A 461,373-nucleotide genomic window follows, 5' to 3' on the forward strand; every position below is an offset into this window, starting at 1 on the left:
TTGGAATAGAATTATAGAAAACCGTAGATTAGGACCACTAGGAATAAGTATTCATAACTTGGACATAAGGAAATTTGAGATAGCTTTGATTGACTTTTGGACAAATCCTGAATATGCGGCAAATGCAAAGAAGATCGCCGGAAGGATTAAACTTGAAACCAATAGGGATACCGTACTCAACTTTGTTTTGAATCCAACATCAAGCTAAATGAAAATCAAAACTATACTCTCTTTCTTCATCTCTACGCTTCTATTCGCGGGTTGCCAATCAGATAATGAGATTATTTTTGAAGCTCAGGTCACTGAAGCATACAGGCCAGTTTACCATTTCACACCGGAATCGGGCTGGATGAACGATCCCAATGGACTTGTGTATTTGGATGGGGAATACCACCTTTTTTACCAATATTATCCAGACAGCACAGTCTGGGGGCCTATGCATTGGGGACATGCTGTCTCTAAAGATATGGTGGATTGGGAGCCACTTCCGATAGCGCTCTATCCGGATAGTCTAGGCTATATTTTCTCAGGAAGTGCGGTAGTCGATACCGAAAACAGTTCTGGGTTAGGAACAACGGACAATCCTCCCCTAGTAGCCATTTTCACCTATCATGATGCTGAACTAGCCAATACAGATTCCGAGACATTTCAGAGTCAGGCAATCGCCTTTTCGCTGGATAAGGGTAGGACTTGGGAGAAATATGCAGAAAACCCAGTATTAGCTAACCCTGGAATTCGTGATTTTCGCGATCCAAAAGTCTCTCAGCTCACCAATCCAGATGGTTCTAAATCATGGATAATGACTCTGGCAGTTCTCGATCATATTAATTTTTACAGCTCACCGGATTTAAAAAATTGGTCCTTATTAAGTGAATTTGGACAAACGATTGGAGCACATGGTGGAGTTTGGGAATGTCCGGATTTACTTCCTTTCAAAACACCATCAGGAGAGGAGAAATGGGTATTGCTAGTTAGCATAAACCCAGGTGGCCCACAAAACGGCTCTGCAACTCAATACTTTATCGGGGATTTTGAAAATGGGCAGTTCATGCCAGATGACAATATGATTCGATGGATTGACTATGGCCCTGACAACTACGCTGGCGTCACTTGGAGTAACCTTCCTAATGAGCAAAACAGAACCCTCTTCATTGGATGGATGAGTAATTGGCTATATGCAAATGAAGTTCCTACGAAAGCTTGGAGATCTGCAATGACAGTTCCCAGAGAGTTGAGTTTATTTGATGTAGATGGGACTTTGCTATTGAAATCATCTCCTGCACAAGAGCTTGAACAATTACGATCTGCTGAGTTTGGGATCAAAGGAGAGAGTTCTTCTCTACCATCTGAGGCAGTAGAAATCACTGCTGCTATAGAATCTGATACTTTCTTGATGACATTCTCAAATGAAAATGGTGAAAGTCTAATTATCTCAAAGGAGAATGGATTGGTAAGTATAGACCGTAGAGATGCAGGAAATAGTGATTTTAATAATGATTTTAGTGCCATGCACTCCGCTCCTATGAGCTGGGAAGCAAAAGACATCCGAATTTTTATGGATGCTTCATCAATTGAATTATTCGTAAATGATGGAGAGTTAGTAATGACTTCCATTTTATTTCCGTCTAGTCCTTGGAACAAGCTAGAGATTTCCGACAATCTCAATGCCTTAAAAATATACAACTTGAAAAATTAAGATAGTGGGCCTATTGCCTTCACGAAGTATTTTAATAGGTATATCCGCTTTTCTACCAGTAAGGTGGCAAAAGCAATGTAAGATCTGTTAAACTTAAGATTTGGGGCCACTTCGGTCTTCGGTCTTCCAACCTGATAAGCAAAGAATCTAAGGTGACTGGCATCATTGCGGATAATCATAATTTTAATTTACCTTTATTCTTTATTTCAACACAAATGAAAAAACAGCTGTCATTCCTAGTAATTTCCCTGAGTTGGGTGATCTGGTTTATAGCTGTTTTCGCATTTCCTGTCTCAACTACCTCTACCCATACAGACTTCTCCCACGATTCTGTATCCAATCATATACAGCTTAGTGCTAATCCATTAAGCGCAGGTATTGACATACTTAAAATTCCCGAATTTAAAGTAGACTGGAGCTTAAACTACAAGTTAAATTCCGATTACAAATTTGAATTAATCAGTCCATACAAGGCTTATTTATCGCCTTCATTTTTCAAAAAGTCACTCCCACTTTTCGACGTCAAAGACACTTTTATACATTTTTTCTACACTTGGTAAAATAACATAGAATCCAGTTCAGCGATGCTGAATCGCATAAAATTCTATTCATTTTAACCAATTTCCTATGATCTCAATAGATCCAGTTACACTCGCTGTGACTTCATTTGCTATGGTGGCTACTGCTTCACCATTTGTATATTACAGTTATAAAATCAAAAAGTTAAACTCAGCTAATCTCGCCTCATTTGAGGAGTTTGCTAGCGCTAATAACTCCTTCCCTACACAGCATGAACGTTGGAGAAATCATTATCATCTCGGCTTAGATATTCAACATAAAAAGTTGATATATCACAGATTTGGAAGCTATCCTGAGCAAAGCATGGTGGACCTCAAAGAGGTAAACAAAGTAAGTATTCAAGAGAAAAGTCGCATGGTAAAGGTAGGTAAGGAGAAGCGTCATATTCTTGAATACCTTGCCTTGCAATTTCATTTTAAGGACTCAAATCATTCTCCGAAAACAATAGAAATGTATGATGGAGAGCTATTTACTGATGTTGCTGGAGAACGTGGAATTGCCGAAAAATGGCAAAAAATACTTGAAAAACAGCTAAAGGATTAATCCTTTTAATCCTTAAAAAATGGTGTCAAATGACTCTAAAATATCATAAATGATTCAATTGATTATGCAAGACCCGGTTAGCTAACTGGGTCTTTTTTATTAATCTGCTTTCCGTTTTATAACTCAAAAATCGATAATTTGTAAATCTTAAACATTCCAGTTTTTAATCCAATTATGTCAGATACCCCTATTCATAAAGAGTATTCCAACGGAGAAGTTACCATCACTTGGGAACCACATAAATGCATTCATTCCAAAAATTGTGTCAAAGGCCTCCCTTCTGTATTTGATTTTGAAAAAAGACCTTGGGTAAAAGCAGATGGAGCAAGTACGGAGGAAATTGTAAAGCAAATAGATAAATGCCCAAGTGGTGCACTTGGCTACTATTTCAAAGAAGAAAAAGAAACAAGCTCAGGAGATGTGATGTCTGAGCAATTGGTGGAAGTAATGCCCAACGGTCCTTTGATGGTCTATGGAAACCTGAAGGTGAAGCTCCCTAATGGACATATCAAAAACCAAAGTAAGGTCTCAGCTTTTTGCAGATGTGGTTCCAGTCAAAACAAACCTTTCTGTGATGGCACACATAAGAAAATTAATTTCCAAGGATAAAGGCAGTATAGATGCGTAAAGTACTTGTTCTTTTTGCCCACCCTAAATTCGAGCATTCCGAGGTAAATCAAGCGTTAATTCAAGCTATTTCAGGAATTGAAAACATTGAAATTCGAGATTTATACGAACTATATCCTGATTTCAATATTTCCATTCAAGCTGAGCAAGAAGCACTTTTTGAGGCTGAGGTAGTCATTTGGCATCATCCTATTTATTGGTATTCCTGTCCTCCGCTCATGAAGCAGTGGATAGATCTGGTGTTGGAGTTTGGCTGGGCGTATGGACCAGGAGGTATTTATCTCAAAGGAAAATACATCGCAAATGCCATCACTTCAGGTGGATCTCAGGAAGCGTATCAATACGATGGAAGAAATAAGTATAAAATTGAAGACTTTCTAAGGCCATTTGAGCAAACTGCAAGATTGTGTAACATGACTTATTTACCTCCTTTCCAAGTGGCTGGAACTCATAAAATCTCCGCCCTTGATCTCAAGGAAAAAGCAAATTCCTATCGGGAATTTCTCCTAGAACTTCGAGACGCAGCTGACCTCTCTTACCTTAAAAATCTCTAATATCTAAACTCATGAATGGATTTTTGGTAAATGCCATCCTATATATTATTGCTGCGATTATCTGTGTACCTGTTGCCAAAAAACTTGGAATGGGCTCGGTGCTTGGATATTTGATTGCAGGAATCCTGATCGGCCCCTACTTGCTTGGCTTTATTACCAATGAAGGCCAAGGCCAAGATATCATGCATGCCACAGAGTTTGGAGTGGTAATGATGCTATTTCTGATAGGTCTGGAATTAGAGCCCAAGAATCTTTGGAAAATGCGTCAGTTGATTCTAAAAGTCGGGTTGAGTCAAGTGCTGATCACGTCTGCTTTGGTATTTGGAATAGGAATTCTATTGCAAGTCCAATGGCAGATCTCCCTCGCGATTGGACTTTCAATGGCACTTTCATCCACCGCTATTGTGCTGCAATCTCTCAAAGAAAAAAATCAAATGAACGGTCCAATCGGGAAGCTTTCCTTTGGTGTGCTTTTGATGCAAGATATCGCTGTCATCCCAATTTTAGCAATCTTACCATTACTGATAGTCGGTGACCCTATTCCGGCATCCAATGCGTCCGAAATGCATGGATTGATTGATAGCTTACCCGGTTGGGCTCAAACTTTGTCTATTTTTGGTGCGATTGGAATAGTAGTTCTTCTTGGTCAATTCGGATTTGGCCCATTGCTAAATTATGTTGCTAAAAGTAGACTTCGCGAATTATTCACAGCATCCGCCTTATTGATCGTAGTAGGAATTTCCTTTTTGATGGAGCTTGTGGGACTAAGCCCTGCCTTGGGAGCATTTTTGGCGGGAGTTATCCTAGCCAATTCGCCATACCGACACGCGCTAGAATCCGACTTAGAGCCGTTCAAAGGATTGCTTTTAGGGCTATTTTTTATGGCTGTTGGATCTACGATCAATTTCAGTTTGATATTCAATAATGCTTCCACCGTCATTTCTTTGACCTTAGGAATAATTGTTCTGAAAACAATCATCTTGCTAATCATAGGAAAGTCAAAAAAACTTAGACCAGCTGATAATCTGAGTTTTGCAATTGGCCTTTCGCAAGTCGGAGAATTCTCATTTGTGACATATGCTTTCGCACTTCAGTTGGGGATATTCGATCAGTCCATTTCCGATACACTGATGGCTGTCACCGCATTGAGCATGACTATCACTCCTATTCTGATGGTTATTCTCGACAAAGTCATCCTTCCTACTTTAAATAGAAAAGATCAAGTGATTGAAAAAGAAATGGATCGCATCGACGAGCACAACAAGGTGATACTAGTAGGATTTGGTCATTTCGGGTCCACTCTGGGAAGATTTCTAAGGGCGAATGGTGTGGAGGCAACCATTCTGGATGCAGACCCTGACCGCGTAGAGTACCTTCGCAAAATGGGGTTCAAAGTATATTTTGGCGATGGCACCCGTGCAGATCTTTTGCTTTCAGCAGGAGTCATGGATGCATCAATATTGATTTCAGCACTTGACAACACGGAATATAGCATCAAACTGGTAGAACTTTGCAAAGAGGAATTTCCACATTTGGAAGTTATGATCAGAGCAAAAAACCGATATGATGCTTTTGAACTCATGGAAATGGGGGTGAAAAATATCTACCGTGAACACTTAGATACTTCTATCAAAATGGGAGAAGACGTATTGAAAAAGCTTGGTTTCCGTGCTCATACAGTTCATCGTTTGGCAAAACAATTCCGGGATTACGATGAAGGTGCTTTGAAGGTATTGGTGAACTTCAAAGACAACAGGGATGAGTATATCACCAAAAGTAGACAGCAAATAGAAATGCAGGAAAGTCTATTAAATGGTGAATTGATGAGAAAATTCTCAGTGAATGACCATACTTGGGATAGTGACTCTATCAAGGAAGCAGTAAACTCAGACGTAAAAACTTCAGAGTAAGAAGATCTTGTAGAGCGTATCCCATTCATTTTTATCCATCAATCCAACAAACATCTTGTATTCGTAGATGTTAAGAATAGAAATCATTTTCTAACCCGCCAACAGATTGAGTGTGAAAATTAACAAAGCTATAAATTGTTAAATCTATAGTTTGAAGTAGCGAATATTCAGTTTATCACGTTATTTCAAATACTGGGAACTTAGATACACGATTTCTGTTTTAAGTGACAGTGATTAGAATTCCATATAGCTATTAACTTTTCACTTCTACACATATCACTATGAACCAACACTTTACACTACTAAAAAAAGCCATCGAAGTATTTCACTCCTATGGTATCACTTTGACAGGTCAGCAAAAAAATGCGGACTTTGTACAGCAATTGAACATGGATCAAGTCTTTATTAATGGTCTGATTTTCGAATTGGAATATCAGCTTCAGGTGATTTTTCAGGATGAAAAACTAGGTACTGTACATACGCCGAAGGATTTGATAGCGTTACTTGTAAACATCCCCCAAGACAATTGATGGGTGTTTTGAAAACTAAACCAACTTAAAAGGGCTGACTTCCATAGGAATCAGCCCTTTTTTTGTTCTGAGTAATGAAACTGTAAACAACCTTACTTCTCTACTCTGGTATAAATAATTCCTAAGGAGCTTGCATAAAGTGGCATAATGGTATGGAGCTCTTTATTCTTATTTCTGAGTTGAAATTCTCTGGATAGATTTCCTTGATCCTGCAAGCTGAGCCCTTCTTTGTCCGAAAACATCGTTCCACCCATGTTAATGTAATGTTCTGTAAGAGAAACTGTTATTTTATTTTCAACAATTTGGTAGTTGCCATTATAGTATTCCAGAAAGCCTAACACACTCCCAGTCTCCATATCCTTGGCAAAAACCTCAGCATACACCTCACCATCTGACTTGAATTCAATGGAATAAATAATATCGTAGGACTGATCATCAGTCTTGTATTCAATGACTTTTTGCCAATGACTCTGGGTCAATACCTCGGGATTGACATCATCATTATCCTTGCAACTGATGATAAACAAAACAATAGCGAGTAGAGGAAGCAGGTTTGTTTTCATATACAAAGGTCGGTTTATTTGAAAAGTCCACTGATTAAATAAAGAAAATCAGGATATACGGGATATAACTATTACGTGACTTAGCTGCATAGCGCTACAAAAAATCTACTCTCAAATTTATACTGGCATTCTAACTAAGCAGAGTAACTTGCACCTACAAACCCGACAAACTCAAAATGGAAAAGAAAACTCTGTCTGGAACCATCCGAAAAAACATTCAAATCGACAGCGAAGTCACCATTGTACAAAAACACCATCAAAGATCTGGTGAACTCACCGAAGGCTTCGTCAAGCGAATTTTAACCTCCTCTCCAACACATCACCATGGGATCAAAGTAATGCTGGATACCGGAGAAGTGGGAAGAGTAGTAGACGTCTTTGTCGAAGACTAACTAGCCCGTTGGACGGTGTTTCTTTTTTAATCCATTCAAGAAATTCCTGAGAATTTGGTCTTTACAAGGTCTGTATTGGGATTGGCTAGGTTTTCTGAAAAAGGCACTCAACTCGTGTGGACTGATATGCATACCTACGGAAGAGAGAATTTCAAGCACATCGTCTTCCTTCAAATTCAGGGCTATTCGAAGTTTCCTAAAAATGATATTGTTATTTAAGGACTTTTCAGGCTTTGGGTCTTCACCATCTTTTTTCCCTCTCTTGTCAATAATAAATCCGTTCAAAAAAGCCGCCAGGTCTTTATCGATAATAGCTTGGAAATACTCCTCGTCATCATTTTTCAAAAAATTTGCAACCTCTTCCCGCTTTAGATCCAATCCTCCGGCTTTAAAAATGGCTACCATTTCAGGGTCTTTGTAATTGAAAATATACCGAATGGTCCGTAAAATATCTGAATTTGTCATGAATGCTCTATGCTGAGTTTAACTCAAAGGTAAGGATGAATTAGGAATTGCTGCCTGGAAATTAGCAATGAAATGTTATTCAAAAATTCAGTCAGATAAAATCTAGTATGACTTAAAAGCCACAAATTGGGATGTTTTCTGGTTCAAGTTTCATGATTAGACCCCACAATAATGAAGCCTTCTGACTTCTATTTCAGTTTCATACAGCAATCTGAAGACTGCAATAAAATAGGCACAAGTCTGATGACTTGCGCCAATCAATCAATACAGGTTTGTAGGATTGTCATGTGCCAAGCTGGATTGAATTAGATATCGAACGCCTGATCAACTCTGAGGAGCAGCTTCAGCAAAAGAAATCATCCAATTAATTCCAAATCGATCAGTAAGCATCCCGAAATAATCTCCCCAGAAAGTACTTGCCATAGGCATTGTCACCTTTCCATCGGCGGAAAGCTTCGTAAAAAAGGCATCAGCTTTCTCCTTTGAATCAGTGTTAATAGAAATAGAGAAATTATTACCCACAGTTAAAGGACCACCATGCCCTCCTGTATCAGATCCCATCAAAATACATTCTTTGCTTATAGGCAAACTGATATGCATGATTTGGTTTCTAAACTCATCTCCAATAGGATAAGTTGGGTCTGCAGGCATGTCAGAAAATCTTCCCACATGGGCAAATTCTCCTCCGAAAACAGAGCGATAAAAATTGAAGGCATTCTCACAGTTTCCTTCGAAGGTCAGATAAGTGTTTAAAGTAGTCATAGTGTTTAGGGTTATAATGGATAAAATTTTAATGCTGTTTGGCTGAAGGTTATCAGCACTGTTTTTGAATTAATTCGTCAATGTATATATCAATTTGAGATAATAAATTAGTATCAATTCGGTAATCTGCCTGCACTTCATCAGCCGCCGAAAAACAAACAGGAGATGTAAATTTGGCAAAGCTTATCTCGTTGTTTTTATTATCAACTATAGGATTTTGTAAGCCCTTCATTCTAACCCTGATTCTTTCGATCAAATATTCATCAGTAGGAAGTGGACCAATACTAGCATTGCTAAGAGCAAGGACAAGTTCCTGTAGAATACGTCGTTCAAATTCCATAGCTGTAGATTTTGCTGTAGAGGCCATTTAATTTAACAAAATCACCTGACTTGACCCGGCTTCTAAACCTCCTTTAGCTTCCATTTGCCTTTTCTAAAGAAATAAAGGGAAACTACAGAATGGAAACTATGGCTAAATGCGATGGAAATGAAAATCCCTAAATGAGCCAACCCGAAAGGAAAAGCCAACACATAAGCTAGCGGAATTTCTATAAACCAAAGTACACCTATGTTGATCCAAGCAGGTGTTTTGGTATCTCCTGCCCCATTGAAAGCCTGTGTCAGCACCATACCAACAGCGAAGAAAACGTAACCAAGCGCGACCACCCAAAGTCCCTGAGCAGCTACTGACTGCACTTCGGGAATAGAGGTGAAGAATCCAGCCAATTGCTGATTAAAAAGCAGATAAATGCCTGTGACTGATGCCATGAAAATCACCGTGTATCTGGTGGTTAACCAAACAGCTTTCTCAGCACGATCTGGTTGCTTGGCACCCAAGTTTTGACCCACCAACGTAGATGCAGCTCCAGATAAACCCCAAGCAGGTAACAGTGTAAAAATCAATATTCTAAACGCTATAGTAAATCCAGCTAAAGAAGCAGATCCAAACTCAGCGTTCATCCGTGTTAGCGCAATCCAAGACACGGAATCAATCAGAAATTGCCCCATTCCACCAATTGCTATTTCCATGATTCTCTTGATTATTTCCCAGGAGATCACAATGTTTTCCTTCAGGATTTTCAGCTTGTGCTTTCCATTGAATAGATGATACAACTGATAAACTACACCAACTCCCCTACCAAAAGTCGTCGCAATTGCTGCTCCTTCTAAGCCAAAACCTTCAATATTTCCAACTCCAAAAATCAGAATTGGATCCAAAATCATATTCAGGCCATTAGCAATCCAAAGTGATCGCATCGCATGATGTGCTTGGCCTGCCCCTCGAAATGCTCCATTCAGAAGAAATAAGAGCATAATGGCAGTATTTCCGGCAAAAATTATTCGGGTATAATTGACTCCGGTTTCTATCACTTTTGGCTCTGCTCCCATTAAGCCTAGAATATCCGGAGCGAAGATCCATCCCAGAATTCCAAGTACAATAGAAATAGCTCCACCAACAATTAGCAATTGAAAAGCTGCAGCTCCAGCCTCGAAGTATTCTTTTTCACCAAATCTTCTGGAAATTAAGGCAGTCGCTGCCATGCTTATGCCAAATCCCATGGCATAAACTAACACCACAACAGACTCAGTCAATCCAACCGTAGCAATGGCATGCTCGCCAAGTTTGGCAACAAAAAAGATATCCACTACTGCAAAAGCTGACTCCATCATCATCTCTAGGATCATGGGAATAGCAAGTACAAAAATTGCTGTTTTGAGGGAAAGACTGGTGAAATCCTGCTCTTTGCCACGCAGGGCATCTTTTATTAATTGCCAGGTCATTTGAAAATTGGAAAAATAATGAGGGGCGAAATAAAAGGAAATTTCCGCTGATCGAAAAACTCTAAGAGTTATTAAAGAATTATCAAACGCATATCAGACAGTTTTTGTCGCTTTTAGCCATGGCTTCCCTTTTTACAATCAACTGCTCTATCCCATAATTTGAGTATCTGCTTTTCTGCAAGCAGAGAGACCAAGGCACTATAAGTATTGGTCAACACTATCGCTAAGGCCGCTTCAGCCTGTCCGCCAGTGCGGGAGTCACCCGTCTTCGGTCACCTAACAGAATGAGCAAAGGGATTTTGGCTGAAGCCATCTTTGCGGGTATCCAGATTTATCAATGAACCGACTTCCTATCCACGATCACATGTGCATTTGGGTGAAGCCAGAGAACTGAAGCGGGCAGGTCTGTCCGGATTTTCCCTTCCATTAATAAATCCAAAGCCTGCTTTTTGCCCTTTCCAGTGATAAAGAGAATGACCATTTTCGAAGCCATAATATTTCCAATCCCCATAGTCATTCCCTGAGTTAAGGGAATTCCAACTTTCTCAATCATTCCACTCGCTAAAGTAACCGGATGCAAATTGGCTACATGGCAATCTGGTTGAAGATAATCTCCAGGCTCATTTAACGCGATGTGACCATTTATACCTATCCCGAGAATACAAATATCTATGCCAGTGAATTCAACAATTTTATCCTGAATCCTATCGCATTCTGACTCCGGGTCATCTGTTTCCACATCAAATGAGAAGTATCTATCATCTTTTATCCCCAATTTTTTGACCAACTTCTCCTGAATATCATATTCGGAAGTAAATGTGGAATCCTTGGGCAATCCCACCCACTCATCGAGTTTGATCACATTCATCCAATCGAAAAAGCCAGGTGAATCGAGTTGTTTTTCCACCATCAATTCATACAATCCAGCGGGGGAATTTCCACTTGCTGCGCAAAAAAGCAAATCAGGATTAATCTCAACCTCTGCATGAACGAGCTCAGCTCCTAGCTGAGACATTTCTTGGTAGTTTTTGCAATTATGAAGCTTCATGATCTAGGTTTAGTATGTGAAAATGAATGTAAGTGATGACTAAAATAAGTTGATTTTCAATTGAGGTTATCCTGATAGTTCAAAATTTCACCCTATTCCCGTTCCGAGCCAATCACCTCGATGTCTGATCGTCCGTATTTTCCAATGGCCGGTTTTGAAATAAATAAAGGCAACCAATGCTGCTATAAAATTGGAAATTGGGAAAGCCCACCAAATCCCCTCAAAAGCCAGCGTTGTTTTCTGAGATAGCACAAATGCTGTAGGAAAGCGCACGATCCACAAACTAAATATGGAAATCAATAAGGAAGCTTGGGTAAATCTTGCTCCGTTAAAGAGTCCATTCAGAACTTGGTTGACACCAAGTAAACCAAAGCTAGGTGCCATAATTCTTATAAAAGTTGCTCCATCTCTGATCACTTCAGGATCATTGGGGACGAAGAATGCCGTTAGATTCTCCGCAAAAACAAATAATAAAAGGCCAATTCCAGTCAGGCCAAAAAAGGCGACTTTTACGCTTAGATTTCCAATACTTTCGGCTTTCTTAATTTTAGAAGCTCCAATATTCTGACCTACCATGGTCGTCGTCGCCATGGCTAATCCTTGCGCCGGAACAATTACCAAACTCAAAATCCTTGCTCCAATTCCATAAGCAGCAACTACCCCACTACCAAAACTCGTAACCAACATCACCAATACCGTCAAGACTGCGGAGCGAGAGGATTGCTCCAAACTGGCTGGAATTCCTAATTCAAACATACGCTTGATCCACTGGAAGTCTGGTTTCATGTCAGCAAGTCGGATTTTAATCCCTTTTTTACCACGAAACAGAATCACAATTCCTACGAGAGCAGATAAGCCCTGCGTGATAATACTCGCCACAGCTGCACCAGCTACTCCATAACCCTCAATGGATCCAAACCCAAAAATGAAAAGTGGATCTAAAACCAGATTTAGCAGAACGGTACCCAAAACGATATACATCGGCATCAACACATTTCCAATGCCTCGCATCAGCGACTGGAATGTGAAAAACATAAAGAGAAAGACGAATCCAAAGGATGAAACCTGGAAATACTTAACCGAATCATCCAGCGTTTCTGGCCCTGCACCAACCAAATTCATTAATGGTGAAGCACCAACGTAGCCTAAAACTGCCAGCATTGCAGACACAAAAAAGATTACTAAAACGGTTTGCGAAGCACTAAAATCTATCATCCGCTGATCATCGGCTCCTTTATATTGGGAAACGATAACTGTTCCCGCCAAGGTAAGTCCAGCGCCAAGAGATAGCACCAGAAATAAAATCGGAAAACTAATACTCACTGCAGCTACAGCGTTTGCGCCTAATCTCCCCAGCCAAAAAGTATCAATTAGCTGATAGGCAGTCTGCAGAATATTTGCCATAATAATCGGCCAAGCCAAGGTAAAAAGGCTCCGTATTAAATTCCCTTGGGACAAATCTGACTTTTTACTCATGAATCCAAAATCTAGCTTTTCACTTGATATCCTAAGATGCTAGTAAAATTCTGGAATCAGAAATTTGAACCGTCAGAAGAATGTAAATCCTTATAAAACCCCCAGCTTCATTAGACTTAAGGTCACGTAAAACTTAAACGCCTAGAAATCCATGAGGCTCTTCACAAATCTTATAGGACAACTCCCTCTTAAAAATTTCACACATACGAGGATTCCCAACAAAGCCAATACCTATGAAACTATATTCCTTTTATCCCTTCAGGCTTCGCTCATGTTAGAATTGACACCTTCTGCAAACCTCTTGCTTCTTGCTACTTATATCATGCTACTCTAAAATCTACTCTTCCCCAAAAATCTCCTTAACTACCCAACCTTTACCCCAGTCTTCTCTTTCCTGCTCAGTCCAAAGTTCCGGGTAGAAAATCACCTTCTGGAAGCGCGGAGGAAGGTATTTCTGCCAGTTGGTTCCACCTGTCGCAGCAATATCCACAGGATCTCTCTGTAGAAATCTAACTGCAGACTTGTAATGCGCCAGTGGCCAAAAAACATTTGCCTTCAGATCAAACTGCTTCATCTCTTCCGTCAATTCAGCTGAAGGATCAGGAAGATCTATGTACTTCTGCCATAGATTTTTGCGTCTATAGGCATCGATGAGATCCATTAATTTCTTGCTGTACTTCGCTTCAAAATTCTTTAGCGTCAGCGTTTTCTCGCCAGTCGCCAATTCAACCGCCCCCTGCTGCCAATACAGGTTTTCAAAAATCTCATCCGTCGGAGTATGGAAATCAGGATCCGTTCGCTTATCCAATGCAACGAGGTTAAATGCATCCGCAGCCATCAATTCTATCTCCCGATATTGTGCACTTTGGAACCCACTGGCAGGAAGCAGGGACATTCGGAATTTGAGAAATTGCTCCTGCTCCATCCCTTTCCACATCATAGCAAAAGAACCAATCAACTGATCAAAGTACATATTGATACGCTCCAGCCTTGCCTTAAAAAATTGCTCTGAAATCGGCTGTAAATCTGAAATTTGCTCCATTTCAGAAATAATCAACTTAAAATAAAGCTCCGTAATCTGATGATAAATAATGAAGATCTTTTCGTCTTTGAAAGAAGTCTTCGGCTGCTGTAGGGAAAGCAACACATCCAAATTGATATAGTCCCAGTAGGCCAAATAATCCGCATACTGCAAACCTTCCAAGTAAGAAAGCATATCCTGACCGGAAGCTTTAAATTTCTGCTGAAGCAGTTCAATTTTATCTAATATCTTGGGGTCAAATTGGGACTCTTCCATAAGTACTTTTAGGACAAAAAGGTAGTATTTTCGTGAGCGATCCGTTTAATTAGGATCAGCTCTGGATTTTTAAAATCCCGACAAAAGTCACAGATTCATTCTATAAAACCAAAAAAACCATGGAGTCAATTGAAATCCGAAAGTCATTAAAGCAAGATACCTTCGAGGGCGTTGATTTTTTAGACCTTGATGATTTGCTTACTGATGAGCATAAATTGATCAGATCTTCCATCCGGGATTTTGTCAAAAAAGAGATCTCTCCATACATAGAAGACTGGGCTCAAAAGGCTCACTTCCCTAGCGAAATTGTCAAGAAATTCGGTGATGTGGGAGCTTTCGGACCGCAGATCCCTGAGCAATATGGCGGCGGTGGCTTGGACTATATCGCCTATGGCTTGATCATGCAGGAAATCGAACGAGGAGATTCGGGCATGCGCTCGACGGCCTCTGTGCAGGGTTCGTTGGTAATGTACCCTATTTATAAATTCGGTTCGGAAGAACAGCGAAACAAATACCTACCAAAACTGGCTTCAGGAGAAATGCTCGGCTGCTTCGGGCTTACTGAGCCAGATCATGGTTCCAACCCAAGCGGCATGGTCACCAACTTCAAAGATATGGGCGATCATTACTTGCTGAATGGTGCCAAAATGTGGATTTCCAATTCACCTGAAGCTGATATCGCAGTGGTCTGGGCAAAAAATGAAGAAGGCCGAATTCATGGTTTGATCGTGGAGCGGGGAATGGAAGGGTTCACCACGCCGGAAACTCATGGTAAGTGGTCGCTTCGTGCTTCCTGTACTGGAGAATTGGTATTCGATAATGTAAAAGTTCCTAAAGAAAATCTCCTTCCTGGCAAATCAGGTTTAGGTGCTCCACTGATGTGCTTGGATTCTGCAAGATTTGGAATCGCTTGGGGAGCGATCGGCGCTGCGATGGACTGTTATGAGTCTGCGAGAAAGTACGCTGCTGAGCGTATCCAATTCGGTAAACCCATCGCAGGTTTTCAACTTGTACAGAAGAAACTCTCTGAAATGCTTACCGAAATCACCAAAGCTCAGTTTTTAGCCTGGAAAGTCGGCAAGATGATGAATGAGGGAAAAGCCAAAACTGTCCATATCTCCATGGCCAAGCGCAACAATGTGGAAATGGCGCTCAATATCGCCCGGGAAGCCAGACAAATCCATGGTGGAATGGGCATCACAGGAGAATATCCGATTATGCGTCATATGATGAACTTGGAATCGGTAATCACCTATGAAGGCACACATGATATTCACTTGCTGATATTGGGCCAAGAGATTACTGGGATTCCGGCTTTTGTGTAGAGTGATAAATCTTTGTGTAATAGAATCGAATTACATAGCATTAAATTATACCCTTTTATACTGTTAATTAAACAATAAATGGATAAAAAATTTTCACAAAAAGATTTCTTATTTAATAGAAAGCATTTCACTCTCAAAGAGGATGGGCTTCACCTTGTTTATAAAAGTCTAATTAAGTCCAGTGAAGTTTTTGTGAAATATGAAAACATTGGCACTAAAATAATAATAAATAAATCAGGAAAAAAAGGCTGGCTTATTGCAACAGGGGTTTTATTGGCATTGTCATTATCTTTATATATAGACAACAAATTTAGCGGTAATGTAGAAAGAAGTTTTGAAGCCTTTTATTTCGGAATTAGCATGAGCTGTTTACTGGTGTACTTGTTAACTTTCAAACAATCTTTACACCTTACTAAAGATGACAATACAAATTCAATTGAATTCTTGCTAAACAATCCATCAAAAACTCATTTAGACGATTTTTTATTAGAGCTTAAAAATAAAAAAAAGGAGGTTTTATTAGAAAAATATGGTGGTTTAAATAAAAACATTAGCTATGAAAAGCAATACGAAAACTTAAACTGGTTAAGACACAACAACGCTCTAAATAGTGAAGAACACAAACAAAAAATAAAGGAATTAGACGATTTATTTGTGCAAAATAGGGCAATAGGATTTAATTCAAGCAATAATTGACCAAAGAACACCAAAAGAAAAGTTAATTGGTTATAAAAACTATGTTTCACCCTCTCTGAGCAATAAAATAATTGCTAGTTTACAAAGAGTAAAAAATTAAATCATTTTTACTAGAAGATTATTGGCATTTCAGCTTTTACTTCATATTATAAATTTGGAATCGGTGATTACCTACGAAGGCACACATGATATTCATTTGCTGATTTTGGGTATGGAGATTACTGGAACTCCGACTTTTGTGTAGGATTTTAACCGCGGAGGTCACGGAGGGAAGCGCGGAGGGCAGGAAGTAGGGCTCTAAATTTTGTCAAGTAAGATGAATTCGGCTTTTCAGAAACTTTGTGGATCATTTAAAAACCTAAATTATCAATCTCATGAGATTAGGGTCACTATTTATAAGGTTGACTAACAATACTAAAAATGATTAAATACTTTAAACAGTTCAGGAATTTGTCTTTAGAGAAAAGAAGAATAGCAATAATATCTGGCTTAGTAATATTGTCATTTTTTTCTCTCTTATTCGCTAATCAATTAGAACTAAAAAAGACTTTAGGCAATACTGTTTTTCAATTTATTGGTTCATGGTTGCTTTCTTTTGTATTCACCCAATTTTATAACAAATATTATAACTCATCTTCCTTTACTTGGTGGGTTAGGTTGTATTTGTTAATGATCGTAGGAACAATATTTTGGGCATTCCTATTAAAAGTAGAAACAATTGGAATATGAACATCCATATTATACAACAACACTTTTACCCATTGCTCTTCGATATAACACACAATGCGAAACAAAAGATTACTAACCCCCATCCATCATGTCCAACCCCAAAATCAAACAAACCCTTCGAATCCTATTTATTCTTGCTAGCATAGGCTCGCTGTATTTTGTTCCCTGGCCATTGGTGAAAGCATGGATAAGACCTCTACCCGATTCCGTTCAAGAGCAGTTGGAAGAAGGAGTTGAGCAAGGGTTTGATGGGATGATTGTTTATGTGGATCAAGGCGGTAAGTCCCCAGAGTTTTATGCCGCTGGCTGGCATGATCGGGAAAAGAAAATACCTGCCTATCCTGAGGCACTATTTAAGATAGCCAGTATCACCAAGCTTTATGTTGCCGTTTCTGTTGCCAAACTGGTCAAAGATGGACGTTTGTCTTTGGACAAAACTGTAGCTGAATACTTTCCGGAACTGGCAGGAAGGATAGAGAATTCGGATAGAATCACGCTGAGAATGATGGTTCAGCATAGATCAGGTATTCCCAACTTTGTAGATCATCCAGATTACTGGACTAATCCTCCCAAGAATAAGGAAGAGACTTTGGCTTATGGATTGGATTTACCTGCTGACTTTGAACCCGGTGAAAGCTATGGCTATTCGAATACGAATTATATGTTGATCTCTGATCTCATTGACAAAACCGTTGGCTATCCTCATCAGCAATTTATCCGGGAGGAGATTTTGATACCGCTTGGACTGAAGAATACCTACACCTCACTTAGTGAAGTGGATATGGATGAGGTTATGAGTGGGTATTATGTGGGAGTTGACCAAGACTTCAAGACGGAAGACACGGGTTTGATGCTCGCTACCGCGGAAGATGTGGGTATTTTCCTTCGGGCATTAAACGATGGCTCCGTTTTCAAAGAAGGCGAACAGGAGATCTATTCAGAGATTTATGTCTATGAACATACTGGTTTGCTTCCTGGATATCAGAGTATTGCAGAATACCACAAAGACATTGATACCGTCATTATCCAGTTTAACAATACCACCAACTTTGATGGCTATGACTGGAACTTGGCAGAAATAATCTATAACCGTGTTGTGAAAATAGTGAGGAAGGACAGAAAAGAATAGATTGTCAACCTGTAAGGAAAAAAAACGTAAATTAGAACTTAAACCTAAGTGTTATGAAATCTCTAAACCTCCTAATATCTGATTCTGAATTCGACCAATTAGGTCTTGATAAAAACACGTTGTCTTTTTCTGAACTTATCGAAATCGTCGGAAAAAAGATTACAAAGCAGACATTAGAAAAAAGCGTTCAGTTAGCTAACAAATATGGGCTTTCCAATATGACACTGGAGGAAATTGATGAAGAAATAAACGCTCACAGGAATGCAAAAAGTAATTCTTGATACGAACGTAATCGTCTCTGCCTTAATCCAAAAAAATTACCCTTATTTAATTCTTGAGCATTGCATTGAAGGAAATGCTATAATTTGTCTATCAAGTCAAATACTTCAAGAATATACTGAAGTCCTTAGTCGTCCCAAATTCGCAAGATTTTATGATTTTAAAACAAACGCCGATTTTCTAATTGCAAGATTGAGCGAAATATCAGAAATCTCTGATCCAAACGACACATTGAAAATCATCAAGGATGAGCCTGACAACCGACTTTTAGAGTTGGCACAGATATCAAAAGCAGATTATTTGATAACGGGTAACACAAATGATTTTACAATGAAAAGCTTTAAAGACACTAGAATAGTTACGCCAAAAGAATACTGGGAAAATCATAAATAGGTTATCAATCATGACAAAAAAAGCCTCACAAACTCATTTTGTGAGGCTTTTTAAATGGTATTTGTATTCCTACTGCTTGATCATCTTCCCAACAAAAACTCGGTTGTCATCGCTTTCAACCATGATCACATAAGTTCCTGCTGAAAGCCTAGGTATCGCTAGGGTGACAGATCTCGAACTCTGACGGATCACCTCCACACTGGAACTCACTTGCTTGCCGCTATTATCATAAATCCGCATAGAATTCGCGGCAAATTTCAAATCTCCCAGCGCTTGTATTTCAACTTGGGATGAAGCAGGATTAGGATAGATCTTCAATTCCTCAGACACTAGTATCCCTGGATTGAAAATGCCTGAAATAGTCATAATAACTGGTACAAGACGAGTCGTACAGCCAGCCTCATTGGTCAACTCCACGCTGAATTCTCCCATCTGATTTACAGTGAGTTTCTGCTTCGTATCTCCCTCCAGTTTTTCTCCATTTCTATACCACTGATAGGTAAAATTACCTTCTGGAGCTTTCAGAATATTTCCGTCCACTATGATCTCTCCACTAGGTTTAGCAGCTGATTCCACAACAAATTTCTCTGTTTCAACAAGGCAACCACCCGCAAGTCGAACAATCGCATGGTAACTTCCACCCTCTTCTATTTCAAGGGTTTTATTAGTAGCTCCAGAGATTTCCGTTCCATTTCTTCTCCATCTAACCACCTCAAATTCGGCTTCTGAGGCTAATGTCAACAGCTGTTTGTCTCCAGCGCAAATAGTAGCAGGACCGCTAATTGAAACCGCTGCAGTGGCAGTTTCTTTTACAATAAAATCAGCTGTTTCAACGAGGCATCCTCCTGCCGTTCTAACAATTGCCTGATAGGTTCCTGCACTTTCGATTTCCAATGTTTTCCCAGTAGCTCCCGTAATCTCCGTTCCATTTCTCCTCCACTTCACTACCTCAAAAGCAGCTTCAGACTTTAGAGTCAGGGTTTGTTTTGTGCCAACACAAATAGTTTCTGAACCTGTGATGGTCACTGGAGTTGAATTGGCTTCTTTTACAATGAAATTAGGAGTTTCAACTAGGCATCCTCCAGCATTTCTTACAATTGCCTGATAGGTTCCTGCAGTTTCGATTTCCAAAGTTTTTCCTGTTGCTCCAGAAATTTCCGTTCCATTTCTTCTCCACTTCACTACCTCAAAAGCAGCTTCAGACTTTAACGTTAGCGTTTGCTTTGAGCCAACACAAATAGATTCTGAACCTGTGATGGTCACTGGAGTGGCATTGGCTTCTTTCACAATGAAATTTGGAGTTTCAACTAAACATCCTCCACCATTCTTTACTATAGCCTGATAGGTTCCTGCAGTTTCGATTTCTATAGTTTTTCCGGATGCTCCCGTAATCTCCGTTCCATTTCTTCTCCATTTCACCACCTCAAATGCAGCTTCTGACTTGAGCGTAAGCGTTTGCTTAGTCCCAACACAAATAGACTCAGAACCTGTGATGGTCACTGGAGTGGAACTAGCTTCTTTTACAATGAAATTGGGAGTTTCAACTAAACATCCTCCACCATTCTTTACTATAGCCTGATAAGTTCCTGCAGTTTCGATTTCCAAAGTTTTTCCTATTGCTCCAGAAATTTCCGTTCCATTTCTTCGCCATTTCACCACCTCAAATGCGGCTTCTGACTTTAAGGTTAAAGTTTGCTTTGTTCCCCCGCAAATGGATTCTGAACCGGTAATAGTAACCGGAGTAGTATTAGCCGCTTTAACAATGAATTCATCCGTCTCAAAAAGACAAGCTCCAGCGAATCTGATAACAGCCTTGTAAGTTCCAGCTCCTTCTATCTCCAAGGCTTTTCCAGTTGCACCTGAAATCTCGGTTCCATTCTTTCTCCATCTTACCACTTCAAAGGGAGCTTCCGAATTCAAAGTCAGTGATTGCTTTGTGCCACCACAAATTGATTCAGAACCTGTGATGGTTACTGGACTAGAAGTAAAACTCCTTACTAATACAGTGGTATTTTTTTCTGTGACGTTTCCAGAGAAATCGACAGCTCGTAGCTCAACCGTAAGCTCTTTTCCTACATCCTCACAGGTGACTTTGGTTTTGCTGATAGTCACCTCTTTTACAGCACAATTATCAGATATTGATTGAATAAAATCCTCTGGGCTCAATTCAAGTTGACCTTTTGCTAAATCAAGTTCAACTTCCAGGTTATTTGTTTGCACCACAGGCGCTGATTTATCCTGAACAACCACTTCAATTTTATCCTCCCAAGTATTCCCCTTATCGTCCTTGATTATTACCGTTACTTCTTGAGCGCCTAGGTTTTCGCATGAAAAATCTGACTTACTCAGTGTTACGGTGTAAATCGAACTTATAGGCCAATTCGTGAAAACCTGCTCTGGTTTTAAGGTAGCCTTCCCTTCAGCGTTAAGCACCAGCTCTACCCTATCTTTTACAACAGGCTTAGCTTCAGTTTTCCTCAAAGGTATTTTCAGACTTACCTCGTCTTTATAAACCCGACGTTCTACCTTCTGCAGATTGTAGTTTTGATCTAATACTGGAAAAATATATACGGGTGTAAAATTGACTATAGCAAACTCCTGATCTCCCTCTACCTTTTTCTCCAAATTCACTTCTAAATGCCCATAGTGTTTCCCTCCATCAACCAAAACGGGATTACCGCCCGAGGTATTCCATACCTCAACAGAACTCTGGTCTGCGGACCATTTTCGATAAGGATTGTAATCGAGCGTGTTAAAGGGATTACCCAACCAATCTCTCTTTTCCCCTCTCAATCCATCCCCGGCAACGCCTACATCGTAATACATAATGCCTTTGCCGTCACTATCTTCATCTACAAAGCTTCTTTCAAACAATTCATCATGTCCTGAAAAAACAGCAACTACACCATATTTTTCCAACATAGGATTCAAGATGCGCATCGGTGTTCCAACTTGGCCAATAGAAAGCTCATGATTCAACGGCACACCATGCTCGCCTGATGAAAAAGCAATGTGGTGATATTGTACAAAGATTAACTGACCATTTTCACTGGCATCTTTCAGATTTTCTTCCAGCCAAATATATTGGTCAGATCCTGGCCCAAAACTGCTCAGATCTTTTCCTCCTGCAGCATTGTATTGTGCCAGCGTATAGTTTTCCTGAGTATCAGTGCCAGGCTCAGTGTATTGTTTTCCCGTAAGCTTAGGCTGCCCGTCAAAATCTGCGGCAGTTTGATCAGGTGTACCGTTGCTGGAATCCAGAGTCAAAATAGTTACTGGCCCATAATCCACACGATAGTAGCTTTTTTTATGCTTTTGAAGCGGATCTTCAATTGGGGTTTCGAAATAGGTATGAAAACGGTTCCTGCCTACGACCGGAAGAAATTCACCCCTCTCATTGGTTCCGTACCCTCCACTGATTGCTCCATAAGACTCCCAATTGCCAAGTGCAGGTATGATCGCATAGCTAGACAGGCCCTTCCCCATACTCCCTGCATTCTGTCTAAAAAATTCGTCCCAGCCAGGCTGGTATCCAGCCCCTTGTACCAAATCACCCGGCATTAGGATAAAGTTCGGGTTTCGGGAATTTATGACTTTCAGGTTTTCATTATAGCCAACTTGCTCTGTCAACATGTAATTTGGAATCTCTATCCCTTGCTCAATGGTACTTCCAAACTTTTGCTTCCAAAGTTCTGGGACAGTAGTTATGGGTCGGAATAGTGGATTTCCTGGATACCAAGCTCTGTTGGTTACTCTTCCTCTGGGTTCAGTCTCAGAATCCGCCAATGCCATAAATCTAATTTTCTCCCAATTAGACTTGGAAGCTGGCATGGTAAAAGCACCGTCATAGGTTACTCCTCCTAAAGTAACCAAATAGTTTACCGCTGTACCTGCAGGTAGGTCTATTGGTATCCTGTAGCGAAAGACCTCGTCACTTTCTATCCAACTCCCCTGCTCCAAACCTGTAAGTACTTGACTTTTCTCCTGGGACGTATAGTAAATATTAGGGACAGGTTCGCCAGTGACTTCACCTTCATACAGAACGTTTCCTGAATCCCCAACAAGCTTAATAAAACTGGAAGTCAATGAATTACCAAACCAAGTTAGCTGCATCTTTCCCTCTCCATAAACTTGCAAATAGGGGTAGATTCTATAAGGGTTTACTTCACTGACTTTCAATGACATAAAAGTCAAGCAAATCAACAACCCAAAACTAAATAGCAGATGCTTTTTCATGGTTAAACAATAAAAGTAAACTAAACAAAGCTAAACGATAATTGCTTGCAATACAGGAAGTAGCAAAAAATATCGCTCAGTTTGATCTATTTAAAAGAATCTAACCGCCTGAAATGTAAGGCTATTCCACCCTGCTTTTTAATAGAAATAACTGAACAGGATTCAACGGATCATTACTAAAGATGTAAATATTCCGCTGATCTATTCCTTGTCTTCCTTTTGGGTCAAAAGTCACCTTGAGATATATTGATTCTCCTGGATCCAGAGTAGTCTTCGGAATCTCAAGCTTCAGACAAGTACAATTGCCTTGAATCTTCTTTATTTCCAAAGGCTCTCTTCCCTTATTGGTCAATAGAACTTCCTTTTCCTGAATTGCAGAATTTTTAATTGTCTTCAAATCGATTTCCTTAGGATCAATTACCAGTTGAGGAACTTGCTTCAAATCATCCTTAGAAAAAGGGGCATAATATTCGAAAATATCCGCCAATACACTCAAAGCAATAAATCCGGTAGAATCCTGCCAAGTAAGTGAAACCTGATCTTCGAAATAGCCCAAATCATTTTTCATCGCTCCATTATAAGCCACCTGAAGTAACCCGCGATCATTCGGCATAATGGAGTCTGTAAGTTGCTTTACTTGTATATATTCAGGTCCGACATAGGTCAGACTATCCTTGTAGAATGGAGTCTTACCAAAATTAAAGACCTCCACTTGCTTCAGTTTTGGCACATTGGTAAAGACTTCACCGACATTGATTTTCTCCAATCGAAAGCCAAGATCCCCTTTTCTTGTCCTATATGTCCCCACAGGATCACTAGCTCTTGGGATCGCATTGCCCTCAATGTAAAGCGTATCCTGCACATCTTGAAGATTCCCTTTTACTACAATCATTCTAGAAAAAAATCCAGCGCCTGAGGAAGGATCAAAAGAAACCTTTAAAATCCCAGTTTCCCCTACGACCAGGGTATCTTTAGTGTATTCTACAGTGGTGCAACCACAATCAGTCACTACGGTCTCAATGTAAAAAAGAGAATCCTGGGTATGGGTAAATTCGAATTCTGCGACCTGTGGCCCTTGCTCTTCCAAGATTGTACCCAAATCCACCTTATTGACAGCCCAGATCAATTTGGGAGTTATAGTTTCTTGAGCCTGTGTGAGTTGGGAGAAAAAACACAGAAATAAGAGGGTATAAAGGGACTTTTCTAATCTAATCATACCCGCAATTAACGCATAATTTCAAACGTATTCAGGACTGTTTTACTTAATTTGCAGCAAAATCAGACCAATGGCAAGAGTATTAACAGGCATTCAAAGCAGCGGCAGACCACACTTAGGAAATATCCTAGGCGCGATTGTCCCTGCAATTGAATTGATTAAACAGAACAAGGAGGAGTCGTACATATTTATTGCAGACTTGCATTCCCTTACCACTTCAAAGGATGGCGAGGTTCGCAAGCAAAACACGCTTGCAGTCGCTGCAGCTTGGCTTGCCTTCGGCTTGGATATAGAAAACACGACTTTTTATCGACAGTCTAGAAGACCTGAGGTAGCGGAACTGACTTGGTACCTGAACTGCTTCACTCCTTTCCCAATGCTTGCAAATGCGCATAGCTTCAAGGATAAGGCTGAGCGACTTTCTGATGTGAATGCAGGACTATTCACCTACCCGGTTTTGATGGCAGCTGATATTTTACTGTATTCAGCGGATTTGGTTCCTGTAGGAAAAGATCAGATGCAACACCTAGAAATGACCCGTGATATTGCTTCTACGTTCAATAGAATCGTGGGTGAGGATATTCTGACTATTCCAGAGGCAAGAATCGATGAAGTGGTAAAAACCATTCCAGGCACTGACGGCCAGAAGATGAGTAAGTCTTACAATAACTTTATTGATATTTTCCTTCCGGAAAAGGCACTGAAGAAAAATGTAAACAGTATCGTGACCGACAGTAAAGAATTGGAAGAACCAAAAGATCCTGATACTGATAATGTCTTCAAACTTTATAGTTTGCTTGCTACAACTGAGCAAACCCAACAGATGCAAGCTAACTACGAAGGCGGAAACTATGGCTATGGCCATGCGAAAAAAGAATTATTGCAGCTAATCCTCGATAAGTATAAAAAAGAACGGGAGCTTTTTGATTTCTATATGAATCATCCCGAAGAAATCGAAATAAGATTGGCAGCAGGGGAAGAAAAGGCCAAGGCCGTTGGCGCAGAATTGTTGGATAAAGTGAGAGTGAAGCTGGGGTTTAAGTAAGTTCTCACGTCAACTCGCCAATTGGAAACCTTTGAGGTGTCATTTCGAAGGAAGTATGACTGAGAAATCCCCTCGAAGGTTTTATTATTTTAAAGGATTCTTGCCAAAGGCAAGACCTATATGAGCCCAGAATGAAATTCTGGGTAAGCTTGAAATTATTGAAGAAAGAAAGAGTGCCAAAGGCACGATCAGTATTAGACTTAATTCTTCGCAATTGTGATGCAGTATCTCAGGGTTTTAAATGCTGAATTAAAACAACCTGAGCGTTTTTCTTAGCGACCTCTGCGACTTTGCGGTAAAAACAAAAATCCTTCGAGGTGACCCCGAAGACTTAAGACATTCGGGACTACACCTCAAAGGTTAATCAACTCTCTGCGAAAACCTCAGCGAACTCTGTGGTTTAAAAAAACCTACACAAACTCCTTAAAGATCACCGAAGCATTATGTCCACCGAAGCCAAAGGTGTTACTCAAGGCAACAGACACTTTTTTCTTGATAGCAGCCTTGGTAACAATCTGAATTCCCTGAGGAATGGCAGGATCCAATGTTTCCGTATTGATCGTTGGAGGAACAACTCCCTCATTGATTGCTTTTACACAGAAAATCGCTTCTATAGCTCCGGCAGCTCCCAGCAAGTGACCTGTCATGGACTTAGTAGCAGAGATATGTAAGTTATCATACTTCCCATCAAGCAGGGCAGATATTGCTTTGATTTCGCTTAAATCTCCTGTAGGGGTAGAAGTCGCATGCGCGTTCAGGTAATCGACATCCTGCATGGTCAAGCCTGCCTCTTCCAAAGCAAATTTCATGCATTGCAGTGCGCCAGCTCCTTCGGGATGCGTGGCTGTTAAATGGTACGCATCAGCGGTCATTGCCGCTCCGACTACCTCTCCGTAGATTTTGGCTCCACGATTTTTAGCATGCTCATATTCTTCAAGAATCAAAGCTGCAGCTCCCTCTCCCATCACAAATCCATCTCTGTCCACATCAAAAGGTCTAGAAGCAGCGGAGGGATCATCGTTGCGTGTAGAAAGCGCTTTCAACGCATTAAAACCTCCCATTGAGGCTTCTGTGATTGGCGCATCTGACCCACCGGTAATCATCACTTTAGCTTTTCCCCATTTGATATAGTTGAAAGCATCCATGATCGCACTATTCGATGAAGCACAGGCTGTCACTGCAGTGTAATTGATTCCCATCAGGCCATACTTCATGGAGATCACTCCCGAAGCCATATTCACTAGGAATTTTGGATGGAAAAATGGATTGAAACGAGGTGAGCGATCATTTGCTATAAACTCGTTCAGCTCCTTTTCAAGTGTGTTCATACCACCTTGGCTCGAACCCCAGATCACTCCTGCATCAAATGGGGAGTTCAATTTGGAAACATCCAATCCAGAATCTTCCATGGCCTCAGCGGCAACATATAAAGCGTATTGGGTAAAAAGATCAGACCGTTTAATGTCACTGCGATCAAGCCTGAGCGTAGGATCAAAATCCTTTAATTCACTAGCAAATCTGGTTTTGAATTTCTCCGGATTAAAATAAGTGATTTGACCTGCCCCGCTTTTTCCTTCTTTGGCATTCTGCCAATTGGACTTTACATCGTTTCCTAGCGCAGACAACGCTCCCAAACCTGTGATTACTACTCTTTTTGATTTCATCTTTTACTATATCAGAAAAAACTCCTTTTTGAATGAAAAAACCCGGCTATTGACCAGGTTCTTTACTTTATTCCTATTTTTTATCTAGACTCGTGTTTCTAAAATCTAACATTTTGATCCTTATGTCTTGACTCTAATCTATCTGCTTCTCCAAAGGTCTTTTAACTGTCTTCCATTAATCAGCATCACAAAGCGCGCTGGGTTAGGAATCAAAACGATTCGAACATCCTGCTTATCAAACTGCTCAGACTCAATCGGTACTCCCTGCTGACCTGAAACTTCATAGCTAATAATGCCATTTGCATCAGGAAGAAGCGGCTTGTAAACATTTGCTATGTAAGCTGTTGGCAAAAGAATATCTGTATCAGACTTCAGCTTATCCTGAATTTTCTCAATTTCAGTTTCAAGTCTGTCCTCATAGTTTTCGTTGAAATCATCTTCCAAGTCATGAAGCGCTTCTTCAAGATCGTCATAACTCTCATCGCTATAATCCATAGCGGCTAATTGATTTCTTTTTTCGACTATTTCGGTAAGCTCTTTATCCAGCGTATCCCAATTCATTCCGTTCTGTTTTTTTGATTTGAAGTGCAAAGATGGGAAATCCCTTTTTTTATGAAGAACTATTTCAAAGAAATTAACTTACCAAAAGGATTTTTCCATTTCTACCAGGCTTATTGTAAGCCTCAATAGCAGCCTTTACTTCTGCAAGAGGAAATGACGCTTCTACCTCAACTTTGGAATCTTCATCCATCAGAAAAGCCTGGGTTTCTTTATAAAGTTTAGCCCTATCTTCATTACTGATTCTTTTCAAAATGCTACTCAACCAAAATCCTTCAATTGAAACTTCCTTGAAAATCATCAAGCCAGTGTTTAATGGCATTGGTTCACCACTTAATACACCGAATGAATACATCTTCCCAAATTGCTTTATACAAGTCAGGGCTTTGGCAGCTAATTCTCCCCCTACTGCATCAAATACCGCAGAAACACCTTGACCAGTAACCTCACTGATTACCTTTTTCAAATCTTCTTTCTCGGTGTTTACCACCAGATCTGCCCCAAGATCAGACAGATACTTTTTCTGCTCATCATGACGAACAGTACAAGCGACTTTGATTCCTTTACTTTTAGCGACTTGAATTGCGAACTTTCCAAATGCTGATGCTCCTGCTGTAAGTAGCAGCCATTCTCCTTCTTTCAATTCAGATTTATTCACCATCGCTACTGCAGTCACAGGGTTGACAAAGGCTTGACATGCTATTTCAAAAGACATTCCTTCAGGCATAGGAATCACCTGCGTGGCGGGCAGGGTAATATATTCTTTCCAAGTGCCGGTATTTGTACCTTGCGCAGTGAACATTACTCGGGTTCCAACAGGGAATTTTCCTTCCTCGTCAGATTTGCTAACAATTCCAGCTGCTTCAAAACCTGCACTACTAGGTAAATTAGGCTGAATTCCATATTTCCCCTGAATAAACATCAGATCCGAAGGGTTGATATTTCTTGCTTTTACCTGGATCTGAACCTCATGTGGCTGTGGCTCAGGAGCAGGCGATTCTTTGACCTGTAAAACATCCTCAGGCATTCCTGTCTTTTCAAAAATCACTTCTATCATAGCTTCTTAAATTTCAAATTGGCTGTTACTAGTAATTTAACTAAGAATATTATCCATTCGTTCAGGCATCCACTATATCTTTTCTATCTTGAAAGTAGATAAAAAGTTACGTATGGATCTTTCATCATTATTCTCACTTGACGGAAAAGTCGCTCTGATTACAGGAGCAAGTAAAGGAATTGGATTCGGTATTGCAGAGATATTTGTTGCGGCAGGCGCTAAAGTCGTCCTGTGTAGCAGAAAACAGGATGCTGTGGATCATATGGCTACCAAACTGCGAGCAAAAGGATATGAAGCTGTAGGCATAGCCTGTAACGTGGGAAATATGGATGAACTTCCAAACTTGGTGGGCAAAACCATAGAATCGTGCGGACAACTCGATATACTGGTCAATAACGCAGCAACAAGTCCCGTTTTCGGGCCAGTACATGAAACGAGCTCCACAGCTTTTGACAAAATTATGAATGTAAACCTGAAAGCTCCCTTTGAACTTTCAAAATTATGCTGGCCCTATTTGCGAGCTTCTTCAAATGCCTCAATAATCAATATCAGTTCTATAGGCGGTATTTCCCCTGAACATGGATTAGGTATATATAGTGTAAGTAAAGCTGCCTTGATTTCCATGACCAAGGTATTAGCCAAGGAATGGGGAGAAGCTAAAATTCGGGTAAATGTGATTTGCCCAGGTCTAATCGAAACTAAATTCTCAGAACCCCTTTGGTCCAATGAAAAAATCATGAAAATGGTCATGAATAAACTCGCCATCAAGCGCGTGGGTTCGGCCCAAGAAATTGGAGCTATGGCGCTATTTTTAGCTTCACCCGCATCCGCTTATACTACGGGCTCTGTGTTCACAGCAGACGGAGGTTTCACTATTTAACTACAAGAATGATTATTTCAACTATCGGGATTATAGGCTCTGGCAACCTTGGCACCAGAATCGGATTGCAAGCCGCTTTGTCAGGTTACCACGTTCAGGTTTATGATATTCAAGAGATCAGTTTGAAAAAATCTTTGTCAACTATGAAAAAGCTGTTGGCAAAAATGGCTAGAGAAGAGTTAATCAATGCACAAACAGCACAGAAAGCCTTTGAGAGGATATCTTTTACAAAAGACCTCAAAAAGGCGCTAACCAAAACTGATTTAATCAGTGAAAGTGTCACGGAAGATCTAACCATTAAAACTGAAGTGTGGAGAAAAATAGGTCGACTAGCTCCAGAGCACACCATTTTCACTACGAATACCTCCTATTTACTTCCCTCGCAGTTTTCGGAAGTTTCAGGTAGACCTGAAAAATTCTGCGCTTTTCATTTTCACGATGTCTTCCATTCGAGAGTGGTTGACATCATGCCGCATCAAGGAACTTCATTAGAAGTTGTTAACCTGTTGGAAGATATAGGTCGCAAACTCAATCAAATCCCAATTCTTGTAAAAAAAGAACATTCAGGCTATATCTTCAATACTTTGCTTATAGCTTGGATCGATGCTGCTGGTAGATTGCTAACAGGAGAAATCGCTGAGGTGGAAGCTATTGACAAATCCTGGATGATTAATTTCAATATGCCCGCCGGGCCATTTGGGATTTTGGATAATGTGGGCTTAGATACAGCTTGGCACATTACCAGTTCACGAAGAAATCCCTCCTCTCGTGCATTTGCTGCACTATTGAAAACCTATGTAGATCAAGGGAACTTGGGAACCAAATCTGGAGAAGGTTTTTATAAATACCCAAACCCAAGCTATAAGCATCAGGATTTTTTAAAATAAATTAAACAATTTTGCTCCAAATTAGATCTAGCTTAACAAGCTGCTCGTAATTCCAATTTCACCTAATCACCCCGATGAAGTCCCTTTATTTTAATCTTGCCTTTGGCTTGCTTTTTCTGCTTGCCAAAAATGGCTATGCTCAGCTTACCAGTGGTAAAGAATCAGAATTTCCAATTTCAATTCATAACCAAGCTGAATTTGCGCAGGTTGATTCTGGGCACTATGATTTGGAAGAATTTTTAGCGATTGAGGATTCATTGGATTTCCAATTTTTAAAATATCCGATAACGGACCTAGGATTTACTGACGGTACCTATTGGGTGCGATTTTCTTTAGAAAATACACTAGACAAACCTCTGACATATTACCTGGAAACAGCAAGACCAATCACCGATGTAGTACACTTATATCAATTGACTAATGGAACTGTAGTCTCAGATCAGTTGAGTGGAGATCTAGTAAAGTTCGAGAATAGACCATTCCAGCATAGAAAGCTAATTTTCCCGATCACAATTGCTCCAAATTCCACTTCGAGATTTTACATCAAATACCAAAGTGACGGAGAAGTGATTTCTGTTCCTTTGCTCTTAAACAATACTTCATCCCTAGTAAACTCCTCTTTCTTTACCCAACTGATTTTCGGTTTTTTCTATGGGATTCTATTTATAGCGAGTGTGATGTACCTATTCTTTTATTTTGGAATGAAGGAGTCAAGCTTTCTATTCTATGTAGCTTATGTAGTATCTATAGCTTTACTTCATTTAAATCTTGATGGGTACTTTTTCCAATATATCACACTAGAACCGGGTTGGTTTGCCAATCGCTCCCTATTAATCTTCGCAACGCTTAGTTCATTGGCCTTATGTGGCTACAGTTATGTTTATATTGAGATAGAAAGGCTTTCTACCTTTATAAGGCGATCCTACCATGTCCTACTATTCGCCCACCTGATTCTTTTCTTGGCAGTATTAGTTTACTCAGCAGGCCAGGCCAGTTACTATCCTGCGGTAAATATCCTTGGAGTATTGACTTTAGCCTTGATTATCACCACTATTTTCAATTGCTACCTACTCAAACTTCCCATTGATTTTTTTTTCACCGTCGGTATAGCTTGTTTGACATTTGGCTTTGTCATTTTCATATTGAATAATTTCTCAGTAATCCCAAATTCATTTTTCACTGCAAATGCTTCCAAAATAGGAACTGGGGCTGAAATTATCTTTCTATCTCTTTCCATGGCCAATAAAATCCGCTTGCTCAAAACTGAAAAGGAAGAAATGCAGGAACTTGCCTTGATCCGGTCTGAGGAGTCCAATGAAATGAAGTCATACTTCTTATCTAATATGAGTCACGAACTCAGAACTCCTTTGAATGCGATTTTAGGTCTTTCTAAGTCTATTATTAGTAATACCGAGGACCCTACAATTAAAAACAACCTGGAAGTCATTCAATATTCATCCATGTCTTTGCTAGGGTCAATCAATGATATTTTGGACTATTCTAAAATAGAAAAAGGAGAACTGAAACTTGCCCATGTGGATTTTGATCTTCAAAGAATCATACAGGAATTAAAGGTGGTGACCAATCAAAAATCCCGCGAAAAAGGCCTGAAATTCATGTATGAGGAAAGTAACTCAATCAATGATAAACTAATAGGTGATCCCATTCGCTTGAAGCAGATCATTTCAAATGTCCTTGACAACGCCACCAAATTCACTCATAATGGCGAAGTCAAAATGAAGGTGAATACGGAAGAAAGCCATCAAAACAGAATTACACTTTTATTGGAAATTGAAGATTCTGGTGTTGGGATTGCCCCTGAAAAACTCGATCGAATTTTTGAGTCCTTTAATCAGGAGCAGATAAATGATAAGCGGAAATATGGGGGTTTTGGTATTGGGCTCTGTATTGTCAAGGCATTGGTAGAACTTCATCAAGGCACTATAAAAGTAAACAGTGTGAAGAATAAAGGTACACAAGTGATTATCAAGATCGAACTTGAAAAATCTACCTCAGTGGCTACAAACCAAGAATTGTTGACTCCAGCACAATCTGAAAAGCTTATGTCTGGTAAGCATTTTCTGGTAGTCGAAGACAACAGGGTCAATCAGCTGGTGATCAAATCTATACTAAGAAAATGGAAGGATGTGAGCTTTGACTTCGCAAACAATGGTTTAGAGGCATTACAGGCTATGAAATCTAAAGCGTACGATGTGATTCTGATGGACTTGCAAATGCCGGAGATGGATGGATACGAAGCGACAGAGCAAATTCGATCAGGGAATTCGGGATTGAATTCAACTAGCATTCCAATTATTGCAGTCACTGCAGATACAACTGAAAAAACTAAAGCCCGGGTTTTCGCCATTGGCATGGATGATTACATAACCAAACCAATTGACCAGGAATTACTCTATTCTAGTGTGGAAAAAGCGCTTTATCTGGAAAAAATAACGCTCGATATTTAGTCGCAAATCAGTGAGAGTGAATTAGCATAAAATCACCTAACCCTTATTTATTGCTAGGCTTTGGACTATAATCCATTGGCAGCAAATCACCCACTCTTTCCCAGGCAATGTATCCTTCGACCAAAATCCCAAAAGGATCAGCATAGCTCCCATTTGCATATATTTCTAGATCTTCCATTTCGAGATGAATAGTAGAAACCTGATTTCCCAACTTTTCAGTACTCGCCCGACCTTTAAATTCAATGCTTTCTAACTCCTCAGTATACGTGACATGTACGTAGTCACTGAAACTAAGCAGGACCTTTCCCTCCGAATTATTCGCTATAAGTTCCCCTGCGGATATGGGGTTAGAGTCCAATTGATTGACAAACTTGCCCGGATTGGATGGATCAGGAATTCGATAAAGTTTTCTAAGTATAAATCCCTGGTTCTCGGTGTTTCCTTCATAAATAGACCTAATTAGATGTTGTAAACTTCCTCGGTAGGCTTTTTCACGTTCTTTTTCGACTTTTCTCTGCTTAGCTCGAGATAAAGTAGAGTCGGGAATAAAGAGAGGGTACCCAGCGTAGAACACATATCCATCGTTCCTTTCAAACCTAAACTCTTCTAGTAAATAGTCTAGTCTGTAGCCAAGATTTGGATTGTCAATTTTCAGAATGTCTGTTGCACTTACCTTGAGCATACCAGCTTCACTTTGATCGTCCAATCTCAATACAGTGTCATTTAGAAATTTACAGGAATTGCCATTTTCTGAAGTACCGAGAAAATATGCTTTGAAACTCTCCAGGTTCCTATACCATGCCGGATCACGATTAACCTTCACCTCTACCAGGTCCAACTCCTCCTCACTTGGACTGAGTAAAAATCTGTATCCCTGAGGCTTTAAATCATCTGTTGACAAGCTGAATACCAAACTATTATACCCTAACATACGAATAATCACTTCATAGTTTCCTTCGGGAATAGAAAGATAGAATTTCCCATTGCCATCGGCAGACACACCAAAAGTTGTATTCGTTATAAAAACGGTGGCATAAGGAACTACTTCACCTGTCTCATAATCAGCAACTGTACCCTGAAAGACTTGCTGCGCAAAAGCGATATTGCCACACAAAAACAAAAACAAGCCTAAAACAATCTTAAATAGAATTGAAATAGGCTTGCTCATATAGTCTCAATCAGGAATTGATGTCTCTTTACTTTTTCTTAGCGAATCGACCTCCCTTTTTCTTAGGTTCCGGCTGATTTTCAATGATATGGATGGTCTCTTCGTAAGTCAACGTTTCAGCTTCTTTATCCTTAGGAATTTTGTAGTTGTTCTTACCCATTTTGATGTAAGGCCCCCATCTTCCGTTCAGTACCTGGATCTCTGGATTCTCGTCAAATGATTTAATATGCTTTTTAGCATCTGCCTCTCGCTTATCTTTGATCAGTTGAATGCCTTCTTCCTCTGTAATGCTCAGCGGATCCATTTCTTTTGGAAGGGAAACAAAATTGCCATCATGACGCACATATGGTCCAAATCTACCAATAGCAGCCACCATCTTTTTATCCTCAAACATTCCGATGTCTCGAGGTAACTTGAACAATTCCAATGCATCTTCCATCGTAATATTTTCGATGAATTGCCCCTTTTTCAAGCTTGCGAACTGCTTTTCCTCATCTTCAGAATCTCCAATCTGAACCAATGGTCCGAATTTCCCCAGTCTCGCAATCATAGGCTTGCCACTTACCGGATGGTTTCCAAGTTCACGACTAGTATTGAGATCTTGCCTAGCTATTTGCTCGGTGTCTTCTACGTTCTTGTGGAAATTTCCATAGAAAGAATCTAGCATATCCTGCCATACTTGACCTCCAGCAGCGATATCATCAAACTCCTTCTCTACCCTAGCAGTAAAACTAAAGTCAATCACATTCGGGAAATGCTCTACGAGAAAGTCATTAACCACCATTGCAATATTCGTTGGGAAAAGCTTCTGTTTCTCTGCGCCCGTATTTTCGGTTTTGGTTGCTTCTTTGAACTGCCCTTTGGCGATGATCATTTCTACATAATCTCTAGGTGTTCCATCTCTGGATTCCTTTATGACATATTCGCGACGTTGAATCGTAGAAATAGTAGGAGCATAGGTAGATGGTCTGCCGATTCCTAATTCTTCCAGCTTCTTCACCAAAGATGCCTCCGTATACCTTGGAGAAGCTCTAGAGAAGGTTTCACGACCTTTCATTTCTTGCAAGGCCAAGCTTTGACCTACAGTCAAAGGAGGCAATAATGCCTTACCTGCATTGGTTTCTTCCTCTTCCGGCTCATCATCGGTATCTTCCAGATAAACTTTCAAGAAACCATCAAATTTGATAATCTCGCCAGTCGCCACCAGATTTTGAGGTTGATTCGAGATATCGACTGTAATAATTGTCTTCTCCAATTCTGCATCAGCCATCTGTGAAGCTATTGCACGCTTCCAAATCAGCTCATAGAGCCGCTGTTCGTTGCGTTCTCCCGATACATGGGCATTTCCAAAGTCGGTAGGTCGGATGGCTTCGTGAGCCTCCTGAGCACCTTCAGACTTGGTGGTAAACTTTCTTGATTTATGATATTTATCACCGTATGAATCTTGAATGGCGTTTTTGGCAGAAGCCATTGCATCATCTGATAGATTCACACTATCTGTTCTCATATAGGTAATTTTACCCGCTTCATACAATTTCTGCGCTACAGACATGGTTTGAGCCACAGAGAAGTAAAGTTTTCTACTCGCTTCCTGCTGCAGTGTAGAGGTGGTAAATGGTGCGGCTGGAGATTTCTTTCCTGGTTTTTTCTCCAGGTTGGCTACTGAGAAATCAGCGGCTAAACACTTCTTTAAAAACTCCTCAGCTTCAGCTTTAGTATCAAATTTCTTAGGTAATTCAGCTTGGAAAGTTTTTCCTTCTACCTCGAAAATTGCAGTTACTCTAAAACTTGATTTAGCCTTGTGCTGCTCAATTTCTCTTTCCCTATCTACAATCAATCGGACAGCAACAGACTGCACTCTTCCGGCAGATAATCCAGTTTTAATTTTTTTCCAAAGAATGGGAGAAAGCTCAAAACCTACCAAACGATCCAAAATACGTCTAGCTTGCTGGGCATTTACCAAGTCTATGTCTATTCCACGTGGATTTTCAATTGCTTTGGTAATTGCATTTTTGGTGATTTCTCTAAAGACGATTCGTTTAGTAGTTTCATCCTTCAGCTTCAGCACTTCCTTCAAGTGCCAAGAAATTGCCTCTCCTTCACGGTCATCATCACTCGCTAGGAATACTGTCTCAGCATCCTTCACCAAGGCTTTTAGGTTTTTGATTACGTCCTTTTTATCAGCAGTAACTTCATAGGTAGGACTAAATCTATTTTTAATATCGATTGCTTTATCGCCTTTCGGCAGATCCCGCACGTGACCGTAGCTGGATGCTACCTTATAGTCTTTGCCCAAGTAACCTTCGATGGTTTTGGCTTTAGCAGGTGACTCGACGATAACAAGGTTTTTTGACATAGAAAAGCAGTTTTTCTGGGATTTCAGGCCCGATTAGAAAAGCTAAAAATAGATGGCATTGTTGTCTCGTCCAAATATTTAAAATTCGACAGAACCATTTTGGAGGGATTTTTGAACGATTAATTGAACAGTTCATAGGTCATAAACCACTTATCATGAAGCGATTATTTTTACTTAGACACGGGGAAGCAGGTTTTTCTGATGGTTCTGATTTTCAAAGACATCTTACTACAAAAGGTAAAGAAAATCTGGTCAGAATGGGAGAAAGACTCAATCCAACGCTTAAAACGATTGATTTGATGTACTGTTCTGAAGCTGTACGCACTCGCGAAACAGCTGAAATAATGGAAAAGTACCTGGCTATCCGGGAGTCAGTTTTCCTTAAAGACATTTACCATGGAGACTTAAGAAATATAATTGCAATCCTTGAAAAAACTTCGAATATCGTAGAAACTTGTTTGCTTGTCGGTCACAATCCAACCATTAGTCTGCTTTTATCTCACGTATCCAATGAAAATTACTTAGGATTACAACCTGGAATGTTGGCTATAATAGACTTAGAAATTTCAGATTGGGATATGATCGGGTTTGGTACGGGTGTCTTAAAAGAAATAATTCAATAAAAAGAACGTATTTAATTTCCGAGCAGATCAAATTTGAACCACTTATTTACTTTTACTCATTTTTTATCACCTATTTATCAAATATTACACCCTTATCTATCTATATTTACTAAATAATTTAGATAAATGCCTGTATTTGATGGCAGCTATTTATAAATTTCATTTCTTTGAGATGATCCTTACAGTGCCTGGCTAAAAATAAGTCTGCGCCATAAACAACCCAAAATATTCTTACGAATCCTCTGCCTAGGAACCACAATTTGATTTAAGATCAAATGGCTAAAACTTGAGTACCCTTTATAAGAATATACATACCCAAATTTCGATTACCTGATGAAAGTTCTGGTATAAAATCCAGCCACATTAATCACCCAGTATCTTTCTTGCTGTTATTTCAAATGATGCTTAAGATCAACAAACGCTCTTCTGATATCAAAATAACACAAGCCAATTTAAATGCAAAAAGCCCTGAATTTAACTTTTCAGGGCTTTTTGCATGTGGAATATTGAAATCAGAAATCAGTGGACTTACCGTCTAAATCAAGCTTTTTGATCCAAACATTTCTGTAAAACACATCGTGTCCTTCAGCTTGAAGCTTTAAGCCTCCAGGTGTATCAGTAATCCCTTTCCCACCGTCATTTCCCCCATCAAGCCCTGAATTGGGACCACCCCAAACTTGCTGTATTTCTTTGTCTTCGTGGATTTTCACACCATTTAAGTAGACTGTCGCACGAGGCTTCGCTACTAGTTTCCCATTTTCAAATCGTGCCGCTTTAAATTCAATATCATATGCATTCCACTTGCCTATGCCATAATACTCCTCAGAAGTAGGAATGTGCTCGTTTATCAGGGCGCCCATTCCATGGTCACCATAATCCCCATCTAGAATCTGAACCTCATACCTATTCTGCAAATATACTCCGCTATTTCCACCTTCATTCTTAATGAAAAACTCCACGTGTGCACGAAAATCCTTGAATTTGTCCTTTGTCACTATATCTGCGGCGCCATATAATCCCCCAGCTGCTGCCGGATCATTACTACTAATTGCTTTTCCACCATCAATAGGATCAGCTACCTCAGGCCATTTAATAGGTTTTTCAGCCATAAATCTAGGTCCCTCCCAATACTCCCAATTTTTTTCAAGAGATTTTTTGGAGCCGTCGAGATATAATTTGGCACCTTTCTCAGGCTTCACCCCTACCCCCGTTTGGGCAGATGCAATGGTTGCCGATCCGAATAAGGCTAGAGCGATGGAAAGCCCTTTGAAAAATTTGTAATTCATATGTTTTGAGATTTGAATGTATTTTTTTTGGGAAAATAATAACTAGACCATGTCCAATTGTTCAATTTGGTTAATTTTAACCAAAATCAAGCTTTTTAATACATGAAATCACAGCTGCATTAGGCAGGGGTGTTTCAAGTTCGCTACCCATTAGGAATGCCTGTTTGATCTAGAAGATTGACTTTAAACTATTTAATTATAAACCTATGAAATGGGAAGGAAGAAGACGAAGTTCAAATGTAGAAGATAGACGAGGTCAGCGAGTTGGAGGTTCTGGTGGTGGTGGATTTAATCCTATGCTAATTGGCCCCCTTCTTAAAATACTTTTCTCCAAAACTGGGCTGATAATCGTTGGTGTGATAATCGCTATTTCTGTCCTGACAGGAACCAATCCCCTAACTTTCCTCGGCAATTTCATGGGAGGCGGTCAACAAGGCTTCACTACTGAAACAAATTATACTCCTTCTGCAGAGGAAGACCGTTTGGCTGCTTTCAGCGAAACCATACTGGCTGACACAGAAGATGTGTGGAATAAGGTCTTGGATAATTATAGAGAACCCACCTTGGTTCTATTCAGTGGACAGGTTTCTTCCGCGTGTGGAATGGCTTCAAGTGCAACAGGTCCCTTCTACTGTCCTGGGGATGAAAAACTTTACATAGACCTAAGCTTTTTCAAAGAAATGGAGATGAAATTAAATGCTCCTGGAGACTTTGCTCAGGCTTATGTCATAGCCCACGAAGTAGGACATCATATACAGAAAATCTCCGGTATCACCGCAGAAATGGACAAACTACGAGGTCAAGTGAGCGAAAAAGAATACAACCAATTTTCAGTGAGATTAGAGCTTCAGGCTGATTTCCTAGCAGGAGTTTGGGCTAATCACAGTCAGAAGTCTATCGGATGGATGGAAAAAGGTGATTTAGCTGAAGCTCTAAATGCGGCGAATGCCATCGGAGATGATCGACTTCAAAAGCAAGCAACCGGAAGGGTCACACCCGACTCATTTACACATGGTACCTCAGCTCAGCGAATGAAATGGTTTAAAAAAGGATTTGAAACTGGAGATATCAATCAGGGGGACACCTTTAACACAAATGACTTATAGCCCTCATGGGTTGATTTCCAATACCTGAATCTGCTCCGGATCGATCTGATGTATATACTGACGCAAGATATAATAGGTCTCTGGAACTTGTGTCACCAAATCCAATTGAGAAGGGATGTCATCAGTAAGTTCGTCGTTTTCTAGATAGGCAAATCGGCTTAGCATTCCACTTTCAAACATACAATAGGCAGTTTCACGGGGATTTCGCCCATCCAGTTTGATCAGAATTTCCTTTTGGCCATCCTTGATCTTTTCCATAAACTCTGACACGCGTGTATTATACTCCTTCGGTTTCTCTGTAAAATAGCAAGCGCCCTCACACCTCAAAAGGTCTTCCGGTTCACAATTCACTTTTCTCAAGCCACAAAGTTTTGGACAAAGACCATAGGTTTCAATTCCAGTTTTGAGAAAGGTATTCGCCTCTTCCATAGAAAAAAAGGACTCAATCGGTTTGAAAAATTTGGTGATTTTCGCAACCTGAAATCTTCCATATCCAGAATAATCTTCGTAATGAAACAACCCAAACAATCGCTTTGGAAGCTTAGACGCGTAATTATATTTAGGCCATAAGCGCTTAATTTCCAACGTCTCAAACAAAAGCGCCATTAGTTCACTTCCAGTTAATTCCCATTTTAAATCAAAGACTTCATTCTTTAATTTCTGTTTTAGACTAGGTAGTAATTGACCGGAGAAGTGGTTTTTAAACCTTTCCCTAATATTAATCGCCTTACCTACATAGATCGTTTTTCCATGCTCATCTTGCATATAATAAACACCACATGCGGTAGGTATTTCTTTGAATTTGGAGTGAGGAAAGTTGGGCGGTAAAAAAGCTTCTCCTGTGTTTTTCTTCAGGGATTGATTGATGATTTGGTAATCAGATTTGATCATTCTATCAAACAAAATCGCCGTTGCCTTAGCATCTCCCATTGCCCGGTGCCTAGCCTCAATCTCGATTTTCTGACTTTCGCACAGCCTCCCTAAGCTATAAGATTTCATACCCGGATATACTTTTCGGCTGAGACGGACAGTACAGAGTTTGGGAGTTTTAAGCTCCTTCCCTACTTTCAAAAATGCCTCACGAAGAAATCCATAGTCAAAACTGACATTGTGTGCTACAAATACCCTGTCGTGAAGTAATTCCCACAATTCATCATGTATAGCTTCAAAAGTAGGCTGGTGTCTAACCATAAAATTATCTATTCCTGTCAGCCCAGTAATATAGGTGGGAATGGCCTGCTCAGGATTTAAAAGTGTCTGATACTCCCTGATAATCGATTCCCCATCGTGAATCAATACAGCTATTTCAGTTATCCCACCATACTTTGGCGCACCGCCGGTGGTTTCAATATCTACTATGGCGAATTCCATTGGCTAAAAGTAAGGATAAGAATTTTCAGATTAGAAAAGTTGTCAGAGAATGACAAAGAATCAATACCAGTTCAAGGTTTGGGATCATTCATCTATAACTCCAATCACATCTCAAAGTATCGGTTCCTCTCATTTTTTTTACCATTTATCCTATAAATGCAACTTTGTTTCATTTGTGCTAGTTTATAATATTATCGCCGACTATTTTTGCATCGTGAATTTGAAAACAGGAATACTAGTGTCAGTAATTTTACTCCTTGGCCATACCCTCTATGGGCAGGATTGTAAATTATCCATAAGAGGTAAAATCATTCATTTGGAAAACAATGAGCCAATTGAAGCAGCCTACATATGGGTTGCTGAAGCTGAAGAAGGAGCTGTAAGTGACCAGAATGGAAATTTTACCATAAAGAATCTATGTAGTGGGTCCTACATACTTACCATTCAATACCTCGGACATAAAACGATTACGGATACCTTTAATCTGGAAACCAATACATACAGTAAGACCTACAGAATGGAGGAGGAATCTTTAGGCCTTCAGAGTGTAGAAGTCCACGGGCACCGAGACGCAGTGCAAACTACTACAGCTGTTTCTGCGCTTTATGGAGAAAATCTGCTCGAATCAAGAGGAGAAAATTTAGGAGAAAGTCTAAAAAGGATCTCCGGAGTATCTACTTTTTCTACAGGGAATAGTATAGCTAAGCCAGTGATCCATGGTATGCACAGTAATCGAATTATGATCATGAATAATGGGATTCGATTGGAAGGACAACAGTGGGGAGCAGAACATGCTCCGGAAATCGACCCTTTTCTAGCTGATGAAATCACTGTAGTAAAAGGTGCCGAGACAGTAAGATACGGCCCAGAGGCAATGGGAGGAGTGATTCTGGTAAACCCCGCCCCACTACCCACTACTAAGTTTAGCAAAACTAGTCTCAACCTTATCGGTGCCTCAAACGGAGGAATGGGTAATCTTAATCTTGTTCATGTGGGAGGGTTAGAAAAAGTAAAAGGCTTAGGTTACCGCATACAAGGCTCCGCTAAAAGGTCAGGCAATATAAAATCACCAGGATATTTTCAGGACAACACAGGTTTAAGTGAACTGAATTTAAGCAGTTCCCTAGGGTATAGTAGCTCAAAACTTGGCGTAGAAGCTTATTACAGCTTATTCCATTCTGAATTGGGAATATTGAATGATTCACATACTGGGAATCTTTCTGATTTAGAAAACATCATCGAAAATGGTCGTCCCTTTTCGGATGGAGAATTCACCTATGAAATACTCAACCCGAAACAACGTGTAACACATCATTTGGCAAAGCTAAAGTCCCATTATCATATTTCTGAAAGCTGGAAAATAAATTTCCAATACGGGTTTCAGCTAAATCATCGACAGGAATTTGACAAACGTAGAGGAGATCTGAATGAAAAAGCAAGTTTGGATTTAGAGCTTTTTACCAATACACTAGACCTATACGTAAATCACACGCATAAGAATGAATTAAGTGGCACTTGGGGTGTAAACCTCATACAGCAGGCAAACAGTAATATTCCGGGAACAGGTGTGACTCCATTGATCCCCAATTACGATATGATCAATGTAGGAATGTATGCCATGGAGAAATATTCCAAAGGCCCATTGGAAGTGGAGGCTGGCATACGCTATGACTTTAGAAATGTAAACACTGCCAGATACATTGATAATGAATTGAGAACAGCGGATTTGGATTATCAAAACTTTTCGGCATTCCTAGGTGGCCTTTACCATATCAGCCCAGATCTGACTTTCAATTCCAATTTTGGCTCAGCCTGGAGACCACCTAATGTCAATGAACTTTTCTCTGAAGGTCTTCATCATGGTGCTGCAGCGGTGGAAATAGGAGATCCAAATTTAGAATCTGAGAAATCACTTAAATGGATCAATGAACTTCAATACGATGGAAATAAAACCCATTTGGAATTCACAGCATACCTGAATCCTATTCAAGATTACATTTACCTGAATCCAACAGGTGAAACCTATGTGAGTTTGAGAGGGACATTCAATGTCTATGAGTACTTGCAAGCAAATGCACTTTTCTATGGTTTTGATTTTGCCGGAAGCTATGAATTCACGGACAAGTTTAGTGGATATGTAAAAGGTTCAATAGTGCAGGCAAAGAATACAGGAGACGACAGCTACTTCCCTTTTATACCATCTAATAGAATGGATTGGGGCGTCTCATACAGCTTCGCAAAGGATTCTGATCCCAAAACGAATAAAATCACTTTAAGTAATGTTTTGGTCGCAAAGCAAAACAGAGAGCCGGAGTTAGACATTGCTGCCGCTCCCCCAGCTTATGCTTTATTCAACCTAGCTTACACCAAGCAAATAAACATCGGTGAAAACAAGATGAATCTTGGTCTTCAGGTACAGAATGTATTCAACACCGAGTATAAAGATTATATGAACCGCTTTCGATACTTCACCTATGATATGGGAAGAAATGTCTTATTAAAAATCAACTACGAATTCTAACCAATTATTTTATGAACACAAAAAACAAACTTTACCTCCTTGCACTAGCATTAGTTGCATTTTCGATTTCGAGCTGCGAAAGTGAAGATCCTGTTCCAGAAAATGACGGAGAGGTGATTACGGACGTAACATTGATGTTTCAAGAAATCGACGATACGGGAGCTGCAGTGGGCTCTCCTTTTGAATTCACAGCATCTGACTCAGAAGGAATTGAAGTGGGTGGAGCGCCTACGGTGGAAACTGTAATGTTATCAAAGGGTAAAACCTACCAAATGTCGATCGAAGTATATAACTCAATCGAAAATGAAGACATCACTGAAGAGATCCAAGAAGAAGGCGATGAGCATCAATTCTATTTCTTGGGTTCTGCTTTTACTAGCTCTCCATTCCTATCCTATATTTATGATGATGAAGGAAGTGAATTGATCGGATTGAAAGGTATCGTGTCCGTGCAACAAAGCCCTGGTTTCAGCACAGCTGAAATGCGAGTAATACTGCGTCATGATTTGGACAAAAACTATCCAGGAGCTGACAATCCAAATTTTACGGATTATGCCCAAGCAGGTGGTGAGTCTGATTTGGATATCACTTTTCCTGTAGTAGTAGAATAATTTTTACTACCCTATCAAACACAAAAAGCAGCTCGAAAGCTGCTTTTTGTGTTTAACCTTAATTTAGAAGGTTAAAATTCAGGTGAGCAAATGGTCATTGACTCCGCATCAAAACTACTCGCTTCATCTACATTTGACCCTACATTTCCAGCTACTAAAATCACTTTATAATCAGGACCTTCACTTGCCAAATGCACCTTCACATGTCCATCGAAAGTCTTCATATCCTCGAAACTTAGCTTAGTACCATCCATCAACGTACCAAGTACTGTTTTACTTTCTAAGTCAGCACCATTAACCGGAGTAAGCATAAGAGCCATCGGCGCTTCAGGATCAGTATAATTCCCATAATGTAAATGAGCTGGAAAATTGGTGGAAGTAGAACTCCTTTCTCCCACTAACTGAATAGTAGCCTCCAAATTGCCATCTATCATTTCCCGAACAGAAAACGTCCCACTGTAGTCAAACTCACTGGCTTTAAACAATTGAAAATCCAATTTTTGCCCTGTATATATATCTTGATCACTTTCAGTACAAGATCCGAAAGCAATCAAAACCAGAAGTACTAAAATTACATTTCTCATAGTTCAATTTTTCTAAACTCAACGCAAACAGATTTACAACTGTTCGGTTATTTCTAAAATTATCAATTCATTTGGTATTCTTCCCGATTATTTTAAAATCGGATAGCTCATTAAACTTACCTAATTCTCTTTATAAATTTCACTAATGAAAGAAACGCGTCTGGCAGTTGGTTTAGATTATTTCCAAAAAAAAGGTTGGACGCTTTTTCCATTCCAAATGCAAACTTGGAATGATTACCTCGATGGGAAATCCGGGCTTCTAAATGCACCTACAGGCTCAGGAAAAACCTTTGCGTTGTGGTTTCCCGTCATTCTTGAATACATAAATAACAATCCCGATTCCTGGCAAAAACCAAGGAAAAATGGAATTCAACTGATTTGGGTAACTCCCCTCCGTGCCTTGGCACAGGATATCCAAAAAGCTATGCAGGACGTCTGCGAAACTATTGGCCTACCTTGGCAAGTCGTAGTAAGAAATGGAGATACAGATGCTAAAACACGCGCTGCGATCAAGCGAAGACCGCCTGAGTGTTTAATAACCACGCCTGAGACTTTGCATGTGCTCATTTCCCAGAAAGATCATGCAGATTTATTTCAAAATGTACAGGCTGTAGTTGTAGACGAATGGCATGAACTGGTAGGAAATAAGCGAGGAGTACAAGTCCAACTTGCACTGGAATATATACAATCTATTTGTCCAGGCACCTTTCGAAGATGGGCAGTATCAGCAACCATCGGGAATTTGGAAGCTGCCGCAAAAACTCTTTTGGGAGAAAATCTACCATTACATATTGTAAAGGCAGCTATTAAGAAACAGATAATTCTAAATACGGTGATTCCCGAGGAGGTAGAGAAATACCCTTGGCATGGTCATCTAGGAATTAGAATGCTAGACCAAGTTATTCCGATTATTGAAGCGGGAAAAACAGTTTTACTTTTCACTAACACCCGATCTCAAACAGAAATTTGGTATCAGAAATTACTTGAAGCAAGGCCAGATTGGGCTGGGTGGATTGCAATGCATCATGGTTCGCTTGACATGTCTGTCCGAGGTTGGGTGGAAAATGCCTTGCACGAAGGGACATTGAAACTCGTAGTTTGCACTTCTAGTTTGGACTTAGGAGTGGATTTCAGGCCTGTAAATCGAGTCATCCAAGTAGGTAGTCCAAAAGGAGTTTCCCGATTTATGCAGCGAGCCGGGCGGGCATCCCACCAACCAGGATTGCCATCTGAGATATTTTTTGTGCCTACCAATTCCTTGGAACTAATCGAAGCTGCTGCATTGAGAGATGCCATTGAGAAGGAAGAATTAGAGTCACAATTCCCTCCTATCTTAGCCTACGATGTCCTGATTCAGTTTTTAGTAACCTTAGCTGTCGGCGATGGATTTGATGAAAAATCAATTTATGAAGTGGTTAAAAAATGCCATTCCTATAAGGAATTATCTTTCGCAGAGATGTCTTGGATCATGGATTTCATCACCAAGGGGGGAGCTTCTTTGGGGAGTTACGATGACTTTTTGAAAGTGATTCAAACAGAAGATGGTCTCTACAAAGTGACCAATAAGAAGATAGCTATGAAGCACAGATTGTCAATGGGGACAATTGTATCTGAGGCTATGATCAAGGTGAAATTCAAAAATGGTGCTTATCTCGGGACAGTGGAAGAATCATTCATTTCCAAAATGAAAATTGGTGACCGCTTTTTCTTTACTGGACGAAGTCTCGAATTACTTAAAGTTTATGGATTGACAGCCACAGTAAAGGTTTCGGAAAAAAAGGCCACCAATGTGGTGAGTTGGATGGGAGCACGAATGTCACTTTCTTCTAAACTGGCAGATAAAATCAGGGAAATCTTTGAACTCTACAATCAGGGAGTATATATCTCGGAAGAAATAATCCAAGCTAAACCGATTTTAGACCTACAAAACAAACTCTCCATCGTGCCTGATCGAGATACATTTTTGATAGAATCACACCAAACTAACCAAGGATTCCACATCTTCTTTTATCCCTTTGAAGGCAGAGCAATACATGAGTTGATGAGCGCCTTAATAGCTTACAGAATAAGCGTCAGCTATCCGGTGACTTTCAGTATGGCGATGAATGATTATGGGTTTGAGTTACTTTGCGACAGCTATGTGAATATCGAAGAAATACTGGAGGAAGATCTTTTTTCACTTAAAAATCTTCGGGAAGATATACTCCGCTGCGTCAACGAGACGGAAATGACTAAAAGAAAATTTAGAGAAATCGCCAGCATTGCCGGGTTGGTTTTCCAAGGATATCCAGGAAAACCAACTTCATTCAAACACATTCAAGCTAATTCCAGCTTGCTTTTTCAGGTTTTTGAACAATATGATCCTGAGAATTTATTGCTAAAACAAGCGCATGGCGAGGCAATAGATCAACAAATGGAAGAGGATAAAATGATTCATGCCTTGCAGAAAATTAATCAGCAGCAATTAGTAGTGAGGCACCCAGTTCAATTCACGCCATTTTCCTTCCCTATCATGGTTGATCGACTGAGCAGGACCTCCATCAGCTCAGAATCAATTGAAGACCGGATAGCGAAAATCCAGGCGCAGTTTCAGGTGACTGATTAATTAGCTCTCCAGAAGAAAGGAGTGAATAAAATCAAGAGCGTAAATAACTCCAACCGACCAAGAAGCATGATTACAGACAAAAATATTTTAGCCGAAGGAGAGAAAAACGCGAAGTTATCTACTGGTCCCACTTTGCCTATTCCCGGGCCGACATTTGCGAGTGATGTAGCAACAGAGCCTAATGAAGTAGCCAAATCATAACCCATCAGAGAAAGAACCAAAGCCCCCAACACAAAAGTGAGCAGGTAGATCAACAAGAAATTCATGATGTGAGTGATGATTCTCCCAGTCACTCGATCTCCATTGATCATCAAAGGAACAATCGCTCTTGGGTGTACCAAGCGCTTAAATTCAAGCCATGAATTCTTAATGAAAGTCAGATGCCTTACAAACTTGATCCCACCTGCTGTAGAACCTGCACATCCTCCCAGAAACAACAGCATAAAGCAGATAAAAGTAACTCCTTGACTGTACTGGGTGTAATCATCAGTCACAAATCCAGTGGTGGTTACAATCGAAACCACCTGAAATAAGGACTTACGAAAGGCTAATTCATGACTTACACCACCATTGGCAAAAATCGGGTAATACAGGATAATTGAGATCGCCAAGAGTGCAAATCCATAGGTTTTAAACTCATCACTTTTAAAAACCCGTTTGAATTTTCCCATCAGCCCAAAATAGATCACTGTAAAGTTGGTCCCTGCCAAAAACATGAAAAAGATAGCGACGTATTGGATAAAAGCGGAATCGTAATAAGCCATACTAGCATTTTTGGTGGAGAATCCACCGGTTGCCAGTGTGGTAAGTGCGTGATTGATTGCATCGAAAAAGGTCATACCTCCTGCCCAATAAAGCAAAGTAGCCATCACCGTAAGTCCAACATAGACGTACCATAACCGCTTTGCTGTTTCAGAAATTCGTGGGTGAACTTTATCAGAAGTTGGACCAGGAGATTCAGCTACAAAAAGCTCAATCCCTCCTATTCCCAATAGAGGAAAAATAGCAACCGTCAGTACAATGATTCCTAATCCTCCTATCCATTGCGTCATGCTTCTCCAAAAAAGCAAGCCCTTGGGCATTGCTTCAATATCAGTTAAAATGGAGGCCCCAGTGGTCGTAAGACCTGACATAGTCTCGAAAAGCGCATCTGAAAACCCGTTGATCTCGTGACTGAGCACGTAGGGAAGCATCCCAAACCCCGCCATAAACACCCAGCTTAAAGCAACAATCAAGTATCCTTCTCTCTTTCGAATATTTTGATCCTGCTTGGAAAATGAGAAAAACAGTGTGGCTCCAATAATCATAGTAATGACCGCGGAACTCAAAATAGGCCAAGGATCCTCTTCAAAGTGAATAGAAAAGATAATACCAGGAAGCATCAAAATGGATATTAGCACCAAGAGTGCTCCCATGATCTTTCCTATTTCTTTAAAATGGATCATTCCTTAATGAAAAAGTTTTTCTAGCGCATTCTTAGCTTCAGGTAAAGCCAAAACAATTGCTTTATCATTCAAATCCAATTGAAAGTCCCCATCCGGAATAAAGACTTCTTCTCCCCGGATTACACCAGCGACAATAGCCGAATCGGGGAAGTGTAACTCTCTTAGTGGATTTTTTATTAATCGGTTATTCTTACAAACGGAGTATTGGATAAACTCTGCATCAACTCCATAAATCCCTGAAACAGCCTCAACAGTGCCTTTTTTCAAAAATCTTGATATCTCATTCGCAGCAACCAGTTTCTTATTAATCAGTGAATCTACACCAATACTATGCGAAATATGAATATACTCTCGGGTATCTACGTGGGCGATAGTCTTGTAAACCCCGTGATTTTTGGCAGTCAAACTCGCAATAATATTCGTCTCTGAAGATTCGGTCAATGCAAGGAAAGCATCCATCTGCTCTAATCCCTCTTCAATTAGTAATTCTACATTTTTATAATCTCCATTGATTACCAGAGAGTTCCTTAGATTCTCAGCAAGCCATTTACAACGTTCTTTATCTTTATTGATAAGCGTAACGCGGAAATGATCTTCCAGTCTCAAGGCTGTAGTCAAAGCCATATCATCTCCACCGATAATCATCACATTCTTGATGGTATGCTTTTCCTGACCAAGAACCTCCATAATAGTCTGTGTATTCTTTTTCGTCGAAATAAAGAATACGTGGTCATTATTTCTGATTATCGTACTGCCACGAGGTATGATAGTTTTCTGATCTCTCAGAACTGCGATGATTCGGATGTCTTCAAAAATCGGATTGGATTTGGTATCCATGATCCGCTGGTTGACCAAAGGATTACTTTGATCTAGCGTAATTCCTACAATATTGAGCTTTCCACCTTCGAAATCGAAAACTTCCGTAAAGCTGGAATTCTCGATCATATTGAAGATATGCTTGCTACAAAGCATGGTAGGCGAGATCAGATTGTCAATGCCTAAATTTTTAAAATAGGCTAAATTATCAGACTCCATATAGGAGTGATTTCTCACTCTAGCCATCACGCGTTTTGCACCAAGCTGCTTTGCAAGGACAGCAGTTACGATATTCGTTTTCTCAGAAGTGGTCACAGCCAAAACCATACTGGCTCTGTTCACATTGGCACGTTTGAGAATTTCAAATGAGGTAGCATCGCCTTGAACTGTCAATACGTCAAGTTTGGAAGACACATAATCCAGAACTTCTCTGTCTGTATCGATCAGCGTAATGTCCTTATTATCAAAACTTAATTGCTCAGCGAGGTGGTAACCCATATCTCCAGCACCGGCAATCACTATATTCATCCCCATAGAGGTAATTCAGGTGATTTTTGAATTGGCAAAAATAATAGCTTTCTAAATGGTAATCAGTTATTAAGCAATTTCTTTTCGGTCTTGTAGGTCAAAGTAACAAACCTAAAATCTAAAAACTCAGTATTTAGCCAGTTTTTTCAAGCCTCAATTATACTAAAACTTCAGTCCTCAAGTAGTTTATTACTTTCCGCTTCTGGCAATTCCTGAATGTCTTTTAACTTCCGCTGAATCACTCTTGTTCTAGCACCTACTAGTTTGTCCAACTCAGAGTTTGCCTCAGAGAGCTTTTTTTGAGTCTTTTCAATCAGCTCACCAAATTTGCCAAACTCAGTTTTAATCGCTCCCAAAACCTGCCAAACCTCAGAACTTCTCTTTTGAATTGCCAAAGTCCTAAAGCCCATCTGAAGACTATTCAAGATGGCTGAAAGTGTAGTCGGGCCGGTCACAAGTACTTTGTAATCTTGTTGGATCTGCTGAGTGAGTCCTGGTTCACGTAGGATTTCTGCGTAGAGACTTTCTACTGGGAGAAAAAGTATGGCAAAATCCGTCGTGTATGGTGGATGAATATATTTGTTCTGAATATCGAGTGCTGCTTTTTTCACTGCTTTGAAAAGCTCATTTCGGTTCAATTCGATCTCAGGCTTTGAAGCAAGTTCATAAGCATCTACTAGCCTCAAATAGGATTCCTGAGGGAATTTAGAATCAATCGGCAATAATACCGGATCATTTTGACCTGGCATTTTCACAGCAAATTCCACTCGCTCCCGATTCCCTTTTCCTACCTCGGCATTCAATACATACTGCTCCGCAGAAAGCAAATTCTCCAAAATCGCTTGCAATTGATATTCACCTAAGACTCCCCTGCTTTTCACATTGGTCAAAACACGCTTCAAATCACCGACCCCAGAAGCAAGGCTCTGCATTTCGCCTAGCCCTTTTTGCACAGCCTGAAGTTGGTTGCTGACCATTTCAAAGGATTGCCCAAGGCGAGTTTCCAGCGTCTTCTGGAGCTTTTCATCCACAGTTTCCCGGATCTTCTCCAACCTCAACTCTGTGGTTTTCATCAAGTCTTCCTGTCGCCTATTCAATTCGGAAAACTTCTCCCGCTGCAGTGTATTGAATTCCTGGACATTTTGACGAAAAACCTCACCAAATGATTTCAAAGCCTCATTTTGATCTTTGGAATTTGCCCGAATACTGTTAAAAACCAACTGAAACTGATTTGTCAGATTCTCACTAGCTTCACGTCTGGATTGAGCCAAGGCCACTTCCAGCTCTCTACTCATTCTAGCAAGTTCTGATTGCAAAAAAGATTTTTCCTGCTCATTATTCTTTCTCAGAAAAAACAGAAGCATAAAAATCACTTGAAGAATGATTACTAGAATAATCAAATACTCAATCGGCATAAGTCATCAGTTTGGGTTCCTGAAAGTAGTCCTTTCGTACCTCCACCCCTAAAAATGAGAGATATTTAGCGACAGATTCCGTCGGTATTTCTTCCATAGGCACATGCCCGGCATTATCAAAAACAACTAATTTGGACCCGGAAATAGTTTTCTCTAAAGTATATCCCTGAGCGACAGGAATCCATGAATCTTCATTTCCCCACATGATCATAGTAGGCATATCTATACGATCAAAGTCTATTCGTGATTCCCGGGGCGATCCTAGTCTATCCAAAGTTGCCCTCCTATTCCCTTCTCGTAGCATCAATTCATAATATCGGGTAATTGCCTCATCGGTGACCTTCTTTGGATCAGCATAAACCTGTTTCATATTCATTCCAAAAAGAAACTTCGGTGTGCATTTCAAAAGTATGGATGATAGAATTGGGTTCTTTGCCAGTTTAAAAATCCAAGGATCACTTTTCTTTGACTCATTCAAAGCTAAATCCACATTAGTTGAGGAAGGAGCGCCTGATGCATCAATTAGGTTTAAAGAGAGAATTTTATCCGGCCTAGTGGAAGCTACTTGCATAGCTACAGCTCCACCCATCGAATTACCCGCCAAATGAAATTTATCTAGATTCAGCTTTTCGGATAATTCTAAAACTAAAAGAGAGTAATCAGTCAAACTATACCGCTTCAACTCATCGGGACCTGTAAGTCCATGACCTGGGAAATCTATTGAGATTGTCAGAAAATAAGGACTTAGCTCCTGCTGCCAAGCATCCCACGTATGAAGGGAAGAAAAACTTCCGTGAAGAAGAATTATAGGATCACCTTCTCCCATAATCCGTACGTGGACATTCATTCCATCTATTGAAATAAAATGAGATTGTGGGGTTGAATAGTTCTCTTCGATCTCCTCTGCCGGAATATCATTTCTAAAAAGTAAAAGCAAAAAGAATATAAACGATAAAACAATAACCGTCAATACTTTCAAAATTCGTTTGATCCAAACCATAAATTCGGCTTTTTTGAGTTTGTTTTAAATCCCCTGAGTTTTCAAAAAGTACAAAAACTATCCTATACTCTGGCCTAGCCATTAAAGATAAACATTGAGTATTAAATCATTCTTCAAAAATCTAGGGCCCGGTCCCATTATCGCCGCAGCTTTCATTGGTCCAGGAACGGTTACCGTGTGTACGCTAGCTGGTGTGAATTTTGGTTTTACTTTGCTTTGGGCATTGGGTTTATCCATTTTCTCTACAGTGATTTTGCAGGAAATTTCGGGTAGACTTGGACTAGTTACCGGTCAGGATCTTAGCCAATTGATCCGTAATCAGCCAGGAAAACCTCTTTTTAGAATTTTCTCTTCCATCCTCGTATTGACTGCAATCGGTCTGGGAAATGCCGCTTATGAATCGGGAAATATATCTGGAACAAACTTAGGCCTGCAGGTTTTCTGGGACGCACCGGTTCTAAATTTTTCAAGTTTTGAAGTGCAAACCGGGAATCTCATTTTAGGTCTTGTAGCATTCATAGTATTATGGCTAGGAAGTTATAAAGCGCTGGAGCGAGTCTTGGTAGGATTAGTAATATTCATGTCCGTCGCTTTTTCCGTTACGGCCATACTCACAAATCCCGATTGGTCAGCTGTTTTTGCAGGTTTTGTCCCAAACTGGAATGATGATAGTCTTCCTACGCTGGTTGCTTTGATCGGGACAACTGTTGTTCCCTACAACCTTTTTCTTTATGCCAGTTTAGCTAAAAACCGCTGGTCAGGATCTAATGACATTTCTTGGATGCGAAGAGATATTGCTATCTCTATTGTATTGGGCGGACTTGTTTCCATGGCTATTCTAATGGTAGGAGCTGCGAATTCAAGCAGCGAAATCACTAGCGCAATTGATGTTTCCAAAGGTCTGGAAGGGGTCTTCGGTAGCTTTGCAAAGTATCTTATGGGCTTTGGATTGATGGCAGCAGGATTGACTTCCAGCATCACTGCTCCCTTAGCGGCGGGATTGGTGATATGCGGGATAATGGGCTGGAGTCAGGAAATCCGTTCAAGCTCTATGCGAGCTTCTATGGGAATAATAGTCGGATTGGGCTTACTATTTGCCTCTTTAGGAATCAAACCTGTGCAATTAATCACACTTGCTCAATTGGCAAATGGAGTTCTTCTTCCTCTCATCAGTGGATGGATTATTTGGATTGCTTCGCAAAAAGAAATTCTTGGCAACTTCCGAAATAAACCTGGGCACACCATCCTAGCGGTTTTAATATGGTTGATCACTTTAGCTCTTGGTATAAAAAGTATTATGGCGGTATTGGGGGTTAGTCTTTAGATACACTCCTTCAACTTTTTCATTGCAATTCCTTATATACCTCTCATTTTATCTTCCGCATTTTCCAACCAATTAGTCGTCAACACTATCCCAGTTTTAATACTAGGTGCATTTTCTGCCAATTTTTAATTTGGAAATGGCTCAATTCAATAATATCACTGGTTCTATTATTTCCATAGAAAATCTGAATACCCCAAATTCGGGATATTATTTAACATCAATTTTTATATTCTAAACTTTTATCAAAATGGGAAATCTTAATGATACTCAATTACAAAAATTACAGGCAAGTAGAAGCCTAAAAGCAAAGTTCCAGACTATGCAAGTCATGCATGTCGATAGAAAAAACCTCGCACAAGTCTTGAAAGGTAGTGAGGGAAAAAGTAGTACAGATCTAGACCTAACCTCCAAAGCCATTCTGCTAAGAAGTCAGCAGGGTGATTTTGAAGAGGCTTTTGAATTGGCATCATGGTCATCAAAAGCAAAACCAGAGTCCAGAAAAGTGGTAGTGAAGAGTTTTTTAAAAAATAAACAAGCACCACTTCTAGTTCATCAGATAGCTCGTTTGAAAAGATCCGAAGCTGGAGATATGATGAAGGATTACTTCGGAGAAGGTGGGGACATCAAAGATGTAGCAGAATGGATGAGTGCTGCAGGCAAAATCCTGAAAACTGGAGTTGTACCGGACGAAACAGATGGACTTTGGGGCTGGATCAAGGACACAGCTAGTAATGTAGTAGATGCGGTAGTGGGAGCAATAAATACTGTAGCAGATGCAATTGCTGCAGCTGGCAGAAATCTGGCAGATGCAGTCGCCAAAGTGGTCAATTGGACACAAGCAAAAATAGATGACTTTGTAGAGGCGGTACTAGCTGCAGGAAAATCTATTTCACAGTTATTATCCGAAGCGGTGAAAAAGGGAATTTCAGCGGTGAAAAAATTTGTACAGGCAATTTTAGAAGCTGGTAAAAAGGCCTTGGACATTATTAACTGGGCAATCAATCAAGCAACAAGTATTTTGAAAGAGGTTCTTAAAAAGCTAGAAGAACTTCTTGGCTCATTCACTTCACTCCTGATTGAAATTGCAAAAATGGCGGCATCTAGCCTAAACGCAATTGTACGAGCGCTAGTTAGTGCTGGAAAAAGAGTCATAGACTTCATTTCAAGATTAAATCGATTTGCTCTTGATTTCGGTAAAAGATTGGTTCAGGAGCTGAAAAGAGTTGGGAAAACGGTTCGGGAAATAATGCAGGCAGTGATCAATCAAACGCGGTTAATCGCTAGAGTAGTCATAGAGGCACTGAAAGATTTGGGTACTACAGTGTTCAGTATGCTAAAAGAAGTGATTACTCGTACTGCTCAGCAATTGTCAGTAATTATTGGAGCAATGAAAGATTTAGCTATTTCTCTAAGCTCAATAATCAATGACATTGCAAGATTTGTGGCAGCAGAGGCAAGAAAACTCATGCAAGCATTACGAATCATTTGGACTAGAATGAAGGAAATTCTTGAAGTCATTGCCCAAAAATCAGTATCTGTTATTCGCACGTTGATTACAGCGATTGTTGGCACAGTAAATCATTGGCGAGAAGTGTTTAAGGAAATTATCACCAATGTAAGAGATGCTTTTAGAGAAGGGTTAATCAAAGGCTTAATCGAAATTGGTAAATCTGCCGTTACCTTGATGATCGAAGCAACAAAACTAGGAGCAAGTATTGCTGCAGTTACTTTTGCTATTTTGATGGATATTTTTGGATCACACCGGGGCCTCAATGCAAGTGAAAGAGCTGAGGCTGAAAAAGTTTTTGGGGTTTCAATTGACTTAGATCGCGTGAAATTAACCGACGCTAGCCTTGCGGCTGATTTGATCATGTGGATGAATAAAAACCGCCCATTCACCACGATGTATGTAATCAACCATAAGTCAGGTGCTACTTTATCCATGGCAACCCTAATTCATGAACTTACTCACGTATGGCAGGCAGTTACTTCGGGTGGCGTTTATATGATTGAAGCCTTGCATTCTCAGTTCTTTGGAAAAGCGTACAACCTCTCAGAAGATGACTTGAAAAAGGCTAATGGTAAGCTGCTGAACTTAGAAAGAGAGCAACAGGCAGTTTTGGTCGAGGAATTCTGGAAAGCAGAATTTGACGGGCAAAGAACCAAAATTCCAGTTGACCTTCTTCGTCCTTATGCTAAGCAAGTCCACAAATCACGATTTGTAATCAACCGATTTGCTTTAAAGGATTTGCAACTTAGCAGCAACCTTGTTTTCATAAATAAATAATTTTTTAAGTGAATAAAGCGATTGTAATACCAGAATCATGGTCTTTACCAGCTGGATTTTTAGTAGCGAGGTTGAATAAATTTCAACCTCGCTTTTTCACCATTTCCATTCCTGATGTTCTTTACTTAGACTCTGAGACATTTTTAAATCGGTTATATGCGGCAGTAGACCAGCATGCCGCAAATTCAACATTAGTAGTGTTGCCACATTCCTGGGCTGAGGTTAATAAAATACAAGATTGGCCACCTATACTATGTAATGAGAAATTTCGTCCTGTGGTAAATTCAATCTTTTTCGCAGATGAATGGAAGGAATTAGAGGATACATTATTGGACTTTCTATGTTATAAAACTGAGGCATCTCCTAAAACACATTTGACTTGTCAATACCAACAGCCCTATACTAATATGCTGAATCTTTGGTCAGAAGCGGGAGCGGAAGATTTTCATCCAGGCGATTTTTACAAATCCGAGATATTATCTGCAATCTCCACTATGACTGGTAATTGGGTTTATTGGGGCCATGGAGAGGCAAATCTACTAAGAGGTTATGGCCATTTGGGGAAAGAAGAGTTGCTCGCTCATATTCCGAAAAAACCACTTAATGCGACACTTTGGTTTACCTGTTCTACACTAGATTATTATGGTAGTGAGAATATCGCTCTAAGTTGGTACCGCAGTGGAGCCACTAAATGTCTTTTAGCAAGTCCTAATAAAATAAATACAGAAGCGAACCAGATCCTATCAGCAGCATGGCTAGCAGCTTCCAAAGATCCACCGATCGCTAGTATTGCTGGTATAGTTTTAAAACTCATAAAAGAGGAATCAAGAGAAATAACTGATGTAATCAGGAATTACTATCTTCTAGGCAATCCTTGGGTACTTGCAGGCATAGGAAATCAGAAATAACCAGGCTTTGAGTTTGATTATCGATTCCATTCACTATCCAGCACACTGTAATAAATAGTATCTCTACGTCGTCCGTGGGTGAGTAAAGTATGGCTTCTCAGCACTCCCTCCTCTACTGCGCCAAACTTCATCAAAGCTTTTCTAGCGGGTAAATTCAGTACATCTGTTTTTATTTCGACACGCTTGAGCCTAAGAGTTTCAAAGCAGTATTCCAACATCAAAAGTTTCATCGCTTGATTGATACCAGTACCATGGAAATCTCTACCTAGCCAAGTCCAACCAATTTCTATCCTTTGGTCTCTTTCAGAAAAATTCCCAAAAGCGGTGCTTCCCACAGCTTGGTTGAGTTGCTTATCCCAAACCAAAAATTGCAGGCGACTTCCTGCTAAAGCAGGCTTCGCCCATTCTTCGAACTCCTCAGGAATGCTAAGGTCATATGTGAAATAAGTCCAAAGACTTGGATCATTTGCCAAAGGCATCAAAACAGGAAAATCCTGCCTATTCATAGGTCTGAGCAGGATTTTATCATTTTCCAAAACTAAATTCTGATTGAGCATTAGCCTAAAACTTCTGTGATTGCTTGATTATAAAGTTTGACCTCTTCGATGGTACCAGTAGAAACTCTACACCAGTCATTTAATGGTTCGAAAGGTCTACCGATGATAAAGCCTCTGTCATACATCGTTTTATTTAATTCTTTGATATCTCTACCTGAATGGAAAAAGATGAAATTGGTATGGGAATCTAAATAGGGAAGTTTCAATTCATCTAAAGTTTGGGTAAGCAGAGCTTTTGCTTCATTGGCTTTTTGGATAGAGAATTGGTAAAAATCCTTATCGAGGAGCGCTGCCTTACTCGCCTCAATTGCCATAATATTTGTATTGGCAACCACACGGTCAGAAAGCAATTTGGCCAACTCAGGTTTTGCAATCAAATAACCCATTCTTATTCCCGCTAAACCGTAGACTTTTGAAAAAGTACGGGAAACAACTATATCATACCCCTGCTTTACCAACTCAACCATTGAAGGGTAATTCGGTTCTCTAATGTAATCGTAATATGCTTCATCAGAGAAGACCACGGCTTGTTTACTGACAGTCTTACAAAAATCAACCACCTGATCTGCAGGAAGCAATTTACCAGTTGGGTTATTAGGATTACAGAGAAAAACCATCTTGGTTTTATAGGAAACGCGCTTTTCTATTTCATCTAAATCAAAGTCTAAATCCTTATTCAACGGCACCCAATTGATATCTGTACCCCAAAGCTCAGCATAACTCATCATTGATAAAAAAGTAGGTGAACATGAGATAATTTCTCCGCCACCCCCGAAAGTAATCCCGGCAATCTTCAATCCCTCAGTAGAACCTGCTACTAACACAATGTGGTCTTCAGGAACCCCTTCTTTTTCGGATATCATTTTGACTAAGTCAGCATTGAATCCCCATGGATATCGGCATCCATTATCAAACCCTTTCGTCATTGCATTTCGCATAGATTCAGAAGGCCCATATGGGTTCTCATTAGAACCTAGGCGTATGATTGAATCAACTGGCCTAGGATTATATTTTCTGATTTCCTCTGCAGAAAGAGAACCAAATAGTCCAGTCGATCCTAATGCAGCTAAGCCACTACCATAAGAGGCTTTTTTTATCCATGATCTTCTTGATATTCCTGACACGATTTCACCATTTAATTGTTAAAATAATAATGTATTACCACACGTATTAAAATATTTTCATCATTAAAGTATTTTTATTAATAATAGCATATTTGGTAAAAATAGACTCACATAAAATTATCTATTATTATTTGTTTGTGGCTCAAAATATTTATTTAAATTATACAAAAGCAAAATTAACCCTAAACCCAAATATTCATGAAAAAGCTATTACTTTTCTTCGTCTGTGGGATGCTTTGGGTAAGTAGTCTCAAGGCTCAACAAACACAATATATGGTATTCGAATTTGTCAAGGTGGAAAACGATCAACTCTTTGACTATATCGAATTTAAAGATTTAATGGAAAAAGTTTATCGCCAGGCTCTTAGCGACAAAAGGATAAAAGGCTGGGACTTCTGGTCTTTGCAATCCGGTGGAGATCACTCAGATTTCCAATACATTATGGTCACCTATTACGATGATCCTGTGAAAATGATGAATGGACTAGATGAACATTCTATGATGGAATATACCAGAATAGCTTATCCACATTTAAGTAGTATTCAAGTAAGTAATTTGTTTCAGGAATCTCTCAGCATGCGTGATATGCCAATGAGGCTCTACATGAGAGAAATAGCAAAGACAAATGATAATTTCCAGATGAAACCCGGCGTCTTAGCCTCTTTTGATTTGATGAAAGCAAAGGAAGGTAACTTCGAGACGTATGAGGTAGCAGAATCAGAGATTTTCAAGCCTATACATCAGAAATTTGTAGAGCAGGGTTTAATGGGGCATTGGAGTTTACTCAGGACCGCACTCCCGCTAGGGTCAGAAGCTAAATCAACTCACTTGACAATGAATGTATACAAAGATTATATGCAGTTTTTTAATGCTCAATCCTATGAGGATATGACTCAAACAGAAGAACAAAGAATAGCTGTAAATGAAGGGTTAAATTCTAGAGATCAGAAGTGGGTTTATCTAGCAACATTAGAAAACGTAGTTCGATAGTCCGGTTGTAACTTACGTCTGGAGGCTTTGAAAAAAGCCTCCTTTTTTATTGCTAAAAAAACAACGTTGTATGTAAACAGCAGATCCTAATATCATAACATATACACTATTTTATTCAATTCCCTTTTGACTAGCATAAAACCTAAAGAGCAAAAGACCCGAAACAGGACCTATAACTAGCAGTGCAAGCGCCACATCAATTCTTAACCAATTTAGGAGGTATTCAGCTAATTGAATGCTAATAACCGAGAGTGCAAAACCCAATGAGTTGACAAGGGTAAGTGCTGTACCTCTATATTCTGCTGGTACGCTTTGAGCTACTAAGGTCGAAAACTGTGGTGAATCAGCTGTGATGAATATACCCCAAATTAAAAGCAAAGCTATCCAAATCCAGCTTGGTAATCCAGCGGCAAAAAGCACCAAAATGCAGCATACTCCAGATCCAACTAGTGCTAGTTGAGCTACCCTTGAACTTCCGATTCGATTTGAAACCATACCTCCAAGCGCACAAGAAAATGCACCTGCTGCTATTACAAAAAAGGAGAGCAAACTGTCATTTGCTTGCATTGTGTCATTTCCCCTAAAAAAACCAATCAGTACAGGCACAAATGCCCAGAAAGTATAGAGCTCCCACATATGGCCAAAATACCCAGAAGCTGCACTTTTTAATGCTTTGATTTTAGAAAGCTTTGGTAAAATGCGAATATCAAATTGAGGATTAATTTTATGAAAAGGACCTTCAGGAACAAAAAAACCAACTATTCCGCCGCCCAACAATGCTAGCACGGAGGTAAATAAAAGTACATGTTGCCAAGAAAAATTCAAGTCTAGACCTTTCAACAGATGAGGAAATGCAGTTCCCAAAACCAGAGCTCCCACCAGAAAACCTAGGGCTGCCCCCAACCCTTTTTGAAAGTAATCTGCAGCGATTTTCATTCCTACAGGGTAAATCCCTGCAAGGAAAAACCCAACCATAAAGCGGCAAATAAGCACAACCGCCAGTTCCATTGGCAGAACCACAATCAATAAATTAAAGCTGGCTGCCAGCACGGAGCTTACTAGAAACACCCTACTTGGAGAAAAGCGATCTGGAATAGAAAAAATTGCAAATAGTAAAGTACCCAAGATAAATCCCAGCTGTACCACAGAAGTGATGGTTGCTAAAATTTCAGGTATTCCAAGGATAAGGCTGATTTCAGGCGCAACAGCATTTCCTGCAAACCAAAGCGAAGTGCCTAGAAATTGAGCAAAAACGATCAATATCAAAGCACTTCGAGATGTCAACTGGGACTTCAAGCTCCTAAGATTCCACGGATAGAAGTCACTTCTTCTGGACTGAAAGAAGAATTCTTAACCGCTGAGACATTATCATCTAATTGCTCAGGCTTAGATACCCCAACCAAAACAGAGGTGATTCTTTGATCTTTGAGTAACCATGCAATAGCCATTTGAGCCAGCGTTTGTCCCCTATTAATCGCAATATCATTCAGCTTAGAAATCATGGAGATTTTCTCCTCAGAAATCTGCGCTGCTTTTAGATATCTACCATCTTTAGCAGCACGGGAATCCTCAGGGATACCTTTGAGGTATTTATCCGTAAGAAGCCCTTGCTCTAGAGGTGAGAATGCAATACTCCCTACTCCTTTTTCACCCAAAACATCCATCAACCCATTTTCAACCCAGCGATCAATCATAGAATACCTTGGCTGATGAATTAAAAGTGGAGTTCCAAGTCTTTCCAAAATCTCATAAGCTCTTGCTGTTTCTTCTGCAGAATATTGAGAAATACCTACATAAAGCGCCTTTCCTTGTCTTACCAAAAGGTCAAGTGCGCCCATGGTTTCTTCAAGTGGCGTATCTGGATCCGGTCTATGATGGTAGAAAATATCTACATAGTCCAACCCCATACGCCTCAAGCTTTGATCACAGCTGGCCACCAAATATTTTTTAGAGCCATAGTTACCATAGGGACCTGGCCACATATCCCAGCCAGCTTTTGATGATATTACCAATTCATCTCTTAAGGATGAAAAGTCTTTTTTCATGATTCTACCGAAATTTTCCTCAGCAGATCCAAATGGAGGCCCATAATTATTAGCCAAATCAAAGTGACAAATTCCAAGATCAAATGCTCTTCGAAGAATGGAACGACCAAGTGTAAAGTCTGCATTATGCCCGAAATTATGCCACAGGCCTAGGCTGATTTCCGGTAATAATAAGCCACTATTTCCGCATCTACGATATTTCATCTGATGATAACGGTCGGCTGCAGGTTGGTAAGGTAAAAGCGGGGAATGATCGTTTATATCCATTATTTCTGGTTTTATTGTTTGATTAAGCAAACCAAAATAGAGCGATAAAAACTGAAATCAAACCTAACGCCATAAGAAGTAGCCAACTTTTCCATAAGTAGCTGATCCAGCTATTGTATTTAATTCCTGCCGCAGCTACCACAGCCATCATACCTCCATTTGTAGGCGCAATTAGATCCATCACTCCAGCCGGATACTGATACGTCAGAACAGCTATTTGCCGGGAAACGCCCAACAAATCCATGAGTGGTACCGCAAGAGGTGTAGTCAAAACGGCCTGTCCAGAGGTACTAGGAACAGGTAGATGTATGAGTGCTTGGCTCAGATACAAGCCCAACGCTGCAATTTGTGTTGGCATGGATTCCAGTGGTTGAAACATACCTTGAATAATAGGGTCAATGATCGAAGTATTTTGCAAAATCAAATAAACACTTCGCGCTAAACCTACAATCACTCCTGCAAAAATCATTTCACCGAACCCTGCTGTGTAAGCTCTGGCGGTACCGTTGATTCCCATTTTGCCAATAAGACCACAACTTATCCCAACTATAAAAAACAAAGCACTCATTTCATTGTAGCCCCAATCTTTGTAGACAATCCCCCAAGCCATAACTACTATACCTCCAAAAGCTAAAAAGAGAATCATTGAATGCTGCAAAGAGATTTTTGCAGGCTTTAACTTAATAGCCTCTTCGGAGGGAGTTTTGAGTTTGCCATATTTGATGTGATAACCACACCAAATCAAAATTGCTAAAATGAGAAAAACCATTCGATAGGCAAATCCCTCATTGAAATCGAGTTCAGCTATCGTTTGGGACAGTAAGGACCCAAAAGGATTGACTGGAGAAAAACTGGCTCCTATTAGCGCAGAACCAAGTGCTATGGCCACAATCGCCCTCACATCATAATTGATTTTCTTAGCGAGAAGAATTAAAATTGGAGCTAAAGCAATGAGTTCCTCCTGCATCGCAATTGTTGCTCCGCAAAAGGCAAAAATTAACCCAATTATATACAGTAACAAATACTGCCTATTCCTGAATTGATAAATCAGCGCAGTAATTCCCTCCTGAAGCGCCCCAGTCTTTTCTATCACATAAAAAGCGCCTCCAATAAGCAAGATCAAGACTACAACATCTGCACCAAGGATGATTCCTTCTGGTATCGAAAGTGCGATATCGTAAATACTCGCATTTCGATCTTCAATACTATGAAAACTACCGGGTACAATTATTTCTCTTCCAGACTCCAGATCTAAAACCCGTTCGTAGCTTCCTGATTGAATAAAGTAGCTTGATAATGCTGCTAGAATAATAAAACCTAGGAGAATGATGATGGGGTGTGGAAAAGATAGTTTCATGGAGAAAGGTATGAGATGACTTGATTCGCGATTTGAATTCTGAAATCAGATTTATCACGGGAGTTTGCAAATAAAAAAATGGCCGTTTTTGTTTCTTTAGAATAAAACAAAAGACTGGAATAACCCGCTTGGCCCCCAAAATGTCCTATCCATTCACTTCCATTGATTTGAGTATTCTGAAAACCCAAGGGTACGTCTTCGTCTTCAATTATAAGCCAGTCAAGAGCTTTTTGATAGGCACCATTTTCACCCCTAAGTAGTTGAACCATTGCCATACTCATATCCTTGGTTGTAGTGACCAAACCTGAGGATGGTGAAGGAAGTACGGGGAAGCTAATCCTTTTTGGCTCAATTCTTTTCCAGATGAAGGTCTTCTGATAACCAGTTAGACCTTTCTCTTTCATTGGCCATTCACTCACAAATTCAGAGTTTGTCATCCCGGAAGGCTCAAACACATGAGTTTTCACAAATGTATCCAAATCAGTAGCATCATTAGCTGTGAGCAAAAAACCTAATAAGTCGTAATTAGAATCCGCATAATTATAGTAGCTAGAATCTGAGTGATAGGTTGCCAGATTCGCGATAAATTCTACCCCCCACTCATTTAAATTTTGGGATTTTGAAAAAGAAAGAATTTTCTCAGAAAAGGTTTTATCTCGGATACCAGACTGATGAGATAAAAGATGATCTATTCGAATACTGCCGAGAGGTGAGAAATTTAGACTTGGCCCTAATTCTATAGCATATAAAGAATCAAAAGGCAGGATTCCTCTATCCTGAAATGAACTCGCGACGCTTAAGGCAATAAAGATTTTAGATATGGAAGCAACTAAAACCCTACTGTCCACAGTAAGGGAATCCTTTGTTTCCAGATTTTCAAAACCGAAAGCATTCAAGTAAATAACCTTGCCATCTTTGACTATTGCGCCAGATATACTAGGCAGCAAATAGGTCAACATCGCTGACTTTAAAATCGAATCTACTCCATCTTGGACGGTATTTACCTGCGTATTTGATATTACTCGGACTTTAGGGAAGCTATGCCACCATTCCCAAGCAATAAATAGAGCAGCCCAGAAAACCAAAACAGATAATAAAACTTTGATTTTCTTGGTCATAGTAAAAAGAACTTTTGATCGATAAAGATTTGTAATCTTTAATTTTCCATGGTTTCAACCAAACCATGGAAAACCGGCTTTGCCTTCACTTCTTTCCCATAAGCGAGAAATCACAATCAAGATCTTCACGGTTCCAATTCCCACATTTAGCCGCAGCTTCGTAAGTACTCTGCAGAAATTCAAGAAGCATCTTAGTCGGGTCTGCAGACTTCTGCACATCTTCGTAGGTCAGCATAAACTCACCCATGTCGTTGTTCCAATACGCTTTCTCTGGAGATATTTTAGCATCCTTGAAGTCATCATAATTTGGATAACTGTAGGCGTAGAAAACCGGAGTTTTGAAGGCTTCGCTACCTGGCCAAAACCCAACGCTAAACACTTCATGTGAATACGCTTCCTGCATGACGGAAGCAGGAATATTTGGAACCTGACCTTTAAATTCCGGTGCTTTATTTCCAGAAAAACGTGTATAGGCTAAATCAAAAGATCCCCAGAAGAAATGAATAGGGCTATTTTTCCCAGTGAATTTCGTTCTAAAAAAGCCAAAAACGTTTTGAATATGTACCAACACTTTCCAAAGACTTTGGGCTGTATTTGCTTGGTACATGATTCTTTTCTTGTTTTTGGGAAATGGAATTGGATCCGGAATTTCATTGGGACTTTCATGTATTTTTACATCAATCCCCAAAAACTTCAATTTTTCCATCAGCTGCTCATAAAAACTTGCAACAGTCTGTCCTCCAAGTGCAAAGCGATCACGGGTACCATTACTGGTTTTCAACCTCAACTCATGATGAATGAAATCAAACTTAATCTCAAACACCCCACCCTCATAAGGAATATTCCCCGTTGTCAATCCCTGAGCATCAACATATAAAGAAACATGCCAGGAATGATTTTGCCAGGGAGATTTTTTCAGTCTAACCTTACCTACTATCTGCGTCCACTGATGCAACAGGTAAATGGTATCTTTATTTTCTTCAAATTGAAATACTGGCCAAGAATTCTTTTTAGGTGCCATAGGTAAAAGTTTATTCTTCAATTTATAGGTTTTCCTTCCTGAACAAAAATTAAATTTCAGACTTTAGCATATTTTCAAGGGTAATTATGCCGGAAGTCGCATTTTCCAAGATATAAACAACTTTTTTATCCAGGCGAACCCCCGGATTAGTGGTGTCGATCAAAAACACCTTGCTGTGTGAAGGAACAAAATCAACCAGTCCTGCAGCTGGATAGACTTGTAGTGAAGTTCCTATCACCACGAAAATATCTGCACTGGAAGCAATTCTCATCGCCTCCTCCATCAAAGGTACTTGCTCCCCAAACCAGACTATAAATGGCCTCAATTGACTTCCACGCTCGCATTTATCCCCTTCTTTGATCTCCCAATGATCCAAGTCATAAACCAATGTTGGATCCAAAGTACTCTGAGCTTTCTTCAACTCCCCATGAAGATGAACAACCTTGGTGGATCCAGCGCGCTCATGCAGGTCATCCACATTCTGAGTGATGATCGATACATCATACTCCTGTTCTAATTTTGCTAGGGTGAAATGAGCTAGGTTCGGTTCACATTCCAAAAGCTGTTTTCTGCGTTGGTTGTAAAAATCTTGTACAAGCATACGATTTCGTCTCCAGCCGTCAGGTGAAGCCACCTCCATCACGTCATGACCCTCCCAAAGTCCACCAGAATCCCGAAAAGTCTTGATGCCACTCTCTGCAGAAATCCCTGCACCACTTAGAACTACCAAATGCTTCTTTTTGCTCATGAGTTATTGTGAAAAATTGAAACATTAGACGGATAACGCTCATCTCTTCATACAGATCAACGCTAAAAAAGGTAGCTGATTATCCCTTTTCTAATCCAAGAAATTTGCCTGCGCAAATCTGAGGAAATTATTCAATCTCAAATAAACCTACACTTTAGATATTTGATTTTTTCTCCTTTGTCAGAAAACATCTTTTCGTAGCGGGTCTGAATTCCAAAGTGATCGTCCTTCCACTCTGATTGATAGAAATCATGCGTAAAACCAATTACTTCTATATCTTCTCTGGACTGGAATAGCTCCAATGAGTAATTAAATAGATCCGTATTGTCAGTTTTGAAGTGCAAAAAGCCATCATTCTTTAACATAGGCTTATACATATCCAAAAAACGCGGAGATGTCAATCTACGCTTTTCATCCCCATCCCGAGGAAATGGATCTGGGAAAGTAATCCAAAGCTCAGAAATCTCATCTGCAGCGAAGTACTTTTCGAGAAGTTCAATCTGGGTTCTTAGAAATGCCACATTGTGAATCCCCTCTTTAGTAGCTGTCGAACTGCCCTTCCAGATTCTACTTCCTTTGATATCTACACCAATAAAATTTTGATTAGGGAAATTACGGGCTAATCCTACGGTAAACTCACCCCTACCACAGGCAAGTTCAACTACAATAGGATTCGGATTTTTAAACTGTACTTCATTCCAGTTTCCTTTGATCGTTTCAAAAATTGGCTTACCAGCCTGGATTACATTTGGGTTCTCCTCGTTTTCTTGGAAGCGAACCAGTTTTTTTCTACTCATCTAAAGCTCTTCGATTTCTGCAACCACAAAAGTACTCCCTCCTACAAAAATCAAGTCATTTTCCGCTGCATTTTTTCTGGCAAATGCTAAAGCTTCATTTATATCAGGAATAGTTTCACCTGTCAAGCCCAAAGGAGCTGCCTTTTCAGCTAATTGATCGGCAGGTAACGCTCTTGGGAGTTTAGCTTCGCAAAAGACATAGTTTGCCGATTTTGGAAGCATGGACAGCACTTTGGAAATATCTTTATCCTGAACCATCCCAATGACAAACCATAACTGTTCAAAAGTGTAAGTTTCTAATTGGGAAAGAATTTCTCGAAATCCTGCTTCATTGTGTCCAGTATCACAAATCACTGTTGGATTGAAGGACAACGTCTGCCATCTGCCCTTCAAGCCAGTTAATTGTGTGACATTTTTCAAGCCTTCCAAAACTGCCTCAATTGGCAAATTCCAGCCCATTTGCCTCATTTGAGCTACGGATTCAAGAATTCCTGGAAGATTGTACTTCTGATAATTCCCATTAAGTCCAAAAGTTAGTTTAAAAGAATTTTGTGCCTTGGTATGTGTCTTCGCAGAGTATGCCGAGGTCTGTGTCTTCACAGACCACTTTAATTCCTCTGATTGATTGAATGATTGGATACTGAAAATCGCCTTGCCGTCTTCTTCCGACTCTTTACTAGCTTTCCAATTTTGATCCGCAAAAGTGATGGGTGCATTCATCGTCTTGGCTTTTTCCAAGAAAACAGCTTTCGTTTCTTCATGTGTTTCGCTGATCACCACAGGAACGTCCTTCTTAATAATTCCAGATTTCTCTCCTGCAATCAAAGGCAAGGTATCTCCGAGGAACTGCACATGATCATAACCTATATGGGTGATCAAAGAAAGTTCTGGAGTGATAATATTCGTACTATCGTAATTCCCGCCCATACCGACCTCTATGATTGCAATATCTACTTCCTGCTCTGCAAAATGCCAGAATGCCATTCCAACTGTCATTTCGAAAAAGCTTGGTTTGAGTTCATCTAGAAAGCTCTTGTTTTCTTCCACAAACCGAACAACTAGCTCAGGGCTTATTTCCTGTCCATTAATTCTGATTCGCTCAGTGAAAGATTTGAGATGCGGTGAGGTATAAAGTCCGGTTTTATAACCAGCGCTTTGAAAAATTGCTGCTAAACTATGGGAGGAACTTCCTTTCCCATTTGTACCTGCTACGTGAATTGATTTGAATTTCTTTTCGGGATTTCCTAGGTGATCACAAAGTGCAATTGTACTCCTTAGATCCTTTCTGAAAGCAGATGCTCCCACTCTCTGAAACATAGGAAGGGAGTTAAACAAGTAATCCAGCGTCTCCTGGTAATTCATTGCTTAATCAACCTTAATAACAAACGTGATTTTCCCAGTGGAGAACTCAGCAGCTGCGCCACCTTGTTTTTTGAAGGAGATCTGATTCACCACCTGACGGTAATAAGCCAATACATCATTGGAAACATTGTATTCCAAGGGAACTGCCTGCACGACTCTACCCAAATCGTCAATGGTAATTTTAAAAACAATTCTACCATTTCGAGTAGATACTCTATCATTAATATTAGGTCGCTGTGCGAAATCCCATCCTGCAAGATCTAAGCTGTAACCATCACCAGAGTTAGCTCCTTTTCCAGACCCAACACCCATGATTGCTCTTCCGTCAACATTTCCTTTCGGATCCCCCTCATCACCTTTTTCCTTAGATGTTCCTTGAGCTCCACCAGAAGCTGGAGTAGTTCCTTTACCTGAAGTCCCACCTGCACCAAAGATTGCTCTTTGATCGATTTTTGGTTTTTCAGGAGCTTTTTGCACAGTTTCTTTTTCTTCAGCTTTTGCTGGAGTTTCCACCGGTTTAGCCACTTCTTTCTTAACTGGCTCAGGTTTTTTAGTTTGTTCTGTAGCTTTCTCCTCTCCTCTGATCGGAGAAGGCTTCGTAGTGACAGCCTTATTCACAGAAGGTTTTGGCTGAGCTGTAGGCTTAGCCGTTTCAGTTTTTGGACTTGGGGGAGGTGTAGCTGGTTGAGTTACCACTTCAGCGACTTGGCCTGGAGCAGCATCTTCTACTACTGGTGTTGGAGTTTCAGATGGAGGTGCAGGACTATTTCTTTCACCTGAACCGGTCGGTGTAAATCCTAGGTTCAATTCCAAACCAAAAGTTGGCAAGGGTGGAACGGGCTGCTTCCAGACCACAATAAAATAGAGCGCAATCAAAAGCAACACGTTGAAGATAATAGTGATTATCCACGATTTCTTTTTGCTTTCGCTCTCTATTTTATCTGCATTCCAGTATTCCATTGCTTTAGAATGGTTTTGTTGCTATTGAAACATTTGCTTCTAATCCTGCTGCAATTCCTCCGATCTCCACAAGGTACTCAACTGGTACATCTTTGTCTATGTGCAACACGACCTGACCTTTCTTATCCTTAAGTAAAGAAGTCAATTCTCCCTTAATTTGTTCCCTCGGTACGATTCGATCGTTAACTGAATATTTAAGATCCTTAGTAACTGTAACGGTAACTTCCTGCATTACGATGTCTGAAGTCTCGCTAGAAGGCAAATTGACAGGTAAGCCAGAAGGCGTGATGAAGGAGGATGTAAGCATAAAGAAGATCAACAACAGGAAAATAATGTCTGTCATTGATGACATGCTAAATGCTGGATCTACTTTATTTTTAGCTTGAAGTCCCATAGTAATTAGTCTTGAAGCAAATCAATAAATTCTATTGAAGAATATTCCATGTTATGGACAAGCTTCGACACTTTCGATACTAGAAAATTATAACCTAAGTAAGCAACAATACCTACCACCAAACCTGCAGCAGTAGTGATCATAGCTTCATAGATACCTTCGGAAAGAAGCTTAGGAGAAACCATTCCTTCTTCCTGCGCTATCGCTATAAATGCTTGAATCATACCAGCCACTGTCCCTAAAAATCCAATCATAGGAGCTGCACCTGATACAGTGGCTAAGAGATTCAAATTTTTCTCCAATTTATAAATCTCGATTTTACCAACATTTTCAATAGCTACTTCGATATTTTTCAATGGAGAACCAATTCTCTCCACTCCTTTTGCTATCATATTTGCTACCGGAGTATGTTCACCAGCACAAAGAATTTTGGCTTTTTCAGTTTGGCCACTTTGCACGAGCACTCGCACCTGATCCATCAAATGAGTAGACGTTTTGGATGCTTTATTGAGGGTGATTAATCGCTCGACAAAAATGAAAATCGCAAGAATGAACAATAAGTAAAGCGGAACCATCATGTAACCGCCTTTGATTAAAAGGTCAAGAAGTCCTATATCAGTATTGGTGGCACCCATCGCCAGGCTATCTGCTGCAGAAAGTGTATCTGTAGAGAGCGTTTGAAGTAGAATCATATTAATATTTCAAAATCCATAAATCCTCTGTGTACTGATCTTTAACTCGAGCTAACTCCTCATTAATGGCTGTCCAGCCTCTTGAAGTTCCTATAGCCAAACGATAGTTTGTGACATCTTCGTATGGCGTAATCAGATAAACTGTCTCTGCTCTGCTCTTATATTTCTCTGCTTCTTCCAAAGCTAAAGCCTCATTTGGGAGGCTTCCTACGATAATATAGAATTGAGGTCGATCAGCTTTTTCTTCAACTCGAACCAAAGTTCCTGATACCTCTGACGCAATAGTTGTACCAGTTTGGACTGATTCTGCGACAGGCGAAACAGAAGTTATAGAATCTGAAATAGTTTGTTGATTATCAATTATTTGTAATTCCTCAGTTGGGGTAGAATTGATGGCAACTTCATCTTTTTCTTCCCCTGCAGCAGCTTGCCTTGATTGAGCCACTACCTCTTTAGATTCTGAAACTGGCATTACAGATTTATTCATTTGCCAGATAATAACTACAACTACTGCCAAAGCTAAAAGAGCTGCGATCCAAACCCAGGAATTATTGGATTTCTTTTGCTCTACTTTTTGTGCTTTTTGCTCAGGTTTAGAGACTTTTTCTGCTTCGACAAATGAAGGTTTTACAGATTGTATTGTTCTCTTTTTAACTTCACTTACATCAACTGGAGCTATAACTTCTTCCTCTTTCTTAGCTGCCTCAGTTTGAGTCAAAGGCACAACTTCTACATAAGGAAGGCCATAGTCTTTTGGATCTGTCCAATGCTTATTACCTGTAGTTTTATCAGTCATCTCTATCGGGGAATGTTACGAAACTAAACGAAATGAGCCTAAACCCCAACCCAAAGCCTTAAACAAATCTTAGAATTTAAAAGAAGCTCCACCAATAAACTGAATTCCTCTTGTAGGATAGTTTAACCACCGCATATTTTTACCATTAAGTAGGTTGTTTCCTTCGGCAAAAATTGAAATTCTATCAGTAATTCCGTAATCTGCTTTTAGTTGCAGATCAGCGATGGTCTTCAATTTCACTACTTCGAAAGGTCCACTTTCTCCAAAAATATCACTCATATCATGACCACGAGCTTTGATCCCGCCCATTAAATTCAAATTCGCCTGAACTATTAACCGCTGAATCGGAGTGAATTGATTATTAACTCTTAATTCCCAAACAGGTCTACTCCAAGCTTCAGCCTGTGTACTTAAATCGTATTGATAGAGATCCAATCTACTATTCAGAGAATACATGTCTGAGAATTTATAACCCAATTCTGCATTGATATTGAAAACTGTAGTCTTGTCATCATACACCAGACTGAACCTTGCTGAATCAGTTGTCACAAGGTTGTTAGTATAGTTATTCACAAAGAAGTGCATCTGATTGTAACGACTCATATTGATCGCGCCACGATAGCTAAATGCTCCGCCAAACTGACCTTCTATTCCTCCTTCTACCTTGTAATTCTGGATGGTATTAAGCAATTGATCACTTGGTCCCAAATAAGGGTTTTCACTTACAAAACTGTAGTAAGTATTTCTCTGAACATCTCCGGAGAATTCCGCAAAAAAGCCAAATTCCTCAGCAAACTGGTAATTCGCTTTCAATATAGGAAACACATGAAAATCACTTGATTTATCTTCCAAAGAATCATTTTCTGAAACTAGATTCAATCCTGCTGTAAAGTTAAATGCTTCGTATTTATAGGAAATGGTAGGTCGAACAGCAAAATAGGTTCTTTTCAAAGAATAGTTTTCATCTTCAGGACTCGTAGAAAAATAGGATAATCCCACTTTCCCTGCCCAATCTTCTGTAGGTCTAAAGGTCAAACTTCCCTCTGCACCAAACTGGTTTTCCTTCACCATATAGCTATCAGTAAAGTTTCTAAAACTCAATTGGGCTTCATATGAAATCGGGCCAACTTTTTCTAATTCCCTGATACCTGCTTTTGCTTCAACTGCATGCAGGACATTTCCATCAAAGCCTTTAAATTGCCCAGTCTCATCCGTCAAATAATTTGGGTCTAATCCATAAAATTGATAGCTATCCTGATTCCATCTTAGCCCTCCAAAAACCTCAAAAAGATCGGTGAAATAGCTACCATCAAAACCCAAATTGGTATGTGCCTCTTTAGACTCCTCAGCCAAAACCGGTCCTTTACCAAAACTCTGGTGGTTGAGCTGTAATGAATAATTGAAGTCAGTAATGTCAGTTCCCATATACCTTGCCTCCAAAAGTGGAGAAGCAAAATTGCCATACCCGGCTTTAATGTATCCTTGATACAAGTCCAGTCTCTCTGGCGTATACACTTTTTGTGAAGGTTCGGCCTTCAATTCCAAAGGTTTCAGATTTAAAGGGTAGCTGGTCACCAAATAATTATACTCGCTTAAACCTGTTGGCTTAGGCAAGACTGGAAGTTTTTCATACATCCTAGGCTGCACTGGCACTGTGAGTACACGGTCTTTTCTAATCACAAATTCCTGGTCAGTTACAGCTCCACGTTGCTGTGTTTGAGCCATAGCCCATCCGGATGTCAAACCGATAATCCCTGTCAAAAGGATAGTTTTCGCTAACTTTTTCATGGTTTACTTAAGAGTTTGAAGTTTGGATTGAGCCATTTCTTTAATTTCTGCATTGGTAGAATTCTCTACGATTGATTCCAGAGTTGCTTTCGCTTGGAACTCCTCCCCGCTTTTCACATAGTTATCTGCCAAGAGCAGGAAGATCCTCCCATACCAGTAATCGTAATTGACAAATGGGCCAGACTGATCAAATATCAACTCATTCGACTGCGTTATTTCACCTTTTTCCTGTGAAGCTAATGCCAGCAAATAAAGCCCTTCAGCACCTTGCTCGGTTTTATAATCAGCTACCAAAGCAGTCAGCGTTAACTCAGCTTGAGGTTTCTGATTCAATGCATTCTGCGATTTCGCTTTGATCAGCAATGCCTTAGGTGAAGATTCTGGAATCACTCCATCTAAAGTCGCCAATCGCTCAGCTTGTGTGATTGACTGTTGATATTTCCTAGTTTCAAAATTCGCAATCATCAAACCTTGAACCGCTTCTGCTTCTTCTGGTTTGCTGCGGGCATTCTGAACTGAAGTTTCGAGGTAAGGAATCGCTTGCGCAAAGTTTCCTCTTTCCAATTCTATCACACCTATCTTTTGCATAGCTCGAAGTCGCTGTGGCGAAGCTGGCTCATTTTCCAAGGTTTTAAATTGAGCAAGAGCCTTCTCTGTATCTCCTACTTGCATATAACTATCTCCTAAGAAATAAAGTGCATCTGCACGCTGAGCTGACTGCGGATAGCTTTTCAGGTAATTTTCAAATCCTCGAATAGCCTGAGAATAGTTTTTATCGAAATAAGTACCTTTCGCAGCTTCGAACTCTAAAGACTGAACACTTCCATTACTTGGATTTGCACCTTTATACTTTGTCAAATAATCTGAAAATTCACCAGATCTACCTTGAAGTGCTAGGGTTTCCTGAAGGCCTTTTAAAGCAGTTTCTGCATTTTCTGAATTTGGATGGTTATTCAGGATCGTACTGTAATCCTTAATCGTCTGATCGTAATTCTGAAGCGAGAAATTTGCTACAGCTCTGCCTTCCAAAGCAAAAGGTACAAATGGACTATTCGGCTTGGAACTTAATAAATCAGAGAATGACACAGAAGCAGCTTGGTAGCTCGTCTCTTCCATGTAAATCTGCCCTCTCTGGAATAATGCATCTTCGTAGTAAAGACTATTTGGATAGCGAGAAATCAAGACATCCAATTGTCCTAACGCTTCCTGATTTCTGGATTGGAAATTCTGAACAACTGCCAATCTGTAATAAGCATAATCCACACCTGAATTCCCCTCATTAATGGCCCGTTGGAAAGTAGAGGCGGCTTCACCAAACCTCTTCTGTACGTAATAGCAATCCCCCAATCTCAAAAGTGCATCATCGTATTGCTGTTTATTAGCAATGATCTGTCTGTTCTCTGTAAATCTCCTGAATTGATCTTCCGCCTTTGAATATTGCTGGGTGTTGAAATAAGCGTAACCAAGTCCATAATAGGTTTTAGCGACAGTGCCATTATTTCCAGAAGGACGATTGCTAAGCACCTGCTCGTAGGACTTGATAGCCTGCGGTAAATTATCAGCTGCAGAACTGATTTCCCCTTTCCAGAAGTAAGAATCCAACACAAGGTTTTTATCAACTGGAAACTTCAATGACTTATCTAAATATGCCAACGCTGGGTTCCATTTCTGATCACGGTAGTAAACCATTGCCTGATAAAAAGCCACTTTCTGATAAGCCTCCTGTATTCTTGGAGACTTATTGGTAATTCTGTCCATCTGATCAATGGCACGTAAGTAATCGTTAGTATTTACAAGTGCTTCAGATAGTAAATTCTCTGCTTCTGCTCTGTATTTTCCCGAAGGGTAATTCTCTACATATTCATCTAATGCCGTGATTGCATCCTGAAAGCTTCCTTTCTGCAAGTTCACCTTCGCATAGTTGAAAATTGACTCCTCTTTGATCGCAGGATTAAAATCAGATTTGGCAGCTGACTGAAAACTAGTAGAGGCAAATTGATAATTCTCCAACTTTAAATAGGAATGAGCCAAGTAATAACTTGATGCTTGGCCAATCTCATCTGTAGAAGACGCGGACACTTTCAGATAATCCGTTGCACGTTGATAGTTTTTGATTTCAAACTGCGAAATTCCAGCTTTATAAATTTCATTTCTTCCTAGTTCCTCGCTAGGACGAGAATTAATGAAAGCGTCATAGTTTTCGGCAGCCTTTGGAAAATTTTTCTTTGCATAATACGCTTCAGCAAGATATAAATAGATCAAATCCTTTTTCTCCAAATTCTGACCATTCGTCAACTTAGGCTCTGCATAGCTGATCAACTGATCATAGCTGCCTTGCTTATAATACAGGGCTGCCAGTAGATAGGGAACCTTATTGGCGTAATATGGGGACTGTGAAGCTGTTTGAAGGTCAGCAATTGCTTTTCCAGTATTCCCATTTTCCATTGCGATAAAACCACTGTAATAGTAGGAATCAAAACTCGCCTGTTGATTTAATGCTTTTCCTTTATCAAAATATGGAGCAGCTTCTGCGTATTGATTCAACTGAAAATGAGAATATCCCTGCTTAAATAGTACTTCCGCTTGTTGCTCCAACGGTAACTTTTCTACATCAACCAGCTTGTAGCTATCGATAGCCTCCGCGAAATTCCTTTTAAAGAAAAAATGATCTCCCAAATATAATCCCGCAGTAGTCACCGAGGGGTCGTTTCCGTGATCGTAAATGTAGCTTTTCATTAAACCAGGACCGTCAGGACTTTCTATTTCGAGTGCCGACATGGCTCGGTTTAGTTCTGCAGCTTTTGCTTGCCCAGAGTTTACTGGTTTTTCAAGCAGTCTGGTATTATCATAAATACTTGCAGAAAAAAGCTGCTTATCAAAAAGGGCTAGATTGTGATCTAGCTTCTGCTGAGGACTGGTCTGATAGAGGCTAGACTGGGAATACGCCTCCATACTAAGCCCAAGGCTCGCAAGGAGCACAAGGTGATATTTCATCTGTTTGTATTTTATTTAGTAGAGCCAGACGAAATCTCGAAAAGTGAAAATCATGTCCTTCCGTGACATCCACGAGATACTCGATTTCATAGTGTGGCTTAGATAATCAATGCAAAATCTTGTAAACAAGCTCGCGGAGGTTTTCGGCTTCGCTCATACTTCCGGAGTCAACTCCTTTAAAACGAAGATCAGCCTCTTTGATGTATGCGAACACATCAATTACCTTGCCCAAATTGTAGTTTCTGGACGCTACTAAATATTCTTTAACCACAAATGGAGGAAGCCCTAAAAGGCTGGCTAATTGCTGTTCGCCCGCTCCATTTCTCTTGGCTTGGTGAATCAAAGCAATTCTGGTGAAGTAGTTAAACAACAGTGAAAACATAGGAATCACTGGATTTGCTTTAGGGTTTTGGATGAAGTAGTGTATGATTTTATTTGCTTTCACCACATCTTTAAACCCAATTGCATTTAAAAATTCAAAGTTATTGTAGTCTTTATTTATACCAATATACTTGGAAATGTGCTCGTTAGTGATTTTTGTGGGTTCGCGAAAATTAATCAGCATCTTTCCTATTTCATTGGAAAGCACTTCCAGGTTATTCCCAATAGAATCAGATAAAAGTTGAGCTGAACGTTTATCTATTGAGTGTTCAGTCTCTTTGATATAGCCTTCAATCCAATCAGTCAATTTATAATCTTTGACCTTTTCTGACCGCACATATACCGCTTTCTTATCAAGTTCTTTGTATAAGGCAGATCTGCCATCCAACTTTTTATACTTGTGAGCAAATACCAGAATCGTACTTGGTAGTGGATTTTGTACGTAGCTAATCAGCAGTTTTTGTGATTCCTCTTTGGTCAGGTCTGACAAGCTTTGAGCCTCCTTGATTATCACGACTTGCCGATCTGCCATCATCGGGAATTTCCGCGCATTATTGAGGATCAAACCCACATTTGAATCTTTTCCGTAGAGCACCACTTGATTAAAACCACGCTCATGCTCAGCAATTGCATTCTTTTCAATGTAGTCGGTAATCTGATCAATAAAGAACGGTTCCTCACCATCCAAAAAGTAAATTGGAGCAAACTTTTTCGCTTTCAGTTCTTTAAGTACAGCTTGTGGTTGTTGGGGCATAAATCAGAAGTAATCTCAAGCCTTAAAGATAACAGGCCTATCCATTTGCGTGCAAAAACCTAAGAAAGATTCTTTGGTAAACTATTCAGGCGTTAACTTTGTATTTAAAGGTGTAGATAGTTGGAAAGTGGAAAGGGTGGAAGTTTGAAAGGTGTTAAAGTTTTAAGTTATAAAATATAAGGGAAAATTGATTGATCGTAAGAAGTTTGATCATTAATAACAATTTGCACCCTCTGCGAAACCTCCGCGCACTCTGCAGTTAAATAAGAAATCATGAGCTTCGAAAAAGGAATAGAATTATATAAATCAGGGAAGTTTGAGGAAGCATTGTCCATTTTCAATGGATTGGTCAAGGAAACGCCTAATCATCCACAGCTTCATTTGAACAGAGGAAGAATCCTCTCCCGAATGGGAAAAATTGAAGAAGCCTTGGTTGAATTTGATTTGATAACATCATTGGAGCCTTACAACACCGATTTCATCTCAGATAGGGCCGTAGTTTTGCATTTACTCAAACGAAATAAAGAAGCACTATCCGAACTTGACAGGGCTGCTAATCTTGATCCTAAAAATCCCTATCGATACAGTAGTCGTGCCTATTTAAAAGACAGAATCGGCGATTTGGAAGGAGCAATAGCAGATTATGAAAAAGCTATAGAACTAGATCCTGAAGATGCTGTTTCTCACAACAACAAAGGATTGGTAGAAGAGAAATTGGGATATCAAGCCAAGTCAAAGAAAAGCTTTGAAAAAGCCGATGATCTGATTGGCTACAAACCAACCGGAACTTCTACTCCAAATGCTAATCCGTCTAAAGAAAGCTCCGAACTTCCAAAAATAGGTTCTAAAACGAATGAAGAGCCGTTAGCAACAGCTCAAAAAAAGGAAATGACTTTTAACCATTTCTTGAACACCTTAGGTTCTGTTTTCAATAACGCACACACACGAAAAGAATTCGGCAACTATTTGAAAGGATTCTTCAGTGGCAAGAAAGGTTAACTGACTAATAGGTATATCCGCTATTGTCCCAGTATGGAGTCAAAATCAACAATGGATATGTTAAACTTAAGAATTGAGGCCGCTTCAGCCTGTCCCGCCAGTGCGGGAGTCATCGACCTTCCTCCTAGATAGGCAAAGAATCCAAGGTGATTGGCATCTTTGCAGATAATCATAATGACTAACTCGCGAAATGTACCTAATTGGAAAGCCTAAGCAGACTTTATCACCCAAAGTGGCTTATTGATAAAATAGGCCATTTTTTTTGAAAGACTTTTTGAAAAAATCTGATCGAAAAATGACTTCTTTTCACTCAAAGTCACTAGCATGTCACCTTTAGCAGTTTGCAGGTAATTTTCCAATCCCAAGGCAATATCATCGCGGAAGGATTTTAAGACAAAATTGACTTTATCGTATTTAATGAATGGCTCAATCTCTTCCACCATTGTCTCGTGCAGTGACTTATCCAATGCTTTGTGCGTACCGCTGACATGGACTATATCTATCTCAGAATCAAAAAACCGTGCAAATTCAACAACCTTTTGAATTGCAATTTTATCCTCTTCTAGGTAATCACTAGCATAGACAAGTTTTCTGGGCGCTTTGAAAAACACCTTCCTAGGGACCACTAGTATATCCCATTGTGACTGCTCCACTATCCTACTTGCTCGAGAACCTATAATATTTTCTCTAAAATCATTAACACCTTCCGTGCCTACCACAATTAAGCTCGTATTAATTTCTGTAGCATAATTGAGGGTTTCCTTGACGATGTTGCCTTCCCTCACGACAGAAGTACAGCTACGCAACCCCTTGTTTATTCCTTCCTTATTAACTGCTTTTTGCAAATTCTGAAGTTTTTCTAAAACAAAATCCATCTGATGTTTCCCATCAGTATCTGACGGTGACAGTTTTTGATAATCCTCCCGATTGAGCACATGAAATAGAATCAGATCCGCCTTGTACTTTTCTCCCAATCTCGTTGCATATTCGATAGCATTCAAAGAGCATTCTGAAAAATCTGTAGGGCACAATATCTTAAAAGTCTGATCCATTTTATTTGTTTTTTATACTCTCTGATTAATTAATATGTATATCCGCTTTTCTACCAGTAGGATGCTAAATGCAAAGTATGATATGTTAAACTTAGAATTGAGGCCAGTTCGGTCTTCAAGCCTGATAAGCAATGAATCTAGATTACTGGCATCCTTGCGGATAATCCTAGTAATTAATAACCTCGAGTGCGGTCAACGACATTAATCAATTCCTTGTTTTCACGGATTCTCTTTATGTTTTCTATCACTTGCGGTGCTGCTGCCTGTGGGTTAGTTACACTAGCAATGTGCGGAGTCATTGTTATTTTCCAGTTTTCCCAAAACGGATGATTCTCAGGCAATGGCTCTTCTCGATACACATCAAGCATAGCTCCTGAAAGCTGGCCATTTTCCAAGGCTTTTGTCAAATCTTCTTCAACCAGGTGTCTTCCTCTTGCCACATTTATGAGGTAGGTATTGGGATTGCATTTTTCAAAAAGCTCAGCATTGAGAATATTCTCCGTATCCGGCGTCAATGGAAGAAGGCAGACTAACACATTAACTTTTTTTAAAAACTCATCCAACTGGTCTTTGGTATAATATGGATATTCGAAATCAGTTTTTTCGGAAAAACCAAAACCAGCTACTGGAAAGCCCATAATACTTAACTTATCCATTACATCCTTACCTAAAGCCCCAACCCCCATAACGCCTATAGACACATCCAATTCTGGAGTACTCATATCCCAGACTTTTCGAGTTTGGTTCATCTGGTAGCGAGAAATCTGCCTGTGGTAATTCAAAACAGCCATCACCACATAATTAGTCATTGAAAAGGTAAGTTTATCATCAACAATTCTCACAATTGGTATATCCTTCGGAATCGATTTATCGCGCAAAATATGATCCACGCCCGCTCCCATGGAGCTGATCAGTTTTAAATTTGGAAAGTCAGAAAGAATTCCTTCAGGATGTTGCCAAAGAAAGACAAATTCGACTTTTTCAGGATTGGTGATTTCTGGGTAGACTTCAATGGAAAGTTCAGAATCGAGCTTATTGAATTGCTCAATCCAAACATCCGGATTCTTACCGGGACAAATAATAGCTAAACTCATACTGTTCTATACGAAGGAAATTAATTGTGGATGGAAAACTGGGGAAAAGGTTCAATTTTGATAAAAAAAACGAAGTATGCACTCTGTTTTATCTCTATAAAAACTTTCAAATTGCATCTCAATTCAAAACATACTTTCAAATTTTACGCTTAAGTATGTCTAAACCAAATTATAACTTCAATTTTAATGAAACAAAAAACCGTTCTAACAATAGCCTTTTTACTTTGTTGCGCTGTTTCTTTTGCGCAGCAAATCCAAATGCCACAGGCATCTCCATCGGCTAAAATTGCCCAAAAAGTCGGCTTGACGGATGTGACTGTGGACTACAGCAGACCTAGTACCAAAGGCCGCAAAATATTTGGAGAGCTTGTTCCCTACGGACAAATTTGGAGAACTGGGGCGAATGGCGCCACGGTTCTATCCTTTTCTACGGATGTAATCATCGACGGTACCACCATCCCTTCTGGTCAATATGCGCTTTATGCTATTCCAGGCAAATCTGAGTGGACGATGATTCTCTCAAAAAACATCAAACTGTGGGGAGCAATAGGTTACGAGCAAAGTGATGACCTTATCAGATTCAAAGCTAAACCCGAAAAACTTAGCAAGAAGGCGGAAACCTTTGAGATCAGCTTTGCAAATATGACAGATACAGGTTCTGATCTTTCATTGAAATGGGAAAATACAAGAGTTGATTTCAGAATAGAAACAGAAGTCGATCCCCTAGTGATGGCGCAAATCCAAGAATATGTGATTGATGGTGATACTTCAGACCCCAGCTTATTGTATTCTGCAGCCAGTTATTATTATACAAACGGCAAGGACATCAATCTAGCTTACAATTGGATAAATGAGTCTGTAGAAGCCGATCCGAAATACTGGACCATGCATCTGAAGGCAAAGATAGAAGCAGCTTTGGGTAAAAAAACAGAAGCTGTAGAAACTGCGACGGAAGCTATTGACTTGGCTGAGGAAGCCGGAAATCCAGACTATGTAGGATTGAATGAACGATTGATTAAATCATTGAAGTAATTCATCACCAGATATTCAATGTCAGATACTTAACTTAGAAAAGCCTCCAGATCGGAGGCTTTTGCTATTTATGATTGACTCGTGCTTTTGGAAGGAATGATCATCTGAAGTAGTGCTGCAAAAATCATCACTGAAAGACATCCGATAGGATTATACCAAAGGAAACCAATATCCCAAAGGTTGTTGTCCATTACATCTCCATTGTTGAAATGCACAAATAAAACCAGTCCCTGGGAAAGTAATGCCGCAATAAATACTGCCTGCCCTTTCACCCACTTCATAAAGAAAGCCACTAAGAAAATCCCAAGAATGGTACCATAGAAAAGTGAACCAAGTAGGTTGACTGCCTGAATTAAGTTCTCAAACAAAGATGCATAGGTAGCGAAGAGTATTGCTCCGACCCCCCAAAAAGCGGTAAAAAGCTTGGATGACATTAGGTAGTGCTTGTCAGATGCTTCTTTTTTAATCGAACGCTTATATAAATCTATAGTAGTTGTGGACCCTAATGCATTTAACTCGGAAGCTGTTGATGACATCGCAGCTGAGAAAATTACTGCGAAAAGCAACCCGATGATACCATTAGGGAGATTATCCATCACAAAACGCATAAATACATAATCGGTATCCCTGGTCTCAGCCACAGGATCATTGGTTACAATCAGTTCTTTTACCTCTTCGCGAATACTTTCCTGCTCAGACTTCAATACTGAGATTTCCTCGCGAATTTCTGTTTCCCTCACTTCATCACCTTGCTCTATCGCATCCAGCATTTCCAAGTAGGAAGATTTACTGAGTTCAAACTTCTCCGCATATTCTGCTTCCAAACCTTCAAATTCGCTAGCATATTCACTTTCTCGCAGCTTATCCGTCTGCACTTTGTTAAAAACTACCGGAGGTAAAAAGAACTGGTAAAACACAAATACCATCACTCCAATAAAAAGAATGATGAATTGCATAGGGATCTTCAAAAAGCCATTCATTATCAGTCCCATTCGACTTTGAGAAAGTGTCTGGCCTGAAAGGTAGCGTTGTACCTGACTTTGATCTGTGCCGAAATAAGATAGGAACAGAAAGACAGCTGCAGTCATACCTGACCAGACATTGTATCGATCTGAGATATCAAACTCAAAGTTGATCATGTTCAGTTTATCCATCTTCCCAGCCACATGCATAGCTTCTTGAAATGAAATTGGCAGCAATTGGATAACTATTATCCCAGCCAATATCATCCCACCCATCATTACAGCCATTTGTTGCTTTTGGGTAATAGAAACGGCCTCAGTACCACCAGAGACTGTGTAAAGAATAACTACCGAGCCAATCAAAACGTTGGTAAATGTCAAATTCCAACCTAGCAAAGTGGACAATATAATTGCGGGGGCATAAATGGTAATACCTGCTGCTAAACCTCGCTGCAGAATAAACAATAGTGCTGCAAGGGTTCGGGTTTTCAGGTCAAATCTATTTTCTAGAAACTCGTATGCTGTGTAAACTTTCAGTTTGTAATAAATCGGAATAAAGACAACCGAAATAATGATCATTGCTAACGGCAACCCAAAGTAAAACTGAATGAATCGCATTCCGTCTTCATAAGCTTGTCCAGGAGTGCTCAAAAAGGTAATGGCAGAAGCCTGAGTAGCCATTATAGACAATCCAATCGACCACCAATTCATGGAGTTTTTACCTCTTAGGTAAGAATCCAGGCTCTTTGGACCATAAGTTTTATAAACTCCATAAGTCGCTATAAGCGCCAGCGTCCCAAAAAGTACAACCCAATCTAAAGTGCTCATGCGTAGGTGACTTTAAGCCAATTAAATAACACCATCAACAAAAGAAGGCAAGCCATTAATCCTGCATATAGGTATTTCCAACGTATCTGTTTTTCCTCCAAAACTATTGCTCGATCAAGTTTATAAATAATTTAATGGCACCTGGGACTCCTGCAGGCAACTCTCTGAAGAAAGAAATTCCGGTATAAATGTATATCCCATCTCCATATTTTGCATAGATCAGCGAGCCCTTCAAAGGATCTTCTCCTGGATCTTGGAATGACAGCGGGGTAGAATATTCAGGAGCAATATTCGCTTCAAAGTACAATCCTCTTTCCTGAATCCAATCGTCAAAATCAGCAACTGTGATTTTGTTAGGACCAACTAAAATCGGATGATCCCAATCCGCTTCGAATGGGGAATTCTCTACTGTCACCCGATCTCTGCTGATTGAAAAAGGATAAGGGCCGAGATTCTCAATAAGAAGGGGTCTACTCACATTGTATTGCACGACCACAGTCCCTCCATTGTTCACATAGGCCATTAAGTTTGCCTGATTGGCTGCTAGTTCGGCATTGGTATTGTATGCCCTGATACCGACCACAATGCTTTTATATTGTGATAGGTTAACTAAAGAATAGTCATTGATTTCCGTAACCTGGTAGCCTAAAGAAGAAAGAACCGCAGGAACATCATCTCCGGCCCCCATAATGTATCCGATTTTTGCGCCAGAAATTTTCCAGTCTTCCTGTATCAAATTCATTGAAGCAGAAGAGAAATAGGTCAAATTAGGAATGTGCTTATAGGAAATCCGGTGGGTTACCTGGTCAAAAGTGCCCCCTTCAGCAGTTTCGTATTGAGCTACAACTTCTCTCTTTTCATTTTTATCCAATTTGAAAGAGACTTGGAAAAGCTTTTTCTTTTGGCTTAACTTCTCCTCTACTCCTACTATTTCGAATTCATAATTCTGCAGGTTTTTAAATGTGAGATTTCCCTCTTTCATTTCTCCATTGAAATTGACCGTCACTGTTACAAGAGGATTAAGGTCTGAGATAAGAAATACATTTTGATCGGACACCTCCAGGTCAATCTCCGGAACTATTGTAAAAGGTTGTTTCACTTCACCATCAACCTGATCATTGTATTTGTATTCCAAAGGAATCGCCGTTTTGAATTCCTGTCCCTCGATTTTGAAAGTTAAGTCACCTCCTACCTTCATATCATTGAAGGGCTTTCCGATCATCTGTTGATCTTTCACATCATAGATTGCATCTACTACTGGGTTCACCAACCAATAAGGCTGTGAAAGCGGTGTGTTTTCTGGTATTTCAAACTCAATTGGAATTTGGAGAGTTTCGTTATTCAACGTAGTCCTTTTCTCGTCAGAATAGTAAGTACTTAATAACTGTAAAGAAATATCATTTATCAGGACTGAAGAAGGATTGTTGATAACCAGACTAGCTTTGATCGCTTCACCAGCATATCCAAGCTCTTGATTTGTTACAAATTCCATTTTTAACCCCAATATTTCAAAAATCAGCTGATCCAGTTTCTCAGCTTTCTCTAGAACCCAAGGTGTTTTGGAAGCTAGTGCCAATAGTTTAGCCCGAACGTCTAACAGAGAATTCAAGTTTGAAACTGGCGCGATGAAATTGAAATCATCAATTACTCTTTGGATCAAAGATTCGATATTTTTTCCACCTTCTACTTCCTCCCATCGATTTGGAATCCCTTCAAAAGCAGAAGTTTTAAAGGATTCTCCTTTAATAAACTGGAGATTATCTTCAGCCGCTCCTATTCTAGCCGTGGCACCAAAGCCTTGTGATTTATGCATGGTGCGACTATCGGCAGCAATTTGACTGTATGTTTTTCCCAGCAGGCTATTGTAATCCCCCACCTGAAAAATTGCATACTTTTCTTTTGGATTGGCTTCAAACTCTCCTCCAAAATTATATGAATTCCAAAATATCCTCCTAGGCTGCCAGGTCTCCACGAACTTCAATTGCTCTGAAAACGCAGTAGGATCCGCAGCCAAATCAAATGCTTCTTCAGCCAAAATAGCCGAAGTGGTGTGATGACCATGATTCCCTCCAGGAATTGTATTGAATCTAGTGATGATAATATCTGGCCTGAAACTTCTTACTACCCAAACCACATCGGACAACACCTTCTGTTTATCCCAATTTTGAAGAGTCTCATCTGGGTTTTTTGAATACCCAAAATCCATTGCCCTGGTAAAAAACTGCCTTCCCCCATCGGTCTCTCTGGCACGGAGCAATTCTTGTGTTCTGATTTGCCCGAGTTCAATTCCCAGTTCTTTCCCAAGCAAATTCTGCCCTCCATCTCCACGTGTCAAACTTAAGTATGCAACTTCCACATGCTCGCCATTCCGAAGGGTAGATATCAATTGGGTATTTTCATCATCCGGATGTGCCGCTACATACAATACCCTTTTGGTTTCTTTGAGCTGAAGCAGCTGATGATAAATTTCTGATGAAGGAACTGATTGAGAAATACAGATCAAACTGTTTAGCAACAAGGAAATAAATGCTAAACTACTGAACACTACTGGCTTGGTCATAAAAGGGCATTCTTTATCCCTACAAGCTAGAATAAGCCTGATGGAAATAAAAATATTTTTTGATTAAAGGAAAAAGAAGTGCTTAAGGGATGATTATCTTCCTCACTTTTCCAGGAATTGTGTAGCCAAAAGTAAATTCAAAAAAATCTGCCTTTGCTTTATGAGCCTTAATTTGTACCCCTGCAAATAGATTGTGATTCATTCTATAGCGCACACCTATTCTCTCATAGAAATTAGCTGTTTCTTCATTCAAATCAGCCTTACTCAGGTACACTCCAAGGGCAATAGGCATATATAGTTTCTCTGTCAATTTCCATTCCCAAGAGCCAACAACTGCAAAGGAGTTGACCTCTGAAAAAGTAATGCTTTCTCCAGGATATCGAAAATTTGCGCCTCCACCATAAAACCAATCTAAACCTAAACCCATCCGGTATTTATATGAAAGTTCCCAAAGGTAATTCACTCCTAATCCTCCTCTGAAATAAGCTCGCTCTCCAATAGCATAGCTTTTCAAACCGGTATAAGCTGTAATATTCAAGAAAAACCTTTTTTCTAAAGGAGGAAATTCGGGTTTAGGACCAGGGTGAAATTCTTCTTTATCCAGAGGAACTCTAATTCCTACTGAAATAGGAATAAAATTGATTCCAGAATTAGGCTTTTTAATAGATCCATTTGAATAATGCTTGGCACCTATTGAAGTAAAAACATCAAATCTATTAGAAATCTGGTAAGAAGCTTTAAATCCGAAATGAATGTGAACATTTACCGCAGATCCTACGAATCCGTTTATGGGATTAGTTTCTGCATCATAAGGATTCATATTGAAACCTAAACCAATTTGCGTGAAATAGCTAAAATTCAGTTTTCTATCAAAATTGAGCTTACCGAATGGAACCTCCCCAAAAGCATAAACGCCCATTGGCCTTCCTATTTCAGTGTAATAATTAATAGCAGATGTGAAACCTACTCCATAGCTAGGAAATCGGTTGATGTAATTGTAGTGATTATTTTCGCTGCTTCTCCATCCAAAACGTACATCAAAACCTTTGTAATCAATCCTATCTATTAATTCATTAGCCCAATCTTTATTGTTGCCGATGATAGGCCCTTGATCATAAGAAAATTCGATAACCTTTTTGGATTGACCATTTGTTTGAAAACTAAATAACCCAAAAAATAAACAAGCCAATATTTGTACTCCTTGCAATCGCATAGATACTTTAAATTTTCAGAGGGCAAAGATATAGATAATGCAAAAAACTCGGCTATCTATTTTGAATCTAGGTTCCGACAGTAAATCACCGAACAATTCTAGCAGCTATGGCCCCCATGACTAAAACAAAAAAAGCCTCTGAATAGTGATTCAGAGGCTTCAATTCAAGTATTAAGACAAGAATTACATGTTATCCTGCCAATTCGGACCTTTCAATTCGATCAACATTTTATTATATTTTTCCATTTCAGCTTCATTCTTCAATCGAAGGTTAACTTGATAAAGAATGGCCATGATATCAGTATTATCAGGTCTAATTTCTAGCGCTTTTTCAAAATATGGAATTGATTCTGCGTAGTAACCATTAGATTCTTTATTCATAGACTCCGATCTAGCTTCCCACTCTTCGTCTGAAAGAGCTCCTAATTCTACAACGATTTCTCTAGATTTTTCTAGCAAAAGAGCACCTGCATAATAGTTTCCATCATAGAATTCAGGATCTGCAACTACTGACTTTTTGTAATCCTCAAGAGCACCATCCATATCGCCAGCTTGTTCCTTCAAGTATCCTGATCTCAAAAGAATACCTGCGTTATTTGGGTCATTTTTCAATGCGTCTTGAATGGAAGCCATTGCTTCGTCCATTTTATTCAATTGAAGTAGCAATTGGATCTCGTACTCAGCCAGGATTTTATCTTCAGGATAATCCTCTTTAGCAGCCATTATCAAATCATAAGCAGCCTCCGGGTTTTTATCTTCACCTGTTAGAATTTGAACCATTAAATAATAAACAGTCAGCTTATTATATTCTTCTACATCTAGCAAATATTCAAAATGCTTCTTTGCTTCCTCATATTTACCGAGTTCATTAGCAATAAAACCAGCGTTATAATGAATAGTAGTATCCGAAAGATCTACTTCACCTGCTAGATCAAAGAACTCATAAGCCATCTCCTCATCACCATCGTTATATCTCTCTAATGCCTTGTCAAAAGCAATGTTTTTGAGCGTATAGATAGAATATGGTCTTAGGTTGTCAGGAACACCTGGCATATCATCTGCATAAACTTCTTCGCCTACACCATTTTCTTTGTCACTTCCTGCCATTTCAAATGCTTTGAAATAAGTTGATAAAGCAGTATGTCCAGTTTCTACAGTAGAAGCAGTATTACTGGAATCAGAACCAAACATTTTGGTTTCAATCTGTGCCTTTAAAAGGTAAGTCGCAGGATCGCCTCCCGTTTCTGGATCAGAGCTTGCAGCTTCTATGTCGGTCATTGCAGCAGCGAGATCTCCGGATTTAAAGTTCTTCTCTGCAGAACGAACGACTTTTTTTTGTCCAAAAGCCAGGGTCGTTGCACCGATCAAGGCCATTGATAGAATTAGCTTCTTCATTTTAGCGTATTTTTCTTGTTTGGTTGGTTATTCGTTTATTTCATTTGATTCATCGGAAGAGTTTTCAGAATCATCAGCTTTAGGCTCTTCACTAGTAGTATCAGCGTTCTCGTCTGTTACTTCTAAGGTGTCTTCTAAAACTTCTACATCCTCTTCTTTTGATATTTTTTCAATAGAAGAAATTTCGTCATTCTCCCCTATTTTAATCAATCGAACTCCTTGAGTAGCTCTTCCCATAACGCGAAGACCATCGACAGAAATTCTGATTGTGATCCCAGACTTATTGATAATCATCAAATCATCTGTTTCTACTACTTCTTTGATTGCAACTAGTGCTCCGGTTTTCTCGGTTACATTCATTGCCTTCACTCCTTTGCCTCCACGATTGGTGATTCTATATTCGTCTAGACTGGAGCGTTTTCCGTATCCCTTTTCAGACACTACGAGCAGGGTGGCATTTTCTTCAGATGCACATACCATGCCAATCACATAGTCATTATCATCATTTAACCTGATCGCTCTAACACCAGTAGCTGTTCGACCCATTGGCCTTACTGCTTCTTCGTTGAAGTGAATAGCTCTTCCAGATTTTGCTGCAATCACGATATGCTGGCTGCCATTGGTCATTTCTACATTTACCAATTGGTCATCCTCACGAATATTTAAAGCAATGATACCGTTTGTTCTAGGTCGACTGTATTGCTCCAAGGTAGTCTTCTTAATTACTCCTTGCTTAGTGACCATAACTAAGAAGTGATTGTTCAAGTAATCCTGATCATTCAAATCCGCCACCTGGATAATGGAACGAATCTTATCATCTTGCTCAATGCTGATCAGGTTCTGAATTGGTCTTCCTTTGGAAGTTTTAGATCCTTCAGGGATAGCATAGGTTTTCAACCAGAATAATTTTCCTTTGTCGGTAAAGATCAACAAGTAATTATGCGTGGATGCTGTAAATAAGTATTCTGTAAAATCATCTTGTTTGGTACTTACGCCGCGTGATCCTACTCCTCCCCGTCCTTGAGTTCTGTATTCTGTAAGCGCAGTACGCTTCACATATCCTTCATGAGACACCGTGATAATCACTTCCTCATTTGGAATCATATCTTCATAACTGAAATCTTCAGCATTATGCTCGATTTCAGTTCTTCTATCATCAGCATAGCGGGTTTTCATTTCTGAAAGCTCTTCTTTGATGATTTCCATTCTCTTGTCTTCATTCGCAAGAATTTCTTTGAGTTCCTCGATCAATGCCATGATCTCGTTGTACTCATTGATGATCTTCTCACGCTCCATTCCAGTCAATCGCTGCAATCTCATATCGAGAATAGCTCTTGCCTGAATCTCACTCAACTCGAATCTTTCGATCAAGCCATTTCTTGCTGTCTCAGGATCGGCAGAATTTCTAATCAAAGAAATCACCTCATCCAAGTGATCCAACGCGATCAAATATCCCTGGAGAATATGAGCTCTTTTCTCAGCTTCTCTAAGTTCATACTCTGTTCTACGAATCACTACCTCATGTCGGTGATTGACATAATGTACGATCATATCTTTCAGATTCAGTGTATGCGGTCTACCTTTTACCAAGGCAACATTATTCACTGAGAATGAAGTCTGTAGCTGTGTATGCTTGTATAAATTATTAAGAACAACACTGGAAATAGCATCACGCTTTAATTCGTAAACAATGCGCATTCCAGAGCGATCTGACTCGTCACGAATGGCAGATATTCCATCGATTTTCTTTTCATTGATGAGCGCAGCAGTTTTTTCTACCATGCTTGCCTTATTCACCATGTATGGAATTTCGGTGATGATAATCATCTCCTTATTTCCACCATCTTTGACTTCCACATTCGCCTTACCACGCATAACCACTCTCCCTCTACCAGTCTCGAATGCAGCTTTTACTCCATTGTAACCATATATAATACCACCAGTAGGGAAATCAGGAGCAATGATATGCTCCATCAACTCAGATATAGTGATATCATTATTGTCAATGTATGCTACAATGCCGTCAATTACTTCACCTAGGTTGTGAGGGGCCATGTTCGTAGCCATACCTACTGCAATACCGGAAGCTCCATTCAATAAAAGTGCTGGAACTTTTGCAGGTAAAACAATTGGCTCCTTGAGGGAGTCATCAAAGTTGAATTGAAAATCTACTGTCTCTTTATTGATATCCACCAAAAGCTCCTCAGCTATACGCTTAAGTCTGGCCTCGGTATAACGCATAGCCGCAGGATTATCTCCATCCACTGAGCCAAAGTTACCTTGACCATCCACCATTGGATACCTCAGAGACCAAGGCTGGGCCATACGAACCATCGTTTCGTACACGGCTGAATCACCATGAGGGTGATACTTACCAAGCACCTCACCGACTATTCTGGCTGACTTCTTATAAGGTTTGTTATGTAATACTCCCAGTTCCTGCATTCCAAAAAGGATTCTGCGGTGTACTGGTTTTAGTCCATCTCGGACATCTGGAAGCGCTCTTGAAACAATAACCGACATCGAATAATCGATGTAGGCACCACGCATTTCCTCTTCAATGTTAATGGGTATGATGTTCTCGTTTTCTCCTTGAGCCATATAATGCTATTCACGGGGTCGATTAAGCCTGCAAGATAGTAAAAACCTGCTCTATTTGAAAAGAGATTATAAAGTACAAAGACGATAATCAAGACTTTAATACCACTGTCCTACTTTCCTGTCCTGAAAATTAAAAATACCACTTCCTCTGTACTCAATTCCGTTGTGCATATGCTTCATCACAACGCCACAGCCTGCAATTTTGCATCGTTTTGTTCCTGGAAAACGAACAGCAAGTCCTAATTGCATTGCATAAACCTTTTGATCAAGGTCTTGGAATTCGGAAAAATCAGATGCTGCATAAGTGAACTTGCGGAAATCAGCTCCTCCTTTTACAAATAATTTAGTATACTCGGAGAAGTCCCGTTCTATCCTGAGAGCTAATCCATAATAATTTTTATCTGAAACGGCCAACCGAGGAACATATGGACCAGCGCTACCAACTAGTGCCGGATCATAAGCCTTCTTAAGATCCAGCTTGCCGAATTCCGCTTCAAAAATAAACCTCCAAGGATAATTCTGTCTAGCTCTCTGTCTAAGTTCTGACTGCATGTAAAGATTGGATGAAGAATAATTTCTATATCTCCAATTCAAAAATGCACGTCTTCTATTTGCATCATATAGGACCAACCCTACAGTTCCGTATAATTTATTGACTTGGTAGGTAACTCCTTCGAAGTCAAACTGATAATCTCCACCTTGCATGGGAGCTAAATTTCCCCACTCCTGACCAAAGCCACCGCCAATTGTTAAAAGATTGAAAAGGTTAATTCTTAACCCGCCATTCCAATTTGGAAAAACCCAATCTCCGCCTTTCATTTCTAGAGGGTTTTCTTCAGAAATAGCTAAAGGATCTCCATCGAAATTCTGAAAGCGGGAAAATGGGTAAAGATTAGTATTGGCTGAATAAAAATTTGTTCCAAATTGCTGATAAGCACCACCTCCTGATAGCTCTACGCTGAACGCTTCCAGCACATTCCTAGTCACATTCCCTAACCCAGACTCACTTTTAGGATTTTTGGCTTTTTGAGAAATTCCAAAAATATCTTCTTCCTGTGCTAAAACAGTAGTGAGAATAAAACATAGAAACAAGGTGATAGGAAGCTGTCTGTAATTCATAATAATCTAAACGAAGGCTCGGGACTCTTGGTGTGAAATTAAAAAAAAATGCCTCCCAATCAGGAGGCATTTTCATATTAACTTAAATAATTTCTTATTTTCCGTCAGTTGGTTCTTCAGTATCTTCTTTCTCAGCTTCTTGCTTTGCCTTCATTTCGGCAATCATAGTATCAAGTTTCTCCTGAACAGCAGGATCTTCTTTGGTTGCGGCTAATACTTTATTGTAAGTACCAGCTCCCAAAATCTCCTCATCCATTATCAGCCCAGTTTTGTATTCTTTCAAAACTCCCTGCAGCGATCCTTGAAATTCTTTTACTTCTTCGAAAGCAGCTTTTTCTTCATCTGTGACATTTGCTTCCGTCATTTTAGCTTCGTCACCCCAAGCAGCTTTGATTTCATTATATCTTGCTCCACCTTGAAAAATCTCATTTTCCAAGATCATGGCTTTTAATTCTTCAGTTTTTGAATTTACATAATTGTCAAATGTTACCTCTACATTTGCATATTTAGCCAAGTCTTCATCTGTGACTTTCTCCTCATCTTGTGCGTAAGCAGCAAGCCCTAGGAACGCGAATAACGCTCCGAAAAGCAATACTTTTTTCATAAACATTGTGATTTTAATTTCCTTATAATGTCTAATAAAACTCTCAAAAGCGAAAAATTCAAGAATTTCGAGGCCTTTTTAAGATATTTTATGATAAATGGCTTTTCACAAAGTCAAACCAGCTCAATGCTCTTTAGTTGATGGATTGTCAGAACAGGATCAGGAGAGTTGAAAACAAAACTTCCGGCAACTAAAATATCAGCACCTGCCGCTAATAACTTTGGAGCGTTATTCAGATTAACCCCTCCGTCAATTTCTATCTTAGTATTAGATCCCTTAGCCAAAATTAAATCCTTCAAACGTGCCACCTTAGAATAAGTATTTTCTATAAACTTCTGACCTCCAAACCCTGGATTTACTGACATCACAATGACTTGGTCAATATCCTGGATCACATCAGATAAAAGTTCTACTGGCGTATGAGGATTGATGGCAACACCAGCTTTCGCTCCCAGACTGTGGATCGCCTGCAAAGTTCTATGCAAATGTGTGCAGGCTTCATAATGAACAGAAATCACCTCTGCTCCAGCTTTCCTAAAGTCTTCTAAATAATTATCCGGATTTTCAATCATCAAATGCACATCCAAAGGTTTTTTTGCATGACGTTGAATCGCTTCGGTCACAGGAATTCCAAAAGAAATATTGGGTACAAATACACCATCCATTATATCCACATGGATATAATCCGCCGCCGATGAATTCAACATTTCTACTTCTCGTTGGAGATTTGCAAAATCAGCAGCTAGTATAGATGGGGCAATTAAAGGGGCCATGAATTATATGTTGAAGATGTGAAAAAACGAATTTACAACTCAAGCCACAATTTCCTATTGTCTGAGCAATTTGCTTTGCTTGATTAATGCGCCATCCTGCATTTGAATTACATAGAACCCTGGTTTTACACCTTGCAGTAGAATCCTAAATGGCTCTTTAGCAGAGGATCTATTCAAGGTCTCATTTTCCAAAGCTCTACCGTTAAGATCTATGAGGGTAAATTCAGCACTAAGGCTGTGTCCAAAGTAAATGTTTAATTGATCTCCAAGTACCGGGTTAGGAAAAACATTCCATACCATTACTTCTTCATTTTCTTCAACGCCAAGGATTTCTCCGTAGTAGGCTCTATAGAAATTAGGAATGCCGTAGCCTAATAAATTATCCGGTTCATCAGCTTGAGTACCGCTATTCAAAAGTGCTTCAATTAACTGATCCTTTGTCCATTCAGGTTTGGCTTCCCAAAGACCCGCAGCCAACGCTGCAATCTGAGGAGCTGAGAAGGAAGTTCCGTTGGAATAAGCTTGGTTACCATTTGAGCGAATTAAAGAGGCTCCCTGTCCTAAAGCTGCAAGGTCAGGTTTTATTCTTCCATCTCCTGTTGGTCCACGGGAACTGCTGCTAGCAATATCCAACTCATTATCTACAGATCCTATCGCTAGAATACCTTTAGCATCGGAAGGAGACGATAATGTGGATACCCCGGGACCATAGTTCCCAGCGCTATTTACCACCAGTATCCCTTTACTTGCAGCTATACTTGCCCCTCGTGCTATAATAGTCGTCTCTCCATCCAAGTCTTCTAGCGTATAGTTCATGTCAGGATCATCAAAATCATAATAGCCCACCGAGCTACTGATGATATCCGTCCCTAAACTATCTGCGAACTCAGCTGCCCTCACCCAGTTGTATTCTTCCACCCAAAATTCCGTGGCAACTTCCTCTGTCATAGCAAGGATGTAATCAGCGTCCGGAGCTCCAGCAACCATTTTTCCAGGTTCATTAGAAGCTATCAGTGAAAGCACATTTGTGCCATGCTGATTATCCGAATAAACATTATCATTCCACGGCCTCACAAAATCCATAGTAGAGATGATTTGCCCATTTGTTTGTAGATGTGCCAAAGGACTGGCAGTTTGAGCTCCAGGGAATCCTGCATCAAAAACAGCTATGGAAACTCCTTTGCCCGTGAAACCTTCTTCATGCATCAAATCAATTCCTATCAGAGAATTCTGAAAATCATAGGTTTCTTCATTTGCGGCTAATATTCGGGCATTTTCAGCATCTGGAGGACAATATCTATTACTGACTGAAGCAAAAATTCTTTTTCCAACCCGTGCATTCGGACTTGGGATAAATCCCTTTCCCACCAGCTCGACTTTTTCAACAAACGGCAAAGCTTCTATTTCCTTAACATTAGTAGCATCTGTCACCAATAAAGTAGCATTAAACCACTTGCTAGAATACAGGATGTAATTAGACTTCTCGTAAACTGCTTCTACATACTTCTGCGCAACAGGAAGATCCAAACTATCCGGTGCAACGCCTTCTTTACTTCTTCGATCCAGCGCTTTTTGAGAAAGGAATTCACTTGGTTTATCCAGTGAAAGAGTTTGTTGAGGCTTATATTTATAGAAAACAGCATAACGATCCTGGGCAGCCAAACTGCCAGAAAAAGTCATTCCTAAGAGAACAAAAGCTAAAAATTTAATCCTTCCCATAATCGGTCAATTTTATTTGCACCTTAAATCCTGAATCAATCAGCATATCTCCCAAACAATCATTTCTTGAACAGTAGGTTAACACCTCGTCGTACTTTTCCACCAAGCCTATACCTAAGTCGTAAACTTCAAATCGAATATCTCTGTAAGTTACTTGATCGTCACTATCTTCTTGATTGACCCGGATAGAATTGCCCGAATTAATTAACTCGAAATCATCCGCTAATTCATCTCTATAGACATTCCCATTCCAAACAATACCGTCTTTGGGAGGAAAAACTAAGGTAACCAAGGGCTGATTTTCAATCGTACGTACCAAAGCAAGGTCTCGTTGGGTGAGGGTATATTCCAACACCTGAATCCAAGTGGTCTCATCCGTAGATTTGCTACGGTTTACGATAAAAACTTGCTCCCCTTCTGCATTTATATAAAAGCTTCGAATACGATCCTTATAGAAAAATAATTCCTGCTCCGAATCATTTTCACCAAAATAGATTGTTTGATCTACTTCATAAACCCAAAACAATCCAACTTCCAGCGGTTGAAAGTCATAGCCCAATTCCACTTGTGAATCCTCGATTTCTCGATCACAAGAAGTAAAAAGCGTAACTATTAATAATAAAATAAGCGGTAACTTTCTTTCCATATTTATTATTCAATGACTAAAAATACTAGTATTTTCCTAAAGATAGACTAAGCAGATTACAGACAGTTTCGAAATACTTTTTTCAAGCCAATCATCCTGTTTAAATTAGCAACTTTAAAATTTAAATCATGGCTTTAAGCACTTTTGTAAAAATAAGCGGCATCACCAATCTTTCAGATGCCAGGTATTGTTCGGGAATGTATGTGGATTTGTTAGGCTTTTCTTTAGAACAAGAATCTGAAAAATTCATCAATCCCACGCAGTATAACGAAATCACAGGATGGGTTTCTGGACTTGAGTTTGTCGGAGAATTTCAAAGCTACGAGTCAGACAAAGTCCTACACACTTTAGAAAATTACCCTACAATAAAGTGGGTTGAGCATGACAGGATTGATCCACTAGTAGATTTGGAAGGCAAGGGATTTGGCTTGATTTATAAAATGGATTTAGAAGATGTTCGACACATTGAATTGGAAGTTGCTGAAAAATTAAATGCTTCAGGAATCATTTTTCATGTCACCTCCATCCACGAGGAGCTTACTGATGAGGATAAAAAAGCGATAAAAATATTAAGTGAAAATTGCAGGGTTATTTTAGGAGTAGGGATTACTTCAGAAAACGTCCTAGACCTTATTACTGAACTTGGGATTTATGGAATAACGCTAGCAGGCGGAAAAGAAATCAAACCAGGTCTAAAAGACTTCGATGAACTTGCAGATATACTTGAAACATTGGAAGAGGATGAATAAAAAAATCATTTTCACAAAAAAGGCTATTGGAACTTATCCAATAGCCTTTTTTGTGTCAAATCCTGGATGCTTTAAGGTTGGTCAAATAAATCGGATGATTCATAAGGGCTGTTATCACCTGTGAATAATGAACCATCAATAAATCGGTGACTAATTCCGATATCTCTTAATTCCATCAAATCGTGGTCGTCCAAATTAATTTTAGCAGCTGCCAAATTCCCTTTGATTCTATCCTTATTTACGGATTTGGGAATTACAGCAATATCTCTAGCGATAGACCAGGCAATTAGAACTTGTCCAGCGCCTACTTTATGTTTATCCGCAATCTCCTTTACTACGGGATCAATCAATAGTTTCGGATCTTTTTCATGTTTTTCTGCCCTTGAATCTGGAGAACCAAGTGGAGAATATGCAGTCATTAAAATTCCATGCTCTATGCAATACTCAACCAAGCCATCCTGCGGAAGATATGGCTGCATCTCTACTTGGTTCATTTCAGGTAATTGGCCACCGAGTTGCACCAATTCATCCAGCTTTTTTTGATTGAAATTAGAGACTCCTATGTGTTTGGCATATCCCATTTCCTTCACCTCTTGCATAGCTACCCAAGTTTCAGCTATGGAAACCTCATCGTAGGTATAAAAGTCTTCTCTATCTTTTGGAAAACCCACGCCAGCTTTAAAAGCAATAGGCCAGTGTATCAGATATAGATCTACATAATCCAATTTCAAATCTGAAAGTGTCTTTTGCAAAGCAGGCAAAACTTGCTCTTTTTTATGTGAATTATTCCAAAGCTTTGACGTCACAAATAATTCTTCTCTCGTAACCAATCCTTCTGAAATTGCCTTTGCAATACCTTCCCCTACTTCGTTTTCATTCTGATATACAGCCGCACAATCTATGTGTCGATAGCCAGCTTCTATTGCCCAGTAAACAGCCTGACTAACTTCTCCTGGTTTACTTTTCCATGTTCCTAACCCGATAATTGGGAGTTTATCTCCGTTTTTAAAGCTTAAGTTTTTCATATGATTATAAAAATTTAGATTATGATATGAGTGAATTCTTAACAGAATAAACCCTGCATTTAATTCACTCGATTCTTTAAATATTTCTTAAATCTATTCATTACCCAAAGATGAATTTTAGCCTGAGTGTTCACATAGATCAGCCATGGCAATCTTGGCACAAATTCATGAATAGCTGAGATAATGTATTTATTATCTAAAACCCCACGAAACTCCAACCATCCGTGATCAAATCGCTTCACTAGCCAGCCACCGGAAATGTAAAAGAGCTGCCTACTTTCTTCACTTCTATCTGGAATCATGGTCAGTTGCAACATTGGTTTTTTAGTCCACAATAGATAAAACACAATTTCTCCACTTTCGAGCATTTCTCCATTGATCCAAAACTTAAAGAATGTGGGTAGCCAAATATTATAACGCTGAGCCACCCAAGTTGCTGAGTGTCCATGGGTGTTTGACATTCGCTGTATGCTTCTTACAGTATTCTTTACTTTATCTAACGGGTAAAAGCTTGGAGTTTTAAGTTCTACAGTAGAATCCAGCGCAGCTCTGACCGATTCTTCGTATGTCAGGTAATCAATATGCTTCTCTTTGAACTTCAATTCCTCGGACACCGTCAACGTATGCTTCAAACTTTCCACTAAGGGTGAAACCAATTGAGGAGGAGATTCGCCAAAAAAGCCAACCCAAAGCTTCGAAAGCCCCAAAGAGAAAACGGGAACTGAGAAAACCAACCTCTTCTTCCCTAGCTGAACGGCTGTCAACTCCAGCATTTTTCGATAAGAAATCACTTCAGGATTCCCAATTTCTATTGCTTTACCAAATACATTCTCATTTCCTACACAGGTATCAATAATATCTAAAGTGTCGCGCAAAGAAATAGGCTGGGTCAAAGACTCTGTCCACTGTGGACACATGAGGACAGGCAAGTTAGTCACTAGATTCTTAATCATATCAAACGATGATCCTCCCGGCCCTACTATTATCGAAGCCCGAATAGCGGTAAGTTTAGCAGACCTAGAACCTAGGGATTGTTCTACTTCAAGACGACTTCTGAGATGTCTAGACAGACTTTCTCCCGTCTCTTTTGGCAGCAATCCTCCTAAGTAAATGATCTGCTTTACTTTGTTTAAATGAGCCGCTCGGCTAAAATTATCAGCAAGTAGTAAATCGGTATCTTCAAAACTACCTTGATTTAGACGTGTGGAAGCATTCATAGAATGTACCAAGTAGATCGCGACATCTACCCCCTTAAGCACTTCAACTGTACTTGAAATTGAATACAATTCCACCTGCTTCCAAGTCACTTCAGGGTATGGATTATCCTTTACCTTTCTTCTACTAAGAGCAATAATATTGTATTTGTGGCGGAAGTGGTGAATAAACCAGCGACCCACATATCCACCTGCACCGGCAAGTGCGACAGTTGGCTTAGAAACAGATATAGGTTGATTAGTTAATTTCATAATAAAGAGCTTAACTAACCAACCTATTATTTGGTGGTCCTGTTCAGTATAAATTTATTTTTCTTTGGCTTTTTCTAAAGCTTCAGTCGTAGTGAAGTATTTCACAATCATATTTGGCACTTCCCAATCCGGCATATTTTTATTGGCAAAATATTCCAAATACTTTTCAGTTACCTGAGCAAAATGGGCCTCATGTCCATTATGATACTTCTCTGGGATGATTACTTTGTACTTATTGTCCGTGATTTTTTCCAGATCTAACCCCGGAAAACGACCTTGCAACTTCTCTTTTACCAAGCTTGCTAAAGAATCATCTTGTCCATCCAATAATTCCACATACAAGGTGGCAACATAATTCTCATCTGCACCTTGCTGTATAATTAGATTGGCTTTGGTTCCACGCATCATGCTGTAATGAGTATCTGCAGCTCCTTCGGGCGCTTGAAAATTCCAGATCACACTTACTTTAGAATGCACACCCTTCAGCGTGTAATTCATCTCTCCATTACTATTCACGCTCAGCTTACCGTCAGATACGTTTTTCTGAAGAAAATCAGGAAACTCAGCTTTACCTGTAACCAACTTGAACTGCTCTAAATCCAAATCTGTGGACCAAAGTTTAGCTGATTGCATCTCAACATCTGTAGTATCCAAAGTAACTCCTGGAAAAGCCTCCCATTGGATCAAATCCACTAGATGAGTCGTTACATCAACGATACCAGTTCCTTCAATATCTGTATCAAAAAACCAGTCCGGACGAACAAGAGGATTTCCTGATACATATTTGAAGAAATGATGTACAGATTCCTTTGTAATGGCTGGATTCTCAGGCGTGCCTTTTTCCAGTTCCCCAAAAACCGCTGCATCCATACTCAGTTCTTTTTGCAAAATCGTGCTGATCTCAAAACGCTCAGTCATGATATCATAAAGCAACAAATCCTTTTGTGATGCCTCATCAAAAGCATGGAGCAGCTTTTTAAATCCATCTTTATTAATCACCAGAGGCTTATCAGCATAGACGTTGATTCCATTGGAAATTGCAGCAGAGATGTAATCAATCTTACGATCGTTTTTTCCTGCTACCATCATCACATTGCCAGGCTTAGTCGAGATCATTTGATCTAAATAATCCTCACCAGTACTTACCTGCAAACTCCAGGCAGTCGGATCCTCTTCACGGTTATTGTACCCAGAAAGTCTATTCATGTAGTCTTTCAGTTCAGGTCCTTCTGGAGCAAAAACATAGACTGTAGAATCCACTTGAGGATACATGGATTTATGAATTAATCCGGCATGAAAATGTCCCGGGTCAAGGGACATAATCGTAATCTCAGCCTTAGTTTCAGAAGCCTCAGTCACAGTTTCTTTATTTTCGCAGGAAAACAAAATTCCTGCAGCCAAAGCTACTAGAGCAGTATTTTTCAAAATATTCAATAATTAAATTTTCACATAATTAGTACCATAAGGTGCTCTTTGTGGTCTTTCCAACATTGAGTTTGCCTCTGGATCATTTATAAATTTTTCTGCTGCAGCATCCCATTCCAGCTTCCTTCCAAGTTTCATGGAAATGTGCGTGACAAGGCATACTGAACAAGAACGATGACCGATTTCAACCGGAGAAAGTAATTCGTTATTACCCTGAATCGCTCCCAGCCAGTTGCCATGGTGTTCATCACTTCTGATCAACTGTATTTCGTCAGGTCCAATTACTGATTTCAGAATTTTAGGATCTGAAGCATCCAAGGCTTTGGCACTATTCCCCTGCGCTACAGGATCTGAAGTGGAAGCCACATAATTACCTCTTGAAACCCAGATCCATCCTTCCGTACCTTCGTAACGAATTCCATTCGGGTAGCCACCACTTGTGTACATAGTGATACCATTATCATACTCAGCTTTTGCCATAAAGTCTCCATGCACATTCCATAATCCTGAATGAGGGAATTCAGCTACTGCTTGAATGTATCGTGGACCAGTAAGCTCAGTATCCATTCCCCAAGCGGCAGAATCATAGTGATGCTGTCCCCAGCCTGTGATCATACCTGCTCCAAACTGCTCCAATCTCAACCATCCCGGACGGTCGTATCCTTTCTGTGGATGTACGCCTATTTCTGTATACGGGACCTCAGGGGTAGAACCCAACCACATATCATAATTCAAGTTGGCAGGAACAGGCATAGGTGCGGCCTCAGGTCCTGAGGGATCTCCTGGGAGACCGATCTTCACAGTGTGAAGCTTACCGATTCTTCCATTTCTTACCAATTCTGCTGCAATTCTAAACTGCTCACTTGAACGTTGCTGGGTACCAAGCTGAAGGACAGTTCCTGACTTTTTCACAGCATCAACCAGCTGTCGCCCTTCACGGATAGTCAGGGAAGTTGGTTTTTGTACATAGACGTGCTTACCAGCCAATGAAGCTTCCATAGCTGGCTGAGAATGCCAGTGATCTGGAGTACTGATTACTATGGCATCAATATCCTTATTCTGAAGCATGTCCTTATAGTCTCCATATTGTTTTACGTCGAGATATGCTTTTCCCATTTTCTTGGTGTAGTAATCTTCTACACGCTTTTTGCCATCCGCCATGCGGTTGCTATCCAAATCTGAAACTGCAACGATACGAGCTATATCATGCTGCCAAACACCTGGCATATCATGATCGCGCGCGATTCTACCACAACCAATTTGACCTATATTGATTTTATTACTAGGGGCATTTTTTCCAAAAACTGAAGCAGGTACAATAGTAGGAAATCCTATTGCTGCACTTGCTAAGGTGGTGTTTTTAATAAATTCTCTTCTTTTCATTTCACTTTAGGGTTAATTATCACTTGAATTTATTTCACGAAAGCTCTCCAGTAAGCATCTGCTTCAGCTGCAGTCATCTTACCGTCAAAGACAATCATTCTGTATTTTAATGTATATCGTTTGTTGGGTAAAAGCTCCCAAGACTCATGTCTAATCGGGGTAAATTCTATAAAGACATTACCTATTCCATTGTAATTATCTTCTGGCCATACGCGTAAAGGTTCTGGGTGAGATTTATTCGTGTTGTGACTTAAGAACAGGATCCCACTCTCTCCCGATGTAGCATCAGTTTCTCCCTGTACGATGATCCATTTTGCATTTGTTCCATCCGCGGTTTTTCTGGTATCACCTTCGGAGGTTAAAACAGAACTGTTATCCGTTCCCCATTGCTCTGTAGCACGGAAACCAATGCCTCCGCCATATCGGTAATCATCAAGTAAGATTCCCCCAGGTATTTTAGTCTCAATTGTACTTGTGTAATCGACCATATATCGACCTTTGTCTGCAGGTTTTACCTTGATGCGAAGATCCTCTGCTATAGCTATCCGTTCAGATTCGGGAGCTTTCAAATCAAGGTGATTTTGACGAACATTGAGTTCGGCTGCACCACCCGCTACTTTTTTAGATAGCACATGAGAAAAGTCTACTCGGCCTTTTTGGTCTCCCAAATTCCAAAAGTCTACTTCTCTACCACTGATGGTGGCACGTGTCCAAGGTCCCCAGATTCCATAGTGATGATAATGGTCTTTTGGTTGAATTCTAGTAAGAACTTGTCCCGACGGGGATTTTAGCGGGTGAATAAACCCAGATTTTGCAAAATCTTTTTTTATGCCTTCAGGCACGTCTGCTACAGCCGTTTGATAGCTTAGAACAGCCTGATTACCAATCACGAAATCAATTCCGCTAGATGTCTCTTTTAACTCCACTTTTTGCGCAAACACTGATACCATTAAACATAGGTAAATCACTGGTACGCAGAAAATTCTTTTGAATATCATATAAATTTCAGGTTATTGGGATCGAATTTTAAAGATATAGAATTCTAAATTATCGACTAACCCGTTCATCTAATTACCCCATGAAGAAAATTATTATCTACGGAATCGTTTTCCTAGCATCCCTTAATTTCACTCTTGCACAGAACCCAACAGAGATCCCTTTGGATCAAGCTTGGAAAGATAAAATCACAGATTTAGCACCTGAAAAAGCCAATTTCCCTTTCAAAAAGAAAAAGAAAATCTTGGTGTTTTCGCTTCATACAGGCTTTTGGCACTGGGTAAACCCACATACTGCTGCAATGATTGAAATCCTCGGTGACAAAAGTGGCGCCTTTGATGTGACTACAAGTACTGACATCGCTATGATGGAAAAAGACAAGTTGAAAGAATTTGATGCTGTCGTATTTGATAACACTAACTCTAAGCCTCAGTACAGAAATCTATTTGTTGATGTATTCAGCGAAGATGCATCGATGGATAGCGTAGCCGTATGGAAAAAAGCAAACGAGCTGGAGAATAACATCATCCAATACGTGAAAAAAGGAGGCGGAATTCTCGTTGTACATGGAGGAAATACCATGTTAAATAACTCCATGGAGTTTTCAAAACTAACCGGAGGCAGCTTCGATTATCATACAAAGCAGCAGGCATTCCAGGTAAGAATTGAAGATCCTTCTCACCCATTGACTAAGTCCCTTCCAGCTGAAGGATATAACCATGTGGATGAGCCATACTTCTACAAAGGCGCTTATGATGACTTGGATTTCCATCCGCTGACCTATTTCAACAACGCTGAAATCGAAGGTCAAAGAAAAGGTCAGGAGAAAACTTCCGGTAAAACTTATGTTTCTTGGATCAGAAAAGACGGTAAAGGTAGAGCAATGTATATCTCAACTTCTCACAATGCGCAAAGCTTTGAAAATTCTGCTATTCTTGCCTATTTCCTAGACGCACTTCAGTATGTAGCTGGAGATGTGAAAGTAGATGAAACGCCGATAGGTAAGTAAGCAGTATTCTGTATTCAGTTTTCAAAAAGCAGTGGACCAAATCTCACAGTAGATTAAATTCACTGCTTTTTTTCTAATTTTTAAATCAATGATTAAAAGACTTTTTTTAGCTACCATTATACTGGCAGTTGCTGCATTTTTCTATAGCAAATATGTTAGGAATGTACCTGTGGTTATTCCCTTTGAAGTAATTAGAAATTCTATCCTTTTTAAGGTAGAAATTGAAAGAGAAACATACACTTTTTTGTTTGACACAGGAGCGCCAACTGTAATTTCCCCAAAAATTAAAGAAAAATTAAATATAAAAGGCACTGGTAGCCAATACGTTGTCGATTTTTATGGTAACAGTTCAATTGTCATTAAAACCATTATACCAGAGCTAAAATTATCCACCATAATTTCTAAAAATGTCGAGGTGAGCGTAACTACTCTACCTCAAAACTTTATATTCTGTGATATTCAACTTGACGGGATTGTGGGCCTGGAATTTTTCAAAGGAAAAGTAGTGAAAATAGATTTGGCAAATAAAGAGTTAACTGTTTCTAGTGACTATTCATATTTAAATGAAAACTTTGGTAGCCCTGTAAAGCTAACTTTTTATAACGGATCAAAGCGACCTCATATACCAATTACCTATTCTGATTCAACAAAAATAGTTACCGCACTTTTCGATACTGGAGCAATAAACGATCTATTAAGAATTGATAAAAATTCATTTTTAAAAATGATAGAAGATAGCACATTAGATAATAAGTCAATAAAAGACACCTTGATAATCAATCAAGGATATGGAGCTTTCGGGAAGCAAAGAGACACTATAAACTACAGATTCCGTTTACCTGACCTAGGTGTAGCCACCTTAAACATAACAAACGTTTTGGTTGATACTTACGACAATAATAAATCCATTATTGGCCCAAAAATTTTAGCTAAAGCAATAGTAGTTCTTGATTTGGTGAAGAATGATTTTTATATAAAACCATACGATAACTCCGTTTTGGATTATAGTTTTCGTTTGGATTTCCAGTTCCATGAATACAAAGTCACTCAAGTACCAGACTCATCGAAAGCCTTTCAAGCAGGTGTGAGGTTAGGCCACGTTTTGAAGAAAGTGAATAATCTTAAACTGGATTCTTTATCAAAATGTGATCAACTAAAAATAGATTGGGAAGAATTCTATTTACAAAAAAACATTGAGTTTGTATTCCAATCTGACTCTGGAGAAGTAATCTATAATTACGAAGCGCAAGAACCTACTTCAGGTTTGTAACTAATCACCTACCCTAATTCACGAAATCTGAAGTCAACTATCCGAAATCGAAAATCTCTAGGCTTTTTTCACAAACTCACTTTTCAGTGCCATAGAGCCAAATCCATCAATCTTACAGTCAATATTGTGATCACCCTCTACTAAGCGAATACTCTTTACTTTTGTACCTGCTTTTATTGGTTTGGGAGCCCCTTTTACTGGAAGGTCTTTTATTATCGTCACAGAATCTCCGTCTGCTAAAATAGCTCCATTCGAATCTTTGACTACTAATCCTTCCTCAACTTCTTCTTCAACTTCACCGTGAGTCCATTCAAAACTGCACTCTGGGCAGATCAACTTTTCATCCAATTCATAGCCATACGGCGAATTGCAGGCTGGGCAAGGAGGTATATTTTCCATGGCGCGAAGATAAAACAAATTTCCAACAGGGGATATACGTCCTCAAACCTGGTTCCCGCCACCTACCAATCAAAATACTTCTGCAGCGACTTCAATAAACTGGAGTAAAGCTATGTACGACCGCCTCCGCTGCAATTCGCCCAGAAGCCATGGCTGCATTGATTGAGCCATTCAATAGGTAATCTCCAGCTAAAAATACGTGATCAGAAATCTTAGCTTCGGTAAATGGAATAGTGCCTTTCATATCTTCTACTGTAGGAATTGCATAATCGATATAATATGCCTTCACAAACTTGAAATATTCCGCACTAATTCTAGAAATAGACTCCAACTCTGCCTGAACTGCTTTGATCAACTCCTTCTCTTTCAGGTCAGAATCCAAAATTGAAACAGAAAGCAAAGCTCTACCATTAGTAGAATAAGCTGATGAAACATCACTCATGAACACCATATTATTAATCAGGTGATTTTCCCCAGGAATCAAGCCCAACATAGCTCTATTCATAAATGATTTATGAAGTGAAAAATACAAGGTAATCACCGACCTTGAAGGAGCAAATTGCCCCTCCATCTGCCTCATGAACTTATCTGGCTGAGTGGCTACTATAACTCTATCGGCTTCTATCGTTTCACCATTTTCTAATTGGATATTTTGCCCAAGGACGTCCGTTACTTTGGTATTAAACCTGAATATTGTCTTAGTCAATTGATTTTTGAGCATATTAGGAACCTCAATCATACCTTTTTCCGGTATCCCACCTAGTCCTTGAGAAAACATTTTAAAGACAAACTCAAACATTCTGGAGGAGGTTTCTAGGTCCTTTTCCAAAAATATCCCTCTAAAAAAAGGCTTGAAAAAGTTAGAAATTATTTGATCCGTAAACCCATAGTCAATCAAGTATTCATGGGTAGTGATAGAGGGTTCATTAAAAATATCTTCAATCGATTTATTTTTAAGCATTTGAGTAAGATTAAACATCTTAACCTTATCCAAAAAGCTACCAACGTGAGAAAAAGCCATACTAACCACCTTGAGTGGATTACGTAAAGGGTCGGAAATAATAAACGTCTCATTTTCTCCAAATACAACCGCTCCTGGTTCAAAATATTTCAAATTCAATTTTGACAGATCAAGGTACCTTTTCACTTCAGGATAAGCCGTAAGCAACACCTGAAAACCGTGATCTAAAAGAAAACCGTCAACTAAATCTGTTTTCACCCTACCTCCTACGCTATCACTTCCTTCCAATATAATTGGTGAAAATCCAGCTTTTTCGAGTTCAATTGCAGCGACTAAACCTGCAACACCTGCACCAATTATGTATATATTTTGATCTTTCATCTATGGGATTTCTTTGTAAAAACTTACACAAACAGCTTTTGGTAAGGATATAAATTTTAACCAGTTCAAGTAGGCATTGTTTGGAAACAGCAGTAATTAACTTACATCTTGTCATCTCCGAAATAAAGCTAATCTAAAATTCAACATTTATTTTGCCGACTTTTTGAACCTGAAAATTGAACTAAATCCCACCAATAGAAAGCTTCTTTCGTTCAAAAACACTCTTTTGACCAACTCAAATGTAATATCCACCACGCAGGACTGGTTTTTAGCTAAACAGAGCATGCTTTCATCACTAGATAAATTATGAATCCGTAGCACTATCAATTAGCAGTTTGTCATACAACTTCTCTAAATAGCTAAGCTTTTACCTTTAGCTATTAAAAAAATCTACCGCCTATAAAGCAGACTCACGCTACGATTAAAAAGCAGACAATCTTATCAGCATACAGCGAATAAGTAAAGCAGTGAGTAATAACATTTCACTTTCCACCGGAAATAATTTCCTTTGCATCCTAATCAGTATAAAATCAGATTGAGAAATTAGGAACTGCTTATACTATTCGGCAAATGGAAGGGGAATTTTTATTAGCCGATCAAGGTAACTGGACGCTTGATATTGACTTTGAGCACATTGAGGAACCTCTTCGACATTCTAACACACTGGACAGAATCTTTGGTGCCAATTCCCATGAATTATTCATCCGCTTCACAGCTATTATTATCATCGGAAAAAATGATAGTACTCAAACTATTAATTTTTGAAAAATGGTATTTCTGAATACTTTAAATCAATTTTGATCCCAAAATAAAAATTAACTTCATTATTTAGAGCGGTAAAATATCAAGCCACCGAAGATTTATGGCCTTTGATTAAGTATCATGAAAAAAGTGAATAAATTCTCCATTAATCAGCCTTGGGCCATCACGATCATTTACATGATAGTTGGGGTCAATTGGATATTTTTTAGTGATATTCTGATAAACAGCATTTTTAGTGACGACATTCAGGAAATGTCAAGATTCCAGATGATAAAAGGGGTTCTTTATGTTTTGCTTACTGGGTTACTTCTTTACTATTTAATCAAAAGACTATACGATCAAATCAGTGCCGGGAAACGGGAATTAGAGTTACTTTTCACCAACCCAAATCTGGGAATTTTCAAAGTAGATGAAATGGGTAAATTCACCTATATCAGCCCAAATATTTTGCAGATTATTGGTTATTCAGATCAGGAGGTCATAGGAAAAAGTGTAATTGATTTTACTCCCGAAGAACACCTGGATCAAGACCTCGAAAAGATGCTAGAAATCAAAGAAAACAATCCTGATCGCGGGTTTATAATTAATAAGTACCTCAAAGACAAAAAAGGAAATACTGCAATAATTAAGGTCTATGGAATTGTACTGAAAGACAAAAAAAACAACAAAACCAGTTACTTGGCAGCCTTTCAAAATATCACAGAGCAGGAGAGATTTTTACGATCACTTGAATCCAAAAACAAAAAGCTCCAGGAATTAGCCTCTGATCAATCGCATTTAGTTAGGGCCCCATTAGCCAGGATCCTTGGAATTATTGAATTAACCCAAGAAGTGAACCTTAATCCTGCTGAGAAGAACGAGTTGATAAGGCATCTCAAGTCGTCCGGAGAAGAGTTAGACAAAGCATTAAAAGATATTTCTCGCAAAATGATTTCGAATTAGCAAACTACTCAGTATCAAATAGATTGAAACTTAAATATATTGTTCATCGTAGATTTGAAGCAAACATCGACAAATATTTTTATTGAATTCAAAAACTATGAAAAATCTATTTTTATACATTTTACTCAGTGTAGCTTCTATCATCCCAGCACTTTCTCAGGTTACAAATCCAAAGAAATACGATTTCAAATTGACGCTACCATCTTATGATAACCTTCAGAGATTGGAAGTTTTGAAAGACACGGTGTTTTTTGAAGGATCTACACAAAATAAAAAATTCGAAAGTTTTGAGGGGTTTCCAGGCTACATAGATAAAAACAACAAGCTTCTTTATAGCCAAGATGAAAATATAGTAGTCATAAATCCTGCTCCTTTTTATTCTTTGCGAATAATAACGCCTAGTGGCAATTACCCTATTCAGATCTATAAACCTGATTCTACGAAGAATTATACGCTCCTAATAAAAGATTTCTAAAACTTACTAGTTAAATCGAGACGGATCACATTAGGTAGCCTCACTGAGACTGCATACTGCGACTGAAAACTTCCTTATTTATTCTTTCCAGCTTCTATTAGCCTTTTTTTCAGCCTGATTTTTTTTGGCTTTAAGTCGCTTTTCTATTGCTCCTTTTTTAGGCTTAGTTGCCTTTCTTACTCGTTTCTTGAAAAATGCTTTTCGCAATAAATCTTCAAACTTTCTAATTACTAGCTCTTTGTTTTGAATCTGTGACCGCTTTTCCTGAGACTGTAGTTGCAAGACACCTTCCTGATCAGTTTTGGTTCGCAATTTCTCTAATAACATTGCTTTTTCTTCGACACTTAACTGGCTGGAATTAGGGATATCAAATTTCAATTGAACTTTGGTTTCGACTTTATTCACATTTTGCCCTCCAGCACCACCGCTTCTCGAGGTAATAAACTGAAGTTCATTCAGGAAATATCCCCCTTTTATTCTAACCTCTATATTTTTCTCACCGTGTTCCATTACTTCCCATTTAATCAGCGGGTATATTTAAATTAGTATTTGACCAATCAGCCCGAAAATAAAATTAGGTGTAAACTTTTAAGCAGAAAAGAGAAAGTAAATACTAATTTGAAGTCCAACATGACACTGAAACCCAAAAATTACATGAAAAATAGAAGAGAATTTCTAATAAAATCTGCTCTAGGAGTTGGTGGGCTTGCTTTAGCTCCATCTTGGCTACAAGGTGCTCCAGCTATAATTAAGTCATTTAACAAGCCTAACTCTTTGATCAATGGTGTTCAAGTGGGTTGCATCACTTACTCATTCCGATCCATGCCTGATCAAAGTGCCGAAGCTACCCTAAAATATGTGGTGGATTCAGGTCTTTCTGCAATAGAACTCATGGGAGACCCTGCTGAGTCCTTTGCCGGGAAACCAGTAAATAATGTGAATATGCGGGATTTGAATCCACTTAGAAACAAGCAAAGGAAGGGTGAAGAACTCACAGCAGAGGAGAAAGCAAAACTTGCTGATTTGAATGCACAAATAGAATCCTATTCGAAAGAAGTAGCAGAATGGAGAAGCAAAGTTGGCACAGCGCCGTTTGAGAAAATGCGAAAAATGTACAAGGATGCTGGGGTCAGTATCTATGCCTTTAAGCCAAGTGCCTTTGGAAGAAATGCTTCTGATGAAGAAATCGCATATGGGATGACAGCTGCAAAAGCTCTCGGTGCAACCCATGTCACCTTAGAGCACCCATCTAATGACGAACATACGCTTCGCTTAGGGAAATTAGGTGATAAATATAACATGTCCGTAGGCTACCATGGACATGAGCAGGAGACCTTTACTTTTTGGGATACAGCGTTAGCGCAAAGTAAAAGTAACGGTCTCAACCTAGATGCTGGGCATTACATCGCTGCAGGAAATACAGATCTCATCCCTCTAATCGAAAAGCAGCATAACCGCATCCTAAGCATGCACACAAAAGACAGAACAACCCCCGCAAATGGTAAAGGAAATTTACCTTGGGGTACGGGCGACACACCTATTCCGGAGCTCTTGAAACTCATAGCAAAAAATAAATATAAGTTCCCGGCTACCATTGAGTTAGAGTATAAAATTCCTGAAGGATCTGACGCTGTAAAAGAAGTTCAGAGATGTGTAGAATTTTGTGAAAAAGCATTAACTTAACCTAGCGAATATATTTTCCATACTCGGTTTTTAAACTACTTTTTAAAGCGGCGGTAATAATAACCGCCGCTTTTTGTATGCCTAAGCTAGTCTAAGTAAGAAGGGATTTAATCCCGCTTGAATACACAGACATCTTATACCAAATAGTCCTGATGATTTATCCTAAATAAGATTGAATTGGGTTTATTATAGCGTACTTACCAAAAGCTCATTTTGATACTCAACGTGCTTGGCTAAAATTAAAGTAGTGCATCATGGACGAGGAAGAAATTCTAGAGCGAAATCAATTCGAAGAGTTGATTCAAGGGCTTATAGAGCATAAATATGGCTGTAGTGATGAATTCATATCCCCTAATACTGTCAAAGGACTTAGAAAGGAAATTCAACGCTTATCCGAATCAGGAAAATTAAAGCTTGCCGGAGTTGGCAATGCATTCGATATTAAGCAAAGCAAGGAAATAAGAGGTGATAAAATTAACTGGATTCAAGAAAACAGCACTAATCCTTTTGAGGTCATTTACTTAAAGAAAGTGGGCAAATTCATCGAGCACTTAAATAAGACCTGCTTTACTTCCATCAAAAGCTTTGAAAGTCACTATTCAAATTATGAAAAAAGGAGTTTCTACACACGTCATTTGGACCAGTTCAAAAGTGAGAAGGGTAGAAAATTTTCAATCATCGTTTACTTAAATACGGAATGGAATGAGAATGATGGGGGAATGCTTTCCCTGTATCCTGATAAAGGAGTGCCACAAAACATTTCCCCCATTGGAGGTAGGATCGTCTTTTTCCGCAGCGATGAAATGGAGCATGAAGTGCATCCTTCCTTTACTAAAGAAAGAAAAAGTATAGCCGCGTGGTTTAAGAATTGAACCAAAAAAACCAGACTAATACTAGTCTTCCCAAAAATCTAAAGGCCTAAAAAAACCGCAACTCTTGCTGCGGTTTTTTTACTATTTAGGTTTATTATTCTTATGTCCTATTTAGAGAACATGGTAAACATCCACATTCTCTTTTCAATATCACCTACAAATCTGGTCAGCAAATCTGCGGAAGCAATATCATCTGCCTCTTCAGCTGCTTTAGCAGCTTTTCTATGGGATTGTGCAAGACTTCCAAGGCCGTCAATTACATGCTTTACACATTGGTCACCATCAGATACATCGGTGATCTCCTTATGAATAGTATTTTTTAAATAATCAGAATAAGCATGCAATGGTTTAAAACCAATAGTCACGATTCTTTCTGCCAATTCATCTATGTTCTCATAGAGTTGGGTGTAGAGTTCTTCAAATTTCACATGTAGGTCAAAGAAGTTTTCACCTTTCACATTCCAATGAAACCCTCTTACATTTTGATAGAAAATATGGTAATCAGAAAGCAAGTCATTCATTTTATCTGAAACGTTTTTCATTGCTTTATTATCCAGTTTCAGGTGATTTGCAAGTGTTGCTTTAGAAGTATTCATATGTAGTCTGTTTTTAGATTTAAATTATACTCATAATCATCCAAGAGGCATGCCATCATCCTGGCTTCCAAATGATCATATGTATTTTGACCATTGACAGCACTAGTGTTTGGATATTCGCTTCATAAAACAAATTTTTGTGATAAGGGCACTCGTGTAATCTCATAAGCACAAAATTTATCTTGAAAAAAATTCCCCATTCCGTTGAAAAATTGGCTCATTAGCTAAGCTTTTGAACAATAGACTATTCCTTGCAGTAGTTGAATAGGAGAAGCCAGCCTTCAGTTTGAGGCTAGTGAAAAATCAGGTGTCATCAGTTGGATGGCATTGGAAATAGCAAAAAAAAGCCCGGAACTAGGTCCGGGCCGCAAGGAGTGATTTGCTTATAAATCGTATTGCTTCATTTTATTAAAGAGGGTTTTTCGATCTATCCCCAATTGCTTAGCAGCCTGAGTCCTGTTGTACTTCACTTCTTCTAGTACTTTCTTAAGGACTTCAGCTTCAGCTTCAGCTGCAGCATCCTTCAAATTTAAAGGCATTCTGTTCGGCTTTGAATCTGAACTTTCTGAATCTGAATCTACGAAATTAAACTTCTGAGAATAGACTATTTCCGGAGGTAGTGCCGAAACAGACATTTTACCGCCATCTGTCAATAAAGTTGCTCTTCGGATTACGTTGAGCATTTCGCGCAAGTTTCCAGGCCAAGGATATTCTTTCAATACATCCATCACTTGTTCTTCAAAACCAAATACTTTTTTATTCAATTCAGCATTTGACAACTCTAGAAAGTGATAAGCAAATGCTTCAATATCTGCCGTTCTATGTCTCAATGGAGGCACAGTAATACTGAACTCATTGAATCTAAAGTATAGATCTTCTCTAAATTTTCCTTCTGAAACTGCCTTGCGAAGGTCTTCATTGGAGGCAACCAATATCCTTACATCAATTGATTTGTCTTTAGTCCCCCCTATCCTTCTTAATTTTCTCTCCTGAACCAACCTGAGCAAACCAACTTGAGTTTCATAGGATAAATTAGCGATCTCATCTAGAAAAATCGTCCCACCATCAGCCAATTCAAATTGCCCAGGTTTGTCTGATAATGCGCCAGTAAAAGCTCCTTTTTCATGACCCCAAAGCTCACTACCTGCAAGCTCTTTGGTCAATGCTCCACAGTCTACCGCAATGAATGGTTTACCTGCACGCTCACTTTGATCGTGAATAGTACGCGCTATATTTTCCTTACCTGCTCCGCTTTCGCCATAAATGACAACACTGAGACTTGTAGGAGCTACTAAGGCTACTTCTTTGTATAATTTTTTTGACTCAGCCCCCGTTCCTTTGAGAAATTTAGAATCAGAATTTTGAGATTTGGAATTTGAATCCTTCTTAAGGTTGTTCGCTTTTGAGAAGGTTTGTGTATTTGACTTACTTGCTTTCGACGCAGCTAAGGCGCGCTCTATGAGATTGATGATCTCATCAGGAATCAATGGCTTAGTTACGTAGTCAAATGCACCATTTTTAATGACTTCAACGGCAATTTTTACATCGGCATAGCCTGTAATAATTGCTACTTGAGTACCTGGAGATATCTCTCTAACTTTCATTAGCACATCTCTTCCCTCCATATCTCTGAGCTTGAAATCACAAAAAATAAGGTCGAAAAATGATTTCTTGACCAAATCGAGTCCATTTTTACCGGAAATCGTAGTTTCTACTTCATATCCCTTTTTAGTCAGAAATCTTTCTAAAAGCTGACAAATATCTATGTTATCGTCTATTACGAGTATTTTAGCCATGATTTGTTAGATGTTGGAGGTGTTTGTTAACTGGGTCTGGACCACCTGATCCAATCGAGCAATATTAAAAGGTTTACTAAGGAAGTCCGATGCTCCGTATTGAATGGCTTCCATTTTCACTTCGTTGTGATCGAAGGCACTCATCATTATTATTTTCGAGTGAAATTTACTTGAGTTAATATGCTTCAATTCGTTCAATCCATTCCCGTCAGGGAGATTGACATCCAAGAATACTAATTCAGGTTTAGAATCATTATATAATTTTCTACCCTCTTTGAGTGTACCTGCTACAAGAACAGAAAAACCTTTTCTGCCCAAAAATCTGGATAAAAGAGACCTGATTTCCGCCTCATCATCTATAACTAATATCAATTTATTCATCATCACATAGTCTTCTTAGCCCCTCTATCCTAGATACATTCATTTAAACTGTCAGGTAATAATTATTCAAATGGAAAGATGTAAGAAAAGGTGCAACAACACGCCGCACCTTTTCTAATTCTAAACCTATTTTCACTTCACTTTATCTTTTGCTGACTGAATTGCGGATTTGGTAGCATCCACACCTTCAGATTTTACTTCCAAAAACTTAGTCTTCATATCTCCGAGAAGTGACTGAAAGTCACCCAGAAGGCTATTTAACTTCTTTTTTTGTGGGCCAAAATCGTCCTTATTTTTATATAGGTAGGCTCCTACCAATGCTCCTGTAAGAAGTCCGCTTAGCCAAAGTGTTTTATTTACTGATGATTTAGTCATTGTGTTTTTAAATTTAGAGGTTAAATATTTTCTTTCTTTTCGAAGTTTTAATTTTCAAAGATTTGCTTTCCTTGCAATCGGATTAAAACTTCTACCCTTTGCTTATATATAACTGTCAAATCTTAAATGAGTTTTCATTTGACCTTTATAATAATTGATGTCTTCGTTTCGTCTTCTACTCTAAACTGATCTACCTGAAATCAATCTGAAGATTACCGCAATAACTGCTATCACTAGTAATACGTGAATTAATCCGCCTGCACTGTAAGCGAAGACTCCGACTAGCCAGCCAATAACTAGAATGACTGCGATGAAATACAATAAAGAACTCATAGTTTTGTTGTTTAGGTTGGTTAAATAGTTTAGATCATTTAACTCAAGTGGTATGCCTTTTTAAATTAAAAATTTAAAATCGTCTCCAAATGCGCTAATTAGCCTTATTATCACAGTCGAATAATAAATTAAGAATAATCGCCCGGGGTTTTTGAGTAATAAATTCCCCAATTCAAGGAAAATCTAAATGGCAAAGAAAGAAAAACCATCTATCCGTCAGGTAAAAATATATTCTATCGTTACTCTTATTCTAATTGTAGTCGGCAGTGCTATTTCCTATTGGACAGCTGGAAGAATAGAGTTCTACACCAATGCCGTAATGCACACTTCGGAGGTACTTCAAAGAACAAACGAACTGTATTCAAGTATTCTAGAGCGAGAAACTAACATCAGAGGGTATGTCATCACCGGGAATGAACAGTTTCTAACGAATTATAGGCAATCCAAAATTAATGCAGACGTTCTGTTAACCCAATTGCAGAATTTGACATTAGATAATGGTGTACAACAGAATAATATTGAAGAACTAAGAGGTTTAATAAATGCCAGAGTAAGGACTTTTGAGGCTACCATTGCCTATTTTAAAGAACATGGGAACTTGGAGGGGTTTTTAGACCCTAGCAAAGCCAGTAATGCACTGAATGGCTATTCAATGATCAAAAATGTAGTATTGCGCATTAATGACGTTGAAAACAATCTTTTTCAGGAAAGAAACCAAAACTTAATCAATAATATCAACGCCTTACCGTTTATTGTAGGTCTTATTTCACTTTTCTCCATTACGATAGGATTAGTCACTTTTTTTTCAATCTACCAATACAATAAAGCCCAAATAGTTGCTGATAATGATAGAATCATATTTCAGGAAAAACTCAAAGATCAGATAAACCTCTTGGATGAATCTAACAAGGAACTAGAACAGTTTGCTTATATAGCCTCACACGATTTACAGGAACCTTTGCGTAAAATCACTTCGTTTTCTGATCTCTTGAAGGAACAATATGCAGATAAACTGGAGGGAGATGGAGAACTATACCTAAACCGCATCACTGCAGCTTCTATTCGGATGAGACGGTTGATTACCGATCTTTTAGAATACAGTAGAGCTGGCAAAATAGAGAATGAGCAGATCAAAGAAGTAAAACTTTCAAAAATCATCTCAGAGATGTTGGAAGACGTAGAAGTAGCCATTCAAGATAAATCTGCAAAAATAACCCTAGGCAATTTACCTAAAGTATACGGGGCTGAGACAGAGTACCGGCAAGTGTTTCAAAATCTTATTTCAAACTCTATTAAATTCTCTAAACCTGACACAGATCCTGAAATATCGATTACCGCTGAAGAGGCTGGTCTTGATCTTGTAAAAAAATTCCCAACCCTAACCAGAGAAAAGAAATATCATTTGATTAAAGTAAGTGATAATGGAATTGGTTTTAACAAAGAGTATGCAGATCGAATTTTTTCTATCTTCCAACGGTTACATGGGAAGAAAGATTATGAAGGTACTGGAATCGGACTCTCCATTACTCGCAAAATCATCGAAAAAAATGGTGGAGTAATTTTTGCAGAGAGTAATCCTTCAGAGGGTGCCACATTTAATATACTACTGCCTTTTATCACTACTTAATATCGAAATAGTTAGTACAATGCTTATTTCAAAAAATCATACTTATCTTTTCATCAGAATCTAACCCTTGTTCATTCAAGACTTTATGCTCATGTCCTTCGAGAAACCTATCCAAATCTTAGTCGCAGAAGATGATGAAGATGATAAATTATTAATCCTTAAAGCCTTTGAGAGGACTTTACCAAAGGAAAAAGTCACTTGTGTGGAGGATGGTGAGGCTCTCTTGAAATATTTAAAGCGCGTCGCGCCATACAATGATCTGCTGAAGTACCCTCGACCAGATATTATTCTCCTAGATCTTAATATGCCAAGAGTTGGTGGTAAAGAAGCTCTTGCAGAGATCAAAAGATGTGAGGATCTGAAGTCGATTCCTGTCATAATTTTCACTACGTCCAGTAACCTTGATGATATTCAGATCACCTATAAAATGGGATCAAGTAGCTTCATCACCAAACCAGGATCATTTGAAGAATTAGTAAGAGTCACTGAAGAAATTGAAAATTATTGGTCGAAAACTGTTTTGTTACCAGACTAATCATAAAAACATGTTTACCGGAAAGAATATAAAAATACTTTACGTGGATGATGATCCAGATGATATTTTGCTGGCATCTACTCTCCTAAAGAGAATTACTGACACAGTCTATGAATTAGAAGGAGCTACCAGTCTTGAGGAGGCCAGTTTAAAACTCAATCAAAATTTCGACCTATACTTAGTTGACTACAGATTAGGAAAGGACACTGGGTTAGAGCTTATCCGCGAAATACATTCAATAAGAAAACATGCTCCAGTAATCATGCTTACGGGTATGAGTACTGGTAATATCGACAAAGAAGCACTTAATCTAGGTGTGTCAGATTACCTAGTTAAAGGTGAATTTGATGCGCAGACGCTAGACAGAACGCTGAAGTATGCTATTCGAGATTCTCATTTGATGGAGTCTTTATCAAGCGCGGCTGTCAAGTTTAGGTCAATATTTGAGCTCGCTACCGATCCATTTCTATTAATGGATTATGAAGGTGAAATATTAGAAGTCAATCCTGCCTTTCAGAAAAAATTTGGATTTAAAGTAGATACCCAAAACTCGGGTGAAACTTATTACTTCAAAGATTTATTACCTGAAGAATCTTCTCGCCAAGAGTTAGAGCAGTTATTTTTAAATGGTGAGGAGCTATACGATATGGAAGCTTTGCTGACCATTGAGCATGGCCATTCGATCAATAGCTTGATCAGTATAGTAAAGCAAGATGTAAATATATACCAAGTACTTATTAAAGACTTAAGTGCAATCAAAGCGAAAGAGGAAGAGGAACTAAACCTTAAGAAATTCTCCTCTACCGGTAGAATTGCAAGGTTACTAGCCCATGAGGTAAAAAATCCTTTGACCACCATTCTCCTTTCTGCTGATCAGCTACATATGGAACTCCCTGAGTCCGTTTTGTTAGAAAGTGGAGATTTGATAGACGTTATACGCAGGAATTGCGACAGAATAAATCACCTGGTAACTCAATTGTTGGACAGCACAAGATTCACAGAACTGGACGCCAAAAACCATTCAATAAACACACTGTTAGATGAAGCGCTGGAGCATGTGAACGACCGGATTGATTTTAAAGGAATTACCATCCAAAAACTATATCAAACGGATATCTGCGACATTAGTGTAGATGGCGATAAAATTAAAATTGCATTAATAAACCTTATTGTAAATGCCATAGAAGCCATTCCGGAAAAAGGAGGAAAGCTTATATTAAAAACTTCAATTAAAGAAAATCAATGCCGAATCGAGATCAAGGATAATGGTGAAGGTATTCCGAAAGAAAACCTAGAACGACTTTTCGAACCCTTCTTTACCAGCAAAGCTACTGGTTCGGGCCTTGGACTAACTAATACCCAAAACATTATTTTAAGTCACGGTGGATCCATTCGTGTCAAAAGTGAAGTTGGAAAAGGCACTTCTTTCTTAATCACTTTCAACCTTCCTAGTTAATTTTTCATAGCATCATCGATTTAAAACAACTCGCCTTTAATACCTGCAAAACGAATGACTTTTAATGAGAGAATTCCAAGGGAAATTAGCAGCTTTTGAGTTTAATCATTGGCAATACCACGTGCCTATTCCTAGTGAAATCTCAAGTCAACTAATGGAAGCACATAATCGCCGTGTTTTGGTATGGATTAAAAGTGAAGGGCCATTTCATATGGCGTTGATGAAAGCTAAGGACTATTGGTATGTGTTGGTTAATCAAGATTTGCGTAAGCGTTTCAATCTAAATGAAAATTCAACTTTTCAGCTAAAAATAGATAGCGATACCAGCGAATACGGTCATGAAATGCCAGAGGAACTTCAAGTCCTCATGGATCAGGATGAAGAAGGTGCTTCGTTTTTCAAAAGTCTGACTCCAGGCAAGCAACGAATGATGGTGTATACGGTGACTAAGGTAAAAAGTCCCGAAAGTCGAATGAGGAAAGCACTTGCAATTATCCATCATCTCAAACTTGTCCAAGGTAAGCTAGACTACAAACAACTGAATGAGATGATAAAGTATTACAATAAGTTGTAATAATACGCGCTGCCTTTGCTTACTTTTTGTATTTTGAATTTCACTCAATTTTTACCCCAATAATGAAGAAACTGCCAGAAATAAATTGTGATTTAGGAGAAGGCATACCAAACGAAGAACAGATCTTTCAATACATAGATACAGCCAGCATCGCTTGTGGGGGGCACTTTGGGGATGAAAACTCGATCAATGAAAGCTTGGAATTAGCTTTGAGATTTAAGAAGAAAGTAGGTGCTCATCCCTCCTATCCGGATCAAAAGAATTTTGGGAGAAAAACTATGAAGCTTCCCGATAAAGATCTTAAGAAGTCAATATTGGTTCAAATACTGAAATTTGAGCAATTGGCTGAGAAATCTGGAATTGCTATGGATCACATCAAATTTCATGGTGCGCTATACAATGAAGCTGCAGCAAACGCCGAAATGGCGGATAGCCTCACTGACTTTATCGCGACTCATTTCCACAATACGCCCATATTTGCTCCTCCATATTCTGAATTGGAAAAGTTTATTCAGCAAAAAAAATTGCATCAACGAGTAGAGGTTTTTGGGGACAGAAGGTACTTGGACAATTACCAATTGGTTCCAAGGTCTGTATTTGGATCTCATTTGATTTCAGAAAGTGAGATCTCTCCGCCACTAAAATCATTATTTGAAAACGGCTATCTACTATCTGATTCCGGTAAAAAACTTCCCTTCCATCCAGATACAATTTGCTTCCATGGAGATAATCCAGGTATTCAGGACTTTTTGCCAAGAATCCGAAAAAAATTCTGGAAATGAAGCCAAAGCTCAAACAAATCTCTCCTTTGTTGTTTGAATTTGAATGGGAATCCAATGTGTCCGACCTATTACTCCAACAGCAACTAAGCTTCAAATCGGCGTTCGAAAAAGAATTTAGCACTAACCTATGTGAGCTACGAATGGGATTCAAAACCTTATCAGCTCTATTTTCAATACCGCTTGTATATATTGAAATCAAAAATTGGCTCAACTCTTTTTCAATAGAAGAATCAACTATCCCCCTTCCACAGAAGATTTGGCAAATTCCTGTTTGCTATGCTGACCAAACTGGTCGAGACCTGGAAGCTTTAGCAAAGGCAAAACAGGTAACTGTAGCAGAATTAATAGCTCTTCATTCGAAACCACTTTATCGGCTTCATTTCTATGGGTTTTTACCCGGGTTCATGTACTTAAACGGACTTCCAAAAATCCTTCATACAGCAAGAAAAGTGGTCCCTGACAGAGAAGTACCTGTAGGTTCTATAGCAATCGGTGGAGCGCAAACAGGAATCTACCCGTCGTCCAGTCCCGGTGGATGGCATTTGATCGGGCAAACTCCAATAACTATGTTTGATGCAGATCAAGCGAGGCCAGTTTTCGCTTCTGTAGGAGAAAGAATTGAATTCACACCCATTTCTATCCTGGAATTCGATCGGTTAAAAAGACATCCAATGAAACCGAAATTCAGATGAAACCGGAAAGGGATATCGGCTATATGAAAATTTTAAAAACTGCCCCGGGAACCTCAGTTCAGGATTTAGGTAGAGTGAGATTTTCTCAATTTGGTATTCCCAATTCAGGGGCACTGGATTTACGTTCATTTGTTTGGGTTAATCATCTTCTTCAAAATAAAGATTCTGATGCGGCACTTGAAATCTGTCAGCCAGGGTTAAAAGTGCAATTTGATTCGCCTACTATGATTTATCTTGCTGGTGCCAGAGCATCTGCAAAGCTAAATGGAAAAGTTCTTTCTAATCCTGGCTTACTGCCAATTCAAGCAAATGATCTATTGGAAATAGGCGCTATGGAAATTGGAGCTGTGCTCTATTTAGGAATAAAATATGGCTTTCAAACCGAGAAAGTAATGCAATCCAGAAGTTTCTATAGTGGAATAACCCAGTCTGATTTCGCAAAGAAAGAGCTGAGAATTCCATACTTCACCTATAAAGAGGTGCCGGCCTCTACTTCTTCCAAAGTCAAATGGAATATAAATTGGATACAGGAAAAAGTCATAGATGCTTATCCAGGCCCAGAATGGGAATTATTAAGTAAACAGTCAAAGGAAATACTAGATTCCTACGAGTTCACAGTCTCAGATTTAAAAAACAGAATGGCAATTCAATTGAATGAATTGCTTCCAAATTCCCTTCCCGAAATGGCTACCGCACCGGTTTTTCCAGGAACAGTTCAGCTTACCTCGGGAGGCAAATTACTTGTGTTAATGAAAGACGCTCAAGTCACCGGTGGTTATCCTAGAATTCTACAGCTCGAAGAACAGGCTATTTCGATTCTCGCTCAAAAAAAACCAAAGGAAAAAATAAAGTTTTCCTTAAAAACATTCTCCTAAAAAAAACGGCTTTCCCTCTTGAGGAAAGTCATTTTCCCTACTATCTTACACTTTTACATTGACAATAGACCAGATGGATAATAGCTTAAAAGAACAAATTATTGGACAGGGAATGAACCCTGATACTGTAGCACAACAAATTCAACATTTCGAAAACGGCTTTCCCTTTTTAAAAATCACCGCCCCTGCCACGCCAGGAGACGGCATCAAGGTATTGACTGATAAAGAGTTGAACCATCATCTTGCGACTTATCCTGAGAAGGCTGCTCAGATAGAGGTATTGAAATTTGTACCTGCGAGTGGAGCTGCCTCACGGATGTTCAAGGATCTTTTCGCTTTTCTGGAAGGAGATGGAGATATCAGCAAATCTGCGTTTGTACGGAAATTCATGAATAACATAGAGAAGTTCGCCTTCTACGAGGATCTGGATGAAGTCCTGGAAAGTCAGGGAAGTAGCATATATCATGCGCTAGACACCAAAGATTATAAAAGCATTTTGGCAGCGCTACTTTTGGATGAAGGCTTAGGCTATGGAAACTTGCCGAAAGGCTTATTGAAATTCCATCGTTATAAAGATGGACGAAGAACTCCTGCTTATGAGCATCTGATCGAAGGAGTTCAATATGCAATTGGAAAAGGATCGATAGTAAAAATACATTTCACAGTTTCTCCGGAGCATGCTCCAAAATTCAAAGCTGAAATAGAGAAAATTCTACCTAGAATTGAGAAAGAATTCGGAGTAAATTTCGAAATCAGCTACTCTCAGCAGAAGAAATCGACTGATACCATTGCCGTAAATACGGATAACAGCCCATTTACTGAAGAGGATGGCAGTATACTCTTCAGACCAGCTGGTCATGGAGCTTTACTGGAAAACCTAAATGAGGTTTCTGCAGATCTGATCTTTATCAAAAACGTGGATAATGTAGTTCCTGATCGCTTAAAAGACGAAACTAAAACCTACAAAATGGCAATAGGTGGAATGCTGCTGGAAGCTCAGGAAAAAGTCTTTGAGTCCCTACATGCGCTGGATAAGGAAGAAAATGAGGAATCAGTGTCAAAAGCAGAAGACGTATTGACACAAGCTTTGGGAGTGAAAGTACCAGAAGATTTTTCACACCTCTCCATTGAAGCAAAAGCTGCCTTTCTAAAAGTCAAACTCAACCGTCCAATTCGTATATGTGGAATGGTGAAAAATACTGGAGAGCCTGGCGGAGGTCCTTTTTGGGTCAAAGAAGAAGATGGGTTCCAATCACTTCAAATCTTAGAAACTGCCCAGATCGACCTGAATGATCCAGCTTCAAAAGAACATTTCAACTCCGCTACCCACTTCAACCCAGTTGATTTGGTATGCGCTACCAGAAATTACAAAGGTGAGTCTTTTGACTTGCTACAATACAGAGATATGATGACTGGATTTATCACGGAGAAATCCAAAAGTGGCAAAGACCTTAAAGCGCTGGAACTACCTGGACTTTGGAATGGTGCAATGTCAGGCTGGAATACCATCTTCGTGGAAGTTCCGCTGATTACTTTCAATCCTGTGAAGACAGTGAATGACCTTCTAAGAGACGAACATCAATAAAAGTTAAAAAGCTGAAGTCTAAAGTCTGAAAATTTCAGATTTCAGATTTCAGCTTTCTGAATTTATTCTTCTTTTTTGCCCTCGTACAAATCGTATTTTAGCAAGCGGCAGTCAATAGTGCCATTCCAAAACTCAATTCTACGACTTGCTTTCAACCCTATTTTTTTGGCTAATTCAAGATTCCCCGTAAAAATATAGCCTCTGTATCCTGCACATTTCTGCTTGAGGAAATCCCCCATTCTTTTGTAAGTCAATTGCAGCTCATCGTTCTCCCCTAGCCTTTCGCCATATTCTGGGTTGAACATGATCACTCCACGTGGACGTTCAGGTATTTCGGTTTCTGCAAAATCACAAACCTGAAATTCTATCATGTGATCCACTCCTGCTGTGATTGCATTTTCCTGGGCAAAAGAAATCGCTTGAAGAGAAATATCAGAGGCAATGATCTTGAGATCAGGAAGCTCCATGATTTTACTTTCGAGCTTCTTTTTCTTTGCTAAAAAAGCCTGCTCATCATATCCCAAAATATGCTGGAAAGAATAATGGTCTCTGTAAAGCCCTGGATAGCGTTTAGTCGCCATCAGCGCCGCTTCGATTGCCAAAGTCCCAGAACCACACATAGGATTGATAAAAGGAACTCGGGTATTCCACTCAGTAGCGTATATCGTCGCTGCCGCCAAAGCCTCCATCATCGGTGCTTTTCCAGGAATTTTGCGATAGCCATGCTTGGCTAAAGTATCTCCAGAAGTATTGATGTAAACCGAACACTGGGTTTCTTTCCAATAAACCTGAAAAACCAAGCCATTAAAATCTGAACCAGAATCTGGTCTACGTCCCTTTATTTCACGGAAGCGATCAACAATAGCATCTTTCACCTTGACATTTACAATCAATGGAGTAGTGATACTTTCATTTTCTGCAACAGAATTTACCGAGAAATACCCATCTACATCCAGGTAGTCTTCCCAAGGAATCGCTTTGAATCTACGGTAGATATCATCCGCATTTCTCAAGTAAAAAGATTTGATTTCATATAGCACCTGGGAGGCAGTTCTTAGGTACAGATTGAGATCCATGCATTCTTCCATGGTCGCCTTTAGTTCTATGCCTGTCCTAGTGACAGCTTCAGGCACGAATCCTAATTCACGAACTTCCTTTTCCAAATAAGAAACTGAGCGATCCTTACAGGTGACAAAAACTTTTCCTTTGAGATTAAAATCAAGCATGCGCAAAAGTAACAAATCGAGCACAACTAAAAGTGATGCGAAGTAATGATTATTCTATGTGAGATTCCATCAGACCTAGTAAAGTCAAATAATATCCTGATGAAATGCCTATGAGAAGGCTTCATAAACCTCAGGATGATTGCTTAAGGCATTCCATCTGACCATTATAATTCAAAAAATAAGCAGATTAAAGATCAACAAATACATTCCATAATATTTTCAGCATTGATAGTCAATGATTTTGGAAGGCATACTCGCAAACGATTGCGTAACTTAACAAGATTGCGTTTGCTGCAATCGCACTAAATCTTGAATTTTATATTGAACAATAATATCACAACATTATGAAATATACCCGAAATCTATTCGCGGTTTTACTTACCTCAATCACTCTGGCTAGCTGTGCTAGCGAACAAAAAGTGGACGATGGTTGGACTGAATTATTTAATGGTAAAGACCTAAGCGGTTGGAAAACAGTTGCGGGTACTGCCACATTTGAAGTAGTAGATGGAACTATCGTAGGCTCTGCGGTTGCCGATTCTCCTAACACATTTCTGATTACTGAGGAGACTTACGGAGATTATATTCTGGAACTTGATCTCAAAATCGAGCACCTTTCCAGCAATTCCGGAGTGATGACTCGTGGCCAATTTGACCCAGCGGCGAGAGATGGAAAAGGCCTAGTTTATGGCTACCAAATCGAAGCTGATCCTTCGGAAAGAGCATGGTCAGGTGGATTATATGACGAAGCGAGAAGAGGATGGCTTTACCCTCTTGATCTGAATCCTGAAGCAAAAACTGCTTTTAAAATGGGTGAATTCAACCATTATAGAATCGAAGCTATAGGTGATGAAATCAAAACCTGGGTGAATGGTCAACCAGTGGCTTACGTAGTAGATGATATGGACAAAAGCGGCTTTATAGGTTTGCAAGTGCATAGTATTCGTAATCCAGAAGATGCTGGTAGAAAAACCACATTTAAAAATGTAAAAATTCAAACAGAAAACCTTGAGTCAAAAGCTTTTGACAAGGATATTTTCGTAGTGAACAATAGCCTGAATTCTCTAACTGAATACGAAAAAAACAATGGATGGAAGCTGCTTTTCAACGGTCAAAATTCTGATGGCTGGAGAGGTGCATATAAAGAAACTTTTCCTGAGCATGGCTGGTCTGTAAATGATGGCATCTTGTCAATCGCTGCATCAGATGGAGGAGAATCTACCAATGCCGGTGATATTGTAACTACAGAAAAATTTTCAGCTTTTGATTTAGCCTTTGAATTTAGACTAACCGAAGGAGCTAACTCTGGTGTGAAATATTTCGTAACCCTTTCCGAGGGAAATAAAGGCTCTGCCATAGGACTTGAATACCAGGTTTTGGATGATGAAAAGCACCCAGATGCAAAAATGGGTAGAGATGGCAATCGAACTTTAGCTTCCCTTTATGACTTAATCAAAGCGGATAAACAACCACGATTTGTTAAACCAATCGGAGAATGGAATAAAGGCCGGGTGGTTGTGACTCCAGACAATAAGGTGGCTCATTACTTAAATGGTGTGAAAGTAGTAGAGTATGTAAGAGGATCGCAAGAATACCGAGACTTAGTGGCAATAAGTAAGTATGCGAAGTGGGAAAACTTTGGCGAAGCAACAGAAGGACATATTCTTCTTCAAGATCATGGAAATGACGTAAGCTTCAAAAACATTAAAATCAAGAGCTTGAAATAAACCCAAAATCAATTATGAAGAACAACAGAAGAGACTTTATCAAAAAATCTGCTGCTGCCACTGTGGGATTCTCTGCCTTGGGTACAGCCGCTTTTTCCGCTAAGTCATACGCAAATATCATAGGAGCAAATGATCGTTTAAATGTTGCCATTGCTGGTTTAGGAAGACGCCTTGGAGCTTATTATGAACCTATTGGTTTGAAATCCAGCAATGTAAATCTGATGTATCTCTGTGATGCCATGGAATCGCAGATGCCAAAGGCTGCAAAGAATTTCTCGAAGCATATAGATTACGCTCCTAAACTCGAACAAAATGTCATGAAAGTAATGGATGACAAGGAGGTGGACTGTATGATCATCGCGACACCCGATCACTGGCATGCACCAGGTACATGGCTTGCTTTGGAGCGTGGCAAAAATGTTTATGTGGAAAAACCGTGTTCTCATAATCCACATGAAGGTGAATTGCTGATTGCTCTGCAGAAGAAGTATAACAAAGTAGTGCAAATGGGAAATCAGCAGCGCTCTGCTCCTGAAAGCCGGGAAATCATTAAAGCCATTCATGACGGAGCGATAGGCAAAGCATTCATGGCAAAAGCTTTTTATAGCAACAATAGAGGAGCCGTCCCAAATCCTGTCGCAGCGCCTGCACCAGCAGGTTTAGACTGGGAAATGTTCCAAGGTCCAGCACCAAGAAGAGCCTATACGCATGACACATGGGACTACAATTGGCACTGGTATGGCTGGGAATATGGAACGGCTGAAACAGGAAATAATGCAACTCATGAACTTGATGTAGCGCGCTGGGCACTTCAGGTAGATTATCCAAGTGAAGTTTTGGTTACAGCTGACAAGCGTCACTTTGCTGAAGATGGCTGGGTGATGTATGATACGATGGACGCTACGTTTAAATTCGGAGATGGATCGGTAATCCAATGGGATGGTAAAAGCAGAAATAGCTATAAAACCTACGGATCAGACAGAGGAACAATCATTTACGGCACTGAAGGTTCAGTTTATGTTGACCGAGGAGGCTACAAGCAATTCGACAGATCAGGGAAAGAAGTGAAAAGAAATCTATCTGGAGGCAATGAAGCTGGTACGGCACTTGGAGGCGGTGGAGACATGAGTACGATTCACATTGTGAATTTTTTCAATGCGGTTCGTGGATTAGAAAAGCAAAACTCCAACATTGAAGAAGGAGCAGTCAGTACCCTTCTTTGCCATTTGGCCAATATTAGCTATAGAACTGGAGAGAATCTCATTTGTGACCCAAGCAATGGGCATATAAAAAATTCTAAGAAAGCATCAGCGCTTTGGACTAGATCGTATGAAAAAGGTTGGGAACCCCCGAAGGTTTGATATGTTTGTTAAATTATTTATATAAGTTTATTATTATTAACAAATAATTTTTCAAATGACACTATATAAGTATGAAAGAAGGTCAGCTTAGCTGGCCTTTTTTTAATTAAAATCAGATAAAAATCTGCATAGTGATTTATTAGGATTTCTAGGTTAACAACTTGCTATTGATTTTAGACCGAAAAGTTAATTTTTATAAGGTAAAGCGTTTTGAAACCTGAATTAAAAAGTTAGAAATAGGCAATCATTGCGCATCTAAAAAGGGTTATTTTACCCGATTAACGTAGATATAGACCAATCAAAGAAACATTAAACCATTAACATAGCGCAATCGATTGCGTAAAATAAAGCCGGGGTTTATTAAAAGAAATTATCTTTAAAATCATACCTTAACTACAGATTGTATATTCTGAGTTTCAACCAAATAGGTTGTATTCTTAAGTATAGAATCAGAAACCTAATTTTCTTTTAACAAAACCTAAAATTATGAAGCCAAAAATTTACACTTATTTAAGTGTACTACTTTTTGTGCTGCTATCCATAACACATGGATATGCGCAAAACGCACAAGTTAGTGGTACAGTTTACGATGAAACAGGTCAGCCCCTACCGGGTGCTACCATCCTTGTAAAAGGTACAACCACCGGAACCACATCAGACTTAGATGGAAAATATTCCATCTCAGCTCCATCAAATGGCACTCTTATTATCTCTTTTATTGGTTACAACCCTACAGAAATAGTAATAGGCAACCAGTCTGTAATTGATGTGAATCTGACTCCTGACCTATCAGATCTGGAGGAAGTGGTGGTTGTCGGTTACGGAACGGCTAAAAAGAGTCAGTTAACAGGAGCTATCTCCTCAGTGGGCTCAAAAGAAATAGGTGAACTTCCTATTACTGATGCTAGACAAGCACTACAAGGACGTGCAGCAGGTGTCGATGTGACACAGCCAGGATCCAAGCCAGGATCAGCTCCTCAAGTTAGAATTAGAGGTAGAAGATCATTCAACGCTTCGAATGAGCCACTTTATGTAGTAGATGGAATTCCACTTGCCGGGGGAATTGACGACATCAACCCTCAGGATATTACTTCGATGGAAGTCTTGAAGGATGCCTCTGCTACTGCTATCTATGGATCTAGAGGATCAAACGGTGTAGTGTTGATTACTACAAAGAGAGGTTCTGTAGGTAAAACCGTAGTATCCTTAGATGCTTACTATGGAATTAACAAGGAGCTAGGAAGAATTGATGTTTTCAACGGTCCTGAATTTGCTGAATACAAAAGAGAATCTCGTAGAGCGGGTGAAGGCTACCCTGAAGGTCCTGCTACTCCTGAAGCAGATGCTTCAATATTTGAGCCAGTAGAACTTGATGGCATTGCTCAAGGAAGAACTACAGATTACCCTGCTGGGTTATTAAGAAACGGTTCTATTCAAAGCTACCAATTAGGAATTAGTGGTGGTAGTGATAAAACCACTTTCTTCGTTTCAGGTAACTACTTCAAAGATGAAGGTGTAATCATCAATCAAGATTATACCCGCTATACCTTTAGAGCAAATATTGATCACAAGATCACGAAAAACATCAAATTCGGAACTTCTACACTTGTCACTTATAGTGAGCGAAATGGAGAAAACTTCAATCCTTTGGGAGGTGCTCTTGCAGAGAATCCACTTGGGAAACCTTATGATGATGAAGGAAACTTAATTTTCCTTCCTACTCAAGATGGATTAAGAACAAACCCATTTGCAGAAATTGTACCAGGTGCACAGTCGGATTTGACTAAAAATTATAGAATCTTCAACAGTATTTTTGCTCAGTATGACATCCTTCCTGGCCTTAGCTATAGAATGGTATTTGGCCCAGACATTACGATAAGCAGAAATGGCCGATTCACAGGTTCACAGACTAATTCTAGACGTGGTGGAGCTGCTACAGGTAGCGTAGATGATAGATTTACTTTCAATTATACATTTGAAAATATCTTGACCTACACTAAAACCTTCAATGATGTTCACAACTTAAACATCACAGGTCTACAATCAATTCAGCGAGATAAATTTGAACAAAGCACTATCTCCGTTTTAGGTATACCAGCAGAGTCTCAGCTATACCATAGATTGGGAGATGCATCACAAATTACCGGTGCTAATACAAACCTTGTAGAATGGTCTCTTATGTCGTTCATGGGTAGAGTCAACTATGACTTCAAAAACAAATACCTAGTAACCGCAACATTGAGAGCTGATGGTAGCTCTAGATTTGGAGCAAATAATAGATTTGCTTACTTCCCTTCAGTTGCCCTTGGTTGGAATATTCATTCTGAATCATTCATGCAAAACTCTAGCACTATAGATCAATTGAAGCTTAGAGCTTCCTATGGTTCTATCGGTAACCAAGCGATTAACCCATACCAAACGCAAGCCTTACTTGGCAGAACGAGCTATGCTTATGACAACACTGCTGCCTTTGGTTATAGACCAAATACGATTGGTAACCCTGATTTGAGATGGGAGACTTCTACTACTCTCAACTTAGGATTGGATTTTGCACTTTGGAAAAGTAGAGTATTTGGATCCATAGAATATTACGTCACGAATACCAGTGATCTACTTGCACCACAGCCACTTCCTAATTCTATCGGATTCGGTGGTTTCACAACCAACATTGGTGAAACTCAAAACCGTGGTGTTGAATTGACTATTTCTACTCTAAATGTAGAAAAAGGAGACTTTACCTGGTCTTCTGACATCATTTTCACCAAAAACACGGAAGAAATTATTTCCTTACCAAATGGTGATGACATCTCGGCAGGTAGATTTATTGGTCAGCCATTGACGATATTCTATGACTTGAAAAAGATAGGCATCTGGCAAACATCCGAAATCGATGAGGCTAAGTCATACGGAAGTGTTCCGGGTGAAATCAAAATTGAAGACTTCAACAATGATGGAGTAATCAATTCACTTGATAGACAATTCTTAGGTTCTGCAGTGGCCGATTTTGCAATGGGTTTCACAAACAGATTTAGCTTTAAAGGATTTGATTTGTCATTCTTCCTTTATGGAAGATTCGGCTCTATGCTTAGATCTCAATTCCATACTCAAAACAATTCACTTGCTGGTAGATATAACAATTTGGATGTTGATTACTGGACTCCTAACAACCCAACCAATGCCTATCCAAGACCAAATGTGAACCAAGAAAGTGCGAAATATGCAAGTTCAATGGAATATTTTGACGGTACATTCATCAAAGTAAGAAACATCAACTTTGGTTATAATTTCTCACCAGAAGCCGCTAAGAAGATCGGGATGACAAGCTTGAGAATTTATACAAGTATTCAGCAGCCATTTATATTTGCTAACTACCGCTCTGAGCACAAAGGAATCGATCCAGAAGTATTTATCGATGGCGAGCAAGGTGTAGGTGGAGGTATTGTTAATTCTAACGTATCCCCAGCTGTCACTTCTTATACATTTGGTATCAATGCTAAATTCTAATCAATCATGAAAAAACTAGCAAAAAATATAAAATACTGGGCAAAATCCTCAGCCCTTATCGTTGGACTTTCATTCGCAGCATCCTGCGATGGGTTTCTAGAAGAAGATGTTGTTTCTCCTATTGGTAACGATTATTTGAACACCCCAAAAGGGATGAATGATGGCATCAACGCTGCCTATAGTACTGTAAGAGCATGGTATGGTACCGAAAGAGGTAATAACTTTACAATATTTGGCACGGATATCTTTACAAATGGTGCGGATGGGTCATGGAAATTCATGAATACATACACGAATCAATTTGACTCACAGAATGGTCATGCTCGTGAATTGTGGGATGAATTCTATAGAGGCATAAATACCTGTAATGCAGTAATAGATCGATCTGCCAACCTTACTGGTATCTCTCAAGCTCTTATTGACCAACGAGTTGCTGAAGCCAAATTTATTAGAGCTCATCATTACTTCATTTTGGTTCAGCTTTTCGGAGCATTGGATTTACAACTTGAAGAGACAGCAGTTCCTACAAAAGTAGTCACAAGAGCGCCTGTGTCGGCAGTCTATGCAGCTATAATTAAAGATCTGGAAGAAGCGATTCCTAACCTAGAAGCTAAAGAAAGATCTTCAGATTATGGCAGAGCTACTCGTCCTGCTGCAGAACATCTGTTGGGTAGAGTTTATCTCACTAAAGCCACATCTGAAGCTGGAGAATCTTCTGATTATTCTAAAGCAGAGACCAACTTACAGAACGTGATCAGTAATTATGGATTTGAATTACTTCCGAATTTTGGAGACGTTCATGCTTTTGGAAACGAAATCAACAATGAAGTAATCTGGTCTACTCAATATACTAGAGATCCTTTGACTAATGGCGGAGGAAATAACTCACATGTGTTCTTCTTGATGGAATACGACGTGCAGCCGGGTATGATAAGAGATATAGAAAATGGACGACCATTCAAACGTTATAAGTCTACTGATTACACGTTAAACACCATCTTTGCAGACCGTGTAAATGATTCTAGATATAAAAACACTTACCAGGATGTCTTCCTATCAAACAACCCTGGTACGTTCAATACTACATTCGACAAATCCAAAGCATCCGTTACATTTGCCCAAGGAGATACCGCTATCTGGTTACCTGGTTACAATATGTCGGAAGCTGAGCGTGCAAAGTATTCATACCAAGTCCTAACTCCAGAGTTTTACACAGAGAGATTGTTCCCTGCTATGAAGAAGCAAAAAGATCCGGGACGCGTTGATCGTACTCAATTTGAAGGAGGACGAGATTACATTGCTATGCGTCTTGCTGATACTTACCTACTTCTTGCAGAAGCGCAATTCAGACAAGGAAAACTTGGCTTGGCTACTGAAAACATTAATGTAGTAAGAAGAAGAGCAGCATTTCCTGGTAAAGAAGCTGAAATGGAAATTTCCCAATCTGAATTGACGTTTGAATTCATTACTGAAGAGCGTGCAAGAGAGCTAATCGGTGAGCAGACTAGATGGTTGGATCTGAAAAGATGGGGAATATTAGTAGAGCGAGTAAAGATGTATAATCCGCAGGGAGCTCCAAATATTCAAGCATTTCATACTTTGAGACCTATTCCTCAAAATCAAATTGACCGGGCTGAAGGTACCTCCACTGCATTCCCTCAAAACCCAGGTTATTAAGTAATTTCTAAATAAACAGAATATAATATGTAAAGAGCTACCATGGAATCCACGGTAGCTCTTTTTTATTTTGTCATAAATAACTTAATTTAAATCAATAGAATAAATACACCTTCTAATATTTAGCAATTAAACATAGTTTAACTAAGCTTATTATAACTTTATTTTCAATTTATAAATCAGTAGGTTCTACATATTATTTTTTTGGAATATATTCTTCAATACGGGGGCTTGAACTGATGAATCTCATCAAGAAAAAGACTGTAAATTCAAACATTTGAATCTACAGGATGCTATTACTAATAGTTTAAATAACATCTATAACTAATACAATTCATATTACAAGTCTCCAAAACGCTGCCAAATCCACCGAAATCGATTGCGCTAAATTTCTTGCAGAGTAGTAGGGCTTTTGCTCCATATTATTATACTTTAGAAAGTTAATGTTTCTTAAATGTAATATTAACACTTTAGTCAAATTATATTATAACAATTAACCCACTACTTATGCGGTACAAAATTTACAAAAGCCTCTGGTTGATTGTATTTTCTCTGTGTATTAGCGTCACCATGGCGCATGCTCAGGAGGTACAAATCACTGGAACTGTTTTAGACGAAACAGACATGCCTTTACCTGGCGTAACAGTCTTACTTAAAGGAACTACAACTGGCACCACTACAGATCTAGATGGAAAATATTCCATAAGCGCTACCCGAGATGGTGTGTTGGTTTTCTCTTTTATAGGATATGATCCTATCGAAAGAGAGATCGGAAATCAGTCAGTCATTGACTTGATCATGAACCCAAACACTTCTGATCTTGAAGAAGTAGTAGTGATCGGATATGGTACAGCAAAAAAGCGAGATGTCACCGGTGCTGTATCCTCTGTGAACCCTAATAAATTAGAAAATGAAAACCCGAATTCGGTCCAGGATATACTAAGAGGTAATGCCGCTGGATTGAATGTAGGAATCAGTACTTCAGCAAAAGGAGGCGGATCACTTCAAGTGAGAGGTCAAACTTCCCTAAATGCTGGAAACTCTCCTCTACTAGTTTTGGATGGAGCTATCTATTATGGGGAGCTTGCCGATATTAACCCTAATGATATCGACAACCTTGAAGTACTTAAAGATGCCAGTGCCGCAGCCGTTTTCGGTGCTAAAGCTGCCAATGGTGTAATACTTATTACAACTAAAAAAGGAACCATTGGAAAACCAACTATCAAGTTCAATGCGAATTCTGGCCTTGCAACTATGGCTACTTTCCCTGATGTGTATGGCCCTGATGAATTTATTAGCTGGAGAGAAGACGTATTCAAAAGTATTAATGCTGGTGGCTATGATCCATACGAATTCTCTGATCCTAGAACCTTACCAAGTGACATTTCACTAGAGCAATGGATGGCCTATGACGGATCCTCAGGAGACCCAGTGACTGTTTGGCTACAAAGACTTAACATGCAGCCAGTTGAAATAGAGAATTACAAGAATGGTAATTCTGTAGATTGGAGAGATAAGATATTCCAGACCGGATTCAGACAAGATTATACTGTAAGTCTATCCGGCAGAAATGAGAATTTCAACTATTATTGGTCAGTCGGTTATCTTAATAATGAAGGCATCATCATTGGTGATCAATATGAAACCATCCGTACTAGAATCAATCTGGAAGGCAAAGTAAACAAATGGCTTTCTGTCGGAATGAATGTGCAGTTTGCAACCCAGGACGAAAGTAACGTACCAGTGAGCTGGGGGCTTTACAGGACTCTATCTCCATGGGCATCGGAATTTAACGAAGACGGAACATATAGATGGAGACCAAATGACGAGCAAAGTGGTGGAACACACCCTTTCTATGACAGAACCTATATTGATAGAACCGATAGAGATGTAAACATCAACTCAACTGTATTTGCAGCCATCAAGTTGCCATTCGGTTTCAATTTCAGAACTAACTTTACTCCTAGATTCGAGTATTATGAATACTTCAATCACCAATCTGCTGACCATGAAGTTTGGGGTGCATCAGGAGGAATTGCCTCTAGAAGACAACGAAAAGAATACTACTGGCAAATTGACAATATCTTGACTTGGCAGAAAACTTTTGCTGAGAAGCATGATTTCAATGGTACTTTTCTGATCAATGCTGAGAAATTCCAGTCTTGGGATAACACCATGACAAACAACGGATTTGAGCCTCACGATAGACTTGGATACCATAATATTGGTGGCGGTATTAACCCAATTATCTCTAGTAATGACGAATATAGTACAGGTGATGCCCTTATGGGTCGTTTGATATATTCTTACGATGGCAAATATACTACTACGCTATCTGTTAGAAGAGATGGTTATTCTGCATTTGGACAGAGTAACCCAAGAGCTCTTTTCTATTCTGCAGCTTTAGGATGGGTTTTCTCTGATGAGAACTTCATCAATATAGATTGGTTGGATTTCGGAAAAATGCGTTTTTCTTGGGGTAGTAATGGTAATAGAGATATCGGTAGATATGTGGCCCTTTCTGATTTGAATACTGGTAAGTACTTCTATCAAAGACCAAGTGGAGAGCTATACTTAGTAAACCAGCTATACGTGAATAGAATGCAAAACAGCAACCTACAGTGGGAAAGAACTGAATCTTTCAACTTAGGTATTGATTTTTCTGTACTCAAAACTAGGCTTACCGGTACCTTGGAGATGTACAAAATGTCTACTCGAGATTTGCTAGTAGAAAGAAGTTTGCCTGATTTCCTTGGATTCAACTTTGTTTGGGATAACCTAGGTCAAGTTGATAACCAAGGTTTCGAGCTCACTTTGAATTCTACCAATTATGAGAGAAACAACTTTAGCTGGAGAACTACTGCTAATTTTCAGTTAAACAGAAATGAGATTGTTAGTCTATATGGTGATTTGGATGAAAATGGAAAAGAATTGGATGACCCAAGTAACGGGTGGTTCATAGGTCATGCAATTGATCAGATTTGGAATTACAAGACTGACGGTATTTGGCAATCAAATGAAGCAGATGCTGCTGCAGACTACGGGGTAAAACCAGGTGACTATAAAGTGGTAGATGTAGATGGTGATGGTAAATTCACCAATGCAGACAGACAATTCCAGGGATATACTGAGCCACGTTTCCGTTGGAGCTTAAGAAATGAGTTTAATCTGTTCAAAAACCTTGACATCTCTTTTATGATGTATTCCTATTGGGGTCATGAAGGTTCTTTCAACCAAATGAAAAATAGAGATGGTTTCTTAGATAGAACAAGTTCTTATGTGACCCCTTATTGGACTGAAGAGAATCCAAATAACGAATGGGCTAGACTAAACTCCAGTGAAGGTAGTGCTGGTGGATATAGTATCTATCGCAAGAAATCATTTATCCGTCTGGAAAACATCTCCATGGGATACAACTTCCCTAAGCATTTGACTGAGAAGGCAAAAATGACTAACGTACGTGTTTACGGAAACATAAGAAATGTAGGTTTCTTTGCTCCTGAGTGGGATTTCTGGGATCCGGAGAATTCTGGACCAATCCCAAGATATTTCACACTTGGAATTGACGTCACATTGTAAGCCTAAAATAACATTGAAATGAATATTAGAAGTAAAACAAACTCGATAAAAATCCTTTTGACAGGATTGATAATTGCAGTCACTTCTGGATGTAATGAAGATTGGCTAGAGCCTCAACCTCTGTCTTTCTACTCACCAGAAAACACCTATAATGAAGCTAGTGGTTTATGGGCTGCCTTAGTTGCCTGTGAAAGAAACATGCGACATGAATACACTGGAGATGGCTCTCCTATCCTAACAGAACACATATTCTCTGAAGTAGCTGTAGAAGGTACAACAGATAAATCTGGGCCAGCTCAGGATATGAATCTATTGATTACACCTGATGCCAACCTAAACTCAGTTAACACAAACAGAATAGGATGGTACTGGTACGAAGGCTACAAAGGTGTAAAGTATGCAAATACGGTGGTATCTAGAATCGATGAGCCTCAGGATTACGAGAACGAAGCAGAAAGAAACCATCTTCTTGCTACCGCGTATTTCCATAGATCGCTACGATACTATAGGCTAACTCAGCAATTCGGTGATATCCCATTAATTCTTGATGAAATCACGGCACCTAAGCTTGATTTTTACTCAACTGATCGTAAAGTGATTTTGAGAAAAATGAAGGAAGATTTAGAATGGGGAGAAGAATGGATCCCAGAGGTAATGGATCGTGGTAGAGTACCGAAAGGAGCTCTTCAACATTTGTTAATCAAAGTCAACCTAGCTCTTGGTGAATTTCAGGATGCTTTAAATGTTGCCAACAGATTGATTGATAATGGCCCCTACAAACTAATGACTGAAAGATTTGGTGTAGATGCGAATGACCCTACTAAAAATGTCGTGTGGGATCTTCATAGACCTGAAAACAAATCTCCAGTTTCAAACACAGAATCAATTCTACTGGTAATGGATAGAATAGATACTGACGGTAGCTCAGGAGGTATTATTACTATGAGAAATGCGGTTCCTTTCTGGGGATCAAACATCAATACTCCAGCAGGTAACAAAGGAACTTCAGACGTAGCAAATCGGCCTATTCCTCAAGTAGAGCAAATCGGTAGAGGTATCGGAAGATTGAGAGGAACTTGGTATCACCAAAGTATGATTTGGGATGATGAAAATGATCTAAGACATGCTCCAGGTAACTGGATGAACATGACAGATCTAGTATACAACAATCCCGGAATTGAAGGTTCCGACCCTTACTATGGTGAAAATCTTGAATTTAGAAATGAAGATGGAGTAGTACTGGTTGTGGATACGATCAGAAGCTGGTTCTCTTGGCCACATTACAAATTGTTTGTCCCAGATCCAAAAAGAACCCAGCCTCAAGGTGGCGAAACCGATTGGTATATATTCCGACTTGCTGAATCTTATCTACTTAGAGCTGAAGCAAAGTATTGGTTGGGTGACCTAGACGGTGCTGCTGCAGATATTAATAAGGTGAGAGAAAGAGCTGGTGCTGCTCCTTATACTGGAGCGGATATTACTATCGGTACTATTTTGGACGAAAGAGCAAGAGAACTTTATTATGAGGAGCCTAGAAAAACTGAATTAACTAGAATTGCTAGAATTTTTGCAATGACAGGTAAGACTGCATACAATGGCAAGACTTATAGTGAGGCGAACTTCTCTCAGGATAATTTCTACTATGACAGAATAATGGAGGTTACTGACTACTACAATAAAGGTGTTTTCACAAGACATGGCGATACATATACCTTGAGCCCATATCATGTATTATGGCCAATTCCTCAAAATGCCATTAATTCAAATACCAAAGGTCACCTAAATCAAAATGAAGGTTACTATGGTTCTGAAAACAACATTCCTCCACTCACTACTATAGAGACGGAAGAGTAATAATTCTTCAAATCATAAACCAACGGAGACCAGATGTTGAATCTGGTCTCCGTTTTACTTTTACTACTGCCCTTTTTAAAAAAAATGCTACTCCAAAGTTGGAGTAGCACCTGAGATTAGTAATCAGGGTTTACCTAATCCTGACAGGTTGATTCCCTAATCGTTATTTTTGAAGGAATTGTGATTACTTGATCTAATAAATCATAGTGATTTGGCTTAGTCAATTTCTTTATAAGCAACTTTGCGCATTCACTACCCATTAAGGAAGCAGGCTGGGTAATAGTAGTCAATGCTGGATTCATTAATCCAGCGATAGAAGAATTTGAAAAACTGATCAATTTTAAATCAGAAGGCATTTTCAAATTAGTACGTTTTACGGCATGATAGGTAGCAAAAGCTAATTTTTCCACTGAAGTAATTATTCCATCAGGTCTATCCGGAGAGTTTAGTAAATTCTGAATTTTTTCTACGTTACTCTCTTCATCATGCCCACAATAAAGGGTCATTGAAGAATCCAATGCGATACCCGCTTTATTGATAGCATCGTTGAATCCACGCTGCCTTTCCTTGCTAATAGATAAATCTACACACAGAGTGAAAAAAGCAATCTTTTTGCAGTTCTGATTGATTAAATGCTGAGTTGCTTCAAAAGCACTTTCATAATCATTGGTAATAAACTTAGTTGTAGGAATTTCAGAACTTATCCGATCAAAAAATATGATTGGTAGTCCTCTATCGTGTAGTTTCTTTAAATGGGAATTGTCGCTGGTCTGACTAGTCACTGACATAGCAATGGCATCTGCCCTGCCATTTAGAAGCAAATTCACAATCTTCCGCTCTCGCTCCATATCTTCATGCGTATTATAAACTAACAGATGATAGCCATGTTCCTGGGCTATTTCTTCTATACCATCCATTACTTGAGCAAAGAAGCTATTGATTCGCTCTGGGATAATAACTGCGATAGTTTTGCTTTTATTTTCGCGTAAACTACGTGCAAAAGGATTCGCATGGTAATTTAGCTTCTCAGCCATATTTAGAACTTTCTTCTTAGTAGCCTCTGATATTTCATAACTATCATTTAATGCACGTGAGACAGTCGAAGGGGCAAGCTTAAGTTCCGCAGCTAATTCTTTTAAACTAATTCCTGAAGCCATGGTATTAAAGGTAAATTGGGTCAATAATTGGTCACAAATTACAAATGATTGCGCGTATTAGGCCTATACCGCATACATAATTTCGAAATCGTTTCCGCATTTTATTCCCTAAATACAGCTGATTCGAGGTATTTTTATGTTCATAATAAGTTGTAGAAATTTAGTCAAAATAACCGATGCCCTATTCAACAACGAAATCTTCATTCCTAAATGAAGATTTTCTATTGCATAGCGAATATGCAAAAATCCTTTACCATCAGTATGCCAAGGATTTACCCATAATAGATTATCATAATCACCTTCCGCCAGCTGAAATAAATGCTAATAAAAAATTTGAAAACATCTCAAAGATCTGGCTAGCCGGTGACCATTACAAATGGCGGGCGATGAGGACTTTTGGCATTAATGAGAGATTTATTACTGGAGATGCTTCAGATGAAGAGAAATTTAAAAGCTGGTCCAAAACATTACCTTATACACTTAGAAACCCTCTTTACCATTGGTCGCATCTAGAATTAAAGCGATATTTTGGTTTTGATGATCTGCTTTCAGAAGCAAATGCCTCGGAAGTCTATAAGCATTGCAACACAGTTTTGGAAGGAGACTCCTACTCTACTCAGGGGCTATTGGCTCAGATGAAAGTAGAAGTAGTATGCTCTACAGATGATCCTATTGATTCTCTTGACCAACATGTTTCTTTTCATAAGAAGGGGAAAGATCTTGGCATGTATCCTGCTTTCAGGCCAGATAAAGCATATTCTATTGAAAACCCAACATCATATAAAACATATATTTCCAGCTTAGGCGAAAGCGTAGGATTCGAAATCCATACGTACGATAAATTGCTCGAAGCATTGAGCATCAGGATAGACTATTTCCACGAGCGCGGTTGTAGACTATCAGACCACGGACTCGAGCAATTATATTTCTTTAAAGAGAGCTCCCTCTCAGTAGATTCCATATTCTCTCAGGTTCTTTCTGGTGACAATCTTTCCAGCGAAAAAGTAAACTTCTTCAAATACAGCACGCTTCTGGCATTGTGCAAAATGTACCATGCCAAGGGTTGGGTACAACAATTCCATCTTGGCGCTCTGAGAAATACAAACGAGCGTTCACTTAGGATCTTAGGTCCAGACACAGGCTTTGACTCCATTGGAGATTTTGACCAAGCAAAAGCCATGTCAGGATTTTTCAATGCATTAACTTCTGAAGATCAGCTTACCAAAACAGTGATTTACAACCTTAATCCACGTGATAATGAGGTTTTTGCTACCATGATCGGAAATTACAATGACGGATCTGTGCGCGGTAAAATTCAATTTGGATCAGGCTGGTGGTACCTCGATCAAAAGGATGGTATGGAGAAGCAAATCAACACACTTTCAAACATGGGCTTAATCAGCTGTTTTATAGGTATGCTTACAGACTCCCGCAGCTTCCTTTCCTTTCCACGTCATGAATATTTCCGCAGAATTCTATGCAACCTATTTGGACAAGATGTAGCGAATGGCGAGCTTCCTTGGGATGAGAAATGGCTTGGGGAAATCATCTCAGGTATTTGCTACCACAATGCGAAACAGTATTTTGACTTTAGCCCAAAAAACATTCACGTTTAATTATGAGCAGTTCACTATTCTCTCTTAAGGGAAAAAAAATAGCCTTCTCCGGTGCGACTGGAGTCTTAGGCAAATCAATGAGTTTATATCTTGCCAATGAAGGCGCAGAAGTCCTGATTTTAGGTCGTACGCCCGCCAAGGTGGAAGATTTAGTTCAAGAAATTAAAGCCATAGGAGGAAAAGCATTTGGCTATATTTGCGATGTCACTGATGAAAAAAGCATTCAGGAAGTCTATGCGGAAATAGAAAAAGACCATGGTTACCTTGATATTTTGATCAATGCCGCTGGCGGAAATATGCCAGGTGCAGTGATCACTCCTGACAAAACCTTAAAAGATTTGGAACTCGATGGGTTAAGAAAGGTGATGGATCTTAATTACCTAGGTACTGCTATTCCTTCTAAAATTCTTTTCCCACTCATGTTGAAAAACGGAAAAGGAAACATCATCAATATCAGTTCCATGGCCGCTTCCAGACCCATGACCCGGGTGATGGGCTACGCTTCTGCCAAAGCTGCTATTGACAACCTAACCAAGTTCCTTTCAGTTGAGCTTTGCTCTAAACATGGAGCTGGATTTAGGGTTAATGCCATTGCTCCAGGTTTTTTCCTGACAGAGCAGAACAGAGCATTACTTACTGAGTCTGATGGAAGCCTTACAGGACGAGGAAATCAAATCATCAGCCATACGCCTATGAATAGATTTGGCAAACCTGAAGATTTAAATGGCGCCTTACACTGGCTTTGTGCTGATGCATCCGAATTTGTAACAGGAACTATCGTCGCGGTAGATGGCGGTTTTGGAGCCTATTCAGGAGTCTAACAATTTGAAATCTCAAATTTAAAATCTCAAATTATATAAAATATGACCTATAAAATGGAGCAAACCATGCGCTGGTATGGCCCAAACGACCCTGTAAGTCTTAGAGATATTCTTCAGGCTGGGGCAACCGGAATAGTTACAGCTCTCCACCATATTCCAAATGGAGAAACCTGGTCTAGAGAAGAAATCAAAAAACGCAAAAACACCATTGAAGCTGCAGGCCTGACTTGGTCAGTTGTAGAATCTGTGCCAGTACATGAAGTAATAAAAACACGATCTGGGAATTACCTGCAGGTAATCGAAAATTACAAGGAAACACTTCGTAACCTGGCAGCAGAAGGCATTTATACAGTTTGTTACAATTTCATGCCTATTCTGGATTGGACTAGAACTGATCTGGAATTTGAACTTCCCAATGGCGTAAAAGCCTTGCTTTATGAGAAAAAGGCGGTTCAGGCATTTGATCTCTTCATACTGGAAAGACCAGAGGCAAAAGCTGAATATTCTGAAGAAGAATATGCTGAGGTGAAAGCTTACTATGAAGCGTTAACTCCTGAAAAGCATCAAATGATCTTCGATAATATCCTTAAGGGCCTACCTGGGTCTGAGATTGGCTATACATTGGAAGAATTCAAAACCATGCTAGCAACATACGATGGAATTGATGCAGCCAAACTAGCAGATCATTTAAGGTTGTTTTTAGATGAAATCGTACCTGTGGCTGAAGAGAATGGAATGTGCGTAGCAATCCATCCAGATGATCCTCCTTTCCCACTATTTGGTCTTCCGCGCATTATGAGTACAGCAGACGATGCAAGAAGAATACTTAAAGATCAGCCGAGTCCTGCCAATGGCCTGACTTTTTGCACAGGTTCATTTGGAGTAAGAGCGGACAACGATCTTCCGGCAATGGTCAAAGAATTTGGTGACCACATCCACTTCATCCATTTGCGCAGCACCAAAAGAGATGAACATGGTAATTTCTTTGAAGACAATCATTTGGAAGGAAACGTGCCAATGGTAGCAGTGATTGATGCGGTGATTCAGGTTCAGCAGAAGCGCGGAAAAAGCCTACCAATGCGCCCAGATCATGGACATTTGATGCTGGATGATTTGAACAAAAAAACCAACCCAGGGTATTCTGCAATTGGAAGATTAAAAGGTCTTGCTGAAATACGTGGTGTGGAAGCAGGCTTGCTTTATAGCCAGGAAAAATGACAGAAAAAGAGAAAATGCTGGCAGGCGAACTCTACCAAGCTGGGGATCCGGAATTGGTAGCAGAACGCTTGAAAGTAAGAAAATTGGTAAAAAGCTTTAATGACTCAAATCCTGAGGATATCGATTTTCGCGTTTCTCTTATTCGTAAAATCTTTGGAAAAACCGGAAAGAACTTCTGGGTAGAACCACCTTTCTTTTGCGATTATGGCTATAATATTGAAGTTGGAGATGATGTCTTCTTCAACTTCAATTGCGTAGTTCTTGATGTGGTCAAAGTCACACTTGGTGACCGAGTACTTGTCGCACCAAATGTCCAGTTTTACTCCGCCACTCATCCAATTGATGCAAAATCAAGAGGGGAAATGTGGGAATATGGCAAGTCAATCACTATTGGAAATGACGTTTGGATAGGTGGGTCAGCCGTGATTTGTCCCGGAGTTACCATTGGTGACCGATCGGTAATAGCAGCAGGAGCCGTAGTTACCAAAAGCTTTCCTGCCGATGTGGTCATTGGCGGTAATCCTGCCAAAGTCATCAGGTATCTAGTCTAACATACCATTTTATTCCTATCCCAGATCACCTTTCCTTTATATCGCTAAACATTTGCTTATTTTTGGGCACAATTATTTTTAACCCTTTTGTTTTAATTGAATGAAATCGAGCATAACGAAAACAGCAAACGCACAAAAAATTATAATGCAAGCGAGATTCCATATGGCCTTAAAAAATCAATCATAATCATATGAAACGAGTATTAGTTAGTGGTGGTGGAGGATTTCTTGGCAGCCATCTTTGTGATAGACTTCTGAAAGAAGGAAATGAGGTTCTTTGTGTAGATAATTTTTTTACTGGCAATAGAAGAAACATTCATCATCTACTTGATAACAAGAATTTTGAATTGCTCCGCCATGACGTTACGCATCCACTTTATGTAGAAGTAGATGAGATTTATAATTTAGCTTGTCCTGCCTCCCCTGTTCATTATCAGTTTGACCCGGTTCAAACCACCAAAACATCTGTGATTGGAGCTATGAATATGCTGGGCTTAGCAAAGCGATTAAAAATCAAAATCCTTCAGGCGAGTACTTCTGAGATTTACGGAGATCCTGAAGTTCATCCTCAGCCAGAAAGCTATAAGGGAAGTGTGAACACTCTTGGGCCTAGAGCTTGCTATGACGAAGGAAAGAGATGTGCTGAAACGCTCTTTTTCGATTATCACCGCCAGCATAAAGTTGCAATCAAAGTCATGCGTATTTTCAATACTTATGGTCCAAGAATGCATCCAAATGACGGACGTGTTGTAAGTAACTTTATCGTGCAAGCCCTACAGGGAAAGGACATCACCATGTATGGAGATGGTATGCAAACCCGCTCTTTTTGTTATGTGGACGATAATATTGAGGGAATGTACCGTTTGATGAATAGCCGTGATGGATTTACCGGACCAGTGAACATCGGTAACCCTGGTGAATTCACCATGCTGGAACTAGCTCAGCAAATTATAGATCTGACAAACAGTAAAAGTAAGATGATCTTCCTTCCACTTCCTCAAGATGATCCTATGCAGAGAAGACCGGTTATTGATCTGGCTAAAAAAGAACTGGATTGGGAACCTACTGTTAACCTAAGAGAAGGATTGACCAAAACGATCGAATACTTTGAATCAGTAATCTGATAAAGCCATCTATCAAACTAGAAAAAGCCACCAAATGGTGGCTTTTTCTAGTTCACCGCTTTTTCAACCGCTGATTTCTCGAAGGCCGGATCGTAGTCAGGATTCTTTGTTGTGGGAATAGGAGCGCCATTCTCCGATCTCCACTTTTCCAATTTCTTTAAAAGATCCTTTGTCTTTTCATGATTTGAAGATGCTAAGTTATTCGCTTCGGAAGGATCGTCCTTAAGATTATAAAGTTCTAATCCACCATCTTCAAAATACTGATGCAACTTCCAATCTCCTGAGCGAATGACTGAGCCAGGTCGAGTACGGAAAAGTGGATCTCTAGAACCATCCTCCTTCGGATCGTAGGCCTCCAGGTATATTGGGAAATGCCAGAACAGATCCCTTTCATCCAATTCCTGATCAAAAAGCAGAGGCAAAATACTTTGCCCATCCAGCTTGATTCCGGCATCTGGCGCTATCAAGGCTTGGATGGTAGGATAAAAATCCATTTGTGTCACTGGAGTATTTTCTATTCCAGCTTTAATTTGATTTTGCCACTTGACGAGCATAGGCACTCTGATTCCACCTTCGTAGTAACTCCCCTTTCCAGCTCTCAACGGATCTTGATAACTGGTAGCGCGAATGCCTCCATTATCTGAGGTGAAAATAACAAGCGTATTATCCGTCAGATTCAAGCCATCTAATACACTTAACAATTTTCCTACATTTTCATCCATGCTCTGGATCATAGCCGCATAAACCGGATTATTTTGGCCTTTGCTACTCTTTTTGTTTTGATATTTTTCTACCAAATCCGGTTTACCCTGCAAAGGAGAATGAACTGTATAAAAAGGCAGGTAAAGGAAAAATGGCCTTTCTTGGTTATTCTTTACAAAAGTGATCGCTTCATTCGTCAGTCGATCAGTCAGATATTCCCCTTCTACCACAGGCTCCAATTTGATATTATATGGGCTAAAATACCCGTCCTTTCCAGGATGGCCTCTATGGCTTCCACCGATATTCACATCGAATCCATGGATAGCCGGATCATCCGAAATATGCCACTTCCCAAACGTACCAGTTGTATAGCCTTGATCCTTGAAGAACTTGCCCAAGGTGTAAAGGCTATCTTGGATAACTTTTGAATTTGGTGAGGCAAACAGCTTCCGAGTTCTCTTATCACCACGATCTGCTGGGTCTACCGTGTAAACCCCATGAGTCATAGGATACCGACCCGTAATCATACTAGCCCTACTAGGAGCACAATTAGAAGCTCCTGCATAGGCATTCATGAAGACCTTGCTCTCCCTACTGAGTTTATCAAGGTTAGGTGTCTCGTAATAATCCGAACCCATAAATCCCAAATCAGCCCAGCCCAAATCATCCACATTGATCAGCACAACATTTGGCTTCGTGGATTTAAGCTGCGCAAAAGAATCTTTAACCCCACCGACCAGCAAAAGAAATAGAACTATATACTTTTTCACATATTGAAATTTAAACAACACTGAATATTAATCCCCACACTTCCAACTTTACCACATTACAACTTTACCACCTTCCAAACTGCCAACCGAAAACTGCCAACCGCCTCCCCTCAATCCTTTGTCACCTTAGATCCCCACCAGTCTGCATTAGGAGTATATCCTGGGCTAAGCATATTCACTCGCTCTGCTTCCAAATTTGGCATTCTTACATTTTTGTTTCTATCCAAAACTTCCTGATGCAAGGCTGCATTATATTCAGGATCATCCAATGGCTGATTTGCAAATTTACCAGTCAAATAAAATAGCAAGTCACCAGCAAGTTTAGTAGTTACTTTTCGATTTTGCTTTGCTACATCATTTCCCTCCCTTGGGTCTTTGCTTAGATCATAAAGCTCCACACTTTTATCCTCCCAATAGTAAATCAATTTCCAATTTCCCTCACGCACAATAGAACTTGGATCTCCACCCTGATTGCCATAGTGCGGGTAGTGCCAATAAAGCTGACGGGCAGCAATTTTCTTGTCTTCCATCGCAGGAGCTAAACTTACTCCTTCAATTTCCAATCCAGCAGGCATCTTCACATTTGCAAGTTCCAAAAGTGTAGGGTAAAAATCTATTCCGCTAGCTGGCACATCCAAAGTAATGAGTTCCTTCTGTCCTGAGACTTTGATGAAATACGGCACGCGTAGGCCACCTTCCCACTGATATCCTTTGCCGCCTCTTAGCGGAAAATTTGAAGTGGAAAAGGCATCTCCAGACGCTACTCCGCCGTGATCTGAGGTAAATACGATAATGGTATTTTCATCCAAACCTGCTTTCGCCAAAGCTGCAGTCACTACTCCCACTGCATCATCCATGGCCTCCACTAGTCCTGCATAGACTGGATTATCCTGATACTTCCGGATCGGAAGTCTCCTTTCCATTTCAAATCCATGATCAGCTATCCCTAAAGCCTCAGCCTTTGCTCTATACTTTGCCCATTTTTCTTCAGTAGTCTGAATAGGTCCGTGAACTGCATAAAAAGACAACATGGCAAAAAACGGTTTCTCATGCGCTTGACCAATAAACTTGGCCGTTTCTGTTGCAAGACGCATACTTAGATTTTCACCATTAGGTCCTTGCTCCAATTTGGGGTTTTCGTATGGAGCAAAATATCCACCTTTTGGGCTCCCGGCTTCAAAACCTCCAATATTGGTTTGGAAACCATGATCTTCAGGATAAGAACCTTCGCCTCCCAAATGCCACTTGCCCGCAAAAAATGTCTCATAACCCGAATCTCTCAATGCCTCAGGGAGCGTCACATACGATGCCTGCAAATCATGCGAATAAGTAGGTGGCAAAAGCTTGGTATGCCTTCCATATTCCCTCCACGCTTCGCCTTCCGGTGCCCCTATCCAATCTGTAATCTTGTGAACCGCAGGAGTTACACCAGTCATAATACTGGCTCTAGCTGGACTGCAAACAGGCGAAGCGGTATATCCTTGAACAAATTGATAGGAATGGGAAGCTAGCGCGTCAATATTCGGAGTTTCATAGTATTTGCTTCCTGTCACACTGAGGTCATGATACCCTAAATCGTCCACTAGGATAAATACAATATTGGGCTTGTCAGCAGATTGGGCAAAAGCCTGATAAAATCCGAGCAAAAGCCCAGCCACAGGTAGTAATTTCTTCAGCATTGGAAGGTATTGTTATTTGAAGAAACTAAGATGGTCAAGAAGATTTAAAATCAAAAAAGTAATGTGATGGTTGGAAGGGTAAAGTGTGGTTAGTTGGCAGTCACAGTCGCAGTGTATCAGATTATTGATGAACTGATCACTGCGACTGCCTTCTGAAAACTGACTATTACTTGCTAGCTCCTATTTTCTCCAAATGTGCTTCTTTAATCTTTCTTCTCAGGATCTTGCCCACATTGGACTTTGGTAGTTCGTCTGTGAAATGAACCTCCTTAGGGCATTTGTAATTAGTGAGGTATTCATGACAATGTGAAATGATTTGTTCTTTAGTGATTGACTTGTCTTTGGCCACCACGTATGCTACTACTCGCTCAGTGGACTTTTCATCAGGAATCCCGATCACCCCGACTTCCAATACACCCGGAAAAGATGCAATGGCATCTTCTACTTCATTTGGATAAACATTGAATCCAGAAACAAGAATCATCTCTTTCTTTCTATCAACTATCTTGGTGAAGCCGTCCTTGTCCATCACTCCTATATCTCCAGTTTTGAACCATTCGCCCAACATTACTTCAGCTGTTTCTTTTGGCTTATGCCAATAGCCTTTCATAACCTGAGGACCTTTGATGCATATTTCTCCACGCTCGCCTACTGGAAGTGTATTTCCTTCATCGTCTATGACCATCATATCTGTATTCGGAAGTGGAATCCCTATGGTACCATTTCTCTCAGTACCATCGATAGGATTGCAGGAGGCTACAGGGGAGGTTTCTGTAAGGCCATAGCCTTCGGCTAAAGGTGTTCCTGTCACCGAAAGCCACTTTTCTGCTGTTGCTTTTTGCACCGCCATGCCCCCACCCACTGATATTTTCAAACTGCTAAAATCTAATGCTCTGAATGATTCTTGGTTCAATAGTCCATTAAATAGCGTATTCACTCCAGTAAAAACGGTAAACTTCTTTTTGGATAAATCCTTACAAAAAGCTGGCATATCCCGGGGATTGGTAATCAGAAGATTATGTGCTCCAATTTTAAGCATCGCAAGACAATTCACTGTTAAGGCAAAAATATGATAAAGGGGTAAAGCCGTAATTACTATTTCCTCGCTCTCTTTCAGCTTCGGCTTCATCCACGCAGAGATCTGTTGCATATTTGCCACAATATTTCCATGGGTTAACTCAGCACCTTTGGAAACACCGGTAGTTCCGCCTGTATATTGGAGAAAAGCGGTGTCTTCTAAACTAAGTTCTACTGGTTTAAATTTATGATTGGCTCCTTGAGCCAAGGCTGATTTAAAGGAAACGGCCTTTGGAATAGAAAATGGCGGCACCAGTTTTTTAATGTATTTTACTACTAGGTTGACGATGGTTCCCTTAAGCCCTCCAAGTAGATCCCCGAGTTCTGTTACGATGACATGTTTTGCAGGAATATCATCTAAAATTTTCTCTAGGTTGTCAGCAAAATTTGCTACGATAATAATTAATTCAGCTCCGGAATCTTTGAATTGATGCTTCATTTCCGAAGAAGTGTACAAAGGATTGGTATTCACCACAATCATCCCTGCACGAATTGCCCCAAACATTGCGACTGGATACTGCAGGGTATTCGGCATCTGAATAGCCACTCGAGTCCCTTTTTTGAGCCGTAGCACCTGTGTTAAATAGCAGGCAAAATCCTCACTAAGTTTATTTAACTTATTGAACGACATCGTTTTCCCCATGCATTCATAAGCAACTGCATCACCGTATTTTTTTACACTTTCCTCAAAAAGCTCTGCCACACTTGAATAAGCTTCGCAATCAACTTCGGTTGGAACAGATTCTGGGTAATGCTTAAACCAGGGAAAATCCTTCATAATTTCAGTTATTGTTGGGTGTATCTTTTCTTGAATTAATTAAAATCTTGGGATAGGTCAAAAGAATTCTATTCTATTTCAGAATTTTTCTTGCGATCAACTCTTTCATTATCTCGTTGGTTCCTGCATAAATTCGCTGAACTCGAGCATCTGCATAAGCTCTGGCGACCCCATAATCCCACATATACCCATATCCTCCATGAAGCTGCACACATTCATCAGCAACTTTACATTGCAGCTCTGTCATATTGTATTTAGCTGCTGAAGCCATCGCCGAATCCAATTGGCCATCATTGTGAAGCTGAACCAAATAGTCGCAGTAAATTCTCCCTTGCTCGAGTGCCGCACACATTTCCGCCAGTTTGAAGCGGGTGTTTTGAAAATCTGAAATGGACTGATTGAACGCTTTTCGTTGCTTTACATAAGTAACAGTCTCTTGAAGCATGTATTCTCCTAATGCAATCGCCGCCAAAGCCACCACAAGGCGCTCCTGTGCGAGCTCAGTCATCAAGTATTTAAATCCTTCTCCTTCTTGACCTAGCAAGTTCTCTTTTGGCACAATTACGTCTTCAAAAAACAACTCACAGGTATCCTGAGCATGCAGTCCAACCTTTTCAAAAGGAAGTCCTTTCGTATAGCCCTTCATAGAATTATCCATAAGCAGCAAGCTAATTCCTTTTGCACCTTTCTTAGGATCAGTCTTTACAGCAACTACCACCACATCAGATAAATAGCCGTTGGTGATAAAGGTTTTGCTTCCATTGACTAAGTAAAAATCCCCCTGATCTATTGCGCTGGTACTGATGCCCTGCAGATCACTTCCCGCTCCAGGTTCGGTCATTGCTACTGCACCTATGTACTCACCGGCCACCATTTTAGGGATGTATTTTTCCTTGGCTTTTTCTGTTCCAAAATGCAGAATGTAGGGCATCACTATATCATTATGAAGTGGATATCCTATGGCTGGGGCAGAGCAACCACTTAGCCCAAGTTCCTCAATAAAGATCGCGTTGTATCTAAAATCAAGGATATTCATTCCTCCCAAGTGCTCAGGAGCTTGTATGCCGAGAAACCCACTTTCTCCGAGTTTGCGCCAACTTTCCCTTGAAACCATTTTTTTCTTCTCCCATTCGGCATTGAAAGGGGTAATTTCTTTGGCGATAAAATCTCTTACACTGGCTCTGAATAGTTCATGCTCTTCAGTAAAAAGTGTTCGGGGTAATCCAAACATGGTATTTATATTTTAGGTTTTTACTCAAATCAAAATTAAGGATTTTTAGCCCTCGCATTTCTTTTTGTATTTAAAAAGACCTTTTGCTTTTCATTTTAGAACTTTTGCTAAACGGTGCCCAAGTGTTTAAACTTATTTATAGTTTCGATATTTGATATCTAAACGAATAGAAATGACCGATCTAAGTGAGCTTTCCAGTCTTGAAACACTTCAATCGCTCCCACTATGGCTGGAAAATGAAAAGCTGGTGTCAACTGAGCCCGCCGGAGCAAGCAACATGAATTTGGTTTTACGAGTGAAAACCAATTTAAGATCTGTCATCCTCAAGCAATCCAAACCTTACGTTAGAAAATTCCCCCAAATCCTCGCTCCAATTGAGCGAATCGAAATTGAACTCTGCTACTACCAACTCATAGAAGATGATGAGATTTTAGCAGATTACAGCCCAAAAGTACTCCAATACAATCCTGATAACCATATTCTTTTGATTGAGGACCTTGGTAATGGAAAGGATTTCAGTGATATCTATGAGCTCGGCTACCACTGGAAACCCAATGATTTACGCTCAATCAGCAATTATCTGAACGCTTTGCACAACCTTGAAGTAAGTAATTTCCCGGCCAATCTGGAAATGAAAAAACTAAACCATGAGCATCTTTTTCACTTCCCTTTTATGGAGGAAAATGGATTTGATTTGGATACTATCCAGCCTGGATTGCAAGAAATTAGTATGAAGTATAAAACTGACGAGGAATTGAAAAGTGCTTTGGAACTTCTGGGAAAACGCTATTTATCCCATGGAATCACTTTGCTTCATGGCGACTTTTATCCAGCTTCATGGCTAAAAACCGACAACGGAATCAAGTTCATTGATACTGAATTCGCTTATATGGGAGATTGCGAATTTGACTTGGGAGTACTATTTGCGCATTTTGATCTTTCGAAAATGGATCAAAGACATCAGGAAGAGTTTCTGAAAAATTACAAGCATAGATATGTCGAGGACTTAGTCAATAGGTATCGCGGTATGGAAATCATGCGCCGGTTGATCGGAATTGCACAATTACCCTTATCACTTTCATTAGACGAAAAGGAATCACTTTTAGAGAAGGCAAAAAACTATATTTTGTCTTTATGAAAACCCTCTACCTCCTAGTTGTACTCACGCTTCTATTTTCTTCTTGCGGAGATAGAAAATCCTCTACTCCTGTACAGTTCACCGATCAAAAGGTGCCTGAATTAGGGATGAGCGAAAAGCAATTGCATGACAAAATACTTGGTATGCTGGTCGGATCAGCTATTGGGGATGCAATGGGAGCTCCAACAGAAATGTGGGCCAGAGAGGAAATCAAACTTCAATATGGTTTTGTAGAGGGTTTGGATTCTATGGTTAGGGAGGTTTCTCCTGAGGGAATTTGGATTGCTAATTTACCTTCAGGTGGGACTACTGACGATACACGATGGAAAGTTTTGACTTCACAGTATTTGTTAACTCAGAATACCAATGAGCTAGGTGCGAAGGACTTTGCAAAGGAAATTTTATCCACTTATGAATCCTATACTAAGGAATATAAAGAAATAGAAAGTACTGATCCAGAACCATTTGAATCAGTTTCCCTAAAGTTAGGATGGCTTCAAGAATGGGCTAAAGTGAGTCAGCCATTTATCAATGAAAACTTAGTAGCCTATGCTGATTCTTTAGGGAAATTCTACGGAGGTGAGATGGTTTGTGCGGGCTTACTGTATGCGCCATCTTTAGGTGCATTTTTTCCTGGAAATCCTGAAAAGGCATATAAGGAAGCCTATAATCTTTCATTCTATGATTTGGGCTACGCCAAGGATATTTCTGCTCAGGCAGCTGCTATGACCGCTGCTGGAATGAGCCCTGATGCTACCAAAGATGATTTGGTAGCCTCCTTGCGATTGGACCCAGCGCACTACTTCGAAAGCCGTCTAGTAGGTAGAACAGCCTATACCATCCTAAAAAACGCACGGTGGATCTCTGCTGAATCGGCTAAACAAGGTAGTCTCGGAAATCAGGTAATTGAGGAGAGTAAAGCATTAGAATATGCATATTCCCAACTTGATCAGAGGCTACAAGATATGCCTTTTCATGCTGGAGAAATTTGGTTGCAAACACTGACAGCAATGATCTATGCTGACTTTGATTTCATGGGTACACTTATCTTTCTGGTCAATTATGGTAGAGATAACGATACCACAGCTGCCCTAGCTGGGGGTATTTTGGGAGCTCACTATGGTTTTGAAAAGTTACCTAAACTGGAGCGGGAAAAAGTCCTCAGCGTGAATAAAAACCTTCTTGGTATTGATTTAATGCAAATCTCAAATGAGCTGACAGCGCATATGCTGGAGAGGTTTGAATGATCAATTTTCAATGTTCAAACGCAATGATCAAAAGTTTCTAGGGCCTTTGTTGGCTTTGATTCTTTTGCTTTACAAGCATATTTACCGCAAAGTATCAAAGAAATCAAAATCTTAAATTCAGAATAGATTTGATAAAGCAGCTTTGCAATTATGTTTTTCTATGATTCAATATGGTGTAAAGAAACTCGCATTAATCTGGCATTCACCTAGGAAGATGAAAGTGGTCATTCGCGCTTACATTCGGCACTTAGGAGTGCAATGCCGTAATTCCAAGCCGGTAGACCTGAAGATTCGAACCAAATAAGTTGTATGCTCCCGCGCAATTCTCGGTGACCACTGTGGTTAGACAGGACTTTCACAAAAAAGCCCCGAATCAACGATTCAGGGCCTGTGCACAAAGGAAGTTGGTTTAGAATTCAAAAGTAAATTTGACGAGTTCTTCCTGTTGCGTCTGTCACTTCGAAATAAACATCCTCTGGATCAAGACCGTTTAATTTGTAATTTTTTTTGAATCCTTCAGTTTGATTTACTATTTCTTCGTGAACAATTCTATCATTAGTCACTCTTTTGATTTTGACTTCGGTTCCTGCTTGATCTAATCCAATTACTAGCAGATTGATTGTGTTTTCATCTACTTTTTTCCCGTAAGCCATTAAAGGTAATGCTTCAACAGGCTTTTCTTTCTCGACTGTTTCAACTGTATAGGTCACTTCTTCCTCGTCAGTTGTTATCATTACCTTATACTCCGCGCAAGGAAGACTGTTCATGTCATAAGGAACCAATAAGTCTTCATTAGCTTTAACTTTACGAGAATGCAGTTTTTTACCATTCATATCATAAATGGCGATTTTTGCTTTACCCACGCCTTCATTAAGGAGTACAGAGATTTTCTTGTAGTTCGTATGAACTGATGAATTTGCTTTTAAATCTTCAGCGTCATTAGCAAAAGTACTGGTAGCTAAAAGTCCGGCTAGTGCGAAAGTGAATAGAGTTTTCATAATAATGTTGGTTTAGAGTTATGCTTCTGCTAGTTGCGAACGGCATACCAACTGTGCCATAAGGGCCTTTTCTACCCTACTTGAGGCAGATTCTTATTTACAAAAATTAACATTTACACAAAATTAAATTTGGCACACTATCAATTTCCAGCAGTATAACTGTATGAAAAGTGATCGATTTGGAATCAATATGTATTGCATCCGAACATATTAGTCCAGATTTGAAATAAATCCAGGTTACACTTTATTACATCTGTTAGTAAAAATTAATTTTTCGAAAAATTGTAAGTGTCTGAAATCAACAATTTTAAAAAACAAAAACCTGTACGCAGGTGTACAGGTCTTGTTCGCTGAGATACATTATTTTGATCTATATCAAATTTATTTCAATTCTTGAATAAGGGTTTTCACCCGATCCTTGATCTGAATTCCAGATATATCTTCATTTAAGGAAGTTGCTAGGAGAAATTCGTTAACTGCTCCTGTATGATCCGTGGATTTACCTTCAGCGAGCGTGACATACCTCATCGTAGTCCAAAGCAAGGTCTTCAATTGCTTCTCACTATCATCTGTCATGTAATACTCCAAAATTACCGTATTGTGATTATGCCAGATGATTCGGCTTTTTATCCGAACCCACTCGCCCACCATTGCTGGCTTCACGTAAGAAATATTATGGTTATAGATTACCCAAGCAGCTTGATACTTTTTGATGAAGTCCATCATTTCCACGCCGTATAGTTTCGGGACCTGATCTTCTCGGGCATTGAAAAAGTAATCGAAATACTTCGCATTGTTCAGATGGCGAAGTGGGTCGCAATCCTGAAAGCGAATCAAGACTCTACTTTCAGTTTCGGTTGGGTAATTTTTCTCTGAGTTATATTCAAACATAATTAATCTAGTATTGCTGAGCTTTCAATTAGTATGACTCCTGCTTTTTTCAATTCGTCCAAAGCCTTCTCTCCATCTTCTGCAGATAGGTTGACTGCCCGGGTTGCATCCGTGATGAGGTAGGTCTTAAAACCCAAACTTACAGCATCCAGCGCGGTAAATTTTACACAATAATCCTGAGCTAGGCCCGTGAGGAATACGTTCATAATCCCTTCATTTTGCAGGAAATCACCTAAGCCTGTATCTCCTCTTCTTGCATTGTCAAAAAAACCTGAATACGAATCCACTTCTGGATTTGTTCCTTTTTGGAAAATAGCTTGCCATCTTATTGGATTCAATTCGGCATGAAACTCTGCCCCTTCAGATCCCTGAACGCAGTGAACTGGCCATAGAATTTGCTGTAATCCTGCTAATTCTATGAATTCACCTGGTTTTTTCCCTTTGTGATTTGCTGCAAAACTTCCATGGTCTTCAGGATGAAAGTCCTGAGTTGCAACTATAAATGTAAAATGCTCCTGAAGTGAATTGATGACAGGAATAACGGCATCGCCCTCACTCACAGCTAACGCCCCACCAGGTAAAAAGTCATTTTGCACATCTATAATAAGTAATGCACTGTTTTTAAGATTCATTGCCATTATCTGTTTGTTTAGATCCGCCCAAGAGAGAGTCCTCACTTCCGGCTTATCGCTAATTAATTTTCAGCTTCATTGCCAGTATCTACTTGTTTTGCTTTCAAAACCAACTCCATTCGCAGTTGGTGAAGATTTTCTTCCAATCCGATTGGATACAGATGTGGATTTACCAATCGCTTATGTGTCTTATCCAAAGAATCCAACTGACTTTGCACTCTTTCTCTGATCTTGACAATTGTAGGGAGTTCATACACTAGTTTCCCTTTTTCGAAAATCGGCTTGAGTAATAGTTCTTCCTGATAAAAAGCTGGCATCATCCGCTTTCTTCTGGTGGGATCATTAGGATCGATGATTAAAGCAGCTTGAGGATTGAGTTCTTGATCTTCCAAGTAAATCATATCAGCCACAGCTTTCCCTTTGGAAAAAAATCGCTTGATCGTATGAAATCCGGGAATATTGATTTTCAGCGACTGCTGCGAAAGTTTGATTTTAGGAATCCATTCACCCTTTTCATCTTTAATAGCCGATAATTTATACACACCACCAAGAGCAGGCTGATCAAATGCCGTCACAAGCTTTGTCCCAACTCCCCAAACATTAATAGATGACTCCTGTCCCTTCAGCGAAGTAATAATATGCTCATCTAGGTCATTTGATGCGACAATTTTCGCTTCAGAAAATCCAGCTTCGTCTAGCATCTCTCGTGCGATATTACTGAAATACGCCAAATCACCAGAATCTATTCGAATACCGACCATCTCTTTTCCATTTCTTCTCAAGGCATTCCCAACTTTGATCGCATTTTTGATTCCATTGATGGTATCATAGGTATCTACTAGAAAAATAGATTGATCTGGAAATGCATCGGCATAGGCTTCAAATGCTTCTATTTCAGTTTCAAAGGACATAATCCAGCTATGCGCATGAGTACCAGACACAGGAATTCCGAATAATTTCCCTGCCATCACATTACTCGTAGAGGTGCATCCACCTATGTAGGCCGCTCTGGAAGCTGCTAGTCCTCCGTCTATGCCTTGAGCACGACGCAAGCCGAATTCCAAGACAGGATCACCTTTAGCCGCCAAGTTGATCCGGGCAGACTTAGTAGCAATCAGACTTTGGAAATTGATAATATTCAGCAGAGGAGTTTCCAGCAGTTGGCATTGAATCAACGGGCCTTTCACGCGAACCAGAGGAGTATTTGGAAAAACTACCGTTCCTTCTTCAACTGCTGCGATATCACAGGTAAATTTCATTTCCCTGAGGTAATCCAAAAAACCCGACTCGAACAAAAGCTGCCCGTCTTTGCCTTTCATGGTCGCCAGGTAACTCAAGTCTTCTTCTGAAAACTTGAAGTTTTTACAGTAATCAACTATATAATCCAACCCAGCGGCGATTGTAAATCCGCCTTGAAAAGGATGCTTTCGAAAGAATAAATTAAAAACCGCTTCCTGCTCAGCTTTACCAGATTTCCAATAAGCATAAGCCATGGTCAATTGATAAAAATCTGTCAGTAGCGCCAGTGAGCCTTGATAGAGGTCTTTCGTTATTTTCATTGTTTGTTTTTAGCTTAATTCAAAAATAACCTTCAATTGATTCCTGTCCAATTGATTTAAGAAACTTGCTTCACTCGCATATTCAAAAGAATCCCGATTAAAACTAACCCCATCCCAATATATACGAGGACGCCAAATGTTTCATCAAAGAAGAAGAACCCAAATATCAATGCATAAACGATTCCTATATAAGTAAGGCTGGCTACTTTGGACACATTGGCATTTTGGTAGGCAATAGTCAGGAAATACTGAGCAGTCTGCGTACAAACCCCGATGAAAAGTAAAATCGCCCAATCCCACCCAACTGGATTCACCCAGCCAAAAGCTGAGACTATCAATGCAAAAGGCAAAGTGACCAAAGGAAAATAGAAAATAATTACCAGAGGATGCTCCGTGTTTTTCAATTTCCTGATAACATTGTAAGCAAGGCCTGAGAAAATGGCTGAGATAATTCCTATTGTCGCCCAAAACATATCTACCCGGGCATCAACTCCCTGAATCACCAGAACTCCGCCAAAAGAAATGGCGAAAAATAAGAATTGAATGGGCTTTACTTTCTCCTTGAGCAGGAAAACCCCAAAGAGGGTTGTGAAAATTGGAGACAAATATTGAATAGTTACCGCGCTAGCCAATGGAATATTTTGCAAGGTATAGAAGAAGGAAATCAATCCGATAGAGCCAACAACACCGCGAATTATTAACCACTTTTTATTATTCCCAAAAACATTTACTTTTTGCTTTTTCAACACCAAATAACTGAAAATCAATGAGAAAATAGATCTAAAAACAATAATTTCTATGGCAGGAATGTGAGGAATGTACTTTACTGAGACATTCATCAGAGCGAAAAATACTCCAGCCAAAAGCATGGCTTGGACACTGTTAATCTTCAAAATAATAGCTTTTCAGAGTGATCTTTTTCTAAGGAATTTGTCTGGACAATAGTTCAAAAAATAGTTACAAAAACGAATCAAACTAGCGAACCATTCTACTCAATTTGGGTTTTATTCTCTATGGCATTAAAAACAGGAAGCACTGCTCCGGAATTCTCCTTAGCGTGTACAGGTATAAATATTCTGAATACATCAAAAGACTTGAAAGGGAAAGCTTTTGTGCTTTACATTTATCCAAAGGATTTCACGAAAGTATGTACCGCGGAGGCCTGCGAATTCAGAGATCAATTTGAAGCGTTTAGAAATCTGGATATACCGGTCTTTGGACTGAGTAGAGACGATATCGAAACGCATAATAAATTCAAGAAAGAGCACAGATTGCCTTTTGAACTCCTTTCTGATCCAACAGGAAAGGTATGTAAATCCTATGATGCCCTAGTTCCTTTGATTAAAATGCCTAAGCGTATCACTTATTTGATAGATAAAGATCATAAGATTGCTGCAGCGTTTTCAGATATGTTTGAGTCCAAAGGACATATTGAAGCCATGCTAAAGAGTCTGGAAAAGTAAGGATTTCTCGCGGCGGCGCAACGTCTTTAAATCTCCCCCAAAGGTGCCAAGGCGCAAAATTGATATGCTATGAGGAGTCATTTCGATGGAGGAACTTTCAATCCAGCTTTTTCGGGAAATGAGAAATCTCTTTTCTCTTTTTCTCGAATCTCCCTTGCTAATCTAATGTCTTAAATCTAGCGTCTTAAATCTTATAAAATAAGCCCATCCTTCATCACCACTTTTCTATCAGCCATAGCAGCTAACTCTTCATTATGCGTTACGATCACGAATGCTTGCCCCAGTTCTTTGCGTAGCGTGAAAAACAATTCATGAAGTCCTCTGGCATTCTGGGTATCAAGATTACCACTCGGTTCATCTGCAAAGACCACAGCTGGGCTATTTATTAAGGCTCGAGCCACTGCCACACGCTGCTGCTCTCCACCTGAAAGTGAAGAAGGCTTATGATCCAACCGATGGGAAATCCCTAGCAATTCTGCCAATTCTCCTGATTTCTTGGATAATTGCTCAGGAGATACATTTCCGATCAACCCGGGTATCATAATATTTTCCTGAGCCGTGAATTCTGGCAAAAGATTATGGAATTGAAAGATAAAGCCAATTCGCTCGTTTCGGAATTTGGCCAAGTCATCTCCTTTTAGATTTAGGAGCTTTTTTCCATCCATCTCCAAGGAACCTTGGTCAGGCTGATCTAATGTCCCAAGAATATGAAGTAATGTACTTTTCCCTGCTCCCGATGAACCGACTATGGAAACAATTTCAGAAGTTAAAATTTCTAGATCTACACCTTTTAATACTTGAAGGCTTCCATAGGATTTATGGATTCCATTGGCTTTCAGCATGCTAACATTTTTTATCACTTCAAAAATAGAACAAATGCCTATCTCCGTGAGGAATTAACGTCTTTTTTTACTGAAAAAGGAAAATGTCAGGTTTGATTTATCGAGTCTAAGAGCTTAACTTCGGGCAAAAATTTCCAGAGGATGAAATCGAGCATGGCTGAAAAGTCAAAGGGGGTAATATCCCCTACCTTGCGAGATTCCTCCCGATAGCTATCGGGATGACATTTGAGAAAAAAATCATACATATATGAATATTCACGAATATCAGGCTAAAGAAGTATTAAAAGGTTACGGAGTTCGTATTCAGGAAGGTATAGTCGCCGACACACCTGAAGCAGCTCATGAAGCAGCCGTTAAGTTGAACGAGCAAACCGGTACTAGCTGGTATGTGATCAAAGCTCAGATTCACGCAGGTGGACGAGGAAAAGGTAAAGTCAACGAGACTGGTTCCAATGGAGTTGTACTAGCCAAGAAATTGGAAGACGTAGCCGAAAAAGCTAAAAACATCCTAGGTGGTACCTTGGTAACACACCAAACTGGCCCGGAAGGAAAAGTTGTAAACAAGGTTTTGATCGCTGAGGATGTATATTATCCAGGTGCATCTGAGCCAAAGGAATATTACCTATCTATCTTGTTGGATAGAGCTACTGGTAGCAATGTAATCATGGCCTCTACCGAAGGTGGAATGGACATCGAGGAAGTTGCTGAGCACACTCCTGAGAAAATCATGAAAGAGTGGATCGATCCTAAAGTTGGTCTTCAGCCATTCCAAGCTAGAAAAGTAGCTTTTGGATTAGGTCTTTCTGGTAATGCTTTCAAAGAAATGGTGAAATTCATCACCGCTCTTTACAATGCTTACGAAGGGACTGACTCATCTCAGTTTGAAATCAACCCAGTATTGAAAACGTCTGACGATAAAATCTTGGCAGTAGATGCTAAAGTGAATATCGATGACAACGCACTTTACAGACAAAAAGGATTGGCGGCATTGAGAGATGTAGCTGAAGAAGATCCTTTGGAAGTAGAAGCTGGCGAATCAGGTTTGAACTATGTGAAACTTGACGGAAACGTAGGTTGCATGGTAAACGGAGCTGGTCTTGCGATGGCTACTATGGACATGATTAAATTGGTAGGTGGTGAGCCTGCTAACTTCCTAGATGTAGGAGGAGGGGCAAATGCTACTACTGTTGAAGCTGGTTTCAGAATCATCCTTCAGGATCCAAATGTAAAAGCAATCTTGATCAACGTATTCGGTGGTATTGTAAGATGCGACAGAATTGCTAGCGGTGTGGTAGAGGCTTACAAATCTATCGGAGACATCAGAGTTCCTATTATCGTTAGACTTCAAGGAACAAATGCTGCTGAAGGAGCTAAAATCATTGACGATTCCGGATTGAAAGTATTCTCTGCAATCACTTTGAAAGAAGCTGCTGACAAAGTACAGTCTGTACTCGAAGCATAATATATATTAAGTGTACTGAGGAGCAATCTTCAGTACATCATGCACTCGTAGTTCAACTGGATAGAATATCAGATTTCGGCTCTGAGGGTTGAGGGTTCGAATCCTTCCGAGTGCACATTACAAAGGCTTAGACACACGTCTAGGCCTTTTATTTTTAATAGAAAACCCTCCTTTTGTAGTTTATTTTTTGTTGCCTAAGTGACGGATTGAAGCCAATCCTATGTGCCAAATCAATTCACCACGGCAAAATACGTAGGACATGTTTGAATAGGACAGGTAAATTTCTTACTTAACTGATTGATTGAAATCACCTTATATATTTTAGGATTAATCGCCCAGCAGTTCTGATCAGCTTCGAATTTGATATTTTTTTAATAGTAATATCTGGTTTACTATACTATTTCAAAGTAAATCTGTCATGATTGATCATAATTCAGTCATATTTTAATCTAAAACAGGGAGAAATGACGGGAATAATACTGGAAATTAGTTCACTAAAACCTGTTCAATTACTGATATGAATTTTAAAATCCCAAAATTACCAAAGTCACCTATTTACGGAATGGTGATTCTAATTATTGCCATACTCGCAGGATGCGGAGGTAAAGGCAATCAAAACTTTCTTTCATCTTCTGAACCTAGGCGCATAGAGATCCTTGTTCTTGGTCATGAAAGTGAGCATCACAATTCAGAGAAATTGATGATGTATTTACAGACACCATTATTTCAAAAAGGAATCAACCTCACTTACACCACTGATGTAGCTGACTTAAATTCTACCAAGCTAAACAATTATGATGGTTTGATGATCTATGCCAATCATGATGAGATTACCACAGAGCAAGAATCTGCGCTAAAATCATATATAGAAAGTGGTAAAGCATTAATTCCGATCCACAGTGCTTCGTTTTGCTTCCGCAATTCGGACTGGTTTGTAGAGGCAGTCGGCGGGCAGTTTAGCACACATGGCACAGGAGATTTTACAGCTACTATTGTCAATGCTGATCATCCAGTAATGCAAGGAATTTCTGAGTTTGAGACTTGGGATGAGACGTATGTACACAGTCAAGTTAACCCAGATATGACCGTCCTAATGGAGCGGGTAGATGATAAAGGCAAAGAGCCTTATACTTGGGTTCGTGAGCAGGGAAAAGGTAGAGTATTCTATACTGCCTATGGTCACAACGAAAAGACTTGGGAGAAAAAAGAATTTCAGGAATTAGTAGCAAACGGTATCCTATGGGCAGTAGGTGATGATGTAAACGAACTTTTGGCAGAATACAACATTCCACAACCTCAATTTGAAGATGCTGATATTCCGAATTACGAAAGAAAAGACCCAGCACCACGATATCAGTTACCACTTTCTGCAGAGGAATCAATGAAACTAGTTCAGGTGCCAGTAGGATTTGAATTAGAGCTATTTGCATCGGAGCCAATGATCATCAATCCTATCGCTTTTGCATGGGATGAAAGAGGTAGATTATTTGTAATTGAAACAACTGATTACCCTAATGAGATTCGTAAAGAAGGCGGTGATGACAAAATCAAAATTTTGGAAGACACCAACGGAGATGGCAAAGCAGACAAGGTGACTGTATTCGCAGAGGGATTAAATATTCCAACTTCAATCATGGCTGTAAATGGCGGGATGTTGATTTCCATGGCTCCTGATTTTGTATTCCTGAAAGATACTGATGGCGATGATGTAGCAGATGTCAAAGAAGTGGTAATGACAGGTTGGGGCAAATTTGATACCCACGCTGGACCATCTAACTTAAAATATGGCTTTGACAATAAAGTATGGGGAGTATTGGGCTATTCAGGTTTCAATGGTGAAGTAAGCGGTAAGAAATTTAATTTCAGCCAAGGCGTATATAGATTTACGCCAACTTGGAAAAACATGGAATTCCTTGGCCGTACAAGCAATAATACTTGGGGATTAGGTTTCTCTGAAGACTTCGAAACCTTCATTTCTACCGCTAATGGACAGCACTCTGTCTACTTGGCAATGGAAACTAAGTACGCCAAAAGGACTGTCTATAGAGGAACACCAAATACTGCAATTGGTATAGATACGCATTACGACATGCCTCATATCACGCCATTCCTGAGACAAGTGGATTGGCACGGAAGTTACACTGCTGCTGCAGGTCACAATTTATATACTGCCAGAAATTTTCCTAAAGAGTACTGGAATCAAATGGCATTTGTAGCTGAACCTACGGGTCGTGTGCTTCATAATTCGCAAATAATCCAAGAAGGTTCTGGATTCAGAGAGAAGAATGCATTCAACATTCTAGCAAGTTCTGACGAATGGTTTAGCCCAGTGCATGCAGAAGTGGGTCCTGATGGGTCACTTTGGGTAGCAGACTGGTATAACTTTATTATTCAGCACAATCCGACTCCAAGAGGATTTGAAAATGGAGAGGGTAATGCATATATCAACCCTTTAAGAGATAGACAACACGGTAGAATCTATCGCCTAACCTATAAAGGAAATGATTCCTCCGAAACCTTTGACTTGAAAGATGCTGACGGGGATGAGCTTTTAGCAGCTCTTCAAAGTGACAATATGTTCTGGAGATTGACTGCTCAGCGATTGATCGTAGAAACCAAAAACATGGACGTTTTGGAAGGCCTATACGAGATCATCAATGATCAAACTGTAGATGAAGTTGGGTTAAATGCACCGGCAATCAATGCGCTTTGGACACTTCACGGACTAGGTGCACTCGACGGAAGCAATGCAAATGCACAGCAAGTGGTAGAAAAAGCATTGACTCATCCTTCTGCAGCAGTAAGAAAGAATGCAGTGAGAGTAATTCCTAAAAACCAAGCTGCATTGGATGCAATCCTCGCAGCCAATTTAATGGAAGATGATAATCTGCAGACTAGAAAAAATGTGATTGTGGCAGTTTCTGAAATGCCAACTTCAGCAGATGTTTCTAAAACGCTATTAGCTATAGCTGAAAATAAAGATAATGCTAATGACGAGTTTTTGCCACAAGCAATTTTTGCTGCTGCATTGACTCACCCATCAGCATTTGAAGGCAGAGAAGTGGCTCCGAAATCTGAAGCTGATTCTTTGATGGGTGTGGCTGATAGAATTGCAAAAAGCTTAGTATCTGAGTCATATACCTTGAGTCAAAGAAATGCACTTCTTTTCCCACCTGATCCTACCGGGAAAGAAATGACAATAGAAATGGAAGTTTCTCCGGGCAGAGATGCTCTAGACGGTGTGATGGTAGCTCAAGGAAATGGTACTAATGGCTATAGCCTTTATGTTTACAAAGACGCCTTGCACTTTGCAATAGCTCAAGATGGTGATGTGAAAATCATCAGTTCGCGTAAAAACCTACCTTCAGAGCGATTCCAAGTTAAAGCAACACTTATGGAAGATGGTAGCATGGCCTTAATGATTGATGGAAAAGAAGTTGCAAAGGGCAAAACCAAAGGATTATTTACCGGGCCATTATCTCCAGAAAGTGTTCGCGTTGGTCAGTTTGATTCCAACAACAAAGTTGGTGACTACGAAGGCAATTGGAGATTCTCCGGTAGAATTGGCAATGATTCAAGTTTGGATCTAAAAAAAGCATCTGCACCGCAGGAAGGCAAGGCAGTATCCTCCATAGAGGAATCAATTGAAGTGGTGAAAAATGGTTTAGTTACCTTAACCACCATCCCTCATGAGATGTCCTTTGACAAATCCTCATTCATTGTAACTGCAGGAAGTAAGCTAGTCGTGGATTTTAACAACCCTGACTTCGTTCAGCACAACCTGGTCATTGGAGCTATAGGTTCACTAGAAAAAATCGGTCAGGCAGCAGACAAAATGGCTCAAGACCTTACAGGAATGGATAAAAGCTTTATCCCTGAGACTACTGACGTATTGGCTTCAACCAGCTTAGTTTTCCCAAATTCCTCAGATTCAATAATCATGACAGTACCTTCTCAAAAAGGTGATTATCCATTCGTTTGTACACTTCCGAATCACTGGAAAAAAATGAACGGTATAATGAAAGTAATATAAGAGATGCCAATTAATGTAAAATTCGGTGTAAGCACCTGGCTTTGGACCTCTCCATTCAGTTCTGAAACACTCAGTTTATTACCAAAAATTAAAAACTTTGGATATGATGTAGTGGAGATACCTGTAGAAGATCCAGCGCTAATTAATATACCAGAGGTAAAAAAAGCACTTAGCGATAACGGTCTTGAGGCCGTTATCTGCGGAGCTTTCGGGACAAGCCGAGATTTCACCAATGAAGATCCATCATTTCATAAAACCAGCTTTGACTACTTGGACCAGTGCTTTGAAATAGCTGCTGGATTAGATGCCAAGTTTGTAGCTGGACCTATGTATTCTGCAGTGGGAAAAGCTAGATTGGTATCTCCAGAACAAAAGAAAATAGAATGGGATCGAGCGGTGACTAATCTCCGTAAAGTATGCCACACAGCAAGAAAATTCGGTTTGGACATCGCTTTAGAGACATTGAATCGTTTTGAGACAGATCTTATTAATACCTGCGAGGAACTCATGCAGTTAATCAAAGATATTAATGAACCAGAAGCCAAAGTGATTTTGGATGGTTTTCACATGAGTATAGAAGAACCAAACCCTGAAGCCGCCATCAAACTGGCCGGAGATAAATTGATCCACTTCCAGGTATCTGAAAACTATCGTGGAACTCCTGGAAGCGGAACTACGCCGTGGGATGCGTATAAGCGTGGTCTTGAAGCAATCAACTACCAAGGTGTCATCTCAATTGAAAGCTTCACCCCAGACGTAAAAGAACTAGCTGGTGCAGTATGCATCTGGAAGCCTTTAGTACCATCACAGGATGGCTTTGCCAAAGAGGGCTTGGAATTTCTTAAAAACTGGGCTGCTGGTTAAATAACGGTTCAATATCGATTTTAATAATCTTATATACTTTCGAAAGAGTCAATAACCCAAGGAGAGTAGATAAGTACAGCTTCCCTCCTCTTCTACCTAACCTGAAATTTTAAACCTATTTCACCTAATTAATTATAACAACATACATACACTAAAATGAGTAATAGACCCTTTAATATCGCCATCGTTGGACTAGGTTTTGGAGCAGAATTCATTCCGATCTACCAAAAACATAAGCTTTCAAACATGTATGCCATCTGTCAACGAAATAAAGAAAAAGCTGAAGAGATCGGCAAAGCCTTTGGCATAGATAAAGTTTACACTGATTACGATGAATTGCTAAAAGACCCAGAAGTAGATGCTGTTCATATCAACACACCAATTCAAAATCATGCTGAGCAATCACTGAAAGCTTTAAGAGCTGGAAAGCATGTCGCTTGCACAGTCCCAATGGCAACCTCTGTGGAAGATTGTAAAAAAATCGTGGAAGAGGTTCAGAGAACTGGCTTAACCTATATGATGATGGAGACCGTGATTTATAGTCGGGAATTCCTCTTCGTAAAAGAAATGTATGAAAAAGGAGAGCTTGGTAAAATTCAGTTTTTAAGAGCCTCACATCAGCAAGAAATGGCGGGCTGGCCGGGCTATTGGGAAGGCCTCCCTCCTATGCATTATGCTACCCATTGTGTGGGACCAGTATTGGCTTTGCCAAAGGCACAAGCAGAATACGTTTCCTGCCTAGGTTCAGGTAGAATTGACGAGAACTTAATACCAAAGTACAGTTCTCCATTTGCCATAGAAACCTGCCATATCAAATTCAAAGACTCTGATTTGGCTGCTGAGGTGACTAGATCACTTTTCAATACAGCTAGACAGTACAGAGAAAGTTTTGATGTATATGGCTCTAAAAAATCCTTTGAATGGACGTTAATTGAGCATGAAGACTCTGTGATTCATACAGGTGAAAGTCCAGAAAGAGTTAAGATTCCTGATTACGGACATTTACTCCCAGATGAAATTGCTTCATTCACCACAGCAGGAGTTTATGATGGTGATGACAACCAGCATTTATCGTTTATTCAAGGATCAGGTCACGGTGGTTCCCACCCGCACTTAGTCAATGAGTTTTTGAATGCATTAGCAGAAGAAAGAGCTCCGTATCCAAATGCAAAAGAATCGGCAAACATAACCTGTGTTGGAATTTTAGCTCACGAATCCGCTATGGATGGCGGAACAATCAAACATCTGCCCGAGTTTACACTAAACAGTCATTAATTGTCCTATAGAAAAAATTATTTGACGTAGGCCACTGCCTATAAATTAGATTAAAAGAATGAAAACTAAAACCATAACAAAAACTGCTATCCTGGTGCTGGCAGTTATGTCATTTGCCTGCGGAGGTGGTGAATCCACTGCAGACAAAGTTGCAACAGACAAAACGCCTGTTGAAGTAGAAGCGGCTAAACCTACCCCAGCTGTAATTGATGAGCCCATCGTAGAGGAAGAGCAGGTGGAAGAAGTTATAGAGGAGGCCGGTGTAGCACTTTCAGGAGAAGCAAAGATTGGTAACTCTGATTGCCTTTCATGTCATTTAGTGGAAAGAAAAGTAATAGGACCTTCATTTAAGGAAATAGCAGCTGAGTATAAGCCCACAGACGAGAATATCACCAAACTTGCTAATAAAGTAATAAAGGGGGGTACCGGCGTTTGGGGAGAGACTGCTATGCCTCCGCATCCTACTTTGAATGAAGAAGATGCAAAAGATATGGTAAAGTATATTTTGAGCCTATACGAATAAACATGTTCGTTTGATCAGGTTCATTAATGCAAATGAGAAAGGAGTTATTTAAAAAAGGTGTCAGAACACTCTGACACCTTTTTATTTATCTAGCGCCTCTTATGATTACCATTGATTAGCATTTATAATCATCATTTTTACAAGCTGCTGCTACGCATTTAGCGACATGCTACTTCACCACACTGGCGATTTTCTCAATCACCTCAATTTTTGGTTCCAGATTTCTGTCGAAAAGCAATGGATAGTTGGTTCTTCCTCTTACTGGAAAATTATTCAACCAACTATTCCCATCACCTAAACCCCAAAATGTGACGCGGGTAATTTTGTCCTTATGCTTTTCATATATCTTAAAAATATCAGCATAGCGCTGAGCTAACTTGGCCTCGGCCTCCGGAGTGATTCCATCCTTATATGGATTATATTCCTCTGAATTGGCAAAGTTCATGTTCAAGTCGGCGCCCACAGCACTACGCGGCCTAGGCAACACATCTACATCCAGCTCAGTCACCATCACTTTGAATCCAGCTTCATGAATGTCGATTATGCCTTGCTCGATCTGCTCCAGCGTAGGGGTTTCAAGCTGGTAATGCCCTTGCATGCCTATTGCATCCACTTTGATTCCTTCAGACACCATTTCCTTTGCAAAATCAAGAATACCTTTACGCTTAGCTGCATTCCAGACATTATAGTCGTTGTAATACAATTCTGCCTCAGGATCTACTTCATGAGCTTTTCGAAAAGCCGCTTTCATAAACTCAGTTCCGGTAACTTTATACCAAGTGGATTCTCGAAACGACCCATCTTCATTGAATGCTTCATTGACCACATCCCATCCATGGATTTTACCTTTGTACCGTCCAGCTACCGCCTCAATGTGGTCCTCCATTCTTGATATCAAGGCATCTTTACCAAGAGGCTCCTTGTTTTCATCCTGAAAGACCCAACGTGGTACTTGCTGGTGCCAAACTAGGCAGTGGCCAATCGTAAAGGCTCCGATTTTTTCTCCTAAAGCGACATACTCGTCTCCGAATTTGAAATCATAACGATCAAGTTCAGGGTGGACACGCTCCCATTTAAGGCCATTTTCTGGGCTTAGGCTGTTAAACTGGTTTGCTATAAGAGCGCTTACTTTCTCATCAGAGCTGTTCACCTGCCATGCATTGACGGCAACTCCAATGTGATAACTATCTGCAAAAATATCTTTGAGACGCTCACTTTCAGGGTTTTGCTCTGAAAACAGCAAGGCAAGTGATGCAAAGGTTAAGACTTTTTTGAATATCATAGGTATAAATATTAATAGGTTAATTCTGATAGAAAAAGGAGTGCCTTTTCCAGAAAAGAGAGTAAGTACACTCGGTAGTTTATTTACTGGAAAACAAAATCGGAGCAAGTTCGTGTAAGCTCCTTCTCCAAGTCTGGAATTCGTGAGCTGTACCTTCGGATACGTAAGAAACTGCATTGTAGCCTGCATCTTTTAGTACATTCACAGCATTAGTCACCCGATCTGGATTCTCCTTGCTTCCCGCACTGATGAAAATAAGATCGGGCTTGATGGAATCCTTCAACTCCTCAGGAGTATAGATTCCTCCACTTAAGAGTGCATAGCGAGAAAACACCTCTGGTTTATTGAGCGTAATGGAATGTGTTTCCATTCCCCCCATGGAAAGTCCGCCCATTGCCCGGTGTTCTTGGTCTGCAACAGTTCTAAAGTTTGCATCTACATATGGGATCAATTCATCTACTAAAACAGTTTGAAATGCATCAACCTTAAAGTCTCTCAATCCACCGAACTTGACTTCATTGGTCATTCCGTATGTCATTACAATAATGAAAGGATCGACTTTACCCTCAGCTATGAGGTTATCCATGATCAAATTTGCATGTCCCTGATTGCTCCAAGCTGTCTCATCTTCACCCCAGCCATGTTGCAGATAAAGTACTGGATAGCGTTTGGAAGACTCTTTATTATATCCAGGAGGAGTATAGACAAAAGCTCTTCTGGATGTGCTGGTGCTAGGCGATGGAAATAATATTTGCTGCACATTGCCATGAGGCACATTCTTCAGCGCATAAAAATCCTCGTCATGTGCTGGGATTTCTATTCCGCTTTCCCAACGGGTAGAACCATAATAATTCTTTGCTCCGGGATCATTGAACACACCTCCATCTATAGTCAAATGGTAGTAATGAAACCCTTCATCCATCGGACCTGCAGTTGTCCCTGTCCACACTCCATCAATATCTTTGGTAAGATTTGTCCCCCCTTTGCCTCCGAGACCCAAACTTACATTGACACTTTGAGCCGCCGGGGCTTCTACTTTAAATCTGGCATATCCCTGTGAGTTTACCTGGGGATATTCTTTACCTGGCTGGTTCTTGGAAGAAGGTTTAAAGTCTTCTTTGATTGTGTTGTCCATCTGGGCATAGCAGACTGAGCTACTGAACATCCAGAAAAAAACTAGAGTTAAGTTGTACTTTTTCATGGTTCTATAGGTTTGGGATTATTGACAAGTTAAATCTTGAGGTATTGCAGAATTGTATGGTCTGTTTTAAGAATTAATACAGAATTTATTGAAGTAAGATAAATCCGTTGTCAAAGAATATCTCCAGCTTCTTTAGTGCTCACTTCCAGAGAATGTGGGATTATTCCCCATTATCATAGGCTGAGAATCAAAATACCCCCATGAATAGGGACAGGGCACACATTGGTCTTGTGGCTCACCCTCATCCATAGGATCGCCCTTTGTACTTAGGATTCCATATTCACAAACTCGGTAGTATTGGATGTTTTATAACCAATACGTTTAGCACGAGTAACTATTTTTTGTCCTTTACTTAGCTTAATAGGCTCGTGATATATTTGCCAGGTTTCACTGCCTATTTTATCATCAATTTGGTAACCAATTGATGCTCCTTTTGTATCACAACTTAATACTAATCCCTTTTCAGTTGGTTTTACTACAACATCCTTTGTTGAAGGCTGAACCAAGCCTGGCCAAAACATTTGTACTAAGTTATATTCATCGATTAATCCTTTGTCTCCAATATCCAACTGCCATGCAGATAACTGTGCTCTCATTTTAATCAACTGTGGGTAGTATTTTGGATCATTTGCAAGGTTGTGTATTTCATCAGGATCATTTTCAAGATCATATAGCTCTTCTGCATCTCTATAATCACGAAAAATATAGGCAGCACCGCCTGTTAGCTCGCCTTGCCTATCCATTTCAATTAGCTTTCGCGTCATTTCTATTTGTTCGCGGTATTGAATGCGATAAATCAGAGGCGTGGAAGGATCAAAATTTTTAATGTAGCTGAATTGGCCGTCAATTACAGAACGGGAAAAATCGTATGCTTCATCAAATCTATCTGCTGATCCAAATATTGCCTCTCTAGGAGCTTCCTCATAAGTACCCATGAAAGCCTTTCCTTGCATATACTCCGGTGGCTTGATGCCCAATAAAGACATCATTGTAGGGCCTAGGTCCATTAATGACACTAACCTATCAGATCGTGTACCAGCCATACGCTTATCAGGAAAGCGAATTATCAAAGGAACATGCAATCCCGTATTTCCTACGGCTCTTTTTTGCCTTAACATCGGGCCGCCGTGGTCACTCCAAAAAACAATTATGGTTTTATCCAATAACCCTTCTTTCTCAAGTTTATCTAATTTTTCTCCTATTTGAGCGTCCAATTCCTCAATGTTAGAGTATTTCCGTCCTACATCCTTTCTAACCACAGGTAAGTCAGGAAAGTACTCAGGGAGCTTAATATTGTTGATATCTACCAGCATAGGATCCTTTTCCTTCATCCAAATTTGTGATTCATGGGTTACTTCATGATTGTAAACCGAAAAGAAAGGCATACCCTCAGGTCTGTTCATGTATTCAGCATTAAAACCGTTCTCGTCCCATGCGGTAAACGGTGGATAAAACTGATAGTCATTTTTCCAGTTGTTGGTGCAATAGTATCCTGCTACTCGTAAATATTCGGTAAAGCATTTCACTTCAGGTGGTAAGACAGCAGAATAGGCAGGGATATTTTGTCCGCTTTTCCCAGTCACCGCCTGAAAGGACGGGTATGTTTCACCATTTATCCCCTTATAGGGCACAAAGTTCGCTGTACGCATATTATGTGTCCCAATGCTCACCGGATACATTCCTGTGATGATGGAAGAACGGCTGGGAGCGCAGACCCCTACTGTTGAATAAGCATTTTCGAATAAAATACCTTCTCGTGCCAAACGGTCGATATTTGGTGTTTCAACTTCTTCAGCCCCATAGGCACCTAGCGTAGGGTCTATATCTTCACAACTCAACCATAAGATGTTGTACTTCTCTTGCGCTTGGACAAGCTGACTAAACGTCACTAGTAAAAGCAGCAAGAATAGTTTATGCATTGTTTTCATGGAGTTCTGTTAAATGATGAAACGGTTAGTGCTAAAAATCACTGCTAACCTGATAGTCAAGTTTGAGCACAGCATCGTAAACTTCTAAAGGACAGCGACATATTAAATTTAGTGTATTCTGTTCCATCTATTAGTATTAAATAGAAATGAATCAATGAAGGAAAAAAGATACCCTCACAAGGTGGATTACTAATTCATAGCCAGAAAACAACCTATGCAATCAAATCCAAATCAGGTCTGATTGCATAGGTGCTAAATAAAATTACATTCCTTCTAAACCTTCAGCGAACCCAGCATAAGCAGGTTTACGGTTTAGATTAAGATCCCAAAGCCCTTGTTTTTCGCCTGGAAGCCAATTTGAATTCTCAGCACTATCTGTCACACCCCAAATAGTGATACCGTAGCGCTGTGGAGCAGGGACATGTTGCAGGTACATTTCCGCTACGAACTTGTACATCTCCCGCTGCTGCTGCATCATTTCTGGAGTGGGATTGGTAGAATTCATTCGTACATCAAGCTCTGAGACCTTGACAAGTTTGCCAGTTGCAGCTAGCATCTTAAACATCGATACAATTTTATCCTTATCAGAATCTATTGCAATGTGCATCTGTGTACCAATTCCATCTACAGTTACTCCTTTGGTTTCTAAATATGCTACATAATCAATCAGTCCCTGAGTTTTCGCCAGGCTATATTCCAGATTATAGTCATTGATGAAAAGTATGTCATCAGGATTACCATATTTCTCGGCCAATTCAAAAGCTTTTACAGCGTAGTCTTTCCCGAGGTAATCTTGCCAAAAGAATTCGTCAGCGGCGATACTTGGTCGACCAACTCCTGTTTTTAATTCTGAAGGATTTGCATCATCCATGGGCTCATTCACTACGTCCCAAGCTTTGATGTGCTCTTTCGAATTCGTAACCATTCCTGCAATCCATCTTTCAAACTCACCGGAAATTATAGACAACTTCTCTTCATCGGTCTTATTTACCAGCGTAGTGCTGCCACCAGAAAGAGAAGAGCTGCTCAAAACTACATTGTCCAAATAGACTGTTCCAGCAAATTCACCATAACTAATTACAAACCGAATCCGGTCATCAGCGGTGGCAACTGTTGTCAGTGAAACTTGCTTCCACTCTTTAGTCACACCTACTTGACCAAACCCGTTAGATGAGTAATTCGGACTTTGGAGTTCGGGTCTTATGACTCCTTCAGCATCTCCTTTCACCCAAAAAGTCAATTTATACTCCTCCCCATTTTTTAGAGGTTCAGACAATCCATAAGATGTCTGAACTTCCCAAAAACCACCTGTTTTGGATGGATTGGTGACGTAAAAACCTTTACCAGAACCTCCGAAGCCCATTCCATCAGCAGTCACACCACGAGAAGAGCCATTTCCCCAGCCTCCCCAGCCAGTTCCATTTTCGAAATCACCGTCTTCAATCAGGTTATTAATTGCAGGCTCACCATCCGGATCATACACATATAAATTGCTGATGTCAATAGAATACGAGACACCTGGCTTATATCCCATGTTAAAATTTATTTTGAAGGAATCTCCTTCAAAATCACTGACTTGAAATCGGATTTCTTGCCAGGAAATACTGGTTCCAAAAGCTGTACTATCTTTACCAGTACCCATCCAATCGAGTGCTGGCATGTTATCAGAAAGACCATCAAAGGTTATCCCTCCCTGACCCGGTTGGTCGGATTTGATATAGACTACTACTTCATATTCTTTCCCCTGAAGCACTGGAATAGCTGGGGTTGTGAGCTGTACACTTTCAGGATCAGTTCCTGAACCAGCGGTCAAAACAAAGGCAGAAGTGCCCTCACCCATTCCTTTTCCTTCTGCGATCATTACTTCTCCACTTTTTGACCAGCCATCCATAGATCCTTGCATCGGTGAGGAAAGGTCTAATTCATTGGCAAATGCAGGTGAATTTACTACTAGAGGTTCAAGCAGTCTATTCAGGTAAGTGGCGTTTTGATTTGCATGCCAGACCAGCGTATGACCAAAAACAGATGTCCCAACAGCTGAGGCAGCTTCCAAAGTTGCATTTACCCCATCAAAATTAAAATTTCCATTTGCTTGAACGATAGCACCGTGCTTCATGCCATAGCCAGCTGTGATTTCATCAAAATTGCTATTGATAAGACGGTACATTACTCCTCTGTCGTCGTATTGGGACATTGTCACTGCTCCACCCAACTTAAAATTAGGGTAGGCAACGGTGTCTATGTAACTCCTAAGTACCCCGTAGCCATTGAGTACCTCTTGTTCGGCAATATTCATCGGCTTTTCTACCTTAAACTCATCATTTGCGATATAGTCAGCACATGAGGAAGTTCCGATAGCAACAGCCAGAATACCAAAACATTTAATATATAATTGCTTCATGTTTTCTTGGGTCTAGTTAATTGTTGTTTTTCACTACAGGAGAAAATATCTCCATGCCAACCGCTCTGTCGCGTACCACAAGCGTATCCGTAGCTGAAATTGTCATTTCGGGAAGATTGATTTCATACTGTAGGTAAATCACATCTCTGTCTTTATCACCCCAGCTTTTCACCTCTCCTTTAGAGACAAATTTCCCAGCTCCACTAGCCGTATATCCGTCTCCCAATGCTGAAACTGTACAGTTTCCACTTTCGTCAAAAGTCAACACAATATCTGCTGGGATATTAGTTCCATCCTCTCCAGGGTAAGACAAGGGAAACTCTACTTGATTCAATGACCTCGTTTTCAAAAAGTTCACCTCATCTTTCACCACAAATTCCGCATGCCTGATCACAGTCTCATCCAGCCCTGTATTTCCGTTGCTTCCTTTGATCACATCCTGCCCTCTTCTTAAGTAATTGCCATGCCAAGGATTTACATATTTCAATGCATACAAGACGAAATCTTTTGGTACCACAGACCAATCCGCAGGGTTATTTCTCCTAGGATTTGCCACCAAGCCCACACCGGATAGGACTGAGTCAGCATTAGCTATTTCAGTGATTCTCAAGGGCAAAACATAGGTGTTTTTAATAGCTTGGGGATCATTAAAGAATCCGCTATTCAGCTGGATCTCAACACCACCAGTCACTTCACCTTTTGGGATCATAATAGATTGAGCTGAGAGCTGATAATATTCCGAAGGAAGTACCATTACTTCATCTCCATCGGCTTCAAATAGAAGATCCTCCGCCAGTGAATTATCAACTTCCACATTTACCAACACATCCTGAGGAGAAGAATAGACGCCACCAGTGGTTGCGATGATTTTAAATTTACCTTCATTATCCATAGAAGTATCGAAGATATCATCTCCCAAGACGATCGTTCTCACAGGATATTGGTAGGCAAAATAAACCGTTTGGTAATCAAAGTCCGGAAACTCCCAATCTTCATTCTTGCATGAAGTGAGGACCAGAGAAAGTGCAACTAGTATATAAACTGTATTTTTCATTTTTCAGTAAGTTTATGGTCTATTGGATTCACGATAGGTTGTGTACTTGTGAATATTACCATCCTGTGTTTTGCTTTAGCTCTGTAAACTTCAGCGTTTCACTATATGGCACTGGACCATAAATCATGTAATCACTGAATACCCTGTTTTCTACATTCATGACCTCATAGCTGTCACCCTCTATTGTCATTCCCTGAGCAGTTTCATTAAGATTGACATTCCATCTGCGCAAATCCCAAAATCTGAAGCCTTCAAAACTTAGCTCCAATCTTCGCTCATTACGGATTAATTGACGCATTGCAGCTTGATCACCCTTGATAGACTCCAGGTATTCATCGCCGTTTTCAGTGCCAATACCTGCTCTCTGCCGGATTGCTTTTATTACATCATAAGCTGAATAACTCGCATCACCCATCCCGGTAGGACCATATGCCTCATTTGCAGCTTCAGCGTAGATTAAGAATATCTCTGTGTACCGGATGCGAGGCTTCATATGAACCTGCTGATTAGTCGAATTAGGATTTAGATTTACATCCTGGCGCAACAATTTTCTTAGGTAATAGCCAGTCCGTGTAGAAGTTTCTACCCGATTTAGCGCATCATTAGTTTCTCCATCAGCTGCAGTAATAATAATTGTATTACTTGGCCCTGAAGTACTCCCATTCAATACCACAGATTGATTTAATCTAGGGTCACGGGCAGAATAAGGACTTTGAGCATCATATCCACTATTTGCTGCACTGATAGGATAACCATTTGCCATAGGAAAGGCATCCACGAAGTTTTGTGTAGGGTTGATCAGTCCTCTTCCGTATAGGGTTGGCGGGTAATTATCCGCTTCTAAATTATTGCTCGGACCGATGGATGTTCTCCATAAAATCTCAGCAGGATTCATACCTCCACCGATAGCGTTAAGCTCTGCGTTATTGGAAAACCAAGTTCCACCAGTGGGAGACAATCCGCTGACACCTCCGATTGTATTGAGAATTTCTGCTGCATTTGACGCTGCAGTTTTCCACTTCTCCACATCGCCTTCTGGATTAAAAGCAGGGCTAGCAGCGAGCAATGCAGCCTGAGCCATCACCGCGCGAACTATTCTACCTGATACTAATTGTATGGCATCATCCCCAAAAACCCTGTTGTATTGTCCTGTCTCAGCTCCTTCATATTTACTAGGAATTAAGAAGGGGTCAGTAATATTACCCAAGTCCATAGGAAGTAAAGCCAAAGCTCTATCTGCATCTGCGTACAGCTGAGTCATACATTCTTCAAATGTATTTCTCGGAATATTAAATTCTGATTCTACATTCTGAGAAGCTGTAAGAATAGGTACTCCAAGTAATTGCCCTTCAGCCACCCCGCCATGAGCTTGCAGTAAGTAATACATAAACAATGCACGCAAACCATATGACTCTCCTTTGAGTCGATCTACAAACATCTGATTTACAATAGGATCTACAGCAAAATCTACACTGTCAACATCCTCCAGCATCACGTTCAGATACTGAATCGCAGACTGCGCACTAGACCATTGGTTGACTGGATTATTATTTGATGCCCATTGCCCTGTGGCTATGTTTAGAAACCCATTAGTAGGATTACTACTCACGGCATCATCTGTGGCCATTTCGCTGAATGTCCAACCGTTTGTAGGTATTCTTAAATAAGCATTGATCAATAAACCTTGCGCTAATCTCGGTCTCTCTAGCATGTCTTCCCGTCCTTGGATATTCTCAATGGCCGGGTCGATCAAATCCTGACAGCTGGAAAGGAATAAGAGGACACCAAAGAAATATAATATTTTAGTATTCATGTTTTTCAATTTTGGGTCTAGTTAAAACTTAGCTCGGATACCGAAGTTGTAGAAACGCGTCTGTGGAGTGCTTCCGATATTCAGTTCCAGAATATCGCTATTCGGACCTACTGTCAGAAGATTTGCCCCACTCACATACGTTCCAAGCTCTTTGATAAAACCATTTCCTAAGATGGACTTTGGAAAGGAGTAGGAAACCTGCACTTTGGCAAGATCAAACCTGTTTGTGCTATACAACCAGAAATCTGAGTTTCTGAAGTTATTAGCCCCATTAAGCGTGGTCAATCGAGGGAAAGTCGCTGTATTTTGCGTCTCTTCTGTCCATCGGTCTCTTACCACTGCAGAATATTTATCGTCCGCATTCACCCAGAAGTAATTGTTATTCTTCATGGCATACGCCCCACTTCTCATCGTTCCCAAAGCGAAGAATGTGAAGTTTCTGTACTTAGCAGAAAGGTTGAAGCCCATAGTCAATGGTGCTCCTGACCATCCTCCCCTGCCCAAATAGACTTCATCCTGAGCATTTATAATTCCATCGTTATTCTGGTCTTTGTATTTGATATCGCCTGGCTTGACTTCACCAAAAGCCTGACTAGGAGAGTTTTCTATATCATCCATCCCGCTGAAGAAGCCCATACTTTCCAGTCCCCAGATTGCATCTAGCGGCATCCCTTGTCTATTTTGGTAGCTATCTTCATAATTCTCAGATCTCTTGGAAGCCTTGGTGTCATAGTAAAGACCAGATACACCCAGAGTCCAGACAGTCTCCCCGATTTTCTTATTCAGGTTAAGCTGAAAATCAACGCCATTTCTAGTATCTCCATTATAGTTTACAAATGGAATCCAAGATGACTGAGGCCATCCTGTCACGAAATAACTCGGATATAGAATACTGTTCTGAACAAACAGCCCAGTCATTTTACTAGTAAAAACAGACCCGTTGAATGTCAGTAGCTGATCAAATAGAGATGCATCCAATTCCAAACTTATCTCTTCTCTTTTAGGGAAGGTGAGGTTCATGTTTTCACCACGTCTTACATCGGTACCTGTGTTATTAAGTCCATCTTTCCACTCATACCAAGAGCCTTCATCTGTATAGATAGCTTCATATAAGTAGAAGTTTTCTATGTCTAGGTCTGTATTTAAAATACCTGCCGAAACTGACAGTCTCAAATCATCAACAACCGATGAGGAGGACATAAATCCTTCTTCACTCATTCTCCATCCCAAAGACATAGTAGGCGAAAATGCATTTCGTCCATTCTCCGGAAGTTTTGCTGAATGAACCATCGCCCCACTGAATTCAGCGTAATACTTCTGCTTAAAATTGTATGCTAAATACAAGCCTAAATTTGCGTTGCTTACTTTGTGATAAATCTCTGATTCAGCTATCTGGAACCCATTCCCTATAAGCATTGCAGAGAAATTGTGTTTCTCCTTAAATGTTCTCTTGTAGTTCAATTGAGCTGAAAAAGATACCGTCTGACGGAACCAGTTGTCGTTTATGTTTTGAGTTCTCGAACTGGCATCTTGACCGTACTTTGTCAAGCTCAGAATTTGGTCAATACCGTTGTAGTTAGTCCATTTAGGCTCATAAACCGCATATTCGTTATTGAATGACAAGGTATAAGAAGTATTATAATTCAAACCAAACAGCGAACTGAAGGATAAGCCTTCGATTACATTTCTAAGATCTGCATCCACACCTGCATTAAATTGAAACTGCCGACTGGTGAATTTATTCGATCCTCCTGCGTAAATCCCTGCAATGGGGTTAGTCTGATCTAGTTGACTACCACCGAGCAGGTATTTCCCGTCTATCACGTGATCACTTGTTTCTACCAATTCCGCTGAAGCTTCATCACCAGACTCAATATATTCTATTGGAATAAGTGGAGAAAAGCGATTAGGTCTCAAAGTGGTTGAGCCACCCCAGTAGTCTGTATTTACACCATTACTATTATAAAATATAGCTGAAGCATCTACTTTGGCAGATATGTAGTCATTCAGGTTTAGATCAATATTACCTCGTACATTGAATCTTTCATTTGCATTCTCAGCCGCCTGACCAAAGTCCATTACTGTTCCTTCAGTCATGAAACCCACATTGGTGTAATACCTTGCCGTTTCATTACCGCCGGAAATCTCTAGATTTCCATCGTATTTGGCATAAGCCTTCTGAAGATATTCAGGAGAGTAATAGTCCACATTTGGGTATCGGTAGATATTATCACCAGAGGAATAATTGTAAATGTCATTTTCGGAATAAAGCGGGGAAAGTCCATCATTGGTTCTTGCCTCATTATACAACGACATGTATTCGCCTGACCCCAAATATTCAGGATAACTTTTTGGAGTATTTACCCCGGCATTTGTCCGGAAGGTGATATTTTGATCATTAGCCACACCTCTTTTAGTGGTGATCATGATAACGCCTTTGGCCGCTCTACTTCCGTATAGCGCTACTGCTGTGACTCCTTTCAGAAAACTAATCTGTGCTATCTCAGTAGGATGTACACTGTCTACCTCACGCGGAACCCCATCCACCAATACTAATGAACTTGAGTTTCCCCACATGTTACCATTGAAACCGCCTACATATGCTTCCATCCGATCCAGTGGATAAGTGATGTAGTTATCCTTGAGAATTTCAGGCATATTGACATAAGAAATTCCCCCCATCAGGTCTCTTTTGTCCTTAGTCTGGAAAGCTACTTTTACATCTTGTCCTTCCAGGTTTTCAAACAACATGATTTTTTCCAAGTCTATGGAAGCCACAATTAACTTGGTCTCATATCCTGGAGCTTCTACCGCCAGGTATGCGTTGGAAGAAACCACCAGTTTCACTACTCCCAAACTATCTGAGACAGCAGAGTAGTCATCATCTTCACTGGTAATTATAGCGCCTTGTATGGGGTTACCGGCACTGGTAGTTACCACAGGGTTAATTGTTATTTTTAAGGTACTCTGTGCCAGAAGCTGATACGGAAACATAACCGCAGCGACACACCATACCATCATTATTTTTAATAGTTTCATTTTGAGTCATTTAGATGATAAAAAGTAATCGCTTGCATTACCAGCCAGGATTTTGAGTCATTTCCGGATACAAAGACACATCAGACACCTTTAGCGGCAGCCAATAGTGCTTTTCTGTAAATGGTCGCTCCAAAATCACTACTTCCCGGATGTTTGCCACGCGGTTTTCAGTAGGATCATCAGTATTGAAATCACCCACTCTGTCCATTTCCACGGAAGTTTTCACCGTATATGGATCTTCGATCAGCAACATCCATCTTCTAAGATCAGTAAAGCGGTGTCTTTCAAATGCCAGCTCAACTGCACGCTCTCTTCGCAATTCTGGCAAAAGTGCATCTACAGAACCCATAAACTTGGAATGGATCGAAGCCATACCAGCACGGTCTCTAAGCACATTTAATGCATCTACAGCAGACTTACCAAAAGTAGCACTAGGCGTACTAGGTGAATTGTACCCCATCAAAGTAGCCTCAGCGTACATCAGATAAATGTCCGCCACTCTCATGTAAGGCACATTGATGTGGAGTGAAGTACCCCAATCGTATGCGTTATCATATTTATTAGCCTTGAGCGGCACAAATTTTCTACTCATGTAGCCGGTTCGGCTTCCGTTGCTCAAGTTTCTATAGCTTCCTCCACTGAATAGGTTTGCATATCGATTTACCTCCTGACTTTGATCAGGAATGGATCCCTGGATCACCTTGACACCATCATAAGTGATGTCACTGTAAAATCTTGGGTCACGGTTTTTCCATGGATAATTAGGATCATAGCCTGATTCCGGATCCGCCTTTGTGATATCGTCGGGAAGCGGTAAACCATTAGCCATACCATAATTTTGATGAACATAATTAGCAGTGGGCATAAACATCGTCGCATCGCCCTGACTGATCAATAAAGGCATGAACTGCTTTGAAATCTGGTAGTTACTACCATTGGCACCTGTAGTAGGAGCCCTGAACATGGCCTCAGATCCTCCAGGCATAGCCCAGTTTTGACCTGTGGTGTAGAAGAGGTTGGACTTCTGCGCAAAAGGGATCAAGGAATACAAGGTCTCGCCTGCTTCTATCAGCGTGAGAAGCTCTCCGAAAACATCCGCAGCCTTTTTGCTATAAGCTGCATCGTAGGATTTATTTCCGCTATCGGTGTAGTTCATCAAGGGGCTAGCTGCCCAAAGCAAATTCTTGCCTAAATAGCCTAGCGCCATTGCCTTGTTAATACGCATGGTGTTTTTTCCCAGCGTTCTCTTCCCAGCAGTAGTGTTATCCCAATTCAGGGGAAGAAGATCAGCAGCTCTACGAAGATCCTCAGCCACTCTATCCGCACTTTGACGATAAGTCAATCTTGGAAGTCTTAGCTTTTCGTCACTTGGTAATACGGTATCTATGTACGGCATTCCGCCGAAATACTGAATCAACTGAAAGTGAAACCATCCTCTGAAAAATAAGAGCTGACCTTCAATCAATCTTCTTTCTTCGTCTGTCGCATCTGTCAGTCTATCCAAATTTTCTAAACCTAGATTCGCTTTTCGGATTCCTTGCCAAGCTAATGGCCAAAGGGCTTTTTGGTGATGACCACCTGTGGTGGATGCATTGCCTTTGTCAAACCAACCAACTCCACCGCCTTGCTCTGCTTGCCATGCCCAGAAATTTCCTCTGTCGAAATTATAGGAGACAGTAAATGTGCCTGCTGTGGATTCTATTTCATCCTCTCCAAAATTCCAAGCACTCACCCAATAAGCAAGTGTGAAGTTTGGTACGGCGTGATAAAGTTCTTCAGTGAATCCCTGAAAATTGGTGAAATTCTGGAAAGCAGTTTCTTCCGAAATGATTGAATCTGGAGAGCGCTCTAAGTAATCTTCACAGGAGCTAGCAGATAGCAAAATAGCCATCATAAAACCTCCTTTTATAAAATTCTTTATATAGTTGTTCATTTGAATGACTGATTTAGAATGAAACATTTACACCCAAATTGATTCTTCTTACCGTCGGGTAGGCTCCTGCATAGCCTGCAGAAGAGAAGTTGGATTCCCGATCATCCGGCATATCCGTCCATAGCAGCAGGTTATTTCCATTTAGATATACTCTAAATGTCTCGACACCTATATTTCTAACCCAATTGGAATTGAAGAGGTAGGCGATTTCTGCATTTTTCAGACGTAAATAGGAACCATCATAGAGGTAGCGTTCACCATTGCTATAGCCTGGCATCAATGCGCCCCATCGTGGCATTGGAGAATCCGGATTCATGTTATCTTCAGACCAATAGCTTCCTTCCTCATATACTCTGTTCAGTCGGTTGTTCAAACTGCTCAGTGGCACATCTCTGGTCACATTATTTACACCATAAAACTGGACGTAGAGACTGAGTCCCTTCCATTCCACTCCTATGTTTGTGCTGTAAGTATTTTCAGGTACACTGGCAAATCCATAAGGAGCAGCATCGAAGGAGTCAATTATCCCGTCACCGTTGAAATCAAGGATTTGCATTCCACCAGGAAGTTTGAATTGATCATTGGAGTTGTTCTGCGTGCTTCCATATACTTCATCCCATGAACTGTAATAGCCATCGCTAATGTGAGTACGGTATTGACCAAGCTGATATCCTTGATCCTTCTGATAAGCTACCTGCAATTCCGGATCATCCCTTTCCTTGACCACATTTTCTGCGTGGGTCATCGTGAAATCAGCCCATACACGGATTTGGTTTTCGAAGGTGTGATTTAAACCCAGCGTAAATTCAAAACCGTTGGTAATCACTCGACCCAGGTTTGCGGCTGGGGCTGTAGTACCAAAATAACTAGGAATAGAACGGTCTCCCGACATCAGGATATCTTTACGGTCATCTTTGAAATATTCAAAATTACCGTTGATCATACCGTTAAGGATATCGAATTCAAGACCTATGTTGGTTTTGTAGACGGTTTCCCAATGCACCTCAGGGTTACCCACGGAAGATTGTCTATACCACGTATAAGGGCTATATTCTCCACCTTCCCCTACTATACCCAATTGAGAACTGTTGCCATAGCTCCATTGATCCATGAAAAGGAATCGTCCACCGATGTTATCATCCCCTACTTCACCGTAGCTGGCTCTTACTTTTAAAAAGTCAAGAAATGACAGTGACTTCATAAATCCTTCCTCAGAAACCACCCATCCTATACCTCCGGAGGAGAAGAATGCAAACCTATACTCAGGAGCAAATTTTTCTGATCCATTGTATGCACCACTATAATCGACTAGAAACTTCTTCTTGTAATCGTAGTTTGCGCGGAACACCCAATCTTCTCTATAGGAAGGAATCATATTTCCTGTCGCATCTTGCTGACGACTCATGAGTCCCATCAGGCTATAATTGTGATTATTAGCAATGGTTCCAGCATAGTTTAATTGAAATTGGTAGTACAGCCTTCGCTGTGCGCCCCCCACAGATCCGCTGGCAGTTCCCCAGGTTACTGCTTCTCTGAAATCAAATCTACTGTTGGAGTCCACAATATCATCGAACAGTTCGATTCCAGACTCAGGATCTATCCATTTTTGAAATGGTGTGTTATAAAGGTCATTTACACCTCTATTGGATTCTATAAAAGAATTATCCACTGCCAAAGTACCTCGGAAATTCAATCCTTTGAGGATCATCCCTAAGTCTTGGTTTAGGACAAAATTGGTCGACAACTGAGTAGTAGTTAGGTATTGCAAACCACTCACTGCTAGTATTCTCACGGAATTTTGTGCTGCCACATCATCCGGGGTATACACCCCCCAGGCACCATCTGAATACACAGGAATAAATGCATCTGGTGGATTAGCGTATGCAGCACTCCAGAAACTATTGGAATAGAAACTACTGGAATTGCCTACGCCCCAAGGAGTTTTTCTAATGCCATAGGAACCTCCAAGATTAACCTGAAGTTTGGTACTGGAAGTCAACTGGAAATCCAGGTTACTACGGAAATTCAGACGGTTGTAATTGAAACCAGGATCATAACCTCTGTTATTATCGAAGTCTCTAAAAAGGTCACCTTCATTCTGAAAATCTATACTTGCAAAGTACTGGGTGAACTTGGTACCCCCTCTGATTCCCACATTGGCATTGTATGCCATTGCGTAATTCTTGAATAATGTCTCTTGCCAATCAACATTCGGATAGCGTTCTGACTCCTCAAGGCTGGAAGGGAATCTATATTTGTATTGAGTATCGTATGGAATATAATCTGACCATCCCGAAGGGTTAGCAGAAAGTTCATTTTCTATTGCTCTGTTTCTTACTCCAATGGCGTCATATGAGTCATATTTCCCAGGCAGCTTAGATACTACCTTCATAGTAGAGCTGAAGTTGGCTGTGATCTGCGCTTTTCCTTCTCTACCTCTTTTGGTGGTCACGATGATTACGCCATTTGCACCTCTGGATCCGAAAACGGCGGTAGCAGATGCATCTTTCAATACTGAGATGGTTTCTACAGAAGCGATATCCATCGTATTGAAAAACTCGGGACGCTCCACTCCATCTACAAGAATGAGCGGAGAATTGCCATTCCAGCTATTCTGGCCTCGAATGACGATCTGAGGACTTTCCCCACCCGGCACACCTGTACTTGCCGAGGTGATTACCCCAGGCAAATTACCGGTTAATGCTGATCCCACGTTCGAAACACCACCTGTTCTCTTTAGAACTTCACCATTCGTTTGAGCTACTGCTCCTACAATGGTTTCTTTCTTTTGCTCTGCGTAGCCTACCACGATCACTTCTTCCAGTGACTGTAGATTCTCTTCGAGAATTATATTAATCACCGCTTGATTTGCTATGGTAACTTCTTTTTCATTGAAGCCCATAAAGGAAAAGACCAACGTCTCTCCCTCATTCACGGTAATGGAATAATTACCGTCCAGATCTGTGGTGGTACCTTTGGTAGTGTTTTTAATACGGACGGTAACACCTGGGAGTGCCAAGCCAGAAGGATCCAGAACTTGGCCTGTGATCTCTACTACTGCAGAGATTACCTCCTTAGGCTGAGACACTTCTTTTTTCGGTCCTCTTGTGATATGAATATTATCATCCAGCTGTACAAATTTTAGATTTGTCTGGCTGGAAATCTCGTAAAGCACCTCAGATAGCGGCACCTTGTTCATTGCCAGATTTACGGTTAATTCATCTACTGGAACCTTCACTTTATTATAAGTGAACATAAATCCGCTCTGTTTCTCTAGCTCGGGGATAACTTTGTTTAGTGTACTTTCATTGAAATTGACCGTGACGGTAATATCATCAAGCCCTTTTAATTGAGCATGTCCATTATTTGCCATAAGGACTGCCGTGAAAAACAGCTGAAAGATGAAAGCACACACAAAATATTTGGAAAGCATAATGATTTTCCTAAGTATTGATTTTTCCATACTTTTGATATGATTTTAAGTGTGTATTACTTGAAATTTTAGCCTTTGATTAATTTGACGATTGAGGCAAAGGCTATGGGCAGGAAAGCTTCGGCTTTCCTGCTTTTTTCATTTTCAGCTGGTGTTTGTGTAGGGGTTTTTCATAGGTTAGTAGGTTATGGGTTTGAAATTGTTACTGTTTTTCCTTTGATTTTATAGTCAAATTCGGAGGAGATACTTATGCCGTCCAAGACTTGATTCAATGGTTTGTTATGATAGCTTCCAGAGTACGACCATCCTTTATCTACCTTTAAGGTGCTGTTGATTGTGACGCCAAACCACACTTCCATTTTTCGGATAACTTCAGGGTAGCTGTCGTCTTTAAAAATCAGGTATTGGTCTTTCCAGCCAAATATTTCAAGGGGATCAAAATCTGTTTTAGTCACTTCACCATTCTTCCGTTTGATTAGCATTTCATGGGGAAGGAGAGTGATTACTCCCCCAGTGGAATCAGCCACTTCTACCTTGCCTTCTACCAGCGCCAGTTCAAAGTCTTCTCCGTTTTTTAGGTTAAATGAAGTGCCTAAAACGGTCACCTGATTGTTGTCTATTTGGATTACAAAAGGACGATTAGGATCCTTCGTCACATCAAAAAATGCTTCTCCCTGCATCCGGACGGTTCTTTTTTCCCCATCGAAATTCTGCGGATAGGCTATGCTACTAGCTGCATTGAGGTGAACATATGTTCCATCCGGCAATTGAAATTTATATTTCTGACCCGCAGGATTGTCCACAGTCAACCAAGTAGTTACTTTCTGATTTTCAGACTCTACCTTATTCCTTTTGTTGAGAATATCGATTCCGTAAACTGTAGAAAAAACCAAGAACAAGATGGCTGCAGTTTTATGCCAGCCACTCCAATGGAAATGACTGCCATCTGCCCTTTTCTGATGACTCTTTTCCACGATGTCCTCATACAAATCCATATAGGCCTGATCAGAAAGCACATACCGGTCTTTGTAATCGATCATTGCGATTATCTCTTTAGCCTTTTGGAGAACTGGTCTTCTTTCGGGATTATTTTCAATCCATTTAAGCCAAAAGTGATTAGTTTCTTCTCCAGGATTTTTCACCCACTGAATAAAAAATTCATCGTTCAAAAAGTCCTCGATCTCAAAATCTATGTATTTATATTTTTCGTCCATGGTAGTGGCAGGAAGCGCGCTGGTTAGGCTTTCTTAACTTCAAATATTTCTTTAAGCTTCTCCATGGCTCTATAAACCAAGGTTCGCGCTGTTTTAACTTCACTGAAATTCATCACTTCAGCTATTTCTTTATAGGATAACTCTTCTTGATAGAGCATAATAATCGCTTGTCTTTGCCTGGTAGGTAGTTTGTTCAGCGCATTGGCGATTTCCAACTTCTGCTCCAAGGCAAATTCTTCATCTATCAATTTGGTCTCATGAGAGGTCTCGATGTGAAACATATTTTCCTCATTTTCAAGAGAAATCAAATCGGCATTTAACTTTCTCTCTTTCTTGAGAAACTTGAAAAGTTCTCTGTGAAAAACGGTGAACAGATAACCTTTAATTCGCTGTACATCACCTAACTTGGCTTGGTTCTTTCGTAGATCTACAAACATTTTCTGAAGACAATCCCTGATTAATTCTTCTTGCTTGCAGATTTGCATGCCATAATTAAATAAGTCAGCTACATATTTTCGGTAGATGTAGTTAAAGGCGGCTTCATCTCCACTTTTGAAAGATGTCCAGACCTCACGGTCTGATTTTTCAGTGTATACCACCATCACTTGACTATGCTGCATATATAGCATAGCTGAGGTATCGGAAGTTTCAATAGGTTTATTCTGGGTTTTTTTCATTTGAACAGGAAGGTATCTCCACTCTTCACTTATAAAGAGTGTTTTTAGAGGTCAAACAACCTCAAAATTTTATTTTATTTTTTTCTGTATATGAAAAAATCTACCATACACAGTTTTATCCCCTGATAATTAGATAATACACCCCTATCGCAGAATATAATTCTGCTATAGGAGAATACCATTCTATCGTCTAATCAAGAATTCTTACAAGTAGTAAAAAAGGGAAATAATGGCGTCTAGAGACTTCAGTCTGCTTTCAGGAATTCGTTGACATCCAACCAATGTATAAAAGCATCAAACCAACGATTACTGGTTCTACCAGGATTACCAAGACCGAAGCCATGTCCGCCATTTTGGTATAAGTGAAACTCAACAGGAATACCTGCTTTGTACCAGGAATCGATTACACCGAACTGTCCTCTAAAAAGAAAATCATCTGTGGCAATCACATTGAACATAGGAGGTGCATCTTCAGGAACTTCAACTGGTCCCATGCCACCATAGATTGGGCCGATGAAGGCCAATTTCATTGTCTTGGAATTCAACGTGCTGTGCATGGTCAATCCTGCACCGGCAGAAAAGCCGATCATTCCTAACCTATCCATACCAACACCCCACTCTTCTGCTCTATCCTTAATCATCGCATAGGCTGCCTCGGCATCTTCCAACTGATCCGAAAGATCAAAGGGTGCAGGAGCTGGACGTGCGGGAGCTGAGGATTCCGACGGGGCAGGTGGTGGTGATAAAGTCTGGTTCATAGAATCTTTGAAGCCATCCAAAGACTCAGGAGTTGGGCGGAGCCTGTATTTCAGGACGAACGCTGCTATTCCCTGATCGGCAAGTGCCTGAGCAACTTCCCATCCTTCATTTTTCAAAGAAAGCCATCTGAAACCACCGCCCGGCGCAACAAGCACCGCTGCTCCAGTCGCCGTACCTGGCTCTGGTAAAAAAGGAGTCAAGGTGGCAACAGTAATATTTCGAGCCATTGGGTCTCCCCATTGCCTAAACCAAGTTTCGGAAGCAGGTTGGTTTTCAACGCCACCTGTTCCCAGCAAAATTGCATTAGGTTCAGCTGGTGTTTCCAGTGGATAAATTGTGCCGTCCTGTGCCATAGCGGAGGAGGCAATTAAGAGGCATGACGCCAGAATTGAGGTTTTTAATAGGTTCATGGTATTATGGGTTTTGTTAATTGCAATTAGGTGGAGAAAAGGAATTTATATGGCCATCCTTAATCTTGCCAGTAATAGTAATTTCTTTGCTCATCAGGTCAGAAGACAGGAGACGAGAGACGGGAGTGGCCTAAATACTAGTATTAACCAAATCCTAGGATTCTTTAATCTCTTTACAAGTTGAAAAGCGGATTTAGTTTTAAATCAATTTCTCCAATGATTAGTCTTCCTTATAAACTGGTTTAAAATGAGTTAATTTATTTAACCGCTGTGATATCCAGGGGACTATATTGATCGAATTTAGATTCATCGACAGGTTTAAACAGCAACTGGGAAAACATGTACAGGCCATTTTTCCAAACTTTGAAATCGTGCCCGCCAGTCTCCAAATAATAGATATGTGGCACCTCATTTTCTGCTAAATACTCATGGGTACGGGAAGAGAATCTGAGCAATCCATCTGCATCTCCACAGGAAATCCAAAGTACTTTTAGAAGTTCTTTTGCCTTTTCAGGATCTGGAACAAGAAGTTCAGGTTCCTTCGTATTTGGAGCTGAAGAAAAACCTCCCACCCAGGCAAACTTATCCAAATTTCCCAAGCCAAAATTCAGCGATTGTCCTCCACCCATGGATAAACCTGCTATCGCACGATTTTCTCTATTGGTGAGAACAGGGTAGTTATTTTCAACATAAGGAATCAAGTCATTCAGCAAATCTTGCTCAAACGTGGCAAAGGCTTGTACTTTATCAGGAGCCATAATATTTCCACTTGCGCTATCATCCTTCATCGCTCTGCCATTTGGCATGATGACAATCATAGGGGCTAGCTTTCCATCAGCATAGAGATTATCCAAGATGATCTCTGGATGCCCTCCCTTCAGCCATTCCTTTTCATCACCACCAATTCCGTGAAGTAGGTAGAGGACTGGGTATTTTTCATTTTTGGAAAAGCCCGGAGGAGTATAAACTAGGGCCTTTCGGTGATTTCCAACAGTTTTTGAAGCATAGTTGATGGTGTCAATTTTCCCGTGGGAAATCCCATCTCTAGCCTGATCAAATCCTGATGGCGCTTCTTTTTCTATCTGCTGGGCGTGAAGTTGCCATACAATAAAGAACAATAGGAATAATAGGTTTTTTGAGCTGTTCATATAGGTTTATTAGGTTATTTACTGGGTAATAATTATTGGGCAGAAAACTTCAGGTTCATTCTTCCTGTAAGAGCTCAGCCATTTTTTTCCCATATCTGGTTCCTAACAAGCGATAACCTGCTGCCGAAAAATGAAGCCCATCCGGAATAGCCTCACAATCAGCTGAGGAAATAACATAAGAATTTGGGATAACTGTTGGTAGCGTGGCAATGATTGGGTTCATACTTGCGCACTTGCCTCCCTGCTCAGCGCTTACTAATTCGCCAGCTAAAAAGGGTACAGAATCGGGAGCTAATCCTAAATCACTTAGCAAATTGTCATAGACTCCTTCCACTTTCTTTGGCCAAGATTGGTCACCTGTATTGGACTCGCCCTGATGCAGCAATATTCCTTTGATCACCCCGTCCTTTTGGGCGATCTTTGCCAGGTCAAGCAATCTTCCATAAGGATTACCATCGTATTGGGCAATTATTTCCTTCATCCATCCCGGAGCTGTTTCTACATAGGTCTCATAGGAATCTTTCTCGAAAAGCTCAATTTTACAGCCTCCCACAGATACATTGATGATCCCGATTTTGATGCTATCGGGAAGACTTGCCGCTAATGTCCTTCCGAAATAATCGCCGGGAGTAATACCGGTATCGCATCTACTTAGCGGTGGAACTGCTGTGTACCAATTGCCCATTTCTCTGTTCAAATCTGGGCAATCCACCGCTTGTAATACCTTAAATCTGTCAATGGGCACGGTATCCTGAGCTTCAAACTGTGTATGGCCCTGCATGTTGGACTGGCCAAAACTGAGGAAAATGTAAAAATTAGGGTCTTGTGAAAATCCCTTCTGGGAGCTCAGAAAGAGTAAAAAAAGAAGAGAAAAGAAGGTGCTAGGATTTTTCATTTTAGGTTTGGGTTAGGTTTGAGAGCTTATTAGGTATTCAGGTTTTATAGGTTTTTAGATTTCAATATATAAGAATTTCCAGCTTCTGTTTTTAAGTCATAAACACTGGTTTCCCCAAGATCAGGTAAGTCGATTTGAGCGGCTGGCGAGATGATTGGATCGGCAGTGACGGGTACTTGATAGAAAGGATTCGGGTTTTCACCACGCGCTTTCATAAGACCCTTACCCTTTTCTAGAACCAATGGGTTTGGAACTCGTAAGCGCAGGTTTCCTCCGATTGTCGATTTAATTACAGCTTTTTCAATCTTCCCATCTTTCCATGTCAGTTCTACTACCTCAAATCCACCTTTGGCACGAATTCCGGTAATGCTTCCCTCCTGCCAAATGTCTGGTAAAGCTGGCAATAGATGAATTTCCCCATTTGCACTTTGAATTAACATCTCGGTAATGCCTGAAGTACAACCAAAGTTTCCATCAATCTGGAAAGGTGGGTGCGCATCAAAAAGGTTGTTGTAAGATCCGCCACCTCCCTGATTGGAACCTACAGGTGAGAGCTGATTTTGGATCAGTTTATAGGCATGATTGCCGTCCAGCATTCTTGCCCACCAGTTGACTTTCCAACCCATACTCCAACCCGTAGAAACATCTCCACGCTGGATTAAGGTGTTTTTGGAAGCTGAATACAACTCTGGAGTACGAAGCGGAGAAATTTGATTTGACGGGAATAGTCCATACAAATGGGAAATATGACGGTGATGATCATTAGGATCGTCAATATCATCCAGCCACTCCTGAAGTTGACCTTGTTTTCCTATGTGCATAGGAGGCAATTTATCACGCATTGTTCTGAGTGAGTCTGCAAAAGATTGATCTTCACCAAGCATCTCCGAAGCTTGAATCACTGCACTAAAGGCATCAAAAACCAGTTGGTTGTCCATGGTCGTACCAGCATCTAAGGAGGAACCATCGTGAGCAGCCGGAGCGTTTTCAGGAGATGTTCCTGGATTGACAACCAACCACTTATTCTCAGGATGCTCTACCAAAAAATCAACATAGAACATCGCAGCGCCTTTCAAAATCGGATAGATAGATTTCAGATAATCCATATCTCCATTGTATTGGAAATGATCCCAAAGATGCTGGCTAGTCCAAGCTCCTCCTCCACTCCAAATTCCCCAGAAAATTGCATCAACTGGTCCCGTGATTCTCCAGATATCTGTGTTATGATGTGCCATCCAACCTCTTGCTCCATACATCACTCTGGCTGTTTCCTCCCCTGCCTCTGCCATTTCAGACACCATTTTCAGAAATGGCTCATGAAGCTCAGCCAAGTTAGTTTTCTCAGCCGGCCAATAGTTCATCTGAGCATTGATGTTAATGGTGTATTTACTATCCCAAGGCGGAGACATCTGCTGATTCCAAATCCCTTGAAGGTTTGCCGGCTGTCCTCCCGGCTGGGAAGATGAGATCAACAAGTATCGTCCATACTGGTAATAGAGCGTTACTAACTGGGGGTCATCCCCTTCTCGAAAGCCTTTAAGGCGCTCATCTGTTGGGAGTTTGGAGGCTTCAGTTTCTCCTAAATTTAAACTCACTCGGTCGAAATATTTTTGATAATCTACCCGATTTGTCTTCAATAGGTCATCAAAAGATTTGGTTGAACCTTTTTTCATAAAAGCTTGGGCTCTTGCATTTTCATCACCTGTGAGATCAAGGTAGTTATTGAAATTGGTTGCTATGGAAATATAGATCGTAGCTTCGTTAGCATTCTTTACTTCTATTGAATTCTCTGATGAGCTGATCTCTCCACCTTGGTTTTTGACTTTCGCAATACTTTTGAATTTCACCTGACCTTTTACGCCTTCATGATCAGTCGTAGTACCAGAAATAGTCAATTCCTTTTCTGCATTGAGGGCAACGGTAGCATTAGGCTGAGGAGTAGCCATGGAAGCGGTGAAGGAAATTTTACCGGGTTTGCTGGCTGTCAGGTGAATTGCAATGACATTATCAGCGAAGGAAGCAATGGCTTCCCGAGTATAGGTCACACCATCCACCACATAACTCACTTTGGAAATCGCCTGAGAAATATCCAATTCTCTTCTATAATCTGTAAAAGTATCATGCCCTTCAAATGCGATTTTCAGATCTCCCACAGGCTGAAACTTCTGCCCATGTGATTTCTTGCTTTGGATGGTTTTGGCAGCCAACTGCTCCGCTTCTTTTTGTTTCCCTTCAAAAATCAATCTTCTGACTTCAGGCAGAGATGCCAAGGCATCCGGGTTATCATTTCTATTTGGACCACCGGACCAAACGGTATGCTCGTTAAGCTGAATCAGCTCCTTTTCTACATTTCCATAGATCATTGCTCCCAACCTGCCATTTCCTATCGGCAAGGCATCCGTCCATACATCAGCAGCTGGTTGCTTGTACCAAAGGGTGAGATCAGAGCTTTCCTGAGCTTTTACCTGTAGGGAAAAAGCCAGAAAAAGCACTGCAAAAAAAGTTCTTAAACAATATTTACTCGTATGCATTTTGGGTTTGTTATTACTATTCATATAATTTTCCGCAATCTTTCCAGATACTAAAATTTCTTTTCTCTCCACCTTCTTCGGTCTCAAATCTCCCGTCTTCCGTCTCCTGTCTCCCATCTTCCGTCTTCTGTCTCCCGTCTTCCGTCTTCCGTCTTTCGTCTTCTGTCTTCCGTCTCCCGTCTTCCGTCTTCCCTACATTTCAACCACCGCTTTGATCACTCCAGTCTCGGGATTCAGCCAAGACTGAAAATCATTCTTCACCTGATCAAATTTCACTTTATGAGTAATGTACTTTTCAACTGAAAGTTTTCCAGATGCCATCGCTTCCAAGACCTGATCGAAGTCTTCCCTGGTTGCATTTCTACTACTCATCAGCGTCGCTTCCCGCTTATGAAACTCAGGATGGGAAATAGCAATTTCACCTTTTTGTAATCCAACTAAGATATAGGATCCGCCATGGGCGATATATTGAAAACCTGAGTTGATCGCAGCCAAACTCCCAGTGGCATCGATCACCACATCGCAGAAATCCCCATCGGTGATTTCCTGAATCACTTCATAAGCAGATGCACCAGCTTTCACTAGATGTGGAATATTCCATTCACTCTTACAAAACTCAAGTCGCTTCTCGTTGATATCCATCGCGATCACAGTAGCTCCAGCAATCCTAGCGAATTCCATCACTCCCAATCCAATGGGACCAGCTCCGATTACCAAGACAAATTGCCCGGGCTTCACTCCTGCCCTGCACACGCCATGAGCGCCGATGGCAAAAGGTTCGGCCAATGCAAGTTGCTCCAAGCTCAGCCCTTCTTTTTTGACCAAAGAAGCAATCGGCAAGGAGACATATTCCTGCATTCCGCCATCCTCATGAACCCCAAATACGCTGATTTTCTGACAGCAATTGGGTTTACCATTTCTGCAGGCTACACAAGTCCCGCAATTGAAATAGGGAATCACCGTGACTAGATCACCTTTCGTGATTTCCTCATTAGCTCCAATTTCCACCACTTCTCCCGCCAACTCATGTCCCAAAATTCTTGGGTAAGAGAAATAAGGCTGAGTACCTTCAAATGCGTGAAGATCAGTTCCGCAAATTCCTATTCTCTTGATTTTGACAATGGCCTTTCCTTCATAAAGTACCGGCATTACCCCCTCTCTATATTCAAATTCTCCAGGTGTATTGCAAGAAAGTATTTTCATAGTTCTTGATTTAAATGAAATTCTGATAAATAGTCAGCAATCAGACCATTTTCCTTCATAATATCCCAAAATGAACCTGGGATTTTCGTGGAACAATAAGCAGCATTTGCTTGAATTCTAGCCGGAGAAGTAGAGTTGAGTGCTATGGAATTAACTCCCGGCAGCTGAAGCCCAAATTGTATGCATGCATGGGCAGGATCAATTTCCTGAGCTCTGCAAAGGCTGAAAAACTGATCTCTCCAAGTATGCCTTGGCTGATAATTTGGATCGGATTTCTCCATTATTTTGTAATCATAATGATCGCCTCCTACCAGAAATCCAGACTGAAAAACTGCCGAATTAATGATACCTACTCCTTCTTTTTCCAATTGCCTCATAAAGTGGAAAAGGGCCTCCGGATGATTATATATTGTCATGCTATTGGCAATCATCACCCAATCGAGTTTAACCTCAGCGTAAATCTTTTGGATTACTTTCCAGTTTTTAGACCCCACGCCTATTGCTTTCACTCTTCCTGCTTGTTTTAGCTCTTCCAAAGCTGCATAGCCTTCCAGAATATGTGCAAATCGCTCTTCATAATCTTCTGGCGAAAATGCCATATCCAAATATTCATCGGGATCGTGGATGGAAACCAAGAGACTTTCATATCCCTTGAGCAAGGAATTGCCCTCATCAAAACAATTGATGACTCCTTCATAACTGATATTCTGAATAGCATCATGACTAAGATTCTTCCAGACATCTTTCTCGAAAGTTGGCTCTCCCTCCAAATGTGTGCGCTGCCATCCCAGCTTATTGCTGATCAAAACTTTGTCTTTTGGCACTTGGAGGTCATTCAGGGCATTTCCCAAAGTTTCCAATGCCAAACCTGCCCCATATTTCCCTGCCGAATCGAACACTATTCCATCTGGAAAACGCTCCAAGGCTGCAGCTATCAATTCCAGTTTTTGCTCGTAGGAATAAGCTTCATAGAGATTGCCCAGAGAACTCGTCCCGAAGATCATTGAAGGTACTTGTATGCCTGTTTTTCCTAATTCCATTCTATTTAGTAATGATTCTGCCGGTAAACGATTCAAACTTTTGTTCGGCACAAATCAAGTTTATCAAAACAATTAACCAATATGATAAAAATGACCAATAGTATATTGGTCAAACGTTTGACCTAATATCCTGAAGCTCCCACTAAAACCCATTCAGCTTTCGAGCTTTTGTTCTAAATTAGGTGTGCCAAGCAGCCCAGAATGAAAAAGAAGAGAATCAGCATCACTGATATAGCCAATGCACTCAATGTAACCCCGTCCACGGTTTCCCGAGCGCTGAATGGAGGGGGAAAAGTTTCTGAGAAAAAAAGAAATGAGATTTTGGCTTTGGCAAAGGAACTTGGCTATAGACCCAATCCCATTGCTAAAAGTCTTCTTGAAAACAGGACAAATACCATTGGGCTGATTATCCCGGAATTCACGCATCATTTTTACAGCCGCATGCTTGCCGGCATAGAGAGCGTCACCTCAGAGGCAGGTTACCAACTGCTGATTTGCACCTCCAATGAAAACCAGGCCCAGGAAATAAAATCCACACAAACACTTTTGGATGCCCGTGTAGATGGGATTCTAGCCACGATCTCCAAAATGAATGACAAGTTTGAGCATATACAGGAGGAAATGGACAGTGGGACACCACTGGTGCTGGTGGATCGTTTTTCTGAGGAAATAGAAACACCCTACGTGATCTCAGATGATTTCAAGGGAGCATTTTCGGCGGTGGATTACCTGTGCGAAATCGGATGCAGAAATATCCTACATATCAAGGGTCCGGATAATCTCTCAACTACTTTCAACCGCTTTATGGGTTACAAAGAAGCGCTTCGAAAGCATGAAATCGAATTGAAAGAAGAACTTCTGCTGGAAAGTTCTGATACAAATCTGCTGGAAAAAATCAGGTTTTGCCTGACAAATCACCAAGTGGATGGTGCATTCACTTACAGTGATTACCTGGCATTTGAAATCTATAAAGTTGCAAGCGAACTTAATATCCCGATTCCTGAGCAATTGTCAGTCATTGGCTATGCCGATGAACCTATCTCCACTTACATCAACCCTACCCTAAGTACCGTAAATCAGCAGCCATTTGAAATGGGTGCATTTGGAGCCAATTACCTATTGAATAAAATCAATAATCCGGAAATCGCCTTGGAGATCAAAAATCTGGAGACTAGGTTAGTGATTAGGGGGTCTTGTAAGGGGCTGGAAGGGTGAGGAGATCAGTTGAATGGGAATTGAGAAAATGGTGGGTGGGGTAAAATATAACGTTTTGCCGCTTGGCGAAGGTGGGGATTTTCAGCACTAAACTTCATTAGATACAAAAAGCTTGAATTTAGCACTTCACTTTCATAGAAGCACCGACCCCCCGCTTTTGCAAAACGGCTATTATGGCTAGTTTTTATATTTCTGTCATAACAATTGTTAGTATTATAAGTCCTGCAAAAGTCAAAATGTAATCTATAGGATTTAATTTTCTATTGTCCTTTGGAGAGAACCAAGTCGCCATCATAAATTCTTGCTTCGTGGTGAGAAGGCTTAAAGTTCGAAAGACTGTAAAAATTATAATCATTGCTAATAGATTCAAATCATAGTCAGCGAACGTACCTATTGCTGAATTGAAATCAGGGTTGCTTTTAAGCTGTTCTACAAAATACCATTGCGATATTCCAAGTACAAACCAAATTAATGATACTGTCGGAATACGAAGTCTTTTATAATACATTAAAAACAATGAGAATGGTCCTCCAAAAGTCAGTGCAAGCAAGATCATATTTATATTCTCTTGTCTTAGTAAGGAGAATTCATATGAAACCCATATAAACGCCCCAATAAGTATATATAGTGCGACTACAACATAGTCTATTTTATCAATTCTCGTTTCGTTCATTTTTAAAATTAGCAATAACGGTTTTAATAAAGCTAGTGCGGCTTTCGGAGATTTTGAAAGTACCCAAAAATTTCTTCTTCAGACCTCATGGTCAACCGAAGACGGAGTGGCCGCATTAGCTTTATTTTGTGTTGGCACCAGTGTTTTGTTTTAATTTTCTGTCCACGGCTCTTTTCTTTTTTGGTGATCATTCTGGGAAAGGTAATGAATGGCTATCAAAACTTGAATGCTAGGGTCTTTCAGGTCGTAGTACTCAGGATTCGTGTAAACTCTTTGTTGAAGTAGCCCCATTGATTCCCAATCTCCAGCTCCCATTATCCTTTCATAATATTCTTCTAGGTCCGGATTTCGTCTTGAAAGGTCTTTTAAGAAGAGAGCATACTTCCCTTCTGTGTTAAGACCTATTGATTTGTAAGTCTTGTTCTCGCGAAGGTTTCTTGCCTTGCCGAATTCCCATATTTGTGAGAAAAGGTTAGATTCAAAGTTTGAGTATAATTCTTTCTGTTCTTCAAAGTCTACATTTTCCAAGATTGGTATGTAACCATATTCAACTAAATATGGAATTAATGAGTCAATGCACGACTTGAACTCATCAGTCGAACCGCACATTTGAGACTGAAAAAACGATTTCAGCTTTTGCAAGTCTTTAATTTCAGCCCCATTGAAGTTGTCCTTCAATTCAGTCGCACTAAATTTTTGTGAGAAACTGGAAACTGAAATTGAAATAAGAATTATGTAGAGAATACGTGTCATTTTACATTGGTGCCAACGGCTCCGCTAAGAAACGTGGGGCTTTCAGAGTTCTTGACTGTCTACCCGTGACGGACTAAACTACGAAGATTAGTGCTAGCTTTCAGTACGTGTCGCCCCATGTTTTCTTAGCGATTGTTGGCATGCGTTTTTTATTTCCATTTATAGATTAGGACATGTTTAATTATTCCTTCAATGTCCATAGAACTTTCAAATCTGTCGGTCTTTTCGTTCATCTCGAAGTCGATATTTTTTTCTTTAGAGTCCACATAAAATAAACACAGGATTTCAGGTTTGTCTTTGTTATAAACTTGTAAGTCTTCTGGTGCGAAATAGTATTCACCGTCCATTTCATCAAATAATAATTTCAATTCAGGATATATAGTTCTCACTTTATCCATCGAATCTCCAACTTTCAGACCTTTTGCAGTTTGATAATTGTCCGATAAAACTTTTACAAAACCAATCGTAGAATCTTGGTTTTTAGACCAAAAACTGATTATGGTTTTTCTATCCTTCTTGATTTGAAATCCATTTTTGTCATTAGGCGAGACTTCGTATACCGTTTCGTCAATTTTACTCAGCACTTCTGAATAAGTTTTGCCAAGTCTAATTTCCCCTGCTCCTTCAGCGTCTATTTGACCTTCAATTTTCTTCAAGTTCTTGTCGCTGCAACCGATATTGACAATCAGTAAAAGAGAGACGAGTATAATTTGATATCGATGTGTCATTTTTTTAGTGCAAGCCAACACTTGTATATGCTTAACCCCCACTAACCTATTGCGTCTATATCGCTAATATCCACAGTTCTTCGGGGATCTGCTGAGTCCAAATTAAGGATTTCGTCGAGGGGAATTGTGTGGGAGGTTAAATTTATTTTTTGAGTGAAAGAGATCAATTAGATCGGGAATTGAAAAAATGGGGTGTGAGGATAGAAGGTAACAAATATTGGTATTGCGACTATTCGGGAGCATTATCGCCTATACTGGGTTGTTGTCGTTTATTCTATGCCATTACAGCAATCATATCAAATATTTTCTCACCAAGTTCTTTATTACCCCTAATTTCCGATAATTTAATAGCTTCTTCCCTCGTCATTCCTTTGGTGAATATTTTCCAAGCATATTCATCTCTGATTCTTACTTCACTCTTTGGTTCAGCATCTATAGAGGTTAACAGTTGCCAACCATTTTCATAGTATAGAAACCAACTTTTTTCTGTTACCCCTGAAAAAGTAAATTTTACCAAATCTTTAGCTTTTCCTTCTACATCTCTATAATGATAAGGAAGTGCCCTGACAGATGTATCCAAGTATGGCAAGTACCATTCATCTTTTAACAACTCATTATCATCACCAACTGCATATCTAATTTGTTGTTGATGATGCCATTTTTCAGTGTACTCTCTAGCTATGTGAAACCAATTTTTTGATTCATTTTCACCTGCCCAAGCAACAGAAAATTCGGCTTTATCATCAGGATCTAAAGTAGTTAAGAAATCGCCGTATTCTTTTCCCGATGATTTTAGTAAATCTATAATAACTTCTGGGCTAAGTCTTTTAGTTGCTTTGACCCAATCAGCATTTAGTCTATTTAAGAAATCTAATAAATCTTCGTATGAATTTATATTATCAGGTTTCTCACCATAATATTTATCGCGTAACATTGAAAGTGTCCTCAAATTTCCATCCAGTAAGTGGACAGCAACATCTTTCACTTTCCATTTTGGGGCGATTGTTTGCTTGTTCCAATCATCAGCTGACAAACCTTCCAGTAACTTGAAGAGCAACTTGTCAAGTTCTGGTATTAGGGCAATTACATCTATCTGTTCTGGTTTTTTCATTGTTATTTTTAATCACAAACAACGCTTCTATACCCCCGCCGCCCAAACCCTATTGCGTCTATATCGCCAATATCCACAGGTCTCCGGGGTTCTGCTGAGTCCAAATTAAGGATTTCGTCGAGGAGATTTGAGCAGGAGCTGATTTTTTTTATTGGTAATGCATTTAAAAGGATTGGAAGAGAATTCAGGATAGCATCATGTCCTTTCAACCTACTATCCTGAAGCTTTAAGCTCTGAGTATTAATTTTCAACCTATTATCCTCAATGTTCAGGTTCTGAGTGTAAAATTTCAACCTATTATCCTGAAGTTTTAAGCTATTAACCTGAATATTCACTCTTTTATACTGAAGTTTTAAGCTATTAACCTGAATGTTCTTTCTTTTATACTGAAGATTCAGTAGTAACTTCTAAAACAAAAAAGCCGGATCCTCTCGAATCCGGCCTGGAGAAGTGATTAGCAACTTCTCAGCCTTAAGTTTTAATCAGGCACTTTACTCTTTTGGTGGAGATTTTTTTGGTTTACGCTCCCAGCGCACCATCAAATCTGCTACCACAGGCTTGGCACTTGGTACTCCAAGCTTGACCGCCATCTGCGCTGACTTGTAATAGGCAGTCGATGGCACCATGACTTCCGATCCTGCTTCCATCAGTGTATCATCCAGATTACTACACAGCTGGGACAGGACATTAAAAACAGACATATTTGCTTGGCAAACTGGTTATGCGGCTTATGCTGTATCCGAATCCATCGTGGAAAAAGTTTTTCAGTACATCCAAAATCAAAAGAAACATCACCAGAAATTATCTTTTCAAGAGGAGTACGAAGAATTTTGAAAATCAATGGCCTATAAAACGCATGAATGTAAGGCTATGAATATCACATTAACTTTACTGAAGTTTAAGTTTTGTTGGGCGTTCGTGCTTTATTTTATTTTTTTAAATTCTTTTCTCATTTTGTTGTCGGTAATTCTCATTGCAATCACTCCTGTAAATGGTTTACACCAAATAAATTCTTCGGTCTGTTGTTCTAAAATCACAATGTACGTATTCTCAAAAGTCAACTTATTTATTAAGAAATTCTGAGTTTTTAGATTAACTGTATCTGTAATTAGAATTCCGTCAACTATAAAAATCGGAGAATCTAAATTTTGGTCAATCGTTGTTGCTTTTCGGTTAATTAAAAGTCGTTGTCTTATGGATTCAAATTGAGATTTATTGTCTAATGCGTTTACTTTTTTCAGCCAATCAAAATTGTCCTGCCTTGTCATTTTATATGTCTGGTCAGTCGGAACTTGGCCGAACGAAAAAATGGAAATGGTCAAAAACCCTAATATGGTTAAGAATTTTTTCATTTCGTTTTTTTCAGCATGACGCCCAACGGTCTTGCAGTAGGCGAGGTGGCGCTTTTTCTCGAGTGTGTATGTGGGCCATTTTGCTTACTGAGTTTTATAGGTGTTTTTTTTATTTTCATAGTGGTCCAATGGAAAACGAAATTTCTATCACATAATTATTGTTTTCATTTTTTTCAATACTGTGCAAAGTGATAAAGCTCCTTATATCATCACCTCCAAAATCAATTTCTTCTTCCAATTTCAAGTCATACACATTCTTTGATACATAAAGATTTAATGCTTCGAGCCCATCATTTATTTTTATTGGTGCGTCAAGTTCGGGTTCAATTTCTTTCATCAATTCATAAGTCTTAACATACCAATATTTCAATGATTCTGTGTCAGCTTTGCACTTCTTAGTTTCAATTTTGAATGTTAAGGTATGATATTCACATCCCCAATTTTTAATTTGAATCAAATCACCTGAGCTTGAAGAAAATGTTTCTATTGAAGTTAAACTGTCGGCTTGTAATTGAAAATTGGCGTTGTTGTTTTTGTTGGGAATTACTATTGGTTCCGCTTGACCTCTAATACACTCTTCTCTAAGATCTTGAATGGTGATATTATCTTGGGAGAAACTAAATCTCCCTACAGCCAATCCAATAATTATTAATAAGAGAGTTTTCATTTTATTCTTAATTACCTGAAACGTTTTACAATATGGCTAGTATGGGATTGCGGGCTACGTTCCTGTTCACCAAAACCCAAGCTGGCTACGAAGCGAAAACCTTGCTGGTAGCCATTCACCTGCCATAAGCTATATGCGTTGTTGCCACCAGTGCTTTTATTAATTTTCTTGTCAGACGATAGATTATATATACAATCCCAAGTACGTTTATTACATGCCATGAATTCAGTCCGATATAAGTGATTTTTTCTTTGGTTGTCATGCTCGCTAAACTCCAATATTCACCTTCGCTTTCGGTGTAGAAATCGTCATAGTTCATGAGCAATAGTCCGAGTAGGATGTAAACTGTCAAGTCGAAAATGACTATTCCAATTCCAAGCATAATATGTTTCCACGAAATGGTCATTCTACTTTTTGAAGCTTTATCGTTTCGTGTTGGGCATTGTCGATTTCTAATGTTTTTGACTCGTATCCTTCTTTACTTACAATAATGGCCATTGGAGGACAACCAAAAATTCCACCTGAAATGCTCATTATTTCAAAGTTGCCTTTATCGTCTGTGTCTGCTTGGTCATATTCCTTATTTTCCTTCTGGACATGCGCGTTCTGAATTGGTTGCTCAGTCTGTTCGTCTATAACTGTCCCTGTTACATTTTGAACGCAATCACACGAGGTAAAAGTCGCGAGTGTCGCAAGGGTCAGTATTATTGTTAATGTTCTCATTTTTTGCATTGGTGGCAACGGCAGGGGCTATGGCAAGTGCGGGATTTTGAAACCGCTATCTTGTCCGCCTACCCTAAATTTATTTAGTTTTAATGTCTTCATTTTTAAGCAGTCAGCCCGCATTTGCTATAGCTGATGTTGGCAAGCGCTTCTTATTCTATCAACTATTGTTCAAAGACTTCAATTATCTCAGAAGGTTCAATAGGCATAGGTGGTATTGAGTTTAAAATTGAGTCATTTTCAAAATATTCTAATAATTGCTCTCCAAGTTTATAAACTGTGTCATTTTCAATGGTCATAAAAACTAACATGTTTTTTTTCCGGGAATGACTATGGAATTCAGCTACTATACCATATTCAGGGCTATAGAAATAAATCTGATTCCAAGGCCAATCATTGTGGTATATGCTAATCTTTGAAAAATTCATTTCCTGACCAGATAAATTAAATGAAGAGTTCTCTGATAATGAAATCTCAAATTCACCTAAAAGAAATTCTTGTCTATCATTTAAAAATTTTATTTCTCTAGCCTTTAAAATGGAATCAATCTCGAGCAAATATTCAAGAGTCGAATTATTATAAGGAGCCTTACCAATGGTATCGACTATCACTAAATGTTCTTCAGGATATTCTTCTATAATTTTCCATCCAACAATAGTTTGCTTGTCAGATTTCTTACATGAAAAAAGTAGAATAAGAGATGCAGAAAGAAAGATGTATTTGTATTTCATAGTGATTGCCAACGGTTTGGCTAAGAAACGTGCGGGTCTTGGAACACGTCACTTTCAACCGAGAACCAAGTTTATTTTGTATACTAAATTTCATTTTACCACTTCTGCCCTCATGTTTTCTTAGCCTTTGTTGGTGTGTCGTTTTTTATTTCCTTTCATCAATGTTATAGAATCAATAATTATGATCATTAAGTATATAGCTAAAATTATCCCACTGATTGGTAAAGTAAAAAGTATCAACCATGGTAGTGCCATCCAAGCACAGTTTCCTTCATGACACGGCTCTCCTGTTGAAATTTCTGTTAACCAACCACCAAAAAGTCCGATTATAGCTGGTGATAATCCACAAAAGACAATTATGGCTAACCATATAGGAAACCGTGTCAAATAGTGTTTTTTATTTTGAATGATTATCCCCAACTCTCTACGCTTTAAAATTGAACGTTATTGCTGTATCGAATGGCGTCAATTACCTGGCTTTCCATTTTTTCAGTTCGTCCGACCCAAATTGTTTTTTTGTGTGAGGTGTAGTGCCATGTAAATACGTGAACGATAGAGTCCGTTAGGATTTCCTTTTTATTTAGAATTCCACCATCAAATTCGTTCAGGTTGTCATTTATGTTCACTTTGTATTGTCTGTTGGGGTCAGTCTGAAAATACTTTTTATGAGCATAGTCAAAATTCCGTCCGATTAGTTCATCTATCGTCTTAACGGGTTCGTTCCAAATGTCGAAATACCATGAGGAAGTTAGTCCGACAATGATTATTGATAGTATGACTATGAGTTTCTTCATTTTAAATGCACGCCAACGGTTGGGGCAGGCAGCGTGGCGGCTTTAGCGCATTTTTCTTTCGAGATAGCATTTTAGCTACTTGTTTGCTTTGATGATTACTTTTGCGGATCAATTAGCCATGCTGCTTGCCTTGTGTTAGGTGCTGTATTCATCTATTATTTTTGCGCTCAAAACCATTTTTTGATGCGGTGTATATTTTATGAGCAGCGTTTGTCCTATTTTAGGAACGTTTGACTTCAAATTATCCTCTTCAAAATCTATATCGGCAACCTTGAATCCATTATTTAAAATATAGTTCGTCTGCCCTTTGCTTATTTTTGTTTTTTGAATCGTAGTTTGGCGAATAAGCTTAATTCCGCCTCTAATATCTTTCTTTGTTCTGATCAATGGCACCATAGATACAGTAAAACATAAATATATAGCTAGCAAGCATCCAATCGATATTACTATTAAAATCATATCCAATGGTTTTTTCAAAACAACCATCAGCAAGGTGAAAACTGTAATACTAAAGGCCGAAATCTTTAAGATTTTTATTTTAGTACTTTCGTAAAATTCAACCCCTTCTTTAAGAAACAAGATCTCTTCTTCTGTTAAATTTTCCTCCATTTATATATAGCACCTAACGATTAGTATATGAAGCGTAGCATCCCGCAGGGTGCTATGATTCCTATACAGTGTTACCACCTTTTTTTATTCTGTTATAGTTTCATTTTCCAATAGTTCCGTGTCAACTGTTGGCTTATTGAGTTTCCATAACCAATATAGACCTCCTAATGGAATTCCAAAAGTCCAAGCAGTACTTAGATAACCCATATAACTAAAGCTAATTCCAAATAGAATTTGAAAACTTAGTAAACTAAATGAAAGTCCATTTACTGCACTATAAGTTATGGCTGGTACGTTAAGGAAAATTACAGCGATGTATTTTAACCACTTTTTATTTAAATCACTTTTCTTAATCTTTCTGATTATCCAAATATTGAAAATTGGTATGCAAATGGCTAAGAGTCCAAATAGCCAAAACATCATCATATTCGGAATAGGTTCTTTTATATCGAGTGTTTTGATGTTGTATATCTTATTCGAATTATCATCAAAAATTATTTCAAAAACTCCGAATTCAGTGTCGTTCGAGAATTCGATTTGAGCTTTCGTTGTGTTTGGTGCCGTACTTTCTCCTTCAACCGTGGACATAGTTTTATTTGCGGTCATAAATCTGTAGTCCAATTCAGTTCCAAAATTATTTACAACTAGCTGGCGGAAATTAGCTAAACCTACTTTTAGAGTGTCAAGATTGGTGTTTTTAAATCCATCGTGCTCTGTCGCCATATAGGTTAAGCTTTTTTCATAATCCTCTTTTATCAAAGCTTCTACAAATCCTTCAGTTGTGTCTTTGTAAGTAAATGCATTGTTAATGAAATCACAGCTTGTAAGAAGTGATACAGTTAATATCAGAAGTGAAGTTTTTGTCAGTCTATTCATTTTTTACTAATTGGTGGTAACGGTCCGGCTATGCGCAGTGCGGGATTAAAAAGCTGAAACTTTCCATCTGGCACAAACGGTAGCCAAAGCTGCGTTTTGTGTTTTTAAATTTATTCAACAAAACGTCAAAGCGGAGCTTTGGTGGGCTAAAGGCACCGACCTTTCTGTTTTTCCTTCAGCCCGCATTGCGTATAGGTATTGTTGGCGGGTCGTGTTTTTTTTTATTCACTTTCTAATTCCTTGTCGATAACCCACTCTGAATCCACAATGAATTCAATTTGGATTAAATCGTCTTTTTCAATTTCGTCAAAATAGGTTAGAGCTGAACCTTTCATAAATGCAATACTAAAACTGTCTTCCACATTTACTGAATCCCAAGTCCAACCGCCATTTGGTAATTCAACTTTACAGTCTTTCCCTTCTATTATTTTCCCTTTGAAGTGAAACCAACCACCGTAATGGTGAAGACCACTTTCAAGTCGTGCCATGTGATAAATTTCAGATTCCTTTTTATAGTCAATTCCGAATTCTGATAGCACGTTTTTTATTTCGTCTGGATAAATGTTTTCTCTATTGGCTACAAAATTTTTGCAGTCGTTGCAACCACAGCCTTCTGGACTTCCAAATTCCACTTTGTCGTAGATTCCTTTGGTTCGCCCATAGTTGACTTCAAAAGTCCATTCTCTATATTTTACTGTTTTAGTTGTCATTTTTTACATGCCCGCCAACACTTGTATATACACAACCCCTCTACCCTATTGCGTCTATATCGCTAATGTCCACAGGTCTTAGGGATTCTGCTGAGTACAAAATAAGGATTTCGTCAGAGGGTTTTGAGCAGGGGTTGGAATTTATTTTTAGGATGATAGTTCTGAGATTTTTCAGAGCGTATGTCCATTCAGGATAGTTCCATCTTTTACGGTCTTTAGGTAGCTGATGACCTTACCGTCTTCCCCCACTTCGCATACCCGATAGGAAGGAAATGGATTACCCCAGCTTCCGCCGAAGTGCCCTGACCATAGAAAGGGTTTTTTACGGTAAATCATCTGCCCATCCACGTCATGATCATGTCCATGGAAAGTTGCCCGCACATTCGGGTAAGAAGTGATTAGGTTTAGGAAGTCCGTACAGGGTACTCCATGCCGGGTCCAGTCGTTTTGGGAGATGTGGACAAAGACAAAAACCTGAGGAAGGGAGGCGAATTGATCCAGAATGCTTTTGGCAAAGTCTAGGTTGGCGCAGAGGTATTCTCCTTTTTCATTGGAACAGTCCAGCAGCAGGATGCCGGAGTCCTTGGCTTGGAAGGAAAAGTTGGTCGTCTGTCCCATGATTTTCTCAAAGTCCGCCTCATTTACCCTGTCGTGGTTGCCTCGGGTGACATAGTGAGGTACTTGCAGGCGGTTATACACTTCCTTGACCTGTGGTAAAAGTGTGGGGTCATCGTGAATCAGATCCCCATTAAAAACCACAAAATCCACCTCCTTTTCCCTGTGGATGGCCTCGATCAAGTTGCTATGGGAAGTTTCGTAATCTGTATCAGGCTGCCCCCAGTGCCCATCTGAAGCGGTGATGAATTTGAGTCGGGTAGCTTTAGGGAAATCCATTTTCCCGTAAAGCATAAAAGGCATAGTCATAATCGAAGTGCCGATAAGGCTGATTTTTTGAAGAAAAGGTCTGCGGTTCATGGGTTTAAAATAGGGTTTTAGGAAGAAGGATGAAAGGGTTTTTTCTATGGTCGGCTTGAGATCAGTCCATCTTTACTTGCATAAGCTCAGCTTCTAGAACAAATCACTTGGCACTCGCAAGCTGCACTTCACTAGGTCAGCTGTAATAGTATTTCACCGCTCTGTCAAGGCAATAGCTAATAGTTGCTGGGAAAGGCAATGTGTAAAATATCAAAGCAAAGATGCTAGCGCTAGATTCACTCTTCAATCAAAAACTTACTACTTTACAACGTAACTAGTCCGGGTTAGGACAAAATAATTTGATTATCCGCAATGATGCCAGTCCCCATAGAATCTTTGGTACTCAGGCTGGAATACCGATACTTCGGCTATGCTGAGTACAAGTGATCGAAGTGATCTGAATTCTTAAGTTTACTTATCTTACTATGCTTTTGCCACCTTACTGGTAAACATCCGGATATACATAAAATGAGAAAGCTTGTTTACAGACTTTTCCTATCAAATTGTAAAATTCATTTACCTAACTAGTAGATTTACCATCAACAATCAATTTTTACCATGTCTGCTAATAATTTTAATATCAAAGGGTTAACAGATCATCAGGTTTTTGAATCAAGGAAAAAGCATGGCAAAAACCAGTTTGATTATAAAAAAGAGAGTGGATTTTTTGAAGCAGTAAAAAGCGTAGTAAAAGAACCCATGGTCATTTTATTATTAGCCACCTCTGTGATTTATTTTATCAGTGGTAAAATGGACGATGGCATTTTTATGGCTTTCGCTATTGTCTTGGTGGCAGGAATTTCCCTTTATCAAGACTCAAGAAGTAGAAATGCCCTAGAAAAACTGAAGGACCTCTCCCAGCCTGTTTGCAAGGTGATTCGCAACAATGAAATTCTGGAAGTAAAAAGCGAAGAGTTGGTAATTGGTGACAGTCTTATAATTGAAGAAGGAGGCGCTGTGGCTGCAGATGGTGTGATTGTTCATTCCAATGATTTTTCGGTGAACGAATCCATACTTACCGGTGAATCTTTAGCAGTATCTAAGGATGCCACCGGTAATGAAAATCAAGTGTTCACAGGCACCTCGGTTGCCAGTGGATTGGCAGTAATCACTATTACTGCAATCGGTAATCAGACAAAGCTTGGGAAAATCGGCAAAAGCCTGGAATCGATTCAGGAAGAAAAAACACCTCTAGAACTACAGATAAACAGTTTTGTGAAGAAAATGGTGATTGTAGGCGTGATTGTCTTCGCTATTGTATGGGTCATAAACTACTTCCAATCCCACAGTTTTACCAATAGTTTACTGAAAGCTCTTACACTAGCGATGAGCATATTGCCGGAAGAGATTCCAGTCGCCTTTACTACGTTTATGGCGCTAGGTGCTTGGAGACTGATGAAAATGGGTATTATCGTCAAGCAGATGAAGACTGTAGAAACCCTAGGTAGCGCTACGGTTATTTGCACAGACAAGACTGGTACTCTCACAGAAAACAGGATGAGCTTAGCAAAGATCTTCACGCTGGATTCCGGTAAAATTTGGAATTCAGAAAATATAGAAAATCAAGATGAAAAAGATCTAATAAGGCTTGCCATGTGGGCTAGTGAGCCTATTCCATTTGATCCCATGGAAATAGCCCTTCATAAGGCGTATGAAAACATTGTTGAGTCAGACGAGAGAGGCAATTTCAGGCTGGTTCATGAATATCCATTAGGTGGCAAACCTCCTATGATGACTCATGTTTTTGAAAGTTCATCTGGAGATCGCATCATAGCAGCCAAAGGAGCACCAGAGGCGATTATTAATGTTTCTGATTTAAAAACAGATCAAAAAAACCAACTGGAAGCTGCCCTGACCGAACTTACCAAAGAAGGTTACCGCGTGTTGGGTGTAGGTGAAGCGAAATTTGAAGGCAATGATTTCCCAAAAGAGCAGCAGGATTTTCCTTTTGCATTTAAAGGGATAGTGGCATTTTATGACCCTCCTAAGAAAAACATAGCTAAGGTTTTGGAGGATTTTTATACAGCCAAAATTGCTGTAAAAATAATCACTGGAGATAATTCTACAACAACAGAAGCCATAGCCAAGCAAGTTGGTTTTCGGGGATATGAAAAAAGTATTTCAGGCGAAGAGCTCATTAGCTTATCCGAGGAAGCACTGCAAAAAACTGTGAATGAGGTTCAGGTATTTACCCGAATGTTTCCAGAAGCCAAGTTGAAAATAATCAATGCGCTGAAAAAGAATAATGAGATTGTGGCTATGGTGGGTGATGGCGTAAATGATGGCCCAGCACTTAAAGCGGCACATATTGGTGTTGCCATGGGTAGTAAAGGAACTGAGATTGCAAAGCAAGCCGCATCCCTGATACTTAAGGAGGATGATCTATCTAAAATGGTGGATGCCGTGGCAATGGGAAGAAAGATATATGCTAACCTGAAAAAAGCCATTCAATACATCATTTCAATCCATATCCCTATTATTTTAACTGTATTTCTTCCATTGGCTTTAGGCTGGTTGTACCCTACTATATTTTCTCCGGTACATATCATTTTCCTTGAGCTGGTCATGGGGCCTACTTGTTCCATCATCTACGAAAATGAGCCCATAGAAAAAAACAGCATGTCTCAAAAACCTCGTGCAATGACCAGTACTTTTTTCAATTTGAGAGAACTCACCACCAGCATAGTACAAGGCTTGGTAATAACTGCAGGCACCCTACTGATTTACCAATACGCTGTAAACCAAGGATTAAATGAGCCACTCACAAGAACCCTGGTTTTCACAGTCCTCATTTCTGCCAATGTGATGTTAACTCTGGTAAATCGTTCGTTCTACTATTCCATTTTTACAACCGTCCGGTATAAAAATAAGCTCGTATTCCTGATCGTAGGCATTACGATTTTTATTACCACTTTACTGCTTTATGTCAAGCCCTTCTCAAGATTTTTCGATTTTGAGACACCAAGTTTAACCAACCTATCACTAGCAGTAGGGACCGGCATACTATCAGTTATCTGGTACGAGGGGGTGAAATGGAGGAAAAGAAAAAAGGTGGAATAAATCATCCCACCTCCTTATTCTACTTATTTCAGCTACTTAAAGCAGTCTATCTGAACCAGAATTCAGACGAAATCATTTCCATAGGACCCTCCTCAAATTTCCAGGACAATTCCAGTTGAGGTGTTGCATCATCCTTCAGCAAATAGATCTTAACGGGATGGTAACCCGCTTCCAAATAAACAGATCCTTCGGGGGAATTAGTTGTTTCAAAATTACCATCCAAAACGGCGATATCATGAATACGCATGAAGAAATGACTTTCCTTTCTATCTGCTTTAAATGTGTATTTCCCACCTTGCGGAATCTTAATATACCCTTGCCAAAGCACAAGGTTCCCCTTACCTGTTACTTTCTCAACAGAAGGAAAATCGACAAGCTGCTTGGAAATGGCTTTTCCAATTTCAGCAGGAATCCATGCACTGCTAACTTGATGAGTGGTCATTTGTAATCCTTTTTCGACTTTCCCAAGCTCTAATGCTGGTACTAATGCAGAGTCATAAGGCCTTGGGGCACTCAAATCGGCTATTCTACTTCGTAATACGGTAGATTTAAAATCCTTCTGAAGGGCAGGGTTTTCTACTGCGAGATTATTCCCCTGCTGCGGATCTATTAGGACATTATAAATCTCAAAATCCTCCTCCTGATTTTTAATATCATAGCGAACACCGACCATATCCCCTTTTCTGATCATTTGCATCTGCCCTCGTTTCCTGCCTCGATGGGAATCCAAGAACTCGGAGTAGTTAGGGAATTTCCCGTTTTGAAAATATTCTATATAAATCTCGCTTGGAGCTTGTTTGCCTTTTCCAATCAGAGATGGCAAAAGTGATACACCATCTGTTCTTATCGGAGCAAATGCTCCCGAGGCATCAGCAAAAGTCGCCATCCAATCATAAGAAATACTTGGGGAAGTCACCACAGTTCCTGCTTTGATTTGCGAAGGCCAATAGGCAATGGTAGCTGTTCGTAACCCACCTTCATACACATCACGTTTGATTCCATCGAAATGAGCAAAGTTATTGAAGAATTCAGGTGTGTAATTGGCATACTCTTTTGGTAAATAAGACTCTTCGGAAGGGCCATTATCTGAAGTGAAAATCACTAAGGTGTTTTCTGCTATTTCTAAATCGTTTAGCAGCTGAAGCAAATCACCAACTTGATCATCGATCCGCTTGCTCACGGTAGCATACCTCTGATAAGTAGTTGGCCATGCTACCTCAGCTGTATTTGGGTCTTTGTCATGATCGTAAGTTGCATTTGCAAACTCAGGATAGGTAAATGAATCCACTTCACCAGATGCCGTATTGATCATATGCCCAGGAGTCCCCAGCCACTTCATTCCGCCATTTAAACCTCCTCCTGCTGGATAATCCTGCGTGGGCAATTCTAATACAGCATGAGGCGTATCATAGGCCAGATACATAAAAAATGGCTTATCAGCTTTCTCCTTTTGATGAGAAATGATAAAATCTTTTGCTTTGGCGGTAAACAAATCTCCTGTGTAACTTTTATCCAGACCCTTTACAATTTCGTAGCCCTCGTAAACTTCTTTGCTTCCCCGGTAGATTCCTTCCACCGGATAATGCTCGTGACCGTCACCATGTCTGATGTACCCAAAGTACTGATCAAAGCCCTTTTTTAAAGGATGGGCAGGCCAATTGGGTGCTTCCCCTTTACCCTGTAATCCCCATTTTCCAATGGCAATGGTTTCATACCCCACAGATTTAAGCACATCCGCTACTGTATAGTTATCTCCGATTTCTTTATCAAACTGATTATCCCGAACGTGGGCATGACCTTGATTTACCCCCATAAGAATAGAAGCCCTGGAAGGAGCACAAACTGGAGCTGCAGTATAATGATTGGTCAGCATAGCTCCTTCATTTGCCATTTTATCCAACATTGGGGTCATTATCCAAGGCTCACTTCGATCGTTTAGAGCTTTTCTTTCATTTTGGAAAAAAACTCCAATATCACCATAGCCTAGGTCATCCACGAGGATAAAAATAATATTAGGCCTGTCAGAAGTCTGGGCAAAACCGGGAAAAATTAGTGTCAATAACAGCAGTAGCATTATGCTTAAAATGTAGTTCTTTTTCATTTGTATGATCGAACGATAAATGAGTTAATAAATGAGGTTGTGGTTCGTAGCTATAAATCCCTTCTGAACAGAATCTATTTTTGAAACTAGACTGAAATGCAGACGGTACCTATTTTTCTGATTGATAAAAGCCCTTCAATCTGAAAGAGTTGAAGGGCTTAATTATAAATTAAAATTTGGTTACCAACCAGGGTTCTGTTCCAAATTTGGATTAAGAGCAATCTCCTCTGATGGAACCGGATACAGATACTGGTAATCTTCCCATGCCGGTGGGTTACCACTGAAGAACTGAATGTATCCTTCAGATGCTCCACCTTGAATAGGAATTCTATTATTCACCTCTGAACCAACAATCCAGCGACCTAGCTTTGGATCATCAGTATAATCCATTTTCTTCCATCTTCTTAGGTCATCAAATCTAAAACCTTCAGCCATCAATTCGATGCCACGCTCACGTCTGATTTCCCACAATATAGGATCAACTTCAGGATCGCGTGTAGGGTCAAAATCTGCAGTAATACTTCCTACACTCATTGGCGCTACGTTACCTCTTTCTCTTAGCTTATTGATCGTCATATCAGCAACGGATTGGTCAAATTCATCCAATTCCCACTTTGCCTCAGCATAGTTTATTAACACTTCTCCCATTCTAAATATAGGCGCATCACTGAAGTCATTGTTCTGAATATCGTGGAGACGGTTGTAGTACTTAAATAACTTGTAACCTGTTCTTGAAACATTGTAAGGATCTCCCTCATTGAAATCTCTATAATGTGGAGAAACTCTTAAAATGTATCCAGCATGATTTCTAGAAGGCAATACTTTTTGATTTTCAGAGGATATACCAGCCATAAAATCTATGTACTCTCTATCCTTAGGATCATCCGAATGTGCCCAAGCCAATCGGTCACCAGAAACTGGCTTCACTCTAAAAGGAGGAGTGATCGTATACAGCATTCTCAAATCCCTACCTCTGAATTCAGCATAAGGGTCCTTATCTGTTTCAAAATCAGGGCTATTCCAGATCGTCTGTCCATCTTGCATCAGATAGGAATCAGCACCACGTTTTGTTATATCCCAGTTACCTGCGGAATTTCTATGCCTAGAGGTTAAGCTATGAGTCAAAATTCCGTTTTCATATCTTTTGAATAGCAAAATACCAGGGACTCCATCTAAAGATTCACTGTTAAACACCTCATTGTAGTTAGGGTGAAGAGTAGGATTATTAGCTATAAGCTGTTCTGATGCTTTGATGGATTCTCTCAGGAACTCTTCTCCGCCTTGCAATCCATGGTATTTTCTCCAAGTCCCCTCAAACAGCCCGAATCTTGAGATCAAAGCCCGAACCACATCACTGCTAATAGTATTGGTTCCTACCCCATTGGTGCCTGGCTCAATGATATTATCTACTGCAAACAACAAATCATCCATCATATTTTTAGCAACCTCTTCTCTTGGAGTCCTAGGTGCAAATAATAGTTCATCATTGTCTGTCAACACTCGGTCTATCCAAGGCACATCGCCATAAGCAGCGATCTTGGAATAGTAATCATAGGCTCTGAAGAAATAACAAGTTGCCCTCCAATGGTTCTTCTCTGCTTCTGTCATATTAGACTCTTCCAAATTATCGAGCATAATATTCGTACGGCGAACAAAAGAAAAATCCCAAATAGAAGATGAAGTAGGAATAGTCTGCCTGCCCCATATCCAGGGTGAGCCTTGACTCGAATTATTTTGCATCATCAAATCAGCATCCCAATCGCTATTCACTGGGCCAAAATCATAACCTGGGAATATGGTGTAAAAACCATAGGCATAGGTTTGGGAAACTTGAAAATTCTCAAAAGCATTATCTTCAGAAAATGCTAATTCTGGCTTTTTATCCAAGGTGCTTTCAACACAGCTAAATGTGAAAAGTGACACCGAAAGACCGAAAGCTATATTTTTAATTAATTTCATCTGTTTATTATTTTAAATGGTCAGATGGAATCTCGCATAATCGATGATCAACCTTTTATTTGAAGACCTCGACATGCTCGATTTCATAATTTTCAATTTTTAAAATGTCACATTAAGTCCGAAGGAAACCTTCTTAATAAATGGATAATTACCCCCATTGTTGATACCTGTCAAATCAGCATCAAGCCCATCTGGCAGATGATCAAAATTCAATAGATTTTCTCCTGAGACATACATTCTAAATCGAGTGATCTTAAGTTTATCCAATAGCTGATCACTTAATGTGTAGCCAACGGTAATATTCTGAAGTCTTAGATAAGCTCCATTAGCCAAGTATTTAGTTTGGACTCTTCTACTGTTTCCGTAATTGCCGCCTCCATTTGGATAGTTTCTTGGATAAAAAGCATCCGTATTTTCAGGCGTCCAGTAATCCAGCTGGTGTGCATACACCGTTGTGAATTCAAATGTATATGGGAAGGAAACCGGATTATTGATCCAAACATCTCGCTGACCAATGCCTCTAATTAGAAATGAGAGATCAAAATTGCTATAGGAAACATAGCCATTTACGCCAAATTCCATACCTCTAGTAGAGTTACCAATAATAGACCGATCTCCAGGATCGTCTAATGTACTATTGCCAGTAAAAATTTCCCCATCTCCATTAAGATCAAGATATTTTATATCTCCTGGGTTTTGATTAACTCCTTTGTATGATGGCACTCCATCTTTCAATTCTCCATTTAATAAATTATCATCTAGTGAACCTTCAACAAAATCATCTATGGTGTAATACCCATCCGTGGTGAATCCCCAGATTTCATTGATATTCTGACCTACATAAAACTGACTTAGAAGCCCAGCTTCATTCTGGAAACGAGTAATCTCAGTATTACTGTTGTAAAGATTAAAACCTAAGCTATAATTAAGCTTATTAAAATTTTCACGCCATTTTATATCGAGCTCCCATCCGATGGTTTTTAAATCTGCCACATTTTGTAGAGGAGCAGTTGCTCCTAATACACCAGGAAGTTGAGTTCCTGCGGCTAGCATATCCAGTGTTTGTCTGTTATACCAGTCGAATGTTGTAAACAACTTATTCTCAAACAATCCAAAATCAACCCCGACGTTAGTAGTCCTTACTCTTTCCCAAGAGTAATTCGCACTTACAAGACCAGGGGCACTTAAACTCACTGCTCTTACGCCAGTATCATTGTCTATCCAGCCAATATTTGATGAATTCATTGTAGGTAGGTAAGGATAATTGCCCCAAGCTCCTTCTACTGCCTGATTTCCAATTTCCCCCCAAGAACCTCTCAACTTAAGTTCTGTGATCGCTTTTGCTACACCTGCCATAAATGGTTCTCTACTCACTTTCCAGGCACCTGAGAATGAAGGGAAAAATCCGAAACGATTTCCTTCAGGGAACCTAGAAGAGCCATCATATCTACCATTTGCCTCCAATAAATATTTATCTTTAAACTGGTAGTTTGCTCTACCAAAGAACCCTACAATACCATAATCGGTATAAAAATCACTCACATTGACCACACCAGTAGCAGTAGAAAGTCCTGGGTTGGAAGGTGAAATCAATTCCTGTCTAGAAGCATTAAAGCCTTCATTGACAGAAACCTGATTGTTCATCCCAACCATAAAATTGAAATCGTGCTCACCAAAAGATTTGTCATACTTACCATACAGATTGACAGCATGGTAATTCCTTTTATTCGAACTAGTAAAATAGGAAGATGCTCCTGGATTGTAAGGTGTGATAGAAAGAGTAGCCGGATTGATCATGGTCGGAGTAAACGACGGTGAACTAATCTCATTTCTACTTTTTTCAAAAGTATACTCAGCATTAAGCTCCATTCCAGGCAATGGCTTATAGGTACCTTTCAAAAAGAATCGAATCACTTCTTCAAAATTCTCACGCTCGGGAGAGTACCTGATCATATTTGCCGGTGTAGCAAATGGAATTTGCTCACTCCCACCTAAGTTGTCACTTCCTATAGGAGTTGCAGAATGAAAGTTAATGGCACTGTAATACAGATTATTCCAGTTACCACTCAGAGGACCTGTTCTCAATCCATTTTTATAGATGGTATTAAGCGTAGTACTGAATTTTGGGCTAAACTGTGTAGTGAGGTCAACATTCGCAGTATATCGAGTATAACTATCCTTATCAGTCACCATGATCCCATCTTCGTCATTAAAACCAAGTGATACTCTATACGATGTGTTTTCACTACCTCCTTTGACTGAAAGGTTGTGAATCTGCTCAAAACCGCTAGAACCTAGGAACTCGCCATATAAATCATTCTCTCTTACATAGTAACGAAGTCCATTCGGGTCAGTAATATACCCTTCAGGATAAGCACCAGGGTTTGCGTTGTAATCATTGATGTAACCAATCCAATCTGAAACATTTTGTCCAGTCCAATAAGTCTGCTGCCCCCAATCGTCCAACGCGGTAACGAATTCAAGAGGAGAAGCTTTCTCTGGCAAGGTACTTGGCTTTGTGAAACCAAAATTATTTGAATATTCCAGTTTCATTGGTTGCTTTAAACCTCCAGTTTTGGTCGTTATTAAGATAACTCCGAAAGCGGCTTCAGCACCATAAATAGAGGCTGCAGATGCATCTTTAAGAACAACTACATTTTCAATATCCCTAGGGTTGACATCATCCAGACTCATAGGTACATTATTTACCAGTACAAGTGGGGATCCGCCGTTGATTGATGTAAATCCTCTAATATTAATGTTGGTTCCTGAACCAGGCTGACCACTACCATACGTAATCTGTAATCCTGGAACAGTACCCTGTAGTGCTTTTGCAGCATCTGTAACAGGTCTATCTCCAAGTACTCTGTCCATTTTCACAGAAGTAACGGCACCGGAAATATCCTCACGCTCCTTACTCCCGAAACCAACCACAACAATTTCTTCCAGCCCTTCCATATCTTCTTCCAGCACAATATCTACTCGGTCTTGTGCACCAACTGCCACCTCTTGCTTTAGGTAACCAATGTAGCTAACCACCAAAACAGCACCTTCATCAGGCACAGTAAGTGTATAGTTTCCATCAAGATCAGTGACAGTACCTTGTACACTACCTTTTAAAAGAATATTTGCACCAGGTACCCCTAAACCATCTATAGCTGAAGTGACCTTTCCAGAAATTTCTCTCTGTTTCTGTTCTTGTCTAACAACCTTTTCTTTAGAAGCTACTGAGTTGACACTGATCGTCTCATTCACTTGTTTAAATTTCAGTTGGGATTGCTGCGCGATTTCTCCCAGAAATGCTGCAACAGAAGCCCGACTGTTTTTCAGAATTACTTTTTTTGACAGATCTACACCAGCATCTGTATAGAAAAATGTAAAAGGGCTTTTCCTTTCAATTTCTCTGAAAGCATCTTTTATAGACAACTCTCTAGGTTGCATGGAAATCACAACCTTTTCTATATCATCGGCCTGAGTCAGCTCATCTGCCACAGCAGTAGAAAAGACTGACATCCCCAGCAGGAGGACTACTAAAAGGCCTAGATTTAGCAACGGATTTAAAACACGTAAACTCTTAATCATAGTACATCATTTAACATTAGGTTTATTATTTAATTCTCTTTGGACATCTATATCACTGATAGACAGTAGTTAATAGGACTTAGCACAAAATCACTCTTTGGTGAAATTCACAAACACTGTATCCCTATTTATTCTATAATTAAAGTGATTTGAATAACTAAGAACTTCTAAAACATTTTCCAGAGTTTCTCCTTCTTGAAATTTCCCCACTCCCTTAGCTTTGTTGATATTTCCTTTCACTTCAAACTTTACCCCATACCATCTTTCTAAATTTTTGAATATATCTTCAAAAGGAAAATTTCGAAACTCCAATACACCTGAAGTCCATTGAGTTTCCCGGGTGATATCTCCTTTCTTTTTCTCAAAAACGTCTTGTTCTGTAGCTAAAACTGCCTTTTCACCTGGCTCGAGAATGAAAGCCTCATTACTCTGAGAATGGTTAACTCTTACTTTTCCCTCTACTAGTAATACCTCCACTTTACTCTCATTTTCATAAGCTTTGACATTAAAAATGGTCCCTAAGGCTTCGGTATTGAGACCAAGGCTTTTTACCACAAAAGGATGTAAACTATCTTTTGCCACATTGATATAAGCCTCTCCTATCAGTTCAAGATTTCTATTCACAGCAAAATCCTCTGCATAGACTATGGAGCTTTCAGAATTGAGGGAAACCATAGAGCCATCTGGCAATTGAAATTTGGACTTAACCCCCGCAGGATTTGATCTGGTTATTTGCTTTATTTGAACTTGCGCCACTTCAGGAACTGAGTCAGTCGAAGTTATTTTTTGAAAAATAAAAGGCACACCAAGTATGAAAATCAAAATAGCCGCAACTTTATACCAAATAGGAATTGAAGCTCGTTTTGAGTAGCCTTTTAAATCAGGCTTTGTGATAGGTTTCTCATTCTCTAAATTGAAAGCAGACTTCTCTTCATTAATTTTTTCAAGAAGTGAACTCTTATCCCAATCGGCGTAGTCCTTTGTACTTTCTTCGCTCCAATTAGATTCCAATTTGGACTCTAGAAAAATCTTACCCTCGGTGGTATCAAGCCAAGCTGAAAACTCTGCAGCTTCAACTTTTGACATTTTACCTTCAAAAAAATTATTAAACTCCTGATTCTTGTTCATCCAGTATCTCTATTTGAATTATATAGACACCAGACTTTAAAAAGTCCCACTGGATTATTAAAAAAATTTAAAATTTAATTTCAGGATAGCTAACCAACGCCAAAGATGTACAATGAAAAAGTCTAATCTAACAAACTAAGAATCATCAAGAGGGCAATAATTTCTCTATCCTTTATCCTTGTTTTCAGAAACTTGTTAGCCTCAACCAATTGATTTTTAACGGTCTTTTTGGAAATATTTAACTTTTCAGCAATCTCATCCAAAGAAAAAGACTCCATCCTTTTCAGCATAAAAACCTCTCGTTGCCGGGGAGGAAGTTTCTCTACCTCGCGCAATGATGCTTCTAGCATTTCTGCATAAATCAATTCATCCTCAGTTTGATTAGCAATAAAATCTATAGTAGAAACCCATTCATTAGTTTGCAATAATTGCCTTGCATTCCGTTGACAAAGACGCACAACGATGGATTTTAAAATAGAAAGCAAATAAGCATTAAAGCTCAATGAAGGGTCTAGCCTTTCTCTATTTTTCCAAATTTTGATAAAAGTCTCTTGAACTACACCTTCAGCATCTTCATGACTTAAACTCATTTTACGGGAAGTGCTATAGATCTTTAATGCATACTTAGCGTACAAAAAATTAAATGCAGACTCTGAACCCGACCTGAGCTCCTTCACATGGACAGCATCTTCCCCACAAGTTGTCATTTAAAATTTAGTCTAGATTGGGCTATTTTATACGAAGCTAATTAACAAAATTTCTGCAACTTTCTAGTTCTTTTGCACTAATTACCACTATTTTCAAAAATCGATAGTGCCCAAGAAGTGTATAGTATAGAATTGGAATTAAGGGAATTATCCAAATTCTTCAACTCCAATGAACTACCTATACTCAAACGTATTAGGCACCAATCCCAAACTTCCAAGGAAATCTTTACTCGCTGCAGAAGTATTGTATTCAGCATCACCTCTTCCATAAACTTCCTTCACCACTTCAATAAAAGGTTCTTTGTGGCTGGAATAAATCAGGTAATTAATTGCCATAAGAGCTAAATGCCCATTGGAATCCAATACTGAATCCTTGAGTAGCTTTTCTGCCCCTTTACTTTGATTTAACTCATATAGAATCGCAGCCATGGTGATCGCAACGGGAGAGTAAGTATCATCCAGTTTACTTGATAATTGTTCGGCAAATGGTGAGAGCAAATTCCTATCCTGAGACATTAATCCCAGCGCCGCCCAATATCGAATGATTTCATTTTCTGATTGCAAATATTCCAATTGCAGAAGCAGCACTTCCTGATTTCGAAACCCTGCAAGCTTTGCTACCTCATATATTTCAGCAAGAGGATATTGGGAAATTTCTAGGCGATATTCATAAGGATTGGAGCTAGATGAGATTTTATCCAATTCATATTCTGGCAAAAACATTACATCTTTTCTCTCAAGTATGCGTGCATCAAGTTCTCTCCGCATCTTGGTAGCCAACTCTTGAAATTCAGGTTTGTTGATTAGGTTATTTGTTTCCCAGATATCTTTTTCAATATCATATAGGACTTCTGCTTCACGATGCTCAAAAATTCTTTTTTGCAAAGGATTCAAGACATTATTTTTATAGTCGCTCCACATAATCTGCTTGATATCTCCGATTTCCATATATCTGATGTATCTAGCCTCAGGCATAAATGGCATATAGTTCCTGGAATAAATATACCTTCCATCAGTTACCGTACGAACCATATCTATACCATTGTCAGATCGATCAGAAGAAAGAAACACCTTATTTACCTCAGGGCTTCTACGCTCCCCAATCAACACTCTTCCCTTTAGATAATCAGGAGCTTTTCCTCCAGCGAGACTGATCAATGTAGGCGCAAGATCCTCGAAACTAATAAGTTCCTCCGTACTCCCACCTATTTCCCAAGGGGACAAATGCTTATATTTTTCAGGAAACCAAATTGTAAATGGAACTCTGTATCCAAAGTTAATCCCATTGGTTTTGCCTCGTGGCATTCCTTCCCCGTGATCTGCAAAAATGAAAATGATGGTCTCATCCAATAATCCGTCTCCTTCTAATCTGGCTATAAGCTCACCAATTCTGTTGTCCGTTAGTTTTAAGCTATTATACACCCTAGCCATCTGCTTTCGCATCTCTGGACTATCCCTGTAAAAAGGAGGCATCTCAAACTCATTTTCGCCAATTCTATCTTCTTCAGGCAATTGCTCCAACACCTCCTTCACATACCACTCATAAGGATTGGTCATGGTACGGGACTGATGAGATTCGTTGAAATTGAATACTGAGAAAAAAGGTTGTCCCTCCTTCCTATTCCACCACCCTGCATTTCCGGAGCTTTCATCCCAAGCTTCAGCAATGAATCCTTTCTCATTAGCAACATTATAGTCCGTTTTACTATTGTTCGTCGCATAGTATCCAGCTTGCTTCAAATAGAATGGGAAACCTTTAATTTCCGACGGAATCGGGTAATTACTGCGATGATTTCCTGTTCCCAATTCATAGGTCTTCACTCCTGTAATTATAGTGGATCGGCTTGGTGAACAAACAGTTCCGGTAGAAAAAGCATTAGTAAACTGTACTCCTTCCCTTGTGAATTTATCCATGAAAGGAGTACTGGAATCCTTATTTCCATAGCTCCCGATAAATTGTGGAGAGGTGTCTTCAATAGTGATCCAAAGGATATTTGGTTGCTGAGCAAAGCCGGAAAAACTGATAAACGCTATTGCAAGTAATATTGCTTTCAAAAACTTCATGTTGGGCTTTAGTTAATTAATAAAGTAATTGTGAGAAATGTTAATCTTAGTCACCTATTCTCTTTTCTAACTGAGTTTCTCCAAAGACCATAGCGGCAGAATGTTGCTTGGCTATTTCTGTGAGTTCTTGTACGATTTCAGGATGCAAATCCGCCAAATCAAATCGCTCAGAAGGATCATGCCCCAAATTGAAGAGGGTCAACTTTTCAAGTTTCTCAACTTTGGCGGGATATCCAGCAGGATTATTACTGTAGAAATAGAGTTTAAAATCACCTTTGCGTACCGCAAAAAGACGATCTCCATGGTAGTAAAACATCTCATCCCTAGGAGTACTGTCTTCTCCTTTGAAAACAGGACTTAAATCAAATCCATCGTAAACACGATCCTGTGGCATTTTTGCGCCAGCAAGCGAGGTAATGGTGGGCAATAAATCCAATGTACTTCCCATTTTGGAAATCACGCCTGGTTTCACATTTCCAGGACCCCAGATTACTGTAGGCACCCGCACCCCACCTTCATAGCTTGTACCTTTTCCGCCAAAAAGTGAACCTGCACTTCCACCCTGCTCATTGTAAACCAACCAAGGACCATTATCAGAAGTGAAGATCACATAGGTATTTTGATCAAGGCCATTTGCTTTCAAAGCACTTAAAATCTCTCCCACTGACCAATCTATTTCTTCAATCACATCTCCATACAAACCGCGTTCGCTAGTTCCTCTGAAATCTCCTGAGGCAAAAAGTGGCACATGAGGAAGTGAATGTGCTAAATAAAGGAAGAATGGTTTGTCCTTAGTAGTATTGATGAAATTGACCGCTTCCTCAGCATATCTTTTGGTGATGGTATTTTGATCCGCAGGCCGCTCGATAATCTCCGTATTTCTCATCAGCGGCACATTGAAATACTCCTTTTTTGGATCAGCAAAAGCTTCTTTGGCTGTACCATCAATCACCTGATCCATGTCATTGCTATAGGGAATTCCAAAGTAGGAATCAAAGCCATGGCTGGTTGGCAAATACTGCGGAAGATGTCCCAAATGCCATTTCCCAATGGCAGCGGTGGCATATCCAGAACCCTTGAGAAGTGTGGCTATAGTATTCTCATAGGCTGGCAAACCGCCATCAGAATCTGGAAAAAGCACTCGTCTTGTATTTGAATACATCCCTGTCCTCACTGGCATTCTACCAGTCAAAATCGCAGATCTACTTGGCGTGCAGACATTGGCAGCAACATAGAAACTGGTCCATTTCTGCCCTTCAGATGCCATTTGATCAATATTTGGAGTCTTGATCGTAGGATGACCAAAAGTCCCCAAATCTCCATAACCCTGATCATCGGTGAAAATAATAATGAAATTGGGTTTGCTTTTCTTTGCGTTTTGGGCGAAAACCTGCGCTCCGGAAAAGAGTACAATCAAAATGAAATGAGTAAAAAAAATGAGCTTATTCATAATCGAAACAGGATTAGAGGTTTATTGTAGAAGTCAATCTATCAAAAAAAACAGGACTTTGGCAGTATCATTACTTTTCTTGAAAATCCTTCTCAAAATCTGATTTGTTCACCCAGCCAGCATTCATTTTTTCACCCTTCATGTAGCGATTATAGAAATCCTTGGAAGCATCACCAGAATAAGGATACTCATCAAAAATATGCCCTTTACCAAACATTCTAGGGTCATTTTGTCCTCTCAATTCTTCAAACAATCGCTCTTTCAACTGCGCTTTGATCATCTGATATTCAGGGTGAATCGCAAGATTTTGCATAGCAAATGGATCAGAAACTCTTTTAAATAGCTCCTCAGCTGGTCTCTTCCCAAATGATAATTCCCAGTTCACAGAAGTCTGATTAGCTCTTCGCTCATTCAAAATCTGGGTTTTGGTCGGGCTACCATCAGTGTTCAAATAGCCTGTCTCAGGATTTCCAGCTGGCCATCTGTCTGTTTCAAAATTATGCAGGTAAATGTAGTCGGCTGTCACTATGCCTCGAATCGGATAGCCCTGATCATCGGGCCGACCTACATCATGCCGCTCTTTACCAATTAATACATGATCTCTAGCTGAATCCACTTGCCCAGCTTCCTCACTTTTGAAAATATCCAAAAGGCTTTTACCAGTAATCGCAGCCATTTTCACTGAGTCAGTTAGGACTTCAGCAACATCTAGAAATGTAGGGGCGAAATCTATGAAACTGATAAAATCATCAATGATTCTTCCCGACTTTGCAATTCCATCTTGCCACATGATCGCCAGTGGAAGATGATTGGAATACTCATATTCCTGGCCTTTGATCCTTGGAAATGGCATTCCATTATCTGCGGTGACAACTATAATCGTATTAGCCAGTTCTCCTCTTCGTTCCAGTTCATCAATCATGCGCTGAAGATGCTGGTCGAAATACGCTATTTCATAGGCATAATCCAGCATATCCGTGCGCACGGTATCTGTATCTGGCCAAAAAGGGGGAATTACATCAATGTCTTCCAACTTCTTATTTCCCTTGCTCAGACCTGACTGGTACTCATAAGCTCGGTGAGGCTCGGTGGAACCATACCAAAACACAAAAGGCTGTTCACCTTCCTTTTGATCCAAAAAGTCCGCAAAGTTTTTAGCGTAATCATTCCCGTTAATCTGGGAAGTAGGCGCTTCAGTTTTGTACTTGTTAAAAGCGGGACCTGTTAACTCTCTCCTTTCCCCATTTATTTCTCCCGGATTTCCTGGCGCCCAGCCTTTTGCCGTATGCCCACCATGGTAACCGCTGCTGATCAACTGCTCCATAAACGTGGTAAATTTTGCTGGGAAATCAGGCGAATGATTTGCCGCTTCCTCCAATTGCCAGGAATTTCGTCCAGTTAAAATAGCAGCTCTCGAAGGAGCACACTTCGCGTTTGGCGTGTAGGCATTCATAAATAATAAGCCTTCTTTTGCCACATAATCGAAAGCTGGAGTGCTAACCCATTTGGTCCCGTAAGCTCCCATATGAGGAAAAGAAGCATCATCCATGATCGCAAAGAGAATATTTGGGCGCTTCGAAGTATTGGATTCCTCCTCAGATGCACAGGAAAAAAAAGATGCAGAAATCACCAACACCAGTATTCCCAAACTTCGATTCATTCTCATATGCACAATGGATTAACGGATTTTAATTTAAGCGAACATTACTTCAAAACCACTTCCTGCACATCTGAATTCAAATCTCCACGAATCGCTTTATAGTCAGCTATCATTTCTTCCAACTTCTCAGGGTTTGATTCTGCTACATTATTAACCTGACCAATATCGTTAGTGAGATTGTAAAGCTGATAATTAGGATCATTTCCAATCTCAATATTTACCGTCGCAATTTTCGCAGCACCTTTGTAAGGAGGAATCATAATCCACTCTCCTTTTCTAAGCGCTGTTCTTCCGGTGGCTTCCAGCATCAATTCGGATCTACCAACTTTTTCCTCACCCATGAAAGCAGGCAACAAGTTTTGGCTATCTTCAGCTGAATCCGTACTTCCTGTCAAAGCAGCCAAAGAAGCTAAGAAATCAACTTGACAAACCAAGGCATCAGAAACCTGAGGTTGAATTTTCCCTTTCCAATAAACCATAAATGGGACGCGGGTACCTGCTTCAAACAAACTGTATTTACCTCCTCTTAAAGGTCCTGCCGGTGTATGATCACCAAGTTTTTCTACCGCATCGTCATAATATCCATCATTCAAAACCGGACCATTATCAGAGCTGAAAATTATTAAGGTGTTCTCAAGTAAACCCTCCTCTTCCATGGTTTTCATAAACTCGCCGATCATCCAATCCGCTTCCAAAATCACGTCTCCCCTCGGTCCCATACCTGATTTCCCTACAAATCTAGGGTTTGGAGTTCTTGGCACATGAGGTTGCTGAAATGCATAGTAAAGGAAGAATGGACCATCCTTATGTGACTTGACATAGCTTTGAGCTTTTTCCAAAAAATGATCCGCCATATCCACATCAGACCACTTGGCAGCTTCGCCACCTTTCATGAATCCGATTCTCGGAATCCCATTCACGATGCTGTTGTTATGCCCGTGGTGCCACTTCATCGTGGTCAACTCTGGGTTGTCCTTTCCTGTAGGCTCGCCTTCGAAATTCTTTTCATAACTCACCTCGATAGGATCATTTGGATCCAGATTTACTACATCTCCATTCTCTATATAAACTGTCGGAACTCGATCCTGGGTCGCTGCCAAAATGTAGCTATAGTCGAAACCAACTTCATTTGGACTTGGACTGATGTGTTCATTCCAATTCACATCTCCATTACCTAGACCCAAGTGCCATTTGCCCACCACAGCAGTTTCATATCCCTGGCCTTTCAACATTTTTGGAACAGTCATCTGGGATGTGCTGATCAATAAAGGAGCTGTGCCGGGAAGGATTTTAGCATCCTTATTTCTCCATGGATAAACACCTGTAAGTAAGGCGTACCTACTTGGAGTACAGGTAGCCGAAGTCGCATATCCATTGGTGAATCGAATTCCTCCATTGGCCAACTTGTCCATATTAGGCGTCGACAGCTCTGTGGCGCCATAAGCACTCATGTCTCCATAGCCCAAATCATCCATGTAGATGATGACGATATTTGGCTTTTTAGCCTCTGCTTCATTTGTTTCTTCCTTGGGAGCACTACAGCTCCAAAAAAGTGAAACACCCGTTAATCCAAGTAATAGACTACGCTTAAAACTCATGGTATATTATTTATGTATCCTTAAAATTCTTAAAACTTCGACATTCCCAATTCATCATTCGATATTCAATATTTTTATAATCCTGAATAATGAAGTAAGTCTCAAAGGGACCTTGATCACTATTTTATTCAGCCAGGTTCACCTGAATCGTTTCTTGAATATCAGTTTGAATCACAAGACCTGCAAATGTCTTCATTCTACCTTTATTCTGATCCTTTACTTCCACTCTATACTTATCGTCCGAAAATACCTTCGGTTGAAAGTTATTGGTATTAACCGGGAGAGCGTATTCCAATTCTCCAGTTGATTCGTTATAGACAGAAACCAGTGGATTCTCAACCTTCTCTAAATTCAATGTACTGAGATAGCCAACTGCTTTTCTTGCATAGTTATCCTTTTGCGAAACTGTCAGCGGCCAACCATCATACTGTCCCTCCGGATTGGCAATAGGGTCAACATTCCTTGGCCAGCATTCGATCTTCATGGTGCGCTCATTCTTATCAAAAGTGATAATACCGTATCCTGTACCTCTATCGTAAATTCTTGCTGGTTCATAACCTGATTTGTACGGGTTGGCTACTGCCATGACAGTCATCTTGTTTCCAAATCCATCTTCGAAATCACCTGTGTTTTTGGTGCCTCCAGGAAAAGGCTCATGGCCTTCTGGGACTTGAGGCCACCAGCGTCTCGGCCAAAGATTATTCAGAGCAGGTCCCGCAAATGCAAACCCTGAATCCCGGTATTCATCAACCCCATATTGCACTGTACTTGCCAGGTGCTGATCTCCCGCAATGTGCAGCGCAAAAGCCTTTCGGATGATTCGTACCGCTTCATCCCTTCCTTTTTGCGGCCAGCCATTGGAATCCATATCCGTAGTAGGCGCATCCCCAGGTACATACTCACCTTTCTCTGGCGTAGGCAAACTTGGCACTATGCTATCAATGATACTTCCTTCAGGCAAGGTTGCCACAGTGCAGAAATTTGTCTGAGATAAAACAGCTTTCATTTGCACGCCCGAATCCCATTGTGAAGCCCAGTTTTCCAGAAAATTCAATTGTCTCTTTCCTAATAATTCAGCATCTATATCGTAGTGCTTTTTGATATCAAAGTCAGGATTCTGAATAAATCCATTCATAACCTTGGCTTCTTCAGGCAAGACATTTTTAGGGGCTGATTTGAATTTTCTATCTTCCAAAATCGCAAAACTCACTCCTCCGTATTCCCAGTCTGTGTAATACACATTAATTCCCTGCTTCACAGGAGTGGGGTCAAAAGCATCTGGAAGATGACTTGTCTGGCAATCTTGAATCATATTCACCCATTCGGGTGGCATTTTGTAGCCACCTTGATCCTGGGCCACATATCCCCATCCTTCGTCAGATGGCGCATGCTTTCCGCCTTCACCCCAGACATTACCATGATAGACATCATGATCATCCGGTATAATAGCTGCCGGGATGGTTCTGAAAATATCGCGGTATGACCAGCCGAACATATACCATTTGTGTAGGTAATCCAGATAGGACTTTTCAAGCGGGCTGGTTTGAATTCCAAATCCTCCAGTCCCCTCATAGAACTGATCACCAAGGAAGAAAGCCATGTCTGGCCTGTGTTTCTCCACATGTAAGGCTACCTCCTGATCCGGAAAACCATGATCAGCATTGCAGCTAAATACTGCAACTTTCAGATTTTCATTAGTAGCCGGTTGTGCAGCGATTTGTCCATAATAATTGAACTCTTGACTTTTATCTTTTAAAGGCACTTCAATATGAACCCGATGAGGAATCATTTCCTGCTGATTCCAATCATCTATTCTGAATTTGGCAATTCTTCCATTTGGATCAAGTGGGGAAGTTTGAACCGTTTCCCAAGTAGATCCTTTTTTAAGCTGAAGCTTAACATTTAGGTTTGAGATTAGCTCAAGTGGAGCCAGCTGAGCTGTTAACTTAAGCGTGTTTTTATGAAGCGTGTATTGAGCGAAAAATATTGGCCCATAGACTTGGTTAGCTGATTCTACAATCTTTTCGCCTTGAAAAACCCAGTCTGAGAAGGTAGCAATAGTATCTGAGGACTCTTCCTTTTTTGGGCAATGAGCCACCAAAGCCAAATTCCCTACTAACATCTGAGGAGAAACCTCATCTAAAGTTAATGAAACAAGATTTTTGCCAGATGATCCAGTCAGAGTCAGTGAGTAATTCCCTTGGTTAAATTCTGCATTTAGAGACAAAGAAATCGAATTTGATAAATCTAATTTTTCTTCGCTCAACTTATCTCCTATCATCAGATTACCTGAGCCAGTGATACCAGCATCCAGTCCTTTTCCAAAGACAGCCGCTGACCGATAATCATCGAAAACGCCTTTTGCGCCAAGTCTAAAACCAGCATAAGCAGCTACATTTCCTGCCAGAGTTTGATTACTCCAATCAATTAATACTGACTCCTGAAAATTCCTATTGTCAGTTCCTAATTGATGTGTCAAGATATGCAGAGCACGATTAGGTCCGGAAACATTGCATAAAGCTTTACCACTTACTATTTCCCAATCCTGCAATCGGTTCCCCCAAAACTCCGGTCCAACCCACTTCATATCAGGCCAATTTTCCCAGTTACTTTTAAATCCTGAAGCTTCAGTTGATAGTAATTTTTTAATGCTGGTAAATCCTTGGGAAAAGAAAAATGGTGTAGAAAGGGTGGTTAAGGCCATTGCCTTGACCGCGGATCGGCGTTTCATAGTATAAGAGGATGATTATTTATGGATAAAGATGATTTGGAAAATCAATAAAACCTTTCAAAACAAAGCTAAGTGGAGCAGCTTTGCCTTGAAAGGGTTTAATCTTAAATAAGGGGTAAAGAAATACCTATTCGAGTGCAGGATTGATATTTACCTCGCTTTGAGGTATAGGCCATGTATTGTCCACTCCATCTCGGAATGATCTTGTGGTTACAAACCAGCGGCTATAGGGATCTGGTTGTCCATTTTTTAATCTTTTTTTATTGGCCCCAGGAAATGAAGCTCCATAAAAATCAGCTTTCAGTACATCTTTGGCAATATCCCATCTCAACAAATCCCAATACCGAATTCCTTCAAAGGCTAACTCGACTCTTCGTTCCTTTCTTAGAATTTCCCTTAAAGCAGCTGGTTCTGTTATCGTGATTGGAGGCATATTTACAGATGCTCTTGCACGAACCAAATTTATTGTCCCGTCCAAATCTGCCTGACTGATAGCATGACCTGCTTCTATTTTTGCTTCCAAGTAACTCAATAACACCTCAGCATAACGTATGATGGGAAGATTGCCCCCATAATTGGTAAGATTGCCTGAGAAGCTTTCATCAGCAAATTTCTTCAATCCAAAGCCAGTTTGAGTAGTCTGCTTTCCGGCCCCCAATTGATCTGGTGAAGAAGCTGAATCCGGATGAGTGATATAGGTTCCCTTGAATGTAGATCCATCATACAATACAGAGGCTTTCAATCTAGGATCTCTATTTGCAGCTATGTTGTTGGGGTCGTAAAGAGGACTATCAAATGAAAATTCGCTACCATCTGTAAAGTCATAAGACTCCACCATACTACCTAATGGATTGAAAATATGCCATCCACCAGCAAGAGCAGGAAAAAAATGTTGAAGCATTCCATTTGCAGCTAGGTTATCTATGAATTGGGTACTGAAAATTATCTCGTTACTATCTTCATTGGATTTTAGAAATAGTCCTGCATAATCCGGATCTATTATATTCTCTCCCATTTCTATAATTTCCGCATAAGTATCGACTGCATCACCGAACATCTTCTCTGATAATTGCAATCTTCCCTGAAATGCCAAAACCGTTTGCTTAGTAGCCCGTCCCCTTTGTGCAGAGGGCAATTCGGCATGACTCGGAAGGTACTCTAGGATATCTGCAAATTCACTCAACACAAAAGCCACAACTTCAGCTTTGGGAGCTTTGGTTACAGTATTTGCTTCTTCAGGACTTAGTGTTCTTTCTACCAAAGGTACAGAGCCCCAAAACTGTGACATGTAATAGTATTGGGCAGCTCTCAAGAAACGGACTTCGGATTTCATTCTTTCCTTCTTTAATTCATCCATTGGTACCTGATCAACATTCTCCAAGAAAAAATTGCAATTCGCAATATTCTTGTAGGATGAGGACCAATAGGAATTCAGAATATTAATGCTAGAAGTAAGTGTTCCGTTTGACAAGCGATGAAATGCGGAATTATCTCCCCTTCTATCATATGCGTTGTCGGATGCAAATTCCATAAACAGCAATCCATCGTATGCCCACCAGTTAGAAGGATTTACAGTGGTACCATTTTGAACTATTCCTCCTCTATAAACACCCGTCAATGCCAACTCAGCATTGGCTTCATTACTCCAAAAAGTAGCATTATCGAAACTGTCCAAGGGAGACTTATCCAACTGATCCACGCAGCTCCAAAGCACACTACTCAGCAAAATGAAACTGATATAGCTATATATATATTTAATGTTTTTCATTACAAGTTGTATTTTAATTAAAACTGTAAGTTCACTCCAAAGGTGTAATTGGCTAGTATAGGGTAATAAGCTCTCGCTGTATTTACCTCAGGATCCCATCCTTTTCTGTAATTGCTGAAAGTGAGAATGTTCTCAGCACTCACATACATTCTTAATCTTGAAATTTTTAATTTATCAAGAGCTGGCACTGGAAGACTGTACCCTAATTGTATATTTCGGAGCTTTACATAAGAGCCATTAAGTGTCCAGAAGGAGGACATAAGGGTATTGGGAGTTCCTGAGTTTGAAATAAATTCCAGCCTAGGATATCCTGCATTTCGATCAGGATTTTCTTCTGTCCAACGCTCTTCCATCTGCCAAGTCTGAACTCCTCCTTGATTGTTGAAAGCATATCCAGCATCGCCTGACAGGTTGCCTTTTACTCCTGCAACTCCTTGAATGAGCATACTAATATCAAATCCCTTAAAGTCTGCACCCAAGTTCAATCCATAATTATACTTAGGGATTTGGCTACCCAATACAGTTCTGTCGTAAGTAGCATTCACCACACCATCTGGCACTCCGTCTGGCCCACTGATGTCTTTGTAGCGAATATCTCCAGGTTTTGCATTTGGATTGATTGATTTCATGTCAGCCCAGTTTGCGACATCCTCCTCATCCACAAACAAACCCTCTGCCTGATATCCATAGTAAATATTCATTGGATAGCCTATAAAGAGGCTACTTCCATTTCCTATTAGCCCATTTGGTTGGAAAATATTTCCAACTCCAAGGTCTATCACTTCATTGTTGACTAGTGTCAAATTACCTCCTGCCCGAAAATTAAAATTCTCCCCGGCATGGCGATAATCCAATACTAATTCAAATCCTGAATTTCTCAGCTCACCAGAATTCTGCTGAGACAACCCAAACCCAACAATGCTAGAAACACTGGAACTTGGACTATTTAGGATGTCATATGTGAATCGGTTGAAATAAGTCGCTCCAAAATTGATTTTGCCTTGTAGTAAACTTAAATCAAAACCAACATCAGTGGTACGCGTACTTTCCCAATGTAAAGTAGGATCTGTGATTACATTTCTAGTGACACCAGTATTAATTACTCCACCAAAAGGGTAATTCTGACCTAGATTTAATGTGTTTTGATACGGGTAATTTCCGATGTTCTGATTCCCTAGAATACCAAAGGAAGCTTTCAGTTTCAGGTCGTCAAGCCAATTGGTTTTATCCTTCAGGAAATTTTCTTCTGAGATTCTCCAGCCAACTGCTGCTGAAGGGAAAAAGGCAAACTTCTCATCTGTAGGGAAACGGGAAGAACCATCATATCGCATGGTGGCTTCAAATAGGTACTTTTCAATGTAATCATACTTTACTCTCCCAAATACTGACATCAGCGCCCACTCGGAGGCACTTCCATTGTTTTTCTGATTGTCAGGAGCCCCTACATTCAATTGAGTCAAATCATTGTTAGCCAAATTATTTCTATAGGCATAAGTAAATTCATTCAAATTGTCCTCATAAGAATATCCACCCAAAACACTAAGTTTATGAAGTCCGAAAACCTTATCATAATTGGCAACTACCTGAATGGTTTTGTATGTGTTTTTTTCATTATTTATACTAAGCTCATTTGGTCCTAAGGTGATATTTGGATTTAATACCTGAGTTGCCAATAGGCGCTTATCATCAAATGTAGTTTGGTTATATGCCCCTATAAGTGAAACTTTGAAAGATTTCGCAAGCTGATAATCCAGTTTCAAATTGGCATTGACATCGAAGTTTTTAGCCTTGTAGAAGGAATCATTGTTTAGATACGATACCGGAGTACCTTTACCCACTACCCCAAGACCATAATCACCGTTACTGTATCTATCTACATAGATAGCCGGGAATCTGATTGATTGACCAATAATTCCATTTACATCCGAAATATCAATCGTCGCAGGTGGCGCAGGTTCATTTGTCACAGAATTTATTAAAGAAATTCTGGAGGTTAACTTCAGCTTAGAACTAAGATCATTCTCCATATTCAATCGCACATTGTACCTAGAATAATCATTCTTGATGACCAGTCCATCTTGGTATAAATATCCAAATGACAAGTTGTACTTGCTAGTTTTGGAGCCTCCATTAATGGTGAAATTACTCGAAGTCTGAACAGGTGTTTCAGTCAGAATTTGTCCTATAAAATCGGAATTAGGATAATTGTCCAGATCGCTACCATCTCTATATTTTTGAATATCTTCAGCAGTATATACTTCACTTCCCTCAGCTTCATTATATAGCTCTGCAAACTCCCAAGAATTAACAAAATCAGGGTATTGGGTGGCTTTTTGAAAACCTACGTAGCCATTATATGTGATTTGTACTTTTTCGCTCCCGCCAGTTTTAGTAGTCACCAAGATCACTCCGTTGGCTGCTCTAGCTCCATAAATAGCGGCAGATGAAGCATCCTTTAGTACAGAGATTGATTCAATATCATTTGGATTTATATCATTAAAACTGTTTGTTGGAATCCCATCAATCAGAATTAGCGGATTTGTGCCTGCTCCGAAAGAACCAACTCCTCGTATGTTAATTGTCCCTCCACTAGATCCCGGCCGTCCACCTCTTTGAATTACTGTCACTCCAGGAACCTGTCCTGTAAGGACACTAGATGTATTTGTTACCTGCCTGTTTTCAATATTATCCGAAGACAACTGAGAAACCGCTCCAATAACGTCTGCTTTCTTCTGCTCTCCATACCCTACCACTACAATTTCATCTAATGCTTTCTCATCCTCGAGAAGAGTGATATTCACCGTAGTTTGGTTATCAATTGTCACTTTTTGATTTGCGTAACCAATGAATGAAAAGACCAATACATTCCCCGGCTGGGCTTCTACAGAATAATTACCATCGATATCCGTCACAGTTCCTACGGTAGTGCCTTCGACTATAATAGTAACCCCAGGTATTCCTACCCCATTGACATCTATCACTTTACCTGTGACATCAATTGCTTCAGAATCCTTTATACTTACCCCTTTCAGAACTCCTGGCTGAAAAGGGCGAACATGAATATTGTCGTTTATCTGAATAAATCTGAGTCCAGTATCCTTACTCAAATCCAAGAGAAGATCATAAACCGTTTTGTCCTTAACATTAAGGTCAATTTTCTGCTTCACATCCACTTTTGTAGTGTTGTAAGTAAATGCTAATCCGGTCTGGGCCTCGACTTGCTTAAAAACTTTCTCAAGAGCAGTGTTTTCCACACTCACCCCAACTTTGATCTTTTCGATATTTTTCCTCTGTGCATTTCCAGTATTAGCAAGCAATACAGTGCAAAAAAGCAGCTGAAGAATAAACCCGTAAAGCAATCGTTTCGATAACATAATGAGTTGTCCCCGTATATTTTTTTTCATACTATTGTTATGATTTAAGTGATGATTTACTTGAATTTTTGCCTGAAATGGTTAGCGCTACTACAGGCAATTAGAATTAGGCAGATAGAAGTTCTCCCCAGAATTTCTTCTGCCTTTTTTTAAGGACTGTGTATCATTCTCATAGGTTTTTTCATTTGGGTTACTTTGTTATTTCTACTTTCTTACCATTGATAGAATAGCTGATCTTTGATGTCTGGGCTATTCCCTCCAATACATTTTCCAAGGACTCATCATGATATTGTCCAGTATAGGCCCAGTGTTCTTTGAACTCCCCTGCTGCTGTGATATCTACTCCATACCAGCGCTCGATTTTCTGGATCACAGTATCAAAATCATCTTCAGTAAATATTAGATACTTGTCTTTCCAGCCAGTAATTGATCTGAGATCAAATTTCTTCTTAGAAAATTGTCCATTTTTCTCCAAGACTATCATTTCAGTTGGCGCCAACATTATCTGATTTCCTATGTTGTCATTTACTTTAACCTTGCCAGAAACTAATGCTATTTCCACTTTATCCTCATTGGTGTTATTAACATTGAAAGTAGTGCCGAGCACTTCGATTTTGGCATTTTGCAATTCCACTATAAATGGCCTCTCTTCTTTAATTACATCAAAGAATGCTTCTCCTTCTATAGATACTATCCGAAGCGAATCTGAAAAATTTTCAGGATAGGAAATTTTAGAATTCGAATTGAGGTGTATAGAGGTACCATCACTTAGGTGGATAATAGTCTTTTTCCCAGCTGCATTCACCTTTGTGACCCAAACCACCTCTGAAGCTTCTCCATCTGAATAAATTTTGGATTCGAAAAGGGCCCAACTACAGAAAACAATCAATACTATAGCTGCAGCCCAACGAATCGAAAAAAAAGAATACCATTTAGTAGAATTTGAATTTTTCGATTTTATAGGCGTGGCGGATAAATCTCCTTTTAAAATATTCTCAAAAACCTCAATATAATCTTCATTGGAAAGCTCCGCGTTCTCCTGGTATTGAATTGATCTTATAAACCCAGCAGCCTTCCTTACCAAGTCACTTTTTTTATGGTTGGAATTCAACCATTTCTCCCAGAAGTGAGAATTATTCTCGTTGGGTGATTTCACCCACTGAGTAAAAAACTCATCGGTGAGAAAGTCCTCCAACTCATAATCCTCATATTTCTTTTGACTTATATTTTTAGACATTGGTTAATTACGCGTTGGTTTAACAAATTCCTTCAATTTGGACAAGGCTCTATAAATTAGCTTTCTGGCAGTTTTGGTTTCACTGAAATTCATAATTTCAGCAATCTCCTTGTAGCTTAATTCTTCCTCGTAAAACAAAAGGATCGCTTTTCGTTGCTTGGTAGTCAGTTGATTTAATGCTAGTTGAACTTGCTTTTTCCTAGCATCATTTGATTCATTTTGAATAAAACTAACCTCAGGAGACACCTCAATTTGAAAATGAGATTCCAGAAAATTATCCTCAAAATCCTCTATTGATGCATTGGCTTTGATATTCTTAATTATTTCCCGTTGTAATGATCTGAATAGATACCCTTTGATGTGGGTTACCTCATTAAGTTCCCCCCTCTTTTTTCTTAAATAAATAAAGAGATTCTGAATGCTGTCTTTTACCAAACTATAATCACGGGAATACTGGCACCCAAAGCGATAGAGGTCCTGTACATAAATTCTGTACAGATAATTAAAAGCCATTTCATCCCCCTTATTGAAAGCCTCCCAAATGTCACAATCAGCTTTTTTCTCAAAAACTTTGAAAGTTTCTAAATGATTTGGAGGTATGAAAATAGAATTAGACTGCTCTTTTGGGTTTTTGTTCATTGAAAATTGGAGATCTATCCCGATTCTAAAATTAAGAGTATGCAAATGGTCAAAATGACCCCATAATATTTTATTAATTTTCTCAAATGGTGGGAATTTGAGAGAAATACCAATTGATAGCTTAAATTAAATGGTTCCAAAGCGAATCATTCGGCAAAAAAGCTCAATTAAACTCCATAAAAAAACCAATGAGTTTGCACCCATTGGTTTTATATAAAATCATATTCCTATTTATGGATTAGCCTATGATATTTCCTTCATCATCCCATTGAATAATGGTACCACGATCTTCTGGCTTTAGGTATTGCGGAATATACTTTTCTTCCAACTTAACACCGTGCTTATCCATCACTTCTTGAGGCACACCGTCCCAGGCATTTGGAGTATTTCCTACATAACCCATGTATTTCCAACCCTCAGGGGTAGAGAAATATCCTGAGCAAGTAAGGTTTCGAAGCATATTGAACCAACGAACTCCTCCTTCATATTCAGGCTTTGCACTGTCTGGCCAAGCCACTTCATCTACAATTGTAATGACTTCTGATTCACTTAGCTCGTTAAATGACTTACCGAATTTCTCGTCAGCTTCAAAATCCAGCCACATCAGACCACCTCGCATGCGTGTTTGGTTGCCAGGCTGATCTTTCATCATGAACTCCATGAAGTCCACTACTCCCACTTCTGTAGCAGCAGGAGATTCATCATCCTTCGGCATAATTATATCGACTAGCGTGCTTAGTTTCTTGCGCTCATCTTCAGTGAAAAAAGTTTCAGATAGTAACTCTTGATCACGTTGCTTTTCTTCTGCAGTTCTTCCTCCTATGGTCCCACCTGCCAATAATGCATTTTCTGGGATTGCTTGCTCCTCAGGTGAACACCCTGCCAATAATAAACCTGTACCGACAGAGCCGGTAAAGAGTAATTTAAGGTTTTCTCTTCTGTTCATGGTTTAGATATTTTTCTTTTTCAATTCACCTACTATATAATCGGAAGTTCTCCAAGCAAGAGCCAAAATGGTCCAGGTTGGGTTTTTATCTGCCTGAGACACAAACGGCCCAGCATCTACTACAAATAGGTTATCACAATCATGCGCCTGACAATTGGAATTCAGAACTGATGTGGCAGCATCATTGCCCATTCGGGTAGTACCTACTTCGTGTATAATTCTCCCTGGTGCCAAAAGACCGTATTTAGTCTCTGGACCTGGCTTAGAGCCAAGTAGAATCCCACCTGCCTCAGTCAAGATCTCTTCAAACGTATCATGCATATGTTTTGCTTGCTTCACTTCCTGATCTGTCCAGTTGTAATTAAATCTAAGAACAGGAATACCATATTTATCTACCGTATTTGGATCTATCTCACAGTAATTATCATACATAGGTACACTTTCTCCTCTGCCTGACATACCCATAGTAGAACCGTAGATTTTTCGGATGTCCTTCTTCAACCCAACACCATAGCCACCGTTGGGACTTGGTTCACCAAATTCGTCCTTGATGTATTTTCTCATCGAATCCATACTTCCACCGGTTCCGTAGGCTGGTTGGCCCATTCCGCCCCAGTATTCAATATGATATCCTCTTGCAAAATCTAATTTCTTATTGTCTCCCCACCAAGGTGTGTACATGTGTAATCCACCTACACCGTCTTCGTTATAGCGTTGACGATCCATCATACTTGGGACAATCGCCATACGGTCAGTGCCAGTGGAATCATGCAGGTATCTACCTACCATTCCTGAGCTATTGCCTATCCCATCAGGATGGGATTTTGATTTGGAATTCATCATGATTCGCGCAGATTCACATGCTGAAGCCCCAAGTACGACTACTCTTGATTTCAGTTTGTATTCCTTCATGTCTTCTTTGCTCACAAAAGATACTCCAGTTGCTTTCCCGCTTTCGTCTGTGGTTACTTTTCTAACCATGGAATGCGTGTAAAGGTCAACTTTACCTTTTTTCATTGCAGGATGAACCAAGCAAGTGCCCGCAGAAAAATCTGCATGAACTTGGCAAGCTCGATTACACTGACTACAGAAAAAACAAACTCCTCTTTCTTTACTGATAGGACGCGTAAGCATTGATAGTCGGGAAGGAATCATAGGGATCCCCACTTTATCTGCTCCTTTTTTCATGTAAAGTTCATGTAGTCTTGGTTTAGGAGGTGGAAGAAAAAAGCCATCCGGCTCATTATATATCCCCTCTTTGGTACCAAAAACACCAATCAGCTTATCTACTTTATCATAATACGGCTTAAGATCATCATAACCTATTGGCCAATCGTGACCTAGTCCATCAATACTGGCACGTTTGAAATCATTTGGTCCAAAGCGCAAAGAAATCCTTCCCCAGTGGTTAGTTCTTCCTCCTACCATTCTAGATCTGAACCAATCGAACTCAGTTCCATTTTTTCGAGTGTAAGGTTCTCCATCGATATCCCAACCACCGATCGCTGCATCAAAATCGCCAAAAGGACGAATTCGAGTACCTGCGCCTCTTCTTGGAGATTCCCAAGGTGGTCTTAACTGCGTACGATCTTCCTCTTTTGCTGGATCAAAGTCACCTCCTGCTTCCACAACGGCTACAGATAATCCTGCTTCGGAAAGAATTTTAGAGGCCATTCCGCCTCCAGCTCCAGAACCCACAATAATTACGTCGTAGGCTTCACCGGAATTTTTGATTTGAAAACTCATTAGATAGAATTTACTTTATTGATCTGATTCAACTTATAGAAAGAGAAGTCTTTTAACCGAAATCCTTCAACACAGCCCTTTCATTCTTAAATTAACAAAAATATTTCCTTACAAACTTTGCGTTTTTGATATTCCGCCTTCCTCCAGAAAAATAATCCCGCGGATTCAGCAAGTATTTTTCGAAAAAATTAGACTATTAATTCCTGATAATCAACTAGTAATGGACTTAAAATAGCTAATACTAGGCTTTAAGATTACTTTAGAAACTTCTTCGATTTTTTTATAAATGAGAATTCACCCTTTTAAAAATTTTTAGTTTTATCAAATTCACAAATTCGGGCCGATTATTATTTAAATGGCTATTCAAATAAATATGTTTAGTACAATTTTGTCGCTTTAATAATGGGTAGCATTTCAATGAACAAATTATCATTTCTAATTTTTCTTATCCTCCTAAGCAAACCTTCTTTTTCTCAAACTGGAGTTAAGGGAAGGCTTATAGATCAATCGGAAAACAATCCGCTGGAATATGCCAGTGTAGCGATTCACCAAAGCAAAGATAGTACACTGGTCGCTGGCGTAGTGTCTGACCAAGACGGGACATTCACTATAAACAACTTGAAACCAGGTAATTACTATCTACAGGCTCAATTTTTAGGGTATGACACCAAAGTAATTCCAGAAATCACTTTACTGAAAAATCAAATTCAGGATCTAGGAAACATATTTCTTAGCCCCGATCAGCAATTACTCGCTGAGGTAGAAGTTTCTGGAAGAAAATTCACTACGATGAATCAAGTGGATCGTCAAGTTTATAACTCAGACAATTTTCTCACCAGCCAAGGGGGAACTGCGTCTGACGTTTTGAGAAACCTCCCTTCGGTAAGCATAAATGCACAAGGCGAAATATCTGTAAGAGGCACCACTGGATTTGTGGTAATGATCAATGGTAAACCCACCCAATCAAGTCCTGAAACGCTCCTTTCTCAACTTCCTGCAAATGCAGTTGAAAAAATAGAATTGGTCACCTCTCCTTCCGCCAAATATGACCCGGAAGGAAAAGCTGGCATTATCAATATCATTACCAAAAAAGGTTTGACCGACGGTACCTTTGTGCAGGTCAATACCAAAATCGGTGCGCCAAGTATTGAACCTTATGATAACAAAGACAAGCCGCAGCGCTATGGTGCCGATTTCACTATTAACCATAAAAAAGGCAAATGGGACCTTTCTCTCGGAGGAAGCTTTCAGAGGAATGATATCAATGGAAGACGTGAAGGTAATGTCTATACGATAAGCGGGGATACCACTACTTATTTCCCTTCAGATGGAGAAAGAAGCACAGATGCAAAAACCTACGCTGGAAGATTCACGCTAGGATTTACCCCTAATGAATCAAATGATTTCAGCATAGGATTTTATGCAGGTAAAAAGACCGCTGACCGAACAGCCGATATACTTTATTACGATAATCATGCGGAGGTCAATGGAGAGCGATTGTATACGTTGCAGTATTACAATGAAAACTTGAGAATCCGACGAGGTGATTTCGTATTAGGAAGCCTAGATTACAAGCATACCTTCCAAAATAAATCTCAAATCTCAGGCTCTTTCCTTTACGAGTACACCATGCTAGGAGGCCCGACTATCAACCGCAATCTAGGCTATCCCGACACAAGTATTATATATCAAGACGAATATAACACGAACGACAACCCGCTCCATGGGACACGCCTTCAAATTGATTACAAAGCAGCGCCAAAAGACTTTGGAACACTGGAATTTGGATATCAATACAGGTATCTAAATCATACCGGAGACTTTGTCTATGAGCGGAAAAACAATGAAACCGGTGAATTTGAATTGGTTCCTGAGTTCTCGAGTACGGTTGATTTGAATAGAATTCTGCATTCTGCGTATGGGCAATTATCAGGAACTAAAGGCAAATGGAGCTATGCGGCTGGCGCAAGGGTGGAAATCATGGATAGAACATTAGACTTGACAGACAAAGCAGGTACAGTGGATACGACATATCTGTATGACTTTGTCAAGCTGTATCCGTCTGCGAGTTTGCAATATTCTATCAATGAGGAATTGCAGCTAAAAACCTCCTATTCCAAGCGAGTTGAGAGAACGACTACTTTCAAGATGAATCCATTTCCAGAGAGGGAGCATTCCGAAACACTAGAGCAAGGTGATCCTACACTTTTGCCGGAGTTTATTGACTTGGTTGAAGTAGGTATTGTTAAAAACTTCGGTAGCAATTCTCTTACGGCTACCTCCTATTTCAGGAATGTCCAAAACTTGGTAAACCGTGTCAACACTGTATATAATGACAGCATTTTGAATAGGATTTATACAAATGTAGGTACTGGAAAATCAATTGGATTGGAAGTAGGATTGGAATTAAACCCTACCAATTGGTGGCAGATTTTCGCTGGTGCAAATGTGTACCATTATTCCATTCAAGGGGAATTTGACAATCAGCCAATCGACTCTGAAAGCTGGATATACTCTATCAATGCAAACACCAGCTTTAACTTCGGCAGAAACTGGGAAGCTCAGTTGGCGGTGAATTACCTTTCCCCTACCAACACAGCGCAAGGAGAAGATTCAAGATTTCTGTCTCCCAATTTGAACATCAAAAAAACCTTCTTGGATGGTAGACTCAGCGCAACTATGCAATGGCAGAATATAGACATGGGACTTCTATCTTCAAATGAGCAGCGAATCAGCACGTGGCGGGAGGGTGAATTCTACACCACGACGAATTATGTCTATGAGGTGGATGTCATCCAGTTCAATATCAGTTATACGTTCAATAAACTGAAAAACAATTCAAAATTCATTAAGAGTGAATTTGGCGAGAAGGAATTTTAGGAGGGGATAATTCCTGGTTGAAAAGTAGCGTTTAACTATACTATTGCGTCTTTTTAATATCGCTGCCATAACCAAAATTGATCTATGAGAAATCTATTCCCCCTCTTTTTAGCAATTTCCTTTTTTACTTCCTGCACTGATGATTCTGATTTTGAAAACCCAGAAGGTGTGCTTATTCGCGTAGAGAACAGTTCTAGATTAGATTTTAAGGAAATCCTGATTAGCTCTGGAGCTGAGCCAGTTGAATTTGGTGATGTCAAAGCTGGAAAAAAATCAGATTTCAAAGAGTTTGAGTCTGCCTATAGATATGGCTTTGTGAGTTTGATGGCAGATGGGGAGGAATTGAGAATTCAACCTTTCGATTATGTGGGAGAAACCCCTCTTTCAAAAGGTTATTACACCTATAAACTAGGGGTGGATGAATCTGACCCAGAAAATCTGAGACTGACTTTGGAGCTTTTGATCGTCAATTAAGGCTATCTAACTCATATTCAAGGCTATTGGAAAGCCAGTGAAAAACGTATCAAAATTTTATCAGTTTTTTTTCAATTTCATTTGTTCAAAAGTGTTTGTCAGAAAGAAATTTCACTACATTTGCATCCGATTCAAGAGCAAGTCATGGATCAAATATTAATAGTTCGGGGTGTAGCGTAGCCCGGTATCGCGCCTCGTTTGGGACGAGGAGGTCGTAGGTTCGAATCCTGCCACCCCGACGGAAACCCTTCCAAGGGAAACCAAAAGCCTGTAAATCTACTGATTTACAGGCTTTTCTGTTTTTTAGACTTTAGTACTTTTGCCACTACCTAATTCTCTTTAGAAGTCTGGTTCTATGGATCATCAGGCATAGTTTTAAAATTATAAGTGTTTAAAGTGAATCCTTAGCCCTAGAAACTCAGCTAGATATAGGATCTATTTTTCGAAACTCTCTCCTTCTTCAGGTGGTTGCCCATTGCACTTTTATGGGAAATAGAAATCTTCTTATTAGCGGAATTAACCAGTGTTATATCAGGTTGGTTAGCGGTAGCTCACATTTAACTGGCTAAAAACTAGTTAGAATACATATTCTGAAAGTATTAGGATGAGATTTCGACGTTAAGTGTTACGATAGAGATAATTTCCTACCGCAGATTAGAAAGGCAATGCAGCGAATACTTTCCGATAAGATCAAATAGTAGTATTCTAGTGTTTGCTCAGCGACAAATATTCTCAACTCGTAGAAATCTTTCATCAACCTGGAGAGCCAGCGGGACAGTAAAACCCCACACCCCACTTTTAGCAGCAGTTTGAAAGGAAAAGCAGTAGGTACCACATCTTGGCCTTTGAATTGGAATGGGTGAAATGAACATTTAACCAACTAACCAATTTCATTATGGTAACTCAAGCAAAAGCACCGAAGAAAAAGGAATCCAAATTCAAAAAACTCTTTATCGATGAAATCAAGGATATCTATTGGGCAGAAAAGCACTTGGTAAAAGCCCTACCTAAAATGAGCAAAGGAGCTACCTCTTCCAAATTATCTGATGCTATAGACCAACACTTGGAAGAGACCAAAACTCATGTTAGCCGCCTGGAAGAAGTATTTGGAATTCTGGGATTGAAACCACAGGCAAAAAAGTGTGATGCTATGGCCGGCCTAGTCAAAGAAGCAGAATCTATTCTGGAGGATACCGATGCCGACACCATGGTGAGAGATGCCGGAATCATCATCGCCAGTCAAAAGGTGGAACACTATGAAATTGCTTCCTATGGATCGCTGGTTGCCTTTGCAAAGAAGATGGGATTGAAAGAAGCCGCCTCCTTACTGAGCAAAACTCTTGATGAAGAGAAAGCAACTGACAAAGGACTGACCAAATTGGCTACTTCAGAAATCAATGAAGAAGCTGCAGCAGCTTAACAAAAATATGAGGGCTTACCCCCTCATATTTTGATTTACTTTTTACCTAACCAACTATAACATGAAAGAAGTTTCTGAAAAAGAAATGGATCCCCAGCCCGAGTATTTGAAAAAAGGATATAAAGGATCCGGAATTCTGAAAGGCAAAGTAGCCCTTATAACTGGTGGTGATAGCGGTATTGGTAAGGCAATAGCAGTTCTTTTTGCTATTGAGGGAGCACACGTTGCCATTTCTTATCATAGTTCGGATAAAGACGCCAAACAGACCCTCCGGGAAATAAAAGAGCACTCCAAGGAAAGTATGATGATCAAGGGTGACTTGACCGACAGCAAGCATTCGAAGCAAATCATAACAAAAGTAATAAAGGAATATGGACGCCTGGATATTTTGGTAAACAACGCCGCTGTACAATTTCCGAAGGATGAGCTTACTGACATCAGCGATGAGCAGATTCAGAAAACTTTTGCAACCAATATTTTCGCCTATATGTATTTATGCAGGGAGGCGCTGCCGCATTTAAAAGAAGGGGCGGCTATCATCAATACCACTTCCGTGACCGCATATAAGGGAAATGAACGATTGATTGATTACTCTGCCACAAAGGGTGCTATTGTAAGTTTCACCCGATCGCTTTCCGCAAATCTTGCACACAAAAAAATACGCGTAAATGCCGTAGCTCCAGGGCCGATCTGGACTCCACTTATTCCTTCTACTTTTCCCCAGGAAGATGTGGATGGATTCGGCAAAGACGTCCCGCTCAATCGTCCTGGGCAGCCTTCAGAAGTTGCTCCCTGTTATTTGTTTTTGGCATCTGAGCAGTCCAGCTATATGACTGGGCAGGTTCTTCACCCAAACGGAGGCGAAATTATTAATACTTAAAAATAACAACCATAAACCCTAAAATTATGAAACCTGATTCAGACAAGAACCGAAGAATCCCAAAGGATAAAGAGGATATTAAAGTGACTCCCTTTGGCACCAAAAAAGAAAAGAGAGATGTACCTGACCAGGTGCCCAGAGAAGAATTCACCGAAGACCAACCTAATAGGGAGAAAAGCAAAAAGGGAAATTGAAAATCACATTTCCCATCAGTATTTCTTATTCACCTATTTCCGCACAGGTAGTTGGCGTCGAATCTGCTCAACTTTTCATCCCAATAATAAACCCAAATTTGGAAGTATAAATGCAAACAATCGCTTTACTAGGTGGTGGCCCTGCTGCACTATTCATGTATAAAAGAATAGTCGAAGCTAAGCTGTGTAATTACACAGTTCACATTTTTGAGAAACATGAAAAACTTGGTGCTGGCTTACCTTATAGTAAATATGGTGCCTCTAAGGAGCATATCACGAATGTGTCATCCAATGAAATCCCGTCTATCAAAACCTCTGTAAAAGATTGGATATCTCAGGCTCCCAAGGCTTTGCTTCGGAAATTTGATATGGATGAAATTAGCCTGAATGAATATAAAGTTCTCCCGCGTCTTCTATTTGGGGAATATCTCGAAGCTCAATTCAACTTACTTCAGAAAGAAGCTAAAAAAGCTGGAATTCAGACGGTTGTTCATTTAAATTCAGAAGTGGTTAACGTATTGGATAATGAAAATGCCGAAAAAGTAAATGTAATCCTGAAATCAGGAGAAAAGTTAACCTTGGATAAGGTAATCATCTGTACCGGCCATTCCTTTCCGCGAAAGAAGGAAAAGAAAGTGAAAGGATGGTTTGATTCCCCCTATCCGCCAGAAAAATTAGCTCTTCAGGTTAATTATAAAGTAGCCATTCGTGGAGCCTCACTGACGGCAATTGATGCAGTTCGAACCATGGCTCGAGCTAATGGGAAGTTTACCCACGGCTCGGATGGAGTTTATACCTACCACCTGAGCAAAAAAAGTAAAGGGTTCAAAATCAAACTGTTCTCATTGGGCGGCCTATTACCGGGTGTGAGAATCCATTTGGAAGACACACGTCCCGATCCTTCAGATCTTCTCTCAGAAGATGAAATCAAAATCATCAAAAATCAACATAAGGGTTTTATTCCTCTGGATTATGTCTATGATCAGAACTTCAGGAAGATTTTGCAGGAAAAGCAACCCGATCTGTATAAGGAGTCCAAGGGAATGGCCATGGAGGAATTTATGGAGTTTATGATGGACAAGCGAAAAAAAACTGATCCAATGAGGCTATTCAGGCAGGAATATGAGGAAGCGGAGCAGTCCATAGAAACTCAGGAATCCATCATTTGGAAAGAAACTTTGGCTGATTTAAGCTATGTGATCAATTATGCTATCAAGCATTTTTCAGCGGAGGATATGCTGCGGTATAAAAGATCTCTCCAACCCTTAATTTCGCTCATCATAGCTTTTGTACCTCAAAGTTCAGCCAGAGAAATATTGGCTCTACATAATGCAGGGGTCCTGGAATTGGTGGATGTCGATAAGAACAGCCTAGTAAAACCTTCGGAAAAAGGAGGATGTATATACAGCTATGGCGATAAAAAGAATCAAAAAAAGAAGGAGCATTTCAAAATGTTCATCGATGCCTTGGGACAGATGCCTTTTTACTTTAAAAAGTTACCATTTAACGGACTTATACATACCCATACGCTGAGTCCTGCCTATCTTAATTTTGCTGATCAGGAAAATGCCATACAAGAATTCGAAGAGGGAAATAAGGAAGTGCATAAAGATGTTTCTGGTGTTTACCTCCTGCATTTACCTGGGATTTCCATCAACGACTATTTCCAACCTTTAAATCAATATGGTGTGGCAAATAAAAGGATATATGTAATGGCCGTGCCTTATATATCCGGTCTTAATCCTGACTATTCTGGACTGGATTTCTGTGAAGTTGCTTCACAAAAAATTCTGGATAATCTAACTGACCCTTATCATAGAAATAGATAAGGTTAAAGATTAGAAAATTTGGGTAGGACAAAATTCATAAAAAAAATCCCAGCAAATTGCCGGGATTTTATTTTGTGAATTCTTAATCACAATTAAGCCTGCTGGTCACGCAGCTGCTTAATTTTGTCGTGTGATTGACGTAAAGTTGCCTTTTGCTCCAGAATCAAAGACTTTAGATTTGCTGGCAAGTCCTCATCTTGTGCGGCATCTTTATACGCTTTCTGTGCGGCATCCTCACCGAATTCGCAGTTTTCCAAAATGCTTTTTCTGTTATGGCCTGTAAACACAGCCTTAACATCCATCCAGGCTCTATAAAGTTTGCCACTTGCAGTACTGCTTCCCTCTGTATCTTCCCTGAAGACGTTGAGTTCAGTGGATAAGGCCATTTTGCATTTGCGGCTTTCATCTATCATGGATAGAAAGAGAGGTTTCAAATCCTGATCCTCAGGCTTCAGGTTTTCAATAGCTTTTTCATAACCTTCAATACGATCGTTGTTGATCTGTACCAGGTCATTTAGAATTTCTGCAGCTTCATTGATAGTTTTCATAATTGGTTGCTTTGTGGTTTAAATAATTTGTGTCAATGACCAGTGTCATTGATTTATTATCATCCAAAGAATTTGCCATAGCGAAAGGAGCCCTTTAAATCGCTTTATGAGTCTATTACAGCCAGTTTTCCACAGTAGCTGTTAATTCAGAGGTTTGTGGCTATGAAAAATAATCCTCAGTGTGTAGAGTTTAATGCAAAAAAAGTATTCTGGAAATTCTATGGTATTGAATTGAATAACCAAATAATTCCACAATGCTTCCTTAAAAACAAAATGCATTTTATCGTCTAAATACAAACTATTTAACGTCACGAAACTCAAGTACTAATTACATACAGAAATCTTATAAAAAACATTGATAATCAATCACTTAAAATCATTACTTTTTACTAAATTAAACATTCAAATGTGAGACTAGCCACTATGAAAACCCTACCATCCCCTACCTACTTATTCATTAGTGAGTTTGATGTGAAACAACACTTAAAAAGTCTATATCCAATAGTTAGGGTTCAGGTTTACGGCGAAAGGCTTGATGAAAAACCACTTCATACCCTTTACATTAAATTTTTTGAGCGTTCGACTAACCTTCTCAACGACTATGAGAACTCAATAAGAACTATAGTTAAACAGTATTTCGCTAAGGCCCTTGCTTTTGAATCTGAATGGATCAACTGAAATAACCATTCATACCTACTTACTCTTCAATTTATTAATATTGAAAAATCACTGTACCTTATTGATTTTTCTTCAGTTCAAGTAACCCTGACCAAGCTTGCCCCATACCTTCCTTGTAAGCGTTGACTGGGTCCAATCAAAGAAAGTCCTTCAGCGAATCTTTTAGCAGTATTTTTACTGACAAAATCACAACTTATCAAGTCCATCCACGGTACTGATTATTCCTTTTTCCTGATTTTCAATGACCGAAATATCACCAGTACTCTCCAATACCACTAAATACACCTCATCTAAATTTGCATATCCCTTTAGCCTACACTCATTAAATACTTCCTCAGAAGTGAGTCGTTGAGTCTTCATTTCGTTTTCCAAAAACTCACCTTTGTAAAAAACTATCACAGGTTTACTTGTCACCAAAGTCCTGAAACCTTTGATATGAACAGACAGGAAAGTAAAGACAAACTGCATAAAAATAAACAGCGAAATAGCCAATACACCATCTGTCAAAGTGATGTTTTTATTCAACGCTATAGAGGCTAAACATGAGCCTAAAGCAATGGTGACCACAAAGTCAAAAGCATTCATTTTGGATAAAGTTCTCTTCCCTGAGATTCGGAGCAGAAATACCATCGCCAGATAACCCAATATTGTTAATATTCCAGTTCTTATTGTACTTTCCCAGTTTTCAAAAATTAAAGTTTCCATATAAATATTTGTCTAATTTGTCTAAACGCTTCCACTAAGTAAGCAAAAGCAATGCGCGAGATATTAAAGTAAAGAATTGAGGCCAATTCGGGCTACGGGCACTTGTATTGAGCGTAATCGAAGTATCGGTCTAATAACCTGATAAGAAAAGCCTCTGAGGAACTGGCTTAATTACGGCTAATCAAATAATTTTTAATTAAATGTAACATTAAATTCCCCTTACACATGAAATTTATATTGGGCCTAAAAACAACGATTACACCCCTAATCAACTCATTGTAAGCCAAGTTAATACACCTATGTAAAAGAAAAAGTTTTCTTAAACAAACTAGCTTACTGCTAAAAGCACATCTAGGAAATGTTCAAAAAAATAAATAAATACTAATCTACTTATAAGGAAAGATCCATTGACAGCTAAAAAAATGAACCTATATTTCCATATTACCTTCAAATCAACCGCACATAAAATGAGTCAAGCCTTAATTTTATATATATCTTCTATGTCCTACAAAAAACCGTAAGAAGGGAATTACCCCCTCCCTTAAAATTTCGAGAATTTGATGAAGAAGGTTACGATTAAGTATTTTTACTATATACTGGCTTTATGCCTTTTGTTAAAGCATCCTGTGCTTTCACAATCTGTTCCTAGCTCATCAACTAAAAACCCTGAAATTGTCCACAACTACGTGATGGAAATTTGGAACAACTCCAAAGGACTGCCCCAAAATGCAGTATTCGCTATGGAAAAGGACAATTTTGGATATTTATGGACTGCAACAGAGGAAGGATTAGCCAGATTTGATGGAAAAATTCTCAAAGTATTTGACCAGGACAACTATCCTGAAATGCTTGAGCAGACTTATTACAATTTTTTTAAAACCGAAAGTGGTATTTGGGCGGCCGGAGACCGGAGTATTGCTTTGCTTAATAAAAACATCAAAACAATAATTGATTGCTCCGAAATAACGGATAAAGCCTTGATCAGAGCAATAGCAGATAATGGAGAAGGTGGTTTACTTATAGGCAATCAAAAAGGTCAGATTTTCTCTTGGGATCAGGAGACATTCACTCTTCTGCCGTATTGGACTCCTGGAGTTCCGCTGGACATATTCGGATTTTACCCACTGAAAAACTCAATTATACTTGTGGGTACATCACGCGGCATATATGAACTGAACCTACAAACCAGAAAAGTGAAATTGGTTACCAGGCAGGATTTCTCTGCATTAAAAATTTTTGGCAATGGGGATCAACTTTATGTATATGCTCTTGATGAAGGGATTTTTCGCTTAAAAGAAGGTTATATTCTTGAAAACATCTATTCTTTTAAGCAGGTCAACATCATCTCACCGTCCAGCCTTATTGCAGATTCGGACAACTCGATCTGGGCCGGGTCTCTGGAAAGCGGACTTATTAAAATGTCAGAAGGAAGAATTACCCAAATTATTTATCCAGAGCTCCAAACTTATACAGTAAGAAAAATCATCAGAGAAAAAGACAATCTATACCTGGGTACTGTGGGTAAAGGATTGGCAATTGTAAGACCTGCCAAAATCAAACATTTAAACCAGGATGTTTTACAGGAGAAAAACATCAAGCCAATTTATCAAGCTGCCGATAGTAGTATTTGGATTGGGACTAAATCCGATGGAGTTTACCAATTAAAGAATGGAGAAATAAATTCCTGGAAAGATGAGGACGGGCTATTACAAAACAGAGTTAATACCATCGGATCTGCCAATGGAAAAGTTTACGTGGGAAGTCTTGGGGGGGTATCAATTATTGACCAGCAAAATGGTCAAATAGTAGAATACCTCACAAAAGAAAATGGACTGCAAAGCAATTATGTCTATGCCATATTCCGGGATTCAAAAAATTGGCTTTGGATTCTGACCCGGGGCGGTGGTATTCATTACATTGATGAAAAGGACAGCTTTCACCAAGTAGAATTACCCGAAAAGTACGCCAATACCAGTTTTATTAGTATTCTGGAGTTGAATAATAAACAGGTAATCATAGGATCTGTTAACGAGGGTTTTCTTCGTTTTGAAAATGATCAATTGATCGAAAACCAAATCCTACCATTGCCAATGAGTGAAAATCTTATCTATAGTATGTATGAAGACAGAGATGGAGATTTGTGGTTTGCTACCCACGGTGGCATCGTGCTTTTACATCAAGGGGAATTTAAGATTCTAAAAAAAGAAAACGGCCTAAAATCCCGAGGTGTTTTCAGTATCATTTCAGATGGAAACTCTGGTATATGGACTACCAATAATTTTGGAGTCCAATACTTCCCCAATTCTGAGCTAGAAAAATTCAAACATACTTCCGATGAAGATTTTCATATTGTCAATAACTTTTACAATGAAAGTCATGGAATGCCTAATTCAGAAACAAATGGCTTAATCTTCCCCTCGGCATTAAAGGACTATTCGGGGGAAATCTGGATCCCAACAGTGGAAGGAATTGGTATCATTCGTGGGCCATCATTGGCAGAAAAAGAAGACTCAAAGAATTTCCTCTTTATGTGGGATAACCTTCACGTGGGTGGTCAAATAATTGGAATAGAAAATGAAATTACCATTCCGGAAGGAGTGCGGATCTTTCAGGTAACTTTTAGTCTGATTGATATTGAAAGTCCGGATAGGTATTCTTTTTTTTACCGTATTAATAAAAACTCGGAGGAATGGCAACCCATCAGTGACAGTAGGCAGCTTAATTTTACGGGGTTAAAGCCGGGCTACTACAACTTGGAAATAAAAGTGCTTCGCCATGGAAAAACTGAACTGATAAAGTCTTTACCTATTAGGGTAAAAGCAACTTGGTTTGAAAGTCTAGTTTTCAAGATCTTACTACTGATAGCGTTTGGAGTTCTAGTCAGTTTTATGGTAAAGTATTATTACAATGTCAGGATGAAAAGGAGTTTGGAATGCAAGGTGAATCAACGAACGGCTGAATTGAGCAATACTAACGACCAACTTAAAAAAGCATTGAGTGAGATAGAACGCAAGAACAACGTACTAATTGCTATCACCTGGCATCAATCCCATAAGGTAAGAGCGGCTTTAACCAAAGCAATGGGAATAGCACAGGTATTGAGTCAATATTCAAGTTATCCGGAAATAGGTCTCAGTAAAAATGAGTTGGAAATAGAACTCCAAAAATCGCTGGAGGAACTCGACCAAATCGTCAGAAAAACACACTCAATGTCCGAAAACATGAAAAACCATGAAAGCTAAACTACCCGTAATATACATTATCGACGATGACCAAATAATTATATTACTGCACAAAGCACAAGTCAAAACACAACTTCAAGGCATGGATGTACAGGCCTTCCATGATGCACAAGAAGCTTTAGAAACGCTCGCATCCTTAAATAGCACTGGGCAAAAGAACCTGATTTTTTTGGATATCAACATGCCTAGAATGAATGGCTGGCAATTTTTGGATCAACTACAGGAACGTGTTAATTGTGAAGATATCAAGGTGATTATTGTAACCTCATCACTGAGTAAGTCGGACAAGGATAAGTCTACACAATATCCCATGGTCATAGATTATTGGGAAAAACCTATGGGATCAGCTCAATTGACCGAGCTGAGGGAACGATTGGGCGAGTGGTTACCTAAAAATTAGTTTGACTGTTTTAAGCTATTTAATGCCACCGGGTTGTTTTTCAGTAAGTTAAATTAGTTTCATTGATTGCTTTCAAAGATAATGTCCTTCAACCCACTGCTGGTAAATCCTGTAAAATCCCGACCACCTAGGGCTCAAGACGAAAGTTGAAGAGTTTTTGAGCTAAGTACCGGCCACTGTATTTTTTGAATAAAAAAATTCAGAAGTGATGTTTTTACGTTGAATTCCTTTTGTAGTATTTCAGCAATGGATCGTTGGATTCCAGTTGCGCTGCGTCACCCTGTCAAATATCCTGTGTTTCCTGCAAAATCCACGTAGAGTCAGTTTGCTGATTAAACTTTTCCAGATAAAAAATATCATTTCCGCATTCCTATTCAACGCATGGAAAAGCTGATAGATCTACTTCTAATCACGCAATGCCTTTTGACAATTGATTTAACATGTTTGAGTTTTCATTAGGAAAAATCTTAGCACTCACGCCTTTAGCATGAAAGAGACTTCTTAATGTTCTTTCATAAAACATGGTATTTGTTTCCCACAAATCCCTTTCTTCCTTATCAACCTCCAAGCATTCAATATTCTTAAGAAACTGTGAAGAAATCAGTTTAGTAATCCATTCAAAATCCGCCTCTCTAATCTTGCCTAGTTTGACTTTTTTACCTAAGTATTTTGCCCAAGTAGTTGTAAAAACCACCTCATCGGAAAATATATTCTCTACTGAATCCTGCTTTTTTCGATCGGAAGGGTTTCTCCACAATTCAACCACTGAGAAGCATTTGCCATGCTTAAAAATAAAGTGCTCAACAATTTCAGGCAAGGCCTGTTTCGGGCAGATAGACATTCCGTCAGTTTTTGAAAAGTTGTCAAAACAAAGCTCAAGATTAAAACTTTGTCCTAAAGTAGGAATTAGCCAATCGTACCATTTACTCCCTTTTTTTGTGTTAAACTCTGCGCAATCTATCCCTATTCTCAAAGTTTCAAACCCATAAGTCTTCAGCTTCTCTATTTCAAGATTTACTTCCCTTCTATTTCTTGCAGTGAACCAAATTATCTCATTATCTAAAAGCTCTTGACTAAAGCTATCTTCTTTAGGAATTGAATCAATTTTCATAGGGATTAAATTTTGCGATTAAGAATTTTTTAGTGCGGACTATAATGGTCTACTACTAATTACTTATTCAAAAAAATTACCAAATCAAAAAGCCACTTCCTAAGGCAGGAAATGGCTTTACATAGTTTTTACAACTAAATTCAGCGACTAATTTTTCTCAATTTGTGGAGAATTTGCGTGCGCTTTCATCTGGCAAACCTATCAAGAACTTTCTTCTGGTTTAGCCAAAAAACCAGTAAGTAGAAATCCAAGAATAAAAATCGTAAGTGTCCCCATTACGATAGTCAGATTAGTATGCAGGGTATTTTCAAAGCCCTCCAAACTAGTTCCTTTAAATAAAATCGCTGAAAGACTCATCCATCCAATAACCAAAACACCGCACAACACGCCGATTGCTGCTGCTTTGCTCGAGGCCTTTTTTACTACAAAACCCAGTAAAAACAAACCTAAAATCCCACCACTAAAAATGGAAGAAAGAGCCCACCAAGCTTCTAAGGCACTAGTCACTCCATTAAAGGCTAAAGCAACCAATATACTGAGACCTCCCATTACGAAGGAACTTAGCAAAAGCACGCGCATGGATTGCTTCTCGGTGGCATTTTTGTGAATGTATTTGCGATAATGATCTGAAAGAAATACCGTCGCTGAGCTATTGATACTCGTAGAAACAGTGCTCATACCTGCTGCAAAAATCGAAGCAATCAAAATGCCTGTCACACCCGTCGGAAGCCCTGATACAATGAAGTAGGGAAATACCTTATCGGCATTCTCAGCCAACTGCAATTCTGCAGGCAAAAGATCCGGAAAAGCCTGATAATAGGAAAAAAGCGCTGTTCCAATAAAGAAAAACAATAAGGAAACTGGTACATAAAGTAAGCTACCCAACCACGTGGATTTCACTGCTTCCTTCTCTGATTTGGCGCTGATATAGCGCTGAATGTAACTTTGATCTATCCCAAAATTCTGTAGGTTAATAAAGAGCCCATAGATCAAAATCATCCAGAAAGTAGATTCTACGAAGTTGATTTTAAAACTTCCCAAACTGAATTTATTTGCTTCAGCTGCGATAGTAATCACTTCTCCAGGTCCATTTGGCATAGAAAACAAGATCACTACAAGACACAGCAATGCTCCTCCAATCAAAACTATCCCTTGAATAGCATCTGTCCAGATCACTGCTTCGATCCCACCTAGCATGGCATAAACCATCACGCTAATTCCTGTACAGACGATAATAATAGGAACGCTCCATCCGAATAAAGCATTCATCGGCAACGCCAGCAAGTACATGATTGCTCCCATTCTTGCCAGCTGAGTCAATAAGTAGCAAATGGAAGCATAGACTCTAGCCCAGGAACCAAAACGAGTTTCCAGGTAATAATAAGCGGATTCGCTTTGGAGATTTCTATACAAGGGGACAAAATACTTTACCGCTATCCAAGCGGCAAAAGGTATGGAAAGGCTAAAGACAAATCCGTTCCAGTTGGATAAAAAAGCATTTCCAGGAAGTGCCAAGAAACTTATACTGCTCACAAACGTGGCGAATATTGACATTCCTATCGCCCAGCTTGGAAGCCTTCCGCCTCCAGTTGTATATTCCAGAGCCGTCCGTTTGCGGAATGAAAAGGAGATTCCAAACCCAACAATAGCAGCCATGTAAACAAGAAAAACTAGTAAATCTATTAAAGGTAAATCCATCTGTTCTGGGGCTTTTTGGGAAGAGAAAATTAAGTAACGCTAATTATAGGATTCAAACCAGTCAAACTTTCTTGAGTTCTAGCTGATTAGTAATCTCAATTAATCTTTTTCGGAGTTCTTCTACTTCTTCTTCTGAGAATGGATACAATGGTGAGGCAAATTGTGCTTGGCAAAGTCCTCTAAATGACATCGCAGTTTTCAGCCCTTTCATATAGCTAGACTTATAGCCCCCTACTTGATAGATCTTAGTACTGATTTCCATCACCACAGCTTGGAATTCTTTTACTTTTCCAAAATCCCTTTTCACAGCAGCCTCATAGAGCCCCACATAGACTTCCGGAAATAGATTAGCTCCCCCACAAACTCCACCATGACTCCCCATCAATACCGTTTCGGCCATCATTTCTTCCGGTCCTACCATCAGCACAAAATCAGGCTGATCTCTAAAGGCATGGCATAGCGACTGAAAATACACACCATGTGCAGAGCTGTCCTTCAAGCCAATAATCCGCTCATGTGAGGAAAGTTTGACTACCGTATCCACCTCGATGATTAGTTTGGTATGAGAGGGCATGTTGTAAAGAAACATTGGAATAGAGATTCCGTCCGCCAATTGCTTGAAATAGGAATACATTTCTGATTGATCAATAGTAATGTAAAAAGGCGGTGCAGCCACCACAGCATCTGCTCCAGCTTCTTCGGCGTAGTCTGCCAAAGCGATACTTTCCTCAATCGAAACATCCGTTATCCCAACCAATACAGGCACTCTTCCGGCTACCAGCTCACAGGTCTGCGTGATCAATTCTCTTCGAACTTGATAGCTAAGCCCTGAGAATTCTCCAGTAGTTCCTAGGATAAAAATACCATGAACTCCTCCAGCTATCAAGTGCTCTATCAATTTCTGAACACTTGCGGAATCTAGAGCCCCATCAGCATTCAGAGGTGTAATCATCGGAGGGATAATCCCTCTCAGTGGGAAATTTGTTTTAGTTAAAAGTGACATAGTTATTGTATAAAAAGGTGTTGAGATCTAAGACAAAAATCTGGTAAAAGCCTTCTCCATTGAGAGTTCCTTTCCTATTGTAAGCGATAGTATGGCCTTTGTTTGACCAGTTGATATTGCTGAGATGAGTGAATGGTTTTTCTGGCGCAGGCAAAACCAGAATCGTCTTTCCAGTTTCTACGGATGTGACATAAATGGCCTCATTTGCTCCATACGCGAGATATTTTCCATCTGCACTTAGCGCGAACGAAGTATCTGGAGAAAAGTCATTTGCTGTAATGGCTTTGATCGAACCCCCAACCGGAGAAACTGCATGAATCTGGATAATACCTGAATCTTCCTTTTGATAGAAATAGATGGCATTGCCATCCGGTGAACTTCTCAACCATTGTCGAGGTCTCTGGACTCCAGGGTTTTTATTTTCTGTTGTAAAAGTCAATCTACGTTGAGTGACTCCTTTAGGAAGAGAAGGCAGCTTTGTCAAACTCCCCGCATTGACTGAATTAATTAAAATAGAATTATCGTCAGGGATATCCGTGATAAAAACCTCTGTGACTTTTTCACCAGAACTGGAAACCACGTCTCCCAAAAATGCCAAAGCGCGCTTTTGTCTTGTCCCATCAGACTTGAAATACCCCTCATTTCCTACCCAGCATTCTTCGTAGGCTTTGCTGATTTGATCCGAACCTGGGGCTGGATTGTTAGTCACTTCGGCGAGTAGAATGGCAAAACTAGTCCCATCAAAGTTCTCATCATTTTGCTCTGCATCAACTTCCACTTTCTCCCCTACCAGAAAAGCGCCCACAGTTCTGAGGTCTGAAACAGTTGGGTTTTCTTTGGAAGTATGTTCTAAAATTTCATCATTATAAGTAAAGCTAACGAATTGACCATCTGTGCTGTATGAATAAGCGTGAGAACCTCCACGCAAAGCTCCGTTGGTAAAGGGAAATTGCACATCCCGAGCTTCCATGGGGTCTGATTGATTGTCATTTTCCAAATCAACTTGCATGGCAAATCTTCTGGTAAAGCCATAAGGAACCTCTTCCGAAGCATTCTTTAACCCATGAATAAATACAACTTCGTTTCGAGAAGGATGAAAGCTTACCGCTCCAGTTCCCGGTCCAAACACAGTTTGGTTATAAAGCTGGTAAATAGTTTGAATTTCCCTGGTTGCAATATTCACTACTCCGATCGAAGCGTTTTCTCCGATTTTTGAATCATCGTTTCTACCATCAAATGCCAACAAACGATCATCGGGAGAAAAAGCCTGCCGCTGATTCAGCATATGACCTGATAGATCTTTGGTTACTTGAATTTCCTGTGTTTCAGAAGGAGTTTGATTCATTGTTTCATTTTTGTCGTTGCATTTCACCAAAGTGAAAAGTAGTGGTATTAGTAGAATTCTGCCAAAGGCGGAAGGGTTAGAAATGTGTCTTTTCCGAAAAAGTCTCATCTACTGAAATGATAGAACCGCCCATCTTCAACACTGACTACTATTCCCCACTCTCCATCCACCTCATGAGCCAGCATTTCCCATTGATTGAAGCGGACTTTTTCGAATCCCTCTTGTAATTCTTCTACGTGGCAAATAGGGTTATCACATGTAGTCCCAGAGTTGTTGTATTTAACACTTTCAAAATCATGAGTGACTTGCTGAGCAAAATTTATTTTGAAAAAAGAGCTAGCTGTCAGGCAAAACACTAAGAAATATTTCACCAAGCTATTCACTTGAAAAAGTGGATTCATACCTTAATTTATTTTGGGTTTTACTTTACTAAAGATCATTTTAAATCCCATACATTCTCTAGTCATTCTTACTCTTATATTCCATTATTTTAGCATAATTACAGGAGGATAATCTGAAATGTATATCAAAATCATATTATTGAGTAGATTTGAAATACTTCATATTTCAATTAAATCAGTCAGTTTGACAAGAGAAAAACCTTCTCTTTTTATAACCCACCAATGAAAGCCCATTTCCATAAAGTACCAATCGAACCAGCAAAATCCTTTATTATTCGCTTCGATCCCAAACCACTTACGGGCAACTTATGGCACTATCATCCGGAGCTGGAACTGCACTACATCATCAAAGGCGAAGGCACTCAATACATAGGAGACAATGTGAGCAATTTTTCCGATGGCCAAATGGTTTTTTTAGGTCAAAATCTCCCTCACGCATGGCGTTGTAAAGAAGAGTATTTTGATAAAGACTCCACCTTGCAAACTGCAACCTATGTCCTCCAATTCCACCCAACATGTTTTGGTCCGGAATTCCTAAATCTTCCTGAGGCAGATAGTATCCCTGTTTTATTTGAAAAAGCAAAACAAGGCTTGCTAATCACTGGAGATACTAAATTAAAAATCGCCGAACTGCTTCAAGAATTGGAGCAAGCAGTCAGTATAAAACGGCTAATTCTTCTTCTTGAAATAATTAAAACTCTCGCCGAAACGGAAGAGTATGATACTATTTCACCAGGATACGCGTACAGCCATTTGTCCAATTTGTCAGAAATGCACAGGCTGGAAAAGATCTACTCCTATGTCTTGGCTAATTATAGCAACGAAATCAATCTTTCAGACATCGCCGATCTAGCGAACCTCAGTCCATCTGCTTTTTGTCGCTATTTCAAAACGATGACTAATAAAACCTTTTTTGAATTTGTTATTGAAATAAGGATATCAAATGCCTGTAGAGCCTTGAAAGAAAACAAGCAGTCCACACAGATGATTTGCTACGAATGCGGATTCAACACACTTTCCAACTTTTATAGGCATTTCAACAAGGTAACTGGAATGACTCCTTTTGCTTATAAAAAACAATATCAGTTGTAATTTTTCCTACTACTAAATAGGTGAAAGCGTGATTATCAAATACTGCCATTGAAACGTCTAATTTTATTTTTTATCTTGAAAAGTGAGTTGCGTATAACTTGTTCATACTTTAATTCATAGCATTTTTTATTGCAATCTCATTTTTCACATTCTCCACATTATTTAAAATTTATGACAAACACTAAAAAAATCAACCAACAGTTATTGGCAATTCTTGCCATTCCGTTCTTGCTTCTTACTGCATGTGAAGTACAACCTGATGAAACTATTACACCAAATGAATCTGAGTTTGCTGCTAATTCAAAAGACAAATTAATCACAAAAGGTTTACCTCCGCTTCCTTTTAATTTTGAAATAGATATGGGTAAAAACCTAAACTTCAATTCAGAATCTGGAAGGCTTTCACCTTTAACATTTGATACGGATCCTCAATATCGGGAAATGGTAAAAACAGCAATAAGTGCTGTAGAGCCTACAGCATGTGGTGATACTGACTTAAATATCTGGCTAGATGATGAACTTTCGGATTGGACCAATAATGCATTCGGAGATGCAGATTTTCTAGCCTTATTCGATCTACCTACTTATCACGCGCTCGTTTTTGAAAATAGTTCAGCGGGTCAATCTTTTGGCAAAAATGGTGAATACACTCAGTCTTTAACTAAAACGTTCAAGGATTTAAAGCGTTTCTGGAATATTGAATCTGCTGAGATCGTGTTGGCAGCTATGCATGGAAACATGTTAACTGACAGAGAAAAGGTAGTGAATACTTACCAAACAGCGTTTGGGTTACCAGAGGCAGCAGCTAAAAATTATGCTGACATAGTTGATTTGGTTCTCGATTTTTATCCTCAATATAGAAATGGAGACCATCCTATCTTCACTTTTAATGCCTTTGCACAGAGAAGTTTCCTCTTTCCACCTGTAGGGGTAATTCCTTCTAAAATAATCATGGGGGATGGAATATTGGAAGCTTACAGTGCTTTAGGTTTTGAAGATGTGGCTCCACAGGCTATTCTTGCTCATGAATTTGGGCATCACATTCAATTCCAGCTTGGATTATTTCCTGCAGTCCGTACTCCAGAAGGTACTCGACGAACAGAGTTAATGGCAGATGCTTATTCGGCTTACTATCTTTCTCATTCCCGAGGAGCAACTATGCAATGGAAAAGAGTTCAGAAATTCTTAGAAGTCTTCTTTAATATTGGAGATTGTGGATTTGCTAGCAATGGTCACCATGGTACACCTCTACAAAGAATGGCTGCTGCAGAATGGGGATATGAAGTTGCGAATTCGGCTAAAAAACAAGGTAAAATTCTAACTAGTGAAGAATTTACAATACTTTTTGAAGCCAAGCTACCAGAGTTTGTAGCTGTTCCTCTGACAGTTCAATAAGTAGTATCAATAAACTATACTTAAATCACCTTTACACACGTAAGGGTGATTTTGTGTTTTTAAATGAATTCTAATGCTTGAAATCAAACACCTTGACCATATCCTAATCACCATTCCAACCGGAACCAGTAAGGATGCACGAAAATTCTATTTGGAAATATTGCAACTTAATGAAATACACGGTAATCATCCTCATGGTGCTATTTGGATCAAATTGGGAAATATTGAACTTCACATTCGAGAAGAAGAAGGGCATCAAAGAAATTCAGCACGACATGCAGCTTTTGTCGTAAAGAATCTCAAAACAGCCAAAGACTTCCTGATCCACAACAATGTTGAAATCAGCTACTCCTCGGCAATTAAGGGACGTGATCGTTGCTTTTTCAGAGACCCTTGGGGAAATAGATTGGAGTTAATAGAATTTATTTCCTGAGAATTCTTATTAGCAGGAACGGTAGATAATAATCCCAAAACCAGGAATTAAATAATCTGAATAAAAAGTAAGCTTTATCCAATATTGCCTAATTTTCAAAGGCAACCGATCAGGAATTAAGCCCATTTAAAATGATTCTTCTGCTATAATCGCTGATTTTTTCCTTTATTCGGGTTCTAAATAAACCCGAATCATACTTAATACTGGAAATTCTAAGTTTTAAAATTATATATGAAAGAGATAGTAGAAGCTATTAATGCAGTTGTTTGGAGTAATGCGCTGATTTTTCTTTGCTTGGCAGCCGGAGTTTATTTCTCCTTTGCTACCAAATTTCTTCAGGTCACTTACCTAAAAGAAATGGTTCAGCTCTTATTTAAAGGAGAATCATCAAAAGAAGGGGTTTCCTCCTTTCAGGCATTTGCAATAGCCATATCAGGAAGAGTAGGAACAGGAAATATCGCTGGTGTAGCCACCGCCATAGCCATGGGTGGACCTGGGGCCATCTTTTGGATGTGGGTTATCGCATTTCTGGGAGCATCTTCGGCATTCGTAGAATCCACTTTGGGTCAAATCTATAAGGAGGTAAATGATGGAGAGTACCGCGGTGGACCTGCTTATTATATAGAAAAAGGAATAGGTAAAAGATGGTATGCAATGCTCTTTGCTTTCGCAACTATTCTGGCTACGGCCATCTTTATGCCAGGTGTGCAAAGTAATAGTATTGCTCTGAGCATGGACAATGCTTTTGGTGTTCCTGTTGAATATACAGGGATTTTAGTGACTATTTTTATGGGCCTGATCATCCTTGGAGGAGTGAAAAGAATCAGTAAAGTAGCAGAAGTAGTAATTCCGTTTATGGCTGCTGCATACATCTTGATGGCTGTGGTGATCATCGCAATAAACATTACCGAAGTCCCTATGATTTTTGCATTGATCATTAAATCTGCTTTCAACTTGGAAGCCGCATTTAGTGGTGTATTTGGTATGGCTATCGCTTGGGGCGTAAAAAGAGGAATCTATTCGAATGAAGCTGGTCAGGGAACCGCTCCACATGCTGCATCCGCTGCAGAGGTAAGCCACCCAGTAAAGCAAGGATTGGTTCAATCCTTTTCAGTTTATGTAGATACCCTTTTTGTATGTACTGCCACTGCGTTGATGATACTTTTCACAGGTCAATACAATGTTGTTAATCCTGATGGTGGATTTATAGTAGAAAACCTTCCTGGAGTAGCTTTCGGCCCAGAATACACTCAATTTGCCGTAGCCTCCCAATTCCCTTCCCTGGGAGCTGGATTTGTGGCTATTTCCTTATTGTTTTTTGCTTTTACAACAATAATGGCATACTACTATATCGCAGAAACAAACCTGAGTTATTTAATTAGAAAGACAAATAATAAATGGGGCATTTGGGTACTCCGAATCGCAATTTTAGGAGCAACCTTTTATGGATCTATTAAAACTGCTGAAATGGCCTGGACCATGGGTGATATCGGAGTAGGCCTCATGGCATGGTTGAATATCATAGCAATTATTCTCCTCCGTAAGCCAGCTTTCAAAGCATTGAAAGATTATCAGCGCCAGAAGAAAGAAGGTAAAGATCCTGTATTTATTGCTAAAGATGCTGGGATCGATAATGCTGATTTCTGGAAGTAGTTTTTATCCGCAGTGTTCGCACGGATTATCACAACTCAGACTAGTAAATACCTGATTTTAAATAGATAGGGTATTCAAAAGCCGACAAGCTAATTGTCGGCTTTTTTTGTGCTATTAATACAGAAATTGTTAATATGTGACAAATTAGCTTAAACAAATTATTGAATACCAAACTTTTAACTGATATGAATATCAACCCAAAAAATCAATCGAGGATTTTTGAAGGAGGAAAAGAAAGTTGGGAAAGTTCAGCTGAATTCAAAAAGAGAATCTATCAACTGAAACGACAGATTCTGGAAAAGTACGAGCTTGATTTGTCATCAGAGAAAAATTGGTACAAACGCCTCATCCATAAAACTCGTATGTGGCTGGAAATATGGAGAAAAATCAGGGAAATGAAATCAGGGAAAAATCTCCATTTTGCGAGTTAGACCTTATAAAATGAAGCATTTAGGCCTATGAAAACGCTAAGAACAATTCTTGCCTGTCTCTTCCTAATGAGTTTACTAGGGTGTGAGGAAAATTCAGCCCCTTCTAATATGACAGTAGACCGGTATGTGGAATTATTAAAAAAAGGAAAATACGATGCTTCCGAACTGCCGGAATTTTCTTCTCGGGATATTCCCGCACTTTTAGCCTATAGTAATGATACTCAGCTGATCAAAGACTTTCCTAGAAACATTATTTCTTCTCTTTGGCTACCAGACTGCAGCTTAGGCATGTATCTTTTGTGGACAATAGAATCCATTAGAGCAAGAGCAATAGACAGCGAATACTTGATTGGCACTTTTCCATCCCAAAATCCGATCGTACAGAAAAGGGATAATTTATCACTACTGCTTGAAAATAGTGAGATCCGAGAATTGATTGCTAGATCATACAATGACTGGTGGGAAAGCAACAAGAACAAGGACTTTGATAGGTTTAAAGAAACAGACCCTTTGAAGAACACTGAATATCGCTGGCATTAATTCAATTGCTTACTTGTCATTATCTTAACTATAACCATGAAGTCCAGCATTCTTATCCTGTTTTTGATAGGGTTATTTATCACTACCTCCTCTGCGCAAGACGCGGATTATCTCAGCTTGAGGTGGAAAGAAGTTGCTACAAAAATGCCGGAAAATTGGTATGGCTCTGCTGAAGCAAAAGCTGTGGCGGAAAATGTTATACTAGCTCAAAAGGAAATTGGTGGCTGGGAGAAAAACAAGGAATATCATCAACCCTTATCAGACTCAGAAAAAACTCTAATTAAGCAAAATAAGGAGGATATAGGAGCAACTTTCGATAATGGTGCAACGATCACAGAATTGAGGTTTCTCGCCAAAATATATGCCCATATAGAGGATTACCGATACAAAGAAGCTTTTGAAAAAGGCTTGAATTATATCTTCATCTCTCAATACGAAAATGGCGGATGGCCACAATTTTTCCCTGTTCGGACAGGATCTGTCGCCTATTCAGGACACATCACTTACAATGATGATGCTATGGTGAATACACTGAAGTTTCTCCGAGAGATTTACTCAGAAGACCAAGCCTACTCAGCATTGAAACTAGATCAGAAAATAATTGGCAAAGCTCACAAATCATTTAATTCTGGGATTGATTGCATACTCAAAACTCAAATCGTCGTGGATGGTTCCCCTACTGTTTGGTGTGCACAACATGATGAAAAAACGCTAGCTCCTGCGAAAGCCCGCTCCTACGAACTTCCCTCCTTTAGCGGTTCTGAATCCGTCCGCATCGTACAACTGCTAATGGAACTCGAAAATCCTTCACAGGAAGTAATCACCGCAGTAGATGGAGCAATTAACTGGTTTGAAAATCACAAAATAGAGGGCATCAAGCTGGAGACAGAAATTAATGCAGAAGGCAAGAAGAATAGAATTATAGTTTCAGACCCAAATGCATCACCTATTTGGGCTCGATTCTATGATCTGGAAACTGGAAAACCTTTCTTCTGTGATCGAGACGGAATCAAGAAAAACTCCCTTGCTGAAATCGGCTACGAACGTCGAAATGGCTACAGTTGGTACACCAGTGCTCCTGAAAAACTTTTGAAAGAATATCCAGATTGGAAAAAGAACGTGGAGTCAAACTAGCTAATAAGCCGAGGAAAAATTCTCGGCTTATTAGCTTTTAGTGTACGGAATTAAGAAAAAGGCATTTGTTTGGAACACTAGTTTTCAAGTTCTATTAGCCCAAAGTTTAGGGTATTTTTCAGAAAACGGTAAGCATATTTTTTTAAACTTTAGAATAGTACTTTTTCTTCAGCCAAAAGGAAACCCGCACAAGCAATATCAACGCGGGAACTTCCACCAAGGGGCCAATCACACCTGTAAAGGCCTGTCCGGAATTCAGTCCAAATACTGCAATAGCCACGGCAATAGCCAATTCAAAATTATTGCCGGCAGCAGTAAATGCCACAGAAGCCGATTTGTCGTAATCAGCTCCCAAAGCCTTGGTCATAAAGAAGCCAATCAAAAACATCAAGCCAAAATAGATTAACAATGGAACTGCTATTCTGACTACATCCATAGGAATCTGTACAATCAGTTCTCCTTTCAAGGAGAACATCACCAAAATTGTGAAGAGTAACGCAATAAGCGTCATCGGTGAAATGGCAGGAATAAATTTGTTCTGATACCAATCCTCACCCTTAGCCTTCACTAAAAAATACCTGCTTAGAATACCCATCAAAAATGGAATACCCAGATAGATAGCCACACTTTCAGCGATAGTCCAGATAGAAATATCAATTATGGCTCCCTCAAAGCCGAAATAAGGAGGAAGCACCGTTATAAACACCCATGCATAGAAACTGTATGCAAACACCTGAAAAATACTGTTTAGCGCAACCAAACCAGCTCCATATTCACTGCTTCCATCCGCCAGATCATTCCACACCAAGACCATTGCAATACACCTCGCAAGACCAATCAGGATTAGGCCCACCATGTATTCGGGATAGTCCTGTAGGAAAATTATAGCCAGCGCAAACATCAAAACCGGACCAATAATCCATTTCAACACCAAGGATACTGACAGAATTTTCACATTCTTAAATACCTTCGGCAATTGGGAGTAATCCACTTTCGCGAGCGGAGGGTACATCATGAGAATCAAACCTATGGCTATAGGAATATTCGTTGTTCCTACGCTAAAAGAATTAATTACAACAGAGCTGGAAGGAAAGAAATAACCTATCCCCACTCCTATAGCCATGGCGAGAAAAATCCAAAGTGTAAGGTACTGATCGAGGAAACTTAGCTGTTTCTGACCCATTTTAAATAGAAATTGCTATTTGAGAAAACACATAGAACATCTCAGAAGCAATCTGCATGGAGCGTTCGTCATATTTTTCGGCTTCCTGAGGCGTATCATCGAATGCTTTTGGATCTTCATATCGTACAGGAATACGACTATCAGTTCCAGGGATAAAAGGACAGTTTTCATCTGCATGTGAGCAGGTCATTACCGCTGCAAATCGGGCGGCTCGATTGATAGGGTCATCAAAAACCTTCGAAAAAGCCACAATAGGCTCCGAATCATCGGAATGAAATACAAAATAGGTTGGATTGTCATCTCCTTTCTTAGAAACTCTAAATCCACTTCGTTTAATAGATTCAACAGCTCTCTCATTGAAAGCAGTAACCTCTACCCCACCGGAATAACAGGCCGCAGGAATCCCAAAATAGTCTGCGGCAGTCTGCGCCCAAACCTGAGAAAACTGACTTCTTCTGGAATTATGAGTGCAAATAAAATTGAGTACAAGTTCTTCGCTTGAGTTGACTTTAGACTGAATGTAATCAATCAAAACCTGAAGAACTTCAAGTCTTTCAGCTGAAATAGAAAGATTTCTGGCTTTTTCCACACTGAGTTTAAGTGCAGGCAAAAGAGTGTTTTGTGCCGTATGCATAATTTCGATTTTTATTCTTTGTTAGCAGCAGCCGGATCCCGGAGTACAAGATCCCTCCGTAGTTTGCAAAGTAGAAAGTCTTACTTTTGGCTTTTGCACCGGGATACCACATTTATCCTTCGCCAAACAATCCGTTTGCTTACTGGTCAGTAGGAAATTTACACCGTCGAAATCCAATCCAAATTTCCCGATGGTTTCCGCTTGGTATTCCACTTCTACTTCCAAATCCTCCAATTCTAGCACTTTCTCAGAAAGCTCAATAATACTCAACAACTTCTCTGGATGAAGTCTGTGATTGTAGTCATCCGCATTCCAAAGCTGGAAATTTGCGACATGCTCATTTCTCACTGTACCCCCACAATCAATAAAATTTTTAGTGATTTTACCCACTTCCGTGACATGAAAGTGAGTAGGAACCAACTCTCCGGTTGGCAATTGAAAAGCAATGGTTTCTAAGTTGGCCAAAGCTGATTTTACCTCAGATAATTTCATAACTCAATTATTTAGTGTGATAATTCGATAATTTATTTTCTAGCAACAATTGCCCGATGTGCTGATATCCTGGTCAAAAAACTCATTCAAGAGCTTTTTCATCCTATTCCAGTTTTCTCGGTCGATACAATAGCAGACGCTTGTTCCTTCTATATTTCCTTTGATCAAACCCAGCTGCTTCAATTCCTTCAAATGCTGGGAAATCGTAGGTTGCGCCAATCCTATCTCAATTACTAAATCCCCGCATACGCAGTTGTCCATTTTGAAGAGATGCTGTAGAATAGCTACTCGTGCTGGATGAGCGAATGCCTTAGCAAAAACAGCGATTTCGTTTTGTTGCTCGGAAAATATTTCTGTTTTAGTGAGTCCCATGACTATTATTGTTTCATTGCAATATTACGATTAATAAGTTTAAAAGTAAACTGTAATAGTGAAAAACCTTCAGGGTTGAAGAAGGAACTTAAATGATTTGAAATTTCTTTATATATATCCGCTTTTGTGCCAGTATGGAGTCAAAAGCAAAAAAGGATATCTTAAACTTAAGAATTGAGGCCGCCTCGGTCATTGGGCTTCCAACCAGATAAGCAAAGAATCTAAGGTGACTGGCAACTTTGCGGTTAATCATGAATTTCTTTTATCAACGTTTAAATAAAGAAGCCTGTCCTAGATTTCTTATCCTATTTACCGTTAGGAAAGCGGATATACGGAATAAATACATTTGGCCTTTATTCACATCGTACTAAAACCATTAGATGCACTAGTATTTTAGCTACTTTGGTCCCCGAATTAGGAAAACAAAATTATTGCTATTCGCATCATTGCGGATAATTTTTAAAATAAATGAGCTATGTCAATCACTAAAGAAACCGAACTAATCGGAATGAAAAAAATCTCTGAAGTAGTGGGAACTACACTCAGACTTATGACAGAATTCGCCAAAATCGGCATGTCTACCAAGGAACTAGACGAATATGGAGGAGAAATCTTGAAAAGCTACGGTGCCAAATCTGCGCCGTATGAAACCTATAAATTCCCTGGTTACACCTGTATCAGCGTAAATCAAGTTGCTGCTCACGGCATTCCTTCAGAGAAAATCATATTAAAAGAAGGTGACCTGATCAATATTGACGTCTCTGCCGAACTCAATGGTTTTTGGTCGGATAACGGCGGTTCTTTTGTCCTTGGGGAAGATATTTATAATCATCAGCCTCTAGTGGATGCTTCAAAAAACATTCTTCACAAAGCAATAAGTGCCATTAAGGGTGGAGTGAAAATCGCTGATATCGGGTATTTGATAGAAACTGAAGCTAGAAAATCGGGTTATAAAGTAATCAAAAATCTGGCTGGTCACGGCGTAGGAAGAAGTTTACATGAAGAGCCTTCCGATATTTTGAACTATAGAGTCAAAAGCAACAGGGAGCGGTTTAAGAAAAACACTACTGTCGCAATTGAAACTTTCATTTCAACCAATTCTACCTATGCCGTAGAGCAGAATGACGGCTGGACGCTCGTAGGGAATAAAGGAGGATTTGTCACCCAACACGAACAGACTATTTTAATCACTGATGAGGCTCCAGTTATTTTGACTGAGGCAAATGGACTTTGGGATTAATGTCTTTAAACTCTCAATTAGGAGAGTTTAAAAACTTCTATTTTTTGAATACTTCCTCTGCGTAACCCCATAATACCAAGGAAGCATATCCCTTATTTTTGATTTCAAATACTACCTCAATTCAGTCTAATTTATCTGAATGAAATCCTTATTTTAGTCTAAGAGAAACCTCAAATACCTGATGTAAGCAACTACAAAAAAGAAAGTTGGGAATTGCATTTATACTGGTCGTTGTGCTTTAGCTCGAATATCCAATTATATTTTTAACATGACTTAAAATGGCAAACGCAAAAGAAAAGGTAGTCTGGATAACAGGTGCTTCGTCCGGGATTGGCAAAGCTATGGCCTTTGAATGGGCAAGCTTAGGATACAAAGTGGTGCTTTCAGCCAGACGCAAAGAACTTTTAGAAGAGATTGCTCTTGAAATTAAGAATTCTGGTGGCGAAGCATTGGTTGTTCCTGTTGATATTTTGGAAGAGAAATCCATAGAAAATGCCGTTCAAAGCATGATAGACCACTGGGGACGCTTAGATGTCGCTGTTGCCAATGCTGGGTTTGGTGTTTTCGGAAGCATAGATAAGTTGACTGCAAAAGATTGGAATAGGCAATTGAACGGAAATGTCACAGGTTTAGCCCTGACTGTAAAATATGCGCTGCCACATTTGAAGCAAAACCAAGGTCGCATTGGCTTGGTAGGTAGTGTTGGCGCCTATCTTCCTAATCCGAATGTCGGGGCTTATGGCGCATCAAAAGCAGCAGTTCACTCCATTGGTCTGACCCTGCAGGTAGAATTAAAGGGTACCGGTGTGAGTTGTACAACCATTCATCCAGGCTTTGTGGAATCGGAAATTGCGAAAATTGATAATGATGGAGTTTGGCATCCTGAACGAAACGACCCGCGTCCTTCAAATTTAATGTGGCCTACAGATAAAGCCGCGAAAGTTATGGTAAAGGCTATTATTAAGCGGAAGAGAAATTATATTTTCACAGCCCACGGAAGGATTTTGGTATGGCTGCAAGGTTGGTTTCCCGGCTTGGTTAGAACGATTGTTTCAAAAGGTCCAAAACCAGAATAAAAAGGTTAGCGAATTTACAGGTGTTACCCAATTTTACTGACGCATACCTCCCAGCCTTTGACGTTTTTAGACCTCACCTATTTTGTGCCTAATCAGTAGATTTGAATAGGTAAAAATCAAAGACACTACAAATTCAAAATAACTATGGCACTGATTAATCCATACATCAACTTTAACGGGAATGCAGAGGAAGCATTCAATTTTTACAAATCTGTCTTTGGCGGAGAATTCGCAAATATCACACGCTTTAAAGACATGGACATCCCAGGGAATCCAATAGCAGATCATGAAAAAGAAAAGATCATGCACATTGCTTTACCTATCGGGCAAAATGTATTGATGGGAAATGACGTTCCGGAAAGAATGGGACGAGTAGATGAAAATGAACACAGGTCTAAAATATCAATTGCCGCAGAAAGCAAGGAAGAAGCTGAACGCATTTTTAATGGACTTACTGTTGGAGGCACTATCGAAGTCCCTATGGATGAAAGTCCTTGGGGCTCTTATTTTGGGATGTTCCGTGACAAATACGGGATTGAATGGATGGTGGATTTTGACCCAAGACACAAAGGAAAAGTCTAAATTGTAATCACCTAAATCAGTACCAATAGTATGCTCCCAATAAGCCTAGTCTTGTTGGGAGTGTTAATTTTTAATCCTTTCTTCGAGTTAAGATAATTTGCTAAATGCATAACCAAAGCTCTATCCTAGAATAAAGAATCACTCAATATTCCTGAGAATTAAAATCTTATCAACCAAACGCTACCTAGACATAATTCTTAATTTAGAATACAAATCAGAAGACACAGCAAATTGGGACAAGAGAAACTTCACCAATCGGGATCGCCATGTTCGGTTTTACGAAGCCATGCACAGCAAAAGTGAAGGTGAGTTTCAGGCAAAACTAGAATATTTCGAGCATGAAAACCATGGCTCAGTACCTCCTATCGCATTTCACAATGGCATTTCTTCAATTTTTGAAGGGTATGGCATTACCTACCGGGATGTAGAAAGCATAGAACAACTGAAGGAACATTTCCAATTAATTTCCAATCGACTATCCTATGATTTTAGCCCGCCTGAGTATCTGGTCAATCAACTAGGCTACCAAATGGTACAAAATAATAAGGCTAAGGCAATGGATTTCTTTATGCTGAATACAGAAAACTATCCTAATTCATTTAATGCCTTTGACAGCTTAGGAGAGTTCTATGAAGTCACTGGGGAAAAAGAAAAAGCAATAGAAAACTATACAAAATCTCTGGAGCTCAATCCTGATAATGAGAACGCCAAAATGAAAATCGAAATCTTAAACTAACATATTTCATTCGATAAGTTCTAGATCAATAGCTTTAGACTCTCCTAAAAAGAACCTTTTCCAATCAAACATCAGTTAAGAGAAATCGACTTAGATTAACATTTTAATGCAGACATATGGAAATAGGAATTGATAGTTTCGCAGCTTCTCCCGACAATCAGTTGGACGGTTCTAAATCACTAAGGGAACTGTTGGAGAGAATAGAATTGGCAGACCAAGCGGGTTTGAGTTATTTCGGAATTGGAGAGCATCATCGCAAGGACTTTTTGGACTCCGCTCCCTCTATGATTTTGGCCGCAGCGGCTGCCAGAACCAAAAACATCCGACTTGGAAGTGCCGTCACAGTTCTGAGTGCTTCCGATCCCGTTCGTGTATTTCAAAACTATGCTACGCTGGATTTGCTTTCCGAAGGCCGTGCAGAAATAGTAGCCGGGAGAGGTTCTTTTACCGATGCATTTCCCCTATTTGGTTTAAATCTTCAGGACTATAATGAGCTATTCGAAGAGAAACTGAACCTACTTTTAAAAATCAGAGATAATGAGGTAGTCAACTGGTCAGGAAAATTTAGGCCGGCACTTCGGAACCAAGCCATCTATCCCCGCCCTAAACAGGAAAAGTTGCCTATATGGGTTGGAGTGGGTGGTACGCCCTCCTCTTTTGAAAGAGCAGGCAAGCTAGGTTTACCCTTGATGGTAGCGATCATTGGCGGTGAGACGCATCGTTTTGCGCCTTTGGTAGACTTATACCGAAGAGCTGGAGAAAGATCAGGATTTGCCAAAAGTGACCTAAAAGTAGGATTGCATTCTATAGGATTTGTTGGCAAAACCAGGCAGGAAGCCATCGCAGACTTCTACCCTAGCTATAAGGAAATGTTTGATAAAATAGGCAGAGAAAGAGGCTTTGGTCCTGTGACAAAAGCAGGATTTGATGCTCAAAACACCGAAACTGGAGCTTTATTGGTAGGAGAACCAAAAGAGATCGTGGATAAAATCTTGAGACACAGTGAATCCTTAGGTGGGCTAGAAAGAATAACCTTCCAAATGGATGCCGTAAAGGACCATCAAAAATTGATGAAAGCGATCGAGCTTATTGGCTCCGAGATCGTCCCTTTTGTAAAAGATAAAAATTGAGTTTATCACACCTTCATTAAAGCGTAATTAGTATGTTAGTATTAGAGATCTCCCGAGGGTTGGGGGTAATTAGGATAAAGATGTAATATGGGGGAGTGAAATAGGTAATTATGGGTATTGATAGTAATTCTAATGAGACACATCTTAACAATAATATTCGTACTATTAATAACTAATTCTGCTTTTGCGACAGGACAAATTCCCGACTATTTGATTTACAAAAGTGACACGGTATCAATTTTTTCCAATCCATTAGAACAATATTTTGAACAGACAGGAAAAAGAGAACTTATAGACTTCATTGGTTGTGGTTCGACTGCTTGTTGGCGTGGTTACAAAGCAATCTGGGAACTCAAAAATGACAGTTTATTTTTAAGACAGATAACAAGTTGTCATAAAGAGTGTGGACTTGAAGTCAAGAATGCTGACTTGAAAAAAATGTTTGGAACAGATAACGTATTTGCGAATTGGTTTACTGGAAAATTAGTAGTTCCACAAGGTAAACAAGTTCAATACATTCATATGGGCTATGCCTCGATTTATGAGCGAGAACTTTATATTTCATTTAAGAATGGTTTACAGACAAACGAACGAACAGTTTCTAACAAAAAAATAGCGGACAAAATCGAACTCGAAAACAGACAAAGACATATTGCTAAAAGTTTGCAAGACACTCTTTTTTCCCAAGTCCAGAAAAATATTGATTGGGATACAATTAAGACTCCTTGGTATGACTTATGTGCCGAAAAATATATTCTAACCTACAACAGAAAAGGAAAATTAAAAAAGGTTTGGGTAGACTGGGAAGTTGAAACTTTTGGAGAAAAAATTGATGATTGGTGGTGGAATATGACTGATGAAAGGAAGTGCAGAAGAACTATTAAGAAAGCATTGAAGCCATTTAGGATTAATTACATAGACTTGCCAAAGCATAAAATAAAAATTCCCTTTGAAATCTTTTATGATAGGAAAACAGGAAAATTGGAGCTATTGAAAGAAATTTAGATGGAAGAATAACTACTGCCAACAGGCGTTAGCCAACCCAATTACACCAATTAAAAATCATAGCATCAATGCCCAATTTACGAAGGAAGTTTTTTTTGAATTTAGGGGTAACTGGATTAAGCATAATTATTTCGGAAAGTATTCTTTCAGCAAAGAACCATAGCAAAAATTACGGTATGAATAAAAGTGGAAAGGGGGTAACAATTCTGTTCCAAGGGGACTCAATTACGGATGGAAACCACTCGCGAAACCAAGACTGGAATCATGTCATGGGGCATGGATATGCCTATCTTATAGCAAGTCGTCTTTGGTTCGATTATGTGGATAAAGGCTTAATGTTTTATAACAGAGGCATTAGCGGAAATACCATACAGGATTTAAATGCCCGATGGCAAGAAGACACCCTTGACTTGGCTCCCGACGTGCTAAGTATTTTGATTGGTGTGAATGATGTATCCAGAATAATAGAAAATGAATATTCTGTTAAAACATGGGAGCAGACATATATTGAGGTTTTAGAGAAAACAAAAAACGCCTTACCAAACACTCAACTAATTCTTTGTGAACCATTTGTTCTCCCCGCTGATGATATGATCAGAATTGAATGGACCCAGGAAAAGACAGAAGCCTATCAAGGCGTAATTTCCGAAATGCAAAAAACAGTAAAGAAATTAGCTGAAACCTACGATGCCATTTTTGTTGAATTGCAACAGCCCTTTTTGGATGCCTGCGAAAAAGCTCCTGCTAACTATTGGATTTGGGATGGCATTCACCCCATGCCTGCAGGTCATGAATTAATTGCCCGTCAATGGATAAAGGAAGTGAGTGAAAGATTGGAGTTCTAAGAGTGTATCTCTTAACCTTCCTATTTTCACTCTCATTACTTGTTGAAATACAGACTCAGAGGTATGAATCATAGGTTGATAAAACACAGATATGGTGTATATTTACACCAAACTAGTTAATCATGGGAAGACAGAGCATTTCATTAACCGATCCAAATGACAATTGGCTACAAGAAAAAGTAGCTGCTAAGGAATATGCAAGCAAAAGTGAGTTGGTAAATGACCTGATTCGACAAGAACGAAAACGGCAGGAAAGTATAGCCTTGCTTCGACTAGAATTGATAAAAGGTGAAGAAAGTGGCTACTCCAAGAAAACTAAAGACGAGATTTTAGCCTTAGCAAAAAGCGGTCTGAAATGACTTACCTGCTCAGTCAAGAAGCAGAAGACGATATGGTTCGAATATACAGATTCGGCTTTATGAACTTTGGGGAAGCGCAGGCTGACAAATATTTCGAGGCACTTTTCAACTGTTTTGAACGAATTGGTGAAAATCCATATCAATTCCCGCAAGCATCACATATTCGAAAATCTTATCATTATTGTGTTTGTGGATCAGATACAATCTATTTCAAACTATCTACTGATGAAATACCGGAAATAATCCGAATAATAGGAAGGCAAGAATTCTAGAATAACCATAACAAAATCAACCTTCATCCTACATCTGGAAAAGCCAGGCAACACAAATTGTTTTTTTAAGTATGAAACTACCCCCTCCTCTCCTGTAGCTGCTCTTAACGAAATCCTTTATTTAGACTGAACACAAAAAAAAGGCTGGTTGCTTTTGAAAACATAATAGAAATCAGAAAAGTAAATAAATCCAACTATTTAAAAGGACTGGCCTATCTGCCCTTTAGCAAGAGCCATTTTTACTTTAGAGACTAGCGAAAGTATAATTAGCCCCTCTGGATTTGCAATCTCCAGCCTACAAACAAGCGAAAACATGAAATCTTTCGATCGTAACCGAGAATTTACATGTTAATTTTCGGTTACGATCGAGAATTTACATATTTTTAATTCATGATAACTCGTCAAATAGAATCTGAGCTGCGAAAAAGGATTCATCAAGGAAAGCTTTTGGTAATCATCGGGCCTAGACAGGTAGGGAAAACTACGCTCATGAAGCAGGTCTTGGATTTTCCTAATGAGAAAGTTTTATGGCTGAATTGTGATAACCCAGATGATCGCCAGAGCCTTTTTGAAGTTACAACTTCAGCCCTAAAGTCCCTTATCGGAGGTTATAAATTGGTAGTAATTGACGAAGCTCAACGTGTACCAAATATTGGTCTTACGTTGAAAATATTGGCAGATGAATTTCCCGAAGTTCAAGTCATAGCTTCAGGTTCATCAGCATTAGACTTAGCCAACTCAATTAAAGAGCCTTTGACAGGTCGCAAACGAGAGTTTCAACTTTACCCAATTTCTACAGAAGAACTTTGCTTGCATACTTCTCCTAGGGAAGAGAAACGGCTTTTGGAGCGGCGGATGATCTTTGGCTTTTATCCAGAAGTAATCAACCATCCAAGCGAAGCACAAGAAGCACTTCAGGAAATTACCAGCAGCTATCTCTACAAAGATATTTTGAGTTTGGCAGATGTTCGTATGCCTACAGTTTTACAGAAGTTATTACTGGCTTTGGCACTTCAGGTCGGTTCAGAGGTTACATTCAATGACCTGGGAAATACAATTGGGATAGATAAGGAAACAGCAGAAAAGTATCTAGACTTGCTAGAAAAGGCATTTGTGATTTTTCGTCTGAACTCGTTTAGCAGGAATATGCGGCGAGAGCTCAAAAAAAGCAGAAAGATCTACTTTTGGGACAATGGCGTGCGAAATGCCATTATCAATAATTTCAACTCCTTGGATTTACGAAATGACAAAGGAGCGCTTTGGGAGAATTTCATAATCAGTGAGCGAATGAAATACCTGAGCTACAATCGCATTCATTCTAACGTTTATTTTTGGAGGACAACGACAGGAAAAGAACTGGACTGGCTGGAAGAGCGTGAAGGCAAGTTATTTGCTTTTGAGGCGAAATGGAATCCAGAGCGAAAGGCCAAATTGCCTCTGGGTTTTGAAGAGGCATATCCAGAAACTGAGTTTCGAGTTGTTAATCGAGAAAATTATTTGGATGTGCTGACTCAATAAAGGGAATTCTGGAAAGCTGAAAATTTCATTTTATTTATTGCAATTAAATCTAGGTAAACATGACGAAATTCTTAATTTAGAATCAACTTTTCCATACGTCTATAAATTAACTAATCACTTAAAATGAAGAGACAATTAACTTTTATTGGGGCCATATTTTTCCTAATCTCATGCTCATCCACTCAGCCACTCTCCAAGAACGTAAAGCAACAGCTAAAGGATAATGATACATTTGTTGTGAATGAAATTTCGACCGACAAATCCTATGGACTTTCTCCTAAAAATCCTGTAGAAGTGGGAGGAGCTAAAGACTCTGAAGGCCCTTTAAACGAGAGACGTTACTTAAATGCATTGACAGGCCCAAATGGAGAAAAAATCTACTATTATCGACAAGGAAGTTGCTGCCCTGTTAAAAGTGAAAACGGCCTAATGGGAACCGCGATGTTGGACAATTATAGAGTCACTTGGGCGAATTCAAAAGATACAGTGTCCATCTACATAAACATGTATGATTCAGGTTTATTAAAAGCTCCATTTGGATTCGGCATTAAAAAATAATACTTAAATATCCAACTTTTGGAGAAGCAGGATAACCAAAGTTGCGCTCTCCACGAAATCCTCCGTTCTCTCTGCGGTTAATCAAAAAAAAATGCCCCCATCAAGTTCATCACTTTCTGGGGGCATTTCAATTATAATTAGAGAAACTACTTAATGATGCTCATGTTTGCTTGGATCATAATTAGCTTCAAGCTCTGCCAAGCCTTTTTTACCGTAAGCAATTTTAGTAATAACCACATATAAGACTGGCACAAAAAAGATCGCCAAGAAGGTAGCTGCAAGCATCCCTCCGATCACGGTAAAACCAATTGTCTGTCTTGCTACAGCACCAGCTCCATTCGAAATAGCCAATGGAACCACACCGAGGATGAAGGCAAGAGAAGTCATGATAATCGGTCGAAGTCTCAATTTTACCGCTTCCAAAGTTGCCTGGAGTAGTGGCATTCCTACGTCAACACGTTCCTTGGCAAACTCTACAATCAAGATGGCGTTTTTCGCCGCCAAACCAATCAGGGTAATCAAACCAATCTGTGCATAAATATTATTATCCAACTTCGGTAGGAAATGCAGGGCGATGATCGCACCAAAAGCACCTAGAGGCAAAGCCAATAGAACTGAGAATGGGACTGACCAGCTTTCATACAAGGCTGCCAATAGCAAGGAAACCAACACAATCGCCAAGGCAAAAATCAGAATAGTACTACTTCCAGAGGAAAGTTCCTCTCTACTCAAGCCGGAAAAGTCATAGCCATATCCGGCCGGTAAGGTTTGAGCTGCAACTTCCTCCAAGGCTGCCAAGGCTTGACCCGAACTATAGCCAGGAGCGGCATTACCATTTACTTCCGCAGATCGAAACAAGTTATAGTGAGAAATAACTGGCGCATTTTCTACCACCTCATAGCTAATCAACGCACTCAAAGGCACTGCCTCTCCTCCACTACTTTGTACATAAAATTGTTCCAAGTTGTTCATTCCAGCTCGGTAAGCTGTATCCGCTTGTGCTACCACACGGAAGTTTCGGCCATATCTGGTGAAGTCATTCACATAGGAGCTTCCCATGTAATTCGACATAGTCGTAAAGATCTCAGTAAGCGGAACTCCCAATTTCTTAGCTTTCTCTCGATCCACTGTCACATGATATCCGGGAGTTTTGGCAGTAAAGAAGCTATACGCCATTGCGATTTCCGGACGCTGATTGGCCGCAGCTAGGAACTGCCCAAGTGCTCCTTCAAACTCCTTGATATCTCCAGTAGCAGATCGCTGCTCCAGCATAAAGCTAAATCCACCTGTGCTACCCAATCCTGGAATCGCAGGAGGAGGTACCACCACAATACTGCCTTCGGTAATTGAAGCAAACTTTTGATTCAAAGTTGCCAACATACCTCCAAGTTGCAGAGAAGGGTCTTTTCTATCATCCCAAGGATCCATCTGTACGAAGAAAGTAGCCGCGTTTGGCTTGAAGGAGAAGTTGATCACGTTCAGCCCTCCGATACCAGTTACGTGATTGATGCCCTCGGTTTCTTCCAAAATAGCGTTCATCTTCTGCATCACGGCCTGCGTTCTGTTACTCGCAGCACCTTCAGGAAGCTGAAGAGTCACATAAAGTCTTCCCTCATCCTCAGTAGGTAAGAAACCGGTTGGTTTGGTTTGGAAAAGCCCGAAAGTACCAGCGAAAACACAAACGAGTAAAATCAATACAAGTGGTGCTCTTTTGATGCTTGTTCTCACCCCATTGGTATAGCTTGCAGTAGTACGCTCAAACCACAAGTTGAACTTGTAGAAGAACTTATTCAGTCCTTTACCATTTTCATTTACTTCAGAAGGCTTCAGCAAGAGAACGCACAAAGCAGGTGTCAAACTCAACGCTACAAAGGCCGAAAGCAATACTGAGATCGCAATGGTAATGGCAAACTGCTGATACATTCTACCTACAATACCTGGGATAAAACCTACCGGAATAAATACCGCCGCCAAAATCAAGGCAATCGCTATAACCGGCGCAGTGATATCTTTCATCGCAAGACGAGTAGCTTCTTTTGCAGATATCTTTCTGGAATCTATGTAATGCTGAACTGCTTCCACTACCACAATCGCATCATCCACCACTATACCGATAGCCAATACGAAACCAAAAAGCGTCAGCGTATTGATCGTAAATCCGAGCAAAGGGAAGAAAATAAACGTTCCAATAATAGATACAGGAATCGCCAAAACAGGCACTAAAGTCGCTCTCCAGCTCTGCAAGAAAAGGAATACTACAATAATCACGAGAATCAATGCCTCCACAAACGTGTGCATCACCTCATTGATAGACACTTCCACTACAGATACCGATTCAAAAGGAACTGTGTACTTCATATCTGTAGGAAAACTCTTTTGCAATTCATCCAAAGCTGCGTATACACCTTCAGCCGTTTCTAAGGCGTTACTTCCCGGAGCCTGATAAACAAGCAAAATCGCTGCTTCTTCCCCATCCAGGGTAGAATATCTACCGTAGTCAAACTGTCCCAATTCAGTTCTAGCGACGTCTTTCAGGTAAACTATTGAACCATCCTCAGGATTAGTTCTTAATACGATGTCGTCAAATTCCTCAGCTCTTTCCAGACGACCATTTACAGTAATCGGATATTCAAATGCCTGTGTATCGTATTGAGGCATACTTCCCACTGTACCTGCTGCTACTTGTAAGTTTTGTTCTTGAATGGCTGCAGTCACCTCGCGAGCAGTGATTCCGTATTGAGCGAGTTTATCAGGCTTCAGCCAAACACGCATACTGAAATCCTGACCGATAGCGGTGATATCACCTACTCCGTTTACACGAAGAAGTGCATCTTTGATAAAGATGTTAGCGTAATTGGAGAGAAATTTAGAATCATGAGTTCTCTCTGGAGAAGTGATACTCAACACCATCATGATGGATGGATTCCTTTTTCTTACCGTCACACCCAGTCTACGCACTGCCTCCGGAAGAGACGGCTCTGCGATAGAAACCCTGTTTTGCACATCCAGTGTTGCGATGTTGATGTCTGTCCCTACTTCAAAGGTGACGTTCATCTGCATCTGTCCCGTACTGGTGTTATTCGAGGAAATGTAGGCCATCCCAGGAGTACCATTCACCTGCGTTTCTATTGGTGTAGCTACCGTCTGCTCTACAGTCTTTGCATCTGCACCTGTGTAGTTGGCTGACACCGAAACTACAGGAGGAGTGATGTCTGGATACTGTGTAACGGGGAGATTTAATATAGCTAAAACACCGACCAGTACGATGACGATAGAAATCACCATGGCTGTTACTGGCCGTTTTATAAATACATCTGATATCATTAGTAAATAATCAAGTCTTATTGAAAAACGGTTTATTGGACTGTAGTCTGCTCAGTAATCTGAACTCCATCTCGTAGCTTTTGAATACCAGTATCCACAATTTTGGCTCCTTCGCTCAATCCAGATCTCACGACAATTTTGTCCCCTATTTGTGTTCCAAGCAGCACATTCTGCTGTTTCACAGAATTATCATCCTGCACCACATACACGAAGTATTCTCCCATTTGCTCAGTTACTGCTCTATAGGGAATTACCACTTGTTCACCTAAATCCTGATTCAGAACCATCAAGTTTACGGTCATTCCTGCTATTAGCTCATTGTTTGGATTTGGAAATTGAACTCGCAGTGCAATTGTGCCAGATTGACGCCCTACTGCCCTGTCCATTGTAGTAAGGGTGCCATTGAAAGGATAAATACTATTATCACTAAATCGGATTCTGAAGAGTGAATCTGGGTTATCTTCTGCTCTCAGCAGTTTGTTGAACCTTGGAATCTCCCGCTCATTGATCACAAAATTCAAAGACATGGGATCATTGGAAGAAAGGGTATTCAATAATGGCTGACCTGGAGAAACCTGTGCCCCCAATCTAACTTGTGATATCCCGACTGTACCATCAAATGGCGCAGTCAATACAGAATATTGGTAATCTGTATTTGCTGATTCTAACTGTGCTTTCGCCGAACTCAGTTGAGCTTTGGCATCCAAAACCGCACTCTCAGCATGATCTAGTTGCTGCTTTGCGATAGCATCCTGCTCATCCAATCTCTTATAGCGATCGAAATCCTTGCTCAATCTGGCAAGGTTAGCTTCAGCACTTTCCACCATTGCTTTTGCCTGCTGCTGTGATGCAGCATATTTGCTTCTATCTATTTCATACAGTCTCTGACCTTTTTTAACTTCCTGGCCATCTTTCACATAAATGTTTGTGATGTATCCACCAATCTGCGGTCTGATTTCTACTTCATTCAGTGGCACAATGGAAGAAGGGTATTCGTCTATGCCTGTTACAGATTTATTTACCACAGTATAAGTTGTGACGGCTACTGCAGCCGGTGCCTGCTGTCCCGCCTGTTCTTTTTGACCGCAAGAAAACCCTGCATAAATCAAGGCCGAAAAAGCTATGAGTTTGTATGATATGTTCATATAGTATAAAATTTAAAAGGGATTCGAATTAGTTGAGGGTACCTAATGCTCGCTCTAGATCAAGCTTGTCTTCCAAGACCTGATAGAATGCATTAATGTGGTTGATTTGGGCGGTTTGGAGGTCGGTTTCAGCCACGACTAGTTCCACGTAAGCTTTGATTCCTTCATCGTATTGCAGCTTGATGATGTCATAAACATTCTCAGCCATCTCCATATTTTCTCTGATCAGTTGCCATTCATAGACGCTACTGTTATAGTCAGCAAGTGCAGTGGAATATTCAGTCTGAATCTGGTTACTTAGATTTTCAATTTCTATTTTTCCACGATCCACCTGCAGTTCTGCAGCTTTTACTTTATGAACTCTTTTACCCCCCTGAAAAATAGGAATAGCAAGATTGACACCTACCGAAGAAATAGGAAAAGCAGCTCTGTAGAGATCTGAAAAGTTATTATTGAAGTAATTCCAATTGTATCTATAATAAGCAGACAATTCTGGAAGATAATTCCACTTTTCATAGCTAGTCTGAATCTCATTTAGTGTTTGCTGAGTCTGCAAAAGCTGATATTCAATCCGATTTTCCAGAACCAAAGGATCCGCGGTATCCTCACCGATTTTGCCGGCTGCTCCCTGCACATCAAACTCAATTACAAAGTCTAGACTATCCGGATATCCCATCAGTTGCTTGAGGTAATCATACTTTGCCTCAAAGGAATTTGCGACTCTATTTCGATCACTTTTCACATTGGTCAAAGCAATCGAAGCACGCTGATAGTCCGTCTTGTCTACTAGCCCAGCTTCAAATCTGCTGTACGCATCAGTATATTGCTTCTCCAGACGATCTAGATTTTGGTCAAGAATTTTTATTTGCTCCTCTGAAAGAAGTATAGAATAAAAAGCCTTACTGACATCTACGACTGTGTTGATCTTAGCATTCTCGATGACTTGCTGCAATTGCTGCCGATAGTACTTAGAAGACTTGGAAGCAAAAAGCTGATCCCTATTGAAGAGAGTCTGGTCAGCCTGAAGTAACACATTGGAATTATACTTTTGTCCGAAAGTAATCAACTGGTCTCCGATGATCTGCTGCTGAAGTTTAATATTATAGGCTCCTGCTGCAGAGGCTGTGATTTGAGGATACCATTCGGCCAGATTTGATTTGATATCTCTGTCTCCGATTTCCTCATCTATCTGAGCTTGCCGGATAATCGGACTTTGCACCAGAGCGAATTCAATCACCTGATCCAGAGTCAAAACTCCTCGTGGCACAGTACTTTCTTCCTGACTGTAGGCGGCTTTGGACATGAGTATAGCACTCAGTCCCACTAACAGTAAACGTTTCTTAAACATGCAATCAATAATTAGTTGGTAAGAAATTAAAAAGGTTATAGGGTTAGTCAGCTTTTATCCCAGCCCAGATGAGATGAGATATTTCTTCTAGATTCACATTAGTTCTAGCAAGTTTTGTTTTGAAATTCTTTTTGATCCGTACCGTCGAGGCGATATTGGTATTGACCAAAATGGATAGAACCACCGGATTAGTTACCCGTATCGCTCCCTTATCCATACCTGACTGAAAAAACTTATGAGCCCATTCATGCCATATGTTTGGTTTATTTTGGATCTCCTCCGAATTAAAAGGTGAATTCAAAAACTGGTCATAAAACCCATGAATTGCAGGGTACTTCTCATAGAATTCAGTGAAATTTCGCCAGTAATCGAAAAATCTATTTTCAAATTCCAAGGAGGCATCATCTCTTTCCGATATGTAGTTCATGATTTGTTGAGCCACATGTTCATAAATACCTACGATCAAATCCTCCTTATTTTCAAAATAAGTATAGATGGTTCCAGCAGCTACACCTGCGTTTTTAGCAACCTGACTTACTGGGCAGCCATGAAATCCATTTTCATACACCAATTCCAGAGCGCTTTCAATAATGCTTTGCTTCTTGTCTATTAAGTTCTCCATAAATAACTGAATGAACGTTCAATCATTCTAAGCTGGCATTAGTTCCAGTATTTGAAAAAAATTCTTCAGAAATTTTAGGAGAGAAAAAATCCTGCACAGAATTAAAAAATAAAACAGGTGAAAATGAATGGGTTCTGTGAAATCAAACTCCATCCATACATTTAAACCTCCATTTTAATATTATTTCAAAGTTAGAATCACTAACATTGCATTCCAATTGAAGCGGATGTGGCGAAATTGGTAGACGCACTAGACTTAGGATCTAGCGCCGCGAGGCATGGGGGTTCGAGTCCCTCTATCCGCACTAAACCTCCCGAAATATCGGGAGGTTTTATGTTTTTCTGGAAAATCCTTTTTTCTCCAAAAAAATTGATCCCTTATTCCACTCCGATAATCACCTCATTAGGTAGTTCTAAGGTAAATTAACTCCGATAGATGTATCTTAGCTTAGATTTCTAAGCTAAAATTTGCTTTTTGCAGACCACCCAAAAGATAGTTATGTCGCAATTTGATTCAATCAGGCCTTTTTATGACGTAGAAGCCAATGCTGCAATCCGCAAGATTGTAGATGATCCTATGCTGGAAGCCATGATGAGTTTCACTTTTCCTAACGATACAAAAGAACATTGGAAGGATTTAATGGTGCATACCCATTCCTTGCGTGACTTTCAGGTGAATTTCATTTATCCTGGGGTTCAAAAAGTCATAGAAAAAAGCTCTGATGGCTTAAGTACAGGCGGTTTCGAGCAATTGCAGCCTAATACGGCTTACCTATTTATATCGAACCACAGAGACATCATCTTAGATACTTCTCTTCTAAACTCCTGCCTCTACGAAAACAGTCTAATTCTTACCACTTCTGCCATTGGTGATAATTTGATCCAAAAGCCCTTTTTACACACACTTTCTAGACTGAACAGAAACTTTGCTATCAAGCGTGGGCTTCAAGGAAGAGCTTTGCTTGAAAGTTCGCAATTGGCTTCTGCCTACATAAAAAAATCTTTATTGACTGAAAATAGATCAGTCTGGACAGCACAGCGGGAAGGAAGGACGAAAGACGGTAATGATGCGACCCATCGGGGAGTTCTGAAAATGCTTACACTTTCAGAAGAAGGCGCAAATCCATTTGGATATTTTGAAAAAATCAAAGTGGTACCAATCTCAATTTCTTATGAATATGATCCTACAGACGTCTTGAAAATGCCAGAATGGCTAGCCAAATCCCGGGATGAAAAATACATCAAAAGTGAGAATGAGGATTTCATGAACTTGCTTCGTGGAATCATGGGCACCAAAAAACGTATCCATCTTCAAGTGAATGGGCTATTAGATAAGGAAATTCAGGAGATCTCGAAAATGGAAATCAGTCAACCTGACAAACTCAGTAAACTGGCTGAAACTATCGATCAAAAAATCTGGGCAGGATATAAACTTTGGCCTAGCAATTATATCGCCCATGATTTACTTTATGGAGATAATGAATATGTGGAGTTCTACTCCGAAGAGGAGAAAAGTTCCTTCGAAAAACGAATGCATGAAAAAGTGAATATGAAAAATGACTTTCTGGTGAAAAGCTTTTTGGCAATGTATGCTAACCCCGTTAACAATCAGAAGGCTGCATTGCAGACTAGTTCACCTTCATCTCTATCTTAAACTTAGTTCCTACACCTAGTTTGGACTCAATTTCCAGGGTTCCATTTTGTTGGCTCACAAGCTTTTTCACCAAGTTCAACCCCAAACCAAATCCAATTTCTCCATGAGTTCCTTCGTCAGGGGATGTGCCTCCATCAAATATTTCTTCCACTTTGTCACTGCTCATCCCTATTCCATTATCCTTAACAATCAGCTCTAAAATCAAATCCAACTCCTTTCTTTTCAGATTCATTAGCACGGAAATTTCACCTCCAGTCTTAGTGAATTTGATAGAGTTGGAAAGTAAATTCCCTAAAATCTGAAGCACATACAATTTGGAAAATGACTCGAATTGGTTCTCCTGATCTAGTTTTACTGTAAAGTCAATATTTTTTATCCTTATCTGCGGAGCTAAAAGTCGCATGAGTGTTTCTTTCAGTTTTACCAAGTTGGTTTCTCCTTCTTTTAAATTTCGACTTCTGTTAGAATTCTCATCATAACTTTTAGACAGAATATCTTTTGATAGGTCAAGCAGGGACAAGCTACTTTGCTTAATCATATCTGTATAATCCATGATTTCCTCAGGACTAGGCGCCAATTTCTCATCAAGAATTAAATCTGCTAAACCAATCACCCCACTTATCGGACCTCGAATATCATGTGCCAATTTCTGCTGGTTCAATTCAGCCTCCTTTACTTTATTTTTAAGGTTTGCCACCAAATTATTTACGCGAAGTCTGTCAACAATCTGCCTTGCTATCAATTTCAATAACTCCTTAACATCCTCCGAAAGATGCATCATTTGACTATCCATCACGCAAAGTGCCCCGAGGTTATATCCCTCTGGAGAAGTCAAAGGCACTCCCATATAATACCTTAGATTAGGGGCATCTTTTACATAAAATTTATTTTTGAATCGTGCATCAGTACTCAAGTCTTTCACTTCAAAACTTTCGCCGGAAAAGGGTTGAATGGTGTACTGGCAAACAGAATCCTCCCTTGGCATTTGGGTAATATCTATGCCATAGGAGGACACACTCCATTGTGTAAATGAATCGATAAGATTGACAAGTGAAATTTCTGTCCCGCTGATTTTAGCTGCCAACTCCGTAAGATAATTTAATCCCTGCTTTGGCTCATAGTAATCTATTCCCAGATTACTTAAGGCCAAAAGCCTATCTAATTCATTCTCTTGCAAGGAAGATATTTGATTCATTTTACTACTTTTAACTATTACTGGCACAAAAAATCTTTATTTCATTTTCCTATCCAAATGAAAAGGCAATTACTTTTTCTAAAATCAAACATCTACGAATGAATAGATTATATGGACCTCTCCTGGTGCTGTTTTTCTTAGTAATAAACATATTTCTTTTTCAGGAAAATAAAGCACTTGCTCAAACCAGCGATACAAATGTACCTGTAGGTCAAATCCTGACACCCTTTGGTGAAATTTTGATCGCACTAGATGAGCGCACTCCTAAGCATATGGAAAGCTTCATTGAGTTGGCAAATGCTGGCTATTGGGACTCATTGACGTTCAATCGAGTTATCCCAAACTTTGTTGCTCAGGGTGGTTGCCCAGATACGGAGGAAGGATTTACGGATCCCAAATATCTTTTAGAGCCTGAGTTTGTACCAGAACTGAAGCATGTTTATGGTGCTGTGGGTGCCGGTCGAGATGACAATCCCGGCAAATTATCTGCACGCTGCCAATTTTATATTGTTCAAAATCCTGAGGGAATCTCCAGACTGGATGGTGATTATACGATTTTTGGCCATGTCATCAAAGGTATGAGTGTCATAGAGCAAATCGTCAGAGTAAAGCGAGATCATACAAATGAGCCTATTAAACCTATAACATTATCCGTGAAAATAATTTACAAGGAAAAGGCTCAAGTTGAGAAAATGCGAAATTCATAAAGCAAATTTGTCTGGAGACTTTTCACTTAATCGTTCCCCCTAATGAATAATCCTTTCTTTAAAAGGAAAGCTTTTAAGTTTTTACTTGGTTTTCTTGGGCTCACCTTTACTTTTTTACTCTTATTTCCTTTCATTTTTAAGGATAAAATACAGGTGGAACTTCAAAAAATGTTGGATGATCAGTTTGAGAGTGAAGTACACTTTTCACAAATTGGGCTAACCTTTTTTCGTCATTTCCCCTCTTTGACGATCACTTTGGATGAACTATTCATAGCAGGCTCTGCACCTTTTGAGCAGGACACTTTGCTTTATACCAAGCAGCTAGACCTTGGAGTGAACATCCCCTCACTCTTCTCGGACAATTATAAAGTGGATCAACTTTATTTGAATGAGGCGGTAATCAAGATTTTGCGGGACAACAAAGGTTTATCCAATTTTGACGTCTTAACCCCATCTTCGGACAGAAAGGAGTCAGACACTACTTCCAGTAGTCTGGAGTTGGAGATCGAAGGTTTCTTTCTGAAAAACAGCCATTTCCTCTACCAAGACACTTCGCTGGACATGATCTGTGAGGCAAGGGGTATTGATTACGTAGGCGGAGGAGACCTTGCCGATGATATTCTATCATTGGGTAGTGACTTGGAAATTCAAGAGTTCAGATTAATCTATGAGGACTTCGCCATTTTTGATAGAAACCGCGTTACAGCTAGTCTTCAAACACGGATCAATACCGAGTCAACTGAATTAACTTTTGTGAGAAACGAACTTAAAATCAATGAATTACCAGTAAATTTTGTGGGTAAACTTGAATTTTTAGAGGGAGGATACGATATGAATTTTGTACTGGAATCCTTCAATGCTGAGTTGAAAGATATGCTTTCAGTCATACCAACTGAATTGATGCCTAATCTAGGACAAACTAGTATCCGTGGCACTGGCGATATTGTGGGCTCATTTCAGGGTCTATATCTGCCCGAACAAGATCAAATGCCTGCTTTGGCCTTGAATCTACAGGTTCGAGATGGGTATTTGGAACATGAATCCGCCTCGACTCCCATCGAAAACCTGCGTCTGAGCATGAATGTGATGGTACCAGACTTGGACCCTAATCTTACTAGAGTTGATGTAGATAGTATCGGTTTCTCACTAGGAAATGGGTTTTTGAAAGGAAATATCCATCTAGCTGAGCTCAATCCCATGAAATTGGATTCCGACCTGGAAGCAAAACTTGATTTAGGAATATTGAATGAAGCCTTAGGAACTGAATCACTGGACTTCAGCGGAAAATTGGATCTTAACCTGACATCGCGGGGACAGTTCGTGAGTTCAAAGGACCCTAAAAGCCTCCGAGAGCCTAAATACATTACAAGTAGCATCCCAGTTTTTTCATTTTCAGCAGGACTTTCCGAAGGATATTTCAAATGGACTGAGCTTCCCGAAGCAATCAAAGATATCTCGATTGATTTATCTATAAACAGTCCTGATAGCTTACCCGAGCATATTGGAATAGATTTCAAAAAGATTCACTTTCAGGTCTTGGACCAGGTTACTGATGGATATTTTGCCTATAATAAAAATCGTGATCAGGCAATTGATGGTAAAATAAAAAGCAGCTTTGACCTCGCTGATATTCCTAAATTTTATCCTTTAGATTCAGGTTTCGTCCTGAGAGGAATGATCAACATGGATCTTTTGGCCAAGGGAAACTTTAATAAAGAGCAAAAAACTATTCCAATTATTGCTGCTGATTTCAGCTTGATAGAGGGACTTATCCAAACGCCTTATCATCCAGAAGCAATCAAAGATCTTTCGATGGTGCTGAAAATGCAAAGCAGTAGCACTTCCTATTCTGATCTAAAATTCGAGGTACAGCCTATACAATTCAATTTTGCAAACAATCCATTTACGCTCACTGCGAATATTGAAAATCTAAATGATATCCGATATGATCTGAGCTCAAAAGGAAAGCTGGATTTAGGAGAGCTTTACAAAGTTTTCGGTGATTCTGATATGTCCGTCGATGGGTATTTGATAACTGATGTAAATCTCAAAGGATTACAAAGCGACGCTACAAACGGGAGAATTCAAAACCTTAAAAATCAAGGGACTATCGAAGTAGAGAATATTTTGGTTCGAACTCAACTTCTTCCCCAACCATTAAGATTGGAGAAAGGAAATCTGGAATTCAATCAAGACAAAATCAGCTTTGAAAATTTTCTGTTTGGATACGAAAAGAATGAAATCAAAGCAGATGGATATTTCAGCAATTACTTGGGATATTTAAGTAATCCTGAGGAGCTTTTGAAAGGAAGTCTAGTCTTCCACTCCCCTTATATAGATTTGGATGATTTCGCCTTTTTCGGAGAAAGTAATGAAGGAGAAATCGATAGTATCGGAGAAGTTTCTGGCGTCATCGTTCCGCCCTTGAATATGGATGTGATGGTAAATGCTTCCGTAGACTCAATGAAATTCGGAGAACTTAAACTGAAGAACTTCACTGGTGAGATTAATACAAAACCAGGTCAGCTTTCCTTAAATAAAACTAGGTTTGAGATTATAGGTGCCACAGTGGAAATGAAAGGAAATTACATGGCCTCCACTCCTTTTTCCGCCAAGTTTGATTATCAGATAGATGCTAAGGAATTTGATATTCATCGAGCATATGAGGAAATCCCACTCTTCAGAGAGATGGCTTCCTTCGCCAAATATGCCAGCGGCCAAGCTTCCCTTAGTTATGAATTGTCTGGTAGACTGGATGCAAACATGGAACCTGTACTTCCTTCGATTACCGGTGCGGGTACTTTAGGGCTGAAAGCCATCAAACTGAAGGGGTTCAAGCTTATGAATTCCATAGCCAAAGAAACAGAGAATAATGAGCTCGAAGATCCTGACCTGAATGATGTTGAAATTCATACGAGCATTGCTAATAACTTAATGACAATTCCTCGCACCAAAATCAGAATCGCAGGGTTCCGTCCTCGTTTTGAAGGGCAAGTTAGTTTGGATGGAGACATGAGTATAGGATTCCGGCTCGGATTACCTCCCCTTGGGATCTTTGGAATACCTATCAAAATCACCGGAAATGCTGAGGACTATAACATGCAGGTGGGAAAAGTATCCAAAGAAGATGAGCTTGTCGAAGTCATCGATGAAAATGAAAATCAATAACAGTAAAAGAAACACCCAAAGTATATGAGTACGATAAAGCCAATACGAATATTAGTGGTCGGTTGCGGAAATATGGGAATCGCGCATGCGACGGCTTACCACAATTTTTCTGAATTTGAAATTTGCGGTCTCGTTTCCCGCGGCAGTTCCAAAAACAAACTCAACGAGCAACTTCAAGCTAACTACCCACTTTATTCAGATTTCGATGAAGCATTAACCCAATCTAAACCTCATGCAGTTTGCATCTCTACTTACCCGGATACGCATGAGGATTTTGCTGTAAAATCTTTGGAAGCTGGTTGTCATGTTTTCATTGAAAAACCACTTGCTGATACCATCGAAGGTTGCGAGCGGATTATCGCAAAAGCTAAAGAAGTAAACAAAAAAGTGGTAGTAGGCTATATTTTAAGACATCATCCCTCTTGGATTCGGTTCATTAACGAAGCCGAAAAACTCGGAAAGCCTCTCGTGATGCGAATGAATCTCAATCAGCAAAGTCAAGGCTACATGTGGAATGTGCATCGAAATCTAATGAAAAGCCTCAGCCCTATCGTGGATTGCGGAGTACACTACATCGATGTAATGTGTCAGATGACTCGATCAAAACCAGTATCTGTATCCGCCATCGGCGCAAGACTTACAGAGGATATTTCTTCAGATAATTACAACTACGGTCAACTACAGATTCGCTTCGAAGATAGTTCTGTCGGCTGGTATGAGGCAGGTTGGGGACCAATGGTGAGTGAGACGGCCTTTTTTGTAAAAGACGTTTTTGGACCAAAAGGCGCTGTCTCCATCACAGCCAAAGATGCCGGAGCTAGTGGTCAATCAGACAATGTAGATTCACATACTAAAACAGAATCTATCCGGGTTCACCATGCGGCAATTGATTCAGAAAATAAATTCACCCAACCGGATGAATGGATAGACCTGAAAGACGAACCTGATCATCAGGAGCTTTGTAATCGTGAACAGCAGTATTTCCTCCGTACGATCCAAGAAAACATTAATCTGGAGGATCACTTGAATGATGCTCTAAACAGTTTGAAAATTGCTTTCGCATGTGATGAATCTGTGAAAACCGGAGAAACAGTTAAATTATAATCCATGGAAATTATTTTGGGAGTCTAGGTCAAAGACCCTAATTTCCGTTTTGCTTTAATTATGGAAAATAAAACAGTACTTATTACAGGCGGTGCATCCGGGATCGGGCTCGCCATGGTTCAGCTTTTTGCAGCCAAAAAAACAAAAGTTTACTTCATAGATATCAATCCCGAGATAGGAGAAACAGTAGCTCAAACTGAGAGAGAAAAAGGCTTTGATGTCACCTTTTTGTGTGGCAGCGTAGCTGATCCAGCAGAAACTGAAAATCTTATTCAATCAATTCCAGGTAAGATTGATACCTTGATTAATAATGCCGGAGTGTCGCATATTGGCAAAGTGGAAACCACATCTCCTGAAGATTTCGACAGAGTTTTTCAGGTAAATGTGAAAGGCATGTTTAACTGCATCAAGGCAGCTCTTCCAAAGCTTAAAGAAAACGGCGGTGGATCAATTTTGAACATGGCTTCAGTGGCTGCTACGATAGGTATTCCTGATCGTTTTGCATACAGCATGACCAAAGGCGCGGCACTTTCCATGACATTAAGTGTGGCAAGAGACTACGTTGCTGATGGGATTCGTTGCAATTGTCTTTCTCCGGGACGTGTGCATACGCCGTTTGTGGATGGGTTCTTAGCAAAAAACTATCCAGGTCAGGAGAAGGAAATGTTTGAAAAACTTGCAGCTACTCAGCCGATAGGAAGAATGGCTACACCTTCAGAAATCGCAGAACTTGCCTATTTTGTGAGTTCAGAAACTGGAAGCTTCATCACAGGAACAAATATTCCAATTGATGGAGGGTTCTTGGGATTGAAAATGTGATACGATATGGGATTTAAGATTTGTGATTTACGAATTCAACGCATTGATTGAACTCAATTATAAACTCATAATTCCTGAAGCTAAAATCTTGATTCTTGACTCTAACATCTTGAATCTTAATACTTGATACTAAAATCTAAATACTTGATACTAATATGAAACTTATACGATTCGGCGAAGCCGGCAAAGAACAACCAGGCATACAAGACGAAAATGGCAAATATTTGGACTGCTCAGGGTTCAATGAAGACTGGAACGAAGATTTTTTCACGAACAACGGAATTGCAAGACTTGAAGAATGGTTGGACGCGAATCAGAAGAATTTAAATGAAATCCCTGCTGGTTCCCGCTTAGGCTCGCCAATCGCCAGACCTTCTAAAATTATTTGCATAGGCCTAAACTATCGTAAGCACGCAATCGAATCTGGCATGGCAGTTCCTGAAGTTCCTATTATTTTCATGAAAGCTACTTCTTCACTTTGTGGGCCTTTTGATAATATTTTGATTCCTAAGAATTCAGTAAAAACTGACTGGGAAGTGGAATTGGCTGTGGTGATCGGCAAGCGGGCGAAATATGTAAGCAAAGAAAATGCGATGGATTATGTGGCAGGATACTGTGTTCACAATGATGTCTCAGAGCGTGATTTTCAATTACATCATGGAGGACAGTGGGTGAAAGGAAAGAGTGCTGATAACTTCGCTCCTCTTGGGCCAGTTTTGGTCACCAAAACTGAGATCGAAGATCCGCATAACTTGAGACTTTGGTTGAAACTGAACGGGGAAATGCTCCAAGACAGCAATACGTCAGATTTGGTTTTTGATATTCCTGAATTGATTGAGCACCTGAGTCAGTACATGACGTTATTGCCTGGAGACGTGATTTCTACAGGAACTCCAGCTGGCGTTGGCCTTGGATTGACCCCTCCTACTTACTTGAAAGAAGGTGATGTTGTAGAACTAGGAATCGAAGGGCTTGGTGAAGCAAAGCAAACAGCAATCAACGACCCAGAAGCATGAGACTGGATTCCCACCAGCATTTCTGGAAATACAATCCCCAAAAGCACTCCTGGATCACCGACGACATGAAAGTGATCCAGCGAGACTTTCTTCCGGAAGATCTCTTCCCGATTTTAGCAGAGCATAAGATTGACGGTTGCGTCGCAGTACAGGCAGATGAAAGTTTCAGAGAAACTGCCTTCCTATGTGATTTGGCAGAAGAACATGAGCAAATCAAAGCTGTCGTGGGATGGGTTGATTTGGGTTCTGATGATGTAGATAAGGATCTGGATCAGTTTGCTTCGCAAAAAAAGCTAAAGGGCTACCGGGAAGTTCTCCAGTCAAAACCAGTGGAATATATGCTCCGAAAGGAGTTTATCCGAGGCGTAGAAAAAATCGGAAAGCGAGGTTATACTTACGATATTCTGATTTTTCACAATCAATTGGAAGCTGCTTTGCAGTTTGTGAAAAAAGCGCCGGAACAGCCTTTCGTTATCGACCACATCGCTAAGCCAAATATCAAACTGGGTATTTGGAGAGAGTGGCAAAAGGAAATGACTCCACTTGCGGAGCGGGATTATATTTTCTGTAAAGTAACTGGCATGGTCACCGAAGCTGATTGGAAGAAGTGGACAGCTTCTGAACTTCAAGTTTATCTGGATGTAGTCCTCGAACTATTTGGTCCAAAGCGCCTGATGTTTGGAAGTGATTGGCCAGTTTGTAAGATTGCAGGAGAATATGAGCAGGTTCTGGAAGTCATCGAGCGTTTTACCGATAAACTTTCCAAGACCGAGAAAGAAGCAATTATGGGAAATACTGGTGCTGAGTTTTATGGGATTTCTGCTATGCCAAAGCCAGAAAAGTAATTTTAATTTTAATTATTTGAAAAAGAAATAGCTTCACATTCTGATTCGTTTTGCCGTAGTTTTTTCAAATTATCAAATTTTCGTGACACTGGTTCTGCTAATGTTTGACCATATTTATTATGCTAATCTAGTTATACACAGTCTGAAGCTATATTATGAAAGACAAGGAAATGCTGCTGTTTCAGGATTTGGCAGACATTATTGAAAATGGTAAAAGAGAAATCACTGCTCAAGTTAACAGCACACTTACCCTTGTTTACTGGCAAGTTGGATTTAAAATAAACACCTATATTCTAGAAAATAAGCGAGCAGAATATGGCAAGGAGATGATCCCTAAAGTTGCTGGTCAATTAGCAAATGCATACGGGAAGTCTTTTCAGGAAAAAAACCTTCGCAGAATGATGCAGTTTGCGGAAACCTTTCCGAATTTTCAGATTGTCGTGACAGTGTCACGACAATTGAGCTGGTCACATTTTATAGCACTAATTCCCTTAAAGAACCCATCGGCTATAGATTTTTACATAAAAAAAATATCAGAAGAAAAGTGGAGCATTAGACAATTAAGAAATCAAATAGAAAGAAAAGCCTTTGAGCGAAAAGAAATCGCACAAATCCAATTATCTGAAACTGACATAGAAATTCAATCTAGTTTTAAAGACCCCTATTTTTTGGATTTTCTAGGCTTAAAAGAAGGTTATTTGGAGAATGATTTAGAAGGAGCAATTCTGAAGGAATTAGAGCATTTCATATTAGAGCTAGGTAAGGGGTTTGCTTTTGTAGAAAGACAAAAACGGATCATACTGGATGGTGTGGATTTTTATATTGACTTATTATTTTTTCATAGAAAACTGAAGCGTATCGTAGCTATTGAGTTAAAACTCAACAAATTCAAACCAGCCTACAAAGGACAAATGGAGCTCTATCTAAAATGGCTCAATAAATACGAAAAACAAGAAGGTGAAAACCCTCCGATAGGATTGATACTATGTGCCGAAAAAAGTAATGAGCAAATAGAATTGCTTGAAATGGGAAAAGACGGAATAATGGTAGCCGAATACTGGACAGAATTACCACCTAAAAGTGAACTAGAAGCAAAATTGCATCAAGTATTAATGGAAGCCAAAGCAAGAATAGAACATAAGAAATTATTATAAAATGAACCTAAACCTAACCAATAAAGTCATCCTGATTTCTGGCGGAACCAAAGGAATTGGCGGGGCTATATCCAGAGGATTGATTGCCGAAGGTGCAATTCCCGTGATGATTGATCCTTCGGAAAAAGAAGGTGCAGAAATCCTCGCCTTGGGAGAAGCATTTCAGATTCCAATCCGACTTTTCGAAGCTGCTGATGCCGAAAAAGCCGTCAAACTTACGCTAGAGAAATATGGTAGAATTGATGGACTTGTGAATAATGCCGGAGCAAATGACAGTGTTGGTTTAGAAAGTGGAAGCCCTGAAGCTTTTGAAAAATCGGTAGCCAAAAACCTTAATCATTACTATCATTTGGCACATTTTGCCCTGCCGCATTTGAAAGAAGCAAAAGGTAGCATCGTCAATATCAGTAGTAAAACAGCTGTTACTGGCCAAGGAGGTACTTCAGGATACACTGCAGCAAAAGGAGCTCAGCTTTCGCTCACACGCGAATGGGCTGTCGAACTCCTACCCTACGAAATAACTGTGAATGCAGTCATTCCAGCTGAAGTTTTTACTCCGCTTTATGAAAATTGGATCAATACTTTTCAAGATCCAAAAGCAAAACTGGAATCGATCACAGCCAAAATCCCATTGGGAAAACGCATGACTACGCCTGAAGAAATTGCTTCCATGACAATTTTCTTATTCTCCGACAAAGCCAGACATATCACTGGCCAGCATCTCTTTGTGGATGGTGGCTACACCCATCTTGACCGTTCTTTATAATCCTACCCATGACCCAAAAACCTGCATTAGTCCCAAAGGAGCTTATCCTACCCTTTATCTTAATCACATCTCTTTTTGCCCTCTGGGGCTTTGCAAATGACATCACCAATCCCATGGTGGCTGCGTTTAAGAGAGTACTCGAACTGAATAATACCCAGGCCTCCTGGGTACAAATGGCTTTTTACGGAGGCTATTTTACAATGGCTTTGCCAGCTGCCTTCTTTATCAAAAAATATTCTTATAAAACTGGAATCTTACTCGGTCTAGGCCTTTACGGCTTTGGAGCATTGCTATTTTATCCAGCAGCAGCTTGGGAGAGTTATGGCTTTTTCCTGGCTTCACTGTACATTTTGACCTTTGGTTTAGCTTTCCTCGAAACCACTGCCAACCCCTATATCTTGTCCATGGGACCTGAGGCAACCGCAACTCAGCGGTTGAATTTAGCACAAGCATTTAACCCAATGGGAGCTTTGGCTGGATTATTTGTAGCCAAGCAATTTATATTAAATGCACTTCAATCGAATGCAACTGATGCGGACGGCAACATCATATTTTCCTCGCTTGATGAAGCCTCCAAAGCTGTAATTCGAACCGCCGATCTAATGGTGATTAGGAATCCCTATGTGATGCTGGGATTGGTGGTGATCGCGATTCTAGTGATCATTGCGATGGTCAAAATGCCAGAGAGCAAAGAGACAGGCAAAGTAGAATTCAAAGCTACTATGGGTCGCTTACTGAAAAACAGAAACTTCGTGGAAGGTACCCTTGCTCAAATGTTCTATGTGGGAGCTCAAATCATGGTTTGGACTTACATCTACCAATACGCAGAAGTACTTGGTATATCGAATGCCGATGCAGTTAATTATGGATATGCCGCATTGGTAATATTCTTAATCGGACGTTGGGTTTGTACCTTTTTGCTTCGCTACATCTCTCCTACTAAGTTGCTCAGCATCTTTTCTGTGCTGGCAATTATATTCACTGCTGGAGCGATTTTCCTTCCTAGAATGCCTGGGCTTTATTCCTTGGTAGCCATTTCTTTTGCCATGTCCCTGATGTTTCCTACTATCTACGGGATTGCATTGGATGGTTTGGGTGAAGACTCCAAATTTGCGGCCGCATATCTTGTGATGGCTATCGTGGGTGGTGCGATTATGCCTACACTGCAAGGAATGATTATGGATATTGGTGGAGTCGGGTATGACGATACATTGATTCTGGGCGTCCCAGAAGTTAACTTCTCCTTCATCCTTCCTCTTGCCTGCTTTGTGATGGTGTTGCTATTTAGTATTCGGGTAAAAAAGGTGGTAAAGTTGTAGTAATTGAAGGATTCTAAAATTGGAAAATTTGAAGATTATCCTGTCTGTATTTAAGAATCTTGTCTTGGTAAATATCGGCAGTAACCTGTAATCCATCGACAAAAATATAACGGTTAATTATTCTGAGTAAATCTATAGTAAACATGAAAACCCAAACCTATATTTTAATCTGTGATCTCAAAGACACTGAGGAAGCTAAGTTAGGCTATGACGAATGCCACAAGGCTGTCGCACCTGAAATCATTGAAAGTATCCGGGAGGCCGGAGTATTACAAATGACCATTTATCGCTGGGAAAACAGACTCACCATGATATTAGTGGCAGATGAGGAATTCTCATTTGAAAAGAAGGCGAAAATGGATTTAGCCAACCCACATGTGCAGGAATGGGAAAAATTCCTAAGTAACTACCAAACCAATTTGCCTGGAACACCAGAGAACTGGAGATGGGCACCCATGGATAAAGTTTTTGATTTTCACGCCTAAAATAAAACCTATGCAAAAGCCCTTTTTAGTATTCAGCCTAATCATGATAAGCATGATCGTAAATGCCCAAGAAATAATTCTTCCACTTTGGGAAGGCAACCCTCCACTTCAGAAAGATATGGGACTTGAGGAAAAGGCCATTGAAGAAGGAATCATAAGAATAGAAAATGTACAGATTCCCCAAATCGAAGTTTTCCTGCCAAGTAAGCAAATGCGCACGGGTCAAGCAGTGGTAATTTTTCCAGGAGGCGGATATCATATCTTGGCTTACGATTGGGAAGGAAGAGACTTTGCCAAATGGCTTAATACGCAGGGAATTGTAGGAATCGTAGTAAAATACAGACTTCCAGACTCCAAATCTCTCACAGATGCGAAAGAAGTTCCGCTACTTGATGCGCAGCGGGCAGTTCGCTTGGCTAGACATCATGCCGCAGAATGGATGATTGATCCAGGAAAAATTGGAGTTTTAGGGTTTTCCGCTGGTGGACACTTGGCTTCTACCGTTAGCACTCAGTATGAACATGAAGTCGATAGACCAAAAGACGCGATTGATGCACTTTCTGCTCGTCCAGATTTTTCGATCTTAGCCTATCCAGTGATCTCATTCCGAGATGCCAGCGCGCATTCTGGTTCCAGAAGAAATCTAATTGGTGAAAATGCCAGTCAGGAATTGATCGATCGTTTTTCGGGTGAATTGAATGTAACTGCTAATACACCACCAACCTTCTTGGTACATGCTCAAGACGACGCTGGGGTTCCTATTGAAAACAGTTTCCTTTACTACAATGCACTCCATGCGCACAAAGTACCAGCATCGCTGCATATCTACCCCAAGGGCGGTCATGGCTTCGGTTTTGGCTTAGGAAAAGGACCTGTTGACGGCTGGAGAGATGTGTTGTTGGATTGGCTTACTGATCTTAAATAAAATAGTTGGAAAGTGGTAAAGTTGTAAAGTTGGTCTGTCCAGACTGAGTGGAGACTAAGTCCTATCAAAATAGCTTCTTAATTACCCTTCGACTCCGCTCAGGGAGACAACATCCTACTTCTTACTACTTCACTTTACCACTTTCCAACTTCTGAACCTTACTGTTCATTAATCTTACAATCTGAATAAATGATAAAAGTTATAGCCTTTGATGCAGATGATACGCTTTGGGTGAATGAGCCATTTTTCCGGGAAGCTGAAGAAGAATTCGCCAGCTTGATGGAAGGGTTTATGCCAAGGCACAGTAGTATCAAAGAGCTTTACCTTACAGAAATCGGAAACCTGGGTCTTTACGGCTACGGGATCAAAGGCTTTATGCTCTCGATGATCCAAACAGCCTTACGGATTTCAGAACACAAAATTCCAGTTAAAGCGATTGACAAAATCTTAGAGATCGGATATGAAATGATGCAAAAGCCAGTTGAAATTCTCCCAGGTGTTGAGGAAGTTTTAGCTGAATTGCAGGGTGAGTATCGCCTGGTAATGGCTACCAAAGGTGATCTGGTGGATCAGGAGAAAAAGCTAAAGAAATCAGGCCTGGACCATTATTTCCATCACATAGAAATCATGAGCGAAAAGAAGGTGGCTGATTTCGCCAAACTCGTCCGACATCTTGATGTAGCACCTGAGGAATTTCTGATGATGGGAAACAGCTTGAAATCTGATGTCCTACCGGTATTGGAACTTGGAGGTCATGCCATTCATATCCCCTATCACATCACTTGGGAGCACGAGCGTATCGAGCACGAAGTCGAACATGACAATTTCTATCAGGCCGAGCATATCGCCCAGGTGGTGGAGATGATCAAAGCGATGTGAGGATTTTGAATTATTGATTTCGGGTTTAGGGTCTTAGGCTGCCCTCATCCGAAATCCTGCTATATCCTCGACTGATACGTATAAAGCTGATAATATCTTCCTTCCAGAGCAATAAGCTCATCATGTTGGCCACGCTCTACGATATTACCTTTTTCTACTACCAAGATCTGATCGGCCTGACGAATCGTGCTCAATCGGTGAGCAATCACGAATGTGGTCCTGCCCTTCATCAATTCCTTCAAGCTAGCCTGAATCAGCGTTTCTGATTCTGTATCCAAATTGGAGGTAGCCTCATCAAGAATCAAAATCCTAGGATCGGCCAAAATCGCTCTGGCAATAGCTATACGTTGTCTTTGTCCACCTGAGAGCTTTACACCTCTTTCACCGATTAAGGTATCTAGCCCATCCTCAAATCGATCCGTGAACTCCTGCACGTGGGCAGCCACCACTGCTTTTTGCAAATCTTCAAGACTGGCATTTGGCCTTGGGAAAAGTATATTCTCTCGGATTGTCCCTTCAAACAGAAAATCATCTTGCAAGACCACGCCTAGCCTGGAGCGAAAAGACTCTAAAGTTACAGTCTGCAGATCATATCCATCCAAGGTGATTTTACCTGAATCAGGATTTAAAAAAGTTGCAGCAAGACCAGCTATGGTTGTTTTTCCAGAACCTGAAGTTCCCACCAAAGCTGTCACCGAACCTGCAGGTGCATGAAAGTTTACCCCCTTGATCACTTCCTTATCTTCCTCATAGGCAAAGGACACGTTCTCAAATTTTATTTCTCCTTTGACCTCCTTCAAGGCTAAAGTTCTGGTACGATCATCAGCCTCGAGTGGTGTATTCATTATTTCCTCCGTACGATCCAATCCAGCAAAAGCCTCGGTAAGCTGAGAGCCAATATTGGACATCTGCACAATCGGTGCGATCATAAAACCTAGATATAGTGTGAATGCAAGAAAATCACCGAAGGTCATCTCGCCTTGCATAATCATATAACCACCCATTCCCATAATTCCAGCGGATGCCAAACCTAATAGCAATGCTCCCATCGAAGTCACAAAACTTGTTGCGGTCAAACTCGCCTTTACATTCTGGAAAAGCTCATCTACCCCGCTGGCAAAAGTCTTAATCTCCTGCTCCTCTGCATTGAATCCCTTGATCACCCGAATACCTCCCAGCGTCTCAGTAAGTCTGCCGGTTACTTGCGCATTGATCTTACCGCGTTCGCGAAAAATAGGACGAATTCTACCGAAAGCTTTTAAGGAAACTAAGCCAAATACTACCACTGGAAGTAGGACAAACAAGGTCATTTTTGGGCTTATGCTGATCAATAGGAAAAGTGAAACAATAGAGGTCAAAATTCCGCCAATCATCTGTGCAAAGCCTGTTCCTACCAGGTTTCTAACTCCTTCCACATCCGTCATGATTCGGGATACTAGCTCGCCTGTTTTCGCATTGTCAAAGAAGCGAATAGGTAGTTTGATGATATGTGCCTGAACCTGAGATCTCAACTTAGAAATCAAATTCTGGGCTTCTACACTTAGTATTTGCGTGAGTGCATAGGAAGTCGCCGACTGCACTACGATAGCCAAGACTACTCCGCCGATCAGCCATTTCAACATGGTCATATCATTGGAAGGAATGACATCATCGATCAGGATTTTACTTGCTCCAGGCAGCACTAAACTGGCCAGACGGGAGATGATAATTAAAAAGAGACCTAAAAATAAATGCTTTCTTCTGGGCCATATAATGGTCTTAAAGACCTGACCCATGGTCACTTTACGCTCTGCTTTTTTTGCCATGAAATAGTGTGTTAAGCCTGAAAAACCCATTAAACCCCTACTCAGTTCCAAATCGAAAGGAACTTAAGCTGTAAAAAGGCCATAATGCCCCTTGAGATACCCTTCCCTATTCCATTTTTTCGCTTAAATACTTCCAGTATCTTTTGGGAACATGCTGGATATGGAGCTTCATATTTTTACGGGATGGGATATTCGTACTTTTAAAATAGTCATGCCATAAGGTTTGAAATTCTAATTCCTCAGCTGCAAAATATTCAGAGGAGCTTTGTGTGGCATTAAAATTCTCTGGTAATGTTAATTGTATGATATCAACTGTTTCCAGATTATAATAAATTCCATATTCACGTTGAAGATCATAAATAACCCATTGTTGGTCTGCATATCGGCTCTTGAAATGCTTAGAAATAAGAGGTAAGACATTGAAATCCGGTTCAATAGTAGCAAAGTAAAACCCATCTTTTGTCAGGCGAAATCGGACAAAAGCTTCCATTCTATGCTTTTCTCTACCTACACTCTTGGCGATCTGCGTCACTTTCAGCACATCATCATTCCCAAAATCTGAATCTATCTGAATCTCACTTTTGAACAAATACTGAATATATCGCAATAAGAGATTTTCCACCTCTGGCTTTTCACTTAGAAAAGCATAATATATACGTGATTTGCCCGCTGCAGAGGATTTTTTCGAAATACCTTTCCATACTCGATCTGCTTTTAAAGGATCAGTCAGCACCTCTTTGATCGTCCCGAACAAAGAGTTCTGCGCAAAACCTTTTCTAAATATAGAAACCTGCTGTAATTTCAATTCAAACACCTCAAACACCGAGGTTAAAAACCCATCGAAACTACCGTCATAAACCAGTATAACATCCTGATCATTTACCATTTACCCGAACAAATTCATCTGTGGACTCAGGATTTTTTGATACTTACTGGTCGAATTTTGCAGAATAAGCGACTTCAATTGAGCCCCTGTCAAATCCCGGCGTTCAAAATCATTGGATGCACAAACAAGAAAATACTTAGCTCTATTGAGTGCCACTCCCATCCGCTGCAAGTGCTCCCAATTTAAGCTTCGAAAACGTCTTGCTTGAATGATTTTGTGGACTGACTTCATACCCAAACCGGGAATTCTTGCCAGCATATGTTTATCTGCTTTATTGACATCAACAGGGAAATGCCCCAAATTCCTGAGAGCCCAACCTAATTTTGGATCTACATCCAGATCCAGGTTTGGATGCTCATTATTCAGTATCTCGTGTACATCAAACCCATAAAACCGCATTAACCAATCCGTCTGATACAACCTATTTTCCCGTAGCATAGGTACCGCGGTACCTAGTTGCGGAAGGCGGTTGTCATTGCTGATAGGAATATATCCTGAGTAATACACACGCTTCAATTCAAACTTTTTGTAGAAGTAATCTGATGTCCACATGATTTGCTGATCGCTTTCACCACTGGCACCGATGATCATCTGCGTGCTTTGCCCAGCCGGGGCAAACTTAGGCGTGCTTTTGATAAGTTTCTTTTCTGAGTTGTACTGAATGATTTCATTCTTCACCTTAATCATTGGTTTGATGAAATCTTCGCGATTTTTATCTGGAGCAAGTAATTTCAAACCTTCCTTAGTAGGTATCTCAATATTCACACTTAGGCGATCGGCATACAAACCAGCTTCTTTCATCAATTCATCCGAAGCTCCAGGAATTGATTTGAGGTGAATATATCCGTTAAAATTCTCTTCTAATCTCAACTTTTTGGCGACAGCCACCAGTCGCTCCATGGTGTAATCAGCACTTTTGAAAATCCCCGAACTCAGGAATAAGCCCTCAATATAATTGCGGCGATAAAAATTAATAGTCAAATCCACCACTTCCTGCACCTGAAAAGCAGCCCGCTTAATATCATTACTTTTTCTTGTCACACAATAAGCACAATCGAAAATGCAGTGATTGGTCAGCAGAATTTTCAATAAAGAAACGCATCGCCCATCTTCGGTGTATGAGTGACAGATCCCCATACCAGTAGCATCTCCAAGCCCCTTAGTTGCATTGCTTCTATTGCTCCCACTTGAAGAACAAGAGACGTCGTATTTTGCAGCGTCAGCGAGTATTTTTAATTTTTCTTGTGTGCGTTCAAAGGACATAGGCCGAACTTATCAAATATGAATGGGGAATGAATTAATTAACACTTCACCAGCGGGACGCTGCGAAAATTGCTATAATGGGTTGATAAGCTTAAGCAATAGTATGCAGCTACGAAATTGTGTAAAATCACATTGCATAGCACAACCTTCTCTCTCTAGCGTATTCTAAATCCGAATTGTTAAAACGAGAGGCTTGTGTTTTTGGTTCTTGCATTCCATCGCCTCACTCATGTTTTTTAAGCTTATATAGAGCGTACTATGACATAGATTGTCAGACTTCGGATTTAGTCAAGTCTACTCCTTAAAATGAGTCATTGATAAATAGAATTAGGATCATCTACTTCTTTGCCAGTGATTTGATTTTGGTTCGGAAAGCTCCACTTCCCATCTGTCAAATCAGCTACGAACTTCAATTAGTCAACTACTATAATTGGGAACAATCCAATGCGTATTATATGTGTGAAGGGCAAATTGGCTACCCCAGAGCTAAAAAAAATTAGGTATTATTGTTCTATAATTTTAAATCAAAAAAACACCTAATGATCCGCCGCTCATTTTTTAAAAAAAGCACCACAGCCTTAATGGGACTTGGACTGTCCACAACATCCTTTGCTACAACCAAAGAAAAGAACCCAAGCGAACCGATTAAGACAGCACTAACTATAGACCAGCAAAAAGTAAGCTTTTATGCTGAGCAAATCTCTGAGTCGCTTCGGGTGGTTCATATTGCCGACACACATCTATTTACCGATGATGAAAGAGGGATTCCCTACCAAGAATATAGTAATCGAATGGCAAAGGCTTATAACCAAACCACTCACTTTCAAACAGGTATAAAAACTAATCCAGAGGAATCCTTCGAACAAACGCTGGCCTTTGCAAAAGAGGTGAATGCAGATGCTATAATTTTGAATGGGGATATTTTCAGTTTCCCCTCTGAAGCAGCCATAGAATGGGTGCTATCTAAAATAAAGGAAACTGGCATCCCCTTCATTTATAGCGCAGGAAACCATGATTGGCATTATGAAGGAATGGAAGGTTCCATGGAGTCTTTGCGGGACAGTTGGATTGAGAAGCGGCTATTACCCTTATATCAAGGCAATAACCCCTTAATGTCTGCTTATGAGATTAAAGGAATACGATTTTTGGCGATTGACAATTCTACCTACCAAATCAATGAGCAACAGTTGGCCTTTTTTAGAGAACAGGTTGCCAGTAAAATGCCCTTGGTTTTACTTGTTCACATTCCGATGTATGCTCCTGGAAAAATGATTTATTTTGGTTGTGGCAACCCTAACTGGGGAGCTGCCACGGATCGCAATTTTGAAATAGAAAGGCGTCCTAAATGGCCGGAAGGTGGACATACCCAAACGACATTTAATTTTCACAAGGAAGTATTTAATGCACCAAACTTATTAGGCGTCTTTGCAGGACATACCCATCAAAATTCGGTAGAACTAATCAATGGAAAACCCCAAGTAGTGAGCGATGATAATGCGAGTGGAGGTTATTTAGATATCAACTTTAAACCTATGGAAGAGCATGATAGAAAGGTACTGGGATAGCTGAAGCTATTGCTGTCAACCTGCGTAAACAAAAAACCGAAAGCTATTAAAATTCATCCATTCACCTTCTGGAAAAACACAAAAACACCTATTAGTAGCGGTCTGCAGAGGTATCAGATAGCGAGAGTAAATCAGGATTAGGAAAGTCCTGAACCAGTCCATTCAAAATTAGAATTTATTGCGCATAGGATTGGAAAACTTTGCGACGTTCAGGAGCAACGAAGATATTTTCAAGTCATTCCAATTTATATGAAATTCAAACTAATTAGAGGAGAGCATAAAATAAAATGGAGCATAAAAATAATAAATCGGATACCATTATCTTAAAAGCGGGCGAAGGCAGAACGTATAACTGCGGGTCAATGACAGCTGTATTTAAGGTAGATGAAAACGAAAGTGATGACAAATACAGTATTTCGGAATGGTGGCTTGAACCAAACTCTGATGGACCTGGTGCTCACCAACACGAGGACAATGATGAAGTGTTTTATGGAATTGAAGGAACAACCTCCATACTGGTTGGAAACAAATGGGTAGATGTCGAAAAAGGAACTTTTTTAAGAATACCGGCAAAAACTATTCACGACTTTGCAAACAAGACAACAGAAATGTGTGGAGTTCTTAACTTCTTTATCCCGGGTGGTTTTGAGAGAAATATGCCTTCAATTGTCAAGTGGTTTGAAAAAAATAAATAAACAACAACCCGCTAGTCTATTGAACGGTCTTAAGTCATAAGCCCACCGTGCGTCTCTCACATCACCCTACAATGGCCTTCCCGAAGCAGGTAGTCGCTCTTGGCACCAGCTTTCCCTTACCAATTACATTTAAGATAAGGCTATGCAAAGGGTCTACAGGATATTTTCTGATCACTCAAACTTTCACGGTAAATCATACAGATAACGATCTTCCCTAGTTCCTTAGTTTCGGATACCAGCCTACCCTTATTTTAATCGTGAATTCCGCGTTTAAAGCACTTTCTTCACGATTTATTTATATTCTATAATGTTCATGAATGCTCCGCATTTCACCCGTTGGAACGATCATCTTTTTGGTATATATTCACTATTCAAGGCAGATGTTAACTACCTAAATGGTGGCGTGGCAACTTAAAAATGAAATCATTATCACTCAAATCAGGCCTAACACACAAAGTATTAGTTTCAAAATCCCTCGCAAGCCAAAGCCAGCTAGATTGGTGGGTATTGTATAAACCGACACAGTAGCAACAAATAATTCATAAGAAAGAAATGAAATTAATTTATAGACCTATGACGGCAGACGACTGGACAAACGTTGCTGAAATATATAGACAAGGTATTGAAACAGGCAACGCAACCTTTCAGCAAGAAATACCTACTTGGGACGAGTGGAACAACGGACATATTAAATCCTGTAGAATTGTTGCAGAAATTGACAATGAAATTGTTGGTTGGGCGGCTCTATCTGCAGTTTCTGGACGATGTGTTTATGCTGGTGTTGCCGAAGTTAGTGTTTACGTCGCTAACAAATATCGTGGACAAAAAATAGGAACTAAATTACTTGAGAAATTAATTACTGAAAGTGAAAACGAAAAACTATGGACATTGCAGGCAAGCATATTTCCTGAAAATATTGCAAGTTTAAAAATTCATGAAGAACACGGATTTAGAAAAATTGGACATAGAGAAAAAATAGGTAAAATGAATGGAATATGGCGAGACACCGTATTATTAGAACGCAGAAGTAGAATAATTGGAATTGATTAAAAAAACTACGAACTGTCAATCGTTATCTTGACTAGGACCTCTCCCCCTCACTGTAGGTACGGATCAAAAAAAGCCTCTTGATTTCTCAAGAGGCTGTAAGTATGGTTTTTCAATTACTGATTACTTTGTTTTTGGAAGTACGTTTGAAATCAGAGAAACTTTTTCTATTGGCTCAGAAGCATTGGAATAGATCCTCACAACTGAATTCTGCTTGCCCATTTTTCCAGCAGAATTGAAGGAAACTTTGATCTCAGAAGATTTACCTGGAGCGATTGGCTCCTTAGGCCAGCTTGTGGCAGTACATCCACAGGTGACTGCGACATTTGAAATAATCAGTGGAGTGGTTCCAGAATTTGTCAATTCAAAGGTATGCTCTACTTTATCTCCCTGCGTGATATCACCAAAATCTATAGATTTTTCTTTGAAAGTAATTACCGCGCCACTTTGTTCCTGAGCGTTTGCATTAAATGCAAACACCAAAGCAAATACAGTTAATAGAAATCCTAATTTTTTCATCTGTTATATATTTTATTTTCAATGGTCATATGAACTCTCACATGGTTTATGACTATCCTACTGTGTGACGATAACTGCCATGCTCGATTTCATGGCTATTATTTGGTCTTCAAATATTCAATTTTTTGTATCAACTTCAAAATAACGGATTTTAAAGCTGTTGGATGTATTAAAATGAAAATACCTTGCCAAAAGTTTATTAAATGCAGATTTAATTTAAAAACTTTCCAAATCAGAACCCTCTATCTCTTTTGGTTTTACGAAAAAAACTGGTGCGAAATTCACAAGATAGAGTTCTTCTGTAGCTCTAGTCATCGCAGTATACAGCCACCTTGTAAAATCCTTATCGACCTGATTTTCTGGAAGATACCCCTGATCTACAAAAACAGCTTTCCACTGTCCACCTTGAGCTTTATGGCAAGTCAATGCATAAGCAAACTTGATTTGCAAGGCATTTAGAAAAGGATCTTTCCTTATCAATTCCTTTCGCTCTACTTTGCTGGCGACATCCGCATAATCTTCCGATACCTGCTGATACAAGCTTCTATACTGCTCGCGAGTCAAAGAAGGACTGGGAGAATATAGCGTATCAAGGATCACTTTAGCCTCAAAGTGGGGCTCTTCTGGATAATCCAACAACCTCAGCTCCAAGGTTGCAAATCGCAAACCGTAGAATTCTTCAAAAGAGCGGATTTTCATTACCTCAGCCATATCACCATTAGCCAGAAAATTCACCTTTTCCGACTCAGCCATATAGGTATAATTATTCTTAACTATCATCAGCAAATCTCCTGAGCTTATTTCATCATCAAAAAAATGGATGGTACGCCTGATGTAGAGGTTGTATTGGACCGCAGCTTTATTGGAACGGGTGATGATGGTCGTGTTCTCTGTACTAAACTTATCATACGCATACCTCAATCCATCCTCCAGACGCTCTCCGGTCATTTTAAACATATCTTTAAATTGACTGGTACTGATCTGTATCTCCTGCTTCTCCAGCTGCAACTGATGCCGGAGGTTAGTGGCATTATATAGAATCCCTGATTCTAATCGCTGACGCATTACTTCTGTCAGTTCGATAAAGTCAGCTTCCAGGCGAAAATGTCTCAATAGATAATCTGCTTCCAACGCAGGACTAAAATCACTACCCACAGGAGGTAATTGCGCAGTATCTCCAACCAAGATCAATCGATTATTTTGCCCATGGAAAACAAAGCTGATCAAATCCCCGAGCAGATTTCCTGACATTCCTCCATCATCTGCCAGCATGGAGGATTCGTCTATGATAAAGACGGTGTCCTTGTAATAATTCTTTTGAAGAATAAATCCTCCACCCAAACTTCCATCTTCCGCCTTGGGTTTATAAATAATCTTATGAATGGTGTATGCAGCACGTCCGCTGTAATTACTCATAACTTTTGCCGCACGTCCAGTTGGAGCAAGCAAAAGGGAACGCATGGATAATTTGGGAAGTGCTTTCACTAAAGCAGAAATAACAGAAGTCTTCCCCGTACCGGCATACCCACGTAAGACGAAAGTCGGCTTTTGCTCAGGCTCCATAAGAAGAAACTTATTCATCTTAGAGAAAAAGGTAGCCTGACCTGTGGTAGGCTCAAAAGGGAAATATTTACTCAGCAATGTCGAGGGTCTCGGCAGTGACTCATTATCTTTACTCATACAAACGAATGTAAATGCCAAAAGACAAAATCAGCAAGGAAATCGAATCAAAGTTTGGAAATCAACTCAGATCACGTGTAAATGGTATTTTGATAGAGGAAGAAAAAATCTTGATGATCAAACATTTAATGGGAAACGGCAGAGTACTATGGTCTGTACCAGGCGGTGGAATGCATTTTGGATTTAGTGCTTCAGAAAATTTAAAACGAGAGTTTTCTGAGGAAACTGGCTTAGATGTAGAAGTAAAAGCCTATCTTTTCGTTAACGAATACCTGGCAACACCACTTCACGCGATGGAACATTTCTTTCTCGTGGAGAAAATTGGAGGGAAATTCACACTAGGAACGGATCCTGAGCTTTATCCAGATTCTCAAATTATCGAAGAAATCAGGTGGATGGACATAAATGAAATCCGATCATTGCCTAATGAAGCCCTTCATCAAATCTTTTGGGGAATAAAATCACTAGAGGACTTAGTATTGTTGCGAGGATATTTTAATTTTGGAAATAATTCTCTAAAATAGCACGATTTATAACCTTCAACCTTACCCAGATTCTTAAAAATTTATCAAATGAATTTATCAAAAGTACTATCCTTGGTCTTCTTCGTAGTGGCAATTGGTCTTGGCTACCTTCTCTGGAAAGGTGTTGACGACGTAGTTGAGGACGAAAAAAGAATTGCACGTACAGAGGCAGCAATAATCGAAAAATTACAAATGCTAAGAGATGCAGAACTCGCATTTCAAGCTTCTAATGGAAGGTATGCTGCAAACTGGAATGAATTAAAGAATTTCATCCAAACTGGTCAAATCTGGCTTGTACAAAGAACTGAAACTACTAAGGTGCTAGATTATGGCGCAGAAGAAGTATCAGTAGAGTTCGATACTTTGGGTTCTGTACCTGTTATTGATTCTTTATTTAATGAAAGAAAATATCCTGATTTCAACCTTGACGCCTTGGTAATAGTACCAGGTTCTGGAGGGAAACAGTTTGAATTCTTTGCAGACAAGGTGGAAAGAAACTCCTATGAAATCTCTGTATTTGAGATTAGAGATCCTGCTCCAATCAACCCAGATAGAAGACTTAACAATAATGAGAAAGCTCTGAAAGTAGGTTCAAGAACAGACGCCTCTACCGAAGGTAACTGGAAATAAAACCTCCTATTTTGGAAAGTAACCTCAAAGTATTCAAAAGTGATAGGTTTGATGTGGAAGATGCATCAAGCCTATCACTTTTTTTGTATCCCGATTCTTTATTCATCTTCGCGAAGGATAAGAACAATACAAATATTTGTATCCACGAATATTTGAATTTCAACTGGAATTCATTAGAACAGCTGGTGATATCTGATCACTTGTTGAAAAATGACATTCCTGCTACGATCTATCTACATCATCCTATTTTTAGCCTAGTTCCGGGAGTTTTATTCCAACCTGGTGAAGAGGCTACCTATTTGTCGTTTGCAAGCGAACAACATACTAACACAAGCTATTTCAACACACCTCTGGACAGCAATAACCTTCAGGTTTTATCTGGAATAGAAGGAAAACTGAAAAAATCTCTTCAAGCACGTTTTTCAGAATTGACTTTTCATCATGGTTCTGTATCCTTTTTATCTTATCTCTTCAAAGAGAGGTTCAATTTGATTGGACAGGAAATTTTGATCAGCATATTTGGAAATCAAATTTATGCTGCAGCTTTTTCGAACCAAGAACTTACTGCTTTCAACATGTTCTCTATAGATTCTAATGCAGATATCTTGAAGTATGCATTGATTTTCATTGAGCAATTGAAATTTGATAGAAATCACGTACGCATCAGCCTTTTTGGGGCTACTTCTGAAAGCGGGATTACTGAAGAATGGGGAAAAGAATATTTTCATCATTTTAGACTCCTGAGTCCTCATGCCAATCAAAATTACACGCATGGTTTCAAACATTTGAAATCTGTCAATCTATTTGAAACTAATTGGCAATTTGATTAAGCAAAATACTCATGAGTCAAGTGAATAAAGAAACTATTGACATGAAAAAAATAGCCATTTTCCCTGGTTCCTTTGATCCTTATACACTTGGTCATCACGACATAGTGATGAGGAGTCTAAACTTGTTTGACGAAGTAATTATCGGAATTGGCTATAACTCTACTAAAAAATCCAGGTATTTTGAAATAGATGATATGGTGAATAAGGTGGAGAGTGTGTATGAAAACATTCCTGGAGTAAAAGTGATTGTCTACAACGAACTTACCTCCACCCTAGCCAAAAAGCATGACGCTAAATTTCTAATTAGGGGATTGAGAAATACTACCGATTTTGAGTACGAAAATACGATTAGTCAAATGAATCGCTACCTCAATGCTGAATTGGAGACGGTATTTCTGATTACCTCTCCAAGATATGCTGCGATTAGTTCGACCATTATTCGGGAAGTTCATCGATTCGGCGGAGACGTCACCGAATTCCTTCCTTATAATGTCTGAGGTTTCAGGTGGCTCTTTATAAATTGCTTGAAGAGATACCGCATCGAAGGATAGGAATTGATTAAGGCTATTTTTGCATCAGCCTCAAAAAACCATCTGATATCATCTATTCCCTCTTCTTTTTGCGGCGTCATGTCGACATCGCTGACGCAATCCATCTCAAACCAATAGGTCTTCTTTAGGATGCTTTTTCTGTCTTGGGTGTAGGTATGCCAAGTATTGCAGATCTTCTTGCCCGCTTTCACTTTCACAGCACACTCCTCTTCCACTTCACGTAAAGCACATTGCTTTGGAGTCTCTCCTTTTTCAAATTTTCCTTTAGGGAAATCCCACTTCCCTAATCTAAAAATGAGGAGCATTTTATCCTTTTTGGATACGATACCGCCTGCAGCTTTAATAATTGAAAAACGACTCTTTACAAACTTTTTCAGTGCTGCTTTATCCTTAGTCACCAAAGTGATCGAATCCAGATCTTTGAGCTTTCTGGTGCGCAGGATATACAATAACCTAATGATCAAATCATGCGAAGGCTCATGAAAAAGCACATCATCTTTCCAAGGCAAATGTGCAGGAAGCTCCTCCATATCAGAATAAACTGTTTCGTAAGACTTAGAAGGGTTCAATTCTTCGTAGCTTATCAGATCAAAAGGTTTGTCATTCACAAAGATTCTCATGATGAATCAAAGATTTTGGCGTGGTTGCAATTAGTCAAAAGTGCATATTTTTTTCACTTGCTACAACCTTAGGCTAAGTTTATCTCTTATTTTTGCTACATGGAAATTTTAGACGCGAATGTAGCTGCTGAAGTAGCTGATAAATTATTGGAGATTCAGGCGATAAGACTTCAACCTGAAAAACCTTTCACCTGGGCTTCAGGCTGGAAATCCCCTATTTATTGTGACAACAGACTTTCATTGTCTTTTCCAAAGGTTCGCACCATGATCAAAGAGCAGTTGATCAGGAGCATTCAACATTATTTCCCAACTGTGGAAGCAATTGCAGGAGTAGCTACCGCTGGTATTCCCCAAGGAGCTTTACTTGCCAATGATCTTGATTTGCCATTCATCTATGTACGCTCGAAAGCAAAAGGCCATGGAATGGAGAACATGATAGAAGGAAAGGTGGTACCGGGCCAAAAGGTAGTGGTGGTAGAAGACTTGGTCTCAACAGGGGGAAGTTCTCTCAAAGCAACGCAAGATTTGTTAGACGCAGGGTTTGAGGTACTGGGAATGGTGGCCATTTTCAGCTACGGATTTGATGTGGCTACTCAAAACTTCGATAAGGCAGGTGTGAAACTTGTTTGCCTTAGTCATTATGAAGCCATGCTCCCTATGGCTGTGCAGAGAAAATACATTACAGATGATACACTGGAGTCTCTTTCGGAATGGAGAAAAGACCCATCGGTTTGGAAGCAATAAGCTATAGAAATAAAAAAATGGCAGTGAGAAATCACTGCCATTTTTTGTTTTATAGTCCCTTTCCTACTTTTCAAAAAGACCAATTGATCCTCCAACCCAGTCTTTATCTTTATTAAATTTTACACCAATCATCTCCCCGCGGCTAAGTCTGGCCAGGTTTCCCACCAAAGAGGGCTTCTCGTCCTTTTCTGGCCACAAAACCAAAATCCTTACTTCAACTTTCACCTTGCCATCGGGAGACTGAATCACAGGAGCATAAGCTACTTTTTTCTGAAGTATATACAGATCCTTGTCCTTCACTTGCTCTATATCCTCTTTTTCCACATTAAAAATCACTCCTGAGCCTGAAAAGGAAAACAAAGGCTTTAATACATAATTCTCCAGATCCTCAGGAATCTCGTCTATCTCACTAAGCAACTTGGTTTCTATAAAATATTTCCCCTGAAGATGGGGCAGTATAAACTTCGAAATCCTAGTGTACCAATTGGGATGCCCAGCCCATTCTACATCCAAATTATCTTGAAAACTGAACTGCAATTTCAAGTCTTTGCGCAAGTCCAGCTCATCAAAAATCACTCGATTATAAATTCGCTTGATATGAATTTTTGTACCGGATTCATCTTTATAAAAAAGTTGATTTCCCTCTTTAATTACATCAGTGACGCAAATGACTGGAATTCCTAAATCTCTGCGGCAATAGTAAAAGTCTATCTTGGTATTCTGTTTTTCCGGCTCTATCTCCAGCAAAACCACTTCTGAACTATCATGTCCATTGAAAACAACTTCCTTCAGTTTCTCCAAATATCGATCTGCATCCATCCCAGATAAATAAGGCGTCAATTCACCAATAAATGGATACTGCTTTTGAAATTTTTGGTAAAGATTGAATTGAAAATTGAAAATGGAAGGAAAGCCCTGCACTTCGATAAGTTTGGGCACTATGTTTCCGTTTTCTTCACAAATCCCAAAATCGATAGCCATAAATTGGGTATGGGCATCTTCATGGGGAACCTCAGTATTTAGATCGATTGCCCGCTGAGTAAGGGCTTTGAAGTCTGGTTTTCCTACGAAATCACAAACTTCCAGACAGGCTTCTTCCAATTGCTTTTTCAGCTCATTTGGAATGAAAAATGGGGTTTCTGCTACTCTGAAAGTTGGCGCATAATTGAAGTCCGCAGCTATATCGGCAAGGAAATCCTGATATTTCTCAACAGAAAATTCCCTATTAAATTGAGCTCTCAAGGATTCAATCATGGCGTTTTAAATTAAAGTAAGAGATTTGGAAGCCTTTACTAATTGGATCGATTGCTCAAGGAAATTTGGAATGAGCGTCTCGTTGGTTTTGTAGATTTTATCTTCATCTACCAAATGCTCCAGCATTCTCCTAAACTTAATTTTACCCTTTACCGCAATAATTTTTTCTTTGACTTCAGCCTTTTTCAAATGCGCCAAGAAGCTTATAGGATCCGCTTCAGGGTGGAATTGCGTTCCTACCATTTCTGGAGAAAACCGAATAGCCATAATTGCCCGCTCATATTCCACATGATCACGAATCTTCTCCAGCGCAATAATTTTAGCTCCAAGGACCTTGAATTTCTTTAAATCAGGCTGAATCACTTGATAATCTCGGGAATCTATCGCCCAGAAAGGATTATCCAGATTTTGCAGCAAGGAATCCTTGTGTCCATCGGCTGTCTTATGAACTGACATTACTCCGAAAGAAGTAGATTTTCTCTTAGTAAGGGTGCCTAATCCAAAGTGCCTACAGGCCATTTGGAAGGAATGACAAATGAAGAGAATGTATTTCTTATGATTATGATTTTGGTTCCAGATCCATATCTGGTCCAAAAAATCAAAATATTTTAAATCCCAATGACCATCTCCATCCATTGGATTTCCTGGTCCACCGGTGGATATAAAGAGATCATAATCACGGATTTCTGGTATTTCGGCTTTGCCTCTCACGTCAAATACCTTGTAGGTTAACTGGCTATCGAATCTAGCCACTATCTCCTTGATACAACGCATCCCCTGATTTGGCTCGCCATCGTACATATCCAAGATCGCCAAGTTCAATTTTTTCTTTCCCACGTTGCCTAATGTTATTTTTCGCTCGCAAAGGTAATAAAAGCCCTTAAATCCCTTCGTTAAACTTTGAAGTGATCATATCTACTACCTTTTTCAAATCTTGAGTTTGATTAAAAACTGCTAATTGTTGATCTGCCCCAGTTCCATTTTTAAGGATTTGATGCACATAATCGATTTCGGATCGACTATCCAATTCATCCACCACGTCGTCTATAAAATCCAAAAGCTCCATGATCAATTCGGAAGTAGGGACTTCTATTTTCCTTCCAAAATCAATAAGCTTCCCTTCAATACCATTCCTTGCTGCGCGAAACTTATTTTCTCGGATCAGCGCTATTCTATAAATATTAAAACTAGTGTTGCTCAAAAGAAGCTTATAGAGTTTAGCAACTACAGCTTGAATTAAAGCAACGATACAAGTAGTCTCATCTACAGTGAGACACATGTCGCAAATGCGGAATTCAATAGTGCTGAAAAATGGATGAATCCGTAGATCCCACCATATTTTCTTGGGATTGTCTATGCAGTTCGTTTTGACCAAAGTCTCCAGATAATTATCATAAGACTGTACAGAATCAAAATATTCGGGTAACCCAGTCCGCGGAAATTTGGCAAATATCTTTGCTCTAAATGCCTTAAAGCCTGTATTTCTACCCTCCCAAAAAGGTGAATTTGTTGTCAGCGCATAAATATGTGGCAGAAAATAACAGGCTTGGTTCATCAGCTGAATTGCAATTTCCCTGTTATCAATCCCCACGTGAACATGAAGACCAAAAATCAGATTAGATCTGGCAATATCTTTTAACTCGTCTACAATTACATGGTAGCGTGGATCATCAGTAATCTCCTGATCTTGCCATCTGGCAAAAGGGTGAGTACTGGCTGCTCCAACCACTAAATCTTGTTTAGCGGCTAATTCGGATATTTTATTTCGAAGTGAAGAGACTTCAGCTCTTGCTTGGGCTACATTTTCGCAAACATTGGTACCCACTTCTACCACCGACTGGTGCATTTCTGCTTTCACTTGCTCCTTCAGCGTGATCTTTCCCCCCTCCACAATTTTAGACATGTGAGAACGAAGATCTCTAGTTTCAGGATCTATTATCTGATATTCTTCTTCTACCCCCAATGTAAATTTGGGAAGCTTTTTCAGTGATGAAGCCATGTTATATCGTTAAGCTGAAATTTTTTAGAACCTCTTGGCAGTACTCACAGAATCCCTCATAAATGTCCCCCAGGTGAGATTCATTTTACCTGGTTTCTGCGCTTTGGCATAGCTGATTGCCATTTTCGCAGCTTCTTCTACCACCCATTCAAAATTTTCTGCTCCTACAGAATTCACGTCAGCATCCGGAGCGGGATTTCCAAAATCAATTGCATAGGGAATACCATCTTTCACCGCAAATTCTACCGTATTGAAGTCATAGCCTAGCCCCTTGCATAGACGCAAAGTATAATCTTTGACGGTTGCCAATAATTTTTTTGAAGAAGGTGGCCCATCGACCACATACCTAATATGATGTGGATTACGTGGTTCGTAAGGCATGATTTTGACGGCTTTTCCACCAAGACAATACACTCTGAAATACTCTTCAAAAACAATTTCCTCCTGAAGCATCATAACTAACTGACCAGTTTCTGGGTGTGTTCTAAAAAACTCCTCCTTATCCTCTAAACGGTAAACATTTTTCCAGCCTCCTCCAGCATATGGCTTCATATAAGCAGGAAAACCTACATAATTAAATATGCCTTCCCAGTCTAAAGGAGCTACCAAATTTCTAAAAGACTTGGAAGTGGTATCATCCGGATGTTTGGAAGAAGGTAAAATCACTGTTTTGGGAAGTGGTACTCCCAATTGATCTGCTAGGGCATTGTTGAAGAATTTATCATCTGCACTCCACCAAAAAGGGTTATTGATCACGGCGGTGCCAGTTAAGGCAGCGTTTTTCAGATAGGCTCTATAGAAAGGGACATCCTGAGAAATTCTATCAATTATCACTGCATACTCTGTTAATTGATTTTGGATCACCTTGTCAATTTGTACCGCTTCTGCGACAATTCCTTTTTCAGCTTTTTGATTTACCCTATCTATAAAAGCTTGAGGAAAAGTGTCCTCCATTCCGAAAAGTATTCCTATTTTTTTCATATCGTATGATAATAAGTTGACCTAATTAAACTTAATTCTGCTGAGGTAATGAGGGAACATTTCTTTCCAAACATCCCAATCATGCTGACGGTTTTGCCTTACATCAAACCAATGATTGATGTTTTTGGCTCTAAGTGTATCATGTAGCTTAATATTCGCATCAAAGCATATATCCCAATTTGACGTTCCCAAAACGATATCCATTTTCCATAACTCTTGGTCATGAAGCCCTGGCAAATACTCTAAGGGATTATTATAGAAGATATCATCGTGCTGATAGCCATCCATAAAGCTCCGAATATCAAATGCTCCAGACATACTAAACATGTGGCTCACATAGCCGGGATGCCTAAAGGCAAAATTGGCAGCATGATATCCTCCAAAGCTACAACCAGCCATAACCACCTTAGCCACAGGGGTATTTAATCTGATTCGCTCTACTATCTCATGACAAATCATTTTGTCATAAGCGACATGATGCTGAATTCGCTGATGTGGGTGAATGCTTTTGTTGTAAAAACTATCCGCATCATTGCTAATTGGACAATAAATTTTGATGAGTCCTTGCTCTATATACCACTGAGCCGATTTCACTAAACCCATGTCCCGGTTTTCATGAAAAGAGCCTTTTGAAGTAGGGAAAACAACGACAGGGTAGCCAGCATGACCAAAAACCAACATTTCCACATCCCGCTGCAGGTGGGGAGAAAACCATTTTAAATATTCTTCTTGCATAAATAAAATTTCAACTAACAGTGAAAAATCAGAGGTTTTCTCTCATTTACAAATACTAGTCAAAATATCCTAAAAAGAAAAGAAAGATGGGTTAGGTTGCTGAAAAAAGATTAATTATCACCTATTCAAATCTAGGTCTGGTCTCATTTTATGCAGTGCATTTCGGATCAATCCTACCATTATATAGAGTAAACATGCCCCCACAAATAACCATTTGGTGGTACTGAAAAATGAAGCCATGTACCCAAGCGTCACGCTTTCTGCAGGAAATTTTAGTATTAATCCTGAAACTGAGAGGTTTTCGAAAAGATCCAATAGTACCGTGATAACAGGCAAAACTACCAGACATTTTTGTTTCCAGACTTTACAATTAAGCCCAATTAGCAGCAACAAGTAAAAAACCATGTAAGGGGTGTCCAAAAGCCATATTACCATGAGATACTGTTGCCTCATGCCTTCTCCCATACTATGTAAAACATTAAATGCCTCACGAGCAGAATAGGCAAATCGTAAATCCAATGCCAAATTTGGTGGCATGTAACGATTCAGCAGGAAATTGAAAGTAATAAACAAGGCAAAAAGCAAAACCAAAATGAAGGGCTTTTCTAACTCTTTAAAAATAGTTTTCATAGAAAAATGTTCTGCCAAAAATGAATTGGGTACAAGTTACAAGATTCTAGTCTAAAGTTAAAAGTTAAGTCATCACAACTGATCTCTAAATTCTAAATTTAGATTTTAAACCAACTTGCATACATAGGATAGTTTTTAGCTGTTCTAGAAATCACCTCCTCCATTTCAATACCAGTATCTTTTACTTTTTTCGCGGGCATTCCGGCATAAATTGAATTTGCCTCTACAATAGTATTAGCTAAAACCACTGCCCCTGCAGCGATCACCGCACCTGAGTTGACAATTGCTCCATCCATCACTATCGCCCCCATTCCAATCAACACTCGGTCATGGATCGTACAGCCATGAACTATGGCATTGTGGGCAATGGATACTTGGTTACCAATGTAAGTACCTGCCTTTTGATAAGTGCAATGTATTATTGCACCATCTTGGATATTTGTATCATTCCCAATACGAATTTCATGTACATCCCCTCTTACAACTGCATTGAACCATATTGTACAATTATCCCCCGTCTGCACATCTCCTACTATAGTTGCGTTTGGTGCTAGCCAACACCCATCTCCGAAAGAAGGGCTTTTCCCATTTACTTCTAATTGCAATGCCATATTCATTCTCATCAAGGTTGCCGGATTTCTAAAAAATCTCAAACAAAGTTTAACATTTTCTTTTGTGTAATGAACTTTTTAGCAAACTTTGAGTTTGCATGTATATACATATAATTTCGAAACCAAACTCACACCAATGAAAACTATCAAACAATCTGGCTTTATTCTAGCGGCTGCACTGCTAACATTTGCATGCGGCCAATCCGGAGAAACAGTAGAAACCTCTGAGGCTCAAGAAGTCGCAGCTGCTGAGGGCACTACACTTTCAATTGACAAATCAGCTACAGCTATTAAATGGAAAGGTTACAAACCTACCGGTCAGCACAATGGTATTATTCCTATTGTGGATGGCTCTTTGGCTGTTCAAGGTGAAAATATTACGGGTGGAGAATTCACTTTTGATATCACTAAGCTTGAAGTACATGACTTGGAAGCAGGTTCAGAAATGCATGGAAAATTGACGGGCCACTTGCAGTCTGCAGATTTCTTTGACGCAGAAAATCATCCAACAGCGAAATTTGAGATCACTTCTGTAGAACCATTTACTTCCTCTGATTCGGTCACCGAAGAGGAACAATATGAAACTGAAAACACGCCATCTTCAGCAACTGAATTGAATCCTGAGACTCCAACGCATTGGATTAGCGGTAACCTTACAATGAGAGGAACAACCAAAAACATCAAGTTCCCTGCTACAGTAAGCATCACGAATGGCACAGTAGCAGCAAAGGCTGGTTTTAACATTGACAGAACTGAATGGGGACTTTCTTATCAGGATGAATCAAGTGTCGCTGATAAGGCAGCAGATAAATTCATCTACAATTCTGTAGGCTTGATCTTAGATGTGAAAGCTAACTAATTAAAACAAACTCATCATTAAAGAGGAATTCTTCGCAGGATTCCTCTTTTTTTGTGCTATCAATGAAACACAACTCCTACGTCTATCCTATTTCAGATCCATCATGGATTGAAAAGCTTTGCAGATGGGCTGATCATCATTTTGATTTTTTTGCCTATACGAATGGAAACAATCACCAATATCCAGAAGGCCCTTTCGCAACCCACTTTTACGCAGGAAAAAGTCAATTATCTAAAAAGGAAATTTGGAATGAACCTAGCAGTTTTAAAAAAGTTGGAATTATTGGGTATGATTATAAAAACCAATTAGAAAATCTTAACAGTGAAAATCCTGCATTTTTCGATCTTCCTGAGGTTTGCTTTTTTGCACCCTCCTTTTCATTGAAGTTTTTAGGAGAGAAAGTGATTTCGGATGTTGAACTAAATGAGGAATTCTGGCAAGAGATCGAACAGATAACACTGCCTGAGAGACCATTTACTAACTGCTCTGTCCAACCACAAATAACCCCCGAGAACTATTCAGACACTGTAAAAGCCATTCAAAGGCACATTGTTGAGGGAAATACCTACGAAAGTAATTTTTGCCAAGCCTATACCGGCACATTCGAAAATTGGGATCCTATTTCAGCATATTTCAACTTGAATAAGCTTTCTCCAATGCCCTTTTCAGCCCTATTCAAAGCAAAATCCCAGTGGTTAATTTCAGCTTCCCCTGAGCGATTTTTGAAAAAAACAGGAAGCAAACTTATCGCCCAGCCCATTAAAGGAACAATCAAACGAGGTGTATCCAAAGCCGAAGATTTACAGAACAAAGAAACATTAGGGAATAGCGAAAAGGAACAAGCTGAAAACTTAATGATCACTGATTTGATGCGGAATGACCTGTCCAAGGTTTCCAAGACAGGATCAGTCAAAGTCACAGAACTTTTTGGGATTTATCCTTTTCCAAAAGTCTTTCAAATGATCAGTACTATAGTATCAGAATTAAAGGAGGACACCACTTTTGCAGAAATCATTCAAGCTTCTTTCCCAATGGGAAGCATGACTGGTGCTCCCAAAATCCGTACGATGGAAATAGTCGAAGAGCTGGAAAGCTTTAAAAGAGGTTGGTTCTCTGGGACATTTGGAGTGATTGAAGAAAATGGAGACTTTGATTTTTCAGTAGTAATCAGAAGCATTATCGCAGATCTGGCGGTAAAAAAACTCTACTTTGGAGTTGGCAGTGCCATCACTTTTGATGCGAACGCCGAACAAGAATATGATGAATGCAGTCTAAAAGCTAAGGCAATTTTGGAAGTGCTCAGTGGAAAATGACCAAGACATAAATCCCAATCCCATAAGGAAAATCATTCACGTGGACATGGATGCATTTTATGCCTCCGTGGAGCAGCTTGATCATCCGGAGTGGAGAGGAAAACCTTTAGTAGTCGGTGGAAATGCTGCTCGAGGTGTGGTCGCGGCAGCTAGTTATGAAGCCAGAAAATTCGGTGTCTATTCAGCCATGTCCTCTGTCTTGGCTGCTCGAAAGTGTCCTCAGCTCATATTTGCTCCAGCGAGATTTGATCGATACCGAGAGATTTCTGGTCAGATTCGAGAAATTTTCTACGAATACACAGACTTGGTAGAGCCGCTTTCACTGGATGAGGCATTTATGGATGTGACGGAAAACAAAAAAGGCTTGAAATCAGCCATTTTGATAGCTAAGCAGATCAGACAAAAGATCAAAGAACGAACAGGCTTAAATGCTTCGGCAGGCGTTTCCTACAATAAGTTTTTAGCCAAAACAGCTTCTGATCTGAACAAACCCAATGGCCAGGCAGTAATCCTTCCCGAGGAAGCTGAGGCGTTTTTAGAAAAACTACCTATCAAAAAATTCTTTGGAATCGGAAAAGTAACTGCCGAAAAAATGAGTGGTCTAGGAATTCATAATGGAAAGGACCTAAAGCAGTTTTCCCTTCAATACCTCACCCGCAAGTTTGGGAAATCAGGCATTCACTATTTCAACATAGTCAGGGGAATTCATCTCTCTGAAGTCCAACCGCATCGAATCCGTAAATCACTCAGTGCAGAGAATACCTTTGAAAAGGACCTTATTGACTTTGATGCACTTCTTGCAGAACTGAGAAAAATCTATGATGAATTAATCAAACGAATCAAAAAATCCGGAATAAAAGGAAGAACTGTTACGCTGAAAATAAAATATGCTGATTTCACTCAACAAACTCGAAGCAAAACTCAGGAGCAATATCCGGAAGAAAGCCAAATCTGGGAAATAGCCCAAGAACTCTTGGCTCAAGAACCCTTCGAAAAATCAATCCGTCTGTTGGGTTTGGGGATCTCGAATCTAAATATCACAGAAGAACATCAGCATTTCGGTGAGCAGCTGAGAATTCCTTTTGATGCAAAATAATTTATTTCAACCCTTATCAATCCCTGAGGCAGCGGCATGAAAACCCATCTCCTTTTATATTACCGTCTTTTCCCAAAGAAGCATTACTGCTTTCCAAATAATACCCAATTGCGCTCAAATCATTAATTGAAGTAGAGCTCCACCAGCTACCCCAATACCCCCCATTACCAAAACCCTTATCTACCGTTCTGTCACCACCTGGAAGTGCAGAGAAATTTGACTCATTTGTTGCTCCAACATTTTCACCTTTCCAGATAGTCGTTGCTTTCATTTTACCTCCCGCGACGGCAGCGCCTCCTAAATAATCAGAAAGTATTTTCCACTCACTACTAGAGGGTATATGCCATCCTTCAGGACATAATTTACTTTTATTTACAGCAAACCAATTGTATAGTTTCCCGAAGTCCGGATCGTTGGTAGCACTATTACCATAATAAGACCAAGCAGGCTTTTCAGTTGGCCTATTGTTATTCCATATCGCAGCCCAGACTTGCTGGGAGATGACTTGAGATATATTTCCAGCATATCGAAGATTTTCAGCAAACCAAGTTTGATCACCGATCTTTACGATTTTATAAACATTGCCATCACGAGGATCTGTGAAAGTCACCAAGCATTTTTCATTTAGTTCTACTTGATTTCCGTTGGCAAGATAGCAAACATCAATCTCAGGCTCAGCAGCAATCCAGGCTACACCTATGGCCGTGGTATTTGCACCGTTGGCAATGACTGCAAAGGCCTTATCAATAAAATTCCAATTCTTAACCATATACTCAAACCACTCTATATTTAGAAAGCCATCCAAAGTGCAGTTCTTTATCAGTCCCTCCACATTGGACATCGTGATGTTTCGAACCGTATATAAAATCTCCGAAATACTTGTACTGCTGTTGAAATTGGTAGAGGTGTGTATCAAACCAATCAGATTGAATATTACAGTCTTCTTACAACTTTCTTTTGGATCCAAAACTGGAATCAACGTTTGCAATAGATTATATGAAAACTGTCCGAGATTTTCATAGAATGCCTCATCGTGTTCAGCCCCGCTGGAAGACCCTGGTCGCCCCGTTCGATATTTAAAAGTGAAATTCCCTTCTCCTTCAACCAAAAATTGTTGATCTCCTGATTCGCTAACAATTTCACCTTTGCCACTTATTAGTTCCTGAATAGAAGCCGGAACGATTTTCAATCCTTCAACTACCACCTTCCCAACCCGGTCTGAACCTTTGTAAATCCCGATTACTGTGGTTACCGCTGAGCCTTTATTATTGAAAGTAAAATTGTTCCCCGCTTTAAATGTATTGACAGGAAGTTCTTTTTCTTCGGCCTCCATCCTCGCCGATGCAGAACTAAAAAGCTGAACCAAAGCTGCTGCGATTCCCGTGTTGGTCTCATCAAAAAGTGGCTTTTTCAATTCGAGGTTTTTAAGTATTTCAGATTCTAAAAGGCCAAAAGCAGGATCTGCCAAGGCTTTTGCCATAAAGGACTTTTTACCATCATCCGAAAGTGAAATTACTGCAGGAGTCATCATCACCATAGCTAAAGCTGTAGTTCTTGGAGTGATATTAAAATCCGCAGCTCCCGGATAAAAATATCCCATCAAAGCTACCTCAGAGTTGGAATACCTCGCAAAAAAAGCAGTATAAGCACCCTCCAAATTCCCCCTCACTATACGGTGAGGCATCAATATTAGAAAATACATTCATTACCTCGAGGTCTTCTGTGGACATTCCCTCCGGCAGTAATATCCTGCCTCGGATATCCTTTCCTTCAAAATATTTATCATTAATATTCTGTGGATTCTTGTCATTATCTCCATTCTTGGAGTCACATGATTGAAAAAATGCAGTCGTAAAAATGACAATTATGTATGTGAACAAAATATTCTTAATGACTTTCATATAAGTTTCCTAAAAATTTAATTTTTAAAATACAATTAAATGGGTTTAAAAAAAATATAAACCGACATAAAGAATACTTTTACTACTAATTCGATAAACAATAAATGCGAAATCGATATGGCTAGATTATAAATATTAAAAAAAACTAAATCCCAAGAATTCCTGCCATTTTGTCCGCATTTTCGTAATTTCGCCTTCCGAAAGAAGGAAAGAAGAAATTACATGAAATCGAGCCTGCCTGTGGCGGACAGGCATGACTCAAAAGTCATACACTGGCATTTCCCGATAGCTATCGGGGTTACGCTGCGAGATTCCATATGCCCTTCGTAAGACAGATTTTAGAAATATGAATAATTTGATTGCAGACATTGATATCATCTCAGGGGAAGAAGCACAAGCGTGCGACTTCAAAACTACCGTAGATGAGAATACCGGAAAAACCCGAAAACTATATATTGAAAGCTACGGTTGTGCGATGAACTTCGCAGATTCCGAAGTAGTAGCTTCCATTATGAAAGAAGGAGGATACGACACCACTTCTGATTTTTACCAAGCCGATGCTATTTTCCTTAATACTTGCTCCATCCGTGAAAAAGCTGAGCAGACAGTAAGAAAACGACTTACAGATTTTCAAAGAGCCAAAAGAGCTAAACCTTCACTCACAATCGGAGTTTTGGGATGCATGGCTGAGCGACTCAAAGAAAAACTACTAGAGGAAGAAAAGCTAGTGGATATAGTGGTTGGTCCAGATGCTTATCGTGATCTTCCAAACCTACTTTCTGTTGCAGAAGAAGGTCAAAAGGCGGTAAATACATTTCTTTCCCGTGAGGAAACCTACGCAGACATCTCCCCTGTCCGATTGAATTCCAATGGCATCACCGCATTCATTTCTATCATGCGTGGATGTGATAATATGTGTTCTTTCTGCGTAGTGCCCTTCACTCGTGGTAGAGAAAGAAGTCGCGATCCACATTCCATCGTAGCCGAAGCAAAAGACCTATTCTCTAAAGGCTACAAGGAAGTGACCCTTCTCGGTCAAAATGTCGATAGCTACAAGTGGTCCCCGGAGGAGAACAATAAGGCAAGACTAAACAAAAAAGAAGAAGAAGTAAGTACCGTAGTCAATTTTGCCAACTTATTGGAAATGGTAGCCTTGGTAGATCCCTCTCTAAGAATACGTTTCTCCACTTCTCATCCAAAGGACATAACAGATGAAGTCTTGTACACGATGAAGAAGTACGATAACATCTGCAAATACATCCATTTACCAGCACAAAGTGGTAATTCCCGCGTGTTGGAATTGATGAATAGAACCTACGATCGGGAATGGTATCTGGAAAGAGTTTCCAAAATCCGAGAAATTTTAGGCGAAGAATGTGGCATTTCCTCTGATATGATTACAGGATTTTGCAGTGAAACTGAAGAAGAGCATCAGGACACACTATCCTTGATGGACATCGTCAAATTCGATTTTTCTTACATGTTCTTTTACTCTGAAAGACCAGGTACTTTGGCGGCAAAGAAATATGTCGATGATATTCCAATGGAAGTAAAAAAGAGACGTTTATCTGAGGTCATTAAAAAACAAAGTTCATCTTCTTTAGAGAGAAATAGGCTTGATTTGGGCAAGGAGCAAGTGATACTGGTCGAAGGCGCCTCTAAAAAATCAGCTGATGAATTCAAAGGAAGGAACTCAGCAAATAAAGTAGTAATCGTCCCAGCAGGTAATTATTCCAAAGGTGATTACTTAACCGTGAAAATTACTGATTGCACACCAGCAACCCTTTTTGGTGAGGTAATTGAAATAAACCCTCAATTATGATGATTACAAATCCGGAAGTACAAAGCGTCAAACAACGCTTCGGGATCATTGGAAATAGCCCCCTGTTGAATCACGCAATTCAGGTGGCGATGCAAGCAGCTCCCACCGATATGACAGTTTTGATCAACGGTGAAAGTGGTAGTGGTAAAGAGAGCTTTTCGAAGATCATTCATTCGCTAAGCCTTCGTAAGCATGGCAAATTCATAGCAATTAACTGCGGTGCGATTCCAGAAGGAACAATTGATTCGGAACTTTTTGGTCATGAAAAAGGATCTTTCACAGGCGCTCATGAATCCAGGAAAGGATACTTTGAGGTTACAGATGGCGGCTCAATCTTCCTCGATGAAATTGGGGAAATGCCTCTTGGCACTCAGGCTAGATTGCTGCGAGTTCTTGAAAATGGAGAATTCATCAAAGTGGGTTCTTCCAAAGTCTTGAAAACGAATGTCCGAGTGATCACTGCTACCAATGTGAAGCTTCTAAAAGCAGTAGAAAAAGGGAAGTTCCGGGAAGACCTTTATTACAGACTGAATACAGTTCCGATTTTTGTCCCACCATTGAGAGAACGAGGGGAGGATGTAGTTTTACTTTTTAGAAAATTCACTTCGGATTTTTCAGAGAAATACCACGTTCGCCCGATTTCACTAGACAATGAAGCCCAAGCTGCTTTGATGCGTTATTCCTTTCCGGGAAACATTCGTCAATTAAAAAATATTGCTGAGCAAATTTCTCTTTTGGAAAGCGAACGAGATGTAGATGCCGAAACCTTGTCAAGATATCTTCCGTCTGACAATTCTCGTCTCCCTATGACGCTTCCCAACATGTCAAAAAACAATGATTCTTCAGATTTTTCTGAAAGAGATCTGTTATACAAGGTTCTTTTTGACATGAAAAAGGATATGAACGAATTGAAAAAACTAGTATTGGATTCCTACAAAAATGGAGGATTAAACCAATCTATCATTCAAAAGCATCAAAGCCTTTTCGAGGATATGGATAGTGGATTTGGCGCTCCAGAAAGCACAGAAACTAATCCAAGTTATGTTCCATTAGTGCTCGACTCGCAGAAATCAAATTCTGTTAACAACGATGACTATGAGGATGACGCGATCGAAGACATCATTCATGAGGAAGATGATAATTCACTATCTCTGGAGAAGAAGGAAAAGGAGATGATTCTAAGAGCTTTGCGCAAGCATAACAATAAAAGAAAATATGCTGCAGGTGATTTAGGCATATCCGAACGGACACTTTACAGAAAGATCAAACAATATGAAATTGACCAGTAAACTCCATATTCTAATTTGTGGATTAGCTTTATTTCTATTCCAGAGTTGCTCCGTAAGCTATAGCTTCACAGGTACGAATATAGATTATGACCTAGTGAAAACTTTTACAGTCGAGAATTTCTTCAATGATTCTGGAGGAGGACCTGCGAATATCGAGCAGCGTTTTACTGAAGCGCTTAAGGAGTATTACCAAAGAAATACCCAGTTGGAACTCGTAAGATCAAATGGAAACTTGCAGTTTATGGGAGCAATTTCTCGCTACACCACTACTCCACAGGCCGCAGTGACAAGTACTGATCCAAATCGCCCTGACCGAGCAGGAACGATGCGTTTGACTATTGTAGTGGAAGTGGAGTATATCAACACCACAAATGAAGAGGAAAATCTAAAAAGAGGATTCACCTTTTTCCAAGATTACGATCCACGAACGACTACGTTCTTGGATGTTGAAAATGAATTAGTCGACGAAATATTCACTAATATCATACAAGATATCTTTACCGCCACAGTCGCCAACTGGTAATTTGCTTATATTCAGATTACAAGAGAGATATTCAGTTGAACGCAGCCCAACTTTTAGAAATAATCCATAAAAAAGATTCGTTAGAAAGTAATGAGGTAGAGCTATTAGAAAAGTTAGAGAAAAACTTCCCTTATTTTCTAATTCCACATATCCTCACTGCTAGGCATGAATATCAGCTGTATAATTCTAAAAACAGTTTCTCTCGAGGGTATGCAGCGATCAACAGCCCTGATAGAATTTGGCTTAAAGCGCTTATAGAAAATAACGTAGACACAGTCTATTCAACAAAAGATAATCACGAGATAGCAAGTGCTCCTGAAAAAAGGACGCTAGATCTAATAAAAAGTATTAGTAAAAAAGAAATTAAATTAGAATCGATAAAAGAGATCGAGGCTAGAGAGAATAATCAAAACTTAGCATTTGGCGGTGCACCGATTAAGTTTAATCTTAGTGCTGCAACGATGCGGTTAACTATAGTCATTGATGTAAAATATATAAATGCGGAAAACGAAGAGGAGACGCTAATAAGTGACTTCACGTTTTTCAAGGATTATGATCCAGCGACGACTACTTTCCTCGATATGGAAAAAAAGTTATTGGAGGAGATTTTCACCATCATTCAAGATATCTTCATATCGTCTGACTCTAGCGCATATTTCCCAACTAATCAATCTAAAAATACTATTCAAGTGAATGCATCCCAGTTTTTAGAAATTATTCAAAAATCAGACTCCTGTGATCGCAGCGATATGCTACAGTTGCAAAAAGTGTCTGAAAATTTCCCATACTTTCAGATTCCCCACGTACTCACAGCACGTTATGAAATTCAAAAAAACAACATAGAAAATTCCTGGTCTATAGGATATGCAGCGATCACAAGCCCCAATAGAATTTGGCTCAAAACTTTGGTGGAAAAGACCGAAGTAGCAACTACTTCTCCACAGGTGGCTACTCCAAAACCTGAAGAAAAGAAGGAAGTAATTGCGGAAATTATTGAGGTGGAAGCTAAACCTGAACCACCAAAACCAAAGCCAAGAAGAAGAAAACCTCCTAAAGACGATTTGATCGAAATGATCAAAAAGAAGGATAAAAAGGAAATTCTTGATGAGAAAAAGAAGGAGCAAATTGACCTAATCAAGGCTTTCAGCAAAAAATCCATCAAGTTGGCAACTATAAAAGAAATTGAAGCAAACCAAAATACGGAGAACCTGGCAGCTGCTAGCACTCAGATTAATGACAACATGATTTCTGAATCCTATGCAAAGATTCTTGCCAATCAGGGTAAGAAGCAATTATCCAAGGAAATTTATGAGAAGTTGGTATTGAAGTTTCCGGATAAAAGGGCTTACTTTGCGGACTTGATTGAAAAACTGAAAGATTAACACCCATATTATATGTTTACTTTATTGATTACAATTATTCTAATTTTGGCCGTATTGCTAATCTTAGTGATTCTAGGACAAAATTCTAAAGGTGGAGTTGGAGCTGCATTTGGTGGTAGCGCCTCACAAATCATGGGTGTAACCCGAACTGGAAATGTGCTTGAAAAAGCCACTTGGGTATTGGCAGTCTCTATCCTTGTATTGTCTTTGGCATCTTCTGCATTCTATTCAGGATCACAGTCCAACCAATTCTCTTCTCCTAATATTGAGAATGCGAAGCAGCAAGTGGTAGCTCCTACTTTTGGCGAAGACGAAAGCCTTCTACCTGCCACTACTGAAGAAGCAACTTCAGAGCCTGACACTACATCAGGAAACTAAGCAATAAAGTTCTATTGAATTTGAAAGTCTGCTCCCAAAGAGCAGACTTTTCTTGTTTTCAACCTATAGTGAGACAGACTTAAGCAAAAGTCTCTTACTGATAGGGACTAAAGTCTCTTCTATTGGAAATTCTCTTTGGCTATGAATTCTCCACGTAGCAGGGTTTGGCAGCTCCTTGATTTCATGCACCAGGTTCATTTTTATTTGCTCTAACGTATTGACTAAGCTACGTTGGAACACCCCTACCAGCCACATGCTAATGCTACGAAACTTTTCACCAGCGAAATGCAGTAAACTAGATTTATACCGGAAGGCATGAATATCCTGCTTTTTATCTCTGGTCATCAATATATAACCTTCCTGATTATAGATCGGCACAATCCCGACCGGCTCAAATTCAAGTTGCTCTTCCACGAAATCATAGATCGCCCTACCTTCATCTATCTTCGAAGTGATCTTGGGTAAAGCAAATTCAGTGATTAGAGATAGTTCTTTCATGATTCCGTCCTCGCTGACCTTTGATTGATAATTCAACCTTCCTTTTTGAAAGTCGATAGAATCTAAGGTCTTGGGAAACAGGTTTGCCATCTCTTTCTTACCTGATTTTAATTCGTTCAAATCACGGTAATGATCAATCAATTCTGCAAGGACAGGATAAAGCTTCATCGCATTAAAATGCTTATTAGTTTCCTGTAAATAGGCCAACAATTGATACTTTTTATACTCAAAATCTATTAGGCCTTCTGTTATCCAGTTTTTAGGTAGTGATGTCATAGGGAATAGGTTTGGATATAAATTACGAATTTCTGACAAATTTGAAGCGATGAGAGCAAAAATGGCAGTCTCTCCTGCCAAAAAAAACTGGCTGTGGACACATTTTCCCCAGCTTTTACAGCCGATTTGTCAGCCTTTAGCCAGAATCCTTGCTTGGCACAGGAAGTGCTAATAGGCAATTACATTTTAATCTAACCTTAAACGAATTTATATTATGTCAAATGTGAACATCAAACCTCTTGCAGACAGAGTTTTGGTACAACCTGCTGCAGCTGAAGAGAAAACAGCTTCTGGACTTTACATCCCAGATACCGCTAAGGAAAAACCACAAAAAGGTACTGTAGTAGCAGTAGGAAATGGCAAAAAAGATGAGCCTCTAACCGTTAAAGTTGGTGATACTGTATTGTACGGTAAATATTCCGGTACTGAGCTAAGCGTAGAAGGCAGTGACTATCTTATCATGAGAGAGTCTGACATCTTTGCAATACTTTAATAAATCATCCTTAATCGTTAACTCAAAATAGTAACAATATGTCTAAGCAATTATTTTTCAACACAAGTGCAAGAGATCAGCTGAAGAAAGGCGTTGATGCACTTGCTGACGCAGTAAAAGTGACATTGGGTCCAAAGGGACGTAATGTGATCATTGATAAAAAATTCGGTGCACCTACCATTACTAAAGATGGTGTGTCTGTAGCAAAAGAAATCGAATTGGCTGAGCCAATCGAGAATATGGGTGCTCAGTTGGTAAAAGAAGTAGCTTCTAAAACTGCTGACAATGCAGGTGATGGTACTACTACTGCTACTGTCCTCGCTCAATCTATCTTCGGTGTAGGTATCAAAAACGTAGCTGCCGGAGCTAACCCAATGGATCTTAAGAGAGGTATTGACAAAGCAGTTGCTGCTGTTGTTAAGCAACTTCAAGCTGATTCTAAGCAAATCTCTACATCTAAAGAAATCGCTCAAGTAGCGACTGTATCTGCTAACAATGACGAAGAAATCGGAACAATGATTTCTAACGCAATGGACAAAGTAGGTAAAGACGGTGTGATCACTGTTGAAGAAGCAAAAGGTACTGAAACTGAAGTTAAAACTGTAGAAGGTATGCAGTTTGACAGAGGTTACCTTTCTCCTTACTTCGTGACTAACACGGAGAAAATGGAAGTAGAATTAGAGCAGCCTTACATCTTGATCTACGACAAGAAGATCTCTTCGATGAAAGAATTGCTTCCAGTTCTTGAGCCAGTAGCTCAGTCAGGAAAAGGTCTAGTAATCATTTCTGAAGATGTAGACGGAGAAGCTCTTGCTACTTTGGTAGTGAACAAAATCAGAGGTGCCTTGAAAGTGGCAGCTGTGAAAGCTCCAGGTTTCGGTGATAGAAGAAAAGCTATGTTGGAAGACATCGCTATCCTTACTGGCGGAACAGTAATCTCTGAAGAAAGAGGCTTCAAATTGGAAAATGCTACTATCGACATGCTTGGTAGAGCTGAGAAAATCAACATTGACAAGGACAATACGACTCTTGTGAATGGTGCTGGTGATGCAGCTGCTATCAAAGGTAGAATCGCTGAAATCAAAGCTCAGATTGACAAAACTACTTCTGATTACGACAGAGAGAAACTGCAGGAAAGACTTGCTAAACTTTCTGGTGGTGTAGCTATACTTTATATCGGTGCTGCTACTGAAGTAGAAATGAAAGAAAAGAAAGACCGTGTTGATGATGCACTTCACGCAACTAGAGCTGCCGTTCAAGAAGGCGTGGTAGTAGGTGGTGGTGTAGCACTCGTAAGAGCTGCTGAAGCACTTAACAACCTGAAAGGTCTTAACGAAGATGAAGATACTGGTATCAACATCATCAGACAGGCTATCGAGTCTCCATTGAGAACTATCGTTTCTAATGCTGGCGGTGAGCCTTCTGTAGTGATCAATAAGATCAGAGAAAACAAAGGTAACTATGGCTACAATGCAAGAACTGACGTCTACGAAGACTTGTTCAAAGCAGGTGTAATCGATCCTACTAAAGTAACTCGTTTAGCTCTTGAGAATGCAGCATCTATTGCAGCACTTCTATTGACTACTGAGTGTGTAGTAGCAGATATGAAAGAAGAATCTCCTGCAATGCCACCAATGGGCGGCGGAGGAATGGGTGGCATGATGTAATCACTGGTTCACCATACTTTAAGAGGAGGTTCTAAAGAACCTCCTTTTTTATTGCCTGAGTATTAGCAGCTCCATATTTTAAATTTAAAAAAGGCGGTTAAACCTTTTTCTTGGATCAGTATTAATTGTATTTTGGCTTAGTCAATTATCCTTTTTTCTATTTCAATCCCATAAATGATCCAATTTGACACAATTTTTCTAGTGGATGACGACCCCATAAATAACCTTATTAATAAAAGGTTACTTGGAAAAGTTGGTATTACTGATAACATCATAGAATTTCTCGAAGCTGAAGAAGCTCTTAGCCAACTCAATGATATTGACCCAAACAAGTCTCTTCTTATTTTTTTGGACATAAATATGCCCGTTTTAAATGGGTGGGAGTTCCTCAATAAATACCAAGAGGCTCACCCGAATAGACGTGATAAAATAGTTATTCTTTCTAGTTCTATCGATTATCAAGATAGATTTAAAGCTCAAGGTTATAAGATAGTTTCAGGCTTTTTAGAAAAACCCCTGACCTTTGAGAAAATTAAGACTCAATTAGAGAAATACACGAAAGAATAACCCCAGATTAGTTAATAATGGGTCCCAGTCTATCCCAAATGTCTCTGATCAAAAGAAATGGAACCAACGCATTATCTCCCGACCCACCCATTCTTATAATAACCAATCCTTCTGAGGGTACGACCATCAAGAACTGTCCATTTTTTCCCATAGCCTGGTACATATCTACAGGTGCATTAGGCACTAGCATACCTGGAAAAATTGTTTGAGTTTGTGGAATCATATAAGAACTCTGCCCATTCAGCCAAGTGAGGTATCCATAACTTCGATTCAGGGTTTGAGAGGATTTTGATAACTCATTGAAAAAGTCTCCTGACCAGATCTGATCTCCGTCCCAATTCCCCTTTGCAAGCAATAAAAGCCCAAATCTTGCAAAGGAGCGGGCGTCACTATAGAACACATTATTCTCGCCGGTTCTCTGCCAAAACCCTTTCATCCCTATTTTTCCACCCAAATTTTCATTGAAGAAATTTTGATAGCTTTGACCAGATGCATTTTGAACTACCTGTTCTAACAAAGTATAAGGAGCATTGTGGTAAGCCCATCTCTTACCAGGCTCAGCTAAAAACACTAAGGAAGAAGGCTTAGTCGCATCTGAATTTGCTACTCCATCATCCAGTCCAGTGGTCATGGTTAGCTGATGAATTATTCGAATATCACGCTCTTGGTTGTTGGTGAGTGATGTCCAGCCTTCGCCAAGATATTTTTGCGTTCGGTCATTAGTTTTCAACAACTTTTTATTCTCAGCAATACCCACCAATGTAGCAGTGAGAGTTTTTCCTGCAGAAGCCCAATACCAATAGGAGTTTTCATCCATCTCTCCAGCACCAGTTAACTTATTGCCCCAATATTCCTCAACTACTATTTTACCATCTTTGAGAATGATAAAAGCTCTGGTATCCTGGGTAGGTAGCCAAGCTAGAAATTCCGCAAATTTCACTCCGTCCCATCCTAGGTCTGCTATGGATTGCTTTTCCCAAATCGAGGATTCGGTCGGGGGAAAATATAGATTTGAATTGTTAGGCGCAGGTTTTTGAGCTTCCGCACAAGCAGCGATCAATACTACCAAATACGCGAGGATCAATATTTCTCTCAAATTCTTTACCACTACTTTCTTAATCAAAATCTTAAAATGCCCCATTTTTATATTATTACAAATTAGATGTAAGAAGAGCAGATAGGTTTAATCGACCTACAAATTCAAGGTGAATCTTCTGGTCCAAAATAAGTCATAAAAAAGTAAATAAACCTATTTAATCTGTTCATCCGGCTTCAACTGATAGCAGCGTTCATGGAGCTCAAAACCAATTTTCTGGTAAAATTGAATAGAGCCTTCAGCGGAAAATAAAAATAGCCTGGCATCGGAAGCTAAGCTCCGGGCAAACTTGAGCATCCCCTTACCTATTCCTTCTCCTTGCCTAGCCGAAATGACTGCTAAGTCTGCTATAAAAGTTCTATAGGAAAAATCAGATAAACCCCGCAACACTCCAACCACTTGTCTTGAATCCCTTGCAACAATCACCAAATTAGAATTACGAAGCATTCTTTCTAAATGGTCGGGGTCATTCATGGGCCTTCTCTCCCCTAATCCTGAATCAGTCAGGACATGAATAAAATCCTGTAGGGGCAAGTTCTTTTCTATTTCATAAGAAACCATTATTTTGAGATATAATTAGTTAATAATGACAGGAGGAGCCGGCTTTATTTCTTCAGCAAACAAGTCTTCGAAGGAGAATCGAAATCTGGGAAAAATCCGTCCCAAATCATCAAGACCTGATGGGGTTACCCGTGAGAAAAATATGGACAAAGCTGACCTAAAAAGCATTGATGAAAGTATCAAGTATAGAAACAGCAGATATTCTTCTTTCTCTAGGAGCGGATACTTCTTCGCAATAATGGTGATCCTTATTTTGGTATGGCTTATCTGGACGCTCTTTTTTTAAACAGGTTAGTTTAAGACATCCTGAAATTCTTCCTTTTTCTTAAACATCGCTTTGGCGAATGGGCAAAGCGGAATGACTTTGATCTCTGCTTTCCGCACGTATTCTACCAGCTCCTTCAAAAGTTTTAATCCTATTCCTTGACCTTGAAGGCTTTCATCAACTTCGGTATGCTCTATAATCATCTTTTTTGCACCGGCCATGACATAAACCATTTCTGCAAAGCGCTTAGCTCCTTCTTGGATGAAAAAAGAACCTCTTTTCCCATCAGTTTCATGTTCGATTTTTATTTCACTCATGGTTTAGCTCGTAGTTTTGCCTTCAGTCATTTCATCATAAACTTCGTCTACTGCCTCCCAAAGCTCAATGCTGTGTCCATCCGGATCGAGTATATGCACAAACTTCCCGTATTCTGTATCATCGATCTCATCCAAAATAGTAACTCCTTCTGCCTTTAATTCTTTCACCAACTCCACGAGATTTTCTACACGGTAATTGATCATAAATTCCTTTTCTGAAGGTTTGAAATAAGTAGTATCATCCTTCATCGGAGACCATTGGGTAAAGCCTTTTTGATTCGGATCTTCAGCACTTCTCCATTCAAAAGTAGCTCCATACGGGTCTGTATTTAGGCCTAAGTGTGTCTGATACCAATCTTTAGTCTTTGCTGGATCCTTGACTTTGAAAAATATCCCACCGATACCTGTAACTCGTTTTTTCATTTGATTTCTTGATTGTTTTGAAGTATTAAGATAAGGATATTCACAATTCAAAAAACCGGCAAAGGAATTTCAGGATTAACTATGTGCAAATATTAGTACTGATCACTGAAACTGCCTACTGCATTCTAATTGGCCTCCTCAATCTTCACCTTAACCTTCTTCACTCGCTCATTCTTTAATTTTGGCATCAGTTTTTGTACCAAATTACTTTTCACTGCCACATAGGAAGCAAAGTCCATAATCGTAATCAAACCAATTTCGGCGCTATTTAAACCTCCCTTTTTAGTAAGCATTCCCACAATATCACCCTTGCTTACTTTATCCTTTTTGCCGGCACTTACATAGAGGCAAGTCCATTCTTGAGGAACAGGTGGAACGAGCTTCTCTCCCACTTTATATTCTTCAATAAATTCTTCAATGTAATCTGGCCTGGATTCGTCATTTGCCAAAATCAGATATGACAATCCTTCTGCATGCATTCTGGCTGTCCTTCCATTTCTATGGATAAAAGCATCTTCTTTTGGAGGCAATTGGTAATGAACTACATGCTTGATCTCCGGAATATCAAGCCCTCGTGAAGCCAAATCAGTCGCGATCAAAAGATTCGTGACTTTGCTTCGGAACCGAATCAGGTTCTTCTCACGATCGATTTGCTCTAAACCACCATGAAGAACCGAATGAAAATAGTCATACTCATTCAGCAATGTGCTCAGTCTATCCACTGCATCCCGGTGATTGCAAAAAACGATACAGGACTCATCCTGAAATCCTGCTACCAAACGCATCAGCGTTTCCCCTTTTTCCTTGCTTGAACTATGGACAATCTTCAGTTCCAATTTGGACTCGACCACATCTTTAAGAAAATTAACCGTACGGTGATCTACAAAGGGAAGAAAGTCTGGTAGTCTTTTCAACACAGTCGCCGAAGTTAGCAAATGTCTTTGCTGACCATTCAAGGCTCCGAAAATAACTTTCAATTGCTCGTGAAATCCCATTTGCAAGGACTTATCAAATTCATCCAATACTACCGTCTGCACAGTTTTTGGATCGAAAGAACCTCTTTCTATGTGGTCAGCCAGTCTTCCAGGAGTTCCGATAATCACGTCCGGTGATTCACTTAAGCTGTTTGATTCTAACTTGGAAGAATGTCCACCATAAACAGTACTGACTCGAAATGGAGTTTTCATGCCTTTGAAAACCTGCTCGATCTGGATCGCCAATTCTCTAGAAGGGACGATAATCAAGGCCTGTACTTCCCGTACATTTTCTTTCAGTGAATTTAAAAGTGGAATGAGAAAGGCAACTGTCTTTCCTGAACCAGTTGGTGATAAAAGTACGAGATGGGGATTTTTGGCTGCTCTGGAGATGAACTCAGTTTGCATTTCGTTGAGGCTTTCAATCGAAAGGCTTTTGAGATACTGGGCGGTGGAATTTTGTTGTTTTTCTAACACACACAAAAGTACCCATTTCTAATGAGCTAAGCGATCAATTCCCTACCTGCAGCTAAACTTCCTTTCCTTTCACCACTAAAAACCAATCTCCTTCTAGCCCCAAATAGCCATAGTCGTAGCAATAATGGTAGACGTTTCCTTTCTTGGTTTCGTAGAGATGGGTGAAATATTTGAATTGAAATCCATCACTCAACAGTCGCGCACGTGTTGTTTTGCCCATTTCCTCACCTTCAGGAATGATTGATTCCAGAATATTTCGATTCTTTTTCAGGCTGTGATTTACCCTTCGGATGTAATTAGTTGAAAAGGCATTTTGCTGATTGTTGTAGGAATTACGGCAGTTATCATCACAGAACTTCTTATCAATTCTGCCTTGAATCACCGAATTACAGTTCAAACAGTATTTTTTCTCTATGGCCATATGCTAAAAAGTTTGAAGGAATTTAAATAAATAGTTTCTAAAAAAATAGCGGGAGGATTAAAACTCTACCCGCCAAAATTCGATTTTGATCATTCTTTCATTAATTAAACCTGTAAGAAACTCCAGCAGTTACTGTCATAAAGTGAAGCCAATTTTTCACATAGCCATCTCCCGGCCCTGGCTCATCCTCAGAGGTCCCAACTGCTCCGCCGCCAAGGTAACGAAGATTGAAAAATGCATTTACGTCATTAGTCACTTTCAGTCCTGACCGGATGCTTGCATCCAAAATCGCTCCTTTCACCTCATTATCACTTCCATTCAGATAACTAATCGGAGCATAGATACCGTCTGCTTCCAGTTCTAAGTAAACCAACTCACTCAAATCATACCTAGAACGAACTTTCAGAGCTGGAACTATACCCACGTCTCTGTTGGTACGGAACCTTTCTCCATCGGTAGATTCAAATGTGATAGTAGCGTTTCTTAGCTGTATACTTCCTCCTACAGCCAAATCAAATTTCGGCTTGTTAGGAACCAATTCCCTCAGATAACTAACTCTATAAAAAGGGAAATTATAAAGCAAATCCACAGAAGTATTTGCTGGATAGACTAAGTCGTCAACCACGATATCATCATTCAGCAAAACCTGAGTTTGAATAGTCAGAGGCTGATACAATAAAATAAATGTGTTGCGCTCCTTAATGTCCAATTCAAGAGAAAGCCTACCCACTGGAAATAGCACATTCTGTCCCCCATCTCTTTTATAATCAAAGTATGTCCCGTTTTCTCCAAACTGTACTTTATGGCTTAATACGGACAAAAAGCCTAATTCAGCCACAGCTCGGAATTCTAAATCCTTCTTTTCTTTTTCTTCCAAAGGATGTGAATTCTGAGCAAAAGCTGGGATGCATAACGCTAAATAAAACAGTGGAATTACAATTTTAACAATCTTCATAATAATAGTTAGTTAGTGGTTTAATCTTACCTCCATTAACTATAAACTAAGAATATTGTTACGTTTACTTCTCAAATTTTAAGGTGTTGAGATTGAAAGTGCTCCAGATAGATATTGGCTCTTCTGTAACATATACGAAATAAACATCCCCAAAGTAATCGGTAGCTGGAATAGTAAAGGGAGCTGCAAACCAACCTACTTGCGGTCCTGACGAAGGCCTAGAATCTTTGGTTAAAATACCGGATTCCGCAATCAACTCGCCGTCTGGTGATCCAGCTCTGACCTGAAGCTTCCCTTTGGTATTTCCAGGCATGATAGCCAAGGTGATTTGCTTAATCTGATTGAGATCAATATTTCTAAACAGCAACCAGGAATTATTTGCTGTGAATTGCACATAATGTTCATCCTCAGGATTTGCCCTAGCCACATTTTCAATGCCATCAGCACTGTAAGCGGAAACAGAAGTATTTCTCAATTTCAGCTGGCTAGTCGTTTTGATTGGCTTTATTCCATTTGCTCCTTGGTCCTCATAGGAAGCTTGAACCAAATAAAATCCTTCAGAATCTTCCGTGTTTTCAATCTGATATTTACCCGATGCCGGCAAACCAGAAACAGCATTTGGATTCGCTATGCTCAAAACAAAATCAACCATTTGCCCCACCATTTTTTCATCCAAATGAGAATGCCCAGGCATAAGTTGATCTCCCCAAACGCCGGAACCTCCATTTCTAACTTTGTTGATCAGATACGTTTTTGCATCTGGATCATTTTTGTATTTCTCCGAAACTGAGGTGTAATCAGGGCCTACGGATTGATTGCTAATGCCATGACAAGCTTTGCAACCAGCTTCATTGATGTACGTTTCTCCTATACTCAGCACCTCTTCCTGATGCCCCATCTCAATAATATCGTATCCACCTTCCAAGTAGTCAATACTGACTTTAATTTGTGAAGGGTCAATTTGCCCATCTTCCTTATCACTAGCAGTCACAGCATAATTGATGGCCTGCTTTCCAAAATAGAAGCTCTTGTTTCCAGCCCAATCTATGGACACTACAGGTGCTTCATTTCCGACCTTTATATCCAAAAATGAAGTTGCATCCTCTCCCTGTTTATCTGTCGCGGTCAAAGTCACCTTATATACACCGGCTGATTCGAACGTGTATGATGGATTCTCTTCATTGGAAGTAAGTCCATTTTCTCCGAATTCCCATTGAAAGGTAATCTTATCATCTGTATCTGGATCCTGAGTTCCTGCAGAGGAAAAATTCACCGTTAAAGGAGCAGCACCTTGGGTTTGGTCTGCAGAGATTTGCACGTATGGCTTTCTATTTCCTTCGGAAAAAACAATTCTATACAATCCGGAATCATCGTTGTTAGCTCTCCAAAAAGTACCATATTCCAAGACATACAAGGAACCGTCTTTTGCAAACTGCATGTCCATTGGCTTCTCAAAGTGAGTTTCCGGCATGAAACGCTCCATGGTATCGTATTCAAAATTCTCTGTCAAACTAACTGTGAAAATCCAGTTTCTCATCCAATCATAGATGAATAACTTTTCATTGTAATATCCTGGAAATCTAACTTCTGAATCTTCATAATCTTCACGGTAATATACTTGACCAGCCATGGCATTTCTACCTCCTTGACCAAGCATAGGAAATTCTTCAGACTCAGCATATGGGTAATAAATCAATGCAGGATGAGCTTCTGGAAGGATTTCCATTCCGGTATTATTTGGAGAGGTGTTCTTAGGGGCTTTCGGATCGAATTGGTATAAGCTCTCTCCAGTTTCAAAATCGTATTTCCAATACGCATAATTATTTCCTACAAAATATGGCCAACCGTAATAACCAGGACCAGTTGCTACGTTGATTTCATCGTATCCTCTAGGTCCTCGACCTTCCTTATCCTCAGCACCATCGGGCCCCACTTCACCCCAAAACAAGTTCCCATTATGGCTATCGATAGAAAATCTAAAGGGATTCCTGTTTCCTTTGACATAGATCTCAGGGCGAGTTTTTGGTGTGCCTACAGGAAATAAATTCCCTTCAGGAATAGAATAGCCACCTTCAGGATTTGGCTTGATTCTAAGAATCGCTCCGCGCAAATCGTTGGTATTTCCCGAGCTTCGCTGGGCATCCACATTTTTGGGTTGATCAGGACGCTCATCGATAGGATTGAAATTACTAGACTCGAAAGGAGTTGTGTCATCACCGATGCCAAGGTATAGATTACCTTCTGAATCAAACTCCAATCCTCCACCGGAGTGGCAGCATCCTCGGAACAGATCGATATCTAAAATTTTAACCTCAGAAGCTAAGTCAAGCTGATTATCTACGAAATCAAATCGGGAAATTCTATTTAGTGCAGCTTCATTTGCAGGGGCGTAATAAAGATATAGCCAGTGATTCTCGGCAAAATTAGGATCTTTCGCCATCCCCATCAAACCATCTTCACGTTCTGGAAACACGTCTAGTTCACCTACTACAATTGTTTCTCCAGAATCTTCCTGATAAAGTTTAAGCAAACCGTGACGCTCTATAATCAATACATCACCGTTATCCAATACCTCTATCTCCATAGGTTCATTGAAATTCCCAGCAAGAGGTATTTTCGTGAAACGGGATTCATCAGGCTTTATAGTTGCAAATGGATCTTCTTGCTTTTTGTCACAACCCCAAAAACTCATAGCACAAACTGCAAACAGAATAAGATATTTTCGCATAGGTATTATTCAGACTTTTATCTAGGCGTGAAGGTATAGAAAACTGAAAAACACGCGCCAAGATTATGATTAAAGGTTTATAATCAAGACAAGAGAACCTCTCTTTCCAAAACAACCAACGAGATCGCTTAATGGTTTTACGGCCATTAAATACCAATAGTAAGAGTCATTGTTTGATAAACTTGACACTATTATTCGCCTCAGCAGTCTTCCAATACAAGTCAAGAAACTAGGAAAGGAGATTGATAACAAGATGTCGTTGTTTTATTTAGCAATTAGACTCTTATAAAAAAAAATCATCTTTTATCCGCCAGCGATGTAGCACATTATTGTTTTGATACGTCTAACTAATACATACTTTTATACCACTAAACTCGAACTATATGAAATCCCTCTACTCCTCCGCGATTTTCTTACTATCAGTTTTTGTTTTTTCTTCCTGCCATGATGAAATGAATTCTTCGTACACTTATCGGACAATGATGCCCGTCTATTACGAAATGAGCGATATCAGGGCAAGAGTCATTACTACCGAGCCGGCACAACCGTTGGACAATCCTGGCAAAATCTACATTTATCAAGATTACCTTTTTATCAACGAACCCACAAAAGGTATTCACATACTGAATAATGAAAATCCTGCCAACCCTATCAATTTAAGCTTTATTCCAATTGCAGGTAACGTAGATTTAGCAGTAAACGGTAACATTCTTTATGCTGATAATTACGTCGACTTGTTGGCTTTTGACATTAGTAATATTGCAAACATTAAACTTATCAAAAGGATAGAAGATGTTTTTACTCATATGTATTACCATCAAACCGGTGAAATTATCACATTTAAGGACACCGTACTGACATCAGAAAACCCAAACTGGGGAGGAGAATTTTGGCTGATGAATTCCAGCATGAGCTTTTCTGCTAATTACTCCGCAGCGTCTCAAAGCTATGGTACAGGTGGATCCATGGCTAGATTCACACTTTCTAATGAGCATCTTTACGCTGTAGACCAATCTACCTTACGGGTATTTGATGTTAAAACAGCTTCCAATCCCACTTTTGTAAAACCTATTGATTTGGGCTGGGGAATAGAAACTATTTTTCCTTTTCAGGACAAACTGTTCATAGGATCAAATGTAGGTATGCATATTTACGATGCGAGTACACCTAATTCCCCTACTCGAATGGCTGTCTATGAGCACGTGCAAGCTTGCGATCCAGTCGTGGTTAATGAAGATTACGCCTTTGTAACCCTCAGAAATGGAACTGCATGCAATGGCGTGGATGAACTGCATGTCATCGATATTAATGACTTGTACAATCCAACACTAAAAAAATCTTACCCTATGCTTAATCCACACGGTTTAGGTTTGGCAGGAAACTTTCTCTACATAGCGGAAGGTGCGCACGGTTTAAAAAGCTTCAATGCAACTGATGTTATGAACATAGATCAAAATCAACTTGAATTTTTGACCGATCAAAAGTCGGTCGATTTGATTCCGGGGCCTAAATCCCTAATTGTTATTGGCCCAGATGGCGTATGCCAATTTGACTACAGCAATCCAGCTAAACTGAAGAAACTTAGCTGTATCCAAGTCACAAATCCTACCCAGTTTTATTGATAGGTAGATGTTTCGAAAAGCTAAACTCATATGTATTGGTTTACTATTCCTGAGTTTTAAAAGTCTGGCTCAGGAGAAGAAATATTTCGGGCAAACTGAAATTGGGATCTTATTTGGCAAAAGTGAGGAACAATGGGATGGAAGTCGTCAGCGGCGCTTTGATGTCAGCTTCATGACTTTTCATGGTGCTCATATCACCAAGAGTCACGTCGTCGGGTTTTCTCTAGGCATTGATCAATACGATGAGATCTCCGTCATTCCTGTCGCTTTGGGATGGAGGGGATTTCTTGGAAAAGATGATAAACCAAAGCTTTTTGGAGGATTGGATATAGGAGGTGGCTCTACAATTTTGGAGAAAAAAATAGGCGATCAATGGAGTAAAAGCTGGTATGAAGGTGGTTTTTTAGTTAGTCCATCTGTAGGAATTAGCTTTCCTTCAAAAAAGGATAAAACTGCTCTTTCTTTCAGTTTCGCATACAAAAGACAACAAATCTCGCACTACTGGGGAACATTAATACAGCAAGGCTCTCAAGTCATTAAGAATGACAAACTCCCACCAGGCTATAACTCTCTGACAGAAAACAATTTCCTGTTTCGAAGCTTTGTATTCCGAGCAGGATTAATGTTTTAACTACCTACCACAAATCTCCCGATACGCACAGTACTCGCATTTCTTCACATCTTCCGTTTGATTAAATTGCTTCTGAGGATCATAGATTTCACCAATAAGACTGGAAAGTCCACCTTCAAAAGTCTCTGCATACTCACGGTAATCTTGAATTTCCTCTTTATCCAGCATCAAAAAAGGATTGAAGTTAGCATCATAAATCTCCTTGATGTTGAAAATCCCAGGTTTTAAAGCTTTCCTAACGGTAGGATTTTCTGATTGGAAAAGCTTGGCATAGAGCATAGTTTGCATTGCGGCCTTATTGCGCTTTTTGTCATCTCTATCAAAAAATGACTCAATCGTGGTGACCTTCTTATTGTCCTTTCCAGTCTTATAATCTATCAGTCGGATCACGCCATCCTTTTCATCTACACGATCAATAAAACCTCCAATAGCAATATTTTGAATTCCATCCACCGTCTCGACAGGAATTCCTGCTTGGTATTTACGTTCCAAGTTCAGCACTTTAAAATCACCGTTTGCCTGATCATATTTCAAAATAGCTTTGATATACTTGATCATAATAGCTCTCGCTATCTGCAACTGACCGCTTAGCGTAAGCTTGTCGATGGACTCAGCCTCATAAAAATCCACAATCGCAGCATCTACGGCTGTAGGAATAGTATCCTTCAATCGCTCAATGGTATGTGTATCGATTAACCGGAATGCATTTCCTTCGTCGGGCTTGTATAGCAACTCTATAGCTTTATGAAGCATGGAGCCAAAAGTCGAAGCGTCGATTTCGGTCACAACTTCTTCTTTTTCCTTCAAACCAGCTACGTATCGAAAGTAAAATCTAAGACTGCAATCCAAGTAGGAATTCAGCGCCGAAGCTGAAAAAGAAATCTGCTCATTGGGATTTGGATTAGTCAAAACGTAGCGTCTCAGACTATTCAAAATCTCTGGTGTTTTCTCTATCGTAATGGCCTTACCAGGAGTCAAATCAACCGGAACCAAAACTGCAGCGGGATGCTCAACACCGATTTCGGCCTGCATCTGTTGGATAAAACGGCTCATTTCTCCGGCTTTTCCTTGATCTGAAGCCGTAGTATAAATAAGATGAACTTCCTCAGCCTGATGAAGCAAACGGTAAAAAGTATAGGCATAAATCGCATCGTTCTGCTCCTGAACCGGTAGCCCAAAAGCCCTCCTCAAATTGAAAGGAATCATAGAATTGATCCCGCCGCCTGGAGGAAAACTACCTTCATTTACATCACAAATAATCACCCTGCGAAAGTCCAAATTTCTGGATTCCAACACCCCCATGATTTGTAATCCTTCCAGAGGTTCGCCTTCGAAAGGCAATTTGATTTCCCTGAAAAGCTGGCGAAAAAGTTTCAGGTAGAAATCTGCCCTTACATTCCCTGGAGCATTCTTTGCAAACACATCGCGGATTCTTGTCAATTGCTTAAAAGCCTGAAAAAGATAACTTCGCTGGATAGTATCATTTTCCAAACTCTGAGCAAGAAACTGCATCAGCTCACCGAGATAGGCAAATAGCTCGGCGGCTTCCACTTTTCTGAATACCAATGCAAATAACTCCCCGCCTTTCGCGAGCTCGTCTGCATTGACCTCCACGAGGTTTTTTCCTTTTATATCTTGAAGTATTTCCCTCACAAACTTTCCATCTACTTCTTTCAAATAAGAAAATGACAGTAAGTCGGTAATAGGCTTGTGATAGAAAAATACACCCTCCTCTTTCACTCGCAAATACCGCTGCAAATCCAACACTGCATCCAAGAAGGAAAATATCGGTGCATTCCTGATGGGATAACCCATCGTCACGTTCAGCTTTTGAATGGATTCAGGGAGGGAATGCAATACTGGAAAAAGCAATTGCTCATCTGGAAGAATAATAACTGTTTCCTCTAATCGCTCATTATTCGGAATAGATTCGGTAATCTTTGAAACTAGATTCGCCTGATTGATTTTGAGCGGAATAGAATAGCTTTTGATGAGATTGGCTTTTTCTCTGATTTTGTTTGGAATGACTTCTGGAAAAGTAGGCCCGAGAATAGAATCCTTTCTATAGTCTCTGAAAAATAAACCTGCTTCTTGGCGCTTGTCATCCAAATAATAGGAGTCTAGATCCCAGTAGATTTTTGCACCAAACTCTTTGACATAATGCTTGATGAGTTTCTCTTCTGCAAGTGTAAAAGCGTTGAAACCAAGGAAATAAAACTGTTTTTTAGGTTTTTGAATCTCGTTTAATTTTTCAGCAACTGACCTGTAAATCCTGCCAGAATAGCTCATTCCAGCTGTGGTCAGATTAGCTTGGAACTGAGCATAAAGCTGTTCCAGAATTTGCCAGAATTTCAAAAACTTAATACGCTCTGCTTCTGTCTGATTTTTAAACGATTTCCAAAATCTCGAGATCAACTCCACTTGCTCCACAGAGAGAAAACTCAAATCGGTTTCAAACTCCTTGATATCAGCCAGGTTGCTATACACCCATTTTGCATCCGCAAGAAACTGGTCTAAGTCATTGAAGTCTTTCAAAATCAACTCACCCCAAAAGTAAAAGCGATCAAAATCCTCCGGTTCAGGTTGCAGAGTTTTATAAACTTCATACAATTCAAATATCAAACTCAACTCGTCAGAAGGCCTTTCGCCAGCTTGAGTATAGAAAATCTCCTCTATCGTCTTAACCTCCGGCATCCAAGTCGGGGTATCGATGAGTGTCCCTAGATGCTGGGTGAAAAACAGCCCTGCACGCCTATTTGGCAGGACAATGATCATATCCCGAAGAGATTGACCTGAGTTCAATAAATCTTCTGCTGTATTTTTTAAAAAACTATTCATCTGTTGTAGTTGTTTTTTGACGGTCAGATGGAATGTCCAAAGTAATCATCCCATTTGTTGAGAATGTCATCATATGGACATTTCATTGAATTTCAAAAATTTCTGTGGGCTCTAAATAACAAAGGAAACCTTGCGTAGGCAGTTGGGTTAGTTTATGAACCAAATCCATATATTCCTTCACTTGTGCTTGATGTTTGGAGGCTTTCTCTCCCGTTTTAAAATCAATCACCATGGCTTGATTCTCTCCTACCAAAATCCGGTCTGGACGCTTCTGCTTTCCGCCAGGAAGTAGAATCCCTTGCTCAGACATCGCTTGAAAATCATCGGAATACCAAGTTTTGAATTGAGGTAACTGAAATAATTCGATAAGTTGAGAATTGATCACTTGTTGAGTTTCCTGATCTATTCTTCCTTCAAAAACAAAGGACTGAAGTATTTCCAAGGCCATTTCCATGGATCGGGCCTCCTCTAAAATTTCATGGATCAAAACTCCCAACCTGCGTTGTTCACGGGCTTGAATTCCATTTTCAGAAAAATCCCAGGCGTATTCACGGGTTTTCAACTTCTCCCTCCAGTCGGTAGAATTCCAGTTCAGCTGCACAACTTCATTTTCTGCAACTACCTTTTTATCCGAATATCCTGGCCATTCTCCCCAGTCAAATACTAAATTTTCCTCATCCCAAAATTCAGAGGAGGATTGAGTAGGTATGGAAAATCCCTGCCTGAATAAAGTGTATAATATATTTCCGGATTGCTTCAGATTAACAATTCCTTTTGAAGTCTGTGTAAAATCAGCAAATCCATACAACACTTCTTCTGCCCGGGTAAATGCCACATAAAGCATATTCAGGGTGTCCAAGTAGGCCAACCTCACCTCATCCCCATACATTTCTACAAACTCAGAATCTACCAGCGATGATTGATGTGTTAAGGGAAGCACTGTTGTGAGCGTATCAGAAATAGCATACTCACTCCAAATAATAGGTGCCTGAAGTCCGCTTGCCACAATCTTCCAATCTAAGTAAGGCATGATCACTGCTTTGTATTGCAAGCCTTTGGATTTGTGAATGGTCAAAATTCGCATCGCATTGTGGTTCTCAGGAATCTTCACGGTTCGTTTGAATTGATTCAGCTCCCACCAATCCAAAAATCCCTGCAAATCAGCCCGGTTCTTTTTCACAAAATCGAAAGCTGCTTCTTTCACACCCGAAACGTAAGCTAAATCCACCTTTCGCTCATACACATCCAAAAACTTAATAATTTCCTCTACCTGCTCCATCAGAGGCAACTGAAGATAAGGATTGAGATGATCGATTAAATAGCGTTGCTTGTCTAGTAATTCAGCTGGTAGAGAATTTTTCTCAAAAAGCTCATGGCTGTAGTCCAATTCATGGATCAGCGCATAATAGAACCAGAAGGTTTTCAAAGGCACCAAATCGGCAGGATTCCCCAAATACTGAAGCAATGCAATCACAGCTTTTACAGCGGAAGATTTGGTCAAGAACAATGACTCCTCAGAGAGCACATCAAAGCAATAACCGCTGTCGGGATTTTCCTGGGCATAGGTCATTATTTTGTCAGCGATGTCCGCACCTTGCTGGTTTTTCCTCACGAGAAAAGCAATATCTCTTGGCTCATAGCCTTTGTCTTGTAGCTCCTTTATGATAGGAATTAATTTATCCAAAACTCCGTCACCTTCTTCATCTTCCTCCTCATCTTCGCTTGTGTCATATGAACTTCTCGCTGGCTTTTGAGTAAATTCAAGATGGATCTTTCCCTGAAACCCCAGTTCCAATTTCTTCTTTGGAACGTCTTGTTTTACTCCGGAAAAAGCATCTGAAAGCAAGTTAAAAGCATCCACTTTAAATTCTGAATTTATTCCTTCCTGCATTAATTCAGGCAAAGCTTCGAATAGGGAATTATTAAAAGAAACTACTTTAGGTAAGCTCCGAAAGTTTACCGATAAGTTTTTGATATTCTGATAGTTTTCAGCTATTTGTTCTTGTACTTCATGAAGCAATAATTCCAGCCTCCCTCCCCGCCATCTATAGATAGATTGCTTCACATCCCCTACGAGCAGATTGGTGTTCATCGTGCCCAGTGAATTGACCAAAAGTGGTTTGAAACTAGACCATTGAAATTCGGAGGTATCCTGAAACTCATCGATCAAAAAATTCCGATACTGATTCCCGATTTTCTCATAAATAAATGGCGCATCATTTCCGGCCACTATTCCTTTCAAGAAGTCATTCACATCCGAAATCATCAAGATACTTTCCTCATCTTTCAATTCTCGAAGCTCATGAAGTAGATTTCTAAAAACTCCAAATGCATTCAAGTTACGACTCAAAGCCGTCAGCGTATTCCATTGCGTGAGCAAAGCAGGGAGCTTAAAAATCAACTCAATTAACCCAGCTTCTGCAGCAGATCTGATCTCATCTTTCCTTTTGCTGGTCCCAGCATACCATTTATCCGCATCGGGAAGATCCCGTTTCATCACATCTGTTAGCGATGGAATCGGCATCTTTTCATCTCCCAACTGATCAAATCGCTTTGCAAATGAACTAGCCCCACCTTTAAAATCTGTCCAATCTAAGCCATGACTGATTCTAATCTCATTCGCTTGTTTCTTGATCTTCAAAGCCTCAGCGACCAACTCATCTTTTTGTCCTTTAATAACTTTTCTAAATTCTCCCAAAAATCCATCTTGGGCTATGGTGGCTTCAAAAAGTGATTGATGCGCTTTGAAACTCTCCTTAAATATCTCGTTTCCAAGACCTCCCAAAGCAGATCGAATATCCCAACTTTTCCCCTCTTCAATCCGCTCTTCGGCATATTCTGTGAGCCATTTCTTTAAATTGGCATCTGAAGAAACCTGCTCCACTACTCGATCAACCAAGCGATTCAGAACCGCAGGCTGGTCTAATTCCAGTTCGAATTTCGCCTGCAAATCCATCTCCTTTGCAAAGGATCGAATCACACGCTGAAAAAAGGAATCGATCGTGCTAACAGCGAAATAGCCATAGCCATGCAAAATATCCAGCAATGTTTCTCTGGCTGCATTTTTCAATCCTTCTTCAGAAAGACTTAACGCATCCATCAACTCCTGATCTAGGAATTCTGAAGGCCTGATCTCCTTACTCAACCGTGTAAGATCTTTCAAAATACGCTCTTTCATCTCCTGTGTAGCCTTATTGGTAAAGGTCACAGCAAGGATTTGCTTGAAAGCATGCGGGCTTTTAAGGGCAAGTTTGAGGTACTCCAGCGTTAGCGTGTAGGTTTTTCCTGAGCCAGCTGAGGATTTATAAATGATAAAGGGTCTTTGATCCATATAGAAAAAGTAAGGGAACTAAGATAAGGAAGGAAGTCAGTTTCAAGGCTATTGAATTCAAGCTTTGACGAATATTGTCGGATAAAAATGCAGCAAGTTCACCAGTTCAATGTTTAATAAAGTCTTGGATTTAGCAATGATTTTTCGATCTTTTAACCTCAAACCCATAACCTATGTACAAACCTATTTATCTGTCAGCCATACTTTGGATCTGCTTTACAGTTTCTTCTCTAGCCAATGACGGCTACAAACTATGGCTGGATTATCAGCCTATCAGCGATTCCCAATTAAAGTCTCAAGTCGAACCTTTGCTCTCTGGGGTTTACTTTTTCGGGGAAAATCCGACCTACGAAGCCATACGAAATGAGCTGAATCTAGCTTCCAAAAGTATGCTTGGCAAAAGTCCGATTTACACTAAAGAGCGATTGCAAAACACAAAGCTTTGGATAGGTACACGAGAGCAACTTTCGCAGGTCCTATCTCTTGATCAACAAACCGAAATCAAGGAATTAGGAACCGAAGGATACTGGAGAGGCCAAATAGAACTGGATGGAAAATCCTTTTATGCCATCGTGGGAAACCGCCCTATCGGAGCACTTTACGGTGTCTATAATTGGCTAAATTCTATTCAAAGTACAACTTTCGATAAGTCCATAGAAATAACTGACAGTCCGAAGATTAAACTTAGAATGTTAAACCATTGGGACAACTTGGATCGCACCGTAGAAAGAGGCTATGCAGGATTTTCTATTTGGGATTGGCATAAGCTTCCAGGCTACGTTGATCCACGCTATACTGACTATGCCAGAGCCAATGCATCTATCGGAATTAACGCAGTTTCGCTAACTAATGTGAATGCAAATGCCTTGATTTTGACCACCGATTTCATGAAAAAAGTGAAGGTGTTGGCAGATATTTTCAGACCATATGGCATCAAAGTTTTTCTTACCGCCCGATTCTCCGCACCGATTCAACTCGATGGTCTGAAGACAGCTGATCCATTGGATCCAGAAGTGATTGCTTTCTGGAAAAAGAAGACCGATGAGATCTATTCTTTTATTCCGGATTTTGGAGGATTTCTTGTTAAAGCAAATTCCGAAGGACAACCCGGTCCGCATGAATATGGAAGAAATCATGCCGAAGGAGCAAATATGCTGGCTGATGCACTAGCGCCTCACGGAGGAGTTTTAATATGGAGAGCTTTTGTCTATTCACACGAAGATGATGTGGACAGACACATGCAGGCAAATAATGAGTTTGAGCCTTTGGATGGAAAATTCAAAGACAATGTGATCATTCAAATCAAAAACGGCGCGATAGATTTCCAACCGCGAGAGCCTGTTCACCCACTTTATGGTGCGATTAACAAAACCAATGTAGGCATGGAATTCCAGATCACTCAGGAATACTTGGGTCAAGCTACCAATCTTGTGTACCTCGCTCCTATGTGGGAAGAAGTGCTCAAAACGAAAACCTTTCGCCCAACTCCTAACTCGACAATTGCAAGTATATTGGAAGGAAAAGAAAGCGGTCAGAAACTGACCTTAATCGCTGGAGTTTCCAATATTGGAACAGATCGAAACTGGACTGGTCATTTATTTGGACAGTCAAACTGGTATGCTTTTGGACGACAGGCGTGGGATCCAAATCTGGAATCCAAGCAAATCGCAGATGAATGGATCAAACTGACATTTGGCACAAACCCCGATGTGCTGTCAAAAATTGAAGATATCATGCTTTCGTCTCATGAAGCAGCTGTGGATTATATGACTCCTCTTGGTTTGCACCATATTATGGGCAGAAGCCATCATTATGGACCTGGACCTTGGGTGATGGGCGGCAGAGCTGATTGGACTGCCCCATATTATCATAATGCCGATAGCTTGGGAATTGGATTTGACAGAACCACTGCCGGAAGTGGAGCCCTTGATCAATACGCTCCTGAGGTCGCTAAAGCATGGTCAGATCCACATCAGATCCCTGAGAAATACTTGCTGTGGTTCCACCATGTGCCTTGGGATTTTAAACTCAAAGACGGAAACACACTTTGGGAAGGAATCGCCTATCACTACGACAGAGGGGTAAAAAAAGTAAGGAAAATGCAGGAAATTTGGGCAAGTCTGGAATCGGAAATTGATCCTGCTGAGTTTGAACATGTGCGACAACTTTTGGAAGTTCAGAAAGAGGAAGCTGAATGGTGGAGAAACGCTTGCTTGCTATACTTCCAAACCTTCTCTAACCGTCCATTTCCAACTGACATAGAGCAACCTGAGGGAGATTTGGAATATTACAAAAGTCTTCAATTTCCAAATGCTCCGGGGATATAGAATTTGAAATTATTCATTTGAGATTTGAAATTTCCTCGGAAATAGGCACTAATCGTTAACTAGTTCGGTTAATTTCAAATCTCAAACTTCAAATTTATGAATGATTACACCATACCCGCCGCCACCCGCATAGGTCATATTCATCTTAAGGTTTCCGATCTTCAACGTTCTCTTGATTTCTATCAGGGTTTGCTAGGCTTTGAATTGGTAACTATGTATGGACAGGATGCCGCATTTATTTCCGCAGGTGGATATCACCATCATATTGGACTGAATACTTGGCAGAGTAAAGGTGGAAAACCCGCTCCGAAGAACACGGCGGGACTTTTTCATACGGCTATTTTGCTACCAACAAGACGGGATCTTGCTGTTCTTTTGAAAAGACTACTCGATGAAAAGTATCCGCTAACAGGTGCTGCTGATCACGGCGTTTCTGAAGCAATTTATCTTGACGACCCAGATGAAAATGGCGTGGAATTGTATTGGGATAGGCCTCGTGAAGAATGGCCATTGAATCCAGATGGAAGTATTCAGATGTACACCAGACAATTGGATATTAACGGATTACTAGCCGAAATTTAACCCTTTGAATAAGGGTCAATAAAACGACTCCCAATCCAAGCTACGATCAGCTTAATGACTTCCTCCCTATCCAAATCATTGATCAATTCATGAAATCCTCCTGGAAAAACTTTTAGCGTTTTATCTGCTGAAGTAGCTTTTTCATAGAGCAATTCTGAACCCTTTGGATTAGTAAGCCCATCATCAGAACCGTGGATTAGTAAAACTGGCAATTTGAATTTTGAGGCGTTTGCTTGAATAAAACGCATCATTTGAAGCAGTTCATATCCGGTTCTCGCTGGTACAGCATCTGTGTAAACCAATGGATCGTTCAAATACTTTTCTACTTCCGCAGGAATTCTGGAAATTTTTTGGGCGTCGAGTTTCAGCGCTTTCAATTTGGGAAAGTACTTGCTGATCACACTAGACATAGCAATCAGGGTTTTAGAGGTGCCCTCTGCTTCTTTTATCGCAGGGGAACTCAATATTACTCCTTTTGTATCTGGATTGTATTTTAGGACATAAGCCGCCACCAATCCTCCGCCCATACTATGCCCATAAATGAAGGCAGGAACTCCAGGCACGTAGCTTTTCACCTTTCCAAAAAGGGAATCTATGTCTCTCAAATAATCTTCATAGGATTCAAAAAAGGCTGTGGGATCACCTTTCACAGATTTTCCATGCCCTCTTCCATCAAAAGTAAAAACCGAAACACCTGACGCATGCAATTTTTCCACTAGATGCAAATACCTCGAACTATGCTCTCCTAAACCATGAACTAGCAATAAGGAAGCCTTGGGAACGTCTACCATCCAAGCCTGGAGATAAAGTTCTATGCCATCATGGGTTTTGTAGGTAGTTTCGAGATGTTTCATGAAAGTAATATAAGGTTTGGATTGATAAGTTGCACAGAAAATCGAGAGCTAAAAAATCGCTTTCATTTCCTGTCCCAAAACCCTGATATGATTAGCAAAACTTAACTAAAGATTAATCTCAATGCAATATCATTTTCTTAAATTGAGCTAACTATTAAAAGGTAGATTCTCTACCTATTTTTCAAACCAACAAAATTTCAAAACGATGAAAAAGATATTATTCCTAACCGGAGATTTTGCTGAAGATTATGAAACTATGGTTCCAGTACAAATGCTGGAAATGGTAGGCTATGAAGTTCATTCTGTTTGTCCCGGAAAGAAAAAAGGCGAAACCATCAAAACGGCGATTCATGACTTTGAAGGAGATCTGACTTACACCGAAAAGCCAGGCCACAACTTTATGCTGAGCTATTCTTTTGATCAAGTTGACGTGGATGACTATGTAGGCCTGGCAATCGCAGGTGGACGCGCACCGGAATACTTGAGATTGAACAAGAAACTTCTTGAGATCGTGAAGCACTTCTTTGACACCAACAAACCGGTAGCAGCAGTTTGTCATGGTATCCAGATTTTAACGGCGGCGGGAGTTGTAAAAGGTAGAAAGCTGACTGCATATCCAGCTGTAGGCCCTGAGGTAACTATCGCTGGTGGAGAGTTTCAGGATATTCCAGCCACAGATGCTTATGTAGATGGCAACCTAGTAACATCCCCAGCTTGGCCAGGTCATCCAGCCTGGATTAGGGAGTTCCTAAAAGTATTGGGTGCAAAGATTGAGATTTGATAATATGTTTGGTGTCGGATGTCCGATCCTTTACTACTCATAAAAATCATGAGCCCTTTCAGGATTATCCAGAAAGGGCTTTTTCATTCTATTTCATATGTAACGAATTTAATTATTGAGCAATTTGTCACACTATGCCTACTGTCCTTAGAGAAAATGGATATCGATTTTTCTTCTACAGCAATGAACATTTGCCGAAACATACTCATGTGGAAAAGTCAGGTTTTCAGAAATCCGTATATAAATTGAATTAAACGTTCTACTAATTGATCAAAAATGGGATGAGTACTTTAACTAAATTCAAATCAAACCAAGCATCTAGCCTTTCCTTTTCCGAAAGCAAAATGAAAATTAGTATGGAAGATGGAAGAGAAATAAGTATTCCATTAGAATGGTTTCCTACTCTCAAAAATGCCTCCGACGCAGAATTAAATAACTGGCGATTTATTGGTGATGGAGAGGGAATTCACTGGGAAGATCTAGATGAAGACTTATTGATAAGTGAATTGATTTCCTAAAATTCTACTAGATATAAAAAAGCCAAGAATCAAAACCAATCAGGTCTCGATTCTTGGCTCTCATGTCTTGATTCTCCGACTTTAGACTTTAGATTTTTCACTTTAGACTTTTTACGGTATCCACTTATTCTTCCCAAAATCAGGCTTTCTCTTCTCCAAAAAGGCATTTCTACCTTCTTTAGCTTCCTCTGTTCCGTAGGCCAAGCGCGTTGCTTCTCCAGCAAAAACCTGCTGGCCAACCATGCCGTCATCAGTCAGGTTCATCGCAAACTTCAGCATTTTGATTGAAGTTGGAGACTTGGCTAAAATCTCCTTAGCCCACTCATAAGCCGTTGATTCTAATTCAGCATGCGGAATGACTGCATTCACCATTCCCATTTCGTAGGCTTCCTGAGCGGAATAATTTCTACCTAAAAAGAATATTTCACGTGCTTTCTTCTGTCCAACCATCTTTGCCAAATAAGCAGAACCATATCCCCCATCAAAGCTTGTCACATCTGCATCTGTTTGCTTGAAGATCGCATGCTCCTTGCTTGCCAAAGTGAGATCACAAACTACATGGAGAGAATGTCCACCACCTACTGCCCATCCTGGAACTACGGCGATCACAACCTTCGGCATAAAACGGATCAAACGCTGTACCTCCAAAATATTCAATCGATGGTAACCATCTTCACCGACATAGCCTTGCTTTCCTCTAGCTTTCTGATCACCGCCAGAGCAAAATGCCCAACCTCCGTCTTTTGCTGAAGGACCTTCTCCACTCAGTAAAACTACTCCAATCGAAGTATCTTCTTGCGCATCGTAAAATGCATCATATAATTCGGCAGTAGTTTTTGGTCGAAAAGCATTTCTAACCTCAGGACGATTGAAGGCAATCCTAGCTACGCCATCGCATTTCTTATAGGTGATATCTTCGTATTCTTTTGCTGTGATCCAGTTCATATCTTTCGATTTGGGTAAAAATCTAATTCTTTTGCAAGATAGCAGGCTTCCCTGAATTTTGAAGCCAGGATTACTACCTTCGGAAAAACCACTATAATCTCACATGTTTCAACTTAGTTTCGGCAGTCATACTTATCAGAAAAAAGAGGATTTCGACCAAGAATTTACTGATTTACCTGACTTTGCGATAGGTGCATTGAAATTCTGTAATGACTGGTTTTCGGAGAAAGAAAGCTTTGTACAGCAGACTTCAGGGTCAACTGGAATACCAAAGAAAATTGAGATTACAAGAGCTCAGATGATTGCAAGTGCAAAAGGGACGCAAGCTTTCTTTCAAACAGATCAGAGCACCAAACTCCTTTGCTGCCTAGATCCTACCTATATCGCTGGTAAGATGATGCTCGTTCGTGCTATGGTCTGGGATTGTCAAATTGAGTTAACTGAACCTAAGTCAAATCCTCTTTCGGAAATTGTAACTATACCCGATTTTGTTGCGATGGTTCCCCTTCAAGTTGATGCATGCCTTCGAGAAAAATCTTCGCTTGAGAAGCTGAGAGCTGTAAAAAACTTACTAATTGGCGGCGCTCCTGTTGGTTTTTCTTTGAAAGATGAACTGGTTAAAAACGGCATTGAAGCTTACCAAACCTATGGTATGACGGAAACCGTATCTCACATCGCTGTAGCAAAAATCGAAAAAGGAGATTTGATTTATCGCGTTCTTCCAGGAGTTGAATTTGGAGTAGATGAAAGAAATGCCCTATGGGTAAAATCGGCTTCGAGTAACAATGAATTAGTCAAGACAAATGATTTGGTCGAGCTAATCCATCAAAACTCTTTTAAATGGCTAGGAAGAGCTGACTTTGTCGTCAACTCAGGCGGAGTCAAGCTTCATCCAGAACTATTGGAATCAAAAGCTGAAAGTACCATTCATAACTTCTATCCAACTGCTTCATTTTTCTTTTTTGGAATGAAAGATGTAAGACTAGGTGAAAAATTATGTTTGGCAGTAGAGTCAACTAATATCAACAAGGAAGTAAGTCAGCAACTTCTAAAAGCGCTAAAGAAAGTCATGAACAAATATGAAATCCCGAAAAACACTTTTGTCATCTCCTCGTTTTCAAGAACGAACACAGGGAAAATAAACAGACCTAAAACCATAGAAAATTTATGAAGCTGGCAATTCTAAGCCTATTCTTTCTTTTCAATTTCAATCCATGCCAAAAAGAATATGGTACGATTGAGTTGGTAATTTCTGAAACGTCAAATGATGAAGGTGTCATTCAGCTGCTCATTTTTAACCAAGAAAAAGGCTGGCCAGAGTCTTTGGATGATGCCTGGAAAATAGTGACTCTTCAACTCAAGAACGGAACAGCTAAGCAAACTATCCCTAATGTACCCGCTGGAAACTATGCGATAACAGTTTTTCATGACCATGACGAAGATGGGAAAATCAGGAAAAACAAGATCGGCTACCCCATAGACCCTTTTGGCTTTTCTAATAATCCAAGCTTGCTTTTTGGAGTTCCTTCTTTTGAAAAATGTAATCAGAAAGTTACGGCAAGTAAGACCACCCGGTTCGAAATTGATCTACGCTAAATCTTTTTTAATCTAAAAGACCTACTTTTGCAGTGATGAAATCGAGCATTACGAAGAAAATCGCATGCAGGTAGACATACCCATCTTGCGAGATTCCATGTGCCCTAAAAAATCAAATTATTAACACATGAAAAAGAGTAACGACCACACTAGCGGAGTTGTAATTGAATTTGATTCAGGAGTAATTCCGCCACCATATAGTCATGTGTATAGATTGTCCTTGGACTGGAGCACATCTGAATTAATCGCAGAATTAGAGCTACACTATACTGATAGAGAGGACTTGACCGAAGATGAGATTCTAGATGAAGGATTTACTGCTAATGATGATTTCAGCTTTAAGGGCAAACTTGATTATGTCTGGAAAAAAGTAGTTTCAATAGAATTCGAAAAAACTAAGTGGAGCGGAAGGCATCTAGAAGAAGGCGGGATCGTTCTTTCAGCATTAGAAAACGGTAAACCTGGCCCATCAAAAGCTCCTGTTGAGCAGGAAGCCTGGCAAATGCTTGCTCAGGATGTGATTCAGGCTATTTACGAGACTTCTAAGAAGGAAGCTCCTTTGACAGTGAATTACCGTCAAGTGACCAACGAAGGAAGTAATGATTGCTCAATTACCATGAATTTCTCCACTCGTGAGGCAGTATTCACGCTGAAAAATGAATCCAGAACAATCAACTGGGAATATGCCGTTCAATTACTGAAACTCGTCTTTTCTCCAGACTACAACTATGAGATAGCAAAAGAAACTGCTGGAACAAAACGAGGTGAATACATCGAATGCGGAGATGGGTATTGGCATGAGTTAGGAAAAGGGGTTATCAACATTGACAACTCATTTGATGCTGTTGGAAGAATAAAAGATGGATTTGAAAACCTGATAGAGGAATAAAAACATTCTTCAAATTGCATTTAAAAGCCTGATTCGTTTAACTTTAGCTAAACAGAATCAGGTTTTTTTATGGAAAAGAATAAAATTTTTCTCAGCCACAGACATTCCGACACACAAAGTGATTGTCATCGAATCAGGGAAACGCTAGAACAAGAATTTGGTGAAGATGCTGTTTTCTTAGATATAGAAAATCTTGAGCCTGGAATTCGCTTCGCCGACGCGATAGATAAAGCACTAAAGGAAAGCAAAGTCGTGCTGGTGGCCATAGGCCCAGACTGGTTTGGTGATCCTGACGAAAATGGAGTTACCAGACTTTTTCAAGAAAAAGACTGGGTCAGAAGAGAAGTAAGTGCTGCACTTGCGAAACCGGATACCCGAGTGATTCCTTTGTTGCTGAAGGGTGCTTCTAGGCCCACTGCGGATCAGTTGCCTGATGAACTAAAAGAACTTGCAGACTTACAAACTTTTGAAATATCAATCACCCGATGGAAATATGATTTGGGAGTGCTAGTGGAAGCACTTGCGAAACTTATCCCTAGAAAGAAGAAACCTGCTGGTCCATTCCCATACAATCCTACCCCAATTCCAAGACCTAAGAAAAGCTGGTGGGGAAGAAATTACCTTTGGGTACTTGGGATTTTTGTAGTGCTGATGATTGTAATGATCAGCAGTGAGGAGTTTCAAGATGGATATCAAGATGGACTTAATGGTTCAGAAACTGTTTATGATGATGAATTTTTGGATGAACCAGAGGAATCACTAACGAGTATATATGTGATATATACTGGAGATGATTATGGTTGTGCATTAGATCTGAAAATAAATATTGGAGGCAAAATATTCACTCCTGTGGGAAATGAATATTTGATTTCAGGATTAAAACAAGGCACTCAACCCTATTCTATAACTGGAATAATTGGCTGTCCAAATCAAGGAACATGTACTGCGAATGGCTCTGGGAATTTGGAAATTATTCCTAATGGAAATTACTATGTAAGTTGGAATACAACAGAAGTAGGCAATTGTGCTATTAAACTATCCATGCACTAGTTTCTCCGAGATTCTCTTTCAAAACCTTAGAATATTTATTTAACGCTTATCCTTTTAGCGTCCTGAGGTCTGCCCGAATATCTGAGATCATTTCTCCAAGGTCTTCCAAACTTAATGGCTTTTTCTTGTCACCAGGATTTGGAAAATCAGTACTGATAAAGGCCTTCGCTTCCCATACTTCGACAACATCCTCACCTTTCACCTCGTAGGGTTTGTACTGCTCATTGTCAGAAACCAAGAATAGTTTGCCATTATCGCTCAGGTAATTGAACACGCGCTTATAGACTACACCTTCTGTATCTGTCACGAGCACATAGGTTTTGCCACTTTTGATATCTTTCAACTGGTCGACATACGCACCGATAACTATGGTGCCTGAAGTCAAAGGAAGCATGGAATCTCCCGCTAGCTCAAACGCACGATAGGTAGCCTGCTTAGATAATGTAGGAATCTGGAACTGAGGCAAACTCTCCATGTATTCCGTATCGGCAAATCCATTTAGATACCCAGCTGATGCCTTCTGCCCTACCAGCGTGATATTCTCTTTTTCGTCTTCGTCACATGCAATCGTCAAAATATTGATTCCTCGCTTCTGTATTGCCTTTCTCCCCAGACTCTCAATATCATGATTTAGAAGCTCTTCCATTCCCACCTCCAAGATGTCACATAGCTTTCCAAGCGTCAATAACTTTGGTTCAGACCTCCCATCTTCATAGGCTGAGATCATAGTACGCTGCACATCTAATTGATCTGCCAACTCATTTTGGGTGATACCTTTTTGCTTTCGCAAAAACCGGAGGTTGGAAGCAAGGTTTTTCATGCTGAGTACAAATAAAAGTTATGATCTTCTGGACTAGCCGGAATTGGGAAAAATGGGTTCATGTTCATCGCAGCACTTCTTCTGCGCTCCATACGCTGTTTGATCTCTTCAATGATTTCCCCAACAGGCTTTGGACCATTCACAAGCAAATAGCCGTACTGTGGTTTAGCCTCGTCTTCAATAAAAAATTTCACTTGGCAATTTCCTGAAGCCAAAGTCTTGGTAGTGATGCTGATCTTCTCTTGATTTTCCATAGTAGATTCTTTTAACATCAGCTAAGATATAAATGTTGCTTTTATAAACATAAAGATGATTGAAAAATAAACATTTTACTCCGACGTAAATTGTCAATTATGTTTTCCACCCTGAGAAAAGCAATAAAACACCTAGAACATATCAGCTTTTTCTTTGAAAACCCATGTATATAAATATATTATTTACTACTCAATAGAGCATTTGACCGCTTAGCCAATTATCGCTCTTTATCCTGAACAATAGTTCGTTCATTTGGCTTAAAGTCTTTGACTAAAATACCACCAAAAAATCTCTCTATGAATGGGAGACCAGCTTTTTTTAAAGCATCCAACTAACCTACACCAATGAAATCCTACCTCTGTCTATTCCTATTATTTTTAATTGCTGTACCCAAACTTTCAGCCCAAACTTATTCGATAAAAGGAAGAGTAAAACAAGCTGGTACAGAAATCACAATTCCAAACGCCACCATTTTACTTCAAAATTTACCTGATTCCATTCAGGTAGATGGAATGATTTCAGATTTGGATGGTGAGTTTGAGATTACAAATGTGAAGAATGGGGAATACTTGCTGAAGATTCAATATTTAGGCTACGAGAACCTTTATAAGTCTATCAATGTCACTCAGGATATTGATATAGGTGTATTAGGCCTAAAGGAAGAAGCTACTGCATTGGATGAGGTGACGATCAGCGCTAGAAGATCCCAAGGAGAACAAAAAGGAGACACTACGCTTTTTAATGCTGATGCGTTCAAAACTATGAAAGACGCTAGTGCTCAGACATTAATTGAAAAACTCCCTGGTGTAATTTCACAAGATGGTTCCTTGCAAGCGCAGGGTGAGGCAATCACTCAAGTATTGGTGGATGGGAAGCCATTTTTTGGTGGAGATGTGACAACGGCACTGCAAAATCTTCCTGCAGAAGTAATCCAGGGAATTGAGATTTTTGATCAAAAAAGTGATAAAGCTCTTCTAAGTGGGTTTGATGATGGTGAACGTATGAAAACCATTAACATTATCACTAAACCAAATCGTAGAAAAGGAATATTTGGAAAAACTACTGCAGGATATGGAACTGACGATCGTTATTTAGCAGGGGCAAGCGTTAATTCGTTTAACGAAGACCAGCGAATTACTATCACAGGACTTAGTAATAACATCAACGTCTTGGACTACTCCAGTGATGCAAATATTCAGAGCAACAACCGTCCTCAAAATGGCATAGTCAATACCAATATCTTTGGAATCAACTATTCGGACAATTGGGGTGAAAAAATAAAAATCAGTGGCAGCTATCAATACAACAACCGTAAAAACACGAATGAATCAAGTCTAATCAGAGAATATGTTACCAGTTCTAATTCTGGCCAAATCTATACAGAAGATAGTCGAGAAACCCGAACTAGACAGGATCACCGCTTCGACATGAGATTGGAATATAACATCAACGAAAATAATAGAATCTTATATCGTCCTAGATTTTCAGCAAGTTTTGAAAAAGAAAACTCTGGTTTTTTTGGGGAAAGTGTAAATGCTGAGGGGCCTCTTAACCAGACTGAAAATATTCGGTCAGCAGACAATGAAGATTATGACATGTTCCATAGATTGTTTTACAGTCATAAATTCAATAAGGAAGGTAGGACAATAACCCTTAGTGCAAATACTGGTAGTCATGGGAACAATGATAACGCATTTCGAACGGCTACAAACATTTATTTTCAACCTGATGAGCGGACCGAAATTATTAATCAGAACATCACACGTGACCGCTCTGGCTACGATTGGGAAACAGGAATTTCTTATACCGAACCATTAGGAAAAAATGGTCAGATGGAGCTGGAATACGAAATCGGCAATAGATTTAACGATTCTGATCAATTGACTTTTGATATTTTGAATGATGATATCAGTAACCCTAATTTAGAACTCGACACCGCTTTAAGTAATTCATTTGAAAGTAAATACCTTAGACATGAAGTTGAGCTTGGGTATCAATATCAATTGGAGAAATTGAAATTTCAGGCAGAATTGGAATATCAGAATGCAAACCTTAAAAATGATCAACTATTCCCTGCCGTAGGAACAATAGATCGGACCTTCCAAAGCTTCATGCCTACCATCAGATTTGATTATACCATATCATCCACTACAAACTTTGAGATTGATTATGATACTGATGTGGATGCACCGTCGGTGGGTCAATTGCAAAACGTAATAGATAACTCTAATCCACTGCAATTACGAACAGGTAACCCAAACTTAGACCAGTCCTATTCCAATAGAATAAGGTTTAGATTTCGTAGCAACAACCCAGAAAACGACCGTTCATGGTTTGTTTTTGCCCAGTATAATCTGACAGAAAACGCCGTTTCCAATAGTACATTTACAGCTGAGGAAGCTACTGAATTGCCAGGCGGGATTATCCTGGAAAAAGGTTCTCAGCTTTTCAGGCCAGTAAATTTAGATGGGTATAAAGACTTTAGATCTTGGGTGAGTTATGGTATTCCCCTTGACTTCGTCAAGTCCAACTTTAATATCAACGGAGGATTTAGCAGCACGAAAAGGCCTGGAATGGTTAACAACCAAATAAGCTTCAATAACTCTCAAAGGATCAGTACAGGTATATCGCTAAGTAGTAATATTTCAGATCAGATAGACTTTAATATCTCCACACGTTTTTCCTTTAATAATGTGGAAAACACGCTAAACGAAAGCCTTAATAACGACTTCTACAACCAGCGCTCAAGGTTAAACTTAAGCTGGATTATTTGGGAGGGTTTTATCTACAGACTGGATGTAAACCATCAATTGAACTCCGGCCTCTCTGAAGGATTTGATGCGAATGTAGTATTGATGAATATGAGTTTAGGTAAAAAAGTTTTTGCTAACCAGCGCGGAGAAATTTCTTTAAATGCTTATGATATACTTGGACAAAACAGAAGTGTGTATAGAAATGTCACTGACGCATTTGTGGAAGATGGCCAAAACAATGTGATGCAACGCTACTTCATGTTGTCCTTCACTTATAATATCCGCCATTTCAATAAAGGAACGGATATGGATGACTACAAAGAACTGTATAATAATTAATAGAAAGGCCTGATGGATACAAATTCATCAGGCCTTCTTTTTCTAATTTACGCTAAAAGAGATTCACATTCCTCTATACAACTTCTGCAAGCCTCTGCGCATTGTCTACAACTGTCATGTGTATGCTTTTCACACTCCCGGGCGCAATTATAACAAGCATCGACACATTGCTGAAGATAAATAGCGGTATCGAGAGAACTTTTGTTTGTTGATGCAATACAGTCTTTGCAGGCATCTATACATCGTTCGCAGTACTTGATACAATCTTGCATCCCAGGCCGATTACTACATGATTCAATACAGATAGTACAAGATTCTATACAGCTTTCAAATGTCACAATAGCATTGTTTTTAATCATCGTTACTGAGCTCATAAGAATATATTTTTTGGTTTAAGAAATGAATTACCTAGGTTTTTTTGGTTTAAGAAATGAATTACCTAGGTCACCTAATGGAAATCAAAGCTTAATTGAGTCCTAGATTCTTAGATAAATCATGTTGGTTTTATCCTTTAGGAATTTCAAAAAACCTGCCATATAAAAACAGCTCATATAAGCTATTAACATAGATTTTTAAGGTAGGACCATTCACTATTATCCTTAGTTGAGGTAGAATATTCTCAATTTGTTGAGTTGGGTAACATGAAAATTCGTCCAATAAAAAGGAATCCCCGAAACTTTCTTGAATGAATTTCAATTTGCTTACTAACTATTAAGCAATCACCTATTTTGAAAATGAACCTACCCTATTCTATACTTGACCTTGCGATCATTCGAGAGGATTACGATGCCAAAGATGCCTACCTAAGAAGTTTACAAGTGGCTCAGAAAGCGGAGGAACTTGGCTATACCCGCATGTGGCTCGCTGAGCATCACAACATGGCCAACGTCGGCAGCTCCTCTCCTCAGGTATTGATTGGCTATTTAGCAAATGGAACTTCAAAAATCCGTCTGGGATCCGGAGGAATTATGCTTCCCAATCACAGCCCACTGATTATTGCCGAGCAGTTTGGTACACTAGCGACACTTTATCCTAACCGAATTGATCTAGGACTTGGAAGAGCTCCAGGAACCGATCAGACGACAGCGACAGCTTTGCGAAGAGGGCGACATGAGTCTGTGCAGGAATTCCCAAACGACCTGGATGATTTGAGACGCTATTTTTCAGAGGAAAATATGGATTCGAAAGTTCGAGCCTTTCCCGCAGAAGGAATAGACGTTCCTATTTATCTCTTGGGCTCAAGTATGAGTAGTGCAGTATTAGCTTCGCAAAAAGGATTACCCTACGCATTTGCAAGCCACTTCGCACCAGGCTACCTAATCAACGCGTCAAAATACTATAGAGAAAACTTCCAGCCCTCTGAGTCCTCTCAGAAGCCCTATTTCATTTCTTGTGTAAATGTAATCGCTGCGGACACTGACGAGGAAGCTCACTACTTGGCCACTTCGTTTTATCAAACTGCTTTGGGAATTATCCGAGGAAAATCATATCCTATGAAAAAGCCTGTGAAAAGTATGGAAGGAATCTGGTCAGAACCAGAAGCTGCTGCAATTCAGAATATGATGGCTTGTACTTTTATTGGAACAAAAGAATCCCTCAAACCACAATTTGAAAGCTTCTTCAAACAAGTGGAAGTCGATGAGTTGATGGTGTCTACCAACATTTACGAGCCCGCAAAAAGGTTAAGATCATTGGAAATCACTGCAGAAGTTTTAGGATAAAATAAAAGGGGATCGAATCCCCTTTTATTTTTTATTCATCTGCTAAACTATCGACTGGATTTCCTAAAGCTGCTTTTACAGATCGGTAACCAACTGTAGTGGCAGTGATCAAAAGTGAAACTGCAATGACCAACACATAGAGGCCTAAAGGAACAGATGTCTGATAGGCGAAATTTTGCAGCCATTGATTTGTGAAGTAATAGCCAAGGGGAACTGCTATCGCAAATGCTATGAATACAAGTAAAATGAATTCCTTCGAAAGCAAGAAAGTTATTTGCGGAATAGAAGCACCAAGCACTTTTCTGATTCCTATTTCCTTTAGCTTCTGACCCACCATAAATGAGATCAAACCATATAATCCGATGGATGAAATTATGATTGAAAGTACTGCAAAGACTTTATAAACCAGCGCCAATTGATTTTCCCTCTGGTAGAAATTCGCAATAGTTTCATCTAGAAATTTCCCCGAATAGATCGCGTCTGGATAGATAGCCTTGAACTCATTTTCAATACTCGTGAGCGTTTCCTTACCTGCATTTTTATCTAGTTTCAATCCTACAACTTCATATTGAGACTTTTCGGTGGCAATGATAAAAGGTTTGATTTCCTCTCTCAGGGAGTTTTGTGCAAAGTCCTTAACCACGCCGGTAATCGTCATCCAAGGTCCACCTCCACCGATAGTGATCGTCTTGCCAACTGCATCTTGAGGATTCGTTAGATTGAGCTTCTTAGCCATGGTTTCATTAATTACTGCCTCCTTTAGGGTATCGCTTTCTGAAAAACCATTACCCGCTAAAAACTGTAAACCAAAATTCTCGAAATAATCAGCATCTCCATACTTCAGGAAAGTCATGAATTGCACATCTTCTCTTTTTCCATCAAACCAAAAATTAGAAGCCCAGTTATTATTGGAGGAAGGGACATCACTTGAAATAGTGACGCTTTTGATTTGAGAATTCGACTCCAAACGCTGCTTCAGCACATCCAACCTACCGTCTTTTGACTCCTCTGAAGGTAGGTCAAAGTAGTAAACAGCTTCCTTCGAAAAACCTAAATCAGCATCCTGAATCTCTGTCATTTGCTTGACTGCGATCACCGTCGCAATCATCAGCACCTGCGCAATCACAAATTGCAATACGACTAAACTCCTTCGTAATGAAACCCCGCCTATTTGAGCCACTTGAATCTTGTTTTTCAATGCCTGAATTGGCTGAAAACCGGAAAGAATCAATGCTGGGTATAGTCCTGAAAGAAAAGTGACACCCAAAATTATTGCCGTAGAAAACAAAAGAAATGTAGGAGTAATCAATTGAATAGACTCAGGCACTTCGGCTACTTTGCTGAGAAAAGGAAGCAAAATCGTCGCTGCCAGCGTAGAAATGACAGCCGAAATAAATACAACCATAAATGTTTCTCCAAAAGATTGTCCAATCACCTGCAACCTACTTCCTCCCATTACTTTCCTGATTCCAACTTCCTTACTTTTCCCTATTGCCTGAGCGGTAGATAGATTAACAAAGTTGATAGAAGCCATGATTAGAATAAAAACACCAATCAATCCAAGCGTATAAATTGTCTCTTTTCTAATCATATCGCCACTGATAGGGTCAAATCGAGTATCGAAGTGAATATCTCCCATCGCTTGTAGGAAAAAAGATTTCTTTGAAGTCCCGCGATCCTTGTAGTTCTTTTCTGCGAAAGCAAGTAATTGTTCGTTTACCTGCTCTTCAGACTCAGACTGTGGAAGCTTCAAATACAGTTGGAAATTACTTCCAAAACTTCCCCACTCATCAAAGTAAATATTAAAAACCTCCTCGTTACTTTGTAGCGTTTGATACGAGGCAAGCATGTTAAACTTGAAATTGCTATTGTCAGGAATATCCGCCACAATACCTCCAACGCTTGCCTCCACGTTCTTGGATAAAAGAATAGACTTTCCAAAAGCATTTTCCCAGGTCCCAAAAAGTTTCTTCGCTTCAGTTTCTGTCAGGACCACTTGCCCAGGTTGATCTAAGGCTTTAAGATCACCCGCTAAAACTTTCACATCGAAAAGCGACGAATAGTTACTAGTAGTGAAGAATGCATCCTCCACCATAAAATTATTCTCTCCATTGCTAGTGACTGCATTGTCAATGGTGACAAATACATAGGAAGTCATTACTGGGACAACATTGTCAACGCCTAATAAGTCATTTTTCAATGCTTCGGGCATAGGTGGAGAAACACCAGGAGTATAACTAATACCATCTTGATAATCATCCTGAGTAACCACACGGTATACCCGATCAGAGTTGGATTGAAAATTATCGTAGCTGAGTTCGTAGCTAACGACAGTGAAAAGCAAAAAAGCAGCTGTAATTCCCAGCGTCAATCCAAAGATGTTGATCAAGGTCACACGCTTACCTTTTACAAGGTTACGCCAAGCGATTTTAGAGTAAATTTTCCACATAGTTTAAATGTTATAAATTCTGAAAAAGCAGGAGAATCAACTATCCGCCGACGTGAGTGTCCCCACTCACGTCATATAAGAATAGTAAGAATCCCTTGAGCGAAGATTAAACCAAAAAAAAGTAGCTCAAAAAGCTCTAAACAATGATTTTGAAATATCACGCCCAAATACCCCGAACAATTTTGTTCGCTTTCGGGCGAAGATGAATTTTTTCAAATCAGTAAAAAGTGCCGAATTGAATCGACAATTATCTCCTGATTTTGGCTTTTATATTCGACAAAAAACCCAAAGAATTAAGTCTTTGGGTTTTGTTTTAAAAATACTTCTGCGCCTTCTCTGCGCTTCCTCAGTGCGCTTTGCGGTTATAGAAACATCATCCTCCAAACTTGCCTTTCAATGCAGCCAGTTTATCAGCCATTGATCCTTCTGGTTCTTTTCTCTCTGGTTTAGAAGCTGGTCTTTTCTCCATCTTTTTACCTCGCTCCGCAAATGGATCTGACTTCATACTCAGCGCAACTCGCTTACGAGGTATATCAACTTCCATCACAGTCACCTGCACTTTTTGATTCACAGAAACAATCTCATTCGGGTCTTTCACAAAGCGATCAGCCAGATGACTCAAATGAACCAATCCATCCTGATGAACTCCCACATCCACAAAAGCCCCAAAAGCCGTAATATTAGTCACTACGCCGGGTAGCTTCATTCCTACCTTAAGGTCAGACATGCTATTCACTGATTCCTCAAAAGCAAAAACTTCGAATGTCTCACGAGGATCTCTTCCCGGCTTTGCAAGTTCCTCCAAAATATCCTGAAGCGTAGGAAGACCAACCGTTTCAGACACATAATTCTTTAGGGAAATCCGATTTCTCAAATCCTCCGAACTCATCAAATCTGACACCGAGGAATTCACATCTTTAGCCATTTGCTCCACCAAAGCATAGCGCTCCGGATGAACTGCAGATGAATCCAACGGATGCTTTGCCTTGCTAATTCTTAAGAAACCAGCTGCCTGCTCAAATGCTTTCTCTCCCAATCTTGGCACTTTCTTCAATTGAGCGCGACTTTTGAATGGCCCATTCTCATTTCTGAATTCAACAATATTTTGAGCTAAAGTTGGCCCCAAGCCAGAAACGTAGGTCAAGAGTTGTTTGGAAGCAAGATTCACTTCCACTCCTACTCCATTTACAGCAGACATCACAGTATCATCCAAGGCATTCTTCAATGCATTCTGATCTACATCATGCTGGTATTGACCTACTCCAATTGACTTCGGATCGATCTTCACTAGTTCAGCTAGCGGATCCATCAATCGCCTACCGATTGAAACTGCTCCTCTGACAGTCAAATCCAGATCTGGAAATTCCTCACGCGCTACATCTGAAGCAGAGTAAATGGATGCTCCTGATTCGTTCACCATCGTTACAATCACCGATTTTGGAAGACCCAGCCCTTTTATAAAAGCTTCTGTCTCACGCCCAGCAGTTCCATTTCCAATAGCAATTGCTTCAATCCCAAATTTCTCCACCAATCCTTTTACGTTCATCGCAGCCTCCTGACTTCTGCGATTGGCTTCATGAGGAAAAATAGCTTCATAGTGCAGGAATTGGCCTTGGGGTCCTAGGCAAACTAACTTGCAACCTGTTCGGAAACCTGGATCAATTGCCATCACTGACTTTTCGCCCAAAGGTGCTCCTAGAAGCAGCTGGCGAAGATTCTCAGTAAATACTTTGATTGCTTCCTCGTCGGCTTTTTTCTTGGTAAGCAATCGAATTTCAGTTTCCATGCTTGGCTTAAGCAATCTCCTGTAGCAATTTTTGATCGCTAGCTTCACTTGATCCACAGAAGAATTGGAAACATCCTCCAAAATCATCTTTTCCATCTGATAGATAGCCGAAGCCTCTTCAGGAACAGAATCCAACATTAAAAACAATTCTTTCTCTCCTCTTCTCATCGCCAAAACGCGGTGAGATGGAGCCGATTTTATGGGCTCAGACCATTCGAAGTAGTCCTTGTATTTTATAGCTTCCTGTTCTTTGCCCGGTAAAACTCTGGAAGAAAAAATACCTTCATTCAAAAATAGCTTTCGCATCTTTTCTCTCAATTCAGCCTTCTCATTAATCCATTCAGCTATAATATCCCGAGCACCTTGAAGGGCTTCTTCGGAAGAATTCACTTCTTTGGCTGCATCCACAAACTTCTCTGCTTCAGCATCCAGATCAATAGATTTTTGCTCAAAAATCAGCTCAGCAAGTGGCTCCAAGCCCTTTTCTCTGGCAATTGTTGCCTTTGTTCTACGCTTAGGCTTATAAGGCAAATAGATGTCTTCTAGCTTTGACATAGTCTCCGCTGCATCCACTTTACTTTTCAATTCAGGAGTTAATTTTCCTTGCTCCTCGATTGACTTGAGCACAGCCTCTTTTCGCTTTGCCAGCTCTCTCAACTGTAATACCCGGTCACGAATAGCAGCTACTTGCACTTCATCCAGTTCACCAGTTGCTTCTTTTCTATATCGGGAAATAAATGGAACCGTTCCGCCCTCGTCCAGTAACTGCACCGTGGCATTTACTTGATGTGGTTTGATTTGTAGTTCTGTGGCTATTTGTACTTCGTAATTCATAATGGATGGAATCAAATCTAGCTTCGAAGGTAAGGCATTAGAATGGGTCGGAATGAATCAAAAAGTCAAAATCTGTGAGGATAGTTACTAAGGGATTGATTTTAAGATTGTAAAATTGGAAGATTTTAAAATTGAAAAATTTCGTCAAATCGAGTGGTTCTACCGTAAATCGTATTTCGTACTTCGCAAAATCATTGTTTATTAAAACTTAAAAGAGGTAAATGTGCTTCCTCTTTGGACTTGGTACATTGGACTTTGGACTCAAAAAATGGATTGGAAAAAAGAAATTAAGAGCTGGGGCATCATGCTCAGCGTAGTTGCATTTTTATATTTCACAGGGCTTTTGCCAGTGATTATGGGCGGAATACAATCAGTCATGCTTTCTACAGGCTTGATCAAACCAAAACTGGAAATTCCAGACCTCACCGATAAGCAATTCGACTATCGAGGTAAATTCCTCACGTTTGATGGGCAGCAAATTGATTTGGAAAGCTACCGAGGCAAAACCTTGTTCATAAATCTTTGGGCTTCTTGGTGTGGGCCTTGTCGTGCCGAAATGCCCCATATTTCCGAATTATATAAATCAGTACAGGAAGAGCCCGACTTAGAATTTCTCATGATTGGGATTGACAATAACATAGAGAAAAGTCGTGATTTTATAGAAGGTAAAAGCTGGACATTTCCTACCGCTCATGCTAGTTTTGGTTTAAATCAAAGCCTGCAAAGCCAATCTATCCCAACTACTTTGGTAGTAAACCCTGAAGGAAAGATCGTTTTCTACCAGGAAGGAATGAGTAATTTTAACACTGACGAGTTTCGGGAATTTTTATTGGGACAGGCCAAGCTTTAAGTAAAAAAGTCTCGTTATTGGGGTAATTAATAGCAGGAATTTGAGCAAAAACCAGGTACTATTCGTCAGGCTCTTAATAATTACTCTCTTCAATAGTTTGGAATTTACTTTATTGAAAAGAATTAATTTTAGAGTTACGTTGCTCTTGTAAACTCAATTTTGAGTTTATTTGATTCCCATTTTCAGCATTTATGAACGAAAACATCACTTCTCAGCATGAGCCAGAAATAGACAAAAGCAGGCTGATAGATGCTGTATTAGAAGAATTTCAGAAGTTCACAACGGGTGTAGCTGATCAAGTTGGCTCAGAAGAACTCTACACCTATCTATTCAAAAATGGAAGCAGCTTGCTAGCACACTATTGCGAAGCGGGCGAAGCTTGGCTAGACTCTGTAGAAGATAATGTCGAAATCACAGATCCTGACCATTACCTAATTCACTTTTCTTATCCAGACAGGATCAAATCAAGTTTATTACTTGTGAGAGATGTGCTCCTTCAGCTCAGCATAGCCCGGCTTCGGCATTCTGAAGGTTTAGTTTCGGAAGCTAAGATTCAAGAGCATTTTGAGGAGTCTCAAGCGCTGCTCACTACTGAATTAGAAAAATACCTACATTATTTCCAGCTTGAACGTAAAGCTATTTTGGGTAAACCTGAAGTACTCAGAAGAAAATTGGAATCAGTCAAACATTTCGCTAATCCTTGGAAAACATTCCATTCCCAATTTCAGACCATATCTGGCCAGTTTGATGAAATAAATCTTAACGATACCAGGCTAAAGCAAACCATTGACCAATACAGTCTGATTCATGAGTTGATTCTACAAATGAGGACAGACGTTCTCAATAAAAATTCCCTCTTTGAGCAGAAGGCCCTTTCCAGCTTAGAAGACCTTACAAAAATTAGCGAAATTGAGCAACTCAACTCCACATTAAAGTCTTTTGAGGATCTAATTAATTTAGGTGTTGGAATGGAAATCCGGTCGGAAAGCACCTTAAGAAATCTGGAAGATTCAGTAAATAAACTTACATCGCTTTCCGTGCCTGTAGATTCTGAAGGTGGGTATCTAGTAGTGAAAAAAATAGATTTTAGAAAAACTTCAGAAAAATGGCTTGACTACGAAATCCTTCCCTACCTCACTGATCTTTGGGATCTCCAAGAAGCTACTTTTTCTCCGCTGCTGAATATTGCTACGCAAATCAAAAGCAGTTTGCTTGTAGCGAAAAAAACACAACAGATTGCAAGTTTTGACGCTGAAATCAGCTCGTTAAATTCGATCACAGAACAACAAAAAAATGCTATCAAACAGAGTAAAGACCTTATCAAGCATATTGAAGATGTTCTTTCTCAAAGCTACAAAGTAACTGAGCTCTATACTTCAGAAGAATACCTTAAAGTCCCTTTTCAAACTAATTTCTCCAGACTAAAATCAAGTAAACAAGGGAGCTTCCATTCTTATTGGCAGAAAATGGCTCATGTCTTCAAAAATCTAGGTAAGCAGGTGAAAGATGCTAAGGAGAAATCACCACATCAACGCTTGGATATTGCCCTACAGATTCTTGAGACAAGAAATGAAAAGGAAACACCAGACCATTATCATTCTTTATTTCTAAACAAAAACTTTATCGGAGACCTATTTTTGGTTAGGCGAAGCGAGCAGGAAAAAGAAATTGAGAAAATTATAGGCTATTGGAAAAAAGGCCAAAATAGGTCATTAGCAGTTTTAGGAGATCCTCTCTGCGGCAAATCAGCCATTTTGGAGTATATCACGCATCAATTCAAATCAAACGAAGTACATCATCTCACTCCAGGATCGGAAATCAGCATAGAAGGCAGAAAACTAAAGGTGGGAAAAAATTTGGAAGAGGTATTGAACTTTGTTAAAAGATCAGTTAGCAATTCCAAACCACTTATAGTACTGGATGATTTACATCTTTGGCGAGATTCAAGCTCTTCTCTACTCACAAATGCTGAAGCGCTAATTGATTTCATCAGCTCTATTTCTTCCAAAATATTCGTGATAGTAGGGATGACAAATGCACTTCGGGTTCATTTAGATACCAGAATGAAATTCTCTCAAGGGTTTACTAATTTGTTGGATGTAAACACCTCCACCTCCGACGAAATTTATAAGGCAGTAATGCTGCGTCATGGTGCTTCTCATCGATCGATCTTTGAAAAGGATGGAGTTAAAATGAATGAAATCCAGCTTCAAAAGAAAATCGCCTGGCTTACCAAAAAATTTGATTTTAATATTGGCGCTGTATTGCAAGCGTGGATCTTTTGTACAGATGTTCAGGAAGATGGGTCAATTCGCTTTTCAGAAAAAGAGACACATCTCAATGATTTCTTAGCTATTGCTGAGCTTCTCATATTAAAAAATTGTTTGCTTTTTGGATATTCCAGTGATTTGGAACTCAAAAACTTGTTTACCGACAGATACGAAAATGAGTACAAGCCTGCCGTAAGAAAACTGCTGAATATTGGCGTTTTGGACAGGGATGCCAATGGGTACCTAATCGTAAAAAACACAGTGAGACAAGACCTTTATTCTATTTTGAAATACAGAGAATTACTCGCCTAATCAACCAATTTTACTATGAATCATTGGAATGATCTCCTTGTCTTAATTCTCATCGTATCAGCGATTTACCTAGCACTATCGCTATGTTTTTTCGGTCTTACCCGCTATGTCCGAAAAAGGAGGATTAGTGAAAAATATTTAATTCTGATTAATAAATTCCGACTCTTTTATAAGCCAACGGCTTGGCTAGTAATTATTGGTGGGTTTATAGCTTTAGACCCGGTTACACATGGTTTTATCATTTTGTTAGTCTTAGGTGTTGGCTACAAGCATCTTGGAAATTATATCAGCGGACTTTTCCTCAGATCTAGTCCCCTGCTCGCTATTCATACGCTGGTGAAAGCTGGGAAAATCCGTGGCAGAGTGAATAAAATCGGAAGCTTAGGAATGGTACTTGGAACCGATCAGGGTGAGCAATGGGTCTGGTTTAATTCCTTCGATCGAGCGGGTTTCACCTTGATTTCCAACCAAACAAATGAGCAACAACGCTCTCTTTATCTTAAATCCGAACATTCGAAGGAAAAGTTAGAGAACTTGATTTTCGATCATCCGATTTTAGCGCTGGGGAAACCCTCCAATCTAAAATCGCTTAGTGCTGAGAACACGTATTTGCTCCACTATACTTTGGTGAAAGGTGCACAGCAAGAAGATCTCACCAACTACCTGAATGATCACGATATCCAAACTAATTCCACTGAAAAATTTAACTCCTAATGGAACTTATATCCTCTTATAACTTGATCATTGAGTTTTCGGTGATAATTATTTTATCCTTTCTATTCAACGGTCTATCAAAGAAAACGAACATTCCTGCAGTGTTGATGCTGATCGCTCTGGGCCTGATACTTCAATATATCCTCGGATATTTCACCACAGAAACTATCGATTTTTTCCCGATTTTGGAGGTTTTAGGAATCGTTGGCCTTATAATGATCGTATTGGAAGCAGCACTAGAGCTAGAACTCAAGCGTGAAAAGCTCATCCCTATATTAAAATCTCTGGCAATAGCATTGATCGGTCTGATGCTCTCGACCTGGGCAGCAGCAAGTATTCTATATTATTACATTCCTGAGATGACCATGCAGTCCGCATGGCTTTATGCTACCCCACTTTCCATTCTTTCGAGTGCTATTATTATCCCAAGCGTGGCAGGGTTGAAAAGCAAAAAAAGGGAATTCCACATCTATGAAAGTACATTTTCAGACATTCTGGGAATTATGCTTTTCTACTTCCTCACCGGAAAATTAAATCCTGCTGAGGATTCTGGTTTGGTAGGTTTTGGAGGGAATTTCTTGTTGACTGTCGCTATTTCGTTGATAGCTAGCTATGCAATTATTTTGATTTTTCAGAAAATCAAAAGCAATGTGAAGCTTTTCTTGTTGATCGCTGTTTTGTTGCTTCTCTATGCATTAGGCAAAAAAATGCATCTTTCTTCTCTGATTATCATTCTGATTTTCGGGTTGGTGATCGCAAACATGAAGTTATTCTTCAAAGGCAAACTTTCCCGCTTATTGGACTATGCAAAAGCACATCAGATCTATCATGAATTGCACACAATCACTGCGGAAACAGCCTTTGTGGTTCGAACGCTTTTCTTTGTGATTTTTGGGTTAACTATTACCATTACTTCACTTTTTGATCTACAAGTAGCCTTAATCAGCTGTCTCCTGATCGGCTCAATCTATGGAATTCGAATTGTTCTATTACTGATTTTTGAAGGCAAAGACATTATTCCTCAAGTATTCATTGCTCCTAGAGGATTGATCACTGTTTTGCTTTTCTACGGCATTCCTAAGGAAGCTCAAATCGATAGTTTCGAGCCAGGAATTTTACTTTTCGTCATCATTGGCACTAGCTTAATCATGACTTTTGCTATGATCTATGAAAAGAAAAGATCGTCGCAAGCAATTGATCAAGCGAATAGCAGAGCTGTGGGATCCGTAAAGTGGAAAGCACCTAGCGTACTCGAAAATTCGGACTCCAAATCTTAAAAAACAGTTACTATACCTGCAGAAAACCTCCTTCAAGTCAATTTCGAATAGTTATCGTTGGCGACTTCGAAGATTTATCGTAATCTTAATTTTTCGACCCGATAACCTATGAAAAAGTTCTTGTTGAGCACTGTGCTCATCTTTTGCCTGTACAATTTCAATTTTGCCCAAACTTCCACGATTCTTTGGTACGATCAACCAGCTGTAGAATGGGAAGAGGGACTGCCAGTTGGAAATGGCAGACTTGGAGCAATAGTTATGGGTTTACCTGGACAAGAACACCTTCAACTTAACGAGGATTCTCTCTGGCCAGGAGGATATGAAGATTGGGGATTGGCAGAAGGAAAACGGGCTGATTTAGATCAAATTAGAGCCTACCTACTTGCAGGCGAAAACAAAAAAGCAGACTCATTATTGGTATTGAAGTTTTCCAGAAAAGGAGTGACTCGTTCTCATCAAACAATGGGAGATTTATGGTTTGACTTTGGCTATGTGGAAGCTGAAAACTACCGTCGAAGCCTTAATCTAGAAACTGCCACGGTACTCACTCAATTTATAAGTGAGGGCTTTGAATTCAGCCAGGAAGTTATTGCCTCTGCGCCGGACGATGCGCTAGTCATTAGATTCAAAACCAATCATCCTGAAGGTTTCAACGGTAAAATCACCATGAGTCGCCCAGAAGATAAGGGCTTTGCGACAGCCAAAACAGTAGCCCTAAATGAAAGGGAACTTGAGCTATCTGGAATGATCACTCAGCGCGGTGGGCAGCTTGATTCCAAACCAGTAGAGATTTTGAATGGAGTGAAATTCCGCACCCTACTTTTCGCTCAACATCAATCGGGGGAGATAAGCACAACCGACTCCACAATGGTAATATCTGGAGCCAAAGAATTTATGCTGAAATTGGTTTCTGAGACGTCATTTTATCACGAAGATTTTGGAGCAGAAGCGGATCGCCAATTAGAAAAAATCCAGTTAAAAAGCTGGGGAGAAATTCTTCGCTCCCATGAGACTGAATATGCCTCTTGGTTTGACCGCATGAGCCTGCAGCTTGGAAATGAAGAGCCGGATAAAATCGCCACAGATCAAAGAATTGAGCGAGTCAAAAATGGAGAGTTGGACTTACATCTTGAAAAATTGCTTTTTGACTATGGTAGGTACCTCCTAATTTCTTCAAGTAGACCCGGAACCAATCCGGCAAACTTGCAAGGACTCTGGAACAAGCATATCGCTGCACCTTGGAATGCAGATTACCATGTGAATATCAATTTGCAAATGAATTATTGGCCAGCCGATGTCACAAATCTGAGTGCATTAAACCAGCCACTTTTTGATTTTATTGACGGTGTAATAGAAAATGGAAAGAAAGCAGCCCGGGAAAACTTCGATATGGCTGGATCGATGGTTCCTCATACGACAGATCTTTGGCAAGTGGCCTTTTTACGTGCTGCTACAGCTTATTGGGGAAGTTGGATCGGTGCTGGAGGTTGGATCGGAAGACATTATTGGGATCATTATTTATTTACTCAAGACAAGCAATTTCTCGAAGAGCGGGCATTTCCAGCATTAGAGACAATCTCAGCTTTCTATTCAGACTGGCTGGTAAGCTATCCTTCAGAAGGCACTTTGGTTTCCTCTCCTTCTACTTCGCCAGAGAATCAGTTCGTCAATGCAAGAGGAGAAGTAGTGGCTTCCACCATGGGAGCAGCCATGGATCAGCAGATCATCGCAGATGTTTTCAACAACTATTTGAAGGCATCAGAGCTCTTGGGAAAGGAGACTCCACTTCGTGAAAAGGTGGAAAATCAACTGGCAAATCTTCGGCCTGGCGTTCAAATAGCGGAGGACGGAAGAATTTTGGAATGGGATCAGCCTTATAAAGAAAATGAAAAAGGGCACAGACATATGTCACATTTGTATGCTTTCCACCCTGGAGATGCCATCACATCAAGTGAAACTCCTGAAGCTTTTGCCGCTGTTCGTAAAACACTAGAATATAGATTAGCTAATGGTGGAGCTGGAACAGGTTGGTCACGCGCTTGGTTGATTAATTTTTCTGCAAGATTATTAGACGGAGAAATGGCTCATGAGCATATTCAAAAGCTGCTCTCACAATCACTCTACCCTAATTTATTTGATGGTCACCCACCATTTCAGATCGACGGGAATTTCGGTTATACTGCCGGAGTCGCTGAGATGCTTGTGCAGTCCCATGAGACAGGCCTCATCCGCTTGCTACCTGCACTCCCTAAAGCTTGGGAGAATGGCCGTGTGAATGGACTAAAAGCCAGAGGGAATTATACAATAGATATGACTTGGGAGGCTGGAGAACTAAAAACCTGTAGAATTCATGCCGGGAAGAGCGGTAGAATTTTGGTGTTTTATGACGGATCAGAAATGGATATAGATCTTGAAAGAGGACAAAGCTTCGAAGTAGAGTTTTAACTCCAGAGGATACAAGTAGTTATTACATCAAATAGTCTCGAAAGGACGGGCCTCTGGCTTAATTCGGAGTAAGCTATTCGGATACCTCGCTTGTCGAAGTGCCCCAAGGAATCTAGTTTGCTTACTGGAAGAAAATCGTAATGCTGTAACTTTCCTAAGTTGATACCAACATTTATCAATAGCTATAGATGTTGCCACACAATCTGATAAAGTGTAAATTACTACATCACTTAATCCAAAAATGATGAAAAAATCTCTCAGTTTAGCGCTAGTATGCCTTGCTATTTTTCCGGCTTTTTCCCAAACTGCTATGATCCCTTCTAAGGAAGTTCAAATCAAAACAGCAGTAATGGCTGCTCCAGAAGAAAAACAAGCAGATGCAACCGTATTGGGGTACCATGAAAATGGAGAACTTGTAGAATTGGAAAAAGGCACTAATGAAATGATTTGTATCTCAGATGACCCAAGTGCTAAAGGTTTTACCGTTTCCTGCTATGCTTCAGATTTGGAGCCATTCATGATCAGAGGACGAGAATTGAAAAATGAAGGAAAGTCGTTTCAAGAGATCTTTGACACAAGAGAGGCTGAAGCAAAAAATGGTAAACTCAAAATGCCCAAAGAAGGAGCTACTCTTTATGTGCTAAGTACTGATGCAGAAAAATATAACATGACAACTGGGGAAGTGTCTGATACTTATTTAAGATATGTTGTTTACCTACCTTGGGCTACTGCAGAGACAACTGGTCTTCCACTGAAACCTAGTGCACCAGGTATGCCTTGGATCATGGATCCGGGTACGCACCGGGCGCATATCATGATTACTCCTCCGAGGGATTAAGTGAAGTTCTCAGATTCAAGGGCAATTAATTAAAAGAATGATTTTACTTTTGGTTTATTCTCGATAAATAAATTTCCCTTAAATGCCTCTTTACGCAGAGCAGACCTTTAAAGGTCTGGACTACACCCAAGTACCACTTTCTCCTTCAGAATATGAACAGTGCACCTTTGAACAGTGCAATTTTTCAGGGCTTGATTTGAGAGGTAATAATTTTGAAAACTGCACCTTCAAAAATTGTGACCTAAGCAACACAAAAGTTCCAGACGTATCTTTTCAGCAAGTAAGATTCGAACATTGCAAAATGCTAGGCATTCACTTTCATGCGAGCAATCCATTTCTATTGGAATTTATCTTCAGCGGATGTCAACTTGACTATTGTAGCTTTTACAATCTGAAGATCAAAAAATCAAAATTCATCAATTGTAGGCTTTTGGAAACTGACTTCACAAAGGCAGATTTGACTGGATCTGATTTTCAAGGTTCTGACTTAAGCGGAACTACCTTTGACCAAACTACTGCAGAAAAAGTTGATTTCAGGAATGCAATCCACTATTCTATTGATCCAGAAATAAACAGAATCAAAGGAGCACGATTTGATTTGGATGGTTTACCTGGCTTGCTCGGAAGGTATGGAATTAAGATCGGCTAATTTTCAGGTTTAAATCACGGGTTATTCAACTGTAAATGAGGCTACTTTAGGATGATGATGTAGCATCCTGGTCATTAGTCTTTGATTTGATCCTTATCCTGAATTAATAGAACCCAATCTTCTTCGGGCCCAGAAGTTGGCGGCTGAAGTGAGAGGGAACTAGAAGGTTTCAGTTTTTTAATTGCTGTTTTCTTACCATTTCTCGGGTTATACCAAATCCCTTGAAGCTTATCTCCTGTCATTTCTGTCAAGTCTAACTTCACTTCCCTCGGTTTGGCCAAATAGACTATCACATATGAGCCATCGCTGGCTATAGCTGCTCGAATCTGATCTTCATTTTCTGGGTTTTCGGATAGTATCAAATTCTGATTGGATATAATTTTTGTAAAGTTTATTTCTTCAAAAAACCTCCTGAAATACTTCATTGATTCAGCTCCTGGTCGCTCTAATGCTCCTTTCCAATCAGTAAGCGTAGGAATCACAAAAACCTCCCCTTCCATATGCATCTGCCAAACAGCATTATTTCCATAGGTATATCCTGCCACTCCTGCAAGCATATCCCAATAAGCTAGTACCCTAACGTCATATCCTGTAAAAAAACCTTCCGGAAAAACCGATTGGTCACGAATATTCCCCTTTTCATCTACCTTATCAGCAAATTCTCCAGACTTAAAAGTCATGTATTTCCAAAACTTCACTGGAATATCTTCATAAGCTGGCTCCCCATCGACCGTTGGTTTCTGAGGCCTTAAAGCAAGATCCTTTCTGGCAAATCGATATACTTCCAAAAACTTTTTCTCATGTCCACTTTGATACATGTTGAAGTCCAGCCACTCCGGGTTATCCAAAGCATCGGAGCTGGAACTAAAGCCACGTGGATGAAATGTAGTCAAATGGCGGTTTTCGTCACCTTCTTCCAGTCCTTTAGCCATAGCATCCCAAATTTGAGCGACTTCTTCATTAGCTACCATTCGATCACCTCCTAATATCCAAACGAGGTCACTATTTCTATACCGCTCACCCAGAAACCGTCCATAAGTCTTAGCATTTACACTATCAAAAATCAATGGACCTGCACCTGGATTTGCGCTAAATATCTTGTCTCCCCAAGTAGGCAAAATCCCCATGGTCAAACCAAGTCTGTTAGCTTCTTCAATAATAAAATCTACATGGGCGAAATAGGCTTCATTGGGTTGGGTAGGATCCAAATTATGAAAAGGCAAATTACCATTTGCATTGGGCGTTTTCACCCCATCTCTTTCTGCCAAAATAACGGCTTGAATTACAGTAAAACCTTGCTTGGCGCGCGTTTGAAGATATAACTTAGCTTCTTCCTGATTGAGTCTATGAAATAACTCCCATGCAGTGTCTCCCAACCAAAAAAATGGTTCTCCTTCAGAATTCTCAAAATACCTACCATTTGGCGTAATCCTCAAATCTTGAGCATTTCCCAGATTTAGGAAGGTAAAAAAGCATATAACTAGTCCTATTATCTTCTTCATATTAGTTGGGAATGTTACGTGTTCTCTACTCCTGCCACTACCATTTTTATAGTATTGTAATCGTATTTTCCTTCAAAATGAATTCTTAGAGCTTGTAGATTTTTGATATTCTCGATTTGCGAACTGATCTCGGAGATCACCTCCATCGGTAAACAGTCTTCTAACTCAACTCTTCCTTCTTGAATTCCTTTTGCCAAATGCCCCTTGATGGTCGATTCCGCTAATCCTCGAGCCACCACGATATCTCCAATGCTCTTACCTTCATTGATCATCGCAAAAGTTATCTCGTAAGTCTCTCCCACTTTCCGCTTCAGATTTTTCTTGCCGGTCTTTTTCCTACCTGTTTTATTACTGGCAAATTTTGGATTATCCGCAGCTGCTTGCTTCGCTGCTTCAGCCAATCGAAGTCGGAGATTGATTTTATCTTGCTCCAAATCACTCATTTTTTCGGGAATACCACCATCCATGATTGAGGAGATCAAACGACTCACCTTGCTGATCTCACCGTACTTTCTCAACAAACTAACTTCCAATTCTTCCAAGGAATTGGCATAGGTCTTTGTTCTGGAAAATCGCTCCACTTCAGCTCGATGAATAAGTATTTTCTCAAGTGCTGTTTTCAAAAAACCCTTGAAATAGGAAGCTCCCTTGTCCAATCTCTCCATTAATTTCTCTTTGTCATTCTGCTGCAAGAGAAAACGTAATTGATTGCTGAATTTTCCAGCCGTCGCCACTTCATTTCGAATCAATGTGGCGATTTCTCCCACAGCTTTTTGCATCTCAGGATCTTCAAACTCCAATGAGCTATCATTCTTTCGCTGGAAGCTGTTTATTTCTTGAAGCAAACCAGCCAAATCAAAGGTTTCTCCAGACAATATAGAAAGGTATCGCTGCTGATATGCTCCCAAAAGTTCATCCAGTTTCGCGTTCTTTTTGGCAGTCTCCACAAACGACTGTACCTGAGAGTCTGACTGTAAGGCATTATTTTGGATTCTTGTTCGCAAGATTAATCCTTCCAAACTTCTCAGTCTACTAAGAGCGACGTACACCTGTCCAGGTGCAAAGGCATTACCAACATCAATAATCGCCTGATCAAAGGTCAACCCTTGGCTTTTATGAACTGTCACAGCCCAAGCAGTTTTAATTGGATATTGACTAAATGTGCCAATCACTTCCTCCTCCAATTCTTTAGTATCTGGATTGATTACGTATTTCTTATTTTCCCAGATTTCCTTCCGCAATTGGTACAAAATGCGTTTTCCTTCCAGCATCACTTTGATGGAATCTTCTTCCAATTCCTCCACAGTTGCAAGCTTTCCATTGAAGTAATCTTGATTTCCCGATGAATCATTTTTGATAAACATCACCTGGGCTCCTACCCTTAATTCGAGGGATTTGGGAAGGGGATAGATATTTTCAGGAAAATCATTTTCAATTTCTGCTTCATAGAACTTTGACTCACCTTTCAGTGCCATCAACCGATCCCGATTAATCTGGTCAGCTTTATAATTGTGTGTTGTAATTGTAATGCAGTCCTTTACTTCGGCGATTTCTTCCTGCGTCTTATAGTGCTTGTTCAGAAGTGCTATATCTTCAGAAGTCACCATATTCTCCCTGAGGTGATTCAAAATTTGAATAAAGTCCTCGTCTTGCTGTCGGAAAATTTTATCCAACTCTAAATAGACCAAACCTGAGTCTTGCAAAACCCTAGCTTCGAAGAAATGCATACTTGGGTAAAACTTACTGAGCACTTGCCATTCATTATCTCTAACTATCGGCGGCAACTGAAATAGATCCCCAATCATCAATAGCTGAACACCTCCAAAAGGTGTATTAAAATTCCTTTTGACACTCCGAAGTCTATAATCTATAGCGTCCAGCACATCTGCCCGCAACATACTCACCTCATCAATGACCAATAGCTCAATAGATTTTAGCACATTTTTCCGTAGCGCATTTAGCGGATGTTTTCGAACCAGGGTATGTTGAGTAAAACACCCATACTGATCAGAAAAATTGCCCTCGGGCTCATTCACCGGGAGAAAAAAACCAAGTGGAAAAAGGAATTGCGAATGGATGGTAACTCCGCCTGCATTTAGTGCTGCAATTCCTGTAGGAGCTACGATTACGTGGTTTTTATGTGTTTGTAAAGCTAGGTTTTTCAGAAAGGTCGTCTTCCCCGTTCCTGCCTTCCCAGTCAAAAAAATCGGTGCTCCGGTATTGTTGACAAATTTCGCAGCCAGCTCAAGTTTGTCAGTACTTTGATTTCCCATTAGACGAAACTACTATTTTTAAAAATGAATCGATTGGAGAATGAAGTCAAAAACTTCATTTAACTAATTTCGATTTTTTATTTGCAATCCGCAAAAAGCTTAAACGCAACATACAATATAGAAAACAACTTATTTAGTACAGATCAATAATTGTCTTCTAGGTAAGCTCCTAAAACAGAGAAAAGGATTAACTCTCTGAATCTATCCACATATCCGCTGCGCAATTGATTACCCAATTCGCCCGAAGCCAACACATAAAAAATCTTAAAAAAAGAAGGGGAAACGTGCAAAAGGCATCAATTGTCTGATGGCACACCTTTCGTTTCTTATTAGTCAACCGCAACCTAACACTAAACCCAACTAATCATGAATACCCAATATCATTTCCCAATTAGTAGTTCAACAGCAGCAAACTGTACCGTCAAAACAATTAGCGATGAAGTAGTAGGAAGTATCAAGGACATCATGCTGGACACCGAAACTGGTGAAATCGCTTATGTAGTCCTTGCGGTAGATACCGGATTTCTAAATCTTGGCAACAAACTCTTAGCTCTTCCTTGGGGGGCATTTGATTTTCACAGTCACCAACGTGGTGTCATTCTGGTAAAGATCAACAAAGAAAAGCTTGAGAATGCTCCAGGTTTTGACAAAGACGACTGGCCTATAGGTCCGCAGCATCAATTCATCAACGACGTTCATACATATTATGGTTTTGACAGAAGAAGAGCGTTAATTGAATAGGCGTGGCGCTCTGAATCTGTTTGGCTCTCCAATCTTGGGGAGCCTTTTTTGGTACCTTAATACCAGAGGGATCAGCATTAAATGAGTTTCATCAATATGGAAAATTTGACCATAACACCTAATCTCCCTCAACAATTGAAAGACTTGGCAATTCCATTGAATTCTGATCACTAATCCTATCTCCTTTTCCCACCATCAGGCGGATCTTGTTCCTTCATCAGGATTTGCATCAGGTCACCTGGTACTATTTCCAGCATTCCTTCTCTTAGAGATTCCCAAATTAGATTGAAAGTACCTCGATACACATTTCGTTCTGTCTGAAAAGTCGCTGTTTTATAATTCTTATTTTCTGGAAGGTTATTGCTTGAGGTAAGAACATTTGCTACAATAGACATCAATTTCTTCTTTTGTGCATTGTCATCTCTTAGCTCAAGTTTGAGATCATCGTACTGGAACTTCATGAAATTAGAAGAGGAGAACCGTGTCGCATCCATTGTGATTTCTAGCTTTTGCATGCTACCTGAAGTAATATTGACAGAAACCAAGTCGCCTAGAATCCCATTAAGTGATGGCAGTGAAAAAGGATCCACACTAGCTTCCAAATGAAAATTCTCTTTGGTACTATCGCTTGTATAAGGAACTTTGACATCCATGCGCATCGGTGCAAAACCGTTCAATACAGCTTCACCATGAATAAGTAGCTCGCCAGACTGTAGAGAATCCAAAGAAACTGCATGGGATATTTTTGCCGAAAGTTGCTCAAAAATCAGGCTCCCAGGTTCAGATTTCCCCTCTGAAATCTGGGAGTAGGTGATTTTTGAATTCATCACCTTAATGGTATCTATCTCTAAAGGAAAGGGAATTTGCTCCACCATTCCTTCAAACATAGGTTTTTCTGGTTCAAAAGGCCGCGGCTTATTTTTATTCCTGACATCGTGCAAATGCAGGCTATCTATTGTCAGCAATCCAGCCACTACAGCCCAGTTGCCATAGATATTACTTTTTGCATTTATTTGTTCAATTCGTATGTGTTTAACATCTACTTCAATGAAATCCTTTTGAACCTTTGCATTTTTGGCTACTTCAATATTGGTATCCTTATATTTCAGCTGAAGGTCAAAAAAATCAAATTTTTCCTGTTTAGAATCATAAGCCAAAGAACCTAGGGTGAAAGTTTGATCTTGATTGATGTTTACTAGCAGGTTTTTCATGCTGGTCTTTATACTTTCCAATTTGAATGGAATGGCATAATTCACCCGAACAGAATCTGTCTCAAGATTTACCGCAGCTATTTCAAAACCTTCAAAACTCCCAAACTTCCTGACGGAATCGGACTTGGTATAAAACTCCCCTGACCCATCTGTAAGCACTACATTGTGGATAATACCTCGTGACACCAAATCACCAAAAAGGCCTTGAAATTCTTTAGACATATCTGCAGGTTTTGACGCAATAGAATCATTCCTGACAAATATGAAATTTGGTGAATCAAATCGCAGTTCATCTATTTCTGCTACTTTTCCAAAAATAAACCCAAACATATTCACCCCATCTAGACTTAGGGATTTCATCGTGCCGGTGATAGTAACTGACTTTTCCTCTTCCACTGGTAAAATCGAAATGCCATGCAGCCCTATTTTACCTCTAAATAACTGAAAATCAACATCCTCAAAAAGAATGGTATAGGCTCGATCTTCTTTACCATTAATAATTTCAGGTAATTTCTGAACGACCCATTTTTCCAGGATAACAATTGCGACTATGGCTAAGAAAATCAGAATTCCTAAGGCCAAAATAATTTTTTTCAAGGGGAGATTTGTAAACTAGCGTAAGGATAAACCTATCAATGGATAATTTCAAAAAGATACAAATAAATAATAACTAAATCATATTGCATTCTTAGATCAAGGTATCCACATCAAAGCCTTATCCAACCATATAAATAAAAAGAGAAAACAACGGAATGATTTTAATTCTTTCGAAGCATCAAAAATCATTAACTTCCACTTTGATTCGCTTACTTTTCTTGAAACAAATTAATTTTAGATAGTTAAAAAGTGAGAACGAGCAATTCAATCCAACATGAAAAAAACATCTTTTGTATTAGTAGTTTTTTTACTGGGGCTACACTTCAGTTTATTTGCTCAAGAAAAATATCCGGAATTCAAGGTTCTCACCTATAATATTTACCATGGCGAAAAACCTGATTCTCTAGGCAAGCCCAACCTAGACGATATCGCCAATCTGGTAATTTTACTTCAACCTGAGGTGGTAGCCTTCCAAGAGGTGGACAGTATGACGACTCGTTCCGAAGAAATCTACGGTAAGAAAATTGACTGGATAGCCGAACTTGGAAAGAAGACAGGCTACAGGAGCTACTTCGCAAAAGCAATGGATTTTGCAGAAGGTGCCTATGGCGAAGGTATTTTAATCAAAAAAGCGTTGAATTACACCACCCTACAGCTACCTACACCTGTAGAAGGAGAAGCTAGAGCTGCGGCATGGGCAAAAATTGAATTGAGAGACAGAAAAGAACTTTATTTTGGGGCCACCCACCTATGCCATCAATTCCCAGAGAACCGCCTTGCGCAATTGGATTCTATGATTAGCTATGCAGATTCACTTCCCAATCCAGCATTTTGGGTAGGTGATTTAAACTTTGATCCTGCCTCAGAGGAATATAAAAGTATTCCTGAAAAATGGAGTGATGCCGGAATGGTAGCAAATGACACAACACCAACGTTCAATTCAGAGGAAGGAAAAAGAATTGACTACGTATGGTATGATTCAGAATATTTTGAGCTTGTGAATTACCAGGTAATTGACGCTACATTCTCTGATCATTATCCCGTTTTAGTTACCCTTCGATTAATAAAACCCTATAAAGAATGAAAAAAACAGCCCTCTTTCTGGTCCTGACTTTATCTATTGGATTTTTTTCCTTTCAGCTCTTGACAACTAATACTAAAGATCCTGATTGGCAATCACTTTTCAATGGAAAAGATATGAAGGATTGGATTGTGAAAATCCGTACTCATGAACTGAATGACAATTTCGCAAACACATTTAGAGTAGAAGATGGCTTGATGAAAGTCAGATATGACGGTTATGATCAGTTTGATCAGCAGTATGGTCATATTTTTTACAAAAAGCCATTTTCCAATTACCTGCTTCAAGTGGAGTATAGATTTGTAGGTGAGCAAGCAAATGGTGGTGAAGGATGGGCGACTAGAAATAGTGGTGCAATGCTTCATTGCCAAGACCCTAAGACAATGCTGAAAGATCAAGACTTCCCGATTTCAATAGAAGCACAATTTCTGGGCGGAAATGGAAAGGACAAAAGGAGTACCTGTAATCTATGTACTCCGGGAACTAACGTAGTTATGGATGACAAACTTATTACTTCACATTGTGTCAATTCTACGTCTGAAACTTATCATGGAGATCAGTGGGTCACTGCAAACTTTATTGTACTAGGAAATGGTGACGTACATCATCTGGTAGGAAAAGACACCGTTTTGAGCTATACTAAATCTCAGATGGGCGGAGGTAATGTAAACCCAGTCGATCCAAAAGTAAAAGTAGATGGTCAAATGCTAACTGGAGGGTGGATTTCATTACAAAGTGAAAGTCATCCAATTGATTTTAGAACAGTTCGAATTATTGATCTAGACCCTATCAAAGACGATCAGGCTAAATTAAAGGCTTTGGTCTCTGAAAAACTTAACGATTAAAAGTCAAGATTGGAATCGAGACTTTTACGAAAAAAAACAAAGGCCGCTAATCATAATGACTAGCGGCCTTTGTTTTGATAACCGGAAGTAATAAACCTCCGATACGTTAGTTAAACTCTTACTCCGGTATTACCTCCTCCTGATAAGGTGATATTTACAGGGGCATTTGTTTTCCAGTTTCCACCTGTAAAGTCGGGCACATCAATGGAATTGGACCTGTTTGCAACAGACCACTCACTTAGAGGAGATATACTACTCCAAAGTGCTGCATCATAGACATCTTGATCTAAAGGAAGGCCATTTCTCAGGCAGTCAATCAATCTCCAGTCCATCATAAAGTCCATACCTCCGTGGCCCCCTACTTTTTTTGCCAACTCCCCTACTTTTTGGATAATCTCAGGGGTGTATTTGGTTTCCAAATCTTTGAATTCCTCCTCTTTCAACCAGCCATGACCTTTAGCTACTCTTGGTTGAGGATACTTTTGAGCGTAGCCCTCTGTCCCGCTCACCACATGAAGTCGTGAATAAGGACGCGGTGAAGAGACATCATGCTGAATCATAATCGTCTTTCCATGCTTAGTTTTTACCATGGTTGTATTCATATTTCCACGGAATTTTTTCTCAGCATAGGAAGCAAAGAAATTATCCTGTTCAGCCAATTTCACAGCCTCAGCATGCATAGAGAAATCATTGGAAGATGTTGAGGTCAAAAAGTCCATTTGATCTCCTCTATTGATATCCAATATTTGGCAAATTGGACCAAGACCATGAGTAGCATACAGATTACCATTACGGTAATTCTCTTTCAGCCTCCACATGTCCTGATAACCACCATCTTTTTTGAAATTCAATGAAAGTAAATCATGAATGTATGCTCCTTCCACATGAAGAACCTCTCCAAAATATCCCTCACGCTTCATTTTCAAAGTCATCAACTCAAAGAAATCATAGCAGCAATTTTCCAACTGCATGCAATGTTTTTTAGTCCGCTCAGAAGTCTCCACCAATTGCCAACATTCTTCTAACGTGCGTGCAATAGGCACTTCACAGGCTGCATGCTTGCCAGCTTCCATGGCATACACAGACATAGGAGTATGCCATTCCCATGGAGTAGCGATATAGATCAAATCCAGATCATCTCGATCCATCATTTCTTTCCAGGAATAGGCATTCCCAGAGTAACCATCAGGCTTATGCGGAGTTTCTTTTAATTGAGCTTTTGCTTTTTCAACTCGCTCAGGCAGCAAATCACAAAGCGCTTTGATTTCTACATTTTCTATTTTACTCAATCGATCAACAGCACCAGGCCCTCTCATTCCAAGTCCCACTATTCCGATGCGAACTGTATCAATTTTAGGAGCAGCAAAACCACTCATATTGAAAGATTGAATGCGATTAACACCTTGCTTAGCTTGTAAAGGAGGATTCTCAAATTCATTGGCGAGGGTAGATCCCGCCCCGAAAAGCCCCAAACCTACCAAGCCGGTTGATTTCAGAAACTCTCTTCTCTGGTTATTTTTCATCTTATTATTATTAATTATAATGGTCATCCCATAAAGAATCCAGAGGAATCTCACAATTTCAAAAACAGGCAATTTGGCGTGATTTTGAAATGCTCAATTTCAGGATGCGTTTTTTTATTGACTTGGCTAATTAATAAAAAAATTAAGGAAGTATGGGCACCTTACAAATAAAAAAAACCGAAAGCCAGTGGCTTTCGGTTATCTCCAATTATAATTTGGGACTATTAAATCAAATTTTCTTAGCAAGGATTACATTCCAGAAATTAGATAATAGACAAAAAACTAGGGGCGATTATTCACTTTTCAACAACTTTTAAACGAAGGACTGTTTGGATTCTTCGATGCAAAAGTAAATGTTAACTACCTGGTAAAAAATGACATAAATCAAAAAACTAACGGCTTTAAGGCTGCAAAATTTAAGATCAAAAGGACATTACTGATAATAAAAGTTATATTGAAAGAAGAAAATTGGTTTTTACAAGACTCCAGCAATTCTAATTATTAGCTAGGTTTCAAATTATTCATTTCAAAAAATGAAGTTTTTCAGATTCCTTCTTCCCTGCCTTCTGATACTTTTGGGTATATATACTGCTAGTGCTCAGGATATCTCTACCGCAAATAAAAACGATACAATTACTCTTGCACAAGCATATATGAACTTGTATCTGGTAGAAATTTATTTTGACACCATTCCTGAGGAACGTTTAAAAAAGATTATTGCATATGAAAATGACCAAATCAAGGCTATAACAAACAGCACTTTTATTAGAGCAAATTCTTCCCTTTATAATTTCACAAATGCACTTTTTTATCAAAATCAAACAAAGCTTCTGCACCGTAGCAGTGATGAAGTAAGTCGTGGCTTATTACGTAGATTGAAAAGTTTACTTGATCGAGGAATTAATTATTACAACTCTGCCAAAATTGAAGATTTCCAAACATTCGATAAAAAAGAAAATAGCCTTTTTGAATTGATCAAATTTGATCAGGAATCAAACCTGCTTTTGAAATCAGAAATCAGAAGCTTGAAAAATGAATTAAACACCTTGTTTAACGAGGATCTTTATCCTGACTTTCAGCGCATTTTTCTAGCTGCAAAAAATAAAAACCAGTTCCATATTGATTCTCTAGAATTCTATGCTGGCATCTATTCTATGCCACTTAGTAGGGAAATCATAACTAATAAGCCTGATTTTCAACCATTTTCTTTTGGGGATCCTAATTTTATTAACCCGGATTATACACCTGCTTCAAGATTGGATTTGTTATCAAGGTATGTTCAACTAAAATATGTAGTATCTAAAAGAACTCGAGTTGGGCGGAATTTCAATAAAAGACTTTTATATGATCAATTCTATGATTTCAAAAGTAGCGTCACAAGTGAACGGGATAAATTTATTAAAGAAGAATTGAACCCTAAAGTCCTCGAAGCCCTTTATCGGGAGCTATGCAATAAGTTCCCTTTGGATAAGGACAACTTAGGTGAGGAATTAAGTAACGGTGGTTCTGCGATGGTGCAAATGCCTTCTAACAGTTTACAATACTATTTTTTCCCTAACCCAGCTCCACTTGCATCTGCAAATTTCATAAAAGCAGACTTTAAGCCATCCTTATCTACTCTTGGCCAGGTAGATTCATTTCTCAGAAAAGATCTAGTAGAGGCAGGATACAAAAATCAGCTCCATTACTATTATGATATGGATGGCTTTGCATTGACCACCAGTTTGGAAAAATTCCGCATCGATGGTTCTTCAGTACCAACAGAACAGCGATTTACTCAGAATCTAGGCGGTGATGGAAAGTTCACCTACTTCGAGATTTTTAAGTCCATGTTTTTTAAGGTAGAGTCTGAGTTTAGGATGTTTGCATTTATCGTCGCATCAAACCCTGCCACAATGAGCAATGTTGCTATGACGCCTGGGGTTTCACAGCAATTGTTAAAAAACAGTTATGACACCCTCCCAGATGACCTGAAAAAGACAAGTCTGCCAAATAAAGTTCTCTCGATATTTGTTTATCATTTTCACCAAAATGATATAGGAGAAGTGCCTGAACTTGATCTTAGCGGAAAGCTTACTGTGCAAGATCATCTAAAAACTGCAGGACTATTAAATATTGTTCAGTGAAAGTTATTCTATCGGAAGTCTTTTTGAAATATATTCTTTAAAAGGGAATTTTTCACGAATAGTAATTCCATTTTCTAAAACAATATCAACTCGAATTGTATCACAAACACCCCAGCCCAAATAGCCAATTGAAAAAGAAGAAGTCTGATCTCTAGAAGTCCGAATACTATCATAAAATCCTTTACAAAAATTGTATCTAACTTCCTTTATTTCATTTTTCCTAAATGACGGAAGCTCAAGCCAAAATGTGAAATTATAATTTTTCTTGCCTCCAGAAAAGGTGTTAGAGGGACTAACGGATGCTCTTATTTCCACCAAACTGTCTATTGGAGCAACTCTTTCCATTTCTAATAAACCTTTCAAGTCATCTTCACTTAGATTTTCATATTGATCTCCCTTACCTTCAAGCAATAGTCTAATTAATTCGTCAGAGTAATTCTTTTCTATAGTCACTGCTTTTCCCGCTTCTAAAGCATCATTTGCACTTTTTTGAGCTTTAAATGCGATTAAAATAAAAAGCCCAGCGATCACTACAAACACTCCAACTGCAACTTTCAAAAACATTGACTTCTTACTCTTCACCAAGTCATCATACTTCTGCTTGGCCTCCCTCTGCTTTTCCTTCTTGAGCGCATCTCGACTTTTCTCTATCCAATTAAGCTCCTCTTCACTTAGCTTTAACTTTTTCAAAGATGGCTCGATATAGATAAGCTGCTTCTCAGTGAAATATTCCCTTGCTTCTTCATTTACTCCGACCTGACTTCTAATCAAGCGTTTAACTTCCAGGAGCGAAGTTTCCTCAACACTTCTCCGTTCTGCGATTGGCTTGGCTAGGGAATCATGGGAAATCTCAAACGTATCTGTATTCTCATTGTAGCGAAGGAGTCGGCTATTGGAAAAAACCTCTACCACGTCATTGACCATTTTTTGGTCTAAGTCCGGTAATCGGTCAAACAATTCATCTTTAGTGATAGGGTCTTTTGTACCTTCCAATGTGGCAAATGGAGAGAGTATTTTCCAGATTATAGAAGAATTCAAGGTCGGGTAGTTTCCGTTCAATTCTTTTGAAATATCAGCTACCTGTTCCTCTAGAAAATTGCTCAAGATATCACCGATCCTACCCATTTCATTCACTTTTTCAGAAGTGAATTCAGCCGGTTTTTCTCTCCTTTTGTCTCCAGTTATATTCAGGTATAGCTTATCCAAAAATACCTGCAAAAATGGCAATTGTATGGTCAGGGATTTTTTGTCGCCTTTGATTTTGTGAAAAATAGCTTCAGCAACTGCATCTTCTTCTCCTTCCTTGATAGATATATTTGATCCTTCATATGCCGTAGCTCCAATAATCACTTGCTTGACCTTGTCCAAATTCATTGGTTCCACACGCAATTTCTTGCGAAACAGCTGAGGAATAGCCCGCTCAAAATCAAACAAATACCCCAAATACTCCTCTCGAATAGAGAATATCAACTTTACAGGTTGACCTGATTTGAGAATACCTTGTATTGTTTCTAATAATATCTGCTGCTCGGTAAGAGAGCCAAGGATGAAAAGCTCCTCAAACTGATCAAAGATCAAATACACAGGTCTGAAGTTCTTTTGATAAACTGCCCGAATTGATTTACTGATTGGAGTAAGTTGCTGATTCGAATTATCCGCATCTATTTCCCATTCGTCTAGATAGTTTGATTCATCAAAATCCAAATTCACCTTTCCTCCAGCCTTTTCCAAAGCTGATTTCAAAGATTTATTGATATCAGATCCGCGTCGGATCTTCAGATCCAGCCAATCATGAGGCTGAAACTTGCCAGCCAAGCCACAATTGATCAAACTCGTTTTGCCTGTTCCAGACGCTCCATACACAAGAACTGTTGCCGATTGAAAAACCATCTCGTACAAAGCTTTGATCTCCTCATCCCTTCCAAAAAACACATTTCTATCTTCTCTTTGATAGGAGTCAAGAAATTTGAAAGGATACTTTTTCATGGGGATTCCAAGTTTGTGGGTTATAAAAAATTAAAATGAGTCTTCAGCAAATTCTTCTTCTACACCTGTCAAGGCTTTTTTAGCTTCGAAAAACAAACTGTAAACCTTATCAAGGTTCATATCTATCCTATTTCCCTTTTTGGAAAGCCAGGAATTAAGCACATTCAAACTAGAGTCGCTAGGTCTTGGATTATCTGACTTACTGATGACTTCCTTGCTATTATCCTCGATAAAACTATAGTTGAGACTTAGATCATCATACGTATTTGCATGAGAATAAAAGCAGATTTTTGAACCACCTTCTAACTTCAATCCATTCAAATCAATGATAAAAGGATCGAGATTTATATTATTCCGATAATTATCCTTAAAAATAATCACGGCATGAGAAATCACCGGAGATGACTCTCTTCGCACATTACTTTGACTCTCATTATTTGCCAGACTCTCTCCTATCAGCAAGGTATAATTGTGCAGATATAACCCTTCCTGATCATTTCTCTGCTGATTAAAATCTATCTCATTAATAGAGATCATTCTGTATTCTGACAAGAAACTTAGCCTCTCCAATACCACCGCCAGATTTTCTTCTGTTTCCCTACAATCTTCAAGGGTGTAAGAGGCATTTTTTAAAAGCTGCGATGACTCATTTAGTTTTTGGCAAGCGTTCCATATATCTCCGCCTTCCTGAAGGCCAGGAAGCAAGTCTAGTGATTCGGAAATGAGAAAATCCAATTTATTGTCAGTATATATTTCCAGCAAATGACTTAGCAGTTCTACAAATGCAAGGATATCTTCTTCAGCAGCATTTCTGAAAAACTTGACTAGGGCATTCTTCTGGGATGTAGAAAACTCAATTTTACCGGCTAACTGATGATCCCATAAGCTCGAAATCAGAGCATAGCAAATAAGTTGTAAGCCTCGCTTAGCCGTAATCTGGCAGTTCTCCAAATACCTCATCATTTTGCTATCAGAATAATCCTCTGCGCCAATAGACATTAACTTTCGGATTTGGCTGCCTATCACCCCAACATATCCGCTTATAATAATTCTCTTAGCTGTTTTTACCAAATCCGCATTTGCTGCCCAGTCCGCATTTGCGGATAAAAAATCACCAGCTTTCCGATTATGAGTACTAATAGCTTCTAGTAGACTTTTAGTCAGAACCTCATTAAATCTATTCTCTTCCTCTCCCGCCTCCTTTTTAGAGGAGGAATGACTAGCATTTTCAACTTCCTTGGCAGGTGAGCCAGATTCGTATTCCTGCAAAATCATGTCCAGCTGACTTCTGTATTTATTAACGAGATTGTCGATTGATGTGTATTCAGTGTGAAAATGGCCCAGCTCTCCTAATTTCTTTTTGAAATCTAAAAGGGTATTAATTTCGTCTGTGATAGCGCCCACATTAATGGAAGCATTTTTAAAATAGGTCCAAATCCTAGGTTTACCTTGTGCTTTGAAAATTTCGTATGCAGTGTAAAATTCTTCGGCAGTGTATTTTCCAACCTTGGTATAGAAAAGACATAAAACTAAATCACTCTGGCGAATAGCTTCATTGTATTCATCTTGTAGCCGAGTACTCGAAATGGAATCTTTGAAAAACTCCCATTGCTCTAACTTTAGGTAAATTCCTTTGGTGTGTAAACGATCATTTTCTCGGGAAATAAAAGTTCTAAACTCTTCCCGGTCCTCTTTCAATTCTGACGAAGAGGCAATAAAAATTCGAATCGTTTTCATAGGTTAAATAATTAGTACCGTATAACCTTAAAGAGCTCTCCTCACAACTAAACCAACATTTATTCTTTAATGCTGAGTTTAATATAGATAAAATTTTGCTTTTGGCAGGCTTATTTTATGGATTACATCCATTAGACTTCAATTCTCTAAAAAATACTTTTGCATCACCTGCTCAGCCATTTTGCCCTGAGGGCTAAAGTCAGGCTCGCGATGTTTCCCTTCAGGATACCACTTCCAAAAAAACACCCCAGCCATCCAGGATTCTTTCCATGCGGTTTCAAAAAATGCTTCATAGCAAAGCGCCTGCATTTCCTCTGAGAGTTCGGTTTCCCTGCGTTCATTTGGCCAAACCCAAGGCTCTTTTGCTGCATCCACAGTATTGCAATAGCCAATCTCCGTGAACATAACAGTTTTTTGGTATTTCCGAACCACTTTATCAATCCTTCCAATACTCTTTTTCCAACCTGATTTTAGGTCTGATAAATCAGGATCTGCTTTGGTGGAAAGTGGAAAATAGGCCTGAATCCCTATGTAATCCAGCGCATCCCAAAATTTGACCTGCTCAAATTCAGTGAAATTGGCAGCATAAATAAGCTTACCAGAATAGACTTTGCGAATTTCAGCAATTACTTTTCTCCAGTCTGCTTCCCGCTCCGAAGTCATTTCCAATTCTGTCCCAACGCACAGCATAGGGATTTGGTGTTCCTCTGCCATCACCGCATAATCAAGAATGAAACCTGTGTAGTTTGCAAACCATTCCTCCCAATCCGCCTCATTTTGCATGGCTATTTCTCCAGGCCAGCTTCCCCTTACCCAAAGATGGGGCTTGAGCATATTCATAATACCATGACGAGCTGAAGAATCAAAAGTCGCTTTGATTCCTTGAGATGATTCACCCCACCATTTATTCTTATTGTGTGTATCCCAGCGGATTTCAGGCTTATTCTTTTCAGTTTGCCATCCGAATGGAGTTTGCGAAAGCGCATCTGCACCAGTCGTCTTCAATGCTTCTAATTCTGGGCCTTGGAGTGGCGACCTACTTCCTACCCAGCATACCCCTTTCCATTTTTCAAGCGCTATTACACTAGTATTTTCAGGTAAAAACCACCAACTCAACCCTAACAGCAGAACGACTCCTACTGAACTAAAAAGATATGTTCTTTGGGTCGAAAGGTTCATTTTGCCAGCATGGTTTGGATTACGATTTCTTCCTGCAGGGTTTTATGAACAGGACATTTGTTGGAAATCTCCAAAAGTCGCTGCCTTTGCACTGAATCCAATTCTCCTTCGATTTCTATTATTCGGGTAAACTGACTGACTTTAGCGGAAGATTCCTCAGGATTTTCACTATCCGCCAAGTGTACTTTCTCATGGTTGAGAAAAACAGAAACTTGTTCCAAAGGCCACTTTTTTCGCTCAGCATACATTTTCAATGTCATAGCGGTACAACTTCCCAACGATGCCATGAGAAGGTCATATGGATTTGGCCCCAAATCTGCCCCACCTACATCTGTTGGCTCATCAGCAATCAAATGATGGTTTGGCGTCATCACCTCAGTCGTATATTTCTCACCGGAAAGACGTACGAAAACCTGATTTCCTCGCGTATCATTCGGTTCTTTTTCTTCTTCAACTATCACATATCGCTGACTCCAGCTTCCAATCACCTCGGCGATATATTCGGAATCCTTTGGATTGGAAATCAAATGGTCAGCGCCATCCAAAGAAATAAAACTCTTCGGGTGTAAAGCCGCATTATAGATTTCAGCGGCATTGGATACCTCTACTATTTCATCCTGCGGAGAGTGCATCACCAACAGGGATTTCCGAAGCTTTTTCAGAAAGGTATCTAAAGGCTTTTGTTCCAAATCATCCAAAAAACTCTTCGATATCGTAAACGGCCTACCACCTATATTCACTTTTGCCTTTCCGTTTTTCTCGATTTCAGCAACACTCTCGGAAAAAAGATTTTGAACATGCCCAGGATATGCCGGCGCGCCGATGGTGACCACAGCTTTGACTTCTGGCATCTCAGCAGCCGCATACAATACTGCAGCCCCACCAAGTGAATGACCAATCAACATCTTCGGAGATTTGTATTCCTCAGCCAAAAAATTGGTTGCATCAATCAGATCACTCACATTTCCGCTGAAACTTGATTCTTCAAATTCTCCCTGACTCATACCCAATCCTGTGAAATCGAAGCTTAGGGTCGCTATCCCATTTTGGGAAAGTGCCGCACAAACACGCGTCACAGCTGAGAAATTCTTCGAACAGGTGAAGCAATGTGCAAAAAGTGCAAAAAAATGAGGTTTCTGATCCGCTGGCAGATATAAATGTGCCGCAAGCTCAAAACCATTTCTGTTTTTAAATTTCAGTCGTTTTGGGTTCATTTTCAGATTATTTATCCAAGGGTTGCACGTTGATATTTTCCAGGTTTATCTCTGAAAGTAGCTCTAATTTTCCAGCTTCATAAAGCTCCTGCATCTTTTCTACAGATACCGATTCATCAGCAGGCTTGAGATTCAGGTAGTTTTGAAAGCGAATTCCACCAACTTCCTGGACAGCGCTCACCTCACGCATTCTTACTCCTCCACCATCTGTGTGATAGCTGTAGGCCATATAATCTATAAGAGAGTCCTCTGTACCTATCCAATACAAAAACTCATCATCAAAGTCCTCTCCCCCACCTTCTTCAGCAAAAGTCACTTTGATCAAGTTATATTTCTCACCGTTGAGCGCTGTTTCTCCTAAAGATTCCTTGAATACCGAAGGATCGTTGAGCCCATATGGGAGAAAAGCGAAATAAGCTACCGAGTTAACGGAGCGGGAATATTTACCAATCCATTCCTCAGAAAGCGTATCTATTTTGATACCATTCACAGTTCTAACAAAACCATCGTTATTCAGGAGATCGACTACATTTCCCGTAGAATCAGCAAATTCTCTGATGTATTCAAATCGATCCGGGGTTTTCAGGATAGTGTAATGAATGTCCCGAAAGTCAAATTCCACTTTTGAATTCCTATAAGACTCTCCCCCATGCGCTTCAATCGCCTTGTCGACGATTTTCTCAGCTTCGGTTTTGGAGTCACATGCGGAGAAAAGAGTCAAACCACACAGGAATAAAAAGAGGTATTGCAATTTCATATTTCTAAAGTTTGTATAAGCCACGACTTAATTATTCAAAAGTTAACTGATAGTCTGAAAATAAATACTCCGCTTGTACTAACTGAGTTTTTCCGTCTTCATCAATCGTATAGTTTTTTTGTTGCTTTGCCAATAGCAAGCCTGTTGCCTCATCATAGGTAACAATTTCTATTAGCCTCTTTTTACCGTTACTATGCAGTTCTAACGCAACAACTTTTTCAGAGATTGGATCTATGTAAATCCAGTTTTCATCTAATCCTGACATAAGAGATATGCGAATTGACTCTACGGAATTGCCGCCTTTCAACGTCTTCCGGCCTTCATAGCTGAGGTTAGTATTCTCATCTAGGAGCGTCCATGGCTGCGCAAAAGCAAAGTAAGCCGCATCTATTTCAGCTCTTTTCGCTTTCAGAAACCCCTCATTCTCAATGGTATTTTCACCCATTTGATAGCTCGTTCTACTTCCGTTGAAATTAACGACATGAAGAATACTGTCCTTTGTCCAGGTCAACTTTGCTTCTAAATAGGGTTTCAGACGAAATTCTACCCACTGCTCAGATTCGCTTTCAACAATTCCAGATTCATCCAGCAAGCGAGTCATTTTTTTAAACTTAATGCTTGAAATATTCTCCCAATTCTTTGAAAGTTGATGGGCTTCGATTGACTTTTCAAGGAGTTTCTGCGCCTGCTTTTCTGGGCTGGGCGTGCAAGAAAAAATGAAGAGAGGTAAGAGAAAAGAGAATAGAGATTTAAAGTTCATTTGGCTAATAGAGATTTGGTAGATGATCTAAAATAGTCCCAGTATATAGCTAGAGCTAGCAATGAGTATTCTAAGAAAAGGAAAATTGGGTTTTCTAGGTAGTTTGGATCGCTATAGGCTTGGTACGAAAATATCACTGCGAAAGTCCAAATTAGGAAGGCTTTTTTATCAGTAAACAAACTCAAGCCAAAAGCTGGAATCAGATACCAAGGATGAACAACGGGTTGCAAAACCAGATAAAACAAATAGATCAACACCCAAAGGTCTATAAGCTGAAAAAGGTTTTGAGGTCTCTTCTTCCAGGAAAAGTATAGAATTCCAACTAAGGTAACCCCACTTAGAATCGGTGTCAGTTCCCCGATGACATTATACCCTTTCATCCAATAGCCAACTTCCCGTAGCAGGTAGTAGATCGAGGCATTGAATTCAAATTTACCCTGGTAAAGCTTCAAGCTTTGGAGAAAATGAACCCAGGAATTATCAATCAAAAGCCAACCAAAACTCGCAATGATAGCAATGGTAGATCCTATCCAAAAAGCAATAGATTTTCTGGTTTTCTCAAAAGAGAAGAATGTAGGAATCAGCATCAAAGGCAGCAACTTCATCCCAATCGAAAGCCCCCAAAATCCTCCTGTAAGTGCTATTATATTTTTACTCAGCGCATAAACCGACGCCAGTAAAAGTAGTAGTACCAAACCTTCAAAATGAAGATTCCCGGTAATTTCCATGATGACCAGTGGATTCAACCAATACAGAATAAGCTTATTTGAGGAACGCTGAAAATGATCAAACAGCTTTAGTAAAAGAAAGAAAACACCTATTTCTCCTAGAATCAGTAAAACTCGCAATAGCAGAATCCCGCCCTTTGTGTCAAGATTTGCACCCCAAGCAGCGACATAGAATATCGCTTGATTCAAAGGCGGATAAACAGAGAAATACTCCGGCGAATTCATCAGCTCAAAAAGCTTCTCCAAATACAGATTTGAGCTATCTGGATTATTTTGAAGCCAATCTTTAGGAGTTTTCAGATAGGGATTTTCACTCATCTTCACCATCTCCCCATCCCATAGAAATCTTGGATAATCATCCGACCACTTGGGAATAGCAAGTAGTAAAGAAAGGCGAATGAGTAATCCTCCTACAAAAACCCATTGCCACTTCAACTGTGTGCTCAAAAAATAAAGAACAAGCATTCCTCCGAAAAGGAAGCTGTAAGTCGAGAATGTCAACCAGAAATTTTCTCTTGGAATATAATAGGCCAAGTAGAAGAATCCTACTGCCAACAAAAGGCAGATCAGAGGAATCAAAAGCCGCTTAGGCGATTTGGTCAAAGCCCTAAGCTTTTGCGAAGCGACTCATCCTGAAGACCATTTTTACGCCAGTAGTCCATCATTTGCACACTTTTTCGCACCGCTGTAGTCACTTCTTCTGTGCCGTCTGATTTGGTTTGGGTTTCTTGCCAAGACATGATTTCGTATGGAAAGGCATCGACGTATTTAATCAGCAATTTTCTTCCAATTTCTTCATAGATCACTTCAATCTCAGCCTGATTGGAGCCAATCTTTCTCTTAGAGATCACGGCGCTTTCAGCATCAAGAGGAAGGTGTGAGAAGCGGTTAAAAATCAAACTAGGAATTAATTTCTTGTGACCTGTAGGAACGAGGTCAGGATTTAATCGGATCAAGTTGAAAATCTCATCCTCAGCCATCGCACTGATGGATAACTCTTGATCCCCTTCGGACTCGAAATAGGAGAACAGATTGGCTTGGTACTTATTGTTTTTCCAGTTGAGCTGAGCAAATGACTGTCCACACCATTCAGTCATTGAAGCTGTGATTTTCGGAGAATTCAGATCATTATAGACAGGTGTAAATACTGACAACATGGTATGGTAAGGATATACTCCCGTTACAAAATCCCGGGTCATATTCAGTTTCATGACTTTCATCGCATCCTTACCAGCAGCTGCGGGATCGTCCAATTTGACCTGCTTGCGCTTCGAAAAGTCCTCCGTCACAAAGATCATCACAGCCTTTCCTTCTCGCACTTCGCCATAGCGCATTTGCTTTAGGTCAAACACATTGATCTCAGCTCTATCCTGATACCAATACGAAGCGAATTGCTTCTCGTCGATGGCTTTTCTGCCTGTGGAATTGCAGGAGAAGAATATCAACAGGATTAGACCGAGGTTGAATAAATTTTTCATATTCATAAAATTACTAAAATCAAATTGAAGCCTTAATAACCAAGTCTTGATACTTATGTCTTGATACTTGTTTCTAAAGCCTTACCAATATCTAAAAATCGTATAAATAATCTTATACCCAGCTCCAATCACTCCTTTCACCGTTCCACTCACTTTCGATACACCTATCCGCTTACGGTAATTCACTGGCACTTCTGTGTAGCGAAGTCCAGCTTTATGCGCTTTGATCTGCATCGCTATAGTCCAACCGAAGTTCTGATCAATCATATTTAAGTCCATTAACTTTGACCAAACAATCGCCCGAAATGGTCCCAAATCAGAGAATTTGGCGCCTTGCATGTATTTCATCATCGTAGTTGCCAGCCAATTTCCAAATACCTGCGGAAAAGTCATCGAGCCAGATTCCCGCTCTCCCATTGCCCTTGATCCTATGACCATCTCAGCTTTGTCATCCAAAATCGGCTGAATCAAATCCAATAACTCTTCAGGATAATCGCTATAATCTCCGTCTAAAAAGACGATAATATCTGGTTGAATATCCTGTTTTTTGATCCAATCCATTGCTGTCAAACAAGCTTTTCCATAGCCTTTCTGAGGCTCGAAAACCACCTTTGCACCAGCAACTTCAGCTACTTTTCCAGTAGAATCTGTTGAGTTATTATTCGCAACTACTATATTCCTCACAATAGCTGGGACGTCTCCAATCACCTTCGGAATGGACTTTTCCTCATTGTATGCGGGGATGATTACATCAATAATTGGAGGATTATGCATCAGCTATTATTTACCTAAACTGTAGGCTTTGAATGAGGAAAAGAAAACTAGGCCATACCCTACCGCGAGCATGAGGTGAAAAGGTAACATCTCGAACGTGCTCCAATAAATATGAAGGCCAACCATGCCTGAAAAAACCAGCATCAAAATTCCTTCCATCCAGGTAGTTGCAGGGATTTTGAACTTGAGGTAGTGATTGCTTTCTAAGCCAGATCCGCTTTCGAGATTGAATTTCGGAGTACGGATAAAAGGTGATTTTTTACCTGAAAGGCCTTCCCAAACTGCCTGTGCATTATGCAAAGCCAATCCCATAGAAACTGAAAGGAATAGAGGCAACATATAGATCGCTTGAATGAGACTTCTTAAGAAACTTCTCTTTTCGTAGAAATACGCAACCAAATAGACTCCAGCAATGATTACAAAACCTATCATGAATATACCAGCAAGTCTAAATAGATTGGCGGAAATCATTCCCTGCATTCCAGCCCACCACACACCAATACTACTTAAACTCACCAAAAAGATTGCGATAAAAAGGCTGCTATTGAACAAATGAGCCATCGCATGTATCTTGATCCCGAAAGGCAAATCTTCCCCCAAAACTGCTTTTGCGTGCTTTCCAGCACACTCGGCACCTCCTTTTGTCCAGCGAAACTGCTGAGACTTGACTGCCGACATAATCGGAGGGAGCTCAGCCGGAGATTCAATTTCTGGTCTGTAGACAAATTCCCATCCTTTGCGCTGCGCGCGATAACTCAAATCCAAATCCTCTGTAAGCGTATCGTCTTGCCAGTCTCCCGCATCTATAATGCAGGACTTGCGCCAAATGCCGCCAGTCCCATTGAAATTGATAAAGGCATGTTGACTATTTCTACCGATTTGCTCGATCAGAAAATGTGCGTCTAAAGCAAAGGCCTGCAAGCGGGTCAATAGAGAATAATTTTTATTTAAATGTGTCCATCGCGTCTGCACCATTCCGACTTTTTCTGAAGAGAAATAAGGGATCGTTTTGATCAGAAATTCAGGATCAGGAACAAAATCCGCGTCAAAAATCGCAATGAATTCTCCGCTTGCTTTTGCCAAACCCTCCTTCAAAGCTCCGGCTTTAAATCCAGTCCGATCTGTCCGATGAATGTATTTGAAATTGATGTCTGGAAACTCCTGAATTTTCCTCTGAATAAGCTCAGCAGTCTGATCAGTACTATCATCCAACACTTGGATTTCTAGCAAATCTGATGGATAATTCATTTTAGCGACTGCCGAGATCAGGCGATCCACCACATACAGCTCATTGAAAACAGGAAGTTGAATGGTGACTTTCGGCCAAGTTTCCGGAACCGGATGAGCCACTTTTCCCAGGTATTTTTTTGAGCGAAGAAAGCTCAAAAGCAAATGCCCTTGAGCAAGGCTGTAAAGGAAAATAAACAGCATTCCCAGGGCATAAATCCCAATCAAAATATATAAGAAGATCATTTACGCATTTATCTTGATGGAATCATTTCCAATAATTATTGGCATTTCATTGATTCGATTTTCGGTTGAGCCATTTTCCAATTTCAGCACCCCACGCGGGCAAACTGATGAACAAACTCCACATCCTACACAGCTAGATCTGACGATTTCCTGTCCACGCTGTGCATACCAGCGCACATCAATTCCCATTTCGCAATGCGTAGAGCAATTGCCGCAAGAGATACACTGACCTCCATTGGTAGTGATTCTAAACCTGGATTTGAAGCGCTGAACTAAGCCTAAATAAGCAGCCAAAGGACATCCAAATCTACACCAAACACGGTTGCCCATGAATGGATAAAAACCAGTTCCGACCACGCCCGCGAATACCGAACCAATCGCAAAACCATAGAACGAATGTAATTGGTTCGTGACATTCCCCAAAAGCGCAAAACCAGAAAAGTAATTAGCTATGGTCAAAGCTGTCATCAGCACCGCCAAAACCAATACACTGTGAATAATAACCCGCTCATATTTCCAAGCCTTCAAGGATTTGTCAGAAAGTTGGCGATAGGGATCTCCAAGCGTTTCAGCTAATCCTCCACAGCCGCAAACCCAGGAGCAATACCATCTTTTGCCAAAGAAATACGTGAAAGTCGGCACTCCAATTACGATGAGCAAAATCCCCCAAATCAACATAAACAACCCTACTCCACCCGAACTCAAAAAGGTATCGATCTGATAATCGTAGAAGAAATCGTAATCAAGTGGCCAGATGTTTTTGAAATCAAAATAGGGCTGATTGAGTAAAACGAGAATTTCCGGGATCAAAAAAGCAAAAGCTGTCTGGAAAAACATCACCGATGCCGTGCGAAGTTGCTGGTACTTATTGCCTCTATACTTTCTAAACATCCGCACTCCCATCACGATGATTGCAAGTGTGTAAATCGTACCGTAGAGGAACCACTGACTAGCAGGATTACCACTTAGAATCATACTCAGCGGAGTTACCATCCAGACTTGATTCACGATATAGGCTGGAAACCAATACAAAATGATGTAGAAAAGAATCAAATACGCTCCAGTTATCATTCCCATCCATCCACGGTTTTTCATTGAGGAATGGAAAATCCCGTTATTTTTGACTCCTGCAGGTTCATCTTGATACTTCGGAAGATTGTACATCAAGCCACCTAAAACCGCAAGTCCGATTGATAAACCGAAGAAAAGCCATGGATTATCCCTCACAGAGCTACTCAAAGAACTTTGCGCTAGCGGAAAACTGTAATCATCCCAGATCACCTCATCCCACTTTGATTCTGCTTTTAGAGCTTCGTTATACTCATTGAAATTTTCATTGTAGGCAGAAAGAAATGAGAAGTTGGATGAATAAGTATCACCATACATTGGCGTAAGAATCTCAGCCATTTTCTCCTGATGGATATCCTTTGTATTGGCCAGAACTTGTTCTTCGGTGAGAGTATAATCTCCTAAAAAGGGCATAACTGTGAATACAGCTAATCCAATCAAAAACAATCCTATACCAACAATTTGAATCATCTTCATACGCTTGCTCCGAATAGTTTTTGGATAAATGATTTTTTGGAAACTTTGACATTTCCTCCGAATTGGTCTTTAAAAGCCTTTTGAATTTCAATATAATAAGGCGCGAAAAACTCAGGATCGAAATTGGCTTTATCAAGTTGGGAAATCACCTTAGCTCCATCCCACTTTTCTTTAATAGCTTGATCAAAAAACTCATGTCTAAGTCTAAAACCGAAATTATTTACACCAATAATTTTATTCTGCTTATCCATGAGCATTCGGAAAGCCACTTTGCCTCCTGCGTGCTCCCAATAAAAAGATTTCACATTTTCGGAATCCCATTGCGCAGGGACTGTGCCGTAGGTCTGGTATTCAATATCCAGAAATTTGGCTGAGTTAAACCAAATCCCAGGCTGGTAAGTAACTTCTTTACCTGCCAAAATGTAGCCCAATGTTTCTCCATGCATTCTGCCCGTATACCAAACTTGTTCCACCTGCTTACGGTCTGCAGCCGGTGCCTCATGAAACTCGGCGCAATCCCCGATGGAATACACATTTGGAATATTGGTCTGAAAGCCGAAATCTACTTTTACTCCCCGATTGACTTCCAATTCAGTGTTTCTTAGAAAATCTATATTTGGAGTCACACCGGCAGTCAATCCAACAAACTGGCATTGGATTTCTTCTCCTGATTTCGTTCTGATTGCTTTTACCCGGGCATTTGGATCGGAGATAATCTCGTCTAATTCCTCCTTTAGTCTAAGATCGATATGATGCTCTCGCATGTGGCGACTTACCAATTCTGACTCTTCTTTTGGCAAGATATTATTCCAAAAACCAGCTTCTCTTACTAGAAAGGTCACCGGGATCTTCTTGTAAGCAAGCATTTCGGCCATTTCAATACCGATCAAGCCTCCTCCTACGATCACCGCACGTTCCACACCGGATTGGGTGTTTTTCTCCATCAGCTCTAAATCCTGCTTGGAATACAAACCTTGCACTCCTTGCAGATCCTCACCAGGCCAGCCAAACTTATTAGGCTTAGAACCTGTGGCAATTACAAGCTCATCGTAACTCAAATTTTCTCCTGATTTGAAAAGAAGAGTCTTAGCAGTAAAATCAATTGACTTGACCCAGGCCTCTTTCAATTCGATTCTGTTTTTCTCCCAAAACCAATTCTCGTAAGGCTGAGTGTGCTCAAATTTCATGTGGCCCATGAACACATACATCAAGGCTGTTCTGGAGAAAAAGTACTTCGATTCACCTGAAATCACGGTAATCCTTAAAGATTCATCAAGCTTCCGTAGCTGGCGAGCACAGGTAATTCCTGCTATTCCATTGCCTATGATGACCACATGGCGATTTGAACTCATTGGTTGGGGGTTGAAATAAGACTCAATTTGAAATTTACCAAAAACTTGGTTCTATTCGTTCAGATTCCAATCATAATCCAAATGAGACACTTTTGCATCTAGCTTAATTTTGACTTTACTATACTTATTTAAAAAGTCAATTAGGCTCCCATTCTTGGTGAAATCACCTTTGAACCAGGAGAAAATTGAAGAAATCTGAATAGCATTTGGGGTGATTTTATTTTTGGTGGAGTCGTTGATAAACCCTTTGGCTACTTTATCCAATTGGGAATCGATTGTTTGGGCTTCGAACGCTTCATTCAGCAATGGTGGACAGGAAACAGAAGCGCAATTAATCGCAAAGTGGATTCTAGGTTCTTCAAATTCTTTTCTCAAAATAGAATGCTCAATTTCATCCAAACTGGATTCTTGGCCTCCTATTGAGAAAAACTTGTAATGCCACACATCTTTGATCATCGGGATCTTCAATTTTGGCCCAAGATCCTTGATGCTTTCCACTGGATAATTATCCACAATTAATTTCACGGTGAAGGCATTATATGCATTGATCCAATAGGCCAATTGCTCTTCTTTTGACCAATTTTTACGATCTGGAGCATTTTCACTCAGACTTTTCACATAGGATTCAAGTTTCGCTTTTTCTTTGATAAATCCCTTGTAGTTCACCTTTCCATCCGCGCTCACGTTCGCCTTAAGCAATTCATTCCAAGCTTTATGACTTGGTGGAGTGGTTCCAGCTATTCCTGGGACTGAACTTTGACAGCTAAAAAGTATAATACTCAGCAGGACGATTATATGTGATTTTAGATTTTTCATTTGATATTGTTTTGAACTGATTTACGATCAGAGCCCAAGTAAAGATGTAGGGAAATAGAAATAGGTCGCGGACAAGACCAAAAATGGCAATTAATAAACCTTTTCTCCCTTATTCAACCAAATACCCCAGGATTTGGAATAGGTATGCACTTGATTTGTGGGAAATCCTTCGTGGAAAATTGGTCTTTCTTCGTTTGCCCATTCTATCAGTCCTCCATATAAATTGTATACTTCGCTAAACCCCGCTTCTTTCAGTTTCTTACCTATTTCTTGAGATCGGGCTCCCACAGTGCAATAGACTAAAACGGGCTTATTTTTATCTAACGAAGCCAATTTCTTCATTGAAAAAGTTTCGTAACCCACCCAGTTTGCACCCTCAAGATGACTGACAGCAAATTCTTCTTTTTCACGGGTATCGAGGACTTGATACTTATTTAAATCTTCTATCTGATCCGGTTTTAAAACTGGAAAACCGGGATCGTAAAGTGTAGAAAGTAAAACTTTATATGCTATGGATTGCGCATGAGCCTTGGGTGAAATAGCCCACATACTTACAACTAAAATCAGGGCAAGAAAGAAGGGAGTGATAAGTACTTTCATACTGCATCAACTCCAAAAACCTTGTGGCTGTTCATTTCAGCCATAAAAATCAGAAAGCTTTACTAATCCATTTTTATCCAAAATGATGATCTTCTTGCCTTTGAGTTCGATAAGCTTATCTTTTTTGAATTCAGATAATAGTCTAATAACTGATTCTGTAGCAGTACCAATTAAACTTGCCAATTCCTCACGACTCAGCACCAAATTAATCTGCTGTGGTTCTGATCCATCCAGTCCATAGGTGCTGGCAAGTTGCAAAAGTAGATATGCCAAACGCTCACGAATACTCTTTTGCGAAGCATCTACGAGCTTTTCTTCCATCACTCCGATTTCATGGCTGAGCGCTTTGGTGAGTTTGGTGAAAAATGGTCCGTTGCTAATGACGGTTTTGAGGAAAGACTCTTTGGGTATAAAACAGATTTTGGCATCCTCAATCACCATAGCTGAGTTACTGTAATTTTCCTCCCCAAGTAAAGCCGAATAACCTAGAAGTCCGCCTTTATTAGTTAGATGAATAATCTGCTCCTTGCCATTAGATGCAGTTTTATAAACTTTTACCACACCGGAATTCACACAATACACGCCCAAAGGTTTTGCTCCTTCGTAATAAAGCATCTGGCCTTTGCGATGTGAAATCATATTTTTATTGTCCGAGATATTGCAGGCTTGCTCTTCTGTAAGGTCGGAAAACATGGAGAATTTCCGGCTGGCACAAAGATCACAGGGGTGAATGGAAGAATTCTTGGACATACTCAAATAATATGATTTCAGATACTGCGAGGATACTTCTCGCAGGTAAATTTACAACAAAGCATTTAAACTGGAGGTTCAGGGAAAGTTTTCTCTTGAGTAAACTTCTCTGTAGAGGTATTAAAGCTCAGGCAAATATGCTGGAGTCCATTGCTAATGACCAAAAAAGGAGTCTTTAATTCCTTATGGTACATGCATGCTTGCTCTATTGTTTTTTGCGATAGTTTAACCTTAGGCGCCTTGCATTCGATCAGCAAATAGGGTTTGCCATTGGTATCCCAAACCACCAGATCTGTACGTTTCAAAAGTTTGTTATAGACTAAGGCCTTTTCCAACGCTAAGAGCCCTTTTGGGAATTTCAGCTGAGTGATCAGAAAATTAATCCAGTGCTGACGAACCCATTCTTCAGGCGTGAGCACTAATTGCTTTTTGCGAAGCGCATCAAAGACCCACATTCTTCCACCTTTCTCTTGAAGGTGAGGCTCGAAATGAGGGAGATTAAGTTTAGGTAACTGTATTTGATCCAGATTAGAATCCATGTGTCAAAGATGGCGAAAATCGCTCAGTTGGGAAAAGTAGATTTATTGACCTAGTCAAAATCTAAATAAGGGGAAATTTTATCTATCCATTCCTCTTTAAAAATCTTGATTCGTTTCAAATCATCCGAAGAATGAAAATTTCCATGCTGCTTACGAAAAGCTATCAAAACCTTAGATTCTGAATAACTGAAATAAGGATGCTTGCCAAGCTCATCGACTTCAACTTGATTGATTTTTACTTTTTTAAAAATAGCAGGTGAAAAATCAAAATACTCCCAGATGGCATCGATTGTTTCTGGTTTCAAGCCATAAACTTCAGTGAGTTGATTTTTGCTGTGAAGACCACCCAAACTCTCCCGAAACTTAACAATTCTGCTTGCTGTGCTTTGCCCAATACCTGGTACTATCTGTAATAATACCGAGTCAGCTTCTGAAAACGGGATACGCTTTAGGTTATCGAGCTGCTTCTCATTTGACTTTTTGATAATTGTGTCCTCAGGATTGAAAACTGGGTATGGAGAACTCACGAGGACTACTCCCGAAGCTTCTAGACTATCCAATGTTGCCAAATACTGAAGATGGAAATCCTCAGCAGCGCCATTTCTAAGTTCTTTTAGAATCCTAGTAGATAAAACCAAGAGTAACAAAACTGGAATAAGCATCACAAATCCTCGTGATTCCTTTCTCGAAAACCCCAGGTAAATTTTAAGCCAATAAAAAAATCTAGCGTTCATAGTACTTGAAAAAAAATGATGGAACTATTCAACTAAATATAAGTTACTAGTTTTAGATTAAGTTTTCAATAGCTCCAATAAATTTGAAAAAAGAGAACTAGCTTATTTAGATAGATTCCAAATTAACAGATCCTTCCACAAAATGGGCACTTCCCGTGCGTATGTCTGTTAAATTTGTAGCCCAAGCTTAAGTATGATGCAAGTCAATTTTAGAGCCCTCAGTTTATCCCACAAAAATGCACCTGTTCAAATCAGAGAAATCATTTCTCTAGACGAAAAGGCCGTACACGGTATCTTGCTGAAAATCAAAGACTTTTTTAACTTAAATGACACATTAATACTTTCCACTTGTAACAGAACGGAAGTATACTACAGTCATGATCAAGATATCAGTACGGAGCTTATCAAGCTAATTGGGCTTGAAAAAGGACTGGTTGATATCGTTAATTACCTGGAGTATTTTGAGGTCATAAATGATGATCGCGCTGCAATTCGACATTTGTTTCGTGTTTCCATGGGTCTGGAAGCTCAAGTCGTAGGTGATATTCAAATATCAAATCAGATCAAAAGAGCCTATCAGGCATCTGCGGATCTGGATATGACAGGACCATTTCTTCATCGTTTGATGCACACGGTCTTTTTCACCAATAAGCGCATAGTGCAGGAAACAGCATTCCGAGATGGAGCAGCATCTTTGTCTTATGCAGCCATTGAATTGATTGAAAGCTTAACTTCGAACACCTTCGAACCAAGAATTCTATTAATCGGTGTCGGCGAAATCGGTGAGGATGTGGCTAAAAACATGGTTCATCTCCCATCCGCAAAAGTCAAAATCACGAATAGAACCTTATCCAAAGCAGAGCCAATTGCTGCAGAAATGGGCTTCGAAGTAGTGCCTTTTGAGAATTGTTTGGACGCAATGGAAGAAGCTGACGTGATCGTATCGTCTATTCAGCGTTCTGAGCCATTTATCACTAAGGAATTGGTGAAGAAATTTCAGATCAATAGCTACAAATTACTAGTGGATCTCTCTGTGCCGAGAAGTATAGAAACATCCGTTGAAGACGTACCAGGCGTAATACTATATAATGTAGATAACATCAGAAGTAAGGCATCTGAGACACTGGAAAAAAGATTGGCTTCAGTTCCAAGGGTAGAAGAAATAATAGAAGAAAGCATCAAAGAGTTTTTCGATTGGAAAAAGGAAATGATCGCTTCTCCTACTATCAATAAGCTTAAGCAATCTTTGGAACAAATCCGTCAGGAGGAAATGGCGAGATTTATGAAAAATGCGGATAAAAAAGAATATGCCGTGATTGACAAAATCACCAAAAGCATGATGCAAAAAGTCCTCAAAGTACCAGTGGTACAACTTCGGGCCGCATGCCAGCGTGATCAAGCAGAGGAAATGATCCAAATCATATCCGATCTGTTTGATCTAGAAAGAGTAAAAACAGAGTAGTTATCGCTAACTTATCTAATAAAAATGACCAAAGGATTGAATCAAACCTTTGGTCATTTTACCTTTAGGACCATTCCGAAAAAACCACATACAAATGCATAAAAATTTTACGTTAATCGTAAGCCTCTTTCTTACTTTTTCTATATCTAAAGTTGCTCATTCTCAATCCTGGGAGGTATATAACACCAATATTCAGCTACAGTCACGCCTGATTTATGATAACATTGATCTGCTGAGTGAAACAGTGAAAATTGGTAAAAAAGGGAATGAACTTTCTTTGCTCTCTACTGACTTGAGGCCGGCCGTTTCCTTAGTAGGAACTGAAGTGTATCAATATCTGGAGCCATGGATTCTTGTCAAAGGACCAAAAGGAATCGGAGCATTTCATGAATATGGGCAGCAGGTTTTGCCATTGGAATACGAAAAAATCCAAACCTACTTCAATATGCTTTTGGCAAATAAAGGGAATGAGTATTGGTTGTTTGAGCGAGGAAAAAACAAAACCACCTATCTCGGGGAATTAGATGAAGCCAAAATCACCAATACAGGTTTGATCATTGTGCGAAAGGGAAGTGAATATTCTATGCCCTTATCTTCCAATCCTGATAAGGTTTTCGATTTACTCTCAGATAATGAAGGCGAGTTTGTCTTGGCTAAAGAATCTAGTGGTTTTGGATTGATCAATAGAGAAGGTAACTACGTTTTGGAGCCTATCATTCAAACATTAGAGCACACTCACGGTAATTTCTTTTATGGATTTAACCAAGATCAGTATTTACTAATCGAAGGAAATGACATCAAATCAAACATTCGATACAATTCATTTCATAAGATCACTTTCGAAAATGATATCATGCTGGAATACATTCACGGCAAACTTCGTCGTGTGATGGAAGACGACGGGATTTTGCTGGATGATGTAGGTATGACTAAAGTGGAAAAAACTGGTAAAGACTTGTATGCAGTTTATTTTCGTGACGATAAATTAGGATTGCTAGGTAAAAAAGGATGGTTGGTACAACCTATGCTTGATGTAGAAGAAATTAAACGGGGCAGCGAAGGGCTTTTCCCTGCAAAATCTAAAGGTGCGTATGGTTTCGTTAATTCCAAAGGCACATGGGTCATCAAACCTCAGTATGTGGAAACGACATTATTCTCAGAGAATATTGCGGCATATAAATCAAGCTTAAACTGGGGACTGATCAATTCTACCGGCGAGCTGATATCCGACGCTGTTTGGGAAGAGATCAAGCCTTTTCAGAAGGGATTTGCGATAGCAAAAGCAAACAGCAAATATTTCCTTCTTAACACTTTTGGATCACCGGTAAATACTGAAGGATTCGATGATATTTACCGTACTAGTGATGGGTATTTTATGGTAGAAAAGTCTGGAAAAACGGGTCTTCTTGATAGTGAAGGAACTGTAGTTATTCCTGCAGAATTTGAAGCACTACGAAGAGAGCGAAAGAATTTCATTGTAGCTCAAAAAGATGGACTTTCGGGTATCATTGATGAAGCTGGCGAAGTCATTCTGCCTTTGGCCTACGAAGAGATATTGATTGATTTTGCGAATGGTCAGATTCTCACAAAAAATAAATTTGTTCCCACGGTGATTCAAACCGTTGAGGAAACTAGTAAGAAAAACAAAAAAGGGGCCTAAGCCCCTTTTTTTATTTTTTCTCGTTTTTGCCTTTGGTAGAATCTTTCGATTCAGAGTCCGAGTTGGCTATGGATTCCCTCATAGAAGTATCCGACTGGATGTTTTCCATTTTATAATAGTCCATCACACCAAGTCTCCCACTTCGGAAAGCTTCTGCTAAAGCTTTTGGAACTTCAGCTTCAGCTTCTACCACTTTCGCTCTCATTTCCACATTTCTAGCTTTCATCTCCTGCTCTAGAGCTACCGCCATAGCACGTCTCTCTTCTGCTCTTGCCTCAGCTACTTTCAAATCAGCTGATGCCTGATCGATTTGTAATTTCGCACCAATGTTTGTTCCTACATCGATATCAGCGATATCAATCGAAAGAATCTCGAAAGCTGTTCCTGCGTCCAATCCTCTCTGAAGAACGAGCTTGGATATTTTGTCGGGATTTTCCAGGACACTCTTGTGTGTAGCAGCCGAACCGATAGAAGTTACAATACCCTCTCCTACTCTGGCAAGAATCGTTTCTTCACCGGCTCCACCTACCAACTGAGCAATATTTGCACGCACAGTTACTCTGGCTTTTGCGATCAATTGAATCCCATCAGCAGCCACTGCGGCTACATTAGGAGTATTGATCACCTTTGGGTTTACCGAGATCTGAACAGCTTCAAAAACATCTCTACCGGCCAGATCAATCGCAGTCGCCTGCTTGAAGGTCAAATTGATATTTGCTTTATCTGCTGAGATCAAAGCCCGTATCACGTTAGGAATATTACCACCTGCCAAATAATGAGTCTCGAGTTCTCCAGTAGTCAGTTGCAATCCAGCCTTTGTCGCAGTAATGAGAGAATTTACTACGACACCTGGAGGGACTTTTCTAAATCTCATTCCAACAAGCTCAAGTAATCCTACTTTTACATTGGAAAAGATTGCAGTTATCCAAAGTCCAACTGGAACAAAATACAAAAAGACAAATAAGACAACGATTGCTGCCACAGCAGCAATTAAAATAAACATTGAACTTGATGGATCCATAAAAGGCTATTTTACTATGATTTTATTGTTTTCAATTTTTATTATACTTATTATTTTTCCTACCTCAATGAACCCATCTTCACTTTTAACCTCATAGATTTTTTCATCAAACGTAGCTTTTCCAATAGGTTTTAAATCTGAAATTGCTTTTCCTGGCATTCCAATTTGTAGAGCATCTGTTCTTCCGTCAAATGCTCCTCCTTCCAATTTTGACTTTAGAGAAAATTTACTCCAAATCCCTGAGGTAAATCCATACCATATCACTACCACATTAAATATAACTGTAATCCCTACAATCCACATTGCAGTATTAAAGTCAAAGGAAAGATATGCATAATAAATTCCAACCAAACTGACAACTAGTCCAACAACTCCTATTACGGTTGTCCCAGGAAGAAGAAAAACTTCAATCATGAATAGTACTAATCCAATAATCAAGAGGCTGGAAAGTATGAAAATTGTCATGGGCGCAGGAAAATTTAATTTCCTAAAATACAAGTTTCCTTGATACCCTTAACTAAATAAAACAAAAAAAGCCCGGATAATTCCGGGCTCTTAAATCAATATGCTTTTGCAAAGAGGACTCTTCCTTTAGAAGGCTTGCCTGAATAGACACAAACTCCCTCCTCCTCTTTCCTGTCCAAAGGAATACATCTAATCGTGGCTTTAGTGAGATCCTTGATTTTCTCTTCTGTCTCAGCAGTACCATCCCAATGAGCAGATAAGAATCCTGTTTTCTCCTCTAATACAGATTTAAACTCATCCCAAGAATTAACTTCAGTAGTCATTTCAGATCTGAAATTTAAAGCCTTAGAATAAATCGTAGCCTGAATTTCCTCAAGCATGCTAGAAATTTTCCCTGAGATTGGCTGAGATACCAATTCAAATTGCTCCTTTGTCAACGTATCTCTTCTGGCAATTTCAATGGTACCATTTTCCAAATCTCTAGGGCCGATGGCAATTCTAAGCGGAACACCTTTCAATTCATGCTCTGCAAATTTGAACCCTGGCTTATGGGTATCACGATTGTCATATTTGACAGAAACCCCAGCTTTGCGAAGCTCTGCCATGATTTCATTTGCCTTTTCAGTTATCGCATCAAACTCTTCCTCTTTTCTGTAGATCGGTATAATTACGACTTGTATTGGAGCCAATTTCGGAGGCAATACTAATCCATTATCATCTGAGTGAGCCATGATCAATGCTCCCATCAATCGTGTACTGACACCCCAAGAAGTACCCCATACATATTCCAGACCACCTTCTTTAGAAGCGAATTTGACATCAAATGCTTTGGCGAAATTCTGTCCTAAGAAATGTGACGTACCTGCCTGAAGCGCTTTGCCATCCTGCATCAATGCTTCAATACATAAAGTATCATCTGCACCTGCAAAACGTTCAGTTTCTGTTTTTCTTCCTCTTACTACTGGCAAAGCCATAAAGTCTTCGGCGAACTGAGCGTAGACATTCATCATTTGCAAAGTTTCTGCTTCAGCTTCCTTTTTAGTTGCGTGCGCGGTATGACCTTCTTGCCAAAGGAACTCAGTAGTCCTTAAGAATAGTCTAGTTCTCATTTCCCAACGAACAACATTCGCCCATTGATTTACTAATAATGGAAGGTCTCGGTAAGACTGAACCCAATTCTTATATGTACTCCAAATAACAGTCTCTGAGGTAGGACGAACAATTAATTCCTCGTCCAGTTTTGCTTCTGGATCAACAATTACACCGCTACCATCTTCAGCATTTTTTAGTCTATAGTGAGTGACTACTGCACATTCTTTTGCAAAGCCTTCAACATGACTAGCTTCTTTGCTTAAAAATGATTTTGGTATGAAAAGGGGAAAATAAGCGTTTAAATGACCTGTCTCCTTGAACATGCGATCGAGTTCAGCCTGCATTTTCTCCCAAATAGAATAGCCGTAGGGTTTGATGACCATGCATCCACGTACTGCTGAATTCTCTGCCAAATCGGCTTTTTTTACTAATTCATTATACCAAAGCGAATAATCCTCGCTTCTCTTAGGTAGTCCTTTACTCATTGTGATTGGTTGAGATACAGATTATAGTTAAATTTGCTTAACTTATGCGGGGCAAATATAAAGTAAAAAGTATAACCCTTCACCCAGGTGCCCGTATAAGAAAGTAACAATTAAACTTCTACTATGAAGAATTCCGTAATACTTACAACATCATTAATCTTAGGATCGCTTTCACTCGTCTCCTGTAGCACTAATAAACTAGCTACAAGTGATGGTGGTGATAATTTGTATTTCATGGCCTCTGATGCTAAAATAGCAACTGAGTATGCGGTGCAAAACAATAATCGCGAGCAATTCCAGACACTCTCATCTACGGAAGCAGTTCCTCAGGAAAGCTTTAGTTCGAGAAATGTTAATCCTGATTACATTGCCAGGTATCAATCCGAAGATCTATCTTCAGATGATGATATAGTCTATTTTGACGAAGGAAGTGAAGAAACAGGAGAAGCAGATATTAATGCTTACGATAATTACCGAGTAAATAATACTGGCTCAAATTTCAATTCCAATACAGCTTTTAATATGGGGTTGAACATGGGAATGGGTATGATGTATGGAATGAATCCATGGAGCATGGGTGGTTTCTATAATCCATATATGGGCTTTGGTTTCAGACCTGGTTTTAGCATGAATATTGGTTTCGGATTTGGATTTGGTAACCCTTACATGAGACCAGGATTTGGTTATGGTGGGTTTTATGATCCATGGAGTCCATGGGGAATGCCAATGTACGGAATGGGTGGTTTTGGATATCCTATCTATGGAATTCCAATGTATCCAGGAAACCCAATCTATGTGCTTCCTGGCGGAGAATACGGAGATAGACGTGTAGTAAGAGGATCTCGAGGCACCCGTGGTTCATCTCTAGCTGCATCTTCCAGAATTGCTGGAGTTTCCAACGCTGCTTTACAACCAAGCACAGCAAGAGCACAAGCTAGAAGAGATGTTTTAAATAATAATGCTTCTTCAAGAAGAGTAATTTCTAATTCAGATAATTCAAGAGTTTCTGCACGGGATTTCAGTTCCTCACAAAACGATTACTATAATTCATCGGCACGTGAAGGAAGCACTAGAAATGTTAATTCTGCCGCAATGAATAGACCCGTCTCTAGAACGAGAAGTGCTATGCCATCAGCAAGACCAAGTATTGGAACGAGCAATTCACGTTCGATCAACACGGGCAGAAGTGGATCATCTGTAAGAACTACATATCCAAATTCTTCTACAAGATCTACTAGTCCTTCTTATAATAGAAGTAATGTTCCGTCAAGAACCTCGTCTCCATCTTATAATAGAGGTACTACAAATACTAGAACCGTTACGCCTACTAGAACTGTAACACCATCAAGAAGCAGTATGCCTACTATGAGTTCACCAACTAGAAGTTCTGGCTCAACTGGAGGTGCTACTACCAGAAGTACAAGCGGCGGAAGTTCAAGCCGAGGTGGTAGAGGAAATTAAAAAACTATAAATATTTACCAATCATAGGGCAGTGTAATCACTGCCTTATTTTTTTCTAACCAATTATTGGCTTACTCAAAAATCTTTGTGTTAATGAGTAATTTTGAAGAAAGAATAAAGATATAGTAACATTTTCATCTACTTATTACGTTTATTTCTTACACCCAAATCAAATCTAAATGAGAATATCCATTCTGGTTTTATCCTTTTGCCTTATTTCGTCCTCTTTAGCTGTAGCTCAAAGTGGATACTATGAAGATGCTTACAGATTTAGTCTAGTTAAACCCGCTGGTACAGCCAGAATAATGGGAGTTGGCGGAACTCAATGGTCACTTGGTGGTGATGTTTCCAACATTGCAGGTAATCCTGCAGGCCTCGGCTTCTTCAGATCTTCTGAAGGTAGTCTCTCCGTAGGCTACGCAGATTGGGGAGTAGAGACAACTCACTTAGGTCAAAACAGAAATTATAATACGACAAATTTTTCCTTGCCGAATTTAAGTTTTGTTATAGCAAAACCTAAAAGTGAATTTGACAGAGGAGCATTCAAAGGTGGATCATTTGGAATAAGCATTCAAAGAATAGCCAATTTTAATACCGAGTATGGCTTTTTTTCTGACCAGCCAGGCGAAACCTCCATTATTGATTTCTATCTTCAGGATGCTAATGGATTTCCTGAAAATCAAGTTGCCAATTTTGGTGTGACAGGTATGGCTTATAACACCTATCAAATTAATCCAAGGCTAGATAGTAATGGAAATGCCATCGTAGGAGAATATGAGCCAATTAATGGTTTCATTGCTCCCTTTCAAGATGAAAACATCACTCAAGAAGGGAGTTCCAGTCAGATCACCTTCGCTTATGGAGGCAATTTCAACTATAAATTATTCATTGGCGGGTCTGTAGGGATAAGAACATTAAATTTTAATTCCAGAAAGATCTATAATGAGGAATTTCCAGAAGGCCCTCTGCTTAACACCAACCTTCAAGAAAATCTTTACATCAATGGTGGAGGCGTAAATATTAATTTAGGTGTCATTTATAAGCCAATCGATTATCTAAACCTAGGTTTTACTTTACAGACCCCTACCTGGTATGCCTTAAATGATGAATACAGCGCAAGTATGGTCGCTAATTATGATAATTACAATTATGAGCCAGAAGACATTGTTCTTGGACGTGTAGAGGATTTTACCGATATAATTGTCAGTTCCTATAACTTGAATACTCCATTTAAAATAGGTGGTGGAGCTACAGTTTTCTTGGGGAAAAATGGATTTATTTCAGCTGATGTTGATTGGGTTGATTACAGTGCAGCCAGACTCAATTCAAGAGATTTTGACGAGGGGCCTGATAATTTAGAAATCCAAAACCTCTACACCAGCACAATCAACTTCAGATTTGGAGCAGAGTTCAAAGCAAGTAATTTCAGATTTAGAGGAGGGTATGGATATTATGGTGATCCTATTCTAGGGTCAGATTACGATAGAAGTACCCAACAGATTAGTGGAGGAATAGGAATGAAAATTAATAGATTGAATCTTGATTTTGCTTTAGTGAATCAAAAATTCAACACTCTTTATTCGAGCTATCAGGTCTTAGATAATCAAGGGAATAATATCGGGCCAATTACAGAAATCAAAAATAATCTCATTAATGGAGTTCTAACGCTTGGCCTCAGCTTTTAAGCAATCGAATCAATTCTGAAACCAAAAGCTCAGCGGAGAAATCTTCTCCGCTGAGCTTTATTTTTGATTGGCGATAGAAATAATCTCTTTCCACTAGCAAACTTTTCAGCTTCAACGTGATTTCACTTTGATCCATACCAGAGAACATTGGCCTATTTTGAGCTTTGGCCAAGCCTAATCTTTTAGATATTTCTTCTAAGGGTACATCAAGGTATACAGATACTGATTTCTCATTAATCAGATCCATGTTATCATTAAAACAAGGACATCCACCACCGGAAGCTAGAACATAGGATTCCTCTCTATTTAAAAAATTTCCTAAAACTTCAGTTTCCTGTCTCCTAAACTCTCCTTCTCCATACCTAGAGAAGATGTCAGGAATACTCATTTGTGACCTTGCTTCAATCAATGTATCCAAATCATAATAAGGGAATTTCAATACAGAAGCAAGTTGCTTTCCAAATGTACTTTTGCCCGATCCAGGAAGTCCAACTAAAACTATTTTAAGATCTTTGCCCATTTTCACTTCATAAATAGATCTAGCACCTCACTGGCATCTGGAGTATTATTATGATGAAATTTTGCCAACACTTCACCATCTTTTAAAACCATAACCCCTGGATTGGATCTAATCATGGTTTTCACTACAGTAGCATCAGCTTGTAATGAAAGTACATCCCAAGCTCTAGAGGAAGTGAAATTCTGAATTTCATCCTGAGAGGCTGCTGCTACAAAAACGAGCTGAACGGGTGATCCTGCGAGGGATTTCACTAATTGATCAATCTCTGGTAAATTCGCATCACTCATTTTGGCCATGCTGCTTACTAGGATCAAAACTTTGTTTCCAGTGAAAACTTCTTCAGAAAAATCACCTTCATCGTTCCAAACTGCAAAGTCTGAAATCTTTGGTAAAGCATCTGGGTTTTTCAAATTCATCTCTACAAATTCCAGGCTTTCATCTGAAGGATATTGGTCGAATGTAACGAGCTCACCATTTTTTTTCATAACATATGAATATTCTAGCGTAGCTGAAGGCTGCATATTTTGAGGGATATTTACTCCCACTTTATAAGCTCTAAAATCTATAAAAGGCAAATTTCTAACAGCTGTAATTGCAAGTACAAAGCATAAAATTAAGGCAGACATAGTCACAACTTTTGCCCACTTTGGAGAACTTTTTGGTAAATCATCCTTGAACAAAAATAAAATCCCGATCAGTACAACTAGTATTAAGTCCTTATAAAAAGATTCCCAGGGGGTGAGTTTAATAGCATCACCAAAGCACCCACAGTCTGTCACTTTATTAAAATAGGCGGAGTAAAAGGTGAGAAAAGTGAAAAACAAAATCATCAGTGACAGCGCCCAGACGGTGAATTTTGTTCGAACTCCAAGGATCAGCATAATTCCTAACACCACTTCTAACACCACTAAAAAAATCCCCAACTCCAAAGCAATAGGTTTTAGATATTCAAAAAAAACAGCTATATCATTGGAGAAAACATCAAAATACTCTTCGAGTTTAATAGAAGTTCCAACCGGATCATTGACTTTAATCAGCCCGGAAAAAATAAAAAGGCCTCCTACAATAAATCGAATAACCCATAAAAACCCTTGCTTAACCATGGTAATTTAATTTAATCAAACAAAACACTGCATAATTGATCATATCCTGATAGTTAGCTTCAATACCTTCAGACACCAAAGTTTGACCTTGATTATCCTCTATCTGTTTGGTTCGAAGTAATTTCATTAATATAATATCTGTAATTGAGCTAATCCGCATATCACGCCAAGCCTCCCCGTAATCATGGTTCTTATTCTCCAAAAGACCGCGTGTTTGACTTACCCAGTGATCATAAGCAGGTTCTAATTCCTCGAAAGGAATCTCCATTCGCTCGTCTTTTAGATAACTTATCTGAAGCAAAGCAATCAGACAATAATTTATAATTCCAACAAAATCATCTTCAATCGGATCATTTACCTTTTGATTTCCTTTTTCTTGAATCGAGCGAATTCTTTGTGCTTTTATAAAAATCTGATCTGTAATAGAAGGTAAGCGAAAAATCCTCCACGCTGTACCATAATCTATAGTCTTCTTACGAAATAGTTCTTTACAACGGCTGATAACTTCCTTATATTCGTTACTCGTTTGCGTCTCCAAAGTCTTTTAATTTAATGTTTCCTCTACCGGGCAAGTCTTCTAAAATCGAAGATAAATCATTTCCCCAAAAAAACACCCTTCAAATAGATGGACGGCTAATCAGTTGGGATAGGCCACAGCTGATGGGCATAGTCAATCTAACCCCAGATTCGTTTTTCGAAGGAAGCAGAGCAGAAAAATCTCTGGAGAAGGTATCCAAATTAGTTAAATCTCATATCTCATATGGTGCTAGTATTCTGGACCTAGGGGGTTATAGCTCGAGACCAGGTGCTGCAGAAGTAAGTCTCCAAGAAGAACTTGACAGAGTGATTCCAGCTGTGAAATGGATTTCATCCAATTATCCTGATATTTTAATATCAGTTGATACCTTTCGGGCAAAAGTGGCGGAGGAGTCAAAATACTCAGGAGCTCATATCATAAACGATATTTCTGCGGGAGAACTAGATGAAGACATGATCCAGACCGTTGCGAAGCTTCAAGTACCATACATCGCCATGCATATGCGAGGAAATCCTCAAAACATGCAGAAAAAAACGAATTATTCAGATATTTTAGGGGAAATATTGTATTATTTCGCTGAAAAACTGGAACAATTCAAAAAGTTTGGCATCAAAGATGTAATAATTGATCCTGGATTTGGATTTGCTAAAACCCTAGAACAAAATTATTATCTGCTCCAAAATCTTCACCAGTTTCAATCGCTTTCATCACCTTTAATGGTAGGTGTTTCGAGAAAATCGATGATATCAAAAGCATTAAATGTAGAAGCTAGTGAAGCATTAAATGGCACCACTGCTTTAAATATGTTTGCTTTATGTCATGGTGCAAACATACTAAGAGTACATGACGTTAAAGAAGCTAACGAAACAGTAAAATTATTCAACACTTTATACCCTTGACCTTACTTTTCAAAATAGGATTTTTAGATATCTCCATCGTTAATATCATTGATATTGCATTGGTGGCCGCCTTATTATATCAAGTTTATAAACTTCTTAAGGGAAGCGTTGCAATCAAAATATTTCTTGGCTTCCTCTCCATTTATCTGATTTATTTATTGGTGAGAGCACTGAGGATGGAGCTTCTTTCTGCCATCTTGGGTCAGTTCATGGGAGTTGGTGTAATCGCTGCTATTATTATTTTTGCACCAGAAATCAGAAAATTCCTGCTATTAATAGGTAGATCCTCACTCCTTTCCGACGATAATGTATGGAAAGATATGCTGTTCTTCTGGCGGAAAAAAGACAATTCACTTTTCAATATCAGTCCAATCATAGATGCTTCCAAAACTCTTGCGGGTAGTAATACTGGTGCATTGATGGTCATCTCCAAAAGTACTGAATTGAAATTCTATGCTGAAAGCGGCGATATTCTGGACGCAGAATTATCCAAAAGACTTCTCATTTCTATTTTCAATAAATATAGCCCTCTTCATGATGGGGCTGTAATCATACACAACGGCAAAATCAAGGCCGCACGGTGTATTTTGCCCGTAACTGAGCGTGAGGTGCCTGCACAGTTTGGACTTCGACACAGAGCTGCTATTGGAATGTCCGAGACAACTGATGCGATTGTTTTAATTGTCTCAGAAGAAACTGGTCAATTATCCATGTCCAAAAATGGAAAGATTTTGCATAACATGTCTTTCCAGGAAATCAGAGAGACAATCAATGATTATCTCAACAACCTTGATGTAGATTCCCGCTTCGAAGATATCGAGGAATATGAGTTGAAAAAGCGAAGAAAGCTTGCCATGACTAGCAAATCAGCATCATAAGAAAAACTAACTTCTCATTTTAAGAAGTTGATTTTGGGAAGATACTTTACTTTTAAACCCTTGTTGATTCTGTAAGTATTCAGAGAGATCATAAAGATTTCAAGTAAGTATATAAAAAAGATGCCGCCAACTCTGACATATAAATAATTATAGACTAGAGCAGGGCTTACATCACCATTTCCAGAAAAGTTAAAAAACCCCATTAACCAACCACAAAAGGTACTCCATAAGTAATAGACTAAAGCCCAAGTAAGCTGGAAATTCACTAAGCTTCGTCCTAATTCACTCACACCAGCAATTTTATCCTTCCGACTCATCCAGAGTATTAGTGGCAAAACAACACCAAGAAGTGGTAGGACTATGAAAATCAAACCTGACAAATTCATTCCTAGCAGATATCCCTTATCCTCTGTCTGAGTCCAATCCATTACCTCATCAGGACTCAATCCAAAAATTTGAAATAATCGTTTCACAGTGTCCAACCTAGGTACTGCCTCAGCATTCTCCATTCTTTGAACTGTTCGCAAACTAACTCCGGCAGATTCTGCCAGTTCCTCTTGTGAATATGCATTCTTTAAACGAAGAGTTTTCAATTTTGCGCCAAGAGCTTTACTATCCATTTTCTTGTTCATTTAGTAGAATTCAAATGTAGTTTTGTGGCTTCACAATACCAGCGACTAGGATACGTCATTCTTACGTCATTTGTGTCATACCGATTAGAAGCTTCTTAACCTACCGTTCATAAATCCAAAAGTCCTCAAAAAAATTAATTCTGGGATTTATTTCATAAAAAAGTCAAGTTATCGTTTCTAAGTAATGAGAGTCAAAATCACCTTTCTCAAAACTAAATCAAAATAAGTTTTCACCTTGAAATAACTATGGATTAATCTTTGCTTCAGACTAAATTCATAAGCAAGACCCGAATTATCAAGTACCCGTTTACAAATGAAAAAAATTCCATTCTTACAAATTGCATCCTTATTTATACTTTTTTCAGCAGGCGCTTGGGCAACGCAAGCCTATATGCCAGAATTAAAACAGCAACTTAAAGAAACCTATTCAACCTTAACTAGCACTTCTAAACCAAAAAAATCAGCTGAAAATCCCGAACCAATAGAAGTGGAATTGCCTCTACCAAGGATTATTCCTCCCATACCAGAAGGCATTATCACCAAGGAATATGACAAACATCTCTTCGCTGGAGAAAACAATGGCTTTGGTGTAATAGAAAATGAAAGTCACTTCAATAAACTCATCGAAGAGGGACAACTCATACTAATAAATGAAGGGAATGGATACGAAGTAATGAAACTTACCCATAGCCATCCTTACATCACCCCCTATTCAAAGGTAGTGCTGGAAGAACTCGGGATAGCTTTTCAAACATTGACAGATAAGGAAAGTACCTTCACGCTCACATCAGTAACGCGTACTCCAGAACAGCAAAAAAGCCTCAGAAGAAGAAATTCAAATGCAACTTCTGGAGAGAGCTCTCATTCTTATGGAGTCTCTTTTGACATCTCCTATATACGATTTAACGGAAAGAAAAATTGGAATAGAAGCAAACAGAAAAAGCTTGAGAAGATCCTTAATGAGTTTCAGGACGAAGGCAAAATTCTTTTTATAAAAGAAAGAAAACAGAGCTGCTACCACGTGACCGTGAGATAACTGATTCTGGACTAAAGAAGGAAGGGCAAAACCCAATTTTACTTTTTATTAGAAAAATTCATCAAAAAAGCCGGGAATCTCTATAGAATCCCGGCTTTGATATTTCTGAGGTATACTTACCTCCTACCTGCATTATCAGGCAAAAACTTACTCTATTACACCTAATTCTTTTCCAACCTCCGTGAAAGCTGCAATCGCCTGATCCAAATGCGCTTTGTCATGTCCTGCAGATATTTGGACACGGATTCTAGCCTGTCCTTTAGGAACTACCGGGTAGTAAAAACCAATGACATAAATCCCTTTTTCCAAGACTTTTTCGGCCATTTTTTGCGAAAGAACAGCATCGTAAAGCATAATCGGCACGATAGCATGCTCACCTGGTTTGATATCAAATCCAGCAGCAGTCATTTTCTCACGGAAGTACTTCGTATTCTCTTCCAGTTTATCTCTCAATTCAGTGGTCTCAGAAAGTAGGTCAAAAACTGCTATTGAAGCACCTGTGATAGATGGCGCCAAGGTATTGGAAAACAAATATGGTCTGGAGCGCTGACGTAGGAGTTCCACTATTTCCTTCCTTCCTGAAGTAAATCCTCCTGAAGCTCCACCCAATGCTTTTCCTAACGTACCTGTGATGATATCAATTTTGCCCATTACTCCACAATGCTCATGTACCCCACGGCCAGTTTTGCCCATGAAACCGGTAGAATGACACTCATCCGTCATCACTAGCGCTTCATACTTTTCAGCCAACTCCACGATCTTGTCCAACTGGGCAATCGTGCCATCCATAGAGAAAACTCCATCAGTAACTATGATCTTCTGCTTAGCTCCCTTTGCAACAGCATCCTTCAGCTGAGCTTCCAGATCCGCCATATCGTTATGCTGGTATCGAAATCGCATGGCCTTGCAAAGACGAACCCCATCAATGATAGATGCGTGATTCAATGCATCAGAAATTATCGCATCTTCAGGGCCCAATATCGGCTCGAATACTCCTCCATTTGCATCAAAAGCAGCGGCATAAAGAATCGTATCCTCGGTGCCCAAGAATTCTGAAATCTTCCTTTCCAGCTCCTTGTGAATATCCTGCGTACCGCAAATGAATCGCACAGATGACATTCCAAAACCGTGTGAATCTATCGCAGCCTTTGCTGCTTCGATCACTTTGGGATGAGAAGAAAGTCCCAGATAATTGTTAGCACAGAAGTTCAAAACTTTCTGACCTCCGGCGATAGTGATTTCTGCAGATTGTGGAGAGGTGATGACACGCTCTTTTTTGAAAAGACCTGCTTCCTCTATTCCCTTAAGTTCCTCTTGCAATTTGGGTCTGAACTGATCGTACATGATAGCTAGTTGATTTTATGTTATTCAAAAACGTCTGATTCCTTTGATCAAAAATCCTGCTCAGGAAGCAGTTTTTTCTTAGTTTTGCAGTCGCAAACCCAAATATAAACAAAAACCTAGAGCTCCTCTTAGGTTGATTTTCAAAGAAAGATTAATGGAAAAAATCCTTGTAATAGGCGCTGCAGGACAGTTGGGTTCAGAACTTACTCGTTCTCTGGCAGATCAGTTTGGTGCAGAACAAGTAATTGCTACAGACCTCAATGAATCCGCAAAAGTTAAATTTGACTTTTGCCGTTTTCAGGTTCTCGATGTGATGGACAAGGATGGCTTGAGAAACCTGGTCAAAGAGGAAAATATCACCCAGATTTATCATTTAGCAGCCGTCCTTTCTGCCGTTGGTGAGAAAAAACCTCTTTTTGCCTGGGAACTGAACATGGAAAGTTTGCTACATGTTCTTGAACTTGCCAAAGAATTCAAGCTTAATAAAGTTTATTGGCCATCGTCTATTGCAGTCTTTGGACCGAATACTCCAAAAATCAACACGCCTCAATACTGCGTAAAAGAGCCAAACACTGTGTATGGTATTTCTAAGCAAGCTGGGGAAAGATGGTGCGAATACTACTTTCAGAAGTTTAATGTGGACGTTCGCAGTCTTCGCTATCCAGGTTTGATCGGCTACAAGTCACTTCCTGGTGGTGGCACAACCGATTATGCCGTGGATATTTACCACAAAGCTTTGGCAGGTGAGAAATTCGATTGCTTCCTGCGTGAAGATAGTTCTCTTCCCATGATGTACATGCCCGATGCGATTAAAGCCACCTTGGACTTGATGAATGCTCCCCGGGAATCTGTAAAGATCCGATCTAGCTATAACTTGGCTGCTATGAACTTTACACCAAAAGAAAGTTATGAGAGCATTTTGAAATACATGCCCGATTTTAAAATCGAATATAACCCTGATTTCCGTCAGGCAATCGCTGATAGCTGGCCGGATAGCATTGACGATTCCTGCGCCCGGAAAGATTGGGGCTGGCAACACGACTATGACTTGGACGCTATGACCAAGGATATTTTGGAAAATCTTCCAAACTTCAGATTCTAATATCATCACCCTGCTCCTCAAAAGCAGGGTGTTTTTTTTAATCGCTTTGTGCGAAGAGTATAGATGATTCAGAGGATAAGCTTCAATGCCGTCTCCCCTTCTACCACGGAAAGATCACAACAAAAACTGAAAAACACTTTTTTAAATTCATTACCACACACCTATTTGGTAAGTATTAGTCCTTGCGCACTAACAATCTGTAGATATCTTTTTAAACAACCAATTATTCCTTACTTTAAGGTTTCATTACTATCTAGATGAATAAGCTCAAAATCACACTATTCCTTACTATTGCTGTGTTGGTAGCAATTACTGGCTTTTTCTTTTTTGGAACGGAAAGAGAAATAGACTACAGCACAGAGATCAAACCCATCCTGAATAAAAATTGCATTACCTGCCATGGAGGCGTAAAGAAAAGTGGTAGTTTCTCAGTACTTTTTGAAGAGGAAGCCTTCGCCATCACGGAATCTGGGCACGCTGCAATTATTCCGGGAGATCCCAATGGGAGTGAATTGATCAAACGACTTACTTCTTCTGATCCTGAATTGAGAATGCCCTATGAGAAAGAACCTCTTTCCAAAGATGAAATAGAACTACTCAAAACCTGGATTAAGCAGGGAGCGAAATGGGGAAAGCACTGGGCATATCAAACAGTGCAAAAACCTAAAGAAATAGACACCAAACTTGCAGCCGGCCTTTACGCCGGCGAGAACTCTGAATCTTCCAATTCCATAGATTTTTATATAGCCAAAAAGCTGGAGGAACAGGAACTTGAATTTTCTCCACAGGAAAACCGCTTGAAATTACTCCGAAGAGCTGCATTGGATATTACTGGGCTCCCTCCTACCAAAGAGATCAAGGAAGCCTTTTCTTCTGAAAAAATCACCTATGAAGAGGCTGTAGATCAAATGTTGGCTAGCACAAGCTATGGGGAAAAATGGGCTACCTGGTGGCTGGATATGGCAAGATACGCAGATACTAAGGGCTATGAGCGCGATGTAAACAGAACGATGTGGCCTTATCGCGATTGGGTAATCAGGGCATTCAATGCTGATATGCCTTACGATGAATTCACCATTAATCAATTAGCAGGAGATTTACTTCCAAATCCAACAGAAGATCAACTGACAGCCACGGCTTTCCACCGAAATACCATGAATAACGATGAGGGTGGCACACAGGATGAGGAATTTAGGGTTGCCGCCGTGCTGGATAGAGTGAGTACCACCTACGAAGTATGGCAAAGCACCACGATGGCATGTGTGCAATGTCACAGCCATACGTACGACCCGATTAGGCATGAAGAATTCTATCAGTCTGCTGCATTTTTCAATAACACCCGTGATGAGGACACGCATGACGAGGAACCAAGACTCAGGTTCTATTCACCTGAGGAAAAAACTAAAATAGAAAGCATTACCCAATGGGTGAAGGAAAACGAAGGCGTAAAAGCAGCAGAAGCCAAGAAGGAGTTCCTCACCTATCTTGAGCCGAAATACCCATCCCATAGTGCAGTTGACTTTGTAAATGCGACTTTACTGGACAGTAAGTGGTTAGGCATTGAGGGTAACGGTTCCGCATATTTAAAAAACATCAATACGCAGGGATCAGACCAACTTCTGATGGAATATTCTGCAGGGCTGGATGGTAGTACGATGAGCATTAGAAAAGATGGACCTGAGGGCGAGCTTTTAGCCTCATTTCCTATCAATAAAACCGGGCAAATTATCCGTCCTATTCCATTCAAATCAGTTGAAGGAAATATTGATTTATTTTTAGAAATCAAAAACCCTAATTCAAAACCTGACCAAACTGCAGCTAGATTTATCTGGTTTGCTTTTGTTCCAAAATTGAAAGGTGAAGAAAAACCTGGCTATGCTGCTATGCAGAAAAGTTGGGAAGACATTCTCAATTTCAATGGAACCAAGCTCCCGATTATGATCGAAAACCCAGACTACATGGCCAGAGACACTCGAGTATTTGAAAGGGGAAATTGGATGATTTTAGGTGACAAGGTAAAACCAGAAACACCAAAAGAGTTAAATCCTTGGAAGGAAGAATGGCCTGCAAATCGACTTGGATTTGCCTATTGGCTGATGGATAAAGAAAATCCATTAACCTCTAGAACCTTAGTAAACCGCGTCTGGGATCAAATCATGGGAAGAGGAATCGTCAGCACTTTGGAAGACATGGGAACTCAATCAGACCCACCTTCACATCCGGAGCTGTTGGATTATCTGGCTTGGAAAACCATGAATGATTACCAATGGAGTATTAAAGGTCTTATTCGTGAAATAGTCACCTCCAAAACCTATAAACAATCTTCAGTAGTTTCTCCGGAACTTTTCACCAAAGATCCTCAAAACAAATATTACGCACGAGGACCAAGGTTCCGGTTAAGTGCGGAACAGGTGCGCGATCAGGCACTTGCAGTCTCCGGTCTTTTGAGTGAAAAAATGTACGGACCTGGGGTAATGCCTGCCCAGCCCGATGGCATCTGGCAAACAGTTTATAATGGCGGGACCTGGACAGAAAGTAAGGGAGAAGATGCCCACCGACGGGGCATTTATACCTTCTTAAAAAGAACAAGTCCCTATCCGTCTTTCCTGTCCTTTGATGCAGGAAGCCGTGAAGTATGTTTGAGTAGACGATTAGTAACTAACACTCCATTGCAGGCCTTAGTGACGCTGAATGACCCTGTTTATTTGGAAGCAGCCTACCATCTTTCTGAGGATATGCTAGCACATGGCAATTCAGATCCCGGGAAAGCGATTAGCTATGGTTATGAGAAAATGATTTTGACTCCTATTTCGGAACAAAAACTAACTGCCTTAGAAATATTACATGAAGAAGCAATAGCCCAGTATTCTAAGAATCCATCAGAACTTGATTCCTTCTTTGGCTGGAAAGACCAAAAAGTAAACGCTGAGCAAGCCGCCATGACAGTTGTGGCGAATGCAATGCTGAATTTGGATGAATTTATAACCAAACCTTAAAATGAAAAGCTTAGATAAAATGCTCGTTGAGTTTGCGCAGCAAAAGCTGGCAAAGCAAACAAGAAGACATTTCCTGATGGACTGTGTCTCCAAAGTTGGTGGGCTGGCAATGGCGCCATTAATGTTTGGCTGTGACACAGGTTCTTCTGCTTCTCCTAAGGGATTAAATCTTAGTGAAAGAGACCTGAATCCCCTTTCTCCACTGCCTCCACCTTTTGGAGCCAAGGCAAAATCCATTATTTATCTTCATATGGCTGGCGCTCCTTCGCAATTGGAGCTATTTGATTACAAACCTGAATTAGTAAAATATCATAACCAGCCTTGCCCTCAGTCACTGCTGGAAGGTAGAAAATTCGCATTCATCCAAGGCACGCCAAACATCTTAGGACCCCAAGCCAATTTCTCCCAACATGGACAATCAGGCGCCTGGATCTCAGATTACCTGCCTCACTTTTCCAAACTTGCTGATGACGTTTCATTTATAAAAGCAGTACACACCGATCAGTTCAACCATGGCCCTGCTCAGCTTTTTATGCAGACGGGAAGTGCTAGACTTGGAAGGCCAAGTTTGGGAAGCTGGGTAACTTATGGATTGGGTACAGAAAACCAGAATCTACCTGGGTTTGTCGTGCTTACTTCAGGGGGAAAAACTCCTGATGCCGGCAAAAGCGTTTGGGGCTCAGGATTTTTACCATCAGTCTATCAGGGTGTGCAGTGTCGATCCAAAGGCGATCCTGTTTTGTATCTGGATGATCCTGAGGGAATGAGTAGAAATCTGAAGAAAAACATCATTGATGCTATCAATAAGGTAAATCAGGAGGAATTCAATACCTATGGTGACCCTGAGATTCTAGCTAGAATCAATCAGTATGAGATGGCCTACAGAATGCAAATAGAAGTTCCGGAGGTAATGGATATCAACGATGAACCCGAATCCATACATGAACTTTACGGGACTAAGCCAGGTGCTGAATCCTTCGCCAACAACTGCCTATTAGCTAGAAAAATGGTAGAAAAAGGTGTTCGCTTTGTACAGCTTTATGACTGGGGTTGGGATACTCACGGAACAGACCACGATGGTTCTATTGATATGGGGCTTCGCAACAAATGCCGAGAAATAGACAGACCGATTTCAGCTTTACTTCTTGACTTGAAGCAAAGAGGGATGCTCGAAGACACCTTGGTAGTCTGGGGAGGTGAATTTGGAAGAACTCCTATGCAGGAAAATCGTGGTGGAAAAACTCAGGGATTTTTGGGTAGAGATCATCACGTAGATGCCTTTACCATGTGGATGGCTGGTGGTGGTATCAAACCCGGCGTAACTTATGGTAAGACTGACGACTTTGGATTTTCCGGAGTTGAAGACAAAGTATCTGTTCATGATATTCACGCTACAATCCTTCATTTGATGGGTTTTGATCATGAGAAATTCACTTATGATTTCCAAGGCCGCCCTTTCCGACTAACGGACGTTGAAGGTGAATTAATTAATAAAATATTAGCTTAATCCTGCATGCTCACTAGAATTACCCTCCTTGCTTTACTATTTACCTTATTTCTTTCTCCAGTTTTTTCCCAACAAAAGATCCAATTCTTCCAGACAGATTGGGGAAATCAACTTTCCATTGACGAGTTTCTGCAACGTGTAAAAAATGATGGATATGATGGGATTGAAACATGGTTTCCATACGATGAAGCCAAACAAAAAGAGTTAAAAGCTGGACTGGAAAAATATGACTTGAAAGTGATTTTCCTTCATGGTACAAGCAAGGGACTTCCCTTTGCCGAATCGCTAAAAGTCTATGAAGAAAATCTCCAAAAGATAATTGCATGGAACCCAGTAAAAATCAACTCCCATACAGGATCGGATTATTGGACTTTGGAGGAAAACAAAGCCTTTATCGATGTAACCACCAAAGCAAGCAAAGCCTCTGGTATTAGCATTGTTCATGAAACTCACCGCAGTAGATTTTCTTTCAATGTCCCACTCACCGTGGAAATGCTCAAGCTAGCGCCGGAATTACGACTAAACCTTGACATCTCTCATTGGATGGTAGTTCATGAGCGATTAATCGGTTTGAATGATCCATTGCTACAGCAAATCCTCCCGAATGTGGATCATATACATGCTAGAGTCGGTTTTGCCGAAGGCCCGCAAGTGAACAATCCCGCCGCGCCAGAATGGGGTTCTGCTCTTAAAACCCACTTGGATATTTGGGAGCATATCATCCGTAATTCTGGTCAGGAAATTTATACGATCACGACAGAATTCGGCCCTCCGCCTTACTTACCTACAGTACCCTTTTCCAACGTTCCTATCGCGGATCAATGGGAAGCCAATGTATTTATCATGAAAGCCATTAAAGAACGCTTCGCAAATGATTGATTTTATCTTGCCATTGTTCGGGCGATTTCACCCGATTTTAGTTCACTTACCAATTGGCTTTTTGGTGTTTGGAGTTATCCTGATTTTTTGGTTTGGAAAGAAGTACTCGATCTATTCCCCAATCATCCAGTTAGCATTTTTACTGGGTGGTATTTCCGCTGGTCTGGCTAGTATCAGCGGTTTTTTGCAATACCAGAATGAAGGGTATGGCTGGGAAACAGTGAAGTTTCACCTCATCTTAGGTATACTTACAACCATATTTTCTTTTGGCTTGTGGTATCATTTGAAAAGAGCTGCTTCAACTCCAGCACAGTTGAAAATCAAAGGAGCAGGTCTAATTATGATAATAACCATTACAGGCCATCTAGGAGGCAACATTACCCATGGGGATGATTATTTCACAGAAGTATTACCTCCCGAGCTCCAAGCTTTACTTGGAGGAGAAGTAAGCATTAATGAACCTCTTGAACTTCCCGCAGATAATTGGGAAGAAGTAGCGTTTTACACGGGAGCCGTTCAGCCGATTTTGGATCAAAATTGTAAAAGTTGCCATAACCCTAAAAAACTAAAGGGAGAATTAGACCTCAGTTCTTTCAAAGGAATTCAAAAAGGTGGAGAAGATGGTTCGGTGCTTACTTCAAAAGATGCTGAGGAGAGTTCCCTTTTCACGCGAATGATTTTGCCTGAGGACCATGACGACCACATGCCTCCAAAGGACAAGCGTCAGCCAAGAAAGGAAGAAATCGAATTGATCAAAGCCTGGATTGAATCAGGAGCATCAGAAAGCAGGAAACTTGGTGAATCCAACATTTCAGAAGACATGGTTGAACCGTTTTTCAAGAAAATTGAAAAGCCTTTCTATCCTGAGGTGGAAGTTGGAAAAGTTCCTCAGGATTCCATTTCCAAACTAAAAGACCGAGGTTTTTTTGCGGAAGTAATTAAAGAAGGGTCTTCCTTTCTAAATATCAGCTGCATTAATTTTCCTGCTTTTACCAATTCAAACTGGAATTTGTTAACCTCAGCCCAAGAGCAGATTGTATATCTAGACCTTACGGGTACAGCCATAACTGATGCGATTTTTGAGTCAATTTCCACTCTGCCCAATTTGACAGTTTTGAAGCTAAATAAGACTTCTATCGATGGCTCTCAATTAGATAAACTAAGCAGTAACAAAAATCTAAAGCTGCTCTATCTTAATGAAACCAAGGTAGCAATGGACAAGCTTGACAAACTTCAGGGTCATCCAGCGCTTGAAAAAGTGTTTGTCTACAATACACCGGCAGCAGGATCGGGGGAAACTTCGCAATTCAGTTTTCACCTAGAAACAGGCAATCTCAGCTTACCGCCCTTGCCGACGGACACCATTGTTTATTGAAAAACGTCTCCCGCTCCGGCGCGATGGCGCAAAGCTTTTATTCTTGACATTCAAGGAATCTTTAGCTCTTTTCACTTGGACTAATTCAATATATGTTAAACGCTAAATAATGAATCCAAAAAAAATGGGGCTGGTTAACTCAATTACTTTGCGCCGTTGCGCCTTCGCGGGAGACTTTATTTCAAATGCCCCTCAATCACCTCTGCATCAAAGCCTAAACTCAAACTTCCGTCTTTGTAAATAATCACTGGACGCTTGATCATACTTGAGTTTTCTTCAAGTATCGGGATCGCAGTTTCCTCGTTTTCAAGGGCTGATTTCTGCTCATCACTCATTTTTCGGTAGGTTGTTCCTTTCTTATTCACTAAAGAAGAAAGATCTGTTTTCTCCAAAAAACCTTCTAAAAGTGCAGCATCTGGCTTCTGCTTTTTATAATCGATAAAGTCATACTGCACTCCTTTTTCCGCCAGGAAATCGAAGGTCTTCTTCATCGTATTGCAATTCTTAATTCCGTAAACTTTGATGGACATATTTTATTTGTTCTTTTATTAAAACGAATTTGATCCAAAATAGTCCGAAAATCAACTTTTAACCTTTAAAAAATAGCCGTCAATCCAATCAAGAAATTTAAAGCTTAGTGATTATATTGGATGGAGATCCTTAATTATGAAATGGGAATTAGAAGGTTATTTCAATACAACCCTACCTAATGAGTAAATTTGAAAAGCTTTTATTAAAGGTTCTCTCTGGTAAATCGGATAAAATCTATCCATATCGGATTTGAAAACGTTAATTATTCAGCTAGGCTTTAAAGAAAGAGGCGGTGCAGGTAATCATACGATTTATAAAAAAGAGGATATTCCTGAAATAATAAATATTCAAACAACCAAAGATGGCCAAGCAAAACCCTATCAAGTAAAACAAATCAGAGAAATCATCATCCAATATAAACTTTCAAAACAATGAGCAAATACGGAATCTTCGTATACTGGAGTAATGAAGACGAGTGCTTTGTATCAGAAGTACCAGAATTACCCTCTATCAAAGCACATGGTGACAATCAAACAGAGGCATTGGAAAATGCTCAGCAAGCAATAGAACTATGGCTAAAAATTGCCAAAGAGGATGGGATGAAAATACCAGAACCAAAAGGTAAGCTACAATATGCTTAGCTTGCCCTTTGGCTTTGAATAAATACAAAATCTACAACCCCAAAATCTCCACCATTGCTTCCTTATGAGCAACCAAGATCTGGTCGATCACATCATCTTTCAAAGCAGTAGATAAGAACAAACTCTCAAATTGGCTCGGCGCCAAATATACTCCACGCTTAAGCATAGCCTGAAAATATTCCCCGAATAAAGCCGTATCAGAAGCCTTTGCTGTTTCAAAGTCAAACACTGGAGAATCTGTGAAAAACAAGCTATACATACTTCCAAAGCTGTTTACCGTGTAATTCAACCCTAAATCCTTATTGATACTTTTAATGCCTGCGGTCAATCTCTCTCCGATGTGAGTTAACTCCGCATAGACAGTTTGATCTGTATTCAGATGATTTAGCATCGTCAAACCTGCTGCCATGGCAATTGGGTTGCCTGAAAGTGTCCCCGCTTGATAAACAGGTCCAGCAGGAGAAACAAATTCCATGATTTCTCTCTTCCCTCCGTAAGCTCCCACTGGCATACCACCACCAATGATTTTACCCAAGGTCGTCATATCTGGAGTTACTCCAAATACTTCCTGTGCCCCACCTTTTGCTAAGCGAAATCCAGTCATCACCTCATCGAAAATCAACACAATTCCTTCTCTAGTACAGATATCTCGAAGACCTTGAAGGTAACCTTCCTTCGGAAGACACAGCCCCATATTTCCTGGAACAGGTTCTAGTATTAAGGCAGCGATTTCCCCTGGGTTAGCTGCTACCAATTCATCAATTGCTTCTAGATTATTATAAGGAGCGATCAAGGTATCCTTGGCCGTTCCTTTGGTCACTCCTGGAGAATCCGGATCGCCCATAGTCATCGCCCCTGAGCCGGCAGCGATCAAAAATGAATCCCCATGACCATGGTAGTGCCCTTCCATTTTGATAAACTTATCCCGACCTGTAAAACCTCTAGCCACTCGGATCGCAGACATGGTCGCTTCGGTACCTGAGTTCACCATACGAACTTTCTCGATAGATGGAACCATGCTTACGATCAACTCAGCAATCTCCACTTCACGCGCTGTGGGAGCACCGAAAGAGGTGCCATCTTCCATTGCTTTGATTACAGCATCTTTAACTTTTGGATGATTATGCCCGAGAAGCATAGGCCCCCAGCTATTGATCAGTTCTATAAATTTATTTCCATCCTCATCGTACAAGTAAGCTCCATCAGCTTTTTTGATAAAAAGTGGATCTCCACCTACAGCTCTAAAGGCACGAACAGGCGAGTTCACACCACCTGGAATGAAATTTTGGGCTTTTGCAAAAAGCTCTTTACTCTTAGAAATATTCATGGTTTAATCTAAAGGTTTCAATTCGCCTGCTTCTAATTCAAACAGCGGCACATATTGATTGTTGTGACCTCCTTGAAAATTAAATCCCCAAGTTAATCTACCCGCTTCAAATGCTTTTTGATCTAGGTTTCTTCTCAAATCAAAGCCCTTTGTAGCAGACATATTGGAAGACACCCAGTTGATCAGCTCCGCTCCAAGCGTGGAATTAATGCTAGGTAAATTCAGGTACTTATTGTAAAATCTATTTCGGAATTGCTGCATTGGCGCTCCGTAGAAATTCAAGGTATTGTTGCCAATGAAATAGAAATTTGGAAACTCCAGCATCTCATAATTAGCAAAATTGAAGCTTAACCAAGAATCCATTACTACGGTTGGAATGGAGGTAGTGATAGATTCCATCAAGGAAAACACCGGTTGAGCTATGGAAGGGTCATCTGATAATAAAACAACCTGATCTACAGAAACAGCTCCTTCTCCACTTTTCACACCCAGTCCCTGCATAAAGGCACTGACGTTTCGAGCATTTATTTGTTCGAATTCAGTTAACTGAAATCCAGCTTCTCCCAACTGAGTTTGAAGCATCTTCGCCAGCATCTCATCACGGGAACTTCCGCTATATCCTACTGCAACTCTTTTACCCCAATTCTGCTTCCTCAAACCTTCAACAATCCCATTGGCAATAGAACTCACAGAAGGTCTAAACAAATAGCTATAATTTAACTCTTCAAATCTTTCCCCGAGATTAGACAGGGGATGAACAAATGGAATCTTTGCTGTCTCAGCAAAACTACTGACCAAATCAGACTCTTCTGGATAGATTGGCCCAATTATCACATCAGCTGAAGCAATAGCGGGATCAGCAAGCAAGTTTTGCAAATGCGCAGCATCTCTCTTTGAGTCAAAGGTCAACATGTTCACTTGTGTTCCCTTTATCTTCAATTGCTCTACACCAAATTCTAACCCTTGATACAGTTCAAAGACAAAATCATTTTGAGGAATGCTGGACAAATTAGATCGTGAGGAATTAGTGAATGGTAAAATCACTACGATGTCCAACACCTGATCTTTTACTACATTTTTGTTTTCATTCGCCTTGCCTTGCAACTCATAATAAGCTGCGCGTTCTGTGGCTGAGAGAATGGTTTGACTTTCCAAAACTCTTTTCAGAGCTTCTCCATAGCCCTTATTTTCTTTGAATTCAGAAAGATTTGCAATCATAAAACTTGCACTAACCTGCTTCAGGTTTTCAAAAGTGGCATTTTCAGCCATTGACATAATCTTATCGTCCTTTATCTTATTAATCGTCTGCAGAGCTTCTACATTCTGTTGATTTTTGAAATAAGCTATCGCTAAAAGATATTTAGCCTCATCAGCCTTAGCCCAATTTCCATTTATAATTGGTTCCAAAGCTGCTATTGCCTGGGCGGGTTGATTTGCACCTAATGCAGCTTCTCCTAAATGAAAAGCTGCGTAATTAGCTAGGTTTCCATATTCTTTTGAATCTGTAAATTGCTTAAAAAGAGGGATAGCTTCCCAGTAATTTTTGGCTGCAAGTTCGGATTGTGCCTTGCGATAAGCATCCGGTGTAGGGATTTGAGCAAATGCTAAGCTCAGGATGAAAAATACCGGAATTACTAAAAGATTTTTTTTCATTTTATTGAGGTGAATCAAACATCAAAACAGGGTTTGCAAATTTAACCCATTATTTTCAAACCCAAAGTTCAGGCCGAAAAGCCATGAAAAGTAAAAACCCGAAGAAATAACTTCGGGTTTTTATTATTTCAAATTTGAAATTTCAAATCTCAAATTTCCTATTCCCACTCAATGGTTGCAGGTGGCTTAGAAGAAATATCATAAACAACTCTGTTTACACCTTTAACCTTATTGATGATGTCATTAGAAATCTTGCCTAAAAACTCGTAAGGCAAGTGAATCCAATCTGCGGTCATGCCATCCACAGAACCAACGGCTCGTAGGGCAACAACTTTCTCATAGGTACGCTCATCTCCCATCACGCCAACAGACTGAATTGGAAGCAGCATCGCTCCTGCTTGCCATACCTGATCATAAAGACCTGAATCTTTTAAGCCTTTGATGAAAATATGATCAACTTCCTGAAGTGTTTTTACTTTCTCAGCAGTCACATCTCCCAAAATACGGATTCCAAGCCCCGGTCCCGGGAATGGATGACGCCCGATGATAGTTTCCACAATGTCCAACGCTCTCCCCACTTCACGAACCTCATCTTTGAATAGGGTATTCAAAGGCTCCACTACAGAAAGCTTCATGAAATCAGGTAAACCACCCACATTGTGGTGAGATTTGATCGTAGCAGAAGGTCCTTTCACAGAAATAGACTCAATAACATCTGGGTAGATCGTGCCTTGTCCAAGCCATTTCACACCTTCAAGCTTATTTGATTCTTCGTCGAAAACCTCGATAAAAGCATTTCCAATAGCTTTTCTCTTTGCTTCTGGATCAGTAACACCAGCAAGTGCATCATAGAACTTTTGCTTGGCATCTACGCCAATCACATTTAGTCCCATGTGCTTATAAGAATCCAATACTTCTTCGAATTCATTTTTGCGAAGCAAACCATTATCCACAAAAACGCAGATCAGCTGATCGCCAATCGCACGGTGAATAAGTGTAGCAGCCACAGAAGAATCAACTCCTCCAGAAAGCCCCATTACTACCTTGTCTGAACCGATCTTAGCTTTTAAATCTGCAATACTCGCATCGATAAACACATCTGAAGTCCAGTCTTGGGAACAGCCGCAAATTCCTACCACGAAATTTCTAAGTAGGTTTTTCCCCTCCGAAGAGTGTGTTACCTCTGGGTGGAATTGAATGCCGTAAGTTTCTTCATTTTGAATTTTGAATGCAGCCACACGAACAGAGTCTGTGCTCGCAATTACTTCAAAATTCTCAGGCAAATTCTTGATCGTATCCCCATGTGACATCCAAACTTGCGAACCATGGCTCATTTCCTTTAGCAAATCGTAATGATTGTCAAGGTGACTAAGATTTGCGCGTCCGTATTCTCTAATCTCAGATGGAAGCACTTCTCCGCCATATTTCTGTGCTAAAAGTTGAGAACCGTAACATACGCCCAAAAGAGGAAGTTTGCCTCTCAAAATATCCAAGTCCAAATCAGGAGATCCCTCATCTCTTACCGAGCAAGGAGAACCTGAAAGTATCACTCCTTTAATGTCGGAGGTGATTTCTGGAACTTTGTTATAGGGGTGGATTTCGCAATAAACATTCAGCTCTCTAACTCTTCGGGCGATGAGTTGTGTGTACTGAGAACCGAAATCGAGGATCAAGATTTGTTCTGCCATGCGCAAAGGTAAGCAGGTCAATTAAATTGAGGAAGTGATCTTGGAAAATTTACAGAATAATGTTTGGTCTTAACGGATTGTCGGATTGTCGGATTGGAAAATTGGAAGATTGGAAGATTTGGGTAAGAAGTTGGAAAGTGGTAAGGTTGGAAAGTGATTACTCTTCGTTAAAACACCCAAAAATCACTGACAACTATTTAATTAACAATCTTTTAGTTAAACAACCTAAAGAAAGTTTAGTATTAAAGAAGATTAGTAGTAATTCGATAAATCAACTTCTAAACTTTCTGTATATGAAATCACATCGACTACTTCTGATCCTTTTCTTTTTTGCATTCACACCGATCTTTACAAATGCGCAGGAAAAACCTAAACTACAATACACAGTAGGCTTAGGCTCTTCCATCGATGGCATGAATGATCTTTATGGTCTCAATTTCTCCAATGAACTCAATGTAAGGCTTGGCAAAAGAACCTCATTCAATACAAGCCTCTCATTCTATCAATCACTAGGCAGCTACAATGAAAAAACCTTGCCTACGTATTCTAGCGGAAAAAATGAGGAACAATCCTCAGGAATTTTTATCACTCCATCTTTTAAGTACGACATTATTCAGCGGCCTTCCGGATTCAATTTGGCATTTTCAGCTGGACCATCACTACAGCTAGGTGGAGAGACATTTATTCGCTCCGATCCTTTTTCTTCGGAGACAACATCCACCGCCTACATTACGAACAAATATCAGCGTGTGGGCTTGTTCATGGAATTAGAAGCTGAGTGGAACTCCAAGAATCCTAATCGAAAAAATGTAGTCAGCCTCTCTGCTTTCGGAGCAAACAATGCCATGCCGTGGTACCTCAATGCTACTTATAAAATGAGATTTAAAGTCGGCAAGAAATAATCATAAACGGCTAACTTGCGGCCTTCAAGCGACCGAATTCAACTTTCCAATATGTATTTTAAAACTTCCTTTTCCCTTCTTCTCTTAGTTCTAAGCATAAGTTCTTTTGCTCAAAACGCTCCACTTCAGAAAGTTACTGATCCTTATTTTAAGTTGGTAAGACCGGAATTCAAGGGTGATTTGGCCTATGAAACAGTGGCTTTTGTGGAGCAATACTGGAGACTTGCCGGGAATACCGGCTTTAATAATACGGTTTATCGAATTGCTGAGAAGCTCGAAGCGTCTGGATATGTTTTGGAGGAAAAAGCGAAGGACTCAGATCGGTTCACCTACAGAATAGAAACCAGGGAGATGCGTCAGCCAACTTGGGAGCCTGTTTCTGCTTCCTTGAAAATAGTTGGTTCCAACGAAACCTTACTTTCCTCGGAGGCCAACCGAAACATGATTTATATGTACTCCTCCTCCACTCCTGCTGAAGGAATTACCGGGGAAGTAATTTATGTAGAGAGCAAGGAAGCTCTTTCCTCTGTTGATTTAAAGGGAAAAATTCTCTTTTCGGATCAGGTTGGCTACAGAACTTTGCAGTCAGCCTTAAAAGATAAAGGCGCTGTGGGTGTCTTGACTTATGATATGCCTAGCTATTTGCAACCTGAGAAAAACACTACTTCCATCCAATTTCGAGGATTAAGATATGATGAGAAAAACCCTGCTTGGGCTATTGCACTTTCTTTTGAAGCAAAAGAAAAACTGAAAGCTGAGTTGGCAAACGGCAAAGTCGAAGTGACTGTGAAAGCAGAAACGAAGATTTATGATTCAGCTGAACTTACTATTGTTGCTAATGTCAAAGGATCAGAATTGCCTTTGGAAAGTTTGGTTTTCTCCGCTCACATCCAAGAGCCTGGCGCAAATGATAATGCTACTGGAGTGGGTACTCAATTGGAAATGGCGAAAATCACTGCTGAGTTGATGAAGCAAGGCAAACTTGATCTGAAGCGTACTTTGACTTTCCTATGGGGAGATGAGATCATTTCAACGAGAAGATATATAGAAGAAAAAGATAAGCGTGAAGCCGATATCAACTGGGGAATTTCCTTGGATATGGTGGGAGAAAATACAGACGTCACTGGCGGAACTTTCCTAATCGAAAAAATGCCAGATCCAAGTGCCATTTGGACTCGTGGAGAGGATAAACACAGCGAATGGGGTGGCAGACCTTTGAAAATCGAAGACATGAAACCTCACTATTTGAATGACTTTATCCTGACCAACTTCGAAGCTCAGGGAGAATATGCTGATTGGGTAGTGAAAACCAATCCTTTCGAAGGTGGATCGGATCATACCCCATTTCTACAGGCAGATATTCCAGGATTGTTACTTTGGCATTTTACAGATCAGTTTTACCATACGGACAATGATCGTCTAGATAAAGTCTCTCAGAAAACGATGGTCAATGTCGGTACAGGAGCTTTAGTATCGGCTTATACGCTTTTGAATGCGGATGAGACGACGGTAGATCAACTGATGCTAATGATCGCAGCAAAAGCCCAAATACGATTGCTTACAGAAGTTCAGCTTAGCAAAAAAGCTATTGCAGACGGTGGATCCAAAGAAGATGAGCAAAAAATCCTAGACACTTGGGCGGACTATTATGCAAAAGCTATGGATTCTATCAAGGACTTAGTTCCTGCTGACGATGAAAAAACATTGAGGAGAATAGTACTAGCGAAAGAGGCGATCAAGGCGCATGTACCTAAACTTTAGAATCAATGGAAATACGCCCAGCAAAGGCGCTGCGCAAGTACTTCATTTTCTAAACTTCCACCCTCATCACCTCTTTTATTTTAGATAGAACGAAAAGTTATCTTCAGCAAAAATTGAATTTGATAATTGACCATTGATCATTGTCCATTGCTTATTGTTCATTGCCCATTTCCAAAAGCTCTTTTAGGATTCTCTTCCAAAAGCAATTTCCAATCAGCTTCTTCAAATCCTTTGGCATTTAATGCTGGCATAAGCTTTTCAAAAATATTGGTGAAAGGAACAAATTCTCCTCCATTTGGCTTGGCGGGATCGTACCATCCTGCATCATGGGAAATCAGGACATTTCCCAAAAAACCATTTTCCTTCGCGAAAAGTAAGCGTTTCATATATTCATCCAATCCCCAGCCTATTCCATCCAAACTGATCCAAACTCCAATTTGAGCTGCCTCTAGGTAATTCTGAAAATCCTGCTCTGCCTGCGCATGTACCCAAACAAAAGCTGAAGGATCCACTCCCATTTGCTGAAGAATCTCAACTTCTTGTTTGGCTGTATTCCATGTTCCAGTGTGGGAGTAGATTTTCAAACCGGTTTTCTCATAAGTCAGGCCAGCTGCTCTGACCAGTTTCGAGTCCATTTCCCACAAAGGATTATCTTCGTTGACCGAGATTTTGATAAAGCCTGGTTTGATGCCAGTTCCTTCTATCCCATCCTCGTATTCAGCAATCCATCTCTCTGACAACTCCTCAGCTGTTTCTGAGAAAGCATAATCAGGCAAAAACTTTCCCTTTTGAGTTCCATAAAGTCCAGTATTTGTGATGAGTTGAATTCCAGATTGCTCACTCAGTTTCTTAAGTAAAACAGGGTCTTTCGCCAAAAAAGAAGGCGTGCACTCAAAAATGGTTTTTACTCCATACTTTTTTACTTCAAGTAAATAAGGCATAACCTTAGCGATTACCTCTTCTTGATCATAACGTGCTGGAGAGACAGAATCCGCACCTATAAAATCCACCAGCATGTGCTCATGAACCAATGTTAGCCCCATGGAATCTGTAGAAATCGAACCAGATACAGTATTAATGTAACTGTTTTCAGCCTCAGGCATGGAGCAGGAAAAAGAAAGGATCAATAGACTTAGTCCAACTACTAGAGAATGCTTCATATATAAAGCTAAGCAACTGCTCCAGATTAAGTCAACTGAATTTTAATTGATTTACTTCTTATCAAATATATATCCGCTTTTCAAACAGTAATAAGACAATGATATTATAGGCTTTGGTAAACACTAACACTTAGGCTGCTTCGGTCACCTGTCTTCGGTCTTCGGTCAGGGTGAGCAAAGAAATTATGGGTGCTGGTAACATTGAGGATAATCATATCTTACTATTTCAAAGATGACATTCCTCCGTCTATGTGTAATATTTGACCTGTGACCCAAGAAGATTTATCATCTAAGAGAAATAAGGTTGCTTCAGCGATATCCTCCGGCGTGCCTATTCGACCCAAGGGATGTCTCTTATCTGAGGCTGCGCGCTTCTCATCTGTGCTTACCAATTGCTTCGCCAGCGGTGTGTCCGTCAAAGATGGGGCAATGGCATTAACTCTTATCTGATTAGGTGCCCATTCTGCTGCCAAGGATCTTACTAATCCTTCCACAGCACCTTTTGCAGAAGCTATTCCAGCATGAAATCCCATTCCCGTTTGCACAGCCACAGTACTGTAAAGTACAACCGAAGCTGCTTCCGATTTTTTAAGACCTTTCATACATGCCTGAAGCGTCTTGACAGCACCGAAAAAATTAACATCCATCTCAATCTTAAAATCCTCCATTGAAATTCTATGGAATGGTTTGAGATTGATGGAACCGGGACAATAAACCAGACCATCAATTACTTCTGGTAAATCCTGCAATTCTGAAGAGTCTTCTGTAATATCGATTTGATAATTTCCTTCACCCGTTCGGGAATAGAGTAATAAATTGGCTCCGCCTTCCTTGGCTAATGCCGCGACGGCTTTTCCTATTCCTGAATTCCCTCCTATGATAACAATATTCTTTCCTTTCATACAATAAATACTTTTCTAGTAAAGCAGTATGAGAAGGAGATTGTTTGAATTTGGTCCTATTTCAACTCATAAAAATAAATGGTCTGTACATCTTTCTCGATGGCCTCTGGATCTTCGCCAGGTTTGGCATTGGAAAAAAGCACATCACGAACTGACCATAAATTAACATCCCATGTTCCTTCCCAGAGTTTTTCTTCTCCCTTGAAAATTTGGTAAAACTGTTTCTCTTTATATTTTTTTACTAAAGCCTCAAAATCAGAACCTCCAACTACATTTTTTGGCAAAGCATCCACTTCATCCTGAGGAGCCGCCCCTTCATACTGGGTCAACAAGTAACCATTTGAAAATGCATAATTAGTATATTGTGAACTGGCTAATGACTTAAAAAAACCATCAAAATTGATATCCCTATTTACTGGTTGTATCTTTTTGAATTGATCTCCAGGATTTAAAGCTTGAAATGATTTAAACTCAAAAGATGGAAGGTCATAAACATATAGCTCTGGGGAGTTGGGAAATAAAGCAAAAATCTCATCACCTATAAAACGCACAATTGGATCTAAACTATTGTATTGCCCAGGGGTTATAGCCATAAGTGACTGCTCAGGAATATATTGTGATTTTATAATATCCAAGGAATTAATATCTCTAAGCGTCATAAAGGGATAAGATGTACTAAACTCTTCTGAATTATAGACTTTTTCTCCTGAATCATTATCAACAGAAAAAGTATAGAGGTAATTTTTATAAACCTCAGCAGCATTACTTCCTCCAATCCTATGAGTCACAAGGGAAAAATCAAGAGGCTTTTCTTCTTTCAAAATGAAATCAAGATCATAAATGAATATGCCAGCATGCGTTGTAATTAAAATCTCATCTTCCCCATAATAATCAGCAGTGGTAAAATACCTTGCTTTAAAACTATCCCTTCCATCTTCACTCCGATTCGCGCTTGCGAGGACTTCTCCATGTTCACTAATTCTTAAAAGTTCATCTTTCTTCCAATCAAAAAACAAATATTCAGAATGATCTTCTTTAACATCTATCATTCCCAATTCGGTCAATCGATCTATCACCAAACTATCGGTAATCACCAGCTCGGGAATATAGGCATCAGATTGTTTTTCATCGGTCTTTTCGCTGCAAGCGAGGGTAGCCGTAAAAAGTAGGAGCAGTAAAAATTTCTTCATAGGTGTGATTTACTAACAATATAAATTTTTTGATAATTCGCAGTAGGTAAAGTAGTCAAATTTTTGAAAAACTAGTTTATTACCTCTTTCATAGCAATTCAATGAGTTATCACCGAGTCCAAAGCACACTGAGATTCCCCCAAAGTTGAAAAAAGCTCAGTCAAGATTCCCTAATAATCATCAAATAAATGCACCCTATTCCTTAGGCCATTTTGACGAAATTAGAATGTTCACAAATTTGCTGATTTAGACTAAATCTTTGTGTCCGATAATTGATTCACTAGATTTAAACTTCAATATGAGGGCTACTTGTGTCTCATGATAAATCTCTGCGTTAAATAACTACCTAATACAATTAAGCTTATAGCTATGAAAAAGTATATTTTTCACCTGTTAGTAATATTTTCATTTTCATGTAATTCAGATACTAGCGAGTATTTTGTCATTGATAAAAATTCATCCAACAGGTCCATTTTCATCGGCGAAGATTCCGATGATTTGGTGAAATGGGCAGCTAATGACCTTGCAGAAGACTTAGAATTCATACTCGGAACAGAAGTTACAATTAGTTATACTGATAAATTCAATCCTGATGACAAAGGAATTTATATAGGGAAATTTGATGATCCATTAATTGAATCCTTACCCGAAAAGCTCAATAGAAATTTAAACGGTGAATGGGAAAAATTCCTTATCAATAAGCATGAGGAAAATCTCTTCATTGTGGGCAGCGACATTAGAGGCACTGTGTATGGGATTTTTGAACTTACAGAGCGAATCGGTATATCACCGTGGAAATGGTGGGCAGATGTTCATCCTGAGAAAAGTGAAGAGATCGGAGTAAAATTGCCTGTTGATGGAATTGAAGCTAGTCCTTCCGTACAATACAGAGGGATATTTTTGAATGATGAAGATTGGGGATTACAACCTTGGGCAGCTAATACCTTCGAACCAGAAACTGGAGATATAGGCCCCAAAACATACGAGAAGATCTTTCAATTGCTGCTTCGCCTGAAGGCTAACACCATTTGGCCAGCGATGCATCCTTCCACTAAGGCTTTTTTTAGCATTCCAGGAAATCGGGAAATGGCGGAGAAGTATCACATTTCCATAGGAACCTCACATGCTGAACCCATGCTCCGAAACAATGTGGATGAGTGGGATGAGGAAGCCTATGGTGATTTCAATTATTTCACCAACAGTGAAAACGTCAAGCAGTATTGGCAGGAGCGAATCACAGAAGCCAAAAATGGAAACAACATTATTAGCATGGGCATGCGGGGAATCCATGATTCGGGAATGCAAGGAAATGCTACTCAAAAAGAACGAGTTGAACTATTAGAACAAATTTTTCAGGATCAGCGGAGTATTTTGTCAAAAACAATCGACAAACCTATCGAAGAAATTCCTCAGGCATTTACAATCTACAAGGAAGTATTGGATCTGTACAATGATGGCTTACAAGTTCCAGAGGACATCACGCTGGTATGGACCGATGACAATTATGGCTACATCCGCAGGTTAAGCGATGAGCAGGAACAGGCCAGAAAAGGTGGCAGCGGAGTATATTATCATTTGAGCTATTGGGGTAGACCTCATGATCACCTCTGGCTCTCTACCACACAGCCTGGGTTGATATGGTATGAAATGACCAGAGCCTATCAAAACGGAGCCAAAAAACTGTGGATTGCCAATGTAGGAGATATTAAGCCTGCTGAATACGATATAGAGTTTTTCCTAGACCTAGCTTGGGACATCAATAGCATCTCTGAAACTACCATAAATTCCCATTTGGAGGCTTGGAGTTCTCGAGAGTTTGGGGAAGTCCATGGGGAAGAGATCGCCAAGATCTTTGCGGAATATTATCGTTTGGCATTTCTACGCAAACCCGAATATATGGGATGGAGCCAAACTGAGCCGACCACAACAACAAGGATCACGGAGTTTAACTCCGAGGAAGCAAACCGCAGATTGGAAGCTTATGCTAAGCTGGTAGAAAAAGTAAATGCGATAAAGTCTTCCCTATCCAAAGAGCGTCTTGACTCCTATTTCCAATTAGTGGAATATCCAATAAAAGGTGCTGCGCTAATGAATGAGAAATTTATCCTTGCTCAGGAATCATACCTCAATCCAACTAGTGATCTAAAGGATAAACTCGCGAAGCAATCGCAACAAGCATATGATAATATTGTGGTGCTTACCGAAGAATATAACCTCAAAATCAGCAATGGTAAGTGGAATAAAATGATGTCTATGCATCCTCGAGACCTACCTGTTTTCTCCATGCCAAACTATCATCAGACAGACCAGTTGCCTGAGAGCAAAAATACAGCAGGAGGCCCCACTCTTTCTCCGCCTATTTTTATGCAGGGAAATGAATATTCTAACGCCCAAGGTGCAGCAAATTACCAATGGAAAGCAGTGGAAGGATTAGGTTACAGCAATGCCGCTATGACGCTATTCCCTTTTGCAAACCTGCTATTTGAATCAGAAAAACCATACTTGGAATATCAATTTGACCTGCAAAATCCAGGAAAGCATGTAGTGGAACTACGATTCTTACCTACTCATTCAAACAATTTTGATCAGAAGATATGGGTATCAATCGATGATCAGGAGCCCAAAGAATTCTCTTTAAATACTCGTGGAAGAACTGAAGAGTGGAAGGAAAATGTATTGAGGAATTTTGTAAAAGTGACTTACCCGATTCTCATTGATAAATCAGGGAAACACAGCCTGAAAATATCAGTCAATCAGGTTGGAATAGTACTAGATCAACTCGCTATTAGTCAAGAGGGGCAGGAGAAATTCTATGAAATAGTGAAATGACCGAATGACCAACAGCTGCATAGAGCGCCTACCTTAAAATTTCAACTTCCCCCAAGTGAATCGCTACCTTATTGACTAGAAAGGGAAAGTATGGTACTACTATCTAGAGACAAAACTAGTTCACCCCTTGCTAGGCAAGAAAATAAACCCAGTGCTCCTTCACGCTTTCTTCGAGCCCTTTGTGGCTAAAAACTTAAACAAAAAAACCGAGCTTCTCTGCCCGGTTTAGATGTTGGTTCTTGTTTTCTTAATTACTTCTCAAGACTTATGTATTGCATGAACTCGGTACGCGATTGCTCGTCTTTTTCAAACTTTCCAGAATAGAAAGAGGTAACTGTAGAACTTTGCGTGTCTTTCACTCCTCTAGAGCTCACACACATATGATAGGCATCGATAATGACAGCCACGTCATCTGTTCCGAGCGCTTCTTTCAGTTCATTACCGATCTGCATGGTCAATCGCTCCTGAACCTGAGGCCTTTGAGCGAAATACTGAACGATTCTATTGATTTTAGAAAGTCCAATTACGTTTCCATTGGAAATGTAAGCCACATGGGCTTTACCGTAAATCGGCACAAAATGATGCTCGCAGTGAGAATGCACAGTGATATCTTTCTCCACCAGCATCTCATTGTATTTGTATTTATTTTCAAAAAGCTTAGCCACAGGCTTGTTCTTCGGATTCAAACCTGAAAACACTTCCTTCACGTACATTTTTGCAACGCGATGTGGAGTTCCTTTTAAGCTATCATCCGTGAGATCCAATCCCATGATATGCATGATTTCTCTGAAATGCTTTTCAATTAACTCGACTTTCAGTTCATCATCCATTTCGAAAGCGTCCTCCCGAAGTGGCGTTTCTAGGGAAGTTCCCACATGCTCATCTCCAATATCCTCAGCAGATGCTCTTGCGATATTAATTCCCATCGTATTCAACAAAGTTTCTTTCTGTTTCATAAAGTCGAATTGTTAACTCGAATTTTCGATCAATTTTTTCCCTTAAAATATTCCAAATAACCACTGCAATATTCTCAGCGGTTGGGTTAAGTTCTTTGAATTCATCGGTATCCAGGTTTAAATTTTTATGATCTAATTTTCTTAATACATGCTCTTTGATCAAATCACTGAGCACTTTCATATCGTAAACATACCCAGTTCGCGGATCCACTTCTCCTCTCAATTTCACTATCAATTCATAGTTGTGGCCATGAAAATGAGGATTATTACACTTTCCAAAAACGGCTTGATTTTGCTCGTCCGACCACTCAGGGTTATGAAGACGATGCGCTGCGTTGAAATGTTCTTTTCTATAAACTGATACTTTCATTGAATGCTGAAACAGCCGCTTTTCTGTTTTTGTTTGAATTATTTTCCTATTTATCTGTTAGGATACTTGGAGCGTCCTGAATGACAGTGAAATAATTTTGGGAAGGCAAAATTACAGAATAATAATTTGTACCAAAATCTAAGGCTATCCTTCACCACCCGAAGAACTGAGAAAGTCACTTAGAAGGTTCCCTGAGAAATTTCACATATTTAATGACCAAAATCATAAGATACTGACTTCAAGCTCGTTTGATCTCATGGTATATCCTATTAAATTTGCAAAATCACCCAAATGCTTATGCTTAATCAAACCATTGCGATTACCCTCCTATTGTTCATAGGGATTTTCCCAAACCCAGAATTCAAAGAAAACTCAACAAACATCCTAACTCCCATCGATCCAGTCTCTGTGACTTACGATGCATTACAGGCAAAAAATGGAGTTTTACCTTCCAAAGAAGTTTTCAATTTAGCTATCCAAGGCTGGAATAAAATGAAGGACAATTTAAAGTCAAAAGTCCTTACAGTTATTGATTTTAGCCTTCCATCCACCGAAAAGCGCATGTGGATTATTGATCCTGAAAAAGGAGAAATTCTACTGAACTCTGTAGTTTCTCACGGAAGAAATTCTGGAGACCTGATGGCAAAAACCTTCTCAAATGTGCCTGAATCATTCAAAAGCAGTTTGGGTTTTTATAAAACTGCAGAAACCTATTCTGGCAAACATGGCTATTCTTTAAGACTAGATGGTTTGGAAAAAGGCTTCAATGATCAAGCTAGAAATAGAGCAATTGTAATTCACGGAGCTGACTATGCCAAAGAAGAATTTGCTAAATCTGTCGGTAGATTAGGTAGAAGTTTAGGTTGCCCAGCGCTTCCAAGTGAACTTTCTGCCCAAGCAATTGATCTGATAAAAGACGGTTCACTACTTTTTATCTTTGGAAAGGATCAAAATTACTTAACTAAATCAAGCCTGATCAAGGCTTGATTTAGAACTTCTAAGCGCTTTCAGTAGGGCCGCATCTCTTTCATATACATCAGATCGGAAATTAGCTTTTCCATCTTTATCCGCCCAGAAAGTCATATAGACTAGCACGACTGGGATTTCTCTTTCCAATTTCACCACTTCCTCAGTTTCCTGATGCATGGCTTCCTGGATTTTTTCATCATCCCAAGACTTGTCATTGATCAATATCTTAGCGAATTGATCTGGATTCTGAATTCGGATGCATCCGTGACTAAGCGCTCTTGTTTCTCTTTCAAAAAGGCTTCTCGCCGGTGTATCGTGAATGTAAATATTGTAATCGTTTGGAAACATGAACTTTACCAACCCTAAGGAATTATCTCCTCCAGGCTTTTGACGAACACGGTAGCCTGTTTCTTTAGCCAAATTGACTTGGGAAGCTTTTACTACCGCTCCATTTCCGTCTACTACTTCCATGTTTTTCTGAGAGAGGTAATTCGGATTCTTTTTTACAGAAGGTATAATCTCATCATTGGTAATAGATTCCGGGATATTCCAATACGGGCTAAATACAATGTAACTCATCGGTGCTGTGAAAGTCGGTGACTCATTATATTCTTTACCAACAATCACTTTTGCTGTAAAAGCCGTATCCTGATTTTTCATATAGTCTAACTGATAATTGGCAATATTTACCAGGACCATCTCCTGATCCCAATCCATCTTGGGCATCCATCGTAGTCTTTCCATATTTATGGAAGCTATATCGATCAGGTTTTGAGGGGATTTATTAAGTGATTCGGCTACTAATGCTCCAATTATTCCGTCAGGATTCATACCATTTGACTCCTGATATTTCTGAAGTCCAGCAAACATGGTGGAATCAAAAAGCGTAGGATCCGCCATTTCATAAGGTTTCAAAAAGTCCCAAAACATGAGACGCTTACGTAAAGCAGGAATAGCAGCGTGCTGATCTCCTACTTCAATCGCACCTTCCACAGGTTCAAATTCCCAGGTAAGCGTATCATTTTTTTGGATTGTATACAATTCCTGTATAGCCTTCCTTCCTTGCGCATACAGATCTGAATTTGGGTAAAGTTTTTCAAAAGTCTTCTCTACTGAACTTCCTCCAGCTACTTCCTTCAGCATTTCCGAATAGTTATTTTCTGTCTCCTTCTCCTCAAACTTCCAATTTGGATCAAGAGAGGACGGATTTACTTTCCCATTTTCCAAATCATGAGCTAGACGGAAAAAGGCATCGGTAAGCAATAACTCAAGGCTAACTTTCTCATCTGAAGATAAATTTCTGAATTTCTTGTTTTCCTTTTCAGGAGTGGATGATAGTGCATAGATCCGCTCTAGATGGTAATCTTCAGGTTGCAAGCCATCGTATTTCGAATCCTCTATTTGCTCTAATAACTCTTCTCCATTTTTTGAAAGGGACCCGTTGAAGAGCCATACTTCCATATATTCTCGATCAGTATAAAACTCTTCAATGGAAACCGCATAATCTGATTCAGCTAAAACTCCAGCTTCTCCGGATATAAAATACTGCTCAAGTTCGTCAGTGATATCAGATCTTCTTTGGTTAAAAAACCAGAGGAGACCTACAGCAAGTAAAACAACTGCAGCGATGGGGATAAATATTTTCTTATTCATAAAAGGTGTATTGTACAGCCTTATATTAGTCAAAGTTCGTACGCTTAAATAGCACAACCGATAATAGCCCCAGATTTAAACCTTTCTAATTCATTTTCAAACCCTTAAGAAAAATTCAAACTATGAAGTCAAATCTAAGGAGACTGATCACTGAGACTGTTATTACCCAAGTTGGGGCAAAACACCTGATTTAATCTCGAAGAGCTTCCAAAACCTCAGCATCGCGATCGTAGATATCCTGACGAAAATGTCCTTGTCCTTTGGAATCTGCCCAGAATGTTAAGTACAATAATACTACAGGAATTTTACGATCAAGATTGACAATCTCCTCTCTGTTCTGGTGCATCGCCGAATTAATCTTATCCGAAGTCCACGCTTTGTTATTACGCAGCAAAAGTTCAGCAAAAGTTGCAGGATCTTGAATACGAATACAGCCGTGACTTAAGGCGCGATCTTCTCTTGTAAAAAGACTTCTTGCTGGCGTATCGTGAATGTAAACACTGTGCTCATTTGGAAACATAAACTTCACCAATCCCAAGGAATTAGTAGCACCTGGCTTCTGCCTTACCATGTAAGGAATAGATTTACCACTCCAATTCACAGATGCAGGATCTACTGCTTTGCCTGAAAAAGTGACCACTTCCATATTTTTCTGTGACAGGTAATTCGGGTTTTTTCGCACAGCAGGCATCACTTCATTTCGCACAATAGAAGTTGGAAGATTCCAATACGGGCTAAAAACTATGTAACTCATGGCTGAAGAGAAAATCGGTGATTCATGATATTTCTTTCCCACGATCACACGCGTCGAAAAAAGTGTATCCCGATTGCTTAGGTAATCCAATTGATAATTGGCAATATTAACCAAGATCATTTCGGCACCACGTAACGTATCAGGCAACCAGCGCAGTCGCTCCATATTCACAGAAGCCTTGTCAATCAAATCTGTCGGAGATTGATTGAGAGCATTAATCGTATTTTTACCCAATGCTCCGTCAGGTTCTAAGCCATTTCTTTGTTGGAATTTCTGAACAGCCAAAAACATTGTGGAATCATACTGCTTTTCATCTTCAAAAACGTAAGGTTCCAAAAATTTCCAAAAAGCTAGCCGCTCCCTTAAGTTTGGAATTCCCCCGTGAGTTTCCCCAACTTTGATAGTTTTCGAAACTTTGACAGCTTTCCAATTGAGAGTATCCTGCTTGCGGATTTCATCTAAACCCCGGATGACCTCGCGACCTTTTTTGTAAACCGTGATCGTAGGATAAAGAGTCTCTAGGGTTTGACGAATTTGCTTCTTTTCTACAGCTGCTTTGAGTAAATCGGGGTAGGAAACTTTAGAAATCTTTGTGGTAATTTCCCAATCCCCAGCTAACTTCTTTGGATCTACTTTCCCTACTTCCAGATGTGCTGCCAAATGGAAAAAAGCGTCAGAAAGCAATAAATCAACATCAGCTAAGTCATCCAAGGCATTAGGGGTGGCTTGTTTTTTATTGGATTCAAATTGAAAAAAGAATTGATTGATTAAGTCTAGGTGATAATCCTGTGGATTCAGCCCGTCAAACTTACTTTGATTAATTTCAAACCGTAGCTCATAAGCCAATTCTGTAAGCACTCCCTTTTCTGTCCAAACAGGATTAAATAACCTATTGGAATAGAAATGATAAATTTCGCCTTTGGCATAAAGCTCCTGCTGTAGCACATTAAGTGGAACATCTGGCTGATCCAGCTCCAGTCTGATACGAATATTATCCTGGAGGTCGGTGTTTTGACCAAAACAAAAAAGCCCCTGAGTAGTACTCAGGAGCAAAAGGAGTATAAATCTCTTGATCATATAGCTTGAAAGATTATTCAACTTCGAAGTCCTGATACTTTCTACCAAGTGTCCATGCTTCTTTTAGCATTTCCAGAAAGCCTTCCATTTTGTGAAGGGGAATCAAATTTGGACCATCGCTGAGTGCTTTGGAAGGATCTGGATGTGTTTCTATAAAAAACCCATCTATACCCGTCGCCGCTGCAGCCCGCGCCAAAATCGGCGCAAATTCCCGCTGTCCTCCGCTACTTCCGCCTTGTCCTCCTGGTTGCTGTACGGAATGCGTGATGTCAAAAACCACTGGAGCAAACTGACGCATGATAGGAAGTCCGCGCATGTCAACAACTAGATTGTGGTAACCTAGGGAAAAACCTCTCTCAGTGAGGCATACATTCTCATTTCCAGTTGACCGCACTTTGGTCACCGCATACTGCATATCCTCAGGTGCCATGAACTGACCTCTCTTGATTTTGACAGCTTTTCCACTTTCGCCTGCGGCTAAAAGCAAATCCGTCTGCCGACATAGGAAAGCTGGAATCTGAAGCACATCCACGACTTCAGCCACATCTTTCACCTGATAGCTTTCATGGATATCTGTCACCAAAGGAACGTTCAAAGAATTCCCGACACGCTGTAAAACTTCCAGCGATTTATCCATACCAATACTTCTGAACGAACCAGATGAAGTTCTATTTGCCTTATCAAAAGAAGCTTTGAACACATAAGAAAATCCGTGCTGTTCGGCCCAATCTTTTACTTTGGTACCAATCTCCAGGCAGATATCAAAGCTCTCTACAGCACAGGGACCGGCAAATAAAACAGGTTTTTCTTCTCCCAAAATCACCGAATCAGTGATCCGCATGGGCTTATTATTTCTTATCATTTTCGGTTTGGGATAAAGTGTCAATTAAGGGTACAAGTTGTTCGTTTGAATGAAGAAGCAAATCTCCTACTTCTCTAAAAACGCCCTCTCCTCCTTTAAATCTAGAAACATAGTGCGCAATCGGCTTCACGTATTCCATTGCATCGCTAGAAACTACCGCCAAGCCTACACGAGATAAAATAGGCAAATCAATTAAGTCGTCACCGATGAAAGCGACTTCCTCAGCCTGCAACTCAAGAGTTTCCAAAACCTCATTAAACTTCTTACCCTTGTTCTTGACCCCATGGTAATGAAAGTCAAACTTTAGCTCTTCACAGCGGTTTTGCACTACGTAAGATTCTCTCCCCGTGATGGCACCTACCATTAAGCCACTTTTGCGAAGGTGATAGACGATCAATCCGTCTTTGACATTGAACTTTTTAAACTCCAGCTTATTATCATCGTAGATAATTCCGCCGTCTGTCATCACTCCATCGATGTCCGTGATGATTAATTTTATTTTGGCTGCTCTCTCCCACACTTCATCAGAAATGTGAGCGAAGTATGCAGCTACTATTTTTTCTGTTTCCATTGAATTGAATAAAGATCGAGCCTTCTTTGCTCGAGGTTTCGTACACTTCCCGCTTTCCGCTGCTTTGTCAATAAATCCAAATCCACATCCGCCACAATAATCGTTTCCTCATTTTCGGAGGCCATAGCAACTACTGCATCATGCGGAAAGGAAAAGTCTGAAGGAGAATAAATCGCAGCCTGGGAATATTGAATATCCATGTTTTCTACTTTTGGTAGATTCCCCACAGATCCTGTGATAGCAACATAACATTCATTTTCTATTGCTCTGGATTTTGCGCAGGTATTTACCCGAAGGAAAGCATTCTTGGTATCTGTCCAAAAAGGAACGAACATAATGTCCATTTCCTGTTCAGCGAGGATTCTTCCCAATTCTGGGAATTCCACATCATAGCAGATCAAAATCCCGATTCTACCTGCATCGGTATCGAACACATTGATCCCGTTTCCACCTTGAAGACCCCAGTAGGATGCCTCATCAGGCGTAATGTGCAGCTTGTATTGCTTATCCTGCGTACCATCTCTACGACAGAGGTAACTTACGTTTCTTAGCTTTTTACCATCGTACTCTGGCATAGAACCCGCAACGATATTCACATTATAAGAAACAGCCAAGTCACTCATCCTGCTGACAATCTCATCTGTATAATCTGCCAGATTACGGATGGCTTCAGAAGCATCCATATCATTGAATTCTGCCAAAAGTGGTGCATTGAAGAATTCTGGGAGTAGGCAGAAATCGGACTTATACCCAGACACCGTATCCACGAAAAATTCCACCTGCTGCATCAGATCGTCCACATTGGAGAAGCGGCGCATCTTCCATTGAACTAATCCAAGACGGACAATTGACTTCTTGTTACCGATTAGCTTTTCGTCCTTTTCGTAATAAATATTGATCCACTCGAGAAGCGTGGCATAAGCTCTGGAATCAGTGTCTGATGGTAAATATTTGGTAATAACTTTTCTTACGTGAAATTCATTAGCCAGCTGGAAAGACAAGACTGAGTCAAAAATCTCCTTGTTTTTTACCAGATCTATATATTTCCGAGGAGTCATCTCGTCAGCGTAATTCGTGTATCCAGGAATTCTACCTCCTGCGATTATAGATCGAAGATTAAGATTCTCGCAAAGCTCTTTTCGCACATCATACAATCTACGCCCAAGCCTCATTCCCCTATAATCGGTATGTACAAACACATCTGTTCCGTATAGGGTGTCGCCATCCATATCGTGGGTGTCGAACTTCCCAAAACCCGTGATCTGATCGTAGGTGTGGTTGTCGCCAAATTTATTGTAGTCGACCACCAGACTCATCGCTGCGGCCACTACTTTACCATTATCTTCTATCGCAATCTGGCCTTCAGGAAATGCTTTTAACTGGTTCTTAAGCTCTTCTTTGGTCCAGGCCCCACCTTGATTTTTATAAATAGAGACCATGATTTCCCGGATATCATCGTAATCCGAGAGTTTAATATTTCTAAGCTTCAGCCTATGCTCCAGCTCTTCTTTTTGCTTGCTCATGTTTCAAAATTAGCCAAATTCAATTAAATATCTCCATTCACTCTTATCCAACAAAAAGAAAGCGAACAATGCAAAGGATTGCATGTTTTAACAGAATTATAGTACATTAAATGCAATTCTGGATAGTTGGGGCTAGAAGAAAAATAAAAGTAAGTAAGAATTAAATGCAACAAGAAATAAAAGAAGTGGCAGAGGAAAAAGCGCAGGGTTTTATTGAGTGGATTGAGCAAGTATTCAACTACAGCCTGGTTAACCTTGGAGATTCTAAGCTAACCGTGGGGCTGATTCTCACCTTAATTATCTCATTTGTAATACTTTTTATAGTTACTGAATGGATCAGAAGATTTCTGGTCCACAAGATCTTAAATCGCTATCAGATTGATTCGGGCACAAGAGCTTCGATAGGAATGATAGTGAAGTATGTGCTCATTCTGGCAGGAGTATTCTCAATTCTTCAGACAAATGGCGTTGACTTAAGTGCTTTCGGAATTCTTGCAGGTGCCTTGGGTGTAGGTATTGGTTTTGGTCTACAAAACATTACAAATAACTTTATTTCAGGGTTAATTATACTCTTTGAGCAACCCATAAAAGTGGGAGATCGCATCGAGGTAGGTGATGTGACGGGAGATGTAATTAGAATTTCGGCTCGATCCACCACCATTGTGACAAATGACAACATTACCATAATCGTCCCGAACAGCCAGTTTATTGACAGTCCAGTAATAAACTGGTCCCATAATGATCGAAATATTCGCTTCAATTTTCCGGTAGGCGTGTCCTATAAAGAGGACCCTGAAAAAATAAAAGGCATCTTAATCGAAGCAGCAAAAGAAAATGCTGGAGTCCTAAATACTCCTGCCCCTGACGTACTTTTTGACAGCTATGGAGACAATAGCATCAACTTTACGCTTAGAGTTTGGTCTTCAGAGTATATTAATAGACCAAAAGTGCTGAAAAGCCAATTATATTATGCCATCTTCAAAAAATTTGGTGAGCAAGGAGTTGAGATACCATTCCCTCAACGAGATCTTCACCTTAAATCGGGGTTTGATAAGTTAGAAAATTAGCCTAATTTTCACCCATGATCCCTTTTACGGAAGATCAAGTGGAGGCTTTCTATGAAAAAAATTCTATTCATAATTCTATTACTTTCAACGACAGAAGCCTTCTCGCAAAGTTTTTATCGTTTTCGGTTTGAAGAACCTTGGTCATTTTCTGCAAGTGCTGGAATGACACAGTATTATGGAGAATTGTATTCCTTTTGGAAGTATAATGAAGGTATCCAACCTGACTGGAATGCGAATATAGCAGCACATTATACTTTTGGGACTAATCTCAGAGCTAGAATGGATTTCTCCTACATCAAAATGTCAGGTCAAGATCCCCCCTCAGACCCGAGAGCATACAGAACCCCCAGAAACCTACATTTCAGAGCACAAAACTGGGAGGCTACAGCTATGGTGGAATACTATTTAAATCCTGTAAAAGTCCCAAATATCCATCGCTCCCTACTGAATCCATATATTTTTGCGGGACTCGGTATGTCTACTAACAACCCTACCGCTGAGCTGGATGATGAGTGGGTAGATTTGCGACCTCTGCAACTGGAAAACAATCCTTACAACCGATATATCATCACATTTCCGATGGGGTTAGGATTAAAGTATAAGATGAACGTGTATATGGATCTTTTCCTGGAAGGAAATTACAGATTTACTCTTACTGACTATATGGATGATATTTCAGCCTATAATATCAGTGAATTTTATCTAGACTTGGTAGATGATTATGTGACCGGAAACAATCCGGATAGACTACGATTAGCAGTTAGAAACCCGCATTTCCTTGATGATAATGGGTTACCAGATGTGGATAAGATCCTACGAAATAACGGGAGAATACGCCGTGGTTCTGGCCTGACGCATCGGTATGATGGCTACATGACTATAAATTTTGGAGTGGAAATTTATCTCTCTCCTGACATTTGGGACAACTTCTTCTTTAGAAACAGAGTGTACGAAAAAGCATTCAGATTCTGGTAAGCTAGCTTTTAACACTTAGCACACCCAAACCACTTTTGAAAATCAAAGTTTCGGTAGTTTCTACTAGATAGGAAGGAGCAAGACTATGATCACCCGTTACCAAAATAAGCCATTTAATATTCTGGGTTTCGGCGAATGCAATCATGCCCTTTTCTACTTCTGTGTCATTGAAAATATGCTTATAAAAAGTCAATTCCTCGTGTCCTTTCTTAAACCAATCCATTCTTGAAGTGATTTCTTGAGTGGATGTGAAATGAGCAGGAATATTGACGAAAAGTAAGTGGACGGTGCTTTTGAAAAGCTTTATAAGTGGCTTGATTTTTTCAAAAGCTACTTTGGATTTTGGTTCAAAATTGGATGCAAAAACAACTTTCCGGAAATCATTTCCACCTAGAGGTTCTTTCACTGCCAAAACAGGGCAATTAGATTTTCTAAGTACCCTCTGTAAGGTTGATCCAATGAAGTTTCCTTCTTCATACCCTTTACCATAAGCACCAAGCACCAGCATATCAGGATTTTCCTCTTGAACTACCCGAAGGATTAATTCATTAGGAACACCTATTCTAACAATTTGTCGGATTGGGGCTTTGGCTGGCGCAATCTTAAGAATATAATCCGGCAGCACTTCCTGAGCTTCTTCAAATTCTTCGATTAAATCCGGATAGTTTTTTTTCGCCTCATCGGAGAGTAATTCCCAATCCACTTCGGATGGAATAACTGTAACACAGAGTATCTCTGCACCCGATTTAGCACTGATTTTTTGAGCAGTTTTGAGTGCCACCACTGAGTACGAGGAAAAATCAAAGGGAACGAGGATCTTTTTCATGATAGAAAGGGAAATGATTGATCCTAAATCTCTACATATTCAACTCATTTTTAACTGTCAAAAATCAGTTAAACTCATGATAAAAATTAGTATAAGTCATTCTACAGATCCATTTCCATTTTGATATCGCAGCGACAGTATTTGCCAGGCTCAAGGTCAGAATCTTTAAACCCTAATTTCTCATAGATTCTCAGAGCTGGAATTAGCTTGGAATGGGTGTAGAGCACCACCTCCTTCCCTCCCATTTCCTTGGCTTTTTCTAAAATCGCCTGAGCCAGCATCATCCCTATTCCTTTTCCTTTCGCCTGCGAGGATACCCCCATTTTGATAAGTTCATAAACCTCATCAGAAACCTTATGCAGACCTACGGTACCAATGATTTGCTCTCCCTGCTTGGCAAAAATAATCGTTCCACCAGGCTGGATAATCGTCTCCTCTGGACGATCGAACTGAGCCTGATCAAATGGCTCGATCGAAAAATAATCTTCCACCCAAGCTTGGTTTATTAATTTGAAAAAAGGGCTTAATTCAGGTGAATAGGGTACTATCTCAATCTGATCCATCTCAACAACTTTTTAGAATATGAATGCCAAAAGTAAAAAGAATCACTTAGCTTAGAAATACTAAAACCACACTTCCTTCTTATGCTAAACAAGACCTATCTCTTCTTTCTACCCTTACTTTTTTTATCATTTCTTGCAAATGCTCAGACACCGGAGCAAAATCTGGAAAAACTGGGTCTCACCCTACCCGAAGTTGGTGCGCCAATAGCAAACTATGTGAAATGGAAACAAGTAGGCAATCTACTCTACCTGTCAGGTACTGGACCTGATGTCATAGGGAAAGTTGGCGCAGAGCTGACAATCGAAGAAGGATATCAGGCAGCACGCGAAACAGGACTGGAAGTCATCGCTATGCTAAAAGCTGCAACTGGTGATCTAAGCAAAGTGAAACAGTTTGTGAAAGTATTGGGAATGGTTAACTCCGATCCAAAATTCGATAAACAGCCCGCTGTAATCAATGGCTTTTCTGATCTTATGGTAGAAGTCTTTGGAGAAAAAGGAAAGCATGCCAGATCGGCCGTAGGAGTCGCTGCATTACCAAATAATATGGCTGTCGAGATTGAGGTGATAGTGGAGTTGGAAGATTGAAATCCCAGACCTACTTAAACACATAATGTATCTTTCCATTTACCGAGGTATCTACATCTACTTTCTCTGTTTTTCTAGGAATTCCGAGCCCAGCATAATTTCCTATAATTCCTGAAATCTCCTCGATTTCACCAAAAACATTACAATTATCCTCTGTAAGGGAAAGGCTAAATTCTTTAGCAGATTTGATGGTTAAATCGAATTTTGGTTCTGATTTGAGATATAGAAATGAAAATTCAGAGTTCTTTGAGATAGTCACATTACTATTCAAGGAATTGATCAAAAGAGAATCCTGAGAAAAGCCTATCAAATCAACACTATAAGTATTCCTAACTATCAGATAATTCAGGTTCTTAACTCTCAACGTGTATCCACCATTACTTGCATTTCGT

389 protein-coding genes, 3 tRNA genes and 2 pseudogenes (2 of these 394 only partly in view) are annotated in these 461,373 nt (G+C 39.8%); 175 read left to right on the forward strand and 219 right to left on the reverse strand.

Annotated elements, in window-relative coordinates:
* Together QOL76_RS00790 and QOL76_RS00795 are read left to right on the forward strand one after the other, a co-directional pair.
* Positions 1–208 carry the final stretch of a glycosyltransferase gene (locus tag QOL76_RS00790; protein WP_283411113.1) on the forward strand. Its footprint begins 1,073 nt before the window's first position, so only the last 208 of its 1,281 coding nucleotides appear in the window; its start codon lies beyond the left edge, outside the window; it ends in the stop codon at positions 206–208.
* A complete protein-coding gene (locus QOL76_RS00795) occupies positions 209–1,696 on the forward strand; it encodes a glycoside hydrolase family 32 protein (RefSeq protein WP_283411114.1) in 1,488 nt (495 codons plus the stop codon).
* On the opposite strand, the gene QOL76_RS00800 is transcribed toward QOL76_RS00795, so the two are convergent.
* A complete protein-coding gene (locus QOL76_RS00800) occupies positions 1,693–1,875 on the reverse strand; it encodes a hypothetical protein (protein ID WP_283411115.1) in 183 nt (60 codons plus the stop codon). The two genes, QOL76_RS00795 and QOL76_RS00800, sit on opposite strands and share 4 nt — an antisense overlap.
* 36 nt (positions 1,876–1,911) lie before the next feature.
* Here QOL76_RS00800 and QOL76_RS00805 point away from each other — a divergent pair, with 36 nt between their 5' ends.
* The 6 genes from QOL76_RS00805 to QOL76_RS00830 all read left to right on the forward strand — a co-directional run bounded on the left by QOL76_RS00805 (position 1,912) and on the right by QOL76_RS00830 (position 6,439).
* A complete protein-coding gene (locus QOL76_RS00805; RefSeq protein ID WP_283411116.1) occupies positions 1,912–2,256 on the forward strand; it encodes a hypothetical protein in 345 nt (114 codons plus the stop codon).
* A 67-nt stretch (positions 2,257–2,323) separates the two neighbouring features.
* Positions 2,324–2,818, forward strand: coding sequence for a hypothetical protein (locus QOL76_RS00810; protein WP_283411117.1), 495 nt, complete (start codon positions 2,324–2,326; stop codon positions 2,816–2,818).
* A 174-nt stretch (positions 2,819–2,992) separates the two neighbouring features.
* Positions 2,993–3,427, forward strand: a complete 435-nt coding sequence (locus tag QOL76_RS00815) for a (4Fe-4S)-binding protein (protein ID WP_283411118.1) — start codon at positions 2,993–2,995, stop codon at positions 3,425–3,427.
* Positions 3,428–3,438: 11 nt separating this feature from the next.
* Complete coding sequence (gene kefF, locus QOL76_RS00820) at positions 3,439–3,999, forward strand: glutathione-regulated potassium-efflux system oxidoreductase KefF (protein WP_283411119.1); 561 nt, start codon at positions 3,439–3,441, stop codon at positions 3,997–3,999.
* 11 nt (positions 4,000–4,010) lie between these two features.
* Positions 4,011–5,909 carry a monovalent cation:proton antiporter-2 (CPA2) family protein gene (locus QOL76_RS00825; protein WP_283411120.1) on the forward strand — a complete coding sequence of 633 codons (1,899 nt, stop codon included), beginning with the start codon at positions 4,011–4,013 and terminating at the stop codon, positions 5,907–5,909.
* 281 nt (positions 5,910–6,190) lie between these two features.
* Positions 6,191–6,439 carry an acyl carrier protein gene (locus QOL76_RS00830; protein WP_283411121.1) on the forward strand — a complete coding sequence of 83 codons (249 nt, stop codon included), beginning with the start codon at positions 6,191–6,193 and terminating at the stop codon, positions 6,437–6,439.
* 92 nt (positions 6,440–6,531) lie between these two features.
* Here QOL76_RS00830 and QOL76_RS00835 read toward each other — a convergent pair whose 3' ends face one another.
* A complete protein-coding gene (locus tag QOL76_RS00835) occupies positions 6,532–7,002 on the reverse strand; it encodes a hypothetical protein (RefSeq protein ID WP_283411122.1) in 471 nt (156 codons plus the stop codon).
* Between the two features lie 176 nt (positions 7,003–7,178).
* On the opposite strand from QOL76_RS00835, the gene QOL76_RS00840 reads away from it, so the two are divergent.
* Entirely contained in the window at positions 7,179–7,394 is a 216-nt protein-coding gene (locus QOL76_RS00840) for a YwbE family protein (RefSeq protein WP_283411123.1), read from the forward strand.
* On the opposite strand, the gene QOL76_RS00845 is transcribed toward QOL76_RS00840, so the two are convergent.
* The 7 genes from QOL76_RS00845 to QOL76_RS00875 form a co-directional block, all read right to left on the reverse strand.
* On the reverse strand, positions 7,395–7,859 hold the full coding sequence (locus QOL76_RS00845; protein WP_283411124.1) for a YehS family protein: 465 nt from the start codon (positions 7,857–7,859) through the stop codon (positions 7,395–7,397). It lies immediately after the preceding gene.
* Positions 7,860–8,183: 324 nt separating this feature from the next.
* Positions 8,184–8,621: a VOC family protein gene (locus tag QOL76_RS00850; protein WP_283411125.1), complete on the reverse strand. Its 438-nt coding sequence runs from the start codon at positions 8,619–8,621 to the stop codon at positions 8,184–8,186.
* Positions 8,622–8,673: 52 nt separating this feature from the next.
* Complete coding sequence (locus QOL76_RS00855; protein WP_283411126.1) at positions 8,674–8,988, reverse strand: hypothetical protein; 315 nt, start codon at positions 8,986–8,988, stop codon at positions 8,674–8,676.
* A 35-nt stretch (positions 8,989–9,023) separates the two neighbouring features.
* Positions 9,024–10,403 carry an MATE family efflux transporter gene (locus QOL76_RS00860; RefSeq protein WP_283411127.1) on the reverse strand — a complete coding sequence of 460 codons (1,380 nt, stop codon included), beginning with the start codon at positions 10,401–10,403 and terminating at the stop codon, positions 9,024–9,026.
* Positions 10,404–10,737: 334 nt separating this feature from the next.
* Positions 10,738–11,451: a 6-phosphogluconolactonase gene (locus tag QOL76_RS00865; protein WP_283411128.1), complete on the reverse strand. Its 714-nt coding sequence runs from the start codon at positions 11,449–11,451 to the stop codon at positions 10,738–10,740.
* Positions 11,452–11,538: 87 nt separating this feature from the next.
* The gene (locus tag QOL76_RS00870; RefSeq protein WP_283411129.1) at positions 11,539–12,927 is read right to left on the reverse strand and encodes an MATE family efflux transporter; all 1,389 of its coding nucleotides are present in this window, start codon (positions 12,925–12,927) and stop codon (positions 11,539–11,541) included.
* Between the two features lie 337 nt (positions 12,928–13,264).
* Positions 13,265–14,224, reverse strand: coding sequence for a tryptophan 2,3-dioxygenase family protein (locus tag QOL76_RS00875; protein ID WP_283411130.1), 960 nt, complete (start codon positions 14,222–14,224; stop codon positions 13,265–13,267).
* Between the two features lie 119 nt (positions 14,225–14,343).
* Here QOL76_RS00875 and QOL76_RS00880 point away from each other — a divergent pair, with 119 nt between their 5' ends.
* The 5 genes from QOL76_RS00880 (at position 14,344) to QOL76_RS00900 (ending at position 18,775) form a co-directional block, all read left to right on the forward strand.
* Complete coding sequence (locus QOL76_RS00880) at positions 14,344–15,549, forward strand: acyl-CoA dehydrogenase family protein (RefSeq protein WP_283411131.1); 1,206 nt, start codon at positions 14,344–14,346, stop codon at positions 15,547–15,549.
* A 78-nt stretch (positions 15,550–15,627) separates the two neighbouring features.
* Positions 15,628–16,245, forward strand: a complete 618-nt coding sequence (locus QOL76_RS00885) for a hypothetical protein (protein WP_283411132.1) — start codon at positions 15,628–15,630, stop codon at positions 16,243–16,245.
* 817 nt (positions 16,246–17,062) lie between these two features.
* Positions 17,063–18,103 (forward strand): serine hydrolase domain-containing protein, encoded by a 1,041-nt coding sequence (locus QOL76_RS00890; protein ID WP_283411133.1) that lies wholly within the window; start codon positions 17,063–17,065, stop codon positions 18,101–18,103.
* A gap of 53 nt (positions 18,104–18,156) precedes the next feature.
* A complete protein-coding gene (locus tag QOL76_RS00895; RefSeq protein ID WP_283411134.1) occupies positions 18,157–18,384 on the forward strand; it encodes a hypothetical protein in 228 nt (75 codons plus the stop codon).
* A complete protein-coding gene (locus QOL76_RS00900) occupies positions 18,365–18,775 on the forward strand; it encodes a putative toxin-antitoxin system toxin component, PIN family (RefSeq protein ID WP_283411135.1) in 411 nt (136 codons plus the stop codon). Before QOL76_RS00895 ends, QOL76_RS00900 begins: the two co-directional genes overlap by 20 nt.
* Positions 18,776–18,844: 69 nt before the next feature.
* Here QOL76_RS00900 and QOL76_RS00905 read toward each other — a convergent pair whose 3' ends face one another.
* Together QOL76_RS00905 and QOL76_RS00910 are read right to left on the reverse strand one after the other, a co-directional pair.
* Positions 18,845–23,011: a T9SS type A sorting domain-containing protein gene (locus tag QOL76_RS00905; RefSeq protein ID WP_283411136.1), complete on the reverse strand. Its 4,167-nt coding sequence runs from the start codon at positions 23,009–23,011 to the stop codon at positions 18,845–18,847.
* 121 nt (positions 23,012–23,132) lie between these two features.
* Entirely contained in the window at positions 23,133–24,227 is a 1,095-nt protein-coding gene (locus QOL76_RS00910; RefSeq protein WP_283411137.1) for a DUF1573 domain-containing protein, read from the reverse strand.
* Positions 24,228–24,297: 70 nt separating this feature from the next.
* Between QOL76_RS00910 and trpS the strand changes: the two genes are divergently transcribed.
* Positions 24,298–25,272 carry a tryptophan--tRNA ligase gene (trpS, locus tag QOL76_RS00915; protein ID WP_283411138.1) on the forward strand — a complete coding sequence of 325 codons (975 nt, stop codon included), beginning with the start codon at positions 24,298–24,300 and terminating at the stop codon, positions 25,270–25,272.
* 410 nt (positions 25,273–25,682) lie between these two features.
* Here the strand turns inward: trpS and fabF are convergent, their stop codons facing one another.
* From fabF to QOL76_RS00930, 3 genes are all read right to left on the reverse strand, one after another.
* A complete protein-coding gene (gene fabF, locus QOL76_RS00920; protein ID WP_283411139.1) occupies positions 25,683–26,936 on the reverse strand; it encodes a beta-ketoacyl-ACP synthase II in 1,254 nt (417 codons plus the stop codon).
* A gap of 138 nt (positions 26,937–27,074) precedes the next feature.
* Positions 27,075–27,497 (reverse strand): hypothetical protein, encoded by a 423-nt coding sequence (locus QOL76_RS00925; RefSeq protein WP_283411140.1) that lies wholly within the window; start codon positions 27,495–27,497, stop codon positions 27,075–27,077.
* A 73-nt stretch (positions 27,498–27,570) separates the two neighbouring features.
* Positions 27,571–28,551, reverse strand: coding sequence for a zinc-dependent alcohol dehydrogenase family protein (locus QOL76_RS00930; RefSeq protein ID WP_283411141.1), 981 nt, complete (start codon positions 28,549–28,551; stop codon positions 27,571–27,573).
* Between the two features lie 112 nt (positions 28,552–28,663).
* Between QOL76_RS00930 and QOL76_RS00935 the strand changes: the two genes are divergently transcribed.
* From QOL76_RS00935 to QOL76_RS00945, 3 genes are all read left to right on the forward strand, one after another.
* On the forward strand, positions 28,664–29,431 hold the full coding sequence (locus QOL76_RS00935) for an SDR family NAD(P)-dependent oxidoreductase (RefSeq protein WP_283411142.1): 768 nt from the start codon (positions 28,664–28,666) through the stop codon (positions 29,429–29,431).
* Between the two features lie 8 nt (positions 29,432–29,439).
* A complete protein-coding gene (locus QOL76_RS00940; protein ID WP_283411143.1) occupies positions 29,440–30,318 on the forward strand; it encodes a 3-hydroxyacyl-CoA dehydrogenase in 879 nt (292 codons plus the stop codon).
* A 74-nt stretch (positions 30,319–30,392) separates the two neighbouring features.
* Positions 30,393–32,786 carry a hybrid sensor histidine kinase/response regulator gene (locus QOL76_RS00945; RefSeq protein WP_283411144.1) on the forward strand — a complete coding sequence of 798 codons (2,394 nt, stop codon included), beginning with the start codon at positions 30,393–30,395 and terminating at the stop codon, positions 32,784–32,786.
* Positions 32,787–32,829: 43 nt separating this feature from the next.
* Here QOL76_RS00945 and QOL76_RS00950 read toward each other — a convergent pair whose 3' ends face one another.
* Both QOL76_RS00950 and topA read right to left on the reverse strand, forming a co-directional pair.
* Positions 32,830–33,954, reverse strand: coding sequence for a carboxypeptidase-like regulatory domain-containing protein (locus QOL76_RS00950; protein ID WP_283411145.1), 1,125 nt, complete (start codon positions 33,952–33,954; stop codon positions 32,830–32,832).
* A 28-nt stretch (positions 33,955–33,982) separates the two neighbouring features.
* Positions 33,983–36,310, reverse strand: coding sequence for a type I DNA topoisomerase (gene topA / locus QOL76_RS00955; RefSeq protein ID WP_283411146.1), 2,328 nt, complete (start codon positions 36,308–36,310; stop codon positions 33,983–33,985).
* Between the two features lie 155 nt (positions 36,311–36,465).
* On the opposite strand from topA, the gene QOL76_RS00960 reads away from it, so the two are divergent.
* Positions 36,466–36,933, forward strand: a complete 468-nt coding sequence (locus QOL76_RS00960; protein ID WP_283411147.1) for a SixA phosphatase family protein — start codon at positions 36,466–36,468, stop codon at positions 36,931–36,933.
* Positions 36,934–37,445: 512 nt separating this feature from the next.
* On the opposite strand, the gene QOL76_RS00965 is transcribed toward QOL76_RS00960, so the two are convergent.
* Positions 37,446–38,219: a 3-keto-disaccharide hydrolase gene (locus tag QOL76_RS00965; protein WP_283411148.1), complete on the reverse strand. Its 774-nt coding sequence runs from the start codon at positions 38,217–38,219 to the stop codon at positions 37,446–37,448.
* Between the two features lie 206 nt (positions 38,220–38,425).
* On the opposite strand from QOL76_RS00965, the gene ypfJ reads away from it, so the two are divergent.
* Positions 38,426–39,325 carry a KPN_02809 family neutral zinc metallopeptidase gene (gene ypfJ / locus QOL76_RS00970; RefSeq protein ID WP_283411149.1) on the forward strand — a complete coding sequence of 300 codons (900 nt, stop codon included), beginning with the start codon at positions 38,426–38,428 and terminating at the stop codon, positions 39,323–39,325.
* A gap of 3 nt (positions 39,326–39,328) precedes the next feature.
* Here ypfJ and QOL76_RS00975 read toward each other — a convergent pair whose 3' ends face one another.
* Positions 39,329–40,696: an exonuclease domain-containing protein gene (locus QOL76_RS00975; protein WP_283411150.1), complete on the reverse strand. Its 1,368-nt coding sequence runs from the start codon at positions 40,694–40,696 to the stop codon at positions 39,329–39,331.
* 238 nt (positions 40,697–40,934) lie between these two features.
* On the opposite strand from QOL76_RS00975, the gene QOL76_RS00980 reads away from it, so the two are divergent.
* Positions 40,935–43,217: a TonB-dependent receptor gene (locus QOL76_RS00980; RefSeq protein WP_283411151.1), complete on the forward strand. Its 2,283-nt coding sequence runs from the start codon at positions 40,935–40,937 to the stop codon at positions 43,215–43,217.
* Between the two features lie 11 nt (positions 43,218–43,228).
* On the forward strand, positions 43,229–43,828 hold the full coding sequence (locus tag QOL76_RS00985) for a hypothetical protein (protein WP_283411152.1): 600 nt from the start codon (positions 43,229–43,231) through the stop codon (positions 43,826–43,828).
* Between the two features lie 71 nt (positions 43,829–43,899).
* Here the strand turns inward: QOL76_RS00985 and QOL76_RS00990 are convergent, their stop codons facing one another.
* Positions 43,900–44,412 carry a hypothetical protein gene (locus QOL76_RS00990; RefSeq protein WP_283411153.1) on the reverse strand — a complete coding sequence of 171 codons (513 nt, stop codon included), beginning with the start codon at positions 44,410–44,412 and terminating at the stop codon, positions 43,900–43,902.
* 145 nt (positions 44,413–44,557) lie between these two features.
* Between QOL76_RS00990 and QOL76_RS00995 the strand changes: the two genes are divergently transcribed.
* Positions 44,558–47,017 carry a ligase-associated DNA damage response DEXH box helicase gene (locus QOL76_RS00995; RefSeq protein WP_283411154.1) on the forward strand — a complete coding sequence of 820 codons (2,460 nt, stop codon included), beginning with the start codon at positions 44,558–44,560 and terminating at the stop codon, positions 47,015–47,017.
* Here QOL76_RS00995 and QOL76_RS01000 read toward each other — a convergent pair.
* The 4 genes from QOL76_RS01000 to QOL76_RS01015 form a co-directional block, all read right to left on the reverse strand.
* Positions 47,014–48,462, reverse strand: coding sequence for a TrkH family potassium uptake protein (locus QOL76_RS01000; protein WP_283411155.1), 1,449 nt, complete (start codon positions 48,460–48,462; stop codon positions 47,014–47,016). The genes QOL76_RS00995 and QOL76_RS01000 overlap by 4 nt on opposite strands.
* A gap of 3 nt (positions 48,463–48,465) precedes the next feature.
* Positions 48,466–49,812 (reverse strand): Trk system potassium transporter TrkA, encoded by a 1,347-nt coding sequence (gene trkA, locus QOL76_RS01005; protein ID WP_283411156.1) that lies wholly within the window; start codon positions 49,810–49,812, stop codon positions 48,466–48,468.
* Between the two features lie 164 nt (positions 49,813–49,976).
* Positions 49,977–51,221: a DNA recombination protein RmuC gene (locus QOL76_RS01010; RefSeq protein WP_283411157.1), complete on the reverse strand. Its 1,245-nt coding sequence runs from the start codon at positions 51,219–51,221 to the stop codon at positions 49,977–49,979.
* The gene (locus tag QOL76_RS01015) at positions 51,211–52,221 is read right to left on the reverse strand and encodes an alpha/beta fold hydrolase (RefSeq protein WP_283411158.1); all 1,011 of its coding nucleotides are present in this window, start codon (positions 52,219–52,221) and stop codon (positions 51,211–51,213) included. Before QOL76_RS01015 ends, QOL76_RS01010 begins: the two co-directional genes overlap by 11 nt.
* 94 nt (positions 52,222–52,315) lie before the next feature.
* Between QOL76_RS01015 and QOL76_RS01020 the strand changes: the two genes are divergently transcribed.
* The 3 genes from QOL76_RS01020 to QOL76_RS01030 all read left to right on the forward strand — a co-directional run bounded on the left by QOL76_RS01020 (position 52,316) and on the right by QOL76_RS01030 (position 56,740).
* The gene (locus QOL76_RS01020; protein WP_283411159.1) at positions 52,316–53,545 is read left to right on the forward strand and encodes an Nramp family divalent metal transporter; all 1,230 of its coding nucleotides are present in this window, start codon (positions 52,316–52,318) and stop codon (positions 53,543–53,545) included.
* A 247-nt stretch (positions 53,546–53,792) separates the two neighbouring features.
* Positions 53,793–55,832: a phage tail family protein gene (locus tag QOL76_RS01025; RefSeq protein WP_283411160.1), complete on the forward strand. Its 2,040-nt coding sequence runs from the start codon at positions 53,793–53,795 to the stop codon at positions 55,830–55,832.
* Positions 55,833–55,840: 8 nt separating this feature from the next.
* Positions 55,841–56,740, forward strand: a complete 900-nt coding sequence (locus QOL76_RS01030; protein WP_283411161.1) for a C25 family cysteine peptidase — start codon at positions 55,841–55,843, stop codon at positions 56,738–56,740.
* A 17-nt stretch (positions 56,741–56,757) separates the two neighbouring features.
* Here the strand turns inward: QOL76_RS01030 and QOL76_RS01035 are convergent, their stop codons facing one another.
* Both QOL76_RS01035 and QOL76_RS01040 read right to left on the reverse strand, forming a co-directional pair.
* The gene (locus QOL76_RS01035) at positions 56,758–57,297 is read right to left on the reverse strand and encodes a GNAT family N-acetyltransferase (RefSeq protein WP_283411162.1); all 540 of its coding nucleotides are present in this window, start codon (positions 57,295–57,297) and stop codon (positions 56,758–56,760) included.
* A complete protein-coding gene (locus QOL76_RS01040; RefSeq protein WP_283411163.1) occupies positions 57,297–58,421 on the reverse strand; it encodes a pyridoxal phosphate-dependent aminotransferase in 1,125 nt (374 codons plus the stop codon). Before QOL76_RS01040 ends, QOL76_RS01035 begins: the two co-directional genes overlap by 1 nt.
* Before the next feature lie 198 nt (positions 58,422–58,619).
* On the opposite strand from QOL76_RS01040, the gene QOL76_RS01045 reads away from it, so the two are divergent.
* Positions 58,620–59,411, forward strand: coding sequence for a hypothetical protein (locus QOL76_RS01045; RefSeq protein ID WP_283411164.1), 792 nt, complete (start codon positions 58,620–58,622; stop codon positions 59,409–59,411).
* A 111-nt stretch (positions 59,412–59,522) separates the two neighbouring features.
* On the opposite strand, the gene QOL76_RS01050 is transcribed toward QOL76_RS01045, so the two are convergent.
* The 15 genes from QOL76_RS01050 to holA form a co-directional block, all read right to left on the reverse strand.
* On the reverse strand, positions 59,523–60,707 hold the full coding sequence (locus QOL76_RS01050; protein WP_283411165.1) for an MFS transporter: 1,185 nt from the start codon (positions 60,705–60,707) through the stop codon (positions 59,523–59,525).
* Positions 60,704–61,723 (reverse strand): L-glyceraldehyde 3-phosphate reductase, encoded by a 1,020-nt coding sequence (gene mgrA, locus QOL76_RS01055; RefSeq protein ID WP_283411166.1) that lies wholly within the window; start codon positions 61,721–61,723, stop codon positions 60,704–60,706. Before mgrA ends, QOL76_RS01050 begins: the two co-directional genes overlap by 4 nt.
* Before the next feature lie 22 nt (positions 61,724–61,745).
* Positions 61,746–63,080, reverse strand: coding sequence for a YfcC family protein (locus QOL76_RS01060; protein ID WP_283411167.1), 1,335 nt, complete (start codon positions 63,078–63,080; stop codon positions 61,746–61,748).
* Positions 63,077–64,198 carry a serine hydrolase domain-containing protein gene (locus QOL76_RS01065; RefSeq protein ID WP_283411168.1) on the reverse strand — a complete coding sequence of 374 codons (1,122 nt, stop codon included), beginning with the start codon at positions 64,196–64,198 and terminating at the stop codon, positions 63,077–63,079. The genes QOL76_RS01060 and QOL76_RS01065 overlap by 4 nt, the downstream gene beginning before the upstream one ends.
* Positions 64,199–64,283: 85 nt before the next feature.
* On the reverse strand, positions 64,284–65,219 hold the full coding sequence (locus tag QOL76_RS01070; RefSeq protein ID WP_283411169.1) for a DUF5996 family protein: 936 nt from the start codon (positions 65,217–65,219) through the stop codon (positions 64,284–64,286).
* A 49-nt stretch (positions 65,220–65,268) separates the two neighbouring features.
* Positions 65,269–65,967, reverse strand: coding sequence for an SIR2 family NAD-dependent protein deacylase (locus tag QOL76_RS01075; protein ID WP_283411170.1), 699 nt, complete (start codon positions 65,965–65,967; stop codon positions 65,269–65,271).
* 137 nt (positions 65,968–66,104) lie between these two features.
* Positions 66,105–66,764: a tRNA (guanosine(46)-N7)-methyltransferase TrmB gene (gene trmB, locus QOL76_RS01080; protein ID WP_283411171.1), complete on the reverse strand. Its 660-nt coding sequence runs from the start codon at positions 66,762–66,764 to the stop codon at positions 66,105–66,107.
* Complete coding sequence (locus QOL76_RS01085; RefSeq protein ID WP_283411172.1) at positions 66,765–68,126, reverse strand: bifunctional folylpolyglutamate synthase/dihydrofolate synthase; 1,362 nt, start codon at positions 68,124–68,126, stop codon at positions 66,765–66,767.
* A 3-nt stretch (positions 68,127–68,129) separates the two neighbouring features.
* Positions 68,130–69,086 carry an energy transducer TonB gene (locus QOL76_RS01090; RefSeq protein WP_283411173.1) on the reverse strand — a complete coding sequence of 319 codons (957 nt, stop codon included), beginning with the start codon at positions 69,084–69,086 and terminating at the stop codon, positions 68,130–68,132.
* 4 nt (positions 69,087–69,090) lie between these two features.
* Entirely contained in the window at positions 69,091–69,480 is a 390-nt protein-coding gene (locus tag QOL76_RS01095) for an ExbD/TolR family protein (RefSeq protein WP_283411174.1), read from the reverse strand.
* A 5-nt stretch (positions 69,481–69,485) separates the two neighbouring features.
* Positions 69,486–70,172 carry a MotA/TolQ/ExbB proton channel family protein gene (locus QOL76_RS01100; protein WP_283411175.1) on the reverse strand — a complete coding sequence of 229 codons (687 nt, stop codon included), beginning with the start codon at positions 70,170–70,172 and terminating at the stop codon, positions 69,486–69,488.
* Position 70,173: 1 nt separating this feature from the next.
* Positions 70,174–70,968 (reverse strand): hypothetical protein, encoded by a 795-nt coding sequence (locus QOL76_RS01105; RefSeq protein WP_283411176.1) that lies wholly within the window; start codon positions 70,966–70,968, stop codon positions 70,174–70,176.
* Between the two features lie 69 nt (positions 70,969–71,037).
* Positions 71,038–72,756, reverse strand: a complete 1,719-nt coding sequence (locus QOL76_RS01110) for a TonB-dependent receptor (RefSeq protein ID WP_283411177.1) — start codon at positions 72,754–72,756, stop codon at positions 71,038–71,040.
* Positions 72,757–72,759: 3 nt separating this feature from the next.
* Positions 72,760–75,750: a tetratricopeptide repeat protein gene (locus tag QOL76_RS01115; RefSeq protein ID WP_283411178.1), complete on the reverse strand. Its 2,991-nt coding sequence runs from the start codon at positions 75,748–75,750 to the stop codon at positions 72,760–72,762.
* 106 nt (positions 75,751–75,856) lie between these two features.
* On the reverse strand, positions 75,857–76,885 hold the full coding sequence (holA, locus tag QOL76_RS01120) for a DNA polymerase III subunit delta (protein ID WP_283411179.1): 1,029 nt from the start codon (positions 76,883–76,885) through the stop codon (positions 75,857–75,859).
* A 273-nt stretch (positions 76,886–77,158) separates the two neighbouring features.
* On the opposite strand from holA, the gene QOL76_RS01125 reads away from it, so the two are divergent.
* The gene (locus tag QOL76_RS01125) at positions 77,159–77,884 is read left to right on the forward strand and encodes a tetratricopeptide repeat protein (RefSeq protein WP_283411180.1); all 726 of its coding nucleotides are present in this window, start codon (positions 77,159–77,161) and stop codon (positions 77,882–77,884) included.
* A gap of 209 nt (positions 77,885–78,093) precedes the next feature.
* On the opposite strand, the gene QOL76_RS01130 is transcribed toward QOL76_RS01125, so the two are convergent.
* Together QOL76_RS01130 and QOL76_RS01135 are read right to left on the reverse strand one after the other, a co-directional pair.
* Positions 78,094–78,936, reverse strand: a complete 843-nt coding sequence (locus tag QOL76_RS01130) for a universal stress protein (RefSeq protein ID WP_283411181.1) — start codon at positions 78,934–78,936, stop codon at positions 78,094–78,096.
* A 173-nt stretch (positions 78,937–79,109) separates the two neighbouring features.
* Positions 79,110–80,030, reverse strand: a complete 921-nt coding sequence (locus tag QOL76_RS01135; RefSeq protein WP_283411182.1) for a 2-hydroxyacid dehydrogenase — start codon at positions 80,028–80,030, stop codon at positions 79,110–79,112.
* 186 nt (positions 80,031–80,216) lie between these two features.
* Between QOL76_RS01135 and QOL76_RS01140 the strand changes: the two genes are divergently transcribed.
* Entirely contained in the window at positions 80,217–81,062 is an 846-nt protein-coding gene (locus QOL76_RS01140) for a DUF2911 domain-containing protein (RefSeq protein WP_283411183.1), read from the forward strand.
* Positions 81,063–81,130: 68 nt separating this feature from the next.
* Here QOL76_RS01140 and QOL76_RS01145 read toward each other — a convergent pair whose 3' ends face one another.
* The 10 genes from QOL76_RS01145 to QOL76_RS01190 form a co-directional block, all read right to left on the reverse strand.
* Positions 81,131–82,852: a sodium:solute symporter family protein gene (locus QOL76_RS01145; protein ID WP_283411184.1), complete on the reverse strand. Its 1,722-nt coding sequence runs from the start codon at positions 82,850–82,852 to the stop codon at positions 81,131–81,133.
* A 103-nt stretch (positions 82,853–82,955) separates the two neighbouring features.
* Positions 82,956–85,412, reverse strand: a complete 2,457-nt coding sequence (locus QOL76_RS01150) for a PIG-L family deacetylase (RefSeq protein WP_283411185.1) — start codon at positions 85,410–85,412, stop codon at positions 82,956–82,958.
* Positions 85,413–85,494: 82 nt separating this feature from the next.
* Positions 85,495–86,625 (reverse strand): acyloxyacyl hydrolase, encoded by a 1,131-nt coding sequence (locus tag QOL76_RS01155; protein ID WP_283411186.1) that lies wholly within the window; start codon positions 86,623–86,625, stop codon positions 85,495–85,497.
* A 183-nt stretch (positions 86,626–86,808) separates the two neighbouring features.
* Complete coding sequence (locus QOL76_RS01160; protein ID WP_283411187.1) at positions 86,809–88,020, reverse strand: tetratricopeptide repeat protein; 1,212 nt, start codon at positions 88,018–88,020, stop codon at positions 86,809–86,811.
* 27 nt (positions 88,021–88,047) lie between these two features.
* Positions 88,048–90,621 carry a DNA gyrase subunit A gene (gyrA, locus tag QOL76_RS01165; protein WP_283411188.1) on the reverse strand — a complete coding sequence of 858 codons (2,574 nt, stop codon included), beginning with the start codon at positions 90,619–90,621 and terminating at the stop codon, positions 88,048–88,050.
* 96 nt (positions 90,622–90,717) lie between these two features.
* Entirely contained in the window at positions 90,718–91,740 is a 1,023-nt protein-coding gene (locus QOL76_RS01170) for a hypothetical protein (protein WP_283411189.1), read from the reverse strand.
* 94 nt (positions 91,741–91,834) lie between these two features.
* The gene (locus QOL76_RS01175; protein ID WP_283411190.1) at positions 91,835–92,344 is read right to left on the reverse strand and encodes a hypothetical protein; all 510 of its coding nucleotides are present in this window, start codon (positions 92,342–92,344) and stop codon (positions 91,835–91,837) included.
* 113 nt (positions 92,345–92,457) lie between these two features.
* Positions 92,458–93,117, reverse strand: coding sequence for a ribulose-phosphate 3-epimerase (gene rpe, locus QOL76_RS01180; protein ID WP_283411191.1), 660 nt, complete (start codon positions 93,115–93,117; stop codon positions 92,458–92,460).
* Positions 93,118–93,171: 54 nt separating this feature from the next.
* Positions 93,172–94,836, reverse strand: a complete 1,665-nt coding sequence (locus QOL76_RS01185) for a S8 family serine peptidase (RefSeq protein ID WP_283411192.1) — start codon at positions 94,834–94,836, stop codon at positions 93,172–93,174.
* A complete protein-coding gene (locus tag QOL76_RS01190; protein WP_283411193.1) occupies positions 94,823–95,482 on the reverse strand; it encodes a hypothetical protein in 660 nt (219 codons plus the stop codon). The genes QOL76_RS01185 and QOL76_RS01190 overlap by 14 nt, the downstream gene beginning before the upstream one ends.
* A gap of 128 nt (positions 95,483–95,610) precedes the next feature.
* On the opposite strand from QOL76_RS01190, the gene trpF reads away from it, so the two are divergent.
* Positions 95,611–96,231 (forward strand): phosphoribosylanthranilate isomerase, encoded by a 621-nt coding sequence (gene trpF, locus QOL76_RS01195; protein WP_283411194.1) that lies wholly within the window; start codon positions 95,611–95,613, stop codon positions 96,229–96,231.
* A gap of 71 nt (positions 96,232–96,302) precedes the next feature.
* Here trpF and QOL76_RS01200 read toward each other — a convergent pair whose 3' ends face one another.
* Genes QOL76_RS01200 through QOL76_RS01220 form a run of 5 tightly spaced genes read right to left on the reverse strand, consistent with a single transcriptional unit; the run spans position 96,303 to position 102,528 of the window.
* The gene (locus tag QOL76_RS01200) at positions 96,303–97,256 is read right to left on the reverse strand and encodes an aldo/keto reductase (RefSeq protein ID WP_283411195.1); all 954 of its coding nucleotides are present in this window, start codon (positions 97,254–97,256) and stop codon (positions 96,303–96,305) included.
* 59 nt (positions 97,257–97,315) lie between these two features.
* Positions 97,316–98,722, reverse strand: coding sequence for an NAD-dependent epimerase/dehydratase family protein (locus tag QOL76_RS01205; protein WP_283411196.1), 1,407 nt, complete (start codon positions 98,720–98,722; stop codon positions 97,316–97,318).
* 54 nt (positions 98,723–98,776) lie between these two features.
* Positions 98,777–100,156, reverse strand: coding sequence for a putative oxidoreductase C-terminal domain-containing protein (locus QOL76_RS01210; RefSeq protein WP_283411197.1), 1,380 nt, complete (start codon positions 100,154–100,156; stop codon positions 98,777–98,779).
* A 3-nt stretch (positions 100,157–100,159) separates the two neighbouring features.
* Complete coding sequence (locus tag QOL76_RS01215; protein ID WP_283411198.1) at positions 100,160–101,530, reverse strand: Gfo/Idh/MocA family protein; 1,371 nt, start codon at positions 101,528–101,530, stop codon at positions 100,160–100,162.
* A 29-nt stretch (positions 101,531–101,559) separates the two neighbouring features.
* Positions 101,560–102,528 (reverse strand): DUF6807 domain-containing protein, encoded by a 969-nt coding sequence (locus QOL76_RS01220; protein ID WP_283411199.1) that lies wholly within the window; start codon positions 102,526–102,528, stop codon positions 101,560–101,562.
* A gap of 80 nt (positions 102,529–102,608) precedes the next feature.
* Here QOL76_RS01220 and QOL76_RS01225 point away from each other — a divergent pair, with 80 nt between their 5' ends.
* Positions 102,609–103,535, forward strand: a complete 927-nt coding sequence (locus QOL76_RS01225) for a ThuA domain-containing protein (RefSeq protein ID WP_283411200.1) — start codon at positions 102,609–102,611, stop codon at positions 103,533–103,535.
* 88 nt (positions 103,536–103,623) lie between these two features.
* Complete coding sequence (locus QOL76_RS01230; RefSeq protein ID WP_283411201.1) at positions 103,624–104,805, forward strand: retropepsin-like aspartic protease; 1,182 nt, start codon at positions 103,624–103,626, stop codon at positions 104,803–104,805.
* A gap of 57 nt (positions 104,806–104,862) precedes the next feature.
* Here QOL76_RS01230 and QOL76_RS01235 read toward each other — a convergent pair whose 3' ends face one another.
* On the reverse strand, positions 104,863–105,204 hold the full coding sequence (locus tag QOL76_RS01235) for a zinc ribbon domain-containing protein YjdM (protein ID WP_283411202.1): 342 nt from the start codon (positions 105,202–105,204) through the stop codon (positions 104,863–104,865).
* 91 nt (positions 105,205–105,295) lie between these two features.
* Positions 105,296–106,546, reverse strand: coding sequence for an NAD(P)/FAD-dependent oxidoreductase (locus tag QOL76_RS01240; RefSeq protein WP_283411203.1), 1,251 nt, complete (start codon positions 106,544–106,546; stop codon positions 105,296–105,298).
* Positions 106,547–107,080: 534 nt separating this feature from the next.
* On the opposite strand from QOL76_RS01240, the gene QOL76_RS21255 reads away from it, so the two are divergent.
* The 3 genes from QOL76_RS21255 (at position 107,081) to QOL76_RS01250 (ending at position 108,725) form a co-directional block, all read left to right on the forward strand.
* Positions 107,081–107,311 (forward strand): ribose-5-phosphate isomerase A, encoded by a 231-nt coding sequence (locus QOL76_RS21255; RefSeq protein WP_377919191.1) that lies wholly within the window; start codon positions 107,081–107,083, stop codon positions 107,309–107,311.
* A gap of 117 nt (positions 107,312–107,428) precedes the next feature.
* Entirely contained in the window at positions 107,429–108,250 is an 822-nt protein-coding gene (locus QOL76_RS01245; RefSeq protein ID WP_283411204.1) for a PAS domain S-box protein, read from the forward strand.
* Positions 108,251–108,347: 97 nt separating this feature from the next.
* Positions 108,348–108,725, forward strand: a complete 378-nt coding sequence (locus QOL76_RS01250) for a hypothetical protein (RefSeq protein ID WP_283411205.1) — start codon at positions 108,348–108,350, stop codon at positions 108,723–108,725.
* Positions 108,726–108,803: 78 nt separating this feature from the next.
* Here the strand turns inward: QOL76_RS01250 and arfB are convergent, their stop codons facing one another.
* Positions 108,804–109,235, reverse strand: a complete 432-nt coding sequence (gene arfB, locus QOL76_RS01255) for an alternative ribosome rescue aminoacyl-tRNA hydrolase ArfB (protein WP_283411206.1) — start codon at positions 109,233–109,235, stop codon at positions 108,804–108,806.
* Between the two features lie 144 nt (positions 109,236–109,379).
* On the opposite strand from arfB, the gene QOL76_RS01260 reads away from it, so the two are divergent.
* Together QOL76_RS01260 and QOL76_RS01265 are read left to right on the forward strand one after the other, a co-directional pair.
* Positions 109,380–110,408, forward strand: a complete 1,029-nt coding sequence (locus tag QOL76_RS01260; protein ID WP_283411207.1) for a sugar phosphate isomerase/epimerase family protein — start codon at positions 109,380–109,382, stop codon at positions 110,406–110,408.
* A gap of 254 nt (positions 110,409–110,662) precedes the next feature.
* Positions 110,663–111,280, forward strand: a complete 618-nt coding sequence (locus tag QOL76_RS01265; RefSeq protein WP_283411208.1) for a 2OG-Fe(II) oxygenase — start codon at positions 110,663–110,665, stop codon at positions 111,278–111,280.
* A 107-nt stretch (positions 111,281–111,387) separates the two neighbouring features.
* On the opposite strand, the gene QOL76_RS01270 is transcribed toward QOL76_RS01265, so the two are convergent.
* From QOL76_RS01270 to QOL76_RS01290, 5 genes are all read right to left on the reverse strand, one after another.
* Positions 111,388–111,876, reverse strand: coding sequence for a Dps family protein (locus tag QOL76_RS01270; protein WP_283411209.1), 489 nt, complete (start codon positions 111,874–111,876; stop codon positions 111,388–111,390).
* A gap of 383 nt (positions 111,877–112,259) precedes the next feature.
* Complete coding sequence (locus QOL76_RS01275; protein WP_283411210.1) at positions 112,260–113,672, reverse strand: sigma-54-dependent transcriptional regulator; 1,413 nt, start codon at positions 113,670–113,672, stop codon at positions 112,260–112,262.
* Positions 113,673–113,678: 6 nt separating this feature from the next.
* Complete coding sequence (locus tag QOL76_RS01280; protein WP_283411211.1) at positions 113,679–114,053, reverse strand: response regulator; 375 nt, start codon at positions 114,051–114,053, stop codon at positions 113,679–113,681.
* Between the two features lie 132 nt (positions 114,054–114,185).
* A complete protein-coding gene (locus QOL76_RS01285; protein ID WP_283411212.1) occupies positions 114,186–114,428 on the reverse strand; it encodes a hypothetical protein in 243 nt (80 codons plus the stop codon).
* A 180-nt stretch (positions 114,429–114,608) separates the two neighbouring features.
* Positions 114,609–114,761, reverse strand: a complete 153-nt coding sequence (locus tag QOL76_RS01290; protein ID WP_283411213.1) for a lmo0937 family membrane protein — start codon at positions 114,759–114,761, stop codon at positions 114,609–114,611.
* Between the two features lie 187 nt (positions 114,762–114,948).
* On the opposite strand from QOL76_RS01290, the gene QOL76_RS01295 reads away from it, so the two are divergent.
* The 8 genes from QOL76_RS01295 to QOL76_RS01330 all read left to right on the forward strand — a co-directional run bounded on the left by QOL76_RS01295 (position 114,949) and on the right by QOL76_RS01330 (position 122,887).
* Complete coding sequence (locus QOL76_RS01295; RefSeq protein WP_283411214.1) at positions 114,949–116,388, forward strand: sensor histidine kinase; 1,440 nt, start codon at positions 114,949–114,951, stop codon at positions 116,386–116,388.
* A gap of 91 nt (positions 116,389–116,479) precedes the next feature.
* On the forward strand, positions 116,480–116,923 hold the full coding sequence (locus QOL76_RS01300) for a response regulator (RefSeq protein WP_283411215.1): 444 nt from the start codon (positions 116,480–116,482) through the stop codon (positions 116,921–116,923).
* Positions 116,924–116,933: 10 nt separating this feature from the next.
* Positions 116,934–118,379, forward strand: a complete 1,446-nt coding sequence (locus QOL76_RS01305; protein WP_283411216.1) for a hybrid sensor histidine kinase/response regulator — start codon at positions 116,934–116,936, stop codon at positions 118,377–118,379.
* A gap of 64 nt (positions 118,380–118,443) precedes the next feature.
* Entirely contained in the window at positions 118,444–118,953 is a 510-nt protein-coding gene (locus QOL76_RS01310) for a YdeI/OmpD-associated family protein (protein WP_283411217.1), read from the forward strand.
* Between the two features lie 62 nt (positions 118,954–119,015).
* A complete protein-coding gene (locus tag QOL76_RS01315; protein ID WP_283411218.1) occupies positions 119,016–119,735 on the forward strand; it encodes a LamB/YcsF family protein in 720 nt (239 codons plus the stop codon).
* A complete protein-coding gene (gene pxpB, locus QOL76_RS01320) occupies positions 119,732–120,427 on the forward strand; it encodes a 5-oxoprolinase subunit PxpB (RefSeq protein WP_283411219.1) in 696 nt (231 codons plus the stop codon). The genes QOL76_RS01315 and pxpB overlap by 4 nt, the downstream gene beginning before the upstream one ends.
* The gene (locus tag QOL76_RS01325) at positions 120,424–121,302 is read left to right on the forward strand and encodes a 5-oxoprolinase subunit C family protein (RefSeq protein WP_283411220.1); all 879 of its coding nucleotides are present in this window, start codon (positions 120,424–120,426) and stop codon (positions 121,300–121,302) included. The genes pxpB and QOL76_RS01325 overlap by 4 nt, the downstream gene beginning before the upstream one ends.
* A gap of 73 nt (positions 121,303–121,375) precedes the next feature.
* Positions 121,376–122,887: a DUF4301 family protein gene (locus tag QOL76_RS01330; protein WP_283411221.1), complete on the forward strand. Its 1,512-nt coding sequence runs from the start codon at positions 121,376–121,378 to the stop codon at positions 122,885–122,887.
* A gap of 62 nt (positions 122,888–122,949) precedes the next feature.
* On the opposite strand, the gene QOL76_RS01335 is transcribed toward QOL76_RS01330, so the two are convergent.
* Positions 122,950–124,113 (reverse strand): THUMP domain-containing class I SAM-dependent RNA methyltransferase, encoded by a 1,164-nt coding sequence (locus QOL76_RS01335; RefSeq protein WP_283411222.1) that lies wholly within the window; start codon positions 124,111–124,113, stop codon positions 122,950–122,952.
* Positions 124,114–124,457: 344 nt separating this feature from the next.
* On the opposite strand from QOL76_RS01335, the gene QOL76_RS01340 reads away from it, so the two are divergent.
* The 6 genes from QOL76_RS01340 to QOL76_RS01365 all read left to right on the forward strand — a co-directional run bounded on the left by QOL76_RS01340 (position 124,458) and on the right by QOL76_RS01365 (position 137,815).
* A complete protein-coding gene (locus QOL76_RS01340; protein WP_283411223.1) occupies positions 124,458–125,840 on the forward strand; it encodes a 3-keto-disaccharide hydrolase in 1,383 nt (460 codons plus the stop codon).
* 14 nt (positions 125,841–125,854) lie between these two features.
* Positions 125,855–127,201: a Gfo/Idh/MocA family protein gene (locus QOL76_RS01345; protein WP_283411224.1), complete on the forward strand. Its 1,347-nt coding sequence runs from the start codon at positions 125,855–125,857 to the stop codon at positions 127,199–127,201.
* 486 nt (positions 127,202–127,687) lie between these two features.
* Positions 127,688–130,705 (forward strand): SusC/RagA family TonB-linked outer membrane protein, encoded by a 3,018-nt coding sequence (locus tag QOL76_RS01350; RefSeq protein ID WP_283411225.1) that lies wholly within the window; start codon positions 127,688–127,690, stop codon positions 130,703–130,705.
* A gap of 6 nt (positions 130,706–130,711) precedes the next feature.
* The gene (locus tag QOL76_RS01355) at positions 130,712–132,382 is read left to right on the forward strand and encodes a RagB/SusD family nutrient uptake outer membrane protein (protein ID WP_283411226.1); all 1,671 of its coding nucleotides are present in this window, start codon (positions 130,712–130,714) and stop codon (positions 132,380–132,382) included.
* Positions 132,383–132,889: 507 nt separating this feature from the next.
* Positions 132,890–135,961, forward strand: coding sequence for a SusC/RagA family TonB-linked outer membrane protein (locus QOL76_RS01360; RefSeq protein ID WP_283411227.1), 3,072 nt, complete (start codon positions 132,890–132,892; stop codon positions 135,959–135,961).
* 18 nt (positions 135,962–135,979) lie between these two features.
* Positions 135,980–137,815, forward strand: coding sequence for a RagB/SusD family nutrient uptake outer membrane protein (locus QOL76_RS01365; RefSeq protein WP_283411228.1), 1,836 nt, complete (start codon positions 135,980–135,982; stop codon positions 137,813–137,815).
* 134 nt (positions 137,816–137,949) lie between these two features.
* Here QOL76_RS01365 and QOL76_RS01370 read toward each other — a convergent pair whose 3' ends face one another.
* On the reverse strand, positions 137,950–138,972 hold the full coding sequence (locus QOL76_RS01370) for a LacI family DNA-binding transcriptional regulator (protein WP_283411229.1): 1,023 nt from the start codon (positions 138,970–138,972) through the stop codon (positions 137,950–137,952).
* Between the two features lie 176 nt (positions 138,973–139,148).
* On the opposite strand from QOL76_RS01370, the gene uxaC reads away from it, so the two are divergent.
* The 5 genes from uxaC (at position 139,149) to QOL76_RS01395 (ending at position 144,302) form a co-directional block, all read left to right on the forward strand.
* Positions 139,149–140,588 carry a glucuronate isomerase gene (gene uxaC / locus QOL76_RS01375; protein ID WP_283411230.1) on the forward strand — a complete coding sequence of 480 codons (1,440 nt, stop codon included), beginning with the start codon at positions 139,149–139,151 and terminating at the stop codon, positions 140,586–140,588.
* A gap of 2 nt (positions 140,589–140,590) precedes the next feature.
* Entirely contained in the window at positions 140,591–141,409 is an 819-nt protein-coding gene (locus QOL76_RS01380) for an SDR family oxidoreductase (RefSeq protein ID WP_283411231.1), read from the forward strand.
* A gap of 42 nt (positions 141,410–141,451) precedes the next feature.
* Complete coding sequence (gene uxuA / locus QOL76_RS01385; RefSeq protein WP_283411232.1) at positions 141,452–142,627, forward strand: mannonate dehydratase; 1,176 nt, start codon at positions 141,452–141,454, stop codon at positions 142,625–142,627.
* On the forward strand, positions 142,624–143,178 hold the full coding sequence (locus tag QOL76_RS01390; RefSeq protein WP_283411233.1) for a sugar O-acetyltransferase: 555 nt from the start codon (positions 142,624–142,626) through the stop codon (positions 143,176–143,178). The genes uxuA and QOL76_RS01390 overlap by 4 nt, the downstream gene beginning before the upstream one ends.
* Positions 143,179–143,369: 191 nt before the next feature.
* Positions 143,370–144,302 (forward strand): UDP-glucuronic acid decarboxylase family protein, encoded by a 933-nt coding sequence (locus tag QOL76_RS01395; RefSeq protein WP_283411234.1) that lies wholly within the window; start codon positions 143,370–143,372, stop codon positions 144,300–144,302.
* Between the two features lie 47 nt (positions 144,303–144,349).
* Here the strand turns inward: QOL76_RS01395 and QOL76_RS01400 are convergent, their stop codons facing one another.
* The 4 genes from QOL76_RS01400 to QOL76_RS01415 all read right to left on the reverse strand — a co-directional run bounded on the left by QOL76_RS01400 (position 144,350) and on the right by QOL76_RS01415 (position 150,539).
* Positions 144,350–145,774, reverse strand: coding sequence for a sulfatase (locus QOL76_RS01400; protein ID WP_283411235.1), 1,425 nt, complete (start codon positions 145,772–145,774; stop codon positions 144,350–144,352).
* Between the two features lie 110 nt (positions 145,775–145,884).
* The gene (locus QOL76_RS01405) at positions 145,885–147,453 is read right to left on the reverse strand and encodes a sulfatase (RefSeq protein WP_283411236.1); all 1,569 of its coding nucleotides are present in this window, start codon (positions 147,451–147,453) and stop codon (positions 145,885–145,887) included.
* Between the two features lie 166 nt (positions 147,454–147,619).
* Positions 147,620–149,308, reverse strand: a complete 1,689-nt coding sequence (locus tag QOL76_RS01410) for an AMP-binding protein (protein ID WP_283411237.1) — start codon at positions 149,306–149,308, stop codon at positions 147,620–147,622.
* Between the two features lie 73 nt (positions 149,309–149,381).
* Positions 149,382–150,539, reverse strand: a complete 1,158-nt coding sequence (locus QOL76_RS01415) for an acyl-CoA dehydrogenase family protein (protein WP_283411238.1) — start codon at positions 150,537–150,539, stop codon at positions 149,382–149,384.
* Between the two features lie 172 nt (positions 150,540–150,711).
* On the opposite strand from QOL76_RS01415, the gene QOL76_RS01420 reads away from it, so the two are divergent.
* On the forward strand, positions 150,712–151,677 hold the full coding sequence (locus QOL76_RS01420; protein ID WP_283411239.1) for a phosphotransferase: 966 nt from the start codon (positions 150,712–150,714) through the stop codon (positions 151,675–151,677).
* Positions 151,674–152,924 carry an ADP-ribosylglycohydrolase family protein gene (locus QOL76_RS01425; protein ID WP_283411240.1) on the forward strand — a complete coding sequence of 417 codons (1,251 nt, stop codon included), beginning with the start codon at positions 151,674–151,676 and terminating at the stop codon, positions 152,922–152,924. The genes QOL76_RS01420 and QOL76_RS01425 overlap by 4 nt, the downstream gene beginning before the upstream one ends.
* Positions 152,925–153,340: 416 nt before the next feature.
* Here QOL76_RS01425 and QOL76_RS01430 read toward each other — a convergent pair whose 3' ends face one another.
* The 5 genes from QOL76_RS01430 to QOL76_RS01450 form a co-directional block, all read right to left on the reverse strand.
* A complete protein-coding gene (locus QOL76_RS01430; RefSeq protein WP_283411241.1) occupies positions 153,341–153,922 on the reverse strand; it encodes a hypothetical protein in 582 nt (193 codons plus the stop codon).
* Positions 153,923–154,303: 381 nt separating this feature from the next.
* Entirely contained in the window at positions 154,304–154,813 is a 510-nt protein-coding gene (locus tag QOL76_RS01435; RefSeq protein WP_283411242.1) for an acyl-CoA thioesterase, read from the reverse strand.
* A 2-nt stretch (positions 154,814–154,815) separates the two neighbouring features.
* The gene (pncA, locus tag QOL76_RS01440; RefSeq protein WP_283411243.1) at positions 154,816–155,451 is read right to left on the reverse strand and encodes a bifunctional nicotinamidase/pyrazinamidase; all 636 of its coding nucleotides are present in this window, start codon (positions 155,449–155,451) and stop codon (positions 154,816–154,818) included.
* Positions 155,452–155,507: 56 nt separating this feature from the next.
* Positions 155,508–157,004, reverse strand: coding sequence for a nicotinate phosphoribosyltransferase (locus tag QOL76_RS01445; protein ID WP_283411244.1), 1,497 nt, complete (start codon positions 157,002–157,004; stop codon positions 155,508–155,510).
* 56 nt (positions 157,005–157,060) lie between these two features.
* Positions 157,061–157,873 (reverse strand): DMT family transporter, encoded by an 813-nt coding sequence (locus tag QOL76_RS01450; protein WP_283411806.1) that lies wholly within the window; start codon positions 157,871–157,873, stop codon positions 157,061–157,063.
* A gap of 144 nt (positions 157,874–158,017) precedes the next feature.
* Between QOL76_RS01450 and QOL76_RS01455 the strand changes: the two genes are divergently transcribed.
* Entirely contained in the window at positions 158,018–158,467 is a 450-nt protein-coding gene (locus QOL76_RS01455; protein WP_283411245.1) for a peroxiredoxin, read from the forward strand.
* Positions 158,468–158,658: 191 nt separating this feature from the next.
* Here QOL76_RS01455 and QOL76_RS01460 read toward each other — a convergent pair whose 3' ends face one another.
* Positions 158,659–159,309, reverse strand: a complete 651-nt coding sequence (locus QOL76_RS01460) for an ABC transporter ATP-binding protein (RefSeq protein ID WP_283411246.1) — start codon at positions 159,307–159,309, stop codon at positions 158,659–158,661.
* A 247-nt stretch (positions 159,310–159,556) separates the two neighbouring features.
* Here QOL76_RS01460 and sucC point away from each other — a divergent pair, with 247 nt between their 5' ends.
* From sucC to QOL76_RS01490, 6 genes are all read left to right on the forward strand, one after another.
* Complete coding sequence (sucC, locus tag QOL76_RS01465) at positions 159,557–160,771, forward strand: ADP-forming succinate--CoA ligase subunit beta (protein ID WP_283411247.1); 1,215 nt, start codon at positions 159,557–159,559, stop codon at positions 160,769–160,771.
* Between the two features lie 41 nt (positions 160,772–160,812).
* A tRNA-Arg gene (locus tag QOL76_RS01470) sits at positions 160,813–160,886 on the forward strand.
* 402 nt (positions 160,887–161,288) lie between these two features.
* Positions 161,289–164,804: a PVC-type heme-binding CxxCH protein gene (locus tag QOL76_RS01475; protein WP_283411248.1), complete on the forward strand. Its 3,516-nt coding sequence runs from the start codon at positions 161,289–161,291 to the stop codon at positions 164,802–164,804.
* Between the two features lie 3 nt (positions 164,805–164,807).
* Complete coding sequence (locus QOL76_RS01480) at positions 164,808–165,668, forward strand: sugar phosphate isomerase/epimerase family protein (protein ID WP_283411249.1); 861 nt, start codon at positions 164,808–164,810, stop codon at positions 165,666–165,668.
* Positions 165,669–165,824: 156 nt separating this feature from the next.
* On the forward strand, positions 165,825–166,943 hold the full coding sequence (locus tag QOL76_RS01485) for a Gfo/Idh/MocA family protein (RefSeq protein ID WP_283411250.1): 1,119 nt from the start codon (positions 165,825–165,827) through the stop codon (positions 166,941–166,943).
* Positions 166,944–167,001: 58 nt separating this feature from the next.
* Complete coding sequence (locus QOL76_RS01490; protein ID WP_283411251.1) at positions 167,002–167,466, forward strand: c-type cytochrome; 465 nt, start codon at positions 167,002–167,004, stop codon at positions 167,464–167,466.
* Positions 167,467–167,635: 169 nt separating this feature from the next.
* Here the strand turns inward: QOL76_RS01490 and QOL76_RS01495 are convergent, their stop codons facing one another.
* From QOL76_RS01495 to QOL76_RS01575, 17 genes and pseudogenes are all read right to left on the reverse strand, one after another.
* Positions 167,636–168,748, reverse strand: a complete 1,113-nt coding sequence (locus tag QOL76_RS01495; RefSeq protein ID WP_283411252.1) for an endo-1,4-beta-xylanase — start codon at positions 168,746–168,748, stop codon at positions 167,636–167,638.
* 79 nt (positions 168,749–168,827) lie between these two features.
* Complete coding sequence (locus tag QOL76_RS01500; RefSeq protein WP_377919192.1) at positions 168,828–169,913, reverse strand: alpha/beta hydrolase-fold protein; 1,086 nt, start codon at positions 169,911–169,913, stop codon at positions 168,828–168,830.
* 302 nt (positions 169,914–170,215) lie between these two features.
* Positions 170,216–171,868 carry a sulfatase-like hydrolase/transferase gene (locus QOL76_RS01505; RefSeq protein ID WP_283411254.1) on the reverse strand — a complete coding sequence of 551 codons (1,653 nt, stop codon included), beginning with the start codon at positions 171,866–171,868 and terminating at the stop codon, positions 170,216–170,218.
* A 271-nt stretch (positions 171,869–172,139) separates the two neighbouring features.
* On the reverse strand, positions 172,140–174,278 hold the full coding sequence (locus tag QOL76_RS01510; RefSeq protein ID WP_283411255.1) for an endo-1,4-beta-xylanase: 2,139 nt from the start codon (positions 174,276–174,278) through the stop codon (positions 172,140–172,142).
* Between the two features lie 16 nt (positions 174,279–174,294).
* Positions 174,295–175,332 (reverse strand): DUF5627 domain-containing protein, encoded by a 1,038-nt coding sequence (locus tag QOL76_RS01515; protein ID WP_283411256.1) that lies wholly within the window; start codon positions 175,330–175,332, stop codon positions 174,295–174,297.
* A gap of 55 nt (positions 175,333–175,387) precedes the next feature.
* Positions 175,388–177,145 carry a RagB/SusD family nutrient uptake outer membrane protein gene (locus QOL76_RS01520; protein WP_283411257.1) on the reverse strand — a complete coding sequence of 586 codons (1,758 nt, stop codon included), beginning with the start codon at positions 177,143–177,145 and terminating at the stop codon, positions 175,388–175,390.
* A 21-nt stretch (positions 177,146–177,166) separates the two neighbouring features.
* Positions 177,167–180,184 (reverse strand): SusC/RagA family TonB-linked outer membrane protein, encoded by a 3,018-nt coding sequence (locus QOL76_RS01525; RefSeq protein ID WP_283411258.1) that lies wholly within the window; start codon positions 180,182–180,184, stop codon positions 177,167–177,169.
* Between the two features lie 37 nt (positions 180,185–180,221).
* Complete coding sequence (locus QOL76_RS01530; RefSeq protein ID WP_283411259.1) at positions 180,222–182,117, reverse strand: RagB/SusD family nutrient uptake outer membrane protein; 1,896 nt, start codon at positions 182,115–182,117, stop codon at positions 180,222–180,224.
* A 13-nt stretch (positions 182,118–182,130) separates the two neighbouring features.
* Entirely contained in the window at positions 182,131–185,580 is a 3,450-nt protein-coding gene (locus QOL76_RS01535; RefSeq protein WP_283411260.1) for a SusC/RagA family TonB-linked outer membrane protein, read from the reverse strand.
* A gap of 155 nt (positions 185,581–185,735) precedes the next feature.
* Complete coding sequence (locus QOL76_RS01540) at positions 185,736–186,764, reverse strand: FecR family protein (protein WP_283411261.1); 1,029 nt, start codon at positions 186,762–186,764, stop codon at positions 185,736–185,738.
* A 23-nt stretch (positions 186,765–186,787) separates the two neighbouring features.
* Positions 186,788–187,441 (reverse strand): RNA polymerase sigma factor, encoded by a 654-nt coding sequence (locus QOL76_RS01545; RefSeq protein WP_283411262.1) that lies wholly within the window; start codon positions 187,439–187,441, stop codon positions 186,788–186,790.
* Between the two features lie 245 nt (positions 187,442–187,686).
* Positions 187,687–188,610 (reverse strand): alpha/beta hydrolase, encoded by a 924-nt coding sequence (locus tag QOL76_RS01550; RefSeq protein ID WP_283411263.1) that lies wholly within the window; start codon positions 188,608–188,610, stop codon positions 187,687–187,689.
* 266 nt (positions 188,611–188,876) lie between these two features.
* Positions 188,877–189,758: pseudogene (locus QOL76_RS01555) on the reverse strand (alpha/beta hydrolase); the annotation flags it as partial.
* Positions 189,759–189,813: 55 nt separating this feature from the next.
* A complete protein-coding gene (locus QOL76_RS01560) occupies positions 189,814–190,653 on the reverse strand; it encodes a sialate O-acetylesterase (protein WP_283411264.1) in 840 nt (279 codons plus the stop codon).
* A gap of 44 nt (positions 190,654–190,697) precedes the next feature.
* Complete coding sequence (locus QOL76_RS01565; RefSeq protein WP_283411265.1) at positions 190,698–193,184, reverse strand: glycoside hydrolase family 95 protein; 2,487 nt, start codon at positions 193,182–193,184, stop codon at positions 190,698–190,700.
* Positions 193,185–193,376: 192 nt separating this feature from the next.
* Positions 193,377–194,387, reverse strand: coding sequence for a zinc-binding alcohol dehydrogenase family protein (locus QOL76_RS01570; RefSeq protein WP_283411266.1), 1,011 nt, complete (start codon positions 194,385–194,387; stop codon positions 193,377–193,379).
* Positions 194,384–195,427, reverse strand: a complete 1,044-nt coding sequence (locus QOL76_RS01575; protein WP_283411267.1) for an aldo/keto reductase — start codon at positions 195,425–195,427, stop codon at positions 194,384–194,386. The genes QOL76_RS01570 and QOL76_RS01575 overlap by 4 nt, the downstream gene beginning before the upstream one ends.
* 201 nt (positions 195,428–195,628) lie before the next feature.
* Between QOL76_RS01575 and QOL76_RS01580 the strand changes: the two genes are divergently transcribed.
* Positions 195,629–196,642, forward strand: a complete 1,014-nt coding sequence (locus QOL76_RS01580; protein ID WP_283411268.1) for a LacI family DNA-binding transcriptional regulator — start codon at positions 195,629–195,631, stop codon at positions 196,640–196,642.
* A gap of 184 nt (positions 196,643–196,826) precedes the next feature.
* Here QOL76_RS01580 and QOL76_RS01585 read toward each other — a convergent pair whose 3' ends face one another.
* The 5 genes from QOL76_RS01585 to QOL76_RS01605 form a co-directional block, all read right to left on the reverse strand.
* A complete protein-coding gene (locus tag QOL76_RS01585; RefSeq protein WP_283411269.1) occupies positions 196,827–197,315 on the reverse strand; it encodes a hypothetical protein in 489 nt (162 codons plus the stop codon).
* Positions 197,316–197,465: 150 nt separating this feature from the next.
* Positions 197,466–198,068 (reverse strand): hypothetical protein, encoded by a 603-nt coding sequence (locus QOL76_RS01590; protein ID WP_283411270.1) that lies wholly within the window; start codon positions 198,066–198,068, stop codon positions 197,466–197,468.
* Positions 198,069–198,217: 149 nt separating this feature from the next.
* Positions 198,218–198,796, reverse strand: coding sequence for a hypothetical protein (locus QOL76_RS01595; RefSeq protein ID WP_111320394.1), 579 nt, complete (start codon positions 198,794–198,796; stop codon positions 198,218–198,220).
* A 274-nt stretch (positions 198,797–199,070) separates the two neighbouring features.
* Positions 199,071–199,907 carry a maleylpyruvate isomerase N-terminal domain-containing protein gene (locus QOL76_RS01600; RefSeq protein WP_283411271.1) on the reverse strand — a complete coding sequence of 279 codons (837 nt, stop codon included), beginning with the start codon at positions 199,905–199,907 and terminating at the stop codon, positions 199,071–199,073.
* Positions 199,908–199,915: 8 nt separating this feature from the next.
* On the reverse strand, positions 199,916–200,242 hold the full coding sequence (locus QOL76_RS01605; RefSeq protein WP_283411272.1) for a hypothetical protein: 327 nt from the start codon (positions 200,240–200,242) through the stop codon (positions 199,916–199,918).
* A gap of 115 nt (positions 200,243–200,357) precedes the next feature.
* Here QOL76_RS01605 and QOL76_RS01610 point away from each other — a divergent pair, with 115 nt between their 5' ends.
* A complete protein-coding gene (locus tag QOL76_RS01610; protein ID WP_283411273.1) occupies positions 200,358–200,513 on the forward strand; it encodes a hypothetical protein in 156 nt (51 codons plus the stop codon).
* Between the two features lie 96 nt (positions 200,514–200,609).
* Positions 200,610–200,741: pseudogene (locus QOL76_RS21260) on the forward strand (IS200/IS605 family transposase); the annotation flags it as partial.
* Between the two features lie 89 nt (positions 200,742–200,830).
* Here the strand turns inward: QOL76_RS21260 and QOL76_RS01620 are convergent.
* The 10 genes from QOL76_RS01620 to QOL76_RS01665 all read right to left on the reverse strand — a co-directional run bounded on the left by QOL76_RS01620 (position 200,831) and on the right by QOL76_RS01665 (position 207,344).
* Positions 200,831–201,259 carry a hypothetical protein gene (locus tag QOL76_RS01620; protein ID WP_283411275.1) on the reverse strand — a complete coding sequence of 143 codons (429 nt, stop codon included), beginning with the start codon at positions 201,257–201,259 and terminating at the stop codon, positions 200,831–200,833.
* A 115-nt stretch (positions 201,260–201,374) separates the two neighbouring features.
* The gene (locus tag QOL76_RS01625) at positions 201,375–201,926 is read right to left on the reverse strand and encodes a hypothetical protein (protein WP_283411276.1); all 552 of its coding nucleotides are present in this window, start codon (positions 201,924–201,926) and stop codon (positions 201,375–201,377) included.
* A gap of 115 nt (positions 201,927–202,041) precedes the next feature.
* Positions 202,042–202,308, reverse strand: coding sequence for a hypothetical protein (locus QOL76_RS01630; RefSeq protein ID WP_283411277.1), 267 nt, complete (start codon positions 202,306–202,308; stop codon positions 202,042–202,044).
* 20 nt (positions 202,309–202,328) lie between these two features.
* Positions 202,329–202,649: a carboxypeptidase-like regulatory domain-containing protein gene (locus QOL76_RS01635; protein ID WP_283411278.1), complete on the reverse strand. Its 321-nt coding sequence runs from the start codon at positions 202,647–202,649 to the stop codon at positions 202,329–202,331.
* Between the two features lie 164 nt (positions 202,650–202,813).
* The gene (locus QOL76_RS01640) at positions 202,814–203,380 is read right to left on the reverse strand and encodes a hypothetical protein (protein WP_283411279.1); all 567 of its coding nucleotides are present in this window, start codon (positions 203,378–203,380) and stop codon (positions 202,814–202,816) included.
* A 431-nt stretch (positions 203,381–203,811) separates the two neighbouring features.
* Positions 203,812–204,174: a hypothetical protein gene (locus QOL76_RS01645; protein WP_283411280.1), complete on the reverse strand. Its 363-nt coding sequence runs from the start codon at positions 204,172–204,174 to the stop codon at positions 203,812–203,814.
* Between the two features lie 135 nt (positions 204,175–204,309).
* Positions 204,310–204,783: a hypothetical protein gene (locus tag QOL76_RS01650; RefSeq protein WP_283411281.1), complete on the reverse strand. Its 474-nt coding sequence runs from the start codon at positions 204,781–204,783 to the stop codon at positions 204,310–204,312.
* Positions 204,784–204,867: 84 nt separating this feature from the next.
* The gene (locus QOL76_RS01655; protein WP_283411282.1) at positions 204,868–205,659 is read right to left on the reverse strand and encodes a hypothetical protein; all 792 of its coding nucleotides are present in this window, start codon (positions 205,657–205,659) and stop codon (positions 204,868–204,870) included.
* A gap of 221 nt (positions 205,660–205,880) precedes the next feature.
* Complete coding sequence (locus tag QOL76_RS01660) at positions 205,881–206,369, reverse strand: hypothetical protein (protein ID WP_283411283.1); 489 nt, start codon at positions 206,367–206,369, stop codon at positions 205,881–205,883.
* A 171-nt stretch (positions 206,370–206,540) separates the two neighbouring features.
* Positions 206,541–207,344, reverse strand: a complete 804-nt coding sequence (locus QOL76_RS01665) for a metallophosphoesterase family protein (RefSeq protein ID WP_283411284.1) — start codon at positions 207,342–207,344, stop codon at positions 206,541–206,543.
* Between the two features lie 558 nt (positions 207,345–207,902).
* Between QOL76_RS01665 and QOL76_RS01670 the strand changes: the two genes are divergently transcribed.
* On the forward strand, positions 207,903–210,404 hold the full coding sequence (locus tag QOL76_RS01670) for a cation-translocating P-type ATPase (RefSeq protein WP_283411285.1): 2,502 nt from the start codon (positions 207,903–207,905) through the stop codon (positions 210,402–210,404).
* Positions 210,405–210,450: 46 nt separating this feature from the next.
* Here the strand turns inward: QOL76_RS01670 and QOL76_RS01675 are convergent, their stop codons facing one another.
* The 16 genes from QOL76_RS01675 to QOL76_RS01750 form a co-directional block, all read right to left on the reverse strand.
* A complete protein-coding gene (locus QOL76_RS01675) occupies positions 210,451–212,505 on the reverse strand; it encodes a sulfatase-like hydrolase/transferase (RefSeq protein WP_283411286.1) in 2,055 nt (684 codons plus the stop codon).
* A gap of 180 nt (positions 212,506–212,685) precedes the next feature.
* A complete protein-coding gene (locus QOL76_RS01680; protein WP_283411287.1) occupies positions 212,686–214,464 on the reverse strand; it encodes a RagB/SusD family nutrient uptake outer membrane protein in 1,779 nt (592 codons plus the stop codon).
* Between the two features lie 99 nt (positions 214,465–214,563).
* Positions 214,564–218,046: a SusC/RagA family TonB-linked outer membrane protein gene (locus tag QOL76_RS01685; RefSeq protein WP_283411288.1), complete on the reverse strand. Its 3,483-nt coding sequence runs from the start codon at positions 218,044–218,046 to the stop codon at positions 214,564–214,566.
* Between the two features lie 90 nt (positions 218,047–218,136).
* On the reverse strand, positions 218,137–219,174 hold the full coding sequence (locus tag QOL76_RS01690) for a FecR family protein (protein WP_283411289.1): 1,038 nt from the start codon (positions 219,172–219,174) through the stop codon (positions 218,137–218,139).
* Between the two features lie 122 nt (positions 219,175–219,296).
* The gene (locus QOL76_RS01695) at positions 219,297–219,881 is read right to left on the reverse strand and encodes an RNA polymerase sigma factor (RefSeq protein ID WP_283411290.1); all 585 of its coding nucleotides are present in this window, start codon (positions 219,879–219,881) and stop codon (positions 219,297–219,299) included.
* Positions 219,882–220,055: 174 nt separating this feature from the next.
* Positions 220,056–221,945: a sulfatase family protein gene (locus tag QOL76_RS01700; protein WP_283411291.1), complete on the reverse strand. Its 1,890-nt coding sequence runs from the start codon at positions 221,943–221,945 to the stop codon at positions 220,056–220,058.
* 46 nt (positions 221,946–221,991) lie between these two features.
* Positions 221,992–223,395: a sulfatase family protein gene (locus QOL76_RS01705; protein ID WP_283411292.1), complete on the reverse strand. Its 1,404-nt coding sequence runs from the start codon at positions 223,393–223,395 to the stop codon at positions 221,992–221,994.
* Between the two features lie 70 nt (positions 223,396–223,465).
* Positions 223,466–225,061, reverse strand: a complete 1,596-nt coding sequence (locus QOL76_RS01710; protein ID WP_283411293.1) for a sulfatase family protein — start codon at positions 225,059–225,061, stop codon at positions 223,466–223,468.
* A 38-nt stretch (positions 225,062–225,099) separates the two neighbouring features.
* A complete protein-coding gene (locus QOL76_RS01715; protein ID WP_283411294.1) occupies positions 225,100–226,653 on the reverse strand; it encodes a sulfatase family protein in 1,554 nt (517 codons plus the stop codon).
* Positions 226,654–226,777: 124 nt separating this feature from the next.
* Positions 226,778–229,384 carry an alkaline phosphatase D family protein gene (locus tag QOL76_RS01720; protein WP_283411295.1) on the reverse strand — a complete coding sequence of 869 codons (2,607 nt, stop codon included), beginning with the start codon at positions 229,382–229,384 and terminating at the stop codon, positions 226,778–226,780.
* Between the two features lie 127 nt (positions 229,385–229,511).
* Positions 229,512–231,152, reverse strand: a complete 1,641-nt coding sequence (locus QOL76_RS01725; RefSeq protein WP_283411296.1) for a RagB/SusD family nutrient uptake outer membrane protein — start codon at positions 231,150–231,152, stop codon at positions 229,512–229,514.
* Between the two features lie 17 nt (positions 231,153–231,169).
* Positions 231,170–234,556, reverse strand: coding sequence for a SusC/RagA family TonB-linked outer membrane protein (locus QOL76_RS01730; protein ID WP_283411297.1), 3,387 nt, complete (start codon positions 234,554–234,556; stop codon positions 231,170–231,172).
* A 160-nt stretch (positions 234,557–234,716) separates the two neighbouring features.
* The gene (locus QOL76_RS01735) at positions 234,717–235,763 is read right to left on the reverse strand and encodes a FecR family protein (RefSeq protein ID WP_283411298.1); all 1,047 of its coding nucleotides are present in this window, start codon (positions 235,761–235,763) and stop codon (positions 234,717–234,719) included.
* A gap of 3 nt (positions 235,764–235,766) precedes the next feature.
* A complete protein-coding gene (locus QOL76_RS01740; protein ID WP_283411299.1) occupies positions 235,767–236,402 on the reverse strand; it encodes an RNA polymerase sigma factor in 636 nt (211 codons plus the stop codon).
* Between the two features lie 238 nt (positions 236,403–236,640).
* Entirely contained in the window at positions 236,641–237,348 is a 708-nt protein-coding gene (locus tag QOL76_RS01745; RefSeq protein ID WP_283411300.1) for a gluconate 2-dehydrogenase subunit 3 family protein, read from the reverse strand.
* Positions 237,349–237,351: 3 nt separating this feature from the next.
* Positions 237,352–239,094 carry a GMC family oxidoreductase gene (locus QOL76_RS01750; protein ID WP_283411301.1) on the reverse strand — a complete coding sequence of 581 codons (1,743 nt, stop codon included), beginning with the start codon at positions 239,092–239,094 and terminating at the stop codon, positions 237,352–237,354.
* A gap of 417 nt (positions 239,095–239,511) precedes the next feature.
* On the opposite strand from QOL76_RS01750, the gene QOL76_RS01755 reads away from it, so the two are divergent.
* The 7 genes from QOL76_RS01755 (at position 239,512) to QOL76_RS01785 (ending at position 246,771) form a co-directional block, all read left to right on the forward strand.
* Positions 239,512–241,974, forward strand: coding sequence for a TonB-dependent receptor (locus QOL76_RS01755; RefSeq protein WP_283411302.1), 2,463 nt, complete (start codon positions 239,512–239,514; stop codon positions 241,972–241,974).
* A gap of 84 nt (positions 241,975–242,058) precedes the next feature.
* On the forward strand, positions 242,059–242,448 hold the full coding sequence (locus tag QOL76_RS01760; RefSeq protein ID WP_283411303.1) for a hypothetical protein: 390 nt from the start codon (positions 242,059–242,061) through the stop codon (positions 242,446–242,448).
* A 165-nt stretch (positions 242,449–242,613) separates the two neighbouring features.
* Positions 242,614–242,687, forward strand: a tRNA-Pro gene (locus QOL76_RS01765).
* Between the two features lie 656 nt (positions 242,688–243,343).
* Positions 243,344–243,868, forward strand: coding sequence for a YciE/YciF ferroxidase family protein (locus QOL76_RS01770; protein WP_283411304.1), 525 nt, complete (start codon positions 243,344–243,346; stop codon positions 243,866–243,868).
* Positions 243,869–243,929: 61 nt separating this feature from the next.
* Positions 243,930–244,748, forward strand: coding sequence for an SDR family oxidoreductase (locus tag QOL76_RS01775; RefSeq protein WP_283411305.1), 819 nt, complete (start codon positions 243,930–243,932; stop codon positions 244,746–244,748).
* Between the two features lie 26 nt (positions 244,749–244,774).
* Positions 244,775–244,942 (forward strand): hypothetical protein, encoded by a 168-nt coding sequence (locus tag QOL76_RS01780; RefSeq protein ID WP_283411306.1) that lies wholly within the window; start codon positions 244,775–244,777, stop codon positions 244,940–244,942.
* 110 nt (positions 244,943–245,052) lie between these two features.
* A complete protein-coding gene (locus tag QOL76_RS01785; RefSeq protein WP_283411307.1) occupies positions 245,053–246,771 on the forward strand; it encodes an FAD/NAD(P)-binding protein in 1,719 nt (572 codons plus the stop codon).
* 92 nt (positions 246,772–246,863) lie between these two features.
* On the opposite strand, the gene QOL76_RS01790 is transcribed toward QOL76_RS01785, so the two are convergent.
* The gene (locus QOL76_RS01790; protein WP_283411308.1) at positions 246,864–247,319 is read right to left on the reverse strand and encodes a PA2169 family four-helix-bundle protein; all 456 of its coding nucleotides are present in this window, start codon (positions 247,317–247,319) and stop codon (positions 246,864–246,866) included.
* A gap of 864 nt (positions 247,320–248,183) precedes the next feature.
* Complete coding sequence (locus QOL76_RS01795; protein ID WP_283411309.1) at positions 248,184–248,702, reverse strand: DUF421 domain-containing protein; 519 nt, start codon at positions 248,700–248,702, stop codon at positions 248,184–248,186.
* Between the two features lie 560 nt (positions 248,703–249,262).
* On the opposite strand from QOL76_RS01795, the gene QOL76_RS01800 reads away from it, so the two are divergent.
* Positions 249,263–251,944, forward strand: a complete 2,682-nt coding sequence (locus QOL76_RS01800) for a ligand-binding sensor domain-containing protein (protein ID WP_283411310.1) — start codon at positions 249,263–249,265, stop codon at positions 251,942–251,944.
* Positions 251,934–252,344, forward strand: a complete 411-nt coding sequence (locus QOL76_RS01805) for a response regulator (protein WP_283411311.1) — start codon at positions 251,934–251,936, stop codon at positions 252,342–252,344. Before QOL76_RS01800 ends, QOL76_RS01805 begins: the two co-directional genes overlap by 11 nt.
* A gap of 409 nt (positions 252,345–252,753) precedes the next feature.
* Here the strand turns inward: QOL76_RS01805 and QOL76_RS01810 are convergent, their stop codons facing one another.
* The 5 genes from QOL76_RS01810 to QOL76_RS01830 all read right to left on the reverse strand — a co-directional run bounded on the left by QOL76_RS01810 (position 252,754) and on the right by QOL76_RS01830 (position 257,902).
* Entirely contained in the window at positions 252,754–253,455 is a 702-nt protein-coding gene (locus QOL76_RS01810; protein ID WP_283411312.1) for a hypothetical protein, read from the reverse strand.
* A 201-nt stretch (positions 253,456–253,656) separates the two neighbouring features.
* Positions 253,657–255,153, reverse strand: coding sequence for a sodium:solute symporter family protein (locus tag QOL76_RS01815; RefSeq protein WP_283411313.1), 1,497 nt, complete (start codon positions 255,151–255,153; stop codon positions 253,657–253,659).
* Positions 255,154–255,214: 61 nt separating this feature from the next.
* Entirely contained in the window at positions 255,215–256,156 is a 942-nt protein-coding gene (locus QOL76_RS01820) for a dihydrodipicolinate synthase family protein (RefSeq protein WP_283411314.1), read from the reverse strand.
* Positions 256,140–257,501: a DUF3748 domain-containing protein gene (locus QOL76_RS01825; RefSeq protein ID WP_283411315.1), complete on the reverse strand. Its 1,362-nt coding sequence runs from the start codon at positions 257,499–257,501 to the stop codon at positions 256,140–256,142. Before QOL76_RS01825 ends, QOL76_RS01820 begins: the two co-directional genes overlap by 17 nt.
* A 104-nt stretch (positions 257,502–257,605) precedes the next feature.
* Entirely contained in the window at positions 257,606–257,902 is a 297-nt protein-coding gene (locus QOL76_RS01830) for a hypothetical protein (RefSeq protein WP_283411316.1), read from the reverse strand.
* Positions 257,903–258,124: 222 nt separating this feature from the next.
* Here QOL76_RS01830 and QOL76_RS01835 point away from each other — a divergent pair, with 222 nt between their 5' ends.
* The 7 genes from QOL76_RS01835 (at position 258,125) to pelA (ending at position 264,580) form a co-directional block, all read left to right on the forward strand.
* Positions 258,125–258,994 (forward strand): AraC family transcriptional regulator, encoded by an 870-nt coding sequence (locus QOL76_RS01835; protein ID WP_283411317.1) that lies wholly within the window; start codon positions 258,125–258,127, stop codon positions 258,992–258,994.
* Between the two features lie 171 nt (positions 258,995–259,165).
* Positions 259,166–260,389 (forward strand): hypothetical protein, encoded by a 1,224-nt coding sequence (locus QOL76_RS01840; RefSeq protein ID WP_283411318.1) that lies wholly within the window; start codon positions 259,166–259,168, stop codon positions 260,387–260,389.
* A 73-nt stretch (positions 260,390–260,462) separates the two neighbouring features.
* Positions 260,463–260,822, forward strand: coding sequence for a VOC family protein (locus QOL76_RS01845; protein WP_283411319.1), 360 nt, complete (start codon positions 260,463–260,465; stop codon positions 260,820–260,822).
* 231 nt (positions 260,823–261,053) lie between these two features.
* On the forward strand, positions 261,054–262,475 hold the full coding sequence (locus tag QOL76_RS01850; RefSeq protein ID WP_283411320.1) for an alanine/glycine:cation symporter family protein: 1,422 nt from the start codon (positions 261,054–261,056) through the stop codon (positions 262,473–262,475).
* Positions 262,476–262,660: 185 nt separating this feature from the next.
* Entirely contained in the window at positions 262,661–262,906 is a 246-nt protein-coding gene (locus QOL76_RS01855; RefSeq protein ID WP_283411321.1) for a hypothetical protein, read from the forward strand.
* Positions 262,907–263,014: 108 nt separating this feature from the next.
* Positions 263,015–263,446, forward strand: a complete 432-nt coding sequence (locus tag QOL76_RS01860) for a DUF4943 family protein (RefSeq protein WP_283411322.1) — start codon at positions 263,015–263,017, stop codon at positions 263,444–263,446.
* A gap of 36 nt (positions 263,447–263,482) precedes the next feature.
* Positions 263,483–264,580, forward strand: a complete 1,098-nt coding sequence (gene pelA / locus QOL76_RS01865; RefSeq protein ID WP_283411323.1) for a pectate lyase — start codon at positions 263,483–263,485, stop codon at positions 264,578–264,580.
* A 142-nt stretch (positions 264,581–264,722) separates the two neighbouring features.
* On the opposite strand, the gene arsB is transcribed toward pelA, so the two are convergent.
* From arsB to QOL76_RS01885, 4 genes are read right to left on the reverse strand one after another with little or no spacing between them, the layout of a single operon-like run.
* Positions 264,723–265,763 (reverse strand): ACR3 family arsenite efflux transporter, encoded by a 1,041-nt coding sequence (gene arsB, locus QOL76_RS01870; RefSeq protein WP_283411324.1) that lies wholly within the window; start codon positions 265,761–265,763, stop codon positions 264,723–264,725.
* A 1-nt stretch (position 265,764) separates the two neighbouring features.
* Complete coding sequence (locus QOL76_RS01875) at positions 265,765–266,397, reverse strand: low molecular weight phosphatase family protein (protein ID WP_283411325.1); 633 nt, start codon at positions 266,395–266,397, stop codon at positions 265,765–265,767.
* A 21-nt stretch (positions 266,398–266,418) separates the two neighbouring features.
* Positions 266,419–266,889 carry a DUF6428 family protein gene (locus QOL76_RS01880; protein WP_283411326.1) on the reverse strand — a complete coding sequence of 157 codons (471 nt, stop codon included), beginning with the start codon at positions 266,887–266,889 and terminating at the stop codon, positions 266,419–266,421.
* 39 nt (positions 266,890–266,928) lie between these two features.
* Positions 266,929–267,261: an ArsR/SmtB family transcription factor gene (locus QOL76_RS01885; protein ID WP_283411327.1), complete on the reverse strand. Its 333-nt coding sequence runs from the start codon at positions 267,259–267,261 to the stop codon at positions 266,929–266,931.
* Positions 267,262–267,736: 475 nt separating this feature from the next.
* Here QOL76_RS01885 and map point away from each other — a divergent pair, with 475 nt between their 5' ends.
* The 11 genes from map to QOL76_RS01940 all read left to right on the forward strand — a co-directional run bounded on the left by map (position 267,737) and on the right by QOL76_RS01940 (position 276,582).
* Positions 267,737–268,501: a type I methionyl aminopeptidase gene (gene map / locus QOL76_RS01890; protein ID WP_283411328.1), complete on the forward strand. Its 765-nt coding sequence runs from the start codon at positions 267,737–267,739 to the stop codon at positions 268,499–268,501.
* A gap of 278 nt (positions 268,502–268,779) precedes the next feature.
* Entirely contained in the window at positions 268,780–269,577 is a 798-nt protein-coding gene (locus tag QOL76_RS01895) for an SDR family NAD(P)-dependent oxidoreductase (RefSeq protein WP_283411329.1), read from the forward strand.
* Positions 269,578–269,721: 144 nt separating this feature from the next.
* Complete coding sequence (locus QOL76_RS01900) at positions 269,722–270,159, forward strand: VOC family protein (RefSeq protein WP_283411330.1); 438 nt, start codon at positions 269,722–269,724, stop codon at positions 270,157–270,159.
* Between the two features lie 286 nt (positions 270,160–270,445).
* Positions 270,446–270,895, forward strand: coding sequence for a tetratricopeptide repeat protein (locus QOL76_RS01905; RefSeq protein WP_283411331.1), 450 nt, complete (start codon positions 270,446–270,448; stop codon positions 270,893–270,895).
* Positions 270,896–271,011: 116 nt separating this feature from the next.
* Positions 271,012–272,025 (forward strand): LLM class flavin-dependent oxidoreductase, encoded by a 1,014-nt coding sequence (locus QOL76_RS01910; protein ID WP_283411332.1) that lies wholly within the window; start codon positions 271,012–271,014, stop codon positions 272,023–272,025.
* A gap of 132 nt (positions 272,026–272,157) precedes the next feature.
* On the forward strand, positions 272,158–273,030 hold the full coding sequence (locus tag QOL76_RS01915) for a hypothetical protein (RefSeq protein WP_283411333.1): 873 nt from the start codon (positions 272,158–272,160) through the stop codon (positions 273,028–273,030).
* A gap of 176 nt (positions 273,031–273,206) precedes the next feature.
* The gene (locus QOL76_RS01920) at positions 273,207–273,875 is read left to right on the forward strand and encodes an SGNH/GDSL hydrolase family protein (RefSeq protein ID WP_283411334.1); all 669 of its coding nucleotides are present in this window, start codon (positions 273,207–273,209) and stop codon (positions 273,873–273,875) included.
* 122 nt (positions 273,876–273,997) lie between these two features.
* Positions 273,998–274,234 (forward strand): ribbon-helix-helix domain-containing protein, encoded by a 237-nt coding sequence (locus QOL76_RS01925; protein WP_283411335.1) that lies wholly within the window; start codon positions 273,998–274,000, stop codon positions 274,232–274,234.
* Positions 274,231–274,506: a type II toxin-antitoxin system RelE/ParE family toxin gene (locus QOL76_RS01930; protein ID WP_283411336.1), complete on the forward strand. Its 276-nt coding sequence runs from the start codon at positions 274,231–274,233 to the stop codon at positions 274,504–274,506. The genes QOL76_RS01925 and QOL76_RS01930 overlap by 4 nt, the downstream gene beginning before the upstream one ends.
* Positions 274,507–274,896: 390 nt before the next feature.
* On the forward strand, positions 274,897–276,024 hold the full coding sequence (locus QOL76_RS01935) for an ATP-binding protein (protein WP_283411337.1): 1,128 nt from the start codon (positions 274,897–274,899) through the stop codon (positions 276,022–276,024).
* Between the two features lie 123 nt (positions 276,025–276,147).
* The gene (locus QOL76_RS01940; protein WP_283411338.1) at positions 276,148–276,582 is read left to right on the forward strand and encodes a hypothetical protein; all 435 of its coding nucleotides are present in this window, start codon (positions 276,148–276,150) and stop codon (positions 276,580–276,582) included.
* A 150-nt stretch (positions 276,583–276,732) separates the two neighbouring features.
* Here the strand turns inward: QOL76_RS01940 and QOL76_RS01945 are convergent, their stop codons facing one another.
* The 4 genes from QOL76_RS01945 to QOL76_RS01960 are packed head-to-tail and all read right to left on the reverse strand — an operon-like array spanning position 276,733 to position 283,021.
* On the reverse strand, positions 276,733–279,906 hold the full coding sequence (locus tag QOL76_RS01945) for an efflux RND transporter permease subunit (protein WP_283411339.1): 3,174 nt from the start codon (positions 279,904–279,906) through the stop codon (positions 276,733–276,735).
* A 32-nt stretch (positions 279,907–279,938) separates the two neighbouring features.
* A complete protein-coding gene (locus QOL76_RS01950) occupies positions 279,939–281,051 on the reverse strand; it encodes an efflux RND transporter periplasmic adaptor subunit (RefSeq protein ID WP_283411340.1) in 1,113 nt (370 codons plus the stop codon).
* Positions 281,052–281,079: 28 nt separating this feature from the next.
* The gene (locus tag QOL76_RS01955) at positions 281,080–282,399 is read right to left on the reverse strand and encodes a TolC family protein (RefSeq protein WP_283411341.1); all 1,320 of its coding nucleotides are present in this window, start codon (positions 282,397–282,399) and stop codon (positions 281,080–281,082) included.
* Between the two features lie 43 nt (positions 282,400–282,442).
* Complete coding sequence (locus QOL76_RS01960; protein WP_283411342.1) at positions 282,443–283,021, reverse strand: TetR/AcrR family transcriptional regulator; 579 nt, start codon at positions 283,019–283,021, stop codon at positions 282,443–282,445.
* A 222-nt stretch (positions 283,022–283,243) separates the two neighbouring features.
* Here QOL76_RS01960 and QOL76_RS01965 point away from each other — a divergent pair.
* Positions 283,244–283,325 (forward strand) — tRNA-Leu (locus QOL76_RS01965).
* Positions 283,326–283,519: 194 nt separating this feature from the next.
* The gene (locus QOL76_RS01970) at positions 283,520–284,674 is read left to right on the forward strand and encodes a 1-acyl-sn-glycerol-3-phosphate acyltransferase (RefSeq protein WP_283411343.1); all 1,155 of its coding nucleotides are present in this window, start codon (positions 283,520–283,522) and stop codon (positions 284,672–284,674) included.
* On the opposite strand, the gene QOL76_RS01975 is transcribed toward QOL76_RS01970, so the two are convergent.
* The gene (locus QOL76_RS01975; protein WP_283411344.1) at positions 284,649–285,869 is read right to left on the reverse strand and encodes a GAF domain-containing sensor histidine kinase; all 1,221 of its coding nucleotides are present in this window, start codon (positions 285,867–285,869) and stop codon (positions 284,649–284,651) included. The genes QOL76_RS01970 and QOL76_RS01975 overlap by 26 nt on opposite strands.
* Positions 285,870–285,967: 98 nt before the next feature.
* On the opposite strand from QOL76_RS01975, the gene QOL76_RS01980 reads away from it, so the two are divergent.
* The 12 genes from QOL76_RS01980 to QOL76_RS02035 all read left to right on the forward strand — a co-directional run bounded on the left by QOL76_RS01980 (position 285,968) and on the right by QOL76_RS02035 (position 299,056).
* Entirely contained in the window at positions 285,968–286,576 is a 609-nt protein-coding gene (locus QOL76_RS01980; protein ID WP_283411345.1) for a peptidylprolyl isomerase, read from the forward strand.
* 42 nt (positions 286,577–286,618) lie between these two features.
* The gene (locus tag QOL76_RS01985; RefSeq protein ID WP_377918950.1) at positions 286,619–289,744 is read left to right on the forward strand and encodes an AsmA family protein; all 3,126 of its coding nucleotides are present in this window, start codon (positions 286,619–286,621) and stop codon (positions 289,742–289,744) included.
* A gap of 24 nt (positions 289,745–289,768) precedes the next feature.
* Complete coding sequence (locus QOL76_RS01990) at positions 289,769–290,848, forward strand: Gfo/Idh/MocA family protein (protein ID WP_283411347.1); 1,080 nt, start codon at positions 289,769–289,771, stop codon at positions 290,846–290,848.
* A 60-nt stretch (positions 290,849–290,908) separates the two neighbouring features.
* Positions 290,909–291,667, forward strand: a complete 759-nt coding sequence (locus tag QOL76_RS01995; protein WP_283411348.1) for an SDR family NAD(P)-dependent oxidoreductase — start codon at positions 290,909–290,911, stop codon at positions 291,665–291,667.
* Between the two features lie 155 nt (positions 291,668–291,822).
* Positions 291,823–292,683: a fumarylacetoacetate hydrolase family protein gene (locus QOL76_RS02000; protein WP_283411349.1), complete on the forward strand. Its 861-nt coding sequence runs from the start codon at positions 291,823–291,825 to the stop codon at positions 292,681–292,683.
* Positions 292,680–293,528, forward strand: coding sequence for an amidohydrolase family protein (locus tag QOL76_RS02005; RefSeq protein WP_283411350.1), 849 nt, complete (start codon positions 292,680–292,682; stop codon positions 293,526–293,528). The genes QOL76_RS02000 and QOL76_RS02005 overlap by 4 nt, the downstream gene beginning before the upstream one ends.
* A 155-nt stretch (positions 293,529–293,683) precedes the next feature.
* Entirely contained in the window at positions 293,684–294,682 is a 999-nt protein-coding gene (locus QOL76_RS02010; RefSeq protein WP_283411351.1) for a PDDEXK nuclease domain-containing protein, read from the forward strand.
* Position 294,683: 1 nt separating this feature from the next.
* Positions 294,684–295,448: an L-fucose dehydrogenase gene (locus QOL76_RS02015; RefSeq protein WP_283411352.1), complete on the forward strand. Its 765-nt coding sequence runs from the start codon at positions 294,684–294,686 to the stop codon at positions 295,446–295,448.
* 8 nt (positions 295,449–295,456) lie between these two features.
* Positions 295,457–296,767 carry an L-fucose:H+ symporter permease gene (fucP, locus tag QOL76_RS02020; protein ID WP_283411353.1) on the forward strand — a complete coding sequence of 437 codons (1,311 nt, stop codon included), beginning with the start codon at positions 295,457–295,459 and terminating at the stop codon, positions 296,765–296,767.
* Between the two features lie 143 nt (positions 296,768–296,910).
* A complete protein-coding gene (locus tag QOL76_RS02025) occupies positions 296,911–297,252 on the forward strand; it encodes an L-rhamnose mutarotase (RefSeq protein ID WP_283411354.1) in 342 nt (113 codons plus the stop codon).
* Between the two features lie 10 nt (positions 297,253–297,262).
* Positions 297,263–298,177, forward strand: a complete 915-nt coding sequence (locus tag QOL76_RS02030) for an alpha/beta hydrolase (RefSeq protein WP_283411355.1) — start codon at positions 297,263–297,265, stop codon at positions 298,175–298,177.
* 189 nt (positions 298,178–298,366) lie between these two features.
* Positions 298,367–299,056 (forward strand): HAD family hydrolase, encoded by a 690-nt coding sequence (locus QOL76_RS02035; RefSeq protein ID WP_283411356.1) that lies wholly within the window; start codon positions 298,367–298,369, stop codon positions 299,054–299,056.
* Positions 299,057–299,115: 59 nt separating this feature from the next.
* Here the strand turns inward: QOL76_RS02035 and QOL76_RS02040 are convergent, their stop codons facing one another.
* From QOL76_RS02040 to QOL76_RS02050, 3 genes are all read right to left on the reverse strand, one after another.
* Positions 299,116–300,861 carry an ABC transporter ATP-binding protein gene (locus QOL76_RS02040; RefSeq protein WP_283411357.1) on the reverse strand — a complete coding sequence of 582 codons (1,746 nt, stop codon included), beginning with the start codon at positions 300,859–300,861 and terminating at the stop codon, positions 299,116–299,118.
* Positions 300,862–300,967: 106 nt separating this feature from the next.
* Entirely contained in the window at positions 300,968–301,747 is a 780-nt protein-coding gene (locus QOL76_RS02045) for a TIGR03915 family putative DNA repair protein (protein ID WP_283411358.1), read from the reverse strand.
* The gene (locus QOL76_RS02050; protein ID WP_283411359.1) at positions 301,748–303,010 is read right to left on the reverse strand and encodes a putative DNA modification/repair radical SAM protein; all 1,263 of its coding nucleotides are present in this window, start codon (positions 303,008–303,010) and stop codon (positions 301,748–301,750) included.
* 539 nt (positions 303,011–303,549) lie between these two features.
* Between QOL76_RS02050 and QOL76_RS02055 the strand changes: the two genes are divergently transcribed.
* From QOL76_RS02055 to QOL76_RS02065, 3 genes are all read left to right on the forward strand, one after another.
* Entirely contained in the window at positions 303,550–304,575 is a 1,026-nt protein-coding gene (locus QOL76_RS02055; RefSeq protein WP_283411360.1) for a metallophosphoesterase family protein, read from the forward strand.
* A gap of 362 nt (positions 304,576–304,937) precedes the next feature.
* A complete protein-coding gene (locus QOL76_RS02060) occupies positions 304,938–305,270 on the forward strand; it encodes a cupin domain-containing protein (protein ID WP_283411361.1) in 333 nt (110 codons plus the stop codon).
* 552 nt (positions 305,271–305,822) lie between these two features.
* A complete protein-coding gene (locus QOL76_RS02065) occupies positions 305,823–306,320 on the forward strand; it encodes a GNAT family N-acetyltransferase (protein WP_283411362.1) in 498 nt (165 codons plus the stop codon).
* Positions 306,321–306,440: 120 nt separating this feature from the next.
* Here the strand turns inward: QOL76_RS02065 and QOL76_RS02070 are convergent, their stop codons facing one another.
* A complete protein-coding gene (locus QOL76_RS02070; protein ID WP_283411363.1) occupies positions 306,441–306,836 on the reverse strand; it encodes a DUF1573 domain-containing protein in 396 nt (131 codons plus the stop codon).
* Positions 306,837–307,052: 216 nt separating this feature from the next.
* Positions 307,053–308,516 (reverse strand): ATP-dependent DNA helicase, encoded by a 1,464-nt coding sequence (locus QOL76_RS02075; RefSeq protein WP_283411364.1) that lies wholly within the window; start codon positions 308,514–308,516, stop codon positions 307,053–307,055.
* Positions 308,517–308,530: 14 nt separating this feature from the next.
* Here QOL76_RS02075 and QOL76_RS02080 point away from each other — a divergent pair, with 14 nt between their 5' ends.
* From QOL76_RS02080 to coaD, 4 genes are read left to right on the forward strand one after another with little or no spacing between them, the layout of a single operon-like run.
* Complete coding sequence (locus tag QOL76_RS02080) at positions 308,531–309,040, forward strand: NUDIX domain-containing protein (protein WP_283411365.1); 510 nt, start codon at positions 308,531–308,533, stop codon at positions 309,038–309,040.
* Positions 309,041–309,088: 48 nt separating this feature from the next.
* Positions 309,089–309,670, forward strand: coding sequence for a hypothetical protein (locus QOL76_RS02085; RefSeq protein ID WP_283411366.1), 582 nt, complete (start codon positions 309,089–309,091; stop codon positions 309,668–309,670).
* An 11-nt stretch (positions 309,671–309,681) separates the two neighbouring features.
* The gene (locus QOL76_RS02090) at positions 309,682–310,500 is read left to right on the forward strand and encodes a DUF3822 family protein (RefSeq protein WP_283411367.1); all 819 of its coding nucleotides are present in this window, start codon (positions 309,682–309,684) and stop codon (positions 310,498–310,500) included.
* Positions 310,501–310,541: 41 nt separating this feature from the next.
* Positions 310,542–310,997 (forward strand): pantetheine-phosphate adenylyltransferase, encoded by a 456-nt coding sequence (coaD, locus tag QOL76_RS02095; RefSeq protein WP_283411368.1) that lies wholly within the window; start codon positions 310,542–310,544, stop codon positions 310,995–310,997.
* Here the strand turns inward: coaD and QOL76_RS02100 are convergent.
* Complete coding sequence (locus tag QOL76_RS02100) at positions 310,985–311,671, reverse strand: NUDIX hydrolase (RefSeq protein WP_283411369.1); 687 nt, start codon at positions 311,669–311,671, stop codon at positions 310,985–310,987. The two genes, coaD and QOL76_RS02100, sit on opposite strands and share 13 nt — an antisense overlap.
* A 99-nt stretch (positions 311,672–311,770) precedes the next feature.
* Between QOL76_RS02100 and pyrE the strand changes: the two genes are divergently transcribed.
* Complete coding sequence (pyrE, locus tag QOL76_RS02105; RefSeq protein WP_283411370.1) at positions 311,771–312,415, forward strand: orotate phosphoribosyltransferase; 645 nt, start codon at positions 311,771–311,773, stop codon at positions 312,413–312,415.
* Between the two features lie 63 nt (positions 312,416–312,478).
* On the opposite strand, the gene QOL76_RS02110 is transcribed toward pyrE, so the two are convergent.
* From QOL76_RS02110 to QOL76_RS02140, 7 genes are all read right to left on the reverse strand, one after another.
* A complete protein-coding gene (locus QOL76_RS02110; protein WP_283411371.1) occupies positions 312,479–313,669 on the reverse strand; it encodes a hypothetical protein in 1,191 nt (396 codons plus the stop codon).
* A 6-nt stretch (positions 313,670–313,675) separates the two neighbouring features.
* Positions 313,676–314,506, reverse strand: a complete 831-nt coding sequence (locus QOL76_RS02115) for a type 1 glutamine amidotransferase (protein WP_346771393.1) — start codon at positions 314,504–314,506, stop codon at positions 313,676–313,678.
* A 43-nt stretch (positions 314,507–314,549) separates the two neighbouring features.
* Positions 314,550–315,668 carry a carboxylate-amine ligase gene (locus tag QOL76_RS02120; RefSeq protein WP_283411372.1) on the reverse strand — a complete coding sequence of 373 codons (1,119 nt, stop codon included), beginning with the start codon at positions 315,666–315,668 and terminating at the stop codon, positions 314,550–314,552.
* Between the two features lie 24 nt (positions 315,669–315,692).
* Positions 315,693–316,649, reverse strand: a complete 957-nt coding sequence (locus QOL76_RS02125) for an ATP-grasp domain-containing protein (protein ID WP_283411373.1) — start codon at positions 316,647–316,649, stop codon at positions 315,693–315,695.
* A gap of 21 nt (positions 316,650–316,670) precedes the next feature.
* Positions 316,671–317,384: an esterase family protein gene (locus QOL76_RS02130; RefSeq protein ID WP_283411374.1), complete on the reverse strand. Its 714-nt coding sequence runs from the start codon at positions 317,382–317,384 to the stop codon at positions 316,671–316,673.
* Positions 317,385–317,501: 117 nt separating this feature from the next.
* Positions 317,502–318,014 carry a hypothetical protein gene (locus tag QOL76_RS02135; RefSeq protein WP_283411375.1) on the reverse strand — a complete coding sequence of 171 codons (513 nt, stop codon included), beginning with the start codon at positions 318,012–318,014 and terminating at the stop codon, positions 317,502–317,504.
* 98 nt (positions 318,015–318,112) lie between these two features.
* Positions 318,113–318,625 carry a gamma carbonic anhydrase family protein gene (locus QOL76_RS02140; RefSeq protein ID WP_283411808.1) on the reverse strand — a complete coding sequence of 171 codons (513 nt, stop codon included), beginning with the start codon at positions 318,623–318,625 and terminating at the stop codon, positions 318,113–318,115.
* 136 nt (positions 318,626–318,761) lie between these two features.
* Between QOL76_RS02140 and QOL76_RS02145 the strand changes: the two genes are divergently transcribed.
* The 3 genes from QOL76_RS02145 to dinB all read left to right on the forward strand — a co-directional run bounded on the left by QOL76_RS02145 (position 318,762) and on the right by dinB (position 321,893).
* Positions 318,762–319,484: a YceI family protein gene (locus QOL76_RS02145; protein WP_283411376.1), complete on the forward strand. Its 723-nt coding sequence runs from the start codon at positions 318,762–318,764 to the stop codon at positions 319,482–319,484.
* A 62-nt stretch (positions 319,485–319,546) separates the two neighbouring features.
* Positions 319,547–320,797, forward strand: coding sequence for an anthranilate synthase component I family protein (locus QOL76_RS02150; RefSeq protein ID WP_283411377.1), 1,251 nt, complete (start codon positions 319,547–319,549; stop codon positions 320,795–320,797).
* Positions 320,798–320,843: 46 nt separating this feature from the next.
* Entirely contained in the window at positions 320,844–321,893 is a 1,050-nt protein-coding gene (dinB, locus tag QOL76_RS02155) for a DNA polymerase IV (RefSeq protein WP_377919193.1), read from the forward strand.
* A 16-nt stretch (positions 321,894–321,909) separates the two neighbouring features.
* Here dinB and QOL76_RS02160 read toward each other — a convergent pair whose 3' ends face one another.
* On the reverse strand, positions 321,910–323,595 hold the full coding sequence (locus QOL76_RS02160; protein WP_283411379.1) for an FISUMP domain-containing protein: 1,686 nt from the start codon (positions 323,593–323,595) through the stop codon (positions 321,910–321,912).
* 545 nt (positions 323,596–324,140) lie between these two features.
* Here QOL76_RS02160 and miaB point away from each other — a divergent pair.
* The 5 genes from miaB to secG are packed head-to-tail and all read left to right on the forward strand — an operon-like array spanning position 324,141 to position 329,188.
* Positions 324,141–325,616 carry a tRNA (N6-isopentenyl adenosine(37)-C2)-methylthiotransferase MiaB gene (miaB, locus tag QOL76_RS02165; protein ID WP_283411380.1) on the forward strand — a complete coding sequence of 492 codons (1,476 nt, stop codon included), beginning with the start codon at positions 324,141–324,143 and terminating at the stop codon, positions 325,614–325,616.
* A complete protein-coding gene (locus tag QOL76_RS02170) occupies positions 325,616–326,905 on the forward strand; it encodes a sigma-54 interaction domain-containing protein (RefSeq protein WP_283411809.1) in 1,290 nt (429 codons plus the stop codon). Before miaB ends, QOL76_RS02170 begins: the two co-directional genes overlap by 1 nt.
* Complete coding sequence (gene lptE / locus QOL76_RS02175; protein WP_283411381.1) at positions 326,889–327,428, forward strand: LPS assembly lipoprotein LptE; 540 nt, start codon at positions 326,889–326,891, stop codon at positions 327,426–327,428. The genes QOL76_RS02170 and lptE overlap by 17 nt, the downstream gene beginning before the upstream one ends.
* Positions 327,429–327,463: 35 nt before the next feature.
* Positions 327,464–328,810 (forward strand): hypothetical protein, encoded by a 1,347-nt coding sequence (locus tag QOL76_RS02180; protein ID WP_283411382.1) that lies wholly within the window; start codon positions 327,464–327,466, stop codon positions 328,808–328,810.
* Between the two features lie 12 nt (positions 328,811–328,822).
* Positions 328,823–329,188 carry a preprotein translocase subunit SecG gene (secG, locus tag QOL76_RS02185; RefSeq protein ID WP_283411383.1) on the forward strand — a complete coding sequence of 122 codons (366 nt, stop codon included), beginning with the start codon at positions 328,823–328,825 and terminating at the stop codon, positions 329,186–329,188.
* Positions 329,189–329,251: 63 nt separating this feature from the next.
* Here secG and QOL76_RS02190 read toward each other — a convergent pair whose 3' ends face one another.
* Positions 329,252–329,962: a hypothetical protein gene (locus QOL76_RS02190; RefSeq protein ID WP_283411384.1), complete on the reverse strand. Its 711-nt coding sequence runs from the start codon at positions 329,960–329,962 to the stop codon at positions 329,252–329,254.
* Positions 329,963–330,176: 214 nt separating this feature from the next.
* Between QOL76_RS02190 and QOL76_RS02195 the strand changes: the two genes are divergently transcribed.
* The 3 genes from QOL76_RS02195 (at position 330,177) to QOL76_RS02205 (ending at position 332,689) form a co-directional block, all read left to right on the forward strand.
* Entirely contained in the window at positions 330,177–330,455 is a 279-nt protein-coding gene (locus QOL76_RS02195; RefSeq protein WP_086542933.1) for a co-chaperone GroES, read from the forward strand.
* A gap of 38 nt (positions 330,456–330,493) precedes the next feature.
* Positions 330,494–332,122 (forward strand): chaperonin GroEL, encoded by a 1,629-nt coding sequence (gene groL, locus QOL76_RS02200; protein WP_283411385.1) that lies wholly within the window; start codon positions 330,494–330,496, stop codon positions 332,120–332,122.
* 174 nt (positions 332,123–332,296) lie between these two features.
* The gene (locus tag QOL76_RS02205) at positions 332,297–332,689 is read left to right on the forward strand and encodes a response regulator (protein ID WP_283411386.1); all 393 of its coding nucleotides are present in this window, start codon (positions 332,297–332,299) and stop codon (positions 332,687–332,689) included.
* Between the two features lie 7 nt (positions 332,690–332,696).
* Here QOL76_RS02205 and QOL76_RS02210 read toward each other — a convergent pair whose 3' ends face one another.
* Complete coding sequence (locus QOL76_RS02210) at positions 332,697–333,830, reverse strand: serine hydrolase domain-containing protein (protein ID WP_283411387.1); 1,134 nt, start codon at positions 333,828–333,830, stop codon at positions 332,697–332,699.
* A 108-nt stretch (positions 333,831–333,938) separates the two neighbouring features.
* On the reverse strand, positions 333,939–334,346 hold the full coding sequence (locus tag QOL76_RS02215; RefSeq protein WP_283411388.1) for a GNAT family N-acetyltransferase: 408 nt from the start codon (positions 334,344–334,346) through the stop codon (positions 333,939–333,941).
* 25 nt (positions 334,347–334,371) lie between these two features.
* Between QOL76_RS02215 and QOL76_RS02220 the strand changes: the two genes are divergently transcribed.
* The gene (locus tag QOL76_RS02220; RefSeq protein WP_283411389.1) at positions 334,372–334,632 is read left to right on the forward strand and encodes a hypothetical protein; all 261 of its coding nucleotides are present in this window, start codon (positions 334,372–334,374) and stop codon (positions 334,630–334,632) included.
* Between the two features lie 5 nt (positions 334,633–334,637).
* On the opposite strand, the gene QOL76_RS02225 is transcribed toward QOL76_RS02220, so the two are convergent.
* The 6 genes from QOL76_RS02225 to QOL76_RS02250 form a co-directional block, all read right to left on the reverse strand.
* On the reverse strand, positions 334,638–334,928 hold the full coding sequence (locus QOL76_RS02225; protein ID WP_283411390.1) for a GNAT family N-acetyltransferase: 291 nt from the start codon (positions 334,926–334,928) through the stop codon (positions 334,638–334,640).
* 3 nt (positions 334,929–334,931) lie between these two features.
* Complete coding sequence (locus tag QOL76_RS02230) at positions 334,932–335,351, reverse strand: VOC family protein (RefSeq protein WP_283411391.1); 420 nt, start codon at positions 335,349–335,351, stop codon at positions 334,932–334,934.
* Between the two features lie 125 nt (positions 335,352–335,476).
* Positions 335,477–336,733, reverse strand: a complete 1,257-nt coding sequence (locus QOL76_RS02235; protein ID WP_346771394.1) for a DEAD/DEAH box helicase — start codon at positions 336,731–336,733, stop codon at positions 335,477–335,479.
* A gap of 121 nt (positions 336,734–336,854) precedes the next feature.
* Positions 336,855–337,223, reverse strand: coding sequence for a hypothetical protein (locus tag QOL76_RS02240; protein WP_283411393.1), 369 nt, complete (start codon positions 337,221–337,223; stop codon positions 336,855–336,857).
* Between the two features lie 100 nt (positions 337,224–337,323).
* Positions 337,324–338,178, reverse strand: coding sequence for a hypothetical protein (locus QOL76_RS02245; RefSeq protein ID WP_283411394.1), 855 nt, complete (start codon positions 338,176–338,178; stop codon positions 337,324–337,326).
* Between the two features lie 64 nt (positions 338,179–338,242).
* Positions 338,243–340,906 (reverse strand): PQQ-dependent sugar dehydrogenase, encoded by a 2,664-nt coding sequence (locus tag QOL76_RS02250; protein ID WP_283411395.1) that lies wholly within the window; start codon positions 340,904–340,906, stop codon positions 338,243–338,245.
* Positions 340,907–341,289: 383 nt separating this feature from the next.
* Here QOL76_RS02250 and QOL76_RS02255 point away from each other — a divergent pair, with 383 nt between their 5' ends.
* Positions 341,290–342,528 (forward strand): LVIVD repeat-containing protein, encoded by a 1,239-nt coding sequence (locus QOL76_RS02255; protein ID WP_283411396.1) that lies wholly within the window; start codon positions 341,290–341,292, stop codon positions 342,526–342,528.
* A gap of 7 nt (positions 342,529–342,535) precedes the next feature.
* A complete protein-coding gene (locus tag QOL76_RS02260) occupies positions 342,536–343,159 on the forward strand; it encodes an acetate and sugar kinases/Hsc70/actin family protein (RefSeq protein WP_283411397.1) in 624 nt (207 codons plus the stop codon).
* On the opposite strand, the gene QOL76_RS02265 is transcribed toward QOL76_RS02260, so the two are convergent.
* Both QOL76_RS02265 and QOL76_RS02270 read right to left on the reverse strand, forming a co-directional pair.
* Complete coding sequence (locus tag QOL76_RS02265) at positions 343,160–345,997, reverse strand: PD-(D/E)XK nuclease family protein (protein WP_283411398.1); 2,838 nt, start codon at positions 345,995–345,997, stop codon at positions 343,160–343,162.
* 82 nt (positions 345,998–346,079) lie between these two features.
* Entirely contained in the window at positions 346,080–349,328 is a 3,249-nt protein-coding gene (locus QOL76_RS02270) for a UvrD-helicase domain-containing protein (protein ID WP_283411399.1), read from the reverse strand.
* A 173-nt stretch (positions 349,329–349,501) separates the two neighbouring features.
* Between QOL76_RS02270 and QOL76_RS02275 the strand changes: the two genes are divergently transcribed.
* Entirely contained in the window at positions 349,502–351,655 is a 2,154-nt protein-coding gene (locus tag QOL76_RS02275) for an alpha-glucuronidase family glycosyl hydrolase (protein ID WP_283411400.1), read from the forward strand.
* A 96-nt stretch (positions 351,656–351,751) separates the two neighbouring features.
* Positions 351,752–352,237: a VOC family protein gene (locus tag QOL76_RS02280; protein WP_283411401.1), complete on the forward strand. Its 486-nt coding sequence runs from the start codon at positions 351,752–351,754 to the stop codon at positions 352,235–352,237.
* Here QOL76_RS02280 and QOL76_RS02285 read toward each other — a convergent pair.
* The gene (locus QOL76_RS02285) at positions 352,234–353,091 is read right to left on the reverse strand and encodes an alpha/beta hydrolase (RefSeq protein WP_283411402.1); all 858 of its coding nucleotides are present in this window, start codon (positions 353,089–353,091) and stop codon (positions 352,234–352,236) included. The two genes, QOL76_RS02280 and QOL76_RS02285, sit on opposite strands and share 4 nt — an antisense overlap.
* A gap of 205 nt (positions 353,092–353,296) precedes the next feature.
* Here QOL76_RS02285 and QOL76_RS02290 point away from each other — a divergent pair, with 205 nt between their 5' ends.
* The 3 genes from QOL76_RS02290 to QOL76_RS02300 all read left to right on the forward strand — a co-directional run bounded on the left by QOL76_RS02290 (position 353,297) and on the right by QOL76_RS02300 (position 354,390).
* Complete coding sequence (locus tag QOL76_RS02290; protein ID WP_283411403.1) at positions 353,297–353,872, forward strand: DJ-1/PfpI family protein; 576 nt, start codon at positions 353,297–353,299, stop codon at positions 353,870–353,872.
* Between the two features lie 134 nt (positions 353,873–354,006).
* Positions 354,007–354,126 carry a DUF4160 domain-containing protein gene (locus QOL76_RS02295; protein ID WP_283411404.1) on the forward strand — a complete coding sequence of 40 codons (120 nt, stop codon included), beginning with the start codon at positions 354,007–354,009 and terminating at the stop codon, positions 354,124–354,126.
* Positions 354,127–354,153: 27 nt separating this feature from the next.
* The gene (locus QOL76_RS02300) at positions 354,154–354,390 is read left to right on the forward strand and encodes a DUF2442 domain-containing protein (protein ID WP_283411405.1); all 237 of its coding nucleotides are present in this window, start codon (positions 354,154–354,156) and stop codon (positions 354,388–354,390) included.
* Between the two features lie 111 nt (positions 354,391–354,501).
* Here QOL76_RS02300 and QOL76_RS02305 read toward each other — a convergent pair whose 3' ends face one another.
* Positions 354,502–355,335 carry a 1,4-dihydroxy-2-naphthoyl-CoA synthase gene (locus tag QOL76_RS02305; RefSeq protein WP_283411406.1) on the reverse strand — a complete coding sequence of 278 codons (834 nt, stop codon included), beginning with the start codon at positions 355,333–355,335 and terminating at the stop codon, positions 354,502–354,504.
* Between the two features lie 103 nt (positions 355,336–355,438).
* Here QOL76_RS02305 and QOL76_RS02310 point away from each other — a divergent pair, with 103 nt between their 5' ends.
* The 4 genes from QOL76_RS02310 to QOL76_RS02325 all read left to right on the forward strand — a co-directional run bounded on the left by QOL76_RS02310 (position 355,439) and on the right by QOL76_RS02325 (position 358,870).
* Complete coding sequence (locus tag QOL76_RS02310) at positions 355,439–356,506, forward strand: AMP-binding protein (protein WP_283411407.1); 1,068 nt, start codon at positions 355,439–355,441, stop codon at positions 356,504–356,506.
* Positions 356,503–356,931 (forward strand): DUF2141 domain-containing protein, encoded by a 429-nt coding sequence (locus QOL76_RS02315; protein ID WP_283411408.1) that lies wholly within the window; start codon positions 356,503–356,505, stop codon positions 356,929–356,931. Before QOL76_RS02310 ends, QOL76_RS02315 begins: the two co-directional genes overlap by 4 nt.
* 127 nt (positions 356,932–357,058) lie before the next feature.
* Positions 357,059–357,820 carry a hypothetical protein gene (locus QOL76_RS02320; protein ID WP_283411409.1) on the forward strand — a complete coding sequence of 254 codons (762 nt, stop codon included), beginning with the start codon at positions 357,059–357,061 and terminating at the stop codon, positions 357,818–357,820.
* Between the two features lie 69 nt (positions 357,821–357,889).
* Complete coding sequence (locus tag QOL76_RS02325) at positions 357,890–358,870, forward strand: toll/interleukin-1 receptor domain-containing protein (RefSeq protein WP_283411410.1); 981 nt, start codon at positions 357,890–357,892, stop codon at positions 358,868–358,870.
* Between the two features lie 46 nt (positions 358,871–358,916).
* Here QOL76_RS02325 and QOL76_RS02330 read toward each other — a convergent pair whose 3' ends face one another.
* Together QOL76_RS02330 and QOL76_RS02335 are read right to left on the reverse strand one after the other, a co-directional pair.
* Complete coding sequence (locus QOL76_RS02330) at positions 358,917–359,690, reverse strand: XRE family transcriptional regulator (protein ID WP_283411411.1); 774 nt, start codon at positions 359,688–359,690, stop codon at positions 358,917–358,919.
* Positions 359,687–359,944, reverse strand: coding sequence for a hypothetical protein (locus QOL76_RS02335; RefSeq protein ID WP_283411412.1), 258 nt, complete (start codon positions 359,942–359,944; stop codon positions 359,687–359,689). The genes QOL76_RS02330 and QOL76_RS02335 overlap by 4 nt, the downstream gene beginning before the upstream one ends.
* A 345-nt stretch (positions 359,945–360,289) precedes the next feature.
* Between QOL76_RS02335 and QOL76_RS02340 the strand changes: the two genes are divergently transcribed.
* Complete coding sequence (locus QOL76_RS02340) at positions 360,290–363,037, forward strand: outer membrane beta-barrel protein (RefSeq protein WP_283411413.1); 2,748 nt, start codon at positions 360,290–360,292, stop codon at positions 363,035–363,037.
* 47 nt (positions 363,038–363,084) lie between these two features.
* Here QOL76_RS02340 and QOL76_RS21290 read toward each other — a convergent pair whose 3' ends face one another.
* A complete protein-coding gene (locus tag QOL76_RS21290) occupies positions 363,085–363,411 on the reverse strand; it encodes a four-helix bundle copper-binding protein (protein ID WP_465251385.1) in 327 nt (108 codons plus the stop codon).
* A 360-nt stretch (positions 363,412–363,771) separates the two neighbouring features.
* Between QOL76_RS21290 and QOL76_RS02345 the strand changes: the two genes are divergently transcribed.
* Entirely contained in the window at positions 363,772–364,758 is a 987-nt protein-coding gene (locus tag QOL76_RS02345; RefSeq protein WP_283411414.1) for an LLM class flavin-dependent oxidoreductase, read from the forward strand.
* Between the two features lie 31 nt (positions 364,759–364,789).
* On the opposite strand, the gene QOL76_RS02350 is transcribed toward QOL76_RS02345, so the two are convergent.
* Complete coding sequence (locus QOL76_RS02350) at positions 364,790–367,207, reverse strand: ABC transporter permease (RefSeq protein ID WP_283411415.1); 2,418 nt, start codon at positions 367,205–367,207, stop codon at positions 364,790–364,792.
* A 373-nt stretch (positions 367,208–367,580) separates the two neighbouring features.
* Positions 367,581–369,827, reverse strand: a complete 2,247-nt coding sequence (locus QOL76_RS02355; RefSeq protein WP_283411416.1) for a Tex family protein — start codon at positions 369,825–369,827, stop codon at positions 367,581–367,583.
* Positions 369,828–370,095: 268 nt separating this feature from the next.
* On the opposite strand from QOL76_RS02355, the gene QOL76_RS02360 reads away from it, so the two are divergent.
* The 7 genes from QOL76_RS02360 (at position 370,096) to QOL76_RS02390 (ending at position 379,182) form a co-directional block, all read left to right on the forward strand.
* The gene (locus QOL76_RS02360) at positions 370,096–370,677 is read left to right on the forward strand and encodes a TlpA family protein disulfide reductase (protein ID WP_283411417.1); all 582 of its coding nucleotides are present in this window, start codon (positions 370,096–370,098) and stop codon (positions 370,675–370,677) included.
* Positions 370,678–370,868: 191 nt separating this feature from the next.
* The gene (locus QOL76_RS02365) at positions 370,869–373,259 is read left to right on the forward strand and encodes a P-loop NTPase family protein (RefSeq protein WP_283411418.1); all 2,391 of its coding nucleotides are present in this window, start codon (positions 370,869–370,871) and stop codon (positions 373,257–373,259) included.
* Between the two features lie 15 nt (positions 373,260–373,274).
* Positions 373,275–373,973 carry a hypothetical protein gene (locus QOL76_RS02370; protein WP_283411419.1) on the forward strand — a complete coding sequence of 233 codons (699 nt, stop codon included), beginning with the start codon at positions 373,275–373,277 and terminating at the stop codon, positions 373,971–373,973.
* Positions 373,973–375,250 carry a cation:proton antiporter domain-containing protein gene (locus QOL76_RS02375; RefSeq protein WP_283411420.1) on the forward strand — a complete coding sequence of 426 codons (1,278 nt, stop codon included), beginning with the start codon at positions 373,973–373,975 and terminating at the stop codon, positions 375,248–375,250. The genes QOL76_RS02370 and QOL76_RS02375 overlap by 1 nt, the downstream gene beginning before the upstream one ends.
* 108 nt (positions 375,251–375,358) lie before the next feature.
* Complete coding sequence (locus tag QOL76_RS02380; RefSeq protein ID WP_283411421.1) at positions 375,359–377,695, forward strand: glycoside hydrolase family 95 protein; 2,337 nt, start codon at positions 375,359–375,361, stop codon at positions 377,693–377,695.
* Between the two features lie 244 nt (positions 377,696–377,939).
* The gene (locus tag QOL76_RS02385; protein WP_283411422.1) at positions 377,940–378,533 is read left to right on the forward strand and encodes a hypothetical protein; all 594 of its coding nucleotides are present in this window, start codon (positions 377,940–377,942) and stop codon (positions 378,531–378,533) included.
* A gap of 82 nt (positions 378,534–378,615) precedes the next feature.
* A complete protein-coding gene (locus QOL76_RS02390) occupies positions 378,616–379,182 on the forward strand; it encodes a pentapeptide repeat-containing protein (RefSeq protein ID WP_283411423.1) in 567 nt (188 codons plus the stop codon).
* A gap of 74 nt (positions 379,183–379,256) precedes the next feature.
* Here QOL76_RS02390 and QOL76_RS02395 read toward each other — a convergent pair whose 3' ends face one another.
* Both QOL76_RS02395 and QOL76_RS02400 read right to left on the reverse strand, forming a co-directional pair.
* A complete protein-coding gene (locus QOL76_RS02395) occupies positions 379,257–380,684 on the reverse strand; it encodes a glycoside hydrolase family 140 protein (RefSeq protein ID WP_283411424.1) in 1,428 nt (475 codons plus the stop codon).
* 14 nt (positions 380,685–380,698) lie between these two features.
* On the reverse strand, positions 380,699–382,957 hold the full coding sequence (locus tag QOL76_RS02400; protein ID WP_283411425.1) for a helix-turn-helix domain-containing protein: 2,259 nt from the start codon (positions 382,955–382,957) through the stop codon (positions 380,699–380,701).
* Between the two features lie 366 nt (positions 382,958–383,323).
* On the opposite strand from QOL76_RS02400, the gene QOL76_RS02405 reads away from it, so the two are divergent.
* On the forward strand, positions 383,324–383,698 hold the full coding sequence (locus tag QOL76_RS02405; RefSeq protein ID WP_283411426.1) for a PRC-barrel domain-containing protein: 375 nt from the start codon (positions 383,324–383,326) through the stop codon (positions 383,696–383,698).
* Positions 383,699–383,874: 176 nt separating this feature from the next.
* On the opposite strand, the gene QOL76_RS02410 is transcribed toward QOL76_RS02405, so the two are convergent.
* Positions 383,875–385,506 carry an AsmA family protein gene (locus QOL76_RS02410; RefSeq protein ID WP_283411427.1) on the reverse strand — a complete coding sequence of 544 codons (1,632 nt, stop codon included), beginning with the start codon at positions 385,504–385,506 and terminating at the stop codon, positions 383,875–383,877.
* A gap of 274 nt (positions 385,507–385,780) precedes the next feature.
* Between QOL76_RS02410 and QOL76_RS02415 the strand changes: the two genes are divergently transcribed.
* Together QOL76_RS02415 and QOL76_RS02420 are read left to right on the forward strand one after the other, a co-directional pair.
* A complete protein-coding gene (locus QOL76_RS02415; protein ID WP_283411428.1) occupies positions 385,781–386,590 on the forward strand; it encodes an endonuclease/exonuclease/phosphatase family protein in 810 nt (269 codons plus the stop codon).
* Complete coding sequence (locus QOL76_RS02420; RefSeq protein ID WP_283411429.1) at positions 386,587–387,432, forward strand: 3-keto-disaccharide hydrolase; 846 nt, start codon at positions 386,587–386,589, stop codon at positions 387,430–387,432. Before QOL76_RS02415 ends, QOL76_RS02420 begins: the two co-directional genes overlap by 4 nt.
* A 110-nt stretch (positions 387,433–387,542) precedes the next feature.
* Here QOL76_RS02420 and QOL76_RS02425 read toward each other — a convergent pair whose 3' ends face one another.
* Entirely contained in the window at positions 387,543–388,955 is a 1,413-nt protein-coding gene (locus QOL76_RS02425) for a Gfo/Idh/MocA family protein (RefSeq protein WP_283411430.1), read from the reverse strand.
* Positions 388,956–389,488: 533 nt separating this feature from the next.
* Here QOL76_RS02425 and QOL76_RS02430 point away from each other — a divergent pair.
* Positions 389,489–391,081, forward strand: coding sequence for a hypothetical protein (locus QOL76_RS02430; protein WP_283411431.1), 1,593 nt, complete (start codon positions 389,489–389,491; stop codon positions 391,079–391,081).
* 3 nt (positions 391,082–391,084) lie between these two features.
* On the opposite strand, the gene QOL76_RS02435 is transcribed toward QOL76_RS02430, so the two are convergent.
* From QOL76_RS02435 to QOL76_RS02515, 17 genes are all read right to left on the reverse strand, one after another.
* On the reverse strand, positions 391,085–393,067 hold the full coding sequence (locus QOL76_RS02435; protein WP_283411432.1) for an ATP-binding protein: 1,983 nt from the start codon (positions 393,065–393,067) through the stop codon (positions 391,085–391,087).
* Positions 393,068–393,097: 30 nt separating this feature from the next.
* Positions 393,098–394,804 (reverse strand): hypothetical protein, encoded by a 1,707-nt coding sequence (locus QOL76_RS02440; protein ID WP_283411433.1) that lies wholly within the window; start codon positions 394,802–394,804, stop codon positions 393,098–393,100.
* A 138-nt stretch (positions 394,805–394,942) separates the two neighbouring features.
* Positions 394,943–395,983 (reverse strand): glycoside hydrolase family 113, encoded by a 1,041-nt coding sequence (locus tag QOL76_RS02445; protein ID WP_283411434.1) that lies wholly within the window; start codon positions 395,981–395,983, stop codon positions 394,943–394,945.
* On the reverse strand, positions 395,980–397,197 hold the full coding sequence (locus QOL76_RS02450; protein ID WP_283411435.1) for a bifunctional alpha/beta hydrolase/OsmC family protein: 1,218 nt from the start codon (positions 397,195–397,197) through the stop codon (positions 395,980–395,982). The genes QOL76_RS02445 and QOL76_RS02450 overlap by 4 nt, the downstream gene beginning before the upstream one ends.
* Before the next feature lie 7 nt (positions 397,198–397,204).
* On the reverse strand, positions 397,205–397,954 hold the full coding sequence (locus QOL76_RS02455) for a DUF6503 family protein (RefSeq protein WP_283411436.1): 750 nt from the start codon (positions 397,952–397,954) through the stop codon (positions 397,205–397,207).
* A gap of 31 nt (positions 397,955–397,985) precedes the next feature.
* The gene (locus QOL76_RS02460; protein WP_283411437.1) at positions 397,986–398,555 is read right to left on the reverse strand and encodes a hypothetical protein; all 570 of its coding nucleotides are present in this window, start codon (positions 398,553–398,555) and stop codon (positions 397,986–397,988) included.
* A 155-nt stretch (positions 398,556–398,710) separates the two neighbouring features.
* Positions 398,711–400,045, reverse strand: coding sequence for an MptA/MptB family glycosyltransferase (locus tag QOL76_RS02465; protein WP_283411438.1), 1,335 nt, complete (start codon positions 400,043–400,045; stop codon positions 398,711–398,713).
* On the reverse strand, positions 400,042–400,920 hold the full coding sequence (locus QOL76_RS02470; protein WP_283411439.1) for a hypothetical protein: 879 nt from the start codon (positions 400,918–400,920) through the stop codon (positions 400,042–400,044). The genes QOL76_RS02465 and QOL76_RS02470 overlap by 4 nt, the downstream gene beginning before the upstream one ends.
* Before the next feature lie 81 nt (positions 400,921–401,001).
* Positions 401,002–401,694, reverse strand: a complete 693-nt coding sequence (locus QOL76_RS02475) for a glycosyltransferase family 2 protein (RefSeq protein ID WP_283411440.1) — start codon at positions 401,692–401,694, stop codon at positions 401,002–401,004.
* Between the two features lie 6 nt (positions 401,695–401,700).
* Positions 401,701–403,167 (reverse strand): cellulose synthase family protein, encoded by a 1,467-nt coding sequence (locus tag QOL76_RS02480; RefSeq protein WP_283411441.1) that lies wholly within the window; start codon positions 403,165–403,167, stop codon positions 401,701–401,703.
* Positions 403,168–404,712 (reverse strand): 4Fe-4S binding protein, encoded by a 1,545-nt coding sequence (locus QOL76_RS02485; protein WP_283411442.1) that lies wholly within the window; start codon positions 404,710–404,712, stop codon positions 403,168–403,170.
* Positions 404,709–406,064, reverse strand: coding sequence for an NAD(P)/FAD-dependent oxidoreductase (locus tag QOL76_RS02490; RefSeq protein ID WP_283411443.1), 1,356 nt, complete (start codon positions 406,062–406,064; stop codon positions 404,709–404,711). Before QOL76_RS02490 ends, QOL76_RS02485 begins: the two co-directional genes overlap by 4 nt.
* Before the next feature lie 51 nt (positions 406,065–406,115).
* Positions 406,116–406,880, reverse strand: a complete 765-nt coding sequence (locus tag QOL76_RS02495; RefSeq protein ID WP_283411444.1) for a DUF547 domain-containing protein — start codon at positions 406,878–406,880, stop codon at positions 406,116–406,118.
* A gap of 90 nt (positions 406,881–406,970) precedes the next feature.
* Positions 406,971–407,480 carry a rhodanese-like domain-containing protein gene (locus QOL76_RS02500; protein WP_283411445.1) on the reverse strand — a complete coding sequence of 170 codons (510 nt, stop codon included), beginning with the start codon at positions 407,478–407,480 and terminating at the stop codon, positions 406,971–406,973.
* Positions 407,481–407,516: 36 nt separating this feature from the next.
* Positions 407,517–408,230 (reverse strand): Crp/Fnr family transcriptional regulator, encoded by a 714-nt coding sequence (locus QOL76_RS02505; protein WP_283411446.1) that lies wholly within the window; start codon positions 408,228–408,230, stop codon positions 407,517–407,519.
* A 65-nt stretch (positions 408,231–408,295) separates the two neighbouring features.
* Positions 408,296–408,769: a type I restriction enzyme HsdR N-terminal domain-containing protein gene (locus QOL76_RS02510; protein WP_283411447.1), complete on the reverse strand. Its 474-nt coding sequence runs from the start codon at positions 408,767–408,769 to the stop codon at positions 408,296–408,298.
* A 50-nt stretch (positions 408,770–408,819) separates the two neighbouring features.
* Positions 408,820–409,503, reverse strand: coding sequence for a ComEA family DNA-binding protein (locus tag QOL76_RS02515; protein ID WP_283411448.1), 684 nt, complete (start codon positions 409,501–409,503; stop codon positions 408,820–408,822).
* A gap of 196 nt (positions 409,504–409,699) precedes the next feature.
* On the opposite strand from QOL76_RS02515, the gene hemA reads away from it, so the two are divergent.
* Together hemA and QOL76_RS02525 are read left to right on the forward strand one after the other, a co-directional pair.
* A complete protein-coding gene (gene hemA, locus QOL76_RS02520) occupies positions 409,700–410,965 on the forward strand; it encodes a glutamyl-tRNA reductase (RefSeq protein WP_283411810.1) in 1,266 nt (421 codons plus the stop codon).
* Between the two features lie 94 nt (positions 410,966–411,059).
* Entirely contained in the window at positions 411,060–412,625 is a 1,566-nt protein-coding gene (locus QOL76_RS02525) for a WG repeat-containing protein (RefSeq protein WP_283411449.1), read from the forward strand.
* A gap of 10 nt (positions 412,626–412,635) precedes the next feature.
* Here QOL76_RS02525 and floA read toward each other — a convergent pair whose 3' ends face one another.
* The 3 genes from floA to proS all read right to left on the reverse strand — a co-directional run bounded on the left by floA (position 412,636) and on the right by proS (position 415,688).
* Entirely contained in the window at positions 412,636–413,646 is a 1,011-nt protein-coding gene (gene floA / locus QOL76_RS02530) for a flotillin-like protein FloA (protein WP_283411450.1), read from the reverse strand.
* 6 nt (positions 413,647–413,652) lie between these two features.
* Positions 413,653–414,111 (reverse strand): NfeD family protein, encoded by a 459-nt coding sequence (locus QOL76_RS02535; protein ID WP_283411451.1) that lies wholly within the window; start codon positions 414,109–414,111, stop codon positions 413,653–413,655.
* Positions 414,112–414,206: 95 nt separating this feature from the next.
* Positions 414,207–415,688 carry a proline--tRNA ligase gene (proS, locus tag QOL76_RS02540; RefSeq protein ID WP_283411452.1) on the reverse strand — a complete coding sequence of 494 codons (1,482 nt, stop codon included), beginning with the start codon at positions 415,686–415,688 and terminating at the stop codon, positions 414,207–414,209.
* 123 nt (positions 415,689–415,811) lie between these two features.
* Between proS and QOL76_RS02545 the strand changes: the two genes are divergently transcribed.
* Together QOL76_RS02545 and QOL76_RS02550 are read left to right on the forward strand one after the other, a co-directional pair.
* Positions 415,812–417,149 (forward strand): hypothetical protein, encoded by a 1,338-nt coding sequence (locus QOL76_RS02545; RefSeq protein WP_283411453.1) that lies wholly within the window; start codon positions 415,812–415,814, stop codon positions 417,147–417,149.
* 179 nt (positions 417,150–417,328) lie between these two features.
* Positions 417,329–418,834 (forward strand): OmpP1/FadL family transporter, encoded by a 1,506-nt coding sequence (locus QOL76_RS02550; protein ID WP_283411454.1) that lies wholly within the window; start codon positions 417,329–417,331, stop codon positions 418,832–418,834.
* Here the strand turns inward: QOL76_RS02550 and QOL76_RS02555 are convergent.
* From QOL76_RS02555 to QOL76_RS02565, 3 genes are read right to left on the reverse strand one after another with little or no spacing between them, the layout of a single operon-like run.
* Entirely contained in the window at positions 418,824–419,354 is a 531-nt protein-coding gene (locus QOL76_RS02555; protein ID WP_283411455.1) for a shikimate kinase, read from the reverse strand. The two genes, QOL76_RS02550 and QOL76_RS02555, sit on opposite strands and share 11 nt — an antisense overlap.
* 2 nt (positions 419,355–419,356) lie before the next feature.
* Positions 419,357–420,457, reverse strand: a complete 1,101-nt coding sequence (locus QOL76_RS02560; protein ID WP_283411456.1) for a BT_3928 family protein — start codon at positions 420,455–420,457, stop codon at positions 419,357–419,359.
* Positions 420,450–420,995 (reverse strand): DUF1599 domain-containing protein, encoded by a 546-nt coding sequence (locus tag QOL76_RS02565; RefSeq protein ID WP_283411457.1) that lies wholly within the window; start codon positions 420,993–420,995, stop codon positions 420,450–420,452. The genes QOL76_RS02560 and QOL76_RS02565 overlap by 8 nt, the downstream gene beginning before the upstream one ends.
* Before the next feature lie 14 nt (positions 420,996–421,009).
* On the opposite strand from QOL76_RS02565, the gene folP reads away from it, so the two are divergent.
* Positions 421,010–421,894, forward strand: a complete 885-nt coding sequence (gene folP, locus QOL76_RS02570; RefSeq protein ID WP_283411458.1) for a dihydropteroate synthase — start codon at positions 421,010–421,012, stop codon at positions 421,892–421,894.
* A complete protein-coding gene (gene cdaA, locus QOL76_RS02575; RefSeq protein WP_283411459.1) occupies positions 421,891–422,772 on the forward strand; it encodes a diadenylate cyclase CdaA in 882 nt (293 codons plus the stop codon). The genes folP and cdaA overlap by 4 nt, the downstream gene beginning before the upstream one ends.
* A 14-nt stretch (positions 422,773–422,786) precedes the next feature.
* Here the strand turns inward: cdaA and QOL76_RS02580 are convergent, their stop codons facing one another.
* Positions 422,787–423,404 carry a helix-turn-helix domain-containing protein gene (locus QOL76_RS02580; protein ID WP_283411460.1) on the reverse strand — a complete coding sequence of 206 codons (618 nt, stop codon included), beginning with the start codon at positions 423,402–423,404 and terminating at the stop codon, positions 422,787–422,789.
* A gap of 313 nt (positions 423,405–423,717) precedes the next feature.
* Between QOL76_RS02580 and QOL76_RS02585 the strand changes: the two genes are divergently transcribed.
* A complete protein-coding gene (locus QOL76_RS02585) occupies positions 423,718–424,440 on the forward strand; it encodes a DUF5715 family protein (protein WP_283411461.1) in 723 nt (240 codons plus the stop codon).
* Between the two features lie 147 nt (positions 424,441–424,587).
* Here the strand turns inward: QOL76_RS02585 and kbl are convergent, their stop codons facing one another.
* Positions 424,588–425,784: a glycine C-acetyltransferase gene (kbl, locus tag QOL76_RS02590; protein WP_283411462.1), complete on the reverse strand. Its 1,197-nt coding sequence runs from the start codon at positions 425,782–425,784 to the stop codon at positions 424,588–424,590.
* Between the two features lie 154 nt (positions 425,785–425,938).
* Here kbl and QOL76_RS02595 point away from each other — a divergent pair, with 154 nt between their 5' ends.
* The 5 genes from QOL76_RS02595 (at position 425,939) to QOL76_RS02615 (ending at position 433,643) form a co-directional block, all read left to right on the forward strand.
* Positions 425,939–426,886: an NAD-dependent epimerase/dehydratase family protein gene (locus QOL76_RS02595; RefSeq protein WP_283411463.1), complete on the forward strand. Its 948-nt coding sequence runs from the start codon at positions 425,939–425,941 to the stop codon at positions 426,884–426,886.
* 257 nt (positions 426,887–427,143) lie between these two features.
* Positions 427,144–429,882: a DUF1553 domain-containing protein gene (locus QOL76_RS02600; RefSeq protein WP_283411464.1), complete on the forward strand. Its 2,739-nt coding sequence runs from the start codon at positions 427,144–427,146 to the stop codon at positions 429,880–429,882.
* Between the two features lies 1 nt (position 429,883).
* Positions 429,884–431,389, forward strand: a complete 1,506-nt coding sequence (locus QOL76_RS02605; protein WP_283411465.1) for a DUF1501 domain-containing protein — start codon at positions 429,884–429,886, stop codon at positions 431,387–431,389.
* A 6-nt stretch (positions 431,390–431,395) separates the two neighbouring features.
* Complete coding sequence (locus QOL76_RS02610) at positions 431,396–432,268, forward strand: sugar phosphate isomerase/epimerase family protein (RefSeq protein WP_283411466.1); 873 nt, start codon at positions 431,396–431,398, stop codon at positions 432,266–432,268.
* The gene (locus QOL76_RS02615) at positions 432,261–433,643 is read left to right on the forward strand and encodes a c-type cytochrome domain-containing protein (protein WP_283411467.1); all 1,383 of its coding nucleotides are present in this window, start codon (positions 432,261–432,263) and stop codon (positions 433,641–433,643) included. Before QOL76_RS02610 ends, QOL76_RS02615 begins: the two co-directional genes overlap by 8 nt.
* A 176-nt stretch (positions 433,644–433,819) precedes the next feature.
* On the opposite strand, the gene QOL76_RS02620 is transcribed toward QOL76_RS02615, so the two are convergent.
* Positions 433,820–434,173, reverse strand: a complete 354-nt coding sequence (locus QOL76_RS02620; protein ID WP_283411468.1) for a Spx/MgsR family RNA polymerase-binding regulatory protein — start codon at positions 434,171–434,173, stop codon at positions 433,820–433,822.
* Positions 434,174–434,423: 250 nt separating this feature from the next.
* On the opposite strand from QOL76_RS02620, the gene QOL76_RS02625 reads away from it, so the two are divergent.
* Complete coding sequence (locus QOL76_RS02625; protein ID WP_283411469.1) at positions 434,424–434,609, forward strand: hypothetical protein; 186 nt, start codon at positions 434,424–434,426, stop codon at positions 434,607–434,609.
* Positions 434,606–434,815, forward strand: a complete 210-nt coding sequence (locus tag QOL76_RS02630; protein WP_283411470.1) for a type II toxin-antitoxin system HicB family antitoxin — start codon at positions 434,606–434,608, stop codon at positions 434,813–434,815. Before QOL76_RS02625 ends, QOL76_RS02630 begins: the two co-directional genes overlap by 4 nt.
* Before the next feature lie 31 nt (positions 434,816–434,846).
* Here the strand turns inward: QOL76_RS02630 and hemL are convergent, their stop codons facing one another.
* From hemL to guaA, 3 genes are all read right to left on the reverse strand, one after another.
* Entirely contained in the window at positions 434,847–436,142 is a 1,296-nt protein-coding gene (gene hemL / locus QOL76_RS02635; protein ID WP_283411471.1) for a glutamate-1-semialdehyde 2,1-aminomutase, read from the reverse strand.
* A 3-nt stretch (positions 436,143–436,145) separates the two neighbouring features.
* On the reverse strand, positions 436,146–437,795 hold the full coding sequence (locus QOL76_RS02640; protein WP_283411472.1) for an amino acid ABC transporter substrate-binding protein: 1,650 nt from the start codon (positions 437,793–437,795) through the stop codon (positions 436,146–436,148).
* Between the two features lie 158 nt (positions 437,796–437,953).
* Positions 437,954–439,483 (reverse strand): glutamine-hydrolyzing GMP synthase, encoded by a 1,530-nt coding sequence (guaA, locus tag QOL76_RS02645; protein ID WP_283411473.1) that lies wholly within the window; start codon positions 439,481–439,483, stop codon positions 437,954–437,956.
* 293 nt (positions 439,484–439,776) lie between these two features.
* Between guaA and QOL76_RS02650 the strand changes: the two genes are divergently transcribed.
* Both QOL76_RS02650 and QOL76_RS02655 read left to right on the forward strand, forming a co-directional pair.
* Positions 439,777–440,385, forward strand: coding sequence for a hypothetical protein (locus QOL76_RS02650; RefSeq protein WP_283411474.1), 609 nt, complete (start codon positions 439,777–439,779; stop codon positions 440,383–440,385).
* Positions 440,386–440,436: 51 nt separating this feature from the next.
* Positions 440,437–442,146, forward strand: a complete 1,710-nt coding sequence (locus QOL76_RS02655) for a M28 family peptidase (RefSeq protein ID WP_283411475.1) — start codon at positions 440,437–440,439, stop codon at positions 442,144–442,146.
* A gap of 158 nt (positions 442,147–442,304) precedes the next feature.
* Here the strand turns inward: QOL76_RS02655 and QOL76_RS02660 are convergent, their stop codons facing one another.
* The 3 genes from QOL76_RS02660 to QOL76_RS02670 all read right to left on the reverse strand — a co-directional run bounded on the left by QOL76_RS02660 (position 442,305) and on the right by QOL76_RS02670 (position 445,398).
* On the reverse strand, positions 442,305–443,306 hold the full coding sequence (locus QOL76_RS02660) for a phosphotriesterase family protein (RefSeq protein WP_283411476.1): 1,002 nt from the start codon (positions 443,304–443,306) through the stop codon (positions 442,305–442,307).
* Positions 443,307–443,527: 221 nt separating this feature from the next.
* Entirely contained in the window at positions 443,528–444,208 is a 681-nt protein-coding gene (locus tag QOL76_RS02665) for an SDR family NAD(P)-dependent oxidoreductase (protein ID WP_283411477.1), read from the reverse strand.
* A gap of 56 nt (positions 444,209–444,264) precedes the next feature.
* On the reverse strand, positions 444,265–445,398 hold the full coding sequence (locus QOL76_RS02670) for a hypothetical protein (RefSeq protein WP_283411478.1): 1,134 nt from the start codon (positions 445,396–445,398) through the stop codon (positions 444,265–444,267).
* Between the two features lie 369 nt (positions 445,399–445,767).
* Here QOL76_RS02670 and QOL76_RS02675 point away from each other — a divergent pair, with 369 nt between their 5' ends.
* Positions 445,768–448,227: a glycosyl hydrolase 115 family protein gene (locus tag QOL76_RS02675; protein ID WP_283411479.1), complete on the forward strand. Its 2,460-nt coding sequence runs from the start codon at positions 445,768–445,770 to the stop codon at positions 448,225–448,227.
* Between the two features lie 251 nt (positions 448,228–448,478).
* Here the strand turns inward: QOL76_RS02675 and folE are convergent, their stop codons facing one another.
* On the reverse strand, positions 448,479–449,183 hold the full coding sequence (gene folE, locus QOL76_RS02680; RefSeq protein ID WP_283411480.1) for a GTP cyclohydrolase I FolE: 705 nt from the start codon (positions 449,181–449,183) through the stop codon (positions 448,479–448,481).
* Positions 449,143–449,553 (reverse strand): 6-pyruvoyl trahydropterin synthase family protein, encoded by a 411-nt coding sequence (locus tag QOL76_RS02685; RefSeq protein WP_283411481.1) that lies wholly within the window; start codon positions 449,551–449,553, stop codon positions 449,143–449,145. Before QOL76_RS02685 ends, folE begins: the two co-directional genes overlap by 41 nt.
* Positions 449,554–449,850: 297 nt before the next feature.
* Between QOL76_RS02685 and QOL76_RS02690 the strand changes: the two genes are divergently transcribed.
* The gene (locus QOL76_RS02690; RefSeq protein WP_283411482.1) at positions 449,851–450,540 is read left to right on the forward strand and encodes a murein L,D-transpeptidase catalytic domain family protein; all 690 of its coding nucleotides are present in this window, start codon (positions 449,851–449,853) and stop codon (positions 450,538–450,540) included.
* Here the strand turns inward: QOL76_RS02690 and QOL76_RS02695 are convergent.
* The 5 genes from QOL76_RS02695 to QOL76_RS02715 all read right to left on the reverse strand — a co-directional run bounded on the left by QOL76_RS02695 (position 450,520) and on the right by QOL76_RS02715 (position 456,962).
* Positions 450,520–452,175, reverse strand: a complete 1,656-nt coding sequence (locus QOL76_RS02695; RefSeq protein ID WP_283411483.1) for a L,D-transpeptidase family protein — start codon at positions 452,173–452,175, stop codon at positions 450,520–450,522. The two genes, QOL76_RS02690 and QOL76_RS02695, sit on opposite strands and share 21 nt — an antisense overlap.
* 190 nt (positions 452,176–452,365) lie before the next feature.
* Entirely contained in the window at positions 452,366–454,006 is a 1,641-nt protein-coding gene (locus QOL76_RS02700; RefSeq protein WP_283411484.1) for a L,D-transpeptidase family protein, read from the reverse strand.
* A 13-nt stretch (positions 454,007–454,019) separates the two neighbouring features.
* On the reverse strand, positions 454,020–454,868 hold the full coding sequence (kdsA, locus tag QOL76_RS02705; protein ID WP_283411485.1) for a 3-deoxy-8-phosphooctulonate synthase: 849 nt from the start codon (positions 454,866–454,868) through the stop codon (positions 454,020–454,022).
* Positions 454,855–455,439 (reverse strand): KdsC family phosphatase, encoded by a 585-nt coding sequence (locus tag QOL76_RS02710; RefSeq protein ID WP_283411486.1) that lies wholly within the window; start codon positions 455,437–455,439, stop codon positions 454,855–454,857. Before QOL76_RS02710 ends, kdsA begins: the two co-directional genes overlap by 14 nt.
* Positions 455,421–456,962: a carbon-nitrogen hydrolase family protein gene (locus QOL76_RS02715; RefSeq protein WP_283411487.1), complete on the reverse strand. Its 1,542-nt coding sequence runs from the start codon at positions 456,960–456,962 to the stop codon at positions 455,421–455,423. Before QOL76_RS02715 ends, QOL76_RS02710 begins: the two co-directional genes overlap by 19 nt.
* 164 nt (positions 456,963–457,126) lie before the next feature.
* Here QOL76_RS02715 and QOL76_RS02720 point away from each other — a divergent pair, with 164 nt between their 5' ends.
* A complete protein-coding gene (locus QOL76_RS02720; protein ID WP_283411488.1) occupies positions 457,127–458,029 on the forward strand; it encodes a mechanosensitive ion channel family protein in 903 nt (300 codons plus the stop codon).
* Positions 458,030–458,080: 51 nt separating this feature from the next.
* The gene (locus QOL76_RS02725; protein ID WP_283411489.1) at positions 458,081–459,004 is read left to right on the forward strand and encodes a DUF6089 family protein; all 924 of its coding nucleotides are present in this window, start codon (positions 458,081–458,083) and stop codon (positions 459,002–459,004) included.
* 1 nt (position 459,005) lies between these two features.
* Here QOL76_RS02725 and QOL76_RS02730 read toward each other — a convergent pair whose 3' ends face one another.
* Together QOL76_RS02730 and QOL76_RS02735 are read right to left on the reverse strand one after the other, a co-directional pair.
* Complete coding sequence (locus QOL76_RS02730) at positions 459,006–459,830, reverse strand: universal stress protein (RefSeq protein WP_283411490.1); 825 nt, start codon at positions 459,828–459,830, stop codon at positions 459,006–459,008.
* A gap of 101 nt (positions 459,831–459,931) precedes the next feature.
* Complete coding sequence (locus QOL76_RS02735) at positions 459,932–460,393, reverse strand: GNAT family N-acetyltransferase (RefSeq protein ID WP_283411491.1); 462 nt, start codon at positions 460,391–460,393, stop codon at positions 459,932–459,934.
* An 81-nt stretch (positions 460,394–460,474) separates the two neighbouring features.
* Here QOL76_RS02735 and QOL76_RS02740 point away from each other — a divergent pair, with 81 nt between their 5' ends.
* The gene (locus QOL76_RS02740; RefSeq protein ID WP_283411492.1) at positions 460,475–460,981 is read left to right on the forward strand and encodes a RidA family protein; all 507 of its coding nucleotides are present in this window, start codon (positions 460,475–460,477) and stop codon (positions 460,979–460,981) included.
* A 10-nt stretch (positions 460,982–460,991) separates the two neighbouring features.
* Here QOL76_RS02740 and QOL76_RS02745 read toward each other — a convergent pair whose 3' ends face one another.
* Positions 460,992–461,373, reverse strand: the 3' portion of a protein-coding gene (locus QOL76_RS02745; protein ID WP_283411493.1) for a hypothetical protein. The gene runs 314 nt beyond the window's last position; 382 of the gene's 696 nt are visible here — the last part of the coding sequence; its start codon lies beyond the right edge, outside the window; the stop codon is at positions 460,992–460,994.

It is taken from the genome of Algoriphagus winogradskyi, from assembly GCF_900182815.1.
Lineage (GTDB): Bacteria > Bacteroidota > Bacteroidia > Cytophagales > Cyclobacteriaceae > Algoriphagus > Algoriphagus winogradskyi.

Excerpts from the sequence above, each read along its gene's own strand:
- QOL76_RS01705 (WP_283411292.1), bottom strand. The coding sequence starts at position 223,395 with ATGAATAAGCTCATTTTTTTTACTCATTTCATTTTGATTGTACTCTTT.
- QOL76_RS01595 (WP_111320394.1), bottom strand. The coding sequence starts at position 198,796 with ATGACACATCGATATCAAATTATACTCGTCTCTCTTTTACTGATTGTC.
- QOL76_RS02675 (WP_283411479.1), top strand. The coding sequence starts at position 445,768 with ATGAAAAAGTATATTTTTCACCTGTTAGTAATATTTTCATTTTCATGT.
- QOL76_RS02405 (WP_283411426.1), top strand. The coding sequence starts at position 383,324 with ATGAATACCCAATATCATTTCCCAATTAGTAGTTCAACAGCAGCAAAC.
- QOL76_RS01270 (WP_283411209.1), bottom strand. The coding sequence starts at position 111,876 with ATGAATACTTCTAAAGCAACACTTGCAAATCACCTGAAACTGGATAAT.
- QOL76_RS01000 (WP_283411155.1), bottom strand. The coding sequence starts at position 48,462 with ATGATCCATTTTAAAGAAATAGGAAAGATCATGGGAGCACTCTTGGTG.
- QOL76_RS01845 (WP_283411319.1), top strand. The coding sequence starts at position 260,463 with ATGCTTGAAATCAAACACCTTGACCATATCCTAATCACCATTCCAACC.
- QOL76_RS01790 (WP_283411308.1), bottom strand. The coding sequence starts at position 247,319 with ATGAAAACTATCAATGAAGCTGCAGAAATTCTAAATGACCTGGTACAG.
- QOL76_RS02610 (WP_283411466.1), top strand. The coding sequence starts at position 431,396 with ATGCTCACTAGAATTACCCTCCTTGCTTTACTATTTACCTTATTTCTT.
- QOL76_RS01905 (WP_283411331.1), top strand. The coding sequence starts at position 270,446 with ATGCACAGCAAAAGTGAAGGTGAGTTTCAGGCAAAACTAGAATATTTC.
- QOL76_RS01495 (WP_283411252.1), bottom strand. The coding sequence starts at position 168,748 with ATGATATTCAAAAAAGTCTTAACCTTTGCATCACTTGCCTTGCTGTTT.
- QOL76_RS01145 (WP_283411184.1), bottom strand. The coding sequence starts at position 82,852 with ATGAGCACTTTAGATTGGGTTGTACTTTTTGGGACGCTGGCGCTTATA.
- QOL76_RS02035 (WP_283411356.1), top strand. The coding sequence starts at position 298,367 with ATGATAAAAGTTATAGCCTTTGATGCAGATGATACGCTTTGGGTGAAT.
- QOL76_RS02490 (WP_283411443.1), bottom strand. The coding sequence starts at position 406,064 with ATGAGTTCAAATCGCCATGTGGTCATCATAGGCAATGGAATAGCAGGA.
- QOL76_RS02100 (WP_283411369.1), bottom strand. The coding sequence starts at position 311,671 with ATGAGAATCTTTGTGAATGACAAACCTTTTGATCTGATAAGCTACGAA.
- QOL76_RS01380 (WP_283411231.1), top strand. The coding sequence starts at position 140,591 with ATGAGCAGTTCACTATTCTCTCTTAAGGGAAAAAAAATAGCCTTCTCC.
- QOL76_RS01065 (WP_283411168.1), bottom strand. The coding sequence starts at position 64,198 with ATGACCAAGAAAATCAAAGTTTTATTATCTGTTTTGGTTTTCTGGGCT.
- QOL76_RS02215 (WP_283411388.1), bottom strand. The coding sequence starts at position 334,346 with ATGGTTTCTTATGAAATAGAAAAGAACTTGCCCCTACAGGATTTTATT.
- kefF (WP_283411119.1), top strand. The coding sequence starts at position 3,439 with ATGCGTAAAGTACTTGTTCTTTTTGCCCACCCTAAATTCGAGCATTCC.
- QOL76_RS02720 (WP_283411488.1), top strand. The coding sequence starts at position 457,127 with ATGCAACAAGAAATAAAAGAAGTGGCAGAGGAAAAAGCGCAGGGTTTT.
- QOL76_RS02255 (WP_283411396.1), top strand. The coding sequence starts at position 341,290 with ATGAAATCCCTCTACTCCTCCGCGATTTTCTTACTATCAGTTTTTGTT.
- QOL76_RS02170 (WP_283411809.1), top strand. The coding sequence starts at position 325,616 with ATGATTACAAATCCGGAAGTACAAAGCGTCAAACAACGCTTCGGGATC.
- QOL76_RS02390 (WP_283411423.1), top strand. The coding sequence starts at position 378,616 with ATGCCTCTTTACGCAGAGCAGACCTTTAAAGGTCTGGACTACACCCAA.
- QOL76_RS02320 (WP_283411409.1), top strand. The coding sequence starts at position 357,059 with ATGAAAAAGAGTAACGACCACACTAGCGGAGTTGTAATTGAATTTGAT.
- QOL76_RS02455 (WP_283411436.1), bottom strand. The coding sequence starts at position 397,954 with ATGAAATTGCAATACCTCTTTTTATTCCTGTGTGGTTTGACTCTTTTC.
- QOL76_RS00800 (WP_283411115.1), bottom strand. The coding sequence starts at position 1,875 with ATGATTATCCGCAATGATGCCAGTCACCTTAGATTCTTTGCTTATCAG.
- QOL76_RS00995 (WP_283411154.1), top strand. The coding sequence starts at position 44,558 with ATGAAAGAAACGCGTCTGGCAGTTGGTTTAGATTATTTCCAAAAAAAA.
- QOL76_RS02350 (WP_283411415.1), bottom strand. The coding sequence starts at position 367,207 with ATGTGGAAAATTTACTCTAAAATCGCTTGGCGTAACCTTGTAAAAGGT.
- QOL76_RS00990 (WP_283411153.1), bottom strand. The coding sequence starts at position 44,412 with ATGAGAAATGTAATTTTAGTACTTCTGGTTTTGATTGCTTTCGGATCT.
- QOL76_RS01305 (WP_283411216.1), top strand. The coding sequence starts at position 116,934 with ATGTTTACCGGAAAGAATATAAAAATACTTTACGTGGATGATGATCCA.
- QOL76_RS01825 (WP_283411315.1), bottom strand. The coding sequence starts at position 257,501 with ATGAATCAAACTCCTTCTGAAACACAGGAAATTCAAGTAACCAAAGAT.
- QOL76_RS01105 (WP_283411176.1), bottom strand. The coding sequence starts at position 70,968 with ATGACTGATAAAACTACAGGTAATAAGCATTGGACAGATCCAAAAGAC.
- QOL76_RS01275 (WP_283411210.1), bottom strand. The coding sequence starts at position 113,672 with ATGGCTAAAATACTCGTAATAGACGATAACATAGATATTTGTCAGCTT.
- QOL76_RS01365 (WP_283411228.1), top strand. The coding sequence starts at position 135,980 with ATGAATATTAGAAGTAAAACAAACTCGATAAAAATCCTTTTGACAGGA.
- groL (WP_283411385.1), top strand. The coding sequence starts at position 330,494 with ATGTCTAAGCAATTATTTTTCAACACAAGTGCAAGAGATCAGCTGAAG.
- QOL76_RS02045 (WP_283411358.1), bottom strand. The coding sequence starts at position 301,747 with ATGGTAAATGATCAGGATGTTATACTGGTTTATGACGGTAGTTTCGAT.
- QOL76_RS01225 (WP_283411200.1), top strand. The coding sequence starts at position 102,609 with ATGAAGAAAATTATTATCTACGGAATCGTTTTCCTAGCATCCCTTAAT.
- QOL76_RS01715 (WP_283411294.1), bottom strand. The coding sequence starts at position 226,653 with ATGAGTTTTAAGCGTAGTCTATTACTTGGATTAACGGGTGTTTCACTT.
- sucC (WP_283411247.1), top strand. The coding sequence starts at position 159,557 with ATGAATATTCACGAATATCAGGCTAAAGAAGTATTAAAAGGTTACGGA.
- QOL76_RS02380 (WP_283411421.1), top strand. The coding sequence starts at position 375,359 with ATGAAAAAGTTCTTGTTGAGCACTGTGCTCATCTTTTGCCTGTACAAT.
- QOL76_RS01300 (WP_283411215.1), top strand. The coding sequence starts at position 116,480 with ATGTCCTTCGAGAAACCTATCCAAATCTTAGTCGCAGAAGATGATGAA.
- QOL76_RS01675 (WP_283411286.1), bottom strand. The coding sequence starts at position 212,505 with ATGAAAAAGAACTACATTTTAAGCATAATGCTACTGCTGTTATTGACA.
- QOL76_RS02220 (WP_283411389.1), top strand. The coding sequence starts at position 334,372 with ATGACAGGAGGAGCCGGCTTTATTTCTTCAGCAAACAAGTCTTCGAAG.
- QOL76_RS01805 (WP_283411311.1), top strand. The coding sequence starts at position 251,934 with ATGAAAGCTAAACTACCCGTAATATACATTATCGACGATGACCAAATA.
- QOL76_RS02010 (WP_283411351.1), top strand. The coding sequence starts at position 293,684 with ATGAAAGACAAGGAAATGCTGCTGTTTCAGGATTTGGCAGACATTATT.
- QOL76_RS02240 (WP_283411393.1), bottom strand. The coding sequence starts at position 337,223 with ATGGCCATAGAGAAAAAATACTGTTTGAACTGTAATTCGGTGATTCAA.
- QOL76_RS02670 (WP_283411478.1), bottom strand. The coding sequence starts at position 445,398 with ATGAAGAAATTTTTACTGCTCCTACTTTTTACGGCTACCCTCGCTTGC.
- QOL76_RS01690 (WP_283411289.1), bottom strand. The coding sequence starts at position 219,174 with ATGAACAAGAATCAGGAGTTTAATAATTTTTTTGAAGGTAAAATGTCA.
- QOL76_RS01310 (WP_283411217.1), top strand. The coding sequence starts at position 118,444 with ATGAGAGAATTCCAAGGGAAATTAGCAGCTTTTGAGTTTAATCATTGG.
- QOL76_RS01565 (WP_283411265.1), bottom strand. The coding sequence starts at position 193,184 with ATGCATACGAGTAAATATTGTTTAAGAACTTTTTTTGCAGTGCTTTTT.
- QOL76_RS02660 (WP_283411476.1), bottom strand. The coding sequence starts at position 443,306 with ATGAAGCATTCTCTAGTAGTTGGACTAAGTCTATTGATCCTTTCTTTT.
- QOL76_RS01110 (WP_283411177.1), bottom strand. The coding sequence starts at position 72,756 with ATGAAAAAGTTAGCGAAAACTATCCTTTTGACAGGGATTATCGGTTTG.
- lptE (WP_283411381.1), top strand. The coding sequence starts at position 326,889 with ATGAAATTGACCAGTAAACTCCATATTCTAATTTGTGGATTAGCTTTA.
- rpe (WP_283411191.1), bottom strand. The coding sequence starts at position 93,117 with ATGGCCCCTTTAATTGCCCCATCTATACTAGCTGCTGATTTTGCAAAT.
- QOL76_RS02075 (WP_283411364.1), bottom strand. The coding sequence starts at position 308,516 with ATGAGTAAAGATAATGAGTCACTGCCGAGACCCTCGACATTGCTGAGT.
- QOL76_RS02340 (WP_283411413.1), top strand. The coding sequence starts at position 360,290 with ATGAAATCCTACCTCTGTCTATTCCTATTATTTTTAATTGCTGTACCC.
- QOL76_RS01240 (WP_283411203.1), bottom strand. The coding sequence starts at position 106,546 with ATGAAAGATCAAAATATATACATAATTGGTGCAGGTGTTGCAGGTTTA.
- QOL76_RS01835 (WP_283411317.1), top strand. The coding sequence starts at position 258,125 with ATGAAAGCCCATTTCCATAAAGTACCAATCGAACCAGCAAAATCCTTT.
- QOL76_RS01990 (WP_283411347.1), top strand. The coding sequence starts at position 289,769 with ATGAGTACGATAAAGCCAATACGAATATTAGTGGTCGGTTGCGGAAAT.
- dinB (WP_377919193.1), top strand. The coding sequence starts at position 320,844 with ATGGATGCATTTTATGCCTCCGTGGAGCAGCTTGATCATCCGGAGTGG.
- QOL76_RS02080 (WP_283411365.1), top strand. The coding sequence starts at position 308,531 with ATGCCAAAAGACAAAATCAGCAAGGAAATCGAATCAAAGTTTGGAAAT.
- QOL76_RS02135 (WP_283411375.1), bottom strand. The coding sequence starts at position 318,014 with ATGAAAACTATTTTTAAAGAGTTAGAAAAGCCCTTCATTTTGGTTTTG.
- QOL76_RS02550 (WP_283411454.1), top strand. The coding sequence starts at position 417,329 with ATGAGAATATCCATTCTGGTTTTATCCTTTTGCCTTATTTCGTCCTCT.
- miaB (WP_283411380.1), top strand. The coding sequence starts at position 324,141 with ATGAATAATTTGATTGCAGACATTGATATCATCTCAGGGGAAGAAGCA.
- topA (WP_283411146.1), bottom strand. The coding sequence starts at position 36,310 with ATGTCAAAAAACCTTGTTATCGTCGAGTCACCTGCTAAAGCCAAAACC.
- QOL76_RS01855 (WP_283411321.1), top strand. The coding sequence starts at position 262,661 with ATGAATATCAACCCAAAAAATCAATCGAGGATTTTTGAAGGAGGAAAA.
- QOL76_RS02615 (WP_283411467.1), top strand. The coding sequence starts at position 432,261 with ATGATTGATTTTATCTTGCCATTGTTCGGGCGATTTCACCCGATTTTA.
- QOL76_RS02230 (WP_283411391.1), bottom strand. The coding sequence starts at position 335,351 with ATGAAAAAACGAGTTACAGGTATCGGTGGGATATTTTTCAAAGTCAAG.
- QOL76_RS01490 (WP_283411251.1), top strand. The coding sequence starts at position 167,002 with ATGAAAACTAAAACCATAACAAAAACTGCTATCCTGGTGCTGGCAGTT.
- QOL76_RS00855 (WP_283411126.1), bottom strand. The coding sequence starts at position 8,988 with ATGGCCTCTACAGCAAAATCTACAGCTATGGAATTTGAACGACGTATT.
- QOL76_RS02735 (WP_283411491.1), bottom strand. The coding sequence starts at position 460,393 with ATGGATCAGATTGAGATAGTACCCTATTCACCTGAATTAAGCCCTTTT.
- QOL76_RS01405 (WP_283411236.1), bottom strand. The coding sequence starts at position 147,453 with ATGCTGAAGAAATTACTACCTGTGGCTGGGCTTTTGCTCGGATTTTAT.
- QOL76_RS01600 (WP_283411271.1), bottom strand. The coding sequence starts at position 199,907 with ATGAAAAAACCAGAACAGATAGATGTAATTGCCCTAATACCAGAACTT.
- QOL76_RS01735 (WP_283411298.1), bottom strand. The coding sequence starts at position 235,763 with ATGTCTAAAAATATAAGTCAAAAGAAATATGAGGATTATGAGTTGGAG.
- ypfJ (WP_283411149.1), top strand. The coding sequence starts at position 38,426 with ATGAAATGGGAAGGAAGAAGACGAAGTTCAAATGTAGAAGATAGACGA.
- QOL76_RS01650 (WP_283411281.1), bottom strand. The coding sequence starts at position 204,783 with ATGGAGGAAAATTTAACAGAAGAAGAGATCTTGTTTCTTAAAGAAGGG.
- QOL76_RS01535 (WP_283411260.1), bottom strand. The coding sequence starts at position 185,580 with ATGGAAAAATCAATACTTAGGAAAATCATTATGCTTTCCAAATATTTT.
- QOL76_RS01720 (WP_283411295.1), bottom strand. The coding sequence starts at position 229,384 with ATGAAACGCCGATCCGCGGTCAAGGCAATGGCCTTAACCACCCTTTCT.
- QOL76_RS01435 (WP_283411242.1), bottom strand. The coding sequence starts at position 154,813 with ATGTTTGAATATAACTCAGAGAAAAATTACCCAACCGAAACTGAAAGT.
- QOL76_RS02365 (WP_283411418.1), top strand. The coding sequence starts at position 370,869 with ATGAACGAAAACATCACTTCTCAGCATGAGCCAGAAATAGACAAAAGC.
- folE (WP_283411480.1), bottom strand. The coding sequence starts at position 449,183 with ATGAAACAGAAAGAAACTTTGTTGAATACGATGGGAATTAATATCGCA.
- QOL76_RS01655 (WP_283411282.1), bottom strand. The coding sequence starts at position 205,659 with ATGAATAGACTGACAAAAACTTCACTTCTGATATTAACTGTATCACTT.
- QOL76_RS01755 (WP_283411302.1), top strand. The coding sequence starts at position 239,512 with ATGAACAAATTATCATTTCTAATTTTTCTTATCCTCCTAAGCAAACCT.
- QOL76_RS02050 (WP_283411359.1), bottom strand. The coding sequence starts at position 303,010 with ATGTCCTTTGAACGCACACAAGAAAAATTAAAAATACTCGCTGACGCT.
- QOL76_RS01430 (WP_283411241.1), bottom strand. The coding sequence starts at position 153,922 with ATGAAAACTCTATTCACTTTCGCACTAGCCGGACTTTTAGCTACCAGT.
- trpS (WP_283411138.1), top strand. The coding sequence starts at position 24,298 with ATGGCAAGAGTATTAACAGGCATTCAAAGCAGCGGCAGACCACACTTA.
- QOL76_RS00810 (WP_283411117.1), top strand. The coding sequence starts at position 2,324 with ATGATCTCAATAGATCCAGTTACACTCGCTGTGACTTCATTTGCTATG.
- QOL76_RS02370 (WP_283411419.1), top strand. The coding sequence starts at position 373,275 with ATGAATCATTGGAATGATCTCCTTGTCTTAATTCTCATCGTATCAGCG.
- QOL76_RS00815 (WP_283411118.1), top strand. The coding sequence starts at position 2,993 with ATGTCAGATACCCCTATTCATAAAGAGTATTCCAACGGAGAAGTTACC.
- QOL76_RS01840 (WP_283411318.1), top strand. The coding sequence starts at position 259,166 with ATGACAAACACTAAAAAAATCAACCAACAGTTATTGGCAATTCTTGCC.
- QOL76_RS02470 (WP_283411439.1), bottom strand. The coding sequence starts at position 400,920 with ATGAAAAATTTATTCAACCTCGGTCTAATCCTGTTGATATTCTTCTCC.
- QOL76_RS00875 (WP_283411130.1), bottom strand. The coding sequence starts at position 14,224 with ATGGAAGAGTCCCAATTTGACCCCAAGATATTAGATAAAATTGAACTG.
- QOL76_RS01340 (WP_283411223.1), top strand. The coding sequence starts at position 124,458 with ATGAAATATACCCGAAATCTATTCGCGGTTTTACTTACCTCAATCACT.
- QOL76_RS02725 (WP_283411489.1), top strand. The coding sequence starts at position 458,081 with ATGAAAAAAATTCTATTCATAATTCTATTACTTTCAACGACAGAAGCC.
- QOL76_RS01010 (WP_283411157.1), bottom strand. The coding sequence starts at position 51,221 with ATGCCGATTGAGTATTTGATTATTCTAGTAATCATTCTTCAAGTGATT.
- QOL76_RS02265 (WP_283411398.1), bottom strand. The coding sequence starts at position 345,997 with ATGAATAGTTTTTTAAAAAATACAGCAGAAGATTTATTGAACTCAGGT.
- QOL76_RS02510 (WP_283411447.1), bottom strand. The coding sequence starts at position 408,769 with ATGGATTCTAATCTGGATCAAATACAGTTACCTAAACTTAATCTCCCT.
- hemA (WP_283411810.1), top strand. The coding sequence starts at position 409,700 with ATGCAAGTCAATTTTAGAGCCCTCAGTTTATCCCACAAAAATGCACCT.
- QOL76_RS02060 (WP_283411361.1), top strand. The coding sequence starts at position 304,938 with ATGACAGCTGTATTTAAGGTAGATGAAAACGAAAGTGATGACAAATAC.
- QOL76_RS01920 (WP_283411334.1), top strand. The coding sequence starts at position 273,207 with ATGAATAAAAGTGGAAAGGGGGTAACAATTCTGTTCCAAGGGGACTCA.
- QOL76_RS01780 (WP_283411306.1), top strand. The coding sequence starts at position 244,775 with ATGAAACCTGATTCAGACAAGAACCGAAGAATCCCAAAGGATAAAGAG.
- QOL76_RS01660 (WP_283411283.1), bottom strand. The coding sequence starts at position 206,369 with ATGACAACTAAAACAGTAAAATATAGAGAATGGACTTTTGAAGTCAAC.
- QOL76_RS02710 (WP_283411486.1), bottom strand. The coding sequence starts at position 455,439 with ATGGAAACAGAAAAAATAGTAGCTGCATACTTCGCTCACATTTCTGAT.
- QOL76_RS02400 (WP_283411425.1), bottom strand. The coding sequence starts at position 382,957 with ATGGGAAATCAAAGTACTGACAAACTTGAGCTGGCTGCGAAATTTGTC.
- mgrA (WP_283411166.1), bottom strand. The coding sequence starts at position 61,723 with ATGGATATAAACGATCATTCCCCGCTTTTACCTTACCAACCTGCAGCC.
- trmB (WP_283411171.1), bottom strand. The coding sequence starts at position 66,764 with ATGAGTAGAAAAAAACTGGTTCGCTTCCAAGAAAACGAGGAGAACCCA.
- QOL76_RS01395 (WP_283411234.1), top strand. The coding sequence starts at position 143,370 with ATGAAACGAGTATTAGTTAGTGGTGGTGGAGGATTTCTTGGCAGCCAT.
- QOL76_RS01060 (WP_283411167.1), bottom strand. The coding sequence starts at position 63,080 with ATGAAACTATCTTTTCCACACCCCATCATCATTCTCCTAGGTTTTATT.
- QOL76_RS02730 (WP_283411490.1), bottom strand. The coding sequence starts at position 459,830 with ATGAAAAAGATCCTCGTTCCCTTTGATTTTTCCTCGTACTCAGTGGTG.
- QOL76_RS00825 (WP_283411120.1), top strand. The coding sequence starts at position 4,011 with ATGAATGGATTTTTGGTAAATGCCATCCTATATATTATTGCTGCGATT.
- QOL76_RS01985 (WP_377918950.1), top strand. The coding sequence starts at position 286,619 with ATGAATAATCCTTTCTTTAAAAGGAAAGCTTTTAAGTTTTTACTTGGT.
- QOL76_RS00975 (WP_283411150.1), bottom strand. The coding sequence starts at position 40,696 with ATGGAATTCGCCATAGTAGATATTGAAACCACCGGCGGTGCGCCAAAG.
- QOL76_RS01640 (WP_283411279.1), bottom strand. The coding sequence starts at position 203,380 with ATGAAATACAAATACATCTTTCTTTCTGCATCTCTTATTCTACTTTTT.
- QOL76_RS01370 (WP_283411229.1), bottom strand. The coding sequence starts at position 138,972 with ATGGCTTCAGGAATTAGTTTAAAAGAATTAGCTGCGGAACTTAAGCTT.
- QOL76_RS01220 (WP_283411199.1), bottom strand. The coding sequence starts at position 102,528 with ATGATATTCAAAAGAATTTTCTGCGTACCAGTGATTTACCTATGTTTA.
- QOL76_RS01390 (WP_283411233.1), top strand. The coding sequence starts at position 142,624 with ATGACAGAAAAAGAGAAAATGCTGGCAGGCGAACTCTACCAAGCTGGG.
- QOL76_RS02395 (WP_283411424.1), bottom strand. The coding sequence starts at position 380,684 with ATGAAGAAGATAATAGGACTAGTTATATGCTTTTTTACCTTCCTAAAT.
- QOL76_RS02560 (WP_283411456.1), bottom strand. The coding sequence starts at position 420,457 with ATGGTTAAGCAAGGGTTTTTATGGGTTATTCGATTTATTGTAGGAGGC.
- QOL76_RS01980 (WP_283411345.1), top strand. The coding sequence starts at position 285,968 with ATGAATAGATTATATGGACCTCTCCTGGTGCTGTTTTTCTTAGTAATA.
- QOL76_RS01510 (WP_283411255.1), bottom strand. The coding sequence starts at position 174,278 with ATGAAGCAATTATATATTAAATGTTTTGGTATTCTGGCTGTTGCTATC.
- QOL76_RS01940 (WP_283411338.1), top strand. The coding sequence starts at position 276,148 with ATGAAGAGACAATTAACTTTTATTGGGGCCATATTTTTCCTAATCTCA.
- QOL76_RS01915 (WP_283411333.1), top strand. The coding sequence starts at position 272,158 with ATGAGACACATCTTAACAATAATATTCGTACTATTAATAACTAATTCT.
- gyrA (WP_283411188.1), bottom strand. The coding sequence starts at position 90,621 with ATGGCTCAAGGAGAAAACGAGAACATCATACCCATTAACATTGAAGAG.
- QOL76_RS02545 (WP_283411453.1), top strand. The coding sequence starts at position 415,812 with ATGAAGAATTCCGTAATACTTACAACATCATTAATCTTAGGATCGCTT.
- QOL76_RS01900 (WP_283411330.1), top strand. The coding sequence starts at position 269,722 with ATGGCACTGATTAATCCATACATCAACTTTAACGGGAATGCAGAGGAA.
- QOL76_RS00905 (WP_283411136.1), bottom strand. The coding sequence starts at position 23,011 with ATGAAAAAGCATCTGCTATTTAGTTTTGGGTTGTTGATTTGCTTGACT.
- QOL76_RS01295 (WP_283411214.1), top strand. The coding sequence starts at position 114,949 with ATGGCAAAGAAAGAAAAACCATCTATCCGTCAGGTAAAAATATATTCT.
- QOL76_RS02715 (WP_283411487.1), bottom strand. The coding sequence starts at position 456,962 with ATGAGCAAGCAAAAAGAAGAGCTGGAGCATAGGCTGAAGCTTAGAAAT.
- QOL76_RS01960 (WP_283411342.1), bottom strand. The coding sequence starts at position 283,021 with ATGGAGAACTTAATAGACAAGAAGCAAAGCATTATTGAAAGCGCTCTG.
- QOL76_RS01635 (WP_283411278.1), bottom strand. The coding sequence starts at position 202,649 with ATGAGAACATTAACAATAATACTGACCCTTGCGACACTCGCGACTTTT.
- QOL76_RS01460 (WP_283411246.1), bottom strand. The coding sequence starts at position 159,309 with ATGCTGAAAGCCAATGGAATCCATAAATCCTATGGAAGCCTTCAAGTA.
- QOL76_RS02555 (WP_283411455.1), bottom strand. The coding sequence starts at position 419,354 with ATGGGCAAAGATCTTAAAATAGTTTTAGTTGGACTTCCTGGATCGGGC.
- fabF (WP_283411139.1), bottom strand. The coding sequence starts at position 26,936 with ATGAAATCAAAAAGAGTAGTAATCACAGGTTTGGGAGCGTTGTCTGCG.
- QOL76_RS01415 (WP_283411238.1), bottom strand. The coding sequence starts at position 150,539 with ATGTTTGGATTACCCCGAACACTTTTTACTGAAGAGCATGAACTATTC.
- QOL76_RS02310 (WP_283411407.1), top strand. The coding sequence starts at position 355,439 with ATGTTTCAACTTAGTTTCGGCAGTCATACTTATCAGAAAAAAGAGGAT.
- QOL76_RS02190 (WP_283411384.1), bottom strand. The coding sequence starts at position 329,962 with ATGACATCACTACCTAAAAACTGGATAACAGAAGGCCTAATAGATTTT.
- QOL76_RS02125 (WP_283411373.1), bottom strand. The coding sequence starts at position 316,649 with ATGAAAAAAATAGGAATACTTTTCGGAATGGAGGACACTTTTCCTCAA.
- QOL76_RS00835 (WP_283411122.1), bottom strand. The coding sequence starts at position 7,002 with ATGAAAACAAACCTGCTTCCTCTACTCGCTATTGTTTTGTTTATCATC.
- QOL76_RS02210 (WP_283411387.1), bottom strand. The coding sequence starts at position 333,830 with ATGGGGCATTTTAAGATTTTGATTAAGAAAGTAGTGGTAAAGAATTTG.
- QOL76_RS02145 (WP_283411376.1), top strand. The coding sequence starts at position 318,762 with ATGAAAACTATCAAACAATCTGGCTTTATTCTAGCGGCTGCACTGCTA.
- QOL76_RS02015 (WP_283411352.1), top strand. The coding sequence starts at position 294,684 with ATGAACCTAAACCTAACCAATAAAGTCATCCTGATTTCTGGCGGAACC.
- QOL76_RS01525 (WP_283411258.1), bottom strand. The coding sequence starts at position 180,184 with ATGAAACTATTAAAAATAATGATGGTATGGTGTGTCGCTGCGGTTATG.
- QOL76_RS02655 (WP_283411475.1), top strand. The coding sequence starts at position 440,437 with ATGTATTTTAAAACTTCCTTTTCCCTTCTTCTCTTAGTTCTAAGCATA.
- QOL76_RS02330 (WP_283411411.1), bottom strand. The coding sequence starts at position 359,690 with ATGAAAAACCTTGCTTCCAACCTCCGGTTTTTGCGAAAGCAAAAAGGT.
- QOL76_RS02270 (WP_283411399.1), bottom strand. The coding sequence starts at position 349,328 with ATGGATCAAAGACCCTTTATCATTTATAAATCCTCAGCTGGCTCAGGA.
- uxuA (WP_283411232.1), top strand. The coding sequence starts at position 141,452 with ATGACCTATAAAATGGAGCAAACCATGCGCTGGTATGGCCCAAACGAC.
- QOL76_RS01500 (WP_377919192.1), bottom strand. The coding sequence starts at position 169,913 with ATGTTCAGTAGCTCAGTCTGCTATGCCCAGATGGACAACACAATCAAA.
- QOL76_RS02525 (WP_283411449.1), top strand. The coding sequence starts at position 411,060 with ATGCATAAAAATTTTACGTTAATCGTAAGCCTCTTTCTTACTTTTTCT.
- QOL76_RS02355 (WP_283411416.1), bottom strand. The coding sequence starts at position 369,827 with ATGAATTACGAAGTACAAATAGCCACAGAACTACAAATCAAACCACAT.
- floA (WP_283411450.1), bottom strand. The coding sequence starts at position 413,646 with ATGGATCCATCAAGTTCAATGTTTATTTTAATTGCTGCTGTGGCAGCA.
- QOL76_RS02295 (WP_283411404.1), top strand. The coding sequence starts at position 354,007 with ATGCCTACTGTCCTTAGAGAAAATGGATATCGATTTTTCTTCTACAGC.
- QOL76_RS02595 (WP_283411463.1), top strand. The coding sequence starts at position 425,939 with ATGGAAAAAATCCTTGTAATAGGCGCTGCAGGACAGTTGGGTTCAGAA.
- QOL76_RS02275 (WP_283411400.1), top strand. The coding sequence starts at position 349,502 with ATGTACAAACCTATTTATCTGTCAGCCATACTTTGGATCTGCTTTACA.
- QOL76_RS00830 (WP_283411121.1), top strand. The coding sequence starts at position 6,191 with ATGAACCAACACTTTACACTACTAAAAAAAGCCATCGAAGTATTTCAC.
- QOL76_RS01135 (WP_283411182.1), bottom strand. The coding sequence starts at position 80,030 with ATGAGTTTAGCTATTATTTGTCCCGGTAAGAATCCGGATGTTTGGATT.
- trpF (WP_283411194.1), top strand. The coding sequence starts at position 95,611 with ATGGCTTTAAGCACTTTTGTAAAAATAAGCGGCATCACCAATCTTTCA.
- QOL76_RS02250 (WP_283411395.1), bottom strand. The coding sequence starts at position 340,906 with ATGCGAAAATATCTTATTCTGTTTGCAGTTTGTGCTATGAGTTTTTGG.
- QOL76_RS02235 (WP_346771394.1), bottom strand. The coding sequence starts at position 336,733 with ATGCAAACTGAGTTCATCTCCAGAGCAGCCAAAAATCCCCATCTCGTA.
- QOL76_RS02385 (WP_283411422.1), top strand. The coding sequence starts at position 377,940 with ATGAAAAAATCTCTCAGTTTAGCGCTAGTATGCCTTGCTATTTTTCCG.
- QOL76_RS01185 (WP_283411192.1), bottom strand. The coding sequence starts at position 94,836 with ATGGGAAGGATTAAATTTTTAGCTTTTGTTCTCTTAGGAATGACTTTT.
- QOL76_RS00940 (WP_283411143.1), top strand. The coding sequence starts at position 29,440 with ATGATTATTTCAACTATCGGGATTATAGGCTCTGGCAACCTTGGCACC.
- QOL76_RS02425 (WP_283411430.1), bottom strand. The coding sequence starts at position 388,955 with ATGAAAAATAACCAGAGAAGAGAGTTTCTGAAATCAACCGGCTTGGTA.
- QOL76_RS02695 (WP_283411483.1), bottom strand. The coding sequence starts at position 452,175 with ATGAATAAGAAAATATTTATCCCCATCGCTGCAGTTGTTTTACTTGCT.
- QOL76_RS01630 (WP_283411277.1), bottom strand. The coding sequence starts at position 202,308 with ATGCTTGGAATTGGAATAGTCATTTTCGACTTGACAGTTTACATCCTA.
- QOL76_RS02450 (WP_283411435.1), bottom strand. The coding sequence starts at position 397,197 with ATGAACCCAAAACGACTGAAATTTAAAAACAGAAATGGTTTTGAGCTT.
- QOL76_RS01885 (WP_283411327.1), bottom strand. The coding sequence starts at position 267,261 with ATGGGACTCACTAAAACAGAAATATTTTCCGAGCAACAAAACGAAATC.
- QOL76_RS00845 (WP_283411124.1), bottom strand. The coding sequence starts at position 7,859 with ATGACAAATTCAGATATTTTACGGACCATTCGGTATATTTTCAATTAC.
- QOL76_RS01125 (WP_283411180.1), top strand. The coding sequence starts at position 77,159 with ATGAGCTTCGAAAAAGGAATAGAATTATATAAATCAGGGAAGTTTGAG.
- QOL76_RS01505 (WP_283411254.1), bottom strand. The coding sequence starts at position 171,868 with ATGCATAAACTATTCTTGCTGCTTTTACTAGTGACGTTTAGTCAGCTT.
- map (WP_283411328.1), top strand. The coding sequence starts at position 267,737 with ATGTCAATCACTAAAGAAACCGAACTAATCGGAATGAAAAAAATCTCT.
- QOL76_RS00895 (WP_283411134.1), top strand. The coding sequence starts at position 18,157 with ATGAAATCTCTAAACCTCCTAATATCTGATTCTGAATTCGACCAATTA.
- QOL76_RS01410 (WP_283411237.1), bottom strand. The coding sequence starts at position 149,308 with ATGAAGGATTTTCCCTGGTTTAAGCATTACCCAGAATCTGTTCCAACC.
- QOL76_RS02445 (WP_283411434.1), bottom strand. The coding sequence starts at position 395,983 with ATGAACCTTTCGACCCAAAGAACATATCTTTTTAGTTCAGTAGGAGTC.
- QOL76_RS02305 (WP_283411406.1), bottom strand. The coding sequence starts at position 355,335 with ATGAACTGGATCACAGCAAAAGAATACGAAGATATCACCTATAAGAAA.
- QOL76_RS01265 (WP_283411208.1), top strand. The coding sequence starts at position 110,663 with ATGGACGAGGAAGAAATTCTAGAGCGAAATCAATTCGAAGAGTTGATT.
- QOL76_RS02740 (WP_283411492.1), top strand. The coding sequence starts at position 460,475 with ATGCTAAACAAGACCTATCTCTTCTTTCTACCCTTACTTTTTTTATCA.
- QOL76_RS02055 (WP_283411360.1), top strand. The coding sequence starts at position 303,550 with ATGATCCGCCGCTCATTTTTTAAAAAAAGCACCACAGCCTTAATGGGA.
- QOL76_RS01285 (WP_283411212.1), bottom strand. The coding sequence starts at position 114,428 with ATGACTAAATCATCAGTAAATAAAACACTTTGGCTAAGCGGACTTCTT.
- QOL76_RS01910 (WP_283411332.1), top strand. The coding sequence starts at position 271,012 with ATGGAAATAGGAATTGATAGTTTCGCAGCTTCTCCCGACAATCAGTTG.
- QOL76_RS01155 (WP_283411186.1), bottom strand. The coding sequence starts at position 86,625 with ATGCGATTGCAAGGAGTACAAATATTGGCTTGTTTATTTTTTGGGTTA.
- QOL76_RS01685 (WP_283411288.1), bottom strand. The coding sequence starts at position 218,046 with ATGATTAAGAGTTTACGTGTTTTAAATCCGTTGCTAAATCTAGGCCTT.
- QOL76_RS00850 (WP_283411125.1), bottom strand. The coding sequence starts at position 8,621 with ATGACTACTTTAAACACTTATCTGACCTTCGAAGGAAACTGTGAGAAT.
- QOL76_RS02140 (WP_283411808.1), bottom strand. The coding sequence starts at position 318,625 with ATGGCATTGCAATTAGAAGTAAATGGGAAAAGCCCTTCTTTCGGAGAT.
- proS (WP_283411452.1), bottom strand. The coding sequence starts at position 415,688 with ATGAGTAAAGGACTACCTAAGAGAAGCGAGGATTATTCGCTTTGGTAT.
- QOL76_RS01335 (WP_283411222.1), bottom strand. The coding sequence starts at position 124,113 with ATGCTTGATTTTAATCTCAAAGGAAAAGTTTTTGTCACCTGTAAGGAT.
- QOL76_RS01680 (WP_283411287.1), bottom strand. The coding sequence starts at position 214,464 with ATGAAATTAATTAAAAATATAGCTTTCGGTCTTTCGGTGTCACTTTTC.
- QOL76_RS01455 (WP_283411245.1), top strand. The coding sequence starts at position 158,018 with ATGGCATTAAAAACAGGAAGCACTGCTCCGGAATTCTCCTTAGCGTGT.
- QOL76_RS01695 (WP_283411290.1), bottom strand. The coding sequence starts at position 219,881 with ATGACAACTTGTGGGGAAGATGCTGTCCATGTGAAGGAGCTCAGGTCG.
- QOL76_RS00930 (WP_283411141.1), bottom strand. The coding sequence starts at position 28,551 with ATGATAGAAGTGATTTTTGAAAAGACAGGAATGCCTGAGGATGTTTTA.
- QOL76_RS02535 (WP_283411451.1), bottom strand. The coding sequence starts at position 414,111 with ATGACAATTTTCATACTTTCCAGCCTCTTGATTATTGGATTAGTACTA.
- QOL76_RS00795 (WP_283411114.1), top strand. The coding sequence starts at position 209 with ATGAAAATCAAAACTATACTCTCTTTCTTCATCTCTACGCTTCTATTC.
- QOL76_RS01095 (WP_283411174.1), bottom strand. The coding sequence starts at position 69,480 with ATGGGACTTCAAGCTAAAAATAAAGTAGATCCAGCATTTAGCATGTCA.
- QOL76_RS01925 (WP_283411335.1), top strand. The coding sequence starts at position 273,998 with ATGGGAAGACAGAGCATTTCATTAACCGATCCAAATGACAATTGGCTA.
- hemL (WP_283411471.1), bottom strand. The coding sequence starts at position 436,142 with ATGAATATTTCTAAGAGTAAAGAGCTTTTTGCAAAAGCCCAAAATTTC.
- QOL76_RS01860 (WP_283411322.1), top strand. The coding sequence starts at position 263,015 with ATGACAGTAGACCGGTATGTGGAATTATTAAAAAAAGGAAAATACGAT.
- QOL76_RS01070 (WP_283411169.1), bottom strand. The coding sequence starts at position 65,219 with ATGGCACCTAAAAAGAATTCTTGGCCAGTATTTCAATTTGAAGAAAAT.
- QOL76_RS01425 (WP_283411240.1), top strand. The coding sequence starts at position 151,674 with ATGAAAACCCTCTACCTCCTAGTTGTACTCACGCTTCTATTTTCTTCT.
- QOL76_RS01250 (WP_283411205.1), top strand. The coding sequence starts at position 108,348 with ATGAAAAATCTATTTTTATACATTTTACTCAGTGTAGCTTCTATCATC.
- QOL76_RS01345 (WP_283411224.1), top strand. The coding sequence starts at position 125,855 with ATGAAGAACAACAGAAGAGACTTTATCAAAAAATCTGCTGCTGCCACT.
- QOL76_RS01545 (WP_283411262.1), bottom strand. The coding sequence starts at position 187,441 with ATGAAAAAAACCCAGAATAAACCTATTGAAACTTCCGATACCTCAGCT.
- QOL76_RS01875 (WP_283411325.1), bottom strand. The coding sequence starts at position 266,397 with ATGCATACGGCACAAAACACTCTTTTGCCTGCACTTAAACTCAGTGTG.
- QOL76_RS01585 (WP_283411269.1), bottom strand. The coding sequence starts at position 197,315 with ATGAACGAAACGAGAATTGATAAAATAGACTATGTTGTAGTCGCACTA.
- QOL76_RS02290 (WP_283411403.1), top strand. The coding sequence starts at position 353,297 with ATGAAAAAGATATTATTCCTAACCGGAGATTTTGCTGAAGATTATGAA.
- QOL76_RS21290 (WP_465251385.1), bottom strand. The coding sequence starts at position 363,411 with ATGAGCTCAGTAACGATGATTAAAAACAATGCTATTGTGACATTTGAA.
- QOL76_RS01090 (WP_283411173.1), bottom strand. The coding sequence starts at position 69,086 with ATGGAATACTGGAATGCAGATAAAATAGAGAGCGAAAGCAAAAAGAAA.
- QOL76_RS02585 (WP_283411461.1), top strand. The coding sequence starts at position 423,718 with ATGAAAAAAATTCCATTCTTACAAATTGCATCCTTATTTATACTTTTT.
- QOL76_RS01560 (WP_283411264.1), bottom strand. The coding sequence starts at position 190,653 with ATGAAAAATCCTAGCACCTTCTTTTCTCTTCTTTTTTTACTCTTTCTG.
- QOL76_RS02030 (WP_283411355.1), top strand. The coding sequence starts at position 297,263 with ATGCAAAAGCCCTTTTTAGTATTCAGCCTAATCATGATAAGCATGATC.
- QOL76_RS01820 (WP_283411314.1), bottom strand. The coding sequence starts at position 256,156 with ATGTCACTTTTAACTAAAACAAATTTCCCACTGAGAGGGATTATCCCT.
- QOL76_RS01665 (WP_283411284.1), bottom strand. The coding sequence starts at position 207,344 with ATGAACCGCAGACCTTTTCTTCAAAAAATCAGCCTTATCGGCACTTCG.
- QOL76_RS02280 (WP_283411401.1), top strand. The coding sequence starts at position 351,752 with ATGAATGATTACACCATACCCGCCGCCACCCGCATAGGTCATATTCAT.
- QOL76_RS00870 (WP_283411129.1), bottom strand. The coding sequence starts at position 12,927 with ATGAGTAAAAAGTCAGATTTGTCCCAAGGGAATTTAATACGGAGCCTT.
- QOL76_RS00890 (WP_283411133.1), top strand. The coding sequence starts at position 17,063 with ATGTCCAACCCCAAAATCAAACAAACCCTTCGAATCCTATTTATTCTT.
- QOL76_RS01775 (WP_283411305.1), top strand. The coding sequence starts at position 243,930 with ATGAAAGAAGTTTCTGAAAAAGAAATGGATCCCCAGCCCGAGTATTTG.
- QOL76_RS02665 (WP_283411477.1), bottom strand. The coding sequence starts at position 444,208 with ATGAAAGGAAAGAATATTGTTATCATAGGAGGGAATTCAGGAATAGGA.
- QOL76_RS02150 (WP_283411377.1), top strand. The coding sequence starts at position 319,547 with ATGAAACACAACTCCTACGTCTATCCTATTTCAGATCCATCATGGATT.
- QOL76_RS01475 (WP_283411248.1), top strand. The coding sequence starts at position 161,289 with ATGAATTTTAAAATCCCAAAATTACCAAAGTCACCTATTTACGGAATG.
- QOL76_RS02515 (WP_283411448.1), bottom strand. The coding sequence starts at position 409,503 with ATGAACGCTAGATTTTTTTATTGGCTTAAAATTTACCTGGGGTTTTCG.
- QOL76_RS01815 (WP_283411313.1), bottom strand. The coding sequence starts at position 255,153 with ATGGATTTACCTTTAATAGATTTACTAGTTTTTCTTGTTTACATGGCT.
- QOL76_RS01955 (WP_283411341.1), bottom strand. The coding sequence starts at position 282,399 with ATGTTTAAGAAACGTTTACTGTTAGTGGGACTGAGTGCTATACTCATG.
- QOL76_RS01230 (WP_283411201.1), top strand. The coding sequence starts at position 103,624 with ATGATTAAAAGACTTTTTTTAGCTACCATTATACTGGCAGTTGCTGCA.
- QOL76_RS02040 (WP_283411357.1), bottom strand. The coding sequence starts at position 300,861 with ATGGCAAAAAAAGCAGAGCGTAAAGTGACCATGGGTCAGGTCTTTAAG.
- pxpB (WP_283411219.1), top strand. The coding sequence starts at position 119,732 with ATGAAGCCAAAGCTCAAACAAATCTCTCCTTTGTTGTTTGAATTTGAA.
- uxaC (WP_283411230.1), top strand. The coding sequence starts at position 139,149 with ATGCCCTATTCAACAACGAAATCTTCATTCCTAAATGAAGATTTTCTA.
- QOL76_RS00935 (WP_283411142.1), top strand. The coding sequence starts at position 28,664 with ATGGATCTTTCATCATTATTCTCACTTGACGGAAAAGTCGCTCTGATT.
- QOL76_RS02160 (WP_283411379.1), bottom strand. The coding sequence starts at position 323,595 with ATGTATTTTCTAATATTGATGCCTCACCGTATAGTGAGGGGGAATTTG.
- QOL76_RS02640 (WP_283411472.1), bottom strand. The coding sequence starts at position 437,795 with ATGAAAAAAAATCTTTTAGTAATTCCGGTATTTTTCATCCTGAGCTTA.
- QOL76_RS02000 (WP_283411349.1), top strand. The coding sequence starts at position 291,823 with ATGAAACTTATACGATTCGGCGAAGCCGGCAAAGAACAACCAGGCATA.
- QOL76_RS01115 (WP_283411178.1), bottom strand. The coding sequence starts at position 75,750 with ATGAAATATCACCTTGTGCTCCTTGCGAGCCTTGGGCTTAGTATGGAG.
- QOL76_RS01625 (WP_283411276.1), bottom strand. The coding sequence starts at position 201,926 with ATGAAAACTCTCTTATTAATAATTATTGGATTGGCTGTAGGGAGATTT.
- QOL76_RS02005 (WP_283411350.1), top strand. The coding sequence starts at position 292,680 with ATGAGACTGGATTCCCACCAGCATTTCTGGAAATACAATCCCCAAAAG.
- QOL76_RS01935 (WP_283411337.1), top strand. The coding sequence starts at position 274,897 with ATGATAACTCGTCAAATAGAATCTGAGCTGCGAAAAAGGATTCATCAA.
- QOL76_RS01530 (WP_283411259.1), bottom strand. The coding sequence starts at position 182,117 with ATGAACAACTATATAAAGAATTTTATAAAAGGAGGTTTTATGATGGCT.
- QOL76_RS01570 (WP_283411266.1), bottom strand. The coding sequence starts at position 194,387 with ATGAAAATACTTTCTTGCAATACACCTGGAGAATTTGAATATAGAGAG.
- QOL76_RS02700 (WP_283411484.1), bottom strand. The coding sequence starts at position 454,006 with ATGATCAAGAGATTTATACTCCTTTTGCTCCTGAGTACTACTCAGGGG.
- QOL76_RS02460 (WP_283411437.1), bottom strand. The coding sequence starts at position 398,555 with ATGACTCGCTTGCTGGATGAATCTGGAATTGTTGAAAGCGAATCTGAG.
- QOL76_RS01645 (WP_283411280.1), bottom strand. The coding sequence starts at position 204,174 with ATGAAGAAACTCATAGTCATACTATCAATAATCATTGTCGGACTAACT.
- QOL76_RS01315 (WP_283411218.1), top strand. The coding sequence starts at position 119,016 with ATGAAGAAACTGCCAGAAATAAATTGTGATTTAGGAGAAGGCATACCA.
- QOL76_RS02440 (WP_283411433.1), bottom strand. The coding sequence starts at position 394,804 with ATGAAAACGATTCGAATTTTTATTGCCTCTTCGTCAGAATTGAAAGAG.
- QOL76_RS01130 (WP_283411181.1), bottom strand. The coding sequence starts at position 78,936 with ATGGATCAGACTTTTAAGATATTGTGCCCTACAGATTTTTCAGAATGC.
- QOL76_RS02130 (WP_283411374.1), bottom strand. The coding sequence starts at position 317,384 with ATGCAAGAAGAATATTTAAAATGGTTTTCTCCCCACCTGCAGCGGGAT.
- QOL76_RS01485 (WP_283411250.1), top strand. The coding sequence starts at position 165,825 with ATGAGTAATAGACCCTTTAATATCGCCATCGTTGGACTAGGTTTTGGA.
- QOL76_RS02415 (WP_283411428.1), top strand. The coding sequence starts at position 385,781 with ATGAAAAAAACATCTTTTGTATTAGTAGTTTTTTTACTGGGGCTACAC.
- QOL76_RS01290 (WP_283411213.1), bottom strand. The coding sequence starts at position 114,761 with ATGAGTTCTTTATTGTATTTCATCGCAGTCATTCTAGTTATTGGCTGG.
- QOL76_RS01160 (WP_283411187.1), bottom strand. The coding sequence starts at position 88,020 with ATGAAGAAGCTAATTCTATCAATGGCCTTGATCGGTGCAACGACCCTG.
- QOL76_RS02325 (WP_283411410.1), top strand. The coding sequence starts at position 357,890 with ATGGAAAAGAATAAAATTTTTCTCAGCCACAGACATTCCGACACACAA.
- QOL76_RS02605 (WP_283411465.1), top strand. The coding sequence starts at position 429,884 with ATGAAAAGCTTAGATAAAATGCTCGTTGAGTTTGCGCAGCAAAAGCTG.
- QOL76_RS02600 (WP_283411464.1), top strand. The coding sequence starts at position 427,144 with ATGAATAAGCTCAAAATCACACTATTCCTTACTATTGCTGTGTTGGTA.
- QOL76_RS02195 (WP_086542933.1), top strand. The coding sequence starts at position 330,177 with ATGTCAAATGTGAACATCAAACCTCTTGCAGACAGAGTTTTGGTACAA.
- QOL76_RS01035 (WP_283411162.1), bottom strand. The coding sequence starts at position 57,297 with ATGCTCAATCAGAATTTAGTTTTGGAAAATGATAAAATCCTGCTCAGA.
- arfB (WP_283411206.1), bottom strand. The coding sequence starts at position 109,235 with ATGGAACACGGTGAGAAAAATATAGAGGTTAGAATAAAAGGGGGATAT.
- QOL76_RS01245 (WP_283411204.1), top strand. The coding sequence starts at position 107,429 with ATGAAAAAAGTGAATAAATTCTCCATTAATCAGCCTTGGGCCATCACG.
- QOL76_RS01140 (WP_283411183.1), top strand. The coding sequence starts at position 80,217 with ATGAAACAAAAAACCGTTCTAACAATAGCCTTTTTACTTTGTTGCGCT.
- QOL76_RS01170 (WP_283411189.1), bottom strand. The coding sequence starts at position 91,740 with ATGAATTACAGACAGCTTCCTATCACCTTGTTTCTATGTTTTATTCTC.
- holA (WP_283411179.1), bottom strand. The coding sequence starts at position 76,885 with ATGCCCCAACAACCACAAGCTGTACTTAAAGAACTGAAAGCGAAAAAG.
- QOL76_RS01810 (WP_283411312.1), bottom strand. The coding sequence starts at position 253,455 with ATGAAAATTGATTCAATTCCTAAAGAAGATAGCTTTAGTCAAGAGCTT.
- QOL76_RS02435 (WP_283411432.1), bottom strand. The coding sequence starts at position 393,067 with ATGAAAAAGTATCCTTTCAAATTTCTTGACTCCTATCAAAGAGAAGAT.
- QOL76_RS01975 (WP_283411344.1), bottom strand. The coding sequence starts at position 285,869 with ATGAATCAAATATCTTCCTTGCAAGAGAATGAATTAGATAGGCTTTTG.
- QOL76_RS01950 (WP_283411340.1), bottom strand. The coding sequence starts at position 281,051 with ATGAACATATCATACAAACTCATAGCTTTTTCGGCCTTGATTTATGCA.
- QOL76_RS02300 (WP_283411405.1), top strand. The coding sequence starts at position 354,154 with ATGAGTACTTTAACTAAATTCAAATCAAACCAAGCATCTAGCCTTTCC.
- QOL76_RS01025 (WP_283411160.1), top strand. The coding sequence starts at position 53,793 with ATGGGAAATCTTAATGATACTCAATTACAAAAATTACAGGCAAGTAGA.
- QOL76_RS01745 (WP_283411300.1), bottom strand. The coding sequence starts at position 237,348 with ATGAACAGAAGAGAAAACCTTAAATTACTCTTTACCGGCTCTGTCGGT.
- QOL76_RS00840 (WP_283411123.1), top strand. The coding sequence starts at position 7,179 with ATGGAAAAGAAAACTCTGTCTGGAACCATCCGAAAAAACATTCAAATC.
- QOL76_RS01045 (WP_283411164.1), top strand. The coding sequence starts at position 58,620 with ATGAAAAAGCTATTACTTTTCTTCGTCTGTGGGATGCTTTGGGTAAGT.
- QOL76_RS02025 (WP_283411354.1), top strand. The coding sequence starts at position 296,911 with ATGAAAACCCAAACCTATATTTTAATCTGTGATCTCAAAGACACTGAG.
- QOL76_RS01445 (WP_283411244.1), bottom strand. The coding sequence starts at position 157,004 with ATGAAAATAACGAAAGACCTCTATCAAGGCTCACTGGCGCTACTGACA.
- QOL76_RS02430 (WP_283411431.1), top strand. The coding sequence starts at position 389,489 with ATGAAGTTTTTCAGATTCCTTCTTCCCTGCCTTCTGATACTTTTGGGT.
- QOL76_RS01575 (WP_283411267.1), bottom strand. The coding sequence starts at position 195,427 with ATGGAATTAGGAAAAACAGGCATACAAGTACCTTCAATGATCTTCGGG.
- QOL76_RS01450 (WP_283411806.1), bottom strand. The coding sequence starts at position 157,873 with ATGCTTTTGGCTGGAGTATTTTTCGCTCTGATGAATGTCTCAGTAAAG.
- QOL76_RS00965 (WP_283411148.1), bottom strand. The coding sequence starts at position 38,219 with ATGAATTACAAATTTTTCAAAGGGCTTTCCATCGCTCTAGCCTTATTC.
- QOL76_RS01515 (WP_283411256.1), bottom strand. The coding sequence starts at position 175,332 with ATGAAAAATACAGTTTATATACTAGTTGCACTTTCTCTGGTCCTCACT.
- QOL76_RS01930 (WP_283411336.1), top strand. The coding sequence starts at position 274,231 with ATGACTTACCTGCTCAGTCAAGAAGCAGAAGACGATATGGTTCGAATA.
- QOL76_RS02335 (WP_283411412.1), bottom strand. The coding sequence starts at position 359,944 with ATGGAAAATCAAGAGAAGATCAGCATCACTACCAAGACTTTGGCTTCA.
- QOL76_RS01150 (WP_283411185.1), bottom strand. The coding sequence starts at position 85,412 with ATGACCAAGCCAGTAGTGTTCAGTAGTTTAGCATTTATTTCCTTGTTG.
- QOL76_RS02580 (WP_283411460.1), bottom strand. The coding sequence starts at position 423,404 with ATGAACAAGAAAATGGATAGTAAAGCTCTTGGCGCAAAATTGAAAACT.
- kdsA (WP_283411485.1), bottom strand. The coding sequence starts at position 454,868 with ATGATAAGAAATAATAAGCCCATGCGGATCACTGATTCGGTGATTTTG.
- QOL76_RS01795 (WP_283411309.1), bottom strand. The coding sequence starts at position 248,702 with ATGGAAACTTTAATTTTTGAAAACTGGGAAAGTACAATAAGAACTGGA.
- QOL76_RS01355 (WP_283411226.1), top strand. The coding sequence starts at position 130,712 with ATGAAAAAACTAGCAAAAAATATAAAATACTGGGCAAAATCCTCAGCC.
- QOL76_RS01945 (WP_283411339.1), bottom strand. The coding sequence starts at position 279,906 with ATGATATCAGATGTATTTATAAAACGGCCAGTAACAGCCATGGTGATT.
- QOL76_RS01360 (WP_283411227.1), top strand. The coding sequence starts at position 132,890 with ATGCGGTACAAAATTTACAAAAGCCTCTGGTTGATTGTATTTTCTCTG.
- QOL76_RS00910 (WP_283411137.1), bottom strand. The coding sequence starts at position 24,227 with ATGATTAGATTAGAAAAGTCCCTTTATACCCTCTTATTTCTGTGTTTT.
- QOL76_RS02375 (WP_283411420.1), top strand. The coding sequence starts at position 373,973 with ATGGAACTTATATCCTCTTATAACTTGATCATTGAGTTTTCGGTGATA.
- QOL76_RS02110 (WP_283411371.1), bottom strand. The coding sequence starts at position 313,669 with ATGATTGAATCCTTGAGAGCTCAATTTAATAGGGAATTTTCTGTTGAG.
- QOL76_RS00805 (WP_283411116.1), top strand. The coding sequence starts at position 1,912 with ATGAAAAAACAGCTGTCATTCCTAGTAATTTCCCTGAGTTGGGTGATC.
- QOL76_RS01280 (WP_283411211.1), bottom strand. The coding sequence starts at position 114,053 with ATGAATAAATTGATATTAGTTATAGATGATGAGGCGGAAATCAGGTCT.
- pelA (WP_283411323.1), top strand. The coding sequence starts at position 263,483 with ATGAAGTCCAGCATTCTTATCCTGTTTTTGATAGGGTTATTTATCACT.
- QOL76_RS00945 (WP_283411144.1), top strand. The coding sequence starts at position 30,393 with ATGAAGTCCCTTTATTTTAATCTTGCCTTTGGCTTGCTTTTTCTGCTT.
- QOL76_RS01590 (WP_283411270.1), bottom strand. The coding sequence starts at position 198,068 with ATGACACGTATTCTCTACATAATTCTTATTTCAATTTCAGTTTCCAGT.
- QOL76_RS01970 (WP_283411343.1), top strand. The coding sequence starts at position 283,520 with ATGTCGCAATTTGATTCAATCAGGCCTTTTTATGACGTAGAAGCCAAT.
- coaD (WP_283411368.1), top strand. The coding sequence starts at position 310,542 with ATGAAAAAAATAGCCATTTTCCCTGGTTCCTTTGATCCTTATACACTT.
- QOL76_RS00885 (WP_283411132.1), top strand. The coding sequence starts at position 15,628 with ATGGATAAAAAATTTTCACAAAAAGATTTCTTATTTAATAGAAAGCAT.
- QOL76_RS01200 (WP_283411195.1), bottom strand. The coding sequence starts at position 97,256 with ATGAAAAACTTAAGCTTTAAAAACGGAGATAAACTCCCAATTATCGGG.
- QOL76_RS01190 (WP_283411193.1), bottom strand. The coding sequence starts at position 95,482 with ATGGAAAGAAAGTTACCGCTTATTTTATTATTAATAGTTACGCTTTTT.
- QOL76_RS01325 (WP_283411220.1), top strand. The coding sequence starts at position 120,424 with ATGAAACCGGAAAGGGATATCGGCTATATGAAAATTTTAAAAACTGCC.
- QOL76_RS01100 (WP_283411175.1), bottom strand. The coding sequence starts at position 70,172 with ATGATTCTACTTCAAACGCTCTCTACAGATACACTTTCTGCAGCAGAT.
- QOL76_RS01420 (WP_283411239.1), top strand. The coding sequence starts at position 150,712 with ATGACCGATCTAAGTGAGCTTTCCAGTCTTGAAACACTTCAATCGCTC.
- trkA (WP_283411156.1), bottom strand. The coding sequence starts at position 49,812 with ATGGGGATGAATATAGTGATTGCCGGTGCTGGAGATATGGGTTACCAC.
- QOL76_RS01520 (WP_283411257.1), bottom strand. The coding sequence starts at position 177,145 with ATGAATACTAAAATATTATATTTCTTTGGTGTCCTCTTATTCCTTTCC.
- QOL76_RS02285 (WP_283411402.1), bottom strand. The coding sequence starts at position 353,091 with ATGAAACATCTCGAAACTACCTACAAAACCCATGATGGCATAGAACTT.
- QOL76_RS02085 (WP_283411366.1), top strand. The coding sequence starts at position 309,089 with ATGAATTTATCAAAAGTACTATCCTTGGTCTTCTTCGTAGTGGCAATT.
- QOL76_RS01710 (WP_283411293.1), bottom strand. The coding sequence starts at position 225,061 with ATGAGAATGAATCGAAGTTTGGGAATACTGGTGTTGGTGATTTCTGCA.
- QOL76_RS02505 (WP_283411446.1), bottom strand. The coding sequence starts at position 408,230 with ATGTCCAAGAATTCTTCCATTCACCCCTGTGATCTTTGTGCCAGCCGG.
- QOL76_RS01215 (WP_283411198.1), bottom strand. The coding sequence starts at position 101,530 with ATGAAAAGAAGAGAATTTATTAAAAACACCACCTTAGCAAGTGCAGCA.
- QOL76_RS02120 (WP_283411372.1), bottom strand. The coding sequence starts at position 315,668 with ATGGCTTCATCACTGAAAAAGCTTCCCAAATTTACATTGGGGGTAGAA.
- QOL76_RS01235 (WP_283411202.1), bottom strand. The coding sequence starts at position 105,204 with ATGGAAAATATACCTCCTTGCCCAGCCTGCAATTCGCCGTATGGCTAT.
- QOL76_RS01330 (WP_283411221.1), top strand. The coding sequence starts at position 121,376 with ATGGATAATAGCTTAAAAGAACAAATTATTGGACAGGGAATGAACCCT.
- QOL76_RS02690 (WP_283411482.1), top strand. The coding sequence starts at position 449,851 with ATGCTTAATCAAACCATTGCGATTACCCTCCTATTGTTCATAGGGATT.
- folP (WP_283411458.1), top strand. The coding sequence starts at position 421,010 with ATGTTTCCTCTACCGGGCAAGTCTTCTAAAATCGAAGATAAATCATTT.
- pncA (WP_283411243.1), bottom strand. The coding sequence starts at position 155,451 with ATGGCAATGAATCTTAAAAACAGTGCATTACTTATTATAGATGTGCAA.
- QOL76_RS01015 (WP_283411158.1), bottom strand. The coding sequence starts at position 52,221 with ATGGTTTGGATCAAACGAATTTTGAAAGTATTGACGGTTATTGTTTTA.
- QOL76_RS00960 (WP_283411147.1), top strand. The coding sequence starts at position 36,466 with ATGAAGCGATTATTTTTACTTAGACACGGGGAAGCAGGTTTTTCTGAT.
- QOL76_RS02685 (WP_283411481.1), bottom strand. The coding sequence starts at position 449,553 with ATGAAAGTATCAGTTTATAGAAAAGAACATTTCAACGCAGCGCATCGT.
- QOL76_RS02420 (WP_283411429.1), top strand. The coding sequence starts at position 386,587 with ATGAAAAAAACAGCCCTCTTTCTGGTCCTGACTTTATCTATTGGATTT.
- QOL76_RS00985 (WP_283411152.1), top strand. The coding sequence starts at position 43,229 with ATGAACACAAAAAACAAACTTTACCTCCTTGCACTAGCATTAGTTGCA.
- QOL76_RS01785 (WP_283411307.1), top strand. The coding sequence starts at position 245,053 with ATGCAAACAATCGCTTTACTAGGTGGTGGCCCTGCTGCACTATTCATG.
- QOL76_RS00860 (WP_283411127.1), bottom strand. The coding sequence starts at position 10,403 with ATGACCTGGCAATTAATAAAAGATGCCCTGCGTGGCAAAGAGCAGGAT.
- arsB (WP_283411324.1), bottom strand. The coding sequence starts at position 265,763 with ATGGGTCAGAAACAGCTAAGTTTCCTCGATCAGTACCTTACACTTTGG.
- QOL76_RS01995 (WP_283411348.1), top strand. The coding sequence starts at position 290,909 with ATGGAAAATAAAACAGTACTTATTACAGGCGGTGCATCCGGGATCGGG.
- fucP (WP_283411353.1), top strand. The coding sequence starts at position 295,457 with ATGACCCAAAAACCTGCATTAGTCCCAAAGGAGCTTATCCTACCCTTT.
- QOL76_RS01260 (WP_283411207.1), top strand. The coding sequence starts at position 109,380 with ATGAAAAATAGAAGAGAATTTCTAATAAAATCTGCTCTAGGAGTTGGT.
- QOL76_RS02485 (WP_283411442.1), bottom strand. The coding sequence starts at position 404,712 with ATGAAGATGATTCAAATTGTTGGTATAGGATTGTTTTTGATTGGATTA.
- QOL76_RS02245 (WP_283411394.1), bottom strand. The coding sequence starts at position 338,178 with ATGAAGATTGTTAAAATTGTAATTCCACTGTTTTATTTAGCGTTATGC.
- QOL76_RS01850 (WP_283411320.1), top strand. The coding sequence starts at position 261,054 with ATGAAAGAGATAGTAGAAGCTATTAATGCAGTTGTTTGGAGTAATGCG.
- QOL76_RS00880 (WP_283411131.1), top strand. The coding sequence starts at position 14,344 with ATGGAGTCAATTGAAATCCGAAAGTCATTAAAGCAAGATACCTTCGAG.
- QOL76_RS00900 (WP_283411135.1), top strand. The coding sequence starts at position 18,365 with ATGCAAAAAGTAATTCTTGATACGAACGTAATCGTCTCTGCCTTAATC.
- QOL76_RS01580 (WP_283411268.1), top strand. The coding sequence starts at position 195,629 with ATGAAAAAGAAGAGAATCAGCATCACTGATATAGCCAATGCACTCAAT.
- QOL76_RS01350 (WP_283411225.1), top strand. The coding sequence starts at position 127,688 with ATGAAGCCAAAAATTTACACTTATTTAAGTGTACTACTTTTTGTGCTG.
- QOL76_RS01670 (WP_283411285.1), top strand. The coding sequence starts at position 207,903 with ATGTCTGCTAATAATTTTAATATCAAAGGGTTAACAGATCATCAGGTT.
- QOL76_RS01800 (WP_283411310.1), top strand. The coding sequence starts at position 249,263 with ATGAAGAAGGTTACGATTAAGTATTTTTACTATATACTGGCTTTATGC.
- QOL76_RS01550 (WP_283411263.1), bottom strand. The coding sequence starts at position 188,610 with ATGAACCTATTAAAAACCTCAATTCTGGCGTCATGCCTCTTAATTGCC.
- QOL76_RS00925 (WP_283411140.1), bottom strand. The coding sequence starts at position 27,497 with ATGAATTGGGATACGCTGGATAAAGAGCTTACCGAAATAGTCGAAAAA.
- QOL76_RS02345 (WP_283411414.1), top strand. The coding sequence starts at position 363,772 with ATGAACCTACCCTATTCTATACTTGACCTTGCGATCATTCGAGAGGAT.
- QOL76_RS01880 (WP_283411326.1), bottom strand. The coding sequence starts at position 266,889 with ATGAAATTATCTGAGGTAAAATCAGCTTTGGCCAACTTAGAAACCATT.
- QOL76_RS02620 (WP_283411468.1), bottom strand. The coding sequence starts at position 434,173 with ATGTCCATCAAAGTTTACGGAATTAAGAATTGCAATACGATGAAGAAG.
- QOL76_RS02070 (WP_283411363.1), bottom strand. The coding sequence starts at position 306,836 with ATGAAAAAATTAGGATTTCTATTAACTGTATTTGCTTTGGTGTTTGCA.
- QOL76_RS01830 (WP_283411316.1), bottom strand. The coding sequence starts at position 257,902 with ATGAATCCACTTTTTCAAGTGAATAGCTTGGTGAAATATTTCTTAGTG.
- QOL76_RS02495 (WP_283411444.1), bottom strand. The coding sequence starts at position 406,880 with ATGAAAAATCTAAAATCACATATAATCGTCCTGCTGAGTATTATACTT.
- QOL76_RS01760 (WP_283411303.1), top strand. The coding sequence starts at position 242,059 with ATGAGAAATCTATTCCCCCTCTTTTTAGCAATTTCCTTTTTTACTTCC.
- guaA (WP_283411473.1), bottom strand. The coding sequence starts at position 439,483 with ATGGCAGAACAAATCTTGATCCTCGATTTCGGTTCTCAGTACACACAA.
- QOL76_RS01770 (WP_283411304.1), top strand. The coding sequence starts at position 243,344 with ATGGTAACTCAAGCAAAAGCACCGAAGAAAAAGGAATCCAAATTCAAA.
- QOL76_RS02315 (WP_283411408.1), top strand. The coding sequence starts at position 356,503 with ATGAAGCTGGCAATTCTAAGCCTATTCTTTCTTTTCAATTTCAATCCA.
- QOL76_RS02500 (WP_283411445.1), bottom strand. The coding sequence starts at position 407,480 with ATGAAAGTACTTATCACTCCCTTCTTTCTTGCCCTGATTTTAGTTGTA.
- QOL76_RS01740 (WP_283411299.1), bottom strand. The coding sequence starts at position 236,402 with ATGAACAAAAACCCAAAAGAGCAGTCTAATTCTATTTTCATACCTCCA.
- pyrE (WP_283411370.1), top strand. The coding sequence starts at position 311,771 with ATGGAAATTTTAGACGCGAATGTAGCTGCTGAAGTAGCTGATAAATTA.
- QOL76_RS02225 (WP_283411390.1), bottom strand. The coding sequence starts at position 334,928 with ATGAGTGAAATAAAAATCGAACATGAAACTGATGGGAAAAGAGGTTCT.
- QOL76_RS02480 (WP_283411441.1), bottom strand. The coding sequence starts at position 403,167 with ATGATCTTCTTATATATTTTGATTGGGATTTATGCCCTGGGAATGCTG.
- QOL76_RS01540 (WP_283411261.1), bottom strand. The coding sequence starts at position 186,764 with ATGGACGAAAAATATAAATACATAGATTTTGAGATCGAGGACTTTTTG.
- QOL76_RS02360 (WP_283411417.1), top strand. The coding sequence starts at position 370,096 with ATGGATTGGAAAAAAGAAATTAAGAGCTGGGGCATCATGCTCAGCGTA.
- QOL76_RS00865 (WP_283411128.1), bottom strand. The coding sequence starts at position 11,451 with ATGAAGCTTCATAATTGCAAAAACTACCAAGAAATGTCTCAGCTAGGA.
- QOL76_RS02650 (WP_283411474.1), top strand. The coding sequence starts at position 439,777 with ATGAAATCACATCGACTACTTCTGATCCTTTTCTTTTTTGCATTCACA.
- kbl (WP_283411462.1), bottom strand. The coding sequence starts at position 425,784 with ATGTACGATCAGTTCAGACCCAAATTGCAAGAGGAACTTAAGGGAATA.
- QOL76_RS01085 (WP_283411172.1), bottom strand. The coding sequence starts at position 68,126 with ATGAATTACCAGGAGACGCTGGATTACTTGTTTAACTCCCTTCCTATG.
- QOL76_RS01075 (WP_283411170.1), bottom strand. The coding sequence starts at position 65,967 with ATGAGCAAAAAGAAGCATTTGGTAGTTCTAAGTGGTGCAGGGATTTCT.
- QOL76_RS01725 (WP_283411296.1), bottom strand. The coding sequence starts at position 231,152 with ATGAAAAACATTAAATATATATATAGCTATATCAGTTTCATTTTGCTG.
- QOL76_RS01480 (WP_283411249.1), top strand. The coding sequence starts at position 164,808 with ATGCCAATTAATGTAAAATTCGGTGTAAGCACCTGGCTTTGGACCTCT.
- QOL76_RS01620 (WP_283411275.1), bottom strand. The coding sequence starts at position 201,259 with ATGAAAAAATTCTTAACCATATTAGGGTTTTTGACCATTTCCATTTTT.
- QOL76_RS01700 (WP_283411291.1), bottom strand. The coding sequence starts at position 221,945 with ATGAAGTTTTTGAAAGCAATATTACTTGCAATAGCGTTTATCAGTTTT.
- QOL76_RS01750 (WP_283411301.1), bottom strand. The coding sequence starts at position 239,094 with ATGAGTTTTCAAATCAAAAATTCCGGTGAAGCCTACGACGTAATTATT.
- QOL76_RS02205 (WP_283411386.1), top strand. The coding sequence starts at position 332,297 with ATGATCCAATTTGACACAATTTTTCTAGTGGATGACGACCCCATAAAT.
- QOL76_RS01175 (WP_283411190.1), bottom strand. The coding sequence starts at position 92,344 with ATGAAAAAAGTATTGCTTTTCGGAGCGTTATTCGCGTTCCTAGGGCTT.
- QOL76_RS01895 (WP_283411329.1), top strand. The coding sequence starts at position 268,780 with ATGGCAAACGCAAAAGAAAAGGTAGTCTGGATAACAGGTGCTTCGTCC.
- QOL76_RS02260 (WP_283411397.1), top strand. The coding sequence starts at position 342,536 with ATGTTTCGAAAAGCTAAACTCATATGTATTGGTTTACTATTCCTGAGT.
- QOL76_RS01730 (WP_283411297.1), bottom strand. The coding sequence starts at position 234,556 with ATGAAAAAAAATATACGGGGACAACTCATTATGTTATCGAAACGATTG.
- QOL76_RS01205 (WP_283411196.1), bottom strand. The coding sequence starts at position 98,722 with ATGAAATTAACTAATCAACCTATATCTGTTTCTAAGCCAACTGTCGCA.
- QOL76_RS00950 (WP_283411145.1), bottom strand. The coding sequence starts at position 33,954 with ATGAGCAAGCCTATTTCAATTCTATTTAAGATTGTTTTAGGCTTGTTT.
- QOL76_RS02065 (WP_283411362.1), top strand. The coding sequence starts at position 305,823 with ATGAAATTAATTTATAGACCTATGACGGCAGACGACTGGACAAACGTT.
- secG (WP_283411383.1), top strand. The coding sequence starts at position 328,823 with ATGTTTACTTTATTGATTACAATTATTCTAATTTTGGCCGTATTGCTA.
- QOL76_RS02630 (WP_283411470.1), top strand. The coding sequence starts at position 434,606 with ATGAGCAAATACGGAATCTTCGTATACTGGAGTAATGAAGACGAGTGC.
- QOL76_RS02475 (WP_283411440.1), bottom strand. The coding sequence starts at position 401,694 with ATGCATAATCCTCCAATTATTGATGTAATCATCCCCGCATACAATGAG.